Annotated in this window: 479 protein-coding genes, 2 other RNA genes, 3 pseudogenes and 3 riboswitches (1 of these 487 running past the window's edge); of the genes and pseudogenes, 385 read left to right on the top strand and 99 right to left on the bottom strand. The window is 41.6% G+C overall.

Going from position 1 to position 461373, the window contains the following annotated elements:
- The 3 genes in view from gcvT to gcvPB are tightly spaced (at most 16 nt apart) and all read left to right on the top strand, a layout consistent with a single transcriptional unit that may run on beyond the window.
- Window positions 1–239, top strand: the end of a protein-coding gene (gene gcvT, locus MHI23_RS11450) for a glycine cleavage system aminomethyltransferase GcvT (protein ID WP_339239978.1). Its footprint begins 859 nt before the window's first position; only the last 239 of its 1098 coding nucleotides appear in the window; its start codon lies beyond the left edge, outside the window; it ends in the stop codon at window positions 237–239.
- Between the two features lie 16 nt (window positions 240–255).
- Window positions 256–1602 carry an aminomethyl-transferring glycine dehydrogenase subunit GcvPA gene (gcvPA, locus tag MHI23_RS11445; RefSeq protein WP_342491968.1) on the top strand — a complete coding sequence of 449 codons (1347 nt, stop codon included), beginning with the start codon at window positions 256–258 and terminating at the stop codon, window positions 1600–1602.
- Window positions 1595–3055: an aminomethyl-transferring glycine dehydrogenase subunit GcvPB gene (gcvPB, locus tag MHI23_RS11440; RefSeq protein WP_149126479.1), complete on the top strand. Its 1461-nt coding sequence runs from the start codon at window positions 1595–1597 to the stop codon at window positions 3053–3055. The genes gcvPA and gcvPB overlap by 8 nt, the downstream gene beginning before the upstream one ends.
- Before the next feature lie 44 nt (window positions 3056–3099).
- On the opposite strand, the gene MHI23_RS11435 is transcribed toward gcvPB, so the two are convergent.
- A complete protein-coding gene (locus tag MHI23_RS11435) occupies window positions 3100–3480 on the bottom strand; it encodes a rhodanese-like domain-containing protein (protein ID WP_087978357.1) in 381 nt (126 codons plus the stop codon).
- A gap of 219 nt (window positions 3481–3699) precedes the next feature.
- On the opposite strand from MHI23_RS11435, the gene MHI23_RS11430 reads away from it, so the two are divergent.
- From MHI23_RS11430 to MHI23_RS11420, 3 genes are all read left to right on the top strand, one after another.
- Entirely contained in the window at window positions 3700–4536 is an 837-nt protein-coding gene (locus MHI23_RS11430; RefSeq protein ID WP_024422962.1) for a biotin/lipoate A/B protein ligase family protein, read from the top strand.
- An 85-nt stretch (window positions 4537–4621) separates the two neighbouring features.
- Window positions 4622–5056 (top strand): transcriptional regulator MntR, encoded by a 435-nt coding sequence (gene mntR, locus MHI23_RS11425; protein WP_024422961.1) that lies wholly within the window; start codon window positions 4622–4624, stop codon window positions 5054–5056.
- Window positions 5057–5160: 104 nt separating this feature from the next.
- Window positions 5161–6036 (top strand): patatin-like phospholipase family protein, encoded by an 876-nt coding sequence (locus tag MHI23_RS11420; protein WP_024422960.1) that lies wholly within the window; start codon window positions 5161–5163, stop codon window positions 6034–6036.
- Here MHI23_RS11420 and MHI23_RS11415 read toward each other — a convergent pair.
- Both MHI23_RS11415 and MHI23_RS11410 read right to left on the bottom strand, forming a co-directional pair.
- A complete protein-coding gene (locus MHI23_RS11415) occupies window positions 6033–6428 on the bottom strand; it encodes an SA1362 family protein (protein ID WP_024422959.1) in 396 nt (131 codons plus the stop codon). The two genes, MHI23_RS11420 and MHI23_RS11415, sit on opposite strands and share 4 nt — an antisense overlap.
- A gap of 38 nt (window positions 6429–6466) precedes the next feature.
- The gene (locus MHI23_RS11410) at window positions 6467–7423 is read right to left on the bottom strand and encodes a DUF1385 domain-containing protein (RefSeq protein ID WP_034621616.1); all 957 of its coding nucleotides are present in this window, start codon (window positions 7421–7423) and stop codon (window positions 6467–6469) included.
- A 223-nt stretch (window positions 7424–7646) separates the two neighbouring features.
- On the opposite strand from MHI23_RS11410, the gene MHI23_RS11405 reads away from it, so the two are divergent.
- The 30 genes from MHI23_RS11405 to MHI23_RS11260 all read left to right on the top strand — a co-directional run bounded on the left by MHI23_RS11405 (window position 7647) and on the right by MHI23_RS11260 (window position 32972).
- Entirely contained in the window at window positions 7647–8174 is a 528-nt protein-coding gene (locus tag MHI23_RS11405; RefSeq protein ID WP_024428000.1) for a YqhR family membrane protein, read from the top strand.
- A gap of 108 nt (window positions 8175–8282) precedes the next feature.
- Window positions 8283–8726: a type II 3-dehydroquinate dehydratase gene (gene aroQ / locus MHI23_RS11400; protein ID WP_024422956.1), complete on the top strand. Its 444-nt coding sequence runs from the start codon at window positions 8283–8285 to the stop codon at window positions 8724–8726.
- Entirely contained in the window at window positions 8723–9784 is a 1062-nt protein-coding gene (locus tag MHI23_RS11395) for a Xaa-Pro peptidase family protein (RefSeq protein ID WP_024428001.1), read from the top strand. The genes aroQ and MHI23_RS11395 overlap by 4 nt, the downstream gene beginning before the upstream one ends.
- A 25-nt stretch (window positions 9785–9809) precedes the next feature.
- On the top strand, window positions 9810–10367 hold the full coding sequence (gene efp, locus MHI23_RS11390; protein WP_024422954.1) for an elongation factor P: 558 nt from the start codon (window positions 9810–9812) through the stop codon (window positions 10365–10367).
- A gap of 170 nt (window positions 10368–10537) precedes the next feature.
- On the top strand, window positions 10538–10819 hold the full coding sequence (locus MHI23_RS11385; RefSeq protein ID WP_024422953.1) for a YqhV family protein: 282 nt from the start codon (window positions 10538–10540) through the stop codon (window positions 10817–10819).
- A gap of 66 nt (window positions 10820–10885) precedes the next feature.
- On the top strand, window positions 10886–11809 hold the full coding sequence (gene spoIIIAA, locus MHI23_RS11380) for a stage III sporulation protein AA (RefSeq protein WP_024428002.1): 924 nt from the start codon (window positions 10886–10888) through the stop codon (window positions 11807–11809).
- The gene (gene spoIIIAB, locus MHI23_RS11375) at window positions 11803–12318 is read left to right on the top strand and encodes a stage III sporulation protein SpoIIIAB (RefSeq protein ID WP_024428003.1); all 516 of its coding nucleotides are present in this window, start codon (window positions 11803–11805) and stop codon (window positions 12316–12318) included. The genes spoIIIAA and spoIIIAB overlap by 7 nt, the downstream gene beginning before the upstream one ends.
- Window positions 12319–12337: 19 nt before the next feature.
- On the top strand, window positions 12338–12544 hold the full coding sequence (gene spoIIIAC, locus MHI23_RS11370) for a stage III sporulation protein AC (RefSeq protein ID WP_003153142.1): 207 nt from the start codon (window positions 12338–12340) through the stop codon (window positions 12542–12544).
- A complete protein-coding gene (spoIIIAD, locus tag MHI23_RS11365) occupies window positions 12541–12954 on the top strand; it encodes a stage III sporulation protein AD (protein WP_087978339.1) in 414 nt (137 codons plus the stop codon). Before spoIIIAC ends, spoIIIAD begins: the two co-directional genes overlap by 4 nt.
- A 19-nt stretch (window positions 12955–12973) precedes the next feature.
- Window positions 12974–14167: a stage III sporulation protein AE gene (spoIIIAE, locus tag MHI23_RS11360; RefSeq protein WP_342491967.1), complete on the top strand. Its 1194-nt coding sequence runs from the start codon at window positions 12974–12976 to the stop codon at window positions 14165–14167.
- Window positions 14168–14181: 14 nt separating this feature from the next.
- Entirely contained in the window at window positions 14182–14814 is a 633-nt protein-coding gene (gene spoIIIAF / locus MHI23_RS11355) for a stage III sporulation protein AF (RefSeq protein WP_024422949.1), read from the top strand.
- On the top strand, window positions 14807–15478 hold the full coding sequence (gene spoIIIAG, locus MHI23_RS11350; protein WP_056767307.1) for a stage III sporulation protein AG: 672 nt from the start codon (window positions 14807–14809) through the stop codon (window positions 15476–15478). Before spoIIIAF ends, spoIIIAG begins: the two co-directional genes overlap by 8 nt.
- The gene (locus MHI23_RS11345) at window positions 15478–16110 is read left to right on the top strand and encodes a SpoIIIAH-like family protein (protein WP_024428006.1); all 633 of its coding nucleotides are present in this window, start codon (window positions 15478–15480) and stop codon (window positions 16108–16110) included. The genes spoIIIAG and MHI23_RS11345 overlap by 1 nt, the downstream gene beginning before the upstream one ends.
- A gap of 194 nt (window positions 16111–16304) precedes the next feature.
- A complete protein-coding gene (gene accB, locus MHI23_RS11340; protein ID WP_024428007.1) occupies window positions 16305–16787 on the top strand; it encodes an acetyl-CoA carboxylase biotin carboxyl carrier protein in 483 nt (160 codons plus the stop codon).
- Between the two features lie 11 nt (window positions 16788–16798).
- The gene (gene accC, locus MHI23_RS11335) at window positions 16799–18148 is read left to right on the top strand and encodes an acetyl-CoA carboxylase biotin carboxylase subunit (protein WP_024422945.1); all 1350 of its coding nucleotides are present in this window, start codon (window positions 16799–16801) and stop codon (window positions 18146–18148) included.
- A gap of 25 nt (window positions 18149–18173) precedes the next feature.
- Entirely contained in the window at window positions 18174–18581 is a 408-nt protein-coding gene (locus tag MHI23_RS11330; RefSeq protein WP_024422944.1) for an Asp23/Gls24 family envelope stress response protein, read from the top strand.
- Window positions 18582–18791: 210 nt separating this feature from the next.
- Entirely contained in the window at window positions 18792–19187 is a 396-nt protein-coding gene (gene nusB / locus MHI23_RS11325; protein WP_012010530.1) for a transcription antitermination factor NusB, read from the top strand.
- An 11-nt stretch (window positions 19188–19198) separates the two neighbouring features.
- A complete protein-coding gene (gene folD / locus MHI23_RS11320) occupies window positions 19199–20050 on the top strand; it encodes a bifunctional methylenetetrahydrofolate dehydrogenase/methenyltetrahydrofolate cyclohydrolase FolD (protein WP_024422943.1) in 852 nt (283 codons plus the stop codon).
- Window positions 20051–20120: 70 nt separating this feature from the next.
- Window positions 20121–21467 carry an exodeoxyribonuclease VII large subunit gene (xseA, locus tag MHI23_RS11315; RefSeq protein ID WP_056767306.1) on the top strand — a complete coding sequence of 449 codons (1347 nt, stop codon included), beginning with the start codon at window positions 20121–20123 and terminating at the stop codon, window positions 21465–21467.
- The gene (locus MHI23_RS11310) at window positions 21464–21724 is read left to right on the top strand and encodes an exodeoxyribonuclease VII small subunit (protein WP_003215880.1); all 261 of its coding nucleotides are present in this window, start codon (window positions 21464–21466) and stop codon (window positions 21722–21724) included. The genes xseA and MHI23_RS11310 overlap by 4 nt, the downstream gene beginning before the upstream one ends.
- Window positions 21714–22604 (top strand): polyprenyl synthetase family protein, encoded by an 891-nt coding sequence (locus tag MHI23_RS11305; RefSeq protein WP_056767303.1) that lies wholly within the window; start codon window positions 21714–21716, stop codon window positions 22602–22604. Before MHI23_RS11310 ends, MHI23_RS11305 begins: the two co-directional genes overlap by 11 nt.
- Before the next feature lie 150 nt (window positions 22605–22754).
- Entirely contained in the window at window positions 22755–24656 is a 1902-nt protein-coding gene (gene dxs, locus MHI23_RS11300) for a 1-deoxy-D-xylulose-5-phosphate synthase (RefSeq protein ID WP_056767300.1), read from the top strand.
- Window positions 24653–25507, top strand: a complete 855-nt coding sequence (locus MHI23_RS11295; protein ID WP_024428011.1) for a TlyA family RNA methyltransferase — start codon at window positions 24653–24655, stop codon at window positions 25505–25507. The genes dxs and MHI23_RS11295 overlap by 4 nt, the downstream gene beginning before the upstream one ends.
- Window positions 25508–25666: 159 nt before the next feature.
- Window positions 25667–26116 carry a transcriptional regulator ArgR gene (argR, locus tag MHI23_RS11290; RefSeq protein ID WP_024422938.1) on the top strand — a complete coding sequence of 150 codons (450 nt, stop codon included), beginning with the start codon at window positions 25667–25669 and terminating at the stop codon, window positions 26114–26116.
- 33 nt (window positions 26117–26149) lie between these two features.
- Entirely contained in the window at window positions 26150–27883 is a 1734-nt protein-coding gene (gene recN, locus MHI23_RS11285) for a DNA repair protein RecN (RefSeq protein ID WP_024428012.1), read from the top strand.
- Window positions 27884–28083: 200 nt separating this feature from the next.
- A complete protein-coding gene (gene spoIVB / locus MHI23_RS11280; RefSeq protein WP_025092993.1) occupies window positions 28084–29361 on the top strand; it encodes a SpoIVB peptidase in 1278 nt (425 codons plus the stop codon).
- Between the two features lie 284 nt (window positions 29362–29645).
- Window positions 29646–30449, top strand: a complete 804-nt coding sequence (spo0A, locus tag MHI23_RS11275) for a sporulation transcription factor Spo0A (RefSeq protein WP_024422935.1) — start codon at window positions 29646–29648, stop codon at window positions 30447–30449.
- Between the two features lie 271 nt (window positions 30450–30720).
- Window positions 30721–30918, top strand: coding sequence for a hypothetical protein (locus MHI23_RS11270; protein WP_024422934.1), 198 nt, complete (start codon window positions 30721–30723; stop codon window positions 30916–30918).
- Complete coding sequence (locus MHI23_RS11265) at window positions 30906–32006, top strand: Rap family tetratricopeptide repeat protein (protein WP_034622321.1); 1101 nt, start codon at window positions 30906–30908, stop codon at window positions 32004–32006. The genes MHI23_RS11270 and MHI23_RS11265 overlap by 13 nt, the downstream gene beginning before the upstream one ends.
- Window positions 32007–32234: 228 nt before the next feature.
- A complete protein-coding gene (locus MHI23_RS11260; protein WP_024422932.1) occupies window positions 32235–32972 on the top strand; it encodes a glycerophosphodiester phosphodiesterase in 738 nt (245 codons plus the stop codon).
- Between the two features lie 36 nt (window positions 32973–33008).
- Here the strand turns inward: MHI23_RS11260 and MHI23_RS11255 are convergent, their stop codons facing one another.
- Window positions 33009–33245, bottom strand: a complete 237-nt coding sequence (locus MHI23_RS11255; protein WP_024422931.1) for a DUF2627 domain-containing protein — start codon at window positions 33243–33245, stop codon at window positions 33009–33011.
- Window positions 33246–33394: 149 nt separating this feature from the next.
- On the opposite strand from MHI23_RS11255, the gene MHI23_RS11250 reads away from it, so the two are divergent.
- From MHI23_RS11250 to MHI23_RS11210, 9 genes are all read left to right on the top strand, one after another.
- Window positions 33395–35467: a sigma-54-dependent Fis family transcriptional regulator gene (locus tag MHI23_RS11250; RefSeq protein WP_025092995.1), complete on the top strand. Its 2073-nt coding sequence runs from the start codon at window positions 33395–33397 to the stop codon at window positions 35465–35467.
- Window positions 35468–35591: 124 nt separating this feature from the next.
- Window positions 35592–36485 carry a phosphate butyryltransferase gene (gene yqiS / locus MHI23_RS11245; RefSeq protein WP_024422929.1) on the top strand — a complete coding sequence of 298 codons (894 nt, stop codon included), beginning with the start codon at window positions 35592–35594 and terminating at the stop codon, window positions 36483–36485.
- Window positions 36486–36511: 26 nt separating this feature from the next.
- A complete protein-coding gene (gene bcd / locus MHI23_RS11240) occupies window positions 36512–37606 on the top strand; it encodes a branched-chain amino acid dehydrogenase (RefSeq protein ID WP_003215658.1) in 1095 nt (364 codons plus the stop codon).
- Window positions 37607–37633: 27 nt separating this feature from the next.
- Window positions 37634–38761, top strand: a complete 1128-nt coding sequence (buk, locus tag MHI23_RS11235) for a butyrate kinase (protein ID WP_029708028.1) — start codon at window positions 37634–37636, stop codon at window positions 38759–38761.
- Window positions 38751–40175 carry a dihydrolipoyl dehydrogenase gene (gene lpdA, locus MHI23_RS11230; RefSeq protein WP_342491966.1) on the top strand — a complete coding sequence of 475 codons (1425 nt, stop codon included), beginning with the start codon at window positions 38751–38753 and terminating at the stop codon, window positions 40173–40175. Before buk ends, lpdA begins: the two co-directional genes overlap by 11 nt.
- A 17-nt stretch (window positions 40176–40192) precedes the next feature.
- On the top strand, window positions 40193–41185 hold the full coding sequence (locus tag MHI23_RS11225) for a thiamine pyrophosphate-dependent dehydrogenase E1 component subunit alpha (RefSeq protein WP_034622331.1): 993 nt from the start codon (window positions 40193–40195) through the stop codon (window positions 41183–41185).
- Between the two features lie 12 nt (window positions 41186–41197).
- Window positions 41198–42181, top strand: coding sequence for an alpha-ketoacid dehydrogenase subunit beta (locus MHI23_RS11220; protein ID WP_024422925.1), 984 nt, complete (start codon window positions 41198–41200; stop codon window positions 42179–42181).
- Between the two features lie 19 nt (window positions 42182–42200).
- The gene (locus MHI23_RS11215; protein ID WP_342491965.1) at window positions 42201–43457 is read left to right on the top strand and encodes a dihydrolipoamide acetyltransferase family protein; all 1257 of its coding nucleotides are present in this window, start codon (window positions 42201–42203) and stop codon (window positions 43455–43457) included.
- Window positions 43458–43523: 66 nt separating this feature from the next.
- The gene (locus MHI23_RS11210) at window positions 43524–43817 is read left to right on the top strand and encodes a YesK-like family protein (protein WP_024428019.1); all 294 of its coding nucleotides are present in this window, start codon (window positions 43524–43526) and stop codon (window positions 43815–43817) included.
- 14 nt (window positions 43818–43831) lie between these two features.
- On the opposite strand, the gene MHI23_RS11205 is transcribed toward MHI23_RS11210, so the two are convergent.
- Window positions 43832–44725 carry a YegS/Rv2252/BmrU family lipid kinase gene (locus tag MHI23_RS11205; protein ID WP_171464506.1) on the bottom strand — a complete coding sequence of 298 codons (894 nt, stop codon included), beginning with the start codon at window positions 44723–44725 and terminating at the stop codon, window positions 43832–43834.
- 169 nt (window positions 44726–44894) lie between these two features.
- Between MHI23_RS11205 and MHI23_RS11200 the strand changes: the two genes are divergently transcribed.
- From MHI23_RS11200 to MHI23_RS11175, 6 genes are all read left to right on the top strand, one after another.
- A complete protein-coding gene (locus MHI23_RS11200) occupies window positions 44895–45332 on the top strand; it encodes a BrxA/BrxB family bacilliredoxin (RefSeq protein ID WP_024428021.1) in 438 nt (145 codons plus the stop codon).
- A 195-nt stretch (window positions 45333–45527) separates the two neighbouring features.
- Window positions 45528–46292 (top strand): transporter substrate-binding domain-containing protein, encoded by a 765-nt coding sequence (locus MHI23_RS11195; protein ID WP_024422920.1) that lies wholly within the window; start codon window positions 45528–45530, stop codon window positions 46290–46292.
- A gap of 114 nt (window positions 46293–46406) precedes the next feature.
- A complete protein-coding gene (locus MHI23_RS11190) occupies window positions 46407–47063 on the top strand; it encodes an amino acid ABC transporter permease (RefSeq protein WP_024422919.1) in 657 nt (218 codons plus the stop codon).
- Window positions 47056–47778: an amino acid ABC transporter ATP-binding protein gene (locus tag MHI23_RS11185; RefSeq protein ID WP_024428022.1), complete on the top strand. Its 723-nt coding sequence runs from the start codon at window positions 47056–47058 to the stop codon at window positions 47776–47778. The genes MHI23_RS11190 and MHI23_RS11185 overlap by 8 nt, the downstream gene beginning before the upstream one ends.
- A gap of 120 nt (window positions 47779–47898) precedes the next feature.
- The gene (locus MHI23_RS11180) at window positions 47899–48852 is read left to right on the top strand and encodes an aromatic acid exporter family protein (protein WP_024422917.1); all 954 of its coding nucleotides are present in this window, start codon (window positions 47899–47901) and stop codon (window positions 48850–48852) included.
- A gap of 52 nt (window positions 48853–48904) precedes the next feature.
- On the top strand, window positions 48905–49414 hold the full coding sequence (locus tag MHI23_RS11175) for a L,D-transpeptidase (RefSeq protein WP_025093002.1): 510 nt from the start codon (window positions 48905–48907) through the stop codon (window positions 49412–49414).
- Window positions 49415–49452: 38 nt separating this feature from the next.
- On the opposite strand, the gene prli42 is transcribed toward MHI23_RS11175, so the two are convergent.
- Window positions 49453–49545: a stressosome-associated protein Prli42 gene (gene prli42 / locus MHI23_RS11170; protein WP_149126490.1), complete on the bottom strand. Its 93-nt coding sequence runs from the start codon at window positions 49543–49545 to the stop codon at window positions 49453–49455.
- Window positions 49546–49646: 101 nt separating this feature from the next.
- Between prli42 and mce the strand changes: the two genes are divergently transcribed.
- From mce to MHI23_RS11150, 4 genes are read left to right on the top strand one after another with little or no spacing between them, the layout of a single operon-like run.
- Complete coding sequence (mce, locus tag MHI23_RS11165; RefSeq protein WP_342491964.1) at window positions 49647–50069, top strand: methylmalonyl-CoA epimerase; 423 nt, start codon at window positions 49647–49649, stop codon at window positions 50067–50069.
- Window positions 50062–51525, top strand: coding sequence for an acyl-CoA carboxylase subunit beta (locus MHI23_RS11160; protein ID WP_080652973.1), 1464 nt, complete (start codon window positions 50062–50064; stop codon window positions 51523–51525). The genes mce and MHI23_RS11160 overlap by 8 nt, the downstream gene beginning before the upstream one ends.
- 16 nt (window positions 51526–51541) lie before the next feature.
- Complete coding sequence (locus MHI23_RS11155; RefSeq protein ID WP_212051674.1) at window positions 51542–52663, top strand: M20/M25/M40 family metallo-hydrolase; 1122 nt, start codon at window positions 51542–51544, stop codon at window positions 52661–52663.
- Window positions 52664–52677: 14 nt separating this feature from the next.
- Window positions 52678–53142, top strand: coding sequence for a chemotaxis protein CheW (locus MHI23_RS11150; protein WP_024422912.1), 465 nt, complete (start codon window positions 52678–52680; stop codon window positions 53140–53142).
- Between the two features lie 36 nt (window positions 53143–53178).
- Here MHI23_RS11150 and MHI23_RS11145 read toward each other — a convergent pair whose 3' ends face one another.
- Together MHI23_RS11145 and MHI23_RS11140 are read right to left on the bottom strand one after the other, a co-directional pair.
- Window positions 53179–53958, bottom strand: a complete 780-nt coding sequence (locus MHI23_RS11145) for a membrane protein insertase YidC (RefSeq protein ID WP_235183619.1) — start codon at window positions 53956–53958, stop codon at window positions 53179–53181.
- A 67-nt stretch (window positions 53959–54025) separates the two neighbouring features.
- Window positions 54026–54307, bottom strand: coding sequence for a hypothetical protein (locus tag MHI23_RS11140; RefSeq protein WP_024422910.1), 282 nt, complete (start codon window positions 54305–54307; stop codon window positions 54026–54028).
- A 178-nt stretch (window positions 54308–54485) separates the two neighbouring features.
- Between MHI23_RS11140 and MHI23_RS11135 the strand changes: the two genes are divergently transcribed.
- The 10 genes from MHI23_RS11135 to MHI23_RS11090 all read left to right on the top strand — a co-directional run bounded on the left by MHI23_RS11135 (window position 54486) and on the right by MHI23_RS11090 (window position 64570).
- Window positions 54486–55478, top strand: a complete 993-nt coding sequence (locus MHI23_RS11135; RefSeq protein ID WP_342491963.1) for a carbon-nitrogen hydrolase family protein — start codon at window positions 54486–54488, stop codon at window positions 55476–55478.
- A gap of 114 nt (window positions 55479–55592) precedes the next feature.
- Entirely contained in the window at window positions 55593–56837 is a 1245-nt protein-coding gene (locus MHI23_RS11130; RefSeq protein WP_024422908.1) for a DNA polymerase IV, read from the top strand.
- A 98-nt stretch (window positions 56838–56935) separates the two neighbouring features.
- On the top strand, window positions 56936–58345 hold the full coding sequence (gndA, locus tag MHI23_RS11125) for an NADP-dependent phosphogluconate dehydrogenase (protein WP_024428028.1): 1410 nt from the start codon (window positions 56936–56938) through the stop codon (window positions 58343–58345).
- Window positions 58346–58461: 116 nt separating this feature from the next.
- Window positions 58462–59310 carry a GRP family sugar transporter gene (locus tag MHI23_RS11120; protein ID WP_024428029.1) on the top strand — a complete coding sequence of 283 codons (849 nt, stop codon included), beginning with the start codon at window positions 58462–58464 and terminating at the stop codon, window positions 59308–59310.
- Window positions 59311–59322: 12 nt separating this feature from the next.
- A complete protein-coding gene (locus MHI23_RS11115) occupies window positions 59323–60108 on the top strand; it encodes an SDR family oxidoreductase (protein ID WP_056767269.1) in 786 nt (261 codons plus the stop codon).
- A gap of 140 nt (window positions 60109–60248) precedes the next feature.
- Entirely contained in the window at window positions 60249–60560 is a 312-nt protein-coding gene (locus tag MHI23_RS11110) for a PTS sugar transporter subunit IIB (RefSeq protein WP_024422905.1), read from the top strand.
- A gap of 3 nt (window positions 60561–60563) precedes the next feature.
- The gene (locus MHI23_RS11105; RefSeq protein WP_024422904.1) at window positions 60564–60896 is read left to right on the top strand and encodes a PTS lactose/cellobiose transporter subunit IIA; all 333 of its coding nucleotides are present in this window, start codon (window positions 60564–60566) and stop codon (window positions 60894–60896) included.
- 25 nt (window positions 60897–60921) lie between these two features.
- Window positions 60922–62268, top strand: a complete 1347-nt coding sequence (gene celB, locus MHI23_RS11100) for a PTS cellobiose transporter subunit IIC (protein ID WP_024428031.1) — start codon at window positions 60922–60924, stop codon at window positions 62266–62268.
- Window positions 62252–63658, top strand: a complete 1407-nt coding sequence (locus MHI23_RS11095) for a glycoside hydrolase family 1 protein (RefSeq protein WP_029706057.1) — start codon at window positions 62252–62254, stop codon at window positions 63656–63658. The genes celB and MHI23_RS11095 overlap by 17 nt, the downstream gene beginning before the upstream one ends.
- A 189-nt stretch (window positions 63659–63847) precedes the next feature.
- On the top strand, window positions 63848–64570 hold the full coding sequence (locus MHI23_RS11090) for a GntR family transcriptional regulator (RefSeq protein WP_024422902.1): 723 nt from the start codon (window positions 63848–63850) through the stop codon (window positions 64568–64570).
- A gap of 47 nt (window positions 64571–64617) precedes the next feature.
- On the opposite strand, the gene zwf is transcribed toward MHI23_RS11090, so the two are convergent.
- Complete coding sequence (zwf, locus tag MHI23_RS11085; protein ID WP_024428033.1) at window positions 64618–66093, bottom strand: glucose-6-phosphate dehydrogenase; 1476 nt, start codon at window positions 66091–66093, stop codon at window positions 64618–64620.
- 221 nt (window positions 66094–66314) lie between these two features.
- Here zwf and rnz point away from each other — a divergent pair, with 221 nt between their 5' ends.
- Complete coding sequence (rnz, locus tag MHI23_RS11080) at window positions 66315–67244, top strand: ribonuclease Z (protein ID WP_041117908.1); 930 nt, start codon at window positions 66315–66317, stop codon at window positions 67242–67244.
- 139 nt (window positions 67245–67383) lie between these two features.
- Window positions 67384–68691 (top strand): aminotransferase class I/II-fold pyridoxal phosphate-dependent enzyme, encoded by a 1308-nt coding sequence (locus MHI23_RS11075; protein WP_024428034.1) that lies wholly within the window; start codon window positions 67384–67386, stop codon window positions 68689–68691.
- A 46-nt stretch (window positions 68692–68737) separates the two neighbouring features.
- Here MHI23_RS11075 and MHI23_RS11070 read toward each other — a convergent pair whose 3' ends face one another.
- Both MHI23_RS11070 and namA read right to left on the bottom strand, forming a co-directional pair.
- Window positions 68738–69502, bottom strand: a complete 765-nt coding sequence (locus tag MHI23_RS11070) for an alpha/beta hydrolase (RefSeq protein ID WP_024422899.1) — start codon at window positions 69500–69502, stop codon at window positions 68738–68740.
- A gap of 120 nt (window positions 69503–69622) precedes the next feature.
- Complete coding sequence (namA, locus tag MHI23_RS11065; protein ID WP_080708051.1) at window positions 69623–70639, bottom strand: NADPH dehydrogenase NamA; 1017 nt, start codon at window positions 70637–70639, stop codon at window positions 69623–69625.
- A 140-nt stretch (window positions 70640–70779) separates the two neighbouring features.
- Between namA and MHI23_RS11060 the strand changes: the two genes are divergently transcribed.
- Both MHI23_RS11060 and MHI23_RS11055 read left to right on the top strand, forming a co-directional pair.
- Window positions 70780–72393, top strand: a complete 1614-nt coding sequence (locus MHI23_RS11060; RefSeq protein WP_280149458.1) for a M20/M25/M40 family metallo-hydrolase — start codon at window positions 70780–70782, stop codon at window positions 72391–72393.
- A 107-nt stretch (window positions 72394–72500) separates the two neighbouring features.
- The gene (locus tag MHI23_RS11055) at window positions 72501–72980 is read left to right on the top strand and encodes a DinB family protein (RefSeq protein ID WP_327823078.1); all 480 of its coding nucleotides are present in this window, start codon (window positions 72501–72503) and stop codon (window positions 72978–72980) included.
- Between the two features lie 35 nt (window positions 72981–73015).
- On the opposite strand, the gene proC (MHI23_RS11050) is transcribed toward MHI23_RS11055, so the two are convergent.
- Window positions 73016–73843 carry a pyrroline-5-carboxylate reductase gene (proC, locus tag MHI23_RS11050; RefSeq protein WP_041117897.1) on the bottom strand — a complete coding sequence of 276 codons (828 nt, stop codon included), beginning with the start codon at window positions 73841–73843 and terminating at the stop codon, window positions 73016–73018.
- A gap of 423 nt (window positions 73844–74266) precedes the next feature.
- Here proC (MHI23_RS11050) and MHI23_RS11045 point away from each other — a divergent pair, with 423 nt between their 5' ends.
- Complete coding sequence (locus tag MHI23_RS11045) at window positions 74267–75217, top strand: MBL fold metallo-hydrolase (RefSeq protein WP_342491962.1); 951 nt, start codon at window positions 74267–74269, stop codon at window positions 75215–75217.
- 12 nt (window positions 75218–75229) lie between these two features.
- Window positions 75230–76006 carry an SDR family oxidoreductase gene (locus tag MHI23_RS11040; RefSeq protein WP_342491961.1) on the top strand — a complete coding sequence of 259 codons (777 nt, stop codon included), beginning with the start codon at window positions 75230–75232 and terminating at the stop codon, window positions 76004–76006.
- Window positions 76007–76069: 63 nt separating this feature from the next.
- On the opposite strand, the gene MHI23_RS11035 is transcribed toward MHI23_RS11040, so the two are convergent.
- A complete protein-coding gene (locus MHI23_RS11035) occupies window positions 76070–77398 on the bottom strand; it encodes a CoA-disulfide reductase (RefSeq protein ID WP_342491960.1) in 1329 nt (442 codons plus the stop codon).
- 189 nt (window positions 77399–77587) lie between these two features.
- Here MHI23_RS11035 and coaA point away from each other — a divergent pair, with 189 nt between their 5' ends.
- The gene (gene coaA, locus MHI23_RS11030) at window positions 77588–78547 is read left to right on the top strand and encodes a type I pantothenate kinase (RefSeq protein ID WP_024428044.1); all 960 of its coding nucleotides are present in this window, start codon (window positions 77588–77590) and stop codon (window positions 78545–78547) included.
- A gap of 33 nt (window positions 78548–78580) precedes the next feature.
- Here coaA and MHI23_RS11025 read toward each other — a convergent pair whose 3' ends face one another.
- The 4 genes from MHI23_RS11025 to MHI23_RS11010 all read right to left on the bottom strand — a co-directional run bounded on the left by MHI23_RS11025 (window position 78581) and on the right by MHI23_RS11010 (window position 82210).
- Window positions 78581–79816, bottom strand: coding sequence for an MFS transporter (locus MHI23_RS11025; protein ID WP_024428045.1), 1236 nt, complete (start codon window positions 79814–79816; stop codon window positions 78581–78583).
- 199 nt (window positions 79817–80015) lie between these two features.
- Window positions 80016–80360, bottom strand: a complete 345-nt coding sequence (locus MHI23_RS11020) for a YolD-like family protein (protein ID WP_024428046.1) — start codon at window positions 80358–80360, stop codon at window positions 80016–80018.
- A gap of 15 nt (window positions 80361–80375) precedes the next feature.
- Window positions 80376–81608, bottom strand: coding sequence for a DNA polymerase IV (locus tag MHI23_RS11015; RefSeq protein ID WP_342491959.1), 1233 nt, complete (start codon window positions 81606–81608; stop codon window positions 80376–80378).
- A gap of 152 nt (window positions 81609–81760) precedes the next feature.
- Window positions 81761–82210 (bottom strand): YfmQ family protein, encoded by a 450-nt coding sequence (locus MHI23_RS11010; RefSeq protein WP_342491958.1) that lies wholly within the window; start codon window positions 82208–82210, stop codon window positions 81761–81763.
- A 278-nt stretch (window positions 82211–82488) separates the two neighbouring features.
- On the opposite strand from MHI23_RS11010, the gene MHI23_RS11005 reads away from it, so the two are divergent.
- The 6 genes from MHI23_RS11005 to MHI23_RS10980 all read left to right on the top strand — a co-directional run bounded on the left by MHI23_RS11005 (window position 82489) and on the right by MHI23_RS10980 (window position 86162).
- Window positions 82489–82968, top strand: coding sequence for a GNAT family N-acetyltransferase (locus MHI23_RS11005; RefSeq protein WP_125587268.1), 480 nt, complete (start codon window positions 82489–82491; stop codon window positions 82966–82968).
- Window positions 82965–83939 (top strand): GNAT family N-acetyltransferase, encoded by a 975-nt coding sequence (locus MHI23_RS11000; protein WP_342491957.1) that lies wholly within the window; start codon window positions 82965–82967, stop codon window positions 83937–83939. Before MHI23_RS11005 ends, MHI23_RS11000 begins: the two co-directional genes overlap by 4 nt.
- A 79-nt stretch (window positions 83940–84018) precedes the next feature.
- On the top strand, window positions 84019–84345 hold the full coding sequence (locus tag MHI23_RS10995; RefSeq protein ID WP_025093021.1) for an iron-sulfur cluster biosynthesis family protein: 327 nt from the start codon (window positions 84019–84021) through the stop codon (window positions 84343–84345).
- A 12-nt stretch (window positions 84346–84357) separates the two neighbouring features.
- Entirely contained in the window at window positions 84358–84597 is a 240-nt protein-coding gene (locus MHI23_RS10990) for a YqkC family protein (RefSeq protein WP_024422884.1), read from the top strand.
- A 27-nt stretch (window positions 84598–84624) separates the two neighbouring features.
- Window positions 84625–84771, top strand: a complete 147-nt coding sequence (locus MHI23_RS10985; protein ID WP_157840128.1) for a hypothetical protein — start codon at window positions 84625–84627, stop codon at window positions 84769–84771.
- 128 nt (window positions 84772–84899) lie between these two features.
- Window positions 84900–86162: a tetratricopeptide repeat protein gene (locus MHI23_RS10980; protein ID WP_024428051.1), complete on the top strand. Its 1263-nt coding sequence runs from the start codon at window positions 84900–84902 to the stop codon at window positions 86160–86162.
- Between the two features lie 26 nt (window positions 86163–86188).
- On the opposite strand, the gene MHI23_RS10975 is transcribed toward MHI23_RS10980, so the two are convergent.
- The gene (locus MHI23_RS10975) at window positions 86189–87115 is read right to left on the bottom strand and encodes an alpha/beta fold hydrolase (protein WP_125587270.1); all 927 of its coding nucleotides are present in this window, start codon (window positions 87113–87115) and stop codon (window positions 86189–86191) included.
- Window positions 87116–87238: 123 nt separating this feature from the next.
- Between MHI23_RS10975 and MHI23_RS10970 the strand changes: the two genes are divergently transcribed.
- Window positions 87239–87463, top strand: a complete 225-nt coding sequence (locus tag MHI23_RS10970; RefSeq protein ID WP_024422881.1) for a YqkE family protein — start codon at window positions 87239–87241, stop codon at window positions 87461–87463.
- Window positions 87464–87656: 193 nt separating this feature from the next.
- Entirely contained in the window at window positions 87657–88061 is a 405-nt protein-coding gene (locus MHI23_RS10965; RefSeq protein WP_235046709.1) for an antimicrobial peptide LCI, read from the top strand.
- 135 nt (window positions 88062–88196) lie between these two features.
- Here MHI23_RS10965 and MHI23_RS10960 read toward each other — a convergent pair whose 3' ends face one another.
- A complete protein-coding gene (locus MHI23_RS10960) occupies window positions 88197–89120 on the bottom strand; it encodes an aldo/keto reductase (RefSeq protein ID WP_103132056.1) in 924 nt (307 codons plus the stop codon).
- Window positions 89121–89288: 168 nt separating this feature from the next.
- Between MHI23_RS10960 and MHI23_RS10955 the strand changes: the two genes are divergently transcribed.
- The 23 genes from MHI23_RS10955 to lysA all read left to right on the top strand — a co-directional run bounded on the left by MHI23_RS10955 (window position 89289) and on the right by lysA (window position 107244).
- Window positions 89289–89846: an NUDIX hydrolase gene (locus MHI23_RS10955; protein WP_024422878.1), complete on the top strand. Its 558-nt coding sequence runs from the start codon at window positions 89289–89291 to the stop codon at window positions 89844–89846.
- Window positions 89843–91024, top strand: coding sequence for a TIGR00375 family protein (locus MHI23_RS10950; protein ID WP_024428054.1), 1182 nt, complete (start codon window positions 89843–89845; stop codon window positions 91022–91024). The genes MHI23_RS10955 and MHI23_RS10950 overlap by 4 nt, the downstream gene beginning before the upstream one ends.
- Window positions 91011–91463, top strand: coding sequence for a GNAT family N-acetyltransferase (locus MHI23_RS10945; RefSeq protein ID WP_025093027.1), 453 nt, complete (start codon window positions 91011–91013; stop codon window positions 91461–91463). Before MHI23_RS10950 ends, MHI23_RS10945 begins: the two co-directional genes overlap by 14 nt.
- Window positions 91464–91531: 68 nt before the next feature.
- Window positions 91532–91753, top strand: a complete 222-nt coding sequence (locus MHI23_RS10940) for a hypothetical protein (RefSeq protein ID WP_024422875.1) — start codon at window positions 91532–91534, stop codon at window positions 91751–91753.
- Between the two features lie 111 nt (window positions 91754–91864).
- A complete protein-coding gene (locus tag MHI23_RS10935) occupies window positions 91865–92995 on the top strand; it encodes a S8 family peptidase (protein ID WP_342491956.1) in 1131 nt (376 codons plus the stop codon).
- Window positions 92996–93111: 116 nt separating this feature from the next.
- Window positions 93112–93756 (top strand): stage II sporulation protein M, encoded by a 645-nt coding sequence (spoIIM, locus tag MHI23_RS10930; protein ID WP_061109310.1) that lies wholly within the window; start codon window positions 93112–93114, stop codon window positions 93754–93756.
- 110 nt (window positions 93757–93866) lie between these two features.
- Window positions 93867–94319, top strand: coding sequence for a ferric iron uptake transcriptional regulator (gene fur / locus MHI23_RS10925; RefSeq protein ID WP_003215577.1), 453 nt, complete (start codon window positions 93867–93869; stop codon window positions 94317–94319).
- A 117-nt stretch (window positions 94320–94436) separates the two neighbouring features.
- Complete coding sequence (locus tag MHI23_RS10920; RefSeq protein WP_024428058.1) at window positions 94437–94664, top strand: YqzK family protein; 228 nt, start codon at window positions 94437–94439, stop codon at window positions 94662–94664.
- A gap of 6 nt (window positions 94665–94670) precedes the next feature.
- Complete coding sequence (gene xerD / locus MHI23_RS10915) at window positions 94671–95561, top strand: site-specific tyrosine recombinase XerD (protein WP_342491955.1); 891 nt, start codon at window positions 94671–94673, stop codon at window positions 95559–95561.
- Window positions 95562–95714: 153 nt separating this feature from the next.
- Window positions 95715–96899: a phosphopentomutase gene (deoB, locus tag MHI23_RS10910; protein WP_125587275.1), complete on the top strand. Its 1185-nt coding sequence runs from the start codon at window positions 95715–95717 to the stop codon at window positions 96897–96899.
- An 11-nt stretch (window positions 96900–96910) separates the two neighbouring features.
- Window positions 96911–97723: a purine-nucleoside phosphorylase gene (locus MHI23_RS10905; RefSeq protein WP_125587276.1), complete on the top strand. Its 813-nt coding sequence runs from the start codon at window positions 96911–96913 to the stop codon at window positions 97721–97723.
- A 125-nt stretch (window positions 97724–97848) separates the two neighbouring features.
- Window positions 97849–99036, top strand: a complete 1188-nt coding sequence (locus MHI23_RS10900) for a D-alanyl-D-alanine carboxypeptidase family protein (RefSeq protein WP_024428060.1) — start codon at window positions 97849–97851, stop codon at window positions 99034–99036.
- A 161-nt stretch (window positions 99037–99197) separates the two neighbouring features.
- Window positions 99198–99551, top strand: coding sequence for an anti-sigma F factor antagonist (gene spoIIAA / locus MHI23_RS10895; RefSeq protein ID WP_024422866.1), 354 nt, complete (start codon window positions 99198–99200; stop codon window positions 99549–99551).
- Entirely contained in the window at window positions 99548–99988 is a 441-nt protein-coding gene (gene spoIIAB, locus MHI23_RS10890; RefSeq protein ID WP_024422865.1) for an anti-sigma F factor, read from the top strand. Before spoIIAA ends, spoIIAB begins: the two co-directional genes overlap by 4 nt.
- A gap of 13 nt (window positions 99989–100001) precedes the next feature.
- Window positions 100002–100769, top strand: a complete 768-nt coding sequence (gene sigF, locus MHI23_RS10885; RefSeq protein WP_024422864.1) for an RNA polymerase sporulation sigma factor SigF — start codon at window positions 100002–100004, stop codon at window positions 100767–100769.
- 114 nt (window positions 100770–100883) lie between these two features.
- Window positions 100884–101504: a stage V sporulation protein AA gene (locus MHI23_RS10880; RefSeq protein WP_087975840.1), complete on the top strand. Its 621-nt coding sequence runs from the start codon at window positions 100884–100886 to the stop codon at window positions 101502–101504.
- The gene (locus MHI23_RS10875) at window positions 101494–101910 is read left to right on the top strand and encodes a stage V sporulation protein AB (RefSeq protein WP_163115379.1); all 417 of its coding nucleotides are present in this window, start codon (window positions 101494–101496) and stop codon (window positions 101908–101910) included. Before MHI23_RS10880 ends, MHI23_RS10875 begins: the two co-directional genes overlap by 11 nt.
- A gap of 20 nt (window positions 101911–101930) precedes the next feature.
- Window positions 101931–102383: a stage V sporulation protein AC gene (gene spoVAC, locus MHI23_RS10870; RefSeq protein ID WP_163115380.1), complete on the top strand. Its 453-nt coding sequence runs from the start codon at window positions 101931–101933 to the stop codon at window positions 102381–102383.
- Between the two features lie 12 nt (window positions 102384–102395).
- Window positions 102396–103412, top strand: a complete 1017-nt coding sequence (spoVAD, locus tag MHI23_RS10865; protein WP_087975841.1) for a stage V sporulation protein AD — start codon at window positions 102396–102398, stop codon at window positions 103410–103412.
- On the top strand, window positions 103412–103762 hold the full coding sequence (gene spoVAE, locus MHI23_RS10860) for a stage V sporulation protein AE (RefSeq protein ID WP_024422860.1): 351 nt from the start codon (window positions 103412–103414) through the stop codon (window positions 103760–103762). The genes spoVAD and spoVAE overlap by 1 nt, the downstream gene beginning before the upstream one ends.
- A 6-nt stretch (window positions 103763–103768) precedes the next feature.
- Window positions 103769–104377, top strand: a complete 609-nt coding sequence (locus MHI23_RS10855) for a stage V sporulation protein AE (protein WP_024422859.1) — start codon at window positions 103769–103771, stop codon at window positions 104375–104377.
- The gene (locus MHI23_RS10850) at window positions 104322–105803 is read left to right on the top strand and encodes a spore germination protein (RefSeq protein WP_024428063.1); all 1482 of its coding nucleotides are present in this window, start codon (window positions 104322–104324) and stop codon (window positions 105801–105803) included. Before MHI23_RS10855 ends, MHI23_RS10850 begins: the two co-directional genes overlap by 56 nt.
- Before the next feature lie 115 nt (window positions 105804–105918).
- The gene (gene lysA, locus MHI23_RS10845) at window positions 105919–107244 is read left to right on the top strand and encodes a diaminopimelate decarboxylase (RefSeq protein WP_125587307.1); all 1326 of its coding nucleotides are present in this window, start codon (window positions 105919–105921) and stop codon (window positions 107242–107244) included.
- A 39-nt stretch (window positions 107245–107283) separates the two neighbouring features.
- Here lysA and MHI23_RS10840 read toward each other — a convergent pair whose 3' ends face one another.
- The gene (locus MHI23_RS10840; protein WP_024422856.1) at window positions 107284–108168 is read right to left on the bottom strand and encodes a DUF1002 domain-containing protein; all 885 of its coding nucleotides are present in this window, start codon (window positions 108166–108168) and stop codon (window positions 107284–107286) included.
- A gap of 322 nt (window positions 108169–108490) precedes the next feature.
- Between MHI23_RS10840 and MHI23_RS10835 the strand changes: the two genes are divergently transcribed.
- Window positions 108491–108928 carry a peptidylprolyl isomerase gene (locus MHI23_RS10835; RefSeq protein WP_008359679.1) on the top strand — a complete coding sequence of 146 codons (438 nt, stop codon included), beginning with the start codon at window positions 108491–108493 and terminating at the stop codon, window positions 108926–108928.
- A gap of 229 nt (window positions 108929–109157) precedes the next feature.
- Here MHI23_RS10835 and MHI23_RS10830 read toward each other — a convergent pair whose 3' ends face one another.
- Window positions 109158–110411 carry an MFS transporter gene (locus tag MHI23_RS10830; protein ID WP_342491954.1) on the bottom strand — a complete coding sequence of 418 codons (1254 nt, stop codon included), beginning with the start codon at window positions 110409–110411 and terminating at the stop codon, window positions 109158–109160.
- A gap of 272 nt (window positions 110412–110683) precedes the next feature.
- On the opposite strand from MHI23_RS10830, the gene MHI23_RS10825 reads away from it, so the two are divergent.
- From MHI23_RS10825 to MHI23_RS10795, 7 genes are all read left to right on the top strand, one after another.
- Window positions 110684–111265 (top strand): TetR/AcrR family transcriptional regulator, encoded by a 582-nt coding sequence (locus MHI23_RS10825; protein ID WP_342491953.1) that lies wholly within the window; start codon window positions 110684–110686, stop codon window positions 111263–111265.
- A 211-nt stretch (window positions 111266–111476) separates the two neighbouring features.
- Complete coding sequence (locus MHI23_RS10820; RefSeq protein WP_024422853.1) at window positions 111477–111713, top strand: DUF2164 domain-containing protein; 237 nt, start codon at window positions 111477–111479, stop codon at window positions 111711–111713.
- A gap of 229 nt (window positions 111714–111942) precedes the next feature.
- On the top strand, window positions 111943–112287 hold the full coding sequence (locus MHI23_RS10815; protein ID WP_008344451.1) for a hypothetical protein: 345 nt from the start codon (window positions 111943–111945) through the stop codon (window positions 112285–112287).
- A gap of 107 nt (window positions 112288–112394) precedes the next feature.
- Window positions 112395–112536: riboswitch (FMN riboswitch) on the top strand.
- Between the two features lie 253 nt (window positions 112537–112789).
- Window positions 112790–113440 (top strand): riboflavin synthase, encoded by a 651-nt coding sequence (gene ribE, locus MHI23_RS10810; RefSeq protein WP_025093036.1) that lies wholly within the window; start codon window positions 112790–112792, stop codon window positions 113438–113440.
- Between the two features lie 11 nt (window positions 113441–113451).
- Complete coding sequence (ribB, locus tag MHI23_RS10805) at window positions 113452–114078, top strand: 3,4-dihydroxy-2-butanone-4-phosphate synthase (RefSeq protein WP_080652974.1); 627 nt, start codon at window positions 113452–113454, stop codon at window positions 114076–114078.
- A 26-nt stretch (window positions 114079–114104) separates the two neighbouring features.
- Window positions 114105–114569, top strand: a complete 465-nt coding sequence (gene ribE, locus MHI23_RS10800) for a 6,7-dimethyl-8-ribityllumazine synthase (RefSeq protein ID WP_029706184.1) — start codon at window positions 114105–114107, stop codon at window positions 114567–114569.
- A gap of 113 nt (window positions 114570–114682) precedes the next feature.
- Window positions 114683–115036: a GNAT family N-acetyltransferase gene (locus MHI23_RS10795; RefSeq protein ID WP_024422850.1), complete on the top strand. Its 354-nt coding sequence runs from the start codon at window positions 114683–114685 to the stop codon at window positions 115034–115036.
- Window positions 115037–115060: 24 nt separating this feature from the next.
- Here the strand turns inward: MHI23_RS10795 and MHI23_RS10790 are convergent, their stop codons facing one another.
- Window positions 115061–115585, bottom strand: a complete 525-nt coding sequence (locus MHI23_RS10790; protein WP_034623433.1) for a DUF309 domain-containing protein — start codon at window positions 115583–115585, stop codon at window positions 115061–115063.
- A gap of 90 nt (window positions 115586–115675) precedes the next feature.
- Window positions 115676–115768 carry a YjcZ family sporulation protein gene (locus MHI23_RS10785; RefSeq protein WP_012010430.1) on the bottom strand — a complete coding sequence of 31 codons (93 nt, stop codon included), beginning with the start codon at window positions 115766–115768 and terminating at the stop codon, window positions 115676–115678.
- 208 nt (window positions 115769–115976) lie between these two features.
- Here MHI23_RS10785 and MHI23_RS10780 point away from each other — a divergent pair, with 208 nt between their 5' ends.
- From MHI23_RS10780 to MHI23_RS10710, 15 genes are all read left to right on the top strand, one after another.
- Window positions 115977–116735, top strand: a complete 759-nt coding sequence (locus MHI23_RS10780) for a segregation/condensation protein A (protein WP_024422848.1) — start codon at window positions 115977–115979, stop codon at window positions 116733–116735.
- Complete coding sequence (scpB, locus tag MHI23_RS10775) at window positions 116725–117318, top strand: SMC-Scp complex subunit ScpB (protein WP_024422847.1); 594 nt, start codon at window positions 116725–116727, stop codon at window positions 117316–117318. The genes MHI23_RS10780 and scpB overlap by 11 nt, the downstream gene beginning before the upstream one ends.
- 113 nt (window positions 117319–117431) lie before the next feature.
- Window positions 117432–117911, top strand: a complete 480-nt coding sequence (locus MHI23_RS10770) for a YpuI family protein (protein ID WP_024422846.1) — start codon at window positions 117432–117434, stop codon at window positions 117909–117911.
- Window positions 117912–118024: 113 nt separating this feature from the next.
- Entirely contained in the window at window positions 118025–119176 is a 1152-nt protein-coding gene (locus MHI23_RS10765; RefSeq protein ID WP_339239946.1) for a D-alanyl-D-alanine carboxypeptidase family protein, read from the top strand.
- A complete protein-coding gene (locus MHI23_RS10760) occupies window positions 119164–119751 on the top strand; it encodes a nucleoside recognition domain-containing protein (RefSeq protein ID WP_024428070.1) in 588 nt (195 codons plus the stop codon). The genes MHI23_RS10765 and MHI23_RS10760 overlap by 13 nt, the downstream gene beginning before the upstream one ends.
- 4 nt (window positions 119752–119755) lie before the next feature.
- Window positions 119756–120292: a spore maturation protein gene (locus MHI23_RS10755; protein WP_024422843.1), complete on the top strand. Its 537-nt coding sequence runs from the start codon at window positions 119756–119758 to the stop codon at window positions 120290–120292.
- A 135-nt stretch (window positions 120293–120427) separates the two neighbouring features.
- The gene (gene rluB, locus MHI23_RS10750; protein ID WP_024422842.1) at window positions 120428–121162 is read left to right on the top strand and encodes a 23S rRNA pseudouridine(2605) synthase RluB; all 735 of its coding nucleotides are present in this window, start codon (window positions 120428–120430) and stop codon (window positions 121160–121162) included.
- Between the two features lie 90 nt (window positions 121163–121252).
- Entirely contained in the window at window positions 121253–121783 is a 531-nt protein-coding gene (locus MHI23_RS10745; protein WP_024422841.1) for a thiol-disulfide oxidoreductase ResA, read from the top strand.
- Window position 121784: 1 nt separating this feature from the next.
- Entirely contained in the window at window positions 121785–123464 is a 1680-nt protein-coding gene (locus MHI23_RS10740) for a cytochrome c biogenesis protein ResB (protein WP_024422840.1), read from the top strand.
- Window positions 123448–124626 carry a c-type cytochrome biogenesis protein CcsB gene (ccsB, locus tag MHI23_RS10735; protein ID WP_024428071.1) on the top strand — a complete coding sequence of 393 codons (1179 nt, stop codon included), beginning with the start codon at window positions 123448–123450 and terminating at the stop codon, window positions 124624–124626. The genes MHI23_RS10740 and ccsB overlap by 17 nt, the downstream gene beginning before the upstream one ends.
- Before the next feature lie 85 nt (window positions 124627–124711).
- Complete coding sequence (locus tag MHI23_RS10730; RefSeq protein ID WP_003215596.1) at window positions 124712–125434, top strand: response regulator transcription factor; 723 nt, start codon at window positions 124712–124714, stop codon at window positions 125432–125434.
- Window positions 125431–127212 (top strand): ATP-binding protein, encoded by a 1782-nt coding sequence (locus tag MHI23_RS10725; protein WP_034623436.1) that lies wholly within the window; start codon window positions 125431–125433, stop codon window positions 127210–127212. The genes MHI23_RS10730 and MHI23_RS10725 overlap by 4 nt, the downstream gene beginning before the upstream one ends.
- A 203-nt stretch (window positions 127213–127415) precedes the next feature.
- Window positions 127416–128024 (top strand): RNA polymerase sigma factor SigX, encoded by a 609-nt coding sequence (sigX, locus tag MHI23_RS10720; protein WP_024422837.1) that lies wholly within the window; start codon window positions 127416–127418, stop codon window positions 128022–128024.
- On the top strand, window positions 127936–129042 hold the full coding sequence (locus tag MHI23_RS10715) for a sigma X negative regulator (protein WP_125587280.1): 1107 nt from the start codon (window positions 127936–127938) through the stop codon (window positions 129040–129042). Before sigX ends, MHI23_RS10715 begins: the two co-directional genes overlap by 89 nt.
- Before the next feature lie 104 nt (window positions 129043–129146).
- On the top strand, window positions 129147–129794 hold the full coding sequence (locus MHI23_RS10710; protein ID WP_073206143.1) for a M23 family metallopeptidase: 648 nt from the start codon (window positions 129147–129149) through the stop codon (window positions 129792–129794).
- A 34-nt stretch (window positions 129795–129828) separates the two neighbouring features.
- Here MHI23_RS10710 and serA read toward each other — a convergent pair whose 3' ends face one another.
- The gene (gene serA / locus MHI23_RS10705) at window positions 129829–131403 is read right to left on the bottom strand and encodes a phosphoglycerate dehydrogenase (protein WP_342491952.1); all 1575 of its coding nucleotides are present in this window, start codon (window positions 131401–131403) and stop codon (window positions 129829–129831) included.
- Between the two features lie 287 nt (window positions 131404–131690).
- Window positions 131691–131821: riboswitch (FMN riboswitch) on the top strand.
- 144 nt (window positions 131822–131965) lie between these two features.
- Here serA and MHI23_RS10700 point away from each other — a divergent pair.
- Window positions 131966–132547, top strand: coding sequence for an ECF transporter S component (locus tag MHI23_RS10700; protein ID WP_024428075.1), 582 nt, complete (start codon window positions 131966–131968; stop codon window positions 132545–132547).
- 34 nt (window positions 132548–132581) lie between these two features.
- Here the strand turns inward: MHI23_RS10700 and MHI23_RS10695 are convergent, their stop codons facing one another.
- Window positions 132582–132830 carry a ferredoxin gene (locus tag MHI23_RS10695; protein WP_008361239.1) on the bottom strand — a complete coding sequence of 83 codons (249 nt, stop codon included), beginning with the start codon at window positions 132828–132830 and terminating at the stop codon, window positions 132582–132584.
- Between the two features lie 267 nt (window positions 132831–133097).
- On the opposite strand from MHI23_RS10695, the gene MHI23_RS10690 reads away from it, so the two are divergent.
- The 17 genes from MHI23_RS10690 to fni all read left to right on the top strand — a co-directional run bounded on the left by MHI23_RS10690 (window position 133098) and on the right by fni (window position 149136).
- Complete coding sequence (locus MHI23_RS10690; RefSeq protein ID WP_342491951.1) at window positions 133098–134150, top strand: helix-turn-helix domain-containing protein; 1053 nt, start codon at window positions 133098–133100, stop codon at window positions 134148–134150.
- On the top strand, window positions 134143–135651 hold the full coding sequence (locus tag MHI23_RS10685; RefSeq protein ID WP_125587281.1) for an ATP-dependent DNA helicase RecQ: 1509 nt from the start codon (window positions 134143–134145) through the stop codon (window positions 135649–135651). Before MHI23_RS10690 ends, MHI23_RS10685 begins: the two co-directional genes overlap by 8 nt.
- Complete coding sequence (locus MHI23_RS10680; RefSeq protein ID WP_024422830.1) at window positions 135648–136289, top strand: CPBP family intramembrane glutamic endopeptidase; 642 nt, start codon at window positions 135648–135650, stop codon at window positions 136287–136289. Before MHI23_RS10685 ends, MHI23_RS10680 begins: the two co-directional genes overlap by 4 nt.
- Window positions 136234–137016, top strand: a complete 783-nt coding sequence (locus MHI23_RS10675) for a LysM peptidoglycan-binding domain-containing protein (RefSeq protein ID WP_041117841.1) — start codon at window positions 136234–136236, stop codon at window positions 137014–137016. Before MHI23_RS10680 ends, MHI23_RS10675 begins: the two co-directional genes overlap by 56 nt.
- Before the next feature lie 64 nt (window positions 137017–137080).
- Window positions 137081–137536, top strand: coding sequence for a DUF2663 family protein (locus tag MHI23_RS10670; RefSeq protein ID WP_025093048.1), 456 nt, complete (start codon window positions 137081–137083; stop codon window positions 137534–137536).
- 86 nt (window positions 137537–137622) lie between these two features.
- Window positions 137623–138411 (top strand): metallophosphoesterase, encoded by a 789-nt coding sequence (locus tag MHI23_RS10665; protein ID WP_025093049.1) that lies wholly within the window; start codon window positions 137623–137625, stop codon window positions 138409–138411.
- A gap of 165 nt (window positions 138412–138576) precedes the next feature.
- Window positions 138577–139155, top strand: a complete 579-nt coding sequence (locus MHI23_RS10660; RefSeq protein WP_024422826.1) for a genetic competence negative regulator — start codon at window positions 138577–138579, stop codon at window positions 139153–139155.
- 196 nt (window positions 139156–139351) lie between these two features.
- Window positions 139352–140626 (top strand): Glu/Leu/Phe/Val dehydrogenase, encoded by a 1275-nt coding sequence (locus tag MHI23_RS10655; protein ID WP_007500982.1) that lies wholly within the window; start codon window positions 139352–139354, stop codon window positions 140624–140626.
- A gap of 124 nt (window positions 140627–140750) precedes the next feature.
- Window positions 140751–141722 (top strand): YpdA family putative bacillithiol disulfide reductase, encoded by a 972-nt coding sequence (locus MHI23_RS10650; RefSeq protein WP_056767160.1) that lies wholly within the window; start codon window positions 140751–140753, stop codon window positions 141720–141722.
- Window positions 141723–141877: 155 nt separating this feature from the next.
- Window positions 141878–142534, top strand: a complete 657-nt coding sequence (prsW, locus tag MHI23_RS10645; protein ID WP_024422824.1) for a glutamic-type intramembrane protease PrsW — start codon at window positions 141878–141880, stop codon at window positions 142532–142534.
- A 134-nt stretch (window positions 142535–142668) separates the two neighbouring features.
- On the top strand, window positions 142669–143580 hold the full coding sequence (sleB, locus tag MHI23_RS10640; protein ID WP_056767158.1) for a spore cortex-lytic enzyme: 912 nt from the start codon (window positions 142669–142671) through the stop codon (window positions 143578–143580).
- A gap of 16 nt (window positions 143581–143596) precedes the next feature.
- Window positions 143597–144946 carry a germination protein YpeB gene (gene ypeB, locus MHI23_RS10635; RefSeq protein ID WP_024422822.1) on the top strand — a complete coding sequence of 450 codons (1350 nt, stop codon included), beginning with the start codon at window positions 143597–143599 and terminating at the stop codon, window positions 144944–144946.
- A 102-nt stretch (window positions 144947–145048) separates the two neighbouring features.
- Complete coding sequence (locus MHI23_RS10630) at window positions 145049–145696, top strand: flagellar brake domain-containing protein (RefSeq protein ID WP_025093051.1); 648 nt, start codon at window positions 145049–145051, stop codon at window positions 145694–145696.
- Between the two features lie 63 nt (window positions 145697–145759).
- The gene (locus MHI23_RS10625; RefSeq protein WP_024422820.1) at window positions 145760–145942 is read left to right on the top strand and encodes a DUF5359 family protein; all 183 of its coding nucleotides are present in this window, start codon (window positions 145760–145762) and stop codon (window positions 145940–145942) included.
- 71 nt (window positions 145943–146013) lie between these two features.
- Window positions 146014–146691 (top strand): (d)CMP kinase, encoded by a 678-nt coding sequence (gene cmk, locus MHI23_RS10620; protein WP_024428083.1) that lies wholly within the window; start codon window positions 146014–146016, stop codon window positions 146689–146691.
- Between the two features lie 223 nt (window positions 146692–146914).
- Window positions 146915–148066, top strand: coding sequence for a 30S ribosomal protein S1 (gene rpsA, locus MHI23_RS10615; RefSeq protein WP_339239933.1), 1152 nt, complete (start codon window positions 146915–146917; stop codon window positions 148064–148066).
- Between the two features lie 14 nt (window positions 148067–148080).
- Window positions 148081–149136: a type 2 isopentenyl-diphosphate Delta-isomerase gene (gene fni, locus MHI23_RS10610; protein WP_024428084.1), complete on the top strand. Its 1056-nt coding sequence runs from the start codon at window positions 148081–148083 to the stop codon at window positions 149134–149136.
- 217 nt (window positions 149137–149353) lie between these two features.
- On the opposite strand, the gene MHI23_RS10605 is transcribed toward fni, so the two are convergent.
- Window positions 149354–149485 (bottom strand): YpzI family protein, encoded by a 132-nt coding sequence (locus MHI23_RS10605; protein WP_064497540.1) that lies wholly within the window; start codon window positions 149483–149485, stop codon window positions 149354–149356.
- 180 nt (window positions 149486–149665) lie between these two features.
- On the opposite strand from MHI23_RS10605, the gene MHI23_RS10600 reads away from it, so the two are divergent.
- From MHI23_RS10600 to ypjB, 36 genes are all read left to right on the top strand, one after another.
- Window positions 149666–150208 carry a hypothetical protein gene (locus MHI23_RS10600; protein ID WP_025093052.1) on the top strand — a complete coding sequence of 181 codons (543 nt, stop codon included), beginning with the start codon at window positions 149666–149668 and terminating at the stop codon, window positions 150206–150208.
- Window positions 150205–151089 carry a YIEGIA family protein gene (locus MHI23_RS10595; RefSeq protein WP_328699562.1) on the top strand — a complete coding sequence of 295 codons (885 nt, stop codon included), beginning with the start codon at window positions 150205–150207 and terminating at the stop codon, window positions 151087–151089. Before MHI23_RS10600 ends, MHI23_RS10595 begins: the two co-directional genes overlap by 4 nt.
- A gap of 6 nt (window positions 151090–151095) precedes the next feature.
- Complete coding sequence (locus MHI23_RS10590) at window positions 151096–151290, top strand: hypothetical protein (RefSeq protein WP_008344527.1); 195 nt, start codon at window positions 151096–151098, stop codon at window positions 151288–151290.
- A gap of 159 nt (window positions 151291–151449) precedes the next feature.
- Window positions 151450–152760 (top strand): ribosome biogenesis GTPase Der, encoded by a 1311-nt coding sequence (gene der, locus MHI23_RS10585; protein WP_024422815.1) that lies wholly within the window; start codon window positions 151450–151452, stop codon window positions 152758–152760.
- A 14-nt stretch (window positions 152761–152774) separates the two neighbouring features.
- Window positions 152775–153812, top strand: coding sequence for an NAD(P)H-dependent glycerol-3-phosphate dehydrogenase (locus MHI23_RS10580; RefSeq protein ID WP_024428086.1), 1038 nt, complete (start codon window positions 152775–152777; stop codon window positions 153810–153812).
- A 266-nt stretch (window positions 153813–154078) separates the two neighbouring features.
- Window positions 154079–154282 (top strand): DUF2768 domain-containing protein, encoded by a 204-nt coding sequence (locus MHI23_RS10575; protein WP_024422813.1) that lies wholly within the window; start codon window positions 154079–154081, stop codon window positions 154280–154282.
- Between the two features lie 18 nt (window positions 154283–154300).
- On the top strand, window positions 154301–155026 hold the full coding sequence (locus tag MHI23_RS10570) for a hypothetical protein (protein ID WP_024428087.1): 726 nt from the start codon (window positions 154301–154303) through the stop codon (window positions 155024–155026).
- Window positions 155027–155230: 204 nt separating this feature from the next.
- Window positions 155231–156709: a stage IV sporulation protein A gene (spoIVA, locus tag MHI23_RS10565; protein ID WP_008344534.1), complete on the top strand. Its 1479-nt coding sequence runs from the start codon at window positions 155231–155233 to the stop codon at window positions 156707–156709.
- 373 nt (window positions 156710–157082) lie between these two features.
- Complete coding sequence (hbs, locus tag MHI23_RS10560) at window positions 157083–157361, top strand: non-specific DNA-binding protein Hbs (RefSeq protein ID WP_003215863.1); 279 nt, start codon at window positions 157083–157085, stop codon at window positions 157359–157361.
- Window positions 157362–157551: 190 nt separating this feature from the next.
- The gene (gene folE, locus MHI23_RS10555; RefSeq protein ID WP_003215789.1) at window positions 157552–158121 is read left to right on the top strand and encodes a GTP cyclohydrolase I FolE; all 570 of its coding nucleotides are present in this window, start codon (window positions 157552–157554) and stop codon (window positions 158119–158121) included.
- 24 nt (window positions 158122–158145) lie between these two features.
- Window positions 158146–158376, top strand: coding sequence for a trp RNA-binding attenuation protein MtrB (gene mtrB, locus MHI23_RS10550; RefSeq protein WP_008344541.1), 231 nt, complete (start codon window positions 158146–158148; stop codon window positions 158374–158376).
- Window positions 158377–158490: 114 nt separating this feature from the next.
- Window positions 158491–159258, top strand: coding sequence for a heptaprenyl diphosphate synthase component 1 (locus MHI23_RS10545; RefSeq protein ID WP_061109295.1), 768 nt, complete (start codon window positions 158491–158493; stop codon window positions 159256–159258).
- Window positions 159259–159261: 3 nt separating this feature from the next.
- Entirely contained in the window at window positions 159262–159966 is a 705-nt protein-coding gene (locus MHI23_RS10540) for a demethylmenaquinone methyltransferase (protein WP_024422810.1), read from the top strand.
- A gap of 24 nt (window positions 159967–159990) precedes the next feature.
- Window positions 159991–160953 carry a heptaprenyl diphosphate synthase component II gene (gene hepT, locus MHI23_RS10535; RefSeq protein ID WP_044333210.1) on the top strand — a complete coding sequence of 321 codons (963 nt, stop codon included), beginning with the start codon at window positions 159991–159993 and terminating at the stop codon, window positions 160951–160953.
- Window positions 160954–161082: 129 nt separating this feature from the next.
- A complete protein-coding gene (gene ndk, locus MHI23_RS10530; RefSeq protein ID WP_133744151.1) occupies window positions 161083–161529 on the top strand; it encodes a nucleoside-diphosphate kinase in 447 nt (148 codons plus the stop codon).
- Between the two features lie 145 nt (window positions 161530–161674).
- Complete coding sequence (locus MHI23_RS10525; RefSeq protein WP_044333212.1) at window positions 161675–162454, top strand: protein-glutamate O-methyltransferase CheR; 780 nt, start codon at window positions 161675–161677, stop codon at window positions 162452–162454.
- Window positions 162455–162527: 73 nt separating this feature from the next.
- The gene (gene aroC / locus MHI23_RS10520; RefSeq protein ID WP_024422806.1) at window positions 162528–163700 is read left to right on the top strand and encodes a chorismate synthase; all 1173 of its coding nucleotides are present in this window, start codon (window positions 162528–162530) and stop codon (window positions 163698–163700) included.
- Entirely contained in the window at window positions 163700–164791 is a 1092-nt protein-coding gene (gene aroB, locus MHI23_RS10515) for a 3-dehydroquinate synthase (RefSeq protein WP_342491950.1), read from the top strand. Before aroC ends, aroB begins: the two co-directional genes overlap by 1 nt.
- Window positions 164788–165171: a chorismate mutase gene (aroH, locus tag MHI23_RS10510; protein WP_024422804.1), complete on the top strand. Its 384-nt coding sequence runs from the start codon at window positions 164788–164790 to the stop codon at window positions 165169–165171. Before aroB ends, aroH begins: the two co-directional genes overlap by 4 nt.
- Before the next feature lie 231 nt (window positions 165172–165402).
- Window positions 165403–166950: an anthranilate synthase component I gene (trpE, locus tag MHI23_RS10505; protein WP_342491949.1), complete on the top strand. Its 1548-nt coding sequence runs from the start codon at window positions 165403–165405 to the stop codon at window positions 166948–166950.
- On the top strand, window positions 166922–167944 hold the full coding sequence (trpD, locus tag MHI23_RS10500; RefSeq protein ID WP_024428092.1) for an anthranilate phosphoribosyltransferase: 1023 nt from the start codon (window positions 166922–166924) through the stop codon (window positions 167942–167944). The genes trpE and trpD overlap by 29 nt, the downstream gene beginning before the upstream one ends.
- Window positions 167937–168689 carry an indole-3-glycerol phosphate synthase TrpC gene (gene trpC, locus MHI23_RS10495; protein ID WP_025093058.1) on the top strand — a complete coding sequence of 251 codons (753 nt, stop codon included), beginning with the start codon at window positions 167937–167939 and terminating at the stop codon, window positions 168687–168689. Before trpD ends, trpC begins: the two co-directional genes overlap by 8 nt.
- Window positions 168686–169354, top strand: coding sequence for a phosphoribosylanthranilate isomerase (locus MHI23_RS10490; protein WP_268423878.1), 669 nt, complete (start codon window positions 168686–168688; stop codon window positions 169352–169354). Before trpC ends, MHI23_RS10490 begins: the two co-directional genes overlap by 4 nt.
- Window positions 169335–170534: a tryptophan synthase subunit beta gene (gene trpB / locus MHI23_RS10485; protein WP_342491948.1), complete on the top strand. Its 1200-nt coding sequence runs from the start codon at window positions 169335–169337 to the stop codon at window positions 170532–170534. The genes MHI23_RS10490 and trpB overlap by 20 nt, the downstream gene beginning before the upstream one ends.
- The gene (trpA, locus tag MHI23_RS10480; RefSeq protein ID WP_342491947.1) at window positions 170531–171334 is read left to right on the top strand and encodes a tryptophan synthase subunit alpha; all 804 of its coding nucleotides are present in this window, start codon (window positions 170531–170533) and stop codon (window positions 171332–171334) included. The genes trpB and trpA overlap by 4 nt, the downstream gene beginning before the upstream one ends.
- An 11-nt stretch (window positions 171335–171345) precedes the next feature.
- Window positions 171346–172443: a histidinol-phosphate transaminase gene (hisC, locus tag MHI23_RS10475; protein WP_342491946.1), complete on the top strand. Its 1098-nt coding sequence runs from the start codon at window positions 171346–171348 to the stop codon at window positions 172441–172443.
- Window positions 172444–172557: 114 nt separating this feature from the next.
- The gene (locus tag MHI23_RS10470; RefSeq protein ID WP_024422796.1) at window positions 172558–173673 is read left to right on the top strand and encodes a prephenate dehydrogenase; all 1116 of its coding nucleotides are present in this window, start codon (window positions 172558–172560) and stop codon (window positions 173671–173673) included.
- Between the two features lie 10 nt (window positions 173674–173683).
- Window positions 173684–174970 carry a 3-phosphoshikimate 1-carboxyvinyltransferase gene (gene aroA / locus MHI23_RS10465; protein WP_234107198.1) on the top strand — a complete coding sequence of 429 codons (1287 nt, stop codon included), beginning with the start codon at window positions 173684–173686 and terminating at the stop codon, window positions 174968–174970.
- A gap of 280 nt (window positions 174971–175250) precedes the next feature.
- A complete protein-coding gene (locus MHI23_RS10460; protein ID WP_342491945.1) occupies window positions 175251–176522 on the top strand; it encodes a tetratricopeptide repeat protein in 1272 nt (423 codons plus the stop codon).
- A gap of 75 nt (window positions 176523–176597) precedes the next feature.
- Window positions 176598–177137 carry a ReoY family proteolytic degradation factor gene (locus MHI23_RS10455; protein WP_008344562.1) on the top strand — a complete coding sequence of 180 codons (540 nt, stop codon included), beginning with the start codon at window positions 176598–176600 and terminating at the stop codon, window positions 177135–177137.
- A 61-nt stretch (window positions 177138–177198) separates the two neighbouring features.
- A complete protein-coding gene (locus MHI23_RS10450; protein ID WP_056767126.1) occupies window positions 177199–177645 on the top strand; it encodes a YpiF family protein in 447 nt (148 codons plus the stop codon).
- A gap of 144 nt (window positions 177646–177789) precedes the next feature.
- Window positions 177790–178296, top strand: coding sequence for a ubiquinol-cytochrome c reductase iron-sulfur subunit (locus MHI23_RS10445; RefSeq protein WP_007500911.1), 507 nt, complete (start codon window positions 177790–177792; stop codon window positions 178294–178296).
- A 2-nt stretch (window positions 178297–178298) separates the two neighbouring features.
- Window positions 178299–178973 (top strand): menaquinol-cytochrome c reductase cytochrome b subunit, encoded by a 675-nt coding sequence (qcrB, locus tag MHI23_RS10440; protein WP_003215804.1) that lies wholly within the window; start codon window positions 178299–178301, stop codon window positions 178971–178973.
- A gap of 41 nt (window positions 178974–179014) precedes the next feature.
- Window positions 179015–179782 (top strand): menaquinol-cytochrome c reductase cytochrome b/c subunit, encoded by a 768-nt coding sequence (locus tag MHI23_RS10435; protein WP_024422792.1) that lies wholly within the window; start codon window positions 179015–179017, stop codon window positions 179780–179782.
- Between the two features lie 100 nt (window positions 179783–179882).
- Window positions 179883–180476 (top strand): DUF1405 domain-containing protein, encoded by a 594-nt coding sequence (locus MHI23_RS10430; RefSeq protein ID WP_024428102.1) that lies wholly within the window; start codon window positions 179883–179885, stop codon window positions 180474–180476.
- Window positions 180477–180541: 65 nt separating this feature from the next.
- Complete coding sequence (gene ypjB / locus MHI23_RS10425) at window positions 180542–181345, top strand: sporulation protein YpjB (protein WP_024422790.1); 804 nt, start codon at window positions 180542–180544, stop codon at window positions 181343–181345.
- Window positions 181346–181375: 30 nt separating this feature from the next.
- On the opposite strand, the gene MHI23_RS10420 is transcribed toward ypjB, so the two are convergent.
- On the bottom strand, window positions 181376–182248 hold the full coding sequence (locus MHI23_RS10420; RefSeq protein WP_024422789.1) for a YitT family protein: 873 nt from the start codon (window positions 182246–182248) through the stop codon (window positions 181376–181378).
- A 137-nt stretch (window positions 182249–182385) separates the two neighbouring features.
- Here MHI23_RS10420 and MHI23_RS10415 point away from each other — a divergent pair, with 137 nt between their 5' ends.
- From MHI23_RS10415 to MHI23_RS10335, 17 genes are all read left to right on the top strand, one after another.
- A complete protein-coding gene (locus MHI23_RS10415; protein ID WP_024422788.1) occupies window positions 182386–182721 on the top strand; it encodes a nucleotide pyrophosphohydrolase in 336 nt (111 codons plus the stop codon).
- A gap of 5 nt (window positions 182722–182726) precedes the next feature.
- Complete coding sequence (gene dapB, locus MHI23_RS10410; protein WP_024422787.1) at window positions 182727–183530, top strand: 4-hydroxy-tetrahydrodipicolinate reductase; 804 nt, start codon at window positions 182727–182729, stop codon at window positions 183528–183530.
- Window positions 183531–183547: 17 nt separating this feature from the next.
- Window positions 183548–183967 carry a methylglyoxal synthase gene (gene mgsA, locus MHI23_RS10405; protein ID WP_024422786.1) on the top strand — a complete coding sequence of 140 codons (420 nt, stop codon included), beginning with the start codon at window positions 183548–183550 and terminating at the stop codon, window positions 183965–183967.
- Window positions 183954–184658 carry a bacillithiol biosynthesis deacetylase BshB1 gene (bshB1, locus tag MHI23_RS10400; RefSeq protein ID WP_034623468.1) on the top strand — a complete coding sequence of 235 codons (705 nt, stop codon included), beginning with the start codon at window positions 183954–183956 and terminating at the stop codon, window positions 184656–184658. Before mgsA ends, bshB1 begins: the two co-directional genes overlap by 14 nt.
- Window positions 184659–184660: 2 nt before the next feature.
- A complete protein-coding gene (gene bshA / locus MHI23_RS10395; protein ID WP_024422784.1) occupies window positions 184661–185806 on the top strand; it encodes an N-acetyl-alpha-D-glucosaminyl L-malate synthase BshA in 1146 nt (381 codons plus the stop codon).
- Complete coding sequence (locus MHI23_RS10390) at window positions 185799–187001, top strand: CCA tRNA nucleotidyltransferase (protein WP_056767124.1); 1203 nt, start codon at window positions 185799–185801, stop codon at window positions 186999–187001. Before bshA ends, MHI23_RS10390 begins: the two co-directional genes overlap by 8 nt.
- On the top strand, window positions 186974–187957 hold the full coding sequence (locus tag MHI23_RS10385; protein WP_056767122.1) for a biotin--[acetyl-CoA-carboxylase] ligase: 984 nt from the start codon (window positions 186974–186976) through the stop codon (window positions 187955–187957). Before MHI23_RS10390 ends, MHI23_RS10385 begins: the two co-directional genes overlap by 28 nt.
- Window positions 187958–188154: 197 nt before the next feature.
- The gene (panB, locus tag MHI23_RS10380) at window positions 188155–188994 is read left to right on the top strand and encodes a 3-methyl-2-oxobutanoate hydroxymethyltransferase (RefSeq protein ID WP_024422781.1); all 840 of its coding nucleotides are present in this window, start codon (window positions 188155–188157) and stop codon (window positions 188992–188994) included.
- Entirely contained in the window at window positions 188991–189857 is an 867-nt protein-coding gene (gene panC / locus MHI23_RS10375) for a pantoate--beta-alanine ligase (protein WP_056767120.1), read from the top strand. Before panB ends, panC begins: the two co-directional genes overlap by 4 nt.
- Complete coding sequence (gene panD / locus MHI23_RS10370; RefSeq protein WP_024422780.1) at window positions 189850–190233, top strand: aspartate 1-decarboxylase; 384 nt, start codon at window positions 189850–189852, stop codon at window positions 190231–190233. Before panC ends, panD begins: the two co-directional genes overlap by 8 nt.
- 114 nt (window positions 190234–190347) lie before the next feature.
- Entirely contained in the window at window positions 190348–193140 is a 2793-nt protein-coding gene (dinG, locus tag MHI23_RS10365) for an ATP-dependent DNA helicase DinG (RefSeq protein ID WP_056767117.1), read from the top strand.
- Between the two features lie 132 nt (window positions 193141–193272).
- Window positions 193273–193443, top strand: a complete 171-nt coding sequence (locus MHI23_RS10360) for a YpmA family protein (protein ID WP_065214698.1) — start codon at window positions 193273–193275, stop codon at window positions 193441–193443.
- Window positions 193444–193455: 12 nt separating this feature from the next.
- Window positions 193456–193941 carry a cell wall elongation/penicillin-binding protein regulator TseB gene (gene tseB, locus MHI23_RS10355; RefSeq protein ID WP_056767115.1) on the top strand — a complete coding sequence of 162 codons (486 nt, stop codon included), beginning with the start codon at window positions 193456–193458 and terminating at the stop codon, window positions 193939–193941.
- 114 nt (window positions 193942–194055) lie between these two features.
- Entirely contained in the window at window positions 194056–195348 is a 1293-nt protein-coding gene (asnS, locus tag MHI23_RS10350; protein ID WP_024428109.1) for an asparagine--tRNA ligase, read from the top strand.
- A gap of 99 nt (window positions 195349–195447) precedes the next feature.
- Window positions 195448–196152, top strand: a complete 705-nt coding sequence (locus MHI23_RS10345; protein WP_024422777.1) for a DnaD domain-containing protein — start codon at window positions 195448–195450, stop codon at window positions 196150–196152.
- A gap of 17 nt (window positions 196153–196169) precedes the next feature.
- Window positions 196170–196832, top strand: coding sequence for an endonuclease III (nth, locus tag MHI23_RS10340; RefSeq protein WP_024422776.1), 663 nt, complete (start codon window positions 196170–196172; stop codon window positions 196830–196832).
- Window positions 196829–197338 carry a YpoC family protein gene (locus MHI23_RS10335; RefSeq protein ID WP_025093074.1) on the top strand — a complete coding sequence of 170 codons (510 nt, stop codon included), beginning with the start codon at window positions 196829–196831 and terminating at the stop codon, window positions 197336–197338. Before nth ends, MHI23_RS10335 begins: the two co-directional genes overlap by 4 nt.
- Window positions 197339–197374: 36 nt before the next feature.
- Here MHI23_RS10335 and MHI23_RS10330 read toward each other — a convergent pair whose 3' ends face one another.
- Window positions 197375–200092: a PBP1A family penicillin-binding protein gene (locus MHI23_RS10330; RefSeq protein ID WP_056767113.1), complete on the bottom strand. Its 2718-nt coding sequence runs from the start codon at window positions 200090–200092 to the stop codon at window positions 197375–197377.
- Between the two features lie 19 nt (window positions 200093–200111).
- Window positions 200112–200747 carry a Holliday junction resolvase RecU gene (gene recU / locus MHI23_RS10325; RefSeq protein WP_024428112.1) on the bottom strand — a complete coding sequence of 212 codons (636 nt, stop codon included), beginning with the start codon at window positions 200745–200747 and terminating at the stop codon, window positions 200112–200114.
- A gap of 46 nt (window positions 200748–200793) precedes the next feature.
- Here recU and MHI23_RS10320 point away from each other — a divergent pair, with 46 nt between their 5' ends.
- Window positions 200794–201750 (top strand): DUF2515 domain-containing protein, encoded by a 957-nt coding sequence (locus MHI23_RS10320; protein WP_056767111.1) that lies wholly within the window; start codon window positions 200794–200796, stop codon window positions 201748–201750.
- A 24-nt stretch (window positions 201751–201774) separates the two neighbouring features.
- Here MHI23_RS10320 and sspM read toward each other — a convergent pair whose 3' ends face one another.
- On the bottom strand, window positions 201775–201879 hold the full coding sequence (gene sspM, locus MHI23_RS10315) for an acid-soluble spore protein SspM (protein WP_024422772.1): 105 nt from the start codon (window positions 201877–201879) through the stop codon (window positions 201775–201777).
- A gap of 197 nt (window positions 201880–202076) precedes the next feature.
- Here sspM and MHI23_RS10310 point away from each other — a divergent pair, with 197 nt between their 5' ends.
- The 3 genes from MHI23_RS10310 (at window position 202077) to MHI23_RS10300 (ending at window position 203310) form a co-directional block, all read left to right on the top strand.
- Window positions 202077–202310 (top strand): DUF5446 family protein, encoded by a 234-nt coding sequence (locus tag MHI23_RS10310; protein WP_223251001.1) that lies wholly within the window; start codon window positions 202077–202079, stop codon window positions 202308–202310.
- A 49-nt stretch (window positions 202311–202359) separates the two neighbouring features.
- Window positions 202360–202740, top strand: coding sequence for a YppE family protein (locus tag MHI23_RS10305; RefSeq protein ID WP_226340828.1), 381 nt, complete (start codon window positions 202360–202362; stop codon window positions 202738–202740).
- Between the two features lie 108 nt (window positions 202741–202848).
- Window positions 202849–203310 carry a YppG family protein gene (locus tag MHI23_RS10300; protein ID WP_024422769.1) on the top strand — a complete coding sequence of 154 codons (462 nt, stop codon included), beginning with the start codon at window positions 202849–202851 and terminating at the stop codon, window positions 203308–203310.
- Between the two features lie 19 nt (window positions 203311–203329).
- On the opposite strand, the gene MHI23_RS10295 is transcribed toward MHI23_RS10300, so the two are convergent.
- Window positions 203330–203749, bottom strand: coding sequence for an Hsp20/alpha crystallin family protein (locus tag MHI23_RS10295; protein WP_056767106.1), 420 nt, complete (start codon window positions 203747–203749; stop codon window positions 203330–203332).
- Window positions 203750–203918: 169 nt separating this feature from the next.
- Here MHI23_RS10295 and MHI23_RS10290 point away from each other — a divergent pair, with 169 nt between their 5' ends.
- The gene (locus MHI23_RS10290; protein WP_024422767.1) at window positions 203919–204425 is read left to right on the top strand and encodes a PTS glucose transporter subunit IIA; all 507 of its coding nucleotides are present in this window, start codon (window positions 203919–203921) and stop codon (window positions 204423–204425) included.
- Window positions 204426–204479: 54 nt separating this feature from the next.
- Here MHI23_RS10290 and MHI23_RS10285 read toward each other — a convergent pair whose 3' ends face one another.
- Window positions 204480–205598, bottom strand: a complete 1119-nt coding sequence (locus MHI23_RS10285; protein ID WP_342491944.1) for an NADH-dependent flavin oxidoreductase — start codon at window positions 205596–205598, stop codon at window positions 204480–204482.
- A 159-nt stretch (window positions 205599–205757) separates the two neighbouring features.
- On the opposite strand from MHI23_RS10285, the gene MHI23_RS10280 reads away from it, so the two are divergent.
- From MHI23_RS10280 to pbuX, 12 genes are all read left to right on the top strand, one after another.
- Window positions 205758–208004, top strand: a complete 2247-nt coding sequence (locus tag MHI23_RS10280; RefSeq protein ID WP_056767104.1) for a DEAD/DEAH box helicase — start codon at window positions 205758–205760, stop codon at window positions 208002–208004.
- Window positions 208005–208028: 24 nt separating this feature from the next.
- Window positions 208029–209276, top strand: coding sequence for a ribonuclease H-like domain-containing protein (locus tag MHI23_RS10275; RefSeq protein WP_172880829.1), 1248 nt, complete (start codon window positions 208029–208031; stop codon window positions 209274–209276).
- A 316-nt stretch (window positions 209277–209592) separates the two neighbouring features.
- The gene (locus MHI23_RS10270; RefSeq protein ID WP_073206049.1) at window positions 209593–209832 is read left to right on the top strand and encodes a CotD family spore coat protein; all 240 of its coding nucleotides are present in this window, start codon (window positions 209593–209595) and stop codon (window positions 209830–209832) included.
- Window positions 209833–209880: 48 nt separating this feature from the next.
- The gene (locus MHI23_RS10265; RefSeq protein ID WP_056767102.1) at window positions 209881–210423 is read left to right on the top strand and encodes a DUF1273 domain-containing protein; all 543 of its coding nucleotides are present in this window, start codon (window positions 209881–209883) and stop codon (window positions 210421–210423) included.
- Between the two features lie 75 nt (window positions 210424–210498).
- The gene (gpsB, locus tag MHI23_RS10260) at window positions 210499–210804 is read left to right on the top strand and encodes a cell division regulator GpsB (protein ID WP_012010336.1); all 306 of its coding nucleotides are present in this window, start codon (window positions 210499–210501) and stop codon (window positions 210802–210804) included.
- Window positions 210805–210865: 61 nt separating this feature from the next.
- Window positions 210866–211252: RNase P RNA component class B (rnpB, locus tag MHI23_RS10255), an RNA gene on the top strand.
- A 108-nt stretch (window positions 211253–211360) separates the two neighbouring features.
- On the top strand, window positions 211361–212515 hold the full coding sequence (locus tag MHI23_RS10250) for a class I SAM-dependent RNA methyltransferase (RefSeq protein WP_056767100.1): 1155 nt from the start codon (window positions 211361–211363) through the stop codon (window positions 212513–212515).
- Between the two features lie 105 nt (window positions 212516–212620).
- Window positions 212621–212818 (top strand): hypothetical protein, encoded by a 198-nt coding sequence (locus tag MHI23_RS10245; protein WP_024422762.1) that lies wholly within the window; start codon window positions 212621–212623, stop codon window positions 212816–212818.
- Window positions 212819–212893: 75 nt separating this feature from the next.
- Window positions 212894–214831, top strand: coding sequence for an ATP-dependent DNA helicase (locus MHI23_RS10240; RefSeq protein ID WP_342491943.1), 1938 nt, complete (start codon window positions 212894–212896; stop codon window positions 214829–214831).
- A 125-nt stretch (window positions 214832–214956) separates the two neighbouring features.
- Window positions 214957–216462 (top strand): carboxypeptidase M32, encoded by a 1506-nt coding sequence (locus MHI23_RS10235; RefSeq protein WP_025093083.1) that lies wholly within the window; start codon window positions 214957–214959, stop codon window positions 216460–216462.
- Window positions 216463–216598: 136 nt separating this feature from the next.
- Window positions 216599–216698: riboswitch (purine riboswitch) on the top strand.
- A 117-nt stretch (window positions 216699–216815) separates the two neighbouring features.
- Entirely contained in the window at window positions 216816–217400 is a 585-nt protein-coding gene (gene xpt / locus MHI23_RS10230; protein ID WP_125587080.1) for a xanthine phosphoribosyltransferase, read from the top strand.
- Window positions 217397–218716: a xanthine permease PbuX gene (gene pbuX / locus MHI23_RS10225; protein WP_197172695.1), complete on the top strand. Its 1320-nt coding sequence runs from the start codon at window positions 217397–217399 to the stop codon at window positions 218714–218716. Before xpt ends, pbuX begins: the two co-directional genes overlap by 4 nt.
- Before the next feature lie 189 nt (window positions 218717–218905).
- Here pbuX and MHI23_RS10220 read toward each other — a convergent pair whose 3' ends face one another.
- Window positions 218906–219763, bottom strand: a complete 858-nt coding sequence (locus MHI23_RS10220) for a polysaccharide deacetylase family protein (RefSeq protein WP_339239606.1) — start codon at window positions 219761–219763, stop codon at window positions 218906–218908.
- A gap of 281 nt (window positions 219764–220044) precedes the next feature.
- Here MHI23_RS10220 and MHI23_RS10215 point away from each other — a divergent pair.
- The 7 genes and pseudogenes from MHI23_RS10215 to MHI23_RS10185 form a co-directional block, all read left to right on the top strand.
- Window positions 220045–220422, top strand: a pseudogene (locus MHI23_RS10215) (hypothetical protein); the annotation flags it as partial.
- Between the two features lie 323 nt (window positions 220423–220745).
- Entirely contained in the window at window positions 220746–221846 is a 1101-nt protein-coding gene (locus MHI23_RS10210; protein WP_149126522.1) for a 3-oxoacyl-[acyl-carrier-protein] synthase III C-terminal domain-containing protein, read from the top strand.
- Entirely contained in the window at window positions 221843–222352 is a 510-nt protein-coding gene (locus MHI23_RS10205; protein ID WP_149126523.1) for an isoprenylcysteine carboxylmethyltransferase family protein, read from the top strand. The genes MHI23_RS10210 and MHI23_RS10205 overlap by 4 nt, the downstream gene beginning before the upstream one ends.
- Before the next feature lie 64 nt (window positions 222353–222416).
- Entirely contained in the window at window positions 222417–222524 is a 108-nt protein-coding gene (gene fbpC / locus MHI23_RS10200) for a Fur-regulated basic protein FbpC (RefSeq protein WP_306299200.1), read from the top strand.
- A gap of 133 nt (window positions 222525–222657) precedes the next feature.
- Entirely contained in the window at window positions 222658–226254 is a 3597-nt protein-coding gene (locus tag MHI23_RS10195) for a dynamin family protein (protein WP_149126524.1), read from the top strand.
- Between the two features lie 41 nt (window positions 226255–226295).
- Entirely contained in the window at window positions 226296–226559 is a 264-nt protein-coding gene (locus tag MHI23_RS10190; RefSeq protein WP_101676925.1) for a YpbS family protein, read from the top strand.
- Window positions 226560–226837: 278 nt separating this feature from the next.
- Window positions 226838–227725 (top strand): 5'-3' exonuclease, encoded by an 888-nt coding sequence (locus tag MHI23_RS10185; RefSeq protein ID WP_025093092.1) that lies wholly within the window; start codon window positions 226838–226840, stop codon window positions 227723–227725.
- A 14-nt stretch (window positions 227726–227739) separates the two neighbouring features.
- Here the strand turns inward: MHI23_RS10185 and MHI23_RS10180 are convergent, their stop codons facing one another.
- Genes MHI23_RS10180 through MHI23_RS10170 form a run of 3 tightly spaced genes read right to left on the bottom strand, consistent with a single transcriptional unit; the run spans window position 227740 to window position 228994 of the window.
- A complete protein-coding gene (locus MHI23_RS10180; RefSeq protein ID WP_003215584.1) occupies window positions 227740–227865 on the bottom strand; it encodes a hypothetical protein in 126 nt (41 codons plus the stop codon).
- Between the two features lie 42 nt (window positions 227866–227907).
- Window positions 227908–228303: a reverse transcriptase-like protein gene (locus MHI23_RS10175; protein ID WP_025093093.1), complete on the bottom strand. Its 396-nt coding sequence runs from the start codon at window positions 228301–228303 to the stop codon at window positions 227908–227910.
- Between the two features lies 1 nt (window position 228304).
- Window positions 228305–228994, bottom strand: coding sequence for a queuosine precursor transporter (locus MHI23_RS10170; protein WP_025093094.1), 690 nt, complete (start codon window positions 228992–228994; stop codon window positions 228305–228307).
- Between the two features lie 94 nt (window positions 228995–229088).
- Here MHI23_RS10170 and MHI23_RS10165 point away from each other — a divergent pair, with 94 nt between their 5' ends.
- The 3 genes from MHI23_RS10165 (at window position 229089) to MHI23_RS10155 (ending at window position 230299) form a co-directional block, all read left to right on the top strand.
- Complete coding sequence (locus MHI23_RS10165) at window positions 229089–229760, top strand: ribonuclease H family protein (RefSeq protein WP_024422749.1); 672 nt, start codon at window positions 229089–229091, stop codon at window positions 229758–229760.
- A 1-nt stretch (window position 229761) separates the two neighbouring features.
- Complete coding sequence (locus MHI23_RS10160) at window positions 229762–229944, top strand: zinc-finger domain-containing protein (RefSeq protein WP_024422748.1); 183 nt, start codon at window positions 229762–229764, stop codon at window positions 229942–229944.
- 172 nt (window positions 229945–230116) lie between these two features.
- Window positions 230117–230299 carry a hypothetical protein gene (locus tag MHI23_RS10155; RefSeq protein ID WP_135032199.1) on the top strand — a complete coding sequence of 61 codons (183 nt, stop codon included), beginning with the start codon at window positions 230117–230119 and terminating at the stop codon, window positions 230297–230299.
- 51 nt (window positions 230300–230350) lie between these two features.
- On the opposite strand, the gene cspD is transcribed toward MHI23_RS10155, so the two are convergent.
- Window positions 230351–230551 (bottom strand): cold-shock protein CspD, encoded by a 201-nt coding sequence (gene cspD, locus MHI23_RS10150; RefSeq protein ID WP_024422747.1) that lies wholly within the window; start codon window positions 230549–230551, stop codon window positions 230351–230353.
- Between the two features lie 262 nt (window positions 230552–230813).
- Here cspD and MHI23_RS10145 point away from each other — a divergent pair, with 262 nt between their 5' ends.
- Window positions 230814–231515 (top strand): AIM24 family protein, encoded by a 702-nt coding sequence (locus MHI23_RS10145; protein ID WP_024422745.1) that lies wholly within the window; start codon window positions 230814–230816, stop codon window positions 231513–231515.
- A 32-nt stretch (window positions 231516–231547) separates the two neighbouring features.
- Here MHI23_RS10145 and MHI23_RS10140 read toward each other — a convergent pair whose 3' ends face one another.
- On the bottom strand, window positions 231548–232699 hold the full coding sequence (locus tag MHI23_RS10140) for a diglucosyl diacylglycerol synthase (RefSeq protein WP_024422744.1): 1152 nt from the start codon (window positions 232697–232699) through the stop codon (window positions 231548–231550).
- Window positions 232700–232927: 228 nt separating this feature from the next.
- On the bottom strand, window positions 232928–233836 hold the full coding sequence (metA, locus tag MHI23_RS10135) for a homoserine O-succinyltransferase (RefSeq protein ID WP_024428133.1): 909 nt from the start codon (window positions 233834–233836) through the stop codon (window positions 232928–232930).
- 139 nt (window positions 233837–233975) lie between these two features.
- Here metA and MHI23_RS10130 point away from each other — a divergent pair, with 139 nt between their 5' ends.
- The 12 genes from MHI23_RS10130 (at window position 233976) to MHI23_RS10075 (ending at window position 244847) form a co-directional block, all read left to right on the top strand.
- Window positions 233976–235658 (top strand): formate--tetrahydrofolate ligase, encoded by a 1683-nt coding sequence (locus MHI23_RS10130; RefSeq protein ID WP_342491942.1) that lies wholly within the window; start codon window positions 233976–233978, stop codon window positions 235656–235658.
- 74 nt (window positions 235659–235732) lie between these two features.
- Window positions 235733–236215 (top strand): glutathione peroxidase, encoded by a 483-nt coding sequence (locus tag MHI23_RS10125; RefSeq protein WP_025093096.1) that lies wholly within the window; start codon window positions 235733–235735, stop codon window positions 236213–236215.
- A gap of 13 nt (window positions 236216–236228) precedes the next feature.
- Window positions 236229–236840 carry an HD domain-containing protein gene (locus tag MHI23_RS10120; RefSeq protein ID WP_342491941.1) on the top strand — a complete coding sequence of 204 codons (612 nt, stop codon included), beginning with the start codon at window positions 236229–236231 and terminating at the stop codon, window positions 236838–236840.
- Window positions 236841–236870: 30 nt separating this feature from the next.
- On the top strand, window positions 236871–238007 hold the full coding sequence (locus tag MHI23_RS10115) for a conserved virulence factor C family protein (RefSeq protein ID WP_342491940.1): 1137 nt from the start codon (window positions 236871–236873) through the stop codon (window positions 238005–238007).
- A gap of 307 nt (window positions 238008–238314) precedes the next feature.
- Window positions 238315–239991, top strand: coding sequence for a dihydroxy-acid dehydratase (gene ilvD, locus MHI23_RS10110; RefSeq protein ID WP_342491939.1), 1677 nt, complete (start codon window positions 238315–238317; stop codon window positions 239989–239991).
- An 81-nt stretch (window positions 239992–240072) separates the two neighbouring features.
- A complete protein-coding gene (locus MHI23_RS10105) occupies window positions 240073–240507 on the top strand; it encodes a BrxA/BrxB family bacilliredoxin (protein WP_024422738.1) in 435 nt (144 codons plus the stop codon).
- 66 nt (window positions 240508–240573) lie between these two features.
- Window positions 240574–241362 (top strand): class I SAM-dependent methyltransferase, encoded by a 789-nt coding sequence (locus tag MHI23_RS10100; protein WP_224426674.1) that lies wholly within the window; start codon window positions 240574–240576, stop codon window positions 241360–241362.
- 298 nt (window positions 241363–241660) lie between these two features.
- Window positions 241661–242278, top strand: coding sequence for a YpjP family protein (locus tag MHI23_RS10095; RefSeq protein WP_034623509.1), 618 nt, complete (start codon window positions 241661–241663; stop codon window positions 242276–242278).
- Window positions 242279–242296: 18 nt separating this feature from the next.
- Entirely contained in the window at window positions 242297–242824 is a 528-nt protein-coding gene (locus MHI23_RS10090) for a phosphatidylglycerophosphatase A (RefSeq protein ID WP_024428140.1), read from the top strand.
- A 103-nt stretch (window positions 242825–242927) separates the two neighbouring features.
- Window positions 242928–243722: a thymidylate synthase gene (locus MHI23_RS10085; protein WP_024422734.1), complete on the top strand. Its 795-nt coding sequence runs from the start codon at window positions 242928–242930 to the stop codon at window positions 243720–243722.
- A complete protein-coding gene (gene folA, locus MHI23_RS10080) occupies window positions 243719–244204 on the top strand; it encodes a type 3 dihydrofolate reductase (protein ID WP_135032210.1) in 486 nt (161 codons plus the stop codon). The genes MHI23_RS10085 and folA overlap by 4 nt, the downstream gene beginning before the upstream one ends.
- Window positions 244205–244223: 19 nt before the next feature.
- A complete protein-coding gene (locus MHI23_RS10075) occupies window positions 244224–244847 on the top strand; it encodes a hypothetical protein (RefSeq protein ID WP_024422732.1) in 624 nt (207 codons plus the stop codon).
- Between the two features lie 38 nt (window positions 244848–244885).
- On the opposite strand, the gene MHI23_RS10070 is transcribed toward MHI23_RS10075, so the two are convergent.
- Both MHI23_RS10070 and MHI23_RS10065 read right to left on the bottom strand, forming a co-directional pair.
- Window positions 244886–245524 (bottom strand): hemolysin III family protein, encoded by a 639-nt coding sequence (locus MHI23_RS10070; protein WP_024422731.1) that lies wholly within the window; start codon window positions 245522–245524, stop codon window positions 244886–244888.
- A gap of 14 nt (window positions 245525–245538) precedes the next feature.
- Window positions 245539–246507, bottom strand: a complete 969-nt coding sequence (locus tag MHI23_RS10065) for a sigma 54-interacting transcriptional regulator (RefSeq protein ID WP_034623516.1) — start codon at window positions 246505–246507, stop codon at window positions 245539–245541.
- Window positions 246508–246687: 180 nt separating this feature from the next.
- On the opposite strand from MHI23_RS10065, the gene ilvA reads away from it, so the two are divergent.
- From ilvA to ypmT, 7 genes are all read left to right on the top strand, one after another.
- Complete coding sequence (ilvA, locus tag MHI23_RS10060) at window positions 246688–247956, top strand: threonine ammonia-lyase IlvA (protein WP_025093104.1); 1269 nt, start codon at window positions 246688–246690, stop codon at window positions 247954–247956.
- Between the two features lie 36 nt (window positions 247957–247992).
- Window positions 247993–248244, top strand: coding sequence for a YpmP family protein (locus MHI23_RS10055; protein WP_024422728.1), 252 nt, complete (start codon window positions 247993–247995; stop codon window positions 248242–248244).
- 187 nt (window positions 248245–248431) lie between these two features.
- On the top strand, window positions 248432–249274 hold the full coding sequence (locus tag MHI23_RS10050) for a DegV family protein (protein WP_024422727.1): 843 nt from the start codon (window positions 248432–248434) through the stop codon (window positions 249272–249274).
- A gap of 59 nt (window positions 249275–249333) precedes the next feature.
- The gene (locus MHI23_RS10045; protein ID WP_235566792.1) at window positions 249334–249888 is read left to right on the top strand and encodes an SCO family protein; all 555 of its coding nucleotides are present in this window, start codon (window positions 249334–249336) and stop codon (window positions 249886–249888) included.
- A gap of 69 nt (window positions 249889–249957) precedes the next feature.
- Window positions 249958–250719 carry an SGNH/GDSL hydrolase family protein gene (locus MHI23_RS10040; protein WP_224426673.1) on the top strand — a complete coding sequence of 254 codons (762 nt, stop codon included), beginning with the start codon at window positions 249958–249960 and terminating at the stop codon, window positions 250717–250719.
- Between the two features lie 10 nt (window positions 250720–250729).
- Window positions 250730–251296, top strand: coding sequence for a YpmS family protein (locus MHI23_RS10035; RefSeq protein WP_024422724.1), 567 nt, complete (start codon window positions 250730–250732; stop codon window positions 251294–251296).
- Between the two features lie 24 nt (window positions 251297–251320).
- Window positions 251321–251518 (top strand): protein YpmT, encoded by a 198-nt coding sequence (gene ypmT / locus MHI23_RS10030; RefSeq protein ID WP_024422723.1) that lies wholly within the window; start codon window positions 251321–251323, stop codon window positions 251516–251518.
- A 32-nt stretch (window positions 251519–251550) separates the two neighbouring features.
- Here the strand turns inward: ypmT and MHI23_RS10025 are convergent, their stop codons facing one another.
- The 3 genes from MHI23_RS10025 to MHI23_RS10015 all read right to left on the bottom strand — a co-directional run bounded on the left by MHI23_RS10025 (window position 251551) and on the right by MHI23_RS10015 (window position 253083).
- Window positions 251551–252267, bottom strand: coding sequence for a DUF4397 domain-containing protein (locus MHI23_RS10025; RefSeq protein ID WP_235183633.1), 717 nt, complete (start codon window positions 252265–252267; stop codon window positions 251551–251553).
- A 69-nt stretch (window positions 252268–252336) separates the two neighbouring features.
- Window positions 252337–252597, bottom strand: coding sequence for a hypothetical protein (locus tag MHI23_RS10020; RefSeq protein ID WP_024422721.1), 261 nt, complete (start codon window positions 252595–252597; stop codon window positions 252337–252339).
- Window positions 252598–252651: 54 nt separating this feature from the next.
- On the bottom strand, window positions 252652–253083 hold the full coding sequence (locus MHI23_RS10015; protein ID WP_342491938.1) for a MarR family transcriptional regulator: 432 nt from the start codon (window positions 253081–253083) through the stop codon (window positions 252652–252654).
- A gap of 137 nt (window positions 253084–253220) precedes the next feature.
- Between MHI23_RS10015 and msrA the strand changes: the two genes are divergently transcribed.
- Together msrA and msrB are read left to right on the top strand one after the other, a co-directional pair.
- Window positions 253221–253754 (top strand): peptide-methionine (S)-S-oxide reductase MsrA, encoded by a 534-nt coding sequence (gene msrA / locus MHI23_RS10010; protein WP_024422720.1) that lies wholly within the window; start codon window positions 253221–253223, stop codon window positions 253752–253754.
- Window positions 253754–254185, top strand: a complete 432-nt coding sequence (gene msrB / locus MHI23_RS10005; RefSeq protein WP_024422719.1) for a peptide-methionine (R)-S-oxide reductase MsrB — start codon at window positions 253754–253756, stop codon at window positions 254183–254185. The genes msrA and msrB overlap by 1 nt, the downstream gene beginning before the upstream one ends.
- 51 nt (window positions 254186–254236) lie before the next feature.
- Here msrB and MHI23_RS10000 read toward each other — a convergent pair whose 3' ends face one another.
- Window positions 254237–255265, bottom strand: coding sequence for an SDR family NAD(P)-dependent oxidoreductase (locus tag MHI23_RS10000; protein ID WP_041109529.1), 1029 nt, complete (start codon window positions 255263–255265; stop codon window positions 254237–254239).
- A 250-nt stretch (window positions 255266–255515) separates the two neighbouring features.
- Between MHI23_RS10000 and MHI23_RS09995 the strand changes: the two genes are divergently transcribed.
- Window positions 255516–256238 carry an acylneuraminate cytidylyltransferase gene (locus MHI23_RS09995; protein ID WP_342491937.1) on the top strand — a complete coding sequence of 241 codons (723 nt, stop codon included), beginning with the start codon at window positions 255516–255518 and terminating at the stop codon, window positions 256236–256238.
- Window positions 256239–256467: 229 nt separating this feature from the next.
- Here MHI23_RS09995 and MHI23_RS09990 read toward each other — a convergent pair whose 3' ends face one another.
- Complete coding sequence (locus MHI23_RS09990; RefSeq protein ID WP_025093111.1) at window positions 256468–257430, bottom strand: DUF3880 domain-containing protein; 963 nt, start codon at window positions 257428–257430, stop codon at window positions 256468–256470.
- Between the two features lie 15 nt (window positions 257431–257445).
- Window positions 257446–257847, bottom strand: a complete 402-nt coding sequence (locus MHI23_RS09985; protein WP_041109522.1) for a hypothetical protein — start codon at window positions 257845–257847, stop codon at window positions 257446–257448.
- Window positions 257848–258053: 206 nt separating this feature from the next.
- Here MHI23_RS09985 and cgeC point away from each other — a divergent pair, with 206 nt between their 5' ends.
- The 12 genes from cgeC (at window position 258054) to MHI23_RS09925 (ending at window position 267299) form a co-directional block, all read left to right on the top strand.
- Window positions 258054–258374 (top strand): spore maturation protein CgeC, encoded by a 321-nt coding sequence (gene cgeC / locus MHI23_RS09980; protein ID WP_024422713.1) that lies wholly within the window; start codon window positions 258054–258056, stop codon window positions 258372–258374.
- A 17-nt stretch (window positions 258375–258391) separates the two neighbouring features.
- Window positions 258392–259687: a glycosyltransferase family 2 protein gene (locus MHI23_RS09975; protein ID WP_342491936.1), complete on the top strand. Its 1296-nt coding sequence runs from the start codon at window positions 258392–258394 to the stop codon at window positions 259685–259687.
- A gap of 146 nt (window positions 259688–259833) precedes the next feature.
- Window positions 259834–261210, top strand: a complete 1377-nt coding sequence (locus MHI23_RS09970) for a sigma 54-interacting transcriptional regulator (RefSeq protein WP_076841077.1) — start codon at window positions 259834–259836, stop codon at window positions 261208–261210.
- 118 nt (window positions 261211–261328) lie between these two features.
- The gene (gene ablA / locus MHI23_RS09965; RefSeq protein WP_041109515.1) at window positions 261329–262729 is read left to right on the top strand and encodes a lysine 2,3-aminomutase; all 1401 of its coding nucleotides are present in this window, start codon (window positions 261329–261331) and stop codon (window positions 262727–262729) included.
- A 2-nt stretch (window positions 262730–262731) separates the two neighbouring features.
- Window positions 262732–263013, top strand: a complete 282-nt coding sequence (locus tag MHI23_RS09960) for a YokU family protein (RefSeq protein ID WP_024422710.1) — start codon at window positions 262732–262734, stop codon at window positions 263011–263013.
- Window positions 263014–263092: 79 nt separating this feature from the next.
- Window positions 263093–263317 carry a YozE family protein gene (locus MHI23_RS09955; RefSeq protein WP_024422709.1) on the top strand — a complete coding sequence of 75 codons (225 nt, stop codon included), beginning with the start codon at window positions 263093–263095 and terminating at the stop codon, window positions 263315–263317.
- Window positions 263318–263459: 142 nt separating this feature from the next.
- Window positions 263460–264140 carry a hypothetical protein gene (locus MHI23_RS09950; protein WP_024422708.1) on the top strand — a complete coding sequence of 227 codons (681 nt, stop codon included), beginning with the start codon at window positions 263460–263462 and terminating at the stop codon, window positions 264138–264140.
- 250 nt (window positions 264141–264390) lie between these two features.
- Complete coding sequence (locus tag MHI23_RS09945) at window positions 264391–264561, top strand: YozD family protein (protein WP_065214722.1); 171 nt, start codon at window positions 264391–264393, stop codon at window positions 264559–264561.
- Window positions 264562–264611: 50 nt separating this feature from the next.
- The gene (locus MHI23_RS09940; protein WP_041109514.1) at window positions 264612–265220 is read left to right on the top strand and encodes a phosphatase PAP2 family protein; all 609 of its coding nucleotides are present in this window, start codon (window positions 264612–264614) and stop codon (window positions 265218–265220) included.
- A gap of 54 nt (window positions 265221–265274) precedes the next feature.
- The gene (locus MHI23_RS09935; RefSeq protein ID WP_024422706.1) at window positions 265275–265592 is read left to right on the top strand and encodes a hypothetical protein; all 318 of its coding nucleotides are present in this window, start codon (window positions 265275–265277) and stop codon (window positions 265590–265592) included.
- 112 nt (window positions 265593–265704) lie between these two features.
- On the top strand, window positions 265705–266400 hold the full coding sequence (gene deoD / locus MHI23_RS09930) for a purine-nucleoside phosphorylase (RefSeq protein WP_041109512.1): 696 nt from the start codon (window positions 265705–265707) through the stop codon (window positions 266398–266400).
- A gap of 68 nt (window positions 266401–266468) precedes the next feature.
- Window positions 266469–267299 carry a M15 family metallopeptidase gene (locus tag MHI23_RS09925; RefSeq protein WP_024422705.1) on the top strand — a complete coding sequence of 277 codons (831 nt, stop codon included), beginning with the start codon at window positions 266469–266471 and terminating at the stop codon, window positions 267297–267299.
- Window positions 267300–267349: 50 nt separating this feature from the next.
- On the opposite strand, the gene MHI23_RS09920 is transcribed toward MHI23_RS09925, so the two are convergent.
- Both MHI23_RS09920 and MHI23_RS09915 read right to left on the bottom strand, forming a co-directional pair.
- A complete protein-coding gene (locus MHI23_RS09920) occupies window positions 267350–267601 on the bottom strand; it encodes a hypothetical protein (RefSeq protein ID WP_024422704.1) in 252 nt (83 codons plus the stop codon).
- 92 nt (window positions 267602–267693) lie between these two features.
- Complete coding sequence (locus tag MHI23_RS09915; RefSeq protein ID WP_342491935.1) at window positions 267694–268392, bottom strand: methyltransferase domain-containing protein; 699 nt, start codon at window positions 268390–268392, stop codon at window positions 267694–267696.
- A gap of 150 nt (window positions 268393–268542) precedes the next feature.
- Between MHI23_RS09915 and MHI23_RS09910 the strand changes: the two genes are divergently transcribed.
- Together MHI23_RS09910 and MHI23_RS09905 are read left to right on the top strand one after the other, a co-directional pair.
- Window positions 268543–269928 (top strand): S41 family peptidase, encoded by a 1386-nt coding sequence (locus tag MHI23_RS09910; protein ID WP_024428321.1) that lies wholly within the window; start codon window positions 268543–268545, stop codon window positions 269926–269928.
- A 116-nt stretch (window positions 269929–270044) separates the two neighbouring features.
- Window positions 270045–271195, top strand: a protein-coding gene (locus MHI23_RS09905; RefSeq protein ID WP_098677243.1) for an IS3 family transposase whose coding sequence is annotated in 2 segments (ribosomal slippage) — window positions 270045–270318 and window positions 270318–271195 — 1152 coding nt in all. Because the reading frame shifts where the segments join, the coding sequence is not laid out codon by codon here.
- A gap of 62 nt (window positions 271196–271257) precedes the next feature.
- On the opposite strand, the gene MHI23_RS09900 is transcribed toward MHI23_RS09905, so the two are convergent.
- The 3 genes from MHI23_RS09900 to MHI23_RS09890 form a co-directional block, all read right to left on the bottom strand.
- Entirely contained in the window at window positions 271258–272751 is a 1494-nt protein-coding gene (locus MHI23_RS09900; protein WP_076841073.1) for a sodium:solute symporter, read from the bottom strand.
- On the bottom strand, window positions 272751–272954 hold the full coding sequence (locus MHI23_RS09895; protein WP_024422700.1) for a DUF3311 domain-containing protein: 204 nt from the start codon (window positions 272952–272954) through the stop codon (window positions 272751–272753). Before MHI23_RS09895 ends, MHI23_RS09900 begins: the two co-directional genes overlap by 1 nt.
- 238 nt (window positions 272955–273192) lie before the next feature.
- Window positions 273193–273810 (bottom strand): nitroreductase family protein, encoded by a 618-nt coding sequence (locus MHI23_RS09890; protein ID WP_024428323.1) that lies wholly within the window; start codon window positions 273808–273810, stop codon window positions 273193–273195.
- A 138-nt stretch (window positions 273811–273948) separates the two neighbouring features.
- On the opposite strand from MHI23_RS09890, the gene MHI23_RS09885 reads away from it, so the two are divergent.
- Both MHI23_RS09885 and MHI23_RS09880 read left to right on the top strand, forming a co-directional pair.
- Window positions 273949–274281, top strand: a complete 333-nt coding sequence (locus tag MHI23_RS09885) for a winged helix-turn-helix transcriptional regulator (protein WP_041109504.1) — start codon at window positions 273949–273951, stop codon at window positions 274279–274281.
- A 75-nt stretch (window positions 274282–274356) separates the two neighbouring features.
- Window positions 274357–274575: a hypothetical protein gene (locus MHI23_RS09880; protein ID WP_024422697.1), complete on the top strand. Its 219-nt coding sequence runs from the start codon at window positions 274357–274359 to the stop codon at window positions 274573–274575.
- 41 nt (window positions 274576–274616) lie between these two features.
- On the opposite strand, the gene MHI23_RS09875 is transcribed toward MHI23_RS09880, so the two are convergent.
- Window positions 274617–275090, bottom strand: a complete 474-nt coding sequence (locus tag MHI23_RS09875; protein ID WP_087975895.1) for an Hsp20/alpha crystallin family protein — start codon at window positions 275088–275090, stop codon at window positions 274617–274619.
- 86 nt (window positions 275091–275176) lie between these two features.
- On the opposite strand from MHI23_RS09875, the gene rarD reads away from it, so the two are divergent.
- The 4 genes from rarD to bshB2 all read left to right on the top strand — a co-directional run bounded on the left by rarD (window position 275177) and on the right by bshB2 (window position 277479).
- Window positions 275177–276088 carry an EamA family transporter RarD gene (rarD, locus tag MHI23_RS09870; RefSeq protein ID WP_029705997.1) on the top strand — a complete coding sequence of 304 codons (912 nt, stop codon included), beginning with the start codon at window positions 275177–275179 and terminating at the stop codon, window positions 276086–276088.
- 78 nt (window positions 276089–276166) lie between these two features.
- On the top strand, window positions 276167–276448 hold the full coding sequence (locus tag MHI23_RS09865) for a hypothetical protein (RefSeq protein WP_024428326.1): 282 nt from the start codon (window positions 276167–276169) through the stop codon (window positions 276446–276448).
- A complete protein-coding gene (locus MHI23_RS09860; protein ID WP_008359999.1) occupies window positions 276445–276795 on the top strand; it encodes a YojF family protein in 351 nt (116 codons plus the stop codon). Before MHI23_RS09865 ends, MHI23_RS09860 begins: the two co-directional genes overlap by 4 nt.
- An 18-nt stretch (window positions 276796–276813) precedes the next feature.
- Window positions 276814–277479, top strand: coding sequence for a bacillithiol biosynthesis deacetylase BshB2 (gene bshB2 / locus MHI23_RS09855; RefSeq protein ID WP_024422693.1), 666 nt, complete (start codon window positions 276814–276816; stop codon window positions 277477–277479).
- Between the two features lie 45 nt (window positions 277480–277524).
- Here bshB2 and MHI23_RS09850 read toward each other — a convergent pair whose 3' ends face one another.
- Window positions 277525–278886, bottom strand: coding sequence for an MATE family efflux transporter (locus MHI23_RS09850; RefSeq protein ID WP_125587062.1), 1362 nt, complete (start codon window positions 278884–278886; stop codon window positions 277525–277527).
- A gap of 59 nt (window positions 278887–278945) precedes the next feature.
- Window positions 278946–279071 (bottom strand): hypothetical protein, encoded by a 126-nt coding sequence (locus MHI23_RS09845; protein ID WP_008359993.1) that lies wholly within the window; start codon window positions 279069–279071, stop codon window positions 278946–278948.
- A gap of 82 nt (window positions 279072–279153) precedes the next feature.
- Here MHI23_RS09845 and cdaS point away from each other — a divergent pair, with 82 nt between their 5' ends.
- From cdaS to odhB, 7 genes are all read left to right on the top strand, one after another.
- Complete coding sequence (cdaS, locus tag MHI23_RS09840; protein ID WP_024422691.1) at window positions 279154–279780, top strand: sporulation-specific diadenylate cyclase CdaS; 627 nt, start codon at window positions 279154–279156, stop codon at window positions 279778–279780.
- A gap of 405 nt (window positions 279781–280185) precedes the next feature.
- Window positions 280186–281508, top strand: a complete 1323-nt coding sequence (locus tag MHI23_RS09835) for a peptidoglycan endopeptidase (RefSeq protein ID WP_024428330.1) — start codon at window positions 280186–280188, stop codon at window positions 281506–281508.
- Window positions 281509–281586: 78 nt separating this feature from the next.
- Window positions 281587–282165 (top strand): superoxide dismutase family protein, encoded by a 579-nt coding sequence (locus tag MHI23_RS09830; RefSeq protein ID WP_171464326.1) that lies wholly within the window; start codon window positions 281587–281589, stop codon window positions 282163–282165.
- 89 nt (window positions 282166–282254) lie between these two features.
- A complete protein-coding gene (locus MHI23_RS09825) occupies window positions 282255–283133 on the top strand; it encodes a MoxR family ATPase (RefSeq protein WP_024428332.1) in 879 nt (292 codons plus the stop codon).
- Window positions 283134–283144: 11 nt separating this feature from the next.
- Window positions 283145–285061 carry a VWA domain-containing protein gene (locus MHI23_RS09820; protein WP_224426666.1) on the top strand — a complete coding sequence of 639 codons (1917 nt, stop codon included), beginning with the start codon at window positions 283145–283147 and terminating at the stop codon, window positions 285059–285061.
- A gap of 224 nt (window positions 285062–285285) precedes the next feature.
- The gene (sucA, locus tag MHI23_RS09815; RefSeq protein WP_024428334.1) at window positions 285286–288120 is read left to right on the top strand and encodes a 2-oxoglutarate dehydrogenase E1 component; all 2835 of its coding nucleotides are present in this window, start codon (window positions 285286–285288) and stop codon (window positions 288118–288120) included.
- A 14-nt stretch (window positions 288121–288134) separates the two neighbouring features.
- A complete protein-coding gene (gene odhB / locus MHI23_RS09810) occupies window positions 288135–289391 on the top strand; it encodes a 2-oxoglutarate dehydrogenase complex dihydrolipoyllysine-residue succinyltransferase (RefSeq protein WP_024422686.1) in 1257 nt (418 codons plus the stop codon).
- A 35-nt stretch (window positions 289392–289426) separates the two neighbouring features.
- Here odhB and MHI23_RS09805 read toward each other — a convergent pair whose 3' ends face one another.
- From MHI23_RS09805 to MHI23_RS09790, 4 genes are all read right to left on the bottom strand, one after another.
- The gene (locus tag MHI23_RS09805; protein WP_280149501.1) at window positions 289427–290377 is read right to left on the bottom strand and encodes a bile acid:sodium symporter family protein; all 951 of its coding nucleotides are present in this window, start codon (window positions 290375–290377) and stop codon (window positions 289427–289429) included.
- Between the two features lie 149 nt (window positions 290378–290526).
- Window positions 290527–291348, bottom strand: a complete 822-nt coding sequence (locus MHI23_RS09800) for a superoxide dismutase (protein WP_025093123.1) — start codon at window positions 291346–291348, stop codon at window positions 290527–290529.
- A complete protein-coding gene (locus MHI23_RS09795; protein WP_342491934.1) occupies window positions 291341–293215 on the bottom strand; it encodes a prenyltransferase/squalene oxidase repeat-containing protein in 1875 nt (624 codons plus the stop codon). The genes MHI23_RS09800 and MHI23_RS09795 overlap by 8 nt, the downstream gene beginning before the upstream one ends.
- Before the next feature lie 300 nt (window positions 293216–293515).
- On the bottom strand, window positions 293516–295000 hold the full coding sequence (locus MHI23_RS09790) for an aldehyde dehydrogenase family protein (RefSeq protein ID WP_125587059.1): 1485 nt from the start codon (window positions 294998–295000) through the stop codon (window positions 293516–293518).
- Window positions 295001–295213: 213 nt separating this feature from the next.
- On the opposite strand from MHI23_RS09790, the gene MHI23_RS09785 reads away from it, so the two are divergent.
- The 8 genes from MHI23_RS09785 to MHI23_RS09750 all read left to right on the top strand — a co-directional run bounded on the left by MHI23_RS09785 (window position 295214) and on the right by MHI23_RS09750 (window position 300955).
- Window positions 295214–295426 (top strand): DUF6501 family protein, encoded by a 213-nt coding sequence (locus tag MHI23_RS09785; protein WP_024428339.1) that lies wholly within the window; start codon window positions 295214–295216, stop codon window positions 295424–295426.
- Between the two features lie 49 nt (window positions 295427–295475).
- Window positions 295476–295613, top strand: coding sequence for a DUF4025 domain-containing protein (locus tag MHI23_RS09780; RefSeq protein WP_075611524.1), 138 nt, complete (start codon window positions 295476–295478; stop codon window positions 295611–295613).
- Between the two features lie 278 nt (window positions 295614–295891).
- Entirely contained in the window at window positions 295892–296230 is a 339-nt protein-coding gene (locus MHI23_RS09775) for a PH domain-containing protein (RefSeq protein ID WP_024422682.1), read from the top strand.
- A gap of 175 nt (window positions 296231–296405) precedes the next feature.
- Window positions 296406–297053 (top strand): SDR family oxidoreductase, encoded by a 648-nt coding sequence (locus MHI23_RS09770; RefSeq protein ID WP_041109476.1) that lies wholly within the window; start codon window positions 296406–296408, stop codon window positions 297051–297053.
- 91 nt (window positions 297054–297144) lie between these two features.
- Entirely contained in the window at window positions 297145–297645 is a 501-nt protein-coding gene (locus tag MHI23_RS09765; RefSeq protein ID WP_024422680.1) for a TraR/DksA family transcriptional regulator, read from the top strand.
- A gap of 132 nt (window positions 297646–297777) precedes the next feature.
- Window positions 297778–297963: non-coding RNA, 6S RNA (ssrS, locus tag MHI23_RS09760), on the top strand.
- Window positions 297964–298096: 133 nt separating this feature from the next.
- Complete coding sequence (recQ, locus tag MHI23_RS09755; protein ID WP_342491933.1) at window positions 298097–299899, top strand: DNA helicase RecQ; 1803 nt, start codon at window positions 298097–298099, stop codon at window positions 299897–299899.
- Between the two features lie 234 nt (window positions 299900–300133).
- On the top strand, window positions 300134–300955 hold the full coding sequence (locus tag MHI23_RS09750; RefSeq protein WP_024422678.1) for a 3D domain-containing protein: 822 nt from the start codon (window positions 300134–300136) through the stop codon (window positions 300953–300955).
- Window positions 300956–301108: 153 nt separating this feature from the next.
- On the opposite strand, the gene MHI23_RS09745 is transcribed toward MHI23_RS09750, so the two are convergent.
- Window positions 301109–301621 carry a GNAT family N-acetyltransferase gene (locus tag MHI23_RS09745; RefSeq protein ID WP_029708157.1) on the bottom strand — a complete coding sequence of 171 codons (513 nt, stop codon included), beginning with the start codon at window positions 301619–301621 and terminating at the stop codon, window positions 301109–301111.
- A 198-nt stretch (window positions 301622–301819) separates the two neighbouring features.
- Here MHI23_RS09745 and MHI23_RS09740 point away from each other — a divergent pair, with 198 nt between their 5' ends.
- From MHI23_RS09740 to prpB, 4 genes are all read left to right on the top strand, one after another.
- Window positions 301820–302359 carry a DUF420 domain-containing protein gene (locus MHI23_RS09740; RefSeq protein WP_041109468.1) on the top strand — a complete coding sequence of 180 codons (540 nt, stop codon included), beginning with the start codon at window positions 301820–301822 and terminating at the stop codon, window positions 302357–302359.
- A 168-nt stretch (window positions 302360–302527) separates the two neighbouring features.
- Window positions 302528–303670, top strand: coding sequence for a citrate synthase (gene mmgD / locus MHI23_RS09735; RefSeq protein WP_034621348.1), 1143 nt, complete (start codon window positions 302528–302530; stop codon window positions 303668–303670).
- A gap of 2 nt (window positions 303671–303672) precedes the next feature.
- Entirely contained in the window at window positions 303673–305109 is a 1437-nt protein-coding gene (locus MHI23_RS09730) for a bifunctional 2-methylcitrate dehydratase/aconitate hydratase (protein ID WP_024422674.1), read from the top strand.
- A gap of 12 nt (window positions 305110–305121) precedes the next feature.
- Entirely contained in the window at window positions 305122–306039 is a 918-nt protein-coding gene (prpB, locus tag MHI23_RS09725; protein ID WP_034621354.1) for a methylisocitrate lyase, read from the top strand.
- Between the two features lie 34 nt (window positions 306040–306073).
- On the opposite strand, the gene MHI23_RS09720 is transcribed toward prpB, so the two are convergent.
- Both MHI23_RS09720 and MHI23_RS09715 read right to left on the bottom strand, forming a co-directional pair.
- Window positions 306074–306736, bottom strand: a complete 663-nt coding sequence (locus MHI23_RS09720; protein ID WP_024422672.1) for a lysozyme family protein — start codon at window positions 306734–306736, stop codon at window positions 306074–306076.
- A 97-nt stretch (window positions 306737–306833) separates the two neighbouring features.
- The gene (locus tag MHI23_RS09715) at window positions 306834–308159 is read right to left on the bottom strand and encodes an APC family permease (protein ID WP_025093128.1); all 1326 of its coding nucleotides are present in this window, start codon (window positions 308157–308159) and stop codon (window positions 306834–306836) included.
- 184 nt (window positions 308160–308343) lie between these two features.
- Here MHI23_RS09715 and czrA point away from each other — a divergent pair, with 184 nt between their 5' ends.
- Window positions 308344–308673 (top strand): Zn(II)-responsive metalloregulatory transcriptional repressor CzrA, encoded by a 330-nt coding sequence (gene czrA / locus MHI23_RS09710; protein WP_024422670.1) that lies wholly within the window; start codon window positions 308344–308346, stop codon window positions 308671–308673.
- Between the two features lie 31 nt (window positions 308674–308704).
- Here czrA and MHI23_RS09705 read toward each other — a convergent pair whose 3' ends face one another.
- Window positions 308705–309229 carry a hypothetical protein gene (locus tag MHI23_RS09705; RefSeq protein WP_024422669.1) on the bottom strand — a complete coding sequence of 175 codons (525 nt, stop codon included), beginning with the start codon at window positions 309227–309229 and terminating at the stop codon, window positions 308705–308707.
- A 118-nt stretch (window positions 309230–309347) separates the two neighbouring features.
- Here MHI23_RS09705 and MHI23_RS09700 point away from each other — a divergent pair, with 118 nt between their 5' ends.
- The 7 genes from MHI23_RS09700 (at window position 309348) to MHI23_RS09670 (ending at window position 315363) form a co-directional block, all read left to right on the top strand.
- The gene (locus MHI23_RS09700; protein ID WP_024428349.1) at window positions 309348–310280 is read left to right on the top strand and encodes a YafY family protein; all 933 of its coding nucleotides are present in this window, start codon (window positions 309348–309350) and stop codon (window positions 310278–310280) included.
- 54 nt (window positions 310281–310334) lie between these two features.
- On the top strand, window positions 310335–310808 hold the full coding sequence (locus MHI23_RS09695; protein WP_342491932.1) for a GyrI-like domain-containing protein: 474 nt from the start codon (window positions 310335–310337) through the stop codon (window positions 310806–310808).
- 36 nt (window positions 310809–310844) lie between these two features.
- Window positions 310845–311564 carry an MBL fold metallo-hydrolase gene (locus MHI23_RS09690; RefSeq protein WP_342491931.1) on the top strand — a complete coding sequence of 240 codons (720 nt, stop codon included), beginning with the start codon at window positions 310845–310847 and terminating at the stop codon, window positions 311562–311564.
- 3 nt (window positions 311565–311567) lie between these two features.
- Window positions 311568–312137, top strand: coding sequence for a WHG domain-containing protein (locus MHI23_RS09685; RefSeq protein ID WP_342491930.1), 570 nt, complete (start codon window positions 311568–311570; stop codon window positions 312135–312137).
- A gap of 149 nt (window positions 312138–312286) precedes the next feature.
- Window positions 312287–313168, top strand: coding sequence for a hypothetical protein (locus MHI23_RS09680; RefSeq protein WP_342491929.1), 882 nt, complete (start codon window positions 312287–312289; stop codon window positions 313166–313168).
- Window positions 313131–313739: a DUF4166 domain-containing protein gene (locus MHI23_RS09675; RefSeq protein ID WP_087975911.1), complete on the top strand. Its 609-nt coding sequence runs from the start codon at window positions 313131–313133 to the stop codon at window positions 313737–313739. The genes MHI23_RS09680 and MHI23_RS09675 overlap by 38 nt, the downstream gene beginning before the upstream one ends.
- Window positions 313732–315363, top strand: coding sequence for a YndJ family protein (locus MHI23_RS09670; protein WP_342492472.1), 1632 nt, complete (start codon window positions 313732–313734; stop codon window positions 315361–315363). The genes MHI23_RS09675 and MHI23_RS09670 overlap by 8 nt, the downstream gene beginning before the upstream one ends.
- On the opposite strand, the gene MHI23_RS09665 is transcribed toward MHI23_RS09670, so the two are convergent.
- Window positions 315353–315832 carry a site-2 protease family protein gene (locus MHI23_RS09665; protein WP_041109445.1) on the bottom strand — a complete coding sequence of 160 codons (480 nt, stop codon included), beginning with the start codon at window positions 315830–315832 and terminating at the stop codon, window positions 315353–315355. The genes MHI23_RS09670 and MHI23_RS09665 overlap by 11 nt on opposite strands.
- A gap of 244 nt (window positions 315833–316076) precedes the next feature.
- Here MHI23_RS09665 and csaA point away from each other — a divergent pair, with 244 nt between their 5' ends.
- From csaA to MHI23_RS09650, 3 genes are all read left to right on the top strand, one after another.
- Window positions 316077–316409: a chaperone CsaA gene (gene csaA / locus MHI23_RS09660; protein ID WP_076841059.1), complete on the top strand. Its 333-nt coding sequence runs from the start codon at window positions 316077–316079 to the stop codon at window positions 316407–316409.
- Window positions 316410–316923: 514 nt separating this feature from the next.
- Window positions 316924–318315 carry an MFS transporter gene (locus MHI23_RS09655; protein WP_335371780.1) on the top strand — a complete coding sequence of 464 codons (1392 nt, stop codon included), beginning with the start codon at window positions 316924–316926 and terminating at the stop codon, window positions 318313–318315.
- A 24-nt stretch (window positions 318316–318339) separates the two neighbouring features.
- Entirely contained in the window at window positions 318340–319947 is a 1608-nt protein-coding gene (locus MHI23_RS09650) for a glycoside hydrolase family 43 protein (protein WP_342491928.1), read from the top strand.
- 46 nt (window positions 319948–319993) lie between these two features.
- Here MHI23_RS09650 and MHI23_RS09645 read toward each other — a convergent pair whose 3' ends face one another.
- Complete coding sequence (locus MHI23_RS09645) at window positions 319994–321154, bottom strand: ROK family transcriptional regulator (RefSeq protein ID WP_024428358.1); 1161 nt, start codon at window positions 321152–321154, stop codon at window positions 319994–319996.
- Between the two features lie 210 nt (window positions 321155–321364).
- Here MHI23_RS09645 and xylA point away from each other — a divergent pair, with 210 nt between their 5' ends.
- The 3 genes from xylA to MHI23_RS09630 all read left to right on the top strand — a co-directional run bounded on the left by xylA (window position 321365) and on the right by MHI23_RS09630 (window position 325011).
- The gene (gene xylA, locus MHI23_RS09640; RefSeq protein WP_024428359.1) at window positions 321365–322702 is read left to right on the top strand and encodes a xylose isomerase; all 1338 of its coding nucleotides are present in this window, start codon (window positions 321365–321367) and stop codon (window positions 322700–322702) included.
- A 35-nt stretch (window positions 322703–322737) separates the two neighbouring features.
- Window positions 322738–324237, top strand: a complete 1500-nt coding sequence (gene xylB, locus MHI23_RS09635) for a xylulokinase (RefSeq protein ID WP_342491927.1) — start codon at window positions 322738–322740, stop codon at window positions 324235–324237.
- A gap of 87 nt (window positions 324238–324324) precedes the next feature.
- Complete coding sequence (locus tag MHI23_RS09630; RefSeq protein WP_025093139.1) at window positions 324325–325011, top strand: glycoside hydrolase family 11 protein; 687 nt, start codon at window positions 324325–324327, stop codon at window positions 325009–325011.
- Between the two features lie 44 nt (window positions 325012–325055).
- On the opposite strand, the gene MHI23_RS09625 is transcribed toward MHI23_RS09630, so the two are convergent.
- The gene (locus MHI23_RS09625) at window positions 325056–327098 is read right to left on the bottom strand and encodes a molybdopterin oxidoreductase family protein (RefSeq protein WP_034621412.1); all 2043 of its coding nucleotides are present in this window, start codon (window positions 327096–327098) and stop codon (window positions 325056–325058) included.
- Between the two features lie 130 nt (window positions 327099–327228).
- A complete protein-coding gene (locus MHI23_RS09620; protein ID WP_025093141.1) occupies window positions 327229–328425 on the bottom strand; it encodes a cytochrome P450 in 1197 nt (398 codons plus the stop codon).
- 422 nt (window positions 328426–328847) lie between these two features.
- On the opposite strand from MHI23_RS09620, the gene proC (MHI23_RS09615) reads away from it, so the two are divergent.
- The 5 genes and pseudogenes from proC (MHI23_RS09615) to MHI23_RS09595 all read left to right on the top strand — a co-directional run.
- Window positions 328848–329693: a pyrroline-5-carboxylate reductase gene (proC, locus tag MHI23_RS09615; protein ID WP_073205920.1), complete on the top strand. Its 846-nt coding sequence runs from the start codon at window positions 328848–328850 to the stop codon at window positions 329691–329693.
- Between the two features lie 27 nt (window positions 329694–329720).
- Window positions 329721–330839: a glutamate 5-kinase gene (gene proB, locus MHI23_RS09610; RefSeq protein ID WP_024428364.1), complete on the top strand. Its 1119-nt coding sequence runs from the start codon at window positions 329721–329723 to the stop codon at window positions 330837–330839.
- A gap of 18 nt (window positions 330840–330857) precedes the next feature.
- Complete coding sequence (locus MHI23_RS09605) at window positions 330858–332126, top strand: glutamate-5-semialdehyde dehydrogenase (protein ID WP_034621371.1); 1269 nt, start codon at window positions 330858–330860, stop codon at window positions 332124–332126.
- 208 nt (window positions 332127–332334) lie between these two features.
- Window positions 332335–332763, top strand: coding sequence for an MBL fold metallo-hydrolase (locus MHI23_RS09600; protein ID WP_241743553.1), 429 nt, complete (start codon window positions 332335–332337; stop codon window positions 332761–332763).
- 24 nt (window positions 332764–332787) lie between these two features.
- Window positions 332788–333111, top strand: a pseudogene (locus tag MHI23_RS09595) (MBL fold metallo-hydrolase); the annotation flags it as partial.
- A gap of 65 nt (window positions 333112–333176) precedes the next feature.
- Here MHI23_RS09595 and MHI23_RS09590 read toward each other — a convergent pair.
- Window positions 333177–333743: a GNAT family N-acetyltransferase gene (locus MHI23_RS09590; RefSeq protein WP_342491926.1), complete on the bottom strand. Its 567-nt coding sequence runs from the start codon at window positions 333741–333743 to the stop codon at window positions 333177–333179.
- 87 nt (window positions 333744–333830) lie between these two features.
- On the opposite strand from MHI23_RS09590, the gene MHI23_RS09585 reads away from it, so the two are divergent.
- Window positions 333831–334658, top strand: a complete 828-nt coding sequence (locus tag MHI23_RS09585; RefSeq protein ID WP_025093145.1) for a MerR family transcriptional regulator — start codon at window positions 333831–333833, stop codon at window positions 334656–334658.
- Window positions 334659–334708: 50 nt separating this feature from the next.
- On the opposite strand, the gene MHI23_RS09580 is transcribed toward MHI23_RS09585, so the two are convergent.
- From MHI23_RS09580 to MHI23_RS09570, 3 genes are all read right to left on the bottom strand, one after another.
- Window positions 334709–336538, bottom strand: coding sequence for an ABC transporter ATP-binding protein (locus tag MHI23_RS09580; RefSeq protein ID WP_198456995.1), 1830 nt, complete (start codon window positions 336536–336538; stop codon window positions 334709–334711).
- On the bottom strand, window positions 336531–338267 hold the full coding sequence (locus MHI23_RS09575; protein WP_197203089.1) for an ABC transporter ATP-binding protein: 1737 nt from the start codon (window positions 338265–338267) through the stop codon (window positions 336531–336533). The genes MHI23_RS09580 and MHI23_RS09575 overlap by 8 nt, the downstream gene beginning before the upstream one ends.
- 94 nt (window positions 338268–338361) lie before the next feature.
- Window positions 338362–339264, bottom strand: coding sequence for a LysR family transcriptional regulator (locus MHI23_RS09570; protein ID WP_024422648.1), 903 nt, complete (start codon window positions 339262–339264; stop codon window positions 338362–338364).
- Between the two features lie 153 nt (window positions 339265–339417).
- Between MHI23_RS09570 and gltB the strand changes: the two genes are divergently transcribed.
- Both gltB and gltD read left to right on the top strand, forming a co-directional pair.
- A complete protein-coding gene (gltB, locus tag MHI23_RS09565; RefSeq protein ID WP_342491925.1) occupies window positions 339418–343989 on the top strand; it encodes a glutamate synthase large subunit in 4572 nt (1523 codons plus the stop codon).
- Between the two features lie 16 nt (window positions 343990–344005).
- On the top strand, window positions 344006–345490 hold the full coding sequence (gltD, locus tag MHI23_RS09560; RefSeq protein WP_268421457.1) for a glutamate synthase small subunit: 1485 nt from the start codon (window positions 344006–344008) through the stop codon (window positions 345488–345490).
- Window positions 345491–345550: 60 nt separating this feature from the next.
- On the opposite strand, the gene MHI23_RS09555 is transcribed toward gltD, so the two are convergent.
- Window positions 345551–346753 carry a nitrate/nitrite transporter gene (locus MHI23_RS09555; RefSeq protein WP_268423763.1) on the bottom strand — a complete coding sequence of 401 codons (1203 nt, stop codon included), beginning with the start codon at window positions 346751–346753 and terminating at the stop codon, window positions 345551–345553.
- A gap of 170 nt (window positions 346754–346923) precedes the next feature.
- Here MHI23_RS09555 and MHI23_RS09550 point away from each other — a divergent pair, with 170 nt between their 5' ends.
- From MHI23_RS09550 to MHI23_RS09510, 9 genes are all read left to right on the top strand, one after another.
- Complete coding sequence (locus MHI23_RS09550) at window positions 346924–349173, top strand: FAD-dependent oxidoreductase (protein ID WP_342491924.1); 2250 nt, start codon at window positions 346924–346926, stop codon at window positions 349171–349173.
- Window positions 349170–351329 carry a molybdopterin oxidoreductase family protein gene (locus MHI23_RS09545; protein WP_185854474.1) on the top strand — a complete coding sequence of 720 codons (2160 nt, stop codon included), beginning with the start codon at window positions 349170–349172 and terminating at the stop codon, window positions 351327–351329. The genes MHI23_RS09550 and MHI23_RS09545 overlap by 4 nt, the downstream gene beginning before the upstream one ends.
- 69 nt (window positions 351330–351398) lie before the next feature.
- Window positions 351399–353810 carry a nitrite reductase large subunit NirB gene (nirB, locus tag MHI23_RS09540; RefSeq protein ID WP_342491923.1) on the top strand — a complete coding sequence of 804 codons (2412 nt, stop codon included), beginning with the start codon at window positions 351399–351401 and terminating at the stop codon, window positions 353808–353810.
- Between the two features lie 23 nt (window positions 353811–353833).
- A complete protein-coding gene (gene nirD / locus MHI23_RS09535) occupies window positions 353834–354157 on the top strand; it encodes a nitrite reductase small subunit NirD (protein ID WP_034621391.1) in 324 nt (107 codons plus the stop codon).
- A 66-nt stretch (window positions 354158–354223) separates the two neighbouring features.
- On the top strand, window positions 354224–354925 hold the full coding sequence (locus MHI23_RS09530) for a DUF421 domain-containing protein (protein WP_024422641.1): 702 nt from the start codon (window positions 354224–354226) through the stop codon (window positions 354923–354925).
- 88 nt (window positions 354926–355013) lie between these two features.
- The gene (locus MHI23_RS09525) at window positions 355014–355988 is read left to right on the top strand and encodes a pectinesterase family protein (protein ID WP_133744093.1); all 975 of its coding nucleotides are present in this window, start codon (window positions 355014–355016) and stop codon (window positions 355986–355988) included.
- Between the two features lie 126 nt (window positions 355989–356114).
- The gene (gene dacB, locus MHI23_RS09520) at window positions 356115–357599 is read left to right on the top strand and encodes a D-alanyl-D-alanine carboxypeptidase/D-alanyl-D-alanine-endopeptidase (protein ID WP_149126560.1); all 1485 of its coding nucleotides are present in this window, start codon (window positions 356115–356117) and stop codon (window positions 357597–357599) included.
- 25 nt (window positions 357600–357624) lie between these two features.
- Window positions 357625–358992, top strand: a complete 1368-nt coding sequence (locus tag MHI23_RS09515) for an MATE family efflux transporter (RefSeq protein ID WP_224426458.1) — start codon at window positions 357625–357627, stop codon at window positions 358990–358992.
- Between the two features lie 64 nt (window positions 358993–359056).
- Window positions 359057–359617 carry a CatB-related O-acetyltransferase gene (locus MHI23_RS09510; protein WP_125587040.1) on the top strand — a complete coding sequence of 187 codons (561 nt, stop codon included), beginning with the start codon at window positions 359057–359059 and terminating at the stop codon, window positions 359615–359617.
- Window positions 359618–359637: 20 nt separating this feature from the next.
- Here MHI23_RS09510 and MHI23_RS09505 read toward each other — a convergent pair whose 3' ends face one another.
- Together MHI23_RS09505 and MHI23_RS09500 are read right to left on the bottom strand one after the other, a co-directional pair.
- Window positions 359638–359970 carry a hypothetical protein gene (locus MHI23_RS09505; RefSeq protein ID WP_263479636.1) on the bottom strand — a complete coding sequence of 111 codons (333 nt, stop codon included), beginning with the start codon at window positions 359968–359970 and terminating at the stop codon, window positions 359638–359640.
- Window positions 359971–360244: 274 nt separating this feature from the next.
- On the bottom strand, window positions 360245–363232 hold the full coding sequence (locus MHI23_RS09500) for a hypothetical protein (RefSeq protein WP_342491922.1): 2988 nt from the start codon (window positions 363230–363232) through the stop codon (window positions 360245–360247).
- Between the two features lie 182 nt (window positions 363233–363414).
- Between MHI23_RS09500 and MHI23_RS09495 the strand changes: the two genes are divergently transcribed.
- Window positions 363415–364434: an LLM class flavin-dependent oxidoreductase gene (locus tag MHI23_RS09495; protein ID WP_024425704.1), complete on the top strand. Its 1020-nt coding sequence runs from the start codon at window positions 363415–363417 to the stop codon at window positions 364432–364434.
- A 38-nt stretch (window positions 364435–364472) separates the two neighbouring features.
- On the opposite strand, the gene MHI23_RS09490 is transcribed toward MHI23_RS09495, so the two are convergent.
- Window positions 364473–365093, bottom strand: a complete 621-nt coding sequence (locus MHI23_RS09490) for a GPR1/FUN34/YaaH family transporter (protein WP_024425703.1) — start codon at window positions 365091–365093, stop codon at window positions 364473–364475.
- 142 nt (window positions 365094–365235) lie between these two features.
- Here MHI23_RS09490 and MHI23_RS09485 point away from each other — a divergent pair, with 142 nt between their 5' ends.
- Window positions 365236–366057: a uroporphyrinogen-III synthase gene (locus MHI23_RS09485; protein ID WP_342491921.1), complete on the top strand. Its 822-nt coding sequence runs from the start codon at window positions 365236–365238 to the stop codon at window positions 366055–366057.
- A gap of 38 nt (window positions 366058–366095) precedes the next feature.
- Here MHI23_RS09485 and MHI23_RS09480 read toward each other — a convergent pair whose 3' ends face one another.
- The 3 genes from MHI23_RS09480 to MHI23_RS09470 are packed head-to-tail and all read right to left on the bottom strand — an operon-like array spanning window position 366096 to window position 368057.
- On the bottom strand, window positions 366096–366698 hold the full coding sequence (locus tag MHI23_RS09480) for a DedA family protein (protein ID WP_024425701.1): 603 nt from the start codon (window positions 366696–366698) through the stop codon (window positions 366096–366098).
- Window positions 366699–366751: 53 nt separating this feature from the next.
- Window positions 366752–367633 carry a UTP--glucose-1-phosphate uridylyltransferase GalU gene (gene galU / locus MHI23_RS09475; protein WP_208946173.1) on the bottom strand — a complete coding sequence of 294 codons (882 nt, stop codon included), beginning with the start codon at window positions 367631–367633 and terminating at the stop codon, window positions 366752–366754.
- A gap of 4 nt (window positions 367634–367637) precedes the next feature.
- The gene (locus tag MHI23_RS09470) at window positions 367638–368057 is read right to left on the bottom strand and encodes a GtrA family protein (protein ID WP_080708098.1); all 420 of its coding nucleotides are present in this window, start codon (window positions 368055–368057) and stop codon (window positions 367638–367640) included.
- 156 nt (window positions 368058–368213) lie between these two features.
- Here MHI23_RS09470 and MHI23_RS09465 point away from each other — a divergent pair, with 156 nt between their 5' ends.
- Both MHI23_RS09465 and MHI23_RS09460 read left to right on the top strand, forming a co-directional pair.
- On the top strand, window positions 368214–368444 hold the full coding sequence (locus tag MHI23_RS09465; protein WP_224426459.1) for an excisionase family DNA-binding protein: 231 nt from the start codon (window positions 368214–368216) through the stop codon (window positions 368442–368444).
- A 551-nt stretch (window positions 368445–368995) separates the two neighbouring features.
- Entirely contained in the window at window positions 368996–369448 is a 453-nt protein-coding gene (locus tag MHI23_RS09460; protein WP_268437418.1) for a hypothetical protein, read from the top strand.
- Between the two features lie 104 nt (window positions 369449–369552).
- On the opposite strand, the gene MHI23_RS09455 is transcribed toward MHI23_RS09460, so the two are convergent.
- From MHI23_RS09455 to MHI23_RS09430, 6 genes are all read right to left on the bottom strand, one after another.
- Complete coding sequence (locus MHI23_RS09455) at window positions 369553–370653, bottom strand: Ger(x)C family spore germination protein (RefSeq protein ID WP_034624321.1); 1101 nt, start codon at window positions 370651–370653, stop codon at window positions 369553–369555.
- Entirely contained in the window at window positions 370650–371750 is a 1101-nt protein-coding gene (locus MHI23_RS09450) for a GerAB/ArcD/ProY family transporter (RefSeq protein WP_044335295.1), read from the bottom strand. The genes MHI23_RS09455 and MHI23_RS09450 overlap by 4 nt, the downstream gene beginning before the upstream one ends.
- 12 nt (window positions 371751–371762) lie before the next feature.
- Window positions 371763–373247: a spore germination protein gene (locus MHI23_RS09445; RefSeq protein WP_029707952.1), complete on the bottom strand. Its 1485-nt coding sequence runs from the start codon at window positions 373245–373247 to the stop codon at window positions 371763–371765.
- A 59-nt stretch (window positions 373248–373306) separates the two neighbouring features.
- A complete protein-coding gene (locus MHI23_RS09440; protein ID WP_125587033.1) occupies window positions 373307–374647 on the bottom strand; it encodes a (Fe-S)-binding protein in 1341 nt (446 codons plus the stop codon).
- Window positions 374644–376053, bottom strand: coding sequence for a glycolate oxidase subunit GlcD (gene glcD, locus MHI23_RS09435; protein WP_025093166.1), 1410 nt, complete (start codon window positions 376051–376053; stop codon window positions 374644–374646). Before glcD ends, MHI23_RS09440 begins: the two co-directional genes overlap by 4 nt.
- Window positions 376054–376131: 78 nt before the next feature.
- Complete coding sequence (locus tag MHI23_RS09430) at window positions 376132–377265, bottom strand: sugar diacid recognition domain-containing protein (RefSeq protein WP_025093167.1); 1134 nt, start codon at window positions 377263–377265, stop codon at window positions 376132–376134.
- A 125-nt stretch (window positions 377266–377390) separates the two neighbouring features.
- On the opposite strand from MHI23_RS09430, the gene MHI23_RS09425 reads away from it, so the two are divergent.
- The gene (locus MHI23_RS09425; protein ID WP_024427762.1) at window positions 377391–377969 is read left to right on the top strand and encodes a hypothetical protein; all 579 of its coding nucleotides are present in this window, start codon (window positions 377391–377393) and stop codon (window positions 377967–377969) included.
- A 17-nt stretch (window positions 377970–377986) separates the two neighbouring features.
- On the opposite strand, the gene MHI23_RS09420 is transcribed toward MHI23_RS09425, so the two are convergent.
- Window positions 377987–378751 carry a DeoR/GlpR family DNA-binding transcription regulator gene (locus tag MHI23_RS09420; protein WP_024425690.1) on the bottom strand — a complete coding sequence of 255 codons (765 nt, stop codon included), beginning with the start codon at window positions 378749–378751 and terminating at the stop codon, window positions 377987–377989.
- 150 nt (window positions 378752–378901) lie between these two features.
- Between MHI23_RS09420 and MHI23_RS09415 the strand changes: the two genes are divergently transcribed.
- The 10 genes from MHI23_RS09415 to MHI23_RS09370 all read left to right on the top strand — a co-directional run bounded on the left by MHI23_RS09415 (window position 378902) and on the right by MHI23_RS09370 (window position 391008).
- Entirely contained in the window at window positions 378902–379708 is an 807-nt protein-coding gene (locus tag MHI23_RS09415; RefSeq protein WP_025093168.1) for a tyrosine-protein phosphatase, read from the top strand.
- Window positions 379709–379732: 24 nt separating this feature from the next.
- Window positions 379733–381274, top strand: a complete 1542-nt coding sequence (locus MHI23_RS09410; RefSeq protein ID WP_111927476.1) for a family 10 glycosylhydrolase — start codon at window positions 379733–379735, stop codon at window positions 381272–381274.
- Between the two features lie 136 nt (window positions 381275–381410).
- A complete protein-coding gene (locus MHI23_RS09405) occupies window positions 381411–382553 on the top strand; it encodes an acyl-CoA dehydrogenase family protein (protein WP_034624340.1) in 1143 nt (380 codons plus the stop codon).
- 42 nt (window positions 382554–382595) lie between these two features.
- The gene (locus MHI23_RS09400; RefSeq protein WP_342492462.1) at window positions 382596–384233 is read left to right on the top strand and encodes an AMP-binding protein; all 1638 of its coding nucleotides are present in this window, start codon (window positions 382596–382598) and stop codon (window positions 384231–384233) included.
- An 8-nt stretch (window positions 384234–384241) separates the two neighbouring features.
- Window positions 384242–385591: an acetyl-CoA carboxylase biotin carboxylase subunit gene (locus MHI23_RS09395; protein ID WP_268423565.1), complete on the top strand. Its 1350-nt coding sequence runs from the start codon at window positions 384242–384244 to the stop codon at window positions 385589–385591.
- Window positions 385588–385803: an acetyl-CoA carboxylase biotin carboxyl carrier protein subunit gene (locus tag MHI23_RS09390; RefSeq protein WP_024425681.1), complete on the top strand. Its 216-nt coding sequence runs from the start codon at window positions 385588–385590 to the stop codon at window positions 385801–385803. Before MHI23_RS09395 ends, MHI23_RS09390 begins: the two co-directional genes overlap by 4 nt.
- 11 nt (window positions 385804–385814) lie before the next feature.
- Entirely contained in the window at window positions 385815–386723 is a 909-nt protein-coding gene (locus tag MHI23_RS09385) for a hydroxymethylglutaryl-CoA lyase (protein WP_342492461.1), read from the top strand.
- 12 nt (window positions 386724–386735) lie between these two features.
- Window positions 386736–387518 (top strand): enoyl-CoA hydratase, encoded by a 783-nt coding sequence (locus MHI23_RS09380; RefSeq protein WP_111927471.1) that lies wholly within the window; start codon window positions 386736–386738, stop codon window positions 387516–387518.
- 18 nt (window positions 387519–387536) lie between these two features.
- Window positions 387537–389060, top strand: coding sequence for an acyl-CoA carboxylase subunit beta (locus MHI23_RS09375; RefSeq protein ID WP_111927470.1), 1524 nt, complete (start codon window positions 387537–387539; stop codon window positions 389058–389060).
- A 13-nt stretch (window positions 389061–389073) separates the two neighbouring features.
- Window positions 389074–391008, top strand: a complete 1935-nt coding sequence (locus MHI23_RS09370) for an AMP-binding protein (RefSeq protein ID WP_342492460.1) — start codon at window positions 389074–389076, stop codon at window positions 391006–391008.
- Between the two features lie 28 nt (window positions 391009–391036).
- Here the strand turns inward: MHI23_RS09370 and cysI are convergent, their stop codons facing one another.
- Window positions 391037–392755, bottom strand: coding sequence for an assimilatory sulfite reductase (NADPH) hemoprotein subunit (gene cysI, locus MHI23_RS09365; RefSeq protein WP_262089486.1), 1719 nt, complete (start codon window positions 392753–392755; stop codon window positions 391037–391039).
- Between the two features lie 33 nt (window positions 392756–392788).
- The gene (locus MHI23_RS09360; protein ID WP_342492459.1) at window positions 392789–394609 is read right to left on the bottom strand and encodes an assimilatory sulfite reductase (NADPH) flavoprotein subunit; all 1821 of its coding nucleotides are present in this window, start codon (window positions 394607–394609) and stop codon (window positions 392789–392791) included.
- Window positions 394610–394869: 260 nt separating this feature from the next.
- On the opposite strand from MHI23_RS09360, the gene MHI23_RS09355 reads away from it, so the two are divergent.
- Window positions 394870–395268: a DUF3221 domain-containing protein gene (locus tag MHI23_RS09355; protein WP_157834346.1), complete on the top strand. Its 399-nt coding sequence runs from the start codon at window positions 394870–394872 to the stop codon at window positions 395266–395268.
- Between the two features lie 71 nt (window positions 395269–395339).
- On the opposite strand, the gene MHI23_RS09350 is transcribed toward MHI23_RS09355, so the two are convergent.
- Entirely contained in the window at window positions 395340–396767 is a 1428-nt protein-coding gene (locus MHI23_RS09350; RefSeq protein ID WP_342492458.1) for an aldehyde dehydrogenase family protein, read from the bottom strand.
- A gap of 211 nt (window positions 396768–396978) precedes the next feature.
- Here MHI23_RS09350 and MHI23_RS09345 point away from each other — a divergent pair, with 211 nt between their 5' ends.
- The 3 genes and pseudogenes from MHI23_RS09345 to MHI23_RS09335 all read left to right on the top strand — a co-directional run bounded on the left by MHI23_RS09345 (window position 396979) and on the right by MHI23_RS09335 (window position 398604).
- Entirely contained in the window at window positions 396979–397404 is a 426-nt protein-coding gene (locus MHI23_RS09345) for a DMT family transporter (RefSeq protein ID WP_024425673.1), read from the top strand.
- A gap of 13 nt (window positions 397405–397417) precedes the next feature.
- A pseudogene (locus MHI23_RS09340) lies at window positions 397418–398097 on the top strand (cyclic nucleotide-binding domain-containing protein).
- A 21-nt stretch (window positions 398098–398118) separates the two neighbouring features.
- Entirely contained in the window at window positions 398119–398604 is a 486-nt protein-coding gene (locus tag MHI23_RS09335) for a DMT family transporter (RefSeq protein ID WP_135033250.1), read from the top strand.
- Between the two features lie 8 nt (window positions 398605–398612).
- Here the strand turns inward: MHI23_RS09335 and MHI23_RS09330 are convergent, their stop codons facing one another.
- Window positions 398613–400019, bottom strand: a complete 1407-nt coding sequence (locus MHI23_RS09330) for a phospholipase D family protein (RefSeq protein ID WP_252050491.1) — start codon at window positions 400017–400019, stop codon at window positions 398613–398615.
- Window positions 400020–400178: 159 nt separating this feature from the next.
- Between MHI23_RS09330 and MHI23_RS09325 the strand changes: the two genes are divergently transcribed.
- The 5 genes from MHI23_RS09325 (at window position 400179) to MHI23_RS09305 (ending at window position 404775) form a co-directional block, all read left to right on the top strand.
- Window positions 400179–400955 carry a MurR/RpiR family transcriptional regulator gene (locus MHI23_RS09325; RefSeq protein ID WP_024425669.1) on the top strand — a complete coding sequence of 259 codons (777 nt, stop codon included), beginning with the start codon at window positions 400179–400181 and terminating at the stop codon, window positions 400953–400955.
- 130 nt (window positions 400956–401085) lie between these two features.
- Window positions 401086–402000 (top strand): 1-phosphofructokinase, encoded by a 915-nt coding sequence (gene pfkB / locus MHI23_RS09320; protein ID WP_024427779.1) that lies wholly within the window; start codon window positions 401086–401088, stop codon window positions 401998–402000.
- A gap of 13 nt (window positions 402001–402013) precedes the next feature.
- Complete coding sequence (locus MHI23_RS09315) at window positions 402014–403429, top strand: PTS fructose transporter subunit IIBC (RefSeq protein WP_024427780.1); 1416 nt, start codon at window positions 402014–402016, stop codon at window positions 403427–403429.
- A gap of 15 nt (window positions 403430–403444) precedes the next feature.
- Window positions 403445–403903, top strand: coding sequence for a fructose PTS transporter subunit IIA (locus MHI23_RS09310; RefSeq protein ID WP_024427781.1), 459 nt, complete (start codon window positions 403445–403447; stop codon window positions 403901–403903).
- Between the two features lie 2 nt (window positions 403904–403905).
- Window positions 403906–404775 (top strand): class II fructose-bisphosphate aldolase, encoded by an 870-nt coding sequence (locus MHI23_RS09305; protein ID WP_024427782.1) that lies wholly within the window; start codon window positions 403906–403908, stop codon window positions 404773–404775.
- A gap of 59 nt (window positions 404776–404834) precedes the next feature.
- Here MHI23_RS09305 and MHI23_RS09300 read toward each other — a convergent pair.
- Together MHI23_RS09300 and MHI23_RS09295 are read right to left on the bottom strand one after the other, a co-directional pair.
- A protein-coding gene (locus tag MHI23_RS09300; protein WP_149125941.1) for an IS3 family transposase occupies window positions 404835–405985 on the bottom strand; the annotation gives its coding sequence in 2 pieces (ribosomal slippage) (window positions 404835–405712 and window positions 405712–405985; 1152 coding nt in all).
- 117 nt (window positions 405986–406102) lie between these two features.
- Window positions 406103–407623, bottom strand: a complete 1521-nt coding sequence (locus tag MHI23_RS09295; protein ID WP_342492457.1) for an MDR family MFS transporter — start codon at window positions 407621–407623, stop codon at window positions 406103–406105.
- A 170-nt stretch (window positions 407624–407793) separates the two neighbouring features.
- Here MHI23_RS09295 and MHI23_RS09290 point away from each other — a divergent pair, with 170 nt between their 5' ends.
- The 3 genes from MHI23_RS09290 to MHI23_RS09280 all read left to right on the top strand — a co-directional run bounded on the left by MHI23_RS09290 (window position 407794) and on the right by MHI23_RS09280 (window position 410649).
- The gene (locus MHI23_RS09290) at window positions 407794–408213 is read left to right on the top strand and encodes a MarR family transcriptional regulator (RefSeq protein WP_342492471.1); all 420 of its coding nucleotides are present in this window, start codon (window positions 407794–407796) and stop codon (window positions 408211–408213) included.
- A gap of 322 nt (window positions 408214–408535) precedes the next feature.
- On the top strand, window positions 408536–410209 hold the full coding sequence (locus tag MHI23_RS09285) for a T7SS effector LXG polymorphic toxin (protein ID WP_342492470.1): 1674 nt from the start codon (window positions 408536–408538) through the stop codon (window positions 410207–410209).
- Complete coding sequence (locus MHI23_RS09280) at window positions 410209–410649, top strand: SMI1/KNR4 family protein (RefSeq protein WP_056766693.1); 441 nt, start codon at window positions 410209–410211, stop codon at window positions 410647–410649. The genes MHI23_RS09285 and MHI23_RS09280 overlap by 1 nt, the downstream gene beginning before the upstream one ends.
- Before the next feature lie 257 nt (window positions 410650–410906).
- Here MHI23_RS09280 and MHI23_RS09275 read toward each other — a convergent pair whose 3' ends face one another.
- Entirely contained in the window at window positions 410907–411371 is a 465-nt protein-coding gene (locus MHI23_RS09275) for a hypothetical protein (RefSeq protein WP_024425197.1), read from the bottom strand.
- A 21-nt stretch (window positions 411372–411392) separates the two neighbouring features.
- Window positions 411393–411872 carry a GyrI-like domain-containing protein gene (locus MHI23_RS09270; RefSeq protein ID WP_025093191.1) on the bottom strand — a complete coding sequence of 160 codons (480 nt, stop codon included), beginning with the start codon at window positions 411870–411872 and terminating at the stop codon, window positions 411393–411395.
- Window positions 411873–411980: 108 nt separating this feature from the next.
- Between MHI23_RS09270 and MHI23_RS09265 the strand changes: the two genes are divergently transcribed.
- The 25 genes from MHI23_RS09265 to MHI23_RS09145 all read left to right on the top strand — a co-directional run bounded on the left by MHI23_RS09265 (window position 411981) and on the right by MHI23_RS09145 (window position 442755).
- Window positions 411981–412943: an HTH domain-containing protein gene (locus MHI23_RS09265; protein WP_149126587.1), complete on the top strand. Its 963-nt coding sequence runs from the start codon at window positions 411981–411983 to the stop codon at window positions 412941–412943.
- Between the two features lie 336 nt (window positions 412944–413279).
- Entirely contained in the window at window positions 413280–414767 is a 1488-nt protein-coding gene (gene tcuA, locus MHI23_RS09260; RefSeq protein ID WP_342492456.1) for an FAD-dependent tricarballylate dehydrogenase TcuA, read from the top strand.
- A gap of 178 nt (window positions 414768–414945) precedes the next feature.
- Window positions 414946–415818, top strand: a complete 873-nt coding sequence (locus MHI23_RS09255; RefSeq protein ID WP_111927454.1) for a LysR family transcriptional regulator — start codon at window positions 414946–414948, stop codon at window positions 415816–415818.
- 351 nt (window positions 415819–416169) lie between these two features.
- Window positions 416170–418242: a BglG family transcription antiterminator gene (locus tag MHI23_RS09250; protein WP_342492469.1), complete on the top strand. Its 2073-nt coding sequence runs from the start codon at window positions 416170–416172 to the stop codon at window positions 418240–418242.
- A gap of 15 nt (window positions 418243–418257) precedes the next feature.
- On the top strand, window positions 418258–418524 hold the full coding sequence (locus MHI23_RS09245; protein WP_024425192.1) for a PTS sugar transporter subunit IIB: 267 nt from the start codon (window positions 418258–418260) through the stop codon (window positions 418522–418524).
- 25 nt (window positions 418525–418549) lie between these two features.
- Window positions 418550–419812, top strand: a complete 1263-nt coding sequence (locus MHI23_RS09240) for a PTS ascorbate transporter subunit IIC (RefSeq protein ID WP_044334557.1) — start codon at window positions 418550–418552, stop codon at window positions 419810–419812.
- Window positions 419813–419829: 17 nt separating this feature from the next.
- On the top strand, window positions 419830–420522 hold the full coding sequence (alsE, locus tag MHI23_RS09235; RefSeq protein WP_024425190.1) for a D-allulose 6-phosphate 3-epimerase: 693 nt from the start codon (window positions 419830–419832) through the stop codon (window positions 420520–420522).
- A 186-nt stretch (window positions 420523–420708) separates the two neighbouring features.
- Window positions 420709–421749 (top strand): LacI family DNA-binding transcriptional regulator, encoded by a 1041-nt coding sequence (locus MHI23_RS09230; RefSeq protein ID WP_342492455.1) that lies wholly within the window; start codon window positions 420709–420711, stop codon window positions 421747–421749.
- Window positions 421750–421967: 218 nt separating this feature from the next.
- Window positions 421968–423224 carry an ABC transporter substrate-binding protein gene (locus tag MHI23_RS09225; RefSeq protein ID WP_326483880.1) on the top strand — a complete coding sequence of 419 codons (1257 nt, stop codon included), beginning with the start codon at window positions 421968–421970 and terminating at the stop codon, window positions 423222–423224.
- A 30-nt stretch (window positions 423225–423254) separates the two neighbouring features.
- Window positions 423255–424187, top strand: coding sequence for a sugar ABC transporter permease (locus MHI23_RS09220; RefSeq protein ID WP_280149544.1), 933 nt, complete (start codon window positions 423255–423257; stop codon window positions 424185–424187).
- Window positions 424187–425017: a carbohydrate ABC transporter permease gene (locus MHI23_RS09215; RefSeq protein WP_024425187.1), complete on the top strand. Its 831-nt coding sequence runs from the start codon at window positions 424187–424189 to the stop codon at window positions 425015–425017. The genes MHI23_RS09220 and MHI23_RS09215 overlap by 1 nt, the downstream gene beginning before the upstream one ends.
- Window positions 425018–425048: 31 nt before the next feature.
- Window positions 425049–426389, top strand: a complete 1341-nt coding sequence (locus tag MHI23_RS09210) for an alpha-glucosidase/alpha-galactosidase (RefSeq protein WP_197172889.1) — start codon at window positions 425049–425051, stop codon at window positions 426387–426389.
- A 488-nt stretch (window positions 426390–426877) separates the two neighbouring features.
- Window positions 426878–427771, top strand: coding sequence for a myo-inosose-2 dehydratase (iolE, locus tag MHI23_RS09205; RefSeq protein ID WP_103132509.1), 894 nt, complete (start codon window positions 426878–426880; stop codon window positions 427769–427771).
- A gap of 20 nt (window positions 427772–427791) precedes the next feature.
- Window positions 427792–429207, top strand: a complete 1416-nt coding sequence (locus MHI23_RS09200) for a sugar porter family MFS transporter (protein ID WP_327823377.1) — start codon at window positions 427792–427794, stop codon at window positions 429205–429207.
- 77 nt (window positions 429208–429284) lie between these two features.
- Window positions 429285–430154 (top strand): class II fructose-1,6-bisphosphate aldolase, encoded by an 870-nt coding sequence (fba, locus tag MHI23_RS09195; protein WP_135031625.1) that lies wholly within the window; start codon window positions 429285–429287, stop codon window positions 430152–430154.
- Window positions 430155–430203: 49 nt separating this feature from the next.
- A complete protein-coding gene (locus MHI23_RS09190; RefSeq protein WP_135031627.1) occupies window positions 430204–430989 on the top strand; it encodes a DeoR/GlpR family DNA-binding transcription regulator in 786 nt (261 codons plus the stop codon).
- A gap of 42 nt (window positions 430990–431031) precedes the next feature.
- Window positions 431032–432957, top strand: coding sequence for a 3D-(3,5/4)-trihydroxycyclohexane-1,2-dione acylhydrolase (decyclizing) (gene iolD / locus MHI23_RS09185; protein ID WP_135031629.1), 1926 nt, complete (start codon window positions 431032–431034; stop codon window positions 432955–432957).
- Between the two features lie 28 nt (window positions 432958–432985).
- Window positions 432986–433816 carry a 5-deoxy-glucuronate isomerase gene (gene iolB, locus MHI23_RS09180; protein ID WP_135031631.1) on the top strand — a complete coding sequence of 277 codons (831 nt, stop codon included), beginning with the start codon at window positions 432986–432988 and terminating at the stop codon, window positions 433814–433816.
- The gene (gene iolC / locus MHI23_RS09175; RefSeq protein WP_125587395.1) at window positions 433816–434826 is read left to right on the top strand and encodes a 5-dehydro-2-deoxygluconokinase; all 1011 of its coding nucleotides are present in this window, start codon (window positions 433816–433818) and stop codon (window positions 434824–434826) included. Before iolB ends, iolC begins: the two co-directional genes overlap by 1 nt.
- Before the next feature lie 19 nt (window positions 434827–434845).
- A complete protein-coding gene (locus MHI23_RS09170) occupies window positions 434846–436306 on the top strand; it encodes a CoA-acylating methylmalonate-semialdehyde dehydrogenase (RefSeq protein ID WP_149126597.1) in 1461 nt (486 codons plus the stop codon).
- 65 nt (window positions 436307–436371) lie between these two features.
- A complete protein-coding gene (locus tag MHI23_RS09165) occupies window positions 436372–437406 on the top strand; it encodes a Gfo/Idh/MocA family oxidoreductase (protein ID WP_224426479.1) in 1035 nt (344 codons plus the stop codon).
- A gap of 253 nt (window positions 437407–437659) precedes the next feature.
- Window positions 437660–439198 (top strand): glycoside hydrolase family 43 protein, encoded by a 1539-nt coding sequence (locus tag MHI23_RS09160; protein WP_342492454.1) that lies wholly within the window; start codon window positions 437660–437662, stop codon window positions 439196–439198.
- Window positions 439199–439233: 35 nt separating this feature from the next.
- Window positions 439234–440499 (top strand): glucuronoxylanase, encoded by a 1266-nt coding sequence (locus tag MHI23_RS09155; RefSeq protein ID WP_041109295.1) that lies wholly within the window; start codon window positions 439234–439236, stop codon window positions 440497–440499.
- Between the two features lie 142 nt (window positions 440500–440641).
- The gene (locus tag MHI23_RS09150; RefSeq protein ID WP_103132477.1) at window positions 440642–441349 is read left to right on the top strand and encodes a response regulator transcription factor; all 708 of its coding nucleotides are present in this window, start codon (window positions 440642–440644) and stop codon (window positions 441347–441349) included.
- A gap of 2 nt (window positions 441350–441351) precedes the next feature.
- A complete protein-coding gene (locus MHI23_RS09145) occupies window positions 441352–442755 on the top strand; it encodes a HAMP domain-containing sensor histidine kinase (RefSeq protein ID WP_103132478.1) in 1404 nt (467 codons plus the stop codon).
- A 54-nt stretch (window positions 442756–442809) separates the two neighbouring features.
- Here MHI23_RS09145 and MHI23_RS09140 read toward each other — a convergent pair whose 3' ends face one another.
- Window positions 442810–443118 carry a DUF4870 domain-containing protein gene (locus tag MHI23_RS09140; protein ID WP_025093214.1) on the bottom strand — a complete coding sequence of 103 codons (309 nt, stop codon included), beginning with the start codon at window positions 443116–443118 and terminating at the stop codon, window positions 442810–442812.
- Window positions 443119–443460: 342 nt separating this feature from the next.
- Here MHI23_RS09140 and MHI23_RS09135 point away from each other — a divergent pair, with 342 nt between their 5' ends.
- From MHI23_RS09135 to MHI23_RS09105, 7 genes are all read left to right on the top strand, one after another.
- Entirely contained in the window at window positions 443461–444303 is an 843-nt protein-coding gene (locus tag MHI23_RS09135; protein WP_073205807.1) for a PRD domain-containing protein, read from the top strand.
- Between the two features lie 113 nt (window positions 444304–444416).
- Window positions 444417–446318 carry a beta-glucoside-specific PTS transporter subunit IIABC gene (locus MHI23_RS09130; RefSeq protein WP_103132480.1) on the top strand — a complete coding sequence of 634 codons (1902 nt, stop codon included), beginning with the start codon at window positions 444417–444419 and terminating at the stop codon, window positions 446316–446318.
- A gap of 23 nt (window positions 446319–446341) precedes the next feature.
- Window positions 446342–447805: a family 1 glycosylhydrolase gene (locus MHI23_RS09125; protein ID WP_197172881.1), complete on the top strand. Its 1464-nt coding sequence runs from the start codon at window positions 446342–446344 to the stop codon at window positions 447803–447805.
- 166 nt (window positions 447806–447971) lie between these two features.
- A complete protein-coding gene (locus MHI23_RS09120) occupies window positions 447972–448364 on the top strand; it encodes a MerR family transcriptional regulator (RefSeq protein ID WP_103132481.1) in 393 nt (130 codons plus the stop codon).
- A 29-nt stretch (window positions 448365–448393) separates the two neighbouring features.
- Entirely contained in the window at window positions 448394–449314 is a 921-nt protein-coding gene (locus tag MHI23_RS09115) for an alpha/beta hydrolase (RefSeq protein ID WP_342492453.1), read from the top strand.
- Window positions 449315–449544: 230 nt separating this feature from the next.
- Complete coding sequence (locus tag MHI23_RS09110) at window positions 449545–449817, top strand: DUF2651 family protein (protein ID WP_342492452.1); 273 nt, start codon at window positions 449545–449547, stop codon at window positions 449815–449817.
- A gap of 132 nt (window positions 449818–449949) precedes the next feature.
- A complete protein-coding gene (locus tag MHI23_RS09105) occupies window positions 449950–450369 on the top strand; it encodes a cytidine deaminase (protein ID WP_268420107.1) in 420 nt (139 codons plus the stop codon).
- Between the two features lie 237 nt (window positions 450370–450606).
- Here MHI23_RS09105 and MHI23_RS09100 read toward each other — a convergent pair whose 3' ends face one another.
- Window positions 450607–451149: a pentapeptide repeat-containing protein gene (locus MHI23_RS09100; RefSeq protein ID WP_328699418.1), complete on the bottom strand. Its 543-nt coding sequence runs from the start codon at window positions 451147–451149 to the stop codon at window positions 450607–450609.
- Between the two features lie 352 nt (window positions 451150–451501).
- Window positions 451502–452392 (bottom strand): LysR family transcriptional regulator, encoded by an 891-nt coding sequence (locus MHI23_RS09095; protein WP_025093223.1) that lies wholly within the window; start codon window positions 452390–452392, stop codon window positions 451502–451504.
- 100 nt (window positions 452393–452492) lie between these two features.
- On the opposite strand from MHI23_RS09095, the gene MHI23_RS09090 reads away from it, so the two are divergent.
- Window positions 452493–453440 carry a carbon-nitrogen hydrolase family protein gene (locus tag MHI23_RS09090; RefSeq protein WP_024425171.1) on the top strand — a complete coding sequence of 316 codons (948 nt, stop codon included), beginning with the start codon at window positions 452493–452495 and terminating at the stop codon, window positions 453438–453440.
- Window positions 453441–453488: 48 nt separating this feature from the next.
- On the opposite strand, the gene MHI23_RS09085 is transcribed toward MHI23_RS09090, so the two are convergent.
- Window positions 453489–453806, bottom strand: coding sequence for a monooxygenase (locus MHI23_RS09085; protein WP_125587388.1), 318 nt, complete (start codon window positions 453804–453806; stop codon window positions 453489–453491).
- Between the two features lie 11 nt (window positions 453807–453817).
- Window positions 453818–454744, bottom strand: a complete 927-nt coding sequence (locus tag MHI23_RS09080) for a DsbA family protein (RefSeq protein WP_125587387.1) — start codon at window positions 454742–454744, stop codon at window positions 453818–453820.
- A 177-nt stretch (window positions 454745–454921) separates the two neighbouring features.
- Here MHI23_RS09080 and MHI23_RS09075 point away from each other — a divergent pair, with 177 nt between their 5' ends.
- The 3 genes from MHI23_RS09075 to MHI23_RS09065 all read left to right on the top strand — a co-directional run bounded on the left by MHI23_RS09075 (window position 454922) and on the right by MHI23_RS09065 (window position 456452).
- Window positions 454922–455494 carry a TetR/AcrR family transcriptional regulator gene (locus MHI23_RS09075; RefSeq protein WP_034622018.1) on the top strand — a complete coding sequence of 191 codons (573 nt, stop codon included), beginning with the start codon at window positions 454922–454924 and terminating at the stop codon, window positions 455492–455494.
- A gap of 68 nt (window positions 455495–455562) precedes the next feature.
- Window positions 455563–455988 carry a MarR family transcriptional regulator gene (locus MHI23_RS09070; protein WP_125587386.1) on the top strand — a complete coding sequence of 142 codons (426 nt, stop codon included), beginning with the start codon at window positions 455563–455565 and terminating at the stop codon, window positions 455986–455988.
- Window positions 455989–456104: 116 nt separating this feature from the next.
- Window positions 456105–456452 (top strand): DoxX family protein, encoded by a 348-nt coding sequence (locus MHI23_RS09065; RefSeq protein WP_024425167.1) that lies wholly within the window; start codon window positions 456105–456107, stop codon window positions 456450–456452.
- A 72-nt stretch (window positions 456453–456524) separates the two neighbouring features.
- Here MHI23_RS09065 and MHI23_RS09060 read toward each other — a convergent pair whose 3' ends face one another.
- Window positions 456525–456713: a hypothetical protein gene (locus MHI23_RS09060; RefSeq protein ID WP_025093227.1), complete on the bottom strand. Its 189-nt coding sequence runs from the start codon at window positions 456711–456713 to the stop codon at window positions 456525–456527.
- Window positions 456714–456955: 242 nt separating this feature from the next.
- Between MHI23_RS09060 and MHI23_RS09055 the strand changes: the two genes are divergently transcribed.
- The 5 genes from MHI23_RS09055 to MHI23_RS09035 all read left to right on the top strand — a co-directional run bounded on the left by MHI23_RS09055 (window position 456956) and on the right by MHI23_RS09035 (window position 461206).
- Window positions 456956–458125: an NAD(P)/FAD-dependent oxidoreductase gene (locus MHI23_RS09055; protein ID WP_025093228.1), complete on the top strand. Its 1170-nt coding sequence runs from the start codon at window positions 456956–456958 to the stop codon at window positions 458123–458125.
- 42 nt (window positions 458126–458167) lie between these two features.
- Window positions 458168–458848 (top strand): TetR/AcrR family transcriptional regulator, encoded by a 681-nt coding sequence (locus MHI23_RS09050; protein WP_342492451.1) that lies wholly within the window; start codon window positions 458168–458170, stop codon window positions 458846–458848.
- Between the two features lie 145 nt (window positions 458849–458993).
- Window positions 458994–459659, top strand: coding sequence for a helix-turn-helix transcriptional regulator (locus MHI23_RS09045; RefSeq protein ID WP_024427109.1), 666 nt, complete (start codon window positions 458994–458996; stop codon window positions 459657–459659).
- Complete coding sequence (locus tag MHI23_RS09040) at window positions 459656–460030, top strand: RidA family protein (RefSeq protein WP_342492450.1); 375 nt, start codon at window positions 459656–459658, stop codon at window positions 460028–460030. The genes MHI23_RS09045 and MHI23_RS09040 overlap by 4 nt, the downstream gene beginning before the upstream one ends.
- Window positions 460031–460102: 72 nt before the next feature.
- The gene (locus MHI23_RS09035; RefSeq protein ID WP_224426486.1) at window positions 460103–461206 is read left to right on the top strand and encodes a threonine synthase; all 1104 of its coding nucleotides are present in this window, start codon (window positions 460103–460105) and stop codon (window positions 461204–461206) included.
- The last annotated feature ends 167 nt before the right edge of the window (window positions 461207–461373 follow it).

Genomic DNA, 461373 nt, shown 5'->3' with positions numbered 1-461373 from the left:
TCGGCATTGAAATGATTGATAAAGGGATTCCGCGTACAGACTATCCAGTCTTTTCAGGAGAAAAGCAGGTTGGGATTGTCACAACGGGCACTCAATCCCCAACATTAAAGAAAAATGTCGGGCTTGCTTTGATCGAAACCTCAGAGGCGGAGCTTGGATCAGAGGTGGAAGTACAAGTTCGCAAAAAACGTTTAAAAGCCAAAATCGTCGCAACACCATTTTATAAAAGAGCCAAATAACGAGGGGGAATAGAGGATGAAGCACAGGTATTTGCCGCAAACAGAGCAAGATCAAAAAGAAATGCTGGATGTCATCGGCGTTCAGTCGATTGATGAGCTTTTTTCAGATATCCCAGAGAAAGTTAGATTCAAAGGAGCATACAACATCAAAGAAGCCGCATCTGAAACAGCGCTTGTCAGGGAATTATCCCGACTAGCTGCAAAGAATAAGGATACAGTTTCCTATGCATCGTTTCTTGGTGCAGGTGTATATGATCATTACCAGCCTGTCATTGTCGATCATGTGATCTCACGCTCTGAATTTTATACAGCGTATACACCTTATCAGCCGGAGATTTCGCAAGGTGAGTTGCAAGCCATCTTTGAATTTCAAACAATGATTGCTGAGCTGACTGGTATGGATTTTGCCAACTCCTCGATGTATGATGGCGGGACGGCACTGGCTGAAGCGGCAATGCTCGCTGCGGGACACACAAAGAAGAAAAAAGTGGTTGTTTCTGAAACGGTTCATCCTGAATCAAGAGCGGTGCTGAAAACATATGCCAAAGGACAAAACATTGAAGTTGTTGAAGTGCCTGCGAAAAAAGGGCAGACAGATCTAGCTGCATTGGAAAAAGCGGTCTGCGATGATACAGCAGCAGTTCTCGTGCAATATCCAAACTTTTTTGGTGTCGTCGAGCCGTTAAAAGACATTGAACCCATTGCACATAAAGGAAAAAGCCTATTCATTGTCTCTAGTAATCCCCTCGCACTCGGACTATTGACGCCGCCTGGAAAACTCGGGGCAGATATTGTCGTTGGTGATGAGCAGCCGTTCGGCATCCCGGCTGCATTTGGCGGACCTCACTGCGGATATTTTGCTGTGACGAAAAAGTTGATGAGAAAAGTGCCAGGTCGTTTAGTCGGACAGACAGAAGATGAAAATGGTGTTCGTGGATTTGTTCTGACCCTTCAAGCGCGTGAGCAGCACATTCGAAGAGATAAAGCGACGTCAAATATTTGCTCAAACCAAGCATTAAATGCATTAGCTGCTTCTGTTGCCATGACGGCACTAGGGAAAACAGGCATAAAAGATATCGCCTATCAAAACGTGCAAAAAGCCCATTATGCCAAGACGCAGGCAGAAAAATATGGACTGCAGGCGGATGTAGATGGGGCTCATTTTAATGAATTTGTGATCAAGTTACAGGAGCCTGTGAAAGAAGCCAATAAACGATTGCTTGAAAAAGGAATCATCGGCGGCTACGACTTGGGGCTAGACTACCCAGAGCTTCAGCAGCACATGCTTGTAGCCGTGACAGAGCTAAGAACAAAAGAAGAAATTGATACGTTTATCAAGGAATTGGGGGATCGCCATGAATAAACAAGATCAGCCGCTTATTTTTGAATTATCTAAAGAAGGAAGAATAGGGTACAGCCTGCCTGATTTAGATGTACCTGAACAGGAGATCCCGTCTTTATTTGATGAGACATACATCCGTGATGAGGATGCTGAGCTTCCTGAAGTATCTGAGCTTGATATTATGCGTCATTATACAGCATTATCAAGACGCAATCATGGGGTTGATTCCGGATTTTATCCTCTTGGCTCTTGCACGATGAAATATAATCCAAAGATTAATGAAAAGGTTGCACGCCTTGCAGGGTTCTCGCAGGTTCATCCGCTACAAGAGGCAGACACTGTACAAGGTGCATTAGAATTACTATACGATCTAGGTGAACATCTTGAAGAAATTACGGGAATGGACGCTGTGACATTACAGCCGGCGGCAGGAGCACATGGCGAGTGGACGGGACTCATGATGATCCGTGCGTATCATGAAGCAAGGGGAGATCATCAGCGTACAAAAGTCATTGTGCCTGATTCTGCTCATGGAACGAACCCGGCATCTGCGACAGTCGCTGGATTTGAAACCATTACCGTCGCATCTGACGAAAACGGGCTTGTTGATTTAGAAGATTTACGCCGCGTTGTTAATGAAGAAACAGCTGCTTTAATGCTTACAAACCCGAATACACTAGGCCTCTTTGAAGAAAATATTTTAGAAATGGCTGAAATCGTTCACGGAGCGGGCGGTAAGCTTTATTATGACGGAGCCAACTTGAACGCTGTTTTAAGCAGAGCAAGACCAGGAGATATGGGATTTGATGTTGTCCACTTAAATCTTCACAAAACCTTTACAGGCCCGCACGGAGGCGGAGGTCCTGGTTCAGGTCCAGTTGGCGTTAAAAAGGATTTAATTCCGTATTTACCAAAGCCGGTGCTTGTGAAGAAGGAAGGCCGTTTTTACTTTGATCATGACCGTCCAGAATCAATTGGACGCGTGAAGCCATTCTATGGCAACTTTGGCATTAACGTTAGAGCTTATGCGTACATCCGCTCTATGGGGCCAGACGGTTTAAAGGCTGTAACCGATAATGCCGTGTTAAATGCGAACTATATGATGCGCCGCTTAAGTGCTCATTATGATTTGCCGTTTGATCGTCACTGTAAGCATGAATTTGTCCTTTCAGGTAAACGTCAGAAAAAATTAGGTGTGCGGACACTGGATATTGCCAAACGATTACTTGATTTCGGCTACCATCCGCCAACGATCTACTTCCCGCTCAATGTAGAGGAATGTATCATGATTGAACCGACTGAAACAGAATCAAAAGAAACACTTGATGCATTCATCGAAGCAATGATTCAGATAGCGAAAGAAGCAGAAGAGAATCCTGAAGTGGTGCAGGAAGCGCCGCATACAACGGTTGTCAAACGTATGGATGAAACAAAGGCCGCACGGAATCCAGTTCTCGTTTTTGAAAGAAAATAAAGAAAAAAGACTCGGGGGGAATCATGCTCCCAGAGTCTTTTTAGTTAGTTCTTCGTTTTAATGCGGCCGCCCCATTTTTTAAAGCCGCCTTTTAAATTATAAATCTCACGGCAGCCGTTTTTACGTAAAGTTTGGGCTGCTTTTCCGCTTCTAAAATTATTTTGACAATAGAGATAAACAGGCTTGTCAGGACGTATTTCATTTTTGCGCTGCTTTAGTTGGGAAAGGGGGATATTTCTTGCCCCTAAAATATGTCCGCCTTCAAACTCATTTGGCTCTCTCACATCAATGAGCTGGGCTTTGCGGTAACCTTTAATAAATTCTTCTTCCGTCAGCGTTTTCATAATGCGCTGCTGATAAATGTAGCTGCCGATGGAATAAAGAACGAAAAGTCCACAAAGTGCGAGGACGATATAGTTGAATATTGACAATACAACTCGACTCCTTCTTGAGCATCAGCACAGTAGCCTGTCTGATGGTACGTTTTAGACAAATACTATTATAGTAAAGCATAAGAAACTTGTCATCATAAATGGTAAGAATTATTTTCAATTCCGTCCCTATTTGATAGACTGATGAAGAGAGAAAACCGGTGGTCACCACCATCATCTAACATTGACTACGTAAAAGAGAAGGGATTTTATATGCAAAAAGAGAAATGGTGTTTCATTGATTCAGGAAACCAAGACCCTGCCTTTAACATGGCAATGGACGAAGCCTTGCTTTATTGGCATAGCGAGAAGCTCATTCCGCCTGTTATCCGCTTTTATGGATGGAATCCGGCGACATTATCTGTTGGGTATTTTCAGAACGTTGAAAAAGAAATCAACCTAGAAGCCGTCAAGCGATATGGTCTTGGATTTGTCCGCAGACCAACCGGAGGACGGGGAGTACTTCATGACCAGGAGCTGACCTACAGCGTGATTGTGTCAGAGGAACATCCAGAAATGCCAGCGACGGTGACAGAGGCGTACCGCGTTATTTCAGAAGGCATTTTAGAGGGCTTTAAAGAGCTGGGACTCGATGCGTATTTTGCCATTCCTCGTACAGATAAAGAAAAGGAAAGCTTAAAGAACCCAAGATCATCTGTATGCTTTGATGCCCCTTCTTGGTACGAGCTTGTTGTAGAAGGAAGAAAGGTAGCGGGCAGTGCTCAGACGAGACAAAAAGGTGTCATTCTCCAGCATGGATCTATTTTAATTGACCTTGATGAGGACAAATTGTTCGATTTGTTCCTTTATCCAAACGACCGGGTGAGAGAGCGGATGCAGCGAAGCTTTAAAAACAAAGCGGTTGCCATCAATGAAATCTCAGACCGAACATGTACAATAGACGATGCGCGTGCTGCGTTTAAAAGAGGGTTTGAAAAAGGATTAAATATTGAGCTTGAACCTTATGAGCTGACAGATGAAGAATTAGCGTTTGTCCATCATCTCGCAAAAACGAAATATGCCTCAGATGATTGGAATTACAAGCGTTAAGCCGAAGGACACTCCTTGTTTTTTAATGAACGATGGTGTAGAATTGGGTTGATTATTAAGTAAAGGTGCATTATGGAGGGGTTTTATGACTACACCTAGTATGGAAGATTACATTGAACAAATTTATATGCTGATAGAAGATAAAGGATATGCCAGAGTCTCTGATATTGCAGAAGCACTCGCTGTCCATCCCTCCTCTGTAACAAAAATGGTTCAGAAGCTAGATAAAGATGAATACCTCATTTATGAGAAGTATCGTGGTCTAATTTTAACCCCGAAAGGCAAAAAAATTGGAAAACGTCTCGTATACAGACATGAACTGCTAGAGCAATTTTTAAGAATCATTGGTGTAGATGAAGAGAAAATTTATGATGATGTAGAAGGCATTGAACATCATCTCAGCTGGAACAGCATTGACCGCATCGGCGATCTCGTTCAATTTTTTGAAGAAAACGATGAGCGATCTGTTCAGCTGAAAGCGATTCAAAAGAAAAACGAACAAACAAATCAAGAATCTTAATCAAAAAGGACACCCTCAGCATGGGTGTCCTTTTTGATTAAAGTTCTAATTGAAAGCAAAAGCTCCTACACTATTATTAGCGTGAAATCAAAGGGGGCTCCTTGATGAAGATAGATGGTGTGTTCTCAGGTGGAGGCATTAAGGGGGCAGCGCTTGCAGGTGCCTATGAAGCGCTTGAAGCAAGAGGATTTCAATTTGTCCGTCTTGCTGGTACAAGTGCTGGAGCAATCATTGCTTCACTCATCGCAGCAGGTTTTACAAGCCAGGAAATTCGCACGCTTTTAGATGAAATGGATGAGCATCAATTGCTTGATAGGAGATGTCAATTCATCCCGTTTAAAATGCTCAGGTGGGTATCCATTTACTGGCGTCTCGGTCTTTATAAAGGAGACCGGCTGGAAAAATGGCTGACCGATGTGCTAAAACGAAAAGGGGTCACCGTGTTTGGAGACCTCAAAAAAGATTCACTGAAAATCGTTGCGTCCGATTTAACGAATGGAAAAATCCTTGTTCTGCCAGACGACCTTCCTTCATATGGATTAAATCCAGAACGGTTTTCCGTGGCGAGGGCCATTCGAATGAGCTGCAGCCTGCCGTATTTTTTCGAACCTGTCAAACTGAAGTCATCAAAAGGCATTTGTACCATTGTAGATGGAGGAGTGCTGAGCAATTTTCCAATTTGGCTGTTTGCTGAAGAGAAAAAAAGACCGTTCGTCGGTGTCACATTAACGCCAAACGAAAAAGAACGCCCTCAACACTCCATCCGCAATGCGTTTGAACTGTTTGGCGCTCTTTTTGAAACGATGCGTGGTGCTCATGACGAAAGACATATCGCCACAAAACACGAACGTCATATTATTTTTATTCCTGTAGAACACGTCATTGCCACTGATTTTCAACTCATGACAGAAAAGAAAAAGGCGCTCGTCGATCTAGGCAGACAGAAGGCCGAGCAATTTTTAAAAAGCTGGACATTTTAAAATAAGGCGCGATTCTTCTTTTTGTTTTTCTTGCCTTCAATCACAGTCAAATGTGTTTGGCTTTTCTTTTTGAGAAGGACGGGCTTAGACTTGTGGTCAGTCGGCACGCTTCGCAAATGAGTGACCCGATTTTTCATCTGGCTTTTCGTTTTTGGTTTAGGCTGCTGGTAGCGACGTTTTGATTGTTTGACTGCTTTACGATAAAGATTGCCCTCTGTTCCAGTTCTTCGATTCATCAGCCATCTAAATAGGAAAAACAAAACCGCTCCAATGATCACAACAGACAGCAGCATGGTAAAAAGTCTGCCTGGGTTCGTTGTGAGTAAGTACACAAATCCCAAAACACCTAAAGCGAAAATAATGGTAAAAGCAGGATGTACTCGGCGATTCATAACTGTCCACCTCCGAAGGAATTTACCGGATTTATAAGTTAGATCACTTGATGAGCAGAATCTGACGCTTGTTTCAGAGATACTTCCTCTAAACGAAGAAGTTCATTAAAACTTGCAATGGCTACCTCGACTTGATCGTCAGAAGGTTCTTTTGTTGTGAGCAATTGCAGCCAAAGGCCAGGATAGCCAAGCGCTTTAAGCACAGGCACTTCTCGGAGTTTGTTCGTGAATTGAAGCACTTCAAATGAAATGCCCAGAACAACCGGAATAAGTGCCAAGCGGTTCAGAACTCTCACCCATAAAGGATCTGTCGGTACGAGTAAATAGACGAACATCCCGACAATGACAGTGAATAAAATAAAGCTGCTGCCGCATCGATAATGCAGACGGGATTGCTTTTGGACATTTTCCACTGTGATGTCAAGGTTCTGTTCATAGCAGTTTATGACTTTATGTTCTGCCCCATGATATTGAAATACTCTTTTAATTAAAGGGGTCATGGAAATAAAGTAAATATAGCCTAATAAAAGGACCAATTTGAAGAATGTTTCCACTGCGATTTGTGCGAAATTCCCTGAAAAGATGGGACGCACAAGCTCTGCTAAAAAGACAGGTACCAGGGTAAAGACAAATTTACTAAAGAGTAGAGAGAGAACTCCGATCACAGCAATGCCGAAGATCATGGATAATTTCGAGCTTTTTTGTTCTTTTTCAAGAGTATGATCTTCAGAAGGATCTAAGTCATATCGCTCACTGGAGAAGTTTAAGTGCTTACTGCCGTTTGCGCTTGCTTCAACAAGTGCAGCAACACCCCTGACAAAGGGGATTTTCTTGAGAAAGGCGGTTCGTTTATTGGAGGTCCGGGGAAGCTTCAAAAACTCAATGGACTGGTCCTTTCGCCGAATCGCTGTCACATAGTTCTTCTTACCTCCGAACATGACACCTTCGACAACTGCCTGCCCTCCATAAGCTGGAGGTTTTGTTTGATTGGACATATTTCATCAACCTGCCTGTTTCCTGTAATTTACATGCATTTCCTTATACCTTTATTGTACAGGAAATGAGGGGAAATCACTAGCTCACAGGTCGATTATCTACTAGAATTCTATCTACCTCTTTTTAGCCAGTATACCCTGTTTTAAAAATTTTACACTCACGCATGGAAATCCTTTTTTTTCATGACATTTTGGACATACTACTTGCTGGAGGTGTTCACAAATGAAACGTGATGAAAAGAAAAACCAAGAAGAAAAAAATCAGTCCGTGCAAACGACATCACTTGTGGCAAGAGCCGCTGCTACAGGCTTTGTCGGCGGTGTTTTTTGGGGCTTTATCGGGTTTCTAACCCATGTGTTTCATTTTTCAGAGGTGAGTCCCAATATGCTGCTTCAGCCATTTGTGCTTGGAGAATGGAAAAAGGGAGGACTTGGTACTTTTATCAGTATTGTGCTGTTAGGAGTTTTATCGATTGGAGCCGCCTTTATTTATTTTGGGCTTTTAAAAAGGATCAAAGGCTTTTGGATGGGTTTAGTATATGGCGGGCTTTTATGGCTGCTCGTTTTTTACGTATTTAATCCCATTTTCCCAGATGTAAAGCAAGTACAAGAGTTGCAGCAAAGCACCATTGTCACGACATTTTGCCTATATATTTTATATGGCATGTTTGTCGGGTACAGCATTTCGTTTGAATATAATGAATTGACGAGTCAGAAGCTTGCGAGGGCACTCGGGAAAAAGACAGAATAAAGTGTAAATCACCTATTCATATGATAAAATATTTTTGGAAACGAAAGGTTTCTAAGGAAAAAGAAACAGATCTCGATATAGATTGAATTAGGGTGAAGGAGTGGTCATATGCCTCATTTTCTTGTACTGAATGGACCCAATTTAAATAGGCTTGGCAAAAGAGAGCCTGCTGTTTATGGAAGTAAGACGCTGACAGATTTAGAGACGGATTTGTTCCAGTTCGCAGAACGAGCAAACATCCAATTAACGTTCTTTCAATCAAATCACGAAGGGGATTTGATTGATGCGCTCCATGAAGCAGAAGATCAATACGATGGTGTCGTGTTTAACCCGGGTGCATTTACCCACTACAGCTATGCGCTGAGAGATGCCATTGCAAGTATTTCTTTATCAGTCATTGAAGTACATATCACAAATGTTCATAAGAGAGAGGAATTCCGCCATCATTCTGTACTTGCTCCAGTATGCCAAGGACAAATCGTTGGGCTTGGCTTAGAAGGGTATAAATTGGCGATTCGTTATTTAGTCAGTGAAGGGGGAGCAGTATCATGAAACTTGAAAAACTAAGAGCACTTTTAAGTGAATTAGAGATCGATGGCCTTGTCATTACGAGCAGTTTTAATTTACAGTATATGACCAGCTTTACCGGATCAGCCGGTCTTGCTGTCGTTTCAAAGGACCGGGCAGCTTTTATCACGGACTTTCGCTATACAGAGCAAGCGAAGGATCAAGTCAAAGGCTATGACATCATTGAACATAAAGGAAACATTGTGGAAACGGCTGCTCAAACGGCAAAGGAATTTGGAGTGAAACGCCTTGGGTTCGAACAAAACCATATGACATTTGCCACGTATCAGCAGTACGCAGCCAAAGCAGGCGGTATAGAGCTTGTTCCAGTCTCTGAATCAGTTGAAAAGTTGCGCTTGATTAAGTCTAGTGAAGAGATTAAGATATTAGAGGAAGCTGCGAAGATTGCAGATCACGCCTTTGATCATATTCTCACTTACATCAAGCCGGGCCTGACGGAAATTGCTGTCATGAACGAGCTTGAATTTTTCATGAGAAAAGAAGGTGCTGAAGGATCTTCATTCGATATGATAGTTGCCTCAGGTGTTCGTTCAAGCCTGCCTCACGGAAGAGCGAGTGAAAAGGTGATTGAATCTGGTGATTTAGTGACACTCGATTTTGGTGCTTACTATAAAGGCTATTGTTCTGATATGACAAGAACGATTGCTGTCGGAACACCAAGCGACAAGCTAAAGGAAATTTATCATATCGTATTAGAAGCAGAAAACGCTGGTGTGGATAGAATCAAGCCAGGCTTAACAGGAAAAGAAGCTGATCGCATCACACGAGACATCATTGAAAAGTATGGCTATGGTCAATACTTCGGGCATTCAACCGGGCACGGGCTAGGTATGGAAGTGCATGAAGCGCCAGGCCTTTCCTCACGATCAGAGGTCGTTTTAGAAGAGGGAATGGTCGTCACAGTTGAGCCGGGGATTTACTTGCCAGATGTCGGCGGCGTGAGAATTGAGGATGATATTGTCCTGACAGCTGACGGCAATAAACGATTGACCCACTCACCGAAAGAACTTATCATATTATGATGGTGAAATGTAGGAGGATGACAAAATGATTTCAGTAAACGATTTTCGTACTGGCCTGACAATTGAAGTGGACGGCGGTATTTGGCGAGTAGTGGATTTTCAGCACGTAAAACCAGGGAAAGGCGCAGCGTTTGTTCGTTCGAAACTGCGTAACCTGCGTACAGGTGCCATTCAAGAAAAAACATTCCGCGCAGGCGAAAAAGTAGCGAAAGCACAAATCGAAACAAAAACAATGCAATACTTGTATGCAAATGGCGATCAGCATGTCTTCATGGATACAAGTTCTTATGAGCAGCTTGAACTAAGTGAAGCACAAATTAAAGATGAGCTGAAATATTTACTTGAAAATATGTCTGTTCAAATCGTGATGTACGGTGCTGAAACTCTTGGAGTAGAACTTCCAAACACAGTAGAACTAGAAGTAGTAGAAACAGAGCCTGGTATTAAAGGTGACACAACATCAGGCGGATCAAAACCTGCAAAAACTGAAACTGGTTTAATCGTCAACGTTCCTTTCTTTGTGAACCAAGGAGATAAACTAGTGATTAATACATCTGACGGCTCATACGTTTCAAGAGCGTAATGAACGAAAAAAGACTGTAAACCTCGTGTTTACAGTCTTTTTTTATTGGAAAAATGACTCCTCAAGGCAGGCCTTCTCTCAATTCTCTCATTCATCTCTCTTCCTCCCTGAAAAACAAGACTACTTCCAGCTGGTCAAGCATATAGTGTAAAAAAAGCTGGAGGTTCTATATGAAACAATTTCTCCCAGGTCTTCACCCGTCAGTCGCTGCAATGGCAGGCATGAGATTCTTATCCGCCGCCATTGAACTGACGGCAGCCATCCTTATTTTAATCACCAATGATGTACGGAAAGCGGTAGTCATCAATAGTATATTGGCAATCATCGGGCCGCTCATTTTTATTATCACGATGACGATTGGAATCTATCAAATTGCCGGGCAGCTATCCTATGCAAAGCTCGTGTTCATTTTCATTGGTGTCGTGTTTATCCTTGTTGGGATCTATAAGTGAAACGGCTTGGCATAATTAACGGCTCACATCATACATTTTAGAGAAGAAAAAAAGGAGGGGAATTCGTTGCGGAGTTTGTTGGATATTCTCCCGCACTCGATTGGACAAGAACTCAGGCTGCTAAAAGAGGCAGAATGGGCGCAAATAGAAGAAATCCGCATTCGCACGGATCGTCCTATTGAATTAATGCAGGGAGGAAAACCACGTTTCCTTTCTTATCACACCACCTGGGAAGATGCGTCTCAGCTATTAGGCAGGCTGAGCAATTACAGCATGTACACACTTGAGGAAGAGCTAAAACAGGGCTATATCACGATATCTGGCGGACACCGGGTAGGACTTGCTGGAAAGGTGATCGTTGAAAACGGATTTGTCAAAGGGTTAAGAGATATCTCTTCATTTAATATCCGCATTGCCAAAGAAAAAATCGGGATTGCGCTTCCTTTTCTTCCTTATTTATATGAAGAGCACTGGCACAATACACTCATCATCGGTCCCCCGCAAACGGGGAAAACCACATTGCTCCGGGATATAGCACGTCTTGCTAGTACAGGCACAAAAACCATTCCTCCTAGAAAAACAGGCATTATTGATGAGCGTTCTGAAATCGCCGGATGTATCAGAGGAGTGCCGCAGCACCATTTTGGCCACCGGATTGATGTACTCGATGCGTGTCCAAAGGCTGAAGGATTGATGATGATGATTCGGTCTATGAGCCCAGAGGTCATGATTGTCGATGAAATCGGAAAAAGTGAGGATGTCGAGGCACTTTTAGAAGCGATTCATGCCGGAGTCAACATCATCGTCTCAGCTCATGGATATTCACTTGAAGATGTATATAAACGGCCTTCTTTTAAACCGTTATGGGAGCTTCGTGTGTTTGAACGATATGTTGAATTAAATCGAAACAATGGGCCTGGCACGATCGGGCGAATGTACGGCGGGGACGGCCAAGAGATGAAATGGAGGCGGGGAGTGGACGTATGTTAAAGCTCATTGGCGCTATTTTCATTGTCGCGGCCACGACTTGGGGAGGATTCGAGTTTGCCAAACGATATAGCGACAGACCTAAACAAATTCGGCAACTGCGGTTTGCTCTCCAGTCTCTTGAAGCTGAAATTATGTATGGTCAAACCCCTTTAGCACGGGCGGCAGAGCAAATTGCAGCGCAGGTAGGTCCACCTGTGAATCAGCTGTTTGAACAATTTGCAGAAAAGCTGAAAGTGGGGACCTTTTCTGCACGCCATGCATGGAACGAAAGTCTTGAAGATGTTTGGAAAAAAACCGTATTGAAAAAAGGCGAATATGAGGCGTTGAAGCACTTTGGAGAAACACTTGGCCAGCATGATGTCACTTCTCAGCAAAAGTATATCAAGCTTGCTTTAGGCCATTTGGAATCAGAGGAGAAAGAAGCTGAAATCGCCCAAGCGAAAAATGAAAAAATGGTCAGAAGCCTCGGATTTTTAAGCGGATTACTACTGATTCTTTTATTGATGTGAGAGGAAGGGAGTCGAGAGCATGGGCGTTGATGTAAACGTCATTTTTCAAATTGCCGGAGTAGGCATCGTCGTGGCCTTTCTCCATACGATTTTAGACCAAATGGGGAAGAAAGAGTACGCTCAGTGGGTGACGCTGCTTGGGTTTATCTACATTTTGTTTATGGTGGCAACTATTGTAGACGATTTGTTTAAAAAGATTAAAGCCGTATTTCTATTTCAAGGATAGGGGAGGGCTTACAAATCGAAATCATACAAATTGTTGGACTTGGTTTAATCGCTACTTTTTTAGCATTAATCGTCAAAGAACAAAAGCCAACCTTCGCCTTTATGCTTGTTGTTTTTACCGGATGTGTCATTTTTCTTTATTTAATTGATCAAATCTATGCCATTATCTCGATGATTGAAAAAATTGCAGCAAGTGCCGGCGTCAATATGAAGTATGTTGAAACCATATTGAAGATTATTGGCATTGCCTATATTGCGGAATTTGGCGCTCAGCTGACGAAGGATGCTGGACAAGGCGCCATTGCATCCAAAATAGAGCTAGGCGGCAAGATTCTCATCTTGGTGATGGCCGTCCCGATTTTAACAGTCATCATTGAGACGATCTTAGGAATGATCCCGTCCATGACGTAAATGAAAAGAGGTGATGACAATGAAACGGGTGACCGCTGTAATGGGATTGATGCTTTTCTTTTGGCTGATTGCTCCGCATGCAGGGGCAGAAGAAAAAGAACCTTTATCTAATGAACAGCCAGCAGCACAGGAAGTGGCGAATGGACAGGCTGATGCACTTGAGCTTCATTCCATCAGTGACTTTTGGGAAACCATTTTGGACGAGTATGGCGGCTTTTTGCCAGAAAGCCAAAAGGGCACAGTGAAGGAAATGATTGACGGCGATAAAGAGCTGTCTCCCCAAACATGGCTGAAAGCCTTTGTACATTATCTGTTTCACGAGGTCATTGCAAACGGAAAGCTTCTAGGTACTCTGATTTTACTCACCATCTTTTGTTCGCTTTTGCAGCTTTTACAAAATGCCTTTGAACAAAGCACCGTCAGCAAAGTCGCATATGCTCTTGTTTACATGGTGCTGATTATTATTGCACTTAACAGCTTTCATGTGGCGATTTCCTATGCTACAGAAGCCATTCAAACGATGACCAGTTTTATTCTTGCTCTTATTCCTCTTTTACTAGCGCTTATTGCTTCATCAGGCGGGCTTGTCTCAGCCGGATTCTTTCATCCCGTTATTATATTTTTAATGAACACGAGCGGTATTTTCATTCAGTATGTCGTTCTCCCGCTCATCTTTTTATCTGCAATATTGAGCATTATCAGTACGCTGACCGAACAATACAAGGTAACCCAGCTTGCCCAGCTGTTAAGAAATGTGGCAATTGGCGGGCTTGCCGTTTTTTTAACCGTTTTTCTCGGCGTCATTTCCGTTCAGGGTGCATCTGCGGCCGTTACGGATGGAATCGCTCTTCGTACAGCCAAATTCATTACCGGAAACTTCATCCCTGTCCTAGGCAGAATGTTTACAGATGCGACCGATACTGTGATCAGCGCCTCTGTTTTACTCAAAAATACAGTCGGACTAGTTGGGGTCGCCATTTTGATTTCAATTGCTGCTTTCCCGGCGATTAAAGTCCTTTCGTTAGCCCTTATCTATAAGCTTGCTGCTGCCATCCTTCAGCCGTTAGGGGGCGGACCCATCATCAGCTGTCTTGATGTCATTTCAAAAAGTGTGCTGTATATATTTGCCGCACTTGCTGTAGTGTCGCTCATGTTCTTTTTAAGCATTACCGTCATCATCACTGCGGGTAACCTGACCATGATGATGAAGTAAGGAGGGGACACCTTTTGAGTTTTCTCACGGAATGGATCACAAGTATTATTCTTTTTATCTTATTTGCGATTGTTATTGATCTTCTGCTTCCCAATTCGAGCATGCAAAAGTATGCAAAAATGGTCGTCAGCCTGCTGCTCATCGTGGTGATGCTCAATCCGATTTTTGCTTTATTTCGAGCAGATCCTGATCAAATTTTTTCAGAATTGATGAAAGGGAAGGAAGAAGCGCAGTCAGAAGAAATAAAAAATCAGATGAATTTAGAAAAAAAAGAAATACAAGCCTCTCAGCGTGCATATATTTTAAAGCAAATGGCTGTCCAACTAGAAAAAAGCGCAAAGGAGCCACTGGAGAAGGAGAGCTATGTAATGAAACACGTAGAAGTGCTGGCTGATGAGGAGCATCTGGATCAGAATATGGAGGCGGATCAATTTCGCATCAAAGCAGTTCTTTCCCCGCTCACAGGTGATGCTGTAGAAACGGTGGCAAAGGTGGACATTGATCTCTCCAAGCAAAAGGAGGAAAGCGCTGGATCTTCTAGCAAAGAGATCACGAGGGTGAAAGAGACACTTGCTGATGTTTGGAATACGAGTCCTGAGCACATCGCGCTGAACATTGAGGGAGGTGACGCAGCAGATCATGAATAACAAGGACTGGAAACAAAAGCTGAAATCATTCTTCCAGCCGCCTGAAAAAGGTGAAGGGAAACCCAAATTAACGAAGCACCATTACTTGCTGCTTGTATTCATTATCGGCGTATCTTTCATGTTAGTCAGTCAGATCTTGTCACCGCCATCAAGCAAACAACAAGCTGCTGTTCCTGCTTCTAAAAAAACATCCTCAGAAGAGCAGGAGGTATTCAAACCGGCATCCTCAGGTAAACCAAAAAATTCAATTGAGGATGTGGAGCAAGAATACGAAAATCAGCTGAAAGAAATTTTAGAGACCATCATCGGCGTTGAGGATGTATCCATTGTGGTCAATGTAGATGCAACGTCTTTAAAAGTGTTTGAAAAAAACAAATCCAATAAAAGTACAACGACCGAGGAAACAGATAAAGAAGGCGGCGTACGAAGTGTCACCGATCAAACAAAAGAAGAAGAAGTCGTCATCATCAAAAATGGCAATGAAGAAACACCAGTCGTTGTTCAAACGAAAAAACCAGAAATCCGAGGTGTCCTCGTTGTTGCTCAAGGAGTAGACAACGTTCAAATAAAGAAAACCATCATTGAAGCGGTTACACGAGTGCTTGATGTACCGACCCATAGAGTGGCTGTTGCCCCTAAAAAAATCAAGGAGGATTCGGAATGATGTTAAAAAAACAAACGGTTTGGCTATTAACGATGCTAAGTTTAGTTGTCGTATTAAGTGTGTACTATATCATGTCTCCACAGGGTGAAAATGCAGTGACAGTAGAAGATACGAAATCAAAAGGCACTGAAGAGAAAAAGGTTGAAACAGAAAAAGGGACGGACAAAGGCATGGAAAAAGGCGCTGATAAGAAATCCACTGACAAAGAAACAAACGGCAAACAAGAGGATATCGAAACAAGCGGTGAAGAAGGAAAGGCTGTGTCAGAGCAAACAGACGATGAGCTTTTTACAACATACAGACTAGAGCTTGAAGATAAACGAAGCAAGCAGCGCGAAGAATACAACGAAATTGTCTCCAGTGACGATGCAACAGCGCAAGAAAAAAGTGAAGCATACGATCAAATGACTGCGCTCAGTGAAGCAGAAGGAACTGAGCGTCAGCTTGAGACATTGATCAAAACAAAAGGCTATAAAGATGCGCTCGTAAGTGCTGAAGGGGATAAAGTGAGCATCACGGTTCGTTCTGATAAAAAATCAAAATCTCAAGCGGCCGATATTATTGATATGGTCACAAAAGAAATGAGAGGTCTTGATAACGTAGCTGTCACTTTTGAGCCCACTAATCAATAAAAATGAACTGGCGCCCTTTGCGGAAAAGGGCGTTTTTTGATGCGGCTTGACGCCCTCTCCAAGGTACTTACGCGAGGCGCTTCACCACAATAGTAGTTGAATTCATCGAAATCCTCCTGTAAGATGGTTATAGTATGTACTTTTAGTACTAGCCTATAATAAAAAGATAAATCCATACATAGGGGTGCAAATCCATGTTAAAAATCGAAGAAATTCATGAACTGATTAAATTAATTGACGACTCTACTATCGATGAGTTTACGTACGAAAACGAAGGTGCAAAAATCAAACTGAAGAAAAATAAAGAAGTCGTTCAGCAAGTTGCGGCACAAGCACCAGTGGCTCCAGTCCAAGCAGCTCCAGCTCAACAAGCTCCTAAAGCACAAGCTCCAGCTCAGACCGAAGCCCCTGCACAAGAGGCAGCTGCGTCTGAAAATCTGCATAAAATCACATCCCCAATGGTTGGTACATTTTATGCTTCCTCTTCACCAGAAGCAGATCCATACGTGACAACAGGTTCCAAGGTGAAGGAAAACACTGTTGTATGTATCGTGGAAGCGATGAAACTGTTTAATGAAATCGAAGCAGAAGTAAAAGGTGAAATCGTCGAAGTATTAGCTGAAAACGGTCAGCTTGTAGAATTCGGACAACCCCTCTTTCTAGTGAAAGCAGAGTAAGGAGTACGATCATGATTAAAAAGCTATTAATTGCAAACAGAGGAGAAATCGCAGTTAGAATTATCCGCGCTTGTAAAGAGCTTGGAATTGAAACTGTTGCGGTATTTTCTGAAGCGGATCGCGATGCGCTGCATGTACAAATGGCTGATGAAGCATATTGCATCGGACCGACTGCTTCTAAAGATAGTTATTTAAATGTCACGAATATTGTCAGCGTAGCAAAATTAACAGGGACAGATGCCATCCATCCAGGATACGGCTTTTTAGCAGAAAATGCAGACTTTGCAGAGCTTTGCGAGGAATGTAATGTAATCTTTGTTGGACCAACTGCGTCAGCGATTTCCAAAATGGGAACGAAAGATGTCGCGCGAGAAACAATGAAGAATGCAGGCGTTCCGATCGTCCCTGGTTCTCAAGGAATTGTAAAAGATCTTGATGATGCTGTTTCAACAGCAGCTAGTATTGGGTATCCTGTGATTATTAAAGCAACTGCAGGCGGAGGCGGTAAAGGGATCCGTGTGGCTCGTACAGAAGAAGAGCTTATTAACGGAGTCACCATCACGCAGCAGGAAGCGGCGCAAAACTTTGGGAACCCTGGTGTCTATTTAGAAAAGTTCATTGAAGACTTTAGACATGTGGAAATTCAAGTGCTTGCAGATCAGCATGGCAATACGATTCATTTAGGAGAGCGTGATTGCTCGATCCAAAGAAGAATGCAAAAGCTTCTTGAAGAAACGCCATCACCAGCACTAAATGCAGACATTCGTGAGCAAATGGGTGAAGCAGCTGTAAAAGCAGCAGAAGCTGTTGAATACACAGGTGCTGGAACAGTCGAATTCATTTATGATTATAATGAAGAGAAGTTCTACTTCATGGAAATGAATACTCGTATTCAAGTAGAGCATCCTGTGACAGAAATGGTCACAGGTGTAGACTTGATCAAAGAACAGATCAAGGTTGCATCAGGTGAGAAGCTTTCTCTTACACAAGAGGATGTCGTATATGAAGGCTGGGCGATCGAATGCCGCATCAATGCAGAGAACCCAGAGAAAAACTTCATGCCTTCAGCTGGTGAAATTAAAATGTATCTTCCGCCAGGCGGTTTAGGTGTACGTGTTGATTCTGCCGCTTATCCGGGCTATGTGATTCCGCCATATTATGACAGCATGATTGCAAAAGTGATTACATATGGTAAGACGAGAGAAGAAGCGATTGCGAAAATGAAACGTGCGCTTCAAGAATTCGTCATTGAAGGAGTCTACACAACGATTCCATTCCACCTTAGATTGCTCGAGCATGAAACATTTGTGAGCGGTAACTTTAATACGAAGTTTTTAGAAACATACCAAATCATGAAATAATCACAGCTTTCGGAGGTGAATGATCGTGTCAGAAAACAATTTGCTTGAAATGAACCTTGATGAAGATCAATTGGGAAAAGTGCAAATTGCACCAGAAGTGATTGAAGTCATTGCTGGGATCGCCGCTTCAGAAGTCGAAGGCATTGCCGAAATGCGCGGCAATTTCGCTGCTGATGTAGCAGAACGCTTTGGTAAGAAAAATCACCGTAAAGGTGTAAAAGTAGATGTCTCTGATGAAGGCATCACAATCGATGTGTATTGTGTGGTTGAATTTGGCCTATCCATTCCAAAGGTATCCACTGCTGTACAAGAAAATATCCGTCAAACCCTTTTGAACATGACTGCCTTAACGATTAATGAAATTAACATTCATGTCGTTGGCATTCAATTTGAAACAAAAGCACCTGAGGCTGAAGTAGATCAAGAAATGTAAAATAGGGTTCAAGTGAAACCAAGGAGGCATTGCCTCTTTGGTTTTTTAAAGCCCATTTTTGAGTAATTTCCGAATATTGATAACGTGACGCGTGGATTGATTCGTTTTTCGTCACAGCTCGCATGGATCTTGGTGCGACCACGGTCAAAATATGTTATGATCTCTGTATGGCTTAACGACAAGCGGATAAAGTGGTTAAAGGAGTAAATAATGAAAAGAAGAACTGCAAGAGAAAAGGCGCTACAAACATTATTTCAAATTGATGTGAGCAATATTGATCCGAAAGAGGCCATTACACATGCGCTGGATGAACAAGAATCAGATCCTTTTTTCGAGGAACTGGTTTTCGGTGTGCTTGAACAAAAGGACAAGCTTGATGACATGATCTCACAGCATCTAGTGAATTGGAAACTCGATCGTATTGCAAACGTAGACAGAGCCATTTTAAGGCTGTCTGTGTACGAGATGGTGTATCAAGAAGACATCCCAGTTAGTGTCTCAATGAATGAAGCGATTGAACTCGCCAAATTATTCGGCGATGATAAAGCACCGAAATTTGTAAATGGTGTACTTTCGAACATTAAAAACGACCTAAAGCAGCAATAGGAGGATTCGACATGACAGCAACAATCATCGATGGGAAAGAAACAGCAAAAGAAAAACGTGAACAATTAGCAAAAGAAGTAGAAGAGCTAAAACAAAAAGGAGTCACACCTGGTCTTGCCGTTATTCTAATCGGTGATGATCCGGCTTCACTTTCTTACGTACGCGGGAAGAAAAAAGCAGCAGAAGCAATGGGCATGCACTTTCAGCTTGATCATTTAGATGCTTCTTTAACAGAAGAAGAATTGCTTCAGCTGATTGATCAGTACAATGCGAACGATCAATTCCACGGGATTCTTGTTCAACTTCCACTGCCAAAACATATTTCTGAAAAAGCCGTTATTGAACGTATTTCACCTGAGAAAGATGTAGATGGTTTCCATCCATTAAATATCGGGAAAATGCTGCTTGGAGAAGATACATTCCTACCTTGTACACCAGCAGGCATTGTTGAATTACTGAACAAAACGGGTGTCAGTCTTTCTGGAAAAGAAGTGGTTGTTGTAGGGCGCAGCAATATTGTCGGCAAACCAGTGGGACAATTGCTATTAAACGAAAATGCAACGGTTACTTACTGCCATTCAAGAACGGCGAATATTTCAGAACATACATTAAAAGCGGACATTTTAGTTGTTGCCGTCGGTCGAGCAAACTTTATAAAAGCTGACCAAATCAAAGAAGGTGCAATTGTCATCGATGTAGGAGTCAATCGTTTAGATACTGGGAAGCTTGTTGGGGATGTTGATTTTGAAGAAGCGAAAGAAAAAGCTTCTTACATCACACCAGTCCCTGGCGGAGTCGGTCCAATGACGATTACGATGCTTGCACACAATACGGTTAAATCAGCAAAACGTACATTAGCATAAGCTTTATCCATTCATCCACCCGCATGCTGCCGGTGGATGAATGTGCGTTTTTGAAGAGGAGGAATACGTCATGAGTGAAAAAGCCTTTGTGACGGTCACAGCCCTTACAAAATACATAAAAAGAAAATTTGATGTTGATCCGCATTTAGAAGATATTTGGATCAAAGGTGAGTTATCCAATGTGAAGATTCATTCAAGAGGTCATGTGTACTTCACCTTAAAAGACGAAAACGCACGCATGCAAGCTGTCATGTTCCAGCGTTCCGCAGCAAAGCTGCCTTTTTCACCAAAAAGCGGAATGAAAGTGTTTGTACGCGGCGGGATTCAAGTATATGAACCAAGCGGCAACTATCAATTATATGCAAAAGAAATGCAGCCTGATGGTGTTGGTGCTCTTCATCTCGCTTATGAAGAGCTGAAGAAAAAGCTGGCAAGTGAAGGCTTATTTGATGCGCGCTATAAAAAACCAATTCCTGAATATCCAGAGGTTGTTGGTGTCATTACATCCCCAACAGGAGCGGCTGTTCGAGATGTCATCACAACGATTAACCGGCGTTATCAGCAGGCGAAAATCATTGTGCTTCCGGCGCTTGTCCAAGGTGAAAATGCCGTCCGTTCAATCGTAGAGCGGATCAAAGAAGCAAATGAAAAACAGATCTGTGATGTCTTGATTGTCGGAAGAGGAGGCGGTTCGATCGAAGAACTTTGGGCCTTTAATGAAGAAGCTGTCGCAAGAGCAATCTTCGCATCAGACATTCCAATCATTTCTGCAGTGGGGCATGAAACGGACTTTACGATCAGTGATTTCACTGCAGACATGAGAGCACCCACACCAACAGGAGCAGCCGAGCTCGCTGTTCCAAGCACAGCCGATTTAATAGAACGAATCAAATCCATCGACATTCGGCTTACAAGGGCCGTGAAGAACCGAACATCACAAGCGAAAGACCGTCTTGTGGCGCTGCAATCCTCTTATGCCTTCCGTTTTCCAAAACGATTGCAGGAGCAAAAAGAGCAGCAATTCGATTTGGTATTTGACCGTTTTCAAAAACAGCTGACGAGACAAATTGAACAAAAACGCAGTCAACTAGACCGCCAGACATACAGGCTGAAGCCGCTTCATCCAAAAGAGCAGCTGCTGCAGGCGAAAAAACGCCACACCAATGAAACAGAACAGCTCATCCGCAGCATGAATGTGCAAATGAAAACAATTCATTCGCAGTTCCAATCTGTTCTTGGTAAACTAAATGCATTAAATCCACTTCAAGTGATGGAAAGAGGCTACAGTTTAGCCTATAAAGACAATGAACTGATTAAAAGTGTGAACCAAGTCGATACGAAGGATCAATTGGCTATCACCATGAAGGATGGACGTCTGATTTGTGAGGTTATTGAGAAGGAGGGGCAATCATCATGACAGAATCAAATAAACAAAAAGAAGAACAAATGACATTTGAAGAAGCGATGAAAGGTCTTGAGGAGATCGTTGGGAAGCTCGAAGAAGGAGATGTACCACTTGAGCAAGCCATTCATTATTTCCAAGAAGGCATGACACTTTCAAAGCTTTGCCATGAAAAATTACAGCACGTTGAAAAGCAGATGGATTTCATTTTAAAAGAGGACGGTGAACTGGCTCCTTTCTCGGTGAAGGAGGCAGATGCTGGTGACAAGTAATTTGCAGGATTTTTTAACAACACGAAAACAGGCCATTGAAGAGTATTTATTTACATATGTTCAGGAATTGAAGATTCCAGAAGAACTAAAATCTTCGATGCTTTACTCTCTTGAAGCTGGAGGGAAAAGACTTCGCCCTGTTCTCGTTCTTGCTTTATTACATGCTTACGGAAAAAACGAAGAAGATGGCATACCGGTTGGCTGTGCTGTAGAAATGATTCATACGTATTCATTGATACATGACGACCTTCCTTGCATGGACGATGATGACCTTCGCAGAGGAAAGCCGACTAACCATAAAGTATACGGGGAAGCAACAGCGGTTCTCGCTGGTGATGCACTTTTAACGGAAAGCTTCCGCCTCATTACATCGCAGCTATCTAGCAGCGTCTCTCCTGACCAAAAGCTTAGAATCGTAGATGAGCTTGTGCGGTCAGCAGGTGCACTAGGAATGGTTGGCGGTCAATTTGATGACATGGAAGCAGAGCAAAAACAAGTCCCGCTTGCTGAACTAGAATCCATTCATGCCCGGAAAACAGGAAAGCTTCTCTCATTCAGCGTCACAGCAGGTGCAATGCTGGCAGGAGCATCAGATGAGGATATCGAAAAACTAAGAGAATTCAGTTATCATATTGGCATTGCTTTTCAAATCCGTGATGACATTTTAGACCTCGAAGGAAGCGAAGAAAAAATAGGAAAACGAGTCGGCTCTGATACAGCGAATGAAAAGTCGACATATCCTTCTTTATTAACGCTTACAGGAGCAAAAGAAAAGCTGCACGAGCACATCACACGTGCAAAAGAAATTGTCTCAAATCTTGAATTAGAGCAGCAATTGCTGCATGAGTTATGTGATCTGATCGCCTCAAGAGATCATTAAAAACAGCATAGATTTGAGGGTCTTCGAGCAATTGTGGTAAACTGTAAACAGTTTATCATGATGAGACAACTCTTATTCCCGCTTGGTTTTCATAGGAATAAGGCATTATATATGTAGATAGAAATTTTGTTGAAAGCGAGTTGATCCTGATTGGATCTTTTATCAATAAAAAATCCAACGTTTCTAAAAGGAATGTCAAATGCAGAATTAGAGGAGCTTAGTGCTGACATTCGCATGTTTTTAATTGAGTCCTTGGCTAACTCTGGCGGGCATATCGGTCCAAACCTGGGTGTCGTTGAACTCACGGTTGCCCTTCATAAAGTATTTGACAGCCCGAAAGACAAATTCCTTTGGGATGTTGGACATCAGTCTTATGTTCACAAGCTGTTAACTGGAAGAGGGGCGGAGTTTGATACACTTCGTCAATATAAAGGACTTTGCGGTTTTCCTAAACGAAATGAAAGTGAGCATGATGTTTGGGAAACAGGCCACAGCTCAACGTCATTATCTGGCGCGATGGGTATGGCGGCGGCGCGGGATATTAAAGGGACAGATGAATATATCCTGCCGATTATCGGAGATGGTGCATTAACCGGAGGTATGGCGCTTGAAGCTCTGAATCATATCGGTGATGAAAAGAAAGACATGATCGTTATCTTAAACGATAATGAAATGAGTATTGCACCAAACGTCGGTGCAATTCACACCATGCTTGGCAGACTGCGCACAGCAGGCAAGTACCAATGGGTAAAGGACGAGCTCGAGTATTTATTTAAGCGGATCCCAGCTGTAGGCGGAAAGCTTGCTGCCACAGCAGAGCGTATTAAAGACAGCCTCAAGTATTTACTAGTGTCTGGCATGTTCTTTGAGGAAATGGGATTCACTTACTTAGGTCCTGTTGATGGACATTCTTATGAAGATCTTTTTGAAAACCTTGAATATGCAAAGAAAACAAAAGGTCCTGTCCTGCTGCATGTCATCACGAAAAAAGGAAAAGGCTATCAGCCGGCAGAATCCGATAAAATCGGGACTTGGCACGGCACAGGTCCATACAAAATTGATACAGGTGATTTTGTAAAACCAGCAGCTGCTGCACCGTCATGGAGTGGTCTTGTCAGTGAAACAGTCAGAAAGCTTGCGCGGAAAGATGAGCGAATTGTCGCCATCACGCCTGCGATGCCTGTTGGCTCAAAACTTGAAGGCTTTGCAAAGGAATTTCCAGAGCGAATGTTTGATGTAGGAATTGCTGAGCAGCATGCAGCCACAATGGCAGCTGGGCTTGCGACGCAGGATATGAAGCCATTTTTAGCGATTTATTCAACGTTCCTGCAAAGAGCTTATGATCAAGTGCTGCATGATATTTGCCGCCAAAACCTCAATGTATTTATCGGAATTGACCGTGCGGGTCTTGTCGGTGCCGATGGAGAAACGCATCAAGGTGTGTTTGATATTGCCTTCATGCGTCATATGCCGAATATGGTGCTCATGATGCCGAAGGATGAAAATGAAGGCCAGCACATGGTCAATACAGCCATTCAGTATGATGACGGTCCTATTGCCATGCGTTTCCCGCGCGGAAATGGCCTTGGTGTGAAAATGGATGAACAGCTGAAAACCATTCCGATTGGGTCTTGGGAGGTTCTTCGTCCAGGGAAGGATGCCGTCATCTTAACATTCGGAACGACGATTAAAATGGCGCTGCAAGCAGCTGAGGAGCTTCAAAAAGAAGGGAAATCAATTCGTGTCGTCAACGCTCGGTTTATTAAGCCGCTTGATGAAGTGATGCTACATGACATTCTTTCTGAAGGGATTCCGATTTTAACGATTGAAGAAGCTGTGCTTCAAGGCGGGTTTGGCAGCAGCGTATTAGAATATTTACACGACAAGAAAGCATCACATATCAAAGTAGAACGTATGGGTATCCCAGATCAATTTATTGAGCATGGAAGTGTTGATGCCCTGCTTGAAGAAATTGGACTGACGAAAGCACAGGTTGCTGAGACTTTACGTGACCTGCTTCCAGCAGCACCAAGAAAAGGAATTGGATCATGACATCAAAGAAAGAACGACTTGACGTTTTATTAGTCGAACAAGGACTAATGGAAACAAGAGAGAAAGCAAAGCGTGCCATCATGGCAGGGATCGTTTACTCAAATGAAACCCGTTTGGATAAACCAGGCGAGAAAATTGCTCGTGATACGCCGCTTACAGTGAAGGGGAACCCTCTCAAATACGTAAGCCGCGGCGGGTTAAAGCTTGAAAAAGCGCTTAAAGAATTTGATCTGACAGTTGAAGGGAAATTGCTGATTGATATTGGCTCATCAACAGGCGGATTTACAGATTGTGCTCTTCAAAATGGAGCAGTCAAATCATATGCTGTAGACGTTGGCTACAATCAGCTTGCGTGGAAATTAAGGCAGGATGACAGGGTCATCGTCATGGAGCGCACTAATTTCCGCCATTCCGTTCCAGCTGATTTTACTGAAGGATTGCCAGAAGTGGCATCGATTGATGTATCTTTTATCTCACTCAAACTCATTCTGCCGGCTTTAAAGCATATTCTTGTTCCGGGTGGTGACTGTATTGCGCTCGTCAAGCCTCAATTTGAAGCAGGCAGAGAGCTTGTTGGGAAAAAAGGCATCGTACGTGAGCCGTCTGTCCACCTTGGTGTACTAGAAGAGATGAATCAATTTGCTGCAAAAGAAGGCTATGATGTAAAGGATGTATCATTTTCGCCTATCACTGGTGGAGATGGAAATATTGAATTTCTGTTTCATTTAGTGCTTCATCCTGATCAAGAAGAAAATGCGGCACTCCCTGCTTCAGAACTTGAGAAGGTCGTCAAGGAAGCCCATTCCGTATTGAAAGAAAAGAAAAACAGCCCTGAGCCGGCTGACACATGAGATGATACAAAAGGAATAATAGCTCGCTATTATTCCTTTTTACATGGTCAAAAGACAAGAATTGGCCGTATCTCACGTAATGCTTGTTTTTTGAAGTGTGCATCATATAACATAGAACGTAAAGACAAACTGAGAATGAAACGCCTAGGGGGGTCAAATATGAATAAAGGTCAAAGGCATATTAAAATAAGAGAAATCATTGCAAGCCAAGAAATTGAAACACAAGATGAATTGGTCGATATTTTGAAAGCCGATGGATATAACATCACACAAGCGACCGTTTCTAGGGATATTAAAGAGTTGCATTTAGTGAAAGTTCCGACGAACAATGGAACATATAAATACAGTCTTCCTGCAGATCAGCGGTTTAATCCGCTGTCAAAGCTTAAGCGGTCCCTAATGGATGCATTTATTAAAATGGATGCTGCCAGTCATTTAATTGTTCTGAAAACAATGCCGGGTAATGCTCAGGCGATTGGTGCTTTAATGGATAATTTAGATTGGGAAGAAATTATGGGAACAATTTGCGGGGATGATACCATTTTAATCATTTGCCGCACCCCAGATGATACAGAGACAGTTTCGAGCAAAATTTTAGAGCTTCTATAAAGAATCAGGTTTACTAAAAGAGGTGTCAAATGAGTGTTAGCAGAACTAACCATTAAAAACTTTGCAATCATTGAAGAGTTAACGGTTTCATTTGAAAAAGGACTCACGGTTCTAACGGGGGAAACAGGTGCCGGAAAATCCATCATGATTGACGCTGTCTCACTTCTCGTGGGAGGAAGAGGATCCTCTGAATTTGTCCGCTACGGTGAAAAAAAGGCAGAGCTGGAAGGGCTTTTTCTTGTACCAGCCGATCACCCTGTATTTGCTCTATGCGAAGAGCAGGGAATTGACGCATCAGATGAAATGATGATCCTCCGCCGTGATATTAATAACAGCGGGAAAAGCATTTGCCGGATTAATGGAAAGCTTGTCACCATCTCACTTTTACGGGAAGTAGGACGGCTTTTGCTTGATATACATGGACAGCACGATAACCAGCTGCTCATGGAAGATGAAAATCATCTGCATTTGCTCGATCAATTTGGAGCAGAAGACATTGCACCGGCTCTCTTGCAGTATCAAGAAGCATATGATCAATATATGAAGACGGCCCAAAAGCTAAGGCAGCTGTCTGAGAATGAGCAGGAAATGGTGCACCGCTTAGATTTACTGCAATTTCAGCTAGAGGAGATTGAGGCGGCACAATTAGAGCCGGGAGAAGATGAGAAGCTTCAGGAAGAACGTCATCAAATCAGCAACTACGAAAAAATCTATTCTTCACTCCAAAACGCGTATAACGCTCTGCGTAATGAGCAAGGAGGACTAGATTGGGTTGGTATGTCCTCAAGCGAGCTTGATCAGGTGTCTGAGATCAACGATGATTTGAAAAAGCTATCTGAACAAGTGTCGAACTCCTACTACTTATTAGAGGATTCAACCTTCCAAATGCGAAGCATGCTGGATCAATTAGAATTCGACCCGGCTCGTCTTGATTTTATTGAATCCAGGCTGAATGAAATGAAGCAGCTAAAACGAAAATACGGCACAACCGTTGAGGAAATTTTGGAGTATGCGGCGAAGATTGAAGAAGAAATAGATCAAATCCAAAATCGAGACAGCCATCTGCAGACGCTCAAAAATAAATTAGATGCGATGAGTCGTGATGCCCTGCTCGAAGCACTTAACGTTTCGGAGCTGCGTAAAAAATGGGCCAAAAAGCTAGCGAAGCAAATCCAAACAGAGCTCAAGGATTTGTATATGGAGAAGTCATCATTTGACACAGCTTTTTCTGTTCGATATGCGCCATTTGGCAGCACCGATTGTCCGCTATTAGACGGAAAACCTGTGCAGCTCGGGAAAAATGGAATCGACCAAGCACAATTTGTCATTTCTACAAATACAGGAGAACCGATGAAATCTTTATCGAAAGTAGCCTCAGGTGGAGAAATTTCACGTGTCATGCTCGCTGTGAAGAGTATTTTCTCAGCTAAACAAGACGTCACATCCATTATTTTCGATGAAGTTGATACAGGCGTCAGCGGCAGAGTGGCACAAGCCATTGCTGAGAAAATTTACAAAGTTGCGTCTGGATCACAAGTGCTCTGTATTACACACCTGCCTCAAGTAGCCGCAATGGCTGACACACATCTCTTCATTTCGAAACGCTCGAAAGCGGGCAGAACACTGACGAGTGTCAAACCATTAAGTCATGAAGAAAAAGTGAGTGAAATTGGCCGGATGATTGCCGGTGTGGAAGTGACTGAGCTGACAAAACAGCATGCAAAAGAACTATTGCACCAAGCAAATGATGTCAAAACAACAGGGTAGCTGAATCATCAGCTGCCTTTTTTATATGTTGTGTAAAAGCCGGCGTATATACCCATAAAATCGTCTTTTTCTTTTATCAATTTATCCAATCATTTTCTAAAGCTGCCGGTTATAAATCCTCTCGAAGAAGGCAAAAGTAAAGATGTAGCCAAAACATGAGTGTTCTGGTGTGGGTAAGGAGCGAGGAGAGTGAAAAATGAATGCCCGAAAAGATGAGAAAAGCCATTGGTGTGATTCTCCTTGTTTCTTTAATAAGTACAGGGTTTATGAGCATAGTGAAGGAATACATCAGCATTCCAACAAATGTTGCTGTATTTGAAAAACAGAAGCACTCAATTGACACATCGATTGAAGCGTCAGCCAATGCTTCTTCACCAGCCTTTAGCCTTTCAGAGAAAAAGAATCAGCTGGATATTACAGGACAAAAGGCGGGAAAAGCCGAAATTGTTTATGATTTTAAAGGATTTCCTATTAAGAAAACAAAAGTTGACGTTCTCCCTGAATTAAAAGTCATTCCTGGAGGTCAATCCATTGGCGTCAAGCTCCACTCTGTAGGAGTTCTCGTTGTAGGTTTTCATCAAATCACAACAGCAGACGGCAAAAAATCACCAGGTGAAGCCGCAGGCATTCAATCAGGGGATATGATCATTGAAATCAATGGTCAAAAAATGGAGAAAATGAATGACCTCACCCCATTTATTCAGAAAGCAGGGAAAACGGGTGAAACGCTTCGTTTGCTCATAAAGAGAGATCATAAAACCTTTCAAACAACATTAACACCCGCAAAAGATGCAAGTGAAGGCATCTATCGAATTGGTCTTTACATTCGTGATTCTGCAGCAGGAATCGGCACGATGACCTTTTTTGAACCTTCATCTAAAAAATATGGTGCCCTTGGGCATGTGATTTCTGACATGGATACAAAAAAACCAATTGTTGTCGACAATGGTGAAATTGTTAGATCAACCGTGACATCGATTGAAAAAGGCACAGGAGGCAATCCTGGAGAAAAATTGGCGAGATTCTCTTCCGAAAGAAAAACAATAGGAGATATCTCCCGCAACAGCCCTTTTGGTATCTTTGGTACGTTAACCGAAAAGCTTGAAAATCATGTAGCAGATAAACCACTTCCAGTCGCTTTATCAAATGAAGTAAAAGAAGGCCCAGCAGAAATTTTAACCGTTGTGGATCATGATAAAGTGGAGAAGTTTGATATTAAAATCGTCAGCACAACACCGCAGAAATTCCCAGCAACTAAAGGAATGGTATTGAAGGTAACAGATGAGCGGCTCTTAAGCAAAACGGGCGGAATCGTCCAAGGAATGAGCGGAAGCCCCATCATCCAAAATGGCAAAGTCATTGGAGCTGTCACACACGTATTTGTCAATGATCCGACTAGCGGGTACGGCGTACACATTGAATGGATGCTGTCAGAAGCAGGAATCGACCTTTATCAAAAAAACAAAAAAGCAAGCTGATCATAAACTGCCGCGAATCTTCCGGCAGTTTTTTTCTACCCTTTCTTTCTCTTCCATCATGTTATAAAATAAGGAAAAAGAGATTTTTCGACAAAATGGAAAAAAGCATGTTGTCAAATTGCAATAATCGTCGATTCGTTAAGAAAAACGTAGAAAAAGCTAGATAATGCTCTATTATTCGGAAAATTAAAGTTTTTTAAAGGGGATAGCATGGTTTTGTCGAATTGAACACTCAGAAGAGAAATGCAAAAGACTAAAGGAATCGACATTGGGGAGGAAAGAACGTGGAGAAAATTAAAGTGTGTGTAGCTGATGACAATCGAGAGCTTGTTGGCCTTTTGACAGAGTATATTGAGGGACAGGAAGATATGGAAGTACTTGGCGTGGCGTATAATGGTCAGGAATGCCTGACATTATTTAAAGATAAAGAGCCCGACGTTCTCCTCTTAGACATTATCATGCCTCATTTAGACGGTCTTGCTGTACTAGAACGCCTCCGTGAAAACAATGAAATGACAAAACAGCCAAGTGTGATTATGCTAACGGCATTTGGACAAGAAGATGTCACGAAAAAAGCAGTTGATTTAGGCGCATCCTATTTCATTTTAAAGCCATTTGATATGGAAAACCTAGTAGGTCATATTCGTCAAGTCAGTGGAAACGGCACACAAGTTACCCATCGCTCTTCATCAATCCAAAACAGTGTTCTTCGTAACAAACCTGAACCGAAACGTAAAAACTTAGATGCGAGCATTACGACCATTATTCATGAAATTGGCGTGCCCGCTCATATTAAAGGCTATTTATACTTAAGAGAAGCCATTTCTATGGTGTACAATGACATTGAGCTTCTCGGAAGCATCACTAAAGTGTTGTACCCAGACATTGCAAAGAAATTTAACACGACTGCCAGCAGGGTAGAACGAGCGATTCGTCATGCCATTGAAGTCGCTTGGAGCAGAGGAAACATTGATTCCATTTCCTCACTCTTTGGTTATACTGTCAGCATGTCAAAAGCGAAACCAACCAATTCAGAATTTATTGCCATGGTAGCTGATCGTTTGCGATTAGAGCATAGAGCAAGCTAGAATCTTTTTCATAAAAAAACGTTTCTTCATTGAGACGTTTTTTTATTTTGAAACATGTTGTCAAAAATTGGTTAGGTTGATAAAATCATCTTAATGTTTAAATTGGACAAACGGGCTGCTTTATTTTCAGAATAAAATGAAAAATAAAGCATGAAAAAAATAAAAAAGACATAAAGTAGTGGTAATCAGCTGCGCCAATCGATCATGAAGTCTTCAAAATAGAAGAAGAAAACGCTCATTCGTAAGAAAAAGGATGAGAGGAAAAGGTCTCATGGATTTGGTAATTAAAGCAAACGAGATCGAAAGTTCTATTTCTATTGACCTGATTGGTTGGCGTTTTAAAGTCACTGGCTTCTTAGAGATTGTGCCATTTGAACTGAATATTCCCATTGTCGAATTTAATAATTTTCACATTCTTTTACTATGCTATAATAATGAAAAGAAGAGGGTGAGGTTATGGGAAAGCTGAAAATCCACTCTGCTGAGGTTGCGAACGAAATTAGCAAGTGGACGAGGGTCATTTCTCAGAATGACTTAGAAAAATCTGCTGTCTATAAAGAGAAAATTCAGAATTTGCTAAAAAATACAGATGAAGACCGTGAAGTTCTCCTTTATTATCAGCTTGTTGACGGCAGACATGAAATGTTACTTGGAAATATCGAAAAAGCCAATCAAATTATGAAAAGTGTCGGAACGCTCGATGAGAAGGCAGATGACATTATTAATTTTTATTTTTACTTTTACAAAGGCCAATATGCTGCATATGTGAAAAAGTATGATGAAGCCATTAGCTTTTACAAAATTGCAGAACAGCGGCTAAAACGTGTGAATGAAGACCTGGAAGTAGGAACTTTTCACCATAAGGTTGCTTCAATCTATTACGAACTGAAACAAAATTTCATATCCATTAATCATATTAAAAAAGCCATCGATACATTCAAAGCGCATGAAGAGTACACAGCGCAGGCGATTGACAGCTTAATTTTACATGCAAGTAATTGCATTGATTTGTTCCAATTCGATGAAGCAGAGAAAAAGTATAAAGAAGCACTTGAGAAAAGTAAGCGCATTAACAATGAAGTGCTGATTGGGAAATGCTATCACAATTTAGCGGTTCTTTATTATGCAAAGCATGATTATAAAAAAAGCGCACATTATGCCAAAAAAGGAATGAGCATTCAAATTCACCGTGACAATAGCCATTATTACATCCAATCTTTATATGTTCTGGCCAATGCCTTGGTTCATTTAGGAGATCAAGAGGCGAGGGAATATATTAAAGAGGGTATTTTGTATAGTTGCGATATCCAAAATAATGAATATATAGTAAAATTTGAAATTTTAGATTTGATGTGCGAGAATAGTGGGGCAGCAGACGTATTCTCAGAAAAATTAGACTACATAGAAAAAAATAGATTATATGTGGAGCTTGAGGATTTGTCTGAACAAATATCGAAATACTTCAAGGAACGAAATGATTATCAAAATGCCATTCGTTTTCTTGAAAAGAAATTCGATGCACAAATACTTCAAAAGAAAGTGGAGGTTATCTTATGAAAAAGTTGTTGTTAGGTGTAACCGTTGTTACAGCAGTCGCAGTTGTTTCTTCCCTTTTTGCTCTTGACGCAGAGACGACAGAGCAAGCCATCAGAGCGATTACGTGATCGAATTTATCTGTCAACCTCTTCGTATGAATCAGAAGAGGTTTTTTTTATGCGCTCAAAACTGGAAAAACGAAAAAAGACACGTCATAATGTAAGGAAGCATCATATTTAGAGGTGACCTATGACGAAAATTTTTGCACACAGAGGCTTTAAAGGCATTTATCCTGAAAACACTATGATAGCCTTCGAGCATGCACTCCATTCGGGAGCTGACGGAATTGAGCTGGATGTTCAGCTGACGAAAGACGGCAGACTTGCTGTCATTCACGATGAGAAACTGAACAGAACAACGAACATGAAAGGTTTAGTGAAAGACCATACATATGAAGAATTAAAAGCGGGAGATGCGAGTCATTCTTTCTACGAAGAAACCGGTGCTGTATCCATTCCTCTTTTGGAGGAAGTATTAGAGCTAGTGACGCAGCAATCATCATTGATCATCAATATTGAACTAAAAAACTCCATTTATCGATATCCGGGTATCGAAGAGAAAGTAAAAAAACAAATCGAGCATTTTCAAATAGAAGACCGTGTACTTGTTTCATCGTTTCATCACGGCAGTTTAGCTCTTTTTCACAAACTGATGCCGCATGTTGAACTTGCGGTTCTCACAATGGATGTGATTCATCAGCCGGAGATGTATATAAAAACAGTACCAGCAAGGGGCTATCATCCAAATATCAAGGGTGCCGGCGTGACCAAAGAGGTTGTGGCAGCTCTCCATGCATCTCAGCAAGTGATCAGGCCGTTTACAGTAAATAGTGAAAAGCAAATGAAAAACATGTTTTCCTTAGGTGTCGATGGCATTTTTACTGATTTTCCTGACCGAGCCGTGAAAATAAGAGAAGAAATGAAATAAAGACCTGCTCAAAATCAGCGGGTCTTTTTTCACGTTTTATCTCTGCTTAAAGCGAGCAGTCACTTTATTTCGTTTACGGTCTCTATATAAAATAAAGCCAGCCACTACATAAAGACCTCCCCCTAAAAATAACAACCCTGCAATTCCTTGCAGCCATAAATATGGAAATGGTGCAATGATGATGCCGAAAACAGTGTCACGCAGCAGCTTAATCCCAAGTGCTGCAAGCGCGCCAGGTATTAAAATAATCACTAGTGCAAGTATTCTCCCCATCAAATGTCCCCTTAAACGTCATTTACTTCCATTGTCTAATTCAAAAAATATTTTGTCAAGAAAGGAAAACGTGGTAATATAAGAGTTGTGCAATTTTTTGCAACGGAAAAATATGGTGTGCAAATTTTTTCATATAAAGGGGTAACGGGATGCAGAGAGTCTTGATTGTCGGTGCAGGACAGGGTGGATCAGCATTGCTTGAAACATTGCTGAAAACAAATATGATTCAAATCATTGCGATCGCCGACCTTGATCTTGAGGCACCGGGGATGGTAGAAGCGAAAAAGAATGGAATTGATACGACAACGGATTGGAAAGAATACATAAAAGATGACATTGATATCATCATTGAAACAACAGGCAGTTCAGTAGTGCTGAAAGAACTAATTGAAAAAAAGCCAGAGCACGCAGTCATTGTTCCAAGTTCAATGGCTTACGTGATATCAGAATTAATGTCAGAAAAACAGCAGCTGATCCAAATATTAAAGGAACAAACCTATAAGCATGACCGCATTTTTAATGCAACGAACGACGGGATGATTTTTATAAACATGAATGAAGAAGTCGTCCTGTTTAATCGATCAGCGGCCAAAATGGTTGGATGTTCGCAAAAAGATGCGATTGGCCGTCATATACGAGAAGTGATCCCAAATACAAAGCTTCCCGACATTTTAAGATCGAGAGAGCCAGAATTTAATCAAAAACAATTTTTGAATCAGCAAATACAAATTGTTACAACGCGTTTGCCAATTATTGATGACGCGGGGAGAATGCTAGGTGCTTTATCCATCTTTAAAGATATTACAGATGCCGTTGAGCTTGCGGAGGAAGTAACCAATCTTAAAGAAGTGCGAACGATGCTGGAGGCGATCATTCAATCGTCGGATGAAGCCATATCAGTTGTTGATGAGCAGGGAAAAGGCATCCTAATCAACCGGGCTTATACGAAAATGACTGGATTAACAGATAAAGAAGTTGTGGGGAAACCAGCAGGTGCAGATATTTCTGAAGGAGAAAGCATGCATTTGAAGGTACTTGAAACAAGAAGACCCGTTCGAGGCGTCAGAATGAAAGTCGGACCGAATAAAAAAGATGTGATTGTCAACGTAGCGCCAGTCATTGTTGATGGTATTTTAAAAGGCAGTGTCGGGGTCATTCATGACGTATCAGAAATTCAATCACTCACAAATGAATTAAATAAAGCAAGGCAGCTCATCCGTACACTTGAAGCAAAGTACACATTTGAAGACATCATTGGAGAGAGTGAGCAAATGCTTGTGGCGCTTGAGCAGGCGAAGCTAGGCGCGAAAACGCCAGCCACCATTTTACTCCGGGGAGAATCAGGTACTGGAAAAGAGCTGTTTGCGCACGCCATTCATAATGAAAGTGACCGAAAATATAATCGCTTTGTACGGGTCAACTGTGCAGCCTTATCTGAGACCCTTTTAGAGTCAGAGCTTTTTGGCTATGAAGAAGGAGCATTTTCTGGTGCAAGGCGAGGCGGGAAAAAAGGGCTGTTTGAAGAGGCGAATCAAGGCAGCATTTTTTTAGATGAAATTGGCGAAATGACGCCAAGTACACAGGCGAAGCTGCTTCGTGTGATGCAGGAGAAAGAAATAGTAAGGGTAGGCGGAACAAAGGCTATACCGGTCGATGTTCGTGTGATCACGGCGACAAATGTCAATATTGAAAAAGCGATGGCGGAAGGAAAGTTCAGAGAAGATTTATATTATCGAATGAACAGATACCCGATCTCCATCCCGCCGCTAAGGCAGCGCCTTGAGGATATTGACTCGTTAAGCAAACGTCTCATCCAAAAGATCAATTTAGACTATGGACGGAACGTGAGCGGGTTAACGGAACAGGCACTTAATAGACTGCGATCATATAAGTGGCCAGGAAACGTAAGAGAGCTTGAAAATGTACTTGGACGAGCCATGATCTTTTTGAACCCGCAAGAAGAATGGATTGATGAAGGGCATATTTCTTTCATGGAGTCAGAAGATCAGGAAGAAAAAGAGCAGCAGGAACTGACTGTCAGTCAATTTGAGGGAGAGACGCTTTCGGATGCTGTTGAGGCATTTGAAGCGCAGCTGATTAAACAAACCCTTGAAAAGCATCAATTCAATCGCACGAAAACAGCGAAAACGTTAGGGATCAGCATTCGGAACCTTTACTATAAAATGGACAAATATCAACTTGCAAAAGATAGCATGCAATAAAATGCATGTAACCTGCAAAAGATTGCACGAATGTCATGCGAATTGCCTCATATTCACTGCATTTCAAACTGGCACGGAACTTGCATATAAAACATGAACCGAGCACAAGGAAAGGTGGGCATATATGAAGCTTGACGATCTGATTATGAAAGCCGCCCAGCTGCAGAACAAAACGGCGGCTGTGGCTCATGCAGAAGACGAAGAAGTGCTTCATGCCATCAAGATGGCAATTAAGCGAAAGGTCGCTCGCTTTCTCCTGGTTGGGAACAAACGCAACCTGAAGGAGCTAGTGAAGCAGCATGAAATCAATGAGGACTGGATAGATATTATTCATTCAGATTCTCCCGAAGAATCTGCCAAGATTGCCGTTCAGGCAGTGAGCGAGAAGCATGCAGATATTTTGATGAAGGGGCATGTCCCGACAGCCGTTCTTTTAAAAGCGGTATTGAATAAAGAATATGGGCTCAGGACGACCAGTGTCCTATCACATGTTGCGGCATTTGAAGTACCGGGCTTTGACCGCTTTATTTATGTCACGGATTCTGCGATGAACATCGCGCCCGATTTAAATATGCTGAAAGAGATTACGATCAACTCTGTTCAAGTAGCACAAGCTGTCGGAAACGACATGCCAAAGGTTGCAGTGCTCTCTGCGGTGGAGGTCGTGAATCCGGCAATGGATTCAACTTTAACTGCGGCAAGTCTTGCGCAAATGAACCGGCGCGGGCAAATTTCTGGTTGCCTGATTGATGGGCCTCTTGCTTTAGATAATGCCATTTCTCAAACGGCAGCTTCTCATAAAAATATTACGAGTGATGTAGCCGGCCATGCAGATATTTTGCTTGTGCCAACAATTGAGGCAGGAAACATTCTTTATAAATCTCTCATCTACTTTGCACATGCGAAGGTGGGAGCTGTGGTGGCAGGAGCGAAGGCGCCGATTGCTTTAACAAGCCGGTCTGATTCAGCCGAAAGTAAGCTTTATTCAATTGCGCTTGCCATCTGTACATCAAATTAAGCGGAAGTAATAGGAGGAATAACACGATGGAACTTTTTAAATATATGGAACGATACGATTATGAACAGCTTGTATTTTGTCAGGATGAGCAGTCTGGCTTAAAAGCGATTATTGCGATTCATGATACAACACTTGGGCCGGCACTAGGCGGAACGAGAATGTGGACGTATGAAAACGAAGAAGCAGCCATTGAGGATGCACTGCGTCTAGCTAGAGGAATGACTTATAAAAACGCGGCAGCAGGACTTAATCTTGGCGGCGGAAAAACGGTCATCATCGGTGATCCGAGAAAAGACAAAAATGAAGAAATGTTCCGTGCATTTGGACGTTATATTCAAGGGCTGAATGGCCGCTATATTACAGCAGAAGATGTCGGTACAACGGTAGAAGACATGGATCTCATTCATGAAGAAACCGATTTTGTCACAGGGATCTCTCCTGCATTTGGTTCTTCTGGAAATCCGTCTCCGGTCACTGCTTACGGTGTATACAAAGGGATGAAAGCCGCTGCCAAAGCTGCATTTGGGACCGATTCATTAGAAGGAAAAACAATTGCCGTCCAAGGCGTAGGAAATGTCGCTTACAACTTGTGTAAACATCTGCATGAAGAAGGCGCGCAGCTCATTGTCACAGATATCAACAAAGACTCTGTCAAACGAGCTGTTGAAGACTTTGGGGCAAAAGCAGTCGACCCTGACGATATTTACGATCAAGCATGTGATATTTATGCACCGTGCGCACTTGGTGCAACCATTAACGATGTGACCATTCCTAAGTTAAAAGCAAAGGTGATTGCAGGTGCTGCAAATAACCAGCTAAGAGAAACGCATCACGGAGACCTTATCCATGAGATGGGAATTGTATATGCTCCTGACTATGTGATCAATGCAGGCGGTGTGATTAACGTGGCTGATGAGCTTTATGGCTATAATGCAGATCGTGCGATGAAAAAAGTCGAAGGCATTTATCAAAATATTGAACGTGTAATTGAAATTTCAAACCGTGATGCCATTCCAACTTATAAAGCGGCAGACCGATTGGCTGAAGAGCGAATTGAAAGAATGCGCAAATCAAGAAGTCAATTCTTGCAAAATGGTCAACATATTTTAAGCCGTCGCTAATTTGAAGAATGAGTTGAAACGGAGGTTTTGTTTTTGCTGACAAAAGAATGGCGTATTCTCACGATTAATCCTGGCTCTACTTCAACAAAAATCGGTGTGTTTCATAATGAACGGTCTATTTTTGAAACGACACTTAGACATACAGATGAGGAATTAAAGCAGTTTCCTCATATTATTGATCAATTCTCATTCCGTAAAGAAACCATTTTGAAAACACTGCATGAACAGGGGATGAATATCTCAAAGTTTGATGCAGTTTGTGCGCGCGGCGGTCTCCTTCGTCCGATTGAAGGAGGCACATATGAAGTCAATGAGCAAATGGTGGAAGACCTAAAAGAAGGATATGCCGGCCAGCACGCATCCAATCTCGGTGGAATCATCGCGAGAGAAATTGCACTTGGCCTGAATATCCCGGCTTTTATTGTCGATCCAGTTGTAGTGGATGAACTAAAACCAATTGCTCGTATTTCAGGGCTGCCAACGATCGAAAGAAAAAGCATTTTTCATGCATTAAATCAAAAAGCAGTCGCAAGAAAAACAGCGGCTTCTTTTGGAAAAAGTTACGAAGATTTGAACATGATTATTACTCATATGGGCGGCGGTATCACCATTGGTGTTCATGAAAAAGGAAAAGTCATCGATGTGAATAACGGTCTGCATGGCGAAGGTCCTTTCAGCCCAGAGCGTGCGGGAACCTTGCCGACAGGTGATCTTGTGAATCTTTGTTTTTCGGGGGAGTATACCCAAGAAGAAATGCTCAAACGCATTATTGGTGAAGGCGGGCTTGCGGGCTATCTTGGCACGACAGACGCTGTGAAAGTGGAACGCATGATTGAAGCGGGTGATGAGCGGGCGGCGCTCATTTATGAAGCGATGTGCTATCAGATTGCCAAGGAAATTGGTGCGGCTAGCGCTGTCTTAAAAGGAGCAGTTGACGTCATTGTATTAACAGGCGGACTTGCATACAGCAAACAAATTACGTCAAGTATTCGCGGCTATATTGACTGGATTTCAGATGTTGTTGTGTTTCCAGGTGAAAATGAGCTGCAATCGTTAGCAGAAGGTGCGCTTCGCATTTTAAAAGAAGAAGAATCACCGAAAGAATACCCAAATGATCAACAGGAAAAGAAAGGAGTGACAAGTCATGGCAACTGAATATGACCTCGTCATTCTTGGTGGAGGCACAGGCGGCTATGTAGCAGCCATCCGTGCCTCACAGCTTGGATTGAAAACAGCAGTTGTAGAAAAAGAAAAGCTCGGCGGAACATGTCTTCATAAAGGCTGCATCCCGTCTAAAGCGCTGCTCAGAAGTGCAGAAGTTTATCAAACCGTCAAACGCGCAGCTGATTTTGGTGTTGAGGCAGGAGGCGTTGCCTTGCAATTTGCCAATGTGCAGAAAAGAAAAACAGAGATCGTCGAAAAACTAGCAGGCGGCGTCAAACATTTAATGAAACAAGGAAGAATTGATGTATATGAAGGGATCGGCCGTATTCTTGGCCCATCTATCTTTTCGCCAATGCCAGGAACGATCTCCGTAGAAATGGCAAATGGAGAGGAAAATGAAATGCTCATTCCAAAGCAGGTCATCATCGCGACAGGATCAAGACCGCGTGTGCTGCCAGGGCTTGAAGCAGATGGAACACACATCCTCACTTCAGATGATGCACTTGAACTGCCAGAGCTTCCGCAGTCAATGCTAATTGTGGGGGGCGGAGTGATCGGAATCGAGTGGGCTTCCATGCTCAATGATTTTGGTGTGAACGTCACTGTTCTTGAGTTTGCAGACCGCATTTTGCCAACAGAGGATCATGACATTTCTAAAGAAATGGAAAAGCTATTATCTAAAAAAGGCATCACTTTTGTGACTAATGCGAAGGTACTGCCAGATAGCGTAGAAAAGCAGGAAAATCTCGTGACAATTCAAGCGGAAAAGGATGGAGACATTCAGACCTTTGAAGCGGAAAAACTCCTTCTTTCAGTCGGCAGAGTACCTAATATCGAAGGCATAGGTCTTGAAAACACGGATATCCAAACCGAAAAACAAGGCATTGTCGTAAATGAACATTATCAAACGAAAGAATCACATATTTACGCAATAGGAGATGTCATTGGCGGGCTTCAGCTGGCACATGTCGCTTCTCACGAAGGGATGATTGCTGTAGAACATATGGCTGGGAAAGATCCAAAGCCGCTCGATGAAACGCTCGTATCTAAATGTGTTTACTCTCACCCAGAAACCGCTAGTGTTGGACTCACTGAACAGACGGCAAAAGAGCAGGGCTTTGAAGTCAAAATAGGGAAATTTCCATTTATGGCGATTGGAAAAGCACTTGTGTACGGGGAGTCTGATGGATTCGTCAAAATCATTGCCGATCAAAAGACAGATGATATTTTAGGAATTCATATGATTGGTCCTCATGTAACAGATATGATATCTGAAGCTGGATTAGCCAAAGTACTTGATGCAACCCCGTGGGAAGTGGGGCAGACGATACACCCGCATCCGACCTTATCAGAGGCGATTGGCGAGGCAGCCCTTGCTGTTGACGGGAAGGCGATCCATTTTTAATCAAGGAGGGAAACATGATGAGTAACATGCGTCATCAGGAATTAGGATTATCAGATGAACAAGCAATTGAGATATACAGAACAATGCTTCTAGCAAGAAAAATCGATGAACGGATGTGGCTTTTAAACCGTTCCGGGAAAATTCCATTCGTTATTTCTTGTCAAGGGCAGGAAGCGCAGCAAGTCGGCGCTGCATTTGCTCTTAATAGAGAAGAAGATTACGTCTTACCTTACTATCGTGATATGGGGGTTGTCCTTGCTTTTGGGATGACAGCAAAAGATTTAATGATGTCTGGTTTCGCAAAACAAGACGATCCAAACTCAGGCGGAAGACAAATGCCGGGGCATTTTGGGCAAAGAGCAAATCGAATTGTGACTGGGTCGTCACCTGTAACAACGCAGGTTCCTCACGCGGTGGGAATTGCCCTTGCTGGACGATTAGAGCAGAAAAACTTTGTCAGCTTTGTCACGTTCGGTGAAGGCTCATCAAACCAAGGTGATTTCCACGAAGGCGCAAACTTTGCTGCTGTTCATAAACTGCCTGTTATTTTCATGTGTGAAAACAATAAGTATGCGATTTCCGTGCCATATGACAAACAAGTAGCCTGTGAACGCATTTCAGATCGTGCGGTTGGATATGGTATGCCTGGTGTCACTGTAGATGGAAATGATCCGCTTGAAGTATATGCCGCTGTCAAAGAAGCAAGAGACCGTGCGGCTAGAGGCGAAGGCCCGACATTGATTGAAACAATCTCTTACCGTTTAACTGCGCATTCAAGTGATGACGATGATTCAAGCTATCGAGAAAAAGAAGAAGTGCTCGAAGCAAGAAAGAAAGATCCGCTCATCCAATATGAAACGTATTTAATCGAAGGAAACGTCATGACTTCTGAAATGAAAGAAGAGATGACAAAAGAAATCATGCAAATCGTAAACGAAGCTACTGATGAAGCGGAAAACGCAGCTTATGCTGAGGCAGAAAGCGCACTTCGTTACGTGTATGCGGAGTAAGGGGGAAGAAAAATGCCTGTTATGTCATATATAGACGCTATTACACTGGCGATGAAAGAAGAAATGGAACGAGATCCGAAAGTGTTTGTGCTCGGAGAGGATGTCGGGAAAAAAGGCGGCGTATTTAAAGCGACAGCGGGTCTTTACGAGCAATTTGGAGAAGCGCGCGTCATGGATACACCTCTTGCAGAATCAGCCATTGCGGGTGTAGGTATTGGGGCAGCGATGTATGGAATGCGCCCAATTGCAGAAATGCAATTTGCGGATTTTATTATGCCTGCAATCAACCAAATCATTTCAGAGGCTGCAAAAATTAGATACCGTTCAAATAATGATTGGAGCTGTCCAATGGTCATCCGCGCACCTTACGGGGGCGGAGTACACGGGGCGCTTTATCATTCACAATCGGTCGAAGCTATTTTTGCTAACCAGCCTGGTTTGAAGATTGTGATGCCTTCTACACCTTATGATGTCAAAGGTCTTTTAAAGGCTGCAGTGCGTGATCCAGATCCTGTATTGTTCTTTGAACATAAACGTGCATACCGCCTTATTAAAGGAGAAGTGCCTGAAGAGGATTACACTCTTCCGATTGGAAAAGCAGATGTGAAGCGTGAAGGCGATGATATCACGGTCATTACATATGGCCTTTGTGTCCATTTTGCGCTGCAAGCAGCAGACCGCCTTGCAAAAGACGGCATTTCCGCTCATATTCTCGATTTGAGAACAGTGTACCCGCTTGATCAGGAAGCGATTATAGAAGCGGCTTCTAAAACAGGGAAAGTGCTTCTGTTAACGGAAGATACAAAAGAAGGCAGCATCATGAGTGAGGTTGCGGCAATCATCTCGGAGCATTGCTTATTTGATTTAGACGCACCAATCAAACGCCTGGCAGGACCAGATATTCCGGCAATGCCTTATGCACCGACAATGGAGAAATTCTTCATGGTCAACCCGGATAAGGTAGAAGCTGAAATGAGAGAGCTGGCGGCGTTTTAAGAAAGAGGAGGGTTTCAAAGTGGCAATTGAACAAATGAAAATGCCTCAGCTAGGTGAAAGTGTAACAGAAGGAACCATTAGTAAATGGCTGGTTTCACCTGGCGATCATGTGAATAAATACGATCCGATTGCGGAAGTCATGACAGATAAAGTGAACGCAGAAGTCCCGTCATCTTTTACAGGAACGATTACAAAGCTATCGGCTGAGGAAGGCGAAACGCTGCAAGTAGGAGAAGTGTTCTGTGAAATTGAGATAGAAGGAAGCGAGCAGCAGAGTGTGAAAGAAGAAGCAGCACCTGAGCAAAGCGAAGCGCCTGAAGCAGATCAAACAAATGAGAATCAAAGTCAAAAGAAACGTTACTCTCCAGCCGTTCTTCGTTTAGCAGATGAGCATGGCATTGATTTAGCGGCTGTTCAAGGTACGGGAGCAGGCGGCCGAATTACTAGAAAAGATTTGCTGCAGCTCATTGAAAACGACGGCGTTAAAGAGAAGACAGCACCTGTCAATGAACGTGCCGTTCAACCGGAGCCTGCGCAGCCATCTCAAGCAAAAGCGGCACCTGCCGTCCCTTCTATGCCTGGTGATGTTGAGCTGCCAGTCACGCCGATCCGTCAGGCAATTGCAGCCAATATGCTGAGAAGCAAACATGAAATTCCGCATGCATGGACGATGATGGAAGTCGATGTGACAAATCTTGTGACAAGAAGAAATCAGCTGAAGGATCAGTTTAAAGCAAAAGAAGGCTTTAACTTGACGTTCTTTGCGTTCTTTGTCAAAGCAGTGGCTCAGGCCTTAAAGGAATTCCCTGAAATGAACAGCATGTGGGCCGGAGATAAAATTGTGCAAAAGAAAGCAATCAATGTTTCGATTGCTGTCGCTACAGATGACGCTCTTTTTGTTCCAGTCATTAAGGATGCGGATGAAAAGACCATTAAGGGCATTGCCAAAGAAATTCATGAGCTGGCGTCTAAGGTGAGACAAGGGACGCTTAAGCAAAGTGATATGGAAGGCGGTACCTTCACTGTCAACAACACGGGATCATTTGGTTCGGTACAATCAATGGGAATCATTAATTATCCGCAAGCGGCGATTTTACAAGTAGAATCGATCGTGAAGCGTCCAATGATAGTAAACGGAATGATTGCGGCAAGAGACATGGTCAATCTTTGTCTTTCATTAGATCACAGAGTACTAGATGGGCTTGTATGCGGCAGATTCCTTCAGCGAATTAAACAAATCCTTGAAGGCATTGACGAGCAGACATCTGTTTATTAAAACAACAATTTTCCCCCTCCCGGCATGAGAGGGGGATTTCCACATCTAGGAGAAAGGAGCGATGATATGTCTGGACTAGATTTTTTTGCTTTTCTAACGATTGGTCTCATGTTTATCACAGCGATTGCCTTCGCTTTTCTGCGGTACATTTCTAAATCACGCAATCATCCTGAACGATTACTGCTTATCATATCGATCGTTTCAATCATTCAAATCGTGTACTGTCTGCTGATTGTCGGCGGATTTAAAGGAGCAGCCAATAGCTTTTTAGGAATATCACTTCTCGCTGGGACACTTCTCGGATATGCACTTGAATATTTATACAGACGATATATCAAAAAAACGCCCGAATCAAAATGATGTCGGGCATTTTTTTATTCTGCTGGAACAATAAAGGTCAAATGCTGTTTTAACACTTCTAAAGAAGAAGGGGCTGTCATATAAACCTCACCATCTGTATCAGCATCCATTTCCTCTTTTGTGTGGATATGAATACTGGACGCTTGAATGAGAGACAGATCGCCGGTGAAATCCTCCAGCTCCTCCCGGTTCATTGAGAAGATTTCTTTTAAAGCAGAGAAACTCGTATTTCTGCAAATTAAGATTTCTGCTTTTCCATCATCAATGGCTGCATGAGGCAAATCAATTCTATTTGTACCGATAAAATGTCCATTCATGACAAGAACGATGACAGCTTCCTCATCCCAGCTTTCCTCTTCTGTCTCAATACGTACGTGAAAAGGATCTGTTTGCTGCAAGGTGCGCAGCGCACTTGTGAAGTAACTGATTTTGCCGAGTACGGCTTTTTCCTTGTCGTTAATATTGTTGGACGTGTCTGCGATCAGCCCAATTCCCCAAAAGTTTAACACGTATCGATCTTCTGCTTTGATTAAGTCAACCTTTTTTTCTACGCCGTCTACAATCATTTGAGCGGCTTTTTGCATTTGTTGAGGAATACCTAGTGTTCTAGAAAAATCATTGCATGTCCCGCCTGGCAATATCGCTACAGCGGGCCTTTTTTCTAAACCTCCAATACCGTTCATGCATTCATGCACGGTACCGTCTCCGCCTAATATGATGAGCAATTCCACCGTTTCATCAATTTGACGGCAGAAATCATAAGCATCATTTGGCTGCTTTGTTGGTTTCAAAATGAGTTCATCAATATGTAGAGAAAGAAGAGGCACTGTTTGACCGAGTGTTTTTTCCATGTTTTTTTGTCCAGCATTTCCATTATAAATGAGCATCGCTTTTTTGAATTGTGCCATCACGCAGTTCTCCCTTTCATCTCTTTAACATCACTTTTCCCCAATTTGAAAGCTCATAAACGATGTTTGGAAAAAGAGGCGAAGGAAAAGACAACACATTTGCCCGCAGGCGTTTTCCTTGATATGATGGAGTTAAAATGGTTTTGGTACGCAAAAGGAGTGGACGGACATGAATATTGATTTTAATTTATTTATGAATGATATTGTGAAACAAGCGAGAGAAGAAATTAAGCAGGCAGGCTACACTGAGCTCACGTCAGCTGAAGAAGTTGACGAAGCACTGACTAAAAAAGGAACGGCACTTGTCATGGTGAATTCAGTATGCGGCTGTGCAGGCGGTATTGCAAGACCAGCTGCCGGCTATTCTGTTCATTACGATAAGCGTCCAGATCAATTGCTGACAGTGTTTGCTGGGCAGGACAAAGAGGCAACAGCAAGAGCGCGTGAATACTTTGAAGGCTTCCCGCCATCTTCACCATCTTTCGCCTTATTAAAAGATGGAAAAATCATCAAAATGGTCGAGCGTCATGAAATTGAAGGGCACGAGCCAATGGAAGTCGTTTCAAAACTACAAGCCGCTTTTGATGAGCATTGCGAAGAAATCTAATATATGACTTTTGAATGAATAAATATAAAGCAGTCCGGTCTTTAGATCGGTCTGCTTTTTGTTTTATAAGACAATAGAATCAAAATAATTTTAGCAAAATACTATTGCATCTTAAAAAGAAAGTGTTTAAAATACATTATAGTGAATAAATATTCAAATCAATACATGATTTTAAATACTGGGAGGCATCATCATATGAAAAAGTGGTTATTATTACTTATGACAGCTGGTCTTGCAGCTGCACTCGCAGCATGCGGAACTTCTTCTAATAATTCAAACGCATCAGGAGATGACAAGACACTTGTTATGGCGACATCAGCAGATTATCCGCCATTTGAATCAAAAGACGGAGATAAAATTGTCGGTTTTGATGTAGATCTTGCAACAGCACTAGCGAAAAAGAACGGCTACAAGCTAGAAATTCAAGATATGGACTTTGCTAGCCTTGTATCAGCTCTTAAAACAAACAAAGCTGATATTGTCCTTGCAGGAATGACGCCTACAGAAAAACGTAAAAAGCAAGTTGATTTTTCTGATGTTTATTACAATGCTAAAAACTTGGTTGTATCAAAGAAATCTAGCGGTATTAAGGCAGAGAAAGATTTAAAAGACAAAACAGTCGGCGTTCAATTAGGTTCCATTCAGCAGGATGAAGCAAATGGACTGCAAAAGAAATATAACCTAACAGTTGAAGACCGTAATAAAATTTCTGATATCATTCAAGAGATTAAAGCAGGCCGTTTTGATGCAGCAATTATTGAAGATAAAGTAGCTGCTGGTTACTTGAAAAAGGAAAAAGACTTCCAAGCATTTGGGTTGAACAGCTCAAACGAAGGTTCAGCCATTGCATTCAAGAAAAACAGCGACTTAACAGCGAAATTTAATAAATCATTAAAAGAAATGAAAGATAATGGCGAACTTGATAAATTAATTAAAAAATGGTTTGCCGATGAAAAGTAAGTCAGGAAAAGGATCAGCGTCATTCCAGAAAATCAAGTAGAAAAGCGCTGAAAAGTTCAACTCATGTTGAACTTTTTTCCTGTTTTGTATGAAGGCAGAAAAAAGGAGAATGTCATGTTTGATTTTAAAGATGTAATACCTCAGATGCCCTTTATTCTAGAAGGACTTAAGGTCACGCTTTCTATAGTAGTGGTATCCCTTTTACTTGGATTTATCTTAGGAATTTTATTAACGCTTTGTAAAATTAGTGTGTTTAAACCGCTCATTTGGCTTGCAGATTTTTATACGTCAATTTTCCGAGGCACACCGCTTGTGCTTCAATTGCTCATTATTTATTTTGGTCTGCCTCAGCTTCTTGGGTTTCAAATCGACCAATACTGGGCTGCTGTAGCGGCATTTTCACTCAACTCGGCGGCATACGTATCTGAAATTATTCGTGCGGGGATTAATGCCATTGATAAAGGTCAAAAAGAAGCAGCCGTTGCTTTAGGCATCCCTTATGCTAAAATGATGAAGGACTTATTGCTTCCGCAGGCGTTTAAAAATATTTCACCTGCACTTGTGAATGAGACGATTACACTGACAAAAGAATCAGCGATTGTAACAGTCATCGGACTGGGTGATGTCATGAGACGAGCCTATCAAGCAGGGGCCGTCACGTATAATTATCTTGAACCGCTTATTTTTGCGGGTCTTATCTATTATGTCATCGTGCTTGTTCTCACCTTTGTCGGCAAATCGGTGGAAAGGAAGTTAAAATCAAATGATTAAAATAGAGAAACTCACAAAATCTTTTGGTAAAAACGAAGTTTTAAAGGGGATCGACACCACCATTAAAGAAGGGGAAGTTGTTGCGGTTATTGGACCATCTGGTTCAGGAAAATCGACGTTCCTCCGCTGCATGAATTTACTTGAAAAGCCGACTTCTGGTGTCATTACGATTAAGGACACCGAAATCACCAATCCAAAAACGAATGCACTAAAAGTGCGTGAGAACATCGGAATGGTGTTTCAGCATTTCCATCTCTTCCCGCATAAAACGGTGCTGGAAAATATCACGTATGCGCCAATGAATGTGAAGAATCAATCGAAGGAAGACAGCATCAAACAAGCTGAAGAGCTGCTCAAAAAGGTAGGGCTTTTAGAGAAAAAAGATGATTTCCCGAACCGTCTGTCAGGCGGTCAAAAGCAGCGTGTAGCGATTGCGCGTGCGCTTGCGATGACACCAGACATTATGCTGTTTGACGAACCAACGTCTGCTCTTGATCCAGAAATGGTCAAGGAAGTATTAGAAGTCATGAAAGAGCTGGCTCAATCTGGAATGACACTCGTCATCGTCACACATGAAATGGGTTTTGCAAAAGAAGTGGCTGACCGCGTGATCTTTATGGATGATGGGAAAATTGTAGAGGATGCAAACCCTGTACAATTTTTTGAATCACCGTCTTCACAGCGCGCAAAAGACTTTTTACAAAAAATATTATAAAGAAATAAGAGAAGGAGACTTAACATCTCCTTCTTTTTTTGATTATAATGGGGAAAGTAAAAAAAGTTCATCATTTCACAAAAGTGAATGGAAACAAGACAGAAAAGAGTGAATCACATCATGTTTAAAATCGGCTACCGAACGCTGAAAACAGCATTAGGAACAGCGATCGCTATTTATATTGCACAATTGCTTGGCTTGCAAAATTATTCAGCTGCCGGGATTATTACGATCCTGTGTATTCAGGTGACAAAGAAAAGATCCCTCTTAGCATCGGGAGCCCGCTTTGCAGCATGCAGTCTTGCTATTTTATTTTCTTATTTATTTTTCGATCTGATTGGGTATCATCCTTTCGTGATCGGTTTGATGCTGCTTGTCTTTATTCCGACAACGGTTTTGCTTCGAATTAAAGAAGGGATTGTCACAAGTTCAGTCATCATTCTCCATTTATACATGTCTGGCGGGATTACCCTGCACCTCATCTGGAACGAGCTGCTGCTGATTACCATTGGTGTTGGGGTAGCGCTGATTATGAACCTCTATATGCCAAGTGTTGATAAAAAACTTAAACGCTACAGCGAACAGATTGAAGCCAACTTTGCTAAAATCTTTGAGGAAATCGAGCAATACTTAATGACAGGGAAACAAGACTGGACAGGAAAAGAAATACCAGAGACACATCAATTGATCAAAGAAGCGAAAGCTCTTGCATATCGTGATGTTGAAAACCATGTATTAAGACATGAAAACCTGTATTACCATTATTTCAACATGAGACAAAAGCAATTTGAAATCATTGAGCGTGTGCTGCCCAAAATTACGTCGATTTCCGTCACAACGGAGCATGGACAAATCATTGCAGAATACATTAGAGACTTACGCGAACATATTCACCCAGGGAACACAGCGCATAAGTTTTTAAGACGTCTCATTGATATGAAAGAAGAGTTCGATGCACTTCCGCTCCCGCAAACAAGAGAAGAATTTGAGGCAAGAGCGGCACTTTTTCATTTCCTCGGTGAAATGGAACAATATTTAGTACTGAAAAGCTATTTTAAAGGGATGAAAGAATAGAGACGCATGAGTTCCTCCTTCATTGGTCAATCTAATGAAAAAGGAGGAGCCTATGCGTCTTTTATTTTATACCGTACTGACCATGTCCCTTTCACCTATCTGGCCGCTTGGACAAAACCCGCTTCCAGGTGACCCGTTTGTCATTATTAATAAACAAACGAATGAACTTGCCTTTATTGATCAAGGGAAAATTCAAAAAGTATATCCTGCTTCAACAGGAAAAACAACCGATTTAACGCCAGAAGGTGAATTTACGATTATGATCAAAGCGAAAGATCCCTATTATAGAAGAAAGAATATTGAAGGGGGTGCAAAGAATAACCCTCTTGGGCGAAGATGGATTGGATTTGATGCACGAGGAACAGATGGCAGAACCTACGGAATTCACGGAACGAGTGACGAAACATCGATTGGGAAATTTATCACAGCAGGCTGTGTAAGGCTTCATAATCATGATGTAGAGCTTTTGTTTGATCAGCTTCCAATTGGCACCAAGGTATGGATTACAACATCAAGCGATTCCTTTGAAAAGCTTGCCAAAGACAAACAGGCCATTCGTTGATATCGCGAATCACCTGCTTGTCTGCTTTTATTCAAACCTTATAAAAAGGCTGCTGCTCCTGCTAAAAGTGAAGAAACTAACAGCAGGCTAATCATAAGCAATACCATAAATTTCATGAATTTTTGAGACATATCGCACCCCTATAACCGAAGATTTTTGCGACAAGCGCACTTGTCTTTATTTTATCTGGTTTTTTCATATGCGACAAGTGATCAGCAAAGGAAGTGAACGGATGAACCAAATCGATCATATTGCCATTGCCGTCTTTTCTATTAAAGCAACATCTCAAACGCTTCATCAGCTATTTAACTGGCATTTTTCAGACATACAAGAGATTCCTGAGCAGGAGATTAAAGCGTCCTTCGCTTCACTTGATGATCTGCACATTGAATTAATTGAGCCCATCTCAGCCGGCAGTAAACTACATACCTTTTTAACAAAAAGAGGAGAGGGCCTTCATCATATTGCGTTAAAGTCAGATGACATTCAAACGGATCTTAGCCGTCTCGATCACCTTGGCGTGCAGCTTCTCCAAAAAACAGCACAGATGGGCGCCAGCGGAAAGCAGATTGCCTTTATTTCACCTAAAGAAACGTCAGGTGTGTTATTTGAATTATGCGGGTCCTTGAAAGGAGAGAAATATTGCGATGAATGAATCGTTCAATGACTTGTCTGAATGGCGGAATAAAGCGTTAATGGGCGGCGGCGAAAAACGAGCAGCGGCTCACAGAAGCAAAGGAAAGCTGACGGTTCGAGAGCGGCTGCATGAACTTCTTGACGAGGGCAGCTTGATGGAAATTCAGTCATTTGCAACAGGCGGTCTGTCAGAGCATGTTGGTGACGGCGTCGTCATTGGAACGGGACTCATTCACGGTAAGCCTGTCTGTGTTTATGCACAAGATGCAACTGTATATGGGGGCTCATTAGGCGAAATGCATGCGAAAAAAATTGCCTCTTTGATGGATCTGGCAGCTAAAAATCAGATGCCGGTCATCGGTCTAAAAGACTCAGGTGGTGCGAGAATTCAAGAGGGTGTGGTATCATTAGAAGGATACGGACAGATTTTTAAACGGAATGTGCTGTACTCTGGTCGAATCCCGCAAATATCAGTTATTTTAGGCTCATGTGCTGGAGGTGCAGTTTATTCTCCTGCATTGACTGATTTTGTCTTCATGACAGAGCAAACAGCTCATATGTTTTTAACTGGTCCGAAAGTAATAGAAAAGGCAACAGGAGAAACGGTCTGTCCTGACCGTCTTGGCGGTGCAAGTGTTCAGCATCAGACGAGCGGGAATGTGCACTATACTGGGAAAGATGAGAAGGACGTGTTAGAAGCGGTTCGAACTCTTTTAACGTACATACAAACGAAACAGCAGGCTGTCACACGCGCTGGGACGCGAAAGCATGATACCGCCGATCCAGGCAGCATCTTGCCAAAGGATCCATCACGCACTTATGATGTCAAACAAGTGGTGACAGCGATAACCGATCCAGACTCATTCTTTGAAACGCAGCCTTGTTTCTCAAAAAATATTGTCACAGGTTTTGCCAGATTACAAGGAGCCTCCATTGGTGTTGTTGCCAATCAGCCAAAGGTGCTGGCAGGCAGCCTTGATCTTGACGCTGCCGATAAAGCGGCCAGGTTTATTCGATTTTGTGATGCGTTTCATATTCCGATCTTAACCCTTGTGGACGTTCCTGGTTTTTTACCAGGAGAAAAAGCCGAGCATGCGGGAATTATCCGCCATGGGGCAAAGCTTTTATATGCGTACGCTGAAGCAACCGTTCCAAAAATCACTGTGATTTTAAGAAAGGCGTTTGGCGGTGCATATGTCGCGATGAATAGCAAGGGCTTAGGAGCTGACTTTGTTTATGCATGGCCAGAAGCCGAAATTGATGTCATGGGGAAAACGTTCGCAGACGAAATCGTTCATCCTGCTTCGCGCAAGTCTGAAAACAAACCAAGTGTATGGAAAGCGGCTCAGGCAGGTCTGATAGATGATATTTTCATGCCCGCTGAAACGAGAGAGCGATTGATCCGCTCATTTGATGTGCTTCGCAGTAAGGAAGAAGATAGACCGTTAAAAAAGCATGGCAACATGCCGCTATAAGAGGAGGAGCATCATCATGATCAATGAAAAACGCCTACTAGACGAATTTTTAGAATTAGTTCAGATTGATTCAGAAACAAAACACGAAGAGAAAATTGTTGAAGTATTAAAAGAAAAATTCTCGCAGCTTGGTCTAAAAGTGATTGAAGACGATTCAAAAGCGGCAACAGGCCACGGTGCAGGCAATCTTGTCTGTACTTTAGAAGGGAATCAAGAGGCAGATACAATTTATTTCACTTCTCATATGGATACAGTTGTACCAGGGAATGGCGTAAAACCAGTCATTGAGGACGGCTATGTGAAAACAGATGGAACAACGATTCTTGGTGCTGACGATAAAACAGGACTTGCTGCTATGTTTGAGGCGATCCGCGTGCTGAAAGAGAAAAGTTTACCGCATGGAACAATTGAATTTGTGATCACAGCAGGCGAGGAATCAGGACTTGTTGGAGCAAAAGCGTTAGATCCGAATTTGATGACAGCGAAATACGGCTATGCCCTTGATTCAGATGGCAAGGTTGGCACGATTATTGTAGCTGCACCAACACAGGCAAAAGTACGCGCAACGATTTACGGAAAAACCGCTCACGCAGGTGTCGCGCCAGAAAAAGGTGTGTCTGCGATTACCATTGCATCAAAAGCAATTGCCAGCATGCCGCTTGGCCGGATTGATGAAGAAACAACGGCGAATATCGGCCGTTTTGAAGGCGGAACACAAACGAATATTGTGTGCGATCAAGTCGATATTTTGGCGGAAGCACGCTCTTTAGAACCAGCAAAAATGGAGGCTCAAGTAGCGAAGATGAAAGAAGCCTTTGAAAAAACCGCTAAAGAAATGGGCGGAAGTGCCGATGTACAAATTGACATCATGTATCCAGGCTTCAAATTCTCACACGGCGATCAAGTCGTAGAAGTGGCGAAAAAAGCGGCAGCAAAAATTGGCCGTCCTTCAGAACTGCAGACGAGCGGCGGAGGCAGTGATGCAAACGTCATTGCAGGCAACGGCGTCCCAACTGTCAACCTAGCTGTTGGATATGAAGATATTCATACGAAAAATGAGAAAATGCCGATTGAAGAATTAGTCAAAACAGCTGAAATGGTTCTCGCCATTATCGAAGAAACGACAAATCTATCGTAAAGGCAGGAGACTCTGTGAGCACGCAAAAGATTATTATTTTTCAGGTGGGGCAAGAGGAGTTTGGCATCAGTGTAGAGCATATTCGTTCGATTGAGAAGGTCCCTTACTTACAAGAAGTATCGAACCTACCAAAAGAAATTAAAGGGCTGATGTCATTAAGAGGAGAGGTCATTCCTGTCAGTGATACAGGCGTGATGCTTCACGGAAAGCCTCTTGATGTGAACGAGCAGTCCAAGGTGCTGCTATTTGAAGTAAACGATCAAATGATTGGCTGTCTTGTCTCAGATGCAAAAGATATCATCGATATCGAGCAAAGCGAGATCAAGCCATTTCATATGAACACGAAGGCCTCTGAATATTTCTTCGGCGTTGTGGAGAGAGAAAACAAAATGATTTTACAAGTGGACCCAAATAAGTTCCTTGGGAAAATTGAGGACCTCGATCAATTGCCAGACCGGTTGAAAGAAGAATTGGCATAATGAAAAACCCCTTATCTAAAGATAAGGGGTTTATTTTTATTCAGCAGCTGGTTTGGCTTGTTCGTTAGCCGCAGCTTTCGTTTTTGATTTTTGGTACATGACATTTAAAATAATCGTTTGAATCGTGAGTAATAGTCCGCTTGTCATCCAGTATAAAGGAAGAGCAGCGGGTGCATTGATTGAAAGAAACAGCATCATGATTGGGAAAATCATGCCCATTACTTTCGCTTGCTTCAGCGCAGCCTCTGTCTGGGTGCCTGATTGCTTCGCATATTTTTGTGTGACATAAAATTGCAAGAAATACATAGCCCCTGCAAAGACTGCCACCAATAAATCGGTTTGTCCCAAGTTAAACCATAAGAACGTATGAGTTGCGATCTCAGGTGTTGAGCGGATCGCCGAGTAAAAGCCAAGAACAATTGGAATTTGAATCAGCATAGGCAGACAGCCCATTGCCAGCGGGTTCACATTGTTCTCTTTATATACTTTCATCATTTCCATTTGCAGTTCTTTTTGTTTTTCAGGATCTTTTGTTTTCTTCAGTTTGCTTTGTATTTGGTCAATCTGAGGTTTCACCAGTGCCATTTTTTCCTGCATGACTCGTTGCTTCTTAAATTGGTTCGCAAAAAGCGGGAAAATCAGCAGGCGCACAATCAAGGTGACAAACATAATGGATAAACCATAATCATCATGGAAAAAGTTCGCAAGCCAAATGATCAGCTCAGAAAAAGGCTGAACAAAATAATGATGGAAAAACCCATTAGAGCTCGTATTCGTTTGCGCACTCGCTGCAAATGCAGGTGACGCAATCATCATCAAACAAAAAGTCGTAAAAACAGTCAATAAACGTTTCAATTCGTTTCCTCCTCATGATTAAAAAAATTTAATTAGTGAGAGGAAGCGAATGGTCTTCATCATCATTAGATGATCGTTTCATTCGAATGACTTTACTAATCCAAGTTGTAATGCGATCATATATGATAAACAGAAAGTCTGTTCGATTCAAGCAAGATGCGTCCAACTCTTCCAAACGATGTCCACCAAGATGTTCGTTCATACGGCAGTCTTTTAGCAAAAACGCAATGCCGATGGCCGTCAGCGCTGGAAGAATAATCGTAAAGAATTCAACAAGGAAAAAGACTTCATTGAATGTATCAATAATCATGATTATCACATCCATTTCATTACTCACAGTGTACTATACACATGGTTAAATGTCTAACAGAACCGTGTGTATTTCCATTAAATAAAATTCCTTATTTTGTATAAAATAGTAAATGTCATCCAAACTTCATATTTCCTATCCTATAATGAGGGGGATAAAAGAAATGGAGGTTTTGAATATGACAAGTATTTACCCAAAGTTTCGAGCAGCTGCCGTGCAAGCAGCACCTGTCTACTTAAATTTGGAAGCAAGCGTTGAGAAATCATGTGAACTGATCGACGAGGCAGCTTCAAATGGTGCAAAGCTTGTGGCATTCCCAGAAGCATTTTTACCTGGTTATCCTTGGTTTGCTTTTATTGGTCATCCAGAATATACGAGAAAGTTCTATCATGAATTATATAAAAATGCCGTTGAAATCCCTAGCTTAGCCATTCAAAAAATCAGTGAGGCAGCAAAAAGAAATGAAACGTATGTTTGTATATCATGCAGTGAAAAAGATGGCGGCTCCCTCTATTTAGCTCAGCTTTGGTTTAATCCAAATGGGGATTTAATAGGAAAACACCGGAAAATGAGAGCTTCTGTAGCAGAAAGACTCATTTGGGGGGATGGAAGTGGAAGTATGATGCCAGTCTTTCATACTGACATTGGAAACCTTGGCGGATTGATGTGCTGGGAGCATCAAGTCCCGCTTGATCTTATGGCGATGAATGCTCAAAATGAGCAAGTACATGTAGCCTCTTGGCCAGGTTATTTTGACGATGAAATTTCAAGCAGATATTATGCCATCGCGACACAGACATTTGTGCTGATGACATCATCTATATATACGGAAGAAATGAAAGAAATGATTTGTTTAACGCAGGAGCAAAGAGATTACTTTGAAACATTTAAGAGCGGGCATACGTGCATTTACGGGCCGGACGGGGAACCGATCAGTGATATGGTTCCTGCTGAAACGGAAGGAATTGCTTACGGTGAAATTGATGTAGAAAGAGTCATTGATTACAAGTATTATATTGATCCAGCTGGACACTACTCCAATCAAAGTTTGAGTATGAATTTTCATCAGCAGCCCACTCCGGTTGTAAAACATTTACATCATCAAAAAAATGAAGTATTCACATATGAGGACATTCAATATCAACATGGTATACTTGAAGAAAAAGTGTAAATGAACGTGAACCCTTCTCTTTTTTAGAGAAGGTTTTTTTGAGGAAAGATGAAATAAATCAATGTATAATCAAAAATAGCTGATCAAAATTTAGGTAGACAAGAAAATGGGGTTATGCCAATGTCAAATATTATTTTTCATATAGACATGAATGCTTTTTATGCCAATGTAGAAATGGCGTATGATCCTTCTTTGCGAGGGAAACCTTTAGCCATCAGCGGAAATGCAAAAGAGCGTAAAGGGATTGTTGTGACGTGCAGCTACGAGGCAAGAGCACTAGGTGTGAAGCCCCCGATGCCTTTGTGGGAGGCGAAGCGGCTATGTCCGGGACTCATTGTCCGCACACCGAACTTTGACCGGTACCGCAGCTCCTCACAAGAGATGTTTACAATACTAAGAGAATACAGTGATTTAGTCGAACCTGTATCGATTGATGAGGGCTATATTGATTTAACACATACGCCATATGCCGAGCATGCGGTAAAAACGGCTCATGATATTCAAACAAGGCTTGTAGAGGAACTGATGCTTCCTTCAAGTATCGGCATTGCACCGAATAAATTTTTAGCGAAAATGGCGTCTAATTGGAAAAAGCCAATGGGCATCACCATATTGCGTAAACGAGATGTTCCGAACATGCTCTGGCCGCTCCCTGCTGGTGATATGCACGGGGTTGGACAAAAAACGGCAGAGAAATTAAAAAAAATCGGAATTCATACCATTGAAGACTTAGCGAAAGCGAATGAGTATACGCTAAAAGAATTGCTTGGCATTAATGGACCGAGATTAAAGCAAAAGGCGAATGGTGAACATGACGGCATCGTAGACCCAGAAAGAATATACGAATTTAAATCCGTCGGCAATTCATCCACTCTTCCTCATGATTCGGATGATTCAGATGAACTTGTCACGTTAATTGATAAGCTGTCACAATCTGTGAGTGCAAGGTTAAGGAGAAAAGAAGTGATGGCGAACCGGCTGCTCATCATGATTCGGTATGCAAGCTGGAAAAATATCACGCGAAGTGTCATGCTCACAAATCCAACGGATCGAAAAGAAGACATATTTGAAGCGGCAAAGCAGTTATTCCTTAAACATTGGAATGACCAGCCAGTGAGGCTCTTAGGTGTGACGGGGACAGACCTTGTCGAACGAAAAGCAGCTGTTAAACAGCTTGATTTATTTTCATATACAGAAGATGCAAAAGAAGAGCCTCTCCAAACCATTTTAGATGGACTGAAAGAAAAATATGGAAAGTCATTGGTGCAAAGAGGGATCACTATTAAGGAAAAAGAGAGCAAAACAAGCGGGACAAGTTTTAATAAAGATTTTTTTCAGGACGAAAGAGGAAATGACTAGCCTGAAAACTTGATAAAAGAGGTGATGTTGTGGTAATTTCAAAGGGTACATCATTTCAGCAGTAATCAATATAGTGTGTTAGAAGGGACGTCAGAATTATGTCAAAACAACAAATCGGTGTGGTTGGACTAGCCGTTATGGGGAAAAACCTTGCCCTCAATATTGAAAGCCGCGGTTTCTCCGTATCCGTTTATAACAGATCTAGCAGCAAAACAGAAGAGTTTCTTCAAGAAGCAGAAGGAAAAAACGTTGTTGGCACATACAGCATCGAAGAATTTGTTCAGTCGCTTGAAACACCGCGTAAAATTCTTTTGATGGTAAAAGCTGGTGCAGCAACAGATGCAACCATTCAATCATTACTTCCTCACCTAGAGAAAGGTGACATTTTAATTGATGGTGGAAATACATATTACAAGGATACACAAAGACGTAACCAAGAGCTTGCAGAAAGTGGCATTCACTTTATTGGTACAGGTGTTTCCGGCGGTGAAGAAGGCGCGCTAAAAGGTCCTTCCATCATGCCAGGCGGTCAAAAAGAAGCGCATGAGCTAGTGAAACCAATTTTAGAAGCGATCTCTGCGAAAGTAGATGGCGAGCCTTGTACAACGTATATCGGCCCAGATGGAGCAGGACATTATGTCAAAATGGTTCATAACGGTATCGAGTACGGAGATATGCAATTGATCTCTGAATCATACTTTATCTTGAAGCATGTTGCTGGATTATCAGCAGGGGAGCTTCATGAAGTATTCTCAGAGTGGAATAAAGGCGAGCTTGACAGCTATTTAATCGAAATTACAGCTGACATTTTCACAAAAGTGGATGAGGAAACAAACCAGCCGCTTGTGGATGTGATCTTAGATAAAGCTGGTCAAAAAGGAACTGGAAAATGGACAAGCAAAAGCTCACTTGATCTAGGTGTCCCGCTTCCAATCATTACTGAGTCTGTTTTTGCGCGCTACATTTCAGCAATGAAAGATGAGCGTGTGGAAGCAAGTCAATTGATCGAAGGTCCAGAGCCAGCACAATCAGCTGAGAATAAACAAGAGCTGATCGAAGCAGTTAGAAAAGCCCTATTCATGAGTAAAATCTGCTCTTACGCACAAGGCTTTGCTCAAATGAAAGCAGCGTCTGATGAATATAACTGGGATTTAAAATACGGTGAAATTGCGATGATCTTCCGCGGCGGATGTATCATTCGTGCAGCCTTCTTACAACAAATTAAAGAAGCATATGACCGTAATCCTGAACTGAAAAACCTATTGCTTGATCCATACTTTAAGGATATTGCTCAAAACTATCAATCATCACTTCGTAAAGTCATTTCACTTGCAGTGGAACAAGGAGTTCCTGTTCCTTCATTCTCAAGTGCACTTGCTTACTTTGATAGCTATCGCACAGCTGTCCTTCCAGCGAATTTAATTCAAGCACAGCGTGACTATTTCGGTGCACATACGTATGAGCGTACAGATAAAGAAGGCGTATTCCATACTGAATGGATGAAATAAACAGAGAACGACTGAAAAACCTTACCTTTGGTAAGGTTTTTTTGTTTGCATCTTTTCGGCTAAAAATGTGAAAAAGAGGGATGCTATGTAAAAAAGACAAGAAAGTAGGGATAGAAGTGGGCATCTTATATGCACTTCTCCCAGCGATATTTTGGGGAAGTATTGTTCTCATCAGTGTCAAACTAGGCGGGAATGCGTATCAGCAAACCCTTGGCATTACGCTCGGCGCGTTTTTATTTTCGATTGCTGCCTTTTTCATCAAAATGCCAGAGCTGACACCGCTTATTTTTGCGGTTTCCGTCATTTCAGGCATCTTCTGGAGTATTGGACAAATGAATCAGCTTTCAAGTGTTGCTTTTCTCGGTGTGTCTAAAGCGGTTCCTTTATCAACGGGCATGCAGCTTGTGAGCACAACGCTATTTGGCGTCATGGTCTTCAAAGAATGGCAGACGATGACGGTCATACTCATTGGTTCTTGCGCCATTTTACTGATCATTGCAGGGGTTGTCATGACATCGCTCGGTCAAAAAAAGAATGGCGGCGGGAATGGCAGAGGCAATTTTAAAAAAGGGATCATTATTCTGCTCATCTCAACCGTTGGCTACGTCGGATATGTCGTCATTTTAAGATGGTTTGATATTGATGGCTGGTCTGCACTTGTCCCGCAATCCGTCGGCATGCTGCTTTCATCCTTAGCGATTAGTTTAAAGCAGGACCCATTTAGTAAATATACGTTTAGAAATATCATTGCCGGTCTTGTTTGGTCAACAGGAAATCTTGGTCTGCTTTTGGCCATTCCATTAATCGGCGTAGCCGTCAGCTTTTCGATGTCACAAACAGGGATTGTCATCTCAACACTAGGCGGCATTTACTTATTAAAAGAGAAAGCATCTAGAAAAAGCTTTGTCATTGCAGGCTGCTTGATGATTATTGCAGGCGGTGTGCTGCTAGGCTTTACAAAATAGGAGGTTACACGAATGTATCCAGATTTAGAAGGAAAAACAGTTCTGATTACAGGTGCAGGTACAGGGATTGGTCAAGCGATGGCCCGCCGATTTGGACAAGAAAAAGCCAATGTGGTGATTAATTACTTCTCTGATAAAGAAAATCCAGATGATACCATTGCAGAAATTCAAAAACATGGCGGAAAGGCTGTGAAAATCAAGGGAGACGTATCAAAGGAAGAGGATATGCAGGCGATGATTGATAAAGCCGTTGATACATTCGGCAGTCTTGATGTGATGATCAATAACGCAGGCATTGAAAATGAAGTACCCTCTACAGAAATGACGCTGGATAATTGGAACAAAGTAATGTCTACCAATTTAACAGGCATGTTTCTAGGGTGCCGTGATGCACTGAAGTATATGACGGATCATGGAATAGAAGGCTCGATCATTAATATGTCGTCGGTTCATCAGCAAATTCCTTGGCCTCATTTTGTCCATTATGCAGCTAGTAAAGGAGGCGCAAAGCTTTTGACAGAAACATTGGCGCTTGAATATGCCCCTAAAAAAATCCGTGTAAACAGCATTGCACCAGGCGCTATTGATACCCCGATTAATGCGGAGAAATTCGATGATCCAGCATTGAAAAAAGGCGTGATTGAGCTGATTCCAATCGGCTATATTGGAAAACCAGAAGAAGTGGCAGCATGCGCTGTCTGGCTGGCATCAAAAGAGGCGAGCTATGTCACAGGCCTGACGTTATATGTAGACGGCGGCATGACAAAGTATCCTGGGTTCCAGGCAGGAAAAGGATAAGATAATTAAGAAAAAGAGCGTATTGTACGCTCTTTTTTATATTAAATACAGACAAATGAAATTAAATGTCTAGACATTTAAAAATAAAAATATATAATATTAATTGGAAGCGCTTTTATTACAACAATGGGGTGAGAGAAATGAAACGTATTTTATTAGCATGCAGTTCGGGAATGTCTACGAGTTTACTAGTGACAAAAATGAAAGCACATGCCGATTCAATTGGGGACGAAGCAGAAATTTGGGCAGTTGGTCAAGATCAAGCAAAAAAAGAAATGGCGAATGCAGATGTTGTGTTAATCGGACCGCAAATGAGCTTTTTAAAAGGAGACCTCCAAAAAGAAGCAACAAAATACGGGATTGAGGTAGAGGTCATTGATATGCAGGCATACGGGCTTGCCGATGGACAAAAAGCATATGAACAGGCACTTACATTGATGGGGGAATCTTAAAGGATGGAAAAGAAAACACTGGAAGGGCTCACGGAGGAACAAGTGAGCTTTCAATTGATCTTACACAGCGGGAATGCACGCAGCAAATTGCTTCAGGCTCTGAAACAATATCGAGAAGGTCTAGAAGAAGAAGCTTTTAGTCATATGAAAGAAGCGGAAGAAGATTTACGGCTTGCACATGACATCCATTTTCAACTCGTGCAGAAAGAGGCAGGAGGAGAAACAACATCCTTTTCCCTATTGCTCATGCACGCTGAAGATCATTTAATGTCGACCATTACCATCAAGGAGCTTGTGGGAGAGCTTCTGCCGATATTCCAATCGCTTAAACAATAAAGGGTGTAAACAAGGGGGGAAACCAATGTTTGATAAAATAAGTGCCATTTTGGTTCCGATTGCTGGGAGATTGAACAACAACCGATATTTAGGCGTATTACGTGATGCCTTTATGCTTGCGTTCCCGCTCACCATCTTTGGTTCCATTATGGTTGTGCTGATGAATTTGCCATTTTTAGATAGAATCATGAGTAAAACCGTACTGGAGGGCGTCCAGTCTGCACTGAATATCGCACCAAGTGCGACCATCAGCATTATGAGTGTGTTTGTTGTATTTGGGATTGGCTACTATTTATCAAAAAGCTATGATGTAGAAGCTGTCTTTGGCGGCGTGATTGCTTTAGCCTCTTTCTTGCTTCTAACTCCGTTTTTACTAGAACAAGAAGGCGGTGCAACGATTGCAGGCGTTATCCCAGTTGATCGTTTAGGTGCAAAGGGGATGTTCCTAGGAATGATCACAGGCTTTTTGTCTGCTGAAATTTATCGTTATTTTGTCCAAAAGAAATTTGTGATCAATATGCCGCAAGGGGTTCCGCCAGCTGTTTCCAAGTCTTTTGCTGCACTGATCCCGGCTACTTTGACACTTACAACCTTTTTGCTCATTAATATCATCATTACACAAGGCTTCAAAACAAATATGCATGATTTAATTTATCATGCCATTCAGGCGCCGCTTGTCGGTCTTGGAAGCGGTATTATTCCGACGTTGATCGCTGTTTTCTTTATACAAATTCTTTGGTTCTTTGGGCTTCATGGCCAAATTATTATCAACTCTGTCATGGATCCGATTTGGAATACATTGTCCATTCAAAACCTAGAGAGCTACACAAAAACAGGTGAGGTTCCTAATATCATCAGCAAGCAGTTTATTGAAATCTATACGGTTGGAATGGGTGGAACCGGTATGACGCTTGCTGTTGTGTTTACGATTTTAATTTTCCTGAAAAGTAAGCAATTAAAACAAGTAGCCAAGCTAGGCTTAGGACCAGGATTATTTAACGTCAATGAACCGATTATCTTCGGTTTACCGATTGTCATGAATCCACTTATTCTCATTCCGTGGATTTTGGCGCCAATGGTCATTACATGTATTACTTATTTTGCGATGGCATCAGGCATTGTACCGCCTCCGACAGGCGTGAATATCCCATGGACAGTGCCGATCTTTATTAGCGGAATGATGGCAACTAATTCACTAGCGGGCGGTCTGCTTCAGTTGTTTAACCTGATGATTGTGTTTGTCATTTGGTTCCCGTTCCTGAAATTTATTGACCGTATGAATGTAAAAAATGAAAAAATAACGACAACAGAAAAAACGAAGGCAGCAAACATCAAAGGTGAAGGAGACTCAATACATGTCGATGGAAACTAATAAGCAATCATATACATTTCCAGAAGGTTTCTGGTGGGGATCTTCTGCTTCTGCGACGCAAACAGAAGGCAGCGTCCCCGGCGATGGAAAGGGACCGAACATTTGGGATCATTGGTTTGAACAAGAGCCAACTCGTTTTTTTGATGGCGTAGGACCAGACGTGACATCTCAATTTTATCGAAAATATAAAGAGGATATCCGTCTCATGAAAGAAATTGGCCACAATTCATTTCGGCTGTCGATTTCATGGTCACGCCTTTTACCAGAAGGAACAGGTGCTGTGAATGAAGAAGCGGTGTCTTTTTATAATGATGTGATCAATGAACTGATTGCACATGATATCGAGCCGTTTGTGAACCTATACCATTTCGATATGCCAATGGCACTGCAGGAGAAAGGCGGCTGGGTGAACAGACAGGTGGTTGACGACTATGTGAGCTATGCAACATTATGCTTCCAATTATTTGGCGACCGGGTGAAAAAATGGTTTACCCATAACGAACCGATTGTTCCTGTAGAAGGCGGATATATGTATAGCTTTCATTATCCAAACGAAGTTGATTTCCAAAAGGCTGTACAGGTCGGTTTTCATGAACTTTTATCAAATGCGAAGGCGATTGCGGCTTATAAAAAGCTGCAGCAAGGCGGTAAGATTGGCATCATCCTAAACCTGACTCCTTCGTACCCGCGAAGCCAGCATCCGCGCGATGTAGAAGCAGCAGAGATGGCCGATGCTTTCTTTAACCGTTCCTTCTTAGATCCTGCGGTGAAGGGGCATTTCCCGGAAAAGCTAGTAGAAGTCTTAAAGAAAGAAGGCTTTATGCCAAGTATGGAAGAAGGGGACCTTGAGCTCATTCGAGAGAATACGATTGATCTTCTAGGCATCAACTATTATCAGCCAAGAAGAGTGAAAGCGAAAGAGCATATGCCGCATCCTCAAGCACCATTTATGCCAAACCATTATTTTGATTCTTTTGAGATGCCGGGAAGAAAAATGAATGTGTACCGAGGCTGGGAAATCTATGAAAAGGGCATTTACGACATATTGAAAAAAGTCCAAACAGACTATGATAATATTGAATGCTTTATATCTGAAAATGGAATGGGCGTCGAAGGAGAAGAGCGGTTTAAGGATGAAGAAGGAATGATTCATGACGATTACCGCATTGACTTTATTTCTGAGCATCTCAAATGGGTGCATCAAGCCATTCAAGAAGGAAGCAATGTGAAAGGCTATCATCTATGGACCTTTATGGACAACTGGTCCTGGTCGAATGCATATAAAAATCGTTATGGATTTGTCTCAGTTGATCTTCAAAAAGACGGGAAACGAACGATTAAGAAAAGCGGATACTGGTTTCAATCCGTTTCAAAGAATAACGGTTTTTAATCAAAATACTTGCTCTTTCCTTGAAAAGAGCAAGTATTTTTCTTATGTGACGGTAAGTGGATGAAACAAAAATGGCTGGCACCTTTTAAGCTCACATCCCTTAGTGTAAAATGAGAGGAAGGCTAAAAAACGCCATATTTCCTTCTAGAATAAAGCGCTATGAAAAAACAAGTCAGTTGGTGGTGTGAGATGAAGAAGTACGAACTCATTTCAGAAGAAATCAGAAAACGAATAGGAACAGCCTATTATCCAGAAGATCAACCCATTCCAGATGAAAACTCGCTTGCCGCCGAATTTCAATGCAGCAGAATGACAATGAAACGTGCGCTTGATCTTCTCGTTGCAGAAGGTCTGCTCTTTAGAAAAAGAGGCCACGGTACATTTATTGTAAAGGCAGCGCTCAATCAAGGAGCAATCAATGTATCAGGCCATGAAAATAAAGGGTTCACAAAGGTCATGGCGGATAAAAACGTCACGACTCAAATCATTCATTTTGATGTCCATTTTCCAAGCGAAGAGGTGGCAGCCCATCTATCTATTGACTCAACCACACCTGTTTATGATATCATCCGGCTCCGTCTTGTGGATGAAGAGCCTTACGTATTAGAAAAAACGTTTATGCCTGTCAATCTCATTAAGGGCATAGATGAAGAAGTTCTACTGGGTTCTATCTATGGCTACATTTCAAATCAGCTTCATTTAAAAATAGCAGGTGCGCACAAGAAAATTAGGGCGGCTAAATCAGATCAGCTGGATCAGCAGTATTTAGGGTGTGACCCAACAGATCCTGTGCTTGAAGTCGAGCAGGTTGCTTATTTAAACGCAGGGCAGCCGTTTGAATACTCATTTAGCCATCATCGCTATGATAAATTTGACTTTTCAACGGTTGAAATCACGAAAACAGGACGTTAAAAAAAGAGCAGAACCCCCAAGGGAGACTGCTCTTTTTTCATTTGATTTTATATATTCCACCAATGGTATCCATCTTTTTCTAGAAGCTCATCAGCTTCTTTCGGTCCCATAGAACCAGCAGGATAGTTTGGTTTTAATGTTTTGCTTTCTGCCCATTTCTCAGAAATCGGATCAACGAAGTTCCAAGAAAGTGCCACCTCGTCCCAGTGAGCAAAGTTTGTTGCATCGCCTAGCAAGCAGTCATGAATCAGCTTTTCATATGCTTCTGGTGTATTCATGATGTCGTTATAGTTTGTTTGGTAGTCAAGCTTAATCGGTTTCGCATACGTGCCGCCATCGAGCTTGCGAGCATTCAGGTGAAGGGTGATGCCTTCATCTGGCTGAATATGAATGACGAGTAAGTTTGGATGCATGGCATTTCCGTTTCCATAGTATAGGTTCATTGGAATGTCTTTAAATTGAACTACGATTTGAGTAGATTTCTTTTCTAACCGTTTTCCTGTCCGAATGTAAAATGGCACCCCGGCCCATCTAAAGTTATCAATCAGCAGTTTCCCTGCCACAAATGTTTCTGTGTTTGAGTTCGGGTCAACATTTTGCTCTTTCAGATAAGAAGGAACCTCGCTGCCATCAATCGTACCAGTATCATACTGTCCGCGGACAAAGAATTGATCGACCTCATCTTTAGAAAAAGGACGAAGAGCGCGCAATACTTTCCGTTTTTCGCTGCGGATTTCCTCTGTATTGAGTTTAATTGGCGGCTCCATTGCTAAAAGGGCAACCATTTGAAGCATATGGTTTTGGACCATATCTCTTAGTGCACCAGAATTTTCGTAATATCGAGCCCGGTCTTCAACCCCTAAGGATTCACTGGATGTAATTTGAATGTTTGAGATATAGCGGTTTGTCCAAAGCGGTTCAAAGATAGCATTCGCAAAGCGGATGACCTCAATGTTTTGAACCATTTGTTTACCAAGGTAGTGGTCAATACGATAAATTTGATCTTCTGTGAATGCATCACGAATTTCTTCATTTAATGTTTTGGCACTTGGCAGATCATGCCCAAATGGCTTTTCAATGACAAGTCGTGACCAGCCGGTTGTTTCTGATACGCCCTCACTCTTTAGGAACTTCGCAATCGTTCCGAAGAATTCCGGTGCCATAGCTAAATAGAACATGCGGTTATTTGGAATACTGTACGTATCTTCAAGACCTGTTAGAAGCGTGTTAAGCGATTGATAGGAAGCAGGGCTTGATACGTCAAAATCGTGATAATAGAAATGTGAAATGAATTCTTCTGTTTTCGCTTCTGCATCATCAGAAGAAACAGATTCTTTTACCACAGCTCTGAGGTCCTCATGAGACCATGGACGGCGTCCAACTCCGACAACAGCGAATTGATCACCTAGCTTTCCGCTATGATAAAGTCTATGTATAGAAGGGTAGAGCTTGCGTTTGGCAAGGTCTCCTGTTGCGCCAAAAATGACAATGACTGCTTTAGGGTTGTTAGTTTCTGTATTCACGAGAAGTACCTCACTTTATTCGTAGCATTGTTGTAAAAACCGAGAATGTATGTACATTTTCTTTATTTTAAAGCTTCATTGTTCGTAAAGCAAACATTTGATTCGACTTTTTCTGCTCTCGTTTCACTTTTTTCAAAAATTCCGCTGAATTCACATTTACCTTGTCTTCATGTATTCTATATGAATGAAGATATTGTATACCGGCTTTAGGAGGAAAAGTAATGGAACTGCTCTTTTTAGGAACAGGTGCAGGCATTCCTGCAAAAACAAGAAACGTCACTTGCACAGCGCTAAAGCTTTTAGAAGAAAGAAATGCAGTGTGGCTTTTTGATTGCGGAGAAGCAACGCAGCACCAAATCTTACATACAACGATTAAACCGAGAAAGATCGAGAAAATATTTATCACACATATGCACGGTGATCATGTATATGGCCTTCCGGGGCTCCTTGGCAGCAGATCCTTTCAAGGCGGGGAGGATGAATTGACGATCTATGGACCAAAGGGCATTAAGGCCTTTGTGAACGCAGCACTTTCAGCTACACAAACGCATTTGACATATCCGCTGCATATCATAGAAATAGATGAAGGGGTCGTGTTTGAAGACGATACCTTTCAAGTAGAAGCAAGAAGAGTCTCTCACGGGATTCCAGCTTACGGCTATCGGGTTGTGGAAAAAGATATGCCTGGTTCATTAAAAGCGGAAGACCTAAAAGAAATCGGTGTAAAACCTGGACCTTTGTATCAGAAGTTGAAAAATGGGGAAACCGTGACACTCGAAGATGGAAGAACCATTGATGGAACCGATTATTTGGAACCCCCTAAAAAAGGGAGAATCGTTGCATTTTCAGGAGATACCCGTTTGTGCGAGAATATAACAAGGCTTGCCAAAAATGCGGATGTGTTAGTCCATGAAGCAACATTCGGTAAAGAAGATGCAGATTTAGCCTACAATTATTATCACAGTACAACAGAACAAGCAGCGAAAACAGCAGAGGAAGCAGGCGCAAAAAGGCTCATTTTGACCCATATAAGTGCACGTTACCAAGGAGAAGAGGCACTGAAACAACTGTTGAAAGAAGCCCGCGATATATTCCCGCTGACAGAAGCTGCACATGATTTCTCTTCTTTCCCCATTGAACGAAGCCTGTAAAAATTGGATGAATCGTCAAAAAAAGTTGTGTGATTTTTTTGATATTTATGATGACGCTCTTTTTCAGGTAGTGGTAAAATGGTGAAGAAAAAACAAATGACGAATTAAACTATGAAGAATACGGGAGGCACAATCAAAGATGAGCGGTTTTACAGCATTAAGTGAAGCAGAATTGAATGACCTATATGTGGCACTACAAAATGAGTATGAAACTTACAAAAGTAAAAACTTGCACTTAGACATGTCTAGAGGGAAGCCTTCACCAAAACAGCTCGATTTGTCTATGGGCATGCTCGATGTTGTGACATCAAAGGATGCAATGACAGCTGAAGATGGCACAGATGTGCGAAACTATGGCGGCTTGACAGGCCTTCCTGAAACGAAGAAATTTTTTGCAGATGTACTCAATTTAAAGCCAGAACAAATCATCATCGGCGGTAATTCAAGCCTGAATATGATGCATGATACCATTGCACGTGCGATGACTCACGGCGTATGTGACAGCAAAACACCTTGGGGAGAGCTGCCAAAGGTAAAATTCCTTGCACCAAGCCCAGGGTATGACCGTCATTTTGCCATTTGTGAGCTATTTAACATAGAGATGATCACGGTCGATATGAAGGCTGATGGACCTGATATGGATCAGGTAGAAAAATTGGTCGCAGAAGATGAAGCGATTAAAGGCATTTGGTGTGTACCTAAATATAGCAATCCAGACGGCATTACGTATTCAGATGAAGTCGTTGACCGCCTAGCTTCAATGAAAACAAAAGCAGACGACTTCCGCATTTTTTGGGATGATGCATATGCAGTCCACCATCTAACGGATACACCTGATACGTTAAAAGATATTTTTCAAGCAATTGAAGAGGCAGGATACCCGAACCGTGTGTTTATGTTTGCGTCTACGTCTAAAATTACATTCCCAGGCTCAGGTGTTGCACTGATGGCGTCTAGCCCTGACAATGTAAGCTTCACTCAAAAGCAATTATCGATTCAAACGATCGGACCAGACAAAATTAATCAACTAAGACATCTTCGTTTCTTCCAAAATCCAGAAGGTTTGAAGGAACATATGAAAAAGCATGCAGCGATCATTAAGCCAAAATTTGATCTCGTTCTTTCCATTCTTGACGAAAAACTTGGCGGGAAAGACATTGCTGAATGGCACAAGCCAAATGGCGGATATTTCATTAGTTTAAATACACTTGATCATTGTGCAAAAGCTGTTGTGCAAAAAGCAAAAGAAGCAGGTGTCACAATGACAGGTGCAGGTGCAACATACCCATATGGAAAAGATCCGCTTGATCGTAACATTCGCATTGCACCAACATTCCCGGCTCTTGAAGAACTAGAGCAAGCGATTGACATCTTTACATTATGTGTTCAGCTTGTCAGTATTGAAAAGCTGCTTTCAGAAAAAAGTCAATCTGCTCCAACGGCATAAATAAAAGAAACTCCTTGACTCATAATGGGTCAAGGAGTTTTTTATTTTAATTAGCAGTTTGATAATAGGAGACAGGTTGTTTGGCTGCGCACCATACATCATAGATAGCAAGCTGTACAATATGCGGTTCATCATGATGAATATAGTGCGAGCTGTTTTGCGCCTGAATCCATCCGCTTTGGGATGACAAAGACAGCATGCGTTTATGAAGTCTGAGCCAAGCTTCATGAGCCGGGTGAAACAATCGGCTCTTACCTGATGAAATGACAAGAAGCGGCATCATTCCATAATGGGTTTGCTCCTCTTTGATTGTGCTTAGCATTTGCTGAAAGTCCTCATGCGTACATTCTGCTGTAAACTGCGCCATATATGAAGTGCGTTCTTCCTTTGATAAAAGAGGCAGGATCACCTGCTCTTGCTCCTCACTTGCCGGATCTAACAGCACCATACCAATGACATCATCTCCTCTGCGGCTTGCCCATAACCGGCTGACAAGAGAGCCAAATGAGTGAGCGACAATAAGAAATGGCGGCTGAATATTGGCTTCTTTCAGCAGTGCATCTAAATCATCAGCGAGGTCATGCAAGGTTCTTCCTTCACCGCTCTCACTGCTCTTTCCATTTCCTAAACGGTCGTATAAGAAAACCCCAAGCTCTGGGTCAATATCACGTGCCATATTCGACCACGTATCACTAGAAATGCCGTAGCCTGCTTCAAAGATAATCGTGGCTTGCCTTTTGCCTTGACGATGTTTTGTATAAAAGTGGTGTCCATCTATATGATACATTTTTTCAATCATTGCCGAATTCATCTTTCCATCTCCTCTAAGTGGTTCTTTAGCTAAAAGACGGCACAAAAGGCAGATATGTTTCTCTTAAAAACAAAAAAGATGCCTATTTCGAAAAATAGACACCTTTTTTCCTAAGAGCTTTTACCAAGCGCGATCATATTGACGCGGGCTTTCGATGGATGTACGGAGCTCTTGAGCAGCTGTTTTCGGGAAGTATGGATCCCGTAAAAATTCTCTGCCGATAAAGATCAAATCCGCACGCTGATTTTGTAAAATCTCCTCTGCCTGTACACCAGATGTAATCAGACCGACAGCTGCTGTTTGAATGCCGGCTCCTTCTTTTATTTTCTCTGCAAATGTTACTTGGTAGCCGGGGAATGTGTTGATTTTCGCCTGCACGACAGCACCTGAGCTGACATCAATTAAGTCGACACCTTGCTCTTTGAGCCAAGTGGCAATCCCAATATAATCTGCAATATCAAGTCCTTTTGTCGTGTAATCAGAAGCCGACACACGGACAAATAAAGGTCCGTCCCATACGGCGTTGACTGCGTCTACGACTTCTCTTAAGAAACGATAACGGTTCTCTGGTGAACCGCCATAGTCGTCTGTTCGGTGGTTCGCCAGCGGTGAAAGAAATTCATTGATCAAATAGCCATGTGCACCATGAATTTCAATGATGTCAAAACCCGCTTTTTTTGCCCGTACAGCTGCATCCTGAAACGCCTGAACGGTATCTTTGATTTGATCAACAGACATCTCGACAGGGGTTTTAGATGTTTCATCAAATGGGATGCTTGATGGTGCAAGAATGTCTCCATCAAGTTCAGCCTTACGTCCTGCATGGGCTAGCTGGATGGCTGTCTTCGTTCCGTATGCTTTGATTTGTTCGTTTAATGAAGCGAATCCTTCGATGTGCTCATCGCTCCAAATACCGAGGTCTTGATCACTAATTCTTCCCTCAGGAGATACAGCACTTGCTTCCACCATGATGAGACCAGCCTGACCTTGTGCACGGGAAATATAATGTGTGAAGTGGAAAGGCTGTAATTTCCCATCACGGTCATAGGATGAATACATACACATCGGGGACATCACGATGCGGTTTTTCAGTGTAACACCTTTTAATGTCCAAGGTGAAAAGAGTTTTGTTTCCAAATACCTTCGCCTCCTCATGGAATTGTATAGCCGATTATAACAGCCATTCAAACTTTCGTCATAAAAGGTGCTCAAAGAATATAGCTTTTATACACGTTTTTGTATAATGGAGAGATAGAGACATCAAAGGGGGAGAACGGATGAAATGGCAAACAGAGAGTGAACTAAGGGAGCTCCTGACAGCTCTTATGCAGTATGAAAGCATATCAGGTACAACAGGAGAAGTCGCGTTAGCGGAATATTTATATTATTTGTTAAGGGAGCGGCCTTATTTTGAGCAGAACCCTGATCATTTGGCTTTGCATCCGATGAAAGATGGCCGGTATTATTTAACGGCACTTGTGAAGCGCAGTACGCTGCGGCGTACCGTGCTGTTTCTTAGTCACTTTGATGTAGTCGATACAGAAGATTACGGCGAATTTCAAAACATGGCATGCAAGCCTGAAGAGTTAATGGCTTCCTTTTCGCAAAAAAGTGAGCTTCTTCCAAAGAGGGCAAGAGAGGACCTTGCTTCAGGCGACTGGCTGTTTGGAAGAGGGGCCATGGATATGAAAGCAGGTCTCACCGTGCAGCTTTCTATGCTGGAAAGGGCGATGACAGGAACATTTGATGGAAATGTCCTGCTCGTCACAGTTCCTGATGAAGAAGTGAATTCACAAGGAATGCTTGAGGCAGTGCCGAAATTAAAAGAGCTTAAAGAAAAACATGATCTTGACTATAGCGCGTGTTTAAACAGTGAGCCGATGTTTGAAAAGTATCCAGGGGATGAACATCATTATATGTATACAGGCAGTATAGGAAAGGTATTAGCCGGATTTTTCTGTAAAGGGATTGAAACACATGTAGGAGAGCCTTTCTCAGGCTTAAATGCGAATTTTATGGTATCTGAACTAAACAGGCTGTTAGAGCTCAATAGTGATTATTGTGAGGAAGTAGATGGTGAAGTAACACCGCCTCCAACGAACTTAATGCAAAAGGACTTGAAAGAAGCCTATTCCGTTCAAACACCTCACACAGCCGTATCTTTATTTAATGTGCTCATGATGAAACGTTCAAGTGAAGAACTGCACGGACTTCTCTATGAAACTGCGAAACAAGCAGCAGACCAAATCGAGGCCAATCTTCAGCAGAAAACAGCTGACTTTCAACGCTTTAAACACTTTACTCCAATTGACACTCAGGTGACGGTTCTTACGTATCACGAGCTGTATCAAAAAGCCGCAGAACGCTCTGGAGAACAGGAAGTCGAGCGCATTGTCAATTATGCATTCGCCAACCGAGGTGAACTTGGAGATCGTGATTTTTCAACGAAAATTGTCTCGGAGCTGACGACGCTATGTAAGGAAGAAGGACCGCTGATTGTTCTATTTTATAGTCCGCCATTTTACCCTTCGGTGTCCTCAACAGAAGATCCGCATATTCAGAAGACATTCAAGAAGATTCAAAAAGAGGCAAAAGAGGTATATGGACTTGAAGTAGAGGAAGTGAAATATTTCCCAGGATTGTCTGATTTAAGTTACTTACAGCTCGAGAAGCAGGAAGTAGGTCATTATACAACCAATATGCCGCTTTACCAAAAAGGCTATTCTTTACCACAAGGAGAAAAGGAAGCCCTTTACGTTCCAGTCATCAACGTAGGTCCACTAGGAAAGGACCCGCACAAATGGACAGAGCGGCTGCACGTCCCGTTCTCTTTTGGCATTTTGCCAGAATTGCTAGAATCAACGATTCATGCTTTATTAGAGAAAAAATAAGTAGATGTAATGAAGAGCTCTATCTTGATGATAGGGCTTCTATTTAATAAATAGAAGATGATATTAAAGAAGACTTACATTTATTTGAAGGGGGGTAAGAAAATTAAATGGAAACTGGGAAATTAACAAAAACAGACATCATCACATCGCTTCAGGAAAGTATGATTGAACTAGAGAAGCTAGTGGAGGCTTGTGATGACTATACACTGGATCGATCTTTAGGGGAGGAGAAATGGTCAATCAAGCAGCTTGCCGGGCATTTGTATGACACAGAAGAAGTCTGGTCAGAGCGGATAGAGCAGGCGATATCAGATCATCACACGCCCTTTCAATCATATGATCCTGAAATGTATGTGCAAGAAAGAGCGTATGAATGGTATAACGCAGAGGAGATCAAAGCATTGATCAAACGGATGAAAGAGAGAAGAAACAACACGCTTCGGCTATTAGAAAAAGATATATGGGAACAATCAGGTCTGCATCCGGAAGAAGGAGTGATGACCGTCCAAGTATTAGCTGAAACCATCGCTTTACATGAACAACATCATCTGGATCAAATCAAAGCCATCATGTCAATGAGGCAGTGAAAAGCACCTGTCATCAAAACAGGTGCTTTTCAATTTCATTTATACGTACTTGCTGAAAACATTTCGTTTAATTCTGCTGCGCGTTTAGTGGCTGTTTTGACACAATCGACAACGGCCTCTTCAAATTGATAGGCAGCCAGTGTGTTCAGGCCGGCTTCTGTTGTTCCGCCTTCACTTGTGATTTCTTTGCGCAGTTCGGCCGGCTCTTTTCCGCTGTCTTGAAGCATATTAGCGGCGCCCGCAATCATTTGGCAAATGAGTAATTTCGCAGTTGCTTGGTCCATTCCAAGTTCTGAGGCACCTCGCTCCATTCCTTCAATCAAATGATAAATGAAGGCAGGGCCGCTGCCTGCGATGGCTGTCACAGCATTTAGCTGCGATTCATCTAATACTGTGACATGCCCGATCGTTTCAAACAGCTCGACGGCCTTTTTCTTTTGCTCCTCTGTCACTTCATGACTTACGGCAATACCAGTTGCTGACTGCTGAATCGCCGCTGATGTATTTGGCATCGCACGAACGACTGCACTCTTTCCGCCAACATAGTGTTGAATCGTTTCAATAGAAATACCCGCTAAAATAGAAATGATCAGCTGTCCATGTAAATGAGGACGGACTTCAGAAATTCCGCTTTCTGCATCCTTCGGTTTTAAGGCAAAAACGAGAATATCCGCTTCTTCATAAATAAAGGACCGAGCGAAATCCGTTTTGACCCCATAACGCGCCTGTAATTCCTCTAATCGTTTTTCATTCGTTTTGTTTGTGACAATGATATCTTCATTCGACATCATGCCGCTTTTTAATAAACCTTTGATCATAGACTCTGCCATTGAGCCTGCACCGATAAATCCAATTTTACTCATAAGCTGCTCCTCCTTGTAGAAAAATAAAAAAACCTCTCGCCTGAAAAGGACGAAAGGTTTTTCGCGGTACCACCCTCAATTAGCATGCAAACATGCATACTCAGCTCTAGTCCCTTAACGCGGGAAACGTTTAGGTTTGCCTAACAGCTCAAAGGGCAGGTTTAGCAAATAAGAGGATGGTGAAGTCTTTCAGCCGGCGGACCTCACTCTCTTGCATCATTATTTTGCTTACTAATCCTTGTCATCGCGCATCATATATTTGTTGTTCATTATGCAACGATGGACAAGTTTATGTCAATAGGGGCAGTTAAAAAAATTGCCCGTCTAAACCGCATGACAGTCTGCCTTTTGCAAGATACAATGAAGTAAGAAGGCTTAAGTACCCACAATCATGAGTCAAAAAGCAGGAGATGACGTATAAAAGTGAAAGAAAACATCATTCAATTATCCATCCCGACGCCGTTTGCTGTTGGGGATGTGTATGCATATGTATTAAAAGGAGAGGCCGTAACCTTAGTTGATTGCGGGCCGATGACAGAAGAGGCAGAGCATGCTTTTGTCACGCAATTAAAGGAACATCGTTTATCGATAGACGATATTGATCAGGTGGTGCTGACCCATCATCATGCAGATCATGTCGGTCTGTTAAATCTGATGAAACCTCATGTCCGTGTGATCGGACACCAGCTAAATGAGCCGTATATTAGTCAGGATCCAGTGTTTAAGCAGCGCCAAGTGAACTTTATGATTCCTTTTTTTCAGCAGTTAGGTGTCCCGCTTCGGCAAAATGAGTGTGAAAAAATGGTGAAGCAATCTTATACATATTCTTGTACTTCACATGTAGATGAGATCATAAAAGAAGGTGATCGTTTAAGCGGGCATGAACACTTCTTTGTGATGGAAACACCCGGACACGCACAGTCTCATCTTTCCTTTTTAGATGAAAGAACGGGGAATTTTATTGGCGGCGACCTGCTTTTGACGACCATTTCTTCAAATCCGTTAATGGAAGCACCGGATGAGGGCGAGGAACGTCAAAAATCACTGCTTCAATATAAAGCATCACTCAATCGGTTATTGCGTCTGCCAATCAAGACGATTTATCCAGGACACGGTCAGCTCATCACGTCCCACCATGAATTGATTGAAGAAAGATTTAAGAAACAAGAGAAACGAGCAAATACGATGTATCAGCTGCTTAAACAAAAAGAAATGACGGCCTTTCATCTTTGCCGCAAGCTATTTCCTGTGATGTATGAAGAGGCCTTGTTTTTAACGATGTCTGAGACAGTCGGGCAGCTGGATGTGCTCTTAGAGGCTGGGCGAATTGAAGAAATGCAAAAAGACGGAATCGTCTATTACAGAGCAAACTAAGGAGTGAGACACATGGGGCGATTGACAGGAAAAAGGATTTGGATTACTGGCGCATCTGGGGGCATTGGTGAAAAAATGGCGTACTTGGCAGCAGAAGAAGGCGCAGAGGTCATTATTTCAGCAAGACGAGTGGAAAAGCTTACTAGTGTGAAAGAAAAAATTATGATTGCTGGCGGGGTGTGTCACATCACTCAGCTGGATGTCAGCCAGCTTGAGGACATTGATCGCGCGTATGAAGAAGTGGGGCCGGTCGATATTTTGGTCAACAATGCCGGCTTTGGCGTATTCGATCTCGTCGAAGATGCCTCCATAGAGGAAATGGTGTCGATGTTTGAGGTGAATGTGTTTGGCTTAATCGCCTGCACGAAAAAGGTCATCTCTGAGATGAAACAAAGAGGGCAGGGACATATTATCAATATCGCATCCCAGGCAGGAAAGATTGCGACACCCAAATCAGCGATTTATTCCGCATCAAAGCATGCCGTTCTTGGATTTTCAAACAGCCTCAGAATGGAGCTGGCAGACTCAGGCATTCACGTGACGACGGTCAACCCAGGACCAATTGCCACAGACTTCTTTACCATCGCTGACCGCAGCGGTGAATATGTGAAGAACGTTGATTTTATGATGCTGAGTGCGGACAAGGTGGCAGGGAAGGTCGTATCTGCCATGATGACGAAAAAGAGAGAGATTAATCTGCCTGGCTGGATGAACGCTGGCAGCAAATTGTATCAGTTATTCCCATTTTTATTTGAAAAAGCAGCACGAAAAGCGATGATGAAAAAATAACAAAAAAGAAACCGGTTTTGAACTGGTTTCTTTTTTTGAGGTATGGCTTCATTGTGACACTTTCTATATCCGTCTTGCCGCTTGCTGAAGCGGGTCCCATACACTGTTAAACGGCGGTGCATAGCTAATATCTAAATCTTCAAGATCTGTTATGGTCAGCTCTTGGTAAAGGGCAGCCGCCACGATATCGATCCGTTTATCTACACCGTTTCTGCCGATGATTTGGGCACCAAGCAAGGTATGGTCATCGCTTCTGTAAATCAGTTTCACTTTCATTTTCTGCGCTTCTGGGTAATACTTCGCGTGATCTGTACTATCAATGGTGATGACGGAGAAAGGAACGTCCGCCTCTTTTGCTTCTTTTTCTGATAAGCCTGTTCGTCCCGCTGTCACGTCCATAAATTTCATGACGGCTGTTCCAGTCACGCCTTGAAACGCCCGGTTTGTCCCTGTCATATGAAATCCTGCGATTCTCCCTTGTTTATTCGCAGTTGTGCCGAGCGGAATATAATCCAGTGATTTTTTGATGCGGTGATAGGTTGCAGCGCAATCACCGGCAGCATAAATGTCTTTTATATTGGTTTGCATGTATTCATTTACTGCAATAGCTCCATTTTGAAGACGCTTGATTCCGGTATTATGTAAAAAGGAGGTTTGCGGAGTGACACCGATGGCCATGATGACCATATCTGTTTGAATGGTTTGTTTGTCTGTGATAACAGCTGTGACATGTGACTTGCCTTCTAATTGCTGTACCGTTTCTCCAAGCGATACGTGAATGCCCTTGGCGTCAGCCTCTTCTTTAAGGTATTTTGCCATATCGGAGTCAAAGCCCGGGCCGAGTGCTGCTCCCCGCTGAATGATATGTACGTTTTTTTCGAGCGCTTTTAAATTTTCAGCCATTTCAAGGCCGATATATCCACCGCCAATGATCGTGACATGTGTGATGTCCTTTTTTAAATGGTCTAAAATGGACAGCGCATGCGGGATGGTTTTTAATACGTGTACGCCTTCTAATGGCTGGCTGTCTAAATCCAGTGTGACAGGGCTTGCTCCTGTCGCAATTAAGAGGCGGTCGTAGCTTTCTGTAAAGGGTTCTTTTGTTTTCGTATGATGACCCGACACTGTTTTTTGCTCTGGGTCAATGGAGGTCACTTCGTGTAAGCATCTGGCGTCAATTCCATATTTCTCACGAAAGGTTTCAGCACTGCGTGCGATCAGCTTTCTGTGATCATCAATGAGACCGCCGATCAAGTAGGGGAGTCCGCACTGTCCATATGAGAAAATCTCTCCTTTTTCAAAAGCGACAATGTATGCATTTGGATCCTCTCTATATATTTGCATAGCGCAGCTCATTCCAGCTGCATCTCCGCCAATCATCACATATTTCATTTAGTGTGCTCCCTTCTATCTATCGTACTGAATACTCTTATTTACCCTCATATTCCTTTTTTTAATGCTTTTTTTTCGCAAAACAAGCAAACTTTCGTTGAAAAATAAAGACAGCGCCTTCATTTTAAGCTACAATCGGATTATCGTCTTTTTGGGTTACGAGTTTAGTGAAGATTGGTGGGAAAGACTTTGAGTGACACGCGACTAGATTTTAATACGCTATACACGCGCCATACGAGAGAGGCCTGGGCAGCTCTTGGAGAATATATGCCGGTATCTGTTTCAGAAGAGGAAGCAAGAGCGCTGCAAGGGTTAAATGACTATTTATCGCTTGAAGAAGTTCGAGATATTTACATACCGCTTATTCGTTTTCTGACATTACATGTCTTTGCAGAAAAACAAAAAAACCAGCATGTGAATGCCTTTTTAAACTACCCGCATCATGCCAAAATTCCCTTTTTAATTGGGATTGCTGGAAGTGTAGCTGTCGGGAAAAGCACAACGGCTCGTATCATTGAAACGCTTTTATCGAGGCTTGGAGATGGGCTGAAGGTAAGTCTTGTAACAACAGATGGCTTTTTATATCCTCAAAAAGAATTAAAGGATCGAGGGCTGATGGAAAAGAAAGGCTTTCCGGAAAGCTATGATGTCAAAGCCCTGCTGTCTTTTTTGAATGAATTGAAATCAGGTAAACAAACTGTGCATGCCCCGGTATATTCGCATTTGACCTATGACCGGCTTGAAGGGGTGTATGAAACAGTAGAGGATGCGGATATTGTCATTATTGAAGGAATCAATGTGCTCCAATCACCAGCGCTGGATGATCTGAAGGATGAACCGCGTGTGTTTGTATCCGATTTCTTTGATTTTTCGATTTATGTAGACGCCGCTGAAACGCAAATTCAATCATGGTATAAAGAACGGTTTCGTTTGTTAAGAGAAACAGCCTTCCAAGACCCTGAATCCTTCTTTCATCAATATAAAGATTTGACGGATGAAGAGGCAGATCAAATGGCAAGCACCATTTGGAATACCGTGAACCGCCCTAATTTATATCAAAATATTTTACCGACAAAATATCGGGCTGATCTCATTTTGAAAAAAGGGGATCAGCATAAGGTGGAAGAGATCGCCATCCGCCGGGTATAAAGAAAAAACCGCTCAAACGAGAGAGCGGTTTTTTTAATGATCTCCACTTACTTTAACAGCTATGGCTGCTGCCGATCGCTTTTTTAGACGGTAATATCCAATGAGTAAGAATGGAACGCCTGCAATGGTGATCATTGACAAGACCGTAAAAATGGAGAGGGGATGGGCTGCGCCAAAATAGTCAATGCACAGTCCGCCGACAAATGGTCCGATGACACTGCCGAGCTGAGAAAATCCCATCGCCCCAAAGTACGATCCCTTCACTTCAGGCTTTGCAATATTGTCTACAAAAAGATCCATCATCGCAAACAGCAGAACCTCCCCAATCGTAAACACGACAATGATGAAAGCAAGCATGCCGAGACTTTGTGAAAAAGCAATGGCAAACAAACTGCCGGCAAGAAGAATATTCCCGGTGGTCAGCGACAAAATGGTGGAGTAGCGCTTCGCAATCATGATGAGCGGATATTGTACGACAATGACAACCACTGCATTTAAAGATAAAAGATATCCAAACAGTTTAGGACCATCCTCAATCATAGGTGACGCTGATAAGTATTGAGGCAGCGTTGAGCTTAAATGCGAATACCCGAACGAACATAAGGTAACGCCGATGAGGATGATGCTAAAGACCGTATCTTTTTGGATAATGGAAAGGGCTTTTTTGACGCTGATTTGTTTCGTACTTTCTGGAGCAGCAACTGGATGCTTCTGAAATTGCCAGGCCAGTGTTAATCCATATAACAAATAAATGAAGGCAGCGACAAGAAATGGAAACGTTGTTTTCGATGACCCGAGATATAAGCCAAGCAGCGGGCCGAAGATCACCCCGATATTAATGGCCGTATACCGTAAATTAAAAACAAACAACCGAATACTTGATGGGGTGACATCAGATAAGAGTGCCTTAGACGTCGGTTCAAACAGTGCCCGGCACAGTCCATTTAAAGCGTTCATGAGAAAGAAGACCCAAATGGCATCTGCAAACGCAAAGCCAACAAAGACAAGTGTCCAGCCGAAGATGGATAGAAGCATGACCTTTTTCCTGCCGATTCGGTCAGAAACATAGCCGCCGTAAAAACTCGCCACGATCCCAATAAGGGAGCTGACGGCAATGATTAACCCAGCTGAAGAAGCTGAAGCCCCTTTGACTTGTGTCAAATAAACGGCCAAAAAAGGAATGCTCATGGACGTCGCCATTCGGCCGAATATGGTGCCGATGATGATCGTCCAACTAAGTGGATGTAAAGTACGTAAGTTATTTTTCATGATGTTTCTCCCCTGAGTGTTAAGATGTTCCAATCATACATGAAAAATTGTGCAAATTAAATACACAATTTGATGGAGGAGACATCCGTCATATGGCAGAGAAGGCCCGAATAGCTCGCAAATTTGGAGAGCATGTTTTTTTCTCCCGGTGCTTCTATGTCTTTTAGTATGCTGATTCGTACGATCACTTAAAGACAATTTAATCAAGATCAATCGCGACAATTTGCTGCAAGGACAGGTGGAGAACATCTTCATCATTGACGATTTTTATGCGCTGCGTTTCATAATGAATGGTTTTCACCCAGCCCCAAAACTGCTGTTTCATACCTGCTGCAGCATATGTTACGCAAATCGCTTGGTCCTCTGTAATCGACTGTGTGATCAAAAAATTCATTTCCTCTAGTTGATCAGTGCTCAGCGGAGGAGGTGTGTATTCTTTTTTCTTTCGTTTTTGAGCAAGCAGCTGTTCACGGTGCTCTGGGAGCATCATTCGGCTTGATTCCCACATGATGTTGTATCCAGGTGTTAATTTATTGGGATTCATGGCTGTTCGCCTCCGTTATTTGTAATGTCCACCAATTTTTTCGGCGCGGTGATACGCCTGTCCTGCGCTTGTTAGTGACGAGGCGTGCAAGAGTGCAGCAGGTCCATACTTCATATGGATCGCATCAAATACTTTGCTGAGTCTGTCTTTTTTGAAATGGTGATCAAATAAACTCAGCTGATATTGGCTGTCAGGCTGCAGCTGCGAGAGAGTAATACCTACACTGCGAATGGGCTGGCCATCCCAGTGCTGCTGACATAGCTGAATAGCTGCGTCTGCAATATCTCTCCCGTACTGTGTGGGGGAATGGAGCTTGATTTGTCTATGAAATCCAGTCGGATGAGAAAAATCAGCGCCTCTTACGCCAACAGACACCGTTTGCCCAACATAATGCTTAAAGCGCGCACGTCTTGCCACTTCTTCACTCAATTCAAGAAGGGCGACTTTGATGTCCTCAAAGGACGCATAATCATGGGGAAGGGTCATATGATGCCCAACCGCTTTTTGCTGATCATGTGTGTGAAGAGTGACCGGGGAAGGGTCGTGTCCTAAAGCAGTTCGCTGCAGAAGCTCCCCGTTGATTCCCCAGCGTTTTTTTAGCCGGTCTAACGGATAAGTAGCAAGCGTCCCGATGGTACTGATGCCCATTCGTTTTAAATGGTGCTCCATCCGTTTGCCGACGCCAAATAATTTTCCAATCGGAAGCGGCCATAAATCAGCCGCAACCCGGTCTGCACGAAGTTCATAGATGCCAGATTTGTTTTTTTTAGCAAAATGGTCACAGGCCATTTTAGCGAGCACTTTATTAGGGCCAATCCCAACACGTGCGTAAATGCCTGTCTGGTTCATAATGGTCGTTTGTATATTTTGAGCGATCTCGCGCGGCGAACCGAGTAGTGTCACACTTCCCGTAATATCGAGAAACTGTTCATCAATTGAATAGGGTTCGACAAGATCTGTGTATTGTTCAAGCAGTTCTGTCATCATGACAGAGACATCAAGGTAGCGCTGCATACGTGGACGTACGACGACGGCTTCAGGGCATTTCTCCTTTGCTTCCCATAATCTTGATGCATTTTGTACGCCCCGTTTTTTAGCGAGCGGGCAGGCTGCAAGTACGACCCCGCTTCGCCGCTCGGGATCTCCTGAGACGATGAGCGGCACATCCTTCAAATGGGGAGCCTCCACTTTTTCGACTGACGCATAAAACGACTGCATATCCACAAGCAGAATGGCTCGTTCATTCATGATTTTCACCTCTTAGAACGTATGTTCTGTATACATTTTAACCGCCAGAAGGTGAAATTGATACTGGTAAATCATTCAAAGAGAAGAGTGTAAATCCATACAAAAAAGACGAAGTGTCTCCACTTCGTCTCATCTGGGTAAAATGAGTCATTTTAAGCATGTGCCAAGTTATTTGATGTTTGGAGCGGCTCAGAACGCAAACGATAGGCCGTTAGTTTTTTCTTAGGCTTATGGGTAAACTGCCGCACCACATCCACGTGGTCATCGTAATGATACAGATAAAGGGTTACATCGTGCTTGCCAAGCTTTGTTTGCATGGTAAGCGGCGCCGGCCCTTCCTGCGGATGAAGAAAACGCTCTTCGTCACCAGGATAAATATAATAGCGTTCAATAAAGATCGCATCATTAAAATGTTGAATAATTTCGGATGTTTGCTGATCATCGAGTGGACGTCCTTGAAACGTCATCGTTGTTTGATCACTTGTTACTTTTGTATGCACCGCATAACGACTAAAAAGGCGTTCAACAACACCCGAAGGCAGCGAAGTGACAAGCAGCTTTAAAAGACTAAACACAACAAGTGAAGTAACAATCCAAACCAATATCATCATCTCCAATAAACATTTGTTACATTTCTTATATGAACAATTTTAACATAACAAAAGAATGGATCTTTCGCATAAAAAGTGAACTTTTTGAAATAAGTGTGAAGATTTAAAAGGAGATGACAGCAAAAGAACGAAGAACCAACAAAGCTGAAAGGAAAAAGGCTGTTACATCACCTTTACAAACAATTGATCAGACAGGTAGACTATTGAAACAGTTGATTTTTTGTGAAAAAAGAGCGGTACAGCTAAAAATGAAAAGGGGCGAGGCCATCATGATACGTCAAGTGAAGCCGTCAGATTTTTATGCGGTCACATCCGTCATTCAAAGCTGGTGGGGAGGCAGAGATTTACGAGCGAAATTGCCAAAGCTATTTTTCGAACATTTTCAGCAAACAAGTTTTGTCGTTGTTGAAAAAGGTGAACTGATCGGCTTTCTAGTCGGTTTTTTATCGCAATCGCATTCAAATGAAGCGTATATTCACTTTGTTGGGGTACATCCAGACCACCGGAAATTGAAGATTGGCAAAATTCTCTATCAAGCGTTTTATGAAGCGGCTGAAAAGGAAGGAAGAACAACGATTAAGGCTATTACAGCTCCTGTCAATAAAGTCTCGATTGCTTACCATACAAAGCTCGGTTTTCAGATAGAAAAGGGAGATAAAACAGTGGATGGTATTTCAGTTTTTTCAGATTACGACGGCATTCATGAAGACCGGGTGCTATTTGTGAAAAAGCTGGAGGCGAAAGCATGATCATCAGACTGGATCAAAAAAATGAAGAACAAGCGAAAGAGCTGTTACATATCCAATTGGCTGCATATCAGCGGGAGGCAGAACAAATTGGTTATCAAGATTTACCGCCCTTAAAAGAAACAGTTCAAGACATAATAGAAACAGATGAGATTTTCATAGGCTTTGAAAAAGAGGGGCATTTGTTAGGAATCGCTTCATATGAACTGCATGATGATCGGATCATCCTCAGCCGGTTAGCTGTGCACCCACAACATGTCAATCAAGGAATCGGGACAGCGCTCCTGCAATCCATTATCCAGTATCAAAAAACAGTCGAGCTCACAACAGCAGAGGCAAATACACCAGCAATCAAGCTTTATGAAAAACTAGGGTTTAAACAGAAAGCCCGTTTGCAGGTGGAAAACAAGCTGATGTTAACAAAGATGGAACGTTTGATGCTTCGAAAGGTGGAAGTGATTGAATACCAATCGAGCTGGCCAAAACAATTTCAAGATGAGCATGACAAGCTGAAAAAGATAGTTGGCGACAACTGGGTATATGGCCACCATATTGGCAGTACGTCAGTCATAGGAATGGCGGCTAAGCCAATTATTGATATCTTGCTAGAGGTGAAGCATATCAGCACGTTAGATGAGTGTAACCACCTGTTTCGCCAGCTTGGATATGAACCGCTCGGAGAAAATGGACTCAAGGGAAGACGTTTTTTTAGAAAAGGCGGCTTGAACCGAACACATCACGTTCACGCCTATGAAGCCGGCCATGATGATGTAAAAAGGCATTTGGTGTTCCGAGATTATTTAAAAGCTGCACCTGATCGTGCCAAAGCCTATGCAGATAAAAAGCGTCAATTGGCAAAAGCCTATCCTGAAGATATGGCAAGTTATATCAAAGGAAAAGATGAGCTCATTAAAGAAATTGAACAAGAAGCGTACAATTGGTCAGACCAGTTAAAGACAAATGATCAGACATAAGAGCTAACAGGGCGTGAACATGTTTAATTGATGACTGATATGTTACAATGTAACAATCAACGAAAAAAGGATGTTCGGCATGTATATTCATATAACAGAACCAGCAGCAGCGTTCCTTACAAAACAACAAGCAGGGCATGAATCAAAAGAACTGCTCCTTCGATATGATTCAGATGGGTGCGGCTGTGCGGTAAGCGGTGTCCCAATGATTTGGCTCACAGGTGAAAGAACAGGCGAATGGGAAGAACTCAAGCATAATCAGCTCTTTAAGCTGTACATACACACAGCACAAAAGGTCTTTTTTGACGAGGAAATGACGATTGATTTTAACGAAAAAGCCAACACACTCATGTTGAAAAGTCCTCAACAAATACTCAGCCCGAGAATGGGTATACTTGTAAAGTAAGGTGGAAATGTAGTGGATCAAAAGCTAAAAGTGATACAAAATACGGCACAAAATAAAACATGGGTGTCGTTTTTAAATAACAATCATCCCTATAGCCTTTTGCACTGGTCAATAGGTGGAATGGATTCGGTGAAAAAGGACGTTTGGCTTCTTCAAGATGAAGTCACATTTGAAACAGAAGAATTTCCAACCCTCGAATTAGCTGTCAATTGGATCAAAGAGAATATGGACCAAGTAACAGATGTATTATAAAAGCCCTTTTTCGGAAGGGTTTTTTTCGTGCGTTCATCATCTCATCAAACCGCACGGCTGTCTAATCCGGAAAATGATCTTTTGGGAACGGAAAAAGCCGTTTTTCAACAAACAATTCGACAAAATGAGCAAGCTGGAAATAAAAAAATAATGGCTGTAAATGCCGAAAAATAGGCATTTGTAGCGTTAATTGCGGGATACCGAAAACTTTGCGAAAAATGACATTTCATATTTCTTCCATTCGAGGAAATGTGATAGAATACAACATGTATCGTATATGGGAAGGGAGGTGCTAAAGTGAATTGAAGCTCAAGCTGTCATCGCCTCAGGTTGGAATCAAAATAAACGAATGGTATAGGCAGATTTGCGGATTTCATGTGATGAAAGCAGAGAAGCTGAAGGCGGAGATCGAGCAGGAAATCCTGGAGATGGAGCAGGATCAAAACTTGTTATTGTTTTACCAGCTGATGGATTTTCGCCACAAGGTGATGCTTGAATATTTTGAACCGGCAAAGAAAGCCTCGAATGATGAAGAGATTAAGAATTTGCTAGAAACGATTGAACATTCACAAACGAAATTAACGGATATGCTTGAATACTATGTTCATTTTTTCACAGGAATGTTTGAATTTGAACAGAGAAACTATTTAAGTGCCATTGCTTATTACCGCTCAGCAGAAAAAAAGCTCAATCTCATATCAGATGATATAGAAAGAGCAGAATTTTACTTTAAATTAGCAGAAATTTACTACCACATGAAACAAACCCACTTTTCGATGCACTATGCCTTGCAAGCGTTAGATACGTATTCTGCCTACAGAACGTACACGCTGAGAATCATCCACTGTGAATTTGTCATTGGTGCAAACTATGATGATTTGAAATGCTATGAACATGCATTGCCCTACTTTAAAAATGCTCTAAAGCGAGCACGCTCAATTGGAAACCCTCGAGTCATAGGTTCGGCCCTTTTCAACTTAGGTAACTGTTATTATCAAATGAACGATCTTGCGGAAGCAAGCCGTTATCTGAAAGACTCTATTGAAGTGTTTGAAAAGGAGAATTTAACCCATCTTAATCGCTCTCTAGACCCACTATTTATGCTGACACAAATCCTGTTTAAACAAAAACAAATAGAAGAGTCGTTAACCCTCTATCAACAAGGTATTATGAAGGCCTGTGAATTAGAAGATGAAATTTACATCTGCAAATTTCAGTTCTTAAAAGCATTATACGTTGATGCAGACATAACAATCATAGACGATACATTAGACCTGCTCGAGGACAAGCGCTTATACCCAGATATTGAGGAATTGGCACTTGATGCGGCTCATTATTACAATGAGCTTGGACTGTTTGAAGTATCTACCCGGTTTTACGAAAGGAAAATTCAAGCCATATCAAAAATCCAAAATGGGGGTCATTTATATGAAAACGAGTTTGATAGTTCTTTTATTGGCAGCAACTGCAGGATTATCGGTCATGAGTCAGCAGCAATCGGAAGAGAGCCATATGGAGCTTGCGGGCAGACACCATACAACAGTGGTGACTATCGTATAAGTTAGCTCAAAAAGAGGGGACGAACTGCTGTTCATTCTCCTCTTTTATTTTCATTCAATTCAAATTTTTGAAGAAATGCTTGAATTTCTTGCTCATAAGCTTCCTTATTTTCGCTAAAAGACATTGCATGCGCACCGTGTGGCGCAATAAATAACTGTTTGTCACCCTTTTTTCGTGCATATAACTGCTGACTTTGCTCACAGGGGATATAGTCGTCATGGCGGCTATGAATAAAAAGTACAGGTTCTTTCACCTGATCAATCACATCAAGAGGGGAAACTTGCCGGATGCGGTATCCATCCCGCCATTTTAACACTTGATCACTTAGTGGAAGAATCCACTCTCCTGAAAGGCGAAAATCTGTTTTTAATCGATAAAGAAGCTGGTCCTCAAAAGAAGCAAAAGGGCAGTCTGCTATGTAAAAATTGGCGTTTGCTTCTGGCTTTGCAGCATATAACAAGGTCGTGACTGCACCCATTGATTCTCCGTGTATCCCAATGAGGGCACTTTCTCCGAGTTTTTGTCTGAGCCACTTTACGATCTTTGCTAGATCTTCTTTTTCATAATATCCATAACTTGTGGTTTTTCCGCCGCTCATCCCATGTCTTCTATGATCATAAAGCATTACATTCCATCCGAGCTTTTGGAATAATTTCATATACTTAACGGAGTTAATCAAGCTGACTGTAACACCGTGGCAAAGGACGATTGTGCGTGTTGTATGTGGATACGGCACAAAATAGCCATGGAGATCATAACCAAATGCTGAAGGAATACACACTTTCTCTTTTTTAAGCTGTTGAAATTCCTCATGATGATAATGGCCTCCATCTGATTCTCGTTTGATGAGCTCTTCATCCGTTAATTTTCGAATATACATCATTTTATTGGTGAAAAAAATGCCGATTGCAGCGAGTGGACATAATATGAAGGCAAATATAGCGATCCATTTCTTCATCTAGCCGATTCTTCCTTTCCGGAGTTTTTTCTATGACGATCATACCACATCTTGGGAGATTGGCGTGCCTCTTGCTCAGAAAATAAAACGGGTGATACACTAAGTCAAAAGGAGAGAGGCACAATGAAAAAGACCAAACAAGATCAAGCGAAATTAAAGGACGGCATAAACGATGATGTCAAACAGCAGCTTCTTCAAATGAAGCAGAACCTTGCCGTCGAGACAGAAAAAAGAGAAGAACAAAAACGACAAGACCTCCTTCGGCAGCAGAAAGAAAAAGAAAAAAACAAAAGCTTTTCAGAGCTGCTAGATGAAAGCCATTTAGACTGGAGAAAGTATAAAAGCTAAAAAAGAGGGCGATGATGCTCTCTTTTTTCATACCATCATTTTAAGATAGATCCACAGCAGAAACATAGAAGTGCTTAAAGAGAAAAGCGCTTCTTCCCTCTTCACATCACTTCATTTCAGAATTGTGACAGTATGATATCTACAGTCAAACGAACGAAATCCCATAACTTATGTTTAAGATAGAAGTAAAAAGGTGAGTATTGAATTATTTAAATTCCTTTTTATTGAAAATATGGTCATTAAGACCCTTTTGATAGAGGATCATTCTCCTTATAATGAAGGTGTATTACAAAATTTGGGAATGGGGATGATTCACATGAAATTAAGAAAAACAATGGCTGGAGTCGCTTTATCTTTAGGATTGCTTTTACCTGTTTCTGGACAAGCTCTTGCTACAAATGATTTAACGAATGCTGATTTGAGTACAAAGGCTACTTCAATTGTAGATTGTTCTGTAACCCCTTTTAAAGGCGCAAGTAATCGGCTATGTATGTATTCAGATAATGGTTCTTTTGCAAATAGTTTCAGTCGCTTTGGTACTACATTTTATCTTAAAGGCAAATCTGGAAATTATGCATATTATGAAAGTGCAAGATAAGGACAACGGGGCTTTTAGCCCCTCCTCATTTTTAATAGAGAAACACTAGTATCATACATACGCTAAAATAAAAAGATTGTAGAAAAACATGAGTTTTTCTACAATCTGAGAGATCACATCATATGATCTTTTTTGTTATTTGAACCGGTGCGTTTCATACACAGATGGTTTTGTATAGTAAGTTAATGCTTTGACTTCTTGGTCACTTAATGAACGTGCATTTGCTGCTGCTATATTTTCTTTTAACTGATCCACTGAGCTTGCACCAAATACAACGGAACTGACCGCAGAATGTTTCAGTATATACTGAATGGACAGTTCAGTGAGTGATAGGTCATAAGCGACTTTCTTTAAAGAAGGAATGAGCTGCTGAAGCTCTTCAAATGAATATTGAAGATAGCCGTTTTTTTGAATCGCTGCACTTGCTTGAGAAAGTGGCTTCTCAGTTAATAATCCTTTCGCTAAAGGACCTCTTGCGACGACACTAATGCTTTGTTCTTCAAGTAGAGAGAACCATTCTTCTGGGCGGCGGTCGAGTAAACTATATTGCATCATCACGCTTACGATATTGGACTTTTTGGCATATTCTTTAATGACATTTGGACGGATAGATGAAATGCCATAATAGCGAATTACGCCTTCCTCTACTAACTCTTCAAAAGCCTCAATCGTTTCATCAATGGGGTCATCAATCGTGCCTCCGTGCAATTGATATAAATCAATATAATCTGTTTGAAGCCGCTTTAGGCTTTGTTTTACTGCTTCCTTTATGTACGCTTTTGAAGGATCCCAGTCCCAGCCTGGTTTGCCTTTTTCAAAGCGGTTGCCGCCTTTTGTCGCCAAAATCAAATCCTGCCGTCTGTTTTTAATGGCTTCCCCGACAATTTCCTCATTTGTCCCAAAATCATATAAATCGGCTGTATCCAAATAGTTAATTCCGAGATCAATGGCCTCATCTAATAAAGAGAGCGCTTTTTCTTTTTCCGTCCCAAGAGACATGCATCCTAGTGCCGCCTCGCTTACTAAGAGATCTGAGGTGCCAATTCGTCTTTTTTTCAATTCCATCACACTCCTATCCTTTCACATTAAGTGAAAAAAATCAGGAATTCAAGCTAGGTGATTTCAAATGGCGCATTGTAGCAAGCGTTTCGCTTTTCGCTTCTCTTAAATCATCTATGTTAAAATAAGTGAAGTAAAAAGTGAAAGTAGAACGAGGAGCTGACAAAATTGAAGGACTTTGAAGAAAAAACATTATCGTCTAAAGAATTATACAACGGAAAAATCATTGATTTGGTTCTTGAAGATGTAGAATTGCCTAATGGAAAACAAGGCAAACGCGAAATCATTAAACATCCTGGTGCAGTAGCCGTCATTGCACGTACAGACGAAAATAAAATCATCTTGGTCAAACAATACCGTAAAGCACTAGAGAGAGCCATCGTTGAAATTCCGGCCGGAAAACTAGAAAAAGGGGAAGAGCCGGCACATACAGCATTAAGAGAATTAGAAGAAGAAACAGGATATACAACTCAGCAGCTTCAAAAGCTGACGGCCTTTTATACATCACCTGGTTTTGCAGATGAAATTGTTCACATCTATCTAGCAGATCAGCTAGTTCCGCTTGAAGAAAAAAGAGAGCTGGATGAAGATGAATTTGTCGAAGTAATGGAAGTTTCATTAGAAGAAGCCTTGCACCTCATTGAAGAGCAGCATATTTATGATGCAAAAACAGCCTATGCCATTCAGTACTTACAACTGCAAGAGGTACTTGAGTCAACAAAATGAAGGAATTTTTTGCAGACATCCATATCCATATTGGCAGAACAAGAACAGGCAGAGCTGTCAAAATTACAGGTGCAAGGTCACTGACAATTGATCAAATTCTTATTGAAGCAGCAGAAAGTAAAGGGATGGGGATGATTGGTGTGATTGATGCACAATCTCCAGAAGTCCTAGAAGAATTAATAGAAGGTGTAGAGGAAGGCAGGTACACTGAACTAAATGACGGCGGTCTATCATTTGGAGAGACAGTGCTGCTTTTAGGCAGTGAATTAGAAATCAATGATGACCATTCAAAGGGACCGATTCATGTGCTGGCATTTATGCCCACACTACACAAAATGTCTGAGTTTTCCGCATGGCTTTCGCTTCATATGAAAAATGTACATTTGAGTTCACAGCGCCTCTATGTTGATGGGAAAACACTTCAGCGCAAGGTTAAGGAGCTGGGAGGTTTGTTTATTCCTGCTCATATTTTTACGCCGCATAAAAGTCTATACGGCAAAGGGGTCAACACTTCTTTAACGGAAGTATTTGATCCTGACCTTATTGATGCTGTTGAGCTTGGTCTTAGCTGTGATACGTCAATGGCGTCCCAGTTGAGTGAGCTGAACCGGTATCCCTTTTTAACGAATTCAGATGCTCATTCTTTAGGGAAAATCGCGCGGGAATATACAAAAATCAAAATGGATCATGCCTCTTTTGCCGAATTCAAGCTAGCCCTTGAAGAAAAAGATGGCAGAGCTGTCACAGGAAATTATGGACTTGCTCCGCGGCTTGGGAAGTATTATCATACGACCTGCGAAAAATGCGGGGTTAGACCTCACGCACCAGATCAAAAAGAGTGCCATGTATGCGGACATACACGGATGACAAAAGGAGTAAGTGAACGTTTAGAAGAGCTTGCTGACCAAGAAAGTGAAAAAAGAACGAGACCTCCTTATGTTCATCAGCTTCCGCTTCAGTTTATTCCAGGTGTTGGACCTAAAACACTGGAGAAGCTAAAAGCCGTGTTTCACACAGAGATGAATATTTTACATCAAGCAACAGAACAAGAACTAAAAGCCGTTCTGCCAGAAAAGACAGCGGGCTACATCATCAAAGCAAGGAAGGGCGAAGTCGGACTCATCGCTGGTGGAGGCGGAGTGTACGGTAAGGTGGATATCAATCATGAGTCACATTAAATGGACATGTCACACATTTGAACAATTGTCAAAAGAGGATCTTTACTTGATTCTCATGGAAAGAGTCAACGTGTTTGTTGTAGAACAAACATGCCCTTACCCTGAAATTGATCACAGGGACCAAGAGGCGCTTCATCTCATCGCAAAAGAGAACGGCGTCATTGTGGCGTATTGCCGCATTTTCCAAAACGGGATCATGTACAAAGAGGCGTCCATCGGCCGCGTTCTTGTGACGCAGGCCGGCCGGAAAAAAGGCTATGGAAAGCTGCTGCTCATCAAGGCTTTAGAAAAGCTTAGCGAATTAGGTGAAACAAGTGTCAAGATACAGGCGCAAGCCTACCTGAAGTCATTTTACGAATCATTTGGTTTCAAGGCCGTCTCAGATGTTTATGACGAAGATGGGATTCCGCATCTTGATATGGTGAAAACAGAAAGATAGACGTGTATACGTCTATCTTTTTTATGAAACATCGTGTATCATAACGTCAACGAAAGGGGTTTTGCCAAATGGGAAAAAGCAGAGCAAAGAAAAAACGAGAGCATATCCAAAGGCAGCACAGCCGAAATCCAGAACTGTCGAGAGGAAACATGCCGCATTTTAGCACACACGAAAGGAAGACAAAAACAAAACAAGAAGCCTTGCAGCATATGATGAAAAAACATAAAGGACGAAATGCTTATGATCACTATCAAGAGGATCATAAGCATTTTTATTTTGCTTTTTTGTGACAACTAGATCAAATAAATGGAAAAATTTTAAAAAATAGGACAAACGGTCGTTTCTTTTTGTCTAAAAATGTAGTTAAATGACAAAAAGAAACGAAAGGGAGAGTGAGTATCGTGAACGTCAAGTCATTTGGAGCAGGGCTTTGTATGGCAAGTGTGCTTGTGGCATCGGTCATGTTTGGCGCGTCAGATATTTCTGCAAAGGAGCAAGCAAAAAAAGAGTACATGATCGGCTTTTCTTCTTCCGTTCAAGACAAAACCCAAAAACAGCTTGTAGAAGAAGCTGGCGGGCATGTGAAAGAATCCATAGAGCAAATAGATATGATGAAAGTGTCATTGAATGAGACTTCGAAAAAGAAACTGAATGAAGCAAAAGAAGTGACCTTCATCGAGGAAGACCAAAAAGCAAAAACGAGCGGTCAAACTGTTCCATACGGCATCAAAAGCATCAAAGCACAAAAGGTACATAAACAAGGATACGCTGGACAGAATGTCAAAGTAGCCGTTCTTGACAGCGGCATCGACGGTAAACATGAGGATTTACATGTCACCGGCGGGGTGAGCTTTGTACCGGCAGAGTCTGATCCGCTTGTTGATCCCCATGAACATGGAACGCATGTGGCAGGCACAATTGCCGCATTAGATAATAAGGTAGGTGTCGTTGGTGTTGCGCCAAAAGCTTCTATCTATGCTGTCAAGGTGGCAGATGAAAATGGTGACGGCTACTATAGCTGGATCATAAAAGGGATTGAATGGGCCATTGAGAATGACATGGATGTCATCAATATTAGTATGGGGGGAGCAAGTGAATCTGAGGCGCTGAAAGAAGCGGTAGATCGAGCGTATAATAAAGGGATTCTCATTGTGGCTTCTGCAGGGAATGAAGGAAGCTATGGCTCTCTCAATACGATTGACTATCCGGCTAAATACAGCTCAGTGATGGCGGTTGCCTCTGTTGACCAAAAAAAGCAAAGAGCCTTTGATTCATCTGTTGGCGAGGAAATCGAAGTCTCAGCACCAGGCGTTTCAACGCTGAGCACCATTCCTCATAACGAATACGGCTACATGAGCGGAACGTCAATGGCTTCACCGCATGTAGCGGGCGCTGCGGCTGTCATTCTATCAAAACATCCGAATCTGACAAACGATGAAGTACGCGAGAGATTGTCAAAAACGGCGACAAAGCTTGGAGAACCTTTTTATTACGGTGCCGGGCTTGTGAACGTACAAAAAGCCGCACGATAAATGAAAAAGAGAAAGCAGTGAGCAGGCTGCTTTCTCTTTTTTCTTTCGATAAAACTGTCATGTTTCGTAATCTCTCTCATAGAATCTAGTAACCTTACTATTTGGGAGGAAGACACATGCGGAAAAAGTCTTGGAAGGAGCATCTTCTTCAGCACGTAAAAGATCATCTCTCGATTTATTTATTTGTCTCTGTACTCTTTTTAATGGGTGTGATCTTCGGGGCCATCATTGTCAATAGCATGACATTCAGCCAGAAAGAGGATTTATTCTATTATTTAAATCAATTTTTTGGTCAGCTGACAAATGAGAAAGCAGCAGAATCAAAAGAAATGTTTTTACAAAGCTTCCTGCATCATATGAAATATTTAGGCCTTATGTGGATTCTGGGAATCTCCATCGTTGGTCTGCCGCTTATCTTTCTTATGATCTTTTTAAAAGGAATTGTTGTTGGGTTTACTGTTGGTTTTCTCGTGAATCAAATGGGGCTGAGTGGATTTTTTCTCTCGTTCGTATCGGTGCTTCCGCAAAACATTTTGCTCATTCCAGCCTATTTAGTAATTGGCACTTGTGCGATTGCGTTTTCCATCCGTCTCATTGGACAGCTCTTCATGAAAAAAACCATTAGTCAAGCACCCGTCCAGTGGTTTGGCCGGTATGCATCTGTTCTGCTGATGATTTTAGCGCTTGCTGCACTGTCGTCTTTTTTTGAATCGTACATATCATTCATGCTGATGAAAAAGCTGGCAGGTGTTATTTTATAATTGTTATTAATTAATAATCAATTTATTTATCAATTTAAAATGATTATAGTTGGCTCTCAGCACATCATTTGATATAATGATCAAGTAATGTGGCGTAGGAGGGAAAGTCAATGGAAAATAGGATTGATCGAATTAAGAAACAGCTTCATTCTTCCAGCTACAAGCTCACGCCACAGCGTGAAGCCACAGTAAGAGTACTGCTTGAGAATGAAGAAGACCATTTAAGTGCAGAAGATGTATACCTCCTCGTAAAAGAGAAGTCTCCTGAAATTGGTCTTGCTACTGTTTATCGGACGTTAGAATTGCTCACTGAACTGAAAGTTGTTGATAAAATTAACTTTGGAGACGGCGTTTCGCGATATGATCTTCGCAAAGAAGGAGCCGCTCACTTCCATCATCATCTTGTCTGCATGGAATGCGGAACAGTCGATGAGATAGAAGATGATTTATTAGAAGATGTCGAAGAGATTATTGAACGTGACTGGAAATTTAAAATTAAGGATCATAGATTGACATTCCATGGTATTTGCCATCGGTGTCATGATGATGAATCCGGCAAATAATCCGAATTGGAACCTTTTCATTTAAGATGAAGAGGTTTTTTGCATTTTCGCTGTATATTCCTTGTCCCACCTGGCATATGCTGAAGTAATGAGAAGGTGAGAAAGGACTTGAAGTTTATGCGAAAATGGCTCAAAACAACAGGTGAAGTGATCAAAGTATTTATCTTGTTCACTGGTTTTACCGTCCTGTTCTATTATGCTATGATATGGATAAATTCAGAATATGAAAGCTACCATCGTTATGATAAACCAGAGGGTGCAGCAATTAAAGTGATGGAAATGGATCAGCCGAATCAAGACAATTGGCAAGACCGATTGATTTATTTTTATCAAAACGGGGAGTAGAAATCATTGAACGATCAATTATCCGACTTTATTCATTTTATGACCGTAGAGAGAGGACTCTCTGAAAATACCATTGTTTCTTATAAAAGAGATTTACAGAACTACTTGTCTTTTTTAATGACACATGAACAGCTGACGGATATTAGCGATGTCACGCGTCTGCATATCATTCATTATTTAAAGCAGCTAAAAGAGGAAGGGAAATCGAGTAAAACGTCTGTACGGCATCTATCATCGATTCGTTCCTTTCATCAATTTCTGCTTCGGGAAAAAGTGACAACGGATGACCCGTCATGGAACATTGAAACGCAAAAAACAGAGCGGACTTTACCGAAAGTTCTATCATTAGGAGAGGTCGAAAAGCTGCTTGATACACCAAATCAGCACACTCCCTTTGACTACCGAGACAAAGCGATGCTTGAGCTCTTATATGCAACAGGCATTCGCGTCAGTGAAATGCTGGATCTGACCCTTGCCGATGTACACCTCACAATGGGCTTTGTCCGTTGTTTTGGAAAAGGAAGAAAAGAGCGTATTGTGCCAATCGGTGAAGCTGCTGCAAGCGCAATTGAAGAATATCTCGAAAAGGGAAGAAGCAAGCTGTTAAAAAAACAGCCGTCCGATGCCCTATTTCTCAATCATCACGGGAAAAAAATGTCGCGCCAGGGCTTCTGGAAGAACTTAAAAAAACGAGCCATCGAAGCAGGGATTCAAAAGGAACTAACGCCTCATACGCTCAGGCATTCATTTGCTACACACCTGCTTGAAAACGGTGCGGACTTAAGAGCTGTACAGGAGATGCTCGGACATGCCGATATCTCGACAACACAAATTTATACACATGTGACGAAAACAAGACTGAAAGATGTGTATCACAAATACCATCCAAGGGCATAAGTAAAGCATGACACAGTGAACGGGTGTCATGCTTTTTCATGTTTACACCGTTTATGGTTGTCAACTGGCTTGTAAACGGTTTATACTTGAGATGTCTGACCTCTCACTGTTTGTAAGGTCAAAAGACAAGAATATTGAAGGAGGCGCTTTTTAATGCCTGATTATCAGTATAAACGTATTTTCCTCGTCGTCATGGATTCAGTAGGAATTGGGGAAGCACCAGATGCTGCTGATTTTAATGATGTAGGTGCAGATACACTTGGACATATTGCTGAAAAAATGAACGGGCTTCATATGCCGAATATGGCGAAGCTTGGGCTGAGTCATATTAAAGAAATCAAAGGAATTCCAGCGGATAAAAAACCGCTTGCGTATTATGGAAAAATGCAAGAAGCATCAAATGGTAAAGACACAATGACAGGACACTGGGAAATCATGGGTCTTTACATAGACACACCGTTCAAAGTCTTTCCAGACGGATTCCCAGACGAACTATTAAATGAACTAAAAGAAAAAACAGGCCGAGGTATTATTGGCAATAAACCTGCGTCTGGTACGGAAATTTTAGATGAGCTTGGCGAAGAGCACATGAAAACAGGCGATTTAATCGTTTATACATCTGCGGATTCTGTGCTGCAAATTGCTGCGCACGAAGAAGTTGTGCCATTAGATGAGCTTTACCGTATTTGTGAAATTGCCCGTGAACTCACATTAGATGAAAAATATATGGTTGGACGGATTATCGCTCGTCCGTTTGTCGGAGAGCCTGGCGCATTTGTTAGAACGCCAAACCGTCATGACTATGCGTTAAAACCATTTGACCGTACAGTCATGAATGAACTGAAAGATGATGGACTCGATGTCATTGCGATCGGAAAAATCTCTGATATTTATGACGGCGAGGGGATCACATCATCTCTTAGAACAAAATCAAACATGGATGGAATGGACAAGCTGGTCGATACACTTAAAACAGACTTTACAGGACTCAGCTTTTTAAACCTTGTTGATTTTGACGCTCTTTACGGACATAGAAGAGATCCAGAGGGTTATGGAAAAGCACTAGAGGAATTTGACGCACGTCTTCCTGAAGTGTTTGACCTGTTGAAAGAGGATGATCTTCTTGTGATCACAGCAGATCATGGAAATGACCCGGTTCATCACGGAACAGATCATACAAGAGAATATGTTCCGCTCATTGCTTACAGCAAAAAGCATCAGGAAGCAAATGAACTGCCAACAGCAAAAACGTTTGCTGATCTTGGGGCAACCGTTGCAGATAATTTCAAGATAGCGATGCCAAAATACGGAACAAGCTTTTTATCTAAACTCAAATAGGGGGAAATCTCGTGAGAGCACAGTTTTCAGAAGCGGCGGCATACATTAAACAAGCATCGACATATGTACCAACAGTTGGATTGATTTTAGGATCAGGGCTTGGCATTTTAGCAGATGAGATTGAAAATCCAATCAAAATAAAATATGAAGATATTCCTGGATTCCCTGTTTCAACAGTAGAGGGACATGCAGGGCAGCTCGTGATCGGAACGCTGAAAGGCACTGTCGTTTGCGCGATGCAAGGACGTTTTCATTTCTATGAAGGATATGATATGAAGCAAGTGACGTTTCCTGTCCGAGTAATGAAAGAAATTGGCATTGACACATGCATTGTCACAAATGCAGCCGGCGGTGTGAATACGTCATTCCGTCCAGGAGATCTCATGCTGATCACAGATCATATCAATATGATGGGAACCAATCCATTAATTGGCCCAAATGACAGTCAAGGCGTTCGTTTCCCTGATATGTCTGCACCGTACGATAAAGAATTGCTGGCACTTGCAGAAGAAACAGCCCAGCGTTTAGGCATATCTGTACAGCAAGGGGTTTATGCAGGGATGACAGGCCCTTCATATGAAACACCTGCTGAAGTTCGTTTCTTAAGAACACTTGGAGCAGATGCTGTTGGCATGTCGACAGTTCCAGAAGTTATTGTTGCGCGTCATGCAGGAATGAAAGTGCTTGGCATTTCATGCATTTCCAATGCGGCATCTGGTATTTTGGATCAGCCGCTGTCTCATGATGAAGTGATCGAAGTAACGGAAAAAGTGAAAGCAAGTTTTCTTGATTTAGTAAAAGACATTGTCAAACAACTTTCATAGCATGTGTCCAGAAGCCTTCTGCTACCCAAGCAGAAGGCTTTTTTATTTGTAATCATACGATCTCTGAATAAAACAGCCTGTATGAGGAAAAAATAGAAAGGATTACGATAATGGAGGTCTGCCACTTGAAACGTCATATATGTGCATTGTTTATTTTAATGATCCTTATCTCAATGGTTTCACCATCAGCGATAGCAAAAGAAAAGATTGAAAAACCAGGAGAAAAACAAACATCAGAATTGGCACACGAAGCCAAATCAGCGATCTTAATAGAACGTGACACGGGAAAGGTGCTTTACAACAAAAACAGCGATGAAAAGCTTGCACCCGCAAGTATGACCAAAATCATGACGATGCTTCTCATCATGGAAGCTATTGATCAGGGTAAACTGAAAATGACAGACAAGGTCAGAACGAGCGACTATGCAGCGTCCATGGGAGGGTCGCAAATCTTCCTTGAACCAGGAGAAGAAATGACCGTGAAAGAAATGCTGAAAGGCATTGCGATTGCTTCAGGAAATGATGCTTCAGTTGCCATGGCAGAGCATATTGCAGGATCTGAAGAACAGTTCGTAGAGCAGATGAACAAAAGGGCGAAAGAGCTTGGCCTCACCTCAACAGTCTTTCAAAACCCAACAGGACTTCCTGAAAAAGACCATTACAGCACAGCTCACGATATGGCAATAATGGCAAAAGAGCTGTTGAAATACGAACAAATCACCAAATTCACAGGTGTCTACGAAGACTATCTCCGGCAAAACACAGATAAAAAATTCTGGCTTGTCAACACAAACCGTCTAATTAAATTTTATCCAGGGGTCGATGGGGTGAAAACAGGTTTTACAGGTGAAGCGAAATACTGTTTAACTGCATCTGCTAAAAAAGGTAACATGCGCGTCATTGCGGTTGTCTTTGGCGCAAGCACGCCGAAAGACAGAAACGCTCAGGTAGTCAAAATGTTAGACTACGCATTTAGTCAATATACGACTCACCCGCTTTACAAACGAGGGCAAGATGTGGCGGAGGTCAAAGTGAGCAAAGGGAAAAAGAAAAACATTCAGCTCGTTACTTCTGAACCGATCTCCCTTTTAACGAAAAAAGGCGAAAATGTGGATCAGATCAAAAAAGAAATCAAATTGTCTCATGATGTCAAGGCTCCATTTTCAAAAGGAACGGAACTTGGTACGATCGTCTTGAAAAAAGATGGAAAAGTGCTGCATGAAAGCCCTGTAGAAGCAAAAGAAGGAATGGAAAAGGCAAGCGTTTGGACTTTCTTCAAACGGGCGATGGCAGATTTTGTAAAATGGAAATAAAAGGCGAAAGGCTGCTGTAATTGGCAGTCTTTTTGCTATGAGGAAAAAGAAAAGAACATCTAAATGTGACGAATGGTCACTAGTTTTGTCATGGTGAAGGATTTACTTTATATAAAAGAGAAACACTCTTTATCCGAAATTAGAGCAAGGAGGAATAAAAAATGAGCCTTGGTATTGATTTTCAAGTAAAAGAGAGCGTACTTTGCATTCGGTTAACAGGAGAGCTCGATCATCACTCCGCAGAAACATTGAGACAAAAGGTGACGAATTATTTGGAAACAGAGGACATTCGCCACATTGTGCTGAATCTGGCTGATTTATCGTTTATGGACAGCTCTGGACTCGGAGTGATTTTAGGAAGATATAAAGAAATTAAGCAGCTTGGCGGGGAAATGGTCGTCTGTGCCATCTCGCCAGCAGTGAACCGGTTATTTGATATGTCTGGCTTGTTTAAAATTATTCGGATGGAGCCTTCTGAGCAAACGGCTTTGCAAACATTGGGGGTGGCATCATGAGAAATGAAATGAACCTGACGTTTTCGGCATTAAGCCAAAATGAATCGTTTGCGAGGGTAACAGTTGCGGCGTTTATCGCCCAGCTTGATCCGACTTTAGATGAATTGACAGAAATCAAGACCGTCGTATCAGAGGCAGTGACAAACTCCATCATCCATGGCTATGATGGGAATCCAGATGGCAAGGTGCATATTCATGTCACACTTGATGACCATGTCGTTTACCTCACCATCCGTGACGAAGGTATGGGTATTACAGATCTTGAGGAAGCAAGACAGCCGCTTTTTACAACAAAACCAGACTTAGAGCGCTCTGGAATGGGCTTTACCATCATGGAGAATTTTATGGATGATGTCATGGTGGACTCATCTCCAGAAATGGGCACGACCATCCGTTTAACAAAGCATCTATCAAAAAGCAAAGCGCTTTGTAATTAAAGGAGCTGCTCATATGGATGTGGAGGTAAAAAAGCAAGCTAAAAAAGCCCAGCTGTCAAATGATGAAGTCAAAGAGCTCATCAAAAAAAGCCAAGACGGTGATCAGCAAGCAAGAGACCTCCTCGTAGAAAAAAACATGCGTCTTGTTTGGTCCGTTGTTCAGCGCTTTTTAAATAGAGGATATGAACCAGATGATCTGTTTCAGATTGGCTGTATTGGACTGCTGAAATCTGTTGATAAATTTGATTTGTCATATGATGTAAAGTTTTCAACGTACGCCGTTCCCATGATCATTGGTGAAATTCAGCGGTTCATTCGGGATGATGGAACGGTCAAAGTCAGCCGGTCACTAAAGGAACTCGGAAATAAAATTCGGCGGGCAAGGGATGAATTGTCTAAGTCTCATGGAAGAATGCCGACCGTTCAGGAAATTGCCGAATATCTTGATATCACACCAGAGGATGTCGTCCTCGCCCAAGAAGCGGTGCGCTCCCCATCATCCATTCATGAAACGGTGTATGAAAATGATGGGGATCCGATTACATTGCTTGATCAAATTGCTGATCATTCTGAGGAAAGATGGTTTGACAAAATCGCACTGAAAGAAGCGATCAAGGAATTAGAAGAAAGAGAAAAACTCATTGTGTATTTAAGGTATTATAAAGACCAGACACAATCTGAGGTTGCAGAAAGACTTGGCATTTCACAAGTACAAGTCTCACGGCTTGAAAAGAAAATTTTAAAACAAATCCAAATGCAAATGGATCAAAAAGACAGCTAGCCAATTCGGCTGGCTTTTTTTGTGTGGTAATTACCGGTAAATCAAGTTCTATCAGTATGAGAACCATTTTTCACCACATACTATTTTTAACCCATCGTATAGGAAGTGACTTGGATGGACGGACAAATCTTTATTCGGCTGCGCCATCGAATCAAGACCGGTATTGATCAGCTCATTTATTTAGAGGATATCGCCCAAATCACCGGTGATGAGTTTGCTGTGCAAAAACTTAGTAAAATGCCAGTGTATCATGTCAGCAAAAAGGATCGTCACATTGCCGTTCTTGATATCATGCATGTCGTCAAAACGATCAAAAAAACGTGGCCAGATATCGACATTCAAACCGTTGGCGGCTCTGAGGCCATTGTTGAAATTGATACAGGTAAACGTCAGCTTTCTCCCGTTTTATTTGTGTTTGTATGGCTCCTATTATTTGTTGGAGCGTCGCTTGCCATTATGAATTTCCACGAGGATGTCAGTATGCGGCTCGTTCATATCCGTCTATATGAAATGATCACTGGAAAAACGGTTGAGCATCCGTATTTATTACAAATTCCATATAGTTTTGGACTCGGTTTTGGCATGATTTTGTTTTTCAATCATGTATTTAAAAAGCGTTTAAATGAAGAACCAAGTCCGCTCGAAGTGGAAATGTTTAAATATCAGCTCGATCTCGATCATTATGTCGCACTCAATGAAAATAAAGAAACATTGAAGGATATCCATGATCGGTAAGTGGCTTTTTGTCGTACTCGTTGGACTTGGCGGCGGTTTAACGGTCGGAGCAGGATTTGTGGCTTTTCTTACAGTGCTTGGCATCATTCCACGCTTAATGCAATTAACCAAAACGCAGCGCTTCATACAAGGGTACGAGGCGGCTGTCATTACCGGGGCGGTTGTTGGCGGCTGGGCCACCTTAAGTCAAATACATCTGCATTTAACCAAATGGCTGGCGATGCCGGTCGGTCTTTTATCAGGCATCTTCGTCGGCATGCTTGCAGCTGCACTCACTGAAGTATTAAATGTACTTCCTATATTAACGAAAAGAATTGGCATGGACGGGAAAATTGTTTTGCTGCTCATGGCCATCGTCTTAGGAAAGGTATTTGGTTCACTATTTCATTGGCTTATTTATATTTAAGAAATTGGAGGGAACAACACGTGTCGAGTTTAAAAGAGAACTATCCATCTAAGGTGAAACCGTATCAGCCCAAACCTCCTTATGTCCGCAACTGCATCAAGGCGTTTTTAGTTGGCGGCTTAATCTGTCTGATAGGTGAGGGGCTGCAAAATTTCTATATCCATTTTTTTGATTTTAACGAAAAGACAGCAGGGAATCCGACGGTGGCAACCCTCATTTTACTTTCTTCTCTATTAACGGGTATCGGTATTTACGATAGAATCGGCCAGTTTGCTGGAGCGGGATCGGCCGTACCGGTGACAGGCTTTGCTAACAGTATGACAAGTGCTGCCCTTGAGCATAAAAGTGAAGGGCTTGTTTTAGGTGTTGCCACAAATATGTTTAAACTCGCTGGGAACGTCATTGTGTTCGGTGTCGTTTCCGCATATGTCGTAGGGATCATTCGATACGTCTTTGAAAAGATGTTTTCGTAGGAGGAATGAAAGGTGAAACTAACAGGTAAACAATCTTGGGTATTTGAGCACAAGCTTTATGTCAATGCAGAAGGTACTGCTGCAGGACCGAAAGAAAAAGAAGGCCCGATTGGCCATTTAATCGATAAAACGTACGATGAAATGCACTGTGATCAAAAGAATTGGGAAATGGCTGAAAGGAAGCTCATGGATGATGCGATATCAACCGCTTTATCAAAAGCAAATTTGCAAAAAAGCGATATTGACCTGTTGCTGGCTGGAGATTTACTCAATCAGAACGTCACTGCAAACTATGTGGCAAGAGAGCTGAAGATCCCGTTTCTTTGTTTGTTTGGGGCCTGCTCGACTTCAATGGAATCGGTTGCCATTGCGTCAGCGCTCATTGATGGCGGATTTGCAAATAGAGCCATTGCAGCGACAAGCAGCCATAATGCGACGGCAGAACGCCAATTTCGTAATCCGACAGAATACGGCGGACAAAAGCCCGATACAGCAACAAGTACAGTGACAGGAAGCGGAGCCGTTATTATCAGCCAAGAAGTCTCTGACATTCAAATTACAAGCGCAACAGTGGGCAGGGTCATGGATCTTGGCATTACAGATCCATTTGATATGGGATCGGCCATGGCACCGGCAGCGGCAGACACCATCAAGCAGCATTTAGAAGACTTAGGAAGAACAGTAGATGATTACGATCTGATTTTAACTGGAGATTTATCAGGCATTGGTTCACCGATCTTAAAGGATCTCTTGAAAGAAGACGGCATTCAGCTTGGGAGAAAGCACGATGATTGCGGTTTAATCATCTATACACCCGATCAAAACGTATTCGCTGGAGGCAGCGGTTGTGCTTGTTCAGCTATAGTGACATTTAGTCATATCTTTCAAGAAATGAAAGCAGGGAATTTGCAAAGAGTACTCGTTGTGGCAACCGGGGCGTTACTCAGCCCGATGATGGTTCAGCAAAAAGAGACCATTCCAACCATTGCGCACGGTGTCGTATTTGAGCGTGCAGGAGGAGAGAGCTAATGGATTATCTTATCGCTTTTGTGGCAGGCGGACTTATTTGCGTCATTGGCCAGCTTTTACTAGACGTACTTAAACTCACGCCTGCACATGTCATGACTACTTTTGTTGTAGCGGGTACCATTTTAGATGGATTCGGTATTTATGATAAATTTATTGAATTTGCAGGTGCGGGCGCAACCGTACCAATCGTCAGCTTTGGTCATAGCTTGCTTCATGGGGCAATGCATCAGGCAGATGTACATGGATTCATCGGCATCGGTATCGGTATTTTTGAATTAACCTCTGCTGGAATATCAGCTGCGATTTTATTCTCATTTATTGTCGCGCTTATTTTTAAACCGAAAGGATAACCGAATATGGGGCAAAGACGGAAAGTCATTTTAGTGACAGACGGAGATATATATGCTGCCAAAACCATAGAGCTTGCTGCTAAAAACGTCGGCGGACGATGTATTTCCAGCTCAAAAGGAAATCCAAGCAAACGGACAGGACCTGAACTTGTTCAAATGATTTTAAAAACGCCGTATGATCCAGTCTTTGTGATGTTCGATGATTCTGGACTGACAGGTGAAGGAACAGGCGAGACAGCGATGAAACATGTGGCGCGCCACCCTGAAATCGAAGTCATTGGAGCGATTGCAGTTGCATCCAAAACGCACCAAGCCGAATGGACTAAGGTCCATGTCTCCATTGACAGGGAAGGTGAACTGACAGAATACGGTGTCGACAAACACGGTCTTCCCGAAATGGAGCCCCATAAAATGAGCGGTGATACAGTGTATTGTCTTGACTCCCTCAATCTTCCGTTAGTTGTCGGTATTGGAGATATTGGCAAGATGGGACGGAAAGATGATCTGAGCAAGGGATCTCCAATCACGATGAAAGCAGTGGAATTAATATTAGAAAGGAGTGGTTTCCATGAAGAAAGACAAGGTAAACGTGTACCGAGACCCGAAGAAAAATGAAGATTACTTCAAGGAAAATGTCGGAATGGGTCTCAGCTTTGACCTTGGTGTTCGGAAAATTTATATACACGATCAGGAAATCCAGCTTTACTATGTAAACGGATTGTGTGATACACAGTATATTATCTACTTATTAAAAGAGCTAATCGAAATCAATGACAACGAACCTGAATCCGATGATCTTGCACATGTAGTCGAGAACCGCCTCGTCAATCAGCAGGTCTCCAAGGTAGAAACGCTGGATGAAGCAGTGGATCAAGTACTGTCTGGGCTTGTAGCAGTCGTTGTAGAAGGTGAAAATTACGCCTTTATCATTGATGTTAGAAGCTATCCTGGCAGAATGCCTGAGGAGCCGGATACAGAAAAGGTGGTCAGGGGAGCAAGGGACGGCTTTGTTGAGAATATTATTGTGAATACAGCGCTTATTCGAAGAAGAGTGCGGGATGAAAAGCTGAGATACAAAATGCTCAAAGTAGGCGAACGTTCAAAAGCGGATGTTTGTGTTTGCTATATTGAAGATATTGCAGACCCTGACTTAGTAGATATTATAGAAAAAGAAGTATCAGGAATCAAAGTCGATGGGCTGACGATGTCTGATAAAACGATTGAAGAATTTATAATTAAGCAAGGATATAATCCCTTTCCGCTAGTGCGTTATACCGAGCGTCCGGATGTTGCCGCTAACCACATATTAGAAGGGCATGTCATCATCATTACGGATACATCCCCTAGTGTCATCATTACACCAACCACTATTTTTCACCACGTTCAGCATGCAGAAGAATACCGCCAGGCGCCTGCCGTTGGTACGTTCCTAAGATGGGTACGCTTTTTAGGCATATTATGTTCTACCTTTCTTTTGCCGATTTGGTTTCTTTTTATTCTCGAACCAAATCTCCTGCCTGACAATTTAAGCTATATTGGGTTTAATAAACCTTCTCATATCCCTGTGATTCTCCAAGTATTTCTTGCTGATTTCGGGGTGGAGTTTTTAAGGATGGCAGCCATTCATACGCCAACCGCATTGTCAACCGCCATGGGGTTGATCGCGGCTGTTTTAATTGGACAAATCGCCATTGATGTCGGTTTATTTACACCAGAGGTCATCTTATACGTCTCGCTGGCAGCGATCGGTACCTTTACAACGCCAAGCTATGAGCTGAGTGTCGCCAATAAGATTGTAAGGCTCATCATTCTAGCACTAGTGGCAATTTTTAAGCTGAATGGACTCATCATTGGTTTTACGTTGTTAATCATTTATTTAACATCCATTCGTTCATTGCAGACACCTTATATGTGGCCGTTCATTCCTTTCAATGGAAAGGCTTTATGGCAAGTACTGATTCGGACGTCTGTTCCTGGCTCAAAAGTAAGGCCGAGCATCGTTCACCCTCAAAACAGATCAAAAATTCCGCCAAATTCTTAACGCTCATTGAAAGTGGCTGAAGATTGTGATATTGTATTTTTAACTTTGAGACACGGCAAAAGGCAGCTCACGCAGCTGCCTTTTTTCAGCCGAAGTGGAGAAAGAGGGAATGACATTGTATTTACACGGCACTTGCAGACAAAATGAACTCGGTCATTTAGAAATTGGTGGTGTTGATGCTGTTTCTTTAGCTGAAACGTATGGGACACCACTTTATGTATATGATGTGGCTTTAATACGGGAGCGCGCAAAAAGCTTTCAAAAAGCATTTATAGAAGAAGAATTAACGGCACAGGTAGCATATGCGAGTAAAGCATTTTCCTCCATCGCCATGTTTCAGCTTGCCAAAGAAGAAGGATTATCTCTTGATGTCGTATCAGGCGGTGAGCTTCACACAGCCATTTGCGCTGGATTCCCAGTAGAAAAAATTCATTTCCATGGCAATAATAAAAGCAGAGAAGAATTAAAAATGGCTTTAGAGCATGGGATCGGCTGTATTGTTGTGGATAATTTCTATGAAATGAAGCTCATTGAACAGCTTGGTCAAGAGCTGTCAAAAAAAGTGAAAGTATTGCTCCGCATCACGCCTGGTGTCGAAGCGCATACGCATGATTACATTACGACAGGTCAAGAGGATTCAAAATTTGGCTTTGATCTTCACAATGGACAAGCAGATGAAGCGGTGAAACAAGTGCTTGGTTCAGAAGTGATCGAGCTTTTAGGTGTTCATTGTCATATCGGTTCACAAATTTTTGATACGGCTGGTTTTGTCCTTGCAGCAGATAAAATCTTTTTGAAGCTGGATGAATGGAGAAGATCATTTGGTTTTATTTCTACAGTATTAAACTTAGGCGGCGGCTTTGGGATTCGTTATACAGAAGAGGATGAACCACTTCCTGCGACAGAATATGTCGAAAAAATTATCCAAGCTGTGAAAGAGAACGTGGCCCGCTACCAGTTCGATATGCCAGAGATTTGGATAGAACCAGGCCGTTCTCTTGTTGGAGATGCAGGGACGACTCTTTATACGATCGGATCATCAAAACATGTACCTGGCATCCGTGATTATGTAGCGATAGATGGCGGAATGAGTGATAACATTCGTCCAGCTTTATATCAAGCGAAATATGAAGCCGCAAGTGCCAACAAAATGAGCCAAACGCATGATCAAACGGTTTCAATTGCCGGTAAATGCTGTGAAAGCGGAGATATGCTCATTTGGGATATCGATCTGCCAGAATTATCACAAGGGGATTTATTAGCTGTCTTTTGTACTGGAGCTTACGGCTATAGTATGTCAAACAACTATAACCGTATCCCGCGCCCAGCTGTTGTGTTTGTAGAAGACGGAGAAGCGCAGCTTGTGGTTGAGCGTGAAACATATGAGGACATTGTGAAACTTGATTTACCGTATCAATCAAAAGTGAAATCATCTACTTAAAAAAAGCCGCCTGGTGTTCAGGCAGCTTTTTTTCATGAATTATTTTCCTCCAGTGAATACAGAAACGATCGCATTCCAAATGGATACAAAGAAATCCCAAATCTTTTGAAGAAGGTTTTTCCCTTCATCCGATTCTATGAATTTAGTAATCTTGTCTTTTGCTTTATCAATTTGAGATCCTACTTGATTCCAATCGATATTGATGTTTTTCATTTTATCAAATAACGAGACAAGCTGATCTTTTTGATCCTGCGTCAGATTTAAGTTCAAATCAGAAGCAGCCTGATCCACTTTTTCTTCTACTTCTTTTGTGGTTTTAGGGACACCGTTTTTTGCAATGTCATCTTTGATTTTTGCAATAAGGGCAGAAGCGTTATCTTTCCCGATAGAGTCACCCAATTTAGAAGTTGTCACAAGCTCTTCGTTTGCCACCTGCTTCACATCTTCTGGAATGGCTTTGTCGCTTGACACCTCATACGCTTTTAGTAAGCCCGTCAGTGCGGCTGTACCAGATACTTCAAATGGAGCAGTCACGACAACCTTGGCATCTTTGACACCTGCTGTCATTAAAGCATTTAAATACATCTCATCTGTAATGGTCTTGATGTTGTGTGTATCCACAGTGAGACCAGTACCTGATTTTTCAATGGTGATCGATGAAGATGATAATGCTCTCGTCCCGATAGAAGAACGAGGGATGTATTTTCCTAAATATTCGTGCTCTTCTTTATTGGTTACTTCAATTTTTGTCGCATTTTCAGGTGGATTCAACTCGTCAAGCACCTTCTGGCGATCAGCCGGTGTTAAGTCTTGCCCGAGTGTGACGATGACATCGCCGACAGCTGCATCCGCTAAGCTGACTTTTGGCGCACCAATTAGGAAAAGGAGCGCTGCCATCATACCAAGCATCATTTTTTTAAACATGTTGACCTCCTTCAAGTCGAAAGCGTTCCCCTTTCAAGAGAAACTTTAGCTTTTGAGTACACGTAAAGTAGTGCACTCCATCATATAGACGTAACAAATTGGCTTGACGTTTCAATTTTCTTTTTAAGATGTGTTCCTGTTCCGATAAATGAAGACATGTCATTCAGTCAAATATCATTTTATTAGGAAAAAAGAATCAAGCAACCCTATTTTATCAATCATCAGCTAAGAGGTAAATGACAATCGAAGAGCAGGGGATGTTTAACATCACCGAAAATGTGCTATAATGAGCGTTGTTTAACCTGAAAGGAGAATGTGAAAAATGGCGAAAAAAGGATACATACAATTAACGAATGGAAAGAAAATTGAGTTTGAACTTTACCCAGAGGCTGCTCCAGGTACAGTAGCAAACTTTGAAAAATTAGCGAATGAAGGCTTCTACGATGGATTAAAATTCCACCGCGTGATCCCAGGCTTCGTCAGCCAAGGCGGCGACCCAAACGGTAATGGAACGGGTGGTCCTGGTTACACAATTAAATGTGAAACAGAAGGAAATCCACATCAGCACGAAAGAGGTTCATTATCAATGGCACATGCTGGTAAAGACACAGGCGGCAGCCAATTCTTTATCGTACATGACCCGCAGCCGCACTTAAACGGTGTTCACACTGTTTTTGGCAAAGTAACATCTGGTATCGAGGCTGTACTTGATATGGAGCAAGGGCAGGGCATGGAAAAAGTTGAAGTTGTAGATGCTTAATCTAAAACACCGCTTAATCGCGGTGTTTCAGCGTGTAGACAAACCCTTGCATTCGGTGTCAGGTCTGCGCTCCGGTACTCACGAATGTTAAATTCGCTCCGTTCCAGTGCTCGCCTTTCCTAGACTTCAATGGTTTTCAAACACGCTGAAAAGAAGACAAAGGGCTAAAATCAAGTTCATTTTAGCCCTTTGTCAACAATAAAAGACACCGCTTAATCGCGGTGTTTTTTTATTTTGTTTGTGAGACGACTGTGATTTGTTTCGTTAGGCGGTAGGTGATGAACCAATACAAAATGGCGAAAGCGCTGATAGAGGCACCAAAGAGACATACTCCGCCCCAGCCATAGGTCGCGTATATACTGGTTGAAACAATTGAACCGGTCGCACTGCCGATGGAGTAAAAAATCATGTAAGCCGCAGTAAGCCGGCTTCTCGCCTCAGCCCGTACTGTAAAAATCATACTCTGATTGGTCACATGAACTGCCTGCACAGATAGGTCAAGAAGGATAATGCCAATGACTAATGCAATAAGTGAATGTTCAGTCAAACTGATGAAAAACCATGAAATGAATAATAGGACAAGGGCTATACCAGTTGTGAACTGTCCAAAACCTCGATCAGCAAGGCTGCCAGCCCGAGCAGCCCCTAACGCTCCGGCTGCTCCAGCAAGACCAAATGCGCCAATTGCAGTATGTGAAAGAGAGTATGGCGGAGTACTGAGAGGCAGTACGAGTGAAGTCCATAACGTACCAAAGACGATAAAAATCAGAAGAGCCAAAATCCCACGGATGCGCAGGATTCGTTCTTGTATGAACAATATAAACATTGAACGAAGCAGATGAACATAGGATAATGACTCTCTTTTGCTGTCATCACGCGGGAGCACTCGGAACAATACGCCAGTTAGGATAAGCATGATGACGGCAGAAACAAGATAAACAGACCTCCAGCCAGCAAAATCGGTTAATACACCAGCAAAGGTTCGAGCGAGAAGAATGCCGGTTACGATTCCACTTTGCACCAAGCCGACTATACGGCCGCGTTCTTCTGGAGCAGCCCAACTTGCTGCAAACGCAACGAGTACCTGAGTGACTACAGCGAGCAGTCCGACCACTGCTAATCCTAGAAATAGGACGGTGACGATAGGAGCGATGCCGACTAGAATGAGGGCAAGCACAGATAAAAGCATCTGACCGATGATGAGCCGTCGTCGATTCAATAGATCACCAAGCGGTACTATCAGTAGCAGCCCCGCCGCATAACAAAGCTGAGTAATCGTAATGACAATACCAATGGATGAATACGTGATACCGAACTCGTCTGCCAGTGAATTTAGTAACGGTTGTGCGAAGTATATGTTTGCAACAGCCATCCCGCACGCTGCTGCAAAAAGTAGTGCCATATAGTGACTCATCTTTGATTCAGGTTTTAATCGAAAATTCATATTAGGATGATCTCTTGGAGTCATTTTATCTTTAACCATTCATTGCATCCTCTCCTTTTTGTATTAAAAAGTATAATATACCGATCGGTATAAAATGATTCCTGTTAAGGATAACCAACAAAATGTTTTAAAGTCAAGAGTTTCATCCGGTCATTCTAAGTTGATCTTGAAAGCAGAAAGACAGTTTGACAATTTTACATGAATAAAATAAAATTATAATGTACTGATTGGTAATAAAAAATGATATCCTTACAAATAAATGAATAATTGTTTTGGTGAAATGATTTTATTGTTGAAAAGAGGAATTGAGGATGGTTCGACAGCGTGAGTTTGATGAGGAAAAAGCGTTGGATGATGCAATGGTGCTTTTTTGGGAAAAGGGGTATAGAGCTACAACGTTAAGCGATTTGACTGCAAAAATGGGAATACAGCGGCCAAGCTTATACTCAGCCTTTGGAGATAAAGAGGAGTTATTTGAGGCTGCATTACGTAAATATACAAAGCAGCATGCAGCCAATATTCGAACAAAACTTCAAAACAATCAATCTGTAAAGAAAGCATTTCATACTTTATTTACAGATGTAGTGGAAGAGGAATATAGAGATGGCCCGAGTAAAGGCTGTTTTTGCATTAATACGATAGTGGAACTTGCTCCACACGAAGAGAAATTTGAAATTCTGACAAGAGAGCATCAGATGTATCTTTCGGTCATATTTGAAGAAAAGATTGTGCAAGGTATTCGCTCGGGTGAGCTTGAAAGCAGCTTGAATGCTAAAGCCTTAGCACAGACACTGGTCGTTTCTTTCATCGGGCTTACCGTCCTCATGAAGTCACGTCCAGAGCGTTCATTTGTAGATCATTCTGTAGCGACGATCCTATCCATTTTAAAATAAAATGGACAACACGCTATGACAGCTTCCATGAAAAATCATACAGCATAGTGAAAACGTATTTGATCCATTACATCAAAATACGCTTTTTCTTATAGGGCAGTCATGCGCAGAATGTATTTTTATGATATGATAGGAGAACAAACATTCGTATTTGCGGGGTGCCAGCACATCAGATGCAAATGAAGAAATCGGAAAGAAAGAAGGGGATACTTTGAAACCACTCACAAAAGAAGAGAAAAATCAAATGACGATGGCCATTCAGCGTTATTTTGCCGAAGAACGAGAAGAAGAGATTGGTGAATTAGCAGCCATTAATATACTAGAATTTATCACAAAAAACCTTGGAAGCTACTACTATAATCAAGGGGTTCGCGACAGCCGCAGCATCGCTGTTCAGCGGTCACAATTGTTAGAGGAAGACTTATTTGCACTCGAAAAAAGAATATAATGAAAAGCTTGCAGTATGGTGTGTTACGAACTAATAAACAGGAAAAAGACCCCCTTAATTAAGAACGCATATTCGTATCATATGTAATGATTAAGAGGTGGAACCAAAGGGCCATCTGAATCGTTATATAAGTAACCATTAATGAAAATCAGCTTTTTTGGTTTTATTTCAATAAAAGAAGGAATAAAACATACAAATAGGCGAAGTGCAGATGATGGAGGTTCTAAATATGGGGAAAATTAAATTAAAAATTGCGATCTTATTTGTTTTACTGCTTTGTTTAGGCGCAGGTTATTTATACATGAATGGCATGAAAATTGAAGATGTGCCAACAGCCATTGGCGAAAGCTTAACAAATAATGATAAAGATTACACCATCTATGAATATACCATTACGAAAATTGATGGAGATGAATATTACGGTCAAGCGAAGAATGGCACAAAAATCATTTTTAATGGTAAGAAATTTGAAGATGATGTGGCCGATCTGAAAAAAGGCGATCGTATTAAAGCCTACTTTAGTAATGAAAAAAGAATAGATGGACTGATAAAAGTAGTAAAAGTCGTAAATTAACATGTCTCCTTTCCTATAAGGAGGCTTTTTTGTGTGAAGAAATCTTGATTGTTGCATTTGACAACAAGGATCGCTATAATAGCCCCTAAGGACAGCTAAATATCGATTGTATCCTTCGGGGCAGGGTGAAAATCCCGACCGACGGTAATAAAGCAAATGCTTTACAGCCCGTGACCCGTTAATTTATTAACGGTTGATTCAGTGAAAAGCTGAAGCCGACAGTGAAAGTCTGGATGGGAGAAGGATAAAGAAAGCTATGAACGAAAAATATTTGTTGATCATAGTCTTATTTCTGATGCAAAAAAAACAAAGCCCCGGAATTTTTTCCGGGGCTTTCTGTATGATTTTGTCGTTAATAGACTGCATGCAGTGTTTATTAGGTGATCCCTCATCTACCTTGTATGGACCATAAAAAGCGACGAAGGTGCTCAATCGATCACATGTCCCTAACATCGCTTTTTTTAAAAGTGAGAAATACAAATGAAACGAAAGGGAGGATCACATGTTTACGGGGATAATTGAAGAAGTTGGCACCGTTCAGTCATTAAGTAAAAAGTCAGCAGATGCCATGGAAATTGTCATTACATGCAGCCGTGTGCTGGAAGATGTTCACCTCGGAGACAGTATTGCCATTAATGGAGTATGTCTCACAGTCACTAGCTTCACAAAAGAACAGTTCGCGGCAGATGTGATGCCAGAGACGGTCAAAGCGACATCGCTGGATCAGCTGACACTAGGCAGTCCAGTGAATTTAGAGCGAGCCATGTCCTCAAATGGACGATTTGGCGGCCATTTTGTCTCAGGCCATGTTGATGGAACGGCTGTCATTACCCGGATAGAAAAGAAGAGTAATGCCATTTACTATGATTTAAAGATGAACAAGACCCTCACAGATATGCTCACCCAAAAGGGTTCGATCGCAATAGATGGTGTCAGCTTGACCATTTTCGATTTGCGAGATTCACATGTCACAGTCTCTATTATTCCTCACACGCTTGAAGGAACTATTTTCCCGACTAAATCTATGGGGGATATCGTGAATATAGAGTGTGACATGATCGGTAAATACATTTATCGCTTTATAACAAAAGAGCAGAGCGAAAAACAGCCATCTCGATTGACCCCATCATTTCTAAAAGAGCACGGATTCTAGGAGGCGATTGTATGTATCATTCCGTTGATGAGGCAGTAAATGCCCTTAAACAAGGAGAAATCATTATCGTAGTGGATGATGAAGACAGAGAAAATGAAGGAGACTTTGTGGCACTTGCTGAGCATGCCACACCTGAGGTGATTAACTTCATGGCATTACATGGAAGAGGCCTCATTTGTACGCCAGTCCATGCGTCGATCGCCAAACACCTGAATCTGCATCCAATGGTTGAACATAATACGGATGCACACCATACAGCGTTTACAGTAAGCATCGACCATGTGACAACGACGACTGGTATTAGTGCTTTTGAGCGCTCCACGACCATGCTGGCCATGTTAAATAAAGACGCAAAACCAGAAGAGTTTGCCCGACCAGGACATGTTTTTCCGCTTATTGCAAAAGAGGGCGGCGTACTAGAAAGACCGGGTCATACAGAGGCGGCGGTTGATCTTGCTAAACTGGCAGGCTCAGAGCCAGCGGGTGTCATATGTGAAATTATGAATGCAGATGGATCAATGGCGCGCGTCCCTGAACTAAAGGAGATCCAAAAACAGCATGATTTAAAGATGCTGACAATCGAAGCATTACAGACATATTTAAACAACAATCGAACAGCCGCTATTGAAACAAAATAAAAATCACAAAAAAGGATGATCAACATATGAATACAATACAAGGCCATGTAGTAGCAGAAGGACTAAAATTTGCAATCGTTGTAGCGAGATTCAATGATTTTATTACAAGTAAACTGTTAGATGGAGCGGAAGATACATTACTAAGACACGGAGCAAATGGTGATGATATCGATGTTGTGTGGGTACCAGGCGCTTTTGAAATCCCGTACATGGCAAAAAAATTAGCAGAAACCAAAAAATATGATGCAGTCATCACACTTGGAACCGTGATCAGAGGCGCAACGACTCACTATGATTATGTTTGTAATGAAGCTGCTAAAGGAATTGCTCAGAGTGCTATGTCAACAGGGGTACCGATTATCTTTGGTGTACTCACAACAGAATCTATTGAACAAGCCATTGAAAGAGCTGGTACAAAAGCAGGAAATAAAGGCAGCGAATCGGCTGCAGCTGCTATTGAAATGGCGAATCTCAATCGAACGTTCTCTTAATTTAGTGAAAAAGAGTTTAAAAACGGTATAAAAATGTTTATAATGTGTGATGAGCAAATGAATCATAAGACATTTGCTAGAAATTAGGATAATTTGAATATTGAGGGGTATATATGTTAATTCGTTACAAGAGGTCTTTTGAAAAAATTGCCATGGGACTTCTGTCCTTTATGCCGGGTGAGAAAGACGTCAAACAGCTTCAGCAGACGATGAAGTCATATGAAATGGATGAAGATCGGCAGCTGTTCCTATGGAAAGATGGCGAGGATATTGTAGGTGCTATTGGTGTGTTGAAAACAGACGACCAAGTACAAATTGAGCATATTAGTGTGAATCCATCCCATCGTGATCAAGGAATCGGCAAGGAAATGGTTTTAGCCGTGGAAGAAATATTTAAAACCAAAACACTCATTCCAAATGAATTAACGCAAGGCTTCTTTCATAAGTGTCACAGCGAATCAAATTAAATATCACACATGTAAAAGCAGAGGCTACAGTCCTCTGCTTTTTTTACGTTCAATCTGCTTTTTTCGTTCCAGCAAAACTTCTGTCCGGTCACGGAGTCTATGTTTTTCGATTAAAAATGTATGGGATAAGTTGCTTTCCTGTCCAAAGAGCAGTCCTTCTTTTTTGGCCATTTCTTGGCATAAAGAAAGAAGTGCTTCATCTTTGATTGGCAGCTTCACACTTTCATAGGGCATATCTTCATCCATTTTCTTTTTCAGCATTCTCAGAAGCATCAGAAATGCCTCATCATCCAGACCGAGATTCGATAATACTGAACGGTTTGCTTCTAACAAATGAAGACTGTTAGAAATAAGCCGTTTTGCTCCTTTTCCATTTCCCCGCCTTTGATGATACAAGGCAACAGCGAGCTGGATGAGCCCAACCCAATATTCTTTGCGCTGCTCAGGGGGATCTTCTTTCCAATATTCCTCTAAAATTTCATGACACTCAAAATAATCTCTTGTCGTATGAAATTCGTGTAAAAAAGCCACGTACGCTTCAGGATACACAGCGGTCATCTCCTTTTCCACTCTCAGTCTAACATATCGAAAAGAAAAGAAGAAAGAGCGTCCCTTTAGTGAAAAGGACGCTCTGTTTCTTTAATAAACCCAAGCCGCGCCAACGATGATCAGCAAGATGAAAAGCACGACAATTAGCGCGAATCCTCCGCCGAAGTTATAGCCATCTCCCATAATGATACGGCCTCCTTTTTCATCAGTTCTGATTACAATGTATTCTATGTATAAATGCCCTTATTGGTATGGGCGGATCCACAGTTTTTCTCGATTTGCCTAAGGCATCATGGCCGAAATTATATTGGACGAGAGCTTTATCCTGTCTTATACTAAAGGTTAGCCGGTGAAACGGTACTTAGAAGACAGTAGAAATGGTGAGAAAAAGATGCTGGAATATCAGGTGAAAATAGATTCGTTCGAGGGTCCTTTGGACTTGCTTTTACATTTAATTAACCGGTTGGAAATTGATATTTATGATATTCCCGTCGCTAAAATTACGGAGCAGTATTTATTATATGTCCACACGATGAGGGAGCTTGAGCTCGATGTTGCGAGCGAATATTTGGTCATGGCTGCAACCCTCCTGAGTATTAAAAGCAGAATGCTTCTTCCGAAACAAGAGGAAGAGCTGTTTGATGAAGACCTGCTCGAAGAGGAAGAAGACCCTCGAGAAGAGCTGATTGGCAAATTGATTGAATACCGCAAGTATAAAAATGCAGCACAAGAACTAAAGGAACGCGAAGAAGAAAGGCAAAATGCCTTTACAAAACCACCGAGTGATTTAAGCGAATTTGCAAAAGAATCAGAAGCGAAGGACACAAATTTACACGTAACGGTGTATGATATGTTAGGTGCGTTCCAAAAGGTATTAAATCGAAAGAAAATAACGAAACCAGCACCATCAAAGATTACAAGACAAGAAATCCCGATTGAAGACAAAATGAATGAGATTATGAACCATTTAAGAAAAACAAAAAAGCGGACCAATTTCATGACTCTATTTCAACATGATCAAAAGGAACACCTTGTCGTGACGTTTCTTGCTGTTCTCGAATTGATGAAAAGTCATCAAATCATGCTAGAGCAGGAAGGGAACTTTGAAGACATTTATATCATAGGGAGTGAAACGATTCATGACGCTTGATATCGTGAATTGGAAAGCCATCTTAGAAGCGCTGCTGTATGCAGCAGGTGACGAAGGCTTAACAAGAAAACAGCTCATGTCTGTTCTTGAAGTAGATGAGTCGGTATTACTCGACATTATGTCTTCCGTAAAGGAAGAATATCAAAAACAAGAACGAGGGATTGAGCTCATTGAATATGCAGATTCATATATGCTGCTGACGAAAAAAGAATACAGCATGTATTTAAAAAAATTAGTCGAGACACCATCCAAGGGTTTGTCGCAGGCAGCGCTGGAGGTGCTTGCCATTGTTTCTTATAAACAGCCGATTACACGCAGTGAGGTAGAGGAGATCAGAGGAGTCAAATCAGAGCGTGTACTTCATAGTTTAGTAGCCAAAGCACTGCTCTGTGAAGTAGGACGTGCCGATGGTCCGGGACGAGCGATTCTGTATGGGACAACCCCTACCTTTTTAGAGCAATTTGGCTTAAAGGCTTTAGATGAATTACCGCCGCTTCCAGAGAATGTAGAAGCAGATGGAGTACAAGAAGAGGCCGATCTATTTTTTGAAAACTTCAATCAAACATTTGAAGACATAAAATAGTTCAAAAGAATGAAAAATGTATGATAAAATATAAAAAAGATTTTAGGTCTAAAATCTTTTGATGACAGATAAAATGGTGACAAAGCCATGAGGGGAAGGTAAACACGAAACAAATGGCACATATGAATGTAAAGGCTCAAGTTGATCAAGCAGGCGTCTTTTTATCAAAGGTTGCAATTGAAATGAATGGTTTTCTGAACGAAACCACCTTATCAAGCTTGAAACGATTAAACCCCGAAGCGGAAGCCTATTATTGTGACATATTGAGTACATTACGGAAGCTTGCAGTGTACAGCGAGGATGCAGCAGCAGTTTGCAGGAAAATGGGCCAGCAGCAGACATTCCCGCAGCAAGCCGCACAGCAGATGCTCCACCGTATTTATCATCAATGTATTGAAGAATTTTTCACGCCTAAAAAGGATACATGGTATGAAGACAGCCGTTCGGCCTATACAGGAAAAAGCAGCATTGTTTTTCACCATGAAGTATCCGCTGATATGAAACAATTATTTTCTTCATTAGAAAAAGACTTTTTAGCGATGAGAGAAGAGCTGGAATATACGACTTCTCATCAGCAAGTGAAAATGGTATAAGCAATTTGAAGAAGCGCCTCTATATGTAGAGGCGCTTTTTTTTATGGACGAGGCATCATAACTTTTTCAGCTGAGCATACACTTGTACAAAACGGACAAGGACGTGAATGAACATGCCCTATTTAAAAATTGGAACAGCAGTCCTTCTTCTATTTACACTCTTACTGCCTTTTTCCTCACATGCCAAAGCAGACATTTCATTATCAGTGAGTGCAAGAAGCGCCATTTTAATAGATGGACAGTCAGGCAGAGTCCTATTTGGAAAGGACGAGCACGAAAAAAGAAGAATCGCCAGTATTACAAAAATTATGACGGCTGTATTAGCCATTGAATCAGGAAAAATGAAAGATACTGTCAAAGTATCAAAACGTGCGATTCAGGCGGAGGGGTCATCCATTTATTTAAAGGAAGGGCAGAAGGTGAGCTTAGAAGATTTGACATACGGGCTCATGCTGCGTTCTGGAAATGATGCAGCTGTTGCCATTGCAGAGCATGTTGGCGGCAGCTTAGAAGGATTTATCTTTATGATGAACCAAAAGGCGGCTGAACTAGGAATGGAGAATACAAATTTTCAAAATCCGCACGGACTCGATGATCATAAAAATCATTATTCATCAGCCTATGACATGGCGATCCTAACAAAATACGCGATGAAACATAAACAATATCAAAAAATTGCCGGTACAACTTTCTATAAAGCGAAGACAATGGAAGGCTATTGGAAAAATAAAAACAAGCTGCTTACCGGTTTATACGAATATTCCACTGGAGGGAAAACAGGATATACAAAGCTTGCAAAACGAACACTTGTCTCCACCGCTGCAAAGGGTGATGCTCAGCTGATCGCTGTGACCATTAATGCACCTGACGACTGGAAGGACCATATTTCTATGTTTGAATATGCATTTGATCACTATAAAACGTATGTGCTTGCTGAAAAAGGAAGGCTTGCTTCGTTAAAAGGGACCTTTTACGAAAAAAAAGCGTTTATCAAGCGTGATGTGGACTATTTTTTAAATGAAGATGAGAAAAAACTTGTCAAAATTGAAACGGAAATGCTCACCCCTGAAAAGAAGTGGAAAAAAAACGCCGAAGCCATCCCAGATGTTGTAGGAAAAATGACGATTTTGTTAGATGGACAGGTGATCGAGCAATTACCGATTTTTTATGAAAATAAACGAAACCGCATGCCTCAAAAAAGCTTTCAAGAATTGTTTAAGTCTGTCTTTCAGACATCTATAGGCGGATCTTCATGGTCAATCTAATTTGGGTATTTCTCACTGTCATCGGTCTTGTCTATGCGATGTTTAATGGAACGATGCAGGAAGTGAACGAGGCTGTATTTAAAGGCTCAAAAGAAGCGGTTACTATTTCAATTGGTTTGATTAGTGTCCTCGTTTTTTGGCTCGGGCTCATGAAGATTGCCGAAGAGGCAGGGCTGTTAAAATTCTTTAGTAAATTGTGCCGGCCTTTTATTTCAAAGCTATTCCCGGATATTCCGCCTAATCATCCTGCAATGGGATATATTTTATCCAATCTCATGGCGAATTTCTTTGGTCTCGGGAATGCTGCTACACCGCTTGGAATTAAGGCGATGGAGCAGATGAAAGCATTAAACGGCGGAAAAAATGAGGCAAGCCGTTCTATGATTACATTTCTAGCGGTCAACACATCCTCTATCACACTTGTGCCAACAACCGTCATAGCAATAAGAATGACCTATGGGGCAGATCAGCCAACAGACATTGTAGGGCCAACCATTTTAGCAACACTCATTTCAGGAATCGGTGCAATTATCATCGATCGTTATTTCCACTATCGCAGAAGCAGGCGGGGGTGATCTTGTGGCATTTATTAACTGGCTGTCACTTGCTTTGATTCCACTGATCATCGCAGGAATTTTGATTGCTGGAACCATTAAAAAGGTACCAACCTATGAAACATTTGTGGAGGGAGGAAAAGAGGGCATTCAAATTGCCTTTTCAATCATTCCCTATTTAGTCGGTATGCTTGTAGCCATTACGATATTCCGTGCATCAGGTGCGCTTGATTTTGTTATGGGACTATTAAAACCAGTCTTTACAGCGATTGGTTTCCCGCCAGAAGTCGTGCCGCTTGCGTTTATTCGCCCGATATCAGGAACGGCTGCACTTGGAATGACATCAGACTTAATAGCGACGTATGGCCCAGATTCTTTTATTGGCCAGCTTGCAGCTGTCATGCAAGGGTCAACAGACACCACCCTTTACATCTTAACGGTCTATTTTGGAGCAGTTGGGATTAAAAAAATGGGAGATGCGCTGAAAGTAGGTTTGCTAGCAGATCTCATTGGTGTCATTGCCTCTGTGATTATCGTCAGTTTGTTATTTAGCGGCGCCTAATCAGGCGCTTTTTTGTATTTCATGGATGGAAAATCGCTTTTTAGCTGAAATTAGACAGACGAAACGCTTATTTTTCCACGAATGCTTGTTTGTTTTAAGTCAAGCAAGTAAGATAGTACATGAGGTGAAAGACAAATGGAACGTTTACAGAAAGTAATTGCACATGCCGGCGTCGCTTCAAGACGAAAGGCTGAAGAATTAATTAAAGAAGGACGAGTTACCGTTAATGGTCAAACAGTGACAGAGCTCGGAGTGAAGGTGGGCTCTTCAGATAAAATTGAAGTCAATGGATTAAAGCTTGAAAGAGAAGAACCGGTTTACTTTATGCTTTATAAACCGCGCGGCGTCATTTCTGCTGCCGAGGATGATAAAGGACGCAAGGTCGTCACAGATTTCTTTGATGATGTCCCGCAGCGCCTTTATCCAATCGGCCGGTTAGATTATGATACGAGCGGTTTGATTTTGATTACAAATGATGGGGAATTTGCCCATAAGCTCATGCACCCGAAATACGAAATTGATAAAACGTATGCAGCGAAGCTAAAAGGCATTCCATCAAAGGAACTGCTTAGAAAGCTAGAAAAAGGGATCATGTTAGATCATAAAAAAACAGCACCTGCTCGTGCGAAAATGCTTTCTATTGATAAACGAAAACAAACTTGTATTGTTCAATTAACCATTCACGAAGGCAGAAACAGACAGGTGCGCCGCATGTTTGAAGCGATTGGACATGATGTGTTAAAGCTAAAAAGGGAGCAGTATTCGTTCCTTCATATTGAAGGTATGAGACCAGGAGACCGCAGAGAATTGTCTCCGCATGAAGTAAAGCGCCTGAGAGCAATTGCCGATCATGGGAAAAGCGCTTTTTAATTTTCACATAAACTTCAAAAAATGAAGAAGCATCAAAAGAAGGAGAATGCTATAATTTACCTGAATGTCTATGGGGAAGGGGTACTTCAGATGAAAAAAAGACGGTTTTTCATACGGACGGGCATTCTCCTCGTGATGCTTGCTGCACTATGTTATACAATGTATAACTCAGTATTTGCCAAACAGGATCGAGTCAAAGAAGGATCTATTGCGCCAAACTTTGTCCTTCAATCTGTCGATGGGGATCGGATTGAGTTAAAGGACTTAAAAGGCAAAGGTGTCTTTCTTAATTTTTGGGGTACATGGTGTGGTCCGTGTAAACAGGAATTTCCTTATATGGCGAATCAATATGAAGTGTTCAAGGATCGCGGTGTGGAAATTGTTGCAGTCAATGTTGCGGAATCCAAGATTGCCGTGAAAAATTTTATGGAGTCCTATGGCGTGAATTTTCCTGTTGCCATGGACAAAGATCGTCAAGTGACAGAGGCATATGATATTACGCCGCTGCCAACCACATTTTTAATCAGTCCTGAAGGCAAGGTAATCAAAGTCATAAAGGGAACGATGACAGAACGTAATGTCTATGAATATATGAATTTGATTAAACCAAAGGGGTCATAGAATGAAAGAGGTAAAGTGCGAGTGTGGACATATTAATCCAATCGGTACTGTTCTATGTGAATCATGCGGGAATCCCATTGCGGCTAAAGAGAAAAACTCTTCAAAGCTGCTTGATATGAGATATGACGGCAGTGCAAGACGCTCGCAAACATACAACAAAACGATTGTTGATAAAGTATGGAACTTTTTTTCTTCCGTTAAAGTGGGTGTGTGGCTGATTGTCATTACACTGCTCGCTTCTTCGCTTGGAACGATTTTTCCGCAGGAGCGATTTATTCCGCCAGGTGCATCTGCTTCCACGTATTATGAAGAGCAATATGGATCGTTTGGCAAGCTGTATTACACACTTGGATTTCATGATCTTTATAATTCTTGGTGGTTTTTAGCTCTTGTCGCATCAATCGGAATCTCCCTTGTCATTTGCAGTCTCGACCGCGTTATTCCTCTTTATCGAGCACTCAAAAACCAAGGGGTTATCAAAAAAGAAGGCTTTATGAGAAGACAGCGTCTGTTTAGCGAGACAGACAAAACATTAGATCAGCATACATATGAAGGCATCATAAGAGCAATGAAACAAAAGCGTTACCGTGTGCGAGAAGAAAATGGGCATATTTTAGCCGAAAAAGGACGTTTTTCACGCTGGGGACCTTACGTCAATCACATTGGACTAATCATCTTTCTCATTGGAGCGATGCTCCGGTTTGTCCCGGGCATGTACGTGGATGAAACGCTTTGGGTCAGAGAAGGGGAAACTGCACCAATTCCAGGTACGGATGGTCAATACTTTTTGAAAAATAATGCGTTTTCAATTGATCGCTATGAAACTGGAAATGAAAAAGAAGTGTTTGAGAATGCCATTGAAAAAGCTGGCGACGGTCAAGTGGTGAAAAGCTATAAAACGGATGCTATTTTATACAAACGTGAAGGAGAAGTTGTATTTGGTGAAAAGCCCAAGCTGAAGCAGGTAACAGAACACGATATCAAAGTGAATGAACCGCTCAAGTTTGACAATTTCTCATTATATCAAGTAGATTTTAAGCAAAATGAACTCGATCAAATGGTCTTTCAGCTGATTCGTAAAGATACAGAAAAATCTTTCGGTACAGTGAAGATTAATCTGCTGGAGCCTAAGTCAGAATATGATCTTGGTAGCGGTTACAAAGTCAAGGTGATGAGCTATCTGCCTGATTTTTATTTTGACGATGATGGAACGCCGAGTACGAAAACAAGGAATCCGAATAATCCTGCTTTCGTGTTTGAAATGATTTCTCCTGAAAAACCTAAAGGTGAAAAAAGCTTTGTCGCCATTCAAGAGACAGTAGAGGGTTCTGATAACAATCTATATAAAATGAAGTTTGATCGGGTTGAAACGAAAAACGTTACAGGGTTAACAGTTAGAAAGGATTTAACACTTGGCGTGCTCATAGTAGGCGGAATCATCTTCATGATTGGTGTCGTGCAGGGGATGTATTGGCAGCATAGAAGAATCTGGCTGTCGGCAAAGGATGGAAAAGTATTGGTGGCAGGACATACAAACAAAAACTGGTTCGGCTTAAAGTCCGATATTGGAGTGTTACTGAACGGCAGTGGCATCAAACAGCCAGTTGATCAAAAAGAACTGCCTGATACAACAAGTATCAGCAAAAGCAAGGGGGAAGGATTAGATGGCGGCAGTCAGTGAAAATCTGTTATTTGCAGCTTTTCTATTTTATTTAGCGGCAGTTCCTTTTTTTGGTGGTGCCATTAAGGGAAAAAAGAAAGAGGAAGGACCGCGCAGGAATAAGGCGGCACTCATTGGCATTACGCTTACCATCATCGGTTTTTTGAGCCAGTTGGGCTATTTTATTTCAAGATGGATCGCATCTGGCCATGCACCAGTCAGTAATTTGTTTGAGTTCACAACGGCTTTTGGCATGATGCTGGTGCTTGCATTCATCATTTTATATTTTGTGTATCAAGTATCTGTACTTGGTTTATTCACACTTCCAATCGCTTTATTGATTATTGCCTATGCAAGTATGTTCCCATCAGATATTTCACCGCTGATTCCTTCACTTCAAAGTAATTGGCTTTATATTCACGTGACAACAGCAGCACTTGGCCAAGCCATTTTAGCCATCAGCTTTGTGGCAGGTGTCATCTTTCTATTAAAGCATGTGGATCAAACAAAGCCAGGGAAGAAGACGTTTGGTTTAGAGCTTGTCATGTTTATGATTGTGGTCACACTTGCATTTATCGCTGTTACGTCTATCTTTAGAATGACAGGATATGAAGCGACATTTAATTGGATCGATAAAAATAAAGAAAAAAGTGAGATGGTCTATGAGCTGCCAGCTCTTGTCGGACCTCATAAAGGGGAGCTTGTGACGGAAGATCGTTTGGAACCGTTTGTCGAGCTGCCGCCTGTTTTTTCAGGTAGAAAGGTCAATACGGTGTTATGGTCATTTGGCGTAGGGCTGATCATATACGGACTCATTCGATTGATCATTCGCAAACGGCTGAGCGCACTGCTTCAACCGCTAGTGAAACAGGTGAACTTAGATTTAGTTGATGAAATTGGGTATAGGGCGGTTTCGATTGGTTTCCCTGTATTTGCGTTAGGCGGGTTGATTTTTGCCATGATCTGGGCGCAAATTGCATGGACTAGGTTTTGGGGCTGGGACCCGAAGGAAGTATGGGCATTGATTACGTTTCTCTTTTATGCTGCCTATCTTCATCTTCGCTTGTCGCGGGGCTGGCATGGTGAAAAGTCCGCATGGCTTGCTGTGATCGGCTTCGCCATTATTATGTTTAATCTCATCTTTGTCAACCTTGTCATTGCGGGGCTTCATTCTTACGCATAATCACAAGGAAAAGCCAACTTTTATGATTCAATTCGGCTTTTTGTTAAAATGAATGTAACAACGGAGAAAGCAGGAGGACTGTCTAATGGAACACACAACTCAAACGAAAATATTAGTCGTAGATGATGAGGCAAGAATTCGCCGCCTTTTAAAAATGTATTTAGAACGTGAGAATTATGAAATCGATGAAGCGGAAAATGGAGATGAGGCGATTCAAAAAGGGCTTCAAACCGATTACGACCTCATTTTGCTCGATTTAATGATGCCTGGTACAGATGGAATCGAAGTGTGTAATCAAATTCGAGACAAAAAAGCGACTCCAATCATTATGCTGACGGCAAAAGGAGAAGAAGCCAACCGCGTTCAAGGATTTGAGGCAGGAACGGATGACTACATTGTCAAACCTTTCAGCCCGCGTGAAGTGGTTTTACGTGTAAAGGCATTGCTCAGAAGATCGTCTCAAACGTCTTATTTGAATACTGGGACAACAACAAAAGATGTTCTTGTGTTTTCTCATCTTTCTATTGACCATGATGCACATAGAGTGACGGCTGATGGCAAAGAAGTCAGCCTCACGCCGAAGGAATATGAGCTTTTATATTTCCTTGCAAAAACACCAGATAAGGTCTATGACAGAGAAAAGCTGCTAAAAGAAGTATGGCAATATGAATTCTTTGGAGACTTACGAACAGTTGATACGCATGTCAAACGACTTCGTGAAAAACTGAATAAAGTGTCACCAGAAGCAGCGAAAAAAATCGTAACTGTATGGGGTGTCGGGTACAAATTTGAGGTCGGCGCTGAATGAAACTGTGGAAAAGTGTTGTAGGAAAGCTATGGTTAACCATTCTTTTCCTCGTCCTGATCGTTTTATCTATTTTAACTGTGCTTCTTTTAGAGTTCATTGAAAATTATCATGTAGAAGAAGCAAAATCTGATTTAACACAAATGGCAAACAAAGTAGCGGTCATTTTAGAAAGCCATGAGGATCAATCGCTTGCAAGGTCGATTACATCAGAGCTCGCTGACAAATTGACGAGTATTGCGATCATCCAAGAGGACGGGCTAGAGTGGTATTCGTCTGAAAAAGACGGGAAGCTTCCTGCGATTACAAAGAAACAAATTGAAGCAGACAGCGATTTAAATCAAGCACTGAAAGATCGTAAAAAAATCAGTAAACGTGCAGAACCTGATGCAGGCAATCAAAAAGATGAACGGATTGTAGTCGGTGTTCCATATGAGGCGAATGGAAAAAAAGGCATGGTCTTTCTTTCTCAGTCACTCCTCGCTGTAGAACAAACAACGAAACATACGACACGCTACATCTTTTTAGCCGCCGGAATTGCGATTGTACTGACCACTATATTCGCTTTCTTCTTGTCAACACGTGTCACCTATCCTCTCAGAAAGATGAGAGAGGGTGCACAAGATTTGGCGAAAGGGAAATTTGATACAAAGATTCCTATTTTAACGCAAGATGAAATTGGAGAACTGGCGATCGCCTTTAATCAAATGGGGAAGCAGCTTAAATTCCATATCACAGCCTTAAATCAAGAAAAAGAACATTTATCTAATATTTTAAGCAGTATGGCTGATGGCGTCATCACCATCAATATTGATGGAACGATCTTGATGACAAATCCTCCAGCAGAACGATTTTTGCAGGCATGGTATTACGAGCAAAATATGAAGATCAAAGATGGAGATGAACTGCCGCCAGAAGCGCGCGAGCTATTTCATACAGCTGTCAGCACAGAAAAAGAGCAAATGATCGAAGTTACGCTGCAAGGGCGTACCTGGGTTCTTCTCATGTCTCCGCTGTATAATCAGCAGGATGTCAGGGGAGCAGTTGCAGTCCTTCGTGATATGACGGAGGAACGAAGACTTGATAAACTGAGAAAAGACTTCATTGCCAATGTCAGTCATGAGCTTCGTACGCCAATTGCCATGCTGCAAGGGTACAGCGAGGCAATTGTAGATGATATTGCAGGATCAGAAGAAGAAAAGAAAGAGATTGCGCAAATTATCTATGATGAATCACTTCGAATGGGACGTCTTGTGAATGACCTTCTAGATCTAGCGAGAATGGAAGCAGGTCATATTACACTGAATCTTGAATCAACAGATACGGAAGAGCTGACAGAGAAGATCTACCGCAAGTTTCTCGGGATTGCGAAAGAAAAACAAATCGACCTTACGTATGATATTCAAGTGGATGAACCGAACTTTGTATTCGATCCAGATAAGATTGAGCAAGTGTTTACGAATCTCATTGATAATGCCATTCGTCATACACCAGAGGGCGGCGAGGTTCACTTCTCGGTTCAATCGGTGGAGAACGGACTGAAAATGGATGTAAAAGATTCGGGGAGCGGAATTCCGGAAGAGGATCTGCCCTTTATTTTCGAACGCTTCTATAAAGCCGATAAAGCAAGGACAAGAGGACGTTCTGGTACTGGACTTGGCCTTGCGATTGTGAAGAACATCGTCGAGGCACATCAAGGCTCTATACATGCTCATAGCAAAGCGGGTGCAGGTACACACTTCACATTCTATATTCCGAGAAAAAAGCAGGAACTCGTCTAATCTTGACGAAGAATCTTGTTACATGAGAAACACTTCTTTTCGTAAAGAAAATGAAGTGTTTTTTCTATTTTCAAATTTTTAAGGAGAAGTTAAACAAAAAGCCCTTTCCAAACTGTCGAACTTGTAATATATTTGTCATAAAGTTGTAATGTAACGTTTTATAAGAGTCACTCGACAAAAATAAGTGAACGGAGGGGTTTCCTATGCATGAAACCTTTCAAAAAATATATGATTCGTACCATCAAGATTTGTACCAGTTTTTATTTTATATGGTTAAAGATAAAAATCAGGCAGAGGATCTCGTACAGGAGGTTTACATTCGGGTACTTCACTCATATAAAACTTTTGAAGGAAGAAGCAGCGAGAAAACATGGCTGTTTTCAATTGCAAGGCATGTGGCGATTGACTGGTTTCGCAAGCAGCAAACCATTAGACAACGGGTACTCGGCACGTTTGATTGGGATAAGCAGGATGTAAAAGACCCAGACTTGCTCCCAGACGAACTGGCTGTACAGGATGAAAATACTAAAGAAATTTATGCCGCGCTTGATCACTGCACGATTGATCAAAGAGCTGTCATCATTTTAAGGTTTATCCAGGGCTACTCAATCATGGAGACGGCAAAGGCGCTAAAGTTCTCGGAAAGCAAAGTCAAAACAACGCAGCACCGAGGCCTGAAAGTGCTCCGAAAACATATGGAGCTTTTGAAGGAGGAGCTAGTGAATGAAAACGAACAGGTCCGATTGGAGCGAAGAACGAATCAAGGTGTTACTAAGTCAGCTTCCAAAGGTGGAGGACAACCGTTCATCTAAGCAGATATACCAGCAGGTGCTGATGGCAAGCGGGAAGAAAAAGAAAAGTGTCAAATGGATCGGTCCAGCGGTGGCAACCGTTGTGGTTTTATTTATGGCGTTTTTAATTTCTCCTCATTTATTTCAGCCGGCTGCTCAAGAACAGCACCAACAGATGAAAATGGAATCAAGTGCTGATAAAGGTCAGGCAAATGCCACATTAGAGCCCGTCAAACAGGCAAATGGTACCACACACGTTGTTTCTCATGAAGACAAGCAAAAGTATATGACGGTTGCATACATAGATGAATCGACATCTCAAGTGGTTCCCATTAGTATTGAAAAAGAGAATGAACATGGCCATTTGCAGGAAATGATGAACACATATGAACAGGTGCAGCTGCCTGAAATGACAAAGCCTCTTCAATCTTATCTTGAGATGGTGGACCTTCGTGAAAATGGGAATACACTTGTTTTTCAGTTAAAAAATGATTTGTCCCTTGATACGATAAAGGAAGCCAATCGATTTAAAGATATGGTAAAAGAAACGCTCAAATGGAGCAGGTATAAACAAGTGGAGGTCAGGTCAGTTAAAGGTTCTCATCTTCAATTAGGGACTAGCAGCTTTGGCACGATATCAATTGATAAACAAACGAAGAAAGCTTATTACGTGTTAGAAAATAAGAGCGGGACTTTTTTGGTGCCCTCAAAAACACATTATTCTACTTATGAAGATGCGGTAGAGGCCATGAAACGCACGAGTGATTCTGGACTTAAACCATTAATTAAAGAAGAACCCATTAAAGAAGTGACATCAAAAGGTAAGCATGTAACCATCACGTTTGGAGCATCAGCGCAATTATCGGACTCAATTGATCATACTCTACTCATTGAAGGTCTGCTGCTCACAGCGAAAGATTTTGGTTTTACAGATGTCACCATTCAATATGCAGGAACAGATCAAGTAGGACCATATGAATTAAATGAACCAATAGAGGTGCCGGCTCTGCCGAATCCAGTTGTCATCAAAGAACGTTAAAGGACGCAAGCATTTCATTGCGTTCTTTTTTGATGTATAGAAAATGGTCTTCTTGCTGTATACTAAGCTGTCATGAAAAGAACCTCAAAGAAGGGGAGTCACTGATGAAAAGGTATTGCTTCATAGGTGCCAGCTGTTTTTTGCTCTTGATCTTAGCGCCATTTGCCCATGCGCAGAAGACAACCGAATGGGTGGAACCAGTGAAAGGAGAAGTCACTGACTTGTTTGGGACAAGGGGCGGTTCGCATAAGGGATTAGATATAGCTGCGCCAGAAGGAGAATCCATTTTTGCTGCAAGTGAAGGTGTGGTCACGCGTTCGTATGTATCGGCTACATATGGAGAAGTTGTATTTATTCAGCATCCAAACGGATACGAAACTGTCTATGCTCATTTACACGAGCGTTTTGTGAAAAAGGGTGACCATGTACAAGCGGGACAGCCGATTGGTATAATTGGCAACACAGGGGCCTCCAGAGGCACACATTTGCATTTTGAAGTACATCGTGGCAATTGGTCAGTCAGCAAAGAGGATGCGATAGATCCGCTCAAAATGATTGCTGTGGAACGCTTCCGAGAGCCGGCTCTTCATGTAAATGGACATGAAAAAAATACATATGTCATTAAACAAGGGGATACCCTTTGGTCGATAGCAAAGGCGCATGAAATGACTGTGGAACAATTGAAAAAGATCAATGAGCTGACCACTCACCTCATTCGAACAGGAGACCGTTTAATGGTTTCAACTAAATAAACCTCATGCAAAGCATGAGGTTTATCACTGTTTTTTATAGGTCAATCAGGCGGACAGAAAGAATATCCTGCACTTCAGTTAATTTGTTCACAATTTCGTCCTCTAGATGCTTGTCGAAAGAAAGCATCATAATGGCTTCGCCGCCTTTTTCTTTACGTCCCACCTGCATTGTTGCGATGTTGACATCATGGTCGCCTAAAATCTGTCCAACCTTTCCAATCACACCAGGTGCATCTGTATGCTGGATGTAGACAAGGTGTCCATCTGGGTAAAAATCAATATTAAAGCCATTAATAGAAACTACGCGTTCCCCTAAATGCGGAATGTAAGTCGCTTTAAGAGTAAAGGTTGAAAGATCACCTTTGACTTCAATAGAAATACTGTTCTCGTAACCAGATTCGCTGGAAGAAATTTTTTCACTAAAGCTAATGCCTCGTTCTTTTGCGACCATTCCAGCATTTACTTCATTCACAGTCGAATCAACACGCTCTTTTAAAAAGCCTGACAGGAGACTCTTTGTGATAAAGGATGTTTCGAGTTTTGAAATAGAGCCTTCATAAGAAATGCCTACTTCTTTTACAGGTTCTCTCATGGATTGAGAGACAAGACGTCCAAGTTTTCCTGCAAATTGATGATAAGGCTGAATCTTTTTGAACTCGTCTTTTGTCATCGCTGGTAGATTAATAGATGACATGACAGGAAGGCCTTTTGCAAATTGAAGGACTTCTTCAGATACTTGCGCCGCTACATTTAATTGTGCTTCTTTTGTAGAGGCACCAAGATGCGGAGTTGCAATGACGTGTGGATGATCCACAAGCGGATTATCAGTTGGAGGTTCTACCTCGAATACATCGAGTGCAGCTCCTGCGACATGGCCGCTTTCAAGTGCCTCAAGAAGGTCAGCTTCGTCAATAATGCCGCCGCGCGCACAGTTTACAAGGCGAACACCTTTTTTCGTTTTTGCAATCGTTTCTTTATTGAGAAGTCCTCTTGTTTCTTTTGTTAATGGCGTATGTACAGTAATGATATCTGATACTTCGAGTACTTCATCAAGTGATTTCGCATTGACGCCAATTTTTTCTGCACGTTCTTTTGTGAGAAATGGGTCAAACACGTTGACTGTCATGCCAAATGCTCTTGCACGCTGGGCGATTTCCCTTCCGATTCTGCCTAAACCGACAATCCCAAGAGATTTTCCGTAAAGCTCAGCACCAACATATGCACCTCTGTTCCATTCTTTTGATTTGACAGAAATATTGGCTTGCGGAATATGACGCATAAGTGATGAAATCATAGCAAACGTATGCTCAGCTGTCGAGATCGTATTACCGTTTGGTGCATTGATTACAATGACGCCATGCTTGGTCGCTTCATCAATGTCAATATTGTCTACTCCCACACCGGCACGGCCGACAATTTTTAATGAAGTCATTTTTTCATAAAGCTCTTTCGTTACTTTTGTGGCACTTCTGACAAGTAAGGCATCAAACGTGTGTAATTCATCTTCTGCTTCTGCTACATTTTTTTGGACAATTTCAACAAAATCTGATTCTAAAAGTGGTAGAAGACCATCATTGCTCATCTTATCTGAGACTAATACTCGAAACATCGTAAGATTTCCTCCTAAAATAAACGTCATAAATATCTGATAATTTACCATATTCCTTTTCACTGTGTCAATCAAATTAAAGCAGTAAAGTGAAAAAGAAAACACGAACATTTCTTTGTGTCTTTATAAAGAATGAACACCTTTAAACAAAAGATAACCAATTTTTGCGCATTTGTCATTAGAATTTTTGTGTTTTTTACGATTTCTTAAAACTGATGAATTTGCTCAGGATTTTTATCTGTACAAATGCTCATATATCATATATAATGATGTCGAATTGAATAATGATCAATCTTCGGGGCAGGGTGCAATTCCCTACCGGCGGTGATGAGCATAGTCTCTAAGCCCGCGAGCCTTTTTGGCAGGATTCGGTGTGATTCCGAAGCCGACAGTATAGTCTGGATGGGAGAAGATGGAGGTTCATAAACGTTGAAAACATTGATGTTCACACGTTTATTTGTCTAGCCCAATTTCCCCGCTCCTGTTTTCAAGGGCGGTTTTTTTGTGGCTAAAATGGAACAATCCTCTTTTCGAAAGATTTGATCGAAAAGGAGAGAGAATATTGAATCAAAGTAAAGTAAAGCGTTTAGTTGTAATCAGTATGCTTAGCAGTATTTCATTTGTTTTAATGTTATTAAACTTCCCGTTCCCTGGGCTTCCAGGATATTTGAAAATTGATTTCAGCGATATTCCAGCGATTATTGCGATTTTAATTTATGGGCCGGGTGCAGGTATTGCTGTTGAGGCGTTAAAAAATGTACTGCATTATCTCATTCATGGCAGTATGTCTGGTGTTCCTGTTGATCAAGTAGCGAACTTTACAGCAGGCGTATTGTTCATTTTACCAGTGGCCTTCATTTTCAAAAAAATCAAATCGGCAAAGGGAATTGTATGGTCTATGTTCTTGGGCACAGTGCTTATGACTGTGATGATGAGTATTTTAAATTACTTCCTGTTTCTGCCGGCTTACACATGGTTTTTAAATGCACCTCAACTTTCGGATAATATGCTCAAGGCGACGATAACAGCAGGGATATTGCCTTTTAATCTTATTAAAGGCATCATCATTACCATCGTGTTTAGCCTCATTTTTGTGAAAATGCGTCCATGGTTTGAAAATAAACGCCGACTTCAAAATAGTTAATATAAAAAAAGCCCCTGTATAAGGGGCTTTTATACTATTCATGCTTAAGCGGGTCACCATCGAAAGATTCGTCCGCAACTTTGATTGAATCTGTTGGACATCCTTCAAATGCATCAAGCATATCTTCTTCAAGTACTTCTGGAACTTCTACAGTCCCTTGGTTGTCATCAAGCGTAACAAATGCAATGCCTTCATCATCATAATCATAAATGTCTGGAGCAGCTGCACCGCATGCGCCGCAAGCAATACATGTGTCTTTGTCTACAATTGTATATTTTGCCATGTTAAAAAAATACCTCCCAGATTGTTCGATGGAACAAATGGTCTAACCTTTTTAGTTTCACCGATAAAAAACAATTTCCTCAAACCTTATTGTAATGATTTTAATTTCACATTTCAACTGTAAAGTGATTGAGAATGCTTATCACATAAGGGTTTGTTCATAACTTTCCCCCACAAATTGAGTTTAAACATTTCTTCTTCTATGAAATCTGTTAAAATAAAGGGAGAAAATATTCGAATTTTGTCAGGAAGACAGGTGCTTTGGCGAATGACTCTTCATTACTTGGATGTCATGTTAATGGACAGCGTATATAAATTGAACGGCGAACGCTCCATAAGTGCTGTCTACCATCTTTTTAAAGGAAAAAAATCATCACAAACCATACAGGATGCCAGTTTGTTTCAGCTTTCAAAGTATTTCGGCTGTTACCCGGGGTTTACGAGGGATCAGCTGAATCGCTCTACTATAAAGCTTGACGAAAAGCACTACATCAAAAAAGCAGGGGAGACATTCATTGTTACAGATGCAGGACAGCAAATGCTAAACCAGTATTTCTCAGAAAAACCGATGCCCGCTTATTTTCATGGTGCCAAATATCATGATAAAGCAAAGGTGTTATGGATGAGGCTCTCGTTACTTGTACAAGTGCTGTCTCACCATCTGGCTGGATCGCATCAATATGTCCCAATACAAAGAGATGTATCTGTACAAAGCTGGACGAAATCCTTCTTAAAACAGCATCACGAGAAGAATAAGCTATCGGAAGAGCTGCATCATGAACTCGAAAAGCTCCTTAGCCATATAAGTGATCAAGAGGCGCTGATATTTGTTTATTCATTGACCTCAAATGAAAGAATTGGGCGTACATATCAGCAAATGGCAGAGTGGCTAAAAGAAGATGTGTGGTATGTGTACCTGCTTTTTTGGAATGTCCTCCATTATTTTATTCATGCTGCCCAAAAAGGTGAGGCGCAGCTCATGCAAAAGCTCGTAGGTGACCTTGAATTCAAACGCGTGCTGACAACCTCTACTCACAAAACGCTCGAGCTTGTGCAAAAAGGCTTTGATATTGATCAAATTGCTCACATTCGCTCTTTAAAAAAGGCAACGATCGAAGACCATATAGTCGAGCTTTCCATACATGAACCGAGCTTCTCAATAGAGCCGTATGTGAGCGAAGAACAGCAGCAGGCCATTCATGCAGTAGCCAGAGAGCTTCAAACAAATAAGATGAAGCTGATTAAAGAAAAACTCGAACATCCATTTACTTATTTTCAAATACGATTGGCTCTGACAAGGATGGTGAAAGCAAATGGATAAGCTTCATCAGACGCTCATGCGATATTTTGGTTACGACTCATTTAAAACGGGTCAAGAGGACATTATTCAAAGTGTACTGAATCAAAAGGATACGGTGGCCATGCTGCCTACTGGCGGCGGGAAATCCATCTGCTATCAAATTCCCGGCTATATGACAGATGGATTAGTTCTCATTATTTCGCCGCTGTTATCGCTTATGGAGGATCAAGTCGAACGAATGAAAATGCGCGGAGAAAAACGAGTGGCGGCACTGAACAGCACATTGTCTTTTCAGGAGAGACGACATATCATTCGGCATTTGCCATCATATAAATTTTTATTCGTCGCCCCTGAGGCATTAATGTCAGAGGTGCTGCTAGAACAGCTCAAATCGATGCATATTGGTCTGTTCGTCGTCGATGAAGCCCATTGTATATCCGAATGGGGGCATGATTTCCGTCCGGAATATTCCAAGCTGGGAGAATGGAGAGAAGCGTTAGGTCATCCTGTCGCCTTAGCACTGACGGCAACTGCAACAAAACAAACGCTAAAAGATACTGTACAAACGTTAAGATTGCAGCATCCAGACTTTCATATCCATTCTGTCAACCGGCCAAACATCGCTTTAGTCAAAGAAGCGCACGAAACGAAAGAAGCAAAAGAAAAACGGGCTATTGAGCTTGTTGAATATCTGCAGGGCCCCGGTCTGATTTATTGTCCAACCCGGCAAATGACAGAAGATATGGCGCTCATTATGAAACAAAAAACCCATCAGCGTGTAGAGTATTACCATGGCGGGATGGATGCAGGAGACCGTATGCTTATTCAGCAGCAATTTATCAGCGGACAGCTTGATCTTATTTGTTGTACAAGTGCTTTTGGAATGGGAATTGATAAAGCAGATATACGATTTGTTATTCATATGAGCCCGCCGCAGTCAATTGAAGCATTTATGCAGGAAATTGGAAGAGCAGGACGGGACGGGAAAAAGAGTGTCAGCATTCTTTTATATACAGAAGAGGATGCGGATATTCAACAGCATTTAATACAAGCAGAGGGCTTTGATGAGCCAGAAATTGATTTCTTCTTAGCCAGGCTGACACAAATGCAGACAAATGATGAAAAGAAATTACGTGAACAATTGATGGAATCAGGGCTTCAGGAGACACGTGCAAGAATGCTGATCCATTATTACAGGATGTATCAGTCTGACGAGCCGCGTGTGCTGCTGATGAAACTGAAAGAGAAATTGCAGGACAGACAAACAGAAAAACTGAGAAAAGTGTGGCAATTTAAGGAGCGGATCACAGATCATGGCTGCTTTAGACAATCTCTGTTATCATACTTTTACGAACAGCTTGATCAACCAGAGAGCGCATTCTCTGGCAGCTGCTGCTCTTCTTGCGGACTTGACCTGTCTGATTATGAAAAAAAAGATCAACCATTGGAGCTGAATGAAATGAAACACTGGAAGACCGTGCTGGATCGTATGTTTCATCTGACAAAAGAGGCGCAGCATTGATTGAACAACATCGCCGGATCATCGAAAAATTAACCGATCGACAAGTGGTAGAACAGCTGTATTTCACGCAGCTGCTGATGCTGGTCATTTCCTTTTTACTAGGTATATTTATGTTCGATCATTGGACAGATTTCACATCTCTTTGGGAGATCCAAGATGCGCGGATACTGACCTATGGAATTGGCGGCGCTGCGGTTGTGATTATTGTGGATGCGATTGTCATGAAGGTGTTTCCTGCTCATATGTATGATGATGGCGGATTAAATGAAAAAATGTTCAAAAACCGCAGCATCCCGCATATTGTTTGGTTAACACTGCTCATCGCCTTTTCAGAGGAAATTCTATTCCGAGGGATCGTCCAGCAGCAATTTGGACTGGAAATTGCCAGTATTGTGTTTGCGCTCCTTCACTTTCGCTACTTATCAAAAATACTCTTGTTTATCCTTGTGGTTTCTATTAGTATTTTTTTAGGACTTTTATACGAGTGGACGGGGAATTTATTTGTTCCTGTCATGACCCATTTTGTCATTGACTTAGTCTTTGCTTGTCAAATTCGTTTGAAATATAGGGGGAGGGATGAACATGGAAGAAATGTCGAGAATGAAGAGAAAGAAGGAGCAGCTGACAAACATCCATGACGATGTAGAGGAAATTTTTGAAGAAGAAGTAGAGCCTTCAGATGACTCTCACTTTCCTACACGAGAAGATTTCCATGAATATAAAAAGCAGCGCACGAAAAAGGTGCGCAATCCATTGTTTACAACACTGGCTATTATCTTTCCTATTATTGTCGTCACGGTGTTCTTCCTTTTGATCTACTACACATCAAAGGAAATCAACCATAATAATAATCAAGATGTATATAATATTGATTCTACATCAAGTGCTGACACAGACCCAGTCCCGTCAGCACTTGCCGAAACAAAAAATGACTCAAGCGCTGATAAAGCGGATGCGTCTGATGATGAGAAGCAAAAGAAAGAGGAAGAAAAACAGCGATCGAAAGAAAAAGCTGAACAGAAGAAAAAAGAAAAAGCTGCTAAAGAGAAAGAAGAGCGTGAACAAGCAGCGAAAGAAAAAGAACGCGCGAGAGCTGAAGCTGCCAAAAAGCGTGAACAGCAGCAACTAGCCTTGCAAAAGCAGCAGGAAGAGAAAAAAAGAAAAGAAGCCGAAGAGAAAAAGAAGCAGGAAGAAAAGCCAGTCCGTGTCGTGCAGCACACTGTTGGTCCAGAGGAAAACCTGTATCGAATTTCAATGAAGTATTACAAAAACCGTTCGGGTGAAGAGAAAATTAGAGCCTATAATCACTTAAAAGGTAACAGCGTATACAGTGGTCAAGTGCTGAATATTCCACTAGAAAACTAATCACCTGACATGAATGAAGAAGCACGCACATACATATGTAGAAAAAAGGGACAGGGTGTATGTGATGACATTACACGCAATCAGCCGATATATGGATCAGCCGACGCAGAAGATGATGGAAACATTGATCAAAAGAAAGCATAAATATGAGGGTTTTGCCAAGCAGTGCAAAAGATGGCAATGGACAGCCCTTCTATCGCTGGCCATTCTTTTGTTTTATTTTGTGATCACGGCAAATGCGGGAGGCGGCTCGCTTCAGCCGGAAGCCATGATTGCCACACTGCTTGGGCATGAAGTATTTCTGTTTTGGATCATGGCCGAGGTCTTTGCTTTTTACGCATCTTATTACTATAAGAAAAAAGAAGAAAAGGCTGAGGATGAATATCATCGGCTTCGATGTGAAATTATACAAAAAAGCACAGATTTATGGCCGCAGTCAAATCAGTGGAAAGAGCGCGAGACGGTTTTTCACTATATGCAGAAGCAGTATGACATTAATCTCTATTATGAAAGTAAATAAATGAGAAAAAAGACGTTTAACAGTTGAAACGTCTTTTTTCTTTCAAGCGTCTTATGAAAGAAAGATACGTAAGGGAGCCATTTGTGATGAAATATGCCATCGGATTTACTGCCGCCATTGCGGCTGTTACAACAGGTGTGTGTGTAACGGCAAAAATGGTGAAAACGGCAAAACAAAACAACATCAAAAAGCATTATTTTACAATAGAAGCACTTCAATCAGACCGGCCTGCTGTCATTTTCTTTATTTCTGATACACACAGACGTCTCATCAGTGACACTTTATTAGCAGAAATCAGACAGGAAGAGCCAGATGTGATTATGATTGGCGGAGATTTAGCAGAAAAAGGTGTGCCCTACGCAAGGATTGAAGAAAATGTGAAACGTTTATCAAGAATTGCGCCGGTTTATTTTGTTTGGGGAAATAATGATCATGAGCTGCACCAGCAAAGGTTTAAAGAAATTCTTCATGCATACGATGTCACGACTTTGCAAAATGAAACGGCTGTATGGAATTTCGAAGGACAGCGAATTAAAATCGGAGGAATTGATGATATTCGGCTTGAAAAAGCAGATTATGAAGCCATACGGCCTGAGTTTGTGAAAGATGATGTCAATATTCTCTTATCACACAATCCAGATGTGCATCATTTGATGAGTGAAGAAGAGGGAATCGACCTTGTCCTGAGCGGTCATACGCATGGGGGACAGATCCGAATTGGGAAATTTGGTCCATATGAAAAAGGAAGAACAGGCCAGGTCAAAGGTGCGTTCTTTCTCATTAGTAATGGCTACGGGACAACAAAAATTCCCATGCGTCTCGGAGCAGAACCAGAAACCCATCTGATCTATTTAATGCCTCTAAAAACGCGTTAACTTGCGGCACCCTCAATATTTTCCATAAAAGTCACTGTAAGCATAGCTTCATGCTTGTCTTCCGTCTTGACACAGTGTAAACTGAATACAAAATTAAGAACCTATGACTCATCATCTCATATACTACAGTATGATGTGTGTTTAGAAGAGGCAGGAGGGAACGTTATGCGACTGGAGCGTCTGAATTATAATAAAATCAAAATTTTTCTCACACTAGATGACCTGACAGACCGAGGTCTTACGAAAGAAGACCTTTGGAAAGATTCGTTCAAAGTCCATCAGCTGTTTAAAGACATGATGAACGAGGCGAATCAGGAGCTCGGTTTTGAAGCGAATGGACCGATTGCTGTTGAAGTATTTTCTCTTCAGGCGCAGGGGATGGTCGTCATTGTCACAAAGAGTCAGCAGGAAGATGCTGATGATGAGTTTGATGAAGATTACATTGAGATGCAAGTCAAGCTCGACGAGAGTAAGCATGTGCTCTATCAATTTGCCTCGTTTGAAGATGTGATTCAACTGTCCCATAGTTTAAGTCGTATTGGACTTTTAGGGGGTACAGTTTACCATTATGAAGGTCAATATTACCTCAGCCTGGATGATGTTGGAGAATTATCTGCTGATACAGTCATTTCGATTTTAGCAGAGTTTGGCTCACCTACGACACTCACCATCCACCGGCTAAAAGAATATGGAAAAGTGATCATGCAAGACGATGCTGTGAAAACGATTCAAATGTATTTTTAATCACTTTTATCTATTATATTTAATACTGTTGTGATGAAACAACAGTATTTTTTTATATCCTTTTTTATATTTATAAACGCTGATATTTTATTTTGATAAAAAACGCTTTTTACCTTTGCTTTACCAGTACGAAGGTGTATACTATTGCTTGAAAGGGAGCAGTAGATCATGAAAGATTTCTAGGGGGTTTATTTTAATGGCAGCCGATCAAAACGCCGCTCATAACGCAGAAGATAAGCTAGATGTTTTAAAGTCAACTCAAACCGTCATACATAAAGCGCTAGACAAATTAGGGTATCCGCAGGAAGTGTATGAATTGCTGAAGGAGCCAATTCGTCTATTAACGGTCAAAATTCCAGTACGTATGGACGATGGATCCGTGAAAATTTTCACTGGTTACCGTGCACAGCACAATGATGCTGTCGGTCCAACAAAAGGCGGAATCCGTTTTCACCCGAACGTTACGGAAAAAGAAGTAAAAGCGCTTTCAATTTGGATGAGTTTAAAATGTGGAATTGTGGATCTTCCTTATGGCGGAGGAAAAGGCGGTATTATCTGTGATCCAAGAGAAATGTCATTCAGAGAGCTTGAAAAACTAAGCCGCGGCTATGTTCGCGCCATCAGTCAAATCGTTGGACCAACAAAAGATGTTCCAGCACCAGACGTGTTTACAAACTCTCAAATTATGGCATGGATGATGGATGAATATTCTAGAATTGATGAGTTTAACTCGCCAGGATTTATTACAGGAAAACCAATTGTTCTTGGAGGATCACACGGACGTGATACTGCAACAGCAAAAGGTGTGACGATCTGCATCAAAGAAGCGGCGAAGAAAAAAGGAATTGACATTAACGGAGCTCGTGTTGTCGTACAGGGATTCGGAAATGCAGGAAGCTACTTAGCTAAATTCATGTATGATGCTGGAGCAAAAATCGTAGGGATTTCAGATGCATACGGCGGATTATACGATGAAGATGGTCTAGACATTGACTACTTGCTTGACCGACGTGACAGCTTTGGAACCGTCACTAAACTATTTAACGATACAATTACAAACCAAGAGCTGCTTGAACTGGATTGTGATATCTTAGTACCTGCAGCCATTGAAAACCAAATCACAGAAGATAATGCGGCAAACATTAAAGCCAAAATTGTCGTAGAAGCAGCAAACGGTCCAACGACACTGGAAGGAACCAAAATTCTTTCAGATCGTGGTGTACTGCTTGTTCCAGACGTGCTTGCGAGCGCGGGTGGTGTAACTGTTTCTTACTTTGAATGGGTTCAGAATAACCAAGGGTTTTACTGGACAGAAGAAGAAGTTGAAACTCGTTTAGAAGATATGATGGTGAAATCATTTAATAATATTTATGAAATGGCGCAAAACCGCCGAATTGATATGCGTCTTGCTGCATATATGGTCGGTGTACGTAAAATGGCTGAAGCTTCTCGATTCAGAGGCTGGATTTAAGCGGCTGATTTGCATCGCGCCTTAAAATCTCCTATCCTTAAATAGGAGATTTTTTTATGGAATGGAACAAAGAATCAAACAGCCCGGCAATTGTTATTGCAGTGAAATGACAGGAGTGGAACAAATGAAACAAGAAAAAGCGATCATAATAGGAGGCGGCCCATGCGGGTTATCAGCTGCCATCGCATTCAAGCAAATTGGGATTGATGCACTTGTGATTGAAAAGGGGAATGTCGTGAACAGTATTTATCATTACCCAACACATCAAACCTTTTTTAGTACAAGTGAAAAGCTTGAAATCGGTGATGTCGCTTTTATTACTGAGAACCGTAAGCCCGTTCGTATTCAGGCACTTTCTTATTACCGAGAGGTCGTCAGACGAAAAAAACTGCGTGTACATGCTTTTGAAAAAGTAAACGCCGTGACGAAACAAGATGGCCGTTTTACGGTAAATACATCAAAAGACAACTATTCATGTGATTACGTCGTCATTGCGACTGGCTACTATGATCATCCAAACTATATGAACGTCAAAGGAGAAGACCTTCCCCACGTATATCACTATTTTAAAGAAGGACATCCATATTTTGATAAAGATGTGACGGTGATCGGCGGAAAGAACTCCAGTGTGGATGCTGCGCTAGAACTTGTGAAATGCGGAAGCAGAGTCACTGTGCTGTATAGAGGAACTGAATATTCATCCAGCATCAAGCCTTGGATACTACCAGAGTTTGAAGCGCTTGTCCGTAATGGAACAATTCGAATGGAGTTTGGTGCGCAGGTGAAAGAAATCACAGAAGAAGATGTGATCTTTACAAACCAGGAAAATCAAACGGATCGAGTGAAAAGTGACTATGTATTTGCTATGACTGGCTATCACCCAGATCATTCTTTCTTAGAAAAAATGGGTGTCACGATTGATCCAGAATCAGGCCGTCCAGCATTTGATGAACAGACGATGGAAACGAATGTTGAAGGTATTTTCATTGCGGGAGTCATTGCTGCTGGAAATAATGCCAATGAAATTTTCATTGAAAATGGAAGATTTCATGGCGGACTCATTGCAGAAGAAATCAACAAAAGAATCAACGGATAAAAAATGAACTGAATCCTTCAAAGGGGTTCGGTTCTTTTTTATATAAATTGGGATTATATAGAAAGATATTTTTAGAAAAATGGGCCCGAGTCATATAAAAAAAGGGTAAATCATGGTACGATAATGAAGGATAATGTAGGGAAAGAGGTCTGGTTATGATCGCAATCATCTCAGCAGGTTTAGCTCCCGGCATCGCACTTTTAAGTTATTTTTATTTGAAAGATCAGTACGACAATGAGCCGGTTCACATGGTCATCAGATCTTTTATGCTAGGTGTCATACTTGTGTTTCCAACCATGTTTATTCAATATGTCCTTCAAGAGGAAAATATCGCAACAAACCCTATCTTGATTTCATTTGTGACGTCGGGCTTTTTAGAGGAATCATTAAAATGGTTTATTTTAATGGTCAGCGTTTATGCACATGCCCAGTTTGACGAACACTATGACGGAATTGTGTATGGAACGAGTGTCTCACTTGGTTTTGCAACACTTGAAAATATCCTTTACTTAGTCGGTCACGGGGTCGAATATGCGTTTACCCGTGCTTTATTACCTGTATCAAGTCACGCATTATTTGGTGTTGTGATGGGTTTTTATATCGGAAAAGCCCGCTTCTCTGATAAAAAAGAGCAGCGCAAATGGCTGATCCTTTCTTTAACGCTCCCTGTGCTGTTTCACGGCCTGTATGATTTCATTCTATTAGGGATGAAAAACTGGGGATATATCATGGTGCCGTTCATGATTTTTTTATGGTGGTTTGGTTTAAGGAAAGCAAAAAAAGCCCGTGCGGTAAAAATGGTGCAAATTTAATTTTGGAAAACGTCCTATTTGTTTATAGGGCGTTTTTTTGTCTTTTCCATCCAATTCTCTCCTGTGTTGAATGTATAAAAATAGGGATCGGAAGAAACATATATTCAAACATCAAAAGTACAGGAGGATCAAATATGGATAAAGCTCGTTTCATGAAACAAATTGTTCTTATCTTCTCAATCGTTCTTCTTGCGTCTTCACTTTTGACAGTCAGTAAAAGTGAAGCCTTCACCGCCCAAGTCATCCAGCGCGGGGCAACAGGAGAAGATGTAGTCGAGCTGCAAGCGCGGCTCCAATACAATGGTTTTTACAATGGCAAAATCGATGGCGTCTATGGCTGGGGGACGTACTGGGCCGTTCGCAACTTTCAAAGCCAATTTGGCATGAAGAAGGTCGATGGACTTGTAGGTGAGAAAACAAAAAGCTTATTAGTTCAAAAGACGAAATACTACAAAGAGTTTGTTCAAAAGCAGCTGCAGGAAGGGAACCAGTTTACCCATTATGGCGGGAAGCCTCTTGATCAGCAAACAAAGGCTCCTGCGCAAAGAAGCTCGCAAAAAAAGACAGCCCAAGGTACAAACGAAAATCAAAAAAGTCAAGGTGGATCATCTGGGAAGTCTGGCAATCAGTCAGGCAGCCAGCAGGGAAATCAAACACCAAAACAGACAGCAGCCAACATGCCTGGTGGTTTTTCTAGTAATGACATTCAGCTCTTGTCGCAAGCTGTGTACAGTGAAGCAAGAGGTGAGCCGTATGAAGGACAGGTGGCCATCGCGGCCGTTATCTTAAACCGTTTGAACAATCCGACCTTTCCAAATACGATCGCAGGAGTCATTTTTGAACCGCTTGCGTTTACTGCTGTAGCAGATGGGCAATTTTATATGACGCCAGATGAAACGGCAAAAAAAGCTGTATTTGATGCAATCAATGGCTGGGATCCATCTGAGAGCGCCATCTATTACTTTAATCCTGATACAGCAACAAGTCCATGGATTTGGGGAAGACCACAAATTAAACGAATCGGGAAACATATATTCTGCGAATAAAAAGAGGTGTAAATAAATGATCAGAGGAATATTGATTGCTATTTTAGGAATTGCTGTCATCTCAACAGGTTACTGGGGCTATAAAGAACATCAAGAAAAAGACGCCGTACTGCTTCATGCTGAGAACAACTACCAAAGAGCATTCCATGATTTAACGTATCAGGTGGATCAGCTGCATGACAAACTGGGCGCAACACTTGCGATGAACAGCCAAACATCCATCTCACCAGCACTTGCAGATGTATGGAGAATGTCATCAGAAGCGCATAACAATGTCAGCCAGCTCCCGCTTACATTGATGCCTTTTAATAAAACGGAAGAATTCCTGGCGAATGTCGGAGATTTTAGCTACAAATCATCAGTCAAATCTTTATCAGATGAACCATTAAATAAAGATACGCACAAAACCATTACAGCTCTATATAATCAAGCGTCAGATATCCAAAACGAACTTAGACAAGTGCAGCACCTCGTACTTAATAAAAACTTAAAATGGATGGATGTTGAAATGGCGCTCGCTGACGGCGATCGAAAGAACGACAACACCATTATTGACGGGCTGAAAACAGTCGAGAGAAATGCAGATGCATTTGCAGATGTCGATCTTGGGCCTACAAATGTGTCCACAGAAAAAGAAACACAAGGCTACAATCATTTAAAAGGCGATAAGATTTCAAAAAAAGAAGCGATCCGCATTGCACAACAATTCACACCAGACCATAATCAACATTTTAAAGTGAGAAAAAGCGGCAGCAAAACCAATCGCGACGTGTACAGCTTATCGATGTCTGATCCAGACAGCCATGCAAACTTTTATCTAGACTTAACTGAAAAAGGAGGACACCCAGTCTACCTACTTCAGAATCGTGACGTGAAAAAACAGAAAATCAGTTTGAATGAGGCATCAGAAAAAGCACTCAGCTTCCTAAAGAAGCAAGGGTTTGACACAGAATCGTTCCATTTAGATGAAAGTGCACAATTTGATAATATCGGTGTATTTACCTATGTTCCTCTTCAGAAAAATGTTCTGCTTTATCCAGATAGTATACGCATGAAAGTCGCATTGGACGATGGTGAGGTTGTTGGGTTTTCAGCGAAGGATTACTTAACGAATCATAAAACACGCGACATTAAAGCACCTAAAATCTCGCAAAAAGAAGCGAAGAAAACATTAAATCAGCATGTAAAGATCGAAGATACTCATTTAGCGATTGTGCAAAATGATATGTCAGAGGAAGTTCTGTGCTATGAGTTCCTCGGAACGATAAAAAACGATACGTATCGCATGTTCATTAATGCAGATACTGGAAAAGAAGAACGAGTAGATAAACTAAAAAACGCAGAACCTATATATAAAGACCTATAGAAAAGGAAACGAGGAAAAGGCTAATAAGTCTTTTCCTTTTGTTTTAGACATGGTTTAATATAGGAGAGGATACGATTTCACAGATGAAAAGAGTGATGAGGAATGTTACAAATAGGGGATGCAATCACAATTGAATATGTCAATGAGAACAAAGAAGTGAAAACAGCAAAATCGAAGGTTTTGGAAAATAATAACGATGATATTTGCATTAATTATCCAGCTGATAAAGAAACGGGACGCACCATCTACTTAAACCAGCAAACAGAAATCACCGTCTTCTTTTTTGACGAAAACCAAATTCCATACAAATGTACAAGCGAAGTCATCGGAAAAAGAAAAGAAGATATTCCGATGATTGTCATTTCCATTCCGCCAAAAGAAGAAATGATTCGCCTTCAGCGAAGAGAATATCTGAGAGTGGATACGATGGTCAAAGCTACTATCATGCAAACGGACGAAGAGGCCTTTGAGACGTTTATTGTAAATATGAGTGCTGGCGGCGTAGCAATCTCTGTTCCTGAGGGCGTGTCATTGAAAGAATATGGAGAAGTGGTCACAGAGTTTGAACTTCCCCTAAAAGAGCCCGTGAAAATAAAAGCGGTTGCAGAGATGAATCGAGTATATGAAGATGAACAGTCTGGCAAAAAAAGAGCGATCATGGAGTTTTCAGAGATCACAAATGAGCACCAGCAGCACATCATGAAATACTGCTTCCAGCAGCAGCTTTTAACACGTGTGAAAAAAGCATAAGAATAAAGGGTGTAAAAAGCTTCCATACTAGAGAGGAAAGAATCTAGCGTGGAGGCTTTTTGTATGAAGACAATGGAAAGATGGTTATTGAAAGTGGTGCTCATTCAGCTTGTTTTATTGCTCACTGTTCAGATCACACTTCATTTGACGAAAGGAGAACTTTTTTTGTCAAAAGTCGTGCAGTATGAGGGTGTGAACAACATGAGCATTGAAGAATGGATTGAAACGTTTAAGCAGAAGGATTGATAGAAAATTCCCCCGTTTGAGCGGTGATCGTGTTACAATTCATAAGGGAGATTCAATCAAGGAGAGGTATTATGAAAAAGAAATTATCTATTGCAATTGACGGTCCTGCAGCAGCAGGCAAAAGCACTGTGGCAAAAATTGTCGCAGCCAAAAAATCATATATTTATATTGATACAGGTGCTATGTACCGCGCGATTACACTTGCGGCACTCAATCAAGGTGTAGACCTTGAAGACGAACAGGCACTTGATTCATTACTGAAAAAAACGGTCATTGAACTAGTCACAACAGACGAGGGTCAAAAAGTCCATCTAAACAATACGGATGTCACAGAGGATATTCGCACAGACCGCGTAAGCAACCAAGTATCGGTTGTTGCAAAGCACAGAGCTGTTCGGGAAGAAATGGTCCGCAGGCAGCAAGAGCTTGGCAAACGAGGCGGCGTCGTTATGGACGGAAGAGACATAGGCACTCACGTACTTCCAGATGCTGAAGTGAAAATTTTCTTGCTTGCATCAGTAGAAGAAAGAGCAAAACGCCGCTTTGAAGAGAATCAGAAAAAAGGCTACGATGTCAATTACGATCAGCTGATTGAAGAGATTGCAAGACGCGATAAGCTTGATTCTGAGCGCGAAGTTTCACCTTTGAAGAAAGCAGATGACGCCATTGAAATTGACACCACTTCCCTTTCTATTCAAGAGGTGGCAGGGAAAATTTTAGATGCAGCAGACCGCGTGGAGAAACAGTAAGAAATTTTAGAAAACTTTTATAAGTTAGAGGTTTATCTCTTGACAAACAAGGTCTTTTATTAGAAGTTTATACTAATACTATTTTTATTGATCATTCAAGCAATTATATTGATTTGAATGTTTCTATAATACATATTCGGCTGGCAATCATCATGCTTAAGACACATATTCGCCCAGTCGTTTTAACTAAGCTGTGTAGGTTTGGACCAAGGAGGTTATCGAAATGACAGAGGAAATGAATCAAATCGATGTTCAGGTACCAGAGGTTGGAGATGTAGTGAAAGGGATTGTTTCTAAAGTTGAGGACAAGCATGTCAATGTAGATATCGTCAATGTGAAACAACCTGGTATCATCCCAATCAGTGAATTATCAAGTCTTCACGTTGAAAAAGCATCAGATGTCGTGAAAGATGGCGACGAGTTAGAGCTTAAAGTAACAAAGGTCGAAGACGATGCTTTGATTTTATCTAAACGTGCTGTTGATGCAGACCGCGCTTGGGAAGACCTAGAGAAAAAGTTTGAAACAAAAGAAGTATTTGAAGCTGAAGTAAAAGACGTTGTAAAAGGTGGTCTTGTCGTTGACATTGGTGTGCGCGGATTTATTCCTGCATCTCTTGTAGAAGCACACTATGTAGAAGACTTCACAGATTACAAAGGGAAAACACTCTCACTTGTCGTGGTAGAACTTGACCGCGAAAAAAATCGCGTGATTCTCTCGCACCGTGCAGTCGTTGAGCAAGAGCAATTAGACAAAAAGCAAGACTTCCTGCAAAAGCTTGAAGTAGGCAGTGTGATTGATGGTAAAGTGCAGAGGCTTACTGATTTTGGTGCATTTGTTGACATTGGCGGCATTGATGGATTAGTTCACATTTCTCAACTATCCCATGCGCATGTTGAAAAGCCATCTGACGTAGTAGAAGAAGGACAGGAAGTCAAGGTCAAAGTACTTGCTGTTGATCGTGATAACGAACGTATCTCACTATCTATTAAAGAAACATTACCAGGACCTTGGAGCCAAATTGGTGAAAAGGTAAAACAAGGTGATGTGCTTGAAGGAACCGTTCAACGTCTTGTGAGCTTTGGTGCATTTGTTGAAATTCTGCCAGGTGTAGAAGGGCTTGTGCATATTTCCCAAATCTCTCATAAACATATCGGCACGCCGCAAGAAGTCCTTGAAGAAGGGCAGACTGTGAAAGTGAAAGTGCTTGATGTGAATGAAGACGAAGAGCGCATTTCACTAAGCATCCGTGATTTAGAAGAAAATCCTGAAAAACAAATCGAAGAGGATTATCGTCAGTATCAGACGAAAGAAGAAAACACAAGCGGCTTCCAGCTTGGTGACCTGATCGGCGATAAACTCAATAAACTAAAATAATTTGGTGATCAAAATTGACGCGAGCAGAAAGAAAGAAGCAGCATATTGAGCATGCGTTGTCCACTGGCCAGCATGCAGCAACAGGTTTAGATGATGTTTCCTTCGTTCACGCCAGTTTACCAGATCTTGCGACATCACAAATTGATACACATACGACAATTGGCGGACTGACTTTCGGTTCGCCAATTTTTATCAATGCAATGACTGGCGGAGGCGGAGAATCCACCTATGAGATCAACCGCTCTTTATCGATCGCAGCGAAGGAGACCAATATCCCAGTAGCAGTTGGATCACAAATGGCTGCACTGAAAGATAAAGAAGAAAGACGAACATATGAAGTCGTTCGTAAAGTCAATCCGGATGGAATTGTATTTGCGAATTTAGGCAGTGAAGCGACAATGAAGCAAGCTCAAGAAGCAGTCAACATGCTCGAGGCAAATATGCTCCAAATTCATCTGAATGTCATCCAAGAGATTGTCATGCCTGAAGGCGATCGCGATTTCAGGGGGGCGCTTGAGCGGATTGCAGCTATCGTTGAATCTGTTGGTGTGCCTGTTGTTGTAAAAGAAGTCGGATTTGGCATGAGTAAGGAGACGGCAGGAAAGTTATTCCATGCTGGGGTTGCAGCCGTTGATGTAGGCGGATTTGGTGGAACGAACTTTTCTAAGATTGAAAATCTCCGCCGCCAAAAAGCACTTCGTTATTTTGATCAATGGGGAATTCCAACTGCAGCGAGTCTTGCTGAAGTACATACAGCCTTTCCGAATCAAACGATTTTAGCCTCCGGAGGTATTCAAGATGCTCTTGATGTAACCAAATCAATGGCTCTTGGCGCATCTGCTGCTGGTCTAGCTGGATTTTTCTTAAAATCATTGACCAGTGGAGGAGAAAGCGGCCTCATCGCAGATATCATGGAACTTCAAGAAGATATCAAGATGATGATGACAGTGCTTGGCGTGAAGACGATTGAAGAACTGAGACAGGCTCAAGTTGTGATCTCAGGGGAAACAAGTCATTGGCTCAAAGAAAGAGGCGTTGACACAACGTACTATAGTAAGAGAGGCATGTGATATCACATGCCTCAGCGCGTAGACAAACCCTCGCATTCGGTGTCAGTCCTGCGTGCCGGTGCTCACGAATGTCCAATTCGCTCCGCTCCGGTACTCGTCCTTCCTAGGGCTGCAAAGGTTTTCTATCACGCTGAAAAGAAGACAAAGGGCTAAAATAAACATCATTTTAGCCCTTTGTCAACAAATCTAAGGCATGTCATGATCACATGCCTTTTTTTTATTGATTTCTTTTTCGAGCGCTTTCTGGACCTTCTAATGCTGTTGCACCCTTATGATGAATGGATTGATCGCGGTCAGATTCCACTCTTTTTGACGCCTTTAAACGCTTTTCCTGTCTATCTTTTCCCATCATGTATCCCTCCTCAGGTTATTAGGGTGTCACCTCTTGTTTATTTCATACAAAGCCGGTAACGATCCGCATGTTTAAAAATTGGAGATTTTCCCATAATGTAATTGAGGTGATGAGGCGTTGGAGGCTTTGTACTATTATTGGTCTATATGGTTCGTTTGGATTATGGTGACATTTATCATGGAAAAAAGTTTGTGGCGCACCGTGCTGGGCATCTGTGTACTTGTCCATATTATATTCAGTCATGTCATGATATCCGTTTTAGATATAAGCATCAATGCGGGTTTCTTGATGACTTTTTTATATGCATGTGCTGCTTTCGTCATATTCAGGCCTAGTTACCGAATGATGAGAATCATGCAATTGGGCTCGATGGTGAGCGCGTATGCCTTTTTTATGATATTTGCATTATATGACCCTGTTTGGTTCACGATAATAAAGGTGGATTGGGTCGTATTTGCCCTGCTGATCTTAATGTGTTTGACATATGGACAGCCGTTAACGGAAAGAATCACCTTATGGATGATGTCAGTATGTCTCGGCGAAGCCCTTTATGCGCTGACGATTCACCGCCTCACATCATCAATTGTCATAGGGGATCTCTCTTTTCTTTCCTTCGTTGTACAAGGAGCCGTCTTCCTATTAGGTGTCGATCAGTTTGAAAAGCTCTTGAACGCCCGTTCATCAAGAAAATCAGTAAAAGGGGCTGCAAAATCAACATGACAGACTATACGTTTCCTGTGATTATTGGTGTCATCTTTGGGATGGCGGCCAGACTTTACATGTTAAGAACGGATTACCGGCAATACCCTACGTATATTCATGGACAAGTGATTCACATTGCACTTGGTTTTATTGCGTCAGGATTAGGTGCGATCATTATGCCTGCACTAATTCAGGAGGAATTTACAGCGATTACCTTTCTCACTTTGGCAGCCACGCAATTTCGAGATGTCCGAAATATGGAAAGAAATACGTTAACCCAAATGGATTCGTATGAGCTTGTCTCACGAGGCAGTACATATATAGAAGGCATTGCCATTGCCTTTGAAAGTCGAAATTATATTGCGATTCTCACTGCACTTATTACAACGACAGCCTGTATTTTCTTCTCGCTTGTTGTTGGAACAGTAGTCGGTATTCTTTGTTTTTTCATGGCAAAGCTATTAATGTCAGGCAGTCAATTAAAGGATATCGTCAGCATTCAAAAAGGGGAACTTCACTTTGATGGGGCAGGGCTTTATGTAAATGATATATATATTATGAATATCGGGCTGCCTGAAAAGCAAAAGCTCATTTTAGAGCATGGGATGGGTTTTATTTTGACGCCGAAAAATTTCAACTCTGCTACAACGATTGCTAACCTTGGACAGCGGCAAGCCATTTTATTTGATTTATCGAACGTGCTTGGCGTGTACCGCGATTCTGGTGAACCATCGCTCTGTCCACTCGCAAAACGTGATCTGAATACCGGTACACTTGGTGTGTTCATTTTACCGCAATGGCAGCGTGAAGATTTGGCTGTCCGTGTATTAGAAGAGGTGCCTATTTTAGAAAATGCCATAAGAATGCCGACAGATTTCATTAAAAAGAAAGTGAGGTAATAGGGCATGGCGAACACCATTGAACAATTTATATTGGCTGTGGCAACAACTAATAAAGAGCGGGTCATTGGCGGAACAGCGGTTTTTTTCTGTGAAAATAAAGAAGAGCTCGACATGTATGCCATGAATTTAGAGGCCATTTTAGATGGAATTGCACACGGCATTGGAGAAGATCTTTACTTGATTGTCAAACATTTTTAAGTTATTCATTGTGGTCTGATTAAAAATTGATATAATATATAAGTTGAACCCTTCATGTTTGAAGGGTTTATTTCATAAAACTGAATGAAAATTATAAATCCCGGTTGAAACATGATGATGAACATATTGAATCGCGGCTGGATTGAAAGGAAGGGTACTATGGGTAAACCTGTCGTAGCCATTGTTGGAAGGCCCAACGTTGGAAAATCTACAATTTTTAATCGAATCGCAGGCGAAAGAATATCGATTGTAGAAGACACACCTGGTGTAACAAGAGATCGAATCTATAGCTCTGCTGAATGGTTAAATTATGACTTTAATTTAATAGATACTGGTGGAATTGATATTGGAGATGAGCCATTCTTGGCGCAAATTCGCCATCAGGCAGAAATCGCAATGGATGAAGCGGATGTCATTATCTTTATGGTGAATGGCCGAGATGGTGTGACATCTGCGGATGAAGAAGTCGCAAAAATTTTATATCGCACGAAAAAGCCAGTTGTACTTGCTGTCAATAAACTGGACAACCCTGAAATGAGAAGCGACGTGTATGACTTTTATGCACTCGGATTTGGCGAGCCGTATCCGATTTCTGGAACACACGGATTAGGTCTTGGTGATCTGCTTGATGCAGTGGCAGAACATTTTAAGAATTTACCGGATACGCAATATGATGAAGAAGTTGTCCAGTTCTGCTTAATTGGCCGTCCGAATGTAGGGAAATCTTCTTTAGTGAATGCGATGCTCGGAGAAGACCGCGTTATTGTCAGTAACATCGCTGGTACAACAAGAGATGCTGTCGATACGATGTTTACGTACAATCAGCGTGACTTTGTCATTGTTGATACAGCAGGTATGAGGAAAAAAGGGAAAGTATATGAAACAACAGAGAAATACAGTGTACTTCGTGCATTAAAAGCCATTGACCGCTCTGATGTTGTCGCTGTTGTACTTGACGGCGAGGAAGGCATTATTGAGCAGGATAAACGAATTGCTGGCTATGCACACGAAGCTGGTAAAGCTGTTGTCATCATTGTGAACAAATGGGATGCTGTTGAAAAAGATGAGCGTACGATGAAGGAATTTGAGCAAAACATCCGCGAGCATTTTCAATTCCTTGATTATGCACCTGTCTTGTTTATGTCTGCTCTTACGAAAAAGAGAATTCATACATTAATGCCGTCCATTATCACAGCAAGCGAAAACCATGCAATGCGCGTTCAAACCAATATTTTAAATGATATCATCATGGATGCGGTGGCGATGAATCCAACGCCGACCCATAACGGACAGCGCCTAAAGATTTACTATGCAACACAGGTGGCCATTAAGCCTCCTTCCTTCGTTGTGTTTGTCAACGATCCAGAGCTTATGCACTTTTCTTATGAGCGTTTCCTAGAAAACCGCATTCGAGATGCATTTGGTTTTGAAGGAACACCAATTAAAATATTTGCGAGAGCGAGAAAATAAAAAGGGTGAGCAGGATGAAGAAAATTTCAGTACTTGGAGCAGGCAGCTGGGGAACAGCTCTTGCGCTTGTATTAGCTGATAATCATCATGATGTACACATGTGGGGACATAGACAAGAGCTTATTGATCAAATCAATGAGAAGCATGAAAATCATGATTACTTGCCAAATGTCGAACTGCCAGCGTCTATTCAGGCGACAACCGATATGAAGCAGGCTTTAGAGGGGACAGAGGCGGTTATTGTCGCTGTGCCAACAAAGGCCATTCGTGAGGTATTGAAGCAGGCAAATGAGTTGATCTCATCGAAGGTGCCATTTGTCCATGTCAGTAAGGGAATTGAACCAGATACACTTCTTAGAATTTCTCAAATGATTGAACAAGAAGTCCCATCTGAGAAAAGAGAGGCTGTCGTTGTCCTATCAGGGCCGAGTCATGCAGAAGAAGTAGGTCTGCGTCATCCGACAACTGTCACTGTCTCGTCAGAAAACATTGAAGCAGCTCAATTTGTTCAAGATTTGTTCATGAACAATCATTTTAGAGTGTACACCAACCCTGATGTGATTGGGGTGGAAATTGGCGGCGCATTGAAAAATATCATTGCTCTTGCAGCTGGTATCACAGACGGACTTGGATATGGTGACAATGCAAAAGCGGCGCTTATCACAAGAGGACTTGCTGAAATCGCACGTCTTGGCACAAAAATGGGAGGGAATCCCCTTACATTTGCTGGATTGACAGGCGTTGGCGATTTGATCGTGACATGTACAAGTGTTCATTCACGTAACTGGCGCTGCGGGAATTTACTCGGTAAAGGATATAAGCTCGAAGAAGTGCTTGAAAAAATGGGCATGGTTGTCGAAGGTGTCCGCACAACAAAAGGCGCTTATCAGCTCTCCAAAGAATACAAGGTCAGCATGCCGATCACAGAGGCTCTTTACGGCGTCCTGTTTGAAGGGAAAAAGGTGGACGATGCTGTAGAATCATTGATGGCACGTGTGAAAACACATGAGATGGAAGACCTTGTGAACATGTTTGAAAACCAAACAAAATAAAAGGAAAGACTGAACTTAGGCATGTAGAGGATGCAAGAAGGGGAAGACTTGCATAACATAGCAATGAAGTTTGAATAGAGCTTTGCCTCTACAGAATGAGGAAAATAGTCGATCCAATGACTGAAGCAGAGTCCCCCTCTTTGCTTCAGTTTTTTTATGCGCTTTTTTCTGAATGATTGGAAAAATGATTGATATTTACCTTATTTTTGGTTTAAAATGAAATATAAACGCTTACAATTCGTTCGTTTTGAAGGGGGACAGGCACGATGAGTTTTGCTTTAATCAAGATGTGGTTTGCGCTTGGTTCAATGGGGCTCATGTTTTTAGCCGTAGTAACCATTTATCTCAGCAGGTTTAAGCTGAAAAGCAAATTTCTTAAAATAACGGCCTCGACCGTTGCATACAGCTTGATGCTGATATCAGGTATCATTGTGTTTTTAGTTGTCTTTAGCGGACCGGTCAATGAATAAAGAAAAAGGAAGAATGTGATGATCAAAGCAAAAGTCAGTGTCACACTGTTAGCACTTATTTTATTAACAGGATGTCTGTATCCAGAAAATCGCAAAGCTGAGAACCGGGTGCCATACGAAGAGCAGCTGCAAAGTGTACAGACAGCGATTGAGGAATTTCAAAAAGCAACAAATGGTCTTTTGCCTATAGAAACGAAAGAAGCAGACACGCCGGTTTATCAGAAATATGTCATCGACTTTAAGCGCTTGTCACCAAGATATTTACACGATGTACCGTCTACATCTTATGAAGGCGGGGGCGAATATATTTATGTCCTCACAGACGTCGAAAAGAAACCCACTGTGAAACTGCTTGATGTCAAAATGACGCAGACCATCAATGAATTACGGCTTAGAATCAAGATGTATCAAGATGAACATACATATCCGCCATACGGCAAAGTCGTATCAGCCAATTTATATACGTTAAATGAAAAAAAACTAGGATTAAAATCGCCGCCTGCGGTGATAAGTCCTGTGACAGGGAATTCCCTCCCACTACTGATTTCATCAAACGGTGACATCTATGTGGACTACCGCAGTGATTTTGCTCACATTTTGAAGAATACGAAGCAAAAGCTGAAACCAGGTGAAAACATTCAAGATGTATATTGGCAGGAAACCCCGTTTGTACCCGCGTTTTCTGTCCCATATACCATCAACAAAAAAGGTGAGCCTGCCTTTTTAGAAAAAAAGACGTCATAAACAAGAATGAACCTTTTTCCTCTGCATATAAATGAGGAGAAAGGTTTTTTTATGGCTAAACTTACTCTCAAAACAAAAAGGTGTCATATTCAAATAGGACAACGTCATACACATATATTGTCCAGACACCTTTCAAGCACAGTTTGATTGAAGAATAGAGTATTTAATTTGAAAACGAGGATAGCAAGTCCGGGAGGGGATCACTTGGAAAAAGTCGATATTTTCAAGGATATCGCTGAACGAACAGGAGGCGATATATATTTAGGAGTCGTTGGCGCTGTTCGTACAGGGAAATCTACGTTTATTAAAAAGTTTATGGAGCTCGTGGTGCTCCCGAATATCAATAATGAGGCAGATCGTGCAAGAGCACAGGATGAATTGCCGCAAAGCGCAGCAGGAAAAACCATTATGACCACAGAGCCAAAATTTGTACCGAATCAAGCAGCATCAATTCACGTGAGTGACGGCCTTGATGTCAACATCAGACTTGTCGATTGTGTGGGATACACTGTCCCTGGTGCGCGCGGGTATGAAGATGAAAATGGCCCAAGAATGATCAATACGCCGTGGTATGAAGAGCCAATCCCGTTTCATGAAGCAGCGGAAATTGGTACACGCAAGGTCATTCAAGAGCATTCAACAATAGGTGTAGTGATTACAACAGATGGTTCCATTGGAGAAATTCCAAGACATGATTATATTGAATCTGAAGAACGTGTAATTGATGAACTCAAAGAGGTTGGAAAGCCGTTTATTATGGTCATTAACTCTGTGAGGCCATATCATCCTGAAACAGAAGCGCTTCGGCAGGAACTTAGCCAAAAGTATGATATTCCAGTACTCGCCATGAGCGTAGAAAGTATGAGAGAGCAAGACGTACTCAGCGTTCTTCGTGAAGCATTATATGAATTCCCAGTTCTAGAGGTGAATGTGAACCTGCCAAGCTGGGTGATGGTGCTAAAAGAAGATCACTGGCTGAGAGAGAGCTATCAGGATTCAGTAAAGGAAACTGTAAAGGATATTAAAAGATTAAGAGATGTCGACCGTGTCGTTGGTCAGTTCAGTGAATTTGATTTTATCGAAAGAGCGGGTTTAGCAGGAATTGAAATGGGTCAGGGGATTGCGGAGATTGACCTGTATGCGCCAGATGATCTATATGATCATATTTTAAAAGAAGTGGTTGGTGTAGAAATTAGAGGAAAAGACCATCTTCTAGAGCTCATGCAAGACTTTGCTCATGCTAAGACAGAATATGATCAAGTATCAGACGCATTAAAAATGGTGAAGCAGACTGGTTACGGGATTGCAGCGCCAGCGTTATCAGATATGAGTTTAGATGAGCCAGAAATCATTAGGCAGGGATCAAGATTCGGCGTGAGATTAAAAGCGGTCGCTCCATCTATTCATATGATCAAAGTAGATGTAGAGAGCGAATTTGCACCGATTATCGGAACAGAAAAACAAAGTGAAGAGCTCGTCCGCTACTTAATGCAAGACTTTGAAGATGATCCGCTTTCGATCTGGAATTCAGATATATTTGGCCGTTCCCTCAGCTCCCTTGTCAGAGAAGGCATTCAAGCAAAGCTGTCTCTCATGCCGGAAAACGCAAGATATAAGCTGAAGGAAACGCTTGAAAGAATCATTAACGAAGGATCAGGCGGTTTGATCGCGATTATTTTATAGCAAGTGAGACCTCTCATTGATGGGGTCTTTTTTTGCGTGTAGAATGAGTCATAAAAAGACAATTGTATAAAGATTAGTCAGATTCAGGCTGAAATTAGGAATATTCGTTCGCAAAAGTGCCCTTAATCCTTGACGAATAAGGATTCTTCCCTTTAAAATGCTTGATATGGTATTTCATATGTGTTAATCTACTTACAGAAAATCTTCACTTTGTTGGACAAACATTCCTTCAAAGAGATGTTTTCTAATGAAAAGCCATGTATAACGCTTTCTAGACGCTCTTTTTTTCTGAAAAAGGGTATAGAAAGAAGATGAATTGTGAAGAAATGATAACAATCTACTGAATGCATATTTTTGGGAGGAGGTGAAAGGCATGAACAAGACAGAACTTATTAACGCGGTTGCTGAAGCAAGCGAGTTATCTAAAAAAGACGCGACAAAAGCAGTTGATTCTGTTTTTGATACAATTTTAGATGCACTTAAAAATGGTGACAAAATCCAACTTATTGGTTTTGGTAACTTTGAAGTACGTGAGCGTTCAGCTCGTAAAGGACGTAACCCACAAACTGGTGCAGAGATCGAAATCCCTGCAAGCAAAGTACCTGCTTTCAAACCAGGTAAAGCACTTAAAGACGCGGTGGCAGGTAAATAATCGTTATGTGTAATGATCCTGTTGAAGGAGTTATACATATACAGTTTCACACTGGTCTAGAAAAGCCCCTTTCATAAGGGGCTTTTCCTTTTGAATCAAAAGGTTCGTTTAGAACGCTCTCCTTTGCTTTTAGGATCTGAAGTGTGCTAGAATCTGAATGAAATGTAATCGCCTTTGGAGGATATAATACATGAGTGAAATAAATAAAGAATTAATTGAACACGCGGTACGCGATATATTAAAAGCAATCGGAGAAGATCCGGATCGTGAAGGACTTCTTGATACCCCAAAACGAGTCGCAAAAATGTATGAAGAAGTGTTCTCGGGATTAAATGAAGATCCAAAAGAACATTTTAAAACCATTTTTGGCGAAGACCACGAAGAACTCGTCCTTGTAAAAGATATTGCTTTCCATTCAATGTGTGAACACCACCTTGTACCTTTCTACGGGAAAGCCCATGTTGCTTATATTCCGCGCGGAGGAAAAGTAACGGGACTTAGTAAGCTGGCAAGAGCTGTAGAAGCCGTGGCTAAACGCCCGCAGCTTCAGGAACGCATTACATCAACCATTGCAGATAGTATGGTGGAAACACTTAATCCGCATGGCGTGATGATTGTCGTTGAAGCAGAGCATATGTGTATGACGATGCGCGGAGTGAAAAAGCCAGGCGCTAAAACAGTCACATCAGCCGTCCGCGGCACATTTGCAAATGATGCAGCCGCAAGAGCAGAAGTGCTTTCCTTTATTAAAAACGACTAATTCAATAGATGGAAGGTGAACAAAATGAGTGAAAATAAAGCATCTGATTTTGTGGTGATTAAAGCCATTGATAATGGTGTAAACGTCATCGGCCTAACAAGAGGCTCTGATACAAGATTTCACCATTCCGAGAAACTCGATAAAGGTGAAGTGATCATTGCACAATTTACTGAGCATACGTCAGCGATCAAAGTAAGAGGCGATGCTGTCATTCAAACAAGCTTCGGCGAAATTCAAAGCGAAGCAAAGAAATAAAGAACTTGTAGCACTTGATAGCATAAAAGTGAGAGCTGATATGGTATAATAAATCTCTATACAATGTGCAGGTCTACATATGAAACTGTAATTTTTGGGACAAGGGTGATATCTTTGCAAGACATCTACGGAATTTTATCTAATCTAAATATAAAATTAAATAAAAAGCTTTCTCATCCTTATTTGGCGAAGCATTTACGCGCACCACTCATCGATGAAGATAAGCTCCTTCTTTTTCATGCAATGTTTGAAGAAGCTCAAATTGATGCAGAGAAAAAAGAAAATTATATTTTAACGGCGATGCTTGTGCAAATTGCCCTTGATACCCATGACGAAGTCACAACTGCTGCAGCCATCAAGCAAGACGAATTCAAAAATCGTCAGCTGACCATCCTGGCAGGAGACTATTTCAGCGGTCTCTATTATTCTCTTCTCTCTGACATGAAAGACATTTATATGATCCGCACGCTCGCTACGGCGATCAAAGAGATCAATGAACATAAAATTAGACTGTATGACCGGTCCATTCAAGATGCAGCGCACTTTTACAAAAGTGTAGCTACAGTTGAATCTGCGCTTTTCCAAAGGATTTCTGAGCATTTTCAATTAACGCATTGGAATGAGATTGCAAGTCGTTTTCTTGTTTATAAACGCTTCATGAAACAAGCAGAAAATGACAAACATTTAAAACTTTTTTTGAACGATCGTTATACGGACGCCTATTCGTGCTTTGACAATTTTGAGAATGAAGGCTATGAAAAGGCCAAACGACCGATCAAGGAGCATCTTGTTTCATCTCCGGTCGTTCAAAAAGAGCTATTAAATCGCTTGGATCATATGAAAAATGAGCCTGCGTACCATCAGAAAGTGGAAGAAGGGTAAGTCATGCAGCAATCAAAAGAACAGCGAGTACACGGTGTATTTGAAAAAATTTATAAAAACTATGATCAAATGAACTCTGTCATCAGCTTTAAACAGCATAAAAAATGGCGCGATAAAACAATGAAACTTATGAATGTGCAAAAAGGGTCTAAAGCATTAGATGTATGCTGCGGGACAGCCGATTGGACAATTGCGCTTGCAGATGCTGTTGGTGAAAAAGGCGAGGTCAAAGGCCTTGATTTCAGTAAAAACATGCTGAGTGTTGGAGAAACGAAGGTGAAGACTGGGGGCTACAAACAAATTGAATTGCTTCATGGCAATGCGATGGAGCTCCCTTTTGAGGACAACTCATTTGATTATGTCACCATCGGTTTTGGACTTAGAAACGTTCCTGATTATTTAACGGTGCTAAAGGAAATGACAAGAGTAGTGAAGCCTGGCGGAATGGTTGTCTGTCTGGAGACTTCACAGCCTGAGATGATCGGCTTTAAACAGGGCTACTACATCTATTTCAAATACATTATGCCGCTCTTTGGTAAACTGTTTGCCAAAAGCTATCAGGAGTATTCATGGCTTCAAGAATCAGCCAAAACGTTCCCTGGCATGAAAGAGCTGGCAGCTCTGTTCGAAGAGGCCGGGTTGTCTGATGTCTCGTATCATCCATTTACAGGCGGTGTAGCAGCAACACATATCGGAAAGAAGCTTTGAATAAACGATATTTGGGTGAAGATAATGAAATTAAAAGCAATGATCTCTTTTTTAAATCATGATATCGATATAATTGAAAAAGAGCTTGAACAAACAGTTCGCTCTGATTATGCATTATTAAGTGAAGCAGGTCTTCATTTGCTGCAAGCGGGCGGAAAACGAATCCGCCCCGTTTTTGTTCTCCTTTCAGGCATGTTTGGTGACTATGACATTAATAAAATTAAATATGTTGCCGTTGCCCTCGAGCTGATTCATATGGCATCACTTGTTCACGATGATGTCATTGATGATGCAGAGCTGAGAAGAGGTAAACCAACGATAAAGGCAAAATGGGATAACAGAATTGCCATGTACACAGGGGATTATATGTTTGCGAGATCACTTGAATACATGACAAAAATCAATCACCCAATGGCACATGAAATTTTGTCAAAAATGGTCGTCGAGCTTTGTCTTGGTGAGATAGAGCAAGTGAAAGATAAATATAATATGGATCAAAACCTTCGTACATATTTAAGAAGAATCAAACGAAAAACAGCCTTGCTCATTGCAGGCAGCTGTCAATTAGGCGCCATTGCTGCAGGTACAGATGAAAAAACACATAAAGCCCTCTATTGGTTTGGATACTATGTCGGCATGTCCTATCAAATCATTGATGATGTCCTTGATTTCACATCAACTGAAGAGGAGCTGGGCAAGCCTGTCGGAGGAGACCTTTTACAAGGGAATGTCACACTCCCAGTCTTATATGCACTGAAAAATCCGACGCTACAAGGTCAATTGAAGCTGATCAATAGTGAAACGACGGAGAAGCAGCTGGAGCCTGTCATTGAAAGCCTCAAACAAACAGATGCGATCGACCGCTCGATTCGAGTGAGTGAAATGTATTTGAAAAAAGCTTTTGAACAGCTCGACAAACTTCCTCGAGGACGTGCGAGAACGTCACTCGCCTCCATTGCAAAATATATTGGGAAACGAAAATTCTAATCAACGTGATGTTGATTGGTTTTTTTGTGAAATTTTTTGTCAAAAATTGATTATTATAAAAAAAAATGATACGATCACTTTGTAACAATGTAAGCCTATACATACATAACGACGGGGTGGAAAACGTATATGGACAAAACATTTCTTATGGTCAAACCTGATGGTGTGGAAAGACAATTAATCGGTGACATTGTGTCAAGATTCGAAAAAAAGGGGCTTCAGCTTGTTGGTGCAAAACTAATGAGTATTACAAAGGAAGTAGCAGAAACCCATTACGGAGAGCATAAAGAAAAACCGTTTTTCGGGGAATTGGTTGACTTTATTACGTCAGGACCTGTATTTGCAATGGTATGGCAAGGTGAACAGGTAGTAGACGTGACAAGACAGATTATCGGCAAAACAAATCCGAAGGAAGCGCTTCCAGGCACAATAAGAGGAGACTATGGATTGACTGTTGGGAAAAACATTATCCATGGGTCAGACTCACCAGAAAGTGCTGAAAGAGAAATTAACTTATTCTTCAAACAAGAAGAACTCACAAGCTGGGATCAAACCATCTCAAGCTGGATTTATTAAGATTCAAGCCAAGGTGTTCATCTAATGAGCACTTTGGCTTTTTTTATATTGAACTTTCTACACGAAATTTCGCATGAGAAGATACAAATTTTCGATAAAAACAGCTATACTAGGACAAAGATAGATGAGACAGGAGAGGACATTGATGGATCCATATCAAGTATTTGTTGGAAAATGGAAAAAACTAACCGGGGTTGATCTAAATTTATATAAAGAAGCACAAATGAAACGGAGATTAACATCACTTTATGATAAAAAAGGATATAAAGATTTTGAAGCATTCGCGGCCGCGCTTGAAAAGGACAAAGCATTATTAGATGAGACGATGGACCGCATGACGATAAATGTGTCAGAATTTTACCGAAACTATCAGCGCTGGGAAGTACTTGATCAAAAAATCCTGCCGTTGCTTTCGAAAAATGGCGGCACCCTTAAGATTTGGAGTGCAGCATGTTCGACAGGAGAGGAGCCATATACACTCTCCATGCTGCTGTCAAGCCATCCTCTTGTGAAAGACTTCCAAATTATTGCAACTGATATTGATGATAAAGTTCTGCAGTCAGCTCAAAAAGGTAGATATCATGAACGCTCTCTGCAAGAGGTGCCAGATCATATCAAGCAAAAATATTTCACAAAAGAAGATTCTTCATTTTACACTGTGAAGGAAGAGGTTCGAAAGCATATTCAATTTAAGAAGCACAACCTTTTAGCAGATCCATATGAAAAACAGCTTGACCTCATCGTCTGCCGAAATGTACTGATTTACTTTACTGAAGAGGCAAAAGAAGAAATTTACTTAAAAATGAGCAGCAGTTTAAAACAAAATGGCGTATTATTTGTTGGTTCTACAGAGCAAATTTTTCACCCAGAAAAGTTTGGACTGACATCTGCTGATACTTTCTTTTATCAAAAGAAGGGTATGTAGCTGACTTTTTAGTAGCAAGTGTGTTATTATATTTTTACTTAAAAGCGTTAATGCGATGAAGGGAGATTGAGTCATGAGGTACTTAACAGCAGGTGAATCACATGGTCCACAACTGACCACAATTATTGAAGGAGTTCCAGCGGGACTTTACATAGAGCAGGATGACATCAATTATGAATTGGCTAGAAGACAAAAAGGTCATGGCCGCGGAAGAAGAATGCAGATTGAAAAAGACCAGGCGAAAGTGTTAAGTGGTGTTCGCCACGGAAGAACATTAGGTTCCCCAATCGCACTTGTTGTTGAAAACAACGACTGGAAGCATTGGACAAAGGTGATGGGGGCAGAGCCGATCACGGAAGAAGAAGAAAGTGAAATGAAGCGTCAAATCTCCCGTCCAAGACCAGGACATGCGGATTTAAATGGGGCGATCAAATATGGACACCGTGATATGAGAAACGTATTAGAGCGCTCATCAGCCCGCGAGACAACTGTTCGAGTAGCAGCAGGCGCAGTTGCCAAACAAATCTTGGCGCATCTAGGGATTAAAGTAGCTGGCCACGTTCTTGAAATTGGCGGAGTGAAAGCAGCTCATACAGCATATGAGTCTATTGAAGATTTGCAGAAGGTAACAGAAGAATCACCTGTTCGCTGCTATGACAGTGAAGCGGGTCAGAAAATGATGGATGCAATTGATGAAGCGAAGAAAAACGGCGATTCAATTGGTGGAATTGTTGAAGTCATCGTTGAAGGGATGCCGGTTGGGGTTGGCAGCTATGTTCATTACGACCGTAAATTGGACAGCAAGCTTGCTGGCGCTGTACTTAGTATCAACGCTTTTAAAGGGGTTGAATTCGGTATTGGCTTCGAGGCAGCCTCTAAAAATGGCAGTGAGGTCCATGATGAAATTATCTGGGATGAAGAAAAGGGCTATACGAGAAAAACAAATCGCCTAGGTGGTCTTGAAGGCGGAATGTCAACGGGTATGCCAATTGTCGTAAGAGGGGTTATGAAACCAATCCCAACGCTTTATAAGCCGCTTCAAAGCGTTGACATTGAAACAAAAGAACCTTTCTCTGCAAGTATTGAACGATCTGACAGCTGTGCTGTTCCTGCTGCAAGTGTTGTTGCAGAAGCAGTCGTTGCATGGGAAATTGCCAATGCAGTAGTAGAGCAGTTTGGCCTTGACCAAATCGACCGCATTAAAGAAAATGTTGAGAAAATGCGCCAGCTTCAGAGGGAATTTTAATGAAAACACTGGAAGTTAAGACGTCTTCAGCCACTTATCCTGTATTTATCGGTGATGGGATTAAACGCAATATCGTCGACTTGATAACTTCCACTGGGCATTCCTATACGAAGCTCTTAATCGTCACAGATGCAGCTGTTGATGCCATTTATGGTGATGAGATGGTTCGCTTACTTCAGCAGAAGTGGCCTGTGAACAAAGTGGTTGTGCCAAGCGGAGAGCAGTCAAAATCCTTTGCCGAATTTGAGCATATTCATACGAAAGCCATTCAATTTCAGCTTGATCGTTCCTCCTGCATCATTGCACTGGGAGGCGGCGTAATTGGAGATTTGGCTGGCTTTGCTGCTGCCACTTATATGAGAGGCATTGATTTTATCCAAGTGCCGACGACGCTGCTGGCACATGATAGTGCAGTTGGCGGGAAAACAGGGATCAACCATCCGCTCGGTAAAAATTTAATCGGTGCGTTTCATCAGCCGAAAGCTGTGATCTATGATACTAGTATGCTTGAGACACTATCGCAAATTGAACGAAGATCAGGTTTTGCAGAAGTCATCAAACATGCACTGATTTCAAGTGAAGCATTTTTATCAGAACTCATGGCCATTCGTTCTTTGACGGATTTATCAAAAAGCGAGCTGGCACATATGCTGTATCAAGGCATTCAAGTCAAAGCGTCAATCGTTCAAGAAGATGAAAAAGAACAAGGTGTGCGTGCATTTTTGAATTTAGGCCATACACTGGGGCATGCCATTGAAGCAGAGTATGGATATGGCGCCATCACGCACGGAGATGCCATTGCAATCGGCATGCAGTTTGCGCTGTATGTGAGCGAAAAGCAGCTGGGGCTCAGCCTTAATCGTTTGGAACTAAAAGAGTGGATGAAAGAGCTTGGATTCCCTGTACAAGTCACACAAGATATTTCCACGAAAACATTTGTTGACCGGATGATTGGTGATAAAAAAGCAAGAGGCGGCAGTGTTCAATTTGTTTTATTAAAACAGGTTGGAGACGTCACCTTACAGTCTTTCACAAAAGGTGAGCTGCACTACTGGCTCGAAGAATGGAAACGGGAGGAGGGATGTCTATGATGTTTCGCGGGATACGTGGGGCTACAACTGTGATAGAAGATACAGAAACAGAAGTGTTAAACAAAACGAAACAGCTGCTAGAAGCGATCATTTCAAGAAACCAAGTAGATCCAGAACGTGTCGTGCAGATCTTGATTTCAGCTACACAAGATATTCACTCCGTTTTTCCGGCAAAAGCACTTCGTCAGTTTGAAGGATGGACATATGTACCGGTTACTTGCATGCAGGAACTGGACATTGATGGCGGTTTAAAGCAATGTATTCGTGTCTTAATGACTGTCCAGACAGATACAAAGCAGGAAGACATACAGCATGTATACTTGGAAGAAGCTGTGACGCTTCGCCCTGATTTACAGTTGACAAAAAACAAGGAATTATAATACGATATGAACAGCCGAAGTTTACACACAGGTGTAAACGGCATTGCAAGCTTAGAGAAGATGAGAATGAGACTAGGGTAGTTGAGATGAGTAGAGTTGAGCAGAGATACGATACTTCTATTTAATCATACTGCCTAAAAGAGCAACCCTCTTTTAGGCTTATTTCGTATACTCATACAAACCCTCTATATGTCCCCTCATTCTCCTTAATCCCATTTAAGGAGTGTGCTTATGAATTCCCAATCAAACTTGACCCAATTTTTAAAGGACAGTGAGTCCCACAAAACGATCCCAATTGTTGAAACCATTACAGTCGATACGCTCTCACCGATTCAAATTGTTGAAAAACTCAAACAAGATATTGTGTATTTGCTAGAAAGCAAAGATGAGTCTTCCAGCTGGTCGAGATATTCTTTCATTGGATTGCACCCGTTTTTAACCTTACACGATGACCAAAACAAATACATTGCACGTGATGCTGCGGGGCGGGAAGTCATGCGAAAGCAAGAGCTGAAAGAACTGCTAGATTGGATGAAAGAGCAATATCAAATCAAAACGCCAGATATTGATATCCCATTTACAGGCGGGGCGGTTGGGTACTTAAGCTACGATCTGATCCCTAACATTGAACCCTCTGTCAGGCCTCACAGCAGCGCATCGCTGGCAGAAAATTGCACATTATTTGTCTGCCAAACGATGATTGCCTTTGATCATGAAACAAATCATGTTCATTTTATCCAGTACACCGAGCTAACCGGACATGAAACAGAAGACGAAAAAATACGCGCTTACAAAGAAAATCAAAAGCAGCTTGAACAGATGATTCACAAGCTCCATTCAAAGGTTGATATGAAAGAACTGATTTTATCAGGGAATATGAATGAGCCGCCGTCCTTTGAACATGTGACGTCCACCTATGAAAAAGCGCAATTTTTAAAAGACGTAGAAAAAATCAAAGACTACATTCGAGCGGGTGATATTTTCCAAGGCGTACTCTCACAGCGATTTGATATCCCTGTGTCAGTGAGTTCATTTGAGTTATACCGCGTGCTTCGGATTGTAAATCCATCTCCATATATGTATTTTATGAAATTAAAAGATCGTGATTTAGTCGGAAGCTCGCCAGAACGATTAATTCATGCTAAAAATGGGCATCTAGAAATTCATCCTATTGCTGGCACAAGAAAACGAGGAAGAACAAGAGAAGAGGATGCTGAGCTAGCAAGAGAACTGCTTGAAGATGAAAAGGAAAAAGCGGAGCATTACATGTTAGTGGATCTTGCCAGAAATGATGTAGGCCGTGTGGCAGAATACGGCAGTGTGTCCGTACCGACCTTTACAAAAGTAGTGAATTTTTCACATGTCATGCACATCATCTCCATTGTGACAGGAAAGTTAAAGCGGGATACACATCCAGTCGATGCGCTCATGTCCGCTTTCCCTGCAGGTACATTAACAGGTGCACCCAAAATAAGAGCGATGCAATTACTAAATGAAATGGAGCCTGAGCCAAGGGAAACGTATGGCGGCTGTATTGCTTATATTGGATTCGACGGTAATATCGACTCCTGTATTACGATTCGTACGATGAGCGTCAAAAATCAGACCGCTTCTATACAAGCAGGCGCCGGCATTGTGGCTGATTCTGTCCCAGAAAATGAATGGGAAGAGACTTGTAACAAGGCAGGAGCACTTCTGAAAGCCATTCAGCTTGCGGAACATATTTTCTCAGAAAAGGAGAGTGTGCAGGATGAATCACCGACTATCAGCTCTTGTTAATGGAGGCTTTCTATCAGAAAATGAAGCAAATAAACTCATGCAAGATATGATGAGCGGCTTTTTAACAGATGCTGAAGTCGCTGCGAGTCTCTCGATTTTAGCGCATAGAGGAGAAACCGCTGAAGAAATGACGGGTTTTGTGAAAGCCATGCGGCAAAATGCAGCACCAATGGAACGAGCGCTTGATGTAGTAGATACTTGCGGCACAGGAGGCGATGGACTCTCCACCTTTAATATATCAACTGCCGCTGCCATTGTCGCTTCCGCTGCTGGAGCCAAAATCGCCAAACACGGAAATCGATCAGTTTCTTCTAAAAGCGGGAGTGCCGATGTACTAGAGTGTCTTGGGATTCATATTCAATCCACACCAGAAGAAACAAGAAGACAAATACAAGAGAAAAACATGGGCTTTTTATTTGCACCATTGTATCATTCATCTATGAAACAAGTAGCCGCAGTCCGCAAGCAGCTCGGCTTCCGGACGGTATTTAATCTCTTAGGCCCGCTTTGCCACCCAATGCAAGCCAAAAAGCAAATCATCGGTGTCTACTCAAAGGAAAAGGCAAAATTGATGGCAGAAGCCCTTGCACCGTTAGAGCCAGAACATGTGCTGTTTGTTTGCGGAGAAGATGGACTGGATGAATTAACGATTACAGCAAATTCATATGTGATTGAACTCAAAAAAGATGTCATGACAGAATATACACTCAATCCAGAAGACTTTGGGCTGCAAAAAGGATATTTATCAGAAATTCAGGTCCAATCACCGGAAGAGAGTGCTAAATTGATTCAGAATATATTGAATCATCAAACAGAAGGGGCGCCGCTTCATATTACAGCCCTGAATGCTGGCGCCGCTTTATATGTCGCAGGGAAGTCAGAAAGCCTCATGGCCGGAACATTAAAAGCGATTGAAACAATTAAAAACGGCGCAGCCAAAGAACAATTGGCTCGATTAAAACAAAAAACGAGAGAGGAAGAGATCTATGCTTAATCAAATCATTGCCCGCAAAAAAGAACATATTCAAACATTGCAGTTACCAGTAGATGGACACTTTGAAAGACGATCATTTAAAGAAGCACTCATGAATCCTCATCGCTCAATTGGTCTCATTGCGGAGGTGAAAAAAGCGTCTCCTTCCAAAGGAATCATTCAACCGAATTTTGATCCTTTACAAACAGCAAAAGCTTACGAAAAATCAAACGCTGATTGCTTATCTGTTTTAACGGATGAACCGTTCTTTCAAGGGAAAAACGAATACTTATCCCTCATTAAAAAACACGTAGATCGTCCAATTTTAAGAAAAGATTTCATCATTGACTCCATACAGGTAGAAGAGTCAAGACGTATAGGGGCAGATGCCATTTTATTAATTGGAGAAGTACTTGAGCCGCAAAAGCTGCAAGAACTCTATGCTGAAGCGAAAGAGAAAGGCCTTGATGTCCTTGTCGAAGTACATGCAGCAGATACACTGGAAAATATTTTAAAGTTGTTCACTCCTGAAATCATTGGAGTGAACAACCGGAATTTAAATACATTTACAACAACTGTCGAACAAACAAAAGAGATCGCACCCCTTGTTCCAAAAGATGTTTTACTAGTGAGTGAGAGCGGTATTCAAACATTTGATGATCTGGCCTTTGTGAAGAAACATGGAGCGGGTGCAGTTCTTGTAGGAGAATCATTAATGAGAGAACAATCACAAGAAAAAGCCGTTCAGACATTGTTTGGAGAATGAACAGGGTGAAGCCTTATGTAAAATATTGCGGGGCAGTATCACAAGATGATGTGGAATGTATTGCGCAATCTCACGCAGATGCCATTGGATTTATTTTTGCTCCAAGTAAAAGACAAGTCCAGCCAGATCAAGTGAAACAATGGCTCATCCAAACAAAGTGTGAGAAAAAAATTGCCGGTGTTTTTGTAAATGAAAAGATCGAAAAAGTGTGTGAGATCACAAAACATATACCTTTAGATATCGTACAGCTTCATGGAGATGAAACGCAGGATGACGCTAAAGAAATCAAACAACAAACAGGGGCTGTCGTTTGGAAAGTGTTCCACCACGCATCCAATATCACAAACACGCTTGAAAAAATGACGGCATTTGCACCTGTTGTCGATGGCTTTCTCATTGATGCGAAAGTAAAAGGGATGAGAGGCGGCTCTGGAACAGCTTTTGCTTGGGAGGCGGTGCCTGCATACGTTAAGCATGCAAAACGGCTGGAGAAAACTTGCATAATTGCAGGCGGCATCACACCAGAAACGATAGCAGAGCTCCTTGCCTATGGTCCAGAAGCGATCGATCTTTCAAGCGGAATAGAAGAAAACGGAAAGAAAAGCAGCGCTAAGATCGAAGCGCTCGAAGAAAGGATGTTAAATAATGTACGCATATCCAAATGAGATTGGCAGATACGGAGAATTCGGAGGGAAATTTGTCCCGGAAACGCTCATGCAGCCACTTGCAGAAATCGAGCAGGCATTTCGTGAATTAAAAGAAGACCCTGCTTTTCAAGCAGAATATGTATCACTACTTCGAAACTATTCAGGCAGACCAACTGCGCTTACATATGCTGACCAATTATCAGCATACCTCGGCGGGGCAAAAATCTATTTAAAAAGAGAAGATTTAAACCACACGGGTGCTCATAAAATTAACAATGCGCTTGGTCAGGCCCTGCTTGCGAAAAAAATGGGGAAATCAAACATCATCGCAGAAACAGGCGCGGGCCAGCACGGAGTAGCTGCTGCAACGGTGGCCGCAAAGTTCGGGTTATCCTGCACGGTATTTATGGGAAAAGAAGATGTGGAAAGACAATCACTCAATGTCTTTCGAATGAAACTGCTGGGCGCTGAAGTCATACCTGTCACAAGCGGAAATGGCACACTAAAAGATGCAACCAACGAAGCCATCCGCTATTGGGTTCAGCACTGCAGTGATCATTTTTATATGATTGGCTCCGTTGTAGGCCCTCATCCGTATCCTCAAATCGTCAGCGAGTTCCAGCGCATGATTGGTGATGAAGCAAAAGAGCAGCTGTTTGAAAAAGAAGGAAGGCTTCCTCATAAAGTCATTGCCTGTGTTGGCGGCGGAAGTAATGCCATTGGAATGTACCGGGCATTTTTAGATGAAGAAGTAGATATCATTGGTGTAGAGGCAGCTGGAAAAGGAATCGATACGCCGCTCCATGCTGCAACCATCACGAAAGGAACCAAAGGTGTGATCCATGGGTCTTTGACATATTTAATTCAAGATGAATTTGGCCAAATTATTGAGCCATATTCTATTTCTGCTGGTTTAGATTATCCGGGAATTGGACCAGAACACGCATATTTACATGCGAGCGGACGGGTTGAATATGTGAGTGCGACAGATCAAGAAGCACTAGATGCACTAAAGCTGCTGACTGAAAAAGAAGGAATTCTGCCAGCAATTGAATCTGCACATGCGCTAGCCAAAGCGTTTGAGGTAAGCAAGACGATGAATGAAGACGAAATCGTCCTTGTCTGCCTGTCAGGAAGAGGCGATAAGGATGTGCATACATTAATGAACGTGCTCGAAAGTGAGGGGAAAACAAAATGATTAGATTTCAATTAGAGCAAGACGAAAAATTATTTATCCCATTTATCACAGCTGGAGATCCGTCAGAAGACATCACGATTGATTTAGCTATCTCCCTTCAAGCAGCCGGTGCACATGCGATTGAACTCGGTGTTCCTTATTCCGATCCATTAGCAGACGGTCCTGTCATTCAAAGAGCCTCCAAAAGAGCTCTAAATCATGGCATGAATATCGTAAAAGCGATAGAATTAGCAGGGAAGATGAAAAAAAACGGTGTAAAAATTCCTGTAATTCTATTTACGTATTATAATCCTGTGTTACAATTAGACACAGAATACTTTTTCGCTTTACTGCACAAAAATCATATTTCGGGACTCTTAACACCCGACTTGCCGTTTGAAGAGAGCAGCGAGCTGCAAAAGAACTGTCAAACACATGACATTTCATATATTTCACTCGTTGCACCAACAAGCAAGGAACGATTAGTAAACATTGTAGAGCAGGCAGAAGGTTTTGTGTATTGTGTTTCATCTCTTGGTGTAACAGGTGTCAGACAATCCTTTGACGCGTCAATTACAGATTTTATTCAACAAGTGAAACAGCTGAGTCACATACCGGTTGCGGTCGGTTTTGGCATCTCAACAAGAGAGCAGGTAGACTCAATGAATAAACTGAGTGACGGTGTTGTTGTCGGAAGTGCACTTGTGAAAAAAATTGAAGAGCTTCAAGAACAATTGCTGGCAAGTGATACACGTCAAGAGGCTTTAAGAGAATTTGAAACATATGCAAAAACATTTAGTCCCCTCTATTCATTCAAATGAGGTGAAACATTTTGCAAATCAAAGATCAATTAAAACAGCTAAAACCGTATCAACCTGGGAAACCAATTGAAGAGGTCAAAAAAGAATATCAATTAGACAAAATTGTGAAATTGGCTTCAAATGAAAACCCTTTTGGATGTTCTGTACATGCAAGAGAGGCAATACAAGCTGAGCTCGAACATCTAGCGATTTATCCGGATGGATACAGCGCAAGTTTAAGAACGGAGCTTGCTGAGTTTCTTCAAGTAAGTGAAAAACAATTAATTTTCGGGAACGGCTCAGATGAACTTGTGCAAATTATTGCGAGAGCATTCCTTGACCAACATACAAATACCGTCATCCCATCTCCATCTTTTCCGCAATATCGTCACAATGCAGTGATTGAACATGCTGAAATTCGAGAAGTGCCTCTTTTAGAAGGGGGAGCTCACGATCTGAAGGGCATGCTGGATGCGATCGATGAAAATACGAAGGTTGTCTGGGTATGTAATCCAAATAACCCAACAGGAAATCATTTGTCAGAATCTGAGATTGTGGCGTTTTTAGACGAAGTGCCAGCTCACGTGCTTGTTGTACTAGATGAAGCGTATTTTGAGTACGTTCGTGCGGAAGATTTTCCAAACAGTTTATCTTTATTACACAATTATCAAAATGTCATTGTACTTCGAACGTTTTCTAAAGCATATGGACTTGCAGCGCTTCGAGTAGGCTACGGAATTGCATCAGAAGAGCTGATTACTGCCATTGAACCAGCGAGAGAGCCGTTTAATACCAGCCGTATCGCTCAGGCAGCTGCTCGTGCAGCGATCAAAGATCAAGATTTCATACAATCATGCAGACAAAAAAACGAAGCAGGTCTCAAGCAATATCAAGATTTTGCAGACTGTTTTGGACTATATATCTATCCATCTCAAACAAACTTTGTGCTGATTGATTTTAAAAGAGATGCAGATGAATTGTTCAATGCATTATTGAAAAAAGGTTACATTGTTCGTTCCGGGAAAGCACTTGGGTTTCCGACTTCTTTACGTATTACCGTCGGAACAAAAGAGCAAAATGAAGACATTCTAAGTACACTTGCCGATTTACTGCAAGGCATTCGTGCGTAGCATAATCATAAAGTCATATCCTAAGGCAGGATATGGCTTTCATTGTACCAACCTCAATACATATAAGCTGTTGAAATAGGTTGTTTAATTTTCGTGAAAAATCAGGTGATGAATATGAATGATGCAAACGAAACAATATTAATCGCTGGACTCGGTTTAATTGGGGGATCCATTGCACTCTCGATTAAAAAAGAGTATCCTCATAAAAAAATTGTAGGATTTGATGTTTCCAAAGAGCAAATGGTTGCTGCAACAAAGCTGGGAATTATTGATGCAACAGCTGATTCGTTTCTGGCTGGTTTAGAAGAATCTTCGACCATTATTTTGGCAACACCTGTCCAGCAAACAGTAAAGATGCTTAGTGATATTGCAGACTCTGGAATTGAAAGAGAGCTCACAATCACTGATGTCGGCAGCACAAAGCAAAAAGTCGTCCATTTTGCTGAAAAAGCGCTGCCTGAGCAGTACCAATTTATTGGTGGACATCCAATGGCAGGCTCTCATAAGTCAGGTGTTATTGCAGCAAAAGACTTCTTATTTGAAAATGCGTTCTACATTTTAACGCCTGCAAAGGAAACAAACCGCCAAGCTGTTGATCGGTTGATGGATTTGCTAAAGGGGACAAATGCTCATTTCATCGAGATGACACCAGAAGAACATGATGCTGTGACAAGTGTAATTAGCCATTTTCCTCATATTGTTGCAGCCAGTCTTGTGCATCAAGCACATCATTTTGAAGAACAATTCCCACTTGTTAAACGGTTTGCTGCTGGAGGCTTTCGTGATATCACACGAATTGCTTCAAGCAATCCTGCAATGTGGAGGGATATCCTGCTGCACAATAAACACAAGATTTTAGACCGTTTTCATGAATGGAAAAAAGAGATTAACCGCATTGAAACCTTCGTAGAGCAAGAAGATGCTGAAGGATTGTTCTCTTATTTTCAAGATGCAAAGGAATATCGTGATGGACTGCCTCTAAGGAAAAAAGGAGCCATTCCTGCTTTTTATGATCTGTATGTCGATGTTCCGGATCACCCTGGGGTCATATCGGAGATTACAGGGCATCTAGCAAGTGAAAACATTAGTATTACAAATATCCGTATTATTGAGACGCGGGAAGACATTAATGGGATTTTACGCATTAGTTTTCAAACAGACGACGACCGCAAGCGTGCAGAAATCTGTATAAAAAATAGAGCGAATTACGATACATTTTATGCTGACTGAGGTGACAAACATGAAAATTCATAAAAATGCTCCTATGAATGGAGAAATTCATATCCCAGGTGATAAATCTATTTCACATAGATCAGTGATGTTTGGTGCAATTGCTGAAGGGACCACAGTAGTGAAAAACTTTCTTCCTGGAGCTGACTGTTTAAGTACGATTGATTGCTTTAGAAAGATGGGCGTTGAAATTGAACAAAAAGGGACAGATGTTGTCATTCATGGTAAAGGACTGAAAGAGCTCAAGGAGCCGTCTGACATTCTCGATGTTGGCAATTCTGGTACAACCATTCGATTAATGATGGGAATATTAGCTGGTTGTGAGTTTCACAGTACACTAATTGGTGATGAGAGTATTGCCAAAAGACCAATGAAACGTGTGACGGGTCCGCTGAAACAACTAGGAGCCAAAATAGACGGCAGAGCAAATGGCGAGTATACACCACTGTCTATTCGTGGCGGTCATTTAAAAGGCATAACTTATGAGTCTCCGGTGGCAAGTGCACAAATTAAGTCGGCTGTCCTTTTAGCTGGGCTGCAAGCAGAGGGTACAACAACATTAACTGAACCACATAAATCAAGAGATCATACAGAAAGAATGCTCTCTATGTTTGGTGTAAAACTAGATGAAGATGAACAAAGTGTTTCCATTGAAGGCGGCCAGACATTAACAGCAACCGATATATTTGTTCCTGGAGACATCTCTTCAGCTGCATTTTTCCTTGTAGCTGGATCAATCGTTCCTAACAGCCGGATTGTCTTAAAAAATGTCGGGCTAAACAAAACAAGAACAGGTATTATTGATGTGCTGAAACTTATGGGTGCAAACCTTGAGATCAATGAAGTAGATGCCAAAGGCGGAGAACCGTATGGTGATTTAACGATTTCTACTTCATCATTAAAAGGGATTGAAATTTCTGGTGACATGATTTCAAGACTCATCGATGAAATTCCGATTATTGCGCTTCTTGCGACCCAAGCAGAAGGAACAACGATCATTAAAGATGCTGCTGAGTTAAAAGTTAAAGAAACCAATCGAATTGATACAGTCGTATCAGAACTTAAAAAACTCGGTGCTGATATTGAAGCAACAGATGATGGTATGAAGATTCATGGTAAAACAACGCTTCAAGGCGGCGCAGTCGTCTCAAGCTACGGAGATCACCGTATCGGTATGATGCTGGGAATTGCCGCATGTGTGACAAAGCAAGCAATTGAGATTGAAGATACAGATGCTGTTCGTGTCTCATACCCGAATTTCTTTGAACACATTGAATATTTAACGAAAACAGTCTGAGGAGGTCCTCAGGCTTTTTCTTTCCTTTTGCATATTTGTCAGAAATATAGCATAGCTTGTCTCAAGGTGAAACCTTGAAAAAAAACATTTTGTCCGATGAAAATAGTGTCTGCAGTTTACAAATCATCAGTTTCGTATAGGATGAAATGAAAAACAGTCTTTAAAACACAAAAATGGGTTCATTTTAAAAGAGCAACATATTTGCTGGATGTGTACCTGTCGATTATGATATGAAGTAACAATAGTTTAGGTTTTTGGAAACAGAAAGGAACGGTTTGATTTGAATAGTTCATTACAAGAAGCCATAAAATTAGTTGAGGCGGGTGAGACTGAAAAAGGACTCCAAACACTTGCTCAAGCAGAGAAGCATTTGCATGATGAAGAAAAGGCGCAAGCGGCTCAATTATATTATGATTGGGGAGATATCGATAAAGCACGGCATCTCATCAGTGATTTACATGATTTATATCCAGAGGAAACAGGTTTAACGTGTTTTTATGCAGAGCTGTTGATTGACTCTGATGAAGAAGAGAAGGCGATAGCAGTATTAGAAACGATTCCTGAAGATGATGATGCGTACCCAGAGAGTTTATTGTTAATGGCAGATTTGTATCAAATGCAAGGACTATTTGAAGTCAGTGAACAAAAGCTTTTAAAAGCGAAAGAACTACTTCCGAATGAAGCCATCATCGATTTTGCATTAGGTGAGTTGTATTTTTCTCAAGGCCTTTCAAAAAAAGCGGCCGATTATTTCTACAAAGTGGCAGATCAGCAGCATGAGGTTGGCGGTGTCAATGTGTATCAGCGGCTCGCTGAATCGCTCAGCACAGCTGGAGAATTTGAGGATGCACTTGAATGGTACGAAAAGGCAGTAAAAGATCAAGCAGACCCAAATACTCTTTTTGGCTACGGATTTACAGCAATGAGGGCTGGCAGAACGAAAACAGCCATTCAGCAGCTTACAGAACTGAAAGATATTGATCCGTCCTATTCGTCACTTTATATGCCTTTAGCGAAAAGTTATGAGGAAGAAGGACTATATCACGAGGCTTTAGAAGTAGTAAAAGAGGGTATTAAAGTTGATGAGTATAACAAAGAATTATATTTATATGGTGCTAAGATTGATTTGAAAAATGGGGATTCAGAAGATGCGAAAAAACTGCTTCAAGAAGCACTTGCTCTCGATCCGGGTTATATTGAAGCAGTTCAAACATTGCTGGCGATCTATTTAAATGAAGAGCTGTTTGATGAAATTCTGGATGTTATTAAAGAGGTTAAAAGCTTTGGGGAAGATGATCCAAAATGGAATTGGTATGCTGCATCTGCTTCTGTCGGGCGAGAAGAATACAAAGAAGCTGCCGAGTATTTCAAGCTTGCCCTGCCTGATTTTGATGAGGAGCGTGACTTTTTATATGAATACGCTTCGTTCCTTTTAGAAGAGGGCAGACAAAAAGAAGCATTGCCGTTATTACGCAAAGTTCTAGAGAAAGATGGCACGAATGAAGAAATTGAAGAAACGATTTTAAGAATTGAAGACGAAATTTCCTTATAGTTTGCAGGAATGAAGAACTGGTTTGTTGAATAATTCATGTATAGCAATTTAATTTACGATAGAGGAGGGAATAACATGCAGACCCCTGTTTCTGTCAATGAAAAAAAGGAATTTATCCGGTGGTTCTTAAACCATTATCAGCTAAAGCGAAGAGAGTGTGTTTGGATATTAAATTATTTAATGAGTCACGACTCTTTGATGGAAAAGGTTCATTTTGTAGAGCAAGCAGAATTTTGCCCAAGGGGAATCATCATGTCAACACACTGTGTGGATGAAGTTCCCTTTAGATTTTATAAAGAAAACATCATGACGACAGATGCTGAAAAGTCATTTCATGATATTCGTTTGAATAAACAGCAGGATTTGTTTATTCAATTGAATTTCCGTTCTGCTTATCGTTCGCCGGAATATGCAGCTGTTCTTGAAACAAATCCTCATATTCCAAAGGATCTTTATGAGAACGAAAAAGATAAGGATCTTGCTGAGAAAGTGCTTGAGCATTCAATCGCAACTTTCCAAAAAGAACGGCTCATGAAAGAGATAGATGAAGCACTTGACCGTCATGATCAAGAAACATTTAATAAGCTGGCAAAAGAATTAAGCCTATTGTCATAAACTGAACGAATAAGCCTTGCCCTACACAGGCAGGGCTTATGTCATGAAAGAGGGGAAATTGATGAGGTTTCAATCAGAGGACGCGGATCGCTTTTTGCAATCTAAAGCTTACATTGATACCGCTATCATTCCATTAGTTGGGATTGATGCGGATCAAATGAAACAAACCGTGTCTTTAGGAGAGTTTACTATTCTTGTAGCAGATGAACTTGAAAGACAGTTAAAAGGGCGGGTTTTTCTTTTTCCGCCACATACATATTTGGAAGTGAGTGACCGGAAACAAGAAGATATACTCATAATGAAGCAGTCGCTCAAGGATCATTTTCAGCATGTCGTATTGATCACATCTGATCACCAGTGGAAAGAGCATACTGAGATCAGTGAATCGCTATTTTTGCTCAAGCCGGTTCCGCTGGAGCATTTGAAGGTTGAATTAAAGCAAAAAGTCATTCAAGACAGTGTAGAACAAATTTTGAACTTTTTGTTACAAAAATGGAACCCTTCATAAAAACCCTTACATTTGCATTGTACATAGCTTTTTAGAATGTTGACCTTGTGAATAGATTGATATATTATGAGGGTGTCCTAGTTTTATGAAATTTTTTCTAATTCAGTTATAAAGTAGCTGACGACCTGAGGGGGGGAGAAAAAAATGAGCGAGAAGAGACATGGAGTGTCCAGGCGTCAATTTTTGAATTACACGTTGACCGGCGTGGGGGGATTTATGGCCGCTGGAATGCTCATGCCTATGGTTCGCTTTGCGCTTGACCCTGTGCTAAAAGGAACAGAGGATCAGGATATGGTTCAAGTTGTCAGTGTAGATGAACTGACAAAGGAACCGAAGCGCTTTGACTTTAAAATTGATCAAGTAGATGCATGGTACGAGTCAAAGGAATCTAGGTCAGCATGGGTGTACAAAGAAGGGGATGAAATTGTCGCTTTATCGCCAATCTGTAAACATTTAGGATGTACAGTGAACTGGAACAGTGATCCGAAAAATCCAAACAAATTTTTCTGCCCGTGCCATTATGGGCTGTACGACAAGGATGGTACAAACGTACCCGGAACTCCACCGCTTGCACCGCTTGACCATTATAAGCAGCAAGTGAAGGACGGATACCTCTATCTTGGAAAAGCTGTGCCGAAAGGGGAAGGGTAACGATGCTTAACAAGATTTACGATTGGGTAGATGAGCGGCTGGACATTACACCAATATGGAGAGATATTGCGGATCACGAGGTGCCAGAGCACGTCAACCCAGCACATCATTTCTCCGCTTTTGTGTATTGTTTTGGCGGTTTAACGTTTTTTGTGACAGTCATTCAAGTCCTTTCGGGCATGTTTTTAACGATGTATTACGTGCCGGATATTAAAAATGCCTGGGAATCTGTCTATTATTTGCAAAATGAAGTGGCATTTGGCCAGATTGTCAGAGGGATGCACCACTGGGGTGCGAGTTTAGTCATCGTGATGATGTTTTTACATACGCTAAGGGTCTTTTTCCAAGGGGCGTATAAAAAGCCTAGAGAGCTGAACTGGATTGTTGGTGTGCTCATTTTCTTTGTGATGCTTGGACTTGGTTTTACAGGTTATCTTTTACCATGGGATATGAAGGCGCTGTTTGCGACGAAGGTTGGTCTTCAAATAGCAGAAGCAACACCTTTCATTGGTAAAGAGATCAAAACGCTGCTTGCAGGTCATCCTGACATTGTAGGGGCACAAACGCTGACGAGATTTTTCGCTATCCATGTCTTTTTCTTGCCAGCGGCATTATTTGGGCTGATGGCTGCCCACTTTATTATGATTCGTAAGCAAGGAATTTCTGGACCGCTATAAAATGCTGCGTTTGATGAATGTTCAATGAGGAGGGGATGACTTTGCATAGGGGAAAAGGGATGAAGTTTGTCGGAGATTCCAGAATACCGGCAGAAAGAAAACCTAACATACCTAAAGACTATTCCGAATATCCGGGAAAAACAGAAGCCTTTTGGCCGAACTTTCTTTTAAAGGAATGGCTTGTAGGTGCCGTTTTTTTAATTGGCTTTCTTGTCCTAACTGTTGTTCATGCGCCTCCGCTTGAGCGGATGGCTGATCCAACAGATACTGGCTATATTCCGCTGCCAGACTGGTATTTCCTATTTTTGTACCAGTTATTAAAATATGAATTTGCTGCAGGAAACTTCACTGTCGTCGGCGCGATGATTATGCCTGGAATTGCGTTTGGTGCACTTTTGCTCGCACCATTTCTTGATTCAGGTCCAGAACGCAGACCGTATAGAAGACCAATTGCAGTCGGGATGATGATTCTTGCAGTCGGCGCAGCAACATATTTAACGTGGGAGTCTGTTGCAACTCATGATTGGGAAGCAGCGGCAAAACAAGGTGAGATTAAGAAAGAAGCAGAGATTGATACTTCAGCTGAAGAGTATAAAATTTATCAAGAGCAGACATGTATCTCCTGCCACGGGGATAACATGCAGGGCGGAGCAGCCGGACCGTCACTTGTTGACAACGGTCTTTCGCCTGAGGAGATCGCTAAAATCGCTGTAGAAGGAAAAGGCAACATGCCGAAGGGTGTCTTTAAAGGCAGTGATGAAGAACTTGAGAAGCTCTCTAAATATTTATCTGAGGTCAAATCAAAATAATTCAGTTGTTTAAATGCAAGTACAAGGATATACTCAAAAGAGAAAAAGCTGGCGCTGTCAGCTTTTTTCTGATTTTAACAGATCGTGAGTGAAGAGACATATGAGATGGATTCAATATTTGCTAGCGACGCGCTACATGCTTGTGCTGGTGCTTATGATCAATTTCCTTGGCACTGTGTACGGCTACTATTGGTATATTCCGCAGCTCGTAGAGACACCGGCTGTCTTTTTAGCTTTTGTACCAGACAGTCCAACGGCCAGCTTTTTCTTTTTATTTGTATTACTTGCGTTTTTGATGAAACGAAATGCTCCTTATTTTGAAGCACTTGCTCTTGTGACCTTGATTAAATATGGGTTATGGGCGGTAGGAATGAATATCTTTGTGCTTTTATCTGTCGATGATTTTCCGTGGGAAGGATACATGCTGATTGGGTCTCACTTTGCGATGGCGGTTCAGGCTGTATTGTTTGCGCCATATTATCGTTTTCAAATGCGTCATCTCGTGGTAGCAGGCATTTGGATCTTACATAATGATGTAATTGATTATGTATTTGGTATGATGCCCCGTTATTCTATGCTGTCTGCTTACTCAAACGAGATCGGCTACGTGACGTTTTGGCTAAGTATTGCGGTTCTTCTTGTTTCGTATTATCTCGTTCTATCGAAAAAATCGGTCAAGCTTGAACTCCCTTAACAATGTTGGTCTAACCTTGTCCTTTTCTTCATACGCTGTAAGGAGAAGGGCTAGGAGGGACTTGCATGAAACGAAAGCCAATCGCGATGATTCTATTATTTTTTCTCGTATTACAGCCAGCAGTTGTCAAAGGTGAGGAAACAGCTGCTAACACGCTGCAAGAATTAACGGAACTATCAGATTCCATCTTTCAATTAACGAGACAAGCTAAATATGATGAGGCGTTACAAGTCGCATTGTATGTTGAAAAGACATTTAAAGCTGAGAATTGGCGTGGAACTTTGACGAATACGCAGATTCGGCAAATTACACTTGGCTATCAAGATATGATAAAAGGGCTGCCGCAGGAAGAATTGAATGAGCGCGAAAAGCTTCGTTATGCCTCTCAATTTAGAATGCTGCTTGATGCGATCCAGTCGGATTCTGAGCCTCTTTGGGGTTCGCTGGAGAAGCCTATTATGGGCTCTTTTCCTACTTTGAAAAAAGAAGTAAAAGATCCAGAATCGACGACATTTTATGAAACTTGGAATGAGCTGGTTTCTTTATACGATATGATCTATCCAAGTTTAACCATTGATATTTCGCCTGAAAAGCTGCAGACGATTAAGCAGCACATGGAAGTGATTGAGCAAGGTGAATTTTTAAAAGCATCAAGTGGGACAAAGCTTGAACGTCTCACGAAGCTGGAAGAGGATTTATCGAGTGTGTTTGCTCACGTCGATGAAGATGAAGCGGATCCATCGCTTTTATGGGTCATCTTAACAACCGGGAGTATCATTTTATTAACGTTAACGTATGTTGGATTTCGGAAATATCGTGCAGAAAAAGAAAAGAAGCAAAAACGTCAGGCTGATTATCCTAAATCATAAAAAAAGAAGCCCAAAACTGGTGCTTCTTTTTTAATGCGGATTGAGCGGCTTTTTGTGTTCATCTAATGTAAAGCCTTCACCGAGTACATCATGCACGTCACTGACAGATACAAACGCATGAGGATCGACTGAGGTCACGACGCTTTTAAGGTGGACAAGCTCGTTTTTCGGAACGACGCAATAAAGAACGTTGCGCTCCTGTTTCGTATAGGAACCGACCCCTTTTAAGATGGTGACACCGCGCTCCATTTCATCTGTGATTTTCTTTTGAATGATGTCATCTTTTTCAGAGATAATCATGGCGCCTTTGGCAGCGTAAGCGCCTTCTTGCATGAAGTCAATGACCTTCGCAGCAACAAACACTGCGACAAGTGTATACATCGCTTCTTTATAATTTAAGTAGGTCAAAGAGATGGTAATGACGCATGCGTCGAAGATGAACATTGTTCGTCCCATTGCCACCTGATAATGCTTGTTGATCAGTCTTGCAATGATGTCCACACCGCCTGTTGTACCGCCGAATTTAAAGATGATTCCGAGGCCTGTTCCGATAAATACACCTGCAAAGAGGGCGGCTAAGGCTAAATCGTGCTGGAGAGGCATATGTATTTGAAAGCGCTGGAAGATGGCAAGAAAGACAGAAAGACTCACTGTTCCTACAATTGTATAAGTAAACATCGTTCTGCCGAGCATTTTCCAGCCTATAAAAAAGATCGGAATGTTTAAGACAAGGTTTGAAATAGATGGGTCAATGTGAAATAGAAAATATAAAAGCAGTGTAATACCTGTAAATCCGCCTTCCGCCAAATTGTTCTGCATATTAAAATGAACAAGACCGAAAGAAAAAATCGCAGATCCTATTAAAATAAATACGATATTTTTAAGACGAATTTCTTTTAGCAAGAGACCACTCCTTTTTTTGCTTAGACAGCGATAATATTATATGGTATGGGAGAGAAACAAGCAAACTGAGTCTTAAACATTTGTCAAATATTTATGATTTCGCTAACATGTAAGAGATGGATAGGAGGATGAGCTTCATGACGAAAGAAAAAACGCTGCGTCACGTGCAGCAAGAAGTAGATGATTACATAGGACAATTTAAAGAAGGCTATTTCAGCCCGCTTGCCATGATGGCCCGCCTGACAGAAGAATTAGGGGAGCTGGCAAGAGAGGTTAACCATTACTATGGAGAAAAGCCGAAAAAAACAACGGAAACAGAAAAAAGCATGGAAGAAGAAATTGGCGATGTTTTGTTTGTGTTAACATGCCTTGCTAATTCACTTGATATTTCACTAGAAGAAGCACATGATCGTGTGATGCATAAATTCAACACAAGAGATAAAGACCGCTGGACGAAAAAAGAAGGGAAGTAGAGACGATGACGAACGAAACCATCAAAGTAGTAATCGCTGGAGCAAGAGGAAGAATGGGGATAGAGGCTGTGAAGCTGGCGGAAGAAACAGGCCATTTTGAGCTGGTGGCAGCACTTGATCACGCGCATGAAGGAAAAAAATTATCTGATGTGATTCATACGACATCTCATGCGCCAATTTATACGGATATTGATGTGTGTCTTTCAGAAACAACACCAGATGTATTAATTGATTTAACAACACCAGAAATCGGGAAAGTACATACAAAAAAAGCACTTGAACATGGCGTGCGTCCAGTCGTCGGAACAACTGGATTTTCAGAAGATGACCTAAAAGAGCTTCAGCAATTAACAGAAGAAAAGGGCATAGGCTGTATTATTGCACCAAACTTTGCTGTCGGTGCGGTCTTAATGATGAAATTTGCCAAAATGGCAGCGAATTATTTTCCTGACGTTGAAATCATTGAGCTTCACCATGATAAAAAACTAGATGCCCCAAGCGGTACGGGCTTAAAAACGGCTGAAATGATTGCAGAAGTAAGAGAAAGCAAAAAACAGGGACATCCAGAAGAGAAAGAATTAATCGAAGGTGCACGAGGAGCAGATTATGATGGTATCCGTCTGCACAGCGTGAGACTTCCTGGCATGATTGCACATCAAGAAGTGCTGTTTGGAATGGACGGACAGACGCTCACCATTCGTCATGATTCTTATAACCGTGCATCCTTTATGTCAGGCGTGAAACTTTCAGTAGAGCAGGTCATGCACATTGATCAGCTCGTTTATGGTTTAGAAAATATCATCGACTAATAAGGAGTGGATTCCTGATGAACATTGCTTTAATCGCTCATGATAAGAAAAAAAGTGACATGATTCAGTTTACCACTGCGTACCGTGATATTTTGGCAGATCATACACTTTACGCAACAGGGACAACAGGTTTGAGAGTGAAAGAAGCGACGGGGCTTCCCATTCATCGTTTCCAATCAGGACCACTTGGGGGAGATCAGCAGATCGGTGCTTTAATTGCTGATAATGCAATGGATCTTGTGCTCTTTTTTAGAGACCCGCTAACTGCGCAGCCGCATGAACCGGATGTATCTGCACTCATCCGGCTTTGCGATGTGTATACCATTCCATTAGCCACCAATATGGGAACTGCTGAAATTTTAGTCAGGAATTTAAATAAAGGTACGTTTGATTTTCGAGATGTAGCAAAAAACGGAGGAACAAATGAAACGACTTGATATCCTTGCATTCGGTGCCCATAGCGATGATGTAGAGATCGGAATGGGCGGAACGATTGCAAAATACGTAAAAAAAGGGGCGCGCGTCGGGATTTGCGACTTGACCCAGGCCGAATTATCTTCAAATGGAACAGTAGAGAGCCGCAAAGAAGAAGCAAAAGCCGCCGCCGCTATTTTAGGTGTCAGAGCGAGAATCCAGCTCACACTGCCAGATAGAGGGCTGTATCTAAATGATGAAGCGATGAAGGAAATTGCGGGCGTGATTCGAACTTACAAACCGAAACTGATTTTCGCTCCGTACCACCAAGATCGGCATCCAGATCATGGCCATGCGGGCTCACTTGTAGAAGAGGCCGCTTTTTCTGCAGGTATACATAAATTTGAAGATTCATACAAGCAGCCAGCGCATAAAATAACTCAAATGTATTATTACATGATTAATGGGCACCATCGTCCAGATTTTGTGATCGATATTTCTGAGGAAATGCACCAAAAAATTGATAGCCTGCATGCGTATAAAAGCCAATTTGTTAAATCGGCAAACTCAGTAGAGACACCTCTTGTGAACGGTTATATTGATTTTGTCAAAATGAGAGAGTCTATGTATGGAAGAGAAGTCAACAAAGCTTATGCAGAAGGGTTTATCACAAAGAAACCACTTTTGTTGGACGATGACTTACTTGGGGGGTAATTATGAAAAAACTGAAGGTCGGAATTACTTGTTATCCAAGTGTCGGCGGCTCAGGCATTATAGCCACGGAGCTTGGAAAACGTTTAGCTGAAAAAGGGCACGATGTTCATTTCATTACCTCTAGCATTCCGTTTAGGCTTAATAAAGTATATCCGAATATTTATTTTCATGAGGTGGATGTGAATCAATATGCAGTTTTTCAATATCCGCCTTATGACCTTGCGCTGGCAAGTAAATTGGCAGAAGTCGCAAAACGAGAAAAGCTTGATATTATTCATGCGCATTATGCAGTCCCGCACGCTGTCTGTGCGTTTCTAGCCAAACAAATGACTGGACACTCTGTGAAAGTCGTTACGACGCTTCATGGAACGGATATTACGGTTTTAGGCTATGATCCATCATTAAAAGAAGTGATTCGGTTCGCCATCGAATCATCGGATCGCGTAACAGCGGTATCGCATTCATTAGCTGCGCAGACATACGATCTCATCAAACCAGATAAAAAGATTGATACGATTCATAATTTTGTAGATGAACGGGTGTATTTGCGTGAAGATCACGATTTGCTAAAGACACATTATGGTCTTTTACCGAACGAAAAGGTCATCATTCATGTATCAAACTTTCGAAAGGTGAAACGGGTGCATGACGTGATTCATGTGTTTCAAAAGATTGCTGAACAGGTGCAGGCAAAGCTGCTGCTCATTGGTGATGGTCCTGAGAAATCGGTTGTATGTGAACTCGTGAAAAAATTAGGACTGACAGACCGCGTGTTATTTTTAGGCAAGCAAGAGAAGGTTGAGGAGCTATATTCAATAAGTGATTTGAAGCTGCTTCTTTCAGAGAAGGAGAGCTTTGGGCTTGTGCTTCTTGAAGCAATGGCGTGCGGTGTTCCTTGTATCGGTACGGATGTCGGCGGTATTCCAGAGGTCATTACACATGGAGAAACAGGTTTTCTTGTCCCGCTCGGCGATATAGACGGAGCAGCAAAGCACGCAGTGTCTCTGCTGAAAGACGAAGCGCTTCATGAAAAAGTGTCAGCGGCAGCTCAGTCTAGTGTTCAGGCTCATTTCTCCTCTGATAAGATTGTGAGTGAATATGAGAAGCTTTACCTAGAATTGATCGAAGGTGATGATGAAGATGAATGAACCATTCACACATGCGATCCCTATATTACATACACTGCACGAACATGGGCATCAGGCTTACTTTGTTGGCGGAGCGGTGAGAGATGTTCTATTAGGACGGGAAATCGGTGATATCGATATTGCGACAGATGCAACACCTGATAAGGTTGAGTCTTTATTTGAAAAAACAGTAGATGTCGGTAAGGAGCATGGCACTGTCATTGTGTTGCATGATGGTGTCAGCTATGAGGTCACGACGTTTCGAACGGAATCAGAATATGAAGATTTTCGCAGACCGAAAGAAGTGGCGTTTATTACGTCGCTTAAGGAAGATCTTTTAAGAAGAGATTTAACGATTAATGCAATGGCCATGGATATAAATGGAGAAATTATTGATCATGTAGGTGGTAAACAGGATATTAAGCGGAAACGAATTCAAACTGTTGGAGATCCTGCGTGCCGCTTTCAAGAAGATGCGCTTCGCATGATGAGAGCTGTCCGTTTTTTAAGCCAGCTTGGCTTTGAACTCGCTGATGAAACGGCTGAAGCTATGAAAAAGGATAAGCATCTGCTTGCCAACATATCAGTTGAGCGCAAAAAGATTGAAATGGAGAAGCTTTTAAAAGGCCGTCATTGTGAGCAGGCCATTCAAGTACTCATTTCAACCAATTTATATGAAGAATTGCCAGGTCTCAAAGAGGAGCGTCTTCATGAATCCTTTCAAGCCTTTCCATATTACTTACTGGATGGACTAGAAGAGGTATGGGGGGCTTGCATCCATTTGCTCGGCCTAGATGAAGCGGAGGCTGCGGCCTTCTTAAAAGAATGGAAGCTGTCAACCAAGCTTTTGAAAGAAGCAGTAGCCATTAGTAAATACGTTGATTGTGACTGGGATGCGGAAAACATGTTTGAAGCTGGTGAACACGTGCTCTTATCTAGTTTGAAGATCACACAGCTAAAACATGAGCGCCGCATTTTCTTTGATGAGCTGGAGGCAGCGAAGCGTTCTTATGATGCACTGCCGATTAAAAAGCTCCAAGACCTCGCTGTTTCAGGAAAAGATTTAATGGCCTTTCGGCAAAAGTCGTCTGGGAAATGGATTGCAGAGGAGCTCAATTTTGTGAAAAAAGCCGTTTTGCAAAACCGTTTAGAAAACCGAAAAGAAGCCATAGAGGAGTGGCTTAAAGCATGCGATCCGCAATTAGAAAACGATTAATTGAACTATTTACAGCATCCAGTGAGGATTTTGTCTCAAGTCAGCAGATTTGTGATGAACTTGGCTGTTCCCGAACAGCTGTGTGGAAGCATATGGAGGACTTGCGAAAAGAGGGGTATGAGGTAGAAGCAGTTAGAAGAAAAGGATACCGTCTGCTTCGTAAACCGGACAAAATTAGTGAGGACGAAATTCTGTTTGGTCTTGAAACAGAGAGCTTCGGCAGGCATATTTACTTTCAGAAAGAAGTCGCTTCAACTCAGCTGATTGCCCATGATCTTGTAAATGAAGGTGCGCCCCACGGCACGATCGTTGTCAGTGATCATCAGACAAACGGAAAAGGGCGTCTTCAAAGAACGTGGCATTCACCACATGGGACAGGCGTTTGGATGAGTCTCATTCTCCGGCCTGAAATTCCGCTGCATAAAGCGCCGCAAATGACGCTTTTGGCATCTGTAGCCATCGCAGAAGCAATTGCGCAGCAAACAGGACTCAGTCCATCTATTAAATGGCCAAACGATATTTTGTTGAATGGAAAAAAGGTCGTTGGCATTCTGACTGAATTAAAAGCAGAAGCTGACCAGGTTCATGCGGTCATTATTGGACCGGGCATAAATGTGAACCAAACAGCTGATGACTTTCCGGAAGAACTAAAGGATGTCGCCACAAGTCTGCGGATGGAACTGAATGAAAAAGTGGATCGTGCTGCACTTATACAACAGATCATGTCCACTTTTGAAAAAAGATATGATGATTATATGAAGCAAGGATTTGCGCCCATTAAACAATTATGGGAATCGTTTGCGATGACGATCGGTCAACATATTGTTGCCCGCACCGTCAATGGGCAATATACGGGGAAGGCGCTTGGCATCAATGAAGAAGGTGTTTTATTGCTTGAAACGGAGGACGGTATCCAAAAAATCTACTCCGCAGACATTGAGATCAAGTCAACTTGAGTGGAACACCCGGCACATTTTTGATATACTTCGTGTGGGCAGTATCTGCAAAGAACTGTACCTGTTAGGAAGAAAAATTCGATAAATTTCTGCCTTGATCCTAAGGGACTTGGACAGAGGGATGATTCGCCGCACATGAGAAATCAAAGCATGTGATGTGAGGCAAGCCATCTCCTCTCCAGAATGAGGAGGAACAAATGAAGACAAAGCTAGATTTTTTCAAAATGAAAGAACAAAACGAACCTATTGTGATGCTGACCGCATACGACTATCCAGCTGCAAAGCAAGCGGAAAAAGCGGAAGTCGACATGATCTTAGTTGGTGATTCACTTGGGATGGTTGTACTTGGACTAGATTCCACAGTTCAAGTCACGATGGATGATATGATCCATCACACAAAAGCAGTGAAAAGAGGCGCAAAAGACACATTTGTTGTGACTGATATGCCATTTATGTCTTACCATTATTCGTTAGAAGAAACAATGAAAAATGCTGCACGCATCATGCAAGAAAGTGGTGCCGATGCCTTAAAGCTAGAAGGCGGAGATGGAGTATTTGAATCCATTCAAGCTTTAACAAGAGGCGGAATTCCTGTCGTCAGTCATTTAGGCCTCACACCTCAATCAGTTGGTGTACTTGGCGGATATAAAGTGCAAGGAAAAGACCACGAAAGTGCTCAAAAATTGATTGAAGACAGCTTGAAATGTGAGGAAGCCGGTGCAATCGCTCTTGTGCTGGAATGCGTACCTGGCGAACTGACAAAACGAATTACCGACATGCTGAAGATTCCTGTGATCGGAATTGGTGCAGGAGCTGAGGCAGACGGACAAGTTCTCGTTTACCATGATGTGGTAGGATACGGGGTGTCTAGAACACCTAAGTTTGTGAAACAATACGCGCAAATTGATACTGTTTTAGAAGAAGCGCTCATTCAATATACGAAAGAAGTAAAAGCACGCACATTTCCAGAGGACATGCACACGTTTCATATCAAAGAAGAAGTCCTTGATGGCTTATATGGGGGAATCAAAAAATGAATGTTGTCACCCATATTCACGAGCTAAAAGAATTAATCAAGCAGCATCAAGAAAAACAGCATTCCATCGGCTTTGTCCCAACGATGGGTTTTCTTCATGAAGGACATCTGACGCTTGCGAAAGAGGCAAGAAGTCAAAATGACATTGTCGTGATGAGTATTTTTGTCAATCCGTTGCAATTTGGACCAAATGAAGACTTTGAATCCTATCCAAGGGATATGGAAAGAGACCAGCGTCTGGCAGAAGCAGCAGGGGTGGATATTTTATTTACACCTGATGTGAAGGAAATGTACCAAAATGAACCATCTATTACGATGACGGTTCAAAAGCGGACAGATGTCTTATGCGGAAAAAAACGTCCAGGACATTTTGACGGCGTTGTCACTGTGCTCACAAAGCTGTTTCATCTTGTGTCACCAACAAATGTCTACTTTGGACTAAAGGATGCACAGCAAGTCGCTGTGATCGATGCGATGATCAAGGATTTCTTCTTTGATCTTCACCTTGTATCTGTACCGACAGTCAGAGAAGAAGACGGTTTAGCGAAAAGCTCAAGGAATGTGTACTTGTCAGAAAAAGAAAGACAAGAAGCACCCGCTTTATACCGCGCATTAAAAAAAGGACGGTCAGCTGTTGAAAACGGTGAACGTGATGTCAGTCGTGTGTATCAGCTGATTGAAGAGGAACTTGTTCAGACGTGCGGAGAAATTGATTATATTGAGATCTATTCTTATCCAGAACTTGAGCCGCTTCAGCAGTTAGCAGGTCAAGTCATTATGGCGGTTGCGGTGAAATTCTCACGGGCAAGACTGATTGATAATGTGATTTTCCATGTTCCTGAAAGCGGTGAAAAACATGTATAGAACCTTTATGACATCTAAGCTTCATAAAGCAACGGTAACAGAAGCAAACTTACATTATGTAGGAAGTATTACAATTGACGAAGATTTACTTGATGCGGCAGGTATGATGGCAAATGAGAAAGTACAAATTGTCAATAATCATAATGGCGCGAGACTTGAAACATATATTATTCCCGGCGAAAGAAAGAGCGGTGTCATTTGTCTAAATGGGGCGGCGGCGAGATTGGTTCAGCCAGGGGATGAGGTCATTATTATCGCTTATGGGATGCTGTCAGAAGAAGAAGCTAAGACACATACACCAAAAGTGGTCGTGTTAAATAAACAAAATCAAATTGAACAAATGATTGGACAAGAGCCTGCGAGAACGATTTTATAACGCAGGCTCCGTGGAAACAGAACAGTTTCAGGAAGAGAGGCTGTTCTGTTTCATCTATTTTGTCCAGAGCGTGTTTCACTTTAGGGTGAAACGAGGAATTGAGGTGTCCATTTTATGACCGATCAAAGGTTTGTTGTCGTTGATATTGAAACCACCGGGAATTCACCTAAAAAGGGTGATAAAATCATTCAAATAGCTGCGGTGGTCATTGAAAATGGACAAATTGTCGAACGGTATTCAAAATATGTGAACCCGGGAAAAGCAATCCCAGGATTTATTGAACAGCTGACAGGCATTCAGCAGCACATGGTTGACGATGCGGTGTTTTTTGAGGACATTGCCCAAGAGGTGTATGATCTCATACAGGGTGCTTATTTTGTTGCGCACAATGTTCATTTTGACTTGAATTTTTTAAATGATGAACTAAAAGCATGCGGGAAAAATGAGCTGGATGTGCTAGCAATTGATACAGTTGAGATCTCTAGAATTCTTTATCCTGAGCTTGAAGGTTATAAGCTCACTGAATTAAGTGAAGAGCTCATGCTTCCACATGACCACCCGCATAGGGCGGATAGTGATGCGGAAGTTACTGCCATGTTATTTTTAACTTTATTACATCAATTAAAACATACACCGAAAAATGTGCTGAAGCAGCTGCGCAGATTATCCTCTTATCTCCTAAGTGATATAGGACTTTTAATTAAGCAGCTTGAAACAAGCCATGCTAGCTGGGAAGATTCTTTAGTGGAAGTCGGCTCTTTTGCTGTAAAAAATGTCACCAATCCTATCAGCAGGGCGACACATTCAGTAAGTGAAGATGATGAACAGCTGTTTGAGGAAATCAAAAAGAAGCTTCCGCAAACGGTAGAAGGCTATGAGGTAAGAGAAGGCCAGCTTACGATGATGAATAAAGTGAGAGACGTGTTTCATGAAAGAGCCTATGCATTAATTGAAGCGGCACCGGGTATTGGAAAAACGCTCGCTTACCTCATCCCAGCTGCTCTAGAAGCGAGGAAATCAGGAAAACCTGTCATTATTAGTACATATTCCATACTTTTGCAGCAGCAAATGCTTCAGCGCGATGTGCCGATGTTGAATCAATTGCTTCCGTTTGAGCCTGCTGCCTGTGTATTTAAAGGTCGGGCGCATTACATTTGTTTAGATAAGTTTGAGCATGTGCTTCATGAGGAAGATGATAACTATGATGTCGTCTTAACGAAGGCGCAAATTTTAATGTGGCTCCTTGTAACAGAAACAGGTGATTTATCTGAACTGAATTTACCGTCAGGAGCTGCCAATATAAAAGACCGCATTTCTTGTGTGCATATGCCGTTTACATCGAAAAAGCGCCGTTTTAAAGAGTATTGCTTTTATGAGCGCGCCAAAAAAAGGGCAAGAACAGCTGATATAATTTTAACGAATCATCGTCTGCTTTTATCACAAACGGAGGCATCGTCTATCTTTCAGCATGCTGACGTATATGTGATAGACGAAGCCCATCAATTTGAGAAAACAGCCAATGAAACACTAGGGGATAGTGCGTCTTATATCCAGCTTCACGCGAAATTAACGCAGCTTGGCTCCTTGCAAGGCGGACTGTTAAAGAAACTGAAAAAGAGATTTCATCATGCAGGGTTACAGACAGACACCTTTATTGAAATGGATGAGTATCTCAATCAGCTTCAAATGGAAAGTGACGCTTTCTTTAGCACCGTCCATTCATTTGTGAAAAGGACAAAACCAAAAGCCGACATCAATCGTCTCATTCATAGAGTACGTCATCATTCAAAGCATGCTCAGTGGAAACGGATTAAAGAAACGGCAAGTAAGCTTTGTTCCTTGTTAATTGCTTGTGAGAAACTGTATGAACAGCAAAAAAATGAGCTTCTTCAAAAAAGTGATCAGCTGACAGAACACTTTGCCTTTGAAGCAGAGGAATACGACCAAGTCATGTCGTTTATGCATACTTTTTGCAGTACACTGTACCGGTTTATCTTTGAACCGAAAAACGATGAAACGGTTTGGATTGAAATTGATGCAAAAGGTGCCAAAAACGCAGTCTTTATGCATGCACAGCCGTTAGATACTGGGGAGCTTTTGGCTGATCGTTTCTTTATGAACAAAAAGAGTGTTGTCCTCACATCAGGGACACTCACCATCAATCACCGCTTTGATTATTGCTTGGAACGGTTTGGCCTGCAAGATTTTTACCCTCATCTTGTGCAAATTGATTCACCTTTTGAACTTGAAAAACAGCTTAAGGTCATTGTTCCAGCAGACATGCCGCCGATTACAAACCGTGATGAACGAGATTATGTAAAGCAGGCTGCGCAATATATTAAGGTTATGGAAAAGCAGCAGCATGCAAAAATATTGGTTTTGTTTAATTCACATGAGATGTTAAAAGCAGTCTATGAAGAGCTAAAAACAGAAGGGATGCAGTCAGCCCTTTTTGCTCAAGGTTTGACAGGCGGAAGCCCCGTAAAATTAACGAAAATGTTCAAATTAGCAAAACAAGCTATTTTACTTGGTACGGGTAGTTTTTGGGAAGGTGTTGATTTTCCAGGCTCAGAGCTGACAACAGTCATCATGGCACGTCTTCCGTTCAGGCCGCCTGATTCTCCTCTCATTGAAGCCAAATGTGATGCAGCTAAAAAACAAGGGAAGAATCCGTTTAAAGCCGTCGCTTTACCAGAAGCTGTGTTAACCTTTAAGCAAGGAGCTGGACGCTTGCTGCGCTCTGAAAAAGACATAGGCACATTGCTGATTTTAGACCGCCGAGTGAAAACAGCTTCATATGGAAAACTATTTTTAGAATCACTCCCTCATGCGCCGGTTCACGAGATGTCAAAAGAGTCACTTGAGGCGTATATAGAAAACCTTAACAACGAAAAGCCGCTGTCATAAGCGGCCTTTAGCTGGTGTGGGTTTGGAGTTAATTTATCGTAACGGCTTTTTGTGTTCCGTTGTAAAAATAGTATCGGTTCCCGTGCAGAAAAGTATGACTAACAATATTTACGTACCGAGGAGGAATTAGAAGTGGAAAGTAAAATAGAGGTACTTTCAACTGTTCAAATTAAGCATTCAGAAGACCTATACAAAATCGTTGATTTATTGAACAGAACGCTTAAAAGAGAAGATCTCATGTTTGGATTAGCATTAGATCAAGAAGACCAAAATCAAGCGGTATTTACGATATATCGCACATAGGGGAAGCTTGACATGAAAAAAATAGTCTGGATTATTTCATCTGTAGTGGCTCTCGTTCTGCTTATTGGCATCATCAGCTTTACGTGGATTTATCAAATTGCCATGGGACAAAGAGAACAAGGGCATGAAGCAGCGATCGAACGAGCAAAAGAACAAGCAAACATCGTACAAGTGGAGCAAGTGGAAACCTTTGTCGGGAAAGAAAAACAATTTATTGTTGAAGGGAAAAACAAACAGAATGAAACGATCTACGTTTGGGTTCCTGCCAGCAAAAAAGAAAAAGTGATCGCAAAAAAAGCAAAAGAAGGCATTACCTCGAATCAAGCAGTACAAGCCGTTCAAAAGGAGAACACGGTCTCTAAGCTAAAAGAAGTCAAATTAGCGAGAGAAGGTGACGTACTTCTTTGGGAAGTGACATACTTAAATGAAAACAATCAATATAGCTTCAGCTATGTCGACTTCTCGACAGGACACGTGGAAAAAAATTTAACACCGTAGTTTCTCCTGTCTTGCGTTGACCATGCTGATTTAGAACGGTTATAATAAAATGTATGAAAAAAGATTCACACCTGTCTAAAGGTGAGTTTCTTTCTGGCTTTGGAGGGAATTATGTTGAAAACAACGATTAATCAAGTGTTCAAACACGTCGATCAAGAAGTAACAATCGGCGCATGGATTGCCAATAAACGTTCAAGCGGAAAAATTGCATTTTTGCAGCTGCGTGACGGGACAGGCTTTATTCAAGGAGTCGTAGTAAAAGCAGAAGTGGAAGAGGAAGTCTTTAAGCTTGCGAAATCAGTCACTCAAGAAACATCTGTCTATGTAACAGGTCAAGTGACAAAAGATGAGCGTTCACCGCTAGGTTTTGAATTGCAAGTGAAATCCATTGAAGTGATTCATGAAGCGACAGATTATCCAATTACACCAAAAGAGCATGGAACAGAATTCTTAATGGATCACCGTCATTTATGGCTTCGTTCTAAAAAACAGCATGCCATTATGAAAATCCGTAACGAAATTATTCGTGCTACATATGAATACTTCCATCAAGAAGGTTTCGTGAAAGTAGATCCGCCAATTTTAACTGGAAGTGCACCTGAAGGCACAACGGAACTGTTTGCTACGAAATATTTTGATGAAGATGCATACCTTTCTCAAAGTGGCCAGCTTTACATGGAAGCTGCAGCAATGGCACTCGGAAAAGTATTCTCATTTGGCCCAACATTTAGAGCTGAAAAATCTAAAACAAAACGTCATTTAATTGAGTTTTGGATGATCGAGCCGGAGATGGCTTTTGTCGAATTCAATGAAAACCTTGAGTATCAAGAAAATTATGTGTCTCATGTTGTACAAAGTGTACTTGAAAACTGTAAAGTGGAGCTGCAAACGCTAGGCCGTGATACAGCAAAATTAGAAAATATCAAAGCACCATTCCCGCGCATCACTTACGATGAAGCGATAAAATTCTTGCAGGAAAAAGGCTTTGATGATATCGAATGGGGAGATGACTTCGGTGCGCCTCACGAAACAGCGATCGCCGAAAGCTATGATAAACCAGTGTTTATCACTCATTACCCAACATCATTAAAACCGTTTTATATGCAGCCAGCACCGGATCGTGAAGATGTTGTCCTTTGTGCAGACTTGATTGCACCAGAAGGCTACGGAGAGATTATTGGCGGTTCTGAGCGTGTTCATGATTTAGAGCTTCTTGAAGCAAGATTGAAAGAACATGGGCTTGATCAAGAAACTTACAAATGGTATACAGAATTAAGACAATACGGTTCTGTACCGCATTCAGGTTTTGGTCTTGGACTTGAACGTACAGTTGCTTGGATTAGCGGAGCGCCGCATGTGCGTGAAACCATTCCTTTCCCAAGATTATTAAACCGTTTATACCCTTAAGACGTGAAAGCCTCCAACAAATGGAGGCTTTTTCAAACGTCTTTTTAGAGAGGCACGTGAAATAAAACGTGATATACTTAAAGTGAAGAGGTGTATCCGATGAATAGGCAGCAATTTATTAATATGCAGCAAATGGGGTCGACAAGTTTGCCTAATTTGCTGATTGCTCATTATGAGCAGTTAGGACTGAATGAATCACAGATGATGGTGATGCTCAAGATTAAAATGAATGAAGAACAAGGCGTTTTCTTTCAAACATTTGAAGAGCTTTCTCAAGGGATGACCATTTCAGCGGAAGAGTGCGCGTATATGGTTCAGCATCTGATTCAAAAAGGATTTATCTCGATTCAGCCATTTGAAGACAGGTCTGGTATTCAGCATGACCGTTACTCAGTAGAACCTTTATGGGGCGTGCTGTATGACTTTTTAGAAACAAAACAGGCGAAAGAAGTTCAAAAACAACAGGTGCAGGCTGAAAAATCTTTATATGCTTTATTTGAAGATGAATTCGGCAGACCGCTGTCACCTCTTGAAGGAGAAACACTTTCGATCTGGATGGATCAAGACCATCATGATGCTGAGATGATTCGGCTAGCACTAAGAGAAGCCGTTTTATCAGGGAAATTAAATTTCCGTTATATTGATCGAATTTTATTTGAGTGGAAAAAGAAAGGGCTGAAAACAGCGAAAGAAGCAAAAGAACATAGCCAGCACTTCCGTTCTCAGCAGAAAACGCCACCTTCAAATGAAGAGACGTCCACTTATAAACGACAAGTTCCTTTTTATAATTGGCTGGAACAATAACCAATAAAGGAGAAGGCATGTTATCAAAAAAACAAATCAATGAGTGTTTAGATATTATAGGAGATATGTTTCCAGAGGCTGAGTGTGAGCTTGTTCATGCCAACCCATTTGAGCTTGTGATTGCTGTTGCGCTCTCTGCTCAATGTACGGACGTGCTTGTAAACAAGGTCACCAAAACGTTATTTCAAAAATATAAAACACCAGAAGACTATTTAAGTGTACCGCTTGAAGAACTCCAGCAAGATATTCGCTCGATTGGTCTTTATCGAAATAAGGCTAAAAACATTCAAAAGTTGAGCAAAATGCTGATTGAAGAATATGGCGGTGAAGTACCAAAGGACCGGGACGAGCTTGTTAAGCTTCCTGGGGTTGGCCGGAAAACAGCAAATGTCGTCGTTTCAGTCGCTTTTGGAGTACCGGCAATAGCAGTAGATACACATGTAGAACGAGTCAGCAAGCGTCTAGGCATCTGCCGCTGGAAGGATTCTGTGCTTGAAGTAGAGCAAACCTTGATGAAAAAGGTGCCAAAAGAAGATTGGTCTGTGACGCATCACCGTCTAATCTTTTTTGGAAGATATCATTGTAAGGCGCAGCGGCCGCAGTGCGAATCGTGTCCACTTCTTGATATGTGCAGAGAAGGGCAGAAGAGGCTGAAAAAAGGATTGGTGAAGCTGGCATGAGCGGGGCAGCTGTTTTCACCTCATATGTCGAAAAGCTAAAAGAAAAAAAGGTAGAGATTAAAGGTGATCGAGTAGATATACTGAGAGCCAATCCGCTCGCATATGATCTATCTTCAGAAGTTTTAACAGACGAGTTTCCATGGCAGGAAACGGAAGGATTTGTTCCTGTGATGTTTGAGCTGTGGGACGAATTAAAAGAAAAAATGCTTCCTCGTTTCCAAACAAGAAAATCCCGCTGTGAAGAAGATGATATGCTGCAAGGAATCGTCAGTATGATTGCGATGTTTTACTGGATCAAAGGGGAGAGTGTCCAAACGTTTGAATGGGAACATATCAAGCAAGAGACATTTCCTGTTGCTCCGATTAATTGGACGGAACGTTTAGAGTTCATTTTGCTAAAACCAACTCAATATCACTGCTTTATTCAATTGGACGAGCTATACACGGAATTAAAAAAGCAGTATGGAAAATATGAAGCATTAAAAAAAATCAGACAGCAGCGTTAAAAAAAGCACTTGCCATAGGAGGCAAGTGCTTTTTCATTATTCATCTTCTTTTCGAGAAGTAGCATTTGATTGCGAATTGGAACTTTGAGAGTTGGCTTTCTCATCATCTTTCTTTTTATCTTTATTATCAGTTTGCGAGTTGCTGCTGTTCCCATTTGTACTGTCTGAGCCATTTTCTGAAGAACCATTATTTCCGTTTTCTGTATTTCCACCTTGGTCTTGATCCTTATCCTTATCTTGATCTTTTTTGTCATCAGGCTTTTGCTCATCAGTGCCAGGGGGCTGATTTTTGTTATTGTCAGTTTGGTCTGTCTGTTCGTCGTCAGGCTGCTGCGGTTCTTCTTCTTCTTTATTCTCATCATCCGCTTTTTCTTCCTCATCTGCGTCATCCTTAATGGTGAGGAAGGTAGAAGCCGCTTTACTTGTGACATCATCTACAGTGGCTGTCACTTGGAATTTATAAGTGGAGCCAGGCTTCACATCAGAGATGACCGCTTCTTTAGCAGAGCTGTTTTGAATATCTTTATAGCCGCCATTATCAACTGCTTGCTTGACATTAAATGTAGCATCAGCGTCGTCAGAATAGCCCCAAGTCAGTGTGATGGATTTTTTCTCTTCATCATACACCGCTTTTAAGTCAGAAGGCTTATCGGCTTCTTTTTTCTCAAAAGTGTCAGACACTTTTGTTGGAACCGTACCTTTTACAAAGTATTCTGTTGTCTTCTTGTCACTTGGTGTATTCGGTCCGGCTAATTTTGCAGGATCGGATCCTTTTTCAACCGTAGCTTCAACGACACTGTCTGGTTTTTCAAATGAGCCGCTTCCATCATCAATTTGAGAAATTAATCGCTGGAAGACAATTTTGGCAACACGCTGCTCGTTTTCATTCAGCCATACTTTGCCGTCTGCATCTTTTGAATTACCGATTCCAGTCCAAACGGCTGCTGTATATTGCGGCGTATAACCGACAAACCACGAATCTTTTGCACCGCCAGAAGGGATATTGTGTGTCTTAATATCTTTTTCTATAAAGTTCGTTGTACCTGTTTTACCAGCTACTTGAACGTTCGGTACTTGTGCAAGTGTACCAGTTCCAGATTGGACAGCAGTTTTCAGCATATCTGTGATCATAAATGCTGTATAATCACTCATTGCTGCTTTTGAGTCCGGCGTAAGGTCAAGTTTTGTACCGTCATTAAATTCAACAGACGTGACAGCATGCGGTTCGTTATAGTATCCGTTATTACCGAATGCACTAAATGCTCCAGCCATCTTCAGGGAGGAGACACCATCGTCAAATCCACCGATTGAGTAGGACTCTGGAATGTCAGAAGGTAAGTCCATACCTAAGTTATTAGCGAATTGAACGGCATTGTCTGTACCAGCTTCTTGGAAAGCTTTTAGGGCAGGAATGTTACGTGATTGTGCCAAAGCACTTCTCATCGACATTTTCCCTAAGTGTCTTCTGTCAAAGTTATTAATCGGCGTACCGTTTGAGTACGTATACGGTGCATCATCAATTTGCTGATATGTTGACCATTTTTTGTTTTCAATGACTGGGCCGTAATCTAAGATCGGTTTGATTGTGGACCCTGGCTGGCGTTTTGCATCCGTCGCATAATTAAAGCCGCCGGCTGGTACATCACGTCCACCGCCAATGGCGCGAATTTCACCATTTTTCGTATCAAGCAGGGTCACACCCGCCTGCATCCCTTTCGTAAATCCAACTGAATCTCCATTGATGATATCATTTAGATGATCCTGTGCATTTCGATCAAGGGAAGTATAGATTTTTAATCCATCAGTTGATGCATCCACTTTGGCTTTTTTCTGTACTTCTTCCATCACTTCTTCAATGTAGGCAGAGTACTTACTAGAGTTTTGGCTCTTATATTTACTAGCTGAAACAACTGTCTTACTGACAGGGGTTGCTTTTGCAACGTCATATTCTTTTTCTGAAATGTAGCCTTGTTTTTTCATAAGGCTTAAAACGATATTACGGCGTTTTTCCGCTGCCTCGGGATGTTTCACTGGGTTATAAGCAGAAGGACTCTGCGGCATACCTGCAAGTGTAGCAGCTTGTGCAACGGTTAGTTTATTTAAATCTGTGACTCCGAAAAATTGTTCAGCTGCTTTCCCAACTCCATAAGCATAAGGAGAGAAGAAAATCCGGTTTAAATACATTTCTAAAATTTCATCTTTAGAGTATTTTTGCTCAAGCTGAATCGAGAGCCATACTTCCTGTACTTTCCGTTTTAACGTCTTTTGATTGGTTAGGAGGGAGTTTTTCACAACCTGTTGTGTAATGGTACTTCCGCCCTCAGCACCAAAGCCGTCCTCAACGTTTGCGACAAGGGCACCGCCAATACGGATTGGATCAATCCCGTGGTGCTTATAAAAACGTGCATCTTCAGTCGCAATAAATGCGTCTTTTACCACATCGGGTATATCTTTTATCGAGACATACGTTCTTTTTTCTGCACCAACTTCTGCAAACACTTTCTTGTCTTTATCATAAAGCTTTGAAGAGTATGGTGTTTTAAGCTTACTATCATCAATAGAAGGAGCGCTTGATGCAAAAACGGCAAAAGTTGTGATTCCGGCAACTAAACAAAGTAGACCGATCACGAGTAAAGATAAAAATATTTTTTTAAATAGACCTGCTTTCTTTTTGCCTTTTTTGTTCTTTTGCTTCTTATTGTTAACTTGACTTGCTTTACGTCGCTGTTCACGACTTGTAAATTGATCAGACATCACATCTCAACCTTTCGTGTTAAACCTTTTTCGAACGTAATTGCTGATTGCTTTCATCCGAAAAATGAAGTGTCTCCACTACTTTAATATAATCAATTCTTGGCGAATATCCAAGTGTCATTATGTGGCCAGCTTCCATTAATTCGTCTTTGCTAATGGATTTACGGCCGTTTTTCTTCTGCCGCTCCCAGAAGTAAAAGAGATCTGAAGCGGGCAAATAATAAACGGAGCCAAAAGCGGATATAATAACGAAACAAATGCCGCCTTGCTTTTCAACCTGTTTCATATGCTCAATTTGATGGTCGTGGAAATTTTTGAGCGGAAACGAGGTAGTGCTTTTGGTTTCCTTTGCTTCAAAATCGATATAGCGGCCTTTGTACACCCCGTTATAGTCTGTTGTGGATGATTGTTTAAAATAGGCTTCTTTAATGACAGCAGCACTTCTTTTTGGGTAATCCACATTCACAATTTGAACTGGGGTAGGCTTTTTATGAATGACTGCGATCCCGTTGACCAAATAGTATTGGTTCGTTTCATTTAAATCAGCCTCAAGCGTCATCCCGCGGTTACTATAAGAGGATTCGCCGCTGATTCTTTTTTTTGTCCCAATTTGTTGAATGGGCTGATACGATTTTCCGTTTGGATACCGAATCATCAAGTTTCAGCCTCCTTTTAATGCATTTTGTATTGGAGAGATCACCATGTTGTCCCAAGAAGAGCACATCATCACTCAGCAAATTTTGCGTGAAACGAAAGCAAAAAATAAAGACAACCTGACGAGGACAAATGCTTACAAGCGCTTTTATGACCGGCATCCAGAGATGAAATGGTCGCTGCTCGCTTCCTTTGTCTCGAGAAATGCTGGGTGGTCCATGACGGATTTAAAGGGCGAGCTCTTCCATCCAGGTTTAACGGATCAGCAGGGGCACCTTTTTTTCACAGCATATGAAAGAGCGAATTGGCTGATCTTTTCGGATGCTTACCCTCAGCTTCTTTTGTATGAATGGTCTAAAAGGTGCAGTAAACCTTTGTTTCATCTGCTGCCTTATTTCTCCGTGTCTCGGTTTATGAGCGCTGAGTGGGAACGTTTCTGGCTAAAGCGTGACACAGAGCGTCTGCTATATGCACTCATCATAAATGAACAATATACTATACAATCTCCTATTATACAAAATCCTCTTCTGAAAAAGAATGTTTTTCACTCGATTCAATATCTTTTCAGCGAGTGGGGACATTTCCAAACCGTTGTTTTTCCAACGGTGGACGGGCATTTGTACGGCATAACCATACGGAAGTTTTCCAATGTAAAGGAGCGCATTACATTAGGTAAAAAACTAGCGAAACTATTATTTCGAGCCGATTTGTTTTCGGATTTTTATCATTTTTTGCATACCGTTCCGCATACGGGGTCTCGGTTTGATTTTGAGCCGTTTTTAGGGATCGCTAGAAGGTCAACACCTTTTCTTCGGACGGTTTATCCGGTGATGACACATTCATTAGACGATCAAAGGGAAGATTGGTTTCAAAAGAAATTGAGTCCATCTTTATTTGAGGCAGAGCCGCTGCCAAAGCAGATTGATCTGACCGACTGGTATTTCCATAAAAAAAGACAGCTTCGTTTTCTTTTCTCATTAGAGCACTATTTTTTGCATAAATAAAAAGCAGGGGGTGCCTGCTTTTTTTTACGTTGATGGACGATTAGGACCGCCGAGCTTTTTATCAAGCTGATCTGGACTGTTTTCTTTCCCTTTTGGCTTTTGCTCTTTTGGTGCTGGCTGCTTTTTCATGAAATCTACCTCCTTTTGTCCTTAGAATTTACACAATCGGACGCAATCATACAAAGAAGGACAAGCATCTGTCGAAAAGGAAGAAATAGCGCTCATCTACACTTAGATTGGCGATTTGCTTCTAGTTTTGTCATGTGTGAAGGAGGGGGAGAAAGAAAAGAGAATGTAACGAGAGACAATAAAGGAGGAATCTGATGATGAGCGAATTTGTATCAAAAGAATCCATTATGCAGTTGTTAGAGGAAATCGAGCGAAAAATTGATGCGGTGGAGGAAGAGCTGTCTCTTGCTGTGAAGCAGACGAAACGTGCAGCGATAGAAGAGCAAGAACAAATAATTGACCGGCTTGAATCAGAAGTAAAGGACTGTGAAGTGAAGCTTCATGCAGCCGAGTATAAACTGGCAGCAAGACCGGCATATCACGCCGGATAGCTTTTCTATTTGAGCAATAGGTAAACGTTTGATAGGATGGTTCATAGAGGTGAACACTTTGGATAATCAAACATTACTTGAACATACACAAAACTTGAGAATATGGATCGAAGAAGCGTATAAGCAGTACCAAAAGGGAAAGGCTGAAGAGGAATACCCATCGTATGATTTTTATACGGATATTCAGCCGGCCGTTGTTACATTTGATCAGAAAATGGAGGAGTGGCTCACCGCTGCGATCTCGTTTATTGAGCAGGCCAAACCTAGATATTTACACCAAGAACAGCTTGAAGCCGTAAAAGAAAATGGTAAAGAGGTTGTCCTGCAATCTTATTTTGGTAAACAGCACGCACCCCGTGTAAAAAATTTAGTTGAGTCAGTGGTTTACACTCTGAACCTTTTAATAGAAGAAATCAAAAAGCGCAGCTAAAGACATGATGCTGCGTTTTTCTTATGGCTTCTTTAGGCACATCTTCTGCTCTTGGTCATAATATATGAGTGACATCAATATGTGTTGAGAGCGAGAGGAGCGAGATAGATGTTCCCTTATTCAAACCAGCAGCCTTATGAATTCAATCAATTCAAGCAAAGGCCTTTTCCGTATCCAGAGATGCAGCAGCAGCCTCCGCAGCCTCCAGACTATTTCATGCCGCCGTATCAAGGTGGAGGGGGAATGAATCAGGCACCATCTACTGTTTATCAGCCGCCTTATGGATACCAAGAAAACGTGCCGCTTATGCAGCCGCCTGAAGCGATGAATCCACCCCAAATGCAGCCGCCTCCAGGCATGATGCCCATGCAGCCGCCTATGAACCCTTATCCATTGCCAAGGCCGCAAAAACAGCAGCCATCTCAATTTAAAAGTGTGCTGTCACAATTCAAAAAGACGAATGGGCAATACGATTTTAACAAAATGTTTGATACAGCTGGCCAAATGATGAGTACAATGAATCAAGTAGGCTCATTGGCGAAAGGATTTACAAGCATTTTTAAAGCATAGCTAAACCCAATAGATTGAACTATTGGGTTGTTTGCTTTGGCGCAGACACATGAAGCGATTGATCTTTCCACACACTCTTCATTTTTGTCTCATCTATTTTTGCCGGCATTAAAATCGTTTTAGTAAAACTTGAATACGAGGTAGTCGTATTCGTTTTGATTTTTTCCTGTACTGATAAGTGTAAATATTGGGCTTTTACTTCTAGCGCAATGTCTCCTTCGACAAAATGGTCTGGAAATTGAATCTCGATATACACATTCTGTTCATCCTCTGTCACATTGGTCGTAATGGATGCAAGTGAATGCGATGTGGTCATGAGTGCCTCTGCACTATTTAATATCTCGTGAAACGGGGAGGATGCAAAAAATTGTTCAATCGCTTCATATAGCATATCTTCATTTGCCAGCATTTCATGTTTTTTTTCGCCTTCATGTTTCATCTGAATCACCTCTCATCTACAGCCTATGCAGAGGGGGCTCAGGCGGTTATCAATTGATGAGAGGAAAAAATTATGATTAAATAGTGTTGAATGAAGCAAGGTGTATGGGCGTAAAGTTTCATACACGAAATAGATTTAGGAAGCAAAGCTTGAAGGGAGCAAATTGACATTGCTGAAAAAATTATTCGGTTTCGGAAAAAACCAAGATGATGTAAAGGAAGAAGTCATTTATTCTCCAGTTGATGGAGAGTTAATGGATATGACTGATGTACCAGATCCCGTCTTTTCTCAAAAGATGATGGGAGACGGCGTAGCAGTAAAACCAAAAAGTGGGACGATTGTGTCACCAGTAGAGGGTGAAATCATTCAGCTCTTCCATACAAAACATGCAATTGGCATTCGAACACTCTCGGGGCTTGAGCTTCTGATTCATATCGGACTTGAAACAGTTGGGTTAAATGGTGAAGGATTTGAAGCGCACATGAAAGAAGGGGATAAGGTGAAAATCGGGGATCCTCTTATTACGTGTGATTTAGAACTGATTGAAGAGAAAGCGTCAAGTACAGTGACACCGATTGTGATTATGAACGGTGACCTTATCGAACGACTTGATAAAGAACCAAAAGGCTCTGTAGAAAAGCAGACGTCCAAGCTCTTTACAGTGAAAATGAAATAGTTCATGAAAAAAAACTACCCATTGATAGGGTAGTTTTTTATTGAGGTGAGAACATTAATCCTCCATTGGAACCCAGCCTTGACTCGCTTCCATGACAGACCACAATCCTTCTGGAATAAGATACTTGTCTTTTTGGCTGCGTTTAATGACGGTTTCAATCTCTTGTTCTCTGCCTTCTTTAATTTTCTTTGCCCAATCTGGGTCGACGATCAGCTCTCGTGCGACAGCGATGAGAGGAATTCCTTGATTGTAAGCATGGAGTGCATCTTCAGCTGTAATGACGCTGCCTACTCCAATAAGCGGAAGAGCATCGCCGCAGCGTTCTTTTAGCAGTTCCATACGTGTCTTATTAGAATCTGCGCCTCGTCTTGCTTTAGAGCCAATCTCCATTAAAGAGATATGCAAATAATCGAGGCTTTTTGTTTTGAGAACATCCACTAATGTAAACGTCTCTGTCATTGTTAAACCAGGAGTTTCTGGTTCTTCAGGAGATAACCGGTATCCAAAGATAAACGGTTTAGCCGCATGCTCTTTGATGGCCTCTTTAACTGCATCTACAACAGCAATAGGGAAAGCTAGACGTTTTTCTTCGTTTCCTCCCCATTGATCTGTACGCTCATTGCTATGCGGTGAGTAAAATTGCTGTAATAAATAACCGTTTGCCCCGTGAATTTCCACGCCGTCAAACCCTGCTTGAACCGCTCGTCTTGCCGCTTCTTTAAAGGAGTCGATAATATGCGTAATTTCCTCTTCTTTTAAAGCGCGTGCAATTTGTTTTCCATCTTTAAACACATCACTTGGCGCAACCACATCACCGTTTGGAACTAAATGAGGGAGAGCCTGAGAGCCGCCGTGATGAATTTGAATGATGGCTTTTGTTCCTTTTGCCTGGATAGCTGAAGCCAGTTTTTTCAGGCCAGGGATATCTTCATCTCTTGCGATAGAAGGCTGTCCTTCAAATGCCTTCCCATCTGGAGTCACATTCGCACATGCTGTAATGACCATGCCCATTTCACTTGATCTAGCTGTAATGAAGTCAATTTCGTCTTTTGAAATGGTGCCGTCGTCATGAGAACCGAAGTGTGTCATTGGAGCAACCACTAACCGGCCATCAATAGAGGCGCCTCCTGGAAACGTAAATGGTTCAAATAAAGGCTTAAATTCGTTTTTCAATCTGATCATCTTCTTCCTTGATAAAATCATTTCACTTTAGAAGTGTAATAGATACTGTTACAACAGTTCAAAGTATTTGCTCATAAGTCCGCATCAAAAAATTGCCGCCTAGTCATGCAAACAAATATTCGGTACACTAGAATGAGAGGTGGACGCAATATGAAAAAGAAAACAATGAACGAACTGATAGAAGAATTAAAGAAAGACGAACAGGTAGAACATTGGCATGAAATTGAAGCAAAGCCTGCACAGACCTCACCCGTTCCTGAAAGAGTGGACGACAGGCTAAAAAAGGCGCTTGAAAAACGAGGCGTGAAAGAGCTGTATATTCATCAAAAAGAAGCCTTTGAACGAGTAATGAATGGTGAGCATGTAGTAACGGTTACACCAACAGCTTCAGGTAAAACGCTTTGCTACAATCTGCCTGTTCTTCAGTCGATTGCAGAAGACCAGACAAACCGCTCTCTTTATTTATTTCCAACAAAAGCGCTCGCACAGGATCAAAAGAGTGAACTTAACGAGATCATCCACGAGATGGATGTTCCGATTCATAGTGAAACATATGACGGGGACACCTCCCCGGCCATTCGGCAGCGAGTCAGACAAGCAGGACATATTGTCATCACAAACCCAGATATGCTGCATTCAGCTATTTTGCCTCATCATACGAAATGGGTCAGTTTATTTGAGAATTTGAAGTATATTGTCATTGATGAGCTTCATACATATCGAGGCGTTTTTGGCAGTCATGTGGCTAATGTGATTCGCAGGTTAAAACGTATTTGTGCATTTTATGGAAGTGATCCGATTTTCATTTGTACTTCCGCAACGATTGCAAATCCAAAAGAGCTGGCGCAGCAGCTCACAGGGAGCAAAGTGCATCTTATTGAACGAAACGGAGCGCCTAGCGGTAAAAAGAATTTTGTGTTTTATAACCCGCCGGTGGTGAATAAACCATTAAATATTAGACAAAGCGCTGCCACTGTCGTCAACCAATTGGCTAAAACATTTTTAAAAGAAAAAATTCAAACGATCGTTTTTGCTAGAAGCAGAGTACGAGTAGAAGTGATTTTAAGTCATATTCAAGAGCTTGTGAAAAAAGAAATTGGTCCAAAATCGATTCGCGGGTATCGCGGAGGCTATTTGCCAAAAGAGCGGCGCGTGATTGAAAAGGGGTTAAGAGAAGGAGACATTCTAGGTGTCGTGAGCACGAACGCACTAGAATTAGGGGTAGATATAGGTCAGCTAAAGGTATGCATTATGACGGGGTATCCTGGCAGTGTAGCGAGTACATGGCAGCAGGCAGGACGTGCTGGAAGGCGTCATGAGGAGGCGCTCATTATCATGGTGGCAAGTTCCTCACCCCTTGATCAATATATTGTCCGACACCCTGAATATTTCTTTAATAGACCGCCTGAAGCAGCCAGAATCAATCCTGAAAATCTCATTATTTTAGTGGATCATCTAAAATGTGCTTCCTACGAGCTGCCATTTCGGACGGATGAACAGTTTGGCGGCATGGAAGTAGAGGACATTTTGCAATACTTACATGAGGAAGGGGTTCTTCATTTTAGCGGGAACCGGTATTATTGGTCAGATCAATCGTTCCCAGCGCATGGCATCAGCCTGCGGTCTGCAAGCCAAGAAAATGTGGTAATTGTGGATCAATCCGACGTAGCGAATGTTCGGATTATTGGAGAGATGGATCGATTCAGTGCAATGACACTGCTTCATGATGAGGCGATTTATTTACATGAAGGGGTTCAGTATCAAGTAGAAAAGCTAGATTACGAGCATTTGAAGGCTTATGTGAAACAAGTAGATGTAGAATACTATACAGATGCGAATTTAGCTGTTCAGCTCAAGGTACTGGAAATCGATCAGACAACAGAGAAAGAAGCAGTATCTGTTCACTACGGTGATGTGACTGTCAACGCAATGCCAACAATTTTCAAAAAAATCCGGCTCAGTACTGGTGAAAATATCGGGTCTGGACCGATTCACTTACCGGAAGAAGAAATTCATACGAGTGCGGCTTGGTTTGAATTACACGAGGCAGAGCGGAGATTTGAAGAGAAGACACTTGAACAGCTGCTGCTTGGCATCGCAAATGTTCTTCAGCACATTGTACCTGCTTTTGTGATGTGTGACCGCTCAGATATTCATGTTGTTTCACAAATTAAAGCGGCACATACCGGTAAACCGACAGTCTTTTTATATGACCACTACCCTGGCGGAATCGGTTTAAGCAAAGAAGTCCAAGCTCGTTTCGATGAAATAGCAGGTGCAGCCATTCAGCTGATAGAGCGGTGCCGCTGTGAGAACGGCTGTCCATCCTGCATTGGCATGGAAATGAAAGAGGTGAGCGGAAAAAGCAGCATTGTTGAATTGATGTCTGTATTTTAAGGGGAAGGAGGAAGATACCTACTCATGTCTTTAAAAGGGAAATTAAATCGAATGAAGAAGCACCTATCGCACAACCAGCCAAACGAAAAAAGGCAAAAAGCAGTGGAAGGGCAACCTCAGCCTGTGACGGCCGAAAACATTCCATTTTTAAAGGAATGGGAGAAGTTAGGTGCAGCTCCTTATCACTTTGAGGATTCTTTTTGTCTCATTCGAGAAGTCACCTATTCATTAGATGATAAGCATGGACTCTACTCGTTTGCGGAACTGCCAAAGATCATCGAGGCATGGAACAAAAGCAGCATCCAGCATTCTCTATCGGCTAAAGGTTACAAGCCGCATGAACTGTTTTTCTTTGATACAGAAACAACTGGATTATCTGGCGGAACGGGAAATATGATCTTCTTGCTAGGACATGCGCGGGTCTTTGCTGACAAAGTAGTGGTGAAACAGCACCTGCTCACAAATCCGGGAAATGAAGCGGCTCTTTATAAAAGCTTTCTCGATGAAGTGAACGTAGAATCACTCGTTACATATAATGGAAAATCATTCGATTGGCCGCAAGTGAAAACGAGACATACTTTGCTGCGAGATCAAATCCCTGCGCTTCCAGAGTTTGGCCACTTTGATCTTCTGCATGGGTCAAGACGGTTGTGGAAGCATAAATATGAACGAATGGCGCTGTCTGTGGTTGAAAAAGAAGAGCTGCACGTTCACCGGGAAGGAGACACACCGGGTTTTTTGGCACCGATGATCTATTTTCACTTTTTAAAGGAACAAAATCCGAAGCTCATTGAAGGGATTTTGACTCATAATGAATTAGACGTCCTTTCGTTAATCAGCCTCTACATTCATCTATCCAAAAAAATTCTATCTATGGATGCAGTAAAGGAGCACGATGAGAAATACGCGCTGGCTAGGTGGCATCTTGCGCATCGTGATGTACAGGAAGCTACGAAGCATTTGCGGGAATTAACAGGTGCTGATTTTGAACATGCCAATCAGGCGGCTTTTGATCTCTCCTTACAATATAAACGGCTAAACGAGTGGGATGAAGCAGTTCGAATTTGGGAAACATTATTTGAATCAAGTGATGTCCATTTAGCATTAAAAGCGGGTATAGAGCTTGCGAAGTGTAAAGAGCATCGCCAAAAAGATGCAAGGTCAGCTCTTTCCATCACGGAATCTTTATTATCTTTCTCATCGTTAAGCGAGCGAGACACAAAAGAGCTTGAGAAACGAAAAAAACGGCTATTGAGAAAAGCTGGGCAATGAAATATTATTACCCGGGAAAGCGCAAAAAATGACAACGTTCGGCTCTCGGCCGAAAATAAAAATTGTTTAGCACTTTTATTGTAGAAAGTCCGCGAATCCTGTAAAATAACGTTAGATATTGAAAGAGGAGCGTATAGCATGTATAAGGGTCTTTTCTACTTGTTTTTTCTTGTGGTCATTTTGGTCGCTTTTGTGTTTTCAAACTATAAAGATATTTTTCTTGCCAACTTTTAAAATAGGTTAATGCATTAGTACATGTACACCTCTTAATTCATACATTGTTAATGTAAGAAAATAAAGGAGAGGGGAATGCTACATGTACCATCATCACCATCATTGCCATCCGAATGTTACACAGCCAATTGTTCATCCGACGAATCATTGCTGTACACACAGCGAGTCAACAACAATTGTGCCGCATATCCACCCGCAGCATGTGACAAATGTTCACCACCATAATTTCAAACATGTTCACTACTTCCCGCATACGTTTTCTCAGGTGGACCCGACAACACATCAACACTTTAACTGCGGTGGACCTTGCTGTAACAGATAAAGTGAATGGGACTTTTATAAGTCCCATTTTTTAAAAGCAGGTGAAAAAATGAAAATTATTGCTGTCACAGGGTACAAGCCGTTTGAGCTTGGGATATTCAAACAAGACGAGCCTGCACTTCAATACATAAAAGCGGAGCTTCAAAAAAGGCTGACAGCCCTTATCGAAGAAGGTCTGGAATGGGTTCTCATATCAGGCCAGCTTGGGGCAGAAATTTGGACAGCCGAAGTGGTGTTTGAGCTTCAGGAGGAATATCCAGCGTTAAAACTTGCAGTCATTACGCCATTTTATGAACAGGAAGAGCGCTGGAATGAACAAAACAAAGTGTTGTATGAAGGAATTCTTGCACAGGCCGATTTTGTAGAAAGTGTCACGCATAGACCGTACGAAAGTCCGGCACAATTTAAACAAAAGAACCGCTTTTTTATTGAAAAAACAGATGGTCTTCTCGTCTTATATGATCCTGAGCATGAGGGATCGCCGAAGTATATGATCAGGGAGGCGGAAGCCTATACCGATTACCCGATTATGTACATCACGATGGATGATCTAAGAGCGCAGGTTGAGGCGGAAGATCCGTTTTTTGATTAAAAGCAAGAGAAAATTTGACAACGTCACGTATTTCTGAAAAAATATACTATGAATTCACGATATGAGGTGAAAAAGATGCTTGCTGATAAAGTAAAGCTTTCTGCGAAAGAAATTTTAGAAAAAGAATTTAAAACAGGTGTCAGAGGGTACAAACAAGAAGAAGTCGATAAATTTTTAGATATGGTCATTAAAGACTATGAGACATTCAACCAAGAAATCGAAAAACTTCAACAAGAAAACCTCCACTTGTCAAAACAGCTTGAAGAAGCTGTTGAACAAGGGAAAAGACAGCCTGCACAGTCTAATACAACAAACTTTGATATTTTAAAAAGACTATCGAACCTTGAGAAACACGTTTTCGGCAGCAAACTTTATGATTGAGTGTTGCTGAAAAAAGCTTGTGTCAGATGTCATTGTCGTTTATAATAACGCTTATTGATTAACGTTCGGGTAATCGCTGTAATGCTATTTAGGGCATTGCAGAGGAAAGTCCATGCTCGCACGGTGCTGAGATGCCCGTAGTGTTCGTGCCTGGCGAAAAAATAAGCCAGGGCAGCCTGGGAAAGGCTGACGGCAGGAAAAATGCCTACGTCCTTTTTAGGATATGGCAAAGTATCCTTGAAAGTGCCACAGTGACGAAGTCTCACTAGAAATGGTGAGAGTGGAACGCGGTAAACCCCTCGAGCGAGAAACCCAAACTTGGTAGGGGAACTTTCTCAAAGGAACCAAACGGAGAGAAGGACAGAGAATTCTGTAGATAGATGATTACCACCTGAGTACGAGGCATTTGCCGTTTGCAGTACGATGGAACAAAACATGGCTTACAGAACGTTAAATCCGTTATAATAAACATGATGAAACAAAGCTCTCCTATTTCAACATATGGAGAGCTTTTATCTTGAATACATAAAAGGACGAGAAAACAGGTGATAAATCAATGAAAACCTATACACTCATCGCAACAGCTCCAATGGGAATTGAAGCAATTGTTGCAAAAGAAGTAAGAGACCTTGGCTATGAGTGCACAGTCGACAACGGAAAAGTGATTTTCAAGGGGGATGCTCTTGCGATTTGCCGTGCAAACCTTTGGCTGCGTACAGCAGACCGGATCAAGGTACAAGTTGCTGAATTTTCGGCTAAAACATTTGATGAGCTTTTTGAACGGACGAAAGCGATTGACTGGGCCGCTTTTTTACCAAAAAACAGTACGTTTCCTGTCATCGGGAAATCTGTTAAATCTCAGCTTGCCAGTGTGCCGGACTGCCAGCGCATCGTCAAAAAAGCCATTGCGCAAAAGCTTAAATCCTCCTACAACATTCAGTCTGAATGGCTTGAAGAAACGGGACCTGAATATAAAATCGAGATCGCTCTTTTAAAAGATAAAGCGGTTCTTACGCTTGATACATCTGGTGTAGGTCTTCATAAACGCGGATACCGCATGGATCAAGGCGGAGCACCTATTAAAGAAACGCTTGCTGCTGCGCTCGTCTTATTAACGAACTGGACACCTGACCGTCCGTTTGTTGATCCTTTCTGCGGATCAGGAACAATCGCCATTGAAGCAGCGATGATAGGACAAAACATTGCCCCAGGATTTAACCGGGATTTTGCGTCTGAATCATGGGAATGGATCGGTGAAGACGTATGGAACAAAGCGCGTGTGGAAGTAGAAGAAAAAGCAAACTATGATCAGCCGCTCCGCATTATTGCAAGTGACATCGACCATCGTATGGTAGATATCGCAAAAATGAATGCAGAAGAAGCAGGACTGAGTGAACTGATTGAGTTTAAACAAATGCAAGTAAAAGACTTTCAAACAAAAGAAGAGTACGGTGTGATTGTCGGAAATCCTCCTTATGGTGAACGACTGAGTGATAAACCAGCAGTTGAAAAAATGTATCAAGGAATGGGTGAAGCGTTTAAGAACCTAGATACATGGTCCATTTACATCTTGACGTCACACGAAAAATTCGAAGAGTGCTTCGGAAGAAAAGCGACGAAAAAGAGAAAACTGTTTAACGGATTTATCAAAACAGACTATTATCAATATTGGGGAAAACGCCCGCCTAGAAAGCAATCAACTGAATCGTAATAAAGAGCCGCACCGAAAGAAGGTGCGGCTTTTTTATGCTGAAAAGGTATAACTCTCAGCAAGACGGAATAAACTGAACTTGATTTTAAAAAAAGAGGTGTCTTCATGATTCATTATGATCAAATTCAGTTAATCCAAAAAGCACTCGCTTCGACTGCTCAAGAAATTGAAGGGCATGAAGGTGGACAATCTGCTCAGCTTACGGCAGCCATTGAAGATTTGGCGCTGGCTCAGGCATACATAGAACGTTCTGAGCATGCATTTTTAATGAAGGAAAGCTATCAGCATCGCCTGCGCTCATAAAAAAAGATTGTTTTTCCCCAGCGTAAATGGTACTATTGAATGTCTGAATGATTCAAAAGTTGGGGGTTGAAGCAGGTGACAGCATCTCGTTTGCCTTTTTCATTATCAAAAGAACACAATTTTTACGAAGAACTGGGCAACTGGATTGGTGATGTGTTTTATGACATTTTGCCAGAAAAGGGCTTTGATCTTCGAGATGAACAAATATTTATGGCTTTTCAACTAGAAAGAGCCTTTAAAGAAAAAAGTGTGATGTTTGCCGAAGCTGGGGTAGGCACAGGCAAAACCATCGTCTATTTATTATTTGCCGTCACATATGCAAGGTATACAGGGAAGCCTGCGATTATTGCATGTGCAGACGAAACGTTAATTGAACAGCTCGTTAAACAAGAAGGTGATATCTATAAAATTGCCAATCACCTTGATATTCAAATAGATGCGAGATTAAGTAAATCGCATGATCAATATTTATGCTTAAAAAAGCTGGAGAAAACGATGCAGCGTGAAGATGATGAAAAGTGGCTCGATATTTATGAATCACTGCCTTCATTTGTTCATGAATCACATGGCATGCAAACCTTTTATCCGTATGGCGATCGAAAAGAGTATCCAGAGTTATCAAATGATGAATGGTCACTAATTGGCTATGACTCGTTTCAGGACTGCCTGACGTGCGATATGCGTCATCGCTGCGGTCTGAATTTATCAAGAGATCATTACCGGAAAGCGACAGATCTCATCATCTGTTCACATGATTTTTACATGGAGCATGTGTGGACGAAGGAATCCCGGAAACGTGAGGGTCAGCTTCCGCTGCTTCCTGAGCATAGCTCCGTCGTATTTGATGAGGGACATCTTCTCGAGTTTGCCGCACAAAAAGCGTTAACGTACCGAGTGAAGCAATCAACGCTCGAAACATTTTTGGAACGTCTTTTGCAAAACGACATACGCGAAGAATTTGCAGAGCTTGTTGAAGATGCACTTGCAACAAACGATGAGTTCTTTTATCTCTTAAAAACGCATGCCAAAGAAGTCAAAGGCTCGCACCGGCTTGAAATTGGGCGTGTCGATGAGGTGAAGCGTTCTGCAAGTGAATTGTGTGACTTGCTTGAAAAAATCGGAGAAGCGCTCGTGTTTGAATCTGAGATGTATACGATCGATCAATACGAATTATCTGTTGTGGAAGAATACATTGAACAAATGGCGTATTCTTTATCGCTTTATCAAAAAAATGCCATTAGCTGGCTGGAAAAACAGGAATTAGATACAACATTTGTTGTGATGCCGAAGACGGTCGCAGAGGTACTTGGCGAAAAAGTATTCTCTCAAAAAAGACCATATATTTTCTCTTCCGCTACATTGTCTGAGAATCAATCCTTTGATTATTTAGCTGAAAGTCTTGGGATTAAAGATTACTTATCAATGAGTGTCGCTTCGCCGTATGATTACGATGAACAAATGAAGATTTATTTCCATGGAATTCAGCAGCTCGCTGAGCAAGAGGCAAAAGCACAGCAAGTGATGACTCAGCTGAAAGAAAATGGAGGACGATCTCTGATTCTCTTCCCTTCATTTGATGAACTTCATTTCTTTAGAAAACAACTTGAAGCAGCAAATGAATCACTGCCGTTTGACGTATATTTTGAGGGAGACGAGGAAATCAGCACGATTGTTCAAAAGTTCCAAGCTGATGAGACATCCGTGTTATGCTCAGTTCATCTGTGGGAAGGGCTTGATATTCCAGGTGAATCATTAACGAATGTGATCATCTGGGGACTTCCTTATCCGCCGCATGATCCAGTATTTGAAGCGAAAAGGAATGAAGCAAAGGATGCACATGCTGAAGTTGACCTTCCGTATATGCTGCTTCGCTTACGCCAAGGGATCGGAAGACTGATCCGGACAAGCCAAGACGCAGGAAGCATTCATATTTACTTTGATCGTCAGGAAGATACTAAGCTTCAAAGTAAAATTGAATCCGTCCTGCCAGTGAAGCCCATCATCACATCTTAAATAGGTGAAAACTTGCAAATGAGGAGGATACCACGGTGTATCCTCCTTTTTCATTGACAAAAGAACATTCATTGAAGTAGCCTTGAAACGTACATACATATTTTATTGATTGGGGGAACAAACGCATGAGTCTTGAAGCAACTGAGAAAGCGTTTTATCAATTACTAGGGAAAATCGCCCATTATACAGAGGCGCTCCATTTACTTTATTGGGACTCTAGAACACAAGCACCTAAAAAAAGTGCGGATTTTAGAGCTGAAACGATCGGTCAATTATCAAGTGATATTTTTAATATGAAGACTTCTGATGAAATGAGAGATCTTCTTCTCGCATTAAACAAACATCGAGATGAGCTGTCAAAAGATACACAGAAGGCGCTCGAATTATCACAAAAAGAGTATGATGAAAACAGTAAAATTCCGAAAGAAGAATTTAAAGAATACTCGATTTTGCAATCAAAAGCGGAGCATGTATGGGTAGAAGCAAGGGAGAAATCAGACTTTTCACTCTTTGCACCATACTTAAAACAGCTTATTGACTTTAACAAGCGTTTCATCCAATATTGGGGCGTGAAAAAAACGCCTTATGATGTGCTGCTCAATAACTATGAGCCAGATATGACGGTTGAACAGCTTGATCAAAAATTTGGTGCACTTCGTGACGCTATTGTTCCTCTAGTGAAAAAAATCGAAGCCTCACCTAATAAGCCGGATACTTCATTTTTATCGAAAAGCTTCCCAATCGATAAACAAAAGGAATTGAGTCTCTTTTTCTTAAAAGAATTAGGATATGACTTTGACGCAGGCCGCCTTGATACAACAGTCCATCCTTTTGCTGTAACGTTAAGCAGAGGTGACGTACGTGTGACGACCCGTTATGATGAGCATGATTTTCGAATGGCGATCTTTGGCACGATTCATGAATGTGGTCATGCGATTTATGAGCAAAACATTGATGAAGCACTGAGCGGAACACTTTTATGTGATGGGACTTCGATGGGTATCCATGAATCACAGTCTCTTTTCTTTGAGAACTTTATCGGCAGACACGAAGATTTCTGGAAAACGTATTATCAAAAGCTGCAAGAAGCTTCTCCTGAGCAATTTAAAGATGTTTCTTTAGAAGACTTTGTGCATGCAGTGAATGAATCGAAGCCGACTTACATTCGAATTGAAGCCGATGAACTGACATATCCGCTTCACATTATCATCCGCTATGAAATTGAGAAAGCGATTTTCAATGAAGAAGTAGCAGTTGAAGATTTGCCTGCACTTTGGAATGAAAAATATCAAGCGTATCTTGGTATTACGCCTCCTAATGATGCACTCGGTATCTTGCAGGATGTTCACTGGTCTGATGGAAGCTTTGGCTATTTCCCTTCATATGCCCTTGGTTATATGTATGCAGCGCAATTAAAGCAGCAAATGATCAAAGATTTACCAAATTTTGATGAGCTCATTCAAACTGGGTCTTTTGCACCGATAAAAGAATGGCTGACGGAACATGTTCACCAGCATGGTAAACGGAAAAAGCCATCTGAAATTATTCAAGATGCAACAGGTGAAGAATTAAATGTGCAATATTTAATCGACTACTTAACGGATAAATATACGAAACTGTATTTATCATAAAAGAAGGGCACCCTTTCATGAGAGGGGTGCTTTTTTGATGCTTGAATATTCTAAAAACGAACATTTTGTTCTGATCTATTATTTAAGTTCGGTATTTTTCTAGAAAAGTGCTTTCCAAGCGTCTGAAATCTTGTTATAATTTGAACACTATAACACTCATATAATCGCGTGATGATGGCACGCAAGTTTCTACCGGACACCGATACGGTCCGACTATGAGTGAGCAAAATGAAACAGCTCTTGTTTGAGCTGAAGATCCGTTGATCGTTTTCGCATTGCTTGCTCCTCATGGACAGCAATGCTTTTTTTATACCAAAAATTGAATGTTTGCCAATATGCTAGGGGGAAGAATGATGGAATTGTTACGTCAAAAAATTGAGAACGAAGGAATCGTTCTGTCAAATCAAGTGTTAAAGGTAGATGCTTTTTTAAATCATCAAATTGATCCTGTGTTAATGCATGAGATCGGACAAGAGTTCGCTAGATTATTTCAGCATGATGGCATTACAAAAATCATCACAATTGAATCTTCTGGCATCGCACCTGCTGTGATGGCTGGACTTGCTCTTCAAGTACCTGTTGTGTTTGCAAGAAAACGTCAATCACTCACATTAACGGATAACCTGTTAACAGCCAGTGTGTACTCTTTTACAAAAAAAGTAGAAAGCACGATTGCTGTCTCAAATACGCATCTTAGTGAAAATGATTGTGTGTTAATCATCGATGACTTTTTAGCGAATGGTGAAGCTGCGAAAGGACTGGCTGCGATTGCAAAGCAGGCGAAGGCGAAAGTAGCCGGATTTGGCATTGTCATTGAAAAATCATTCCAGCCTGGAAGAAATGCGCTTGTGCAAATGGGCTACCGCGTTGAGTCGCTCGCACGTATTGAATCACTTGAGGAAGGGAAAGTCACGTTTGTACGGGAGGTACAATCATGAGTGCCGCTAAAAAAGTCAAAATGCTCTCACTGGGTATTCAGCATGTGCTGGCGATGTATGCCGGTGCTGTTCTTGTACCGCTCATTGTTGGAGATGCGCTCGGGCTCACGCCTGCACAGCTGACTTACTTAATCTCGGCGGATATTTTCATGTGCGGGGCTGCCACATTGCTTCAAGTATGGAAAAACCGCTTCTTTGGGATCGGTCTGCCCGTTGTATTAGGCTGTACATTTACTGCGGTTTCGCCTATGATTGCGATTGGCTCTAAGTATGGGATTTCGTCTATCTATGGAAGTATTATCGCTTCAGGATGTATTATCATTCTTCTTTCATTTTTCTTTGGAAAGCTTGTGAAATTTTTCCCGCCTGTTGTCACTGGTTCTGTCGTCACCATTATTGGTATCACCCTCATTCCTGTAGCGATGAACAATATGGCAGGAGGAGAAGGAAGTGCGGACTATGGTTCTTTTGAAAATCTAGGACTCGCTTTCCTTGTACTGTTTATCATTGTACTGCTCTATCGATTCACGAAAGGATTTATGAAGGCGATCGCCATTTTAATCGGTATTCTTCTTGGGACAGCAGTTGCTGCGTTTATGGGGAAAGTGGAAACAGCTGAGGTGGCAAACGCTCAGGTTTTCCGTATGATTGAGCCATTTTATTTTGGGATGCCGACCTTTGAATTTGCACCGATCATGACCATGACGTTAGTTGCGATTGTGTCATTAGTTGAATCAACAGGCGTTTATTTCGCATTAGGTGATTTAACAAACCGGTCATTAAAAGAGAAGGATTTGGCTAAAGGCTATCGGGCAGAGGGGATTGCTGTGTTATTAGGCGGAATCTTTAATGCTTTTCCGTATACAGCCTACTCGCAAAATGTTGGATTGATCCAGTTAACAGGCGTCAAGAAAAACCAAGTCATTGTCGTCACAGGGGCATTGCTCATGTTATTTGGTCTTTTTCCTAAAATCGCTGCCTTTACGACGATTATTCCAAAATCAGTTCTTGGCGGTGCAATGGTTGCCATGTTTGGCATGGTCATTGCATACGGTATTAAAATGCTCTCGCGCGTGGACTTTGCAAAGCAGGAGAACTTGCTGATCGTCGCTTGCTCCGTGGGAATCGGCTTAGGAGTTACTGTCGTACCGCAAATGTTTGAGCATCTGCCAGATTCGATTAAATTATTAACAAGTAACGGCATTGTGGCCGGAAGCTTTACCGCTATTTTGCTTCATATTATTTATCACATGATTCCTTTTAAAAAAGAAGCCGGGCATGACCTGGTAGAAGAACCTAAGCAATCTGTTATGTAAACCCCTCTCTTGGAGAGGGGTTCAGATGATGGACAAAGAGCTAAAATGACCTTTTATTTTAGCTCTTTGTCTTCTTTTTAGCTTGATAAAAAACCTTTGAAGTCCTAGGATCCTAGGAAGGAGCGTGTGAGGGTTTGTCTACAAGCTGAAAGCCCGCATCTTTTGGATACGGGCTTTTTGTGATTAGCACTATTCATGTTGTACCGGCGGCATTGTTTCGTTAATGACTGCAAATGTATAGCCCCTTGCTTTTAGCTGTATAATCAGGCTATCTAAATAGTTTGTGGTAGAGGGTTGATCATGCATTAATATAACTTTTGGTTCCCATGGTTTATTTTTCTCAAACATTTGCAATTGATTCAATACCTCTGGAACATATTGTGAGTTTTTATATCTCCAGTCAAGGCTATCAATCGTCCAGTCCCAGTAAATAAAGCCATTTTGGTTTAAACGTACTTTTTGATGATATGTTAAATTTGGAACACTGCCAAAGGGGGTTCTTACAAGACGGCTGTAGACGCCTGTAACAGAGGCAAGAATACGCTGAGCTTCTCTCATTTCATTTGCGGGAGACTCGCTGTTCTGATAAAAGAGGTTTATATCATGCGTCATGCCATGAAGACCTAATTGATGTCCTTCTTGATAAAGTCTTTTCACAGTTGATTGGTGTGCTTGAATTTGCGGTCCAAGCATGAAGAACGTCGCCTTCACGTGATGTGCTTTTAATACATTTAACAGCTGATTTGATGTAGCCGAAGGACCATCATCAAATGTTAAAAAGACCGTTTTATTCGTTGCCTGTTGGTTTGAATTGGCCTTAAAATGTGTATCCAATGTTCTTGTAGACTGATCTTTTGCTTTCAGACTGATGCTTGTGTCACGGAAGTCACTGCTGGCAACATTTTTTGCTTGCCCATTTGTCGCCTGCAAATGGGGTTTAGACATATCCCAGATAAAAAAGAGAAACAGTGTAAGAAGCACTAAACCAATTACTTTTGAGAGAAGTATCGTGTTGTAGGGTGTCTTTTTTTTGGAAACCTTTTTCATTACAATCACTCCAGTCAATGAAATTTAGAGCCGAACCATGTTGTAGATCCTTTCTTTTTTCACTGTTTTTCTTGGTACTCATATTGATTAAGTATATAGTGGAAAAAATCCTTTTTATATGGTTGTTACTTTGTGTTGATCAGCAAAAAAAGGTGATCCATTCATGTTTAAATAAAATCATTCCGAATAATGATCGAAACGTTAATATTTATACGCTAAGATAGCAGCAGATTTGCCCATAATTCGAAGCGAAAGGGAGATTCCTTATGAAAGTGTTGTATAATGACGAGTTCATTGAAAAAAGGGTGCTCATGTGGAAAGTGGAGACAGAGGCGATTAATCTCAAAAATCATAGAGAAAAGTTCTTACCACTACAAAATAAAGAAGAAACAAAAGAAATCAAAGTCAGTACAACTGAATCAGAGCTAACTTTTTATAGATCAAGAGATAAACCTGTCAAGCCTTACATTCGTCCGAGAATAGCAGCAGATTATTTTAAAAAGAATGAATGCGTGTATGGACGCATATTGTGCCCATATCGGCAAATTCTCTCTTACCGTACAACGACTAGAGAAGGATTTAAACAATATGTGTCCGGTTCAGAGGTTTGTAAAACTTGTTCTTTTCTAGATAACTGTACACAAAGTCAAAATCATACATGGAAAACACTATGTCCAGCGTAAACCCTTTATAATTATAGTGAAAACCCCACTTTTATTTAAAGTAAAGGGGGGATTCTACGGTCTGAACACTTCTCTTTTAGAAGTGTTTTTTTGCATAAAAAAGCAGGTTCGCTTGGCTTAGAACGAACCTGTGAAGGAGGAAAACTACATCATGTTTTCACCTATATTATCCAATATTTATCAATTGTCGTCAAGACAAAAAGTTAGCCGGAGGAAAATATTTTGACTGAATTGTGACGTTTTGGCATGTATATCCTTTTTTCGATAGGGGATATTAATCGAAAAAAGAGGTGAAGCCGATGGCGTACATTCTTTCTGTTGGAACGAGTCTGCCAAAACATCATGTGGATCAGAAAAAGGCGGCTGATTTTGCTAGATCCCAATTTAAACGATCGTTTAAAGATATCGACCGGCTGCTCAGAGCTTTTCAAAACGGAGAAATCGAGAGCAGACAGTTTGTGCAGCCAATTGAATGGTATCAGACGCACCACTCTTTTAAGGAGAAAAACAATCTCTATTTGGAAAAAGCATTGGCTCATGCAAAAGAAGCGATCATACACTGTCTTCATGAGAAGGCGTTCCTGAAAAAACCGATTTCGTTTGATGAGATCGATGCATTGTTTTTTATTTCAAGCACCGGACTTTCGACACCAAGTCTTGATGCAAAACTGATGAATGTTCTTCCTTTTTCGCCTTATACGAAACGAGTACCGATCTGGGGATTAGGGTGCGGGGGCGGAGCGGCAGGGTTGTCCCGGGCTTACGAATACATAAGGGCATTTCCAGAAGCAAAGGTGCTGGTTGTCGCCTGTGAACTGTGCAGTTTAACTTTCCAGCCGCAAGATCAATCAAAAAGCAATTTAATCGGGACATCTTTGTTCGGAGACGGGACAGCCGCGATACTCTTAACTGGAGAAAAAGGTGTATCAGAATATACCCATCTCAAAACAGTCCCTAAAGTGATTGGTACACAATCCGTCACAATGAAAGAGTCTGAGGATGTGATGGGCTGGGAATTTACAAGTGACGGCTTTCGGGTTATTTTCTCCCGTGACATTCCTTCCATTATTTCCGGCTGGTTAAAAGAGCAGGTTGATCAATTTTTAGAGCAGCAAGGGTATTCGGCAGAAGATCTATCAGTTTTTCTTGCTCATCCTGGAGGAAAAAAAGTGATTGACGCCTATATTGAAAGTCTATCCTTACAAGAGGATCAACTTTTTTCATCAAAAGAGGTACTTAAACAACACGGAAATATGTCCTCTGCCACAGTTTTGTATGTGATCAAACATTATCTTGAACATCAATCTGCTGAAGCGGGAGATATGGGTCTTTGCGGAGCGCTTGGCCCTGGCTTTTCCTCAGAACTTCTGCTCATGAAATGGGAGGAGGTTTTATCATGATCATTTGGCTCGTCATTGGTTTCTTCGTTTGTCAGCGGCTTATTGAAATGCTTGTGGCTAAAAGAAATGAAAAGAAAGTAAAAGCGATCGGTGCCATTGAATTTGGTGCAAGTCATTATCCTTATATGGTCGCTATGCATGCGGGCTTTTTTCTCTCACTTATGGTTGAGGTATGGGGATTAAACAGGCCGGCGTCGCGCTATTTTCTTGTGCTGCTCGTTTTCCTGCTGGCCACACAGGTGATTCGATACTGGGCATTATGTTCTCTTGGGACGTATTGGAATACAAAGATTTTAGTTGTACCAAATGCGATGATGGTGAAAAAAGGACCTTATCGCTGGTTAAAGCATCCTAACTATGTAGTGGTGGCAATTGAGCTTATGCTGATCCCGCTTTTGTTTAATGCTTATTTTACCGCCATTTTGTTCACATGTTTAAATGCATGGATGATGGCTGTGAGAATTCAAACAGAAGAGAAAGCGCTCAATCAGTATTTGTTAAATTAATATTGAAAATCATTATCAATTGTGATACACTTTCATTAATGATAAGCATTCTCAATCATGAAGGATGGACGGTGATCACATGACAATGGTTTTCTTACTCGGTACGGTCTGTGTATACAGCCTATTAATTGGCTTCGTATTAAAAGGTGTTTCTAAAAAATCTGCTTCCTGATCGCAGTCAATTGCGACTGATCGGGCAGCAGATTTTTTTTATTTCCTCAGATCAGAAGAAAAATCTCTTCATTTTGTGTAAAATGGTATCACATACATAACTGACTTTTCTAAAAACAAAGGGGTTTATCGTCATGGAAGACTTGTCTATTCGAGATTCGCTCGTTCAAACTACAGGTGCTTTATATCAAAGCCTTCTCAAAAGGGATGATCATGAACGCGCAGCCAAACTTGCATCAATTATCAAAAAGGAAGCAGAAGAAGAAGTGTATATCGCATTTACCGGCCACTATTCAGCTGGAAAGTCATCACTTGTGAATCATCTGCTTCATGATCACATCCTGCCAACGAGTCCAATTCCAACAAGTGCAAACTTGGTCGTCGTGAGGAAAGGGGAGAGTGAAGTAAAGCTTCACACCTCAGATGGCCGTTTTGCAAAAATGAGCGGTTCTTATGATAAAGAAGCAGTTCAGCGTTTTTGTAAGGATGGAGAACAGATTGAAATGGTGGAAATTAGCGGGGACTATAGAGGACTGGAAGAAAAGGTGGCAGTGATTGATACACCCGGAATTGATTCAACGGATCATGCTCACTTTTTATCTGCTGCGTCTATTCTTCATCAAGCAGATGCTCTTTTTTATGTCGTTCATTACAACCATGTTCATTCGGAGGAAAACATTCGTTTCATTCGCTCCATTAAAGAGAAAGTGCCAAATCTTTATTTCATCGTAAATCAAGTCGATCGACATGATGAGCATGAGACAGCGTTTGAAGACTACAAAAATCAAGTAGTTGATATGCTTCAAAAAGAAGGCATTGAAGAAGAACACCTATACTTTACATCTGTAACCGATGAGGCGCATCCAAGAAACGAAATGATTCGTTTAATCGAGAAACTGCAAGAATTACAAACATTGCCGAAAGCATCGCTTCGCGCCTATACCGAGCAGAAAATAGAGCACGTTTTAAAAGAACATATTGACTCATTAAAAGAAGATCTGCAGGAAGAGGGTCTTGATTTACAGCTTCAAGAAAAAAGAAAAGAAGTGAAGGAACTTGAAGCGAAAAGCAGCTTCATTGAAAATGGAGCAAAACAGTTAGAAGAAGAAGTGTCTTCTGAAGTCGAGAACATTTTAAAAAATGCAAATCTAACCCCATTTAAAATGAGGGAGCTAGCAAGTGATTATATTGAATCAAAAGCACCTGGCTTTAAGGTAGGTCTGCTGTTCGCGAAAAATAAAACTGAGCAGGAAAAAGAAAAGCGGGCGAACGAGTTCTTAGCAGATGTCAAAGCAAGAATGAAAGCAGAAGTAGACTGGCATATTGCTGAACTGCTCAAAAAAGAAGTCAAGAAGCATCAGCTTGGTGAAGAATTATTAAATCAAGTGATGGCGTTTGAAACGCCTGTAGAAGAATCACTGCTTGAAAACGTGATCCATCACGGTGCGACATTTTCAAATGAATACGTTTTGCAATATGCAAAAGATGCTGGTGAAGCACTGAAAAGACAGACGAAACAGAAAGCAATACCATTGATTGAACAAATGACCGAGATGCTGAAAACCCAGCTCCTGAATGAAAAGGGAAAGCAGCAAGATAAATGGGCCCAGGCAGCACAGGAGCTCCAAGCGCTGGAGCAATGCATGGAAAAAAATGATCAAATCAGAAAAGATATTGAGCATGTATGGGATATATGGCAAAACGGAACAAATGAGCAGATCGAAGAAGATTGGTTTTATGTGAAAAAACACCGGATGCAGCATGACGAGCTAAATCAGAATCAAGCATCAACTCATACGGAAGAAAGCGAAAAAGAAAATCAGCAGCAGATAAAGCTTGATCAAATGCGACAATCACAGCATATCTCGACAGCGCAGTCGATTGACCAGTTTGAGCAGCTTTCTCAAATTTTAATGCCATTAAACGCGCTTCAATCTCAAAGAAAGTCCTTTGAAAAACGAACAAAGCGGCTGCAAGCGAAGGAATTTACACTCGCCTTATTCGGTGCTTTTAGTTCGGGGAAATCTTCGTTTGCCAATGCCCTTGTTGGGAGAAAGGTGCTGCCATCATCTCCTACACCAACGACGGCCACGATCAATAAGCTGACCCGGCCGACAGAAGACCATCCGCATGAAAGTGTGAAAGTGGTGTTTAAAACCGAGCAGGAAATATTAGAAGAGCTCGATCAAATTCTCGGTTATTCTATAACAGAAGAAAAGGGAGATACGTTTCAAGCGAAACTCGAGCGAACGCTGAAAAAAAGAGAGCTTGAACAGGATCACCGCATCATTGTTGACCATTTTTTAAACGCTCATGAAAAGTTCCGTGATTCGATTCAAAAACAAACACCGCTCAATGTCACCCTGCAAGAATTAAAGCCATATGTGGCAGAAGAGGCTGTTTCTTGTGTGGTGAAGGAAGTGACGGTCTATTTAAGTACACCTTTAACAGATAAAGGACTGACGATTGTTGATACACCAGGCGCCAGCAGTATGAATAAACGTCACACAGAGATTGCCTTTCAATATATGAAGGATGCTGATGCCCTTCTTTATTTAACTTACTACCAGCATTCTTTCTCAAAAGCAGACCGGTCATTTTTGCGTAAACTCGGGCTTGTAAAAGATTCATTTAGCATGGATAAAATGTTTTTTATTATCAATGCAGCTGACCTCGCAAAGGATCAAACAGAGCTTGAAACCGTCTTTGACTATGTGAAAAATGAGCTCACAAAAGAAGGCATCCGGCATCCAAACCTTCATCACGTATCCAGTAAGGAAGAGATCGAAGGAAAGGGACAGTCGCCTTATAACCAGTATGCACAGCTTAGAACACAGCTCGACTATTTTATTGAGGAAGAATTAACAAAAGATGCGATTGAGCTGCTGTATTTTGAAGCCAGTACATTGTGTAGAACAGTCGACAAGCTGCATGAGACGCTGCATCAGTCGGAAGATGAAAAGCAAGCAGAAAAGAAAAAGATAAACACATCCTATGAAGCGATCGTTGATCAAATGAGCCATATTAAACGATCTAAGCTAGTAACAAAAAGTGTGAAAAAGGACTTGCACGAACAGCTGTACCACATTGTTCAGCGCTTGTCACTTTATGCAAACGATCTGTTAAAGACAGCCTTTTATCCTGGAATATCTCAAGGGGACTTCAGACAGGAGTTGAAAAAAGCACTTGAACAGGCGCTGAAGGATTATGAATTTGAATTTGTACAGGAGATAAAAGCGCTTGATATTCGAATGGAATCGTTTATCACTCAATATTTCAAAGAGGAGTGGGAGAAAGGGTTACAGGCTGCGTGTGCAGAAGATCCTTACTTTTCTCTCCGGCTGTCGCCGCCAGATGAGAAGAATGCCGAGCTGAAACAAATTGAAGTGGAAGCTGACCTGACGCCGTTTGAGCCGCTCTTAAAGAAGCAAAAATCAGCGAAAGCTTTCTTTGAACAGAACGGGAAGGCAGCGTTTATTGAAGCGATTCGAGATGTCCTTTTCCAATTAACGACGAAATGGGCAGATAAAGAAAAAGAAGAATTACAGAGCAGATACGATATGATGGTGAAGACCTTTACTGAAAGATATGAAACAGAAGCGCTCAAGCAGCTGAGTGAACAAAAACAAACATTTATCATGAGCTTGACGACAGATGCGAAAGAGCAAGCGATGATAGAACAAGTATACAAGCAAACAAATGAATGGAAGAACCAGTTGAAAACCATTTGATTCATGATAGACTATATAAAAAAGAAAGCAGTTGATAAAAAATGACGAGCGTACACGAAGAGATTTCCGCACATTCACAAAAACAGAATGCTCATATCAAGTCGTTTCTTGCGCTTGAGCAGAAAAGAGAGCAGGCAATAGAGACTGCTGTTTTCAAGTGTGAGCAAAACGAACCATTTACAACTGACGAGATCAATGAAATTACTTCGAAGATGAATGAGCTTGCACGAGGCGGAATTGTTCCGCTGCGTAAGCATGTCACGATTGATATGGTCAGGGAGTATGTCGAACGAAAACAGAAGTAAAGAGTAACTTTCTCTTTTTGGGTCATCTTAACAAGTGAACCGAGAAAGGGGAATGATGATGGAAAAAAAGCAGCATGCAAAAAAGCAGGATGAGCGTCACCCTAAACAAAAAGAGATGCCGTCCTACGCAGAAGCAGAATCGAAAAAAATGCAATACGGTCAAAAGTAATCCCTCAGGTGCCACTTCTTTTCCAAAAGAAGAAGGCGCCTTTTTTATGTCGAATTCGATGTTCTATGATAGAATAGGAGTATTGTTTTGAAAAAGGGAGTTTATAAGAATGAATAAACACGTTTTGCTTGTTGATGGCATGGCGCTTCTGTTCAGATCGTTTTATGCAACAGCTGTCCATCGAAATTTTATGATAAATGATCACGGCGTCCCGACGAATGGAGTAAATGGCTATTTGAAGCATTTATTAACCGCTGTTCAGACATTTGAGCCAACTCATATTGTTTGCTGCTGGGATATGGGAAGCCAAACATACCGAAATGAATTGTTTCAAGATTATAAAGCAAATCGAGGAGAGGCACCTGTCGAGCTCATTCCACAATTCGATTTAGCAAAAGAAGCGACAGAGGAACTAGGAATTGTAAACGTTGGTATAAAGGGCTTTGAGGCAGATGATTGTATCGGCACGCTGGCGGCACTCTATCAGAATGAAGCACGTGTCACTGTCCTAACTGGGGACAGAGATTTGCTGCAGATATTGAATGAACAAGTGACGGTTGCTCTAATGCAAAAAGGAATCGGGAACTATAAACATTATACAAAAGCCTTATTTGAAGAGGAAATGGGTATCTCTCCAAAGGCGCTGATCGATATGAAAGCACTTATGGGGGATTCAAGTGACAATTACCCAGGCGTGAAAGGAATCGGAGAAAAAACAGCATTAAAATTTATTCAAACATATCAAACCATTGACGGATTATTAGAAAATGTTCATGAACTAACGGCTGCCCAGCAAAAGAAAATGCAAGCAGGATTAGAAGATTTGAAGCTTTCTCGTCTATTGGCAGAGATCAAATGTGATGTCCCGCTGAGCTGTCCAATTGATGAGACGAAGGTGAACATCAATCAAGAACGGGCTGCTGCCATGCTGCGATACCATCAAATCAAAGGGATTGAACCAATGGTGAATCGATTAAGTAAAATAGAGATCAGCTAAGCCGATCTCTAAGGTCATCTTTTTGTATTGCTTTTCTTCGCTCTATTTTCGAGCTGAGATAGTGGCTGCTTATCTTTTGTTTGCGCATCACCTTGAGGGGTTGTCCCATTTGTGACACGACCTTTATTTTCTTTATCCAATCAGTATCACCTCATACATTAGCATAACCGAAAAAAAGCGATTCATCCTTTAGAAAGGTGAATCGCTTTTCTAGCGAGCTGATCAGCTACTTGATTTTCCTTGCTTGGAATCCACTTAATGAAAAATAAATCAAACTGGCTTTGAAGCTCGATCATCTCTTTTATAAAATGCTGAAAGGCTGGATTTTTAGCAAATCCTGCATTGGCCGCACGGTCAACTACCTGTGAATCTGTTCGAAACGAAACGGATCGCAGTCCTTTTTCTACGCAGATTTTCATCCCTTCAATGAGAGCGGTAAATTCTGCTTCGTGATTGCTCATTGATCCAAGAGGAATCGAGAAAGATTCTGCCTTTCCATCATATTTAATGAAAACGCCGATGCCAGAAGGACCCGGATTACCTGCGCTAGCACCATCAATGTATATTTCAGCTGGCAATTTATTTCCCCCTTTCATCAAGTGGAACCATTCTTTTCGCTGCATACGCGTATGGTGTCGCAATCGCGGCGACGATAAATTTAATCACATAAGTTGTGATGAAGATTTCGATCCATACATGAAATGGATAGGTGCCAAGAAAGGCAATGGTTGTGAAGATCAGTGTATCAAGCAGCTGGCTGATCATCGTACTTCCAGCGTTGCGCACCCAGAGCGCACCATCGGAAGGAAATATCCGGCGAATAAACGAATATACATAAACATCTAACATTTGACTGATGATATAAGCAGCAAGACTGCCAAGTGCGACCCTTGGCATAAAGCCAAATATGGTTTCCAGCGATGTTTGAGAAATGTCAGATGGAGCGGGATGGAAAAGTAAAGCCTCTTGCATGACAACGGTTAGCGTTAAAAGGGTGGCAAAGCCAATCCAGACAGCTTTTCTCGCTTCATTTTGTCCATATTTTTCATTCAATACGTCCGTTGCAAAGAATACACTGCCGTATAAAATGTTTCCAAGTGTTGCCGTTAAGCCAAACAATTCAACGGTTTTGACCACTTGTAAATTTGCAGCAACCGTCGCAAAGCCAATCCAGACGAAAAGGCCCATCTTGCCAAATCCTTTATAAAATAGAAGAACAATGATAAAATTAATGATCGCAAATAAGATCCAAATACCTTCATTAAACAAGTGACATGAACTTCCTTTCTCATTGTAAAATGTAACTTTTTGATTATAGCATAACGTATGTTTACCTTAAAAGCACGGGAAGGCGATGTGATCAATGAAATTAAGAGCACACTATACAATGAAAGTGAAATCGATTGGGTCCATTGCTTTTTTCCAAGAAGATTGGATGGAGCTAAAAGAGGCCTTGATTTTAGCCAAACATATCGATAAAAAAGAACCACAGTCCCTCCTATCATTTGAAGATGAAAAAGGGGCGATGTGGTCTATTAAAGAACTTGAAAAGCTAAATGAAGAACTAAAGCTTGAACCTGATCAGCTTCAGGTCTATTTTGATGCAAGTTTTCACAAAGAAACAGGCGACTCTGGTCTTGGGGTTGTCGTCTACTATAAGCTCGGAGAAGATGCTTATCGTTTGAGAAAAAATCAGCCCTTCAAAGGAATCACCAATAATGAAGCAGAGTATGCGGCTTTATTTGAGGCAGTCAAAGCATTAAAAGACCTTGGAGCAAGCAGAAATTCTGTCACGATTAGAGGCGATTCACTTGTTGTCATGAATCAATTAAAAGGAGAATGGCCTTGTTATGATGATATACATAACAAATGGCTCGACCGGATTGAATCGGCTTTAAAAGAGCTGAGGCTTACGCCAACCTATGAAGTCATCGATCGTAAACAAAATGCAGAAGCGGATCAGCTTGCAAGGCAGATGCTTGCAGACGTTCCAATTGAAAGTAAATTGAAATTAGAAGCAGACGGAGCTGAATAATGTGGATAAAAAAACAGCAGTACAAGAATTGACGGATCTCCAAGACACGTATTGTTCAGATTGTTTGATTAAGAAGCACTTTCGAAAAGAATATGGCAAAAAATACGCCCATTCCTTTTGTATTCAGCAATGCACAGTAGGAGAGAAAATAAAAGAATACGGACAGACGCTGCTTAAAAAATAAGCCGCTGCCGCCCCGGTTTTCCCTGCTCAAACATCCGCTCATGAAAAAAAACGGATAGAATGTGTAAAAAAAGAACATATTCTGAAAAATGAGCCGATATAACTATAGAAAGTTTTGGTTGAGTTACTTTTTGACTAAGTGACGGATAATAGAGGAAAAGGGGAAGGCCGGCATGGATAGTAAGGATTTCGAAACGGTATTACATCGAACATTTCAAGAGGTATACAGCGATCTAGAGCAGCTAGTAGATGTAGCAAAGAAGGGAAGACCTTTTCTCGAAAAAGATATTTCTGAAATTGAACAACGACTGAAGCAAAATATTTTAGCCATTGAAATTCAGCTGAAAATCAAATAAGAGAGGCATAAGCCTCTCTTTATTTTGTCGTTTCATCATTGATTTAGTTGATTAAAGTTTTGTTACGTTTGCAGCTTGAGGTCCACGATTACCTTCAACGATTTCAAAAGAAACTTCTTGTCCTTCTTCTAAAGACTTGTAGCCGTCACCTTCGATAGCTGTGAAGTGAACGAATACATCGTCTCCGCCTTCAACTTCAATGAAGCCGAAACCTTTTTCATTATTGAACCATTTTACTTTACCGTTTTGCATATTGCTTTTTCCTCCTAGTACTGTAGCACACCTTTTGGCATACTAAAAAAAATTTTCATCACCTAACGACTTTGCAGTTGTTAAATGATGGTTCCACTATACACCATCAAAAGTAAAGCGTCAAGCAGGCGAGCCAAATTTTGAGCAGAATGTTTGATTTTTTTGTTTTTTTGGTGAATAACAATGAAATATAAAACGTTCTTTTCGGAACCTCACGTGCAGCTTGTCCGTATATAAAAAAAATACAGAAAGAGGTGCAATCATGAATCGTTATACACTTGAAGAATTTGTTCAGAATACGCAGCAAGAAGATAAAGGAGAAGGTGTCTTCGAACTTGAAACATCAAGACTTTTAGAAATTAATTTGACTGACACGATTTGGGCAAAAACGGGTTCCATGGTTTCCTATCGAGGGAAAATCAAATTTGAACGTGAAGGTGTTTTTGAGCACGGCGTCTCAAAAATGTTCAAAAAAATGCTCTCAGGAGAAGGCACCTCACTAATGAAGGCGACAGGTGATGGGAAATTATATGTGGCAGATCAAGGTAAAAAAATCTCGATTCTTCGTTTGGCTCAAGGAGAATCCATTTTTGTGAATGGAAACGATCTGCTCGCGTTTGAACCATCTGTCCGATGGGATATCAAATTGATGAAAAAAGTGTCTGGCATGCTTGCAGGTGGATTATTTAATGTCAAATTAGAAGGGCCGGGCTTAGTAGCAATCACAAGTCATTATGAGCCGCTGACCCTCATTGTTCAGCCAGGTGACTCTGTTTATACAGATCCGAATGCGACTGTTGCGTGGTCAGGGGATTTAAAAACTGAATTTGTGACAGATGTTTCCTTTAAAACTTTTATTGGCAGGGGAAGCGGAGAGTCCATTCAAATGAAGTTTACCGGAAGTGGCTTTGTTGTCGTTCAGCCGTTTGAAGAAGTATACACAACAAATGGAAATCAAGGATAAGAAAAAGGTGTCCGTCAATGACGGACACCTTTTTATGATAATGCGCGAGCATAAGTTTTGTTATTCATGATGAGATCTGACTGCTCGACGATATCTTCCAAAATGGTTTGAGAAGATTGTTTTAAGTGCAGTTTTTTCATGTTTTGTTTCATTGTTTCTAATTTTTCTTCATCCTGAAGCAAGTTGGTCACAGATTCTAAAATGTCTTCATGTCTGTTAATGACAATGGCAGCGCCATAATCCTCAAAGAAAAGAGCATTTTCCTTTTCTTGACCAGGGACAGGCTTGTAAAGAATGACCGGGACACCGATTGCAGTTGCTTCTGTTAAAGTAATGCCGCCTGGTTTTGTAATCATACAATCTGTTACTCTGAACAATTCATCAATTTGTTCCACATATCCAAGCGCCTTCAATTGATCTGGGTGTGCTTGTTCAAGAACGCTAAGCGATTGTTTCAGCGCGGCGTTCTTTCCGCATACAACAACAATTTGTACTTCACTGTCGAGAAGCAGCGCCTCACATAATTCCTTCACATTTTTTAGTACACCGTGAGCACCGGCCATGATGAGAAGAACTTTTTTATCTGATGATAATCCATATTTCTTATAGATCATCGATTTTGGCACGTCTGCTTCAAACTGTGGTCTAATAGGAATACCTGTCACCTTGACATCGCTTGGATGTGTGCCGATTTCCACTAATTTTTGTTTCACATAATCGGTTGCAACATAGTATCGGTCGATGTTTTCATGTACCCAAATCTTATGGAGACAAAAATCTGTCATGACATTAAAAGTCGGAATCACTTTACCTGTTTTGTTTCGGTATTCTGGTACCACAATCATTGGGAATGTAATAATGATGATGTCCGGATTGTGTAACTGAATTAATTCATCGAGACGCTTATTTCCCATTTTTAAATAAATGTTAAATTTGCGTTTATTGTAAATTTTATCTACACCGTAATAAAACAAGCGATAAAATTGTTTCCCAATGGAAAAGCTCTTCAAGTATAAATATTGAGTCACTTCTGACACAATGGGATTCGATTCTTGATACAAATTAGAAACTACAACATGTTCAAATCCTTGGGATTTGCATTCATCATACAGTGTTTTTGCTACCTGCATATGTCCATTTCCATAATTTGCGGTCAAGATTAATATTTTTTTATTGGTATTCAAGAATATTCACCTCAAATGTAATCAACAACAACAAAACTTCGTACGAAAACTATTAATCTCATAGGTCTACATATACATAAAGATAACATATAAACAGTTAGAGCATATCATTCGTTACGAAAGAATTAAACTAATTTTAAAAAACAAACAGATTCAATTGATAATGGAAGACAGAGCCATTTGTATTTTAACACATTTTGACGATTTATCATCAGACCACAGTCTATTTTATTCCCAAACGTATGGTGTTTCTTGATAAACATAATAATTAAGCCAATTCATAAACAATAAGGTTGCATGGGCTTTCCAGCGATTTACTGGGATTAATGTGTCACCATCTTCTATAAAATAGTGGACAGGTTTTTGGACTGTATCATGTTTCAACAAATCTCTTTCATATTCCTGCATCAATGTATCTGTATCATATTCAGGATGTCCAGTTAAAAATACTTGTTTATCATCATCTGAAACAATTAAACAAACACCCGCTTCTTCAGACATACTCAAGACTTTCAAATTCGGCGTGTTTTTTAATTGTTCTGTATTAATATCTGTATGCCTAGAATGTGGGACATAGTATACTTCATCAAAACCTCTGACTAATCTTTCTTTTTTCTCTTTCACAATATGCTCAAATACGCCAAATTTTTTCTCAGGAAGCTTGATTTTCTCAATCCCGTAATGGTGATATAAACCTGCCTGTGCACCCCAGCAAATATGAAGAGTAGACGTCACATTGGTTTTACTCCAGTCCAAAATGTCCTGCAGCTCTTTCCAATAAGAGACTTCTTCAAAAGGTAAGTGCTCGATTGGTGCGCCAGTGATGATCATTCCATCAAATTTTTTATGGCGAATCGATTCAAAGGTCGTATAAAATTCATCTAGATGCTCTCTCGACGTATTCTTCGGTGTATGTGTACTTGGAATCAAAAACGTAAAGTACACTTGTAAAGGAGAATTTCCGAGCATTCTCAGCAGCTGCGTTTCAGTTTGTATTTTTTTTGGCATTAAATTTAAGATCACGATATTCAAAGGACGGATATCTTGCTTGAATGCCCTTGTCTCATCCATGACGAAAATATTTTCGCTCTCTAGTATTTGTTTTGCCGGCAGATGAACTGGTATGTTAATAGGCAACTCGCCACCCCCTGAACCAAAGCTAATTTCACTTCATTATAGGAACTTTCTGGCGATATTTCAATGTTTCAATTATGTTACAATGAAAAATAGAGTAAAAAAGAATGCTGTTTCTGTAAAAAAAGGAGGCCGTTTTGTTATGATCACAAAGCATTTATCAGATATTGACATTGCCCAAAAGGCTAAGCTGAGACCGATTCAAGACATCGCAGCAAAGCTGCAAATACATGACGAAGAATTAGAATGCTATGGTTTCACAAAAGCGAAAATTTCTTTGACTATTTTTGACCGTTTAAAGAAACAAAAAGAAGGACACGTGATTCTTGTCACTTCGATTAACCCTACGCCAGCAGGTGAGGGGAAATCCACCGTAACTGTCGGCCTTGGTCAAGCCTTCGAAAAAATTGGCAAAAAAGCGATCATTGCGATGCGTGAGCCATCATTAGGTCCTACAATGGGGATTAAAGGCGGAGCAGCGGGCGGAGGATATTCACAGGTGCTGCCAATGGAAGAAATCAATCTTCATTTCACAGGGGATTTTCATGCCATTACATCTGCACATAATGCCTTATCTGCATTTATTGATAACCATATCCATCACGGAAATGAACTCGGCATCGACACGCGGCGCATTGTGTGGAAGCGGGTGCTTGATTTAAACGATCGTGCCTTAAGACAGGTCGTTGTCGGACTTGGCGGTCAGTTAAATGGGTATCCTAGAGAAGACGGATTTGATATTACAGTGGCTTCCGAAATGATGGCGATCCTCTGTTTAGCAGAAGACTTAAACGACTTAAAAAAACGTCTTTCTTCTATTGTTGTTGCCTATAATCAAGAAGGCGAGCCAATCACAGTGGGAGCACTTGGATATGAAGGTGTTCTGACGCTACTTTTAAAAGATGCACTCAAACCGAACCTTGTTCAAACGATTGAAGGAACCCCAGCCCTTGTCCATGGAGGTCCTTTTGCTAATATTGCACATGGATGCAATAGTTTAATTGCAACCAAAATGGCAGCAAAATTAGCTGATTATGTCGTTACAGAAGCTGGATTTGGTGCAGACCTTGGAGCAGAAAAGTTCCTGCACATTAAAACAAGAGCTGGTGATTTCAAACCTAGTGCAGTTGTCATTGTCGCAACAGTGAGAGCATTAAAGATGCATGGCGGAATGAAGAAAACCGAACTCAAAGAAGAGAATGCACACGCCGTATTAGAAGGTATACATAATTTAGAAAAGCATATTGAAACCGTGCAAGCTTTTGGTCTTCCATATATTGTGGCGGTAAACCGGTTTATAACGGATACAAAAGAAGAGATTCAAGCGATAGAAGATTGGTGCGGCAAACATGGCCATCCAGTCAAAGCCGTGAATGTATGGGAAGAAGGAGGAGAAGGCGGGACAGCTCTTGCCGAGGAACTAGCAGCACTCATTGAAAAGAAAAAGAACAACTTTACCTATTTGTATGAAGAGAACGATTCCATCGAAGAAAAGTTATCTAAAGTGGCCAAAGTGGTTTACGGGGCAGATGGGGTCACGCTCACAACTAAAGCAAGAAAGCAGCTGGCTGCCATTGAGGAAAACGGCTGGGCTCATTTGCCGGTTTGTATGGCAAAAACACAATATTCTCTTTCAGATGATCCAGCTTTAATCGGCAGACCTAAAGGCTTTACCATTACGATTCGAGAGTTAAAGCCATCTGTAGGAGCAGGGTTTATTGTAGCTTTAACTGGAAGCATTTTGACAATGCCTGGCTTACCTAAAAAACCTGCGGCTCTCGAAATGGATTTATTAGAAGACGGCAGTGTGACAGGACTCTTTTAAACGGGAGCATAAAAAGCGATTTTCTAAAAGAAGCATGTTACGATAGGAAAAAGTGAATCCTAGGAGGCTATGAGATGTCAATTTATGATATTCAGGTCAAGACCATTAACGGTCAGGAAAAATCGATGGCAGATTACAAAGGAAAAGTGCTCATTATTGTAAACACAGCAAGCAAATGTGGACTGACTCCTCAATTTAAACAATTACAAGAGCTATATGATCAATATCATGAAAAGGGCCTTGAAATTTTAGGATTTCCGTGTAACCAATTTATGAACCAAGAGCCAGAAGGAGAAGAAGCCATTCAAGAGTTCTGTTCTTTGAATTATGGAGTGACCTTCCCTATGTTTGCGAAAGTAGATGTCAATGGCGAAGAGGCGCACCCGCTGTTCAAACATTTAACAAGTGAAGCGAAAGGTGTGCTTGGGACAAAAACAGTGAAATGGAATTTCACAAAATTTATCGTGGACCAAAACGGAGAAGTCACTGAACGATTCTCTCCGAAAACACCACCAAAAGAATTAGAAAGCTCAATCATTGCTCTGCTTAACAAATAAGATGGTGACAGTCATGCAACGAAAACAATTGGAGGCAGCAGCCTCCTTTGTTTCAGACAGGCTGAAGAATGAACCGACTGGACACGATGCGGCTCATGTTGCTCGTGTGCGTCAGCTTGCCGTTCGTATTGCAAATCAGGAAGGCGGCTCTCTTTTTATCATCGAAATGGCGGCGATTGTACATGATGTCATTGATGAAAAGCTGTCAAGTGAATGGAAGGTTACGAAGGAGCAGCTTGAGAACCAGCTCCTTTTGTGGCAATTGGACACGCGGGATATCCGCTATATCATGGACATTATTACAACGATGTCTTTTCGTCATCGGCATAAGCAGTTTAGGCCAATGACGTTAGAAGGGGCCATTGTTCAAGATGCGGATAGGCTGGATGCGATAGGAGCAAGCGGTATCGCTAGAGTGTTTACGTATGCTGGCGCTACAGGTGAGCCCCATTATACAGAGGACACGCAGCAGGGCTCTGTGCTAAAGCATATGGAAGAAAAACTGCTCAAATTAAAAGACTTGATGAACACTCATGCAGGAAAGCAGCTTGCTGATGAGCGGCATGAATTGATGAGTTTATTTATCAAGAAGTGGAAAGAAGAATGCGGCCTTACAGATGAGTAGGGTCTTTATGTGTGTAAGGAGGATATATCAATGAAAATAACAGCAATAGAACCAACGCCAAGTCCGAATACCATGAAGGTGATTTTGACAGAAGCACTTGCCGGCGGTAAAAGCAACAACTACAAAAAGGATCAAAAAGACGAAGCACCAGAAATGATCAAGCGTATTTTAAGCATTGAAGGTGTAAAAGGGGTTTATCATGTTGCAGATTTCTTAGCGGTTGAGCGAAATGCAAAGTTTGACTGGCAGGGTATTTTACAACAGGTCAGAGAAGCCTTTGGACAAGAAACAGAAGGTCTTCAGGAAGGATCGCAGTCAGGCGATGACACATTTGGTGAAGTGAAAGTGTTTGTCCAAATGTTTAATGGGATTCCAATGCAGGTCAAACTGTCAGATGGTGAAAGAGAAGAACGGTTTGGCATGCCTGAACGTTTTCAAGCAGCCATTTTAAAGCTTAGAAGCAGCTCAGACAATGTCGTGTTTGAACGTGTGTGGAAAGAACACGGCGTTCGTTTTGGAGAATTTGCTGATATCGGTCAGGAAGTCATAGAGGAGCTACAAGCAGCCTATGATGACGAGCGTTTAGCCCGATTAACAGAGGCGGTTAAAGAAGGTCAGGAAGCTGTAGATAGACAGGTGAACCGAAAGGCATATGATGTAACAGAAGAGATGCTGCAAGAGGAAGATTGGAAAAAACGTTTTGCCCATTTAGAGCAAATGCAGCCAGAGCTAAAGGACATACCTGTTTTAATGAAAGCAATGGAGGATCCAAAAACGTCTATTCGCAGACAAGCCGTTGTGAATGCTGGCATGATTGAAGATCCTGCCATTCTGCCTATTTTATATAAGGGGCTCGAAGACAAAACAGTGACGGTCCGCAGAACGGCTGGCGACTGTATTTCTGATCTTGGTGACCCAAGTGCTATCGAAGCCATGATCGCAGCATTAAAGGACCCGAGTAAGCTTGTACGCTGGCGTGCAGCTATGTTCCTTTATGAAGAAGGGGACGAAACGGCACTTGAAGCATTAAAAGAAGCAGAGCAAGACCCTGAGTTTGAAGTCAGTCTTCAAGTGAAAATGGCGATTGAGCGCATTGAGCATGGAGAAGAAGCAAAAGGTTCAGTATGGAAACAAATGACAGAAAGTAGAAAGAATGCATCAGAATGATGAGAAAGAAGAACAAGCTGCCAATGAAAAGCAGCTTGTTTTTCTAAAAACGATAGACAGAAAAATTTTTTTAGAAAAATTATTTTGAATATTGTTGAAATATGCGAAAAAACTCTATATAGTAGTACCAATATAGAATATTGGAGGTCAGATTTTATGACACGAACCTTGCTGAGCGCTTGCTTCAGCAGCCATGTTAGTCATCAGTCATTCATAGGTGGCTAAATAAACAGAAAATTTGTAAAATAAAATCAACTCAAAATCATGCAGTCAACAAGACTTGTAGTATAGGAGGCTTTTTAAACAGATGGCAGAACTACGCAGTAATATGATTAAACAAGGAATCGACAGAGCACCTCACCGAAGCTTACTAAGAGCGGCGGGGGTAAAGGATGAGGATTTCAGCAAGCCATTTATTGCCGTATGTAATTCCTATATTGATATTGTCCCAGGACATGTCCATCTTCAGGAATTCGGGAAGATTGTGAAGGAAGCCATTCGTGAAGCTGGCGGGGTTCCATTTGAATTCAATACGATTGGCGTCGATGATGGAATTGCCATGGGTCATATCGGGATGAGATATTCATTGCCAAGCCGTGAAATCATTGCGGACTCTGTGGAAACCGTTGTATCTGCTCATTGGTTTGATGGAATGGTTTGTATTCCTAACTGCGATAAAATCACACCAGGAATGATGATGGCAGCGATGCGTGTGAATATCCCGACTGTCTTTGTGAGCGGGGGACCGATGGAAGCGGGTAGAACAAGTGATGGCAGAAAAATTTCTCTTTCTTCTGTATTTGAAGGCGTTGGTGCATACCAGTCAGGTAAAATCAATGAAGAGGAATTAAATGAATTAGAGCAGTTTGGCTGTCCAACCTGTGGATCTTGTTCAGGTATGTTTACAGCTAACTCAATGAACTGTTTAGCGGAAGCACTCGGGATCGCTCTTCCTGGAAATGGAACGATTTTGGCGACATCACCAGAACGAAGAGAATTTGCGAAGAAGTCTGCAAAACAACTCATGGAGCTTATCAAAAAAGATATTAAACCACGGGATATTGTCACTGAAAAAGCAATTGATAATGCATTTGCATTAGATATGGCACTTGGTGGTTCAACCAATACCGTTCTTCACACATTGGCGATTGCGAATGAAGCAGGTGTTGAATATTCACTTGAACGTATCAATGAAGTAGCAGAACGTGTGCCTCATTTATCAAAACTTGCTCCAGCTTCAGACGTTTATATTGAGGATTTACATGAAGCAGGCGGCGTTACAGCAGCACTAAATGAATTGTCTAAAAAAGAAGGAGCTCTTCATTTAGATACAATGACCGTCACTGCGAAAACGCTTGGCGAGAACATTGCGGGGCATGAGGTAAAAGATTATAACGTCATTTATCCAATTGACAAGCCATTTACTGAAAAAGGCGGCTTAGCCGTTTTATTTGGAAACCTTGCGCCAGATGGAGCCATCATTAAAACGGGCGGGGTACAAGACGGGATCACACGCCACGAGGGACCTGCCATCGTATTTGAATCCCAAGAAGAAGCCCTTGAAGGTATCATTAATAGAAAAGTAGAAGCAGGACATGTTGTCATCATTCGCTACGAAGGACCTAAAGGCGGACCTGGCATGCCTGAAATGCTTGCACCTACTTCACAAATCGTCGGCATGGGTCTTGGACCAAAGGTTGCTTTAATTACAGACGGACGTTTTTCCGGCGCTTCTCGCGGTTTGTCTATTGGACACGTCTCTCCAGAGGCAGCTGAGGGCGGCCCGCTTGCCTTTGTTGAAAATGGTGACCATGTCGTTGTCGATATCGAACAGCGCATTTTAAGCGTAGATGTTCCAGAGGAAGAATGGGAAAGAAGAAAAGCAAACTGGAAAGGCTTTGAGCCAAAAGTAAAAACGGGTTATCTTGCTAGATATTCAAAACTTGTGACATCAGCCAATACAGGCGGCATTATGAAAATTTAATCTGATATCGAACATTTGAAAATTGGCTCTCTCTATAGTATCCTTTATTCACAACATAAGGATTATAGAGGGGGCTTTTTTATGTCAATGGCATATGAAGAATATATGCGCCAGCTCGTTGTACCGATGCGTCAAGAGCTGACAAGTGCAGGATTTCAAGAACTAACAACGGAAGAAGAAGTAGAACAAACGATGCAAGAAGCAGAAGGAACGACATTTGTCGTTGTCAATTCTGTATGCGGGTGCGCTGCCGGCTTAGCACGCCCAGCTGCTACACAAGCTGTGATGAAGGCAGAAAAAACACCAGATCGAATTGTCACAGTTTTTGCTGGTCAGGACAGGGAAGCAACGGCAAAAATGAGAGAATACTTCACAGGGGAAGAGCCATCGTCTCCATCTATGGCACTTTTAAAAGGAAATGAACTCGTTCATTTTATTCCGCGTGACGAAATTGAAGGTCATGAAATGGAAGACATCATGAACAACGTCTTATCTGCATTCGAAAAACATTGCTAATACACATGTTGAAATGTCCTGTGATCAAATCAGGGCATTTTTTCTTGATCATGATGGAGGAACCGCATGCTTATCACAACAAGCTTTAGAGCAAATGAACAAACAATTGAAATAGCAAAAGCCCTTGCAGAGGATTTACATGGTGAGTATGTTGAAAGGCGCAAACAATCCGTCAAGCAGCTTGCGATGAAACGAGGAGACGTCCTTGTTGTGGGGAAAGAAAGATTCGAATGGTATCAGCCAAATGGTGAAAAGTTCTTCTTCCATCCAAGCTCAGCAATGTTCAGGGTGAAGCGGCTCATGCGCGGAGAAAAGGATCCTTTAATCGAAGCCACGCAGCTTCGGCCAGGCGATTCCTTTTTAGATTGTACGCTTGGCCTAGGATCAGATGCCATTACAGCCAGCTTGCGAGTAGGTCCGAATGGAAGGGTCATTGGTATCGAAAAGAATCCCATGACAGCATTGTTAGTCCGAGAAGGATTAAACACATGGGAGACAGGGGTAAGAGAGGCAGATGAAGCGATGAAACGGATATCTGTTGTAAGTGGAGACAGTATCGAGCAGCTAAAAAAGCTCTCTGATGAATCAATTGATGTCGTCTATTTTGACCCGATGTTTGAGGAGGCGATTCAAGAATCTGCAAGTATCGCTCCGCTCCGTCATGCGGCAGAGTACCACTTTGATCACGAAACAGCCGTCCAAGAAGCGGTGAGAGTAGCGAGAAAAAGAGTGGTTTTAAAAGATCATTGGAAAAGCACCCGATTTCTAGCAGACTCCTATCAATTTCACGTTTTAAAACGAAAAACAGCCCAATTTCATTATGGATATATTGAGAAAGAAAAAAGCCCTCGCTAAAGGTTCAGCTGTGCAGACAATTCTTTTTAATTCCTTGTCAAGCATCTAAAAAAGCCCTTATTCAGGGCTTTTAATCTGTAATCTCCATATAGACAAAATAAAATAATGTCAGCAAGGAAGCCGTAATAAAAAACCCTTCAAGCATACCCATTCCTCCCAAATTTTAGTCGCCTTTACTGCCATTGTAAACGTTTTATTATAAAAAAGAAAGTCTCAAATCGGTGACCAAATTGAATGACTGAAAATTCATTATATGCTAGAATAGCAGTATGATAACTTATGGAAGGAATTAGATATCATGAAGATGTGGATGAGAAAAACGCTTGTTGTGCTCTTTACGATTGCAACTTTTGGTTTAGTCTCTCCTCCGTCGGCTTTGATGACAGACAAGCCCTCTGAACTTTCTTCATCTGATAAAACGCCTTATACAGCTGTTTATGATACATCAGATGAATTGCGCAGCTGGGAACTAACGCAAGAGGAAAGCAAAGAGCAGATAGATCCCTTTGAGCAATATAAGCAAGAGGTGCTGTCAAGTGCAGAAAATCAATCCTTTCTCAAATTTGGCCGTAAAATCACACCTGTCATTGAGGACGAGTACAGAGAAGAAATTCAGCCGAAGATTGAACAAGTGTTAACCGACTATTTAACAAATTTCAAAGATGACGAAAAATTTCAAGATGTTGTGATAACTGATCAGCCTTCAAGCGGAAATGGCGAAAAAATCTTCCACATTTACAACCGCAAGACCGGAGAAGATTTGCTCCGTTTTCATGTCAGAAGAGATCAGCCGCCTCACAGCGGATATTGGTTTAACTTTCATTACCATACAGCAGAAGATGGATTCCAGACGCATCATGAACTCGGTAATATTTACTGGGATAAAAACACCCCGCCGAGCTGGATGAGCCACTAGAAGGAGATGTCATGCCAATTGAAAAAATATACAATGAACGAAATGGTGCAGATTACAAAACAAATGTTAAACGATCGCGGAGTGAAAATTGAAGATATCGCACACATTGTGCTGAAGCTCCAAGAAAAATATCATCCAAACCTTCCACTTAGTGTCTGTATTGAAAATGTTGAAAAAGTGCTAAATAAAAGAGAAATTGTCCATGCAGTTTTAACAGGACTTGCCCTTGATCAGCTGGCAGAAAAAAAGCTTTTGCCAGAACCTTTACAGCACTTAGTTGAAACAGATGAGCCGCTATATGGAATTGATGAGATTATTCCGCTTTCCATTGTCAATGTATATGGATCAATCGGTTTGACCAACTTCGGTTATTTAGATAAAGAGAAATTTGGTATTATTCGTGAATTAGATGAAGGCCGTCCAGGGGAAGTGCATACTTTCCTTGATGACCTAGTCGCTGCACTTGCCGCAGCAGCTGCAAGCCGCATTGCTCACTCACACCAAGATATTAAGGATGAAGAGCAGGAACGAGTGAATCAAGCATAAAAAGAAAAACATGTCTGCTCATCATGCAGGCATGTTTTTTTGGTTTCAAGAAAAGCTGAAATAAGGTAAACTACAACAAGAACATAAATAAAGGATGAAAAAAATGAAACAATACAAAGAGTTATGCCGTCATGTATTACAGCACGGGGATGAAAAAGGTGACAGAACGGGTACAGGTACAATCAGCACGTTCGGTTACCAGATGAGATTTGATTTACAGGAAGGGTTTCCTCTTTTAACCACAAAGAAATTACACCTGAAATCAATCATTCATGAGTTGCTTTGGTTTTTAAAAGGTGATACAAATGTCAAATATCTTCAAGAAAATGGTGTCCGGATTTGGAACGAATGGGCAGATGAAAATGGAGAGCTGGGCCGTGTGTACGGTGCACAGTGGAGATCATGGGCGAGCGGAGACGGCGAGACAGTGGATCAGATCGCAAAGCTGATTCATGATATTGAGCACAACCCGAATTCAAGACGACTGATCGTCAGTGCTTGGAACCCGGGGGAAATTGATCAAATGGCGCTGCCTCCTTGTCATTGTCTGTTTCAATTTTACGTATCAAACGGGAAGCTTTCCTGCCAGCTATATCAAAGATCGGCAGATATCTTTTTAGGCGTGCCATTTAATATCGCTTCATATGCTCTTCTAACGATGATGATTGCCAAAGTCACAAATCTTGAGCCAGGAGAGTTTATTCATACACTCGGAGATGCTCATATTTACCAAAATCATCTTCCACAGGTGAAAATGCAGCTAGAGCGCGAGGAACGCACGCTTCCTACGCTTCGTATTACAAGAGATGTAAAGAGCATTTTTGATTTTACGTTTGATGATTTTGTGCTTGAGAACTATGATCCGCATCCGCATATTAAAGGAGAAGTCAGTGTATGATTTCCATGATTGTGGCGACAGGAGAAGACAGAGTCATTGGTCAAGATAATCAAATGCCTTGGCATTTACCAGCAGATTTAGCGTATTTTAAAAAAGTCACAGGCGGTCATACGATTGTCATGGGCAGAAAAACCTTTGAATCGATTGGACGAGCGCTGCCTAACCGCCGAAACATTGTGCTGACCACAAGTTCTTCTTTTAAAGCAGAAGAATGCGAGGTTGTTCATTCAATTGCTGACATTTTGGCAATTGCGGAAAGCGAGACAGAGCTATTTATCATTGGCGGGTCTAAGCTGTATGAAGAAATGATGCCATATGCGGATCGTCTCTATATCACGCACATTCACCATGCGTTTGAAGGAGACCGCTATTTCCCGTATTACAATGAAGATGAATGGACGATTGTATCACGCGAAAAAGGCCATCGTGACGAAAAGAACCCCTACAATTATGAATTTGTCGTCTATGACAAAAAAGGATAAGTGAGTAGGAGGAGTACGGTTGTTTCGTTATTGGTTTTTAACGATTTATGTTGTTGTATCCTTTTTAAAAAGTATGAGGCATTTGTACGATCATGAATTAACGGATCCACGCATTTCCTATACGAAACGAATGCATCTCATTCATGAGCATGCAAAAAGATTTGCCCGGGGATGTATTGATCAATCAGGATCAGTCATGACCATTCATCAGCAAAAGAAGCTGCCAGATGGCCCGGTTATTTATGTCACAAAAGAGCTGAATCCAGTCACAACGACATTATTGATCGGCCACCTTGAGAAGCCATTTGCTTTTATGGCAAAGCCGAAGCTCTTTCGGTATCCGATTATAAAACAATGGCTCAAAAAAATGGCGGTCATTCATCAGAATCAAACGGATGAGGTCTTATTAGAAGAAGCAAAGGAAAGAATCATGTCTGGGCAGAGTATCTTGCTTTCAGAAGCATATCGTCACATTGCAGAGGCGCTGGCTGAAGAATCCGATTGTCCGCTTGTACCGATTGAAACGAGCGGAACGGATCGTCTTTTAACTGGGAAGATCGTGAAAAGACTGCGTCCTGTTAATGTTGATATTCATATTAAAGCTCCTGTCATGATCAGTGATTACGCACAAAAGCGTGCATAGAAAAAACCAGCATCCGAATAGTGGATGCTGGTTTTTTTTCATGCAGCAGGAACGTTCACACAATAGAATAAAATGCAGAAGAACATCGAGGCGCTGCCGCCGAGAACAAAGCTGTGCCAAATCGCATGATGATAGGGGATTTTCCGCCAAATATAAAAGATGGTTCCGACCGAATATAAAATGCCGCCTAACAGTAAGAGGCCAAATCCTGCACCTGTTAATTGGATATAAAGCGGTTTGATGGCAATGATGATCATCCAGCCCATTAATAAATAGACAAGGGTAGATACGATAATAAAGCGTTTGACGAAAAAGATTTTAAAGACAATCCCACCAGCAGCAAGCGCCCATACAATCGCAAGGAGTGTATAACCCAGTGCACCTTTTAGTGGTCCAAGTAAAAAGGGTGTATATGTACCAGCAATCAATACATAAATAGCCGAGTGGTCGAGAATTTCAAAAATATCTTTTGTTTTTTGGTGCCGAATGCTATGAAGCAGGGTTGAGCTTAAATAGAGCAGCAGCATGGATGCACCAAATATCGAAAAGCTGATAATGTCTGTGACGGTGCCGTATTGAACAGCGAATAAGACGAGAAACACAATAGCTGGAATGGATAAAATAACACCAATGCCATGTGTAATGGCGTTTGCAATTTCTTCTTTTACAGTAAACAATGGATGTCCTCCTTTTATTGAACCGGTATATAACCATCAAGCGACTTCAGGAATGAAAGACCTTCAAGTGTAATCTTCGTTCCGGCCCTGCCTTTTCCTTTCGTCACGTATGCTTTTTTCTCAAGATCATCTAAGCGGTTTCGCACCTGCTGAGGGGTCAGCGGGATGTCTCCTTGTTTGCTTAATTCAGACAAGATACGCCTGCTGGCTGCTTCTCCTTTTTCATTGAGAGATTTAATTGCTTCCAGCAAGAAAACAAACTCTTGTTTTTCCATTAGTGTGAGCTGGTGTTCTTCCTTTTTTCCTTTTAAGGCTGAGGGAAGGGGTGCTAACACAAAGGGCGGTAAATGATGTAAAAATACCGTGTGGCCCTCGAGTATAGACGCAGCGTAATGAACAATATTTTTGAGTTCTTGGACATTTCCTTCAAATGGATACTGCTGCAAGGCCTCCCAAACACTTGGATCAATATCAGGTGCCATGTTCAGCTTTTGAAAGAAAGCATTTGTTAACACAGGAATATCTGTTTTTCGTTCGGCTAAAGCTGGAAGGGCCAAATGAAGAACATTCAGACGATAAAACAGCTCGGGTAAAAAGGTAGAAGAAACCCTGAGTGCCTCTATTGATAAAGACGAAGAAGCGATTACTTTTGTTGCAGGTGACGTTTCTAGAAAGTGAATGACCTGGTGCTGCATAGAAATACTCAATGCACCGATTTCATCTAAATAAAGAATTTGATTGTTTTTTTCTGTGAAGGCTTTCTGTAAGGTTTCTTCATTCAAGATGGGGCAATACATGTGTGTCAGTGATGCGTGTGGAACAGATACGTTCGCCATTTCTTGGGCGAATAGCGTTTTGCCTGTGCCGATGTCTCCTGTTATCAAGACCGGCTGTTCGTTTTTCGAAAATTGTTTTGCCAGATGAATTGCATGCTTGATATCTTGATGATCTCCATAGATAGACGCGAATGATTGAGTGGCCATTGGGTGATTCCTTTCTTTGTGGTTCTAATTGGTTCAATTGTAACACCCAATTAAAACAAATGTACAGGAAAACGAAAAAGTTTATAAAATTTATGATGGATCGTGATCTATTGGTTTATTTTTTGAATATTCATGTTATAATGACAAATTAAATAAGGTTAAAGAGAAAGGATCTTGTACATGAAACCGTTGCTCAAAGAAAATACGCTAATTCAAGTGAAAGACATCTTAAAAGCCCATCAAAATTTGAAGGATGTAGTCATTCATACACCACTTCAAAAAAATGAGCGACTTTCTGAACGATATGAATGCAATGTCTACTTAAAAAGAGAGGATCTTCAAGTAGTTCGTTCCTTTAAATTAAGAGGCGCTTTTAATAAAATGAGCCAGCTTCCAAAAGATAAACTAGAAAATGGCATTGTCTGTGCAAGTGCTGGAAATCACGCGCAGGGTGTTGCCTATTCTTGTAAATATTTAGGCATCCACGGGAAAATCTTTATGCCTGCTACGACGCCAAGGCAAAAAGTATCACAAGTGGAGCTGTTCGGAAAAGAATATGTTGAAATTATCTTAACCGGAGATACGTTTGATGATTCATATCATGAAGCCGTAAAATGCGGAGATGAAGAGAAGCGCGAATTTATCCATCCGTTTGATGATCTGGATGTGATGGCAGGACAAGGAACGACTGCTGTCGAAATCTTAAATGATATCGAAGTGGAGCCTCACTTTTTATTTGCAAGTGTCGGAGGTGGAGGTCTGTTATCTGGTGTTGGTACATATATCAAAAATATCTCACCAGAAACCGAAATCATTGCAGTCGAACCGCTTGGCGCAGCTTCACTGCATGCCTCGCATGAGAAGGGCGAGGTTGTGACACTTGATTCGATTGATAAGTTTGTAGACGGAGCAGCGGTTCAGCGGATTGGCGAAAAGACGTTTACATCGCTTCAGTCTGTTGTCGATAAAATCAGTCTTGTACCAGAAGGGAAAGTATGTACAACGATTTTAGAGCTGTATAATCAATGTGCAATTGTAGCAGAACCGGCTGGCGCATTGCCGATCGCAGCATTAGATGCTCATCGCGAGGAGATCAAAGGGAAAAATGTTGTCTGTATTGTCAGTGGAGGAAATAATGACATCGGCAGAATGCAGGAAATCAAAGAACGCTCGATGATCTATGAAGGGCTTCAACATTACTTTATTGTCAATTTTCCGCAAAGAGCAGGAGCGCTTCGTGAATTTTTAGATGAAGTGTTAGGGCCAAATGATGATATCTCACGCTTTGAATATACGAAAAAGAATAACCGAAGCAAAGGTCCTGCGCTAGTCGGCATCGAATTGAAAGAAAGAGATGACTATGCAGCGCTGATTGAGCGGATGGATAAAAAAGGATTCCACTATGTTGAAGTGAATAAAGATCAAGATTTATTCCACCTATTTATTTAGGCTTAACAGATAATTGGAAAAGAGGATTGATCGTTTGTGCTGCTCAAAACAATATGTTTTAGACGGATGGATGGAGCTCAGATCAAGGTAACAGAAGTCCCTGTTCTAAAGGGAGATGAGACGTATCGTTTCATGCTCACCTTTAGACTTGAAGCTTTCTTGAAAAAAGTCTATGTATCTAAAGGAAAGAGAGCTGTGTACTCTTTCAGAGAGGATGTGAAACGTAACGTCAAGTGGAGCACATATGAACAGATCTATCAGGAGCCTACATTGAAACACAATGCGTAAGCAGAAATCTTTGTCAAAAGGGGGAAGCAGCCATTTTGAAATGGCTGCTGCTCAGTTTGGCAAGGATTTTTTTCGTGACAAGAAGAAAATGTGACAATTTCAAAAACGTTAGGTCAGTTGTTTTCAAGTGTGCAGGAAATAAGGTAATATCATAAGTAAAGACTAAGACAGCAAGGATGAGACGATAGTGAAACAAATTAAAATTGTAACAGATTCAACTGTGGATCTTCCGCAAGAAAAAATCAATGATCTTTCCATTCACGTGATTCCGCTCAATATCTCCATTTCTGGAGTTGATTATATTGACCGAGTGAATATACAGCCAGATGAATTTATTGAAAAAATGGAGGCCGCTGAGGAACTGCCGAAAACGTCTCAACCTGCGATCGGTCAATTCGTCGAATTATATGAAAAGCTGACGGCAGATGGAAGCGAAGTGATCAGTATCCATTTAACTGGTGGAATGAGTGGTACTGTTCAAACTGCTGAAAGCGCTTCGAAAATGGTAGATGGAAATATCACGGTGATTGATTCGAATTTTATTTCCTATGGATTAGGATTTCAAGTCATCAAAGCAGCAGAACTAGCCAAAAAGGGTGCAAGCCGTGAAGATATTATCACAGAATTAGATAAAATCCGTCATCAAACAAAGCTATATGTCACGATCGATACATTAGAAAATCTCGTCAAAGGCGGCAGAATTGGAAGAGGAAAGGCGCTCATCGGCTCACTTCTTCACATCAAACCTATTGCCAGCTTAACAGACGGGGTATATACGCCAGAAGCGAATGTGAGAAGCTACTCTGCGCTTGTCCGCCATCTGACAAAACAGTATGTACAGGCGGTGAAGGGAAAAACAGTTCAAGCCATTGGGATCGCACATGCAGATGCATTAGAACTCGCTGAAAAGCTAAAAAAAGCGCTGCTTGATCACACACCTGAAGCACTGATTGACATTGCCTACACAACACCGATTATTTCGTGTCATACTGGAAAGGGCGCAATAGGTTTTACTTTTTATACCGATTGATAGAAAAAGGGGATGGACATATCATGTATAGAAAAAGGGGAGCCTTACTTGGTGCGCTTATGATGGTAAGCGTGCTTCTTTTAGTCTCATGTTCAAATGGACAAATCAAGGATGCTTTAAATTATCAAATAGAGCCGTTTGAGTTTGAAAACCAAGATGGCCAAAAGGTGTCATTGGATGATTTGAAGGGGAAAGTATGGGTAGCTGATTTTATTTTCACAAGCTGTGAAACGATTTGTCCGCCGATGACTGCTCATATGACAGAGCTGCAAAAACGGTTAACAGAAGAAAAATTGGATGCGCATATCATTTCCTTTAGCGTGGACCCAGAGGTCGATTCACCGAAAAAGCTAAAGGAATTTGCAAAAGCCTATCCATTGTCCTTTAAAAATTGGGATTTTCTCACTGGGTATTCACAGTCAGAAATTGAAAAATTCGCAATGAAAAGTTTTAAAACCATTGTAAAAAAACCTGAAGATGAAGACCAAGTGATTCATCAGTCCCTGTTTTTCCTTGTCAATCAAGATGGGAAAGTGATGAAAAACTATGATGGGGTGCAAAACACACCTTATGATGACATCATCAAGGACATCAAAACGCTGAACCGAAGCTAGCATAAGGATGTTCAAATGGGCGAAAACATGATACACTTTTTTAATCAGAAAAAGGAGGGACATCATCGTTTGAAGGCTCGTTTGATTTTGATTGTGATGTCTCTAGCTTTTGTTCTTTCTGCATGTTCCGCGCAAGAGGCTGGCATAAAGGATAAACTAGAAGACACACCAAAAGTAAAAGAACATATTACCATCGCAGCGGTTGGAGATTCCTTAACAGAAGGAATCGGAGATCAAGATAAAAAAGGCTATGCAGGCATGACCCGTGACAAGATAGAAGCAGTGGACGGCGTGCAGTCTGTCACATTAAAAAACTATGCCATTAAAGGCAGTAGAACAGTAGATTTATTAAAAAGATTAAAAGAAAAAAAGGTGCAGGACGGACTGAAAGACGCTGACTATATTTTCTTTACGATCGGCGGGAATGATCTCATGCATGTTGTCCGTCAAAATGTGCTTAATTTGACGTTTGCTCCTTTTCAAAAAGAGCAGGGTCCTTTTGAAGAGCGCTTTAAAACCATTCTTGCTCAACTGAGAGAACAGAATGCTCATGCGAAAATCATGTATGTCAGCATGTACAATCCTTTTAAATTCAGTTTGTCTGAGCTGCGAGATATTGATGAAGTCGTTCAAGACTGGAATGCCGCTGCCAAAAAGGAACTCAAAAAAGACGGCAATGCGGATATGGTCAATGTAGCAGATTTATTTGAAGAAGGTTCTGATGAAAAATTACTGGCAGAAGATGATTTCCACCCAAACCAAAAGGGGTACTCTCTTATGGCAAATCGTTTATTCTCCGAAGTGAAAAAAGAAGGACTGCCGAAGGAATAGGGTGAAACAGATGAAAAAATGGAAAAGCTTATTTTTTATTTTACTTGCAATCAATCTATTGATTGTGATTGGCTGCGGTATTTTGATGCTGCTGCCAGGCGGTCAATCCGCTTCAACCAAAGAAGTGAAAAGCGAATATGCTTTTAATATATCCAGCTCAAAGGAATCACTCACCAGCTTTGTGAATGATTATTTGAAAAATCAAGGATCAAATGATATGCCAGACTTTCATGTAGCAATCGATCAAGATGTGAAAGTAACAGGCGCAATTAAAGCTTTCTCTTCAACGATTGATGCAAACGTCTCATTTACGCCAACTGTTGAAGATAATGGTGATGTGCTTTTGAAAGTGGATGACTTTTCAATTGGACAATTGAGCATTCCGATTAGTTTTGTTTTAAGCTACATGGGTCAGTTCTATGAGCTGCCAGAGTTCGTTCATGTAAAACCGGATCAAAAAACGGTTGAAGTGCGTCTTTCAGAAATGCCGCTGACGAATGATATGTATGTGAAAGCGAACAAAATTGATCTACAGAACGATGAAATTGAATTTTCATATTATCATCCAAAGCAATAGAACGTGTGAGTCAGGAGTGTTATCATGAAGCGAGTCTATCAATATTTTAGTTTACTGTCGTTTTTATTTGCTGCGTACTTCGGCATAACAGCTGCCAATGCTTTAAAAGCAGAAAATATCGATCAGTTTTACTTAAATATTGCCTACTGTGCATTATTTCTTGGCACAATGATTCTTGCTTTTGATTTTCAAAAGCAAGAAAAAGCTGAAGATGTCTCGTAAGGAGCCTTTTCCATTTTAGGAAAGGCTCTTTTTTATAGTTGCCGAGACAAGACCACCTTTGCCATAAGTTCAGGATCTCCGTTAGCAAAACCATGAAGCAGAATCAGGTATGCACGCTTTGTTTGCAGATGAACTTTTGGGATATCAAGCAGTACACTTTGAGTGCCCGCGGCTTTCAATTCAAAATGATATTTGTTCGGGGAGAAATGATGAATGTGGGTGCTGTTTACATAATCAAGCTCCTTCGATATGATCCCTTGGTCTCGTTCATATATATCTATAGAAGGAAGGTCCGGAGACAGCTGTACAAATGCAAGTGCTGACAGGTCTTCTTGTTTGATCAAAGTAGCCTGCTGCTCAGTCAGCAGTGCAAAGCCTGCACGGGCACCTGTGATACATAATGTGTAGACCTCGCCGCTCTTAAATCGGATGCGGGAATGAAGAATTCTCTCATTTGTAGCCAGTTTGAATACTTCTATTTCATACATTCCCTCATCCCACTCCATATAAGCGGTCAAATGGCTGTAAGGCATTGGTTTCATTACCTGCTTCCGGTTCACATAAACAGCGAGCTCACTTAGATCTGGTGCAGCGTGAAATAATCGAATAAAGGCTTTTGATGAAGGGCTGCTTTGAAGATGCTCGTAGGTGTCAGCGAATGGTCGATATGGAAAGTCATGATAAAAGAGCTGCTGCATGTCATCAATCCCTTCTTTCTCATACAATGGTGTTTTTTGTAGCGTATGCATGAAAAAGGCGATCTGTATAGGCAAAAGAAGCATAGAAAAAAGCCTGACGTATTCCGTCAGGCCGGCATGTTAAGAAGGAGAAGAATATTGATGATATTCAGCTAGTTTAATGAACGTTTTTTCATCCTCAATTAAACCACAAACGCCGCACTGGACTTTCATTTGAGGACCTTGATAGCTCAAGTGAAAAGGAGACAGCTGTTCTCCTTCGTATCTTTCGACAACTGCTCCTGTTGCTGGATCTAGCTTGACAGGTTCTGAAAGCTGCTCAATGAGATTAAAGCGCGTTCTGTTTGTTTTACAGTTTGGACAAAGATAAGGGCTTGTCATGGTTCATTCCACCTCTTTTTATCCGTAGCATGTCCTGAGCGCTAAAATCTATGCTTAATCCTTTTGCCTTTTATCCAGCTTTTTAAATAATTTGATCATGGTTTTTAGTTCTTCGTCATCAAATGATTCAAATCGCTCCATAAAGTATTCCGTTTTCTTTTTCTCAAAATGCTCAGTAATTTCCTTACCCTTATCGGTTAAGTGGATTTTGATGATGCGGCGGTCCTCTTTTGAGCGGATACGGGTGATCCAGCCTTTTTCTACGAGTGTGTCAGTCACAGCGGTAATATGACTTGCTGACACTCCAAGAATGGAAGCGAATTCCGTTACTTTTTTTGCACCTTGCTCACGCAGCAGATTTAAAATAAGAAATTCATTCCGAGATAATTCGTTTTCGAGCAGGCTGTTAATTTCATAACGGATCTGCTTAAATACGGTTCTCAGTAAAGTGTCCATTTCGTACATCATTTGTTTTCTTTGTTCCAATCATTAAACCCCCATTATATTTTAAAGATACGACGTCATGCTTTCTTTTATTTTGGTATACAAGTCGTATCATTTTCATTATTTTTTATCATGTTATAATATGATGATACCATTTTTTAAATGAAGGGGGCACTAATATGTCTGAAAAACAAGAATTAGCCACATTTGCAGGAGGCTGCTTCTGGTGTATGGTTAAACCTTTTGATGAACAGCCGGGCATTATCAAAGTTGAATCAGGGTATACTGGCGGACATACAGTGAATCCGACCTATGAGGAAGTATGTACAAATACAACGGGTCATAGAGAAGCGGTTCAAATTACGTTTGACCCTGACGTGTTCCCGTATGAGAAGCTGCTAGAGCTGTATTGGCAGCAAATAGACCCAACAGACGATGGCGGGCAATTTGGCGATAGAGGGGAATCTTACCGTACAGGTATTTATGTTCATCATGACGAGCAGCGAAAGCTAGCTGAAGCATCGAAAGAGCAGCTGAGCCAAAGCGGGATTTTCAAAAAGCCAATCGTTACAGAAATTTTAGACGCAGGTCCTTTTTATCCAGCAGAGGAATATCATCAGCATTATTATAAGAAAAACAAAATGCACTACGAACGATATCATGTCGGTTCGGGCAGAGCCGGTTTTATTGAGTCCCATTGGAGTGATAAATAATGGCAAATGAAAAAGAAAAGCGTATAAAAGAATTAAATCGCATGCAGTACGAAGTCACGCAAAATAATGGCACAGAGCCGCCATTTCAAAATGAATTTTGGGATCATAAAGAAGAAGGTATCTATGTGGATATCATTTCAGGAAAGCCGCTTTTTTCTTCTTTAGATAAGTTTGATGCCCACTGCGGATGGCCAAGTTTTACAAAACCGCTTGAAGAGGAAGAAGTAGCAGAGAAGGTTGATACGAGTCATGGAATGGTGCGGACAGAGGTTCGCAGTAAAACAGCTGATTCTCATCTAGGTCATGTTTTTCCTGATGGACCAGGGCCAAACGGTCTTCGGTATTGTATTAACTCAGCCGCTTTAAAGTTTATCCCAAAGGATGATCTTGAAAAAGAAGGCTACGGGGATTTGAAACATCTATTTGATTGATCCATTTAAAAATCGTCACATGGAAAGCAGCTGCTTCCGTGTGACGATTTTTTATTTTTTATGATGTGTATGATGTAATTGTTCGATGATGTGGAACAGCTTTTCTTTTGTAATGAGCGGTGCTTCTTTTGAGGTGTAATTCGTTAAATCGACTTTTTGAAAGGCAGGGTGCAAATGTGGTCTCGGTAAAATGGCATAAAATTGTTCATGTTCAAACAGTGCATCTGCCTCGTGCGGAAATGTGAGCTCCTCGTGAAGCTTTTCGCCAGGTCTTTTTCCGACTACAAGAATATCCGGAGATTTAGCATTGATTTGAGCGGCATATTCATGAAACGCTTTTAGGAGATCGGCAAGCTGTAAGGACTCCATCTTGAGAATGAAGGTTTCGCCGCCTTTCATCATGATTGCTGCTTGAAGTGTGAGGGAAACAGCCTCTTCAATGGACATAAAAAAACGTGTCATATGAGGATCAGTCACGGTCAAAGGTTTTTCATTTAATAGCTGCTGGAGCATGATCGGAATAACGGAACCTCTAGATCCAAGCACATTGCCAAAGCGTACAGAGCAAAACCTCGTTTTTTGATTCGGAATACTTTCGTTTGCTTGGAAAAATAGTTTTTCTGAAATCAATTTTGTTGCACCCATGGCATTCGTTGGAGAAACCGCTTTGTCAGTTGAAATGTTGACGACATGACTCACTTCATGTTCGAGAGCGGCTTCAATGACGTGCTGCCCGCCGATGATATTCGTTTGAACGGCTTCGAACGGATTATCTTCACAAGTGGGTACTTGTTTTAAGGCCGCTGCATGGAAAATGATATCCACACCCTTGACGAGCTGTCTCACGCGGCTTGCATCCCGGACATCTCCTAAAGCGAATACGACCTCTGGATGATCTGCGTACTCATTTTTCATCATGTATTGTTTGCTGTCATCTTTACTGAAGACGATTATCTTCTTTGGAGAGCAACTTGTTAATTTATTCACGATTTGCCGGCCGATTGACCCCGTACCGCCTGTAACCAATATCGTTTTGTCACGAAAAAAGGTCTTCAAAGTCGTTTCTATCTGTTTGGACATATCTAATCCCCCAACTCTCATTTCTCTACTTTGCATCATATGTGAAAGAGCGGCATTCGTTTGAGGAAAAGAACCACTTCATGTATAAATTAGGTGAACAAATTATAACCATCTGCTTGTCGTCTTAATAGAATATGGAGAGATAAGAGATCAACTAGAAAAACGAGAGACCTGAATACTTCAGTACTGCGGTCAGCTCGGGCAGAGAAGAAAATTGTAGGGAGCTGTGCGCGAGGGGAGAAGAGAAGACATGTATAGGGGAAATCGTATTTTAGCCATGATACCTGCATTTAGAAGTCACGACGGCCGGCATGATGAACACATACGCATATTGGCTGAGAGGCCGCTTATCTATTGGACCATTCAGCCGTTACTGCAAATGATTGAATTAGATGAAGTCATCGTCTCCTCAGAGGATGTCAATACGCAAATCATTTCATCTCACTACGGAGCAAATGTGATTGAACTGCCAAGCACACATGTAACAGAACAAACGCCGTCACTGTTAGCTGTGAAGCATGCGCTTGCTTATTTAGAGCGGGAGGGAAAAACCTTTGATATTGTGCTGTATCTGCATCCATCGTCTCCTCTAAGACAGCCGGCAGATATCGAGAAGTGCTTGCAGCTTTTAGTGGAAGGGGGATATGACTGCACCGCATCTTTTACAGAGGCGTTAGAAAACCCAAATGAAACTTGGACACTGCATGAAAACAATGAAGCTACTTTATATAAGGACAATCATTACTTTTTCATGCCAAAGCATGAGCAGCCATATACGTATGGCCGGCTAAATGGTGCGATATATGCTTTTCATGCTCATTATGCCAAAGAATGCATTCATTCCTTTTTAGAAGGATCTGTCGGAGCATATATGATGGATCACACGCGGTCACTTGTGGTGAAACAGGAGGCAGATCGGAAAGAGGCAGAGAAAATCTTATTAGCTCGCCGAGATGCGGAAGATCATGCATAAGCTGGCATGCAACGAGAAAAAGCGCCCAGTCATAGGGCGCTTTCAGCGTGTAGACAAACCCTCGCATTCGGTGTCAGGTCTGCGCTCCGGTGCTCACGAATGTCAAATTCGCTCCGCTCCGGTACTCGCCCTTCCTACACTGCAAAGGTTTTCTATCACGCTGAAAAGAAGACAAAGGGCTAAAATCAAGAACATTTTAGCCCTTTGTCAACAATTTGAAAGCGCCCAGTTATAGGGCGCTTTTTACAATGTCATAAAGCCTTTGTGGCATCGTATCAAATGTATTCCAGCGAACGGCTTGCTCATAGTTGTTCAGTGCGGCCGCCTTTCTTTCACCTGCATTTGATCCATAGTATTCCACCTGTTTTATCAAATCATCCTCATCTTTGTAAAAAGCAAAGCTTGAAAAAGCAGGCGGTGGATGTAGATCCGTCAATTGAAAACTTCCAGTTGCAGCAATGTCAAATGCTCTGTTATTGAGGCTCATATTTTGAATCATGGCTTTGTTTTTGTTATACGCAAATTGAGCCGGCCTATGCGGATTCAGGACAATTGCTGTCTGCTGATAGATGTCCGCCATTTGCTGAGGACTCAGCCAATTCATTATCAGTGTGAAATCACGATAATGTCTCCGTGATTTATTTAAGTGACGGTGCCATTCCTTTCCTGCAACGAGAATACGCCATTTGTTTTGCTGCAAGAGTGTATCAATGGCTTTGATGCGGTTGGGATAAGGGTAGCCAATGAGAGCAATGTCATACGCGCACATCTCTTCTGGCGATTCATTTTTCTGAAAGACACGTGTATTTGCCGGAATGGGAAAGTAGTGCGTATTTAGAGCGCCTAATTGTTTATAAAATGGCAAAACCCCTTCATCAATCGTTAATATAAGCTGAGCTTCATGTGCGCAAGCAGCTGACACATCTGTATAAAAGGGATCTTCTGTCATCCAAAGAACAATCGGGATTTTTTCTTGTTTGAATTGATGAAGCACATCTTCCGGAACATGATCACCGATCATCATCAAAACAAAATCCGGAGAAAATGTCCGGATTTTGTGCATGTTAGTGGGTAGAGATTCTCTATCAATCTTTACACATGAAAAGGGGGAATCAATGAAGCTTTCTTCTACCCATTGATCAAACATGTGATAGATTCCGCCGTAGCCAGAACTGATATAAAGAAGCTTCATGATGATCCTCTCACATTAAGATGTGAATGTAACACTTTCAACTTTATCTACATCTAATAGAGTCGTTGCTGAGCCTGTAGGTGTGACAGAGCTTTCTTGTGTAACAAATACAACACCTGTTGAAGCATCGAATGATACAAATTGAACTGGCCCAATTAAATCTCCTGAGTCAGTGACAATGCTAATGACTGTTCCTGGTGCAAGTCTTGCAAAGATCCATCTTGCTGGCTGAGATACATCGAGTGTTGTAGCAGAATCTGAAGGTGATGCCTCAGCTGCCACTTCACTTAATAAATCGTTCAATTTTTCTTCCATTTGAACTCCTCCTTCTTCGAGATTAGCTGTTAATGCACGAGTAATTGGTTTGAAAAACACTTTCAATAGTTCCTTTTTTAATTCAGCACGCTTTTCGCTCATTTTTTCCCCATCCTTTCTTCATCAATTCAAACTCACCCCTATGTATATGCCGTTCATTTTTTTTGGCATAAGCAGAACGCTGATTCCTGATCTTTTTTTCATTTAATCACTTCACACATTTTTAAAAATGTTTTCAAATGCTGAGGCTAAATGAAGTGACGCTCATACTCTAGTAAAGATTAAATGTGAAGAGAGAGGGATTATGAATGGAATTTGAACAATTATTAGATGGTTGGAACGAAGAATTACTAGAGTCGGAAGGAGTGCTTGAAGTCATCTTGATTTTACTTCTTCTTCGTCTTTTAGAAGAAAGTGGGGAAGAGAATGTGTCAGACATCAAAGAATTACTTCGTCCATGGCTTGAGCTTGGCATTCCAGTGCCGCGTGTTCATTTAGTCAATGGAGATGTACTTCAAAACGTGGTTGTCGTGCAATTGTTTGATACGGTTGCAGTCTTTAAAAACGCGACAAATCAGCTAAGAGTGAGTGTTCCTTATGTGAACATTGTCAGCTGGGGGGCTTTTTAATCTAATCAAAAAGGATAATGATCATGAAAGTATCGGTGATTTTAACAAGCTACAATAAACCAGATTTCATTGATCGTGTGCTAAAGAGTATGGTAGATCAAACGTATCCGCATTGGGAGCTTTTGATTATGGATGATGGCTCAGAAGAGGGCACCATTCAAAAGATCCAGCCCTATTTAAGTGATGAACGCATTCAGCTGTATTCGCACACAGTTCATCCGGCAAAACGGCTGTTAACCGCACGATATGCGACGCTTATTAATGAAGCATTAACCCGTATAACAGGTGAGCTCATTTGTTATTTAACCGATGATACTGTGTACCATAAAGATCGTTTGCTTAAAATGGTGGATGTTTTTCGGTCGAAGCCTCACATAGATATTTTGTATTCCTCGCAGCGGGTCGTGCATGTTGATCAGCATTTAGTGGAAACGATGAGTTTTATTCGAGAAGCAGATCAAATCTTAGAGCATGCGTCCTTTCAAGTGGACCATTGTTCGGTCATGCACAGAAGCTGCTTGCTTCCACTGATCCATGAAAAATACGGACAATATTGGGATGATGAGCCAAAGCACTGGCATCATGCAGATTCTGTATTTTGGATGAGGCTGAATCATTTCGCTGCGTTTTTTCCATTAAAAGATGTACTGGATACAACGTATAAAACGCCTCATTCCTTTCATCATCTGTTTTCGAGTATGCCGTATGATTTAATTGACGGAACGGTCATTGAAAAAGAAGGAGATTATTATCAAATCGCAGACGGGAAACTTCATGGAATTGAAAAACGCTGGATCAATGAAAAGAACAGGCGTGCGATCCGTGTTCCGCTGTTATGTGAGATGAAATATGAAATGAAAGAGAAGCTGGCAGTACCCAATTATACAGTTGTCACCGCAGATAATGGGAAAACGTTCTTTTATATTGAAGATCAGAAAAAAAGACGGTTTGCTTCAAAACGTGACGTGCAATATTTTCAGTTTCATCCAAAGGAGATCTATACGATTTCAAATGATCAGCTCCAGGCATTTGAGGATGGCAGCATCATTCAAGCTTCTCCGGTTTTCAGTCCGCCAAACAGGCGCCTGTTTAAATGGAAACAAGAAGTTTATTTACTTGTGCATCATACCTTTTGCCGAATTGATCCTGAGATCGTGAAGCGATTTGCTTTTTATCATCAGCCGATTAAGCTGTACCCATCCCAATTTACGTTTTTTCAGGAAGGAAAGCCGATTGTGCCGCTGTATAGGGAATCGCTGCAAGAATTCGATATGTCTCTTTATCAAACATCCGGACGAAAGCACTCCTCATAAGAGGGGTGCTTTTTTCGCAATGATTGCAGGAAGTAGAAAGGAAAAAGCGAAACATGAAAAGGACAGGAACCTTTTAGAAATGATCAAGCCGCTGAAAACTCGGCAATTGATGCCGGTTTTTTGGCACTGAAAGTGAGGGGGAAAGAATGGGGAAGGTTGTCGAAAGAGCAGATTGGTTTGAATTGATTTTAGAAGCCATTGATGAAGCCATTCACGTTGTAGATGATCGAGGGATGACGATTTTTTACAATCATAATGCCGCTAAATTTGACTGTTTACAAAAAGAAGAGGTGATTGGCAAGTACATCCTTGATGTGTATCCCTCTTTAACTGAAAAAACAAGTACGCTCATGCATGTGTTGCGAACAGGAAAGCCCATTTATCATTCACTGCAAACCTATTTGAATAAAAATGGAGAAAAAATTGAAACCGTGAACACGACATTGCCTATTATCGAAGATAACAAGTTAATAGGCGCGGTCGAAGTTGCAAAAGATGTATCAAAGCTGTCGGCTCTTTCCAATCGGTTAGGGCAAAAAAAGCGAACACAGGACGCGGCTGAGGCCGTACAAATGCATGATTTTGCTTCATTTTTAACAAATGATCCGCTTTTAAAAGAAATGCTTGAAAGGGCAAAAAAAGCAGCTGCTTATCCATCATCAGTTGTTGTCTACGGGGAAACAGGGACAGGAAAAGAAGTGCTCGTTCAAGCCATTGTCCATGAATCTGACCGGAAAAATCAAGTGTTCATTCCGCAAAACTGCGCAGCACTCCCAGAATCATTACTTGAAAGTTTATTGTTCGGATCTGTCAAAGGGAGCTATACTGGTGCACTTGATCGCAAGGGACTTTTCGAATTAGCTGATGGGGGCACACTTTTTCTTGATGAGCTGCAAGCGATGCCGCTCACGCTGCAGACGAAATTATTACGGGTGTTAGAGGATGGCGTTGTCCGCCGGATCGGTGACGCAAAGTCCATTCAAGTGGATGTTCGGCTCATTACTGCGCTCAATATGGACCCATTCGAAGCAGTGAAAAAGCAAATTTTAAGAGAAGATTTATTTTATAGACTGCATGTATCATCTTTTCATATCCCGCCGCTTCGTGAAAGAAAGCAAGATATCACGCTGCTATCCCGCCACTTTATTCAAACCTATCATCAGCAGTTTTCAAAAAACGTCACACGCCTTTCTGAAGAAACGGAACGATTGTTTATGGTGCACCACTGGCCTGGGAATGTCAGAGAATTAAAACATACGATAGAGCATGCCGTGTTGATGATGCCAAAGGAAGCGGAAGAGATCATCCCTCTATACCTTCCGGCTCATTTACGTGAGCAAAAGCTGGAAAAAGATACATCTGAATCCTCCTTAAAAAATCAAGTGTCTTCATTTGAACAAACATTGATTCAAGAAGCTTTACATCAGCATCATGGAAATATTAAAAAAACCGCCGCTGCTTTAAAAATCCCTCGACAAACGCTGCAATATAAATTAAAGAAATATGCAGATGCCGAAATATAGGCACAACATCCAATTGAATATGACGGGTAAAAGCTCCTTTTGTAAAGAATAGGGGCATTTTCCCATGTTGGCACATAACTTGCATAGTATAAAGTGAATGCTGATAGGGGGAATGGATATGAATCAGAAATTGTATGAACCGGCACGTCACTGGAAGGACATTGAGCTTTGGAAGGATGTACCTGAGGAAAAGTGGAACGACTGGATTTGGCAGCTGACGCATACCGTGAAAACGCTTGAGGATTTAGAAAAAATCGTAAACTTAACAGAAGAGGAACGAGAAGGGGTGAAGATTTCCACCAAAACCATTCCACTCAACATTACACCCTACTATGCCTCACTGATGAATCCAGACGATCCAAGATGTCCAATACGTATGCAATCTGTGCCAATTGCAGAAGAGCTTCATAAAACAAAATATGATCTGGAAGACCCGCTGCATGAAGATGAGGACTCACCTGTCCCGGGGCTTACGCACCGATATCCAGATCGTGTGCTGTTTCTTGTGACAAATCAGTGCTCCATGTACTGCCGTTATTGTACGAGAAGACGTTTTTCCGGCCAGATTGGTATGGGTGTGCCGAAAAAGCAGTTAGATGCTGCAATTGGATATATTAGAGAAACACCTGAGGTGCGGGACGTGTTAATTTCTGGCGGAGATGGGCTGTTAATCAATGATCAAGTGCTTGAATACATTTTGAAAAACTTACGAGATATTCCACACGTTGAGATCATTCGGATTGGAACCCGCGCGCCGGTTGTCTTTCCGCAACGTATTACAGATGAGCTGTGCGAGATTTTGAAAAAATATCACCCAGTTTGGCTGAACACCCATTTCAATACAAGTATTGAAATCACAAAAGAAGCAAAAGAAGCGTGCGAACGTCTTGTGAATGCCGGCGTTCCTGTAGGGAATCAGGCTGTCATCCTTGCAGGTATTAACGACAGTGTGCCGATTATGAAGAAGCTGATGCACGATCTTGTGAAGATTCGGGTCAGACCATATTATATTTATCAATGTGATTTATCTGAGGGCATTGGCCACTTTAGAACGCCGGTATCAAAAGGGCTTGAAATCATTGAAGGCTTAAGAGGACATACGAGCGGTTATGCAGTACCAAGCTTTGTTGTCGATGCGCCAGGAGGCGGAGGGAAAATTGCCTTACAGCCAAATTATTTATTATCGCAAAGCCCTGACAAAGTCGTCCTTCGTAACTTTGAAGGTGTCATCACCTCTTATCCAGAACCAGAGCATTACGTCGCAGGCCAGGCAGATGCGTATTTTAATGAAATTTATGAAGAGAAACAAGAATCGGCAATTGGTATTACCGCACTATTTGAGGATGAAGCGAGATCGTTTACGCCTGAGAATTTAAGCCGAATGAAACGTAGAGAAGCATATGAGACAAATCCTGAGCATGACACACTTAAAAACAAACGTGAAAAACGAGACGAATTAAAAGAGAAGAAATATCAAGCGCAGCTCAAAAAAGAACAAACCGTAAAGGAGGAGAAATAGCCTTGCTGACATGTGATTGGTGTGAGGAAAACAAAGCAAATGCGGAGCAGACAACAGTCTATTGGGAACTGATCACGGGCACACAATCAATTGAAATCATCGAAACGCCGTCCATTTCCTGCACGCACTGCGGGATGATCTATCAAAAGGATGAGACGGTCAAAGAGATTGAAGATCAATTAATTTTAGTGGATCAGACAAAACTTCCAGAAAAAATCTCCTACGAAGAATTAATGAGCATGGAGCGGTTATTAAAGCGAAATTACTTTGACTTTTCATCATAAGTTGTACCTCCGCCTATACAAGTCATCAAATTGCTGTATAATATAACAACAAAATAGTGTGTCGCGGAGGGAAAAACAGGTGAAGTCGTTTTACCATTATTTAATGAAGTTCAGACATCCAAAACCGAAAGATGAAATCAGCCATTTTGCAAATGCTGCGTATGAGGATCACAGCTTTCCTAAAGCTTCCACAGATTATCATGAGCTGTGCGCTTATTTAGAATTAAATGGTGATTATTTAAGCTCAATGACAACATTTGACGAAGCGTTTGAGCAATACGAAGTAGAAGTCAAAAAAAAATAACACACAACCGCTTATCCGAATGGAGAAGCGGTTTTTTCATGAGAAATAAAATGGCGTTTTGCATGGTGTGGTTGCCCATGCAGAATTCCTTGCGCCGGCATACGATACGTTAAGACCAAAAGTCGGGCAAGGGGGAGACAGAATGAAGGCGAAAGCACCAAAATATCAAGTAGGGGATATTGTCGTCGTTGTCATGTACGGCACAGTCGGAACGATTACAAAAGTCCATCAAATTGACCAGCACTATTTATATGAGGTCAATCATAATGAGGTGCTTTATTTTGAAACATCACTTCAGCTTTACGATGAGTATAGTGGAGTGATTGTCGATACAGAAAAGCTGGACATTGAATATGAGTTCCTCATTGGCGATGTTGTATATGTAAAAGATTACGGAAAAGAGCTATTTAAAATCATCGGTCATCGGACTGAAATTTGGCGTTACCTTGAAGATGGCTGGGAAGATGTCATTTACGAACTCACGAGGCTGAAAGACGGAGAGTGGCTGGAAACAGAAGAGGAAGATCTAACGCTTGTCCTAAGAAAATATGAGATGGACCAGTTTGTTCATCAGCTTCTTTTTGTGCATTACGTCGGAGAAACCTCAAAAGAGTTAGAAGAAGATATGGTCCAAACGGCTTTATTGCAGCTAGAAGAGAAACAAGAAAGCGAATCTTCACTTGAATTTCTGGCTGTATCTATAGTGGATGAGCTTCTTGATATTTATAACGATTATAAAATTCTCTATGAATTTTTCAAAGATCCAGAATATAAGGATATGATGGATTTTATTTTGGAAAGTTTACACGAACATTTTGGTTAAAGAAAGACTTGTCCTAATACGAATAAAAAATAAGGCACACAGAAAAATGCAATCACATAAAACCATCCCCTCAAGATACGGCCCATCACCTGATCAAAAGTTTCTCCATCTAATATGCTTAACCACTTCATTCTTTCAAGCCCCTTTTCTTTTTGTTTACTGCATTTATATGTATGGAATGAGCCATTATGACAAACTGTAATAAAAAACAGCCGGCGTTCATACATCATAAAAAAGGAGGCGGAATGCAATGAAGGAAGCAGATTTGGTGATTGATACAGAGGAAATTGCGGAGTTCTTCTACGTGGAGCTGATCAAAAGAGGGTACATACCTGCTGAGCTTGAAACATTTGAGCTGGCTGACATTACATTTGAATATATGCTGAAAAAAGCAATGATAGTTGAAGAAGAGGCGTGGTAGGCACTATACTTTGAAGAGATTCTGAAGAGAGAGGGAGGGGAATCCTTCACGTGTACATCCTATTTCTTTTCATTTTATTTGGCGCCATTGCTGCGCTCATGGCATCTGGGGCTTTTCAAGATTTGGACAACCAGATTATCTTATGGTTTGAAAGCATCAGACTCCCTTTTTTAAATGATGTCATGCTGGCTTTGACGGACTTTGGCATCAGCGCGCTGCTCGTTCCAATCATGCTCATTTTTAGTGTGGTCTTGTTTATGTATAAGCGCTACTACTCTATCATGATGCTTTTTCTACTATATCTCACAGAAAAAACAATCAATCATGAATTAAAGGGGCTGTTTGCTAGAGAGCGTCCGGCCTTTGATCACCTTGTAGGTGAAACGTATTATAGCTTTCCGAGCGGACATTCGATGAATGCAGCCACCATCTACCCTTTTATTGCTTATCTATTAGTTGAAATGATCCCATGGCTGAAAGAAAGACAAAAAATCGTCTATTTGATCACAGGGCTTTGCGTTCTGGCCATCGGCATCAGCCGGATGTATATCGGGGTGCATTATTTGACAGATGTTGCAGGAGGCTTTGCGATAGGACTCGCTTTATTTCTCATTTGTAAAAAGATTGACGAAAGATTGCCTGTCATTCGACAAAAATAGAAGAAGGAAATTGACAGATCCCAGCCAATTTTATATAAAAGGGGAGGGATTTGAATGCAATTGACGTTGAGATTTTTTCAAAAGAAACCTTCAGCATTTCACTTAACCATTTATCAGACACCTGAATATGGCGCTGCAAGCGGGCATCAGCCTGTGTACCGGACAAAGATTGGCGGCAGAACACACCTTGATGTACTGGAAAAAGCATTCTCGACATTTAATGTACATGATACAGTCCCTAATGATTACAATGCGCGGTTTATCACAACAGGTGATATTGTTGTGATTGATGATAAGAAAAAGGGGAAGTGCTATTATCAGCTCTCTCCGGCAGGGTGGAAACGCAGTGAACGACTAATGACGATAGGTTAAATAGATAATGAATGATGCCAGCTTGAGATCCAGCTGGTATTTTCTTTTTTAAGCTCGATCGTTTATAATAAATAGGATAAAATACATAGTAAACGTAAGTGGAGGCTAAAAAATGAGTGTACATATTGGAGCAGAAAAAGGACAAATTGCAGAAACGGTATTGCTGCCAGGCGATCCGCTTCGTGCGAAATATATTGCAGATACATATTTAGAAGATGTTGAGTGCTATAACGAAGTGCGCGGAATGTATGGCTATACTGGAACCTATAAAGGAAAACGTGTTTCTGTACAGGGCACTGGAATGGGCGTACCGTCTATTTCAATTTATGTGAATGAACTCATTCAAAGCTATGATGTTCAAAACTTAATTCGCGTTGGATCTTGTGGAGCCATCAAAAGAGATGTCAATGTACGTGACGTCATTTTAGCCCAGACATCATCAACAGATTCACAAATGAATCGTGTCGCTTTTGGACCGATTGATTATGCGCCATGCGCTGATTTTGGCCTGCTCAAGAAAGCCTACGACACGGCTCAAGAAAAAAATGTCGCTGTACGTGTCGGAAATGTATTTACAGCAGACCAATTTTATAATGAAAAACCACTTGAGCTCATGGCTCAATATGGTATCCTAGCGATCGAAATGGAGACAACCGCTCTTTATTCTCTTGCAGCAAAATTTGATCGAAAAGCGTTATCAATTTTGACTGTGAGTGATCACGTTCTAACAGGAGAAGAAACAACGGCTGAAGAGCGTCAAACAACGTTTGATGAAATGATCTTAATTGCGCTAGACTCCGTTTTATAATAGTATAAAGGGTGTGCTACAATGTAGCGCATCTTTATTTTTTTAGAAGAGCAAAAGGAAGGTATGTCATGAAGAAAAGCTACAAAATACTCTCAATCGCATCGATTCTTGGTTTGACAGCCGCGCTATCAGGCTGCCAGTTGCTGGATCAAAAAAGCGGTACATCTGAATCAAACAAAACAAACGAACAAAAAAACGCAGCAAGTTCATCTCCCCAGCACAACTCAAACGATAAGGCAGATTCATCGAATCAAGAGCTGACGTTAAAGAGTGAATATTTCAATGACATCAAGGTTGTGAGCGGTCTGAAAACCATTCAAAATCCTGAAAATGTGCTAGCACTTGTCAACAAAGAATATGCATTACCAGGAACCTATAAACCTTCTGATCTCGTTGTACCAAAAGTAGAATTCTCTTTTTCGGAAGATATTGAAAAGCGATATATCCGCAAAGAAGCAGCGGAAGCGCTTGAGAAGTTATTCAAAGGTGCAAAAAAGGAAAACTTCGAGCTTGCTGCAGTATCTGGCTATCGCTCCTATGACCGTCAAAAAGTCATTTTTGATAGTGAGGTCAAATTAAAAGGCAAAGAAAAAGCACAAGAAGCAGTCGCTTTACCAGGCGAAAGTGAACATCAAACAGGTTTAGCCATGGACATTTCCTCAAAAAGTGCCGGTTTTGAGATCTCTGAAAAGTTTGGTGAAACACCAGATGGCAAATGGGTGGCTAAAAACGCCTATAAATATGGCTTTATCATCCGTTATCCAAAAGGAAAAGAAGACATTACGAAATACGAATATGAGCCGTGGCATCTGCGCTATGTGGGAAAAGAAGCCGCAAAAGCGATGCATGATCATGATTTAACATTTGAAGAATACATGAACAAAGTAAAGAAAATCTAAACAAGTTAAAGGCCTCCCAGCTATTCGGGAGGCCTTCTCTTATTCTTCTTTTAAAAAAAGAACAATCCTGCTAATGCGAAGCCGGTAATGAAACCGAGGCCGATGCCATACGCTGCACCCCAGCCATAATATCCGCCCCAATAGCCAAAGCCAAAGCCTCCGCGAGACCCGCCGACTGGGCGAATATAAACTTTGCGGTTTGTCACACGCTCAATGCGTCCGACGTGTACTCTGCCATTACGGTCAGTAATTCTAGCGACTTTCCCCATGTGCTGCTGACAAAGCTTGTAGTAGCGCTCCATGTTTTTCCTCCTTATGACAAACTCTTTTCACTCTTATCCTATGCGAGAGACTTCATAGAGTTTGGACAAAACATATAGGAGATTCGCTCATTTTATACGGTACATTCAAATAAAATGTGGCTTAGCTGCTTTCGGTGTGCTTGAATGAGATCGTAGTGTGTTTGCAGTGTCTCGTAAAGAGAAGGCGGTATGTGTTCAGATAATTCCATCTCTGTCGGTTCCTCCTGCACCATATGTTCATCGAATGAAAGAATCTGAATGTCACGGAAGCCTGCTGCTGTTAACTGCTCCTTCCATTCTTCAAGCGACAAGAGCGAGTGAAAGCCGTAAAAATTTCGAACAGCTGCCAGCTCTTCAGGCGTAAGAGGGGCTTTTAACACAGCTTCATTTGCAATCAGTTGACTGCCAGGAGCAAGCACACGTTGGATTTCAGCTAGTGCATCAGGCAGTTTGGTAAAGCTTAAAACAGATTCACTGATGAGTAAAGAGAACGCTTGATCTGGAAAGGGCAGCTGCTCAATGGATGCCTCTAAAGCACGGACCGGCAGTTCCTCCCGTTTGAATCGCAGGTTCGCCTTTTCAATCATCAATGGATGCGTATCAATGGCCTCCACCTGATAACCTATATTTCCCAAATAGGCGGCGGTCTGTCCTGTACCGCATCCAGCGTCCAGTATTCGTGCATGAGGCGGCAGTTTTATATGCTCAATCATCGTTTTTGTTAACTCAATTCCGCCAGGATGGGCACCTGATACGCCAAAATAAGCAAGCATTTCTACATAATCACTCATATAATCCCTTCTTTCCTTATCCTGTTCCTCTCTAAAGATTATGCAATAGAGGGGCAAATGGCTTATCTTTTCAAATAGAAGTTGATCCTTTGGTTGACGGATGAAGCCTCGTCCTTGATAATAATGAAAGGAGATAAAGGTGGTGTTTTTTTGAAAAAACAAATGAAGTTCGTGGTAGCCATTCTCGTGACTGCTGCACTGTCCTCAGCGATTACATTTGTGATCACAAAACAAGGTGCTGTCAGCGTCTCAGGAGACGAGAAGTTTAGTAAACTCATGGCTGCGTATACGAAGGTAAAGGATGAGTATTACGAAAAAACGGATGATCAAAAACTAGTAGATGGTGCGATCCAAGGAATGATTGCATCACTTGATGATCCATACTCTACATATATGGATCAGGAGGAAGCCGAAGGATTTAACAATACCATTTCTTCTTCATTTGAAGGAATTGGTGCACAAGTTGAAGAGAAGGATGGACAAATTTTAATTGTCGCGCCGATTAAAGGCTCTCCTGCTGAAAAAGCTGGTTTGAAACCTCATGATCATATTTTAAAAGTGGATGGAAAAAGCACCAAAGGAATGTCGGTCAATAAAGCAGTCTCTCTCATTAGAGGGAAAAAAGGAACGGATGTTAAGCTGCATCTTAACCGTCAAGGAGTCGGCAATGTAGATGTGACCATCACAAGAGACACGATTCCGCTTGAAACGGTGTATGCAAAACTCACAAAAGACAAAATAGGAGAAATCCAAATTACGTCCTTTGCTGAAACCACATCGAAAGAGCTGGATAAAGCAATTGATGACCTTGAGAAAAAAGGGGCAAAAGGTTTTGTCATTGACCTGAGAGATAATCCAGGCGGCATCATGACAGAAGCCATTGAAATGAGCAATGACTTTATTGATAAAGGGAAAGTCATCATGCAGGTTGAAGAAAAAGGGAAGAAACAAGTGTACAAGGCTGAAAAAGAACGCAAAGTCCATCAGCCGGCAGTTGTCCTTGTAAATGGCGGTTCAGCCAGCGCTGCTGAAATCATGGCGGCGGCTCTGCACCAATCTTCAGGCATTCAAATTGTGGGTGAAAAGACGTTTGGCAAAGGAACTGTTCAAAATGCGCAAAACTATAATGATGGTTCTAGTGTCAAGTTAACCATTGCAAAATGGCTGACACCAGACGGTTCTTGGATTCACAAAAAAGGTATCGAACCACAGGTGAAAGCAGCTCTCCCAAGTTATGCAAAGCTGCCGTACTTAAGCCCGAAAAAATCATATGAGCTAAATGACAATGGAGATGAAGTCAAAGCAGCTCAAAAAATGTTCCAAGCGCTTGGCTACAAAGCAAAAGCAAACGGTGAGTACGATCAAGCATTCCAGTCTATCGTCAAAAACTTCCAAACAGACAACGATCTCAAGGCAGACGGTATTCTGACAGGAGATACAACGACCGTTCTGATGACAAAGATCCAAGATAAGCTAAAGAACAACGATACACAAATGAAAAAAGCCATTGAAGTCTTGAAAAAAGAAATGAAATAAAAAAAAGCAGTCCTCATCAGGGGGACTGACCCCATAAGATGAGACAAATAAAAAACACCTTCAAGTTTGAAAACGGATCGTTGTAATCCGAAATAAAACATGGAGGTGTTTTTTCTATGGGGACAAGAGTGAGTTATCCGGTTGAAGTCAAACAGAAGGCTGTAGAAATGAGATTGGCAGGCGTATCAATGAAAGAGATTTTGCGGGAATTGAATATCAAAAATAAAACGCAGGTTCAGACATGGGTGAGGTGGCATAAGGCTGGGGATACACACCGGTTCGAACAGCCTGTTGGAAAACAATATACCCATAGAAAGGGTCCCGAGTACTCTTCCGAATTAGAGAGACTGCAGGCAGAAAATCGCTATCTGAGTCAACAGAATGAAGTTTTAAAAAAGTACAACGAATTGGAAAGGAAGTTGATAAGGAAACGTCAATCAAACTGGTAGAAGAATTGTGCAAAACAATGACAGTACAGGACATCTGTGTCCATTTAGGCGTCTCACGCGCTTCGTACTATAGATGGAAAAAAGATCTGACTCAGAATCATTCTAAAAAACAACTAGAGGAACAAATCGGCACGTTGTGCCGAGAGCACAAGTATCGATATGGATATCGAAAAATCACAGCCATACTAAAAATGAGGATGCATATTAACCATAAAACTGTTCAACGTATCATGCAGAAAAACCAGTGGCAGTGCCGGGTTAAAATGAAAAAGCGTAAGAAGAATGGGCAGCCCTATGCCGTGGCCGGTAATATACTGGATCGGAACTTTCAATCTGATCGCCCTCTTGAAAAACTAGTAACGGACATCACGTATTTGCCTTATGGACAGAAACAATTGTACCTTTCCAGTATATTGGATTTATATAATGGAGAAGTAATTGCGTTTACGATTGGTGATAAGCAGGACACAGACTTTATTTTAAACACACTTGATCAGCTCCCAGCACTGCCTGAAAACTGTGTGTTACATAGCGACCAAGGTTCTGTGTATACATCTTACGAGTATCAGAAAGCTGTTCATATAAAAGGCATTACCATGAGCATGTCCCGTAAAGGGACGCCCGCTGATAATGCCTCCATCGAATCGTTTCATTCCTCGCTAAAGTCTGAAACGTTCTATCTTAACAGCATTGATCGAACTACAACCAACATTGTAGAACGCACTGTCAAAGAATACATTTATTATTATAACAACATTCGTATTCAAACAAAACTAAACAACCAATCACCGATCAACTATCGGCAATTGGCTGTATAAAGGTGTTTTGATCCCTGTCTCAAAAACGGGGGTCAGTCCCAGGGGACTGCTTTTTCTTATCCTTACACTTCGTTTGTGATCACTTCTGTTTTTTCATCATCCTTTTCAAATAGATCATTCATGACAGAATTGGATGTGACCTTCTTTTGGAAGAATGGATTCAAGATCAAGATAACGACGACGTTTGCTAGTAAACCAAGAAAACCTTCATAAAGGCCGAACGTGACTTGTGAGATATTCGCTGTAAAGGTAACGATGATTCCAATGACTAACCCGGCAATCGTTGCTTCTCTCGATTGTTTTTTCCAGAACAAGCTGATGGCAATAGCTGGGAAGATTTGAACCATTCCTGAAACACCAATGAGCTGAAGCGTGACAAGTGCAGTTGGGAACAGCATCCCGAATAAAAGAGCGAGTCCGATGACGATAAACACCATCGAACGTGTAATGATGGTCAATCTTTTAGGTGACACATTCGGATGAATTAAGTCACGGTATAAATTATTGGCAAATAAATTTGATGCGCCAATGGCCATGATGGAGCATGGAATGAGGGAAGCCAGTGCAATCGTTGAATAAGCGAGCCCCTGCATCACGCCGCCATATGATGTTTGAATTAAATGAAGAAGAGCAAATCTTGGATTTGTATCTTCTGGTAAGACTAAAAAAGCAATAAATCCAAGGAAGATGACCAAAATCAATACAATATTATAAAGAGGCAAAAACATGCTGTTTTTACGGATGGCATCTGCGCTTTTGGCTGTAAAAACCCCAGTTGCTGCGTGTGCCCACATAAACAAAGCTAGAGCAGAAACGCCTGAAGCAGTAATGAACCATAAAATGCCCTTAGGACCGCCTTCAGGGATCGTTAGAAGCTGAGGGGCTTCTTTGGCTAACGTGTTCATCATCGGTGTCCAGCCGTTAAAATGAATAATTGGCAGTGAAACGACCATAAACAGCATGATCACCCAAACGAGAATATCCTTAATAATGGCTGTATATGTAGGACCTTTAATACCACTAAAAAATGTATAAAGTGCGACTAAAATAAACGATATAATAACTACTGCATTCACATTAATATAATTCGTTCCAGCGACAGTTAACGTATCTTGAATTCCGCTCAGCTGAAGACAAATATAAGGAATCAGCATAAGTACTCCAACAATCGCAATCAAACTGGATAACAGCTTGCTGTCAAACCGCTCACGTGCATAATCGGCAAGTGTTGTAAGGTTGTGATTTTTCGCAACCGTCCATAGTTTCGGTAAAAAGAAATAAGCAATAAAATAAGCTAGGACTGAATAAGGAATAGCGAAAAAAGCGACGCTTCCAGCTGTATAGGCTGTACTTGTAAGCCCTAAAAAGGTATAAGCTGTATATAAGTCTGCGCCAACGAGGAACCAGACGAGCAGTCCGCCAAATTTTCTTCCGCCGACAGACCATTCTTCTACTGACTGTCTTGATGATTTGTCACGACCAGCGGCAAATCCGATGACCACGACGATGAAAATAATACTTGCAGTAATCAATAAAGCTGTTAAATTTCCTTGCATTAGTCAGTTCCTCCATTTGAATGTTGCATCTTATAAATGATAAATGTGCAAATTGGTGTGAGTACAATCCATAGCAAGAGCCAGAAGTGGAAAAAGGGCAGGCCGATGACAAATGGATGAATGCGGTTCGCAAAAGGCAGCAATGCGAGCTGTCCGATGAATGGAATCGCGATTAGTAGTGCCAGCATCAATTTTTTGTTCATGATTTCCTCCTGAATATTTTGTAATTTCATAATAATAGCAGTTGTCAGATTAGATCACAAGACCATTTTCAGAAAAAACAATCATTTTAGTGAATATCATACTAATATAACGCTTTCATTCTTGAAAAAGGAGAAAGAGTGAAGTTGTAAAGAGGGGGAAGGTGAAAGAAAGTATGTAGAAATAATATTTAAAGCCAATAAAAAAGCCCCAGCATAAAGGCTGAGGCTTTGCCAATTTTTAAAGGAAATCAGAAACTTCTTCGATGTCGAAACGGTTGCTTTTATGAGCTTCTTTCGCTGCTTTACCAACTGAAATCAGCATAACCGGCTCGTAGCGGCCGCTTACATTGAATTCTTTGATGTACGCGTCTTTACTGAAACCACCCATTGCACATGTATCATAGCCCATTGCTTTTGCCGCAATCATTAATTGCATAGCAGCTAATGAAGCATTTGAATACGCTGCTTCGCGTGCATATTGCTCGCTTTGGTATGCGCCATTGATTTGAGTCATCAATGTTTCTTTAATGTCTTCTGTAATGAAGCCTTGTTCTGCCAGCTCACTGTAGATTTTTTCGCCATTTTGGTTAGCTTCAAGGTCACCTAGAACTGCAATAACAGCTGATGCCTGTGATACTTGCTTTTGGTTGTAAGCGATTGGAAGTAATTTTGCTTTTGCTTCAGCACTATGGAAAACAGTGAAATGCCAATGCTGAAGGTTCCAAGCAGATGGTGCTTTTGTTGTGATTTCAAGAAGCTCTGTTAACTCTTCTTTTGTCATTTCATGAGAAGTATCATACTCTTTTACTGAAGCTCTTTGTTTTAAGATGTCAATTGTTTTTTGATCGGTCGCCATATGGATATTTCCTCCCGTTTTTGCAAATAATATGGTACAATAACTAAAAAGTGAGAAACTTACTTATTGTAACTAGAGTTATTTTAAATTGTACACCGTTAGTTTGTCAAACAATCATGAAAAGAAAGGCTGAAATTTATGGAATTCCAATTATGTCCACACATTCAGCAAGCTTTTTTACTCCTAGGCAAAAGGTGGAACGGTCTCATTATACATGTATTGCTTGATGGACCAAAGCGTTTTAAAGACCTCTCAGACACGATCCCGTCGATCAGTCAAAAAATGCTCGCAGAGCGTTTAAAAGAGCTCGAGCAAGAAGGGATTATAGAGCGGACCGTCCTGCCTGAGACGCCTGTCAAAGTCATTTACAGTTTAACTGAAAAAGGGAATGCGTTACATGATGTGTTTCATGAGGTATCTCGGTGGGCAGGGGAGTATACAGACTCACACGGGAAAAAGGAGCAAGCCTAGTTTCGGGTTTGCCCAAACATTTTGACTCCTGATGAATATGCTGATGTTAGGCACATGACAAAGGAGGAGAAATGCATGTACCCTCATACTCCGTATTTTCGAGGCGGCGCCCCTGGCATTCCGCCATATGAATCCAGAGTCCCTTTGTTTTTTGGTTTTGGCGCTCCTTTAGTCGGCGGACTGCTTGGCGGATTTCTAGGAAGTGCGATTTTTAATTATCCCCGTCCATATTACCCGCCACCACCACCGCCTGCTCCACCACCTTATGGCGGCGGATATCCACCATATTATTAAGAAAAAAGAGTAAGCCTGCTTCCGTTCTTAAAGCAGGCTTTTTATAATGGAATATCAATTTCAGAAATTCCTGGATCATCATGCTTTAAAAACATAATTTCCAATATACCATCTTGATACGACGCCTTCGTTCCTTTTCGTTTCACAGCAGCAGGGAGGACGACTTTCTTCTGCGTCCCTTCTTCAGGAAAATGATCAATAAACAGCAGATTGGCTGTATGTTTGATTTTGACTTTTTCTGTGTTCGGACGAGCAAGTTCAATTTTGACAAACACATGATCAGTCGTCTCGAACACTTCGACTTCTGGCTCTTTTTCTTTTTCGGCATCACTTTCTCTCGTTTTTTGATTTTGAGAAAGGGGGTCCTGAAATGGGAACTGAGCAGGATAATTGGAGCCGAATACACTTTCCATGACTTGATTGACATACTGCTCAACGTCTTTAGGATCTGAATTCTTTAAGGCTTCTTTTGAGAACTGCTTTTGAAAAGGGAATAATCGGTTCCAGTCGAACATGCGAATCATCCTTTCTAAATGCCCTGAATTAGTATATGCCCATTCGCCTGCGTGCGTGCTATAATATACGTTAGATTTAGAAAGGGATGGTTACATTGAACGAACAGCAATCAAAAGGTGTTCTCTACACGGCAGCATCTTTTACTCTCTGGGGTTTATTCCCGTTATATTGGAAGCTGATGGAGCATATTTCGTCAGGCGAAATTTTAGCGCACAGAATTTTATGGTCATTTGTGTTTATGTGCGGTATTCTTTTGTATTTAAAACAAGTCCGCCCAGCAATGCAGACAGTGAAGGGACTCATACTGGATGGTAAAGCATTTTTTTCATTACTTTTATCTGCTATTTTAATTTCGGTCAACTGGTATGTTTACATTTGGGCAGTCAATCATGGTCTTATGCTAGAAGCAAGTTTAGGGTACTATATTAATCCGCTTGTATCCGTTCTATTAGGCATTATTTTCTTAAAAGAACGACTAAATAAATGGCAAACCATTGCCATCCTCATTGCCGCATTTGGGGTGATCCTTTCAACAGTTCAATACGGGTCATTTCCTGTCGTTGCTTTCTTATTAGCCCTTAGCTTCGGCTTTTATGGTTTGATCAAAAAAAGGATGAGCTTCACGAGCGCGATTGGTTTGACGATTGAAACGCTGCTTCTCGCACCGGCTGCACTTGTGTACTTATTATTTTTCTTAAAAGAACCTGTTGTGACTATGAATCCTAACAGCTTCGGGTCGCTCGGTCTCTTATTTTTTGCAGGCGTTTTTACAGCCGTGCCGCTTCTTTTATTCTCAGAAGGCGCAAAAAGAATTCCACTTTATCAAGTGGGCATTTTGCAATACATTGCACCGACAATTACGCTGTTTTTAGGGCTGTTTGTCTATCACGAACACTTATCCGCAGCTAAAATTGTGACGTTCCTTTGTATTTGGGTGGCGATTTTACTGTTTACCACCTCTCAATTACGCATGAAAAAAACAGCGAATTCTCATTAAGCCAATCGAGCAGTTTGCTTTTTTTTGCAGGCGGATCATGTCATAATAAGTTGTTACCAAAACTGTAGAGGTGATCATATGTCGTCAGCTCATGAGCTTGCAGCCGCCTATCAATCTTTATGGAAAAATCGTCAGCTTGATGTTGATGATATGTCTTCTTTACACGAGGCCATATGTGATGATTTACTTGATGCACGAACACATCCGCGGGCAAGGAAATCATTACACCAAAAGTATGTGCTTGCTGTGGAGAGAATTTTAGAAAGTGAGCTTAAGCATGATCATCAGCTGCAGCTGATCAGCTTACATACGAAAAAGCTGCGAGAATTAATTCAAAATGAAGGAAGGAACCACTCATGAAACCAATTCAAACGGAAGATGTCACAGCACATCTTGAATCGTTTTTAAATCGTCCAGTCTTCGTTCATCTTGAAACGACAACTGGTTCTTATTCAGCTCATGTAAATGAACAAAATATGACGGTTGTTGCGTATATCCGCAACGCGAAAGTCGTCTATTCACAGGCGAAAATAAAAGGACAAGGTCCATACCGTGTTGGAATGAAAACAGAAGATGGCTGGATTTACGCAGAAGGATTAACCGATTATGTGTTTGATGACCAAGGCCGCCTGCTATTAGCTGGACACTTGCCAGACGGCAAACTAGCGATCTCATTACAAATTAGTGAAACACCATTTCAGGTGTAGAAGAAAGGGTGACAAGTCATGAACGAACATGTACTAGTGATGCTGCCTCACCCCGATGATGAATCCTTTGGGGTTGCTGGTCTCATTGCACAAAGCAGAAAACGTGGAATTCCCGTCACATATGCATGCGGGACACTTGGGGAAATGGGCAGAAATATGGGAAGCCCAACATATGCTAACCGTGAAACACTTCCTGAATTAAGAAAACAGGAACTAATCAATGCCTGCAAAGAAATGGATATCACAGACTTACGTATGCTTGGACTGCGTGATAAAACATTGGAATTTGAAGACGACGAGTATTTGGCAGATGTGATGGAAACCATCATTGATGAAGTCAAACCTACACTCATTGTGACGTTTTATCCAGGACACGGTGTACATCCTGATCATGATGCGACAGGTGAAGCTGTGATTCGTGCTCTATACCGCAAGAAAAAAGAAGACCGTCCTGTCACATACTGCATGGCCATTACGAAGAATAGAGAAGAAGTGCTTGGACATGCGGATATTGTGATTGATATTACAGATGTGGCAGATATCAAATTAAATGCACTGAGAGCGCATAGAACGCAAACAGAGGGCATGCTGAGAGAGCTTGAACAAAAGCTGAAAAACAAAGAACCAGTTGTCCAAAAATGGTTTGATGAAGAAATTTTTTGGACGTATCAATGGAATGACTAAACAAAAAAGCAGCTGATCTATGTCAGCTGCTTTTTTGTGTTGTATTTAGTGATTCGATACATACCTGAGTTGACGTTTTTGAATCAATCTGAGACGGATAAAGAGGACGATGGCGCCTGCGGCAAGCCCGGCAATCAGTCCGATCCAATAACCAAACGCCCCAAAGGAGGTATATGTGCCAATGAGATAACCGGCAGGAAGACCGATGACCCAGTAAGAGACAAAAGCAGCAATCAGCGTATAATTCACATCTTTATAGCCGCGCAGAGCCCCTTGAATGGGTGCAGCAATCGCATCTGACAGCTGGAAAAAGATCGCGTAAATCAAAAAGTGCTGTGTCATTTGTAAAACAGCTGATTCAGCTGTATATAAACCAGCGATCTCTGGTCTGAATAGCAAGATGAGGGCCGCCGTACATAATGAGAATAATACCGCCGTTCCAATGCCGATATAGCTGTAGCTTTGCGCGTCTTTATACCTCTTAGCCCCCGCTTCAAACCCAACAACGATCGTTAATGCCATTGAGATACTAAGCGGTAAAATATAAAGAATAGAAGCAAAGTTCATCGCTGCTTGGTGACTGGCGATAGTAATGGTATCAAAGTGCCCCATTAATAGCGTCACTGCTGCAAAGATACTCGTTTCAAAAAAGATCGCAAACCCGATAGGAAGGCCAATTTTCAGTATTTGCCCTATACGGGAGATATTCATTCGAGGCAGTTTTTGAAACAAACGAAATGAGGCAAATGGTTCTGCTTTAATGACAATACAAATACTCATGATGAAAATCGCCCAGTACGTCATTGCAGATGCAAGACCGGCACCCGCGCCCCCAAGCTTTGGAAAGCCAAAATTCCCAAAAATCAATACGTAATTTAAAACAAAGTTAATAGGAAGTGCTGTGAGCGTGATGAACATTGTCACACGTGTTTTCCCTAATGCATCAATAAATGACCTTAGCACCGAATAACCAAACAGCGGAATGATGCCAAAAGCAAGAAAGCTGAGAAAATGCCGGGCAATATCCTCTACAGAGTGCTCGAGTCCAAGTCCTCCTAGTATGTAAGGAACGCTGATCGTACCAATGACAATCACAGCGATACTTAAAAGAAAGGATAAATAAATCGCCTGAAAGACAGCCCGGGGAACATCATCTTTATGCCCAGCGCCCATCAGCTGAGCCACAATCGGAGTAACGGCCATCAAAATCCCGGCAAGTCCCGTATAAACAGGTGTCCAAATACTAGAACCGATTGCAACACCCGCAAGGTCTTCTGCACTCACTTTTCCAGACATCACCGTATCTAAAAAGGTAATAAGCGAAAGACCTGCTTGGGTGATTAAAATCGGAATCAAAATGGTTAAAAATAGTGTCAGCTTTGCTCGAATGCTATTCGTTTCTCTCATCATAAGTTCCTCTCTGAACAGAAATAACGAGAGGAATTATATCATGCTATGTAAAAAAATCAATTCTCCGTCGGATTATTTTTCTTAGATGGCTTCGTTTTTTTAAACATTTGGGCATAAATAAAAGAAAGACTGACAACACCTAAAATGCTGCAAGCATATTGGATGATTTTCTGAATGGTCATATTAAGCTCACCTCCATACAAATAGAATGTGCACAATTTGCTATTTTATAACAACAAGCGAAAGAAGGAGGGAAAAGATCAGATGATCCATCGGACGAACGAAGAAGTGATATTTAAAGCCGGGATGAGAACACATTTAATGAACATTATGAAGGATGCTAGTGACATCATTGATTCTCTTGATGAAACAGAGCAGTGTTTACTTTGTGATCTCGAAGCATTGCATGATCAGTTTAATGAAATGCATGCAGAGGCCTCGTCGTTTTATCTACAAGCGTATATGGAAGAATTCACACCAGGATTTGCTCAATTTTCTTTAGCCATTGAGAATTTATCAAAACAAAAGCATGGAGCACTCATTGTGATCCAAAGACGCGATGAGGTTGAGGATTTTATTCAAAAAGGGACAAACCTTCATGCGAAAATTAGCGCTTCCTTAATAGAAAGCATTTTCTACCCGGGAAATCCACTGCATGACGGTGCTCTTTTAGTCAAAGAAAATACACTTGTTTCTGCTGCAAATGTGCTGCCGCTTACATCGAAAAAAGTGAGTCCTTCGCTTGGCACAAGGCACAGGGCAGCGATCGGACTCTCTGGTATGACAGATGCACTTGTTCTTGTCGTATCAGAAGAAACGGGAAAAATGTCGTTTGCGAAAGAAGGCGTGCTTTACCCGCTTACCGTAAAAGATCCGGAAATAAGAAAATAAAAACGAACGCTGCATTCTTCATTCGGAAGGATGCTTTTTTATTTGCGGAGAAAAATCGACCAATTAAGTAAAAAGTCATTTGATACAGAAAAATTTGTCATGTAGAATAGAACTATGAAACTAGCAGTGTGCTTGTTTTGACAAATTTCTAAACGTCAACTTAAAAATTCCTTAAAAAATGTTTATAAATACAACAAACAGCCGATAGAAACGATATGGCTTTGTTTTTTAGCATTTTGAGTTGGCTGCTTTAGCCTATTTGTTATTGCCCAACGTCTTCATGTCGAGTAATATAATAGAAATAAAGATAAAATAGTGCAAGAGAAGCAGAACCATTAAATGCTAAACTCAAAAACTAGTACATACGTCTTAATGGACAAAATCACGAAAGGCGGAGATTCCTCTATGAAGAAAAAAGTAGTAACCGGCCTCACAGTTTCAGCGATCGCTGGCTCAGCTGTGTTTGCTGCACCGGCAGAAGCACAGACGATCAAGGTGAAAAGCGGTGACTCACTTTGGAAGATTGCCGAACAGTACAATACAACTATTTCGGAGCTTCAATCTCTTAATCAATTAAAAACGACAATGATTTTTGCAGGGCAAAGCTTAAAAATTCCTGGTGAAAAAAGCAAGAAATCCAGTTCATCAACAGGGTCAAAAGCAAAGAAATCAAGTGCTTCAACGACTTCCAGCTATACTGTAAAGCTTGGCGATTCTTTATGGCTGATTGCAAAAAATCATAAAATGTCAGTTGCAAGCTTAAAGAGCCTAAACAGCTTAAACAGCGACTTGATTCGTCCTGGTCAAAAGCTAAAGGTATCTGGCAGCACGAAGACGAGCGGAAGCCAGTCATCAAATTCAAACTCATCTTCAAATTCCAGCTCAAGCAACAAGACAACGAACTCAAATAGTTCATCATCTTCAAGTACATACAAGGTTAAATTAGGGGATTCACTTTGGAAAATTGCGAATTCGCTAAATATGTCGATTGGTGAAATCAAAACATTGAACGGACTAAAATCTGATATGATTTATCCGAATCAAGTATTGAAAGTAAAAGGAACGGCTGCATCAAAACCAAGTCAGTCAAAACCTACTACACCAAGCAATTCAAACAGTAACCAGTCTTCTAGCGGGAAAACAACCTCTTATACTGTAAAATCAGGCGATTCGTTATGGAAAATTGCGAATCAATTCAAAGTACAGGTTCAATCAATCCGCACAGCCAACAACTTAAAAAGTGATGTGCTTAGAATTGGACAAGTATTAAAAATTAATGGTGCAGCTTCCGGCTCAACTGGATCGAATGGCTCTACGTCTAACGGTTCAACAAAGCCAGTCGACAATAACAAAAATGATGTACCAATGAATGCAAAGATCACGACAATGATTCAAGAGGGGAAAAAGCTGACAGGCGTTCCTTACAGATGGGGCGGTAATACACCAGCAGGATTTGACTGCAGCGGCTTTGTTTACTATCTTATTAACAAAGTTTCATCTGTATCCAGATTAAGCACAGCTGGCTACTGGAATATGATGACTCCTGTAAGCACACCACAAGTTGGAGATTTTGTTTATTTTACAACGTACAAAGCAGGCCCTTCTCATATGGGACTATACCTTGGCGGAGGAGATTTCCTTCATGCAAGTGACAATGGAGTAGGGATCTCGAACTTAAGCAACCCATATTGGAAAAAAGCCTACTTAGGTGCAAAACGTTTCTTCTAAAAAAAGCCGATTTTCGGCTTTTTTTGTTTGCCCGCTGCTGTGATTGTCCATACTGATAACAAAAGGGGGCAGTCATAAATGAAAAAGTCAGTGTGGATGATCATGATATGTTTGGTCTTTGCTGCGTCAGCATGTCATGCACCGCCGAAAAAAGAAACGACAGAAGAAACAAGCGAAGTTTCAGCACCTAAACAATCACCAGTCACGACGTCACTCATAAACGAAAGCGGGCAAAAAATAGGAAGCATTGAAATAAGAGAGTCCTCAGAAAATGGGCTGGATCTGCATGTGAAAGCGAAAGGGCTGCCGCCAGGTCCCCACGGTTTTCATATTCATGAAACAGGAATATGTGAAACGCCAGATTTTGAAACGGCAGGAGCTCACTTTAATCCAACCCATAGAGAGCATGGTTTTGACAATCCAAAGGGGCACCATGCTGGAGATATGCCTAATTTAGAGGTAGGGGCAGATGGACAAATTGATGTGGTTGTGAACGTACCAGATGTGACGTTAAAGGGAGGCCAGAATCAATTAATCGATCAAAATGGGCGAAGCTTTATCATTCATGCAGAAGCAGATGATTATTTAAGTAATCCTTCTGGAAACTCAGGGAAACGCATCGCTTGCGGATCGATCACAAAAGAAATGGTAAAATAACAGAAGTCTAACCTTTATGTATTGAGTGCATAAAGGTTTTTTTAGTATACTTGGTGAGGAAAATGATCGAAGAGAGGAATTAATCATACATGTTTAACGAACAATCACTCCCAGAAGAAATTCAAGCAATGATTGAAGCAAAAGCAAAAGTGCTGGAAGAAGAATTTCGTCCACTTATTGGAACAGGCGGCTATGAATCACAGGATACTTCTATTATTCAAGATGCCATGATTGCATTAGCACTAGGAAAAAACGTTCTTTTAAAGGGGCCGACCGGCTCAGGTAAAACAAAACTAGCAGAAACATTATCCGCTTTTTTTCAGCAGCCGATGCACAGTGTGAACTGCTCGGTTGATCTTGATGCTGAAAGCTTGATTGGCTATAAAACCATTCACAATGATGGTCAGGTGGCTTCGATTGAATTCATTGAAGGGCCTGTGACAAAAGCAATGAAAAAAGGCCATCTTTTATATATTGATGAAATCAACATGGCGAAGCCAGAAACACTTCCTATTTTAAATGGTGTACTCGACTACAGAAAAATGATGACAAACCCATTTACAGGTGAGGTTGTTCGAGCAGAAGAAGGCTTTGGCGTCATTGCGGCAATCAATGAAGGATATGTCGGCACAGTACCTCTAAATGAAGCGTTAAAAAACCGTTTTGTTGTCATTGACGTTCCATATATCGGCGGCGGTATCCTGAAAGATGTACTGCAATCTCAATCTGTTTTAAAGGATGAGCGGTTAATTGATCAATTCGTTCAGCTCTCATCAGACCTCATTACACAAGCTCATAACGGACAGGTGAGTGAAGAAGCAGCATCCATCCGCGCACTCCTGGATACTTGTGATCTTGCGCAGTACATCCCGCCGCTTCGTGCCGTTGAACGAGGCATTGTTGAAAAGCTGGAAGATGACCGGGAAAAAGCAGCGGTAAGAAATATCGCTCAAACATTATTCGAGTGAGGTTCTGACTTTTGAAATTCATCAAATTTAATGACAGCAGAATCGATTCATTTTTATTTATGGAATTAACGGATTTAGCCAAAACGTTAGCAAAAAGTGATGATGTCGAGCTTGAATACGGTGTACAGTCCTACTATGAACCGTTTGAAAAGAAAATTTTCATCAGTCATTTTTGGGATGATCGTAAACAAGAAGATATGCTAGCAGGGCTGAAAAGTGATGTGTTCCTTCGTGCAGTAGGCACGGTTTATAGTGATCTTACGGTATTTCAGGAGATCATTCGCTTTGCTCATACATTATCCATTCCTGATGTATGTAAACAATTGTTTATGCTGTTTGAAGATATCCGGATTGAAGAGCGGATTAAACATGACCGCCCAGGAACAAAAAAGGTATTTAAACGAAGAAGAGAGCTATACCGGCGTCACTTTAAGACACAATTAACGATTAACCAAGAACGAAGTATTTTAACAGATGCACTCTTTTGTGCGATTTATGTGAAGCTGACTGCTGATTCTCCGCTCGAAGAGATTCCGCTTCTTCACGAGCAGATCAACCCGATGATTCCGTTTATTGAGTCAAGTCTTGAACGTGTGTATGATGCGGGTTCAACAGCAGACATCGCAGCTATTGTCAAAGAATTGATGGAAGGCTTCGATGAACTCCTTGAAAAGGATATGCTGAATACGTACTTTTTCTTCCCTGAATTGGACTATGAACAAGCGGCAAAAGAACCGCTGTTCCATGACTTAAAAAGAAAACCTACATTAAGTGAGGACATTAAAGTCGACCGAGAAAAAGAAGGCGATGAAGACATTCACCAAGAGTATATGGAAGTGTGGCATCGAGAAACCGAAGCGCCATCCAAAAGCTTCCTTCAATTTGATTTAGAGCACGGCGGAAAAAGTGATCTTGGTAAGGATGCGGCAAGAGAAGGTGATGACGGAGATCAGGCACTTGGAACTGTCCAAGGCTCTGCAAAGCAAACACACCGAAAAGATTATTCAAAGCTTGAAGCGCTGGAAGAGGCTGAAGGTGAAGAAAGCGGAGCAGATGGTTATGAGAATGGAAAAGAAAACAAATATGCTTTTCCAGTCATGATTTCACCAGATCCTCCTAAGCCAGAACAAATCGATGTATACAAGCAGCATGCGAAGGAAATTGAGCCTTATCAGAAACGCTTAAAACAAATGATCCAAAAAACACTTGAACATAAAAAATCATGGCCTAAAACAGACCTTCATGCAGGACGTCTCAGTAAAAAGCTGATTCGCTACTTTACAGAGTCTAACCCGCGTCTTTTCTATAAAAAACAGGCACCGTCTTCTCAGATTGATGCTGTTTTCACCTTATTAGTAGACTGTTCAGCGAGCATGTTTGACAAGATGGATGAGACGAAAAAAGGCATTGTTCTCTTTCATGAAGCGTTAAAATCCGTGCAAGTCCCACATCAAATTGTTGGGTTTTGGGAAGATACAAACGACGCAACAGAAACAAGCCAGCCAAACTACTTCAACACAGTTGTGTCGTTTAAAGATTCTCTATTTGACGCAGGGCCTTCTATTATGTCTCTTGAGCCAGAAGAGGATAACCGGGATGGCTATGCGATTCGCCAAATGACAAAGATGATTTTAAAGAGAAGAGAAGAACAAAAGTTTCTGATTGTCTTTTCAGACGGAGAGCCAGCTGCGTTCAGCTACGAACAAAATGGGATTGTCGATACGCATGAAGCAGTTCTTGAAGCGAGGAAAAAGGGCATTGAGGTGATCAATGTGTTTTTATCCAATTCGCCGATAGAAGAAGCGCAGATGAAAACCATTCAAGATATGTACGGCAAGTTCAGCATTTTTGTACCAGATGTCGATACATTGCCAGATGTTTTATATCCATTACTGAAGAAACTGCTGCATAAAAGCATTGGGGCATAAGCTTTTGCCCCTTTCTTCAAATTATTTTTCGGAATGATTTAAATTTTTTGTTTTTCTGTGAATTTTTTATCTTTAATTGAACAAAGAATGTAGAAAGTAATCCAAAACAGTGGTAGAATATTATTGGAAGCGTTTTATTACATAAATTTGGTCATTGTGTTCTGGAAGTTATATCGAGATAGTGTTCAATCACTTGATGATCAAAGTTGGGGGTAGTGTTCAAAATGTTTCAAAATGATGTGAAACAACCGTTGAGTTGGGAAGAATTTCATGGTCCGAACCTCGGCTATGTGCTCGAGCTCTACGATCAGTATGTCCAGGATCCTACTAGTGTTGATGAAGATCTAAGAGGCATATTTGATGAACTTGGTGCACCACCGAGTGAAATGAAGGAGGAAATTGGGAAAAAAGAAAATAGCATAGTTACTTCTGAACAAATCCAAAAGATAGCATCAGTCGTTAAACTGGCAGAAGACATCAGAACGTATGGCCATTTAAATGCTTCCGTCAATCCTCTTCGCAAAGAAAAGGAATTACAAGAGCTGTTTCCTTTAAAGGAGTACGGTTTAACAGAAGAAGATGTCAAGAATATTCCGATATCTATTATTAGTCCGGATGCACCAAAACACATTTCAAACGGCATAGAAGCCATTAACCATTTGAGAAATACGTATAAACGTACCATTTCATTTGAGTTTGATCACGTGCATGACTTCGAAGAGCGAAACTGGCTCTCAAAATCAATCGAATCTGGTGAACTATTTAAGAAAAAACCAGCAGATAAACTAGTTTCTGTATTCAAGAGATTAACAGAAGTTGAGCAGTTCGAGCAGTTTCTTCATAAAACATTTGTTGGGCAAAAGCGCTTCTCTATAGAAGGTTTAGACGCACTTGTCCCAGTACTTGATGAAATTATTTCAGAGTCTGTTACACAAGGGACTTCAAATATTAACATTGGAATGGCACACAGAGGCCGTTTAAATGTATTAGCACATGTGTTAGGAAAGCCATATGAGATCATTTTCTCAGAATTCCAGCATGCGCCAAATAAAGAGCTCGTTCCATCAGAAGGCTCTATTGGCATCAGCTACGGATGGACAGGGGATGTTAAGTACCATCTTGGAGCTGACCGTCAAATTAAAGACGAAGATACAAAGAGTGCGAGAGTCACGCTTGCTAATAACCCAAGTCACTTGGAGTTCATTGATCCAATCATTGAAGGAAGCACGCGTGCCGCTCAGGAATCACGTACTCAAAAAGGCTACCCAGTTCAAGACGTTGAAAAAGCGTTAGCCATCTTAATTCATGGGGATGCAGCATTCCCTGGAGAAGGAATTGTGGCAGAAACATTAAATTTAAGCCAACTTGTAGGCTATCAAGTGGGCGGAACCATCCATATTATTGCCAATAATATGATCGGGTTTACAACAGAAAGCAATGAATCCCGCTCGACGAAATATGCGAGTGACCTTGCAAAAGGATTTGAGATCCCTATTGTTCACGTCAATGCAGATGATCCAGAAGCGTGTTTAGCGGCTGTTCAGCTAGCAGTAGAATACCGCAAACGCTTCAAGAAGGATTTCCTGATTGACTTGATCGGTTACCGCAGATACGGTCATAACGAAATGGATGAGCCTTCTACAACTCAGCCAATGCTGTACGATGCGGTCAGAAAGCACAAAACGGTCAAGAATATCTTTGCAGATAAACTTGTCTCAGAAGGTCTTTTGACAAAAGAGCAGCGTGAAGAAATCGAGCAGGCTGTGACGGCAAAAATAGAAGAAGCTTATAAAAAGGTGCCTTCAAAGAAAGAGCATACGATTCAAGAAATCGAACTGCCAGAGCCTGTATCAAACGGCTTCCCAGCAGTGGATACATCAGTAGAATTTGATGTATTGCGAAAGCTGAATGAAGAATTGATCAGCTGGCCGAATGATTTCCAAGTATTTGGTAAGCTGAAGCGGATCCTTGAAAAACGTGCAAAAGTGTTTACAGATGACCGTAAAGTAGAATGGTCACTTGGGGAAGCACTCGCATTTGCATCTATATTAAAAGACGGTACGCCAATTCGAATGACCGGACAGGATTCAGAGCGTGGTACTTTTGCTCAAAGAAACCTTGTTCTTCACGACAGTCAAACGGGAGATGAATTTATTGCTCTTCATGAACTAAGTGATGCGAATGCTTCGTTTACAGTTCATAACAGTCCACTGTCAGAAGGCTCAGTCATCGGGTTTGAATATGGTTATAATGTCTATTCTCCTGAAACGTTAGTGATTTGGGAAGCTCAATTCGGAGACTTCGCAAATGCGGCTCAAGTGTATTTCGATCAATTTATCTCAGCTGGCCGTGCAAAATGGGGACAAAAATCAGGTTTAGTCATGCTGCTGCCGCATGGATATGAAGGACAAGGTCCTGAGCATTCAAGTGGAAGAACAGAGCGTTTCCTGCAATCAGCTGCTGAGAATAACTGGACAGTTGCGAACCTGACAAGTGCAGCGCAATATTTCCATATTCTTAGAAGACAGGCGAAAATGCTGCTTCGTGAAGAGATTCGTCCGCTTGTCATTATGACACCGAAGAGTCTGCTTCGTAACCCGAACACATTGTCTGAAGTCCAGGAATTAACAGATGGACAGTTCCGTCCAGTTCTTGAACAGCCAGGTCTTGTACATGATCACGAAAAAGTATCGCGTCTCGTGCTATCTAGCGGGAAGGTATCCATTGATATTAGTGATCGTTTTACTCAAATGGAAGAGCCGAAGGATTGGCTTCACGTTGCAAGAGTGGAACAGCTATATCCGTTCCCAGCCAAAGATATTAAAGGAATTTTAACAAAGCTGACAAACTTAGAAGAAATCGTATGGGTGCAAGAAGAACCGCAAAATATGGGAGCTTGGGGATACATTGAGCCATATTTACGTGAAATTGCGCCTGAAAAAGTAAAAGTACGTTACATCGGCCGAAGAAGACGTTCAAGTACGGCTGAGGGTGATCCAACTGTGCATAAAAAAGAACAAGAACGAATTGTATCTGATAGCTTGACTCGCAAAAACTAAGGGGGAAATGAAAAATGGCGGAAATTAAAGTACCTGAATTAGCGGAATCAATCTCGGAAGGAACGATTGCTCAATGGCTAAAGCAGCCGGGCGATTATGTGGAGCAGGGGGAGTACCTGCTAGAACTTGAAACAGATAAAGTCAATGTCGAACTGACTGCTGAAGAATCTGGTGTATTAAAAGAAGTGCTGAAAGATTCTGGTGACACTGTACAAGTTGGAGAGGTCATCGGAACGATTGCAGCAGGTGAAGCTGGCGGAAGCGAGTCCGCAGCTCCAGCACCTGAGCAAGCTTCTGCACCAGCTTCGAAAGAAGAACCGGCAGCTGCTCAAAAAGAAGAAGCAGTGAAAGAAGAGCCGAAAGCTGGTAATGGCAGAACCATCGCTTCTCCTGCAGCTAGAAAATTAGCGAGAGAGAAGGGGTTAGACTTATCTGAGATTCCAACCGTAGATCCGCTGGGCAGGGTACGAAAGCAGGATGTCGCTTCTTATCAAAAGAATGAAGCACCTGCAAGTGCACCGAAAGCCGCGCCAAAAGCAAATGCTGCGGTGCAAACTGAACAACCAGGAAAGCCTATTGAACGTGAAAGAATGTCACGCCGCAGACAAACAATTGCAAAACGTTTAGTTGAAGTTCAACAAACGGCTGCGATGCTGACGACATTTAATGAAGTCGATATGACAGCAGTAATGGATTTAAGAAAGCGTCGTAAAGATGCCTTCCTAGAACAAAATGATGTCAAGCTTGGCTTCATGTCCTTCTTTACAAAAGCAGTTGTAGCAGCACTGAAGAAATATCCGCTGCTTAACGCAGAAATTCAAGGTGATGAGCTTGTCTTGAAGAAATTCTATGACATCGGCATCGCTGTTGCTGCAAACGAAGGACTTGTCGTACCGGTTGTCCGTGATGCAGACAGATTGTCATTTGCGGGGATTGAAAAAGAAATTGGTCATCTTGCGAAAAAAGCAAGAGATAACAAATTGTCTCTTAATGAGTTACAAGGTGGATCATTCACGATCACAAACGGCGGAACATTTGGTTCTCTGCTTTCAACTCCGATTTTAAACAGCCCGCAAGTTGGAATTTTAGGGATGCATAAAATTCAGCTTCGTCCGGTAGCGATTGATGAAGAACGTTTTGAAAACCGTCCGATGATGTATTTAGCTCTTTCTTACGACCACCGCATTGTCGATGGTAAAGAAGCAGTTGGATTCCTCGTTACGATTAAAAATCTGCTTGAAGATCCTGAGCAGCTATTACTTGAAGGATAATCTTCAATTATAAAAAGCTAGCACCCTAACAGGGGCTAGCTTTTTTTCTTTTCACTGTCATGTTGTCCTCGTTTTGACCAATACGTCGCAAGCCAGGAACCAGATAAATTATGCCACACACTAAAAATCGCACTTGGTACGGCTGCGAGCGGTGAGAAGTGTGCTGTTGCTAGCGCTGCACCGAGCCCGGAGTTTTGCATGCCTACTTCGATCGAGATCGCTCTACGAGAAGGGATATCCATTCTGCACCACTTTGCGATCAGGTAACCAAATAAGAGACCAAGTCCATTATGTAATATAACAACGGCAAATATCAGCAATCCAGATTGAAGAATCTGCTCTTTATTTGCACTGACAACTGCTGCAATGATCAACACAATTCCAGCAACAGATACAAGCGGCAATGCTTGAACTGCATAGTTTACTTGTTTTTTGAAAAATACCTTAACGATAACCCCTAAGATAATAGGAATTAGCACAACTTGGACAATCGACAAAAATAATGCCTCCGGTGATACAGGTAACCATGATCTTGCAAAAATATAGATAAAGAGAGGCGTTAAAAAGGGAGCAAGAAGGGTTGATATAGTTGTGACTGCTACGGATAATGCCATATTGCCTTTTGCCAAGAAGGTCATGACATTGGATGCTGTACCGCCTGGGCAGCAGCCCACAAGAATAACGCCTACTGCAATTTCAGACGGCAGCCGTAATCCGTAAGCTAATAGAAAGGCGATCAGCGGCATGAGTGTGTACTGCGCCAAAACCCCAATTAACACATAGAGAGGTTTACGAAAAAGCTCCTTAAAATCTTCACCAGATAACGTAAGCCCCATCCCAAACATAATGACACCTAGTAAAAAAGGGATACACGGTCCAATCTGAGAAAATACGTCAGGAAAAGCAAATCCAAGACATGCAAAGATAATGACCCAGATTGCAAAGGTTCTTCCTGCAAATTGACTAATGGTTAAAAGAATGTTCATTCATTGCTTCATCTCACTTTCCTCACATATCTTTCCTATTTTAAACGAATTTTCTGAAAAAACAACCCATTCTTTATAAAGGTGTTAATAATAAAATTATGTAAACTAAAAATACCCCATATAAGCATTAGCCTATATGGAGCATCGTCTTAAAAAGGGGTCCATCTCACTTGCTGTGCTTGCTTAAGCCTAGCTTCTGGCTCACGCCAGTCGACTACATTCCACCAACGATCTACGTATTTCGCTTTTTCATTCAGATATTGAAGGTAGTAGGCGTGCTCCCATACATCAAGGGCTAGAAGGGGGATCACGTCCCATTGTGACAAAAATTGATGGCGTTCTGCTTGTAAAATCTCTAATCGCTGAGATCTGGGCGCCCATACGAGAATAGCCCAGCCAACACCTTCTACTTGTTTGGCCGCTGCTGAAAATTGAGATTTAAATGCATCATAGCTGTCAAACGATTGTTCAATGAGACGAAGCATTTGTCCAGTGGGCTTTCGTTTTCCTGAAGGACTCATGGAAAACCAAAAAATACAATGTAAATAGTGCCCCGCACCATTGAAGGCAAGCTCCCGTTCCCAATGCTTGATCATTTTAAAATCATTGGTTCTTCTTGCATTTTTTAATGCAAGCTCAGCTTGGTTCAAACCATCAACATATGATTGATGATGCTTCTGGTGATGCAAATACATAATTTCTTTTGAAATAAACGGTTCTAGTGCATCATACCGGTAAGGGAGAGGAGGTAACTTGTGACTTCCAGCTGCTACCTCTCGCATGTCTTCTTGTGGGTTCATGTCCTCAGCAATACGTTCTGCCAGTTCGTACCACTCTTGTTCACTGGAATGTTCATCATCCATTGAGAACCATAAATGGTCTACTTTCTGACGGATGTTGTCATCTTGAATCGCGGGTTGAATGGAGCTAAGCCACTCTTTGAGCTGCAAACGGTACTCTTCCTTATTCATTCTTACGCCTCATTTCTTCTAAAAATGTGGAACAAGCCATCATCGGAAAGACAAATGGGTAGCTATGATAAGTGATGTAAAATTGCTTTGGCAGGCCAATGCCCACTGGATAGTGCAAGGCTTCATTCGTGTGCTGATGATGGATCAAAAATGAGATGGCTTTTAAAATCGTCTTGTCTTCTGGCTTCTCATATTGTAAAAGTGCCTCTACTGCCCAAGCCGTCTGAACCACTGTGCCAAACGGAAGGGGGACATACGTTTTTACCTCTGCACTTTTACATGATTCTCCGAAGCTGCCATCTTCTCGTTGAATCTGCTTTAAAAATCGGCATGCTTTTTGAACAGCAGGATGGGTGGAGGGGATGCCGGCAGCTTTTAGACCTGTTAATGCTGCCCACGTTCCATAAATATAGCAAACCCCCCATCTGCCAAACCATGATCCATTTTTCTCTTGATGATTTAGGAGCCATTTGACACATTGATCTTTTTGCCTCTGAATAGGCGGTGACATGTTTTTCTCTTCAAGACCAATGAGATGAAGCACGCGGCCTGTAATATCGGGAGTCGATGGATCAATTGCTGCATCCTCCGCAGATTCAAGCGGCAGATGTCGAAGCAGGAAGTGATCTTGATTTTTTTCAAAGGCAGAGAATCCGCCGTCACGGTTTTGCATGGAAAGAAGCCAATGAAACCCTCGCTTCCACTGAACTGGTGCGTATATTTTCGGAATGGCTTTTAATACAATTTGCGTATCATCACAATCAGGGTTATTCGTATTGATATCTGAAAAACCAAAGCCTCCCGGAGCAGCATGCCGGTTATGAATCGCCCAATCTGCTTTCTTCATTTGCTGCCGGTTCAATAAGTATGAGAAAGACTTTGTGATGATTGGGTCTTCTTGTTTTTTGCCAGCTTTTTGAGAAGCATAACTGACAAGCGCTGTATCCCAAACTGTGGATGTGGAATTTTCTGCATACATTCTGCCCTGACAGGCAGTGACTAGCTTTTTCATGCCTTTGACTGCTTTTAATATGAGATGATGTCCCGGCGAGTACCCAAGACTCATAAGTGCATAGACCATAAAAATACTTGCACTTAAATAGCTGTATAGTGTGCCATCTTTTTCGAGGCGGTCAAACATATATCGCTTTGCTGCTTCATATCCGAAAAAGTCCAGCCGGCTGTCAAGTGCTGTATACGATCGCATGTAAGTCAGAAAGTGATGAGTGGAACGTTCTTCTCTTGCCATAAACCAGTCAAATGGATTTTTAGTCATGTTTGCATCAAGGTGTGCTAGGCTTGGGAATTTCTCATGAGAGGTATATCGTTTGTTGAGTGCAATCATCATTGGCACAAAGTGAATTCTTGCATATGCACTAAGATGATAGAAGTGCAGCGGAAAGTATGTAGGGATGAGTAAAAAGGAAAGTGGTGCATAGAAGTACGGCCAAGGGTGCATGCCGTTGACGGCGAGCATCCACTTTGTCATAAAGTGAACGTTCTTTAATCCGCCTTTTGATCGAATATATTGCGCTGCTTTTTCCATATGAGGCTCATCTTGTTGAAACCTGCCTGAAACGAGCATTCCGCAATAGCCCTGCACAGTAGCTGTTACATGTCCCGTTTGATCATGATACAAAGAAAAAGACCCATCCTCATTTTGTTTTTCACGTATCGCTTCTGCTAATTGATGAACCAAAGCCTGATCCGAATCGCCGACAGCCTTTAACAGCATAATCAAAAAAGCATTTGTCATCATAGGACCTTCAAAGCAGAAAACAAAGGCACCATCTTCTCGTTGTCTTCGCTGCATTTCTATGTGCAATTCTTCAATAAATTCGTTTACTTTCAATTTAAAATCTTGCATATGCGGCCATGCTCCTTTCCTTTCATACTATATTCAGGAGCCGGCCTGTCACATGCAAACACAAAAAAAGCCGATGACAGGGTCACCGGCTCAGCGTGTAGACAAACCCTCGCATTCGGTGTCAGGTCTGCGCGCTGGTGCTCACGAATGTCAATTCGCTCCGCGCCAGTGCTCGTCCTTCCTAGACTGCAAAGGTTTTCTATCACGCTGAAAAGAAGACAAAGTGCTAAAATAAAAATCATTTTAGCACTTTGTCAACGATCTGAGCCGATGACAGGGTCACCGGCTTTCTTGACGTCATTAGTCTTGGAGATTAATCCATACACTTTTGACTTCTGTATAGTTGTTAAGGGCATATGATCCCATTTCTCTGCCAAGACCTGATTGCTTATATCCTCCAAACGGGGAGGCGGCATCAAAGACATTATAGCAGTTGACCCAAATTGTTCCTGCTTCAAGACGTGCAGCGATATCATGGGCATGCTTTAAGTTTTCTGTCCAAAGTCCTGCTGCTAATCCATATTCAGACTGGTTGGCTCGTTCGACCACTTCATCAATGGAATCGTAAGGAATGGCAGATAAGACAGGTCCAAAGATTTCTTCTTTGGCAATGGTCATTTCATCTTCTACATCTTTAAAAATAGTAGGGGAGACGAAATAGCCAGCCTCATAAGGGCAATCGCCCCCGACAACGGCTGTTGCCCCTTCGGATTTACCTTTTTCAATATAGCCTAACACGCGTTCGTGCTGTTCTTTACTTACAAGAGGTCCAATTTGCGTATCTTGATGAAGGCCAGCGCCTTGTTTGAGGGATCCTGCATATTTGGCCATTTGATCGACTACTTCATCATATTGGCTCCGGTGAACAAAGACTCTGGACCCTGCGCAGCATACTTGACCTTGGTTAAACATGACGCCATTTAAAGCACCTGGAATGGCTTTCTTTAAATCGGCATCAGGTAAAATAATATTCGGTGATTTTCCGCCAAGCTCTAATGTGACCCTCTTAATGGTTTTAGCCGCTTTCTCCATAATTAATTTCCCAACACTTGTTGACCCTGTGAAGGCCAGCTTGTTCACGTCAGGATGATCAGTTAAGGCTTCTCCGGCTGTTTCGCCAAATCCAGGAACGATGTTAATCACGCCTTCTGGGAAGCCGGCTTTGTCCACTAATTCTGCTAAGTAAAGAGCAGAGAGTGGAGTTTGTTCGGCTGGCTTTAAAACGATGGTGCACCCTGTTGCAAGTGCGGCGCCCATTTTCCACATAGCCATGAGCAGCGGGAAGTTCCATGGGATGATTTGTCCTACAACCCCAACCGGCTCATGGCGGGTATAATTAAAATATCCTTGACTGACAGGAATGGTTTGTCCATTCATTTTTGTCGTCCAGCCCGCATAATAGCGCATGTGCTCAATAGCGAGGGGGATATCTGCATTTGTTGTTTCATTAATTGGTTTTCCGTTATCTAAAGTTTCTAGCTGGGCAAGCTCTTGCTGATTTTCTTCCATTAAATCAGCAAGCTTGAACATGAGGCGGGCGCGTTCAGCGGCAGACATTGAGCGCCAAGGACCATGAAAGGCTTTTTTTGCAGCTTTTACGGCCTCATCAATATCTTTTGCACCTGCTTCATAAACATCAATAAGGGTTTCGCCTGTGGCTGGGTTAGGAGTAGCAAAGGTTTTGTTATCGTGACTTGTGACAAACTGACCATTAATGTAGAGTTTTTTCGTCCCTTGGAGAAAAGATTCGAGTTTTGAACTAATTTGAAGTGTTGTAGAGCTCATAAATAAACAAACCTCCTTAAAGATATGGATTGTTTTCTGCGAGTTCTAGGTGGGAAAAGCGGACATGCAACTTAAATTGTATACGCACAAAGATGTAAACGTATACAATTATCATATTACACGACCTGTTTGAAAGCAATCCATAACACTCATTGCATTTCGCGAAAATTTGGCTACAATTAATGTATAGATGAAAAAAGGAGTTTTTAAATCATGATCCATCAAAACTGGCAAACGGCTCAAACGTTAAAACAAGTAAAATGTGTACATACAAATGCGAAAAAATATATGGTCGACCGGGCATTAACGGTTGGAAGAACATATGAAGTGAAAAATGAAACAGAAGAATTCCTGTTTGTCGTAGACAATACGGGTAAAGTAGGCGGGTATTACAAGGAGTATTTCGAAGATATTTCAGCTGAATGATTTTGAGGGTCATCACTCATACTAAGAAAAACAGTAAAGGGTGATGATGATGAAAAAGCAGCAAAATGACGAGCAGAAAAATCAAAATGCATGGCATGAACACGAGGACGCTGATATGGCGATTACGCTTGAACAGATTTCCGATGTGTATGCCGAGGGAACGATTGATACACCAAAAGACGAATAGTTATTTAAAAACAGTGATTTGGCATAATCACTGTTTTTTTATTGGAATGATTCAGCATTTTTCTCGAAAAGAACTGAAACTTTTTTCCTGGTTTAACTGTCTAAATAAGTAGAGGAAAGAGCATCGGATCAAAAAGAAAAAGTTAAATGAAATTTAATCTATTCGTAATGGAATAACAACCATTTATAGCGTATTCTATAAGTGAGAATAAAACGTACCCACAGAGCCGTGTGGCCGTTTTGTCATAAAGGAATTTGATGCAGGAAGAGGGGGTTTACGTGGGTATTTTTTCTGTCAGTAAACAAAATGATAAGAAATTCGAATCCTTATTGATTGAAGGGGAAAGAATTGAGGCTGTTTACAGACTGCGTCACGACCAAATTTGCTTTACCAATAAACGACTGATCTTTGGCGATAACCGCGTATTTTCTAAGAAGAAAGTCAGGGTCTCCTTGCCGTATCGATCAATTGAAAGTTTTGCCATACAAGAAGCTGGCGTGTTTGATCAGGACACAGGTATGCTGCTTGTCACAAGCTCAAAAGTATTTGAACTCGACTTTTCCAAAGAGACGGATTTGAGTGATGTGCAAGCCATTTTGACAAAACATCTTTGCTGATCAATCTTGCGATTACATAGATCATATGCACTTTTCTCATTCTTCGTTCTTATTTTTATAGATCGCACATTGCTAAGTCCTTCCCATCTGATGAGAAGGGCTTTTTTCTGCTTAAGTGTTTGAATGATAGCAAAAAAGGATAAAGATGAAACAGATACAGAAAGGAGAATGAACAATGAAAGTATTAGTTGCAGGAGCAAATGGACATACAGGCAGACTTGTCGTTCGTTATTTAAAAGAAAAAGGACATGAGCCGCTTGCTCTCATTCGAGATGAAAAACAAGCTGATGCACTAAAAGAACTTGGTGCAGCACCTGTCATCGGTGATCTTGAAAAAGATGTGACAGATGCTGTGAAACAAGCAGACGCTGTCATCTTTGCAGCTGGTTCAGGCTCAAAAACAGGTGCAGATAAGACCATTGCGGTCGATCAAGAAGGGGCAAAACGCCTCGTTGATACAGCGAAAAAAGAAAACATACAGCATTTTGTTATGCTTAGTGCCTATAATGCAGATGATCCGAATCAAGGAAAAGGGCAAGGAAGTATGGAAACTTATTATGAAGCAAAAAGAAAAGCTGATGAGCACTTAAAACAGTCTGGTCTTTCCTATACGATTGTCCGCCCAGGTGCCCTGCTACATGAGGAGAAGACAGGAAAGATTGAAGCTGCCGAACATATTCCAGATGATCAAAACATCGAGATTTCAAGAGAGGACGTAGCCATTGTTCTTGTGGAGAGCTTAACAGAATCCAATGTGAAAAATAAGTCCTTTGACTTGATGAAAGGCGAAAAATCAGTAGAAGAAGCACTTCGTCATCTGTAAGAAAAGAAAGCTGCTGCCAAAGAGGCGGCGGCTTTTTTGATGTTTTCTTTTCTCTTTCAGCGGGAAGGTAATGAGAAAGGAGTGATTGACCGTGGGCTTAACGAAAGAACAACAAGCTGATTTATACGAAAGGTTGATTCAATTAAAAGAAGATGTGAAGGGATCAAAAAAGAAAGAAGAATCGATGCTCGTTGAATCGAGTGAGATTTCAAATGGTGTTGGGAATCATATCGCTGATCATGGGAGCATCTATTTAGACCGTATGACAGAACAAACGCTGGATCAGGTCGATGATCAGCTTGAAGGTGAAATCGATGCAGCACTGAAACGAATGGAAGACGGAACATATGGGATATGTGAGAAAACGGGAAAAGAGATTCCATACGAGCGTTTAAAAGCAGTTCCATATACACGTTATTCAATAGATGCAAAGAAAAATGAAGAAACCACTCAAGATCCAAACGAATTTGACCGTTCATTCTCCGATCAAATGCGCGATTTAACAAATAGAGAAACAATGGATCAGATGCATTCAGATACGTATGAAAGATTAGAGGAAGAGCAAGATGCTGATGTAGATGAGGAAAAATAGGATCATAAGCGAAGGTTAAATTTTTTCAGAATAATTTTTTCTTATGTACACATGAACAAATAACTTGTATACATGAGTATTTCATAGAAAAAAGATCTCTTGAAATTTAATAAACTTTCGTGTAATATAGTTTAAAGGCTGCGATGCGCGTAATGTTAATTAAGTTTTAACCTTTAAGCTGTAATAGGGAGTTTTATATTGAAGCCGGAATGTCATGCCTCCTTAGCGAGGAAGACAGGAACGTTTCTGCAAACACCCACTTTGAGGAGTGGTGGTTTAAAACTTTCTTACTTAGATTACGGCATCCGCAGCTTTTCCTAGGATGATTCAAGCCATTTTCCATTTTGGAAAATGGCTTTTTATTTTGTGAAAAAACGAAATTGCACAGTCAGCCGGAAGAGGCATGAATGTATGTTAAAATAGACAAAACAAAAGACGGAGAGGGAATTGGATGTTAGAACAAGCAGAAGCACTCCTGAAACAATACTTTGGCTTTGACGCCTTTAGGCAGGGACAGAAGCAAGCCATTGAATCGATTGTAAACAAACAGAAGGATACCGTCTGTATTATGCCGACAGGCGGGGGGAAATCGGTTTGCTACCAGATTCCTGCCCTGATGATGGAAGGAACAACGATCGTTGTATCCCCGCTAATTTCTTTAATGAAAGATCAAGTCGATGCACTAAATGAGATGGGCATACGATCGTCCTTTTTAAACAGCACACTTTCCGCAGCTGAAATGAATAAAAGGCTGAAAAAATGTGAAGATGGGGAATATCAGCTGCTTTATATCACACCTGAACGTTTACAAAATGAACGTTTTTTTCAGCTGCTTGATCGGTTAACGATCCCTTTAATTGCAATTGATGAAGCACACTGTATATCTGAGTGGGGGCATGATTTTAGGCCGAGCTACCGCTTTATTCAAGAATGCTTAAATCGGCTGACAAAAAGGCCAGTGATTGTCGCATTAACGGCTACAGCCACGAAAAAGGTTCACCGAGATATATGTGAACAGCTTGGCATGAACGAAGAAGAAACCATTTTTACTGGTTTTGCTAGAGAAAATTTATCTTTTCAGGTGGTCAAAGGAGAAAATAGTGACCGCTTTATCACACATTATATGAAGAAAAATAAGCTTGAGTCCGGCATTATCTATACTGCTACAAGAAAAGAAGCCGAAAATATTTACAATCGGCTAAAGAAACAAAAGATCAAAGCGGGCATTTATCATGGCGGGTTAGATGATGATGTGAGAGAAGAGCAGCAAAACCTGTTTTTAAATGATGACATCCAGGTTATGGTGGCTACATCTGCATTTGGCATGGGAATTAATAAGTCAAATGTCCGTTTTGTGATACATCATCAAATTCCAAGGGATATTGAAAGCTACTATCAAGAGGCTGGACGCGCCGGCAGAGACGGGCTCCAAAGTGAATGCATTTTACTGTTTTCGCCGCAGGGCGTACGAATGCAGCGATTCCTCATTGAACAGTCAACAGAAGATGAAGTGCGCTTTCAGCATGAGCTGCTTAAACTTAGACAAATGGTCGATTACTGTCACACTGAGCAATGTCTGCAGCAATTTGTGATGGACTACTTTGATCAATCAGCAAGTGCCCCTTGCCAAAAATGCAGTAATTGCCTTGATGAAAGAGAGCGTGAAGAGGTCACTCGAGAAGCGCAAATGGTTTTATCGTGTACGGTTAGAATGAACGAGCGCTTTGGAAAAATGATGATTGCTCAAGTACTGGCAGGCTCTAAAAATAAAAAAGTGCTTGACCTCGGTTTCGACCGTCTTCCTACATACGCTTTAATGAAGCAGCAATCCGCCCAGCAAATCAGTGATTTCATCGAATTTTTAATTACCGAAGAGTATTTGCACATGTCTGAAGGAGCTTATCCAACATTAAAAGTGACACATAAAGGAAAGAAAGTGTTAGTCGGGCAAGAGGCTGTGTATAAAAAGCAGGCAGTTAAAAGAGAGGCGATTCAAGAAAACGATGCATTATTTGAGCAGCTGAGAGCGGTGAGAATGAAGCTGGCAAGAGAGCAGGGCGTTCCGCCATTTGTTGTATTTTCTGATCAAACCTTGAAGGAAATGTCAGCCGTTCAGCCTAAAACAGAAGAAGAACTTCTCCATATTAAGGGAATAGGCGCTCAAAAAAGAGAGAAATACGGGGATGTTTTTTTAGAAGAAATCCATTTATTTATAGAAAAAGAGAAAAATAAAAAGGTTGAAGAAGAAAAATAAATTTTTTTCGCTGCGTTTGGACACGTTTTCAACAGGAGGTTTCTGATCCTTTCAAAACCTTGATATGGCGGGTAATCGAGCTGTTTTGTGGTCTGATTTACCAATGGAGAGAGATGTTTCATGTAAAGGAACTGTAATCTAAAACATATCGTTTTGTTATTGAATTGACATTTACATATGTTACGATAGCACTCGTTAGCCGCCATAAAAAGCTAACAAGGGAGGATTTACTTTATGAAGAAGACTATTATGTCCTTGGTTGCTGTTGCAGCAATCTCTACAACAGCATTTGGAGCACAGCAAGCTTCTGCAAAGGAAATCACTGTGAAGAAAGGTGATACACTTTGGGGAATCTCTCAAAAAAATGATGTGTCTCTAAAGGACCTAAAGGGTTGGAACAATTTATCTACAGACATGATTTATGTAGGTGATAAATTGACAATCTCTTCAAAAGAGAAAACTCAGGAGCAGTATAAAGTCCAGAAGGGGGACAGCCTCTGGAAAATCGCTCAAAAATTCAATGTGTCAATTAGCGATATTAAGTCTTGGAATAACTTAAACTCAGATATAATTATGATTGGTTCAACACTAAGTGTTGCTGGTCAAAGCTCAGCTCCGGTAAGCTCAGAGCCTGTACAAAAACAGGAGCCTGTCCAAAAAGAGCAAACAACACAAAAAGCTGCTCCTAAACAGGAAGCACCGAAAAAAGCTGCTCCTAAACAGGAAACAGCTAAAGCAGAATCATCTTCTGCTAGTCAAAGTGTACAAAAAGAAATGACTGTAACGGCTACGGCTTATACAGCAAATGATGGTGGCATCTCAGGTATTACTGCAACAGGGGTAAACTTAAACAAAAACCCAAATGCGAAAGTGATTGCAGTAGATCCTAATGTCATTCCATTAGGAAGTAAGGTTTATGTTGAAGGCTACGGTGAAGCCATCGCAGCAGATACTGGCGGCGCAATTAAAGGTAACAAAATTGATGTTCATGTACCAAGCAAATCCCAAGCAAAAAATTGGGGCGTAAAATCAGTCAAAGTGAAAGTACTTAACTAGTAACTTATTGTTTTTTGGAAGAAAGCATCAGGTGGCGGCCTGATGCTTTTATTGTACCCTTTTTTTGGTCAAAAAAACACACATTTTTCAGAAAAATTTGCATTTTCGACAAATAACAGCGTATATTCCATCATACACGCTGTTTTTTTGTCGTTAGCTGTCCACCCAATAAATTTCTCCGCTTTGTTCTTTCCAATTGATTTGGACATCAAATTGGTGCTTTTCATAAAAGTGAATCAATCGGTCTACGTGATTCCAATCTCTTTTGACGAGGTCACCTGTGATAACTGGGATGTTCTGCTCTCTTGCGATTTCTTTTAAATGCTTCATACAGATTGAGCCGTATCCATTATCGGGAGGGCCTTTTATATCAGCAATATGAATCTTTCCTTCTTCAGGATATTCAGCAATTAAGGAAAAATCAGATTGTCCGCGAAAAGCTTTTTCACAATCGGTCAGCATGATTTTACATGTATCAGCATTTTCAATGGCAGAGACAATCATCCATTCATCTTCTTTCGCCTGATCAATGCCAATGATCTTTGCCTTTTTCGAAATATCTTTCATGTTTTCTTGCATTCGATACATTTGGAACTGCAATTGCTGTAATTCTTGCTCTAACGCCTTCACATCTTTGGGTGTTTCCTGTAAGATTGACAAGTCCATTACTCCTTTCATATAAGAAATGATAAAAATCACATAAATTCCAATTTTAAAGGAAGTGGATGGATCTTTCAAGCCGTTAGAATGCCGATTATCGGCAAGTTTGTCTAAAATTCGACGAAGACAGCGAATTCATTGACTTTATAGAGAAAGTTAAATAACATACTCTTAGTCGGAACTAATAAAGAGAGGTTTTCAAACATGAACGAACAGAATCAAAAACCGAAAAATTTCACCGGCATTGTTGTCATTTTAACAATTGCCATAAACGGATTAATCGCTTTATTATTTTTAATGCCAAAATCAGATAAATTTAGTCATCTGGATATTACATTTCTGCCTTTACTGAATGCCGTGATGAACAGCTTTACGTTTATCTTCTTACTTTCAGCACTCATTATGATTAAACAAAAGAACATTAAAGCACATAGACGATTTATCTTTGCTGCATTTTCAACAACACTTGTCTTTTTAATTTCCTATGTGACATATCATTCAATGGCAGCTGATACACACTTCGGCGGAGAAGGGATCATCCGTCCAATTTACTTCTTTATTTTGATTACACATATTGTGCTTTCAGCAATTATTGTACCACTTGCATTGATTACACTATTTAGAGGCGCACAGATGCAGGTCGAGCGCCACCGTAAAATTGCCCGCTGGACGATGCCGCTTTGGCTCTATGTTAGTCTCACTGGCGTCATTGTCTATATCATGATTTCTCCATATTACAGCTAACGTATGTCCAACTGGACATACGTTCTTTTATTTACAAGATGAAGTGCTTTGGATAGAATGGAAATTGGATATCCGACTAGCACGGTATCTTCCCATCTATAGATTCACATCATTTCTGGCCGTTTGCTCGTTTGGAGATCAACAATTGGACGAAACGGGGGTTATATGATGACTGAACAATTGCAGTATAAACCGGGGCTTGAAGACATTGTGGCAAGCGAAACGTCCATATCATACTTAGATGTGGAGCAAGAGGAAATTGTGATTCGCGGGTACGACCTCATTGAGCTGGCACAAAACAAGACATATTTAGAAACAGCCTATCTGCTTATTTATGGAAGATTACCAGATAAGATGGAATATCACCAATTTCAGCAAGATATATCCTCACAAACGAACTTACATCCAACCATTCAAACCATATTAACGAATCTTCCAAAAACCACTCACCCTATGGATGCGATGAGAACGTGTTTATCTGCTCTTGCAGGGTATGATGACGCATTACATGATCGATCTGAAGCGTGCCAAGAAAGGCGTGCAGTTCGATTACTAGGACAGCTGCCGGCCATTGTTGCTGGAAGCTATTATATTCTCACAAAAGACGCCGCTATTTCTCCAGATCAGACCAAATCCTACACTGAAAACTTTTTATCCATGCTAACTGGACGCACCCCGACACAAGACGAAATTACCGCTTTTGACCAAACACTCACATTATATAGCGAACATGAGCTGCCGAATTCAACGTTTGCGGCTAGAGTGATTGCATCCACGCATTCTGACATGTACGGTGCATTTACTGGAGCGATCTCTTCATTAAAAGGTGACCTCCACGGAGGAGCAAATGAAGCTGTCATGCACATGCTTCTTGAAGGAAAAACAACAGAAGGATTTCTTGCGCTCATTGAACGAAAATTAGCTGCAAAAGAAAAAATGATGGGCTTTGGCCACAGAGTATACATGAGAAAAATGGACCCGCGAGCCGCTCTTTTAAAACGTTCATTGAAAACGCTTACTGAATCAAAGGGAGATACAACGCTATATGACATGTGTGTAGCAGGAGAGGCATACATGAAAGAGCAGAAAAACCTTTATCCAAATCTTGATTATTATGCTGCACCGATTTATTACGTGCTCGGAATTCCTATTTCACTTTATACACCCATTTTCTTTGCTGCAAGAGCTAGCGGATTAGCCGCACATGTTATTGAACAGCATTTGCATAATCGCATTTTTAGACCGAGAGTCCGGTATTTAGGGCCAAGAGGATTAAAGGTTTCAAATGATGATGGAAAAACGGGGGAATGAACATGAACAAAACAGCAGTCGCCAATCAAACAGATCAGCTATTAGAAGAAATCGCTGCCTATGCAGTAGACGGAGAAATTACAAGCAAAGAGGCCATTGAAACCGCGCGGTATGTGCTCATAGACACGCTCGGGTGCGGAATGCTGGCTCTTAATTTTCCAGAATGTACGAAGCACCTTGGACCTATCGTACCTGGAACTGTTGTGCCTAACGGAGCAAGAGTTCCAGGCACTTCATTTGTGCTAGATCCTGTTCAAGCGGCTTTTGATATTGGCTGTATGATCCGCTGGTTAGATTATAATGACACGTGGCTTGCACAGGAGTGGGGGCATCCGTCAGATAACTTAGGCGGAATATTAGCTGTAAGTGATTATATCAGCAGAACACGCCTTGCAAACGGAGAAGAGCCGCTAACGATGAATGACGTACTGCATGCAATCGTCAAGGCACATGAAATTCAAGGTGTCCTTGCTTTAGAAAATTGTCTAAATCGAAATGGATTGGACCATGTGTTATTTGTCAAAGTGGCAACAAGTGCAGTTGTGTGTGCAATGCTTGGCGGAACAAAGGAAGAGGTCCAGCATGTGTTATCACAAGCGTTTGTTGATAATTCCCCGCTTAGGACGTATCGCCACGCCCCAAACACAGGATCGAGGAAATCATGGGCAGCAGGGGATGCAACAAGCCGCGGAGTGAGGCTGGCAATGATGACACGTAAAGGGGAAATGGGTTATCAAACGCCTCTCAGTGCAGAGAAGTGGGGCTTTGAAGATGTTCTTATGAAAGGAAAACCACTTACGCTCGCCCAGCCCCTTGGATCATACGTCATAGAAAATGTTCTTTTCAAAATTGCTTATCCTGCTGAGTTTCATGCACAGACAGCTGCAGAGGCGGCTGTGATGCTGCATGACGCTGTAAAAGATCGTTTAGATGAAATTGACCGGGTAGAGATTACGACACATGAGTCAGCGATTCGGATTATTGATAAGAAAGGTCCGCTTTATAATCCGGCAGACCGTGATCATTGCTTGCAGTATATTACAGCTATTGGACTGATCTATGGTGAACTAACAGCTGACCATTATGAAGAAGAAACGGCGCAAAATCCAGCCATTGATCGTCTTCGTGACCGAATGATTGTGAAAGAGGATAAACGTTACACAGAGGATTATTTAGATCCGAAAAAGAGATCGATTGCAAACTGTGTACAAATTTTCTTTAAAGACGGGACGATGACAGACCGAATTGAAATTGAATACCCGCTTGGTCACCGCAGAAGAAGACAGGAAGGCATTCCGCTGCTTGAAAAGAAATGGGTCTATCATTTAAAGACAAGGTTTCCACAAAAGCAAGTGGATCAAATTGTGTCACTCTGCCAAAATCCAAATCAATTAAAAACAACAACAGTACCAGCATTTATGGACTTATTCGTCATATAAGGGGGAGCTAGCGTGTGGATCGTGAATGAAGAAAGAAGTCAGGCTGATTTAGCCGCAGCCTTTAAAGAACAAATGAACAAATCAGCTTTATTTCAAATTACAGGCGTTCACGATGGAATGTCTGCGCTCTATGCGAAAAAAATGGGCTTTCAAGGGCTCTATTTATCAGGTGCCGCTTTTTGTGCCAGCAAAGGACTGCCAGACCTCGGCATGATCCATTCAACAGAAATGGCTGAAAAAGCGAAGGAGATTATTCGAGCTTCCCAGCTGCCGCTTTTGGTCGATATGGACACAGGTTATGGCGGTGTTTTAAATGCAGCAAGAGCGGCAAAAGAAATGGTTGAGAGCAAAGTGGCAGCTGTTCAAATTGAAGATCAGCAAATGCCGAAAAAATGCGGGCATTTAAACGGGAAATCACTCGTTCCAGTAGAAGAAATGGTCGCAAAAATCAAAGCCATCAAACAAGCGGCACCAACGCTTTTGGTGATTGCGAGAACCGATGCAAAGTCCGTAAATGGAATGGAGGATGTCATCCGCCGGGCCAATCTTTACGTAGAAGCAGGAGCTGATGCTATTTTTCCTGAGGCACTCATTACAGCAGAGGACTTCACGCATGCGTCAAACCATATTAAAGGTCCGCTCCTTGCAAACATGACGGAGTTTGGCAAGACGCCTTATTATCATGCAGATGAATTTTCTATATTTGGCTTTCAAATGGTCATTTACCCTGTGTCATCACTTAGAGTTGCTGCAAAAGCGTATGAGCGTTTATTTACAGAAATCATGGAAAAGGGAACGCAGCAGGGGATACTTGGGGATATGCAAACGAGAAAAGAGCTGTATGAAACGATTCATTATGATGAATATGAGGAAATGGACCAGCATTTAGCAAAAACGATCCTCCCGGAAATTGGGAAAGAACAGCGATAAAATGAAAAGCACTTCCTTGACGGAAGTGCTTTTTTTACGATGATGGTGTGGATGAAGAAGCCAATTTCATCTTTTCTTCAACTGTTTTCGTTTTTTCTTTTACTTTTTCAGCGTAAGTGAAGTCACCGTAGCAATACGGATAGCGGAAGTTATCTTTATTGCCGCCGCACGTATAGACCTCGGGGTTTCGTTTCACTTGCTTTTTGGAGTATTGCTTTGCCAGTTTCTCGGAATGTTTTCCCCCGTTTTTTGCAACAAAATCAATATAGCCGATTCCCATGTTATAGCTTTGAATAATGGTTTCCAAATCAACGCCTTTTTTCTTCCCATGCTTGTACATAGTCGAAAAATGATGGACTCCTTGTTTAATGCTTTTCTCAGGGTCATTGATTTCATTTCGTTTCAAACCAAGAGATTCAGAGGCCTGCATTGGATCTCCGCCCCTGCCTTTTGATTCTTGATACATCATACCGAGGATTAACCCGGTATACTGATCTAAATCTTGATCTCTTAACTCTGTTTCTACAAGCGGTTTGTAATCATCCAATCTCGACAAAACAATTGATTCCGTATCAATCGGCAGCTTTTTTAACTCCTTTTGATTAAAGGAGATGGCAATGGCTGCTAATACGAAAACAAAGAGAAAAATCGTGAAACAGCCTGAAATGGCAAAACATCCTGTTTTTTTCTTTTTCAAGGTCAGTTCACCCCTGTTTTGCCCCGCTTTTAAAAGGGAAGTACAGCCTTTTCATTATGCCATATCCTGTGCAGGATACCAAGTGAAAACCTTATAATCAATCATATCCAAACGTAAATTCAGATCTTGTTTTCAGCCTGAAGCAGAAATAAACAAAACCGATAATTAGCCAAATCAAGCCAATGATTAATGCATTTGTACTGATGCTCGTTAACAGCCAAATGCAAAACGCCGTCCCGCATAGAGGGATCACGGCATATCTCAATGTATTCAGTACACCTCTTTGTTTTTGTTTGACGAAAAAGTACGCAAAAACAGACAAATTCACAAAGGTAAATCCAATTAAGGCGCCGAAGCTGATAAAGGAATAAATGACTTCAAGTTCGCCAACGACTGCGGTTAATGAGAAAGCTCCGATTAACAAAATATTAAAAACAGGGGTTTTTAATCTCGGATGAATATACCCGAAGAAACGCTTTGGTAACGATTGATCTCTTCCCATTGCATATAAAAGCCTTGCTGCACTCGCATGTGACGATAAGGAGGAAGAAATGACAGCGACCATTGTGCCAGCTAAAAAGAACGAGTGGAGAAATGCGCCGCCCACGAATTCTGCAATTTCAAGTGAGGCTGCATCAGGATGTTTGAACTGCTGAAAATTTGGAAACACCTGCTGCAAAAAATAAGACGTCAAAGTAAACAGTACGCCTCCAATCGCAACTGTTAAGAAAATGGCAAGCGGAATCGTCTTTTTTGGTTTAATGGTTTCCTCAGACATAGTGGAAATGGCATCAAATCCTAGAAAGGAGAAACATAAAATGGTCGCTCCTGAAAAAATAAGCGCTGGATCTAAGCTCGCTGAATAAAAAGGCCGGGCTGACAATAACTCTCCACTGCCAGCGTTTTGCGTGAGCCCATAAATAACAAATCCAACAAAGGTGACGGCGACAATGACCTGAAATGTCACAAACAGCGCCGTAATGTTGGCTGTAAGCCGTATACCGATGACATTGACAGTCGTTATGGCGATAGCAAGTATGATGATCCAAATGTAATGAGGTACATCAGGAAAGGCTGCGGTTAAATAAGCACTTCCGATCGCAAAATTCACCATAGGCAGAAATAAATAATCCAGTAAGAGTGTCCAGCCCACAAGGAAGCCGACATGAGGATGAATACTTTTTTGCGCATATGTATAAGCAGATCCTGCTTTTGGAAAAGCCTTCACCATATTCCCATAGCTAAGCGCTGTCAATAGTAATGCCAGCAACGTAAATATATAAGCTGCAGCGACGTGTCCTTTCGTCAGCTGAGCAACAATGCCGTATGAATCAAATACGACAAGTGGATCCATATAAGCAAGCCCGATCACAACAAGTGGAAAGACAGTCAGGCTGCGTTTTAGTCTTGGCTCTTCAGTCAATTTGCCTATCAGCTCCTCTAAAAATGAATAAATAATGCTCATTTTAAAAAGAATGCTACCAAGTGTCAATGCTATTTGAATAAATCTTTTGTTTAAAGTGTGCCCGCTTTGCACGCCGGACGTTTTAGTATATGATGATACATAGAATAAGTCGTGATTTGACTAACAAGAAAGGTGAAGCGAAATGAAGGAAGAACTGAATACAAATCAAGAACAGGAACGGATGGAGCTGGATGAAGAAAGTTTATTTCTTGTCTCCCAAACGTTTAAAGCCTTATCTGATCCGACACGTATTCGTATTCTGCACCTCTTGTCTCAAGGTGAATACTCGGTAAATGATATCGCAGAAACGCTGAATCTCATGCAATCAACAGTTTCTCATCAGCTGCGCTTTTTAAAAAACCTTCGTCTCGTGAAATCTAGACGAGCAGGGACATCGATCTTTTACAGTCCTGAAGATCAGCATGTGATGGAAGTACTTGAACAAATGATTCATCATGCACAGCATGACTAATAAAAACCTTCCTATATGAGTAGGAAGGTTTTTACGCATGATGCATACGTGTTGATCGTTTACCTGCTTTCATCATTTGATAAGAAAAAACGACATAGTAAGCAGCTAACAGAAAAAAGCTGAGCATGGTCATGGCATCATCACTCACAATATGCTGATACAGTTCAACGACACCAATCTTTGTGAGCGAATGGTTCGTCAGCTCACCCAGCTTAAAACTAAGTCGAGATAAAAATAAACATAAAATGAAGCTTTCAATCCATTTACTCGTTTTCACGTAAAGACGGCCATTTTCTTCTTTCATGCGGATCGTCTCATAGGCATGAACGGCCAGACTGCTTCCAAAGAGCATACCAATAGCGGCATAGATGAAAATGCTGTGATTTTGCCAGCCTTCTAATAAGAGAATAAGGGCAGTGAGTCCAAATACATACATTCTCATCAAAAGACTGATCGGGCGCACAAGCTGATATCGTCTCATTCGATTCATTCGAAAAATGATGCAGATCAGCATAATGCTCCCAATGATGAATAACTGCCACACGTGATGTGTCATGATGCAACCTCCTCCTGCATGTGCAGGGATGTAAACGAATGCTGGCTGTTCCTTATCTTTACCATTCTTTCATTTTTTATCAAATCAAAACCTACATTTATGAAAAAGAGGAAAAGGCATGAAAATCGATCGTATTTTGTCTATTGTGATGCTGCTCATTAGCAAAAAGCAAATACAAGCGAAAGACCTTGCTGAACTTCACGAAGTGAGCGTAAGGACGATTTATCGCGATATTGAGACCATCAATCAAGCCGGGATTCCTATTGTGACAACACAAGGAGCAGGCGGAGGCATTTCGCTTGTTGACGACTATCGTTTAGAGAAAAAATTATTTACCGATGATGACATTGAGCTTATTTTAACTGCCCTTGAAAGCATGACGAGTGCATACTCCTTTAAAGAAAGTGAACATGTACTGAAAAAAATCAAATCTCTCATTCCTCCACAAAGTGATGAAAGCGAGAAACAGCACCATGTCTTTATTGATTTAAGCTCATGGGGGAAAGACAGCCAGGCAGAAAAGAAGCTTCAGCTGATCCATACCGCTGCTTCCGCGCATCAATTCATTCAATTCACTTATCGCAACGCAAAAGGTGAAACACTTCCACGTAAAGTGGAGCCTTATACGCTTGTCTTAAAAGGAAGGCATTGGTACTTGTATGCGTTTTGTTGTGTGAAACATGATTTTCGTCTATTCAAGCTGACCAGAATGACAGACCTCATCACCATTTCAGCATATTTCAGGCCGAAAAGAATCAAAAATGAAGAGAAGCCTTGGAATGACTCTTGGCATGAAGAACCTTCAGTCACAACCCTCACGCTCAGGTTAACGGAAGCATCAGTTGGCAAAGTGAAGGAATGGGTGGATGAGAACGAATTGATCATATGTTCAGACGGAACCTATCTGGCAGCATTGACTGTGCCGCAAGATGATTGGCTGCACAGTTTCCTATTCCATTTAGGACCGGACGTCGACATTGTTTCACCTCAGCACATCAAGGAAGCATTTGATCTCCAATTAAAACAATTTATGAAGCGATTAGAAACTTGACACACTGTTGTCAGGTTTCTTTTTATATGATGGGAGAAAAGGAGATGAGAATGTATGTACGATATCGTCACATTAGAGAAACAATGGATCAAAGGGTTGTCTGTTCGAACAACAAATGAAATAGAGAAAACAAAAGAGCGGAAGATTGCGCCGCTCTGGCAGGATTTTTTTGCGCAGCAGCTACATGGGGGACAAGCTCCAGTCATAGGGCTGTATTCAGATTATGAAAAAGATGAACATGGTTCTTATTTATTTACAGCTGGGCAATTTGCGGATCAGCAGATCGAACATGTAAAAGAGATTCCTGCGTCCACCTACGCAAGATTTCAAACGAGAAAAGGACCGATTGAAGAGGTCGTGCTTGAAACATGGCACAAGATTTGGACGTGGGATCAGCGTCAATACCGCACTTATACAGGTGATTTTGAATGGTATGATGAAAGATCTATTGATCCAAAAGAAGCGCAAATTGATATTTATATTGCGGTTGATGAAAAAATGATTGCTAAAATTAATACCATTAGTTAATATAAAACTAACGATATTAGTTTTAGGAGGACAATCATGAGATTAACAACTTTTGACCGTCTGCACCAGCTTACATTGATGCCGCGATTATTTCCGGTAAATTGCTATGTCTTTGAGGAAGAGGAAGGACTCATCTTAATTGATGCTGCTTTAAAAATGGCGGCAAACTCGATCATCGAATTTGCCCGTAAAAAGAACAAACCTATTCATAAGATTATTCTCACTCATAGCCATATGGATCATATCGGCGCATTAGATGAGGTGAAGAAGGCTTTTCCAGAGGCAGTTGTCTATTTATCAAAACGTGATGCACGCCTTTTTGAAGGTGACTTTTCCTTGCTCCCTGATGAACCTCAGCAAAAAATTAAAGGCAGTTTTATGAAAAATATTCATACAAAACCAGATGTACTTGTCGAAGAAGGAGATGAGATTGGGCCGCTCAAAGTGATTGCAACACCAGGGCATACACCCGGCAGCATTTCTTTATACGATGAAAGGTCAGGAGTTGTCATTGCAGGGGATGCCCTTGTGACAAAAGGGGACTTATCGGTTACAGGTGAGTTTCGGTGGAGCTTCCCGTTCCCGGCATTTGCCACATGGGATGCAGAAACCGCATTAAAAAGCGCTGAAAAATTACTAGCGCTGAGCATATCCTGTCTTGCTGCAGGACATGGTGACCTTATCATAGAGCCTCATGAAAAGCTTCAAGCTGCCGTTAAAAAAAGACAGCACCAGCTAATAAAAGGAGGGCAGTAAACCGTGTCGCCAAGAATGGGAATTACACAAGAAAAAATTATGGATACAGCGGCTGCATTTGTTGATGAAGAGGGCTTCTCCGCTTTGACTATTGCTACATTGTCTAAAAGACTGAATATCAGGCCGCCTTCTCTTTATAATCATGTATCCGGCCTTCATGAGATTCAGGCAGCACTCGCAGTAAAGGGGCTCTCCATGCTTTGTGAGGAAGGGATGCAAGTCACAGAGGGGCTAGAAAAAGAAGAAGCTGTTTTAGCCTTTGCCAGACAATATGTGCAATTTGTCCGAACACACCCCGGTCTTTATGAAGCTGCCTTTTCACATATGAACGAAAAAGAAGTACGTCTTGCAGCAGAGCGCCTTGTTCAGTTTGTCCAATCCATTATGTCACGCTTTGGTGTAAAAGAAGAAATGACGCATGTCGTCAGAGGACTGAGAAGCTTACTGCACGGCTTCGGTGATATTTCTAATAAAAAGGGATTTCAACGAAAAGAACAGCTTGAAGAAAGTGTGAGCTATGCGGTTCGGCTCTATATCACAGGTGTATTGCAAAAAGAAGATCTGTCTATTTGACAGGTCTTTTTTTTACAGTGAACTGATATCATAGAGAAGCATCCTTCTGGAACCATTTTTTTGCGAGAAAAACGAATAAAGATTTGACAGTTTTGTGAAACATGGTATGCTTATTATGTGAAATAATTCACATAGAGGAGTAGAGGCAGATGAAAAGAAAGCCTGTTTATGTGGAAACAACCATTCATGCACCTTTAGAGAAAGTATGGGAATATACGCAAAATCCAAAGCTTCATGAACAGTGGGATTTGCGCTTTTCAACCATTTCATTAAATGGACCTCAAGATGAACAGCCCCAAACCTTTTTGTATGAAAAGCATCTTGGATTTGGTGTAAGTGTCACAGGGACAGGAGCATATCGAACAAGAATGATGGATGAACGGAATGAACGGGCATCCTCGCTTAAATTCAAATCGTCACACCCGTTGTCTTTTATCAAAGAAGGCGGCGGCTATTGGAAATATGTGAAAACGAACGATCATATTGTGTTTCAAACGCAATTTGATTATGAACCGAAAGAAGGAAAAGGATGGGCGTGGGCAGATCGATTTCTTTTTCGCCCGATGATGGGGTTTATGACGGCCTTTAGTTTTGGCGCACTAAAGACGTGGCTTGAAAAGGGTACGCACCCTCGGTTGTTACTGGAGAGAACACTTGCCCATTATGGAATTTGTTTGCTGTTTGCCATCGTTTGGCTATGTCAAGCGGTTATCCCTTTTTCACATTCTGCTTTTGATCATAGCACCGGATTTCGGTTGTTTTATGCCCTTATAGGCGTATCATGGCTGATACCTAAGCTATCAAAGAAATATTTGTTCATTCTTCAAAGTGTGTTTCTGCTGATGATGCTTTGTATCGGGATCCTATCCCCCCAAACGACACTCCATGAGCCGCTTGTGATGAGTGCATTTTTGATCCTATCCATTGCAGGAATGATTAATTTAAAAGATTGTATAGACGTATTTTCGATCAAACGAAAAAGGGGAGATAGACATGGTCGTTCATCGTCATCAAGTAAAGGAATACGATAAGCTTCATCCAAAATTAAAAGAGAGATACAACCGTGCGTTTACCGCTGAAGGCACTATGGAAGAAATAGGCGGCGGAACGAGGCTCATTCGATTTTTCTTCAAAATTGGTCCACTCTTTCGCTGTTTTTTCCCTGAGAGAGGAAAAAACATTCCTTTCCGGATTGTGAATAAACCCTTTATGACAAATAAGGGAGAGGAAGGCATGCACTGGTTTCGTACGTTTTATTTCCCAAAGAAGGAACGGCACTTTGATGCAGATATGATCATTGATGAGAAGAGTCATAAAGTACTAGACTATTTTGGAAAGCCTAGACTTCTTATGTCAGAGCTTCATTTTACAGTAACAAAGCATGGGTTCCTTCACATTCAATCCGGCCGGCAGAAGCTGTTGATGTTAGGACGTGAGTGGCCGCTGCCTTCATGGCTTTACGGTGTGTCAGATGTCACAGAAGGCTATGAGGAGCACACGGGTGAGTATACCATTGATGTGCATGTGAAAAATCGACTGTTTGGGACCCTTTTTACATATAAAGGCCGGTTTACTGAAAGGGTGATGTCTCATGATGAATAAATGGCATTTGTTATCAAGCCTCGTCTTCATGTGCTGTTTTATCGCCACCCGTTTGATGACAGGTCCGGTAGCAGAGTTATTTGTACTGATAGCCATTCTGTTTTACCTTCCTGCAGTTTTAGCCTTTTTTGTAAAGGAAGAGAGTGAGAATAAGCCGGGGATACTGCTCGGCTTTTTAATGAAAGCCTTTCCATTAGCTGCTCTTTGTGCAACGGCTGCATTTATCTATCATTCTGCCTTGTTTGCATCGGGATGGTTTTTGTATACGATTCTTTTGGCGTTATATGGCTTTACTCGTTTGCTGAAAAGGGGACTCTTTCCGCTTCATGAATTGATGACGGGTGGTGCATGGATGTATCTCGCTTTGGGCGGACTGTGGTTTTGGCTCTACACGGCAGATATACAGGTGATGACCTTTTCACCAATCATCGTGCTTTTGACCGCTATTCATTTTCATTACTCGGCTTTTTTTATCCCGCTTTTCTATGGATTATTAGGGAGACATCGAGAAAAAGAGACAGCTTTATACAAAGCGGCAGGCTGGGTAATTTTGCTGTCGCCTGTGATGATTGCTGTTGGGATTAGCTTCTCTCATCTATTTGATACGTTCAGCGTCACGCTATATGTCATTGCACTCTACTTGTACGGTATTCTTTGTATGAAAACAAGGTTTCGATCGACTGTGGCAAAAGTGCTGATTGTGTTTTCTAGCTGCGTCTTAATGGGAACGATCGTGCTATCTCTTCTTTATTCCGCTGGCATGCTCATGCGCGTGACCTACATCAGCATTGATCAGATGATTTGGTTTCATGGCAGTATTAATGCCTTTTTTGTTATTTTACCAGGTCTGATTGGATGGCTGATCGAAGGGCCAAAGGATCAATTGAAGCAGAAGGACTTTCCGATATCAAAAGTGCATGGCCGTTTTCATTTGCTCTCTTTTCAAAAGGAAAGAATGGGTGATCGAGAGAACCTCGGTTTAGTCGATTCACTTGATGATTTAAATGGAACGACATTTTCAGCTGATAGGGTGTCACCTGTGATTCGAAGGTTTTATGAGAATCCGATGGCGTTTACGTTAAAAGCAGCAGTCTGTTTTCATTGGTGGGTGAGGCCGTTTGTTTTTTTACTTCAGCCCATGTTTAAGAAAATAGGCCAGCTCTATTTGGGGACATCTCGTATCCCTTATAAAATGAAGGGGCGTCTGACTACATTTCAACATCCTAAAGAAGGGCGAAAGAATGTCAGGGCGTGGATTCGTTATAACGAAAAAGGAGAGCAGGTCTTTTTTGCACTTTATGCTCATCATCACGATGCAGCTGCGGGCTATATGAATATTGCGCTGCCGCTTCCATATTCTCAGCTGACCGCCATTTTAAAACCTTTTAATGAAAAGGAAGACTTTCTATTAAAAAGTGCATGTCCAAAAGGCAGTACCGGTGACGAAGGATTGTATTTGCATACGTCTTTTATCACCATGAAACTGCCAATGGAAGAAAGCTTTCATATGAAGCCGGAGACAGATAAAAGTCTCACAGCGGTTCATCAAATGAAGCTATTCGGTATTCTCTTTTTAACGATTCATTATCAAATTGACAGTGAAAGTCACCCTGTTAGTCAATGATGTCACATGGTTCACCGTGCCGAATGATGTTCACAATCGCTTGCCCATCACTCGGATGATGATCTGCATACTGGACTGGCAGCAGTGCAAAAAATACATAGTAGACTGAGAAGTAAGCAAATTGATAGAAAAATTGATGTTCTGGCAGGATGTCATTGGCGATCATTGTATTCAGTATGAGAACACTGAGCAGGTTGCATAATGATCCGCCTAGGTAGACAAGAATGTGCGAGAATCGGTTATTTTTCCTCATTTCTTCATAGTGGCAAAATGCATCTAGAAAATAGATTCGTCTAATTTCAACAACGCCTACTTTCAATACTTTTTTGCCTCTGCCAAGAGCAAAAGAAACCTTTGCGCCAAACATCCACGCGACCATAATATGGCCAAGCTGATGCAGGATGGCAACGATAGGAAGAATGACGAAAAACGACCAGCAAAACGTCCACATATCGGATAATGTAAACAAGTGTTAACCCCTCCCTGATATATTTGGGAGGAAGCAGTAGGATTATTTGCCATTTTACTGAATTCATTTTCAGGATGCAAACATTTAATACAAGACGATAAAAACATTATGTAAACTAAAGGGTGGTTTTTGCGGTGAATCGGCTTTTTGACTCACTTTTTTACGAAATGAATGTGCTACAATGAAAAAACAATAGATGACTCTAGTAAATGAACCTACCCTTGAATGAAAAGGAGAGAATCAGATGGCAGATATTGAACAGTTTTTGGCGTTAGATATTCGTGTTGGGACGGTCATTGAAGCAGAATTCTTTGCAGAGGCAAGAGTACCTGCATTGAAACTCAAGATTGATTTTGGTGAAGAGATTGGTCTAAAGCAATCCAGTGCTCAGCTGACAAAACGTTATACGGCTGAGAGTCTTATTGGCAGACAAATCGTAGCAGTCGTCAATTTTCCGCCAAGAAGAATTGCAGGGTTCAAATCAGAAGTGCTTGTCTTAGGGGGCATGCCGTCAAAAGAAGACGTGGTTTTACTAGCCACAGATGAGCCTGTTGAAAATGGAACAAAAATAGGATAAGAAAAAAGACATCTTCCTGAGAAGATGTCTTTTGCGTATTGAGGCGGAATAACCACACGCCACATTCGTGTGTGTCTCAAGGAGACATGTTACCCGACTTACACAATTCAGCTCATCGCTTGATAAATATAGCATGGGATGAGCTGAATTGCAACCATTAAATGATTCACTTCAGTTTTTCACGTCATTTCAGCCGGAAAAATGACAAGAAATCAATTATTTGGATTATTTTTTCAAAAAATATTGAAAAGTCAGATCAGATTTTATAAAATGAATTCATCTTAGTTTGTTTAGCCGATAAACTAAGATGAATTCCAAGTGATAATCCGGCCATTAAAGGGGATGATTCTGTCATTCAAATCATTTGCCGTGTATGTGGGCTAAGCTGAAAGGATCAGATGTTCAGCTTCATTTTTACAACAAATTGAAAGCGCTTTATATTCTTTGCATTGACTGCTGCTGCCCTCCATCATCTGTTTGTTAGAAGAGGCTAAGAGAAGAAGGGAGAAAGCTCATGGTAAGTGAGAATTTAAAAAAGATTCGTATGTCTGAAAAAGTGGGATATGCTTCAGGAGATTTCGCATGTAACTTAATTTATGCAACTGTCTCTACGTATCTATTATTTTTTTATACAGATGTGTATGGTTTATCAGCGGCGGCAGCAGGAACGATGTTTTTAGTTGTCCGCGCCATTGATGCGCTTGCAGATCCGTTTATTGGTGCATTGGTGGATCGAACGAACAGCCGTTTTGGCAGGTTTAGACCTTACTTGTTATTCGGTGCGTTTCCTTTTGTGGTACTTGCTATCCTTTGCTTTACAACACCTGATCTTTCTGAAATGGGTAAACTCGTTTATGCCTACATCACGTATGTTGGTTTATCGCTTACATACACATTCATCAATGTTCCTTATGGTGCTTTAACATCCGCAATGACAAGAAATAACCAAGAGGTTGTTAGTATTACGTCTGTTCGTATGCTTTTTGCTAATCTCGGAGGTCTAGTTGTTGCTTTTTTTGTTCCTTTTCTTGCGACTTTTTTGAGTGATAAAACAGGAAATACAGCCCTCGGCTGGCAGATGACGATGGCTTTTCTCGGCGTTCTTGGCGGTGCATTACTTATTTTCTGTTTTAAAAGCACGAATGAACGTGTCACGCTTCAAAAGCCGGAGGAAAAAATTAAGTTCAGTGATATCTTTGTGCAGTTACGTGTCAATCGTCCGCTTGTTGTATTAAGCATTTTCTTTATTATTATTTTTGGCGTGAATTCGATCAGTAATTCAGTTGGGATCTATTATGTGACGTATAACCTCGGCAGAGAAGATTTAGTGAAATGGTACGGACTCATTGGCAGTCTACCAGCATTAATGGTGCTGCCGTTTATTCCAAAACTGCACAAGCTGTTAGGAAAGAAAAAGCTGCTGAATTATTCATTATTGCTGAATATTGTAGGTCTTCTTGCATTACTTGTGATACCGCCGAGTCAAATCACTTTAATACTTGTTTTCAGGCTCGTCGCAGCTGCAGGGAGTATTACAGCCGGTGCTTACATGTGGGCGCTCATTCCTGAAACCGTTGAATATGGCGAATATAAAACAGGAAAAAGAATGGGCGGGCTCATCTATGCCATCATCGGATTTTTCTTTAAATTTGGGATGGCATTAGGCGGGATTGTGCCAGGGCTTGTACTCGATCGCTTTGGCTATGTTGCGAACCAAATGCAAACATCAGAAGCTTTACTGGGCATTTTAATCACGACAACGGTGATTCCTGTATGCTTACTGATTTTAGCGATGGTGGATATTAATTTTTATAACCTAGACGAAGAAAAACATAAAAAAGTCGTACGGGAGCTTGAGAATAGAGACAAAGTGTATATCGATCATATGGACGATTTTAAAATGTAGGTCTCTGAAAGAGGAGGAAGTTCAATGAAGATTACCAATCCAGTGCTCAAAGGGTTTAACCCTGATCCAAGTATTTGCCGTGTAGGAGAAGATTATTATATGGCTGTCTCTACATTTGAATGGTTTCCAGGGGTGCAAATTTATCATTCAAAGGATCTCGTCCATTGGCGCCTTGCTGCGCGTCCTTTGCAAAAAACGTCACAGCTGGATATGAAGGGAAATCCTGACTCTGGCGGGGTATGGGCCCCGTGCTTAAGCTATGCTGATGGGCAGTTTTGGCTTATTTATTCAGATATCAAAGTAGTGGATGGCCCATTTAAAGACGGTCATAATTATTTGGTCACGGCAAGTGAGGTGGACGGCGATTGGAGTGAACCGATCCGGCTCAACAGCTCCGGCTTTGATCCATCTTTATTCCATGATCACAGCGGGAAGAAATACGTCTTAAATATGCTGTGGGATCATAGGGAAAAGCATCATTCGTTTGCAGGTATTGCCTTGCAGGAATATAGTGTGGCAGAAAAGAAGCTCATCGGTCAAAGGAAGGTCATTTTTAAAGGCACACCGATTAAACTGACAGAAGCGCCGCATCTGTATCATATTGGTGACTACTACTATTTATTAACGGCAGAAGGAGGTACCCGGTATGAGCATGCAGCAACGATTGCCCGGTCCTCGCATATTGAAGGGCCTTATGAGGTTCATCCTGATAACCCGATTTTAAGTGCCTTTCATGTGCCTGAACATCCGCTTCAAAAATGCGGGCATGCTTCAATCGTTCAAACGCATACAAATGAATGGTATCTCGCTCATCTCACTGGCCGCCCGATTCAATCAAGCAAGGAATCTATTTTTCAACAGAGAGGGTGGTGCCCTTTAGGAAGAGAAACAGCGATACAAAAGCTTGAATGGAAGGATGGCTGGCCTTATGTTGTAGGCGGAAAAGAGGGGACGCTAGAGGTTGAAGCGCCAAAGATCGAAGAAAAGGTTTTTGCACCAACCTATCATACAGTCGATGAATTTAAAGAATCAACTCTAAATAGACACTTTCAAACATTAAGAATTCCGTTTACCGATCAGATTGGTTCGTTAACGGAGAAACCTCAGCATTTAAGGTTATTCGGCCACGAATCTTTAACGTCTAAGTTTACCCAAGCATTTGTTGCAAGACGCTGGCAAAGCTTTTATTTTGAAGCAGAGACAGCTGTTTCGTTCTTCCCAGAAAACTTTCAGCAATCAGCAGGTCTTGTGAATTATTATAATACGGAAAACTGGACAGCACTCCAGGTGACATATGATGAGGAACTTGGCCGCACGCTTGAACTATCTGTTTGTGAAAACCTTGCCTTTTCTCAGCCATTGACACATAAAATCATCATTCCAGACGAGGTCACTTATGTCTATTTAAAAGTGACCGTTCGGAAAGAGACATATAAATATTCTTATTCTTTTGATCAAAAAGAGTGGAAGGAAATTGATGTGCCGCTTGAATCCATCCATTTATCCGATGATTTCATTCGAGGTGGGGGGTTTTTTACAGGGGCATTTGTCGGTATGCAGTGCCAAGATACGAGCGGCGAGCGTCTTCCTGCTGATTTTCACTATTTTCGCTATGAGGAAACAGACGAATAAAAAAGACAACTCGCTACGAGCTGCCTCTTTTTGAAAAATATATAGATCATGTTGTGAGGGTGGCATCTTGCAGAAAAGCTTCTATGACAAGGGATGTCATCCCCAATACTGGTGCATTGTGTCCTAATGATGAAGGGAGCAGCTCTACATGTGAGCTGAATTGCGTATCCATTCGCGAGGATACCTCCTCCTCAATTACATGTAGAACCGCCTGATGTGATTCGATCACTTTGTTTCTTAAAATAATCGCTTGCGGGTTAAAGGTATGCAGGACGTTTGTGAGACCGACCCCAAGGTAAAAACCAAAGTTGCGCAGGGCATTGAGCGTTTTCATATCATTTAACTTGGCCAGCTGTTCCAGGTCTTGATGGGAGATGTGCTGATCATCTGTTTGAAGAGACTGAAACAAGGCTTTCTCAGAAGCATACAATTCCCAGCATCCACGGTTCCCGCAGCTGCATGTCGGTCCATTAAAATCGATTGTCATATGTCCCATTTCACCAGAAAAGCCGTACGCCCCTCTGTATAAATGATGATCGATGATGATTCCGATCCCGATGCCAGTGCCTATGCTTGCATAGATCAAATGGTCATAATGTTTAGCGGCACCAAAGATTTTTTCACCATATGCACCGGCATTTGCTTCATTTTCAATGAAGATCGGTACTTGGAATGTGTCTTGGAGCGTGGTTTTCAGATCAACGTTTTTCCATTTGGAATGAGGCGTAAACACGATTTGTTCACCTGCATCCACTAAACCATGTATGCATAGGCCAATGCCAATGAGCCCGTATGGGGAAGAGGGCATTTGTGTGATGAGCTGCTGTATTAATTCAATTAATTTACGTATTGTGACCTCAGGAGAGCTGGGTGGGAGCTTGATCTGCTCTTCGTAAAGAATAGACCCTTCAAGGTCAGTTAATATGCCATTGACGTAATCAACGCCGACATCGATTCCGATGGAGCAGCCAGCACGTTTATTAAACATCAGTAAAACCGGTCTTCTCCCGCCGCTAGACTCACCTTGACCGATTTCATAGACAAGATGTTCTTTCATTAACGTACTTACTTGAGAGGAAACAGTCGATTTATTTAATCCAGTGCGTTCAGATAATTTTGCTCTCGAAATGGGCGCATGCTGGAGAATTTCTTTTAATAATAGTTTTTGATTTATTTTTTTTACAAAGTTCTGATCAGCGATATCCACTTTATCCACTCCATTTGTTTCGTCTTTAGATTAAGTTGAGAAGAGCTGCTTTTTTTCACATGTATTTAGTAAGAAAGATGATTTTAACTTTATTATAACGAAAATATTTCTAAAAAACTAAAAAATATGGAAAATTCAAAGTGAGTTTCTCATAGATTGATCATTAGTTTGTTGAATCAACTTACAAAGTGTACTCAGGAGGAATGAAGAATGACCAAATCAAATATGAAAACGTTATACAGCTTAGAAGGAATCGGCAAAATTCAATATGAAGGAAAACAATCAAAAAATCCACTCGCCTTTCAATACTATAATCCAAGCGAAGTGATTGGCGGAAAAACAATGAAAGACCACCTGCGCTTTTCAGTTGCTTATTGGCATACATTGACTGCTGATGGAACAGACATGTTTGGAACTGGCACGATGCAGAGAGCATGGGATTCCTATAGCGGAATGGATTTAGCAAAAGCTAGATTGGAAGTCGCTTTTCAGCTTTTTGACCTATTGGATGTTCCGTATTTTTCATTCCATGACCGTGACATCGCGCCAGAGGGGGAGACGCTTCAAGAGACCAATCAACAATTAGACATCATTTTAGAAAGAATGAAAGAATACATGAAGCAAAGCGGAGTAAAGCTGCTGTGGAACACGGCCAATATGTTCAAGCATCCTAGATTTGTACACGGCGCTGCGACATCTTGTCATGCAGATGTCTTTGCCTATGCGGCCGCACAGGTCAAAAAAGGCATTGAAACCGCCAAAGAACTCGGTGCAGAAAATTATGTTTTCTGGGGTGGACGAGAAGGGTACGATACGCTGCTCAATACAGATATGAAAAGAGAGCTTGATCACATGGCGGCTTTCTTGCATATGGCTGTTGATTATGCAAAAGAAATTGGGTACACTGGGCAATTTTTAATCGAACCAAAGCCAAAGGAGCCAACCACTCATCAATACGACACAGATGCAGCGACATCCATCGCCTTTTTAAAACAATACGGATTAGATTCCCATTTTAAATTAAATATTGAGGCCAATCATGCGACACTGGCCGGCCATACGTTTGAGCATGAATTACGTGTCGCAAGAATTCATGGGCTGCTCGGTTCTGTTGATGCAAACCAAGGCAATTCGCTTCTTGGATGGGATACAGATGAATTTCCAACCGATCTGTATGCCACAACTCTTGCCATGTATGAAATTCTGCAAAATGGCGGTCTAGGGTCTGGCGGTCTTAATTTTGATGCAAAAGTGAGAAGAGCTTCCTTTGAACTTGAAGATATTTTATATGCCCATATTGCCGGGATGGATGCATTCGCAAAAGGACTGCGCGTCGCTCATAGACTCATAGAAGACCGTGTGTTTGAGGATGTCATAAAGCACCGGTATCGCAGCTTTTCTGAAGGAATTGGACGTGATATTTCAGAAGGAAAGGCAAACTTTCATACATTAGAAGAATATGCGCTGAAACATCCTTTAATCAGAAACGAATCGGGAAGAGAGGAACAGCTGAAAGCCCGTTTAAATCAATACTTGTTAGAAGATTAATTGAAGGGGCTGACCTGTTTTGAAGGAGTGAAAACATGAAATATGTGATGGGAATTGATCTTGGCACGAGCGGGGTCAAGGCGATATTAGTGGATGAGAGCGGGAAGGTGTGCTGCGAAGCCTCTAAGCCGTACCGCCTCATTCAAGAGAAGCCTGGATATTGTGAGCAGCACCCCGAGGATTGGGTAAACCAGACAATGGCTGTGATGAAAGAACTGATGGCAAAGCAGCCTGTTCATTCAAGACAAGTTGAAGGCATCAGCTTTTCCGGACAGATGCATGGTTTAGTTCTATTAAATGAATCTCGCGAAGTGCTCCGCCCTGCAATTTTATGGAATGATACACGAACGACAGCACAATGTGCACACATGACAAAAAAGCTGGGAGACCGGCTGCAAAAGATCACAAAAAACCAGGCGTTAGAAGGATTCACACTGCCAAAATTATTATGGGTAAAGGAACATGAACCACATATTGATCAGCAAATCGACATGTTTTTACTCCCAAAAGATTATGTCAGATTTCGTTTAACAGGCGCTGTCCATATGGATTATTCTGATGCGGCTGGCACTTTGCTGTTAAATATCGGTGAGCAGACGTGGAGTGAGGAGATTTGTCAGGCATTTGATATTTCTCCTCATATTTGCCCGCCGCTTGTCACATCAGAGGCGGAGGTTGGTACACTTCTGCCGCACATTGCACGTGAAGTTGGGATGAAAGAAGGCGCGAAAGTTTTTGCCGGCGGGGCAGATAATGCCTGCGGAGCAATTGGTGCTGGCATCTTGTCCTCTGACCGCACGTTATGCAGCATCGGCACATCTGGGGTGATTCTCTCCTACGAAGAGGATCATGAAAGGGAGCTTCAAGGGAATTTACATTTGTTTCATCATGCAAAAAAAGACGCTTTTTACACAATGGGTGTCACCCTTTCAGCAGGATATAGTCTTAACTGGGCAAAACACTTACTGGCTCCTGAGGAATCGTTCCAATCACTTTTAGAAGGTGCGGCTCATGTTGCACCAGGAGCGAAAGGATTGCTCTTTACACCCTATTTAGTCGGGGAAAGAACACCTCATGCGGATTCGACCATTCGCGGCAGCTTGATTGGATTAGACAGCAGGCATGAAAGGGCACATGTTGTCAGAGCTGTGTTAGAGGGAATTACCTTTTCGCTAAATGAATCTATCGCATTATTCCGGCAGGCAGGAAAAAACATAGATTCTATTGTGTCCATTGGCGGCGGTGCGAGAAGTCGGACTTGGCTTCAAATGCAAGCAGACATTTTTCAGGCTGAAGTCATCCAGTTAGACAATGAACAAGGGCCTGCTTTAGGTGCAGCGATGCTTGCCGCGGCTGGATGCGGATGGTATCCGTCACTTGAAGTATGTGCTAATCAATTGATCCATCAAGCCGCTGTTTATGAGCCAGAGCAGCAGCATGCGGAAGTATATGCTGATCTATTTCATTTGTATCAAAGGATTTATACACAAACAAAAGATATCCATGCCGGGTTAAAGCAGTATCGTTCCATCTAACTGAGAAGGCTGCATGAAAGGAGGTGATGGGTTTTTCACCTTAGGGATGACAGAACAATACGGATGAAAAAAGGAGAGGGATGGAAAATGAATTTGAAAAGATTGAGGCTTTTGTTTGTGGTGTGTATTGGATTTGTGCTGACACTGACGGCTGTGCCAGCTGATGCGAAAACGATTTATAATAATGAAATGGGTACACATAGCGGATACGATTATGAATTATGGAAGGATTATGGAAACACCTCGATGACACTCAATAACGGCGGGGCATTTACTGCAGGCTGGAACAGTATCGGAAATGCTTTATTTCGGAAAGGAAAGAAGTTTGATTCCACTAAAACTCATCATCAGCTTGGCAACATCTCCATCAATTACAACGCAAACTTTAACCCAGGCGGGAATTCCTATTTATGTGTCTATGGCTGGACACAATCTCCATTAGCAGAATACTACATTGTTGATTCATGGGGCACATATCGTCCAACAGGAGCGTATAAAGGATCATTCTATGCAGATGGAGGCACATATGACATTTATGAAACGACCCGCGTTAATCAGCCTTCCATTATCGGGATCGCGACCTTCAAGCAATATTGGAGTGTACGACAAACAAAGCGTACAAGCGGAACGGTCTCCGTCAGTGCGCATTTTAATAAATGGGAAAGCTTAGGCATGCCAATGGGTAAAATGTATGAAACAGCATTTACTGTAGAAGGCTACCAGAGCAGCGGAAGTGCGAATGTGATGACCAACCAGCTGTTTATTGGACGATAAAAGCTTATAAAAAAGCCAGCAGTTTTTGCTGGCTTTTACTTTTTCTATGATAATTTTTCAACTTCCACTCTGCCAGAAAAGAACGTCGCGCCGCCGCCCATATCTGCCAATCGATCAGGTGTTAATCCATTCACTAAATGCTTTTTGCCTTTTTGATCTGCCCATAAACCTTGACTGACCACAACACCAGATAATACATTTTGACCGACTGACACGACAAGCTCACACTCTCCTCGGTCGTTCAACACACGTACCATGTCACCATCTTCAATTTTTCTTTCCTTTGCATCCTGTTCATTCATGTGAAGCTTCGGAAATTTCTCTAGCTTTTGATGCTTTTCATGAAGTGAGAAGGTGGAATTCAGAAAATTATGGTTCGGTCCCGGTATAAAGGTAAGCGGATAATCGCTTTCCTGATAAAGGGGCACATAGGTTGGAAGTGCTGGATACCCGTCTTTTTTCATTTGTTCAGAATAAAGCTCAATTTTCCCGCTTGGGGTTTGAAGCTTTAATTCCTGGAAAGGTCCACGTTTCGCTTTGATCCATTTCTTTTCTTTTAATGCTTCGTATGAAATGTCCTCATAATGCGGATTTTCTGGATGATGAAGAGCTTGTTCCATCAGTTCAGCATCTGTCTCGCGGAAGGCTTCATCTTCAAAGCCCATCGCATGGGCAAGCAGGCGGAATACTTCAGTATTGGATTTGCTTTCTCCGTAGCGTTCTATCACGGGCTCCTGAATTTGAATATAATGATGCCAGTATGACGTATAGAAATCCTCGTTTTCAAAGGCTGATGTCGCCGGCAGGACAATGTCTGCATACGCCGCTGTCTCTGTCAGGAATAAATCATGAACCACTGTAAATAAATCCTCTCTCAGCAAACCTTCTCTGACTTTATTCGCTTCAGGTGTCACAACCGCTGGGTTGCACGAGTAGATAAAGAGAGAATCAACGGAAGGCTCTGCGCTTGTCAGCACGCTGCCCAGTTGATTCATATTAAATGATCTAGGTGTGCGTTCTTTTAATAAATCCGGCCGCTGAAGAGCTGTTTCATTATAACTGAGAAAAGAAGAGTTTGATTTCATCGCTCCGCCGCCCTTGTGCAGCCATTGACCAGTCAGGGCAGGGAGGCAGGAAATGGTTCTAATACTCATCCCGCCATTATCATGGTGCTGTAAACCATTCCCAATCCGAATAAGAGAGGGCGATGTCTCAGCGTACATTCTTGCAAGTGTAATGATATCGCCTTTAGGAACACCCGTGATCCGCTCAACTGTGTCTGGATCATACTGCTTTACATGCTCGCGCAGCTCCTTATGGCCGACCGTGTAAGCCTCTAAAAAGGCTTCATCTGTACGTTCCTCTTTAAAAAGGACGTGCATGATGCCAAGGGCAAGTGCACTGTCAGTACCAGGCCGAAGCGGAATGAACCAATCTGCCATCCGGCCGGTTTGGTTCTTGTGAACATCAATTACGACAATCTTCGCTCCTTGCTTTCGTGCTTTTTGTGCCAAGGTGATTTGGTGCATATTTGTCGATACGGCATTGATGCCCCAAAAGATAAATAGTTTCGTATGAATGGTTTCTTCAGGATCTGTCCCAATGCTTGCACCCATTGTATATTTATAGCCAGTCGTTCCCGCAGACTGACAGATCGTTCGGTCTAACTGACTTGAACCAAGACGATAAAAAAAGCGGCGGTCCATTCCTTCTGCGTTGAGATTGCCCATGTTTCCATAGAAGCTGTAAGGCAGAATGCTTTCTGGTCCTTTTTCTTCGATCAGCTTTGTCCATTTTTGCCGAATGGTTTCAATGGCTTCTTCCCACGTAATCGGTGCAAACTGACCTTCGCCTTTTTGGCCAACACGTTTTAAAGGAGTGGTCAGCCTTTTTTCATCATATAAACGGGCTGTGACATTACGCACTTTGTTGCAAATGTTTCCTTGTGTGACAGGGTGGTCCGGATCTCCCTGCACTTTCACGATCTTTCCATTTTCTTTATGTATTAAAAGACCGCACTGATCCGGGCAATCTAACGAACAAACTGATTTGAATATTCCGTCTTTCATCGCTGTATAATCGGTCATGAGTTTTCGGCTTCCTTTCTGCATTCCGTTATCACTTTGTATGGATTTTATTTTAGCATGTTCGGAGGAGGAAGGTAAGAAAGAGATGATGAATTGAAGAAAATGAAAAAAAGCCCCTGAAAAGGGACTTTTAAAAACGGGTGACTTGTACAGGAAATTCTTTTACCCCAAAAACAAACGTGCTTTGAATAGGTTTTAGCTGATCTGTAGCGCAGGTGATGTCTTGAAACGTATGGAGTAAAACGTCAAGCGCAATGTTGCTTTCAAGCCGGGCAAGCGGTGCACCGAGACAAAAGTGGATGCCAAACCCAAAGCTCATATGTGGATTTGATTTTCGGTCAAGCCGGAACGTATCTGGATCTTCAAATTTCTGTTCATCCCGATTTGCTGAAGCAACCCAGCTGATGAGATAGTCTCCTTTTTCAATGTGCGCGCCTGCAATTTCAACATCTTCTGCAGCGATTCGGCCAATGGCTTGAACAGGGGGATAATACCGTAACGTTTCCTCAGTCAATTGAGGAATAAGAGAGGGGTCCTGCCGAACTGATTCAGCGATATGCGGCTGCTCTGTCAGCAGTCGTACGGCATTGGTTATTAAATTGGTCGTTGTCTCATTGCCTGCAACGAGTAGTAGAATACAAAAGCCAAGCAGTTCATTTTCCGTTAAACGCTCTCCATCAATTTCCGCTTGAATGAGAAGCGAGATCAAGTCATCGGCTGGTGTTTCTTTTCGTTTTTTGATCAAATGAGCAAAATAAACGGACAGCTCCTCTTCAGCGCGTTTCTGCATATCTACAACAGCCTGAATGGCTTCTTTTGATTCATCCTTAGCACCTGCCACAAGGGCATCAGAATGTTTTTTAATCAGCTCTCTGTCCTGCACCTCTGCACCGAGAAGCTCAGCGATGATCATCACTGGCAGGGGAGCTGCTAAATCTTGCACAATATCAAACGTACGTTGGTCCTTAACTTGATTTAATAGATCATGTGTCAAGTCTTTGATCTTATCTTCTAATTGCTTGATCGCTTTTGGGGTGAACGCTTTATTCACAAGCGCTCTCATCTTTGTATGTTTTGGAGGATCCATCGTTAAAATACTTGTTTTAGACGTGCTTCTTCCTCGCTGTGAAGAGAACACTTTAGGCTGTTTTAGAACAGACTGGATATCCGAATATCGAAAGAGATCCCAACACTTTCTTGTCTCATCATATCTAATATCACTCTCTGCACGCAGCTCATTGTAAATAGGGAATGGGAAAAGAAGGTCATCGGTAGAACGGATTTCTTTCATTGGAATCACATTGACATAGTTTTCTTTCACTTTCATTATGAACGCTCCTTTTTCACATGATTTCTCTTTCACGGTATCACCAGTAAAATATCATTTCAACGGACATGTTTTCTAAAATATGTCAATAGTCTAATCGAAAGATTCAAGCACATTCACTATATAGGAAAATAGAAAGTCATTAAAATGAGAGCGCTTTCTGAAAAATAGAATTGAAGTCACCGAAACCAAAAATAAATTGGTGAATCCAGTCGAACGAAAGGGTCCTATGATTCAAATGAACATAGTTCTTTTGATCTAAATTACTGTATTTGAAAAACACGGCTAACATACTTGCAGCAAGCTGCCGGCCATGCATTCGGGACTTTTGAAAAGCGCTGGCTCTTTCTTGACACGATTTCTCATCATGTTACGATTACTAACGTGCGAAAAACACGAACAAAAAGCGAACAAGGGAGAGGATCAATATCATTGATCAAAAGAAAGTTGCTTTCATTGGAGCAGGTTCTATGGCGGAAGGAATGATTGCAGGGATTGTGCGATCAGGACAGATGCCGCTAGACCAAATTTACGCAACAAACAGACAAAATCAACTTCGATTGAATGAACTAACGAAACGATACGGAATCCAAACAGCCGCAATGGATTCATTTCCTTTTGAAGAAATGGATATGTTGATCCTGGCCATGAAGCCAAAGGATGCTGAAGCAGCCCTTGAATCATTAAAACCTCGTATTCAGCCAGATCAGCTCATCATGTCTGTCCTTGCAGGTGTTAAGCTATCGTATATTGAAGACATGCTGCATGAAGGCCAGCCTGTTATGAGGGTCATGCCAAATACATCAAGTACGATCGGAGCATCAGCGACTGCTTTATCTGCTGGACGTTACGTGAAAAACGACCATATGAGCATAAGCCAGGCTCTTTTATCTGAAATGGGCGAAGTCTATACCATTCAGGAAGAGCAAATGGATATTTTTACTGGAATTGCTGGAAGCGGGCCCGCCTACTTTTATTTCTTAATGGAAAGAATCGAAGAAGCAGGAGAAGAGGCAGGTTTATCAAAGGAATTGTCTCGCCAAATTGGCGCGCAGACACTCCTCGGTGCGGCAAAAATGCTGCAAGAAACAGAGGAAAATCCTTCTGTCCTAAGAGAGAAAATTACGTCACCAAATGGAACAACTGCTGCAGGACTCAATGCATTAGATGATTTTGGCGGAGGAGAAGCGATCAAGCAGGCTGTCAAGCATGCTGCCAATCGATCAAAAGAGATAAGCAATCAGCAAAAACAAAAAGTATCTATATAAATAGAGCTCAGGTACAGGAGTGATTAGGTGTACGCAGATAAAGAGAGAAAACGAATTGTTGTGAAAATCGGAAGCAGCTCTCTTACTAGCTTTCAAGGTGAGATTAGTTTGAAAAAACTAGAAAACCTCGTCAATCAAATTGTGAAACTCAAAGATGAAGGACATGAAGTCATTTTGGTTTCATCTGGTGCGGTTGCAGCTGGTTACCGAAAACTAGGATTTATTGATAGACCCAAAACACTGCCGGAAAAGCAGGCATCTGCCTCAATTGGGCAAGGGCTTTTAATGGAATCATATTCTACTTTATTTTTATCACACGGTTATATTGCCTCACAGCTCTTAATTACAAGAAGTGATTTTTCTGATGAAACGCGCTATCAAAATGTGCGTAACACAATGAACGTGTTATTAGATCGAGGCATCATCCCAATTATTAATGAAAATGATACAGTGACGATCAATCGGTTGAAGTTTGGAGACAACGATACATTGTCTGCAAAAGTAGCTGGACTCATTGATGCGGATTTCCTTGCCATTTTATCTGATATTGATGGCTTGTATGAAGATAATCCTCATACAAATCCAAATGCGAAGAGAATTCTTGAAGTGACAGACATCACAGAAGACATCGAAGCAGCTGCTGGAGACGCAGGCAGCAGCGTAGGTACAGGCGGAATGAAATCAAAGCTCGATGCGTTTAAAATATCAATGGCCGCAGGGATCAACGGCTTTTTAGGAAAAGCAGATACGCCTGACATTTTAGACAAAGCCATCAATGGGACAGAGGACGGTACTTATTTTACCGCTGACGAAAATGTAGCGCCGCTCAATTATAAGAAGCAGTGGATTGCCTTTCATTCTGGACCAAAGGGTGAGATCGTGGTTCAAGAGAAAACACAGGAATTCCTCATGCACCGAGAGGGAAGCCTTGATTCTGATGGGATTGTCAACGTAAAAGGTTCGTTTAAAAAAGGCGATGTGGTCCGTATTTTAGATCAAGATGGAAGAGAAATAGGTCTTGGCATTGTGAATTATGCGTCAGATGAACTCGCACGTAAGAGTGATTTGTTACAAGATGAAATCGTGCATGTCGTCGATCTTGAAGCATTTGTTTGTCATTTAGATTTATCGATTCCAGTTTGTTAACCAAAAGGGAGGAATTCCATGACACTGACAGCTGAAGTTGTCACATCGGTCAAAGAAAAAGCGAAAAAAGCAAAGCATGTTTCAAAAAAACTAAGTTTACTTCAAACAGAGGAAAAGAATGACGCGCTTCTTAAAATGGCAGAAGCATTAGAGCGAAACAGCCGCTTCATTTTACAGGAGAATCAAAAGGATTTAGATGCTGGGAAAGAAAAGGGCTTCACAGAGGCACTCTTGGATCGATTAATGTTAAATGAAGAAAGAATTCATGAGTTTGCTGAAAGTTTGCGGCTCGTGACGAGATTAACAGATCCTGTTGGAGAAATATTGGATGAATGGACTCTTGATAACGGCTTACACGTAAAAAGCCGAAGAGTACCGCTCGGTGTGATCGGGATGATCTATGAAGCGAGACCGAACGTCACTGTCGATGCAGCAGGCCTTGCCTTAAAGGCAGGCAACTCAGTGATTTTAAAAGGCGGTTCCTCCGCTATTTCTTCCAACAAAGCCATTGTCAGTGTGATCCATGAAGCATTGGATCAAACAAAGATTCCTCGTGATGCGGTGCAATTGATTGAACAAACAGATCGTTCATCCGTTCAGGCGATGTTTCAACTAAAAGAGTGGATCGATGTTTTAATTCCGCGAGGTGGAGCATCTTTAATCAAAACAGTGGTAGAAGAATCCACTATCCCAGTGCTTGAAACAGGGACAGGGAACTGTCATGTCTTTATTGATCAAACCGCAAATGTGAAAAAAGCCATTGAAATTGTGATCAATGCAAAAACGAATCGTCCGGCTGTATGTAATGCACTTGAGACGCTGATCATTCATCGCGAATGGCTGAAAGAGAATGCAGCCTCATTAAATGAAGCTTTGCAGGAGCATCGTGTCACTGTACATGGCGACCAGGCAGCAGAGTCTTACTTTTCAAACGCGGTTCCTGCTGGAGAAGTGGATTGGACAGATGAGTATTTAAGTCTGGATCTTGCAGTAAAGGTAGTCGATTCACTCGAGGAAGCGATCAGCCATATCGATCAGTACGGCACAAAACATTCAGAAGCCATCGTGACAGAAGATGAAAAAAATGTACTCACGTTTCTAAACGAAGTCGATGCGGCGGCTGTTTATCATAACGCATCGACTCGCTTTACAGACGGCGGTGCACTTGGCTATGGAGCTGAAATCGGCATTTCCACGCAAAAGCTGCACGCCAGAGGGCCGATGGGACTTCCTGCACTCACGACAACTAAGCTGCTTCTGTGTGGTGACGGTCAGATTAGAAGCTAGAAAGATTCAAGAAACACTACCTTTTTTATGAGGTAGTGTTTTTTAGTGAGTTTATACGAATGAGTGAAAATTTAAATCACAATCTATATATTTACTTTTAAAACTATAATTGGTAGTCTGATTACAAATGTTGATTAACTATGGAGAATAGTAGGTTTCGTTAGAGAATAAATCAAAAATTTAGCTGAGTTATAAAAGGAGAAATGAGATGGATTCACTTATATTTTATGGAACAAGCGATGCTCAAGGGGTACCTAGATTGTTATGCAAGTGTCCAGTTTGTAAATCGGGCTTACCAGACAATCAACGAACTAGACCGAGTTGTGAATTTCATTTAGGCAACAAGAGCTATCTTATCGATATTTCACCCGATTTCAAGATCCAGTTTCAAACTTATAATAACAGAACAATTCCTTCAGTTGTGTTTATAACTCATTCTCATAACGATCATATCGGTGGTTTAGGTGATTTTGCAGATTTATGCTTCTGGCATAATCAACAAGTACAAATAGTGAGTCCTCCAGATGTAATTAATCAGTTAAAGGAGCGATTTCCTTACTTAAACAATAGAAAAGGGCTAACTTTTGTAGGAACAACGAAATGGGTAAGTGATGGCAATAAAATTTCTTTTCATTAAGTAAATCATGGTCATAACGGTTCGTCTTATGGAATTTTAGTTCAAAAAATAAATGGATATAAATGGGCCTATTTAACTGATTCCTTTCAAGTAACTGATGAGCAATGGCTGCCTTTCTACCACCTTGATTCATTGATATTCGGGACTTCTTTCTGGAAAGAAAATCAACCGCCCAATAAAAGGTCGGTTTATGATGTGAATGAAGCAATGGAGTTAAAACAAAAGTTACAACCGAAAAAAATGATCTTAACACACTTATCACATGACATAGACATCATTCAACGAGGTGAATACTTACCTAAGGATATGATGTTTGCATATGACGGTTTTAAAATAACGCTAGATTAATAAAAATCATAAAGTCGATCTTCGAATAGTAGAAGGATCGACTTTTGTGGTTGAAAGGATCTCAATTATGTTGTTATTGGTTTCATGACCTTCTCAAATTTAAAAAATTCAAATTCCTCAGGTGCTAAAGGTTCATTGCCTGGATCTGCTGCTTCATGAGGTGCGTTTGGGTCTGGATGGTGTAAGTGATAAAATTCAACTATTTGAAAGCCGCACTTATTGACATAAAAATGAATGTTGCGTTTTTCAAAGTATGGAGTCACAACCTCCCATACAATCGTTTCTGGATATTGCGCCTCGATGGCTTTCCATGCTGCCTGACCAATGCCCCGGCCGTGAAAGGATGATGAAATGTATAGCAAATCAACCGAGTTGTGATGTGTCTCTTGGTTGATTTTGATCACAACGCCGCCTGCCTTTTCACCATTTAGCATAATATGATAAACAATGTGTTCAATTGAATGAAAGGATTCATCAATCACTTCATCTGGAGGAATTGGTCCACCATGCGCATCGCCAAATGCATCGATCACGCCAGCTGTAAAAGCTTTCTGGAGCTCTTTTTTCATTGAAGGGAAGTCCTCTTTATTTGCTTGTGCTAATGTTACTTCATGTTGAGTTATTTTGTTCATTTTTTTATCCTTTCCATGCGTAGTGATGTTTCTGGATGTTATAATAAAGGATGGAGTTACTCCATAGTCAAGAAAGGAGCCTTCATCATGATCAATGATGTGCAAAAAACGTTTTTCACTGGAGAATTTGCCAAGCTATTTGATGTCAAAAAAGATACGCTTCTTTATTATGATAAAATCGATTTATTTAAGCCGGCTGGTGTTCACGAAAATGGATACCGCTACTATACACTTGAGCAATTTGACCATTTTATTGCGATTCAATCCTTGCGGGCTGTTCAATTTCCGATCAAAGAGTTAAAACAATATTTCACAGAACCTTCCCGCGAAAGACTGCAAAGCCTAGCGGCCGACCAAATAAAAAAGGTCAAACAAGAGATTGAAAAACTTCAAGACATCCAGGCTTTTCTTATGCGGGTGATGGAGACGACACATGAATTAGCAAATGTGAAAATAGGGGAGGTCCTGTTTCAAGAGCTGCCAGAAGAACCTGTTGTACTAAGTGCATCAAACCCGATCGACTTCAATACACCTGTAGAAGAAATATCACGTATTGTAGGGGAATTTTTAAAGGGAGTTGGCATAAAAGGGGCTGCGGCAAATGGTTCTGTCTTAAAAAAGGAGCAGTTCCGTAAGCGGCACTATCATCAGTCAGATCAGCTGTTCTGCCGAATGGATGGCCCGGGGGCAGTCAAAAAACCTGGCGGGCTCTATGCGGTGATGTATGATCAAGGAACATTTGATGAGATCGAATCTGCTTATTCGCATTTGTTAGATGAAATCGAGAAAGAAGGCATGATGCTGGATGGAGATGTATTTGAGGAGTATTTACTTCATTCGCTCATGTCTAAAGATGAAGCAGAGTATATAACGAAGCTCAGTGTAAAAGTAAAGAAGCGAGCAGATGACAATTGAAAAGAGGATAGACAGCATGTGACATGCGTGTCTATCCTCTTTTTTTGATGTTATCCCACTTGATTTTCGGCAAATTGACTCATATATAAGTCTGCATAGAAGCCTTTTTGTTTTAAAAGTTCGCTGTGCGATCCTTTTTCAATGATGCTTCCATCCTTCATGACTAAAATAAGGTCTGCATCCTTGATTGTTGAAAGTCTGTGTGCAATCACGAAGCTCGTTCTGCCTTTCATCAATTCATTCATTGCTTTTTGAATATGCATCTCTGTCCGTGTATCCACACTGCTTGTTGCTTCATCTAATATCAAGATCTTTGGATCAGATAAAATGGCACGGGCGATGGTTAACAGCTGGCGCTGACCTTGAGACAGGTTGCCTGCATCTTCTGTTAACAGTGTGTCATATCCATCTGGAAGCGTGCGGATGAAATCATCTGCATAGGCATGTTTGGCGGCTTTGATGACATCCTCTTTGGAAACGTGCTGCCTGCCATAGGCAATGTTGTCGTAAATCGTTCCTTCAAAGAGCCATGTATCTTGAAGAACCATCGCAAATAATTCTCGTACTTGCTGACGGCTGAGGTCAGTTGTTTTGATACCGCCAATGCGTATGGATCCTTGATCTAATTCGTAAAAACGCATTAAAAGATTAATGATGGTCGTTTTTCCCGCACCTGTTGGTCCGACAATGGCAACCGTCTGTCCTTCTTGCACATCTAAATTCAAATCTTTAATAATCGGATGACCTTTTTCATATCCGAATTGAACTTGTTCAAAGCTCACATCACCTGAGAGTGATGCAAGATCAATTGCCGCATCTTCTTCGGTACTTTCTTCTTCCTCATCGAGAATTTCAAACACCCTTTCAGCAGAAGCGATCGCCGATTGAACTAAGTTTGCGACGCTTGATGCTTGCACAAGCGGCTGAGACATTTGCTGTGTGTATTGGATAAACGCCTGCACATCCCCGACACGAATATTCCCGTTAATGACAAGAATCCCGCCGGCTACACTGACTGCCACATAGCCAAGGTTCCCGATAAAGGTCATCATTGGCATCATTAAACCAGAAATGAACTGCGCTTTCCTTGATGATTCATACAGCTTTTCATTTAATTCATCAAATGTATCGATTGCTTTCTTTTCGTAGCCATACGCACGAACTGTCTGATGTCCTGTGAACATCTCATTGATATGTCCATTGATCGTGCCAAGCTCTTTTTGCTGCGCTTTAAAATGCTTTTGAGAAAATGACGTAATACCGCGAATCGCAAACATGCTGAGTGGCAGCGTCAAACAAACAAGCAATGTAAGCAGCGGACTGATGAAGAGCATCATGACGACAATCCCAATGACTGTAATCACAGATGTAATCACTTGGGTGAGCGCCTGCTGAAGCGATGTATTAATATTATCGATATCATTCATCACACGGCTTAGCGTGTCCCCGTGGGTTGTTTTATCAAAATAACGAAGGGGGAGACGTGTGAGCTTGTCATTTGCTTCCTGCCGTAATTCAGCAATGGTCTGTTGAGAGACACCAGCCATGACATATTGCTGAACGAATGAAAAGAGGGAAGCAACGACGTACAGCACGACAAGCAGCAATAAAATCCGTGAAATGACGTCAAATTGAACGGCTGTTCCATTCGTAAAGCTGTCAAATAGGGAAGAGGTGGCATCCCCAAGCAGCTTTGGACTAATGACGTTAAAGACAGTTGAACCAATCGCTGCAATAAAGACGATGATCAGCTGAAATTTCCTTGGTTTTAAATAGCCTGTCAAACGTAGCAGTGTTTTCTTAAATTCCTTCGGTTTTGCGGCTGGCCCTTTAGGGTGGCCGCCTTTATGGCCCATGCCAGAAGACATTTTCTTACTCATCCTCGCTCACCTCCTGACCTTCCTGAGAGGCGACAATCTCTTGGTATACAAGATTGTCCTTTAATAATTGTTCATGTGTTCCGATACCTGCGATTTTCCCTTCATCAAGTACAATGATTTTATCACTATGTTTCACTGTACTGATTCGTTGAGCCACAATGATGAGGGCTGCATGAGCTTTTTCTGCTTCTAATGATGCCCGCAGTTTCGCATCTGTTTTGTAATCAAGTGCTGAAAAGCTATCGTCAAACAGATAGAATGATGGTCTTCTCACTAGCGCCCTTGCAATGGAAAGCCGCTGCTTTTGGCCGCCGGATAGATTGGAACCACCTTGATCAATTTCTGCATCAATTCCGCCATCTTTTTGCAAAACAAATTCTTCGGCCTGCGCAGTTCGCAGCGCCTGCCAGATGTCTTCATCGCTTGCATCCTGTTTGCCAAAGCGTACATTCTCGGCAATGGTTCCGCTGAATAAAACAGCTTTTTGAGAGACATAGCCCATTTGGTTTCTCAGTTTCTCCTGAGGCAGTTCTCTAATGTCTACACCATCTAGTGTAATCCGGCCTTCAGACACTTCATAAAAGCGCGTCATCAGCTGGAGAAGCGTTGTTTTCCCAGAACCCGTACTTCCGATGATGGCTGTCGTTTCACCAGTTTTGGCTTCAAACGTGATACCTTGAACGGCCGGTTTCTCAGCATTTGAGTAATAAAATGACACATCCTCAAAGCGAATGGATTGAGCGGGCTCGTGAAGCTCAGTCATAGATTCTTCTTTATCTTTAATCTTTGGTTCCATGTTTAACACTTCATTCATGCGTTTAGCTGATGCTTGTGCTCTTGGGACCATAATAAAGCTCATCGACAGCATAATAAGTGCCATTAAAATCATCATCGCATATTGAATGAAGGCAATGAGATTCCCAACTTCCATTTCTCCGGCATCAATTCGGTTTGCACCAAGCCAGACAATACCGATATTCGTGAAGTTCATGATGATCAGCATAAATGGAAACAAGTAAGCCATTAAACGGTTGACTTTAAGACCAGTGTCCTTATAGGACGTGTTGGCTTCTTGGAATCGCTCCTTTTCATCATCCACACGGTTAAATGCACGAATAACGCGGATGCCTGAAAGAGATTCCCGCATAATTAAATTCAGCCGGTCTGTTTTTTTCTGAAGCTGGCCGAATAGAGGGATGGCTTTTCTTGACACCAAATAGATGAATCCGCCAAGAAGGGGGAGGGCCGCTAAAAAGATAAGAGACAGGACAGCATCCCTGGAAACAGCCAAAATAATTCCGCCCACAAGCATGAGCGGGGCCCGCGTCATCATTTGTAAAATCATAATCGTCACATCTTGGACTTGTTTCACATCATTTGTTGATCTAGTAATAAAGGAAGATGTGCCGATCTTTTGAAATTCTTCTAATGAAAATTGCTCGACATGCACAAACAGCTGTCTTCTCATATCACGGCCGAAGCCAAGTGCTGTCTTTGATGACAAGTAAGACTTCCAAATGGTGAGCAAAATGGCGAGTAAAGAACAAGCCACCATCCAGCCACCAACCTTCCATATGTAAGCAATATCTCCCTGGACGATACCGACATCAACGATATCTGCTGTTAACGTCGGTAAATACAGCTGGAGCATACTGCTTAAAAAGGTGAGAATGACAATGGACACTACGGACAGCCGATACGGCTTTAAAAACGATAAAATTGATTTCATACGAATACCTTTCTTCCATATAGTCTTTTGTTCTGTAACCCATCATATACAAAGAGGGATTATTTCTACAAATGAAATGTCTTCTTTTAATGAATTATTTATATTGTTCAATTTTAGAAAAGAAATCCTTCACAAACACATAAAAATCATGGGCAGAAGGAGACATTTCGCGCGTTTTAGATGCAATAATGCCAACCGTTCGTCTCACTTGAGGAAAATCGATCGGAATTTTCACTGTAAATCGCGGTGTTGTTTCATAAAAGGCGCTTTCGGGTAATAAGGTAACACCCATACCTGCCGAGACGAGACCTTTAATCGCATCCAAATCTTCTCCTTCAGATGAAATGGTAGGCTCATAGCCTGCCTGCTTGCAAGCATCAACCGCAATTTGTCTCAGCACATACCCTTCAGGAAATAAAACGAAATGATCCCTTCTTAAATCACTTAAATGAATACTCCTTTGTCCGCTAAAGGGGTGGCTAACCGGTAAAAGGGCATATATGCTTTCGGAAAATAAAATATTTCCTTCTATTTGAGAATCGTTTGTCGGTACGGGTCCTAAAAAGGCGAGATCGATATCTCGATTTTTGACCGCTTCAATGAGAAATTTATAGGATCCTTGACGAAGTAAAAAATCGACCTCTGGATATTCCTGCTTAAAGGCGGAGATGACAGAAGGGAGTACTTGGCTTGCTAGACTTGTAGGAAAGCCAATATTCACCGTTCCTTTGTGTGGATCTAAGTATTCATCAATTTGCTCTTTCGCATAATCAATGGCTTTGAGTGCAGTTCTGACATGATCTAAAAATTGTCTGCCGATCTTCGTTAATTTGATATTTCGTCCTTCTCGTTCGAATAAGGCCACTCCAAGCTCTTCTTCTAAATTCGCAATCTGCCGGCTGATGGCAGATTGGGCAACATGTAAGTTTTCAGCCGCTTCTGACACGTGTTCACGGTCTGCGACTTCTACAAAATAACGTAACTGACGAAGCTCCATTTTTGCACTTCACACCCATCTATCTCAAAAAGAGATTGTTTTGATCTAAATTATATATTGTTTATATCAATTTGAAAACTTAAAATAAGTTACAGAGTTTGTGAGATTTTATTACTGTGAAAAAACGGATCTTTTAAACGGGGGAGAGAAACGATGACTTATAATCAACTACCACAACCACAAGGTCTCTACCGTCCTGAATTTGAACATGATGCATGTGGAATCGGACTGTACGCCCATTTAAAAGGGGAGGCGACACATAGCATCGTCAAAAAGGGATTACAAATGCTGTGCCAGCTTGATCATCGCGGCGGGCAAGGCAGTGATCCGTATACAGGTGATGGTGCCGGTTTAATGGTACAGCTGCCAGACGCTTTCTTTAGAAAGAACTGCAAAGAATTTGCACTTCCTGAAAAAGGCCGTTACGGGGTAGGAATGGTCTTCTTTTCAAAAGATGATGACGAAAAAACGCGTCAAGCCATCGAACAGAAAATCAACGGGTTCATTAAACAAGAAGGTCAAACATTAATTGGCTGGAGAACGGTTCCTGTCGATCCAGGAAAAATTGGTACTGTCGCAGCGAAGAGCTGTCCGGTTGTGAGACAGGTCTTTATCGGAGCAAACGACAACATCACAGATCGTTTGTCATTTGAACGAAAATTATATGTCATCCGAAAGCAGGCTGAGAACTGGGGAACAAGAGAGGAAAAGCAATTTTACTTTGTCAGCCTGTCGAGTCAAACCATCGTATACAAGGGGCTTTTAACATCAGATCAAGTCGATGCTTTTTATCTTGATCTACAGGATGAAACATTTGTTTCTGCATTTTCACTTGTTCATTCAAGATTTAGTACAAATACATTTCCTACATGGGAAAGAGCCCATCCAAACCGTTACTTAATTCACAACGGAGAAATCAACACATTAAGAGGAAACATCAATTGGATGAGAGCAAGAGAACAACAATTCGTATCTGAAGCCTTCGGAGACGATTTAGACAAGATTTTGCCAGTGCTGAATGCAGACGGAAGTGATTCATCCATTTTAGACAATGCCTTTGAATTCTTTGTGCTTGCAGGCCGTACACCTGCTCATACAGCAATGATGCTGATTCCTGAGCCTTGGACGGAAAACACGCACATGTCGAAAGAGAAACGGGCATTTTATGAATACCATAGTTCTCTCATGGAGCCGTGGGATGGACCAACAGCCATTTCCTTTACGGACGGGAAACAAATCGGAGCGATCTTAGACCGAAACGGATTGAGACCGGCAAGATATTATGTCACGAATGATGATCATATCATTTTCTCTTCTGAGGTTGGCGTAATTGACACAAATGAAGAAGATGTGAAGTATAAAGATCGTCTTGAGCCTGGAAAAATGCTGCTCATTGATCTAGAAGAAGGACGAATTATTTCTGACGAAGAAGTGAAATCGACCATTGCGAATGAACTGCCTTATCAAAAATGGCTCGATGAAGAAATGGTTCACGTCAATCGCTCGGAAGAAAATTCAGAAAATTCTAGTATAATGGATGATTTATTGACGCGTCAGCGTGCGTTCCATTATACGTATGAAGACATTCAAAAGTATTTAATTCCTTTACTAGAGGAAGGCAAGGACCCAATCGGTTCAATGGGAAGTGACACACCGCTTGCTGTGTTATCAGATCGTGCGCAGTCTCTTTTTCATTATTTTAAGCAGCTGTTTGCACAAGTCACAAACCCGCCGATCGATGCCATTCGTGAGCAGCTCGTGACATCAACCATGACTTGGTTAGGAGCCGAAGGCGATATTTTACATCCGAATGAATATTCATGCCGAAGAATTAAACTTTATACACCGGTCTTAACGAGCGGACAATTTAACGGCTTGAAAACGATTGTTCATAATGCCTTTAAAAGCAAAACAATCCATACACTTTTCACCGATGATTTAAAGCGCGGACTGGATGCGATGTTTGAAGAGGCGGAAAAAGCGATCAGAGAAGGTGTCTCTTTATTAATCCTTTCAGATCGTGAAATGACAGCACAAAAAGTACCGATTCCACCACTTCTTGCGCTAAGTGCACTTCATCAGCATCTTGTGCGTCAAGGTCTACGGACAAAGGTCAGTCTGATCGTTGAATCTGGAGAGGTGAGAGAGGTCCATCATTTTGCCGCACTAATTGGCTACGGCGCAGATGCGATTCACCCTTACCTTGTCTATGAAACGTACAAACAGCTGATTGCAGACGAAGCGATTTCGATCAGCTTTGATGAAGCTGTTACAAAGTTTGGTAAAAGTGTGACAGAAGGTGTCGTCAAAGTCATGTCCAAAGTGGGAATTTCCACTGTGCAGAGCTATAGAGGCGCGCAAATCTTTGAAGCGGTCGGGATTAGTGAAGACGTCATTCAAGCGTATTTCACAGGAACAGCTTCTCAGCTTGGCGGGATTGATCTTGACACCATTGCTCATGAGGCAAAACTCCGCCATGAAGCAGGGTATCAAGCAGCAACTGACCAGACACTTGAATCAGGCAGTGAATTCCAGTGGAGAAAAAATGGAGAGCATCATGCCTTTAACCCAAAAACGATCCATACGCTCCAGTGGGCATGCCGTAATGAAGATTACGATCTATTTAAACAATATACAAAAGCAGCAGATGAAGAAAGAATCGGCTTCCTCAGAAACTTGTTTGCATTTCAGCCAAAACAAAAGCCGGTTCGTCTGGAAGAGGTTGAATCTGCTGAATCCATCGTGCGCCGCTTTAAGACAGGTGCCATGTCATTTGGATCTTTAAGTAAAGAAGCGCATGAGGCACTTGCGATTGCGATGAACCGAATTGGCGGTAAAAGTAACAGCGGAGAAGGCGGAGAAGATCCTGCCCGCTTTACAGTAGATGAACACGGTGATGACCGCAGAAGTGCGATTAAACAAATCGCTTCTGGCCGATTTGGTGTGAAAAGTCATTACTTGGTCAATGCAGATGAACTGCAAATTAAAATGGCGCAAGGAGCAAAACCTGGAGAAGGCGGACAGCTGCCAGGAAATAAAGTGTATCCTTGGGTGGCCGATGTACGTGGTTCTACGCCAGGTGTCGGATTGATTTCACCACCGCCGCATCATGATATTTATTCCATTGAGGATTTGGCACAGCTGATTCATGATTTGAAAAACGCGAACCGTGATGCACGCATCAGTGTCAAGCTTGTATCTAAAGCCGGCGTTGGCACGATTGCAGCAGGTGTAGCAAAAGGAACTGCGGACGTCATTGTCATCAGTGGTTATGATGGCGGTACAGGAGCTTCACCGAAAACAAGTATTAAACACACAGGGCTTCCTTGGGAGCTTGGATTGGCAGAGGCGCATCAAACCCTTGTGTTAAATGGTCTACGCGAGAGAGTCGTTCTTGAAACAGACGGAAAGTTAATGACTGGCCGCGACGTTGTGATGGCTGCGATTTTAGGAGCAGAAGAATACGGCTTTGCGACAGCTCCACTTGTCGTGCTGGGCTGCGTGATGATGAGAGCATGTCATTTAGATACTTGCCCAGTCGGTGTTGCCACACAAAATCCAGAGCTTCGCAAAAAGTTCATGGGTAACCCTGATCACATTGTGAACTTCATGATGTTTATTGCAGAGGAAGTAAGAGAAATCTTAGCGGAACTTGGCTTTACATCAATGGATGAATTAATCGGACGTACGGACGTCCTAGCGGTCAGTGAACGAGTAAAAGCTCACTGGAAAGCAGGCCAGCTAAACCTTGAAACACTGCTTTATCAGCCAGAAGGAGCGCGGACATTCAGAACACCGCAAAATCATAAAATTGACGAATCGCTGGATATGAATGAAATCCTTCCTTATGTGCAAGAAGCGCTGAATCATCAAACACCGGTTGATCTATCATTGAACATTCGCAATATCAACCGTGTGGCCGGAACCATTACTGGCAGTGAAGTGTCTAAGCGCTACGGGGAAGAGGGCTTGCCAGAGGATACGATCACACTCAGATTCACTGGTTCAGCTGGACAAAGCTTTGGCGCATTTGTGCCAAAGGGCATGTCTCTCTATTTAACAGGTGATTCAAATGACTATATCGGCAAAGGACTCTCAGGAGGCAAAATTGCTGTTAAAACGTCTGATCATTTTGTACAAAATGGACATGAAAACGTCATTGTAGGAAACGTTGCATTTTACGGTGCAACTAGCGGAAAAGCTTATATTAACGGGCGTGCTGGTGAACGATTTGCTGTTCGTAATTCAGGTGTACATGTGGTTGTTGAAGGAATTGGAGATCACGGCTGTGAATACATGACTGGCGGACGTGTCGTTATTTTAGGAGACGTTGGGAAAAACTTTGGTGCAGGTATGTCTGGCGGTGTGGCTTACATCCATACATCAGATGCAAAACAGTTCAAAAGAATGTGCAATATGGAAATGATCATGTTTGAAAAGCTCACAGATCATGAAGAAGAACTAGAAGTAAAGCAAATGATCAAGGAACACCTTGATTATACAAACAGCTCAAAAGCAGCAGCACTTCTTGAAAACTGGGAGCAAGAAAAGGATCAATTCATCAAAGTCATTCCGAGAAATTACAAAATGATGCTTCAAAGTATTGAAGAACAAAAACAAGCGGGCCTCAGTCATGAAGAAGCGGTGATGTTTGCCTTTGAAGCAAACACAAGACCGAAAAATCAAGAAACGGCAAACGGGCAAAAAGCAGCCCTCGCTCATTAAGAAAGGGGAGAGGACAATGGGCAAAGCAACAGGTTTTATGGATTATAAAAGAGAAAAGCCAAATGAACGTGACCCTCTCACTCGTCAAAATGACTGGAAAGAATATTCAGCTCCTTATACAGATGACGTATTGAAAAAGCAGGGCGCTAGATGTATGGATTGCGGAACACCGTTTTGTCAAATTGGGATGGAGATCAGGGGCGGCGTGTCTGGCTGCCCGATCTACAACTTAATTCCAGAATGGAATGATCTTGTCTATCGCGGGAGATGGAAGGAAGCACTCGAAAGACTGCAAAAAACAAATAATTTCCCAGAGTTTACTGGGAGAGTATGTCCTGCACCTTGTGAAGGGTCATGTACAGTCGCTATCAATGATCCGGCTGTTTCGATTAAAAATATCGAACGCACGATCATTGATAAAGGTTTTGAAAATGGATGGATCACACCAAGAATCCCTTCAAGCCGTACAGGGAAGAAAATTGCCATTGTCGGCTCAGGACCAGCAGGACTTGCAAGTGCTGATCAATTAAACCAAGCAGGGCACGCTGTCACAGTGTTCGAGCGTTCTGACCGTCTTGGCGGACTGCTGACATACGGGATTCCGAATATGAAGCTCGACAAAGAAGTGGTCGAGCGAAGAGTCAAACTTCTAAGACAAGAAGGCATTGACTTTGTGACGAACACAGAAATCGGCGTAGATATAACTGCCGACGAACTGAAAGAGCAGTTTGATGCAGTTATCCTTTGTACAGGTGCACAAAAGCAGCGTGATCTGTTGATTGAGGGCCGGGAAGCAAAAGGGATTCACCTTGCGATGGATTATTTAACCCTTGCAACGAAAAGCATGCTTGATTCAGGATTTAAAGACAAAAACTTCATTGATGCAAAAGGAAAAGACGTGATTGTGATCGGCGGAGGAGATACAGGTGCAGACTGCGTTGCAACTGCACTTCGCCAAAAAGCAAAAAGTGTTGTTCAATTCGGGAAGCATCCAAAGCTTCCGGATACACGTGTAGGGGATAACATGTGGCCAGAACAGCCTTATGTTTTCTCGCTGGATTATGCTTATGAAGAAGCACAAGCAAAATTCGGAGAAGATCCGCGTCAATATTCAATTCAAACCACAAAGATTGTGGCAGATAAAAATGGGAAATTAAAAGAGCTTCATACCATTCAAATGGAAAAGGTGAAAAACGAACAAGGGAAGTTTGAATTTCATGAAATTCCAGGGACAGAAAAGGTATGGCCTGCTCAGCTCGTCTTTATTGCAATTGGTTTTGAGGGAACTGAACAGCCGCTTGTGAAACACTTTGGCTTGGACAGCAAAAACAATCGCATTGACGCAAAATATGGGGAATATACAACAAATGTAGAAGGCGTATTTGCAGCGGGAGATGCAAGACGCGGGCAAAGCTTGATTGTCTGGGCAATTAATGAAGGCAGACAAGTGGCGCACGAGGTAGACCGTTATTTAATGGGGAGTTCGGTTCTGCCAAAATAGGTCAAACAAAGGGTGTTACAATATAAAGAAAAGCCATGACCAACGTGTGGTCATGGCTTTTTATGATTCAGAAATGGTACGGTTGATCAACACTTTTTTACGTTTAAGCTGCGATACGACTAAACAGAGGAAGACAATCAGAACAAAAAGGGAAATGGTCAAAAAGCCAAACGTATATGAGCCAGTCAATTCTTTTAAACTGCCAAGAATATTAGGTAAAATGAATCCGCCAATGCCTCCAGCAGCCCCAACAATTCCGGTCACAATCCCAATTTCTTTATGAAATACTTGAGGCACCAGCTGAAAAACAGCGCCATTTCCCATCCCAAGGCACATCATCCCTACAAATAAAAGCGCAATGACCACAGGTAAAGCTGGAAGACTGCTCACTCCTCCTAAGCAGATGCCGATGATTCCGAATAATCCAAGCAGTACTTTCATTCCGCCTATTTTATCGGCAATGAGACCGCCCACAGGCCGAAAGAAGCTGCCTGCCGCCACACAAAGTGTCACAAAATCACCAGCATGAATCTTTGAAACCCCATATTGATCTACAAAGAAAATACTGAGGAAACTGGAAAGCCCGACAAATCCTCCGAATGTGATCGCATAAAGCAAACAGAAAAACCATGTCGATTTCACTTGAAATACTGAAAAGTACGACCGGATCGGCTGAGGAGCGGGCTGATTTGGTGCATCTTTTGCAGTGAAAATAAAAAACAAAAAGACAAGACTTAACGGAATCAAAGCGAGCCCCATTACGGCATGCCACCCGTAAATCTCCGCAAGCCTTGGACCAAATAAGGTGGAGATTAGTGTTCCACTATTCCCGGCGCCTGCAATCCCCATGGCTACTCCTTGTAAGTGAGGAGGATACCAGCGGCTTGCCATTGGCAAAGCAACAGCAAAACTTGCTCCTGCTACTCCAAGCAAAATCCCAATCAGTACGAGCTCTGAAAGGGTTGTACCAGCGATAAACCCCCAAATAAGCGGAATCGTCGTTAAAAGCATTCCTATCACTGCGGTCTTTTTAGGTCCTATTCGATCGGTGAATAAACCAAGCACAATCCGAAAAAAAGAACCAGATAGAATTGGAATGGCCACAATCATGCCTTTCTCTACGGTTGATAAAGCAAAATCTTGTGCAATAAAAGCACCCAGCGCCCCTAACAAAACCCAAATCATAAAGCTCACATCAAAATATAAAAAGGAACCAAACAATGTTTTAGGATGACCACTTGATTTTAATTCTGAGAGTTTCATAAAACGCCTCCTCTATTTTGAATTTTCTGACTTAAAGATAGCGAGTTCACTTATGTAATGAAAGTATTATGTGAGAAAAATTGACATGAATAAACACTTTTTTACAAGTGTGTGCCATAATCAATCCATACAATGTGCTCGAGCAAGAGGCTTAGAAAGGTTGATTTCAGATGGCAAAACGCAAACTTGTGTTTATCGGAAACGGCATGGCGAGTATGAAATGTATCGAAGAGATCATTCAAAAGCAGCCAGAACATTATGCCATAACAGTCATTGGAAAAGAGAAGCACTCTGCCTACAATCGAATAAAACTTTCGTCGATTTTACAAAAAAGCGAATCATTCGCTGAAATTCAACTAAAGGAAAAAGAATGGTACACCGCGCATGACATTACATTGTACAAAGGAGAATCAGTTGTACATATCGATACAAATCGAAAGTGTGTCATGACAGATGCGCGCCGGGAAATTCCCTATGACAAGCTCGTCATTGCAACGGGTTCATCGCCGAATTTTCTTCCTATTCAGGGTGTATCCAAAAAAGGGATATACGCTTTTCGGACAATTGATGATTATGAGGCCATTTGTGCGGATGCGGTGCATTATCAACAAGCAGCAGTGATCGGAGGCGGCGTGCTTGGTGTGGAGGTAGCAGCCGGTCTGCAGCTGGCGGGGCTTGAAACGACCATCATTCATTATACGGAGCGGCTGATGCAGCGCCAATTAGATGAAACAGCAGCCGGATTATTACAGCGAAAATTCATAAGAAAAGGCATTCAGGTGAAAACAAATGCCCATACCATTGCATGCTTAGGCGGTGAGAGGGTAGAGGGCGTCCTATTGAAAAATGGCGACATCGTGGATGCTGATCTTGTTGTTTTTACAACAGGTATCCGTCCGAATATACAGCTTGCAGAGAATCATGGCATACACACGAGAAAAGCCATTGTTGTCAATGACGTGATGGAGACTAATATCCCGAATATTTATGCGATTGGAGAATGTGCAGAGCACCAAGGGATGGTGCATAGCCTTGTTCAGCCCATTTATGAACAAGCAAGCGTGCTCGCTAAGCATCTTTTAGGAGAAAAAATCACACATACACCAAAGCCCATTTACTCAACAAAATTAAAAGTACCTGATTTGCCGATTTATTCTGCTGGATGTATTGAACATCATTCTCCGTTTATGTCAGCTGTGACTTATTTAGATGAAGAGCAAGAGGTGTATAAAAAATTCGTCTTTGAACGTCAGGCGCTGGCAGGTATTTTATTCGTCGGAGAGCTGGGGAATGCCGATCAGCTTTTGCAAGATGTAAAAGTGGGACGTGATAAAAGTGTGGTCATGAAAGCCCTTCATGAAAAGCCATCATCCCCACTAGATTCATTAAAAATGGAAGACCTCGTCTGCCAATGTCAAACCGTTACAAAAGGGACGATTTTAAAAAGCATTTTGGTTCATCAGCTGACAAACTTAGAAGAGGTGAAAAAAAAGACAGGGGCAGCAACTGGGTGCGGCGGCTGTCAAGAGCTCGTCCGTGCTTGCTGCCAGTTATCATCACATGAACAAACGGAATCGCAGGCCTTTTTTTGTCCATGTACAGAAGTAGAGGAGCAGACCATTTTTTCGTTTATTAAAAAGCAGCAGCCGGTGAATGCTGAAGAAATAAAAAGACATTTTCAATGGAAAACGAATCACGGCTGCGGTATCTGCCGGCCGGCCATTCAATACTATCTCGAGCAATTTCAAGGATCGGTGGAAAAAATAGGCGCTGCTGAACAGGAAGACATGTTGATTCCTCAATTATATGGAGGCCGGCTTGATCTGGATTTTTTGAAAATCATTACGTCTTTGTTAGAGAACAGGCTGATTGAGCAGGCAGAGCTGACAAGGCATAAACGAATACGGCTCATCGGTGTGTCAAAACATGCGGCACAAATCGTCAAAAATCATTGGCCAATTATGCCTAATGAGAAAAGAAGACTATCTCATATCCTTTCATGCGACTGTGACGATCCAGCTGTCACGTCACTTGTGATGGAGCTGGAAAGACAAGTGGAAGATACACTTTTACCAGCTGTCACCTCCATTCATATCACAGGTGCTTCTTGCACGTGTAAACTTGCTCCAATTGATGGCATCTGTCTGAAAAAGCAGCTGGGTGAATGGAACATTTATATAGGAGGCCAGCTTTTTTACACCTTGGCTCATTCAAGTGGGCTTATTCCTTTTTTAAAAGCGCTGCTTGAAGAGTATAGAAAAAATGCTTACTTTCAAGAATCTATTGGCGATTGGCTGTCACGGCAAGGAAACATTTCTATTCGAGAAAAGTTACTTGATGAGGAAATAAGAGAAGAGCTCTGTGCGCAATTTGACCAAAGCAGACAAGGAAATGTAAGACATAAGGATGTGAAGGTATGAGTCAATCTTTTTTACAATATGCCCAGCAAAAATCAAAGCAGGAAGAACAAAAGCGCGTATTCCCAGCCCAATGTCCTTTTTGCAGTATGCAGTGCAAAATGCAATTAATCGAGCAGCATGTGGAAGGGCGAACACGTTACCAAACGATTGGTGTACACAATCCAACTACGCACGGAAGACTTTGTATGAAAGGACAGCATGCCCACCAGCACGCGCTTCATAAAGATCGCCTGAATCACCCGCTGATCAAAAGAAACGGACAATTTGTAAAAGCAACATGGCAGGAGGCTCTCGAAGAAATCAAAACAAACATAGAATCCCTTCAGCTGTCGCATGGCCATGATGTGATCAGTGTGTACGGAAGCGCATCAATTACAAATGAGGAAGCGTACTTACTCGGGAAATTTGCAAGAGTGGCGCTGAAAACGAAATACATCGATTATAACGGCAGACTATGTATGTCTTCGGCAGCAACTGCCGCAAATCAAACATTCGGACTTGACCGTGGTCTGACCTTTCCTTTAAGCGACATCAAGCATGCACGGGTGTTGATATTGGTTGGAACGAATATAGCGGAATGTCAGCCAACCTTCCTGCCCTACATTGAAGAGGCAAAAAACAATGGTGCATTTCTCATCGTCATTGATCCGCGCAAAACTCCGACAGCCCAATTAGCCGATTTACATGTCAGCCTAAAACCAGGGTCAGATGCCGCTCTGGCAAACGGCATATTGCACATCATGCTGCATGAGCATTTAATCGATGAATCATTTATTCATCAACGAACATCAGGTTTCCAAAAACTAAAGGAGCACATCTCACGCATCTCCTTGCCAGACATTGCTGAGCAAACTGGCGTGACGATTGATGTGATGCAGAAAATAGCAAGGAAATTCGCGCAAGAAAAGACAGGCATGATTTTTACAGCAAGAGGCATTGAGCAGCAAATAGACGGTACAGCCTCTGTCCGTAATTTCCTGAATATTCTGCTTGTTACTGGGAAGATCGGCCGCTTTGGATGCGGCTACGGGGCAATAACCGGCCAGGGAAATGGCCAGGGAGCAAGAGAGCATGGGCAAAAAGCAGATCAGCTTCCAGGATATCGAGATATCTCAAACCCTGCTCACAGAAAAGAAATGGCTGAACGATGGAACATTGATGAAAAAGAACTTCCAGGAAAGGGTGTGTCTGCTTTTGAAATGTTTGAAAAAATGCAGGCAGGTGAAATCAAAGCGCTCTTTTTAATGTGCTCAAATCCTGTCCAGTCAGGGCCAAATGCGCACTTGATTCAGCAAGCCATCAAGAACTTGTCCTTTTTTGTTGCCGTTGATTTATTTATGTCTGAGACAGCTGCGCTGGCAGATGTAATTTTACCTGCTTCGTCATATTTAGAGGATGAAGGTACCGTGACAAACGTAGAGGGGCGCGTTACGCTTAGAGAAGCAACATATCCACTTAAACACCAAAGAAAGCACGATTGGCAAATCATTTGTGAAATAGCAGCTGTATTAGGCAAAGGCAGCCATTTTTCCTTTTCATCCGCAGAAGAGATCTTTGAGGAATTAAGAGCCGTAACGAAAGGTGCAAAGGCTGATTATTCAGGCATAACCTATGAAAGACTAAGGAAGGAACAAGGCATAAGGTGGCCTTGTACTCATTTAGAAGACCCGGGAACTGAAAGATTATTTGAACATGCATTCTCACATTCTGACAGTTTAGCGAAGTTTGCCGTCGTCACACACGATAAAAAGGCTGCAAAGGAACCCGTCAGTCAAGAATACCCTCTTTATTTAACGACCGGCAGGGTGATGGCTCATTACCAAACAGGCGTTCAAACAAGAAGGAGCACCTCTCTTGTTGCCAGACAGTTTGAAGCATATGCAGAGCTTCATCCTGATACAGCGAAAACGTATGGACTTCAGCACGGGGAGCTCGTGACCATCAAGTCAAAAAAAGGAAGTGTCATCATCAGATGCCGCATATCAGACACCATTCGAACAGATACCGTATTTGTTCCATTTCACTGGAGCAAACATCAATCAATTAATCAATTAATTGATGATCAACTAGATCCGCACAGTAAAATGCCAGGCTTTAAATATTGTCCTGTACAGCTGTCAGCCTACGTGAATGAAAAACTATGTGAGAAATTTTAACATGTATTTTCCATCTATGTTTAGAGTGTGGTACTTTCTAAAAAATGATCACATGAGGGGTGTTTTTTCATGAAAGAAAAACTCGTATTAGTGGGGAACGGTATGGCCGGCATTCGAAGCCTTGAAAACATTTTAAAAACAGACGGCGAACGATTCGACATGACGGTATTTGGGACTGAACCGCATCCTAACTATAACCGAATTCTTTTATCGAAAGTGCTTCAAGGGGATACGAAAGTCGAAGATATTACGTTAAACGATTGGAACTGGTATCAAAAGCATGATATTCAGCTGTTTACAAACGAGACCATTGTGAAGATCGATACAGAGAACCAAACAGTCACCAGTGATCAAGGACGGACCGTATATTATGACCGATTGATTTTAGCAACAGGGTCACTTCCATTTATCCTGCCAATTCCAGGGAGTGATAAAAAAGGCGTAACGGCTTTTCGTACATTGCAAGACACTGAGGAAATGGTCAATGCCTCTACTATGTACAAAAAAGCAGCAGTCATTGGAGGCGGACTCCTTGGGCTTGAAGCAGCACGCGGTCTATTAAACTTAGGCATGGAAGTGAATGTCATTCACCTCGGCTCTCATTTAATGGAACGCCAGCTAGACCCTATTGCAGGACAGCTTCTTCAAAAAGCATTAGAAGAACAGGGGATGAAATTCCTGCTTGGAAAACAGACAAATGAGATTTTAGGAGATACAAGAGTAGAAGGTTTATCATTTTCAGACGGCACTACAATTGAGGCAGACCTAGTTGTCATGGCTGCGGGAATTAAACCGAGTAAAATGCTTGCAGAAATAAGCGGGCTTGAAGTGAACCGTGGGATTATCGTCAATGATTTTATGGAAACGAGTGTCCCGGGCATTTATGCCGTCGGAGAATGTGTGGAACACAGGGGACAAACGTACGGATTAGTTGCTCCTTTGTACGATCAAGCGGCTGTACTTGCCAAGTATGTATGCGGCTTGAACCCTGCTTCATATGAAGGCTCTGTTCTGTCAACACAGCTGAAAGTATCAGGAGTTGATGTATTTTCAGCTGGTGATTTTGTTGAAAACGATGAGAAAAAGGCGATTAAAATTTTTGACGAACAAAAAGGCATCTATCAAAAACTCGTCTTCCAGCAAAACCGATTAGTAGGCGCCGTCATGTTTGGAGAAACAAGCGACGGACCTCGTTTATTCTCGTACATTAAAGAAGGAATAGATATGTCGGATATGGAGAAGGTATCTGTCTTAACCTCCAATGATCCGGCGCAAGAAAGCACGATTGACAGCATGGCAAACGACCATATCGTTTGCGGCTGTAATGGCGTGTCAAAAGGGCAAATTGTAGAAGCCATTCAGAAAGAAGGCTTAACAACGTTTCAGGAAGTCAAGCAATGTACAAGTGCCTCACGATCTTGCGGAGGCTGTCAGCCTGTTGTCGAAGAGATTCTATGGTATACGCTAGGTGAGGATGCAAGCCGGACAGCCCAAAAAGAAACCATCTGCGCCTGCACCACTCTTTCACGAGATGAAGTCATTCATGAAATCAAAGAAAAAGGCTTGCAGCATGTCAAAGAAGTGATGAATGTACTTGACTGGAATACAGAAGAGGGCTGTTCAAAATGCCGACCTGCACTGAATTATTATTTAGGCATGCTTTATCCACTTGAATACAAAGATGAAAAGAGCTCACGCTTTGTAAATGAACGCATGCATGCCAATATTCAAAACGATGGTACCTATTCAGTTGTTCCGCGAATGTACGGCGGCGTCACCAATGCAAATGACTTGAGGAAAATAGCCGATGTCGTCGACAAATATGAAATACCGCTTGTGAAAATGACTGGCGGTCAGCGTATCGATCTTCTAGGTGTCAAAAAAGAAGATTTACCAAAAGTGTGGGCGGATCTAGATATGCCATCGGGTTATGCATATGGGAAATCTTTAAGAACAGTTAAAACTTGTGTTGGAGAACAATTTTGCAGGTTCGGCACGCAGGACTCCATGGCTCTTGGAATTGCACTAGAAAAGAAATTTGAAGGTCTTGCTACACCGCATAAAGTAAAAATGGCCGTCTCTGCTTGTCCGAGAAACTGTGCAGAGTCCGGAATTAAAGACCTCGGTATCGTGGGGATAGATGGAGGGTTTGAATTGTACGCCGGCGGAAATGGCGGCACACACCTGCGGGCTGGAGATTTATTAATGAAGGTCAGTACAGCAGAAGAAGTAGAGCAAATGGCCGCAGCATACCTTCAATATTACAGAGAAACGGCAAATTATTTAGAAAGAACCTCTGCTTGGGTTGAGCGACTTGGGTTAGAGCATATTCAATCAGTACTCCTGGATGATGAAAAACGAGCAGCCTTAATCGAAAGAATGGACATTGCGCTTTCAACATATGAAGAGCCTTGGCAGGAGCTTCGCGAGAGCCAAAAAGACACGAGACAATTATTTCAAAAAGCGACGGCTTCCGTATAAATCAATTGAAGGGATGAGATCATATGACAGTTTCAGTTGTTAAAGTTCACATTGGCACCCTATCAGATTTTCCGCTCCAGCTAGGGAAAACAGTTGAAGCCGGTACACTTGAATTAGCTGTTTTTCAAACCTCTAATAAGCAGTTCAAAGCCATTGAAAATCGCTGTCCACATAAAGGCGGCGTTCTGGCTGAAGGCATGGTCAGCGGCAATCACGTTTTCTGTCCAATGCATGATTGGAAAATTGATCTTTCATCAGGAAACGTACAAGCACCAGACCAGGGATGCGTTAAAACATATGAAACATTCGTTGAAGGGGACGATGTCTTTATTTTATTGCCTTCATAAATGGTTTAGATCCTTCCTTTCATGTAAATGCTGTATATAAATGCAGCAAGAAAGGAAGGAATTTTTGTGCCGTTCGTTAATATTTTGATTGAACTCTTAATCGGATTTTTCGCTTTATTTTTTATTACAAAATTATTAGGGAAAACACAATTTGCACAAATCACACCGTTTGATTTCATTTCTGCACTAATTTTAGGCGAAATGGTCGGAAACGCTATTTTTGATCCGGAAGTCAGGATTCAGCACATTTTATTTGCTGTTGCAGTATGGGGCGTTCTCATTTATACAGTTGAATGGCTTTCACAGCGCTTTAAATCCATTCGCGCTTTTTTAGAAGGAAGACCTACTCTTGTGATTGATAAGGGGAAGATTCACTACAACCGGTTGAAGAAAAATATGCTTGATATCAATCAGCTGCAGACACTGGTTCGCGCAAAAGGCCATTTTGCCCTGAATGAAATTGAATATGCTATTTTGGAAACGGACGGCTCTGTCAGCGTTCTTCCGAAAATGAAATACGCCCCAGCCACAGCCGAAGATGTGAACGTGAAGGGAAAAGAAGTGAAATTGCCTAGAACGTTTATTATTGACGGCGAAATTTTAAAAAAAGATCTTCAAGAAGCCGGCTTTGATGAATCTTGGCTGAATGAGCAATTAAAAAAGCAGCATATTTCCTCTTATCGAGACGTTCTATTTTGTGAATGGATTGAAAATGAAGGGATTTATGCGATGCAATATGAAAAGTCTAAAAAAACATCCACAACATAAAAACGTGGGTGTTTTTTTGTGCGTGTACGGAATAGGATCAAAAAGAATGTTTGATGAAAACGTTCACAAAATGAGGGGGAGATATGTGATGAAATTTAGAAACATATGGATGGTCATGGTCTTGTCTTTCTTTCTTTTTGACCCAGCTTCACTTCAAGCAGCAGAAGCCGGGCATAACCGCGTCCTTGTTGTTGATCAAAAGGGAAGCGGGACATACCGCACCGTTCAGTCTGCCATTGATGCGATTCCAGCAAACAATCAACAACCGGCAACGATCTATATTAAAAATGGCGTATATAAAGAAAAAATATTGCTTCCGCAAAATAAACCACACGTATCCTTTATTGGCGAAAACCAGCACAAAACGATTCTTACGTATGATGATACAAATGCAAGCACCGGCAGTACAACAAACAGCTCAAGCACAATGATTCGTGCAAACGATTTTTATGCAGAAAATATCACTTTTCAAAATACAGCTGGCAGACATGCGGGTCAGGCAGTTGCGCTATATGTGTCTGGCGACCGGGCTGTGTTCAAACAAATACGTGTGTTAGGCTATCAAGATACACTTTATGCAACAGGCACAGGGAGGCAATATTACGAAAACTGCTATATTGAAGGCACGGTCGATTTTATTTTTGGATCAGCCACAGCTGTGTTTAAAAGAGCTGAAATAAAAAGTCTTGGAAATGGGTATATTACTGCAGCATCCACAACAGAAGCACAAAGGTACGGCTATGTATTCATAGATTCTACGTTGAAAAAGGGAACGGCAGCTGCGCAATCGGTTTATTTAGGACGTCCGTGGAGACCTTATTCGGCTGTGACATTCCTCCATACAAAAATGGATGACCATATAAAAGCCGAGGGATGGCATAACTGGGATAACCGTGACAACGAAAGAACGGCAAGGTACAAAGAATTTGGATCGACAGGAGCAGGAAGCAGCCCAGCAAACCGCGTAAAATGGTCAACCATTTTAACCCAAAATGAAGCAAGTCAAATCACAGTTCAGGCTGTTCTTGGCGGAGCCGATGGCTGGAATCCAGAAAAGAGGTAAAGGGCTTGTCAGTTTTCGTCAAAGAAAGCTGACTTTTCTGTTTAAAAAACCTTTGAGAACAAACGTTCTTTTGTGTATAATGAACATATTCTTCTAAAATTGGCTGCAACAAAAAGGAGGGATTGCGTGAAACGTTTTTCACAGCTCATGTTTTTACAAATATGTATCCTGTCGATTTTATTTCTCCCTTTTTCAGCGAAAGATGAACAACTCAAAGCTCGTGACGATTCCCTTCATTGGATCACAGCTTTAGACGAATTCATACGAACAGCACCTGATTTAGAGGGCGCGATCTCTGGCATCAGCGTCCGCGATACTTCTGACACATCTCTTCTTTATGAACATCAAGCCGATATTCGTCTCACTCCTGCTTCTAATATGAAACTGCTCACATCAGCCATCGCACTTGATATACTTGGAGAAACACACACATTCCCTACAGACATCTGGATGGATGGTTCCATTCAAAAGAAAACGCTACATGGCAGCCTTTATCTTCGTGGCACCGGCGATCCAACTTTATTAGAGGAGGATTTTGCAGCACTCGCCAAACAGGTCAAAAAGGCCGGAATACATACCATTCGCGGACAGCTTGCGGCAGATGACACTTGGTTTGATGACACGAGATACTCGATTGACCTGCCTTGGAGTGATGAGGATCAATATTACGGGGCACAAATTTCTGCTCTTACGGCTTCACCGAATCAAGATTATGATGCAGGGACCGTGATTCTCGAAGTAAAACCAGGAAAAAAAGCAGGACAGAAAGCCGCCTATGATATGATTCCGAAAACGGATGTCGCTCAAGTCATCAATCAAGTGAAAACAGTTCCAGAAGGCGGAAAAAAGAAAATTTCTTTTAAGCGCTCTCACGGAACCAACAAGATTACGCTGACTGGAACCATTCCGGTTAAAGCAAGCTCATCTAAACAATGGGTAGCTTTATGGGATCCGGCCGCCTATGCTTTAGACTTAATGAAACGAGCGTTAAAGGCGGAAGGGATTCAAGTAAAGGGACCGCTGAAATCAAAACAAGTTCCTAAACAAGCCAAAAAAATTGCTTCCCATACATCGATGCCATTATCAGAGCTGCTTGTTCCTATGATGAAATTAAGCAACAATACCCATGCAGAAATTTTGCTAAAGGAACTAGGCAAAAAAGTGAAGAACAAAGGGAGCTTTGAAGCTGGGCTGGACGTCATGAATGAACGGCTTCCTGCGTTTGGCGTTGATCCTTCGCTTGCAGTGCTGCGTGACGGATCGGGGATATCACCTATTAACCTTGTCTCTGCTAACCAGTTCACTTTATTTTTGACAAACATTCAAAAGGAAAAATGGTTTAAAACCTATGAACATGCGCTCCCTTTAGCAGGGGCAAGTGAACGAATGGTGGGGGGAACGTTAAGGAACAGATTGAAGGAACCAGCTACACTAGAAAAAGTACGTGCAAAAACAGGGTCGTTAACAACGGTCAGTACACTTTCTGGATATATTGACACGCAGGGCGGAAAAACGCTCGCTTTTTCCATTTTATTAAATCACCTTGTTGATGACGAAAAAGGGAAAGAGATAGAAGACCGTATTGTCAGCATACTAGCTGAGAATCTTTAGATTTAGAGAGAGAAGGAGAACCATCATGACGTTAGATAATAATCAATCTTTAGTAAAAACCATGTCCATTTTTCTCATCCCGCTTTTGCTAAGTAATATTTTGCAATCGATCGGACAATTAGTGTCAATTGTTCTTGTCGGAAGATGGATTGGAGAGGATGCAGTAGCTGCCATTTCTGCATTCTTTCCGCTTTTCTTTTTACTCGTTTCTTTTTCCATTGGCATTGGATCGGGAAGCTCGATCCTTATTGGACAAGCGTATGGAGCAAAAAATGAACAGAAATTAAAAGAAATTATTGGCACAACGCTTTCATTCACTTTTTTAATCGGAGTATCTTTAGCGATCATTGGAGGTTTTTTCGCAACTGATATCTTAAACCTCATGGGAACACCCGCTAATATCGTGGAGGAAAGTGCGGCATATGCCAGAATTCTATTCATCTCAATGCCGATCTTATTTCTTTATTTTGTTTATACGACCTTCTTGAGGGGAACAGGGGATTCGAAAACACCTTTTTATTTCTTAATGATTAGTACGGCAACGAATATTTTGATGCTGCCCATTTTATTATTTGGCTGGCTGGGACTGCCGGCGTTCGGCTTATATGGCGCTGCGTATGCTTCTGTGATTTCAACAATTGTGACGTTTATCATTCTACATATCTACTTATATAAGACAAAGCACCCGCTTCGCATTGATGCATCGGTGAGAAAGCATTTATTGATGAAAGGGGATCTATTAAAAACGTTATTAAAGCTTAGTATCCCATCAAGCATTAATATGATCCTCATTTCTTTATCAGAAATTGCCGTTATTTCTTTCGTCAACGATTATGGATCACAGGCGACAGCTGCCTATGGTGTTGTCAATCAAGTCGTGAGTTATGTGCAGATGCCGGCAGTGAGTCTTGGTATTGCGGTCTCGATCTTTGCAGCACAATTCATTGGTGCAGGGAATATGAATCGACTGAAAGATGTCATTAAAATTGGGTTAGGTCTTAACTTTGCCATAGGCGGATGTATCATTATTTTCGTTTATATTTTTGCACCGCAGATTTTATCTATCTTTTTAACAGATCCTAAGACGATAGACATTGCCTATAGTTTGGTCGTCATTACACTATGGAGCTATCTCATTTTTGGAACGGCCCAAATTGTTGCAGCCACAATGAGAGCAAGCGGGACGGTTCTTTGGCCGACGATCTTTAGTATTTGTTCCATTTGGCTTGTAGAAGTACCAGTCGCTTATGTGCTATCACACTATACATCTCTTGGCATTAAAGGAATATGGATTGGCTACCCAGCTGCTTTTTTTGTGAACTTACTCCTCCAATACAGCTACTATCAGCTCGTATGGAAGAAAAAACAAATTATCTCGCTTGTTCAATCATAATGTAAAGGTGTGAGGCAGCATATACATACGAAGATCTCTCACTTTTAAGGAGGCCGAATCTTCTATGTATTTGAATCAAAGAAGTGAACTGAGCTCGTACAATATCGGTGACTTTTCTTATGCCGGGCCAGATTTCCAAGTGTTGACTTGGGGGGAAGGAACGACATTACATATTGGGAAGTTTTGTTCCATTGCAAACGAGGTGAAAATTTTTCTAGGCGGGGAACACCGTACTGATTGGGTCACAACGTATCCGTTTAATCAAATTTTTAAAGAAGCTGCCCATATTAAAGGACATCCCAAATCGAAGGGGGATGTTCATATTGGACATGACGTATGGATTGGATATGGTGCAACGATTATGTCAGGAGTATGTATAGGAAACGGGGCCGTGATCGGGGCAAATAGTGTGATCACAAAAGATGTGCCGCCATATGCAATTGCCGCAGGAAATCCCCAGCAGCTCATGAAATATCGATTTTCATCCGAAATAATCGAAAAACTGCAGTTATTAGAATGGTGGAATTTAGAGTTTTCAATCATCCAATCTATATTTCACCTTTTGCAATCCCATGATATTGAACGTTGTATAACTGTAATAGAAGATATAAAAAAGAAAGGCTGAGAAAGCCTTTCTTTTTTTGTTTAGCTAAGCCGTATGATGGTCAAGCTAGCACCTGCAGCACCGCCCCCGCCAACTAAAATAGCTGTGACAACTGCCCCAAAAAACTGCAGCGAAATGGTGCTTCCAGCTGTTATATTGACGATTAAAGTATTATTGAGAAACGAAGTAGAGATAACCGGTGATTGAACAGAACCAGACACAGTATCTCCATTTAAAAGCAAACGTGTATTAATTAAAAGAGCTGTGGTGGTATTAACTTGATACGTAATATAATATTTGCCAGTTTGCAAAACGGTAAAAACAGTGCTCGTTCCGTTTGCTGTAAAACCAGTAATGTTTTGAAAGTTTGGCAGAGGAATATTGGTTCCACCAGCTACAGTGATAATGGTAGGTCCAGAACTATTAGCAGCATAAAGTGCTGTATCCGTAAAACCACCTGTTCCAGTAGCCCCAGTGACACCAGTAACACCGGTCGCGCCAGTAGGTCCGGTTGATCCGGTGATACCTGTAGCGCCAGTACGACCAGTAGCCCCAGTGATCCCCGTGGCGCCCGTGATGCCTGTAGCGCCAGTAGGCCCAGTTGGTCCAGTACTACCCGTTGCGCCAGTAGGCCCGGTTGGTCCAGTACTACCCGTTGCGCCAGTAGGCCCGGTTGACCCAGTAATCCCAGTGGCACCAGTAGGCCCGGTTGATCCGGTAATCCCCGTGGCACCGGTAGGACCAGTAGACCCGGTAATCCCCGTTGCGCCTGTAGCACCAGTAGACCCGGTTGATCCGGTAATCCCTGTTGCACCAGTAGGTCCGGTAGCTCCAGTGATCCCCGTTGCGCCTGTAGGTCCAGTAGCTCCAGTAATCCCCGTTGCGCCTGTAGGCCCGGTAGCTCCAGTAATCCCAGTAGCACCAGTAGGTCCGGTAGCTCCAGTGATCCCCGTGGCACCGGTAGCTCCAGTTGATCCGGTGATCCCCGTGGCACCGGTAGGCCCGGTAGCTCCAGTAATCCCAGTGGCACCGGTAGGTCCGGTAGACCCAGTGGCACCAGTAGGTCCGGTAGACTCCAGTTGATCCGGTGATCCCCGTGGCACCAGTAGGCCCGGTTGATCCAGTACTACCCGTTGCGCCAGTAGGCCCGGTTGACCCAGTAATCCCAGTGGCACCAGTAGGCCCGGTTGATCCGGTAATCCCCGTGGCACCGGTAGGACCAGTAGACCCGGTAATCCCCGTTGCGCCTGTAGCACCAGTAGACCCGGTTGATCCGGTAATCCCTGTTGCACCAGTAGGTCCGGTAGCTCCAGTGATCCCCGTTGCGCCTGTAGGTCCAGTAGCTCCAGTAATCCCCGTTGCGCCTGTAGGCCCGGTAGCTCCAGTAATCCCAGTAGCACCAGTAGGTCCGGTAGCTCCAGTGATCCCCGTGGCACCGGTAGCTCCAGTTGATCCGGTGATCCCCGTGGCACCGGTAGGCCCGGTAGCTCCAGTAATCCCAGTGGCACCGGTAGGTCCGGTAGACCCAGTGGCACCAGTAGGTCCGGTAGACCCAGTAATCCCAGTAGCGCCGGTATCTCCAGTTGGTCCAGTGCTACCCGTGGCACCAGTAGGCCCAGTTGCTCCAGTGATACCTGTAGCCCCAGTAGGTCCAGTTGATCCGGTAATCCCAGTGGCACCGGTATCTCCAGTTGCTCCAGTAATCCCAGTAGCGCCGGTATCTCCAGTTGGTCCAGTGCTACCCGTGGCACCAGTAGGCCCAGTTGCTCCAGTGATACCTGTAGCCCCAGTAGGTCCAGTTGATCCGGTAATCCCCGTGGCACCGGTATCTCCAGTTGCTCCAGTGATACCTGTAGCCCCGGTAAATCCAGTTGACCCAGTAATCCCAGTGGCACCAGTAGGTCCGGTAGCTCCAGTGATCCCCGTTGCGCCTGTAGCACCAGTAGACCCGGTTGATCCGGTAATCCCTGTTGCACCAGTAGACCCGGTAGCTCCAGTAATCCCCGTAGCACCGGTAGGTCCGGTAGCCCCAGTTGTTCCGGTGATTCCCGTGGCACCAGTAGGACCAGTTTCTCCAGTAATCCCTGTGGCACCGGTATCTCCAGTTGATCCGGTAATCCCCGTGGCACCAGTAGGCCCGGTAGCTCCAGTAATCCCCGTGGCACCGGTATCTCCAGTTGCTCCAGTAATCCCAGTAGCGCCGGTATCTCCAGTTGGTCCAGTGCTACCCGTGGCACCAGTAGGCCCAGTTGCTCCAGTGATACCTGTAGCCCCAGTAGGTCCAGTTGATCCGGTAATCCCCGTGGCACCGGTATCTCCAGTTGCTCCAGTGATACCTGTAGCCCCGGTAAATCCAGTTGACCCAGTAATCCCCGTGGCACCAGTAGGTCCGGTTAATCCGGTGATCCCAGTGGCGCCGGTAGGCCCAGTTGGTCCAATGATACCAGTTGCACCAGTAGACCCGGTAGCTCCAGTAATCCCAGTAGCACCGGTAGGTCCGGTAGACCCAGTGGCACCAGTAGGTCCGGTAGCTCCAGTGATCCCCGTTGCGCCAGTAGGTCCGGTATCTCCAGTTGCTCCAGTAATCCCAGTAGCGCCGGTATCTCCAGTTGGTCCAGTGCTACCCGTGGCACCAGTAGGACCAGTAGCTCCCGTAATCCCTGTTGCGCCAGTAGGCCCTGTTGATCCGGTGATACCTGTCACCCCAGTAGGCCCTGTTGGTCCAGTGCTGCCTGTAGCACCCGTATCTCCAGTTGATCCGGTGATCCCCGTCGCACCGGTAGGTCCAGTTGATCCGGTAATCCCCGTGGCACCGGTAGGTCCAGTAGACCCGGTGATCCCAGTGGCGCCGGTAGACCCGGTTGGTCCAGTGCTACCAGTGGCACCCGTATCTCCAGTTGACCCAGTGATACCTGTAGCCCCGGTAGGTCCAGTTGATCCGGTAATACCTGTAGCCCCGGTAGGCCCAGTTGGTCCAGTGTTACCTGTGGTACCCGCCGCACCGGTAGGGCCAGTTTCACCTGGTGCTGCTAAAAGTGTGTAATCTGGCGACGTATCTGGCGTACCTGAAGGTGGTGCAGAATCCACAATATACGTACCACCACCATAAGTGACCACCTGACCTACTGTATATGTTGGTGCCATAACAGGATCATAGGCTTCAATACCACTTAATCCGATCCCAGTAGGACCCGTAGGACCAGTTTCTCCAGAAGCAGCCAAAAGGGTGTAGTCGGGGGAGAGTCCAGGTATTCCTGATGGAGCGTCAACATTGGCAATGTAAGTACTGCCATCAAACGTGACCACTTGCCCTGCATCGTAATCTTGTGATTGTGAGGGATTAAAAGGAAGGGCGCCGGTTAACCCGCCAGCAGGTCCAGTAGATCCGGTTGGTCCAGGGGGACCTGCTGGACCTGCCGGGCCTCTTGGTCCAGCTCTTTGATTTTGTTTTGATTGTTTTATTCCTTTTGCAATGTGGCAAGGTTGATTCCCTTGAGATGTATTTTGTTTTGAATATTCTTGTTTAATGAATGGACAGTCTCTTTTTCGAGGACGGTCATGACGTGATCTTTTGTAATGAGGCTGTTCATGGTATTTACCGCAAAAGGGACATTTGTGTTCGAATTGATTGTACAAATTGTCCATCTCCTAGAATTGATATTTCATTCTATGTGCAATTTTTCAAATTGGAAGTAAAACCTAGAAAATCATCATTTCGAAAATCATCGAATCAAATCATTTAAATCTTTCATTGATTTGTGTTATGGTGTTGAAAGTATAAAATAGTATGATTTTTGACAGAAATGGGGACATCATATATGAGTCAATCAGTTTTACAAGGCAAAGCCTATTCCGTTTTAAATTTATCCTCAGTGACAGAAGGAGGTACCATTAAAGAATCTTTTGATCGTAGTATGGATTTAGCAAAGAAGGCGGAGAAGTGGGGTTATCATAGATACTGGCTGGCAGAACACCATAACATGGAAGGGGTAGCGAGCTCTGCAACGTCTGTTTTAATTGGATATATTGCGGGAGGAACCGAAAAAATTCGAGTAGGATCTGGCGGGATTATGCTGCCAAACCACTCTTCACTTGTCATTGCCGAACAATTTGGCACACTTGAGACATTGTATCCAGGGAGAATTGATTTAGGTCTTGGCAGAGCACCAGGGACAGATCAGTTAACAGCAAGAGCGCTTAGACGTAATCTTCATAACGGAGAAGATTTCCCTGAGCAGCTTGAAGAACTTCGTCAATATTTCAAGCCGACCGGTCAGGTTAAAAAACATGTAAGAGCTGTTCCAGGAGAAGGCCTGGACATTCCAATTTGGCTCCTTGGTTCAAGCGGTTTTAGCGCTAGACTTGCAGGAGAACTTGGCTTGCCATTTGCCTTTGCAGCACATTTCTCACCTAAAAATACAATTCCCGCGTTAGAGTTGTACAGACAGTCATTTAGAGCTTCTGATGTATTAAAAGAGCCTTATGCCATGGTCGGTGTGACGGTTTTTGCTGCAGATCAAACAGAACGGGCTGAATATTTGGCAACCTCTCATTATCAGCGGTTTTTAAGTCTCATTCGCAACACACCAGGAAAACTGAAGGCGCCTGTCGACAGCATGGACGGTCTTTGGAGTCCATATGAAAAGGCAATGGTGGATGAACAATTAAGCTCGACTATCATTGGGGATAAAGAAAAGGTGAAAACAGAATTAGAAGCCTTTATAGAAGCTACTCAAGCAGATGAAGTGATGATTAATTCGGATATGTTTGACCATCAAGAAAGAATGCGCTCGTATGAAATCATCGGAGAGATTTTTCAAGAGGCACAAGAAAAATAAACATAAAAAAAGAACTGCACAGAGCAGTTCTTTTTTATTTAAGCTTTTGTAAAAATGCGAAATGGTTGTCCTATTGGCAGAACAATACGGCCAAAATGTGTATTAAGAACAACAGCTGCAGAACCATAAAATGAAAGCAGAGAAATGATCAATTCTGCAATACCAGCCATGGTATGAGTCACATCATACATCACACCAAATGTACTAAGGGAAAGACCAATGAATAAGAAATCAATAAAGACGAAAATCAAAAATAACACTTTATGTGTTTCCATTGCACCAATCGTCATAAACAAGCTGAAAATCAAATAGCCAATAAACGCAAAGCCTAGCTGTTTTGGATCTGCTGCTCCCGCAAGCGTTTTCCCAAAGACGCCGGCTTGAATGAGCCAAGTTGTTCCAACGCCCATCCAGAAAAGACCGAATGCGCCAAAAGCAGTGGCTCCAAAAATATTATGATGCTTTGAATCTTGTATGGACGCGATCAGCTGCGCGATTCCTCCAAGGAAGATAGCCCAAGGTAAAATAAGAGAAGTGCCATCTGTGATTCCTAGTTTTTGTGAGGACGCAACGAGCGTCACCATTGCTAAACCAAACAAACCAAGTGGTGTTGGGTCTGCAATTGATAATCGAATTGCTTGAACATTCTGTTTTTCCATAATGACCTCCTACAATTTGCACTTACAAAAGATACTCGAATTCGATAGAAACGTCAAGCTCTTTTTTAGTAGACACTTGCATCGTCTTCCAAATAAATCTATATTTAATACATATCAAATGTGATAGAAAAAGAGGGATAACATGAGTAAAGGCTTATCTGGAAAAACGATTGCCATTTGTGGAACAAGAAAAACAGAAGAAATGCGTACACTTGTCGAAAAACAAGGAGGACAAGCCGTTATTCGCTCTCTTCAAGGAACCGTATTTTTAGCCAAAGAGGATTTAAAGCCAGGCATTGAGACCTTTGTGAAAAAAGGGGCCGACTGGGTGATCTTGACAACAGGCATCGGTACAGATACATTGATTGAGAGTGCAGAAGAGCTGCAGCTTGGTAAAGAATTTATGAACATTCTATCAAACGCACATATTGCTTCAAGAGGGTATAAAACCTTTGCTGCGCTGAAAAAACGCGGAATTCAGCCAGAGGTCTCTGATGAAGACGGAACGGTTCGTGACTTGATTTCAAAGCTTGAAGACAAGGAGTTTCAAGGAAAACGCGTGATGGTGCAGCTTCATGGTGAAAATGCACCAGCTCTCATTCAGTTTTTACATGACAAGGGGGCAGATGTTTTGCCGCTTTTACCATATCAGCACACACCTCCTGAACCAGAGGCAGCTGAAACGCTGCTGCAAGAAATGAAAGATGGACAAGTTCATGCCGTCTGTTTTACAACCGCTGTCCAGGTCCACGCCTTTTTCAATTTAGCCGCAGAATGGGGCAGAAAAGAAGAATTGCAAGCATTATTCGAGCAGCACGTGCTGGCAGTAGCTGTCGGAAAAGTCACGGCTGAAGCTTTAAATGAAGAAGGAATAGACCGAATTCTTGCCCCGTCACTTGAGAGAATGGGAGCAATGATTATAGAATTATCTCAATATATTAAAAAACAATCAGCACACAAATAAAAAAACGCCTTTCACCAGATCAGTGAAAGGCGTTTTTGTTAGATTGTCCGTTTTCGATTCGTCCGAATTTTTTTGAGTACAAAGTAGAGAACAATCAGGACGATGGCAATGACCATAATGGGGGTTGTATAAGCATGAGCAACACTTTGAATATGATCCCATTTCGTCCCAAGCTGCATGCCAAGATAGATAAATAAGATAGACCAAGGGATGGCAGCTAATCCTGTCAAGAAAACAAATTTCAAAAAAGGCATCTTGGCAATACCCGCTGGAATCGAGATGGCATGACGGACAACAGGGATAAAGCGGGCGGTAAAGACTACACCGGTTCCATACCGATCAAACCAGCGCTCTGCAGTCGCGATATGATGTTCATGGATGAATAAATACTTTCCATACTTTGTTAAAAAAGGTCGTCCGCCGTACAGACCGATCCAGTAAATAAAACACTGGGCGAGCGTACCACCGATGACGCCGGCAATCACAGCTCCTACAAAACCAATTGTGCCTGTTGATACCATATATCCGCCATAGGCAAGTACAATTTCACTCGGAATGATTTCAATCATCAGTCCAAGTGCAACACCCGCGTAACCTAGGCTTGTCAGCCAGGTTAAAATTTCATTAAACAAGGTTCCCATTCATTTCACTCTGCCTTTAAATACGAATTTTCTTCAAGCATCCTTATAAGAGCCTATGCTTGTTTTTCTTCTCTCATGAGTATGCTTTGCATATATGCTAGCATGGCTGGCCGCATATCATGACGCATTAATCCAAGTTCTGCCGCTGCCTTAAACGAGCCGAGCTTATCACCAACATCAAATCTCATCCCATCTAATTGTGTTGCATAAATGGGTGATTCATGTGCGATGATTTTCAGCGCATCTGTCAGCTGGATTTCGTTCCCGGTACCTCTCTCGATTCCTTGTAAAATTGGAAAAATCGATGGTGTTAACAGGTACCTGCCCATCACGGCTAAATCGGAAGGAGCTTCATGAATTGCTGGCTTTTCCACTAAGTCTGTGACTTCAAACACTTGACCGTCTATTCTAGCTGGTCTTATCATACCATACTTACTGACATCTAGACGATCTACTTGCTGGACGCCAATGACCTCTCTTTGTTTGTCTTCAAAGACTTCCATGAGCTGAGAGAGTGCAGGTCTTTCTGACACCATGACATCATCACCTAAAAGGACCGCAAAAGGATCATTGCCAGTAAAATGACGTGCACATAATACCGCATGTCCAAGACCTAAGGGCTCCTTTTGACGAATATAATGAATATTGGCCATATCCGCAATATGTTTGATTTCAGCCAGCTGTTCTTCTTTCCCTTTTTCAAGCAAATTCTGTTCTAGCTCAATCGAACGGTCAAAGTGATCTTCAATCGATTTTTTATTTCTTCCTGTGATAATCAGTATATCTTCAATGCCTGATTGAACAGCCTCTTCAACTATGTATTGAATGGCGGGTTTGTCGATAATAGGCAGCATTTCCTTTGGCTGTGCTTTCGTTGCGGGTAAAAAACGTGTGCCTAATCCGGCTGCTGGTATGACGGCTTTTTTAATGTTCATTGAATCATCGCTCCATTTCTGATGGTTTATTTTCTGATGGAAAAACCCATAGGCGGCTTCCAGTAAAAGTAATCATCATGCCAAGAAGAGTACCAATCGCTTTACTAATGAATAATGAGAAACCTGCTTGCTGTATGACATATAAGACAACATAGGTGAGGAGGCACGCTGCGCCGTTGACTGTGGCCCACTTGATCCATTCCCACTTGTCAGCTTTCTTTTTCACTTGGAACGTCCATTTTCGATTCCAAACATAACTGTTCAGCATTCCTGCGGTATAGGACAAGCACTGTGCAAGAAAAGAGGGAACAAAGCAAGCAGTTAAAAAAAAGAAGAACAGAAAGTCAATCATCGTATTGCTAGCGCCTACAGTTAAAAATGCGGCATAGATCCGAATATTTTTCTTTGTCATGCGAAGGATCATCACCTCCTAGTGTTTGAGTGGGTGTATGAATACTGTACAAAAGTGAGTTGACGAATCAGTGAAGAAAAGATGAAAAAAACATGAACAAGCGATATCTGTTTTTTCACCAGCTCGTGATATAATTTGCTAGATGAAACGAACGGGTGGTGCACAAACATGTATTTAACAATCGCAGAAACAGCTGAATACTTAGAAGTATCTGAAGCATATGTTGAAAAATTAATCCAGCAAAAAAAGATTCGTTACGTATTTGACGGGGAATCTTATCTCATTTATCAAGGGCAGTTTCAAACGCATTTAAAGCAGCTCGAGCAATATAAAGAGCTCGTCCAAGAGATCTTAAATGAACCGATTCCGGAAGACCCCGATGTAAAAGATGAAGATTAGAAGATCGTTATTTCTTCATTTGAAACAATATGGACGAATGGCCGCGGTTATAGAAAGAATGATTTCTATTTCACCTTAAGCTTGCTCCAATGAAAGAAGCAGAATAGCAGTAAAAGGAAGTGAAAACGCAACTACTTTATGTGAAGCCTGTCAAAAAAACGAAATGAACGTTGTAGAATCGTCTGATGAACAGAAACAGCCTTATCAATTATGCCATCAATGCAACGAAAGATTACTCAGCTATTCATTACGGCCTATTGAATGGTATAACCTAGCTGTTCTCCATTCTCCTAAACAATTTTTACTCCCGCGATGATTTTTATGGAGAGGACGGACAGGCTTTTCAATTAGAGGAGAATGTCGTCATCACCAAAAGCGAGAAAGCTCCAACATTAAAAGCCGTTAGGCATGATTTGGTGTCTATATTAGACTTTTCAATCACTAGCTGGTTTCTTGAGGATGATGTCATCGATGCTTTGAAACAGCACGATCAGCAAAAATCTTGCATTCTATTCAAAGTAGGTTTCATGAAACGGAGCATGCCGAAGTGAATGTTAGAGATCACGGCTGATGTTCTAGATACATTTGCCGCTGAATGGGTCAGGGAACTTTTGGATCACGAGGACGAAGAATTCCTTTACCCACTTTCGTGGGCAGCAGCCGGCAGTTTGCCGGGAGATGAGGGATTACACCATATATTAGAAAAATTGAAATCGATTAGTGAAAAAGAATTGCCGTTAGAGGCTTTTATTTGCCTGCATCGTTTCCGTTCTCACAAAATTTTGGATTGGATGGAGTCAAATTGCACCCATTTTCACGATCAGTGGGAAAGGCTGGCAGCCGTCAGCTGCCCAACCTGGGAGAGAATGAAATCTTGGCTAAACAAAAGAAGACCTTTCTGCTTCATTGCACTAGATACAATGGCAAACTGTGCAAAAGGGAATAGACCGGCTCTTGTGGAAAAATTTCACCTAAAATTCTTAGAACTGATAAAAATGAAGTAGAAAAGATTTTACATGATGTTCATCAAAAAGATCCGGTTCCACGAGTGAAAATGAAAGTGTCCAACATCTTGGAGAACAAGCAAGACATATTTGAATAAGCCTTTTTATTGGCTGACTCCGGTTTGAACAATCTTCATGTGGCATTTAACTTGTACATCTGCATCAGGATAAATGCTTTTCCACTTTTCTGGTGTTACTGCTTTGTCTTTTGATCTATACCTCAGGCCCAGCCCAAGCGGATCTATGTTTTGCTTTTTAAAGGATTGAACAAGGTCTTGTCCTTGCTGAGCGACACGTTTTTCTACTTCTTTTTCAACATGGTCCAATATAGATGGTTTATCAATTTTTTTGGACTTCATGAATTCTTTTAATTCACCTTTCAGTTTGATATCAATCATGATCTGAGGCTTCTTTGTTAGGTTTTCCGTTGGTTTAATTCGGTAAGACACATGGGATTTGATATTTTCAATGACGACATGGGTCTTTGCATGATCAGCCAATTGAAATTCGTAGATGCCATTTTTATGATTTTCAATCATCGCTTTAAATGTGAACGTGTCTTTTCCAGGGATATGACCGATCATTTTTTCATGATCAAACAGAGCGACTCCTGTGATCTTAATGCCATTGCCTTTTTTCTTAATGTAAGGGAGGTATGCATCGACCCCTTTTGCCAGCATCTGATTCATAAAAATATGCTGATTGGTGACAGGTTCATTGCCATTTCGCATATTTTGGGCCAACATGTCAGAGAGATATACACCTATATTTAAGTTCGTTTGATTCATTTTTGTGTATAATAACTCTTCAACTTCTCCGCCTACAATCGCAAACACTTGGCGTGAACCAATGATAGGATCACGATAAATATAATTCATTAAATCGATCATGCCGACTTCTTTTGCTAACTTTTCACTGACTAAAATAACGAGCACCTGGCCCATGACTACTGGAAAAGGTGATTCTTCTGACACGAGAAATTGAATATTACTAATGGTGTTTGACTTTGCGCTTAATATTTGATAACTTCCTTGCTCTTGACTTTTAAAGACAGGGAAGACAAAGAAGCCCTTCATTTCTCCATCTTCCAATAAATCAAATCCTGCCGCCTGAGAGATATTTAATTCATCTAAAAGGCGGGGCTCTGCACAGCTGGTTAACAAAAGACTACACAACATGAGGCCCGTAAGTATATAACGTTTCATGCTCGTTTTTTCCCCCTCCTTTTTTTCAGCATCAGTCCAATGACCATACAGATAATCAATCCATAGATCAGAATGAATCCGCTAAATTCCACCCATTGATTAAAGGTTTCAAAAGAAGTTGCACTGGCAAAAAACGAAAACATGATCAGAATGAGGATGCTGAGCCCGATGAACGTGACGCGCTGGCTCGTATGAAGCATTTTTTTTGCCATTCGGCTCGCTGCCCATAATGGAATCGTGATATTAGGAATGATCAGAAGCAGCCAAAGAGACACTTCAATAAATTCAAAGCGCTGGATAAACGGAAGCTTCACAATGCTCGTTAACGTTAGCGTCGGCCATTTTGTTAATTTGAGCTGAGCACTTGAGTAATACGCTATAGAGACGAGAAAAGTGAGCAAGTTTAAGCATGTCGTAAATAATACCCCCATGTGAGCAAATTTTTGAGATGTCTGAGCTTGTTTAATAAAGGGATAATAGACAAGCAGCGTGCCAAAACCAAACATGGATAAGGATGCATCTTTGACTCCCACAAGCATTTGCGAAAATGTATGATCAAACATTGGGAACATGAAACGAATGTGACTATATTTCATGGCATAAAAACAGATAAACGTCATCCAATACGTCAGTACAACACTAAAAAATGCCCATCCAGCAATGGTTCTAAAGCCGCCAGTATGAATGTAATACACAAGCAGCAGCAGTACAGACGCAAACAAAAGACCAGGAATTTCTTTAAACAGCCATACATGGATCACATCCATGTAATGGATAAGAACGGTCAGCGACAAAGAAGCAAAATATAAGATATAAAGAATGTTGAATAATTGCCCAATCCATTTGCCAAATACATATTGCGTGATTTCACCAAATTCATCCGAAGGGGCCTTTTTAAACATCAAGTACATGAGAAAGACCATCACATTGACGCTCATGCCAGAAATCAAAATAGCGATCCATCCATCATTATTGATAGAACGAACAAGGTTTGTTTGAAAGTTTAAAATGCTGACACCGACTTGATTGGCATTGATGAGAAAAAACACAAAATAAGGGGATACCTGAAATTTCTCTTTGACAGAAGAAGAGCTCATGCCTTCACTTCCTTATTCATAAAAATCATTTTTCCCCTTACGGCCTTGCTTCGGCTTAGAGCGATGGATGGTTTCATTTTGCGGACGTAAATTTTCCGGCCTTTTGTTCAAAAAACGGAGCTGAGGACGAATCAAACTGCCCTTTAAATCAGCAAGGCGCATTGGAAAAATAGGCTCTAAATACGGCCGGCCAATTGAAGTTAATTTCATTAAATGGGTGAGCAGAAAAGATCCCATCACAGCAATACCTAATGCGCCCCAAACCTGTGCTGCAACTAAAAAAGGAAATCGCAGCAGCCGAATGGTACTGCCCATTTTGTATATAGGCGTGACAAATGAGGCGAGAGCAGACAGGGCAACAATAATGAGTAAAATATTGCTCGTTAAGCCTGCTGCTACAGCAGCCTGTCCAATGACAATCCCTCCAACAATCCCGAGCGTTTGACCGACTTTAGCTGGGAGCCTTGAACCTGCTTCTCTTAGTAATTCAATCGAAATCTCTAAAAATAGTGCCTCAATGATCGGAGGAAATGGCACAAGATAGCGCGAGGAGACAATGGTTTCTAATAAATCCTTTGGGATCAGCTCATAATGAAAGGTTAAAACGGCGACATATAAAGGTGTCGCAAAAATGGAAAATATCACAGCAAATATGCGTAACAGCCTAAAGCAAGAAGCCGCAATCCATGACATATTGTAGTCTTCCATCGTGGAAAAATACTCAAGTAAAATAGTTGGGGCAAGCAAGACATGAGGCGAACCATCAACTAATATGGCAATTTTCCCTTCTGATAAGCCTGAAGACACGCGGTCGGGTCTTTCTGTATTCAAAAACAACGGAAAGATCGTATTGGATACATCATAAAGCATTTGAGCGAGGTAATTCGCATCTAAAATCTGATCATAATCAACGTCCTCAATTCGCTGAAGAACCGTTTCGATGTTTTCTGGGTTGGCGATTTCTTCAATATATAACACGGCAACTTTTGTTTGAGAGAGCGTACCAACCGTCTTTTCCTCAACTTTCAGGTTAGGCGTCGGCAGCCGCCGTCTGACCAAATTTAAATTGGTATCTAAAACCTCCACAAATGCTTCCTGTGCACTGATAATCCCAAATTCAATTTCAGGCGGACCTATTTGTCTGCCTTTCTTTTCTTCAATCGGCAAGAGAAGCGTTTTGCCCCAGTCTGTCTCAAGTCTAATCGCAATGCTGCCCCGGTGAAGGGCTTCTTGCACTTTTTGAAGATCGCTCGTGATGACAGCCTGCTCAATGGGAATTCGTTCTTTCAGCTCTTCAAGAGTGGGTGACAGGTGCAGTTGTTTGAGGGAGGGGAGAATTTGTTCATGTAGAAGATGTCCATTAATCAATGAACGAAAAAAGGAAATCCTATACAGAAAATCTCCATTTCGAGACAGCTCATTTGTAAAATCAGCAGAACGTGACAATGCTTCAAATACTGAATTCGGGTCCTTTTGTTGTTTGTTTTTCTTCAGCATTTGGACCAGCTCCTTCGGCGATTTGCCTCTATTATCTAACCGATTGTCTAAAGATGCGTTCAGCTTGATGGGCTGGACGCTTTTTTTCCATATAGAACGGCTTCTAATAATAAATCAGCTAGATGGACGGCACGCATGCTCGGTGAGTGCCCTGAGCGTTTGATGCCTGCTGCCATTTGCAGCTGACAGCCTGGATTAGACGTAACGATGGCAGCGGCCTTTGTTTGAGTGGCTTCTGTCATTTTATGATCTAAGATTTGCATCGACATCTTTGGCTGCAAGATGTTGTAAATGCCAGCTGAGCCGCAGCACCGGCCCGAATCCTTCATTTCTTTAAATGATACACCTTGAATGGCCTTCATCAGCACCCTTGGTGCATGCTGTACACCCATTCCGTTCCGCAAATGACAAGAATCCTGATAGGTGATGACCTGCTCTGGCAAAGCAAGCGGCATGCGGCGGTGAAATTCCAGCTCCACTAAAATGTCTGATATATCCATGATTTTCTTTGAGAAAGCTTCACTTCGCTTTTGAAAATCCGGATCATCACAAAGCAAATGATCATAATCACTTAAAAAAGCGCCACAACCGCCTGCATTCATGACTATGGCATCCGCATCTATCTCTTCAAACGCTTCAATATTCCGCTTTGCTAACTGTTTCGCTTGTTCTTTTTCACCGCTATGGCCATGGAGCGCTCCGCAGCACGTCTGAATAGGAGGGACGATGACGTCACAGCCTGCCAGCTGCAAAAGCTGGATGGTCGCTTCGTTTGTGCTGGAAAAAACGGTGTCCATTAAACAGCCAGTAAAAAAGGCGACCCGTTTTCTCGCTGGGCCGGCGGCTTTGTATTCCGTCAAACGGCTTTTTCGTTGACGCGGCACCTTTGGAAGCGCCTGTTCCATCAGGCGTAAGTGCGGTGGAAGCACCTTCAGCATGCCAGTTTTACGGGCAGCCGTTTGCAGACCAGATGTTTGATAAAAGCGAAGAAGGCCTGCTGCTTTCCGCATTCGGCTTTGTGAAGGAAAAAGACCTTTAAACACGACACGTCTTACAAGTTTGACAGGGATGGATTGTTTTTTGTGCTGCTGAATGATGTCTCTTGCATCTTCAAGTAACCGTCCATATTTAACGCCGGAAGGGCAGACCGGTTCACATGCACGGCAGCCAAGACAAAGATTCAGTGAATGCTCGACATCTTCATCTGGCTCAATGACGCCGTCTCTCACCGCCTTCATTAAAGCAATTCGGCCGCGGGGAGAGTGTGTTTCTTGTTGACCAGATTCAATATAAGTCGGGCAGGAAGGAAGGCAGAATCCGCAGCGCATGCAATTGAGCAGCTCTTTTTCGTCCATTTGCTGCTGAAATGCTTGCTGAATCTCTGTTTGTTTAGAACTCATGAGACCACCACCCGCTTTCTTGCGGCTTTTCCGAACACTTTATCAGGGTTCATGATATTTTCCGGGTCTAGCGCATGTTTGATCGCTTTCATTGCCGCAATGCCTTCTTTTTTAACCTTCAGTTCTAAGTAAGGAGCTTTCATAAGACCCACGCCATGTTCACCCGTAATGGTGCCGCCAAGTGAGACTGCTTTTTCAAAAATGGCCTGAAAGGCTTCTTCCACCCGTTTCATTTCTTCTTCATTTCTTGCATCTGTTGCACAAGTAGGATGCAAATTGCCATCACCTGCATGACCAAATGTACAGATTTTCACTTTGTACTGCTTCGCAATGTCTTCGATCGCCCGCACCATGCTGGCAATTTCAGACCGGGGAACTGTGGCATCTTCTAAAATGGTCGTCGGGCTTAAGCGGGCGAGGGCAGATAAAGCGGATCGTCTCGCTGTTAAAAGTGCATTTGCCTCTTCTTCAGAATGTGCGATATTCACTTCTTTTGCACCATGCTGCTGACACACTTTTGCGATGCGCTGCATATCACGGGCAACCGCTTCAGGATGGCCGTCTTGTTCGATTAACAGCACCGCTTGAACGTCAGTCGGCAAACCGATTTTTGCAAAGTCTTCAACGACTTCCAGAGTCGGCTGATCCATAAATTCTAATGTGGCGGGGATGATACGCTCTGCAATAATCGCCGACACTGAAGCGGCGGCTTCCTCTAAACTTTCATATAAGCAAAGCATCGTTTGTTTTGTTTCTGGAAGCGGCAAAAGCTTCAGCGTGGCTTCAGTGACAATCCCGAGCGTTCCTTCTGAACCTACGAACAAACGGGTCATATCATACCCGGCCACGTCCTTTGCAAGCTTTCCGCCTGTTTTGATGATGTCACCGTTTGGCAGAACGACTTCAAGTCCAAGGACATAATCTCTCGTCACTCCATACTTTAACCCCCTTAGACCACCTGAATTTTCATTAATATTTCCGCCTAATGTAGAGATTTTCATAGAGCTTGGATCAGGTGGATAGAAGAGGCCTTTCGCCTCTACTTGGTGAATGAGTTCCTGTGTGATCAATCCAGGCTGCACCGTTGCTGTCAGGTTTTCTTCATCTATTTCTATTAATTGGTTCATTCTTGTAAACAGCAGCACAAGTCCGCCTTGAGTGGGACATGTGCCTGCACAAAGGTTCGTTCCTGATCCTCTTGGCACGATCGGTATGTTATATGAGGCGCAGAGCCGGACAATTTGCTGGATTTCCTCAGCCGTATGCGGGCTTACGATGACATCTGGCATATGCTGAAAATTTGGTGTTGCATCATAAGAGTAGGCAAGCCGATCGGCTTTACTGTCCTGCACGTAAGACGCGCCAACAATCTTTTTTAATTGATTTAAAAATTCAGAATGTAACATACGCATTCAACTCCTATTGATGAGACGTATCGTTTCTTTCAGTATAAAAAAAGAATCGCCTCATGCCTATGGACGATTCTACAAAATATCGGGCTGTTCACTTCGTTTTTTTGGATCATCATCTAATAGCATGAAGGCTAAATAAAAGAGCATGGCATCTTGCATGCGCTTTGGATCAAGTGTCGTTAAATCTTGGATTCGTTTTAGCCTGTAATGCAGTGTATTGATATGGACATGCATCGCTTCTGCGGTATATTTCAATGAACAATCTGAGGTCATGAGTACCCGCAATGTTTTCACTAATTCAGGATAGGGAAGAAGAGGGGCGATCGTTCGATCAAGAAACACTTCTTTTGTTTCCTGACTTACTTCCTCCATAAAAAGTTCGAGCGTTAAATCTTCATCAAATACAATCGGCGTATCAGCATGTGCCATTTTTAATGCTCGAAAGGCTTGTTGAAACGATTGCTTCATCAAATGAGCAGCTGCTGGTTTTCCCGCCCCAATCAAAACCCCGGGAGAGCTCCGCGCCGTAAGGGAGGCATGGATGTGAAACAGGCGCTGCTGCAGGGCTTTACGATCATCTGCTGTTGTTTGCAGCATGAGTAAAAAGCGGCCATGCCCCCAGCGGACGATGATCTCCTGGCTGTTGAGATGCAGCGTTTCCTTCAATTCTTTGTATTGATTTTGCTTCATAAACGATTCATCCTGACAATCGATCAGAACAACTGCGCGCTCCTTGTTGATATCAAGCTGAAGCCGCGACGCTTTTTCAGTGAGATCAATCGCTGTCTCTGGCAGATGAAGCCAGTCGAATACAAACGCTTCGAGCTGACGTTCATCCGTTTCAGTTTCTTGAAAAAATTCATGTTCATGAATAAGCAGCTCGGTCATTTTTCTTAATATTTCGCCAAAAGGAGACACATGTACAGGATCTCCTGTCATTCCAATGACCCCGATGACCTCTTGCTTAAAATAAATAGGCAGATTGATGCCAGCTTTGACGCCTTTCATGTGCTGCTGGTCATCCTTTGTGAGAATTCGTTTCTGTCCTTCAACAGATGTCAGATACGCTCCTTCATGAAATTGTCCAACGCGCGCTGGATCTGTTGCTGCAATGATGGTGCCGTTTGTTTGTGCGATGATGATTTCCTCAGTCAGCACCTTTTTAACCTCATCTACGATTTTTTCTGCCAGTGTCATTGTGAGCAAAACGTACCCCTCCGAGATGTTTCTTTTGACACTATCATACCATCATATGCTGGGACATATCTTTCTTTTCATGAGTTATGCTAAAATAATAAACACACATGAAGGAGAAGAAAGGAGACATAGCCATGTCACTGCAAAATCGCTTACAAGACTTACTGAAAGAAGGACAGGCGCTGACCGACTTTGAATATGATGAAGCGGCGCGCCGCAATTGGACATTAGAAGGGGCGAGAATAAAAGAAGAAGCCCGTTTTGGCGATGTATATATAGAGCGTGTAGACAAGGAATCAGAGAACATGATTCAAACAGAAAACGCCTCATTTCTAAACACACCGCTTACATATGTGAAAAAACATCAAAAAGAATTCATTTATATCGAATCCAAGTGGTTTGATGTCGTGAAAGTGGATGGCTTGGCCATTGAATGGGATGAAGTGTTTCAAACGTATACCGTCCTATTTGGTTTAAAACGTCCTAAAAAAGACACGAATATTCTAAAGGACATGCTATCGCCATTAAATGGTGCTCAGCTTCAATTTAATGGACAAGATGGCTTATTTGATGTGAATTTGCAGCTTCTTGAGCTTGAGGATATCCACGAAGATACGGCTTTCATTGACGTCATCTCGGCCGTGTATCGATTTTTATTCCATATGATCATACAGCTTGAAATCAATGAATCAAAAAACGGCTCAAATTCCTGAGCCGTTTTTTTGTCCATCTATTCATTTGATGAAGGTGTGACAAACCGTACATCATGCTCTTTTCCATATTGAAGATAATCTTCATTTGGCTCCTGATTGGTCACGACGATATCAATCTCGTGCAAATCACAAAACGTGGTCAAGGCGTAATGATCGAATTTGCTATCATCCACTAATAAAAAGGTTTTGGCACTTTTTTGAACAAGCGTCTTTTTAATATCGGTTTCAAGCGGAGACGAATTCGTGACTCCGTGATCAATGGATAAACCAGTTGATGCGATAAAGGCTTTATTGACATTGTAAGCTTTCAAGCGCTCAACACTTTGATAACCAACGAAAGAATTCGTTTTTCTTTCAAGCATCCCGCCAGTGGAAAAGATGGTGAGATTTTCATAAGGCATTGCCTGTGTAATGAAATCCACATTATTGGTCACAATGGTCACCTGTTTCTCCGTCAAATAGGGGAGCATCTCAAGCGTTGTCGTACCAGAATCAATAAAAATCATATCCCCGTTTTCCACAAAAGTGGCAGCCGTCTGACCGATCAATTGCTTTTTACTGAGCTGACGGATCTTTCGCTCCTGATACACCACTAACGTTGAGTGGTTCACAGCCACTCCGCCATACACTTTTTTGAGTACGCCGGACTCGACCAATGCCTGTACATCTCGGCGTATCGTGTTTTTTGAGACACCAAAATGCGCCACAAGCTCATCAAGTGAGGCAGATTCCCGGTCAAACACATACTCTTTGATTTGCTGAATCCGTTTTGTTTTTATCATACTTCATATCTCCAATCAATCCGAATGTCCTTTTTCCATTATACCAATAAATTCTCTTACATGGATTAGGTCAATTGATTCTCTTTTCTCCTTTGATATAAAAGCGTATGATAGAAAAAAGAAAGAAACCAGAAAGGAACTTTCACTTCTATGAATCAATCAAACAACCCATTTTCAAAGCTTGCGAATTTTAGAGAAGTAGGGGGGCTTCAAACAACAGATGGGATGGTGATCAAACAGGGAATGATTTATCGATCCGCAGACTTATCCCGTTTGTCGAAACAAGACATCGAGATATTCTCAGCACTCGGAATTCAAACCGTTTGTGACCTCCGTACAGCCTCAGAACGTAAATCACATCCGCCAAAGATCAAGGAACACGACAAAATCGTCCATATTCCGATGCAGCCTGACAGTAAGATGCCAAGTAAATGGACCATGTTTCGTATGCTGGTAACAGAAGGGAAGTCTCTCTCATTTACACCGATCATGAAAGAGTTATATCAAAGCATGCTGACAGAGCGTAAAGAAGAGATTCGGCAGCTGTTCACACTGCTTTCAGATCAAAGCCATTACCCGCTGATGCTTCACTGCACGAGTGGCAAGGACCGTACAGGTTTTTTATCTGCCCTGATTCAGTTGGTGGCAGGTGTACCGCAGGCTGTCGTTTTAAGTGAATACATGCGTTCCAATGAAGGCGTGCAAATGCTCGTCAGAAGGCAGGAACGATTTGTCCGATTGATGAGTTTATACCGGGTGTCAAAAGAACAAATTCAGCCGCTTGTCGGTGTGCAGCAAGATTATCTTGAAGATGTGCTGCACGAAATGCTGGAGACATACGGGAGTGCAGAGCGGTATTTAATTGAAGCCTGCAAAGTCCCTGAAGCTCAGCTCAATGAAATGAAAAACATTCTGCTTACACCATCTGCTGGCATTCCATCACAAAAAGCGGAATAAACTTAAGATGAGGTGATGCAAAACATGCTGAAAAAGATCAGTATGACAGTTTTAACACTGATGTTGATGTTTGTATTTTTATTGATTCCTTCTAGCAGTCTAGCAGCTCGTGCAGTGCCAAAAGGGAAGCTTGAGAGCACAAGAGAGATGCGCGCGGTATGGATTGCATCTGTTTATAACTTAGATTGGCCCTCAAAGAAGGGGCTGCCTGTAGCAGAGCAGAAGCAAGAGTTTATTCGTTTGTTAGACGAAATCAAAGCGATGAATATGAATGCCGTCATTATGCAAATTAAACCAACAGCAGATGCCTTTTATCCTTCAGCATACGGGCCGTGGTCAGAATATTTGACTGGAACACAAGGGAAAGATCCGGGGTACGATCCGCTTGAGTTTATGATCGAAGAAGCTCATAAACGCGGCCTTGAATTTCACGCTTGGTTTAACCCTTACCGAATCACAATGAATCATACTGATCTCAGCCGTTTGTCTGCCGATCACCCTGCAAGACAACATCCTGATTGGACGATTGCGTATGGTAATCAGCTTTATTACAATCCTGGTATTCCTGAAACTCAGGACTTCATTATCGGCGGTATAGAAGAAGTTGTGAAAAACTACGATATTGATGCAGTACATATGGATGATTATTTTTATCCATATAAAATAGCCGGTGTACCATTTCCAGATCAAGAAACGTATGAAACATATGGAAAAAAAGCATTTACTCATATAGAAGATTGGCGAAGAGATAATGTGAATCAGCTGGTGAAGCAAATCAATGACACCATTAAGAAAGAAAAACCGTATGTGAAATTTGGTATTAGTCCATTCGGGGTATGGCGCAACATAAAAGATGACCCGACTGGTTCAAACACCACTGCAGGAATGACCAACTACGATGATTTGTATGCTGATACAAGAGAGTGGATTCAGCAGCACGATATTGATTATGTTACTCCGCAAATTTACTGGAGCATCGGCTTTCAAGCTGCCGCTTATGATGTGCTGACGAAATGGTGGTCAAATGAGGTGAAAGGGGAGCCGGTTCACCTGTACATTGGGCAGGCGGCATATAAAATTAATCAAAACAGTGACCCTGCTTGGTCTGACCCGGAAGAATATTTTAGGCAGATTGAGCTGAACAGGCAGTCACAGCTTGTGCAGGGAAGCATGCATTTCAGCCTGAAGGATCTCAATCGCAACCCTTTGAATGTAAAGGATCGATTGATAGAAGAGTCATACAGCAAACCAGCTCTCATTCCAGAAATGCCTTGGCTTCATCAGAAAGCACCTAAAAAACCAATCATTCAATCTGTGAAAAAGACATCGGATGGTGCGGCTTTACAAATCAAAAATGATCCGCATTCTACCGTATCCTATTATGCGGTCTATCGATTAACAAATAAAGGAACATATGAATTGCTGCAAACGGTTAGAAAAGAAAAAGGCGCCATAACAACGATTAAAGACCTCCCAGTCAATCAAAAGAAAATGGATACTTACAAGATTACGGCTCTGAATCGTCTTCATCACGAAAGCAAGCCTTCTACAAAAATAGTGAAATAACAGAAAAAGCATGAGTGAGATTTTCTTCGTTCATGCTTTTTTTCTATTTTTTAATTTTCTGAATTCAATCAAGCTTGGCATGAAGCAGCTGCTTGATTAATAAATATGATAGAAAAGAGCTAAAGGGGGAAGCAAGATGGATTTTGAATTAACGAAAGAACAACAAATGATCCGCCAGATGGTCAAAGATTTCGCCAAAGCAGAAATTGCACCACTCGCTCAAACCATTGATAAACAGGCCGTATTCCCAGCCAAAACGTTTCAAAAAATGGGGGAGCTCGGCTTTATGGGCATCCCCTTTCCAGAGAAATACGGCGGCTCAGGAGGAGATACGATATCATATGCACTCGCTGTAGAAGAAATCGGAAAACAGTGTGCCAGTACAGGTCTTAGCTATGCCGCAGCCGTCTCCTTAGGCGCAAGCCCGCTTTATTACTTTGGTACAGAGGAACAAAAGATGGACCACCTTGTCCCGCTGGCTTCTGGAACAGCACTTGGTTCCTTCGGATTAACAGAACCAAATGCAGGGTCAGATGCAAAAGGGACGAAAACAAAAGCAGTCAAAGACGGACAAGAGTATGTCATTAGCGGGGAAAAGTGCTGGATCACAAACGCCAATTTTGCCAGAACCATTATCGTCACTGCTGTCTCGGATCAAGATGAAAACGGCCGCCCGATCATCTCCGCCTTCATTGTGGAGAAAGGGCAAAAAGGGCTGACCATTACAAATCCATATGACAAAATGGGCGTGCGCGGTTCAGATACAGCAGAAATCATTTTAGACGGTGTACGTGTACCAGCCCAGAATATTTTAGGAGACCCAGCGAAAGGCTTTAAGCAATTTTTATATACATTAGACGGGGGGCGCATTTCAATTGCTGCGTTATCAGTTGGCATCGCACAAGCTGCACTAGATGCTTCGCTCTCGCATGCAAAAGAAAGAAAGCAATTTGGGCAGACCCTTTCTTCCTTCCAAGCGATTCAATTTAAGCTGGCAGATATGGCGATGCAAATAGAGCTCGCTAGACAAATGGTTTGGAAAGCCGCTTGGCTGAAAGATCACGGCAAGCCGTTTACAAAAGAAGCTGCCTATGCCAAACTCTTCGCTTCTGAAATGGCGACAAAAGCAAGTCTTGATGCTGTTCAAATCCACGGGGGAACAGGCTACATGAAAGAATGTGGTGTAGAACGGCTTGTGAGAGATGCCAAGCTAATGGAAATTGGAGAAGGGACCTCTGAAATTCAGCGTCTAGTCATCGCAAGACAACTGTTAGCGTAATCCGATAATGAAAACGCTTACCATCAATGGAGGAGGAAAGCCATGATGTCGATTCATCCACAGACAATCGGCTCGTTATTAAAAGAGAAAAGGGAGCAGCATCCAGGACATGAAGCCATTGTGTATCCAGAACGTTCTTTACGTTATTCATATGAAGCGTTTTATCGAGAAGTCAAGGAAACCGGAAAAGGTCTTATGGCATTAGGGGTTCAAAAAGGGGATCATATCGCCATCATGGCGCCCAATGTACCCGAATGGCTCATGCTGCAATTCGCCTGCGCGTCGATTGGAGCCGTTCTTGTCACCGTGAATACAAACTTTCAATCACAAGAACTCGCTTATTTACTCAAGCACTCTGATAGTAGCATGCTGTTTATCGTAGACGGGTTCAAAGAGACATCCTATGTCAAAATGCTTGATGAACTCATACCGGAGCTTCAAAACGCTCATCAAGGAGAGATCACATCCTCATCTTTTCCTTATTTAAAAAGTGTCGTCTATATAGGTGAGCACACGCCAAAGGGCATGCGCAGCTGGAACAGTATTCAAGCAGCTGCCAAAAGAACAGAGGATCATGAGTGGGAGAAACGAATGGATGAGCTTGCACCGGATGACGTCATTAATATGCAATATACCTCAGGCACAAGCGGCTATCCAAAAGGAGTCATGCTCAGCCATACAAACATTGTCTGCAATGCCAGCCAAATCGCAGATTGTATGAAGCTCACCCAAAAGGACCGAATGTGTATCCCTGTTCCTTTCTTTCATTGCTTTGGATCCGTCCTTGGCGTGCTTGCATGTCTCACAAAAGGAGGAACGATCATTCCAATTGAATCCTTCCACCCAGAGCGAGTTCTTCAAACCGTAGAAAAAGAGAAGTGCACCGTCCTTCACGGCGTCCCGACAATGTTCATTGCAGAGCTCGACCATCCGAATTTTCACCAATACGATCTGTCCACATTACGAACGGGCATTATGGCAGGATCTCTTTGCCCATCCCATGTGATGAAAGCCGTCATTGAACAAATGGGACTGAAGGAGCTCACGATTGCTTACGGCCAGACCGAAAGCTCTCCTGTCATTACCCAAACAAGAACGGATGATTCATTTGAAAGGCGGGTTCAAACGGTCGGCCGGGCGCTTCCTCACATTGAAGTGAAAATCACCGTTCCAGGCACGCCGGAGGAAGTACCAAGAGGAGAACAAGGAGAGCTGTGTACAAGAGGCTATCATGTGATGAAAGGCTACTATAAAAATGAAGAAGCCACAAATGAAGTGATTGACCAGGACGGCTGGCTTCATACGGGTGATTTAGCAGAGATGGATGAGGACGGCTATGTGAAAATCACAGGACGGCTGAAAGATATGATCATTAGAGGCGGGGAGAATGTTTATCCAAAAGAGATTGAGGATGTTCTTTATACTCATCCGGATATTCTTGATGCACAGGTCGTTGGTATACCTGACGAGACGTATGGAGAAGAAGCCGCCGCATTCATTCGGCTTAAAAAAGGTAGGACGGTGACAATTGAGACACTCACCAGCTATTGTCAGTCGCAAATGGCACGCTATAAAATTCCTAAATATTTTTTCATCACTGACGAGTATCCGATGACCGCATCAGGGAAGATTCAAAAATTTCGTCTGAAAAAGCAGGCGCTTGATCTAATAAAGGAGTGAAGGCAGTGATGTTTCTAAAAGTACTGATTGCAAATCGAGGCGAAATTGCCCGGCGAATTATTCGAACGTGTAAAAGGCTCGGGATCCACACCGTTGCCGTTTATTCAGAAGCAGATCAGCATGCACTTCATGTGCAAGAAGCAGACAGCGCCTATCTGATTGGAGGCGCGAAAGTATCTGAAAGCTATTTAAACATGGAAGCCATCATTCGTGTAGCCAAACAGACACATACAGATGCCATCCACCCAGGATATGGCCTCTTATCAGAAAATGCAGCCTTTGCAGAACGCTGCCGCAGCGAAGGAATCGCCTTTATTGGCCCATCCGCACAAGTCATTCAGCGAATGGGGAATAAAATTGAAGCAAGAAAAACGATGGCTCAAGCAGGTATCCCCATTGTACCAGGCGTTTCAGCTCCGCTGCATGATGCAGAAGAAGGGGTCAGTCAAGCGCAGTCACTCGGTTATCCGATTATGCTCAAGGCATCAAGCGGGGGCGGAGGAATTGGCATGCAGCTCGTGCAAAATGACGAGGAGCTGTACAGGGCTTTTGAAGGGAATCAAAAAAGAGCGCAAAGCTTTTTCAACGATGGGACGCTGTATATGGAAAAGGTCATTGAAAACGCTCGGCACATTGAAATTCAGGTCCTTTTTGATTCCTTCGGCCATGGGGTTCACTTATTTGAGCGCGACTGTTCACTCCAGCGAAGACATCAAAAAATCATTGAAGAAGCACCAGCCGTCTGTCTCGATGAATCGGTGAGACATCAGATGGGGGAGATGGCCGTCAAAGCAGCCAAAGCGATTGGGTATGAAAATGCAGGAACGATTGAATGTTTAGTCGATCAGCATCAACAATTTTATTTCCTAGAAATGAACACAAGATTACAAGTAGAGCACCCTGTCACAGAAGAAATTACAGGCATTGACCTTGTCGAGGAGCAGCTGAAAATCGCTGCATGTGAGCCGCTTTCCTTTAATCAGGAGGATATTCATCAAATCGGCCATGCCATCGAGGTTAGAATTTATGCGGAAGATCCCGTCACCTTTTATCCATCACCAGGAACGATCACTCGGCTTTCCACACCTGAAGCTCCGTATATCCGTCATGAGTCAAGCGTGACAAATGGAAGCATCATTACCCCTTTTTACGATCCAATGATTGCGAAAATGATCGTTTACGGTGATACACGAAAACTTGCAATAGAACGATTAAAAGGGGCATTACAAGCATATGAAATAGAAGGGATCAAAACCAACTTACCGCTTTTAAGGGAAATGGCCGGATCTTCTGCTTTCTTACAAGGCAGCATCACCACCGATTTTCTCATGAAAAAAAGGGAGGAAAACCGTTCATGAAAACTGTCACAATTCAAATGGCCGGAAACTTGTGGAAGCTTCTTGTGAAACAAGGCGATGAAGTGCAAAAAGGACAGGAGGTTGCCATCTTAGAATCAATGAAAATGGAGATTCCGATCGTTGCTGAAGAGGGCGGGATCATCAGTAAAGTGTATAAGGCAGAGGGAGAGTTTGTCGATGAAGGAGAGGTTCTTTTAGAACTATCAGAATAGGAGGGAGCCAGATGGCATTACCAAAGAGTGTGCTTATCAGGGAGGTCGGGCCGCGGGACGGACTGCAAAATGAATCAGTCTGGCTTGACACAGGCGAGAAGCGAACGTGGATTGATCTGCTCGCAGCAGCCCAGCTCCCTTATATTGAAATCACATCATTTGTTCATCCTAAATGGGTTCCAGCCTTAAAAGATGCCAAAGAACTCACCCAATCCTTTAACAAAAAAGACGGCATCACCTATGCAGCACTCATTCCCAATGAAAAAGGCTTAGCTCATTTTTTTGAAGCCAATCTTGACACAGGCGCTATGTTCATCTCTTCGAGTGAAACACATAACAAGAAAAATATGAATCAATCCATCCACGAAACACTTCCTGTTATCAAACAAATGACAGCTGATTTAAAAGCAGCAGGAAAAAACACGCGCGCGTATATTTCCACCGTGTTTGGCTGCCCATATGAAAAACAAGTGCCAATGGATCAAGTCCTCCGGTTAACGGATATTTTGCTTTCTTATGGCATTGATGAAATATCTCTCGGTGACACCATCGGTGAAGCCCATCCGCTTCAAGTAGAAAGACGCTTAGACATTTTACTCGAACGTTTTCCTGCTGATAAAATCGCTCTTCATTTTCATGATACGAAGGGGATGGCTCTTGCGAATATTTATACGGCATTAAAAGCAGGGATCACCATATTTGACTCCTCCAGCGGCGGGCTTGGCGGATGTCCCTATGCACCTGGTTCCAGCGGAAATGTGGCGACAGAAGATGTGGTGCATATGCTTCAAAAAATAGGAATTGAGACAAATATTCACCTTCCTGCATTAATTAAAGCGGCAGAATGGATTGAAGCGAAAGTAGATCGAACCCTGCCTAGTCACTGTTTACGTGCTTTTCACTCTCAGACTACTTCATAAAGGATGAATAACATGACATCATTGGTCCATTTTTCGATACAAGGTGAACAGATCGGCATCATGACCTTAAACAGGCCAGAACAAGCGAATTCCCTATCTGCTCCAATGCTGGAGGAGATCAATCAAATCATTCAAGAAATCAAACACGATGAAAGCATTCGCTGTCTTCTCATTACAGGAGCCGGTTCAAAAGTCTTTTGTGCTGGAGCAGATTTAAAAGAAAGACGATTGATGACAGAAGCAGAAGCAAAAGGCGCTGTTCTTTCGATTCAGCAAACTTTTATCGAGATTGAATCTATTCCTGTACCTGTCATTGCAGTGATAAATGGACACGCACTGGGCGGAGGACTTGAGCTCGCGCTCGCTTGTGATCTCCGCATTTCACGAGCCGGAGCAAGACTCGGCCTGCCAGAAACAGGACTAGCTATCATACCAGGAGCCGGAGGGACGCAGCGCCTTCCGCGCCTCATTGGACTCGGTAAAGCAAAAGAACTTATCTTCACAGGCGCATCATTACAAGCAGAAGAAGCCATTCAAATCGGGCTGATTGAGCATATCTCTTTAGCAGATTCCCTCATGAACGATGCCATCTCTCTTGCAAAACAAATCATCAAAAATGGCCCGCTTGCCTTAAAAGAAGCGAAACAAGCGATTCAATCAAGCCTTGATCACGATTTGCATACAGGTTTGACAAAGGAATACGAAGCGTATCTACGGCTCATTGAGACAGAAGATCGAACGGAAGGTCTTCGAGCCTTCCAAGAAAAACGCACGCCTCAATACAGAGGCAGGTAGCAAGAAAGGGGAATGGGTATGATCGAAGGATATGAACTAAAAAAACAGCAGATTCTGAAAGGCGGGGCAGACCGATACCATCAAAAAAACAAAGAAAAAGGAAAATTGTTTGTCCGTGACCGCCTCCAGTTGTTATTAGATGAGGATTCTTTCATTGAGGATGCCATGTTTGCCGAGTGTCAAAATGAACATTTACCAGCAGATGGTGTTGTCACAGGGACAGGGCGGATGAATGGGCAGACTGTTTGCGTTATGGCAAATGATTCTACCGTCAAAGCAGGATCATGGGGCGTCAAAACGGTAGAAAAAATCATTAGAATCCAGGAAACAGCCGAAAAGCTCAACTGCCCAATGCTGTATTTAGTTGACTCTGCGGGTGCTAGAATCACCGATCAAATCGCCATGTTTCCAGGCAGAAGGGGTGCAGGCCGCATTTTTTATAACCAGGTGAAGCTGTCTGGACGTACTCCGCAAATTTGTTTACTATTTGGTCCTTCGGCAGCCGGAGGTGCTTACATTCCTGCTTTTTGTGACATCGTCGTCATGGTCGAAGGGAATGCCTCAATGTACTTAGGCTCACCGCGAATGGCCGAAATGGTGATTGGAGAGAAAGTATCACTTGAAGAAATGGGCGGAGCAAAAATGCATTGCAGCATTTCTGGATGCGGCGATATTTTAGCACAAACAGAGGAAGAAGCCATTCAAATCGCCCGCACTTATTTAACTTACATGCCTGCCAACTATACAGAAAAACCAAAACCGGCAGCCGCAATCGCACCTAAACCATCAGAGATCACTCTCCAAGACCTTATCCCTAAAGGGCAGAATACCCCTTTTGATATGTATCAGCTCATTGATTTACTCATTGATGAAGGATCATTTTTTGAAATCAAAAAGCTGTTTGCCGCAGAGCTGATCACAGGTTTTGGCCGCATGAATGGTCAGCCTGTCGGTCTTATTGCCAATCAGCCGAGGGTAAAAGGCGGTGTTTTATTCCATGACTCAGCCGACAAAGCCGCCAAATTTATTCAGCTATGTGACGCCTTTCATATTCCACTCCTTTTCCTTGCAGATATACCGGGGTTTATGATCGGAACAAAAGTGGAACAAGCAGGTATTATCAGGCACGGGGCGAAGATGATCTCCGCCATGTCAGAGGCAACCGTTCCGAAAATATCCGTCATTGTTCGTAAAGCATACGGTGCAGGTTTATATGCAATGGCAGGACCGGCCTTTGAACCGGACTGCTGTCTCGCACTTCCATCAGCACAAATTGCTGTCATGGGGCCAGAAGCCGCTGTAAATGCTGTCTATGCGAATAAAATTGCCGAACTGCCTGCTGAGGAAAGAGCAGCATTTATTCAAGAGAAACGCAAGGAATACCAGGAAGATATGAATATATATGAGCTTGCCTCTGAAATGATTGTCGATGGTGTCATCCCATTTGACCATTTGCGAGATGAGCTTTGTCATAGATTACAAGCCTATACCTCTAAAGAGATGACATTTACAAGACGAAAACACCCGGTTTATCCGGTCTAAAGGGGGCGGCCTCATGATGAACCTAAAACCAGCGTGGATACCCGAAGAACAGATGATGAAACAAACACGCCTTTACAAATGGATGCATTCACTTGGTTTTTCTACTTATGATGCGTTCTATCAAGCTAGTATCGAGCGGACCGATTGGTTTTGGAGAGAAGCCGAAAAGGCGGTTGGCATCGTGTGGAAGAAGCGGTATGAAGCCGCATTAGGCCAAGATTCATTCATGTGGCCCAATTGGTATAAAGGCGGCCGGCTCAACGTGGTCGAAACGGCTGTTGACAAATGGGCAGAGAATGAAGAAACCCAGCATCAACCAGCTGTGATGTGGAGAAATGAAGCGGGAGAAGAGAGAAGATGGTCGTTCCTCGAACTTCAAGAAAAGGTCAATCGTCTCGCTGCTGGTTTTTTGAAGAAGGGAATACAAAAAGGGGATGTAGCGGTCATTTATATGCCGATGCTTCCGGAAACGGCTGCTGTCATGCTTGCCTTTGCAAAGATTGGTGTCATCTTTAGCCCGGTTTTTTCTGGCTATGGAAGCGAGCCTCTTGCCGTACGTATTCGTGCATCAGGTGCAACCATTGTCGTCACAGGCTCAAGCGTGACGCGCCGGGGAAAGACGATCAACATGCGTGAATGTGCGGCAAAAGCGATCGACAAAACCAAGACTGTCCAAACAGTCATTGTACATGCTTCCTCTTCTACTGGATATAAAGAGGATATTCAGCTAAACGATTTGTTAAAAGAGGAACCACTGAGTAAAACGACTTATCTTTCAAATGAAGATCCACTTATGATCTTATACACGTCTGGAACAACCGGTACACCAAAAGGGGCTGTTCATACACACGCAGGCTTTCCTGTAAAAGCGGCTTTTGATGCCGGTCTTTGTATGGACGTTGCAAAAGGAGATCGTTTGTTTTGGCTCACAGACATGGGATGGATGATGGGGCCCTTTCTCGTCTTTGGCGGCTTGATCAATGGAGCTGCAATTGTTTTATATGACGGCGCCCCCGATTATCCAGATGAACAGCACCTTTGGTCATTCATCCACGAGCAAAAAGTCACCCATTTTGGACTTTCACCTACTTTTGTTCGATCTGCGATGCAGCAAAACCTTTCAGACATTGAGCTGCCGCATGTGAAAGCCATCATATCTACAGGTGAACCGTGGAATGAAGCACCATGGCAATGGCTTTTTGACACCATTGGTCAAAAGCACATTCCAATCTTAAATTACTCAGGGGGAACAGAGGTTTCTGGCGGTATTGTAGGAAGTACGCTGCTTCGTCCAATCAAACCGATCCTTTTTAATGCGGCAATCTTAGGAATGGCGGCAGATGTGTATAATGAGGCAGGAGAGAGCGTTCTGAATGAGGTAGGGGAGCTTGTTGTGAAAAAGCCGTGGGTCGGCATGACATGTGGGTTTTGGAAAGATCCGGAGCGATATGAAGACACCTATTTTAAACGATTTGATGGGGTGTGGACGCACGGTGATTGGGTGATGCAATCAGAGGATGGCTCATTCCATATCACGGGCAGATCGGATGATGTCATTAATACAGCAGGTAAACGCATTGGTCCAGCTGAAATTGAATCCATTCTTGTCGGGCATCCAGCCGTACATGAGGCTGCTGTGATTGGAGTAAAGGATGAGGTGAAGGGAGAAGCACTAGTTTGTTTCATTGTGGCCAGTTCACAGACTTTTGAAGAAGCAGCACTCATTCAAGAGCTCAAAATACATGTTGGTTCATATGCGGGAAAAGCGCTCACACCAAAGGAAATTCATCTCATTTCAGCTTTACCGAAAACTAGAAACGGAAAAATCGTCCGGCGTTTATTAAAAGGAGCTTATGAACAGCAGCCTTCACCAGATCTTTCGTCTCTAGATAATCCTGATGTGCATAACAGCATTTGCGAATACTTGAAAAGAAAACAAAGTCCATAAAAAAAAGACAGGAGAGCGTCCTGTCTTTTTATTGCACATGAAAATTCGTGCCATCTGTTGTTTCTTTTACAATACCTGCCCGAATCACAAAATCACCGAAATGTTCATGCTCATTGCGTTCTTTTGCATAGCGGGGGAGAAGCGAGCCAAGCTCGTTTAAAATGTCTTCTTCTCCTACATTTTCTCGGTACAGTTTACTTAATCTGCTGCCATCAAACGCAGCGCCAAGATACATGTTGTATTTACCAGGTGATTTCCCGATAAAGCCAATTTCACCAAGCGCATGACGGGCGCATCCATTTGGACATCCAGTCATACGAATCGTGATTTCTTTATCACTTAAGCCATTTTCTTCGACAATCTCTTCAATTTTGTCAATTAAGCGCGGGAGGTAGCGTTCTGCCTCTGCCATCGCTAAGCCGCATGTCGGAAGAGCAACACAGGCCATTGAACTGCGGCGCAGTGCAGAGTGCTGCTGTCCATCTGACAAACCAAACTCCTGAATGAGCTGCTCGATTTGTTTCTTTTTATGAGATGTGACGTTTCCAATGATCAAATTTTGATTCGCTGTTAAGCGGAAGTCACCTGTATGAATCTTTGCGATTTCACGAATGCCTGTCATCAGCGGATAATCATCGTAATCCGTGATACGTCCGCCTTCTACAAACATCGTATAATGCCATCTGCCATTAATGCCTTTTACCCAGCCATAGCGGTCACCGTTATGATCGAAGTGATAATCTCTTGCGTCTAATAGGGTAAATCCAAGGCGGCGCTCAAGCTCTTCTTTTACATTCTCAAGACCGAGGCGGTCCACTGTATATTTAAAGCGGGCATTTTTTCTCACCGAACGGTTTCCGTAGTCCCGCTGGATGGTGATCACTTGTTTGGCAATCTCTACAACTTGTTCCGGTGTACAAAAGCCAATTACTTTTGCAAGCTGAGGATAGGTCGCTGTATCACCATGAGTCATGCCCATTCCACCACCAATCGCGACATTAAAACCGACTAATTGATCATTTTCAATAATCGCAATGAAGCCTAAATCCTGCGAAAAAACATCAATATCGTTAGCAGGAGGGACCGCCACACCAATCTTGAATTTTCTTGGCAAATAAAGTGGACCATACATCGGCTCAACCTCTGTATCAGGCGTTGCTGCTACCTTTTCCTCATCAAGCCAAATTTCATGATACGCTCTTGTTTGCGGAAGCAGGTCATCACTTAATTTTTTGGCAAGCTCGTATACATCATGGTGCACTTCTGATTGATAGGGGTTTGATGTACACATGACATTACGGTTCACATCGCCGCAAGCAGCGATCGTATCAAGCATAGTGGAATGAATGTCTTGAATGGTCTTTTTCATGTTCCATTTTAAAATACCGTGAAGCTGAAAGGTTTCACGAGTTGTCAGTTTTAACGTACCGTTTCCATATTTATGAGCAAGCTCATCCATCACAAGCCACTGTTTGGATGTAGCGATTCCACCAGGCAGGCGGACGCGCAGCATAAATTGATAGGCAGGCTCAAGCTTTTGTTTTTGCCGTTCATTTCTCAGGTCACGATCATCCTGTAAATAACTGCCGTGATGCTTCATCAGACGGTTATCATCATCAGGAATACCCGCTGAAATCGGATCAAGCATCACTTCTTTTAAAGTACCCCGTAAATAATCACTTTTTTCTTTGATTTCCTCTACGTCGCTCGGAGGTCCATCCGGCGCTGTTAATGCTGTCTTCACCATGTAAGTAAAAGCTCCTTTCTTTCAAGCATTCAATCAATATACGTCACGCTGATAGCGTTTTTGCTGCTGCAAGTTGGCTAGATAGCTTTCTGCTTTCTCTTTGCTCATCGCACCTTCTTCTTGGATGATTGATAGAAGGGTATTATGAACATCATGCGCCATATGTTTTTCATCTCCGCATACATATACATAGGCACCTTGCTCCAGCCATTCGAATAATTCTTTACTTTGTTTCTTCATTTGGTGCTGGACATATACTTTTTCCTCTGAATCTCTTGAAAAAGCCACATCCATTTTCGTTAACACACCATCTTTTAACCACTTTTGCCATTCGGTTTGATATAAGAAATCCGTCACAAAGTGCTGATCACCGAAGAACAACCATGACTTTCCGTCTGCACCGACTTCCTCGCGCTCCTGCATAAAGGAACGGAAAGGGGCGATGCCTGTGCCTGGTCCTACCATAATGATCGGTGCTTCAGGGTTTTCAGGAAGCTTAAAGTTTTGATTGTGCTGGATATAAACAGGCAGCTTATCACCTGGCTCTAAGCGCTCCGCACATAAGATTGAGCAGACACCTTGACGTTCTCTTCCGTGAGCATCATATCTCACAGCACCGATCGTCAAATGAACTTCTTCTTCATTTGCTTTCAGGCTGCTTGCAATGGAATAAAGGCGAGCCGGAATTTTTCTTAAAATGGCAGTGAAGTCTGCCGCTGTTCCTTCAAAAGGACCGAAATCACGAGCAGCATCTACTAAATCTCTTCCTGCTATATATGCTTTTAACTTTTCTTCGTTTCCTTCTTCTAAAAGGGCCTGCAAGGCTTCGCTTTTTGTAAAGGACGCCATCTTTTGAAGAAGAGGTTTTGTCAATACGGTAATCTCAAAATGAGAGGTAAGTGCTTCTTTTAAAGGAAGCGTGTCGCCGTTTTTATGAACGGTTACGGCTTCCTCTGCATTCCATCCGCATGTTGTGATCAATTCATCAACAAGCGCAGGATCATTTGTTGGATAAATACCAAGGCTGTCACCCGGCTCATAAACAAGTCCTGATCCTTCAAGAGAAAGCTCCAAATGACGGGTTTCTTTGTTAGAACCGCGGCCATTTAGATTGATATTTTCAAGCACTTCAGCATAAAAAGGATTTGTTCTTGAGTATTCAGATGCAGCCGTTTGAGTGTTTGCTTCAGCTGATTCCTGCGGGGCTGCTGCAGCTCCGCCTTCGCTAAGTGATGATGCCACCCCTTGAAGCCATTCAGAAAACGGCTCATCATAATCAAGATCACAGTCCACTCGATCGAAAAGACGCGTTCCGCCAAGCTCTTTTAAGCGCTCATCAAATTCTTTACCTGTTTGACAGAAGAATTCGTAAGAGCTGTCACCAAGTGATAGGACAGAAAAGCTTAAATGATCGAGCTTTGGTGCACGTCTGCCGTGAACATATTCATGGAAAGAAAGGGCATTATCAGGCGGATCTCCCTCGCCATGTGTGCTGACGATAATCAGTAAATTGTTTATTTTTTTCAGACTATTTGGTTTAAAATCTGACATAGAAGAGAGCGTCACTTGAAAACCTTTCTCTTCAAGATGCTGAGCTGTCTTTTTTGCTAACCCTTCAGAATTGCCTGTTTGTGAGCCATAAAGGACGGTCACATCTTTGCTGATAGGCTGCGCTGGTGCTGCGGCAGAAAGAGAAGGGGCTAGGGCAGTATTTTCTGATCCGGCTAAAGCTGCCTGTGCTGATAAATAACCGGTAAGCCAAATTTTTTGCTGATCTGTTAAAGTCGGAAACAGCTGATTAAGCAGTTCTGCCTGCTCCTGACTAAACGGACTGTTCAATACATGAAGTTGCAACGATATCCACCTCACAAGGAATATAAACATAGATTAATTCGATAGGAATTATATATATAGGTTCAATTTGAACTTTACCGAAAGTTTGCCATTAAGTAAAATATATAATATTGATTGTCATGATTAAGATTTCTAATACCTTTGCAAAGTGACAGAACTTGAAGGTCAATCGCTTAACTGTATAAAGAACCTTAAGAAAAATGGGCCGTTTTGAATGAAGAGACGATCGTAAGGGATTGAAAAGGGGTGTATGAAAGTTGATGCAGATAAAGTTTAAAAATATAAAATGTTTTCGGCTTGTCATCTTGATTTTTCTCATTTTATTAGTAGCGTGCAATTCTCCAAAGGACAATATAAAAGATTCATACAATCAGAATAAAACAACAGCACCTTTTTCAAAAAAAGGCATCCTGCTAAGAAAAGGGGAGACGAATTTACTTCTTATAAACAATAAAACGCCATTAAAAAGCGATGATTCATTGAAAACTCATCTTCTTATTGAAAAGTATAAAAATGATCTTATCGTTATGGATTTAACAAAAGTAGATTCTAAAGAGCTGTCACAGGGTCAAACGATTGAGGTTTGGTTTGATGAGTTACAAGAATCGTTTCCTCCTAAAGCAACGGTCGAAAAATATAAAATCATGATGGATAAGTAGGGAGCAGGGGGGCAGATTCTTTCTATCATAAAAAAGGAGAAAAACTTTAGAGTTTTTCTCCTTTTTTCAAATTATGCTGTTGGAAGTCCCATCACAGCTTTCACTTCTAAATATTCCTCGATCCCAAAGTCTCCCCATTCTCTTCCGATACCAGATTGCTTAAAGCCGCCAAACGGGGCAAAGTAATCTGTTTCGGCATTGTTAATGGTAATTTGACCGGCACGAATATGTTCAGCTACATATTTTAATGTTTTTTCATCTTTTCCAACCGCATAGCCAGCAAGGCCGTATACTGTATCATTGGCAATCTCAAGGGCATGATCCAAGTCTTGATATGTGATCACACTCATGACGGGTCCGAATATTTCCTCTTGCGCAATGGTCATATCATTTTTCACATTTGTGAAAATAGTATGCTTGGCGAAATATCCTTTGTCTAGTCCGTCCGGCTTACCAGTTCCCCCAGCAAGCAGGTGAGCACCTTCTTCAATTCCTTTTTCAATATAAGACTGCACGGTATCCCATTGCTTTTTGGAGACAAGCGGACCAGTGGCGTGATCTTCTCGCGGATCACCAACTGTAAACTTCGGCAGAGCATTCAGCAGCGCTTTTTCAAATGCGTCTTTCATTGATTCAGGAATCAGCACACGTGTAGCTGCGGAACATACTTGACCTGTATTCATCGCAATATGATGAACGGCTGTTTCGGCTGCCTCATCCACATCTGCATCATCTAAGATGATAAGAGGGGATTTCCCGCCGAGCTCAAGAGCCACTTTCTTAATATTGTCTGCAGCATTTTCCATTATTTTAGAACCGACAGCACCTGATCCCGTAAATGAAACAAAGTCAATATCAGGGTGTGAGCTAATGCCGTCACCAATGACATCACCAGTTCCGTTAACTAGGTTGAAGACGCCTTTCGGTACGCCAGCTTCATCAATGATGTCTGCAAGAATCATTGCGGCAAAAGGTGTAATTTCCGCAGGCTTTAAGACAACTGGTGAGCCTGCTGCAATGGCACCCGCGATTTTAAGTGATGTTTGATTTGTTGGGAAATTCCAAGGTGTAATCAATCCGCTGACACCAATCGCTTCTTTTATAATAGTGTGTCCGCCGCGGTCCTCAGTAAATGTATACGATTTAAGTGCTTCCGCTGCTTTAGAAAAATGTTCATGTCCCATTTTGTAATGAACCTCTTCCGATACTTTCAGCGGTGCACCGAGCTCTTGTGTCATGACTTCAATTAGTTCATCCTTACGCTTTTCGTAGCCGCGCACAATGTTTTCCAGCATCTTTACGCGTTCATTTCGAGATGTTTTTGAGAAAGAAGGAAAGGCGGCACGAGCAGCTTTGACTGCCTTATCTAAATCTTCTTTTGTACCTAAACTAATGGTGCCAATGACTTCCTCTGTAGCAGGATTGATGACTTCCGTCGTTTCGTTTCCTGTTGATGCGATCCATTCTCCGTTAATAAAATGTTTCTCTTGATTTCTCATTCTGACATGTCTCCTTTTTATATGTGATTCCATTCAATATTCTGTTTTCAGGTGATATAAAACTGTACCCACTGTGAAAAATCTAAAACGATGCAACTGTAAAAGAAAAAGTTTCTGATATAATACGCAAAGTGGGACATATGTCCTTTTCAACATCAGGGCATCTATCTTTTAATGGAACTAGACTGAAAAAGAAGGAGCATTTGAACGAATGAAAGGTGTTATTTTCGCTTTATTAGGAGGCGCTTGTATTACACTGCAAGGCGTAGCAAACGCAAGGATCAGCCAGGATATCGGGACATGGCAGGCGGCAACCATCACGCAGCTGACCGGCTTTATGATCGCACTGATCATTTTACTGATCGTACGTGACGGACACTTCAGGGAATATCAAAAGGTGCAGCCGCTTTATTTAGTAGGCGGTGCATTTGCAGCCATTATTATTTTCAATGAAGTGACTGCGATTCAAATGATCGGTGTCACACTGACCATCGCTGCTTTACTCATTGCTCAGCTTGCTTTCACCTTTGCAATCGATGCAAAAGGATGGTTTGGTGTACAGAAGAAGAAAATGAAATGGCAGCATTATGCAGGAATTCTATTGATGATCGCAGGCGTAATCATTTTAAAGCTATAAAGGAGGGCGTCAGATGGAGGAGCTTCATGATGAATCTCTATTTTCCTCTTATCTCAAGGCACATGAATTAGAAAACGTCTTTCATCAGAAACTCATATCACACGTCAGCTTATGGCGCTATGAGCAAGGTGAGCTGATTTGTTCAAAGGGAGATCAGAGGGAGCACTGTACTTGTTAGTAAAAGGAAAATTAAAGATTTTCACCACCACAAAAGAAGGAAAGACCTTCATTCTTTGTTTTAAACATCCTCTTGAAGCGATTGGAGATATTGAATACGTTCAGCAGACTGATATGGTCAATACAGTGGAGGCTGTCACAGAAGTACATATGCTAAGGATTTCTCATCAAGCGCTCATGCGCCATGCGAAGGATGACTCCCGCGTGTTAACCTTTTTACTAAAGGGCATCACAAACAAATTTTATACGAAATCAAACGATTTGAGCTTCCACCTTTTATACCCTGTAGAGGTCAGACTCGCAAGCTACTTATTGTCTGTGTTAACAGGGGATAACAGCGCGAGCGCACTGCGTCTTACTGATGCGGCGAGCTTAATTGGTACAAGCTACCGTCATATTAACCGGGTGATTCAGCAATTTTGTGAAAAAGGGCTGATAGAGAGGCGAAGAGGGAAGATTACGATTCTTGACCGGGAAGGACTCTTAGAAATAGCGGAGCGAAACATTTATGAATAGAAGAAATGAAGGGATTCAGACATGATCATAGGAATAGGATTAGCCATCACGGCTGGCGCACTCGTCAGCTTACAAACCATTTTTAACAGTAAGGTCAATGAGCAGACAGGCTCTTGGTCAACGACCACTCTCGTTCTAGGTATGGGCTTTATTGCTTCACTTTTGATGGGTCTTTTGGTAGAAGGAACCGGCATGTTTCAATTAAGACATATGGAAGCGTGGTACTGGATTAGCGGAGCCATTGGAGTAGGGGTGGTCATCTGCCTCGTTCAAAGCATCAAACGTCTCGGTCCGACTTATGGAATCTCGATTGTCCTGATTTCACAGCTCGGCTCCGCGCTTTTGTTCGATTCGCTTGGCTGGCTTGGGTTAGAAAAAGTGGAATTTTCTCCCGCAAAACTATTAGGTGTCATTGTGATTGTTGCGGGGATCCTGGTGTTTAAATTGACCAAATTGGAGTCAGCAGAAGAGGATCAATCAGAAGAAAAAGGGCTGCCACAAGAGTAAGCTGCCCTTTAGATCAACCGCCGCCATAGAACAGTTATCGCGGATAAACCATTTAAAAGGAGCCTTTTCATCAAAGGCTTTTTTTTCTGCCCATAGGACTCCGCTTTATAGGCTGCTTTGTCCTTCGCGACAAGTATACTATAGGCGATTTTACGTTCTATTGCCTGAGTAAGTGATAGCGCAAAAGGGGCACTATCAATGACCAAAATTGACTCTGTATTTAAAAAACTAGACCTCGCATCTAAATTATATGTGCCAATAATACTTAAATAATCATCAATGACCATTGATTTCGCATGAATGGAATACGGACCTTCATATTCGTACAAATGAACGCCTGTTTTCATCAGTTCCTTTTTCGTGCTTAAGTAACCTGCAAAAGCTAACGGATTTGGCGTCGCTGTAAGAGAATTCGTGACAACTGTCGTTTGAATCCCGCTGCCTAAGGGAGTGAGGCCGTCTTTCATGGGTCGTGTGGGGATGACATAAGGCGTCTGTATGAGCACAGAACGCTTTGCCCGATGAGCTAGATCGTTTAGTTTTTTGAGCACAAGAGGACGCTTATTGAAGCGCTCCACAGGATTTGTAAAAAATGCAATCTGCTTTACTGAGGTGCCATCTGCTGCCCAATTAAAGGACGACATCACAAAAGGTTCTTTCGCATGCACTGCCTCCTGATAGGATCTAAGCAGTTTCTTTCTTAGTTTTAAGCCTTTCTTTGCTTTTTGTTTAGAGAACACAGCTTTTGTTCTTTTCGTAAAGTCATGATTCCATAAATAAACGAAGTATTGCTCCATTTCATCTAATACTTTTCCTTTTTTGTCGTTATAAAGCAGCACATCGCGGTCAAATGCAAAGTCTTTCGGCGGCTGATCTGCAAAGTATTTATCACCGATATTTCTTCCGCCCATCACAGCCACTCGGCCATCTGCCAGCAGCAGCTTATCATGAAGGCGGTTATGCCACGTCCATGGCTTAAATAACCGAAAAGGCTCATAAAAACGAATGGCCATGTTCGGGTGATTTGCCACGGCATATCGTAAATCTTTTAGCGGTCCACGCAAACTGTGGCAGATGCCGTCTAAAAGCAGCTGAACTTTCACCCCTCGATCAGCAGCTTCAATTAAAGCACCTAGTACCCATTCGGCTGTTTTTCCCTTTTGAATGGAATAATAACTTAGGCGGATCATCCTCTTTGCCTCACGAATCATTTGGATTCTGGCCTGACCGGACACAAATCCATCGTCAAGAAGCATCACTTGATTTGTGCCCTGATCGTCTCCTGAGATCGAAGAGGCTTTATAGATACAATGTTCTTTGCATGTTTTTTGGATCGGTAAATAAAACAAAACAAATGCGGTCAAAAAGACATAAACGACATAGAGAAGGATCAGATAAAACAAAAGATGAAGCATACGGATCAGCTCCTTTCACATAGACACAACTTTTCTTTAGTTTATGTCAAAAATAAAATTTCACTCATTTTCGCCTTTCATCTAAATACATGACAAAAGAATCATCTTGTTTTTATTGGGCATTTAATTATAGTATGAAATGAATAAGGGGGAATCGATTTGAATGAATCATTATTTAACATCCCAAGTGATGTATATCAAACGTTAAGTGAAACAGAACGATATTTACTCAATTATATTCACCAGCATTTAGAGGATATCTCCACCTTATCCATTGTCACTTTAAGCGAAAGAGCCAATGTATCAACGGCCACGATTGTCAGACTGATGAAAAAAATTGGCTATAACGGCTATACATCCTTTAAATATCGATTGAAACAAGAAAAGAAAATGACAGATGCAAGCGACCAGCTCAAAAATATTGATGAAGACATCAAACTAGCAATTCGGAAAAATGAAGAAGAGGTTTTAAAAACGATACAGCTGCAAAGTATTGGACAAATTGAAGATGCCGTTCAAAAAATACATAATGCAGACAAAATTTATATTTTCGGCAGAGGCTTCTCAGAGATGATTGCCAAAGAGATGACCATCAAATTACAGCTCATCGGGAAAACATGTGAAGTACACGACGATCCGAATATCATTCGGCTGAAATCGCGAGACATTGAAAAAAGCGAGCTTGCCATCTTTGTTTCATTAAATGGCGAAACAGCTGAGCTTGTTGAAGCGTGTCAAAACCTCAGTATGAAGCAAGTCACAACCATTACGGTGACGACAAGAATAGATTCTACATTAAGCAAAATATCAGATATGACACTAGTCGGATATAAAGGGGAACAATCTTTCTTCCCAGATTATGAAGTCAGATCCCGCCTGTCTCTTCATGTCATTGCCCGCATTTTACTCGATGCCTATGTGATCCGAATGAAATAACCAATAAGAAAGCCTTCGAGACTTTGATCTGGAAGGCTTTTTCTCATGAAAACCTTTACACATTCTGAAAACATTTTCACTGAATCGTATGAGATACTTTCTTTAGAGAAAAGAAAGAAGGTGAAACCAATTGATTTATACCTGCACCTTAAATCCTGCTATTGACCTATATATTGCATTAAAAGAAATGCGGGCAAATGCAGTCAATCGCACAGAAGATGAAGATTATCAGCCGAATGGAAAAGGCGTGAACGTGTCAATTATGCTAAAGAAATATGGCTTCACCAGCACTGCACTAGGATTTATTGCTGGGTTTTCAGGCTCTTATATTGAACAATCTTTAAAGGATCTCTCCATTCAGACCGATTTTATCTCGGTTGAAGGCATTACACGCATTAATGTTTTTATTAATACGACAGAAGAATACAAGCTCGTGAATCAAGGCCCAGCGATTGAAGAAAAAGCGCTTCACGCCTTTCGTGAGAAAATTGCGGCTATCCCGCAGGGAGGCATCCTTATCATGTCAGGCAGTCTGCCAAAAGGCGTTCCTGCCAGCATTTTTTCAGAAGTAGCAGCTATTTGTCATCAACAGAAGGTCAAGTTCATTTTAGACACAAGCTCAGCAGCAGTTCTTGAGACGCTTCAATACAAGCCGTATTTACTAAAACCGAATGAAGAAGAAATTGCTGCTTTTTTCGGTAAAACACATCCTTTGTCAGAAAAAGAACTCATTCAATCAGGAGAGAAACTCATTGAGATGGGTGCAGAGCAAGTGCTTATTTCCCGCGGGGGAGAAGGGGCTTTATTCATTACGAAGGACGCAGTGTTTAAAGGAAACGCACCAACAGGCACTGTCGTAAACACAGCTTGTTCTGGAGATGCAATGCTCGCAGCTTTTCTTAGTAAACATCTTGAAGGACATTCGCCTGAAGAATGCTTACGCTACGGCATTGCAACGGGAGCATCCACTGCGTTTTCAAAAGGCTTAAGTGATTTACATGATATTGATTCATTGATTGAGCAAGTACACATTCAGAAGATATAAGGGGGAATAACACATGAGCCGTAAAAAAATTGTCGCTGCAACCGGCTGTCCAACAGGTATTGCACACACATTTATGGCAGCTGAAGCATTAAAAATCGCTGCTGAGCAGCTAGGGGTCGACATTAAAGTCGAAACGCATGGTCAAGTAGGAATTGAAAACGCTTTAACTGATCAAGACATTATGGAAGCAGATGGGGTCATCGTGGCAGCCGATAAAGATGTGCATACAGATCGTTTTCACGGTAAACCACTCATTGAAGTGCCTGTAGCCAAAGGCATTCGCACACCTACTGAGCTGATTCAGAGCATTATAAATGGAGATGCTCCCGTTCATCAAGTGAAAGGAAGAGCTTCTGGAACAGAGAAACCATCTGCTCCTTCATCCTCTCAACAAAAGTCGGCAAATAAATGGATACACACTATTTATAAGCACTTAATGAACGGTGTATCACACATGCTGCCATTTGTTGTTGGAGGCGGTGTCTTAATTGCCCTTTCTTTCTTATTTGGTATCTACTCTGCTGATCCTAAGCACGAAACGTATCATCCATTTGCTGCCTATTTGAAAAGCATTGGCGGACTTGGCTTCAGCTTAATGGTACCAATTTTAGCAGCATTTATCGCTGATTCGATCGCTAGACGCCCGGGGATGGTCGTCGGATTTATAGGGGGTCTCCTTGCAAATGATGGAGGTGCTGGATTCTTAGGCGGTATTATCGCAGGTTTTGCAGCAGGATATATCATTTTATTGCTTCAATTCTTGCTTCAAAAATTACCAGCATCACTTGATGGATTAAAATCAATTTTCATCTATCCTGTCATCGGTATTTTCTTAATTGGGGCTGTCATGACCCCGTTGTTAGTTCCAATTACAGGGCTAAATAATTCCTTAATGGACTTTCTTTCATCTGTACAATCCACTAATCCGCTGCTTTTAGGCTTAATTGTTGGAGCAATGTGTGGATTTGATATGGGCGGACCCTTTAACAAAGCAGCCTATGTCACAGGAACGGCTTTACTTGCAGAAGGTAACCTTTACTTCATGGCAGGTGTGTCAGCAGCATGTATCACACCGCCGCTTATCATTGCGATTGCCACAACGATTTTCCGAAAACATTTCACGCCACAAGAACGAAATGCAGGGGCAATCAACTATATTCTAGGAGCGACACATATTACAGAAGGAGCCATCCCATTTGCGGCCAAAAACCCGGTCGTTGTCCTGCCAATTATCATGTTTGGTTCCGCCATCTCTGCTATATTGACGTATCTCTTTGGCGTACAGGTTCCAGCTCCGCATGGTGGATTCCTTGTTCTTCCAGTCGTCACAGGTGCATTCCAATGGGTGCTTTCCATACTAATCGGCTCACTCGTAGGTGCGATTCTCTACGGACTTTACCGTAAAAAAATAGACAACCCCGCAGTTTAAAACGGAGGAGGAGAAATGATGGAACATATCTATATGAATCTTCACGAAACAGCTTCTTCACAGGCTGGCGTGTTCGCAGCCATTGCTGACATTGCCTACAAAGCAGGTATTTGCACCTCACCAGAGGATGTCAAAAAAGGGTTAGCGGAAAGGGAAGCACTGAGTACAACCGGATTTCAAGATGGATTTGCCATTCCGCATACTCAAACAGAAGCCATCACGAAACCAGCACTTGTGATCGTCCGCACGGAAACAGGTATTGAATGGGACGCTTTTGATGGGAAGCCTTGCTTTTTCTTCTTATCCTTACTGATCCCTAAAAGTGAAGCAGGGACGACTCATTTAAAAGCTCTTTCAGCCCTTTCACGAGGCTTAATGGATGAAACGAAACGTCAAAAACTGCTGGAAACAAGAACAAATGAAGACATGCTTGCTGTATTAGAAACGGATATTTTAACTAGAGAGGATGTTTGATCATGCCTTTACTTTCAACAACACCAATGCTTGAGGCTGCGAAAAAAGAAAAATACGGAATTGTGGCATTCAATGTACACTCCTTTGACAGTATCTATTGGGTGCTCGAAACTGCTGCAGAATTAAAGTCACCTGTGATTTTGCAAACAACGGTTGGAACGGTTCAATCTCTTGGAGCAAAAGCAATTGCAGATACAGTGAAGGCGGCGGCTGATCAATATCAAATCCCAATCGGTCTTCACCTGGATCACTGCACAGACTTTGATGTGATTCTCACCTGTATCAGGGCTGGATATACATCCGTTATGATCGATGCATCTATGCACTCATATGAAGAAAATGTACGCCGCACAAAAGAAGTCGTGGATCTTGCCTTAAAAGTCGGTGTAAATGTCGAAGCAGAGCTAGGCAAGGTAGGCGGTGTAGAAGATGATATCGTCGTTGACGAAAAGGATGCTGAAAAAGCCGTTCCATCAGAATGCCGCCAATTTGTAGAAGAAACTGGGGTGCCTACTTTAGCGCCTGCGATTGGTACTGCCCATGGCATTTATAAAGGGGTGCCGGATATTGACTTTGACCGCATTGAACAAATTGCTGCGCTGGTCGATGTACCACTTGTCCTGCACGGTGGTTCCGCTGTACCAGATGAGGACGTCAAGCGATGCGTTGCACTTGGTATGGCAAAGGTGAATGTCTCAACTGAACTGAAAAATGCATATTCCGAAGCGATACGTGATCATTTCTCAAACGAACCTGAAAGCTTAGATCCGCGTATGTATTTACAAAAAGCAAAACAAGCAGCGAAAGACATGGTCCAATCGAAAATACGAATCGTTGGCAGTGAGGGCAAAGCCCATCCGTTATATCAATAAAAAAAAAGCAGAGCCGCTAGGGACTGACCCCCGTTTTTGAGACAGGGATCAAAACACCTTTATACAGCCAATTGCCGATAGTTGATCGGTGATTGGTTGTTTAGTTTTGTTTGAATACGAATGTTGTTATAATAATAAATGTATTCTTTGACAGTGCGTTCTACGATGGTGGTCGTAGTTCGATCAATGCTGTTAAGATAGAACGTTTCAGACTTTAGCGAGGAATGAAACGATTCGATGGAGGCATTATCAGCGGGCGTCCCTTTACGGGACATGCTCATGGTAATGCCTTTTATATGAACAGCTTTCTGATACTCGTAAGATGTATACACAGAACCTTGGTCGCTATGTAACACACAGTTTTCAGGCAGTGCTGGGAGCTGATCAAGTGTGTTTAAAATAAAGTCTGTGTCCTGCTTATCACCAATCGTAAACGCAATCACTTCTCCATTATATAAATCCAATATACTGGAAAGGTACAATTGTTTCTGTCCATAAGGCAAATACGTGATGTCCGTTACTAGTTTTTCAAGAGGGCGATCAGACTGAAAGTTCCGATCCAGTATATTACCAGCCACAGCATAGGGCTGCCCATTTTTCTTACGCTTTTTCATTTTAACCCGGCACTGCCACTGGTTTTTCTGCATGATACGTTGAACAGTTTTATGGTTAATAAGCATTCTCACTTTTAGTAAGGCTGTGATTTTTCGGTATCCATATCGATACTTGTGCTCTCGGCACAACGTGCCGATTTGTTTCTCTAGTTGTCTTTTAGAATGATTCTGATTCAGATTCTTTTTCCATCTATAGTACGAAGCGCGTGAGACGCCTAAATGGACACAGATGTCCTGTACTGTCATTGTTTTGCACAATTCTTCTACCAGTTTGATTGACGTTTCCTTATCAACTTCCTTTCCAATTCGTTGTACTTTTTTAAAACTTCATTCTGTTGACTCAGATAGCGATTTTCTGCCTGCAGTCTCTCTAATTCGGAAGAGTACTCGGGACCCTTTCTATGGGTATATTGTTTTCCAACAGGCTGTTCGAACCGGTGTGTATCCCCAGCCTTATGCCACCTCACCCATGTCTGAACCTGCGTTTTATTTTTGATATTCAATTCCCGCAAAATCTCTTTCATTGATACGCCTGCCAATCTCATTTCTACAGCCTTCTGTTTGACTTCAACCGGATAACTCACTCTTGTCCCCATAGAAAAAACACCTCCATGTTTTATTTCGGATCACAACGATCCGTTTTCAAACTTGAAGGTGTTTTTTATTTGTCTCATCTTATGGGGTCAGTCCCGCTATCGCTCTGCTTTTTCACATTATTCGTTTTCTTTCATTTCATTAGATGTGCGTACCCGTGCATTTCCCATAAATACGACCGTAATCGCCGCAAGTGCAATCGGGAATAATGCAAGCAAAAATACGTACGTAATACTTTGTGACATCGCATCGATGACTTTATTTAAAATATCAGTCGGAATTTGTGAGCGGGCACCTTCTTGGAAAATAGCCTGTGGATCGCTTATTTGAGAAGGGGCTCCTTTCATTCCGCTAAAGGCATCAGCTAAACGATTTGCCAGCACATTGGTTTGAATCGTTCCGAAAATTGTTACACCGAGCGTCATTCCAAGTGATCTCATAAATGAATTGGTCGAGTTTGCACTGCCTCGGTAACGCGGCTCAAGATCATTCATTGAAGCTGACGGCAGAAGGGAGAAGCTGAACCCGACGCCAAAGCCTGATATCATCATAAAGAGTGTGAGCCACAGTCTTGCTGTATCTGGTGACATATTGGCAAGCAGCAGCATCCCAGCGAAAAATGAAATGACAGAAATAGTCATAAGACGTCTGAAAGGCACTTTCGTCTGCATCGTTCCGCCAATCATACTGCCAATGACTGATCCAATCATCATCGGTGTTAAAATGAACCCTGCACTTGTCGCAGATTCACCGTACACCGCCTGCACGAAAATAGGAATAAAGACAGCAAGAATAATAAATGTCCCGCCATATAAAAACGCCAAAATTTGAGATGTTGAAAATAATCGATTTTTAAACATCCAAAATGAGATAATCGGCTCCTCAGCCTTACGCTCAACAATAAAGAAAATCGTACCGAACACAAGAAACACAGCAAAAAGTGTGAGGATTTGCAGCGAATCCCAAGCATAAGATTTACCGCCAAGCTCAAGCGCGAACATTAAGCTGACAACCGCAACGACAAGTGTAATAGCACCTGACCAGTCGATTTTCTGCTTACGATGTTCAAGCGATTCCTGATAGTATCTGGCGATCAAGAAGACACTGACAATACCAATTGGCACATTAATATAGAAAACCCAATGCCAGCCGATCGAATCCGTAATAATAGCACCTAAAAGCGGTCCGAGTACACTTGATAAACCAAAGACTGCTCCAAACATACCAGACATTTTTCCGCGCTTTTCAGGCGGGAAGATGTCGAAGATAATCGTAAATGCGATCGGAAGAAGTGCACCGCCCCCAAGCCCTTGAATGGCTCGGTAAATAATGAGCTGATCCATCGTTTGTGCGATACCGCACAGCGCTGATCCAATTAAAAAGAAAATAAGTCCAAACAGAAAAAAACGCTTTCGACCATACATATCAGAAAGCTTTCCGTAAATAGGCATTCCCGCCATCACTGCCACCATATAAGAAGCCGTCACCCAAGCAAATTTATCAAAACTGCCTAAATCTGCTACGATGCTTCCCATTGCTGTTGCAACAATGGTATTGTCCATCGCTGCCATAAAAATCCCTAACAGCAAACCGATGACAACAAAGCGAGTGGATGCCTTGCCTTTATCCACCTGATTCATTTCATTTACCTCCTGCTTACGTTCTCTCATTATTTTTGCTATGATCAACTTAACCATAAAGTAAGAGAACATTTATCTTGATGATCAAGATAAATTGATTTTAAAGGGAGGAGAACAAGTTGTCAATAAAGAACGAGGCTGAAGACAGAGCAGCCCAGATCATACATACAATGAGGCGGCTCGCCACACGAACCGTTTTGTTCCACCAAGCGGCCGCTCAATCGCTCGGCCTTTTTCCAACAGATCTCAAATCCGCCGATTTATTAAACGAACTCGGTCCTCTCACAGCAGGAGAATTAAGTGAAAAAACAGGTCTTAGCTCAGGTGCGGTGACAGCTCTTATTGACCGCCTTGTCAAAGCGGGCTACGCCAAAAGAGAAAAGGACCCAAAAGACAAACGAAGAGTCATCATTGTTCCTCTAACAGCGGGGAAATCACAGGTAAAAGAACTCTTTCGATCCTTATCAACATCAACGAAGGAACTCACAAATGAATACAAACCAGAAGAATTAGATTTAATTATTCAATTTATAACTGAAGCAGCAGATATTATGGAGCAAGAGCTGCAATTGCTGAAGTCTAAATTGTAAAAAGTACACTGATGCGGGTGTGCTTTTTTAAGTGCATTCCTAATTCATGTAGGGATTGCCTCGACTAGTGACATCTTCCTTACCGTGGAAGTGCTCTATAACACTTTTTTATAATGGAGTAGCTCAAAAAAATGTTCTATTTAAAAGATTGTTCTAAATATCGCATCATAATTATTACTGACAAAAGTGGAGCTAAAGTATTCTATTGAAACATTGTTCATTTACATAATAAGTATTGTTTTTGTGTCTTAATTCCTATTTAATGACAAACTTTGTATTGGTAAAATTGACCTTGTCAATGAATAGGAAGGAGTGACTTCTTCTGGGCAAGATACTTGATGCAAAAGCACTAACCAGTGCCATGGACACAAGGGCAAAACACTATCAGGAACTCCGCGAACAAATGGTAGATTTAAAAAAGGCATTACAAGGTGTTGCCAACCTCGGTGATGACTTCACTGGGAAAGGTGCCGATAACATTAAAAGCTTTTATAAAGAGCTGGCTGGAAATGTAGACATGTTTATCAGCTTCATTGATAAGCAAAAAGCCTTTCATGAAGGTGTTTCTGGGACACTGGATGATACGAGTTTTGGCGGCGATACCTTTATAGAAGAACACTTTTTAGACAACGCAGTACATATGGGTATCAAGAATGCCAAAAGCATTGTAAAGGATCAAAAAAAGGCACTCAAAACGATTTTTCAAGACATTGATGACCTCATTTCCCTAGAGGTATTTGATAGCCAAACCTTTGATGAAAAAATAGAAGATGCGGAAGATGAACGAAAAAAGACGGTCAAAGAACTAAGAGAGCTTGATCAAAATTTAAAAGATGAATATGCTTTGTCAGAGACGGAGCAGCAAGCTACAATGGCATTGTACGCTGAAATGATGAATGCGACAAATGACGGAAAAGCGATTTCGCCTATGAATTTTGACAAGAAAGCGTATCAAAATAGCGAAATCTACAAGGCAAAAAGCGATATTGAGAAGCAAACTTCTGAATATCTGAAAATCAAAAAAGAACAAGAAGAAGCCCGAAAGATTGCGAAGGAACAAGAAGCGCTCGCCAACCGCCCTTGGTATGAAAAAGCCCTCGATTATGGTGGAAACATCGTGAATGAACTGACCGGCGTGAACGATGCAAAACGTGCCGCAACGGGCGTTGATCCAATCACAGGCGAGGAACTCACCGCAGGCCAGCGAGTCGCGGCAGGTGGTATGGCAGCCGCAGGCTACATCCCAATCGTCGGCTGGGCAGGCCGCATTTTCAAAGGCGGAAAAGCTGTCTATAAAACGACCCAAGCCACATCAGCCGCAGTCAGGGCAGTCGATATCTACAAGACATCACAAAAATCCTTTGACGCCCTGAAAACATCTCAAAAAGGTTTATATGGCCTCACCGCCACCAACGGCTTCAGCGAAGCAATTACAGGCCGAGACATGTTTGGAAACAAGATCTCAAAAGAACAGCAGGAAGCAAGTATGAATGCGGCGCTTGGAATGCTTTTGCCGTTTGGAGCGAAAGGGTTTCATGGTAAAATGGGGATTAAGGGTAATAAGATAGATTCTGATACAATAAAAAAATATATTAGAGATATAGAAGGACGAACAGGTAGAGAGTTACCTAAAAAACAAACAGAGAAGTTGAAGGAAGCCTTAAGAAATAAAGAATATAAAAAAATGACACCAATAGAAACAGCTAAGCATAGAGCAGAATTTGATAAAGTAAAAAATACAGTAATCAAAAAGTGGGAAGAAAATACTGGGCAAAAGTGGCCTGAGTATAATGAAAATGTTATTTCAGAAAAAACAGGTAAAATAATTAGGAAAAAAGGAGATAAGTATGATGCTCATCACATAATTGAGAATACATTTGGAGGAGAGCATGAATGGTGGAATATGCATCCTGCAAAATTCCCAAATGAGCATCAAGCTGGTATTCATGGGAAAGGTTCACCAGCAAACGAACTATTTAAAGGAGGTAAAAAATAATGGGATACGAATCTTTGAAGGCAAATCAAGAAAATAGTTTTTATCCAGTAACCGAAAATGAAATAAAAGAGGTTGAGAAGGAACTTGATTTAAAATTTCCTAAAGAGTTAGTTAATTTTTATATGGAGGTTGGCTACGGGTTTATTAAAGGTTCAGAGTTTAATAACAATCGTATTATGGATCCTTATTCCGTCAGAGATTTTCGATTAAGAGTTAATGATTTTGAGTTTTATCCTGATATAGAAATCTATGATGAATTTGAAAATAACAAACTAATATTTTTTGAAGGTAGTGAATCAGCTTTAATGTCAATTGAATTGAATGAAAAGAATAGCAGTCCGGTTTACTATTATGATATTCAAATTGCGACTTCTCTTGAAGAATTTTTAAGAAAAATAGAAGAAAATGATAAATATTACTTGGAGTTACTAGTTGATTAAAAAATAAAACGCATACCTTGATTGGCTAAATGCCTTTCAAGGTTTTTTACTTTAATTAATATTAAACTACCCTGATATTTGAATGAGTTAATAAGAAAATGACTAGTTTGAGAATCAAGACCATGATGATAGTACCATCAAGGAAGTGGGTACAATAAACAGAAAAACATCCTCTAATAATGCATAGAGAATGCTGCTCTGTTTAGAAGAGGAAATAATTTTAATTTATTTGTTTCATCAGATTCACAAATTCGAGTTCAATATTCCCCTTTAATTTTAAAGAATGACCCACGAATCGTTCCAGCAAGTTTAGACTTCTGCCTAGCAAATTTAAATTTCCCTTCTAATTCCTTTGGTACTTCCATACCTTCAGAAAGCTTAAAACCAACAGCACGTTTTTTCGGATCATCCACTGTATACAGGACGTTAATTGCAAGACCATCCTCATAAAAAACGTAAGTCCATTTGATATTTTCCACTTGAAAACTTGCCGTTTCTAAAGGTTTTGCTGCAAACTCTAGTTCACGTTCTTCTTTTAACACTCGGTTCACATAATCAAGGGTATCCTGACTTTCGCTGGCAGGTAATACTGTAAATTCATGCTTATATTTGTTCATAAAGTAACGAGCCTCATTAGCTCGTAAGCCAGCAAGTGCTTCTGCTACAGGTGAAGACTCTAAACCAATCGTAGACACATTTTTAAAATCAACGATATAGGCCATTTCTATCCCTCCATATCCTTCTTATTTTCCTACAACAGGAATCCACATCTCACCAAGTAATAAGTCGTTTCGCTGCCCCATCTCTACCACTGCATTTGGTCCACCAACATAGGCGAAATTCTTTGCTTCAGGCAAGACTTGACCAAATGCAATACCAGTAAGAGTTTGATGCAATTCATCAGCGGTTTTAGCTTCCCCTTTCACGATTAGATATTCCCCTTTAGGAAATTGAATCACTCTGTCCGCTTCTGGTAACGATTCCTCTGTCATGACCCCGACATAATGCATCAGCTTGTTATTTACCGCTTCGTTTACGATAAAAATATAGTCATTTGAGGCAATGGCTTTTAATGTGTCAAGCTTACCTTCTTGTGTGACTGCTTGCCAAAAGTCTGCTTTTTCCTTCGTGATGCCCGCATAGTCTGTGTAATGACTCTTAAGTTCAGTTCCAATACCTAACACGTGAAAGCTGTCTTTTTGTTCTAATATATAATCTGCCATATTCAACACTTCCTTTTGAAAAATTGATCAAATGTTTTTTCTTTTCACTTGATAAATATATAATAGGCTTAAATCATGTCAAAAAATGATACTGTTTAGGGGGATCAGATGAAAAAAGTTGAACGGATTAATACCATCATGCGGTATATTAACAACCGCGCCAACTTTACAATTTCTGAAATCATGAGAGAATTTCATATCTCTCGTTCGACAGCAATTAGAGACATCAGAGAAATTGAAGCTATGGGGATGCCGCTTGTCGCTGAAGTCGGAAGGGACGGGGGATATTTTGTGATGAACAATTCCGTCCTGCCAACTGTTCGTTTTACCGATAATGAAATTAAAGCTCTTTTTATTGCCTTTATGGCCACAAGAAACCAGCAACTCCCTTATTTAAAGAGTCGACAGTCTTTAGCTGAAAAATTACTAGGACTCATCTCAGAGACCCAGCAAGATGACCTTGTTCTGTTAAATCGCCTCTTGCTATTTGAAGGGACTAATCCGAATAATCCTGATCTGCTTGATTTGACAGATCTCCCTCATCCCATGTTAGAAAAATTAATCCAACTGCTTATTTTGGATCGATATTTACTGATTACCATGAGAGAGGAGAAAGTGATGAAGTCCTATCCTATTTACCTCTTGAACCTTTATCGTGAAAAAAGCCTTTGGCTGATTGAAGGCTTTGATTTAAAGGAAGAGAAGAAACGGATTTTGCCTGTCGACAACCTCACAGATGTTGAACCTTGCTCTACAAAAAATAGATTAAGCAGGAAAAAGATTTTAGAAAAACTAAGTAAGCAGGAGGAAGTAATCAACCTTGTCCTTGAACTTGGTCCAAAGGCAATTGCACTGTTCAAAAAATACCATCCTTTCAAAATGTCAATTTCTTATACGAATCCTTACCAAACTACAGCCATTTTAAAGACTTTTATCGATGTTAATCATTCAGAAGAAATAACGGAAATGACAAATTGGCTACTTTTCCTAGGCAATGATATTAAGGTCCGGGAAATGCCTGTAGAAATCAAGAAAAGTTTACAAGAGAGACTACTCCTATATTGTCCATAATCAATGCTGGTTAGACCTCATGGTAACCGTACCATAAGTAAATAGTTTTTTTAGAAAGTGCCTTTTCCTAACTGGGAAGGCATTTTTATATTGTAGAGGGATCTAACTCCTTTATATTAGTTTGAACCATTAACTCTAGAGAATTTATCTAAAAGTCCTTGTGCTTAATTAGCTAAATGTTTACATAGATAAACCTATTAATAATTGCAAGTAATCAACAGTTATAAACAAAATTTTAAATTGAATTAAAAAAACATATATTTCACTTATGGCTATTTCTTCTTTAACATTAAGGTACATTTATGTTACAAAATAAAGTCAAGGAGGAGTAGCTGAGTGAATAATTCATATGATGTTATCATTGTTGGCGGGGGTAATGCGGCTTTGTGTGCTGCTATTAGTGCGCATGAAGGAGGGGCAAATGTACTTGTTCTTGAAAGGGCACCTGTGGAAAAACGTGGAGGAAATTCATATTTCACAGATGGTGCAATTCGAGTAGCCTATAACAGATTAGATATGTTAAGAGAAGTGCTCCCGGATTTGACAGATTATGACTCAGAACAAATTGTAATGCCTCCTTATACAGAGGATGATTTCATGAATGATTTGATGAGAGTGACTTCTGGTAAAAGTGATATCAAATTAGCCCGCCATTTAATTTCAAAATCTTTTGAAACTATTAAGTGGATGTATAAAAACGGAGTAAAATTTGAATTAAATTATGATAATCAGTCATATGAAAAAGAAGGAAAACGGCATTTTTGGGGTGGTTTACCTCTTAAGACTTCTGGAAAAGGTGTTGGCCTCATCAAACAACTTTATCAGCGTGTTGATCAATTAGGAATAAAAGTGGAGTATGATGCCAGAACGGTTGATTTAATTAGTGTTGATGATGGGGTAACGGGTGTAGTAGTTGAAAAGAACGGTGAGTTAGTTCAAATTTATTCTAAGACCGTCATTCTTGCATGTGGTAGTTTTGAAGCAAATAAAAAGATGAGAATCGAATTCCTGGGTAAGGAATGGGAAGGTGCGATTGTCAGAGGTACGGAATATAACACTGGAGACGGCTTGGATATGGCAGTGAAAGCTGGTGCTTCTAAATATGGAGATTGGGGCAGCTGCCATTCTATAGGCACTGATTATAATGCTCCAGCGGTTGGTGATTTTAACAAGCCTGGCGATATTTACAAGAAATCCTCTTTTCCACTTGGCTTAATGTTTAATTTGGAAGGGAAGAGATTTGTAGATGAAGGAGCAGATTTTAGGAATTATACGTACGCTAAATATGGAAGAGAAATTCTTAAGCAGCCCGGTCATAAAGCATTTCAAGTATTTGATGCCAAAGTACATCCATTATTACGCGATGAATATACTTTGGACGAAGCTACCTGCTATCAAGCTGATAGCTTAGAAGAGCTTGCAGACTTAATGAAAATCAGTAAAGAAGTGTTTAAAGATACGATACAAGAATATAATTTGTCCCTGCAAGAAGGAGACTATAATCCTTCCATTAAGGATGGAAAGGGGACTGTAGGGATAACGCCACCAAAAACAAATTGGGCGCTGACAATAGCTCAAGCACCTTATTATGCTTATCCAGTAACATGCGGTGTTACCTTTGCATTTGGCGGTCTTCGAGTGAATACAAATGCAGAGGTCTTAAATTTTAAAAATAAACCTATCAAGGGTTTATACGCAGCTGGTGAGATGGTAGGGGGTATTTTCTATGAGAACTATCCAGGTGGTTCAGGTTTAATGTCTGGTTCAGTATTTGGGAAAACTGCTGGTTTCAATGCTGCATCATTTCTAAAACAACATGCATAGAAATAGGGTAAGGGGGACTCTTAAAGAGTCCCCTTTACCTATTTGATATGCTCTCTGCATGTAAATCAGCACGTATACTTCGTGTTATAAGGTTCGTGTAGGATGTACAAAATAAAGTATTATTCAATTTAACAAGAACACATCTATAATTATAATAAACTTAGAAAGGATGACCACTATGGATGAAAAAGATTGGATTTTACTTGATATCCTTTACAATGAGCAAAATTTAACAAAAACAGCGGAAAAGTTGTATACATCTCAGCCCTCAATTACTTATAGATTAAATAAGATTGAGGAAGTTTTTGAGATTAAATTGTTCAACAAAAGACATAAGGGAATTACCTTTACTGTAGAGGGAGAGCATTTAGTTTTCTATGCACGAAGAATGTTAAAGGAACTGCAGGATACCAAGGATCAAATCGTTAACTTAGGAAAAGAGGTACAGGGACACTTAAGACTTGGCGTTTCCAGCAATTTCGCACAATATAAGCTCCCAAAATTACTTAGAGATTTTTCCAACATGTATCCCAATGTCCAATTTAGTGTGCAAACTGGATGGAGCACTGATGTCATGAAGTTATTAGATGCAGGTATTGTACAAGTTGGAATAATTAGAGGGGACCATCGATGGAAAGGAGAGAAGGAGAGGCTTACAAAGGAAAAATTACTAATCATCTCTAGAGATCCCATTAATATAGGACAGCTTCCTTTGTTACCATTTATAAAATATCAGACTGATAATTCTTTAAAGACTATTCTCGATGATTGGATGTACGACAATCTAGTCCTGCAACCAAACATAGCTATGAAAGTTGATCGACATGAGACATGCAAAGAAATGGTGAAGCAAGGGCTTGGGTACTCGATAGCACCCGAGATTTGCTTAAGAAATTCAGATAAACTATATACAATGGAAATATATGATACTAAGAAAAAGCCATTAACTAGAGATACTTGGCTCATGTATGATCAGAAATCTACAGAGACTAAAACTGTTAAAGCATTTATTGAATTCCTAAGAGGAGAACAAGTTTCATCTGTATTATGACATCATTTTGTATTTGTTCTTAAAAGACATTCTTTTTTTTGAAATCGCATTCACTCGATGCAACGGTAGGCATGGGCAGGAGGGAAAAGAAATTAAAAGATGATAAGAAGTGAAAAAACCTTGGCTGGCTTTATATCATTCAAGGTTTTTTGCGTTTATTGGTTCGCAAACACGCAAAAGAAGACAAAAAACCCTTTGTATACAAGCCTGAAAGCACACTCAAATGGTGTGTTTTTCTTATGAAAAGAACACACAATCGCTGCACAGCACGTGCTGAAGACATTTGGACTTCTTTGATGCATGTGAGTTGATTAGACTTATAAGCAAAGGGAAAGAAAGGAGGAATTCCAACTGTACTTAACCAAAAGGGGCACGACGTTACTATCTATGCTGCTTCATACGACATCTTATCTATCAATAGAAGATTTGCAGAATCGAATGAACGTTTCGACTCGAACCGTTTACGCTGAAATCAAGCGAATGAACAGCTGGCTGGAAACTCATCAGCTTAGTGGTGTGCAGCGAAAAGGCCAACTTGGCTATTATTTAAATCCTCATGAAAAAGAAGTCATTATTCAAAAAGCTGATACCATTCTTGTTGGTCACGATTATGAACCATGTGTAAAGGAACGAAGGGCTATCTTGCTTTTAACCATTGCATGCAGCGAGCATTGCCTAAGAATAGATGATTTTATGAAGATGACAAAGGTGAGCCGAAATACATTACTCGAGGATATGAAACAGCTAAAAGAAGCGCTTTCAAAGCAGGAGATCACACTCCGCTATCAGGCAGCAAGCGGCTATGTCATTTCAGGAGACGAAAGGGCCATTCGATTGGCACTCAAACCTTATATACATTTCATTCGCACCATGATAAAAAACGAAAAAACGTTTCCGTCGTTTTGGTTAAAGGGACCTATTTCATCCAAACGGGTACACCATCTCCTCCAGCAGTCAGAACAAGAACTTAAGCTTGAATTTGCAGATGAGATGCTGGATCAGCTCTCTTTGGATCTCTTTTTTTACTTCAAGCGGATGAAGCTGGGGCATGCTGTACACATTTCAAACGAAGAAAAGCGAACATTGCAGGAAACAGAGGAATGCTTGGCGGCTATTCGTTTCATGGCGCAGATTCAAAAAGAGGCCAGTCTCATTGTTCATGATGATGAGATCTATTTTCTTAGCACCTTATGGCTCAGTGCCAAAAAACAAAAACTTCCATCAATAAAAAAACCAGAAGAACATCTCATTCGCACCATCGCCAGACAAATGATATTTGACTTTCAGCGATATGCTTGTATTTCCTTTCAAGAACCAAAAGCATTGGAGCAAAACTTAACAATGCATTTAATCCCAGCCTATTACAGGCTCATCTATCACATTAGTATGATCAACGAACTGACGGATTCTATAAAAAAAGCACAGCCAGAAGTGTTTGAAATCACTCAAAAAGTTGCATGTCATTTAGAAAAGGCGGCCTGTTCAAAGTTGAGTGACCATGAAATTGCATATCTCGCCATGCATTTTGGTAGCTGGATGAAAAGAGAAGGAATTTCATCCATTGCCAGGCGTTCTGTATACATTGTCTGCGGAGAAGGAATCGGCACAAGTAACATGCTGAAAACTCAGCTTCTCGAATTAATCGGCTACATTGAAGTACGCGGACTGTTATCAAAGCGTGCATATGAAGAATTAGCAGCAGTTGATGCAGATTTCGTTGTGTCCACAACACCTATTTCGTTTAAAGGAAAACCAGTTCATCTCGTTCATCCTATTTTAACTGCCTATGAGAAAAAAACATTACTTCAATACGGAAAAGGCTCAGAAACGAAGATTGACGAGAAGCATGTAAACGCTTTATTCAACATCATTCAGCAGCATACCATCGTACAAAATAAACAAGCACTGCTTCATGACATTCGGGAGCTGCTACATCCCACATATGTATCCTATCAGAAAGGGTGGAACCCAGTGTTAAATGATTTATTAACAGAACAAACCATCAAGCTCCACCAAACAGCAGACACATGGCAAGAGGCGATTACAAAAGCGGCGCAGCCTTTACTTGATCAAAATGCTATTAAACCAAGTTATGTAGAAGCCATGATACAGTCTGTTCATCAAAATGGTCCTTATATTGTCATTGCACCACAAGTGGCCATCCCACATGCAAGGCCCGAGGATGGCGTGAACAAATTGAGCATGACGCTCATGTCCTTCAAACAGCCCATTTCGTTTTCAAAGGATGGAAAAAAGCAGGTGCGGCTTGTCATTGTGTTAGCTGCCATTGACAGCATGAGCCACTTGAAAGCACTCAAACAGCTGACCATGCTGTTAAGTGAAGAGAAACGCACGAAACAATTGATGGAAGCAGAAGATTTAGCATCGGTTCAAAAACTAATTGATCAATTTTCACAAGTATAAAGGGGGAGTAAGAAAATGAAAAAAATTCTTGTTGTATGTGGAAACGGGTTAGGAAGCAGCTTTATTGTAGAAATGAATGTCAAAAAAGCTTTAGAAGAATTAGGTCTTAAAGCTGAAGTGGATCATACCGATCTCAGTACAAGTAAAAATGAACAAGCCGACCTTTATATCGGAGCAGCTGATATTATTGACCAGCTGAATGACGGCACAAGAAATGTGGCTGGCTTAAACAATTTGTTAGACCAGGAAGCCATTAAAGACGTCCTTCGTCAACACATTTAAGTCATGAAAAGGGGGGATTCACATCATGATAGAACTGATCATGAACGATATATTGGGCACACCTGCCATTCTCATCGGTTTGTTTGCACTAGCCGGTTTACTTTTGCAGAAAAAATCAGCTGCAGACACTGTGTCAGGCACCTTGAAAACAACCATGGGTTTCTTAATATTAGGGGCGGGCGCTACAGTCGTCTCTGATTCACTTGGGGTTTTTCGAAAGATGTTTGAAGCAGCCTTTCACATTCAAGGGGTTGTCCCAAATACAGATGCTATGGCCGCCATTGCTCAAAAGGAATTCGGTACACAGACAGCACTTATCATGATTTTTGGTATGCTGGTCAATTTGTTACTTGCAAGATTTACACCCTTTAAATATGTCTTTTTGACTGGTCACCACACGTTGTATATGGCGGCGATGCTCGCCGTCGTTCTCTCGACAGCCGGCATGCACGGGTGGCTGCTCATCTCTACTGGCTCCATGATATTAGGGGCAGCTATGGTCATTGCACCCGCAATCCTTCAACCGTTTACGAGGAAAGTCACCGGAAGCAATGATCTCGCGCTTGGACACTTCAGTACTTTCGGTTATTTTACTGCGGGAATGATCGGCAAATGGGTTGGATCTCCAGAAAAATCAACGGAAACCATTCAAGTGCCTAAATCACTCGGTTTTCTAAGAGATACATCTGTTGCCATTTCGATTACGATGGCTTTACTGTTCTTTGCCATTGCACCGTTTGCAGGAATTCCTTTTATTGAAAAAATTAGCGGGGGCACGAACTTCGCTGTCTTCATTCTCATTCAGGCGATTACGTTTGCTGCTGGTGTGTACATTATTTTAGCAGGGGTACGGATGGCCATTGGCGAGATCGTGCCTGCGTTTAAAGGGATTGCCGATCGATTCGTGAAGGGGGCAAAGCCGGCACTTGATGCGCCAACTGTTTTTCCATTTGCGCCAAATGCGGTCATTATCGGTTTTTTATGCAGCTTTGCAGGAGGCATCGTATCCATTTTTCTTTTACCTTTATTTGGTTTAACTGTCATTGTCCCTGGACTTGTCCCGCACTTTTTTTGCGGTGCTACAGCAGGGGTGTATGGCAATGCAACAGGAGGGGTTAGAGGTGCTGTCGCTGGGGCCTTTGTAAATGGATTGCTTCTTTCCTTTTTACCTGCCTGTTTATTACCTGTGTTAGGAGCCCTTGGCTTTGAAGGGACAACGTTTGGAGATACAGACTTTGGTATTATCGGAATCTTGATTGGATTGATCAAGTTTTTATTTCAGTTGTAAAAAGGAGGCGCCTGAGAATGACAGCCGTCTTTTCACCTTCACTGATGTGCATGGATCTAACGCACTTCCGTGAACAAATTCATCTTCTCAACACGAGAGCAGACCGGTACCATGTCGACGTGATGGATGGGCATTATGTGAAGAATATGACGTTATCACCCTTTTTCATTGAACAGCTTCGGAAACTGACAAATTTACCGATTGATGTTCATCTAATGGCCGAACATCCGCAGGAATTTTTAATCGATGCATGTATTGATGCAGGCGCAACGATGATTTGTTTACACCCAGAAGTCGTGCAAAAAGATGCCTTTCGAATCATCCGGCATATTCACCAAAGAAAATGTGATGTTGGCTTTGTTCTAAATCCCGCCACACCAGTTGCAGCATTAGATTCCTTTATTCATTTAATAGACAGAGTGACGATCATGACAATCGATCCAGGCTTTGCCGGGCAGCCTTTTATTAAAGAAATGCTTCAAAAAATTAAACAGGTGAGAGATATCAAAAAACACGGAGGATACTCGTTTTCAATTGAAGTAGACGGCTCTTGTAATGAGAGCACGTTCCGGCTGCTTGCTGAGGCTGGAAATGAAATTTACATCATCGGCACCTCAGGTTTATTTGGACTTCATAAAGAACTCGACACTGCTTGGGAAAGAATGAAGCAAATATTTGCAAAAGAAACAGCCTCAATCGAATCACGTTAGTAAAAGAGAGGATGAAAACCATCCTCTTTTTTACGCAAATTTTTACTAAAACACAATTCATCCACCAAAACTTACCTAAAAACAAAATAAAAATCAAAAATTCATAATTGAAAGCGCTTTATTTATGTGTTATCCTTCAAATATCTTTAGTAAATATTTAGTCAAATAACGATGAGGAGTTTGCCTATGACCACACTCAAAGATATTGCTCATGATGCAAAAGTGTCCGTTTCCACTGTATCCCGTGTGTTAAATGGCGATCAAACGCTTGCCGTTTCACACGCAACGAGACAAAACATCCTCGACATTGCTAAGAAGTTAAACTATACCCCAGTGAGAGCAAGAAAAGCAGATCAAACAGAAGAAAAAAGCCCATCTGAATCCCCAGTCATCGGTGTCGTTGTCGCTCAATCCATTGACGAAGAATTAAATGATCCCTTTTTTTCATCGATTCGAAAAGGAATTGAAAAAGAATATGCTAAACAAGGCTTGTCCACTCTCCATACCTTTCGCCTAAGAAGCATGGATAAAGGGGCGATACTAAAGGATATTGACGGCTTGATCGTCATTGGACGAATCAGCCCGGATACGGTTGAAAAAATGACAAATCGAATGGAACACATTGTTTTTATCAATCATTATGCGGATGAAGATTTGTATGATTGTGTACATGTGGATTTTGTCAGAGCGGCAGATCGCGCCATTCGTCATCTGCAATCTCTTGGCTATACACATCTAGGCTATATTGGCGGGAAAGAGCGGGAGCATTATTTTGAAGGTAATGCTGTGATTGAGGACGAAAGACAAACGACGTTTATGAAAAGAATGCAGGAGGCGGGCGCTCTTCATATGGAAGACATCCACATTGGTGAATACTCTATGCAAGAAGGCTATACGCTCATGCAGCAAGCGATCAAAAAGGGAAAACTGCCGCAAGCCTTTTTCATTGGAAGTGACTCTATGGCAATCGGCGCAATGCGCGCTCTGCATGAAGCCGGTCTACACGTACCTTCAGATGTATCCATTGTTGGGTTTAATGACATTGAAGCCGCGTCATTTTCAAGTCCGCCGCTTACGACCGTCAAAGTATATACAGAAGAAATGGGGGAAGTCGGTCTGAAGCTTTTGCTTGAGAGAATAAACGGAAGAAAACTTCCTCTAAAAGTCGTCGTGCCAACAACACTCATCGAGCGAGGCAGTACATGTCTCATCCATGAAAGGGGGTGAACCATAGATTTCAGCACACAAAAAAGAGACAAAAAAGCAGAAAGCAAGCTGCTTAGCATGATGGCCAGATCATGCTAAGAACAAGGCAGCCTGCCGGTAAGCTCTCTTATCTCTTAGAAAAGAATAGAATTCCAGTATAATGGACTTCCTTTGTTTCCGCAACTGCATGAATTCTACCGATTATCGTCTGAATTTTCAGTGATTAAAAGGAGGAAACCATGAATAAAAAAATCATGCTGCTGACTGCAGCCATGTTCTTGACCATGATTTTGTCTGCTTGCGGTAATAACAGCTCATCTGGAGCAAATGGAAAGGTCACCTTGACGCTATTTTCAACGATGAGCAACAGCGGGGAAAGAAAAGCGTTTGAAGAAGTCATTCGCGAGTTTGAGAAGGAGCATCAACAGATTCGAATCGATGCTAATTTCCCAGGCAACAGCTATGAAGATATGATCCGCGTCAAAATGGGAGCAAACGATATGCCAGACCTGTTTGATACACATGGCTGGGCCAAACTGCGCTATAGCGAGTATGTGGCTGATTTAAAAGAGATGGATTGGGTCAAACAGCTTGATCCTTCACTCGACCAGATTTTAAAAGACCAAGATGGGAAAGTGTACGCTTATCCGCTGAATCAAGCAAAAGACGGGCTTAGCTTTAATGCCAATCTATTAAAGGAATATGGCATAGAAGTGCCTAGAACACTTGATGAATTAAAATCTGCTTTGCTGACAGTGAAAGAAAAGAGCAAAGGAGATGTTGTGCCGCTCTGGATACCAGGAGGAGATAACTCAAATATTGCCCAAGTCTTTGATGAGCTGGCGACGCCTTTATTAATCACCGATCAAAAGCATCAATACGGAAAAGAACTTGAAAACGGATCATTTGATTGGTCTCTCTATACCCCGCTTGCACAATTCATGAAAGATCTGAAGGATCAAGACCTTTTAAACAAGGATGTCCTGACAGCGAAACTCTCTCAAGCGCCTGAACTCATGGCACAAAACAAAATCGCCTTCACCTTTGTCGGAGGATCCTTAGGACCTGAAGCAACAGAGCTGAATTCATCGATCAAAGTAGGCACGATGCCTGTTCCAGCCATTCATAAAGGAGATGAACAAAGCTGGATTGGCGGAGAACGTTTTACTGTTGCTGCTTGGAAAGACTCTAAGCATCTAAAAGAAGCAAAACAATTCATCGATTTTTTAGCAAAACCTGAAAACGCAAAAAAAATCGCAGAGGGCACATCCTCTGAAACAGCTCTAAAACAAGTGAAAGCGAAAAACTATTACTCTACATTTTACGATCAATACAAACAGGTGAAGATTGAACCGTATTTCGATCGAAAATACTTACCAAGCGGAATGTGGGCGGTCATGGCAACAACCGGTCAAGAATTATTAGCAGGCTCCATCACACCAGAACAGTTATCAAAGAAAATGGAAGAGGAATATAAGCGTTTGAAAAAACAATAGCCGATGGATGCTGAAACAGGAGTGAAGCCAATGAATGACATCACAAAAGCAAAGCAGCCAGCCGCATTCACCTCTTTACCAAAAGAAAAGATGCAAAAACGCCAGAATTCCTCACTTTGGTGGATGTACATGCCAGCTGTTCTCGTCGTCAGTACCTTTATCATTTATCCTTTTTTGAACGGCATTCAGCTTTCTTTTACGAATTGGAACGGTTTCTCACAAACTTATCAATGGATTGGTCTTGAGCAATATCAAAGACTGCTTCAGGATCAAGCGACATGGCTTGTTGTCAAAAACACGCTTCTCTATGGAATTGGGAGCACCATCTTGCAAAATATCATCGGACTTGGATATGCTCTTTTATTAAATCAAAGCTTAAAGATGAAAGCCATCACAAGAACGGTCATCTATTTACCTGTCATGATCAGCCCGATTGCGATGGGCTATATTTGGTATTTTGTGTTTGCTTACCAAGGCGGTGCCTTAAATGATGTGGTGACGCTTTTTGGATTCGATCACATAAATGCGCTCGGCAATCCGGAATTAAACACATGGATCATTGTGCTTGTCAACACATATCAATTTGTGGGGATTGCGATGATCATTTATTTAGCAGGACTTCAAAGTATTCCTAAGGATTATTATGAAGCGGCTCAATTAGACGGCGCATCGAGCTTCCAGCAATTCAGGCGGATTACATTGCCGCTGCTTATGCCGTCGATCACCATTAATGTTGTGCTGAATGTCATTGGCGGGCTCAAGCTCTTTGATGTCATTGTAGCACTCACGGGCGGCGGACCTGGAGATTCCTCGCAATCCATGTCGACCTTTATGTATGATCTGTATTTCAAACGTCAGGATGCAGGCTATGCAGCGACGCAAGGGGTGTTCATGGCGGTCATCATCCTTGTCATTAGTGTCGCAGCGCTGATTTATTTCAAACGAAAGGAGACCGAGGTGTGATGGATAACGCCTATAAACGCAAGAAAAGATGGTACTCCGTCCTCGCACTATTGATCACATTGCTGCACCTCATTCCATTTTATATTTTGGTGACGACATCATTAAAGGGGATAGGAGATTTCAGTTCAAAATGGCTGTTTCCGAAAGCACTGCATCTTGAAAACTTCCGCACAGCATGGACAGAGGCTCAGCTTGGCCAGTCCTTTTTGAATACAGTGATCATTACGTTCAGTTCCGCTGTATTGCTCATTATCTTTGGATCTCTTGCAGCCTATCCGCTTGCAAGAAGGAACACAAAGCTGAATAAAGCAGTCTATGTTTTATTTATTGCCATTATGGTCATTCCACCGCTTACAGCCCTTGTCCCGCTCTATAAAATGGTCGTTCAAATCGGGATGATGAATACCTATCAAATTGCTATTTTAAATAATGTGGCTGCTTTTTTGCCGCTGACAATTTTCTTATACGCAGGCTTTATCCGGTCGACAATTCCAAAGGAGCTTGAAGAAGCTGCTCGTATTGATGGAGCAGGGACACTCAGAGTTTTTTTCACAGTCGTTTTTCCGCTTTTGAAGCCCATTACCGCTTCCGTATTAATCATTGCCTGCGTGTATATTTGGAACGACTATCAATTTGCTATCTTCTTTTTGCAAGATAAAGAGATGCATACACTCACAGTCGCCTTATCCCATTTTTTTGGTCAAAATCAGCATCAGCTTCAGCTCGTTGGGGCAGCTGCACTCATTGCGATGCTGCCAATGGTCACGATGTTTTTACTTTTGCAAAAATATTTTATCGCAGGGCTTTCACAAGGCTCTGTCAAAGGCTAGCCCAATATGGATGTAAAAAGGAGAGTCGTCTATGTCTAAAATTACATTTATCGGTGCAGGGAGTACCGTGTTTGCTAAAAATATATTAGGAGATTGTCTGTTTGTTCCCCCCCTTGCAGGCTTTGAATTTGCATTATATGATATCGACCACAACCGGCTGAAAGAATCAGAAACAATGCTCTCGCATTTAAAAGCAAATTACGGTGCAAACGTGACCATCCAGTCCTATCACAACCGCAAAGAAGCCTTAAAGGATGCAAAATATGTCATCAATGCCATCCAAGTTGGAGGCTATCGGCCAAGTACTGTCATTGATTTTGAAATACCTAAAAAATACGGATTAAGACAAACGATTGCGGATACGGTAGGGATCGGCGGCATCTTCCGTTCCCTTCGGACGATTCCTGTCATGCTAGACTTTGCAAAGGATATGGAAGAGGTTTGTCCAAATGCTTTATTGTTAAATTACACGAATCCAATGGCCACACTGACAGGTGCGATGCTTCGCTATACTCAGATTCAAACGGTTGGTCTCTGTCATAGTGTGCAGGTGTGTACAAAGGACCTATTTGAATCTCTTGAAATGGAACATGAAGGCATTGAAGAAAAAATCGCCGGCATTAACCATATGGCATGGTTATTAGAGGTAAAACGAGACGGAAAAGACTTGTATCCAGAAATCAAAAGACGAGCAAAAGAAAAGCAGCAATCGCGGCATCATGATATGGTTCGTTTTGAACTGATGGATAAATTCGGCTACTATGTCACAGAATCCTCAGAGCACAATGCCGAATACCATCCATATTTCATCAAATCACGGTACCCTGAACTAATCGGTCAGTTTAACATTCCGCTCGATGAATATCCGCGACGCTGCGAGGAACAAATCAACAATTGGAATACAATGAAGCATGACCTTGTGGGAAACACACAGATCACACATACCCGCTCAAAAGAATATGGTTCCCGGATCATTGAAGCGATCGAAACGAACGTTCCCTTTAAATTTGGTGGAAATGTTCTGAACACTGGCGGGCTCATTGACAACCTGCCTGAAAAAGCTTGTGTAGAAGTACCGTGTGTGGCAGATCGAAGCGGCATCATGCCATGCTATGTCGGAGAAATACCTGAACAATTGGCAGGACTCAACCGAACGAATATCAGCTCACAGCTGATGACGATTGAAGCAGCGATGAGCGGTAAAAAAGAACACATTTATCAAGCAGCTCTACTGGATCCACACACAAGCGCTGAACTATCAATTGATGACATCGTGAATCTTTGCGACGACCTCATTGAAGCGCATGGGGATAGACTGCCAGCCTACAAAGAGGCTACACAGTATAGCGCTTCATCACCGTTATCAAATTAATCATGCTAATCAATCTTTTTTAAAAAAATAGGAGTCGGTGAAAATCACAGGAAAAAGAGACAAATGGATGAATTGAAAGTTTGTTGACGCTTTCATCTGTTTTGCAAATAAAACACACTGTCTTCATAATGAAAGAATCCGAAAAACGAAGGAGTCATTCATTATGAAAACATATGTGAAAAAGTTTATTGAAGAACTAAAAGAATCCATGAAGCATTACGGTGAATCTATCATTAAAATTAAGTTAAATCTATAATAAATGAATAAGGAACAAGACCTGATGTGCAAATGCCATCAGGTTTTTTTATACAAAAAATCACAAATAAATAGAAAAAATTCAGAAAAATAATTGACTGAAAGCGCTTTTAATATTATGATTACCTCAAAATTAACCATGAGTTACTCAATTTATCATCACTATATTGGTTAACTCGTGATAAATTTTGATGAAAATAAAGACGATGAATAAAAGGATGGTGACAAACAACGTGTCTAAAGAAGAAATTTTATGGGGCATCGCGCCTATTGGATGGAGGAACGATGACATTCCAGCACTTGGCGCCGAAAACACACTATCTCATTTATTAAGTGATATTTGTGTCGCTGGCTTTGAAGGAACTGAAGCAGGTGGTTTCTTTCCAGAAGCAGCTGTCTTGAATAAAGAACTAAAACTTCGCAATTTAAAAATAGCTGGAAAATGGTTTAGCAGTTATATGATACGAGATGGTTTAGCGGCTTCAATACAAGCATTCAAAAAGCATTGTCAGTACTTGCAAGACATTCATGCTAGTGTAGCTGTTGTCTCAGAGCAAACGTATTCCATTCAAAAAGAAAACATCAACATCTATCAGCATCAGCCATCTTTCACAGGTGAGGAATGGGCACTGCTTTTAGAAGGTCTCAATGAATTAGGTCAAATAGCAAACAGTTATCATCTCAAACTAGTCTATCATCATCATCTCGGAACAGGGGTACAAACCTTATCAGATGTCACACGTCTTTTAGCTGGAACAGACCCTCGGTATGTTCACCTTCTATATGATACTGGACATATTTACGTATCAGATGGCGATTATTTATCCTTGCTCAAGCTGCATATCGACCGTATCCAGCACGTGCATTTTAAAGATGTGAGAAAAGAAGTGATGGAAAGCTGTCGTCAAAAAGAATTGTCTTTTTCTGAATCTTTCTTAAATGGATTGTTTACAGTACCTGGGGATGGCTGTATCGATTTTAATGAAGTATACCGTTTGTTAATCAGTCATGGCTATAAAGGGTGGATCGTCATAGAAGCTGAACAGAATCCTGCGATTGCCCATCCTTTAGAATATGCATTAAAGGCTCGTCAGTATATTGATGAAAACTTGGCTATTCATTCTTAAAGAGAACAGGAGAAAAGACCATGAACAAAAGTCAACAAACCAATTTAAGATCTATTATCCTAATTTCGACCTTTGGAGGACTTCTTTTTGGTTATGACACTGGTGTATTAAATGGTGCATTACCTTACATGTCTTTACCGAATCAGTTAAATTTAACAGCATTGATGCAAGGGATTGTGACAAGTGCATTATTATTAGGTGCAGCATTAGGTGCAGTCATATGCGGACGTTTATCAGACAGGTTCGGACGCCGTAAAACTATTTTTTACTTAGCCGCTCTATTCTTTTTTTCTACATTAGGATGTACTGTATCACCAAACGCTGAAGTAATGGTCTTATTCCGATTCTTATTAGGGCTTGCAGTTGGAGGAGCTTCAGTCATAGTTCCAGCCTTTTTAGCTGAAATCTCTCCAGCAGAAAATCGCGGAAGAATCGTCACACAAAATGAACTGATGATCGTATCCGGTCAATTACTTGCTTTTACCTGTAATGCATTGATTGGAAATATATTTGGAGAGAACCCGTATGTATGGCGCATCATGCTACCAATTGCGGCGATTCCAGCCATTATTTTATTCTTCGGTATGCTAAAAGTGCCAGAGAGCCCAAGATGGCTTGTAACAAAGGGGAAAAACAAAGAAGCACTTCAAGTACTTCACCGCATTCGCTCAAAAGGAGCGGCGAAAACGGAGTTGCTCGAAATAGAGAACGCTTACAGGGAAGAAGTGAATTTAGATAAAGCGACTTTAAAAGATTTATCCACGCCTTGGATTAGGCGGCTTGTGTTTATCGGCATAGGAATTGCGGTTGTACAGCAGTTCACAGGAGTTAATTCCATCATGTATTACGGAACAGAAATTTTAAAAGATGCAGGTTTCGAAACGAAGGCAGCACTAATTGGGAATATTGGGAATGGTGTTATCTCTGTCCTTGCTACATTTGTTGGCATTTGGCTGCTTGGCAAAATAGGACGTCGCCCTATGTTAATTTCAGGCTTGATTGGAACAACCTTTACATTACTGTCTATCGGCATTTGCTCTAATTTTTTTGCAGGAACAGCCTTTCTTCCATATTTGATTTTATTTTTGACGATTACATTCCTTGCATTCCAGCAAGGCGCCATCTCTCCTGTCACTTGGCTCATGCTGTCAGAAATTTTTCCTCTTCGGCTGCGGGGGCTTGGTATGGGGGTAAGTGTATTTTGTCTATGGATGGTGAACTTTTTAATTGGTTTGACGTTCCCAATATTACTTGCTCAGATCGGCCTCTCGATGACTTTCTTCGTTTTTGTCGCTTTCGGAGTCCTGTCTATTTTGTTTGTGGTGAAGTGCTTACCGGAAACAAAAGGGCTGACACTTGAAGAACTAGAAATGAATTTCCGTAAGCACGATCAAACATCAATTGACATCACAACAGATCATCAAACACTGTCTTAAATAAAAGGGATGAAAACAAAGATGGTGTCGAACCAATTTGTGAAAATGGAGTTTCAACAGTAAGGAGTGTTCAATAGATGAAAGTAATAGATTCAAAGCTCATTTCAATGAAAAGCATACTGCATGAAGCAAAACAAAAACAATATGCAGTAGGACAAATGAATATCAATGGTTTGCAATGGGTGAAAGCCATCTTACTTGCGGCAAAAGAGGAGCGATCTCCTATCATTTTAGCAGCATCTGACCGGCTCATTGATTATTTGGGCGGCTTTCACACGATTGTAGGCATGGTTGAAGGGTTAATGAGAGATTTGGAGATCAGTGTCCCAGTTTCTTTACATTTAGATCATGGCATGACTGTCTCTCGGTGCAAAGCTGCCATTGATGCAGGATTTAGCTCAGTCATGATAGACGGCTCTTCCTATCCTCTTTCACAAAATATTGCCATGACAAAAGAAGTTGTTCATTATGCCTCTAAAAGAGGTGTATCTGTCGAAGCTGAAGTTGGCTCTGTTGGAGGAATGGAAGATGGCTTGATTGGAAATATCATCTATGCTGATCCATACGAATGTGTGCGCCTTGTGAGAGAAACAGGAATTGATGCCTTGGCCGCAGCACTCGGTTCAGTGCATGGCCCTTATCAAGGAGAACCGAGGCTAGGATTTGATGAGATGAAGCAAATAGCTGAACTCACAGACGTTCCGCTTGTCTTACACGGCGGTTCAGGCATTCCTGTTGATCAGATTCAAAGAGCTATCTCACTTGGTCATGCAAAAATCAATGTCAACACTGAATGCTTGGAAGCTTGGAATCAAGCTGTCCGAGCTCAACTAACTAAAAACAAAGCAACCAATGATCCACAAACAATTTTAACACCTGGTACAGAAGCCATTAAACAAGTTGTCAAGATGAAAATCCAACAATTTGGATCAAGTCAGCGTGTTTGAGCACATCTAGCAGACACTCCCATAGATAAGACGAAAAGGAAGATTAAGCATGATAAAAACGAAAAGAATCCAGCAAATAAAAGAATATGTGATCCAACATCAGTCTGTCTCGTTAGATGATCTTGTCACAACCTTTGGGGTGTCAAAAAATACGATTAGGCGAGACGTTCAAAAGCTCGTTGAAGAAGGACATATCCAAAAGGTTTATGGGGGAGTAGCAGCCAATCATGCAAGGCTTGAATCATTTCATGACAGACAAACACGAAACCAACTTCAAAAAAGATGGATTGCAAAAGATGCGGCTCGATTAGTAGATGATGGCGATGTCATTTTTATTGACTCTGGTACCACAACATTAGAAATGATTCATTTTATAAAAGAAAAGGAATTAACGGTTGTCACGAACAACTTAGACTTTATTGTACAAGCATTGCCTTACACTCAGCTTCAAGTCATTTCAACTGGCGGCCAATTAGAGCGGAAAACGAAATCATTTTCCAGCATTACTAATACAAATGATGTACTTCAATACAACTTCGATAAAGTGTTTATGGCCTCAACAGGGGTCTCTATTTCAAATGGAGTAACAAATTCATCGCCAGTAGAAACAAGCATGAAGGAAATGGTCGTCAAAAAAGGTAGAGAAGTGATTCTATTAGTCGATCATACAAAATTCAATAAATATGCGATGTTGACATATTGCCAGCTGGATGAAATCGACTACTTAATCACTGACGATTCTCTGGATACCTCCTATACAACCTTTTTCAAAAAGAATCAAATCAAATGGATCGTTGCTCCTTCACAAGATGAAAGTCAGCAAACTTTAACATGAAGGAACATGTCAAAAATATTTTCAGATAAGGCAGGGGAAAAAATGGACACAATCAGATTAACGGTGAGTCAAGCATTGGTCAAATTTTTAAATGCCCAGTACGTTGAATATGACGGTGAAAAAAAGCCTTTTATCAAAGGAATCTTTACTATTTTCGGTCACGGAAATGTGTTGGGGCTCGGTCAAGCCCTTCAAGAAAACCCTGGAAGACTCGAGGTATATCAAGGAAGAAATGAACAAGGGATGGCACATGCTGCAACGGCTTTCGCAAAACAAAAGCAACGTAAACAAGTAATGGCCTGCACCTCATCCGTTGGGCCTGGCTCTGCCAATATGATCACAGCTGCTGCAACGGCAACAGCGAATCAAATTCCACTTTTGCTTTTCCCAAGTGATGTCTTTGCCACACGACAGCCAGATCCAGCACTTCAGCAGATTGAACAAACATACGACTTGAGTTTATCGACGAATGATGCCTTTCGGGCTGTGAGTAAATACTGGGACCGGGTTTCAAGACCAGAACAGCTCATGTCCGCACTGATTAACGCCATGCGTGTTTTAACAAATCAAGCAGATACTGGTGCGGTCACAATTTCGCTTCCTCAAGATGTTCAAGGAGAAGCATGGGATTACCCGCTGTCTTTTTTTCAAGAGCGGACGCATTTTTTAGACAGATATGCACCTTCAGCAAGAAGTATTCAAGAAGCAGCGGCACTCATTCGTAAGAAAAAGAAGCCTTTCTTGATTTTAGGCGGAGGGGTGCGTTACTCAGAGGCGGCTGACGAGTTTGTCCAATTTGCTGAAACTTTTCATATACCCTTTAGTGAAACACAAGCTGGTAAAAGCTGTGTTGAAAGCAGCCACCCATTAAATGTAGGCGGACTTGGTGTCACTGGCAATAGCGCTGCCAATGAACTCGCTCAGAAGGCTGACCTTATTATTGGCGTCGGCACTAGATTTACAGACTTTACAACATCATCTAAACGGCTATACGCAGACAGTGATGTTTTAACGATCAATCTATCCGATTACCATGCATCTAAATTAGATGCAACAACAGTCATTTCTGATGCGAAGATGGCACTCCTTGCATTAAAGGATGAACTAGCAAACTATCAAACAGGTTATCAAAATGAAATCAAAGAAGCAAAGCAGCGCTGGGCACAAGAATTACATCGGCTTCATCATATTCAGTACACTGAAACAGGCTTTACACCTGAAATTAAAAGCCACTTTGATCATGAATTAGATGAATATAAGGAAAAACTTCATACAACGCTACCTCAAACGACTGTACTTGGCTGTTTAAACGAATGGATTCCATCTGACGCCATTATTACATGTGCTGCAGGCAGTCTCCCAGGAGATTTACAGAGAATGTGGGTGACAAAAGAGCGAAACACATATCACCTTGAATATGGATACTCTTGTATGGGCTACGAAATTGCTTCTGCACTTGGAGTGAAAATGGCTGAACCAACCAAAGAAGTGTATGCCTTAACAGGTGATGGCAGTTATTTAATGCTGCATAGTGAACTTGTCACAAGCATTCAAGAGGGCTATAAGATTAATATCATTCTTTTTGACAACTCCGGTTTTGGCTGTATTAATAATTTGCAAATGGGCCATGGAATGGACAGTTTTGCGACTGAATTTCGAAAAAGAAACAAGAAAACAGGACAGCTTGATGGAGAGATTATGAAAATCAATTTTGCACAATCAGCAAAAGGTTATGGAGCAAAAACATATGAAGTTCATACACTCGATGAACTGAAATCTGCGGTTGAAGATGCTAAAAAGCAGACAGTCAGTACCCTGATTGATGTGAAGGTACTTCCAAAAACTATGACAGCAGGTTACGGTGACTCATGGTGGAACGTAGGTATCTCAGAAATCTCTGATAAAGAACAGATCAAAAAAGAATATGAAGAAAAACAGCAAAAATTAAAACAAGCAAGACAATATTAAGAAAAGCTACATGAAAGGTGTGTGCATAATGGCTGATTTAATTGTACCGAAACAAAAAAGAGACAAAGAGGGAAAGGTGCTGAGCATCACACCTCAATCAGCAGGTTGGACCTATATTGGCTTTGAGGTGTACACATTGGCAAAAGGTGAAAACCTTCGTAAAAAAACAGGTGGAAATGAGGTGTGCATTGTCATTCTCTCAGGTAAACTTCATCTCCAAACGAAAGAAGAGACATGGAAAGAAATTGGGGAACGAATGAATGTTTTTGAGAAAACACCTCCTTTCTCCATTTATATACCAAACGATGATCATTACGAAATTGAAGCCATAACAGATATTGAGATCGCCGTTTGTAGTGCACCTGGAAAAGGCACATATCCAGCTCGTCTCATTCTTCCTGAACGAGTAGGGGTTGAACATAGAGGCGCAGGTAATATTGCAAGACAGGTTCACAACATTTTACCCGAACATGAACCAGCTGACCACCTGCTTGTTGTAGAAGTATTTACACCGGAAGGAAACTGGTCGAGCTATCCGCCGCATAAACATGATCAAGATAATTTACCGCACGAATCTTATTTAGAAGAAACGTATTATCACAAAGTAAACCCAGAACAAGGTTTTGTTTTACAAAGAGTATATACAGATGATCTTTCACTAGATGAGACAATGGCTGTAAGAGATAGTTCCGCCGTTCTTGTACCAAAAGGATATCACCCTGTGTCAGCACCACCAGGCTATGAAATCTATTATTTGAATGTCATGGCAGGTCCAGTGAGAACTTGGAAGTTTCATAACAATGCTGAACATGAATGGGTGATGAAAAACAAATTGAGTATGAAAAGGGAGGGGCGCTGATGCTAGACTTAACATTTAAACAAGATCGGCAGCTTGATGTTATTGCAATGGGTAGATTATGTATTGATTTAAATGCGAACGAACTGAATCGGCCGATGGAAGAGACGATGACTTTCACAAAATACGTCGGGGGGTCTCCAGCCAACATTGCCATTGGTTTAGCAAGGCTTGGTATGAAATCTGGATTCATTGGAAAAGTCGCTAACGATCAGATGGGACGTTTTGCAACAAGCTACTTGGAAAAGAACAACATCAATACAGACGGCATTGTCATAGATCAATCTGGTGCTGTCACGGGTCTTGCTTTTACTGAGATTAAGAGTCCCGAAGAATGCAGTATTTTAATGTACCGAGACAATGTAGCAGATTTAAAAATCGATGTCCAAGAAGTATCTGAACAATATATCAAAAAGGCGAAAGCCTTACTCATCTCAGGCACTGCGCTAGCAAAAAGTCCATCAAGAGAAGCAGTATTTGTGGCACTTGATTATGCACGTAAGCATCACGTAACTGTCTTCTTTGACCTGGATTATCGTCCATACACTTGGCAAACCGAGCAAGAAACAGCGATTTATTACAATTTAGCTGCTGAAAAATCAGACGTGATCATTGGCACAAGAGAAGAGTTTGATATGATGGAAAAACTCATAGCAGATGGACCGTCAAATGATGAATCAACCGCCAAAAAATGGTTTTCACACCATGCCAAAATCGTTGTTATTAAACATGGGGGTGATGGTTCCATCGCTTATACACAGGATGGACAGTCATATCGAGGCGGCATCTTTAAAACAAAGGTCCTCAAAACATTCGGAGCGGGAGATTCATATGCTTCAGCCTTTATTTATGGACTGATGAACAACATGTCCATTGAAGAAGCTATGCGTTTTGGAAGCGCTTCTGCCTCCATCGTAATTTCTAAGCATAGTTCATCAGATGCCATGCCCACAGTTAAAGAAATCAAAGACTTTATGATCGAAACAAAAGTTGAACAATCACAACCAATTTAATCGTAGAGGAGAGAATACCATGGCTAAAACAACTGTCAAAACATTAAAAAATTATATTGGAGGAGAATGGGTAAATGCTGAAACAAGTCAAACTGAACCCGTTTATAATCCAGCAACAGGGAAAATCATTGCAGAAGTTCCCCTATCAACAAAAGGAGATGTAGAACGAGCAGTTCAAGCAGCAAAAGAAGCGTTTTCCAGCTGGTCTAAAACCCCTGTACCAAGACGTGCACGTATTCTCTTTAAATATCAGCAATTATTAGTCGAAAAATGGGAGGAATTAGCCGAACTGGTTACGCTCGAAAATGGAAAAAGCTTAACTGAAGCGCGCGGAGAAGTACAGCGAGGCATTGAATGCGTCGAATTCGCAGCCGGTGCCCCAACTTTAATGATGGGAAAACAGCTGCCAGATATTGCGACTGGACTTGAATCAGGCATGTACCGCTATCCTATTGGTGTCATTGGCGGCATTACGCCATTTAACTTTCCAATGATGGTTCCTTGCTGGATGTTCCCGCTTGCCATTGCCTGCGGAAATACATTTGTCTTAAAACCTTCAGAACGTACGCCTGTTCTTGCGGCACGGTTAGCAGAGCTGTTTGAAGAAGCGGGTCTTCCAAAAGGTGTTCTTAACATAGTCAATGGGGCTCACGATGTCGTTAACGGCCTGCTTGAACATCAAAACGTCAAAGCTATTTCATTTGTCGGCTCTCAGCCAGTCGCAGAATATGTCTATAAAAAAGGAACAGAGCATGGCAAACGTGTCCAAGCACTTGCAGGGGCTAAAAATCACTCCATTGTCCTAAAAGACGCAGATATAGATGCAGCCGTCAAACAAATTGTTGGTGCTGCCTTTGGCTCTGCTGGAGAAAGATGTATGGCTGCAGCTGTTGTCACAGTAGAAGAAGATATCGCTGACGAGCTCATTCAAAAATTAATCGCTGAATCCAATCAAATGGTCATTGGAAATGGTATGAATGAAGATGTTTTCCTCGGCCCGGTCATTCGGGAAAGTCACAAAGAACGAACGCTTCAATATATTCAATCAGGTATTGAAGAAGGAGCGAGTCTCATTCGTGATGGCCGCAAAGATCGTGAAACAGAGGGAGAAGGATACTTTATCGGACCGACTATTTTTGATCATGTAACAAAAGAAATGAAAATTTGGCAGGACGAAATTTTCGCTCCAGTTTTATCCATTGTTCGCGTTTCATCGCTTGCTGATGCTATTGAAATTGCCAATGAGTCTAAATTTGCAAATGGTGCCTGCCTTTACACTGATAGTGCATCAAGTGTGAGGGAATTCCGCGAGAATATTGATGCAGGCATGTTAGGTATTAATGTCGGTGTTCCAGCACCAATGGCATTTTTCCCATTCTCAGGTTGGAAAGATTCTTTCTATGGCGACCTGCACGCAAATGGCACGGACGGTGTTGAATTTTATACTAGAAAGAAAATGGTCACCGCTCGTTATATGTAATACAACATACTCCTATCAACTTCAAAACAGCTGTGCGAAAAAGCACAAAAACAGGAGGTAACAAGATGGAATTAAAGATTGGTGTTATTGGTATAGGTGCCATTGGTCAAGATCATATGAAACGAATTACAAATACACTGTCTAAAGGAAGAGTGGTGGCTGTTACTGATGTGAACAGACAGCAGGCAAAAGCCATCGTAGATGCATTCAGCCTTGATGCACGTATTTATGAGGATGGCCATCAACTCATTCAATCAGATGAGGTAGATGCCGTTATCGTCACATCATGGGGGCCGACACATGAAGAATATGTGTTAGCTGCTATTGAAGCTAAAAAACATGTTTTTTGTGAAAAACCACTTGCAACCACAGCAGAAGGCTGCATTCGTATTGTCGAGGCTGAAATGAAGAAAGGCAAATTACTCGTACAGGTTGGATATATGCGCCGGTACGATTCGGGATATCGCGCTTTAAAACAAGTACTTGATGAAGGACAAGTAGGTGAACCTTTAATAATTCATGCTGCACATAGAAACCAAACCGTCCCTGACACATATACAGGAGATATGTCAATTGTCGATACATTCATTCATGAAATCGATGTCCACCGCTGGTTACTAAATGATGAATACGTATCCGTACAAGTCATTGCACCTAAAAAAACGCAGCAAGCTGCTGAGCACTTACAAGATCCTTTAATAGTGATCATGAAGACGCAACAAGGAACCATCATCAATGGCGAAATATTCGTTCATTGTCAGTACGGCTATGACATTCAGTGTCAAATTGTCGGTGAAAAAGGGATTGCAAGTCTGCCTGATCCGGCCAGTGTCGTTTTGCATAGTCAGGCAACACGATCTACAAATATCTTAACAGACTGGCAGCATCGATTTAAAGCAGCCTATGACGAAGAATTGCAGGATTGGATCAATTCCTCCTTAAAAGGAGAAGTAAATGGACCTACTGCTTGGGATGGATATGTAGCTGCCGTAACAGCAGATGCTTGTCTTAAAGCAAAGGCAACTGGTGAGACAACACCAATCCATCTCCAAGAACGTCCAGCCTTTTATCATCAATCATTTGTTCCTGAAAAAGTATAATCAATTCAAAAGAAGAGGCTGCTGAAAGCAGTCTCTTTTTCATTCCAAAAAACAAAAAATGCAGCTCCATCATGGGAGACTGCATTTTTTGTTGTCTTCTAGTCAAAAAGTAAGGGTTTTCATCGTGATTCCAGCAAGGATTTGCACTAGAAATCATTCTTTATATTCATTCTTCATCAGTATCTATCAACATATTTTGAAATTGGGCCTAAACCCCAATATTAGGAAGATGAAAACAGGAGGAAATGAAACGATGAGGACGAGGATGAAGTGCGGCGTTGGTTTATTGATTTTTGCTTTGGTACTGAGTTGTTTACCGGTATATGATGCGAGTGCGGCAAGCACAACAATTGCAAAACGTGTAGGAAATGCAAACCCGCTCATAGACCACCACTTGGGCGCTGATCCGTTTGCGCTCACCTATAACGGAAGAGTGTACATTTATATGTCGAGTGATGACTATGAATATCACAGCAACGGAACGATTAAGGATAATTCTTTTGCCAATTTGAATAGGGTCTTCGTCATTTCTTCAGCAGATATGGTGAACTGGACAGATCATGGCGCGATTCCAGTAGCAGGAGCAAATGGAGCAAATGGCGGCAAAGGGATCGCTAAATGGGCAGGTGCTTCCTGGGCTCCATCAGCGGCGGTGAAAAAAATCAATGGGAAAGATAAATTTTTCCTTTATTTCGCGAACAGCGGCGGAGGGATTGGTGTTCTGACAGCAGACTCCCCAATCGGTCCATGGACAGATCCTATCGGAAAAGCGCTCGTCACACCAAATACACCAGGAATGTCCGGGGTTGTATGGCTGTTTGATCCAGCCGTTTTTGTAGATGATGACGGCACTGGTTATCTATATGCCGGTGGAGGCGTACCAGGCGGTTCTAATCCAACGCAGGGACAATGGGCCAATCCTAAAACAGCAAGAGTCTTAAAACTAGGGCCTGATATGACAAGTGTTGTGGGCAGCGCCTCGACCATTGATGCTCCTTTTATGTTTGAAGACTCAGGGATGCATAAGTATAACGGAACCTATTACTATTCCTATTGCATCAACTTTGGCGGCTCCCACCCAGCAGATAAACCACCTGGTGAGATCGGTTATATGACGAGCTCAAGTCCGATGGGTCCCTTTACGTATAGAGGGCACTTCCTGAAAAATCCGGGTGCATTTTTCGGGGGAGGCGGTAACAACCATCATGCTGTGTTCAATTTTAAAAACGAATGGTATGTCGTGTATCATACCCAAACGGTCAGCTCTGCCTTATACGGGGCAGGAAAAGGCTACAGATCTCCACATATAAATAAGCTTGTGCATAATGCTGACGGCTCCCTTCGAGAGGTTGCAGCCAATTTTGAAGGGGTCAAACAGCTTTCCAACCTGAATCCTTATCAGCGGGTAGAAGCTGAAACATTCGCATGGAATGGACGCATTTTAACAGAGGCCTCTTCAGCTCCAGGTGGACCGGTCAATAACCAGCATGTCACAAACATTCAAAACGGAGATTGGGTGGCTGCCAGTAACGTCGATTTCGGATCAAACGGTGCAAGAACATTTAAAGCGAATGTAGCATCAAATGCAGGCGGAAAAATAGAAGTACGCCTCGGAAGCCCTGAAGGCAGACTCGTTGGGACACTAAATATCCCTTCCACAGGCGGAACAAACAATTGGCGAGAAGTAGAAACGACAGTAAACGGAGCAGCTGGCGTGCACAACGTATTTTTTGTCTTTACTGGAACAGGTTCAAACCTATTTCAGTTTGATTCCTGGCGGTTTACTCAATAACAAAGGATGACAAAATGATAGGAGAGTGGAAAAATTTGATGTCAATGATCAAAAAACCAATCTGTACTTTATTGATCTGCTTCACCATGCTGTCTGTCATGTTCATCGGACCTGGCGCAACTGAAGTTTCAGCAGCAGATGCCAATATTAATATCAATGCAGAAAGACAAGTGATTCGCGGCTTTGGCGGAATGAACCACCCGGCTTGGATTGGTGATTTGACCGCACCTCAAAGGGAAACCGCTTTTGGCAATGGGCAGAATCAATTAGGGTTTTCCATTCTAAGAATTTTTGTAGATGAGAACAGAAATAATTGGCACAGAGAGGTCGCCACAGCCAAAAGAGCAATAGAGCATGGAGCTTTAGTGATCGCTTCACCTTGGAATCCTCCAAGCCATATGGTTGAGACTTTCAACCGTAATGGTACAAATGCAAAGCGTCTGAGATACAATCAATACGCCGCATATGCTCAGCATCTGAACGATTTTGTGACGTATATGAAAAATAATGGCGTCAATCTCTATGCGATATCCGTACAAAACGAGCCCGATTATGCACATGAATGGACATGGTGGACTCCTCAGGAAATCCTGCGTTTCATGAGAGAAAATGCCGGCTCCATTAATGCCCGCGTGATTGCGCCAGAATCCTTTCAATACCTTAAAAATATATCAGATCCTATCTTAAATGATCCGCAAGCGCTAGGAAATATGGACATTCTCGGAGCCCATTTGTACGGAACCCAAATCAGCCAGCTTCCGTATCCTCTGTTCAAACAAAAAGGAGGGGGGAAGGAGCTTTGGATGACAGAGGTCTACTACCCGAATAGCGATAACAATTCAGCGGACCGCTGGCCTGAGGCATTAGGGGTTTCAGAGCATATTCACCATTCGATGGTAGAAGGGGACTTTCAGGCATATGTTTGGTGGTACATCCGCAGATCCTACGGCCCTATGAAGGAAGATGGCCTGATCAGTAAACGCGGTTACAACATGGCGCATTTCTCCAAGTTTGTACGCCCAGGATACGTCAGAATTGATGCAACGAAAAGTCCTGAACCAAATGTTTTCGTATCTGCCTACAAAGGAAACAATCAGGTTGTCATTGTCGCGATTAACAAAAACAATACAGGAGTCAATCAGCACTTTGTGATGCAAAATGGAACTGCTTCGCAAGCATCAAGATGGATTACGAGCAGCAACAGCAACCTTCAGCCGGGTACAGACTTAAATATATCAGGTAATCAATTTTGGGCTCATCTCCCGGCTCAAAGTGTGACAACATTTGTAGTCAAACGCTAAAAAATCAATTGAATCACCAAAAGCCAATTTTCTTATTTCAAAAGAAAATTGGCTTTTTTTATGCAAATAGGAAGTTGATTTTTTCACTATGTTCTTACATTGGGTATAATAATGGCAATGACTTCAGGAGAGTGATCAATGTATGCCAAAGCATCAAAGCAAAGTATTAATGATCGATGACGAAAAAGAAATTTTGGAATTAATCAACACAGTATTAACAAGAGAAGGCATTGATCGTGTCATAACAGCTTCAACTGCCAGTGAGGGGCTCACGAAATTTCATCAAGAACAGCCCGATCTTGTCATACTTGATATTATGCTGCCAGACGGTGAAGGCTATGATATTTGCAGACAAATCAGAGAGACCTCCCATGTTCCGATTATCTTTTTATCAGCAAAAGGAGAGGAATCAGACAAAATTGTAGGACTTGCCATTGGCGGTGATGACTACATTACAAAACCATTCAGCCCAAAGGAAGTCGCCTACCGGGTGAAAGCGCAGCTGAGACGGCTCTCATACTTGCAGTCATCTCAAGCCGATCCCGTGATCAAAAAAGGGCCGTTTGAGTTAAACGAGCAGCAAGCAGAACTGACGAAAAACGGCACGGTCATTGAGCTCACGCCAAAAGAGCTTCTGCTGATGACCTACTTCTTGCAGCACCCGAACCGGATCATCAGTAAGGAAACGCTTTATCAAACTGTTTGGGGGGAAGACTTTTTCGGTTCTGACAATACGGTGATGGTTCATATCCGAAGACTTCGGGAAAAAATAGAAAATTCCCCGTCAACACCTGAGTTTCTCGTCACAGTCAAAGGGCTTGGCTATAAATTTGTTGTAAAGGATGCGTAAAGATGAAATGGCGATTAACAGGCAGATATATGGTCTCTGTCATTATCGTGACCATAATCACGGTCTTTATCAACTTATTCGTATTTATGATTTGGCTCGTACTTCAGGCAAACAGCCAGCATAACGAGGAAAATACGCCCGAAACCTTTACAAGATCATTTGAACAATACGTCTCTTTTTCTGATCAAGGGATAACCGTAAACAAAGAAGGGCAGAAAGCCTTAAAACAACAGAATGCATGGATTCAAATTTTAGACGAAAATGGACAGGACGTGTATCATGCGCAGGCACCTAAAGGATTAAAGAACAAATATACACCGATTGAAATCGTGAACTTACATAAATATAAAGATAAGCAATTATTATCGACCATTTATGCTGGCGGAAAAAAAGTAAAGGGCAAAGAATACAGTTACTTTATCGGATTTAAAGATCCTTCCATTGGAAAATACCTATTCTCGTTTGACACGAAGGATTTAGTAACAAGATTCAATATCGGGACGATGATTTTATTATCAATTGATGCCATCATAGCGTTACTCATTGGTTACTTATTCAGCCGGCAGCTCACAAAACCGCTCGGCCGTGCCATTCATAGCATACAGCGGCTGGCAAACGGAGATTACACGACAAATCTGCCTGCTAAAGGAATTTATAAAGATGTCTTCTATAATGTCAATCACTTATCAGAACAGCTCGCTTCAAGCAAAAAAGAAAAAGACAAACTAGAGCAAATGCGTGAAGAATGGATCAGCCATATTTCTCATGATATTAAAACGCCGCTCGCTTCTATTCAAGGCTATGCAGAAATCATGAAAGACCCAAAGTATCCTCTTTCAAAGCAAGACATCAGACATTACGCGGGCATCATTGAGAATAAATCATTGTATATCAAAGATGTTATGGAGGATCTGAATTTAACGACAAGGCTGAAAAATAACGGCGTCATGCTCAATAAAGAGCTGGTCAACATCGTGTCACTGCTGCGGGAAACGTTAATTGATATTTTAAACGATTCAAGATATGCGGATCAGACGATTGAGCTTCAAACGAATGAAGACAAGCTCATGCTGAATATTGATAAAATCCTCATTCGAAGAGCGGTTACCAATCTGATTTTAAATGCCCTCGTTCACAATGATCCTGATGTGACGATCATTGTACAGCTTGAACAAAAAGAAAAAACCCATATCACGATTAAAGACAACGGCAGAGGAATAGAAGAGGCAGAGCTGGAAAAAGTGTTTGACCGCTATTACAGGGGGACGAATACAGGAGTTTCACATGCTGGCTCTGGTCTTGGGATGGCCATTGCAAAGGATATTATCGTCAAGCACGGCGGGGACATCACGATCCGCAGCAGTGTAGGAAAAGGAACAACAATTGATATCCAACTACCAGCATAAAAATAGACAAAAAAACGGTTCTGATCAACAACAGAACCGTTTTTTACCTATTATTTATTCTGAAAATACTTTGATGCCTTTCACAATGTTCCAAATGAAAAAGTAGATGGCAACAAGGAATGTCACTGCATATGTCGCAATTAAGAAAGGCCCCGCATGGCTGATATCTTTCATACCAAGTAAACCTGAACCAAGGATGCCAATACCAAAAATCAAATAAGGTATGACATGCGTCCATAATGATTTTTTCGCATGATATTTCACTTCGTCCTGACCTAAGAAATAGACGATAATTGGGAACAAAAATGGTGCGAAAAAGATACTGAAGTAACATAATGATGACAAGACTTTATTTTCTCTCAAAACGTTTCACCTCTATGATTTATTCACTACAAACACATTGTACTACCTCAACCTTAATCCGTATTAATCTGAACCTTACAGCAACCTTAAAAATGTTTACCTTTTAAAATAATTTATAAACGACATACTATAATATAGGTATTTAAATCTATTTTACCGAAAAAAATAGTTGACTTTGGTTTATCCTGTGTTTACAATAAAGTCGTAACCGATGCAGGAGTGTTACTGATATCATCAGGCACCACCAAGTCAGGTAAACATGTTGTACATTTGTACGTTGTTTGCTGAGATTTTGGTGTTTTTTTATGCTTTTTTAGCAGTTTTAGGTAAGGTGGGATGAAGATGTTCACCGTCGTTAAAGTTTTAAACAATAATATCGTATTAGCTCTAACAGACACTCAAAATGAAGTAGTTGTTTTTGGTACAGGAATAGGCTTTAAGAAGAAAAAGGGTGATACACTTGATGAGAGCGCTGTCAGTAAGACATTTTATTCTGATCAGACGTCTCCATTAGAATCTCAACTTGCCGCTATCCCAACTGATATCCTTTTATTAACTGAAAAAATCATTCATATGGGCGAAGAGATGTTGAATAAAAAATTAGGTTCTAGCATGCTGTTTTCGCTATCTGATCATCTTACCTTTTCTATTCAAAGGCATCAAGAAAAAATGGAATATGAAAACCCAATTGTATGGGAAATTCCACATCTATATTTTCAAGAATATCAAATTGGGAAAAAAGCACTTAAAATTATTCAAAAAATGATGGGGATTACTTTTCATGATACAGAGGCTTCACTCATTGCCCTTCATTTTGTAAACGCTCAAATAGATGGTCAGTCTATGGGAGATACGATCAAAATGACCCATCTCACGAAGGAAATCGTTAAGATTATTCAAAACATTTTCGAGATGGTGTTAGATAAATCATCAATAGATTATTCGAGGTTTATCACTCATTTGAGATATTTTATTGTCAGACAAGAAACAAATCAACCACCGCAGCAAATGGATGATTCATTAAAAGAATTAATTCAGGATCGTTATATGAAGAGCTATGCATGCGGTTTAATTATTAAAGAAATGTTAAAGCGGGAATTCAATTGGAATGTCACTGAAGACGAACTTGTTTTTCTAGTCATTCATATTGAAAGAATTACAAAGAAACATCAACAAAATAAATGATTTCTTTTAGGCGTGTTATGAAAAAGCATTAACCTAAACAAATCTCCATTTAGAAGTCTTTCTAATGGTGGATTTTGTTTAGGTTTTTTTTGTGAAAATGAAGGGGTGAAGACATGGGAAACAAAGAATTGGCGCAAGAAATTATTAAATTAATCGGTGGAACCGGCAATATATCTCAAAGCTGGCATTGTATTACGAGGCTGAGATTTAATATCAACGATGAAAAACAGGTGAAAGTAGATGAACTGAAAACAGTAGACGGTGTGCTGGGAGCGCAATTCCAAAGCGGACAATTCCAAGTCATTATTGGAGCAAAGGTTGCAGAAGTCTATGAGGAAATCGACCATCTGATTGGAGAGGGCAGCAATGATTCTACTCCTGCTAAAAATACGTCAAAAATGAATCCAATCGAAGTCGTATTCGATGTCATTAGCGGGATTTTCACACCGATTTTGCCGGCGATTGTTGGTAGTGGATTGATAAAAGGGATCATGGCTTTGTTCGTTAGTTTAGGCTGGATGACGGAAAAAAGCTCTACCTATGCTGTACTTCAAATCTTTTCAAATGCTGTCTTTTACTTTTTACCTTTCCTCATTGCGTATTCTGCAGCGAAGAAATTTAAAACACGAGAATCTCTTGCGATGGCACTCGCTGGGATTTTATTGTACCCAACGATGGTGGAAGGTGCAGCAAAAGGGGCAGATCCACTTAGTTTTTTAGGATTGAGTATTCCATTAAATAATTATACTTCTTCTGTCTTACCGATTATTTTAGGAGTGCTGCTCCTTAGCTTTATTGATAAGTGGATAACGAAAGTGATTCCAAAATCCTTAAGCATCGTGTTTACACCGGTACTGAGCTTAATGATCACGGCGCCTCTTACACTAGCTTTCATAGCGCCTATTGGAAACGTTTTCGGTCAGTATTTAGAGATCTTTTTCACTTCTTTATTCCATTTTGCTGGGCCGATTGCAGGTTTATTAATGGGAGGCCTCATGCCTTTAATTGTGCTAACTGGGATGCATTACGCATTCTTCCCAAGCACGTTTGCCAGCTTTGAAAAAGTTGGCTACGATATCATGCTGCTTCCGATGAACTTTATTGCCAATATGGCACAAGCAGGTGCCGTTTTAGGGGTCATCATTCGCACAAAACGAGTAGAAACAAGGTCTTTGGCGTTATCAACATTGCTTCCGAGTTTCTTTGGAATTACAGAACCAGCCATTTATGGAGTAACACTGAGATTGAAAAAACCTTTCTATGCTTCATTAATAGGCGGCGCAGTTGGCGGATGTTTTTATGGGTTATTCTCAGTCAAAACGACAGCATTTTCAATTCCAGGTATTACATCTCTGCCAACCTATATTATGAAAGGCACAAATAATTTTCAGCTGGCTTTAATTGGAATAGCGCTGAGCTTTTTGGTCTCACTGCTTGCCACTATGTTTCTTGGCTTCAATGAACCTGCCACAAAGGATGAAGGGCAGCCAGAAAAACAGGGAAAGCCATCTAAAAATCCAGAAAATCCAGTCAATCAACAAGCTGCCAGACAAGTAAATCCTTATGAAGTACAAGCACCTATAACTGGTAAAGTCGTTCCTTTATCTGACGTAAATGATGCCGTCTTTTCAAGCGAAATGATGGGCAAGGGAGTAGCGATTATACCTGATAAGGGGGTGGTACAAGCGCCGTTTGCCGGAAAAGTAGTGACCGTTACACCTACTAAACATGCAATTGGTTTGGTTTCAGATGATGGGGTTGAATTATTAATACATGTAGGGATTGATACCGTCAGCCTAAATGGTCAATTCTTTGAGGTATTGGTGGAAGAAGGAGATGAAATCAACATCGGGGATCATTTATTATCATTTGATATAGAAGGAATTCAATCAAAAGGATTAGATGTCGTGACACCTATCATCGTCACTAATTCCTCGAAGTACCTGGATGTTATCTATACAGGTGACTCTTATGTCAACGCAGGAGAAAATAAACTCTTAATGCTCATTCATTAATCAAAATAGAAGGGATGATTGAAATGAAAGAATTAAAACAAGGATTTTCAGATAATTTTCTATGGGGTGGCGCAACCGCTGCCAATCAAATAGAGGGTGCATATTTAGAAGGCGGAAAAGGGCTGTCAACTTCAGACTTCGCTGCATATAAAGATCCTTACGCACAAGGAAAAGTGAACAACTTTACATTCGATGTGAGTTCAGCTGAACTAAACAAGTACAAGGAAAATCCTGATGCATTTGATTTCCCAAAAAGACGCGGAATTGATTTTTATCATCGTTATGAAGAAGATATTGCACTGTTTGCAGAAATGGGATTTAAAGTATTTCGTTTGTCTATCTCATGGGCAAGAATCTTTCCAACAGGCTTAGAGGACAAGCCGAATGAAGAAGGATTGGCTTTTTACGATAAAGTATTTGATGAATGTGCGAAATATGGAATTGAACCGCTAGTAACGATGTCTCATTATGAAATGCCGATTACTTTAACAGAAAAATATAATGGGTGGATGAGTAGAGAGCTTGTCCCATTGTTCGAAAAATACGCACGTGCGATTTTAGAAAGATATAAAAACAAAGTGAAATATTGGATTACGTTTAATGAAATGAATATGAACCTCAATAGCCTTTATACAGGTGCTGGAATTTTAGAGGATCTAGTAGACCATAAATTACAAGCTGCTTACCAAGCATCTCATCATCAATTTGTGGCAAGTGCCTTAACAGTGAAGGCTGCGAAGGAAATCATTCCAGATGTCCAAATTGGCTGTATGATTAACCAGATTGAAGCGTATGCAAAAACAACAAAACCAGAGGATCAGCTGCAGGCAGTCAAATCGAATCAATTGAATATGTTCTATCCTGATGTTCAAGCTAGAGGCGAATATCCAACATACATGGTAAAATACTTTGCTGATAATCAAATCAAGCTGGATATTAAAGAGCAGGATGAACAAATTTTAAAAGAAGGCACTGTTGATTTTGTGGCGATCAGCTACTATATGTCCCATGTAGCAGAAGCACGTGAAGATGCAGCTGAGCTAGCGGGTACGTTTGACAGTCCGATTAAAAATGAACATTTGGAATTATCACAATGGGATTGGCCGATCGATCCAATGGGTCTGCGCATTTCATTAATTAAACTGTATGACAGATACCAAAAGCCTTTATTTGTTTGTGAAAATGGACTTGGTGCAAGGGATACATTGACACAAGACGGAAAAATACACGATGATTATCGAATTGATTATTTGAAAAAACATATTGAACAGATGAAAGAAGCCGTAAAAGAAGGTGTTGACTTAATGGGGTACACACCTTGGGGCTGCATTGACTTAATCAGCTGCGGAACATCTCAAATGACTAAACGCTATGGTTTGATCTATGTGGATCAAGACGACCTAGGAAATGGTACACTGAATCGTTACCGCAAAGACTCATTCTTCTGGTACAAAAATGTAATCGCATCAAATGGAGAAGACCTATAAAAGCAAATTGAATGATGTAAAACACCATCTCAGGGCGCCTTAACCGGCTGCATGCGATGGTGTTTTGTTTTTTAAGAAAACGTATCTTGACCTTGAAGTATACTTCAACCTTTATAATGTAAATATAGAAAGACAAAATCACGAAAAAGGAGTAACGACGGAGTTGATGACTAGAGGAGAACTTGCCAAACAAACAGGAATAAGCCCTGCCGCAATTCGTTACTATGAAGAACACAACATTTTACCTGTCCCGAGACGCCGTTCGAACGGTTATAGACGATACACAGAAGATTATATTGTGAAAATTCAATTGATCAAAGATGCCAAATCATTGGGTTATTCACTAAAGGAAATAAAAGAAATATTGGAAATGCTGAGTCAAGACATAGAACTTGATACTTTAAAAAGAATTGTACATCAAAAACATGAAGAAATTGAAAAGAAAATTAAGGGTCTCCGTCTCATACAAGACCTTTTATCTAACTTATTAAAGACTCCTGAGAAAGAAGTACAAGTGTATCTCAAATCATTTCGTGTGATGAATGAGGATGACGAATAAACATATCTGCTTAAAGGAGAGATAACAAAATGAGTATCGACATTTTTAATGGAGAACGTTCTGAAGAAAGTATTCAATTTGAAACATTATTCACGTCCCAAAGTAATAAAGAGAGTTTTGCTAGTGTCGAAAAAACCAAAAATCTTCTGTCTCAAATAGAAAATATAAAGCCTTATGCAATCGGAGACGATGTGAAATTAAAGAGTGAGATAAAGGAGCAGACTTTCGAAGGAATGCAGGTTTTCACATTGAATGACCAAATGTCGCAAAAACAAAAGGTGATTTTATATATACATGGTGGTGCCTGGGTAAACCAGCCTCTCGATTTCCATTGGTGGTACATGGATAAAATGGCTAGGTCCCTTAACGCCAAAGTCATCGCTCCTATTTACCCTAAATTACCTCATTACAGCTACCAAGATACCTATCCAAAAATTCTAAATCTATATAAAGAAATACTAAAAACGGTTGAGAGTACCGATCAATTAACGATCATGGGTGATTCAGCGGGCGGAAATATCTCTCTTGGCCTTGCGCACCTCTTAAAGATGGAAGGTCTGCCGCAGCCGAATGATATCATTTTATTATCTGCATGTGTTGATATGAGTTTAAGCAATCCTCTTATATTTGAATATGCCGATAAAGATCCCATTCTAGCGCCAGAAGGAATAGATGTCATTACAAAAATGTGGGCAGCAGATAAAAAGGTAACTGACCCATTAATCAGTCCTATTCACGGTGACTTTAACGGTCTTGCGAAGATCACTCATTTTATTGGAACACATGATATTTTATATCCAGATGCAATAAAGCTTGATGAAAAGCTAACAGAACAAGGAATTGACATGAAAACCTTTGTTTATCCAGAAATGCTGCATGTATTTGTCGTCATGCCAATCCCTGAGGCACAAGACGCTCAGGAAAAAATCATTCAGGTGATAAATAGTTAGATTCTCTTTTCACATATCAAAATGCTCCGGCTTGAATATTTGAAAGCTTAGCGAAATGGGCTGCTTACTGAAAGCAGTCTTTTTCCATTCAACATGACATAACATTCGGAATGTCAATTCACCTCAGATTAAATATTCCTTAAATTCCATTTTTTGTTTACAATGTGCGGATTTCCTATTAATATGATACATATTCGGTTCTTCACCGGTTCATAAAGGAGAGTGACATGATGAGTGTTTTCTTTCTTCATCCCATGGCGCTGATCTTATTTACACTGCCTTTGTTATCTTTGATATGGGGGATTGTTGGCTACTGCATCTTTAAGCGAGTTTACATCGTTCTTATCATCACATTTGCAGTCTCCACTATTTTCATATTTGCCTATACTGGGTTTGACATGTCAAATATGTATTGGGTCGTGGTGATGACCTTTTTATGCATGTGTACCTCTGTCATCACAAAAATCATTCGATATATGTATGTCCGCTATAAAAGAGCATAACGAAAAAGCTGATGGTCACAAAAATCAGCTTTTTTGTATCCATTCTTCATGTAGCGGAACCGCCCATTATCTGAAGTTTGGTATAATAGATCAGTATATTCAAAACGAGCATAGAAGGGCGAAGGGAACACAATGCACACATTTGATCTTACTCCAAAAGATGTAGAGTTAATAGACGAAGCAAAAAAGAAGATTACAAGCCTTTATGAAGAGGATAAACACCATGTAGGAGCCGCTATCCGCATGAAAACAGGAGAAATGATCTCGGCTGTCCATATAGAAGCGTATATCGGACGGGTAACGGTTTGTGCAGAAGCCATTGCAATTGGCAGTGCTTTATCGAATGGATATAAAGATTTTGATACAATTGTTGCCGTTCGACATCCATATTCAAATGAAGAGGATAGAAGATTGAGGGTCGTAAGCCCTTGCGGCATCTGTAGAGACATTTCAGATTTCGGACCAGAATGTTTTGTCATCATAGAAATAGATGGCGAACTAGTCAAAGTGAAAATTGGAGAACTCATTCCACTCAAATATACTAGAAGTTGATATACAGCCTCGACTTAGCAGCTTCAAGCGTTCTCTTTGTTACATTCCAGATAACTGAAAAATCGCTCCACAAAATCAGCCCCATGTATGTTCTCCATATGCGCCGTATTAAAAATATATTGTTCCATATGCTCAAGCTTGCGCAGGCTGCGTACCAGTACTTTGCGATCCTCGTCAGAAAGATGAGGGTCATGATTTATCTTCAGCAATGCCTGTTTGACACGCGCGGAGACCTTTTCAACATATAGATGCCGGCGGAATACATTGCGACAGGTCACAGCCTGTAAAACGAACACCATCAAGTGTGCAGTTTTCAAAATTGGCGATTAGCTTTTGTTTATCATTTCCCTCAAACGTTATATCCACCAGCTTACCGGTAAAGGTACAATTTACGATATTTGCTGCTTGTAAAACGCGGTCATTAAACCTGCATTGATAAAATGTACAGTTGATAAACGCAGCATTTTCCAATGTCATTCCTCTCATATCACAGGAGGAAAATTCGCAATTCGTAAAAACAGCCTCGCCTTTAGCAATCCCAACAGAGCGCAAATCGGAACGAATAAACGTACAATGCTCAATCGTACTACCTGCAAAGAATCTCGCATTCGTCAGATCACACGTATTAAATACAAGATGACGCAGCTGACAGCTCCAAAATATAGGTGAATGAACATTCGAGTTATTGATGGTCGTTCCGCTTATCGTTTCATGTTCATACCTGACAATATCAGAAAATATTTCGTTGTCTACTGACATTCCAGACTCGAGCCTTCTCATTGTGATCACCTATCATTTCTTCAGAATCTTTTCCAATGATGAATACCTTCCAGCAAGTTCATTTCGGTTTCACTAAGCGGTTGGCACTGACAAGTTATTATATCATAAAGCTAGAAACATAAAGAGAGTGGTCATCGTTTTGAAAAGCGCTTATATCAAAATGTGTATTTCACATTCATTTTTTGATCATTACATTCTGCAAAAGCCTGTACATGTGGAAAGTCTGTCATACGATGGCGTGGACTTGATTAAGAAAACGAGCAGAAAGTGATGACCTGATGGTCTCATGTCTATTGCATGGCTGACAGGTGCTATCATGGAGAAACTAAGAAGGATGATTTTTTATTTGTTTCTATTTCTGTTCCCCAGAATAGATATCCGCAACGATTTTTAAAAAAGCCTTCAAAGCACGTGTTTTATATCGATCTTTCTTCACGACAATGCCAATTTTCCAGGGAATATATTGACTGCTAATTGGTTTTACACAAATGTCCTCTCTGTACATATCCGTTAAAGGACTTGGAAGGATCGCCACTCCAAGTTCATCACGAACTAATGTCAAAAGCAAATCCCATTGTGTTGTGCTGTAAGCGATGTTGGGAACAAAATGTTCCTTACGGCAGCTTTCTAAAATCACTTGACTCAACGCAAATGAAGAATCAAACAATATCCAGTTATCCTCTTTAAGCTGTTCGAGTGAGAGCTGTTGTTCATCTTTTAAAGCGTGATTTTTTGGTACACAAGCTACAAATGGCGCTTCAAAAATGAGTTGTTCCTCTAATTCATGACTTTGCGCAGGTATGACAACAAAGGCAACATCTACTTCGCCTTTCTCAACGAGTTTTTCTACATGTAAGCCGCCCTCTTCAATCATTTCGAGCGTCACATCTGGATGCTTTTTAGTAAAAGCCTTTGCCACTTTGGAAAAGAAAAAGGTACCAATTATTTGTGGCAGACCGATCTTTAAATGGCCGCGAATATGCGTGTCGGTATCACCCAGCTCCATTTGCAGCTCATTCATTTGCTGAAGCACCGCAATCGCTTTTTCATATACAAGCTCTCCTTCATCCGTTAACCTAAAAATTCGATTTGACCGATCGAAAAGAATGACACCCAGTTTTTTCTCTAATTTTTGAATGGTTTTAGAAAGGGAAGGCTGGGCGATAAAAAGCTTTTCACTTGCTCTTGAAAAACTTCCACAATCCGCAATCGTTTTAAATATTTCAAAGTCCCGTATGTTCATTTTATCCTCCCATTATTCCAATAAGGCATACTCATTATGATGATGATATATTGTACATGATAAACGTTTATTTTTACACTGAGAATAAGGAGGGGGTAAGATGTCAACATGTAGAGTTGCTGTTGTGCAAGCTGCTTCTGTCATTATGGATAGAGAAGCATGTACTGAAAAAGCCATTTCGTTAACACTTGAGGCTGGAGAAAAAGGAGCCAATATTGTTGTATTTCCTGAAGCTTTTATACCTGCTTATCCAAGAGGACTAGCATTTGGCGCCACTGTAGGAAGCCGTTCTCCAGAAGGAAGAAAGGACTGGCTTCGTTACTTAGAAAATTCAGTTCCAGTTCCTAGTCAAACAACAGACAGATTAGGAGAAGCAGCCCGCAAAGCTGGTGTCTACCTCGTCATCGGTGTCATTGAAAGAGATGATGAATCAAGCCGCGGGACTTTATATTGTTCCGTATTGTTTTTCGGACCAGATGGAACCTTACTTGGAAAGCACCGTAAACTAAAGCCGACAGGCTCTGAACGACTCATATGGGGAGAGGGGGATGGCAGCACACTGCCGGTTTTCGATACACCGTATGGTAAAATAGGCGCTTTAATTTGCTGGGAAAACTATATGCCATTAGCTAGAGCAGCGATGTATGCAAAAGGCGTCCAAATCTATATAGCCCCTACAGCAGATTCCAGGGAGCTATGGCAATCAACGATTCGCCATATTGCCGCAGAAGGCCGCTGCTTCGTTCTATCTTGTAATCAATATGTGAATAAAGAGATGTATCCTAAAGATTTAGCCTGCTATGATGAATTAGCATCTTCTCCTGATGAAATGTGCCGAGGGGGAAGTGCAATCGTCGGTCCGTTAGGCGAATATATAAAAGAACCTGTCTATGGTCAAGAAGAGATACTGCTGGCAGATCTTGATTTGCGTGATATTTCTTCTAGTCAATTTGACTTCGATGTCGTAGGACATTATTCAAGACCTGATGTCTTCCAGCTCGTCGTCAATGAAGAGAAAAAAGAAAATGTAAAGTGGATGAATCGATGAAATCACACGAAAAAAAGAGCAGCCATCCAGCCGCTCTTTTTTCGTGTGTCAACCTTGATGAGTTTTTAATGGACCTTTTGTGATATGAGTAAGATGAGCATTCACGTTAAAGATTTTAGCGTTGATGTCTGTTATTCCAAAGCTGGTTATTCTTTTAGAATGCATATCGAGATAGTTTTCAGCAGCTTCTTTTGTTTCGAATAAGTAGATTCCGCCAGCCTCATTCTTCTCGGGATTCTCCGTCCATATTTTCCATATGAATCCGTCTTCCTCATTTATACTTTTCGCTAAATCAGAAAACTCTTTTGCCATTTCATCACCGAAAGGGCCCTTCATCTTAAAATCCACCTGTAATAAATGTGCCATCGTCATTCTCCTTATGTCGAAGTTGTAAAATACAGTTCTCCCAGCACTTCTTTCATTTGATACTGCTGCTGCGGAAGTTCTTTCTTCATAAAAGACCGTACATCTGATTGGTCAACATCGTACATCACTTCAATTTCTTTAGAAAATAAAAGCTTTTCTTTTTCGAGCAGGATAGAAACAGCTGGGCGCTTTTTCGGTTCAAGTTCTTCAGTGTTTAAAGCTTGCTTTAATCCTTCAACATAGACTTCAAATGAGCGGCCACCCGTGATTTTGACTCCTTTATTTTCTTCGTTGACGAAGATAATCGTTGGGAAACCTCTAGCACCAAGGTCTCGAACAAGAGTAAAATCTTGATCTAATAATTCCTGGCCGCTAGGCAGCTCCGCTTCATGGACAATCACATCTCCGTTAAGTCCAAGGTCGTTGACGATATCAATTAACACCGTGATATCCGATATATTTTGATTGAAGGCAAATAGCGCTTCTCTTGCACGGCGTAAAAAAGTATAGGCTAGTGCATCATCATGATGTTTTTGAATCACTTTGAACACGCGAGAGGGCGGGTAGGAGGATTGAACAGGATTGTCAATCATTAAGGAACCATCAATTGGCATGCGAGAATGTTCTCCAACCTCTCTCCAGTGACCAGCAACATCAGCAGGCTTATAAATTCCGTTTGCAGGATCAATTGGACCACCATGCCATTTCTCTAACAGTCCACCCAACACAGTCTGGAAATGAAAATAATGTCCATATTGCTCTTTAAATCGACGCAGGACAGGTTCAATTGCCCAGCAATGCGAACAAATCGGATCTGTTACATAATAGAGCGTTATTGTTTTTTTAGGCTGTTGAAAATCAATCACCTGGATATCCTCTTCTTCACCTACACCACATACACCTGTTTCTATATCACAAAACATCTCATTGTTTTTCAATTTCATTTACCTCCTCAAATTATGCAGGAAACGCTATTCCCTATGTTTGTTTGAATCAATCATTTGCATTACAATTAGATCTTAAGACACAATGAGTAAGACCAACACCAATAATTTCTTCAATTTGTTGTTTATCCAACAGATTAATAGATGTGTAGAAAAAGGAGGAGGGATAAGATGACGCAGCCAAAGACAGACCCTCGGGTTCTGAGAACGCGTAAGTTAATCATGGAGTCTTTTATGAAACTTTCATCGAAAAAGGAATTTAAGGATATTACAATCAAAGATGTCACGGCAGAAGCCATGATCAACCGAGCGACGTTTTATTATCATTTTGAGGATAAATACGATTTGCTGGATAAAACGCTGTCAGAAGTATTATCGATTAATTTAGAAAGTATTCATTTCAATCATCGTAAACTAGATGAAGATACGATCATCAATATTTTTAAAGCATTAACGAATTTTCAACAATCTCTGCATAACCGCTGCCAAGTAGAATATGAAACTGAACTTGCTCCTATTGTGAGGGAACAGCTTGAAATCATTTTTTATCAATTGTTAATCAATCAATATACAAATGTCGGAAAGCAAATTCTGAAGGTCACAGCTGTTTTTTTAAGCTGGGGAATTCACGGAGCTTCTGTTGAGTGGAGAAAAAATAGTTCGCACATATCATCAGAGGAGTTTATCAAATCAGCAGTGCCATATATTTTGTCAGGGATTGATTTTAAACAAGCAGATAGTTGAATTGACAATTTTCAAAGGCTTCACTAATATAAATGCTATAGCATATAAATTTCATAGAGGGTGTTTACATGGAGTTACAAGATTTAATAGGCTATCTCGTTCATCGTACCGATCTCAAAATGACAAATTATTTTACAAACAGGTTAAAGCCTTACGGGGTCACTCCTGAACAATGGAGTATTATCAGTATTCTGAGCAGTGAAAAGGGGACTACTCAAAAAGAATTAGCAGAAGGAATTGATAAAAATCAAACCACTGTCGTCAGAATGATCCAATCAATGGAACGAAAAGGGCTTGTCAAAAAAATCTATAACGAACAAGACCGGCGCTCACATCACCTGCTTTTAACAAAAAAAGGGCACGAGGTCAAAAAGGCCATTCTTCCTGTCGTCATGGATGCACACCAAACGGTAACAAAGCAATTAAGCGATGAAGAGATTCAACAATTAAAATTACTTTTGAACAAATTATTTCATTCACACTATGAATCTTGAAACGTCTAATCTGTAACAAACGATTTATATCTAATATATGCTATGACATATAATTTTCACCAGCTGAAAATTTGTCCATTTGGACTGAGTGTTTCAGTCAAATAACTTAGAAAGATGTGATCACGATTTTCATACTTATTCTGCAAATGATATTGGCTGCTTTCTTTTTTGTAACAGGATCGAAAATTATATCAGGGAAAATGGCAGAAGAGTTCAAACGATTTGGTTTACCTGCTTTTTTTAATGTTTTAACCGGAGCCTTTGAGCTCATAGGCGCTGCTGGAATGCTGATCGGCATATGGATGCCAACAATAGCAATATTATCAGGCTTACTGTTAGGAGGCACGATGCTTGCAGCTGCCTTTACTCTGATCGTATTAGCCAAAGATCCCTTTAAAAAAGCACTCCCTGCACTTGTGTTATTCGCTCTCAGTATCGGGGTCAGCTTGTACCACATTCTTTAAGTTGATATCAGAATAAAACACAAAACCTAAACAACTCTCCATTGTTCTAATGGCGGATTGTGTTTAGGTTTTTTAGCGATTGAATTGTTTTCGAAGAACTAGGCATGAGACAGCGAATACTGCGAAAGCGCCCGCTGATCCAGCAGCAAACACCAGCTCAAATTGTTCTGGTTTGGACTTGAATAACAAAGGGACAGAAAGAATGAGAGCCGCACCACTAAAGCTCAATCCTAATATGAACGTTGCCAATAATTTATTCATAGAAACACCTCTTACACTCAGAATTAGAACAATGGAAACGACTGATTCAAGAATCATTGTGATGATTCGACATCCTTTCACATTCCTAGTTGGAGTGTATCATATGGTGGCGGGCGATTGTAAAATACACAATTGTGAAATAAACTTTTTAAACGAACACTGTTCTTTACGAACGGTGTTCGTTATAATATAAATGTGATGTGGCTTTAAACGATTTCCATAAAGAAGAGGAGATGCATACGATGACGGCATTATCTAAGAAACAAAAGCAGATCGCTATTATTGGAGGAGGACCTGGGGGGCTAACACTCGCCTTAATTCTGCAAAATTACGGTATACAAACTACTATCTATGAGCGAGAGATGCATGACAAGAGTCTTGAAAGAGGGGGCTCACTGGATATTCATGAAGAAACAGGTCAAAAAGCTTTAAAAGAAGCAGGGGTTTATGAGGAATTTCAAAGGAACGCCCGCTATGAAGGAGAAGATTTCCGTTTACTTGATAAATCAGGAAGAATTTATTTAGATGAAGAAACGGAATCAGATCAAAAAGGCACCCGCCCAGAAATTGATCGTGGTCTTTTGTGCGAACTGCTGTTAGATCAAATTGATGCTGAAAACATCAAATATGGATATAAACTAGAAAGTTGCATTTCACTAGAAAGCGGCATGACGGAGCTTCATTTTGAAAACGGAGTTGTTGAGACAGTTGATCTTGTAATCGGGGCAGATGGTGCTTTTTCTCGTGTGCGTCCTCTCTTAACAGATATTGATATTGAATACGCCGGACTCACGATGCTGGAACTGAATATCCTCAACGTAGAGATGAACCACCCTGATTTAGCTGCATTTAATAAACGTGGTAAGATGTTTGCTTTAGCAGACCACAAAGGACTGATTGGTCAGTTAAACGGAGATGGACGAATCAAAGTGTATGCAAGCCTTATGGTAGAGCGTAACTGGATTGAGACTTGTGGTATTCCGTTTCATCAAGCGAAAGAAGCAAAAGAACAATTATTAGCGTTATTTAGTGATTGGGACGATCAGCTGAAAAATTATATTCGTTATGCTGAAGATGCCATCATTCCAAGACGGATTTATACGCTTCCTGTCGGTTTTAAATGGAACCGCCATAAAGGAGTAACGCTTATCGGTGATGCCGCTCATGTCATGTCGCCATTCGCAGGGGAGGGTGTAAACATGGCGATGTTTGATGCAATGGAGCTTGCACTTGCGATTGTTCGAAATCCTCATCATATTGAAAAGGCTATTGAAGAATACGAAGACAGGATGTACGAATATTCATCGGAGAAAGCTCATGAATCGGAAAAAAGTTTAAAGCTGTGTTTTTCAAAAGATGCTGCAATCAAGCTTGCTGAAATGATGAATTCTTTTCAAGAAAACGGTGATTGATGCTCAATTTACTATTTGACTTTGACATGTTATAAAGAGATTATGAACAATTCAAATCGTCGTATTATAAGTCGTCGGTCTCGGCCGGCTAAAGAGCCCTTAAGCCGTGAACTCATTGTGAAAACTGCCTATGAGCTTCTAAAGGAACAAGGGTTAGAGGGCATGAGTATGCGTAAGGTGGCTAAAGCACTCGATACGGGACCTGCATCCTTGTATGTCTACGTGAACAATTTTCAAGAACTAAGTGCTTACGTATTGGATTATGGTCTCGGCCAAATGGTTTATCCAGATTCAGTGAATGGCACATGGAAAGAACAGTTATTTGACATATTGCATACTTATTTCCTACTGTTATTCGAAAAACCTGGTCTTGCTGAAATTTCTCTTTCCACCATCCCGCAAGGAACGAACTTTTTACAGTTGACCGAACATATTCTCGCTGCATTGCATGAAGGCGGGATTAAATCTACATCTGCTGCATGGGGAGTAGACCTGTTACTGTTATACGTATCTTCCGTAGCATACGAAAAGGTCTCTTGGAAGAAACATGGCTCTTCGCAGATTTCAGATACAAAAAAAGCATTTCATGATGCAGAAAAAACGCGGTTTCCTTTCATCCATAGCCTAAAAGAAGAAATGTTTGCAGGTGATACCGTATCAATGGAACGGTTCAGGTGGGGAATTGAAGTCATTTTGTATGGAATCCAGCAAGAAATCAATTAGAAAGGAGCACAAGCAAAAAGCAGTCAATGGCTGCTTTTTTTTATATTTTCTTAACTTTTTCAACATATATAAAAAAATCTATATATTGTTTTTATATATAAAAAATTATATAATCTAGTAGAATAAATAAATGAGGTGCTTAAGCATGGAAAATACGAAGAATTTATTAGAGAGCTATATTCCTTTAGCAAAATCTACGGCAAAAATGTTTGGACCAAATTGTGAAGTCGTTATTCATGATTTAACGAACCCACAAGCATCTGTCATGTTTACAGTCAATCATCATGTGACGGGAAGAAAAATCGGTCAATCATTTGATCATTTGGTAAAGACTGTTTTACAATCAGAAGATTTTAAAGAAGATTATCTTGCTGGGTATACATTTAAAACAGAAGACAACCGTACCATTCGTTCTTCGACTTCATTAATTCGTGATTCGAAGAAAAAGGTGATCGGGGCATTCTGTATCAATTTTGATGTTGAAGCATTGAATCAAATGCAGCAATTTATGGATACTTTTCTTTCTACAAAAGTTGAAGTTCAAGAGAATGAAACAACATCAAATGATGATCTTGAAAATGTGGAAGGAATCGTAGATCAATTGATTCAACAGATCATTCAAAACAGTGTCCACCCAGTCATGAAACGTCATGAAAAAATTGAATTAATAAGGTTCATGGATGAAAAGGGAATCTTTTTAATGAAAGGTTCAGTTGAGAAGGTCGCATCTATGTTAGGTATTTCTAAAGTCACCGTCTATAGCTATTTGGATGAAATCAAACATAAATCGAATGAAGGGGAAACGAAATGAAAAGCATCCTCGAGGTAGGGAATCTAAAATCCAACGGACACTATGCATTCGCAACCATTCATCAAAACACGGTCTATGTTTCAGGACAATTTGCCATCAATCCCGAAACGAGAGAAAAAGAATTCGGCCCCATTGAGGAAGAGACATTACAAGCGCTTAAGAATGTGGAGATGATTGTAGAAGCAGCCGGAAGTAAAAAAGAAAAGATTTTGCGTATGACATTATACATTTCTGATATTGAACTATGGGACAAAGTAGATTCGGTTTACACTGAATTTTTCGGTGAACATCAACCAGCACGTACTGTTGTACCAACGAATGAATTACATTTTGGTTTCAAAATTGAAATTGATGCTATTTCTTATATTTAGAATATTTTTTTGCCTATGATATATAAAAAAGTATATTTTATATAAAAAATTATTCAAAGGGGCTGAGGATTGATGAATCAATTGATTTGTAACGATTGCGGTAAAAAGTATGAGATGACACCAACTTTATGGAAATGTGATTGTAACGGCGTATTAAACCTGGTGAAAGATACCCCTCAAATAGATATTGCGGCTTGGAATCACTACCCAAACTCATTATGGCGTTATGTTGAAACCATGCCATTTTCAAAAGGGTCAAAGACTTGGGAATCTGTAACAATGGGTGAAGGCCAAACTCCGTTAATCGTTTTAGATCCTCATGAGCCAAACACTTATGTAAAAGTTGATTATATGATGCCTACGCTATCCTTTAAAGATCGAGGAGCTGCTGTTTTAATGACAAAGGCAAAGGAATTAGGGGTAGCAAAAGTCATTGCGGATAGCAGCGGGAATGCAGGAACGGCGATTGCCGCTTATGCAGCTCGTTGCGAGATTGCATGTGACATCTATCTAAGCGATGAAACTTCACCTAAAAAGATCGCTCAAATAAAAGCCCATGGAGCAACGATTAAAGAAATTCGCGGTACACGAGAGGATATTGCAGCCGCGGCGCAAAAAGCAGTAGACGCCGAAAACGTTTTTTATGCAAGCCATGTGTATAATCCTTATTTTTTTGAAGGAACAAAAACATACGCCTATGAAATTTATGAACAAGTAAAAGGAGCACCTGATGCATTAATCATTCCGGTTGGAAATGGTACTCTCCTCCTAGGTGCATATTACGGTTTTAAAGAGTTATTTGAAAATGGTTTAATTCATAAAATACCGAAAATCATTGCCATCCAAGCGAAAAACTGTGCTCCTCTCGTGAAAGCTTATCAAAACGCGGAGGAATCAGCATCGCCTGTTACGAATACAGGGACCTTAGCAGAAGGGATAGCCATTGCTGCCCCGGCGCGCTCCAAACAAATTCTAGAAGCTGTACAAGATACCAATGGTACATTTATAGATATTGAAGAGGATGAGATATTGAATGCACGCTCTAAACTAAGTGAGAAAGGATTTTATGTGGAAGTAACATCTGCAGTCAATTTTGCTGGCTACATGAAATATAAAAAGGAAGCAAAAGAAACAATCGTCATACCTCTTTGTGGTGCAGGAATTAAATCAAAATAACCAGATATGACTAATACAACTGATCCGGAATTGGCCAAATGATGATATAGATAAAATGAACGCTCTCTATAAATAGAAGGGTATCTCAAAAGAGATGCTCTTTTTCTTGCCTAAATGTACAATCCCTTTTGCCCAAAAGTACAATTTCAATCAACTATTTCATTACG

Source organism: Bacillus sp. FSL M7-0003 (assembly GCF_038628485.1).
GTDB lineage: Bacteria > Bacillota > Bacilli > Bacillales > Bacillaceae > Bacillus > Bacillus safensis.
Note: the sequence above shows the minus strand (reverse complement) of the source record. Positions and strands in the feature narration are given on the sequence as shown.

What these genes read in the sequence shown, in the direction of transcription:
- MHI23_RS11005 (WP_125587268.1), top strand. Translation starts at nt 82,489, where the DNA reads ATGATACGTCAAGTGAAGCCGTCAGATTTTTATGCGGTCACATCCGTC.
- ribB (WP_080652974.1), top strand. Translation starts at nt 113,452, where the DNA reads ATGTATCATTCCGTTGATGAGGCAGTAAATGCCCTTAAACAAGGAGAA.
- MHI23_RS10920 (WP_024428058.1), top strand. Translation starts at nt 94,437, where the DNA reads ATGCGAAAATGGCTCAAAACAACAGGTGAAGTGATCAAAGTATTTATC.
- MHI23_RS09125 (WP_197172881.1), top strand. Translation starts at nt 446,342, where the DNA reads ATGAAAGAATTAAAACAAGGATTTTCAGATAATTTTCTATGGGGTGGC.
- bshA (WP_024422784.1), top strand. Translation starts at nt 184,661, where the DNA reads ATGAAAAAACTGAAGGTCGGAATTACTTGTTATCCAAGTGTCGGCGGC.
- MHI23_RS10185 (WP_025093092.1), top strand. Translation starts at nt 226,838, where the DNA reads ATGAATAAACACGTTTTGCTTGTTGATGGCATGGCGCTTCTGTTCAGA.
- MHI23_RS10450 (WP_056767126.1), top strand. Translation starts at nt 177,199, where the DNA reads ATGAGGTTTCAATCAGAGGACGCGGATCGCTTTTTGCAATCTAAAGCT.
- MHI23_RS10690 (WP_342491951.1), top strand. Translation starts at nt 133,098, where the DNA reads ATGACTCTTCATTACTTGGATGTCATGTTAATGGACAGCGTATATAAA.
- MHI23_RS09740 (WP_041109468.1), top strand. Translation starts at nt 301,820, where the DNA reads ATGAACGAACAGAATCAAAAACCGAAAAATTTCACCGGCATTGTTGTC.
- MHI23_RS09950 (WP_024422708.1), top strand. Translation starts at nt 263,460, where the DNA reads ATGAAGGCGAAAGCACCAAAATATCAAGTAGGGGATATTGTCGTCGTT.
- MHI23_RS10295 (WP_056767106.1), bottom strand. Translation starts at nt 203,749, where the DNA reads ATGAAACATGAAGGCGAAAAAAAACATGAAATGCTGGCAAATGAAGAT.
- MHI23_RS09225 (WP_326483880.1), top strand. Translation starts at nt 421,968, where the DNA reads ATGAATAAAAAAATCATGCTGCTGACTGCAGCCATGTTCTTGACCATG.
- MHI23_RS10760 (WP_024428070.1), top strand. Translation starts at nt 119,164, where the DNA reads ATGGTCAATCTAATTTGGGTATTTCTCACTGTCATCGGTCTTGTCTAT.
- MHI23_RS11250 (WP_025092995.1), top strand. Translation starts at nt 33,395, where the DNA reads ATGCAGAGAGTCTTGATTGTCGGTGCAGGACAGGGTGGATCAGCATTG.
- MHI23_RS09795 (WP_342491934.1), bottom strand. Translation starts at nt 293,215, where the DNA reads ATGCAAGATTTTAAATTGAAAGTAAACGAATTTATTGAAGAATTGCAC.
- MHI23_RS10780 (WP_024422848.1), top strand. Translation starts at nt 115,977, where the DNA reads ATGCTGGAATATCAGGTGAAAATAGATTCGTTCGAGGGTCCTTTGGAC.
- MHI23_RS09150 (WP_103132477.1), top strand. Translation starts at nt 440,642, where the DNA reads ATGCCAAAGCATCAAAGCAAAGTATTAATGATCGATGACGAAAAAGAA.
- MHI23_RS09450 (WP_044335295.1), bottom strand. Translation starts at nt 371,750, where the DNA reads ATGAGCTCTTCTTCTGTCAAAGAGAAATTTCAGGTATCCCCTTATTTT.
- MHI23_RS09915 (WP_342491935.1), bottom strand. Translation starts at nt 268,392, where the DNA reads ATGAGTGATTATGTAGAAATGCTTGCTTATTTTGGCGTATCAGGTGCC.
- ribE (WP_025093036.1), top strand. Translation starts at nt 112,790, where the DNA reads ATGTTTACGGGGATAATTGAAGAAGTTGGCACCGTTCAGTCATTAAGT.
- MHI23_RS10695 (WP_008361239.1), bottom strand. Translation starts at nt 132,830, where the DNA reads ATGGCAAAATATACAATTGTAGACAAAGACACATGTATTGCTTGCGGC.
- MHI23_RS10235 (WP_025093083.1), top strand. Translation starts at nt 214,957, where the DNA reads ATGAGTCTTGAAGCAACTGAGAAAGCGTTTTATCAATTACTAGGGAAA.
- ndk (WP_133744151.1), top strand. Translation starts at nt 161,083, where the DNA reads ATGGACAAAACATTTCTTATGGTCAAACCTGATGGTGTGGAAAGACAA.
- MHI23_RS09515 (WP_224426458.1), top strand. Translation starts at nt 357,625, where the DNA reads ATGACGTTAGATAATAATCAATCTTTAGTAAAAACCATGTCCATTTTT.
- cspD (WP_024422747.1), bottom strand. Translation starts at nt 230,551, where the DNA reads ATGCAAAACGGTAAAGTAAAATGGTTCAATAATGAAAAAGGTTTCGGC.
- MHI23_RS09165 (WP_224426479.1), top strand. Translation starts at nt 436,372, where the DNA reads ATGGAATTAAAGATTGGTGTTATTGGTATAGGTGCCATTGGTCAAGAT.
- ypjB (WP_024422790.1), top strand. Translation starts at nt 180,542, where the DNA reads ATGAAACGAAAGCCAATCGCGATGATTCTATTATTTTTTCTCGTATTA.
- MHI23_RS09075 (WP_034622018.1), top strand. Translation starts at nt 454,922, where the DNA reads ATGACGCAGCCAAAGACAGACCCTCGGGTTCTGAGAACGCGTAAGTTA.
- MHI23_RS10265 (WP_056767102.1), top strand. Translation starts at nt 209,881, where the DNA reads ATGAAAATTATTGCTGTCACAGGGTACAAGCCGTTTGAGCTTGGGATA.
- MHI23_RS10275 (WP_172880829.1), top strand. Translation starts at nt 208,029, where the DNA reads ATGTCTTTAAAAGGGAAATTAAATCGAATGAAGAAGCACCTATCGCAC.
- odhB (WP_024422686.1), top strand. Translation starts at nt 288,135, where the DNA reads ATGGCGGAAATTAAAGTACCTGAATTAGCGGAATCAATCTCGGAAGGA.
- MHI23_RS09480 (WP_024425701.1), bottom strand. Translation starts at nt 366,698, where the DNA reads ATGGGAACCTTGTTTAATGAAATTTTAACCTGGCTGACAAGCCTAGGT.
- recU (WP_024428112.1), bottom strand. Translation starts at nt 200,747, where the DNA reads ATGATTCGGTATCCAAACGGAAAATCGTATCAGCCCATTCAACAAATT.
- MHI23_RS09415 (WP_025093168.1), top strand. Translation starts at nt 378,902, where the DNA reads ATGAATCAATCAAACAACCCATTTTCAAAGCTTGCGAATTTTAGAGAA.
- MHI23_RS09145 (WP_103132478.1), top strand. Translation starts at nt 441,352, where the DNA reads ATGAAATGGCGATTAACAGGCAGATATATGGTCTCTGTCATTATCGTG.
- cmk (WP_024428083.1), top strand. Translation starts at nt 146,014, where the DNA reads ATGAAAAAGAAATTATCTATTGCAATTGACGGTCCTGCAGCAGCAGGC.
- MHI23_RS11055 (WP_327823078.1), top strand. Translation starts at nt 72,501, where the DNA reads ATGGAAACTGGGAAATTAACAAAAACAGACATCATCACATCGCTTCAG.
- MHI23_RS09290 (WP_342492471.1), top strand. Translation starts at nt 407,794, where the DNA reads ATGAGGCGGCTCGCCACACGAACCGTTTTGTTCCACCAAGCGGCCGCT.
- MHI23_RS10145 (WP_024422745.1), top strand. Translation starts at nt 230,814, where the DNA reads ATGAATCGTTATACACTTGAAGAATTTGTTCAGAATACGCAGCAAGAA.
- gpsB (WP_012010336.1), top strand. Translation starts at nt 210,499, where the DNA reads ATGCTTGCTGATAAAGTAAAGCTTTCTGCGAAAGAAATTTTAGAAAAA.
- ypeB (WP_024422822.1), top strand. Translation starts at nt 143,597, where the DNA reads ATGATCAGAGGAATATTGATTGCTATTTTAGGAATTGCTGTCATCTCA.
- celB (WP_024428031.1), top strand. Translation starts at nt 60,922, where the DNA reads ATGTTTGATAAAATAAGTGCCATTTTGGTTCCGATTGCTGGGAGATTG.
- MHI23_RS11225 (WP_034622331.1), top strand. Translation starts at nt 40,193, where the DNA reads ATGAGTAACATGCGTCATCAGGAATTAGGATTATCAGATGAACAAGCA.
- mgsA (WP_024422786.1), top strand. Translation starts at nt 183,548, where the DNA reads ATGAACATTGCTTTAATCGCTCATGATAAGAAAAAAAGTGACATGATT.
- MHI23_RS09070 (WP_125587386.1), top strand. Translation starts at nt 455,563, where the DNA reads ATGGAGTTACAAGATTTAATAGGCTATCTCGTTCATCGTACCGATCTC.
- spoIIAB (WP_024422865.1), top strand. Translation starts at nt 99,548, where the DNA reads ATGAGAAATGAAATGAACCTGACGTTTTCGGCATTAAGCCAAAATGAA.
- MHI23_RS11060 (WP_280149458.1), top strand. Translation starts at nt 70,780, where the DNA reads ATGAAATGGCAAACAGAGAGTGAACTAAGGGAGCTCCTGACAGCTCTT.
- MHI23_RS09100 (WP_328699418.1), bottom strand. Translation starts at nt 451,149, where the DNA reads ATGAGAAGGCTCGAGTCTGGAATGTCAGTAGACAACGAAATATTTTCT.
- MHI23_RS10715 (WP_125587280.1), top strand. Translation starts at nt 127,936, where the DNA reads ATGAAAACGAACAGGTCCGATTGGAGCGAAGAACGAATCAAGGTGTTA.
- MHI23_RS10880 (WP_087975840.1), top strand. Translation starts at nt 100,884, where the DNA reads ATGGACGGACAAATCTTTATTCGGCTGCGCCATCGAATCAAGACCGGT.
- deoB (WP_125587275.1), top strand. Translation starts at nt 95,715, where the DNA reads ATGCCTGATTATCAGTATAAACGTATTTTCCTCGTCGTCATGGATTCA.
- MHI23_RS09525 (WP_133744093.1), top strand. Translation starts at nt 355,014, where the DNA reads ATGAAATTTAGAAACATATGGATGGTCATGGTCTTGTCTTTCTTTCTT.
- prsW (WP_024422824.1), top strand. Translation starts at nt 141,878, where the DNA reads ATGATCGCAATCATCTCAGCAGGTTTAGCTCCCGGCATCGCACTTTTA.
- MHI23_RS09090 (WP_024425171.1), top strand. Translation starts at nt 452,493, where the DNA reads ATGTCAACATGTAGAGTTGCTGTTGTGCAAGCTGCTTCTGTCATTATG.
- MHI23_RS10655 (WP_007500982.1), top strand. Translation starts at nt 139,352, where the DNA reads ATGGCAGCCGATCAAAACGCCGCTCATAACGCAGAAGATAAGCTAGAT.
- aroB (WP_342491950.1), top strand. Translation starts at nt 163,700, where the DNA reads ATGAAAACACTGGAAGTTAAGACGTCTTCAGCCACTTATCCTGTATTT.
- MHI23_RS10165 (WP_024422749.1), top strand. Translation starts at nt 229,089, where the DNA reads ATGAAATTAAGAGCACACTATACAATGAAAGTGAAATCGATTGGGTCC.
- folD (WP_024422943.1), top strand. Translation starts at nt 19,199, where the DNA reads ATGACAGCAACAATCATCGATGGGAAAGAAACAGCAAAAGAAAAACGT.
- MHI23_RS10335 (WP_025093074.1), top strand. Translation starts at nt 196,829, where the DNA reads ATGAGCGGGGCAGCTGTTTTCACCTCATATGTCGAAAAGCTAAAAGAA.
- MHI23_RS10625 (WP_024422820.1), top strand. Translation starts at nt 145,760, where the DNA reads ATGAAGACAATGGAAAGATGGTTATTGAAAGTGGTGCTCATTCAGCTT.
- MHI23_RS11255 (WP_024422931.1), bottom strand. Translation starts at nt 33,245, where the DNA reads ATGGGGAGAATACTTGCACTAGTGATTATTTTAATACCTGGCGCGCTT.
- recQ (WP_342491933.1), top strand. Translation starts at nt 298,097, where the DNA reads ATGTTAGAACAAGCAGAAGCACTCCTGAAACAATACTTTGGCTTTGAC.
- MHI23_RS09670 (WP_342492472.1), top strand. Translation starts at nt 313,732, where the DNA reads ATGAATAAATGGCATTTGTTATCAAGCCTCGTCTTCATGTGCTGTTTT.
- MHI23_RS11270 (WP_024422934.1), top strand. Translation starts at nt 30,721, where the DNA reads ATGGATTTGGTAATTAAAGCAAACGAGATCGAAAGTTCTATTTCTATT.
- trpE (WP_342491949.1), top strand. Translation starts at nt 165,403, where the DNA reads ATGAATTCCCAATCAAACTTGACCCAATTTTTAAAGGACAGTGAGTCC.
- mntR (WP_024422961.1), top strand. Translation starts at nt 4,622, where the DNA reads ATGACTACACCTAGTATGGAAGATTACATTGAACAAATTTATATGCTG.
- MHI23_RS09875 (WP_087975895.1), bottom strand. Translation starts at nt 275,090, where the DNA reads ATGTTCGACTGGAACCGATTATTCCCTTTTCAAAAGCAGTTCTCAAAA.
- MHI23_RS09190 (WP_135031627.1), top strand. Translation starts at nt 430,204, where the DNA reads ATGATAAAAACGAAAAGAATCCAGCAAATAAAAGAATATGTGATCCAA.
- MHI23_RS09310 (WP_024427781.1), top strand. Translation starts at nt 403,445, where the DNA reads ATGATGGAACATATCTATATGAATCTTCACGAAACAGCTTCTTCACAG.
- MHI23_RS09350 (WP_342492458.1), bottom strand. Translation starts at nt 396,767, where the DNA reads ATGAGAAATCAAGAGAAACATTTTATTAACGGAGAATGGATCGCATCA.
- MHI23_RS09460 (WP_268437418.1), top strand. Translation starts at nt 368,996, where the DNA reads ATGTTAGAGATCACGGCTGATGTTCTAGATACATTTGCCGCTGAATGG.
- MHI23_RS10730 (WP_003215596.1), top strand. Translation starts at nt 124,712, where the DNA reads ATGGAACACACAACTCAAACGAAAATATTAGTCGTAGATGATGAGGCA.
- spoIIIAB (WP_024428003.1), top strand. Translation starts at nt 11,803, where the DNA reads ATGTTAAAGCTCATTGGCGCTATTTTCATTGTCGCGGCCACGACTTGG.
- spoIIAA (WP_024422866.1), top strand. Translation starts at nt 99,198, where the DNA reads ATGAGCCTTGGTATTGATTTTCAAGTAAAAGAGAGCGTACTTTGCATT.
- MHI23_RS09880 (WP_024422697.1), top strand. Translation starts at nt 274,357, where the DNA reads ATGTACCCTCATACTCCGTATTTTCGAGGCGGCGCCCCTGGCATTCCG.
- bshB2 (WP_024422693.1), top strand. Translation starts at nt 276,814, where the DNA reads ATGAACGAACATGTACTAGTGATGCTGCCTCACCCCGATGATGAATCC.
- MHI23_RS09105 (WP_268420107.1), top strand. Translation starts at nt 449,950, where the DNA reads ATGCACACATTTGATCTTACTCCAAAAGATGTAGAGTTAATAGACGAA.
- MHI23_RS11190 (WP_024422919.1), top strand. Translation starts at nt 46,407, where the DNA reads ATGTTTGATTTTAAAGATGTAATACCTCAGATGCCCTTTATTCTAGAA.
- MHI23_RS09200 (WP_327823377.1), top strand. Translation starts at nt 427,792, where the DNA reads ATGAACAAAAGTCAACAAACCAATTTAAGATCTATTATCCTAATTTCG.
- MHI23_RS09780 (WP_075611524.1), top strand. Translation starts at nt 295,476, where the DNA reads ATGAAAAAGCAGCAAAATGACGAGCAGAAAAATCAAAATGCATGGCAT.
- MHI23_RS10650 (WP_056767160.1), top strand. Translation starts at nt 140,751, where the DNA reads ATGAAACAAGAAAAAGCGATCATAATAGGAGGCGGCCCATGCGGGTTA.
- MHI23_RS10330 (WP_056767113.1), bottom strand. Translation starts at nt 200,092, where the DNA reads ATGTCTGATCAATTTACAAGTCGTGAACAGCGACGTAAAGCAAGTCAA.
- MHI23_RS09655 (WP_335371780.1), top strand. Translation starts at nt 316,924, where the DNA reads ATGGTAAGTGAGAATTTAAAAAAGATTCGTATGTCTGAAAAAGTGGGA.
- MHI23_RS09900 (WP_076841073.1), bottom strand. Translation starts at nt 272,751, where the DNA reads ATGCAAGGAAATTTAACAGCTTTATTGATTACTGCAAGTATTATTTTC.
- MHI23_RS09210 (WP_197172889.1), top strand. Translation starts at nt 425,049, where the DNA reads ATGTCTAAAATTACATTTATCGGTGCAGGGAGTACCGTGTTTGCTAAA.
- MHI23_RS09920 (WP_024422704.1), bottom strand. Translation starts at nt 267,601, where the DNA reads ATGGAGCGCTACTACAAGCTTTGTCAGCAGCACATGGGGAAAGTCGCT.
- MHI23_RS09555 (WP_268423763.1), bottom strand. Translation starts at nt 346,753, where the DNA reads ATGAAACTCTCAGAATTAAAATCAAGTGGTCATCCTAAAACATTGTTT.
- MHI23_RS09890 (WP_024428323.1), bottom strand. Translation starts at nt 273,810, where the DNA reads ATGGCGACCGATCAAAAAACAATTGACATCTTAAAACAAAGAGCTTCA.
- MHI23_RS11410 (WP_034621616.1), bottom strand. Translation starts at nt 7,423, where the DNA reads ATGTCCAATCAAACAAAACCTCCAGCTTATGGAGGGCAGGCAGTTGTC.
- MHI23_RS09705 (WP_024422669.1), bottom strand. Translation starts at nt 309,229, where the DNA reads ATGACACATCACGTGTGGCAGTTATTCATCATTGGGAGCATTATGCTG.
- MHI23_RS10445 (WP_007500911.1), top strand. Translation starts at nt 177,790, where the DNA reads ATGAGCGAGAAGAGACATGGAGTGTCCAGGCGTCAATTTTTGAATTAC.
- MHI23_RS09550 (WP_342491924.1), top strand. Translation starts at nt 346,924, where the DNA reads ATGGCAAAACGCAAACTTGTGTTTATCGGAAACGGCATGGCGAGTATG.
- MHI23_RS09830 (WP_171464326.1), top strand. Translation starts at nt 281,587, where the DNA reads ATGAAAAAGTCAGTGTGGATGATCATGATATGTTTGGTCTTTGCTGCG.
- scpB (WP_024422847.1), top strand. Translation starts at nt 116,725, where the DNA reads ATGACGCTTGATATCGTGAATTGGAAAGCCATCTTAGAAGCGCTGCTG.
- MHI23_RS10190 (WP_101676925.1), top strand. Translation starts at nt 226,296, where the DNA reads ATGACGAGCGTACACGAAGAGATTTCCGCACATTCACAAAAACAGAAT.
- MHI23_RS10310 (WP_223251001.1), top strand. Translation starts at nt 202,077, where the DNA reads ATGAGCGAATTTGTATCAAAAGAATCCATTATGCAGTTGTTAGAGGAA.
- MHI23_RS09420 (WP_024425690.1), bottom strand. Translation starts at nt 378,751, where the DNA reads ATGATAAAAACAAAACGGATTCAGCAAATCAAAGAGTATGTGTTTGAC.
- spoVAE (WP_024422860.1), top strand. Translation starts at nt 103,412, where the DNA reads ATGGATTATCTTATCGCTTTTGTGGCAGGCGGACTTATTTGCGTCATT.
- MHI23_RS11105 (WP_024422904.1), top strand. Translation starts at nt 60,564, where the DNA reads ATGGAAAAGAAAACACTGGAAGGGCTCACGGAGGAACAAGTGAGCTTT.
- MHI23_RS11260 (WP_024422932.1), top strand. Translation starts at nt 32,235, where the DNA reads ATGACGAAAATTTTTGCACACAGAGGCTTTAAAGGCATTTATCCTGAA.
- ccsB (WP_024428071.1), top strand. Translation starts at nt 123,448, where the DNA reads ATGGCGGCAGTCAGTGAAAATCTGTTATTTGCAGCTTTTCTATTTTAT.
- MHI23_RS09845 (WP_008359993.1), bottom strand. Translation starts at nt 279,071, where the DNA reads ATGACCATTCAGAAAATCATCCAATATGCTTGCAGCATTTTAGGTGTT.
- MHI23_RS10415 (WP_024422788.1), top strand. Translation starts at nt 182,386, where the DNA reads ATGACGAAAGAAAAAACGCTGCGTCACGTGCAGCAAGAAGTAGATGAT.
- MHI23_RS11145 (WP_235183619.1), bottom strand. Translation starts at nt 53,958, where the DNA reads ATGATGATTGCGTCACCTGCATTTGCAGCGAGTGCGCAAACGAATACG.
- MHI23_RS10100 (WP_224426674.1), top strand. Translation starts at nt 240,574, where the DNA reads ATGCTTATCACAACAAGCTTTAGAGCAAATGAACAAACAATTGAAATA.
- MHI23_RS09455 (WP_034624321.1), bottom strand. Translation starts at nt 370,653, where the DNA reads ATGAAACGTTATATACTTACGGGCCTCATGTTGTGTAGTCTTTTGTTA.
- prli42 (WP_149126490.1), bottom strand. Translation starts at nt 49,545, where the DNA reads ATGTCTCAAAAATTCATGAAATTTATGGTATTGCTTATGATTAGCCTG.
- MHI23_RS10455 (WP_008344562.1), top strand. Translation starts at nt 176,598, where the DNA reads ATGCAGACCCCTGTTTCTGTCAATGAAAAAAAGGAATTTATCCGGTGG.
- MHI23_RS09230 (WP_342492455.1), top strand. Translation starts at nt 420,709, where the DNA reads ATGACCACACTCAAAGATATTGCTCATGATGCAAAAGTGTCCGTTTCC.
- MHI23_RS09925 (WP_024422705.1), top strand. Translation starts at nt 266,469, where the DNA reads ATGAAGAAAAGCTACAAAATACTCTCAATCGCATCGATTCTTGGTTTG.
- xseA (WP_056767306.1), top strand. Translation starts at nt 20,121, where the DNA reads ATGAGTGAAAAAGCCTTTGTGACGGTCACAGCCCTTACAAAATACATA.
- MHI23_RS11310 (WP_003215880.1), top strand. Translation starts at nt 21,464, where the DNA reads ATGACAGAATCAAATAAACAAAAAGAAGAACAAATGACATTTGAAGAA.
- MHI23_RS09470 (WP_080708098.1), bottom strand. Translation starts at nt 368,057, where the DNA reads ATGATCCTTCGCATGACAAAGAAAAATATTCGGATCTATGCCGCATTT.
- csaA (WP_076841059.1), top strand. Translation starts at nt 316,077, where the DNA reads ATGGCAGATATTGAACAGTTTTTGGCGTTAGATATTCGTGTTGGGACG.
- pbuX (WP_197172695.1), top strand. Translation starts at nt 217,397, where the DNA reads ATGAGTGCCGCTAAAAAAGTCAAAATGCTCTCACTGGGTATTCAGCAT.
- MHI23_RS10025 (WP_235183633.1), bottom strand. Translation starts at nt 252,267, where the DNA reads ATGCATACGCTACAAAAAACACCATTGTATGAGAAAGAAGGGATTGAT.
- MHI23_RS11205 (WP_171464506.1), bottom strand. Translation starts at nt 44,725, where the DNA reads ATGGCACAATTCAAAAAAGCGATGCTCATTTATAATGGAAATGCTGGA.
- MHI23_RS11430 (WP_024422962.1), top strand. Translation starts at nt 3,700, where the DNA reads ATGCAAAAAGAGAAATGGTGTTTCATTGATTCAGGAAACCAAGACCCT.
- gcvPA (WP_342491968.1), top strand. Translation starts at nt 256, where the DNA reads ATGAAGCACAGGTATTTGCCGCAAACAGAGCAAGATCAAAAAGAAATG.
- MHI23_RS11070 (WP_024422899.1), bottom strand. Translation starts at nt 69,502, where the DNA reads ATGAATTCGGCAATGATTGAAAAAATGTATCATATAGATGGACACCAC.
- MHI23_RS11000 (WP_342491957.1), top strand. Translation starts at nt 82,965, where the DNA reads ATGATCATCAGACTGGATCAAAAAAATGAAGAACAAGCGAAAGAGCTG.
- MHI23_RS10320 (WP_056767111.1), top strand. Translation starts at nt 200,794, where the DNA reads ATGTTGTCCCAAGAAGAGCACATCATCACTCAGCAAATTTTGCGTGAA.
- MHI23_RS09405 (WP_034624340.1), top strand. Translation starts at nt 381,411, where the DNA reads ATGGATTTTGAATTAACGAAAGAACAACAAATGATCCGCCAGATGGTC.
- MHI23_RS11220 (WP_024422925.1), top strand. Translation starts at nt 41,198, where the DNA reads ATGCCTGTTATGTCATATATAGACGCTATTACACTGGCGATGAAAGAA.
- MHI23_RS09380 (WP_111927471.1), top strand. Translation starts at nt 386,736, where the DNA reads ATGACATCATTGGTCCATTTTTCGATACAAGGTGAACAGATCGGCATC.
- glcD (WP_025093166.1), bottom strand. Translation starts at nt 376,053, where the DNA reads ATGTTACATTCTGAATTTTTAAATCAATTAAAAAAGATTGTTGGCGCG.
- cgeC (WP_024422713.1), top strand. Translation starts at nt 258,054, where the DNA reads ATGGAATTTGAACAATTATTAGATGGTTGGAACGAAGAATTACTAGAG.
- MHI23_RS10105 (WP_024422738.1), top strand. Translation starts at nt 240,073, where the DNA reads ATGTCAATGGCATATGAAGAATATATGCGCCAGCTCGTTGTACCGATG.
- iolC (WP_125587395.1), top strand. Translation starts at nt 433,816, where the DNA reads ATGCTAGACTTAACATTTAAACAAGATCGGCAGCTTGATGTTATTGCA.
- MHI23_RS09800 (WP_025093123.1), bottom strand. Translation starts at nt 291,348, where the DNA reads ATGAATAAGGAAGAGTACCGTTTGCAGCTCAAAGAGTGGCTTAGCTCC.
- panD (WP_024422780.1), top strand. Translation starts at nt 189,850, where the DNA reads ATGTATAGAACCTTTATGACATCTAAGCTTCATAAAGCAACGGTAACA.
- galU (WP_208946173.1), bottom strand. Translation starts at nt 367,633, where the DNA reads ATGAACATTAAAAAAGCCGTCATACCAGCAGCCGGATTAGGCACACGT.
- ablA (WP_041109515.1), top strand. Translation starts at nt 261,329, where the DNA reads ATGAATCAGAAATTGTATGAACCGGCACGTCACTGGAAGGACATTGAG.
- argR (WP_024422938.1), top strand. Translation starts at nt 25,667, where the DNA reads ATGAATAAAGGTCAAAGGCATATTAAAATAAGAGAAATCATTGCAAGC.
- MHI23_RS09495 (WP_024425704.1), top strand. Translation starts at nt 363,415, where the DNA reads ATGAGTCAATCAGTTTTACAAGGCAAAGCCTATTCCGTTTTAAATTTA.
- MHI23_RS10220 (WP_339239606.1), bottom strand. Translation starts at nt 219,763, where the DNA reads ATGAAAAAGGTTTCCAAAAAAAAGACACCCTACAACACGATACTTCTC.
- MHI23_RS09975 (WP_342491936.1), top strand. Translation starts at nt 258,392, where the DNA reads ATGATCATGAAAGTATCGGTGATTTTAACAAGCTACAATAAACCAGAT.
- panC (WP_056767120.1), top strand. Translation starts at nt 188,991, where the DNA reads ATGAATGTTGTCACCCATATTCACGAGCTAAAAGAATTAATCAAGCAG.
- gcvPB (WP_149126479.1), top strand. Translation starts at nt 1,595, where the DNA reads ATGAATAAACAAGATCAGCCGCTTATTTTTGAATTATCTAAAGAAGGA.
- MHI23_RS10085 (WP_024422734.1), top strand. Translation starts at nt 242,928, where the DNA reads ATGAAACAATACAAAGAGTTATGCCGTCATGTATTACAGCACGGGGAT.
- MHI23_RS09805 (WP_280149501.1), bottom strand. Translation starts at nt 290,377, where the DNA reads ATGAACATTCTTTTAACCATTAGTCAATTTGCAGGAAGAACCTTTGCA.
- folE (WP_003215789.1), top strand. Translation starts at nt 157,552, where the DNA reads ATGAGTGAAATAAATAAAGAATTAATTGAACACGCGGTACGCGATATA.
- nirB (WP_342491923.1), top strand. Translation starts at nt 351,399, where the DNA reads ATGAAAGAAAAACTCGTATTAGTGGGGAACGGTATGGCCGGCATTCGA.
- MHI23_RS10195 (WP_149126524.1), top strand. Translation starts at nt 222,658, where the DNA reads ATGGAAGACTTGTCTATTCGAGATTCGCTCGTTCAAACTACAGGTGCT.
- hbs (WP_003215863.1), top strand. Translation starts at nt 157,083, where the DNA reads ATGAACAAGACAGAACTTATTAACGCGGTTGCTGAAGCAAGCGAGTTA.
- MHI23_RS10035 (WP_024422724.1), top strand. Translation starts at nt 250,730, where the DNA reads ATGAAAAAATGGAAAAGCTTATTTTTTATTTTACTTGCAATCAATCTA.
- MHI23_RS11135 (WP_342491963.1), top strand. Translation starts at nt 54,486, where the DNA reads ATGACAAGTATTTACCCAAAGTTTCGAGCAGCTGCCGTGCAAGCAGCA.
- accC (WP_024422945.1), top strand. Translation starts at nt 16,799, where the DNA reads ATGATTAAAAAGCTATTAATTGCAAACAGAGGAGAAATCGCAGTTAGA.
- MHI23_RS11140 (WP_024422910.1), bottom strand. Translation starts at nt 54,307, where the DNA reads ATGATTATTGATACATTCAATGAAGTCTTTTTCCTTGTTGAATTCTTT.
- MHI23_RS10630 (WP_025093051.1), top strand. Translation starts at nt 145,049, where the DNA reads ATGTTACAAATAGGGGATGCAATCACAATTGAATATGTCAATGAGAAC.
- MHI23_RS10975 (WP_125587270.1), bottom strand. Translation starts at nt 87,115, where the DNA reads ATGAAGAAATGGATCGCTATATTTGCCTTCATATTATGTCCACTCGCT.
- alsE (WP_024425190.1), top strand. Translation starts at nt 419,830, where the DNA reads ATGACAGCCGTCTTTTCACCTTCACTGATGTGCATGGATCTAACGCAC.
- MHI23_RS10830 (WP_342491954.1), bottom strand. Translation starts at nt 110,411, where the DNA reads ATGGTTAAAGATAAAATGACTCCAAGAGATCATCCTAATATGAATTTT.
- MHI23_RS10540 (WP_024422810.1), top strand. Translation starts at nt 159,262, where the DNA reads ATGCAGCAATCAAAAGAACAGCGAGTACACGGTGTATTTGAAAAAATT.
- accB (WP_024428007.1), top strand. Translation starts at nt 16,305, where the DNA reads ATGTTAAAAATCGAAGAAATTCATGAACTGATTAAATTAATTGACGAC.
- nusB (WP_012010530.1), top strand. Translation starts at nt 18,792, where the DNA reads ATGAAAAGAAGAACTGCAAGAGAAAAGGCGCTACAAACATTATTTCAA.
- MHI23_RS10600 (WP_025093052.1), top strand. Translation starts at nt 149,666, where the DNA reads ATGGAAAAAAGTTTGTGGCGCACCGTGCTGGGCATCTGTGTACTTGTC.
- MHI23_RS09825 (WP_024428332.1), top strand. Translation starts at nt 282,255, where the DNA reads ATGTTTAACGAACAATCACTCCCAGAAGAAATTCAAGCAATGATTGAA.
- MHI23_RS10875 (WP_163115379.1), top strand. Translation starts at nt 101,494, where the DNA reads ATGATCGGTAAGTGGCTTTTTGTCGTACTCGTTGGACTTGGCGGCGGT.
- MHI23_RS09790 (WP_125587059.1), bottom strand. Translation starts at nt 295,000, where the DNA reads ATGAGCTCTACAACACTTCAAATTAGTTCAAAACTCGAATCTTTTCTC.
- bcd (WP_003215658.1), top strand. Translation starts at nt 36,512, where the DNA reads ATGGAACTTTTTAAATATATGGAACGATACGATTATGAACAGCTTGTA.
- MHI23_RS09315 (WP_024427780.1), top strand. Translation starts at nt 402,014, where the DNA reads ATGAGCCGTAAAAAAATTGTCGCTGCAACCGGCTGTCCAACAGGTATT.
- mce (WP_342491964.1), top strand. Translation starts at nt 49,647, where the DNA reads ATGAACCAAATCGATCATATTGCCATTGCCGTCTTTTCTATTAAAGCA.
- MHI23_RS09465 (WP_224426459.1), top strand. Translation starts at nt 368,214, where the DNA reads ATGTATTTAACAATCGCAGAAACAGCTGAATACTTAGAAGTATCTGAA.
- MHI23_RS09690 (WP_342491931.1), top strand. Translation starts at nt 310,845, where the DNA reads ATGAGATTAACAACTTTTGACCGTCTGCACCAGCTTACATTGATGCCG.
- MHI23_RS09240 (WP_044334557.1), top strand. Translation starts at nt 418,550, where the DNA reads ATGATAGAACTGATCATGAACGATATATTGGGCACACCTGCCATTCTC.
- iolD (WP_135031629.1), top strand. Translation starts at nt 431,032, where the DNA reads ATGGACACAATCAGATTAACGGTGAGTCAAGCATTGGTCAAATTTTTA.
- MHI23_RS10670 (WP_025093048.1), top strand. Translation starts at nt 137,081, where the DNA reads ATGACATTACACGCAATCAGCCGATATATGGATCAGCCGACGCAGAAG.
- MHI23_RS11155 (WP_212051674.1), top strand. Translation starts at nt 51,542, where the DNA reads ATGATCAATGAAAAACGCCTACTAGACGAATTTTTAGAATTAGTTCAG.
- MHI23_RS10665 (WP_025093049.1), top strand. Translation starts at nt 137,623, where the DNA reads ATGAAATATGCCATCGGATTTACTGCCGCCATTGCGGCTGTTACAACA.
- MHI23_RS09135 (WP_073205807.1), top strand. Translation starts at nt 443,461, where the DNA reads ATGTTCACCGTCGTTAAAGTTTTAAACAATAATATCGTATTAGCTCTA.
- sucA (WP_024428334.1), top strand. Translation starts at nt 285,286, where the DNA reads ATGTTTCAAAATGATGTGAAACAACCGTTGAGTTGGGAAGAATTTCAT.
- MHI23_RS11160 (WP_080652973.1), top strand. Translation starts at nt 50,062, where the DNA reads ATGAATGAATCGTTCAATGACTTGTCTGAATGGCGGAATAAAGCGTTA.
- MHI23_RS09700 (WP_024428349.1), top strand. Translation starts at nt 309,348, where the DNA reads ATGAAAATCGATCGTATTTTGTCTATTGTGATGCTGCTCATTAGCAAA.
- MHI23_RS10950 (WP_024428054.1), top strand. Translation starts at nt 89,843, where the DNA reads ATGAAGGAATTTTTTGCAGACATCCATATCCATATTGGCAGAACAAGA.
- MHI23_RS09605 (WP_034621371.1), top strand. Translation starts at nt 330,858, where the DNA reads ATGACACTGACAGCTGAAGTTGTCACATCGGTCAAAGAAAAAGCGAAA.
- MHI23_RS10385 (WP_056767122.1), top strand. Translation starts at nt 186,974, where the DNA reads ATGCGATCCGCAATTAGAAAACGATTAATTGAACTATTTACAGCATCC.
- MHI23_RS10020 (WP_024422721.1), bottom strand. Translation starts at nt 252,597, where the DNA reads ATGACAAGCCCTTATCTTTGTCCAAACTGTAAAACAAACAGAACGCGC.
- MHI23_RS09425 (WP_024427762.1), top strand. Translation starts at nt 377,391, where the DNA reads ATGTCACTGCAAAATCGCTTACAAGACTTACTGAAAGAAGGACAGGCG.
- aroA (WP_234107198.1), top strand. Translation starts at nt 173,684, where the DNA reads ATGAAAATTCATAAAAATGCTCCTATGAATGGAGAAATTCATATCCCA.
- MHI23_RS10765 (WP_339239946.1), top strand. Translation starts at nt 118,025, where the DNA reads ATGCCCTATTTAAAAATTGGAACAGCAGTCCTTCTTCTATTTACACTC.
- fur (WP_003215577.1), top strand. Translation starts at nt 93,867, where the DNA reads ATGGAAAATAGGATTGATCGAATTAAGAAACAGCTTCATTCTTCCAGC.
- MHI23_RS10825 (WP_342491953.1), top strand. Translation starts at nt 110,684, where the DNA reads ATGGTTCGACAGCGTGAGTTTGATGAGGAAAAAGCGTTGGATGATGCA.
- MHI23_RS09115 (WP_342492453.1), top strand. Translation starts at nt 448,394, where the DNA reads ATGAGTATCGACATTTTTAATGGAGAACGTTCTGAAGAAAGTATTCAA.
- cdaS (WP_024422691.1), top strand. Translation starts at nt 279,154, where the DNA reads ATGATCCATCGGACGAACGAAGAAGTGATATTTAAAGCCGGGATGAGA.
- MHI23_RS09945 (WP_065214722.1), top strand. Translation starts at nt 264,391, where the DNA reads ATGAAGGAAGCAGATTTGGTGATTGATACAGAGGAAATTGCGGAGTTC.
- MHI23_RS10740 (WP_024422840.1), top strand. Translation starts at nt 121,785, where the DNA reads ATGAAAGAGGTAAAGTGCGAGTGTGGACATATTAATCCAATCGGTACT.
- nth (WP_024422776.1), top strand. Translation starts at nt 196,170, where the DNA reads ATGTTATCAAAAAAACAAATCAATGAGTGTTTAGATATTATAGGAGAT.
- MHI23_RS11035 (WP_342491960.1), bottom strand. Translation starts at nt 77,398, where the DNA reads ATGAAATATGTGATGATTGGCGGAGATGCAGCTGGAATGAGCTGCGCT.
- MHI23_RS09055 (WP_025093228.1), top strand. Translation starts at nt 456,956, where the DNA reads ATGACGGCATTATCTAAGAAACAAAAGCAGATCGCTATTATTGGAGGA.
- MHI23_RS09255 (WP_111927454.1), top strand. Translation starts at nt 414,946, where the DNA reads ATGGATGAAAAAGATTGGATTTTACTTGATATCCTTTACAATGAGCAA.
- MHI23_RS09445 (WP_029707952.1), bottom strand. Translation starts at nt 373,247, where the DNA reads ATGCTGAAGAAAAACAAACAACAAAAGGACCCGAATTCAGTATTTGAA.
- iolB (WP_135031631.1), top strand. Translation starts at nt 432,986, where the DNA reads ATGGCTGATTTAATTGTACCGAAACAAAAAAGAGACAAAGAGGGAAAG.
- MHI23_RS10130 (WP_342491942.1), top strand. Translation starts at nt 233,976, where the DNA reads ATGATCACAAAGCATTTATCAGATATTGACATTGCCCAAAAGGCTAAG.
- dapB (WP_024422787.1), top strand. Translation starts at nt 182,727, where the DNA reads ATGACGAACGAAACCATCAAAGTAGTAATCGCTGGAGCAAGAGGAAGA.
- msrB (WP_024422719.1), top strand. Translation starts at nt 253,754, where the DNA reads ATGGCAAATGAAAAAGAAAAGCGTATAAAAGAATTAAATCGCATGCAG.
- MHI23_RS10855 (WP_024422859.1), top strand. Translation starts at nt 103,769, where the DNA reads ATGGGGCAAAGACGGAAAGTCATTTTAGTGACAGACGGAGATATATAT.
- efp (WP_024422954.1), top strand. Translation starts at nt 9,810, where the DNA reads ATGATTTCAGTAAACGATTTTCGTACTGGCCTGACAATTGAAGTGGAC.
- MHI23_RS10250 (WP_056767100.1), top strand. Translation starts at nt 211,361, where the DNA reads ATGAAAACCTATACACTCATCGCAACAGCTCCAATGGGAATTGAAGCA.
- MHI23_RS11130 (WP_024422908.1), top strand. Translation starts at nt 55,593, where the DNA reads ATGCCAATGTCAAATATTATTTTTCATATAGACATGAATGCTTTTTAT.
- MHI23_RS10120 (WP_342491941.1), top strand. Translation starts at nt 236,229, where the DNA reads ATGCAACGAAAACAATTGGAGGCAGCAGCCTCCTTTGTTTCAGACAGG.
- MHI23_RS10045 (WP_235566792.1), top strand. Translation starts at nt 249,334, where the DNA reads ATGATGGTAAGCGTGCTTCTTTTAGTCTCATGTTCAAATGGACAAATC.
- MHI23_RS09680 (WP_342491929.1), top strand. Translation starts at nt 312,287, where the DNA reads ATGAAAAGAAAGCCTGTTTATGTGGAAACAACCATTCATGCACCTTTA.
- MHI23_RS09745 (WP_029708157.1), bottom strand. Translation starts at nt 301,621, where the DNA reads ATGGACTTGTCAATCTTACAGGAAACACCCAAAGATGTGAAGGCGTTA.
- MHI23_RS09835 (WP_024428330.1), top strand. Translation starts at nt 280,186, where the DNA reads ATGAAGAAAAAAGTAGTAACCGGCCTCACAGTTTCAGCGATCGCTGGC.
- MHI23_RS10590 (WP_008344527.1), top strand. Translation starts at nt 151,096, where the DNA reads ATGGCGAACACCATTGAACAATTTATATTGGCTGTGGCAACAACTAAT.
- MHI23_RS09625 (WP_034621412.1), bottom strand. Translation starts at nt 327,098, where the DNA reads ATGACCGATTATACAGCGATGAAAGACGGAATATTCAAATCAGTTTGT.
- lpdA (WP_342491966.1), top strand. Translation starts at nt 38,751, where the DNA reads ATGGCAACTGAATATGACCTCGTCATTCTTGGTGGAGGCACAGGCGGC.
- ilvD (WP_342491939.1), top strand. Translation starts at nt 238,315, where the DNA reads ATGGCAGAACTACGCAGTAATATGATTAAACAAGGAATCGACAGAGCA.
- MHI23_RS10210 (WP_149126522.1), top strand. Translation starts at nt 220,746, where the DNA reads ATGGCGTACATTCTTTCTGTTGGAACGAGTCTGCCAAAACATCATGTG.
- MHI23_RS09035 (WP_224426486.1), top strand. Translation starts at nt 460,103, where the DNA reads ATGAATCAATTGATTTGTAACGATTGCGGTAAAAAGTATGAGATGACA.
- sleB (WP_056767158.1), top strand. Translation starts at nt 142,669, where the DNA reads ATGGATAAAGCTCGTTTCATGAAACAAATTGTTCTTATCTTCTCAATC.
- spoIIM (WP_061109310.1), top strand. Translation starts at nt 93,112, where the DNA reads ATGCGGAAAAAGTCTTGGAAGGAGCATCTTCTTCAGCACGTAAAAGAT.
- MHI23_RS09270 (WP_025093191.1), bottom strand. Translation starts at nt 411,872, where the DNA reads ATGGCAGATTATATATTAGAACAAAAAGACAGCTTTCACGTGTTAGGT.
- hepT (WP_044333210.1), top strand. Translation starts at nt 159,991, where the DNA reads ATGAAATTAAAAGCAATGATCTCTTTTTTAAATCATGATATCGATATA.
- MHI23_RS09860 (WP_008359999.1), top strand. Translation starts at nt 276,445, where the DNA reads ATGAAACCAATTCAAACGGAAGATGTCACAGCACATCTTGAATCGTTT.
- MHI23_RS11385 (WP_024422953.1), top strand. Translation starts at nt 10,538, where the DNA reads ATGAAACAATTTCTCCCAGGTCTTCACCCGTCAGTCGCTGCAATGGCA.
- proC (WP_041117897.1), bottom strand. Translation starts at nt 73,843, where the DNA reads ATGAGTAAAATTGGATTTATCGGTGCAGGCTCAATGGCAGAGTCTATG.
- MHI23_RS09580 (WP_198456995.1), bottom strand. Translation starts at nt 336,538, where the DNA reads ATGAGTAAGAAAATGTCTTCTGGCATGGGCCATAAAGGCGGCCACCCT.
- sspM (WP_024422772.1), bottom strand. Translation starts at nt 201,879, where the DNA reads ATGAAAAAGCAGCCAGCACCAAAAGAGCAAAAGCCAAAAGGGAAAGAA.
- der (WP_024422815.1), top strand. Translation starts at nt 151,450, where the DNA reads ATGGGTAAACCTGTCGTAGCCATTGTTGGAAGGCCCAACGTTGGAAAA.
- MHI23_RS10570 (WP_024428087.1), top strand. Translation starts at nt 154,301, where the DNA reads ATGATCAAAGCAAAAGTCAGTGTCACACTGTTAGCACTTATTTTATTA.
- MHI23_RS09570 (WP_024422648.1), bottom strand. Translation starts at nt 339,264, where the DNA reads ATGGAGCTTCGTCAGTTACGTTATTTTGTAGAAGTCGCAGACCGTGAA.
- spoIVB (WP_025092993.1), top strand. Translation starts at nt 28,084, where the DNA reads ATGCCCGAAAAGATGAGAAAAGCCATTGGTGTGATTCTCCTTGTTTCT.
- MHI23_RS10595 (WP_328699562.1), top strand. Translation starts at nt 150,205, where the DNA reads ATGACAGACTATACGTTTCCTGTGATTATTGGTGTCATCTTTGGGATG.
- trpB (WP_342491948.1), top strand. Translation starts at nt 169,335, where the DNA reads ATGTACGCATATCCAAATGAGATTGGCAGATACGGAGAATTCGGAGGG.
- MHI23_RS10115 (WP_342491940.1), top strand. Translation starts at nt 236,871, where the DNA reads ATGAAAATAACAGCAATAGAACCAACGCCAAGTCCGAATACCATGAAG.
- MHI23_RS10270 (WP_073206049.1), top strand. Translation starts at nt 209,593, where the DNA reads ATGTACCATCATCACCATCATTGCCATCCGAATGTTACACAGCCAATT.
- MHI23_RS10675 (WP_041117841.1), top strand. Translation starts at nt 136,234, where the DNA reads ATGGAAGAAATGTCGAGAATGAAGAGAAAGAAGGAGCAGCTGACAAAC.
- MHI23_RS09545 (WP_185854474.1), top strand. Translation starts at nt 349,170, where the DNA reads ATGAGTCAATCTTTTTTACAATATGCCCAGCAAAAATCAAAGCAGGAA.
- MHI23_RS09215 (WP_024425187.1), top strand. Translation starts at nt 424,187, where the DNA reads ATGGATAACGCCTATAAACGCAAGAAAAGATGGTACTCCGTCCTCGCA.
- MHI23_RS11090 (WP_024422902.1), top strand. Translation starts at nt 63,848, where the DNA reads ATGAAGAAGTACGAACTCATTTCAGAAGAAATCAGAAAACGAATAGGA.
- MHI23_RS11115 (WP_056767269.1), top strand. Translation starts at nt 59,323, where the DNA reads ATGTATCCAGATTTAGAAGGAAAAACAGTTCTGATTACAGGTGCAGGT.
- MHI23_RS09330 (WP_252050491.1), bottom strand. Translation starts at nt 400,019, where the DNA reads ATGCTTCATCTTTTGTTTTATCTGATCCTTCTCTATGTCGTTTATGTC.
- MHI23_RS11200 (WP_024428021.1), top strand. Translation starts at nt 44,895, where the DNA reads ATGAATATTGATTTTAATTTATTTATGAATGATATTGTGAAACAAGCG.
- MHI23_RS09770 (WP_041109476.1), top strand. Translation starts at nt 296,406, where the DNA reads ATGAAAGTATTAGTTGCAGGAGCAAATGGACATACAGGCAGACTTGTC.
- MHI23_RS09220 (WP_280149544.1), top strand. Translation starts at nt 423,255, where the DNA reads ATGAATGACATCACAAAAGCAAAGCAGCCAGCCGCATTCACCTCTTTA.
- msrA (WP_024422720.1), top strand. Translation starts at nt 253,221, where the DNA reads ATGTCTGAAAAACAAGAATTAGCCACATTTGCAGGAGGCTGCTTCTGG.
- MHI23_RS09865 (WP_024428326.1), top strand. Translation starts at nt 276,167, where the DNA reads ATGTCGTCAGCTCATGAGCTTGCAGCCGCCTATCAATCTTTATGGAAA.
- trpD (WP_024428092.1), top strand. Translation starts at nt 166,922, where the DNA reads ATGAATCACCGACTATCAGCTCTTGTTAATGGAGGCTTTCTATCAGAA.
- MHI23_RS09275 (WP_024425197.1), bottom strand. Translation starts at nt 411,371, where the DNA reads ATGGCCTATATCGTTGATTTTAAAAATGTGTCTACGATTGGTTTAGAG.
- MHI23_RS09395 (WP_268423565.1), top strand. Translation starts at nt 384,242, where the DNA reads ATGTTTCTAAAAGTACTGATTGCAAATCGAGGCGAAATTGCCCGGCGA.
- cysI (WP_262089486.1), bottom strand. Translation starts at nt 392,755, where the DNA reads ATGGTGAAGACAGCATTAACAGCGCCGGATGGACCTCCGAGCGACGTA.
- MHI23_RS09885 (WP_041109504.1), top strand. Translation starts at nt 273,949, where the DNA reads ATGGAATTCCAATTATGTCCACACATTCAGCAAGCTTTTTTACTCCTA.
- MHI23_RS11095 (WP_029706057.1), top strand. Translation starts at nt 62,252, where the DNA reads ATGTCGATGGAAACTAATAAGCAATCATATACATTTCCAGAAGGTTTC.
- rpsA (WP_339239933.1), top strand. Translation starts at nt 146,915, where the DNA reads ATGACAGAGGAAATGAATCAAATCGATGTTCAGGTACCAGAGGTTGGA.
- aroQ (WP_024422956.1), top strand. Translation starts at nt 8,283, where the DNA reads ATGCCTCATTTTCTTGTACTGAATGGACCCAATTTAAATAGGCTTGGC.
- MHI23_RS09265 (WP_149126587.1), top strand. Translation starts at nt 411,981, where the DNA reads ATGAAAAAAGTTGAACGGATTAATACCATCATGCGGTATATTAACAAC.
- MHI23_RS10745 (WP_024422841.1), top strand. Translation starts at nt 121,253, where the DNA reads ATGAAAAAAAGACGGTTTTTCATACGGACGGGCATTCTCCTCGTGATG.
- MHI23_RS09390 (WP_024425681.1), top strand. Translation starts at nt 385,588, where the DNA reads ATGAAAACTGTCACAATTCAAATGGCCGGAAACTTGTGGAAGCTTCTT.
- MHI23_RS10970 (WP_024422881.1), top strand. Translation starts at nt 87,239, where the DNA reads ATGAAAAAGACCAAACAAGATCAAGCGAAATTAAAGGACGGCATAAAC.
- MHI23_RS09040 (WP_342492450.1), top strand. Translation starts at nt 459,656, where the DNA reads ATGAAAAGCATCCTCGAGGTAGGGAATCTAAAATCCAACGGACACTAT.
- gltB (WP_342491925.1), top strand. Translation starts at nt 339,418, where the DNA reads ATGACTTATAATCAACTACCACAACCACAAGGTCTCTACCGTCCTGAA.
- MHI23_RS10685 (WP_125587281.1), top strand. Translation starts at nt 134,143, where the DNA reads ATGGATAAGCTTCATCAGACGCTCATGCGATATTTTGGTTACGACTCA.
- ribE (WP_029706184.1), top strand. Translation starts at nt 114,105, where the DNA reads ATGAATACAATACAAGGCCATGTAGTAGCAGAAGGACTAAAATTTGCA.
- MHI23_RS10815 (WP_008344451.1), top strand. Translation starts at nt 111,943, where the DNA reads ATGGGGAAAATTAAATTAAAAATTGCGATCTTATTTGTTTTACTGCTT.
- MHI23_RS09245 (WP_024425192.1), top strand. Translation starts at nt 418,258, where the DNA reads ATGAAAAAAATTCTTGTTGTATGTGGAAACGGGTTAGGAAGCAGCTTT.
- MHI23_RS11265 (WP_034622321.1), top strand. Translation starts at nt 30,906, where the DNA reads ATGGGAAAGCTGAAAATCCACTCTGCTGAGGTTGCGAACGAAATTAGC.
- MHI23_RS09575 (WP_197203089.1), bottom strand. Translation starts at nt 338,267, where the DNA reads ATGAAATCAATTTTATCGTTTTTAAAGCCGTATCGGCTGTCCGTAGTG.
- MHI23_RS09990 (WP_025093111.1), bottom strand. Translation starts at nt 257,430, where the DNA reads ATGAAGCTTCTTTATATCAGTTCTGGCTACGGCGGAATCTATCACATG.
- MHI23_RS11075 (WP_024428034.1), top strand. Translation starts at nt 67,384, where the DNA reads ATGAGCGGTTTTACAGCATTAAGTGAAGCAGAATTGAATGACCTATAT.
- xylB (WP_342491927.1), top strand. Translation starts at nt 322,738, where the DNA reads ATGAAATATGTGATGGGAATTGATCTTGGCACGAGCGGGGTCAAGGCG.
- ypmT (WP_024422723.1), top strand. Translation starts at nt 251,321, where the DNA reads ATGAAGCGAGTCTATCAATATTTTAGTTTACTGTCGTTTTTATTTGCT.
- MHI23_RS11415 (WP_024422959.1), bottom strand. Translation starts at nt 6,428, where the DNA reads ATGAATCGCCGAGTACATCCTGCTTTTACCATTATTTTCGCTTTAGGT.
- MHI23_RS09620 (WP_025093141.1), bottom strand. Translation starts at nt 328,425, where the DNA reads ATGAAAGTGAAAGAAAACTATGTCAATGTGATTCCAATGAAAGAAATC.
- MHI23_RS10525 (WP_044333212.1), top strand. Translation starts at nt 161,675, where the DNA reads ATGGATCCATATCAAGTATTTGTTGGAAAATGGAAAAAACTAACCGGG.
- MHI23_RS09085 (WP_125587388.1), bottom strand. Translation starts at nt 453,806, where the DNA reads ATGGCACATTTATTACAGGTGGATTTTAAGATGAAGGGCCCTTTCGGT.
- MHI23_RS09695 (WP_342491932.1), top strand. Translation starts at nt 310,335, where the DNA reads ATGTACGATATCGTCACATTAGAGAAACAATGGATCAAAGGGTTGTCT.
- sigX (WP_024422837.1), top strand. Translation starts at nt 127,416, where the DNA reads ATGCATGAAACCTTTCAAAAAATATATGATTCGTACCATCAAGATTTG.
- czrA (WP_024422670.1), top strand. Translation starts at nt 308,344, where the DNA reads ATGAAGGAAGAACTGAATACAAATCAAGAACAGGAACGGATGGAGCTG.
- MHI23_RS09120 (WP_103132481.1), top strand. Translation starts at nt 447,972, where the DNA reads ATGACTAGAGGAGAACTTGCCAAACAAACAGGAATAAGCCCTGCCGCA.
- MHI23_RS09130 (WP_103132480.1), top strand. Translation starts at nt 444,417, where the DNA reads ATGGGAAACAAAGAATTGGCGCAAGAAATTATTAAATTAATCGGTGGA.
- MHI23_RS10605 (WP_064497540.1), bottom strand. Translation starts at nt 149,485, where the DNA reads ATGGGAAAAGATAGACAGGAAAAGCGTTTAAAGGCGTCAAAAAGAGTG.
- MHI23_RS09060 (WP_025093227.1), bottom strand. Translation starts at nt 456,713, where the DNA reads ATGAATAAATTATTGGCAACGTTCATATTAGGATTGAGCTTTAGTGGT.
- MHI23_RS09305 (WP_024427782.1), top strand. Translation starts at nt 403,906, where the DNA reads ATGCCTTTACTTTCAACAACACCAATGCTTGAGGCTGCGAAAAAAGAA.
- gltD (WP_268421457.1), top strand. Translation starts at nt 344,006, where the DNA reads ATGGGCAAAGCAACAGGTTTTATGGATTATAAAAGAGAAAAGCCAAAT.
- MHI23_RS10785 (WP_012010430.1), bottom strand. Translation starts at nt 115,768, where the DNA reads ATGGGAGATGGCTATAACTTCGGCGGAGGATTCGCGCTAATTGTCGTG.
- MHI23_RS10470 (WP_024422796.1), top strand. Translation starts at nt 172,558, where the DNA reads ATGAATGATGCAAACGAAACAATATTAATCGCTGGACTCGGTTTAATT.
- MHI23_RS09410 (WP_111927476.1), top strand. Translation starts at nt 379,733, where the DNA reads ATGCTGAAAAAGATCAGTATGACAGTTTTAACACTGATGTTGATGTTT.
- MHI23_RS09280 (WP_056766693.1), top strand. Translation starts at nt 410,209, where the DNA reads ATGGGATACGAATCTTTGAAGGCAAATCAAGAAAATAGTTTTTATCCA.
- MHI23_RS11345 (WP_024428006.1), top strand. Translation starts at nt 15,478, where the DNA reads ATGTTAAAAAAACAAACGGTTTGGCTATTAACGATGCTAAGTTTAGTT.
- MHI23_RS10835 (WP_008359679.1), top strand. Translation starts at nt 108,491, where the DNA reads ATGGCGAAAAAAGGATACATACAATTAACGAATGGAAAGAAAATTGAG.
- MHI23_RS10125 (WP_025093096.1), top strand. Translation starts at nt 235,733, where the DNA reads ATGTCAATTTATGATATTCAGGTCAAGACCATTAACGGTCAGGAAAAA.
- MHI23_RS09160 (WP_342492454.1), top strand. Translation starts at nt 437,660, where the DNA reads ATGAGGACGAGGATGAAGTGCGGCGTTGGTTTATTGATTTTTGCTTTG.
- MHI23_RS09375 (WP_111927470.1), top strand. Translation starts at nt 387,537, where the DNA reads ATGATCGAAGGATATGAACTAAAAAAACAGCAGATTCTGAAAGGCGGG.
- MHI23_RS09490 (WP_024425703.1), bottom strand. Translation starts at nt 365,093, where the DNA reads ATGGAAAAACAGAATGTTCAAGCAATTCGATTATCAATTGCAGACCCA.
- trpA (WP_342491947.1), top strand. Translation starts at nt 170,531, where the DNA reads ATGATTAGATTTCAATTAGAGCAAGACGAAAAATTATTTATCCCATTT.
- qcrB (WP_003215804.1), top strand. Translation starts at nt 178,299, where the DNA reads ATGCTTAACAAGATTTACGATTGGGTAGATGAGCGGCTGGACATTACA.
- MHI23_RS09050 (WP_342492451.1), top strand. Translation starts at nt 458,168, where the DNA reads ATGAACAATTCAAATCGTCGTATTATAAGTCGTCGGTCTCGGCCGGCT.
- MHI23_RS10725 (WP_034623436.1), top strand. Translation starts at nt 125,431, where the DNA reads ATGAAACTGTGGAAAAGTGTTGTAGGAAAGCTATGGTTAACCATTCTT.
- MHI23_RS10300 (WP_024422769.1), top strand. Translation starts at nt 202,849, where the DNA reads ATGTTCCCTTATTCAAACCAGCAGCCTTATGAATTCAATCAATTCAAG.
- MHI23_RS09095 (WP_025093223.1), bottom strand. Translation starts at nt 452,392, where the DNA reads ATGAACATACGGGACTTTGAAATATTTAAAACGATTGCGGATTGTGGA.
- MHI23_RS09370 (WP_342492460.1), top strand. Translation starts at nt 389,074, where the DNA reads ATGATGAACCTAAAACCAGCGTGGATACCCGAAGAACAGATGATGAAA.
- MHI23_RS10770 (WP_024422846.1), top strand. Translation starts at nt 117,432, where the DNA reads ATGGCACATATGAATGTAAAGGCTCAAGTTGATCAAGCAGGCGTCTTT.
- panB (WP_024422781.1), top strand. Translation starts at nt 188,155, where the DNA reads ATGAAGACAAAGCTAGATTTTTTCAAAATGAAAGAACAAAACGAACCT.
- MHI23_RS10205 (WP_149126523.1), top strand. Translation starts at nt 221,843, where the DNA reads ATGATCATTTGGCTCGTCATTGGTTTCTTCGTTTGTCAGCGGCTTATT.
- sigF (WP_024422864.1), top strand. Translation starts at nt 100,002, where the DNA reads ATGGATGTGGAGGTAAAAAAGCAAGCTAAAAAAGCCCAGCTGTCAAAT.
- MHI23_RS10390 (WP_056767124.1), top strand. Translation starts at nt 185,799, where the DNA reads ATGAATGAACCATTCACACATGCGATCCCTATATTACATACACTGCAC.
- MHI23_RS11025 (WP_024428045.1), bottom strand. Translation starts at nt 79,816, where the DNA reads ATGAAAAATAACTTACGTACTTTACATCCACTTAGTTGGACGATCATC.
- aroC (WP_024422806.1), top strand. Translation starts at nt 162,528, where the DNA reads ATGAGGTACTTAACAGCAGGTGAATCACATGGTCCACAACTGACCACA.
- MHI23_RS09170 (WP_149126597.1), top strand. Translation starts at nt 434,846, where the DNA reads ATGGCTAAAACAACTGTCAAAACATTAAAAAATTATATTGGAGGAGAA.
- MHI23_RS10065 (WP_034623516.1), bottom strand. Translation starts at nt 246,507, where the DNA reads ATGGCCACTCAATCATTCGCGTCTATCTATGGAGATCATCAAGATATC.
- yqiS (WP_024422929.1), top strand. Translation starts at nt 35,592, where the DNA reads ATGAAGCTTGACGATCTGATTATGAAAGCCGCCCAGCTGCAGAACAAA.
- serA (WP_342491952.1), bottom strand. Translation starts at nt 131,403, where the DNA reads ATGTTTCGAGTATTAGTCTCAGATAAGATGAGCAATGATGGTCTTCTA.
- MHI23_RS11175 (WP_025093002.1), top strand. Translation starts at nt 48,905, where the DNA reads ATGCGTCTTTTATTTTATACCGTACTGACCATGTCCCTTTCACCTATC.
- MHI23_RS10795 (WP_024422850.1), top strand. Translation starts at nt 114,683, where the DNA reads ATGTTAATTCGTTACAAGAGGTCTTTTGAAAAAATTGCCATGGGACTT.
- MHI23_RS09295 (WP_342492457.1), bottom strand. Translation starts at nt 407,623, where the DNA reads ATGAATCAGGTGGATAAAGGCAAGGCATCCACTCGCTTTGTTGTCATC.
- MHI23_RS11420 (WP_024422960.1), top strand. Translation starts at nt 5,161, where the DNA reads ATGAAGATAGATGGTGTGTTCTCAGGTGGAGGCATTAAGGGGGCAGCG.
- MHI23_RS09785 (WP_024428339.1), top strand. Translation starts at nt 295,214, where the DNA reads ATGATCCATCAAAACTGGCAAACGGCTCAAACGTTAAAACAAGTAAAA.
- MHI23_RS09985 (WP_041109522.1), bottom strand. Translation starts at nt 257,847, where the DNA reads ATGAGCGAAAAGCGTGCTGAATTAAAAAAGGAACTATTGAAAGTGTTT.
- tseB (WP_056767115.1), top strand. Translation starts at nt 193,456, where the DNA reads ATGAAAAAAATAGTCTGGATTATTTCATCTGTAGTGGCTCTCGTTCTG.
- mmgD (WP_034621348.1), top strand. Translation starts at nt 302,528, where the DNA reads ATGACTGAACAATTGCAGTATAAACCGGGGCTTGAAGACATTGTGGCA.
- gndA (WP_024428028.1), top strand. Translation starts at nt 56,936, where the DNA reads ATGTCAAAACAACAAATCGGTGTGGTTGGACTAGCCGTTATGGGGAAA.
- bshB1 (WP_034623468.1), top strand. Translation starts at nt 183,954, where the DNA reads ATGAAACGACTTGATATCCTTGCATTCGGTGCCCATAGCGATGATGTA.
- MHI23_RS10710 (WP_073206143.1), top strand. Translation starts at nt 129,147, where the DNA reads ATGAAAAGGTATTGCTTCATAGGTGCCAGCTGTTTTTTGCTCTTGATC.
- fbpC (WP_306299200.1), top strand. Translation starts at nt 222,417, where the DNA reads ATGGACGGTGATCACATGACAATGGTTTTCTTACTCGGTACGGTCTGT.
- MHI23_RS10155 (WP_135032199.1), top strand. Translation starts at nt 230,117, where the DNA reads ATGGATAGTAAGGATTTCGAAACGGTATTACATCGAACATTTCAAGAG.
- MHI23_RS09995 (WP_342491937.1), top strand. Translation starts at nt 255,516, where the DNA reads ATGTATAGGGGAAATCGTATTTTAGCCATGATACCTGCATTTAGAAGT.
- MHI23_RS10280 (WP_056767104.1), top strand. Translation starts at nt 205,758, where the DNA reads ATGAAAAAGAAAACAATGAACGAACTGATAGAAGAATTAAAGAAAGAC.
- MHI23_RS10430 (WP_024428102.1), top strand. Translation starts at nt 179,883, where the DNA reads ATGAGATGGATTCAATATTTGCTAGCGACGCGCTACATGCTTGTGCTG.
- MHI23_RS09750 (WP_024422678.1), top strand. Translation starts at nt 300,134, where the DNA reads ATGAAGAAGACTATTATGTCCTTGGTTGCTGTTGCAGCAATCTCTACA.
- spoIIIAC (WP_003153142.1), top strand. Translation starts at nt 12,338, where the DNA reads ATGGGCGTTGATGTAAACGTCATTTTTCAAATTGCCGGAGTAGGCATC.
- MHI23_RS09345 (WP_024425673.1), top strand. Translation starts at nt 396,979, where the DNA reads ATGAAAGGTGTTATTTTCGCTTTATTAGGAGGCGCTTGTATTACACTG.
- MHI23_RS10995 (WP_025093021.1), top strand. Translation starts at nt 84,019, where the DNA reads ATGTATATTCATATAACAGAACCAGCAGCAGCGTTCCTTACAAAACAA.
- MHI23_RS09045 (WP_024427109.1), top strand. Translation starts at nt 458,994, where the DNA reads ATGGAAAATACGAAGAATTTATTAGAGAGCTATATTCCTTTAGCAAAA.
- MHI23_RS10660 (WP_024422826.1), top strand. Translation starts at nt 138,577, where the DNA reads ATGCGACTGGAGCGTCTGAATTATAATAAAATCAAAATTTTTCTCACA.
- MHI23_RS11210 (WP_024428019.1), top strand. Translation starts at nt 43,524, where the DNA reads ATGTCTGGACTAGATTTTTTTGCTTTTCTAACGATTGGTCTCATGTTT.
- rarD (WP_029705997.1), top strand. Translation starts at nt 275,177, where the DNA reads ATGGTTACATTGAACGAACAGCAATCAAAAGGTGTTCTCTACACGGCA.
- xylA (WP_024428359.1), top strand. Translation starts at nt 321,365, where the DNA reads ATGACCAAATCAAATATGAAAACGTTATACAGCTTAGAAGGAATCGGC.
- MHI23_RS10945 (WP_025093027.1), top strand. Translation starts at nt 91,011, where the DNA reads ATGAGTCACATTAAATGGACATGTCACACATTTGAACAATTGTCAAAA.
- dinG (WP_056767117.1), top strand. Translation starts at nt 190,348, where the DNA reads ATGACCGATCAAAGGTTTGTTGTCGTTGATATTGAAACCACCGGGAAT.
- folA (WP_135032210.1), top strand. Translation starts at nt 243,719, where the DNA reads ATGATTTCCATGATTGTGGCGACAGGAGAAGACAGAGTCATTGGTCAA.
- MHI23_RS10490 (WP_268423878.1), top strand. Translation starts at nt 168,686, where the DNA reads ATGAACAGGGTGAAGCCTTATGTAAAATATTGCGGGGCAGTATCACAA.
- xpt (WP_125587080.1), top strand. Translation starts at nt 216,816, where the DNA reads ATGGAATTGTTACGTCAAAAAATTGAGAACGAAGGAATCGTTCTGTCA.
- MHI23_RS11110 (WP_024422905.1), top strand. Translation starts at nt 60,249, where the DNA reads ATGAAACGTATTTTATTAGCATGCAGTTCGGGAATGTCTACGAGTTTA.
- MHI23_RS09630 (WP_025093139.1), top strand. Translation starts at nt 324,325, where the DNA reads ATGAATTTGAAAAGATTGAGGCTTTTGTTTGTGGTGTGTATTGGATTT.
- MHI23_RS10940 (WP_024422875.1), top strand. Translation starts at nt 91,532, where the DNA reads ATGGGAAAAAGCAGAGCAAAGAAAAAACGAGAGCATATCCAAAGGCAG.
- MHI23_RS11180 (WP_024422917.1), top strand. Translation starts at nt 47,899, where the DNA reads ATGTTTAAAATCGGCTACCGAACGCTGAAAACAGCATTAGGAACAGCG.
- MHI23_RS09335 (WP_135033250.1), top strand. Translation starts at nt 398,119, where the DNA reads ATGATCATAGGAATAGGATTAGCCATCACGGCTGGCGCACTCGTCAGC.
- spoIIIAG (WP_056767307.1), top strand. Translation starts at nt 14,807, where the DNA reads ATGAATAACAAGGACTGGAAACAAAAGCTGAAATCATTCTTCCAGCCG.
- mtrB (WP_008344541.1), top strand. Translation starts at nt 158,146, where the DNA reads ATGAGTGAAAATAAAGCATCTGATTTTGTGGTGATTAAAGCCATTGAT.
- MHI23_RS09850 (WP_125587062.1), bottom strand. Translation starts at nt 278,886, where the DNA reads ATGAGAGAAACGAATAGCATTCGAGCAAAGCTGACACTATTTTTAACC.
- MHI23_RS10840 (WP_024422856.1), bottom strand. Translation starts at nt 108,168, where the DNA reads ATGTTTAAAAAAATGATGCTTGGTATGATGGCAGCGCTCCTTTTCCTA.
- MHI23_RS11405 (WP_024428000.1), top strand. Translation starts at nt 7,647, where the DNA reads ATGAAACGTGATGAAAAGAAAAACCAAGAAGAAAAAAATCAGTCCGTG.
- rnz (WP_041117908.1), top strand. Translation starts at nt 66,315, where the DNA reads ATGGAACTGCTCTTTTTAGGAACAGGTGCAGGCATTCCTGCAAAAACA.
- MHI23_RS09935 (WP_024422706.1), top strand. Translation starts at nt 265,275, where the DNA reads ATGCAATTGACGTTGAGATTTTTTCAAAAGAAACCTTCAGCATTTCAC.
- fba (WP_135031625.1), top strand. Translation starts at nt 429,285, where the DNA reads ATGAAAGTAATAGATTCAAAGCTCATTTCAATGAAAAGCATACTGCAT.
- MHI23_RS09110 (WP_342492452.1), top strand. Translation starts at nt 449,545, where the DNA reads ATGAGTGTTTTCTTTCTTCATCCCATGGCGCTGATCTTATTTACACTG.
- MHI23_RS09600 (WP_241743553.1), top strand. Translation starts at nt 332,335, where the DNA reads ATGGATTCACTTATATTTTATGGAACAAGCGATGCTCAAGGGGTACCT.
- MHI23_RS11295 (WP_024428011.1), top strand. Translation starts at nt 24,653, where the DNA reads ATGACATCAAAGAAAGAACGACTTGACGTTTTATTAGTCGAACAAGGA.
- MHI23_RS11395 (WP_024428001.1), top strand. Translation starts at nt 8,723, where the DNA reads ATGAAACTTGAAAAACTAAGAGCACTTTTAAGTGAATTAGAGATCGAT.
- MHI23_RS11020 (WP_024428046.1), bottom strand. Translation starts at nt 80,360, where the DNA reads ATGAATCCCAATAAATTAACACCTGGATACAACATCATGTGGGAATCA.
- MHI23_RS09585 (WP_025093145.1), top strand. Translation starts at nt 333,831, where the DNA reads ATGATCAATGATGTGCAAAAAACGTTTTTCACTGGAGAATTTGCCAAG.
- MHI23_RS10345 (WP_024422777.1), top strand. Translation starts at nt 195,448, where the DNA reads ATGAATAGGCAGCAATTTATTAATATGCAGCAAATGGGGTCGACAAGT.
- aroH (WP_024422804.1), top strand. Translation starts at nt 164,788, where the DNA reads ATGATGTTTCGCGGGATACGTGGGGCTACAACTGTGATAGAAGATACA.
- spoIIIAE (WP_342491967.1), top strand. Translation starts at nt 12,974, where the DNA reads ATGAAACGGGTGACCGCTGTAATGGGATTGATGCTTTTCTTTTGGCTG.
- MHI23_RS10095 (WP_034623509.1), top strand. Translation starts at nt 241,661, where the DNA reads ATGAAGATGTGGATGAGAAAAACGCTTGTTGTGCTCTTTACGATTGCA.
- trpC (WP_025093058.1), top strand. Translation starts at nt 167,937, where the DNA reads ATGCTTAATCAAATCATTGCCCGCAAAAAAGAACATATTCAAACATTG.
- MHI23_RS09385 (WP_342492461.1), top strand. Translation starts at nt 385,815, where the DNA reads ATGGCATTACCAAAGAGTGTGCTTATCAGGGAGGTCGGGCCGCGGGAC.
- MHI23_RS10000 (WP_041109529.1), bottom strand. Translation starts at nt 255,265, where the DNA reads ATGTCCAAACAGATAGAAACGACTTTGAAGACCTTTTTTCGTGACAAA.
- MHI23_RS11185 (WP_024428022.1), top strand. Translation starts at nt 47,056, where the DNA reads ATGATTAAAATAGAGAAACTCACAAAATCTTTTGGTAAAAACGAAGTT.
- MHI23_RS09675 (WP_087975911.1), top strand. Translation starts at nt 313,131, where the DNA reads ATGGTCGTTCATCGTCATCAAGTAAAGGAATACGATAAGCTTCATCCA.
- MHI23_RS09400 (WP_342492462.1), top strand. Translation starts at nt 382,596, where the DNA reads ATGATGTCGATTCATCCACAGACAATCGGCTCGTTATTAAAAGAGAAA.
- MHI23_RS11195 (WP_024422920.1), top strand. Translation starts at nt 45,528, where the DNA reads ATGAAAAAGTGGTTATTATTACTTATGACAGCTGGTCTTGCAGCTGCA.
- rluB (WP_024422842.1), top strand. Translation starts at nt 120,428, where the DNA reads ATGGAACGTTTACAGAAAGTAATTGCACATGCCGGCGTCGCTTCAAGA.
- MHI23_RS09895 (WP_024422700.1), bottom strand. Translation starts at nt 272,954, where the DNA reads ATGAACAAAAAATTGATGCTGGCACTACTAATCGCGATTCCATTCATC.
- MHI23_RS09730 (WP_024422674.1), top strand. Translation starts at nt 303,673, where the DNA reads ATGAACAAAACAGCAGTCGCCAATCAAACAGATCAGCTATTAGAAGAA.
- MHI23_RS09440 (WP_125587033.1), bottom strand. Translation starts at nt 374,647, where the DNA reads ATGAGTTCTAAACAAACAGAGATTCAGCAAGCATTTCAGCAGCAAATG.
- MHI23_RS10580 (WP_024428086.1), top strand. Translation starts at nt 152,775, where the DNA reads ATGAAGAAAATTTCAGTACTTGGAGCAGGCAGCTGGGGAACAGCTCTT.
- MHI23_RS09355 (WP_157834346.1), top strand. Translation starts at nt 394,870, where the DNA reads ATGCAGATAAAGTTTAAAAATATAAAATGTTTTCGGCTTGTCATCTTG.
- MHI23_RS09970 (WP_076841077.1), top strand. Translation starts at nt 259,834, where the DNA reads ATGGGGAAGGTTGTCGAAAGAGCAGATTGGTTTGAATTGATTTTAGAA.
- MHI23_RS09650 (WP_342491928.1), top strand. Translation starts at nt 318,340, where the DNA reads ATGAAGATTACCAATCCAGTGCTCAAAGGGTTTAACCCTGATCCAAGT.
- MHI23_RS09590 (WP_342491926.1), bottom strand. Translation starts at nt 333,743, where the DNA reads ATGAACAAAATAACTCAACATGAAGTAACATTAGCACAAGCAAATAAA.
- ilvA (WP_025093104.1), top strand. Translation starts at nt 246,688, where the DNA reads ATGAAACCGTTGCTCAAAGAAAATACGCTAATTCAAGTGAAAGACATC.
- nirD (WP_034621391.1), top strand. Translation starts at nt 353,834, where the DNA reads ATGACAGTTTCAGTTGTTAAAGTTCACATTGGCACCCTATCAGATTTT.
- MHI23_RS09510 (WP_125587040.1), top strand. Translation starts at nt 359,057, where the DNA reads ATGTATTTGAATCAAAGAAGTGAACTGAGCTCGTACAATATCGGTGAC.
- MHI23_RS11015 (WP_342491959.1), bottom strand. Translation starts at nt 81,608, where the DNA reads ATGAATGAACGAGCCATTCTGCTTGTGGATATGCAGTCGTTTTATGCG.
- deoD (WP_041109512.1), top strand. Translation starts at nt 265,705, where the DNA reads ATGAGTGTACATATTGGAGCAGAAAAAGGACAAATTGCAGAAACGGTA.
- MHI23_RS10575 (WP_024422813.1), top strand. Translation starts at nt 154,079, where the DNA reads ATGAGTTTTGCTTTAATCAAGATGTGGTTTGCGCTTGGTTCAATGGGG.
- MHI23_RS10245 (WP_024422762.1), top strand. Translation starts at nt 212,621, where the DNA reads ATGATTCATTATGATCAAATTCAGTTAATCCAAAAAGCACTCGCTTCG.
- MHI23_RS09485 (WP_342491921.1), top strand. Translation starts at nt 365,236, where the DNA reads ATGAGTAAAGGCTTATCTGGAAAAACGATTGCCATTTGTGGAACAAGA.
- MHI23_RS11040 (WP_342491961.1), top strand. Translation starts at nt 75,230, where the DNA reads ATGGGGCGATTGACAGGAAAAAGGATTTGGATTACTGGCGCATCTGGG.